381 protein-coding genes, 1 tRNA gene and 3 pseudogenes (2 of these 385 running past the window's edge) are annotated in these 461,373 nt (G+C 41.7%); 209 read left to right on the top strand and 176 right to left on the bottom strand.

The genetic code is table 11. The annotated features are described in order from the left end of the window. Positions 1–749, top strand: partial view of an Rpn family recombination-promoting nuclease/putative transposase gene (locus ACH11B_RS23855; RefSeq protein WP_377612866.1) — the 3' portion only. 118 nt of this gene lie to the left of the window's left edge; the window shows 749 of its 867 coding nt (coding positions 119–867); the start codon falls outside the window, past its left edge; it ends in the stop codon at positions 747–749. A gap of 271 nt (positions 750–1,020) precedes the next feature. On the opposite strand, the gene ACH11B_RS23850 is transcribed toward ACH11B_RS23855, so the two are convergent. The 7 genes from ACH11B_RS23850 to ACH11B_RS23820 form a co-directional block, all read right to left on the bottom strand. Then, a complete protein-coding gene (locus ACH11B_RS23850) occupies positions 1,021–1,449 on the bottom strand; it encodes a hypothetical protein (protein WP_130855188.1) in 429 nt (142 codons plus the stop codon). Positions 1,450–1,457: 8 nt separating this feature from the next. After that, positions 1,458–1,874 carry a helix-turn-helix transcriptional regulator gene (locus tag ACH11B_RS23845; protein ID WP_130855189.1) on the bottom strand — a complete coding sequence of 139 codons (417 nt, stop codon included), beginning with the start codon at positions 1,872–1,874 and terminating at the stop codon, positions 1,458–1,460. Position 1,875: 1 nt separating this feature from the next. Continuing rightward, positions 1,876–2,148: a hypothetical protein gene (locus ACH11B_RS23840; protein WP_130855190.1), complete on the bottom strand. Its 273-nt coding sequence runs from the start codon at positions 2,146–2,148 to the stop codon at positions 1,876–1,878. 47 nt (positions 2,149–2,195) lie between these two features. Next, entirely contained in the window at positions 2,196–2,828 is a 633-nt protein-coding gene (locus ACH11B_RS23835; protein ID WP_404273989.1) for a hypothetical protein, read from the bottom strand. Between the two features lie 3 nt (positions 2,829–2,831). Continuing rightward, a complete protein-coding gene (locus ACH11B_RS23830; protein ID WP_377610751.1) occupies positions 2,832–3,002 on the bottom strand; it encodes a hypothetical protein in 171 nt (56 codons plus the stop codon). A 320-nt stretch (positions 3,003–3,322) separates the two neighbouring features. Beyond that, entirely contained in the window at positions 3,323–3,682 is a 360-nt protein-coding gene (locus tag ACH11B_RS23825) for a hypothetical protein (protein ID WP_130855192.1), read from the bottom strand. A gap of 1 nt (position 3,683) precedes the next feature. After that, the gene (locus ACH11B_RS23820; RefSeq protein WP_130855193.1) at positions 3,684–4,241 is read right to left on the bottom strand and encodes an ADP-ribosyltransferase; all 558 of its coding nucleotides are present in this window, start codon (positions 4,239–4,241) and stop codon (positions 3,684–3,686) included. Positions 4,242–5,300: 1,059 nt separating this feature from the next. Between ACH11B_RS23820 and ACH11B_RS23815 the strand changes: the two genes are divergently transcribed. The 10 genes from ACH11B_RS23815 (at position 5,301) to ACH11B_RS23770 (ending at position 11,870) form a co-directional block, all read left to right on the top strand. Continuing rightward, positions 5,301–5,678, top strand: coding sequence for a DUF805 domain-containing protein (locus ACH11B_RS23815; RefSeq protein WP_377610749.1), 378 nt, complete (start codon positions 5,301–5,303; stop codon positions 5,676–5,678). Positions 5,679–5,883: 205 nt separating this feature from the next. Then, the gene (locus ACH11B_RS23810) at positions 5,884–6,402 is read left to right on the top strand and encodes a hypothetical protein (protein WP_377610747.1); all 519 of its coding nucleotides are present in this window, start codon (positions 5,884–5,886) and stop codon (positions 6,400–6,402) included. Between the two features lie 171 nt (positions 6,403–6,573). Further along, positions 6,574–7,638, top strand: a complete 1,065-nt coding sequence (locus tag ACH11B_RS23805; protein WP_377610745.1) for a type I restriction endonuclease — start codon at positions 6,574–6,576, stop codon at positions 7,636–7,638. A 51-nt stretch (positions 7,639–7,689) separates the two neighbouring features. Beyond that, the gene (locus ACH11B_RS23800) at positions 7,690–7,923 is read left to right on the top strand and encodes a hypothetical protein (protein WP_377610743.1); all 234 of its coding nucleotides are present in this window, start codon (positions 7,690–7,692) and stop codon (positions 7,921–7,923) included. Between the two features lie 14 nt (positions 7,924–7,937). Beyond that, entirely contained in the window at positions 7,938–8,210 is a 273-nt protein-coding gene (yidD, locus tag ACH11B_RS23795; protein WP_377610741.1) for a membrane protein insertion efficiency factor YidD, read from the top strand. A 58-nt stretch (positions 8,211–8,268) separates the two neighbouring features. Next, positions 8,269–8,502, top strand: coding sequence for a hypothetical protein (locus ACH11B_RS23790; protein WP_149105910.1), 234 nt, complete (start codon positions 8,269–8,271; stop codon positions 8,500–8,502). An 11-nt stretch (positions 8,503–8,513) separates the two neighbouring features. Beyond that, the gene (locus ACH11B_RS23785; protein ID WP_377610739.1) at positions 8,514–9,062 is read left to right on the top strand and encodes a hypothetical protein; all 549 of its coding nucleotides are present in this window, start codon (positions 8,514–8,516) and stop codon (positions 9,060–9,062) included. Positions 9,063–9,119: 57 nt separating this feature from the next. After that, on the top strand, positions 9,120–11,297 hold the full coding sequence (locus tag ACH11B_RS23780; protein ID WP_377610737.1) for a hypothetical protein: 2,178 nt from the start codon (positions 9,120–9,122) through the stop codon (positions 11,295–11,297). A gap of 1 nt (position 11,298) precedes the next feature. After that, positions 11,299–11,589 carry a hypothetical protein gene (locus tag ACH11B_RS23775; protein ID WP_377610735.1) on the top strand — a complete coding sequence of 97 codons (291 nt, stop codon included), beginning with the start codon at positions 11,299–11,301 and terminating at the stop codon, positions 11,587–11,589. 5 nt (positions 11,590–11,594) lie between these two features. Continuing rightward, positions 11,595–11,870 (top strand): hypothetical protein, encoded by a 276-nt coding sequence (locus tag ACH11B_RS23770; protein ID WP_377610733.1) that lies wholly within the window; start codon positions 11,595–11,597, stop codon positions 11,868–11,870. 264 nt (positions 11,871–12,134) lie between these two features. Here the strand turns inward: ACH11B_RS23770 and ACH11B_RS23765 are convergent, their stop codons facing one another. The 5 genes from ACH11B_RS23765 to ACH11B_RS23745 all read right to left on the bottom strand — a co-directional run bounded on the left by ACH11B_RS23765 (position 12,135) and on the right by ACH11B_RS23745 (position 17,019). Further along, complete coding sequence (locus tag ACH11B_RS23765; protein WP_377610731.1) at positions 12,135–13,142, bottom strand: hypothetical protein; 1,008 nt, start codon at positions 13,140–13,142, stop codon at positions 12,135–12,137. 3 nt (positions 13,143–13,145) lie between these two features. Then, positions 13,146–14,402, bottom strand: a complete 1,257-nt coding sequence (locus ACH11B_RS23760; protein WP_377610729.1) for a hypothetical protein — start codon at positions 14,400–14,402, stop codon at positions 13,146–13,148. Between the two features lie 400 nt (positions 14,403–14,802). Next, a complete protein-coding gene (locus ACH11B_RS23755) occupies positions 14,803–15,366 on the bottom strand; it encodes a hypothetical protein (RefSeq protein ID WP_377610727.1) in 564 nt (187 codons plus the stop codon). Positions 15,367–15,683: 317 nt separating this feature from the next. Continuing rightward, the gene (locus ACH11B_RS23750; RefSeq protein ID WP_377610725.1) at positions 15,684–16,157 is read right to left on the bottom strand and encodes a hypothetical protein; all 474 of its coding nucleotides are present in this window, start codon (positions 16,155–16,157) and stop codon (positions 15,684–15,686) included. A 340-nt stretch (positions 16,158–16,497) separates the two neighbouring features. Continuing rightward, entirely contained in the window at positions 16,498–17,019 is a 522-nt protein-coding gene (locus tag ACH11B_RS23745; RefSeq protein WP_377610723.1) for a hypothetical protein, read from the bottom strand. Between the two features lie 550 nt (positions 17,020–17,569). Here ACH11B_RS23745 and ACH11B_RS23740 point away from each other — a divergent pair. The 3 genes from ACH11B_RS23740 to ACH11B_RS23730 are packed head-to-tail and all read left to right on the top strand — an operon-like array spanning position 17,570 to position 24,045. Continuing rightward, on the top strand, positions 17,570–21,148 hold the full coding sequence (locus tag ACH11B_RS23740; RefSeq protein WP_377610721.1) for a SusC/RagA family TonB-linked outer membrane protein: 3,579 nt from the start codon (positions 17,570–17,572) through the stop codon (positions 21,146–21,148). A gap of 20 nt (positions 21,149–21,168) precedes the next feature. Next, a complete protein-coding gene (locus ACH11B_RS23735; RefSeq protein WP_377610719.1) occupies positions 21,169–22,548 on the top strand; it encodes a RagB/SusD family nutrient uptake outer membrane protein in 1,380 nt (459 codons plus the stop codon). Continuing rightward, a complete protein-coding gene (locus tag ACH11B_RS23730; RefSeq protein WP_377610717.1) occupies positions 22,549–24,045 on the top strand; it encodes a peroxiredoxin family protein in 1,497 nt (498 codons plus the stop codon). 69 nt (positions 24,046–24,114) lie between these two features. Here ACH11B_RS23730 and ACH11B_RS23725 read toward each other — a convergent pair whose 3' ends face one another. The 3 genes from ACH11B_RS23725 to ACH11B_RS23715 form a co-directional block, all read right to left on the bottom strand. Further along, positions 24,115–24,432 carry a hypothetical protein gene (locus ACH11B_RS23725; protein WP_377610715.1) on the bottom strand — a complete coding sequence of 106 codons (318 nt, stop codon included), beginning with the start codon at positions 24,430–24,432 and terminating at the stop codon, positions 24,115–24,117. 11 nt (positions 24,433–24,443) lie between these two features. Further along, positions 24,444–24,899, bottom strand: coding sequence for a MauE/DoxX family redox-associated membrane protein (locus ACH11B_RS23720; RefSeq protein WP_377610713.1), 456 nt, complete (start codon positions 24,897–24,899; stop codon positions 24,444–24,446). A gap of 96 nt (positions 24,900–24,995) precedes the next feature. Beyond that, positions 24,996–25,238: a hypothetical protein gene (locus ACH11B_RS23715; RefSeq protein ID WP_377610711.1), complete on the bottom strand. Its 243-nt coding sequence runs from the start codon at positions 25,236–25,238 to the stop codon at positions 24,996–24,998. A gap of 546 nt (positions 25,239–25,784) precedes the next feature. Here ACH11B_RS23715 and ACH11B_RS23710 point away from each other — a divergent pair. Then, positions 25,785–28,184 (top strand): hypothetical protein, encoded by a 2,400-nt coding sequence (locus ACH11B_RS23710; RefSeq protein ID WP_377610709.1) that lies wholly within the window; start codon positions 25,785–25,787, stop codon positions 28,182–28,184. Positions 28,185–28,233: 49 nt separating this feature from the next. Here the strand turns inward: ACH11B_RS23710 and ACH11B_RS23705 are convergent, their stop codons facing one another. After that, entirely contained in the window at positions 28,234–29,256 is a 1,023-nt protein-coding gene (locus ACH11B_RS23705) for a helix-turn-helix domain-containing protein (RefSeq protein ID WP_377610707.1), read from the bottom strand. A 288-nt stretch (positions 29,257–29,544) separates the two neighbouring features. On the opposite strand from ACH11B_RS23705, the gene ACH11B_RS23700 reads away from it, so the two are divergent. The 3 genes from ACH11B_RS23700 to ACH11B_RS23690 all read left to right on the top strand — a co-directional run bounded on the left by ACH11B_RS23700 (position 29,545) and on the right by ACH11B_RS23690 (position 33,803). Beyond that, entirely contained in the window at positions 29,545–30,120 is a 576-nt protein-coding gene (locus tag ACH11B_RS23700; RefSeq protein ID WP_377610705.1) for a GNAT family N-acetyltransferase, read from the top strand. Between the two features lie 138 nt (positions 30,121–30,258). Beyond that, on the top strand, positions 30,259–31,218 hold the full coding sequence (locus ACH11B_RS23695) for a LytTR family DNA-binding domain-containing protein (RefSeq protein ID WP_377610703.1): 960 nt from the start codon (positions 30,259–30,261) through the stop codon (positions 31,216–31,218). A 224-nt stretch (positions 31,219–31,442) separates the two neighbouring features. Then, complete coding sequence (locus ACH11B_RS23690; protein WP_377610701.1) at positions 31,443–33,803, top strand: ABC transporter permease; 2,361 nt, start codon at positions 31,443–31,445, stop codon at positions 33,801–33,803. 193 nt (positions 33,804–33,996) lie between these two features. Here the strand turns inward: ACH11B_RS23690 and ACH11B_RS23685 are convergent, their stop codons facing one another. The 6 genes from ACH11B_RS23685 to ACH11B_RS23660 all read right to left on the bottom strand — a co-directional run bounded on the left by ACH11B_RS23685 (position 33,997) and on the right by ACH11B_RS23660 (position 39,858). Continuing rightward, on the bottom strand, positions 33,997–34,545 hold the full coding sequence (locus tag ACH11B_RS23685) for a hypothetical protein (RefSeq protein ID WP_377610699.1): 549 nt from the start codon (positions 34,543–34,545) through the stop codon (positions 33,997–33,999). Between the two features lie 124 nt (positions 34,546–34,669). After that, positions 34,670–35,107 carry a nuclear transport factor 2 family protein gene (locus ACH11B_RS23680; RefSeq protein ID WP_377610697.1) on the bottom strand — a complete coding sequence of 146 codons (438 nt, stop codon included), beginning with the start codon at positions 35,105–35,107 and terminating at the stop codon, positions 34,670–34,672. A 61-nt stretch (positions 35,108–35,168) separates the two neighbouring features. After that, positions 35,169–36,086, bottom strand: coding sequence for a helix-turn-helix domain-containing protein (locus tag ACH11B_RS23675; RefSeq protein WP_377610695.1), 918 nt, complete (start codon positions 36,084–36,086; stop codon positions 35,169–35,171). A 27-nt stretch (positions 36,087–36,113) separates the two neighbouring features. Beyond that, entirely contained in the window at positions 36,114–36,413 is a 300-nt protein-coding gene (locus tag ACH11B_RS23670; protein ID WP_377610693.1) for a hypothetical protein, read from the bottom strand. A gap of 46 nt (positions 36,414–36,459) precedes the next feature. Further along, positions 36,460–38,448: an ATP-binding protein gene (locus ACH11B_RS23665; RefSeq protein WP_377610691.1), complete on the bottom strand. Its 1,989-nt coding sequence runs from the start codon at positions 38,446–38,448 to the stop codon at positions 36,460–36,462. Positions 38,449–38,871: 423 nt separating this feature from the next. Next, positions 38,872–39,858 carry an MBL fold metallo-hydrolase gene (locus ACH11B_RS23660; RefSeq protein WP_377610689.1) on the bottom strand — a complete coding sequence of 329 codons (987 nt, stop codon included), beginning with the start codon at positions 39,856–39,858 and terminating at the stop codon, positions 38,872–38,874. A gap of 107 nt (positions 39,859–39,965) precedes the next feature. Between ACH11B_RS23660 and ACH11B_RS23655 the strand changes: the two genes are divergently transcribed. Beyond that, positions 39,966–40,325 (top strand): winged helix-turn-helix transcriptional regulator, encoded by a 360-nt coding sequence (locus tag ACH11B_RS23655; protein ID WP_377610687.1) that lies wholly within the window; start codon positions 39,966–39,968, stop codon positions 40,323–40,325. Between the two features lie 623 nt (positions 40,326–40,948). Here the strand turns inward: ACH11B_RS23655 and ACH11B_RS23650 are convergent. The 11 genes from ACH11B_RS23650 to ACH11B_RS23600 all read right to left on the bottom strand — a co-directional run bounded on the left by ACH11B_RS23650 (position 40,949) and on the right by ACH11B_RS23600 (position 51,075). Then, on the bottom strand, positions 40,949–41,767 hold the full coding sequence (locus ACH11B_RS23650) for a terpene synthase family protein (RefSeq protein ID WP_130855226.1): 819 nt from the start codon (positions 41,765–41,767) through the stop codon (positions 40,949–40,951). Between the two features lie 367 nt (positions 41,768–42,134). Further along, positions 42,135–42,884, bottom strand: a complete 750-nt coding sequence (locus ACH11B_RS23645) for a glucose 1-dehydrogenase (protein ID WP_013667640.1) — start codon at positions 42,882–42,884, stop codon at positions 42,135–42,137. 154 nt (positions 42,885–43,038) lie between these two features. Beyond that, a complete protein-coding gene (locus tag ACH11B_RS23640; protein WP_377610684.1) occupies positions 43,039–44,835 on the bottom strand; it encodes a MutS-related protein in 1,797 nt (598 codons plus the stop codon). Positions 44,836–44,990: 155 nt separating this feature from the next. Beyond that, a complete protein-coding gene (locus ACH11B_RS23635; RefSeq protein WP_013667638.1) occupies positions 44,991–45,410 on the bottom strand; it encodes a type II toxin-antitoxin system VapC family toxin in 420 nt (139 codons plus the stop codon). Further along, positions 45,410–45,649 (bottom strand): hypothetical protein, encoded by a 240-nt coding sequence (locus ACH11B_RS23630; protein WP_013667637.1) that lies wholly within the window; start codon positions 45,647–45,649, stop codon positions 45,410–45,412. The genes ACH11B_RS23635 and ACH11B_RS23630 overlap by 1 nt, the downstream gene beginning before the upstream one ends. 164 nt (positions 45,650–45,813) lie before the next feature. Further along, positions 45,814–47,025 (bottom strand): ATP-binding protein, encoded by a 1,212-nt coding sequence (locus ACH11B_RS23625; RefSeq protein ID WP_377610682.1) that lies wholly within the window; start codon positions 47,023–47,025, stop codon positions 45,814–45,816. Between the two features lie 122 nt (positions 47,026–47,147). After that, complete coding sequence (locus ACH11B_RS23620) at positions 47,148–47,540, bottom strand: DUF4267 domain-containing protein (protein ID WP_377610680.1); 393 nt, start codon at positions 47,538–47,540, stop codon at positions 47,148–47,150. Positions 47,541–47,610: 70 nt separating this feature from the next. Then, positions 47,611–48,240: a Crp/Fnr family transcriptional regulator gene (locus tag ACH11B_RS23615; protein ID WP_377610679.1), complete on the bottom strand. Its 630-nt coding sequence runs from the start codon at positions 48,238–48,240 to the stop codon at positions 47,611–47,613. Positions 48,241–48,512: 272 nt separating this feature from the next. Beyond that, positions 48,513–49,283: an Atu4866 domain-containing protein gene (locus ACH11B_RS23610; RefSeq protein ID WP_377610678.1), complete on the bottom strand. Its 771-nt coding sequence runs from the start codon at positions 49,281–49,283 to the stop codon at positions 48,513–48,515. Further along, entirely contained in the window at positions 49,250–50,092 is an 843-nt protein-coding gene (locus tag ACH11B_RS23605) for an SDR family NAD(P)-dependent oxidoreductase (RefSeq protein ID WP_130855254.1), read from the bottom strand. The genes ACH11B_RS23610 and ACH11B_RS23605 overlap by 34 nt, the downstream gene beginning before the upstream one ends. 74 nt (positions 50,093–50,166) lie before the next feature. Then, the gene (locus ACH11B_RS23600; RefSeq protein ID WP_013667631.1) at positions 50,167–51,075 is read right to left on the bottom strand and encodes an AraC family transcriptional regulator; all 909 of its coding nucleotides are present in this window, start codon (positions 51,073–51,075) and stop codon (positions 50,167–50,169) included. A gap of 281 nt (positions 51,076–51,356) precedes the next feature. On the opposite strand from ACH11B_RS23600, the gene ACH11B_RS23595 reads away from it, so the two are divergent. Beyond that, the gene (locus ACH11B_RS23595; RefSeq protein ID WP_377610675.1) at positions 51,357–52,286 is read left to right on the top strand and encodes an NAD(P)H-binding protein; all 930 of its coding nucleotides are present in this window, start codon (positions 51,357–51,359) and stop codon (positions 52,284–52,286) included. Positions 52,287–52,296: 10 nt separating this feature from the next. Then, positions 52,297–53,223, top strand: a complete 927-nt coding sequence (locus ACH11B_RS23590; protein ID WP_377610673.1) for a helix-turn-helix domain-containing protein — start codon at positions 52,297–52,299, stop codon at positions 53,221–53,223. A gap of 32 nt (positions 53,224–53,255) precedes the next feature. Here ACH11B_RS23590 and ACH11B_RS23585 read toward each other — a convergent pair whose 3' ends face one another. From ACH11B_RS23585 to ACH11B_RS23575, 3 genes are all read right to left on the bottom strand, one after another. Then, positions 53,256–53,471, bottom strand: a complete 216-nt coding sequence (locus tag ACH11B_RS23585) for an SDR family oxidoreductase (RefSeq protein WP_289551831.1) — start codon at positions 53,469–53,471, stop codon at positions 53,256–53,258. A gap of 135 nt (positions 53,472–53,606) precedes the next feature. Further along, the gene (locus tag ACH11B_RS23580) at positions 53,607–54,023 is read right to left on the bottom strand and encodes a putative toxin-antitoxin system toxin component, PIN family (RefSeq protein WP_377610671.1); all 417 of its coding nucleotides are present in this window, start codon (positions 54,021–54,023) and stop codon (positions 53,607–53,609) included. Then, positions 54,010–54,243, bottom strand: coding sequence for a hypothetical protein (locus ACH11B_RS23575; RefSeq protein ID WP_013667625.1), 234 nt, complete (start codon positions 54,241–54,243; stop codon positions 54,010–54,012). The genes ACH11B_RS23580 and ACH11B_RS23575 overlap by 14 nt, the downstream gene beginning before the upstream one ends. Positions 54,244–54,631: 388 nt before the next feature. Here ACH11B_RS23575 and ACH11B_RS23570 point away from each other — a divergent pair, with 388 nt between their 5' ends. Together ACH11B_RS23570 and ACH11B_RS23565 are read left to right on the top strand one after the other, a co-directional pair. Continuing rightward, positions 54,632–55,519 carry an AraC family transcriptional regulator gene (locus tag ACH11B_RS23570; RefSeq protein WP_013667624.1) on the top strand — a complete coding sequence of 296 codons (888 nt, stop codon included), beginning with the start codon at positions 54,632–54,634 and terminating at the stop codon, positions 55,517–55,519. Positions 55,520–55,602: 83 nt separating this feature from the next. Next, entirely contained in the window at positions 55,603–56,406 is an 804-nt protein-coding gene (locus tag ACH11B_RS23565) for an SDR family oxidoreductase (protein ID WP_377610668.1), read from the top strand. Positions 56,407–56,419: 13 nt separating this feature from the next. Here the strand turns inward: ACH11B_RS23565 and ACH11B_RS23560 are convergent, their stop codons facing one another. Continuing rightward, the gene (locus ACH11B_RS23560) at positions 56,420–58,780 is read right to left on the bottom strand and encodes an ABC transporter permease (protein ID WP_377610666.1); all 2,361 of its coding nucleotides are present in this window, start codon (positions 58,778–58,780) and stop codon (positions 56,420–56,422) included. Positions 58,781–59,311: 531 nt separating this feature from the next. Here ACH11B_RS23560 and ACH11B_RS23555 point away from each other — a divergent pair. Continuing rightward, positions 59,312–59,881 carry a Crp/Fnr family transcriptional regulator gene (locus ACH11B_RS23555; RefSeq protein ID WP_130855264.1) on the top strand — a complete coding sequence of 190 codons (570 nt, stop codon included), beginning with the start codon at positions 59,312–59,314 and terminating at the stop codon, positions 59,879–59,881. Between the two features lie 77 nt (positions 59,882–59,958). Then, entirely contained in the window at positions 59,959–60,825 is an 867-nt protein-coding gene (locus ACH11B_RS23550; RefSeq protein ID WP_377610664.1) for an SDR family oxidoreductase, read from the top strand. A gap of 47 nt (positions 60,826–60,872) precedes the next feature. On the opposite strand, the gene ACH11B_RS23545 is transcribed toward ACH11B_RS23550, so the two are convergent. Continuing rightward, positions 60,873–61,241, bottom strand: a complete 369-nt coding sequence (locus ACH11B_RS23545) for a winged helix-turn-helix transcriptional regulator (RefSeq protein ID WP_377610662.1) — start codon at positions 61,239–61,241, stop codon at positions 60,873–60,875. A 105-nt stretch (positions 61,242–61,346) separates the two neighbouring features. Between ACH11B_RS23545 and ACH11B_RS23540 the strand changes: the two genes are divergently transcribed. Next, complete coding sequence (locus ACH11B_RS23540) at positions 61,347–61,976, top strand: nitroreductase family protein (RefSeq protein ID WP_377610660.1); 630 nt, start codon at positions 61,347–61,349, stop codon at positions 61,974–61,976. 98 nt (positions 61,977–62,074) lie between these two features. Here the strand turns inward: ACH11B_RS23540 and ACH11B_RS23535 are convergent, their stop codons facing one another. From ACH11B_RS23535 to ACH11B_RS23495, 9 genes are all read right to left on the bottom strand, one after another. Beyond that, complete coding sequence (locus ACH11B_RS23535; protein WP_377610658.1) at positions 62,075–63,160, bottom strand: DUF6695 family protein; 1,086 nt, start codon at positions 63,158–63,160, stop codon at positions 62,075–62,077. A gap of 24 nt (positions 63,161–63,184) precedes the next feature. Then, positions 63,185–63,625, bottom strand: coding sequence for a hypothetical protein (locus tag ACH11B_RS23530; protein ID WP_377610656.1), 441 nt, complete (start codon positions 63,623–63,625; stop codon positions 63,185–63,187). A gap of 274 nt (positions 63,626–63,899) precedes the next feature. Further along, complete coding sequence (locus ACH11B_RS23525; protein WP_377610654.1) at positions 63,900–64,787, bottom strand: lysophospholipid acyltransferase family protein; 888 nt, start codon at positions 64,785–64,787, stop codon at positions 63,900–63,902. Between the two features lie 2 nt (positions 64,788–64,789). After that, positions 64,790–65,710 carry a DUF6268 family outer membrane beta-barrel protein gene (locus ACH11B_RS23520; RefSeq protein ID WP_377610652.1) on the bottom strand — a complete coding sequence of 307 codons (921 nt, stop codon included), beginning with the start codon at positions 65,708–65,710 and terminating at the stop codon, positions 64,790–64,792. 372 nt (positions 65,711–66,082) lie between these two features. Continuing rightward, a complete protein-coding gene (locus ACH11B_RS23515) occupies positions 66,083–66,703 on the bottom strand; it encodes a porin family protein (RefSeq protein WP_013667611.1) in 621 nt (206 codons plus the stop codon). Between the two features lie 139 nt (positions 66,704–66,842). Next, positions 66,843–67,598, bottom strand: a complete 756-nt coding sequence (locus tag ACH11B_RS23510; protein WP_377610649.1) for a LytR/AlgR family response regulator transcription factor — start codon at positions 67,596–67,598, stop codon at positions 66,843–66,845. Then, a complete protein-coding gene (locus ACH11B_RS23505) occupies positions 67,595–68,521 on the bottom strand; it encodes a sensor histidine kinase (protein WP_246860307.1) in 927 nt (308 codons plus the stop codon). Before ACH11B_RS23505 ends, ACH11B_RS23510 begins: the two co-directional genes overlap by 4 nt. Before the next feature lie 322 nt (positions 68,522–68,843). Further along, positions 68,844–69,773, bottom strand: a complete 930-nt coding sequence (locus ACH11B_RS23500) for a helix-turn-helix domain-containing protein (RefSeq protein ID WP_377610647.1) — start codon at positions 69,771–69,773, stop codon at positions 68,844–68,846. 20 nt (positions 69,774–69,793) lie between these two features. Continuing rightward, a complete protein-coding gene (locus tag ACH11B_RS23495; RefSeq protein ID WP_377610645.1) occupies positions 69,794–70,558 on the bottom strand; it encodes an SDR family NAD(P)-dependent oxidoreductase in 765 nt (254 codons plus the stop codon). A gap of 189 nt (positions 70,559–70,747) precedes the next feature. Here ACH11B_RS23495 and ACH11B_RS23490 point away from each other — a divergent pair, with 189 nt between their 5' ends. Continuing rightward, positions 70,748–71,284, top strand: coding sequence for a hypothetical protein (locus ACH11B_RS23490; protein ID WP_377610643.1), 537 nt, complete (start codon positions 70,748–70,750; stop codon positions 71,282–71,284). Positions 71,285–71,422: 138 nt separating this feature from the next. On the opposite strand, the gene ACH11B_RS23485 is transcribed toward ACH11B_RS23490, so the two are convergent. After that, complete coding sequence (locus ACH11B_RS23485) at positions 71,423–72,361, bottom strand: helix-turn-helix domain-containing protein (protein WP_377610641.1); 939 nt, start codon at positions 72,359–72,361, stop codon at positions 71,423–71,425. A gap of 144 nt (positions 72,362–72,505) precedes the next feature. Between ACH11B_RS23485 and ACH11B_RS23480 the strand changes: the two genes are divergently transcribed. The 6 genes from ACH11B_RS23480 to ACH11B_RS23455 all read left to right on the top strand — a co-directional run bounded on the left by ACH11B_RS23480 (position 72,506) and on the right by ACH11B_RS23455 (position 78,325). Further along, the gene (locus ACH11B_RS23480; RefSeq protein ID WP_130855285.1) at positions 72,506–72,910 is read left to right on the top strand and encodes a heme-binding protein; all 405 of its coding nucleotides are present in this window, start codon (positions 72,506–72,508) and stop codon (positions 72,908–72,910) included. Between the two features lie 48 nt (positions 72,911–72,958). Next, positions 72,959–73,768 carry an SDR family oxidoreductase gene (locus ACH11B_RS23475; protein ID WP_377610639.1) on the top strand — a complete coding sequence of 270 codons (810 nt, stop codon included), beginning with the start codon at positions 72,959–72,961 and terminating at the stop codon, positions 73,766–73,768. A gap of 70 nt (positions 73,769–73,838) precedes the next feature. Continuing rightward, the gene (locus ACH11B_RS23470; RefSeq protein WP_377610637.1) at positions 73,839–74,315 is read left to right on the top strand and encodes a nuclear transport factor 2 family protein; all 477 of its coding nucleotides are present in this window, start codon (positions 73,839–73,841) and stop codon (positions 74,313–74,315) included. A 92-nt stretch (positions 74,316–74,407) separates the two neighbouring features. Beyond that, positions 74,408–75,157 carry an SDR family NAD(P)-dependent oxidoreductase gene (locus ACH11B_RS23465; RefSeq protein WP_377610635.1) on the top strand — a complete coding sequence of 250 codons (750 nt, stop codon included), beginning with the start codon at positions 74,408–74,410 and terminating at the stop codon, positions 75,155–75,157. 54 nt (positions 75,158–75,211) lie between these two features. Further along, positions 75,212–75,790: a TetR/AcrR family transcriptional regulator gene (locus ACH11B_RS23460; protein WP_377610633.1), complete on the top strand. Its 579-nt coding sequence runs from the start codon at positions 75,212–75,214 to the stop codon at positions 75,788–75,790. A 150-nt stretch (positions 75,791–75,940) separates the two neighbouring features. Further along, positions 75,941–78,325, top strand: a complete 2,385-nt coding sequence (locus ACH11B_RS23455) for an ABC transporter permease (RefSeq protein WP_377610631.1) — start codon at positions 75,941–75,943, stop codon at positions 78,323–78,325. A gap of 33 nt (positions 78,326–78,358) precedes the next feature. Here the strand turns inward: ACH11B_RS23455 and ACH11B_RS23450 are convergent, their stop codons facing one another. Then, on the bottom strand, positions 78,359–78,715 hold the full coding sequence (locus ACH11B_RS23450; RefSeq protein WP_377610629.1) for a DUF4260 domain-containing protein: 357 nt from the start codon (positions 78,713–78,715) through the stop codon (positions 78,359–78,361). 262 nt (positions 78,716–78,977) lie between these two features. Between ACH11B_RS23450 and ACH11B_RS23445 the strand changes: the two genes are divergently transcribed. Together ACH11B_RS23445 and ACH11B_RS23440 are read left to right on the top strand one after the other, a co-directional pair. Continuing rightward, positions 78,978–79,421: a VOC family protein gene (locus ACH11B_RS23445; protein ID WP_377610627.1), complete on the top strand. Its 444-nt coding sequence runs from the start codon at positions 78,978–78,980 to the stop codon at positions 79,419–79,421. A gap of 391 nt (positions 79,422–79,812) precedes the next feature. Continuing rightward, positions 79,813–82,200, top strand: coding sequence for an ABC transporter permease (locus ACH11B_RS23440; protein ID WP_377610626.1), 2,388 nt, complete (start codon positions 79,813–79,815; stop codon positions 82,198–82,200). A gap of 32 nt (positions 82,201–82,232) precedes the next feature. Here the strand turns inward: ACH11B_RS23440 and ACH11B_RS23435 are convergent, their stop codons facing one another. Next, on the bottom strand, positions 82,233–84,485 hold the full coding sequence (locus tag ACH11B_RS23435) for an ATP-binding cassette domain-containing protein (protein ID WP_377610624.1): 2,253 nt from the start codon (positions 84,483–84,485) through the stop codon (positions 82,233–82,235). A gap of 118 nt (positions 84,486–84,603) precedes the next feature. On the opposite strand from ACH11B_RS23435, the gene ACH11B_RS23430 reads away from it, so the two are divergent. Further along, positions 84,604–84,960 (top strand): MarR family winged helix-turn-helix transcriptional regulator, encoded by a 357-nt coding sequence (locus tag ACH11B_RS23430; protein ID WP_377610622.1) that lies wholly within the window; start codon positions 84,604–84,606, stop codon positions 84,958–84,960. 97 nt (positions 84,961–85,057) lie between these two features. Beyond that, positions 85,058–85,576 (top strand): hypothetical protein, encoded by a 519-nt coding sequence (locus ACH11B_RS23425; protein WP_377610620.1) that lies wholly within the window; start codon positions 85,058–85,060, stop codon positions 85,574–85,576. Between the two features lie 79 nt (positions 85,577–85,655). On the opposite strand, the gene ACH11B_RS23420 is transcribed toward ACH11B_RS23425, so the two are convergent. Beyond that, the gene (locus ACH11B_RS23420; RefSeq protein WP_377610618.1) at positions 85,656–86,180 is read right to left on the bottom strand and encodes a hypothetical protein; all 525 of its coding nucleotides are present in this window, start codon (positions 86,178–86,180) and stop codon (positions 85,656–85,658) included. A 226-nt stretch (positions 86,181–86,406) separates the two neighbouring features. On the opposite strand from ACH11B_RS23420, the pseudogene ACH11B_RS23415 reads away from it, so the two are divergent. Continuing rightward, positions 86,407–86,586: pseudogene (locus tag ACH11B_RS23415) on the top strand (helix-turn-helix domain-containing protein); the annotation flags it as partial. A 10-nt stretch (positions 86,587–86,596) separates the two neighbouring features. Here the strand turns inward: ACH11B_RS23415 and ACH11B_RS23410 are convergent. After that, a complete protein-coding gene (locus ACH11B_RS23410; protein WP_130855298.1) occupies positions 86,597–87,007 on the bottom strand; it encodes a nuclear transport factor 2 family protein in 411 nt (136 codons plus the stop codon). A 30-nt stretch (positions 87,008–87,037) separates the two neighbouring features. Continuing rightward, the gene (locus tag ACH11B_RS23405; protein WP_130855299.1) at positions 87,038–87,907 is read right to left on the bottom strand and encodes an alpha/beta fold hydrolase; all 870 of its coding nucleotides are present in this window, start codon (positions 87,905–87,907) and stop codon (positions 87,038–87,040) included. Positions 87,908–87,997: 90 nt separating this feature from the next. On the opposite strand from ACH11B_RS23405, the gene ACH11B_RS23400 reads away from it, so the two are divergent. Next, a complete protein-coding gene (locus ACH11B_RS23400) occupies positions 87,998–88,894 on the top strand; it encodes a LysR family transcriptional regulator (RefSeq protein ID WP_377610616.1) in 897 nt (298 codons plus the stop codon). On the opposite strand, the gene ACH11B_RS23395 is transcribed toward ACH11B_RS23400, so the two are convergent. From ACH11B_RS23395 to ACH11B_RS23385, 3 genes are all read right to left on the bottom strand, one after another. Further along, entirely contained in the window at positions 88,886–89,098 is a 213-nt protein-coding gene (locus ACH11B_RS23395) for a hypothetical protein (protein ID WP_013667579.1), read from the bottom strand. The genes ACH11B_RS23400 and ACH11B_RS23395 overlap by 9 nt on opposite strands. A 14-nt stretch (positions 89,099–89,112) precedes the next feature. Continuing rightward, positions 89,113–89,829 carry a siderophore-interacting protein gene (locus ACH11B_RS23390; protein ID WP_377610614.1) on the bottom strand — a complete coding sequence of 239 codons (717 nt, stop codon included), beginning with the start codon at positions 89,827–89,829 and terminating at the stop codon, positions 89,113–89,115. A 74-nt stretch (positions 89,830–89,903) separates the two neighbouring features. Further along, on the bottom strand, positions 89,904–90,761 hold the full coding sequence (locus tag ACH11B_RS23385) for a helix-turn-helix domain-containing protein (protein ID WP_377610612.1): 858 nt from the start codon (positions 90,759–90,761) through the stop codon (positions 89,904–89,906). A gap of 130 nt (positions 90,762–90,891) precedes the next feature. Here ACH11B_RS23385 and ACH11B_RS23380 point away from each other — a divergent pair, with 130 nt between their 5' ends. From ACH11B_RS23380 to ACH11B_RS23330, 11 genes are all read left to right on the top strand, one after another. Then, complete coding sequence (locus ACH11B_RS23380; protein WP_377610610.1) at positions 90,892–92,157, top strand: MFS transporter; 1,266 nt, start codon at positions 90,892–90,894, stop codon at positions 92,155–92,157. Positions 92,158–92,240: 83 nt separating this feature from the next. Further along, entirely contained in the window at positions 92,241–93,125 is an 885-nt protein-coding gene (locus ACH11B_RS23375) for an NAD(P)H-binding protein (RefSeq protein WP_377610608.1), read from the top strand. A gap of 10 nt (positions 93,126–93,135) precedes the next feature. Next, on the top strand, positions 93,136–94,059 hold the full coding sequence (locus ACH11B_RS23370) for a helix-turn-helix transcriptional regulator (protein ID WP_013667574.1): 924 nt from the start codon (positions 93,136–93,138) through the stop codon (positions 94,057–94,059). A gap of 107 nt (positions 94,060–94,166) precedes the next feature. Next, on the top strand, positions 94,167–95,159 hold the full coding sequence (locus ACH11B_RS23365) for a S41 family peptidase (RefSeq protein ID WP_377610606.1): 993 nt from the start codon (positions 94,167–94,169) through the stop codon (positions 95,157–95,159). Between the two features lie 244 nt (positions 95,160–95,403). Further along, positions 95,404–95,994: an RNA polymerase sigma factor gene (locus tag ACH11B_RS23360; RefSeq protein ID WP_130855312.1), complete on the top strand. Its 591-nt coding sequence runs from the start codon at positions 95,404–95,406 to the stop codon at positions 95,992–95,994. Between the two features lie 90 nt (positions 95,995–96,084). After that, on the top strand, positions 96,085–97,242 hold the full coding sequence (locus ACH11B_RS23355; RefSeq protein WP_377610604.1) for a FecR family protein: 1,158 nt from the start codon (positions 96,085–96,087) through the stop codon (positions 97,240–97,242). Between the two features lie 111 nt (positions 97,243–97,353). Further along, positions 97,354–100,785 carry a TonB-dependent receptor gene (locus ACH11B_RS23350; protein ID WP_377610602.1) on the top strand — a complete coding sequence of 1,144 codons (3,432 nt, stop codon included), beginning with the start codon at positions 97,354–97,356 and terminating at the stop codon, positions 100,783–100,785. A 10-nt stretch (positions 100,786–100,795) separates the two neighbouring features. Next, complete coding sequence (locus ACH11B_RS23345; RefSeq protein WP_377610600.1) at positions 100,796–102,490, top strand: RagB/SusD family nutrient uptake outer membrane protein; 1,695 nt, start codon at positions 100,796–100,798, stop codon at positions 102,488–102,490. A gap of 27 nt (positions 102,491–102,517) precedes the next feature. Then, positions 102,518–104,977 (top strand): hypothetical protein, encoded by a 2,460-nt coding sequence (locus tag ACH11B_RS23340; RefSeq protein ID WP_377610598.1) that lies wholly within the window; start codon positions 102,518–102,520, stop codon positions 104,975–104,977. Positions 104,978–105,004: 27 nt separating this feature from the next. Then, the gene (locus tag ACH11B_RS23335; protein ID WP_377610596.1) at positions 105,005–106,093 is read left to right on the top strand and encodes a hypothetical protein; all 1,089 of its coding nucleotides are present in this window, start codon (positions 105,005–105,007) and stop codon (positions 106,091–106,093) included. Between the two features lie 6 nt (positions 106,094–106,099). Beyond that, on the top strand, positions 106,100–107,896 hold the full coding sequence (locus tag ACH11B_RS23330) for an FAD-dependent oxidoreductase (protein ID WP_377610594.1): 1,797 nt from the start codon (positions 106,100–106,102) through the stop codon (positions 107,894–107,896). 69 nt (positions 107,897–107,965) lie between these two features. On the opposite strand, the gene ACH11B_RS23325 is transcribed toward ACH11B_RS23330, so the two are convergent. Both ACH11B_RS23325 and ACH11B_RS23320 read right to left on the bottom strand, forming a co-directional pair. Next, on the bottom strand, positions 107,966–108,484 hold the full coding sequence (locus tag ACH11B_RS23325) for an antibiotic biosynthesis monooxygenase (RefSeq protein ID WP_130855319.1): 519 nt from the start codon (positions 108,482–108,484) through the stop codon (positions 107,966–107,968). 203 nt (positions 108,485–108,687) lie between these two features. Beyond that, entirely contained in the window at positions 108,688–109,098 is a 411-nt protein-coding gene (locus ACH11B_RS23320) for a hypothetical protein (RefSeq protein ID WP_377610592.1), read from the bottom strand. 504 nt (positions 109,099–109,602) lie between these two features. Between ACH11B_RS23320 and ACH11B_RS23315 the strand changes: the two genes are divergently transcribed. After that, positions 109,603–109,815 carry a hypothetical protein gene (locus ACH11B_RS23315; protein ID WP_130855321.1) on the top strand — a complete coding sequence of 71 codons (213 nt, stop codon included), beginning with the start codon at positions 109,603–109,605 and terminating at the stop codon, positions 109,813–109,815. A 97-nt stretch (positions 109,816–109,912) separates the two neighbouring features. Here ACH11B_RS23315 and ACH11B_RS23310 read toward each other — a convergent pair whose 3' ends face one another. Continuing rightward, the gene (locus ACH11B_RS23310) at positions 109,913–110,347 is read right to left on the bottom strand and encodes a nuclear transport factor 2 family protein (protein WP_130855322.1); all 435 of its coding nucleotides are present in this window, start codon (positions 110,345–110,347) and stop codon (positions 109,913–109,915) included. Positions 110,348–110,760: 413 nt separating this feature from the next. Here ACH11B_RS23310 and ACH11B_RS23305 point away from each other — a divergent pair, with 413 nt between their 5' ends. Then, positions 110,761–112,098 (top strand): carboxylesterase family protein, encoded by a 1,338-nt coding sequence (locus tag ACH11B_RS23305; RefSeq protein ID WP_130855323.1) that lies wholly within the window; start codon positions 110,761–110,763, stop codon positions 112,096–112,098. Between the two features lie 35 nt (positions 112,099–112,133). On the opposite strand, the gene ACH11B_RS23300 is transcribed toward ACH11B_RS23305, so the two are convergent. Next, positions 112,134–112,706, bottom strand: coding sequence for a TetR/AcrR family transcriptional regulator (locus ACH11B_RS23300; RefSeq protein ID WP_130855324.1), 573 nt, complete (start codon positions 112,704–112,706; stop codon positions 112,134–112,136). Positions 112,707–112,797: 91 nt separating this feature from the next. Between ACH11B_RS23300 and ACH11B_RS23295 the strand changes: the two genes are divergently transcribed. Further along, positions 112,798–113,400, top strand: coding sequence for an NAD(P)H-dependent oxidoreductase (locus tag ACH11B_RS23295; RefSeq protein ID WP_377610590.1), 603 nt, complete (start codon positions 112,798–112,800; stop codon positions 113,398–113,400). A gap of 169 nt (positions 113,401–113,569) precedes the next feature. Here the strand turns inward: ACH11B_RS23295 and ACH11B_RS23290 are convergent, their stop codons facing one another. Then, positions 113,570–114,460 carry a DMT family transporter gene (locus ACH11B_RS23290; protein WP_377610588.1) on the bottom strand — a complete coding sequence of 297 codons (891 nt, stop codon included), beginning with the start codon at positions 114,458–114,460 and terminating at the stop codon, positions 113,570–113,572. Between the two features lie 433 nt (positions 114,461–114,893). Beyond that, entirely contained in the window at positions 114,894–115,271 is a 378-nt protein-coding gene (locus ACH11B_RS23285) for a hypothetical protein (protein WP_013667555.1), read from the bottom strand. Positions 115,272–115,622: 351 nt separating this feature from the next. Here ACH11B_RS23285 and ACH11B_RS23280 point away from each other — a divergent pair, with 351 nt between their 5' ends. Next, positions 115,623–117,182 carry a sulfatase gene (locus tag ACH11B_RS23280; RefSeq protein ID WP_130855327.1) on the top strand — a complete coding sequence of 520 codons (1,560 nt, stop codon included), beginning with the start codon at positions 115,623–115,625 and terminating at the stop codon, positions 117,180–117,182. A gap of 92 nt (positions 117,183–117,274) precedes the next feature. On the opposite strand, the gene ACH11B_RS23275 is transcribed toward ACH11B_RS23280, so the two are convergent. From ACH11B_RS23275 to ACH11B_RS23265, 3 genes are all read right to left on the bottom strand, one after another. After that, positions 117,275–118,534 (bottom strand): RNA polymerase sigma factor, encoded by a 1,260-nt coding sequence (locus ACH11B_RS23275; RefSeq protein WP_130855328.1) that lies wholly within the window; start codon positions 118,532–118,534, stop codon positions 117,275–117,277. After that, positions 118,531–118,878, bottom strand: a complete 348-nt coding sequence (locus tag ACH11B_RS23270) for a YciI family protein (protein ID WP_013667552.1) — start codon at positions 118,876–118,878, stop codon at positions 118,531–118,533. The genes ACH11B_RS23275 and ACH11B_RS23270 overlap by 4 nt, the downstream gene beginning before the upstream one ends. Before the next feature lie 68 nt (positions 118,879–118,946). Beyond that, positions 118,947–119,570: an FMN-dependent NADH-azoreductase gene (locus tag ACH11B_RS23265; RefSeq protein WP_013667551.1), complete on the bottom strand. Its 624-nt coding sequence runs from the start codon at positions 119,568–119,570 to the stop codon at positions 118,947–118,949. Positions 119,571–119,733: 163 nt separating this feature from the next. On the opposite strand from ACH11B_RS23265, the gene ACH11B_RS23260 reads away from it, so the two are divergent. The 3 genes from ACH11B_RS23260 (at position 119,734) to ACH11B_RS23250 (ending at position 125,294) form a co-directional block, all read left to right on the top strand. Next, on the top strand, positions 119,734–121,155 hold the full coding sequence (locus ACH11B_RS23260; protein WP_377610586.1) for a sulfatase: 1,422 nt from the start codon (positions 119,734–119,736) through the stop codon (positions 121,153–121,155). A 144-nt stretch (positions 121,156–121,299) separates the two neighbouring features. Further along, positions 121,300–122,745, top strand: a complete 1,446-nt coding sequence (locus ACH11B_RS23255) for a S41 family peptidase (protein WP_377610584.1) — start codon at positions 121,300–121,302, stop codon at positions 122,743–122,745. A gap of 194 nt (positions 122,746–122,939) precedes the next feature. Continuing rightward, complete coding sequence (locus tag ACH11B_RS23250) at positions 122,940–125,294, top strand: ABC transporter permease (RefSeq protein ID WP_377610582.1); 2,355 nt, start codon at positions 122,940–122,942, stop codon at positions 125,292–125,294. Positions 125,295–125,337: 43 nt separating this feature from the next. Here ACH11B_RS23250 and ACH11B_RS23245 read toward each other — a convergent pair whose 3' ends face one another. Together ACH11B_RS23245 and ACH11B_RS23240 are read right to left on the bottom strand one after the other, a co-directional pair. Next, positions 125,338–125,817, bottom strand: coding sequence for an STAS/SEC14 domain-containing protein (locus ACH11B_RS23245; RefSeq protein ID WP_130855331.1), 480 nt, complete (start codon positions 125,815–125,817; stop codon positions 125,338–125,340). A gap of 106 nt (positions 125,818–125,923) precedes the next feature. Continuing rightward, on the bottom strand, positions 125,924–126,304 hold the full coding sequence (locus tag ACH11B_RS23240) for a YidH family protein (protein WP_377610580.1): 381 nt from the start codon (positions 126,302–126,304) through the stop codon (positions 125,924–125,926). 186 nt (positions 126,305–126,490) lie between these two features. Here ACH11B_RS23240 and ACH11B_RS23235 point away from each other — a divergent pair, with 186 nt between their 5' ends. The 14 genes from ACH11B_RS23235 to ACH11B_RS23170 all read left to right on the top strand — a co-directional run bounded on the left by ACH11B_RS23235 (position 126,491) and on the right by ACH11B_RS23170 (position 145,102). Next, entirely contained in the window at positions 126,491–127,090 is a 600-nt protein-coding gene (locus ACH11B_RS23235; protein WP_130855333.1) for an RNA polymerase sigma-70 factor, read from the top strand. Positions 127,091–127,170: 80 nt separating this feature from the next. Then, positions 127,171–128,355: a FecR family protein gene (locus tag ACH11B_RS23230; RefSeq protein ID WP_289551756.1), complete on the top strand. Its 1,185-nt coding sequence runs from the start codon at positions 127,171–127,173 to the stop codon at positions 128,353–128,355. 95 nt (positions 128,356–128,450) lie between these two features. Next, the gene (locus tag ACH11B_RS23225) at positions 128,451–131,786 is read left to right on the top strand and encodes a TonB-dependent receptor (protein WP_377610578.1); all 3,336 of its coding nucleotides are present in this window, start codon (positions 128,451–128,453) and stop codon (positions 131,784–131,786) included. 5 nt (positions 131,787–131,791) lie between these two features. After that, complete coding sequence (locus ACH11B_RS23220; protein WP_165446933.1) at positions 131,792–133,273, top strand: RagB/SusD family nutrient uptake outer membrane protein; 1,482 nt, start codon at positions 131,792–131,794, stop codon at positions 133,271–133,273. An 11-nt stretch (positions 133,274–133,284) separates the two neighbouring features. Beyond that, positions 133,285–135,828: a glycoside hydrolase family 38 C-terminal domain-containing protein gene (locus tag ACH11B_RS23215; RefSeq protein WP_377610576.1), complete on the top strand. Its 2,544-nt coding sequence runs from the start codon at positions 133,285–133,287 to the stop codon at positions 135,826–135,828. Between the two features lie 4 nt (positions 135,829–135,832). Next, on the top strand, positions 135,833–137,215 hold the full coding sequence (locus ACH11B_RS23210) for a GDSL-type esterase/lipase family protein (protein ID WP_377610574.1): 1,383 nt from the start codon (positions 135,833–135,835) through the stop codon (positions 137,213–137,215). 5 nt (positions 137,216–137,220) lie between these two features. Then, entirely contained in the window at positions 137,221–139,545 is a 2,325-nt protein-coding gene (locus ACH11B_RS23205; protein WP_377610572.1) for a GH92 family glycosyl hydrolase, read from the top strand. Positions 139,546–139,607: 62 nt separating this feature from the next. Next, on the top strand, positions 139,608–141,260 hold the full coding sequence (locus ACH11B_RS23200) for an RICIN domain-containing protein (RefSeq protein WP_013667539.1): 1,653 nt from the start codon (positions 139,608–139,610) through the stop codon (positions 141,258–141,260). Positions 141,261–141,451: 191 nt separating this feature from the next. After that, a complete protein-coding gene (locus tag ACH11B_RS23195) occupies positions 141,452–141,757 on the top strand; it encodes a hypothetical protein (RefSeq protein WP_130855340.1) in 306 nt (101 codons plus the stop codon). A gap of 114 nt (positions 141,758–141,871) precedes the next feature. Then, positions 141,872–142,246, top strand: coding sequence for a hypothetical protein (locus ACH11B_RS23190; protein ID WP_130855341.1), 375 nt, complete (start codon positions 141,872–141,874; stop codon positions 142,244–142,246). 151 nt (positions 142,247–142,397) lie between these two features. Then, a complete protein-coding gene (locus ACH11B_RS23185; RefSeq protein WP_130855342.1) occupies positions 142,398–143,261 on the top strand; it encodes a FixH family protein in 864 nt (287 codons plus the stop codon). 6 nt (positions 143,262–143,267) lie between these two features. Beyond that, positions 143,268–143,900 (top strand): SCO family protein, encoded by a 633-nt coding sequence (locus ACH11B_RS23180; RefSeq protein WP_013667535.1) that lies wholly within the window; start codon positions 143,268–143,270, stop codon positions 143,898–143,900. Continuing rightward, complete coding sequence (locus tag ACH11B_RS23175) at positions 143,884–144,384, top strand: c-type cytochrome (RefSeq protein ID WP_377610569.1); 501 nt, start codon at positions 143,884–143,886, stop codon at positions 144,382–144,384. Before ACH11B_RS23180 ends, ACH11B_RS23175 begins: the two co-directional genes overlap by 17 nt. 10 nt (positions 144,385–144,394) lie before the next feature. Beyond that, the gene (locus ACH11B_RS23170; RefSeq protein ID WP_377610567.1) at positions 144,395–145,102 is read left to right on the top strand and encodes a superoxide dismutase; all 708 of its coding nucleotides are present in this window, start codon (positions 144,395–144,397) and stop codon (positions 145,100–145,102) included. A 34-nt stretch (positions 145,103–145,136) separates the two neighbouring features. Here the strand turns inward: ACH11B_RS23170 and mgtE are convergent, their stop codons facing one another. Continuing rightward, positions 145,137–146,453, bottom strand: a complete 1,317-nt coding sequence (gene mgtE / locus ACH11B_RS23165) for a magnesium transporter (protein WP_149105852.1) — start codon at positions 146,451–146,453, stop codon at positions 145,137–145,139. A gap of 693 nt (positions 146,454–147,146) precedes the next feature. On the opposite strand from mgtE, the gene ACH11B_RS23160 reads away from it, so the two are divergent. The 9 genes from ACH11B_RS23160 to ACH11B_RS23120 all read left to right on the top strand — a co-directional run bounded on the left by ACH11B_RS23160 (position 147,147) and on the right by ACH11B_RS23120 (position 161,978). Beyond that, positions 147,147–147,317, top strand: coding sequence for a hypothetical protein (locus tag ACH11B_RS23160; protein WP_377610565.1), 171 nt, complete (start codon positions 147,147–147,149; stop codon positions 147,315–147,317). A gap of 123 nt (positions 147,318–147,440) precedes the next feature. Then, positions 147,441–148,472: an exo-alpha-sialidase gene (locus tag ACH11B_RS23155; RefSeq protein WP_289551740.1), complete on the top strand. Its 1,032-nt coding sequence runs from the start codon at positions 147,441–147,443 to the stop codon at positions 148,470–148,472. A gap of 120 nt (positions 148,473–148,592) precedes the next feature. Further along, positions 148,593–149,195 carry an RNA polymerase sigma factor gene (locus ACH11B_RS23150; RefSeq protein WP_013667529.1) on the top strand — a complete coding sequence of 201 codons (603 nt, stop codon included), beginning with the start codon at positions 148,593–148,595 and terminating at the stop codon, positions 149,193–149,195. Positions 149,196–149,255: 60 nt separating this feature from the next. Further along, positions 149,256–150,188 carry a FecR family protein gene (locus ACH11B_RS23145; RefSeq protein ID WP_377610562.1) on the top strand — a complete coding sequence of 311 codons (933 nt, stop codon included), beginning with the start codon at positions 149,256–149,258 and terminating at the stop codon, positions 150,186–150,188. A 147-nt stretch (positions 150,189–150,335) separates the two neighbouring features. Next, a complete protein-coding gene (locus ACH11B_RS23140) occupies positions 150,336–153,662 on the top strand; it encodes a SusC/RagA family TonB-linked outer membrane protein (protein ID WP_377610560.1) in 3,327 nt (1,108 codons plus the stop codon). A 133-nt stretch (positions 153,663–153,795) separates the two neighbouring features. Further along, the gene (locus tag ACH11B_RS23135; RefSeq protein WP_130855346.1) at positions 153,796–155,415 is read left to right on the top strand and encodes a RagB/SusD family nutrient uptake outer membrane protein; all 1,620 of its coding nucleotides are present in this window, start codon (positions 153,796–153,798) and stop codon (positions 155,413–155,415) included. 569 nt (positions 155,416–155,984) lie between these two features. After that, positions 155,985–157,706, top strand: a complete 1,722-nt coding sequence (locus ACH11B_RS23130) for a DUF4979 domain-containing protein (RefSeq protein WP_289551736.1) — start codon at positions 155,985–155,987, stop codon at positions 157,704–157,706. A gap of 195 nt (positions 157,707–157,901) precedes the next feature. Further along, positions 157,902–159,599, top strand: a complete 1,698-nt coding sequence (locus tag ACH11B_RS23125) for a GH39 family glycosyl hydrolase (protein ID WP_377610558.1) — start codon at positions 157,902–157,904, stop codon at positions 159,597–159,599. A gap of 393 nt (positions 159,600–159,992) precedes the next feature. After that, positions 159,993–161,978 (top strand): sensor histidine kinase, encoded by a 1,986-nt coding sequence (locus ACH11B_RS23120; RefSeq protein WP_130855349.1) that lies wholly within the window; start codon positions 159,993–159,995, stop codon positions 161,976–161,978. A gap of 12 nt (positions 161,979–161,990) precedes the next feature. Here ACH11B_RS23120 and ACH11B_RS23115 read toward each other — a convergent pair whose 3' ends face one another. Further along, a complete protein-coding gene (locus ACH11B_RS23115) occupies positions 161,991–166,121 on the bottom strand; it encodes a two-component regulator propeller domain-containing protein (protein WP_377610555.1) in 4,131 nt (1,376 codons plus the stop codon). 291 nt (positions 166,122–166,412) lie between these two features. Here ACH11B_RS23115 and ACH11B_RS23110 point away from each other — a divergent pair, with 291 nt between their 5' ends. From ACH11B_RS23110 to ACH11B_RS23050, 13 genes are all read left to right on the top strand, one after another. Continuing rightward, the gene (locus ACH11B_RS23110) at positions 166,413–167,285 is read left to right on the top strand and encodes an AraC family transcriptional regulator (RefSeq protein ID WP_377610553.1); all 873 of its coding nucleotides are present in this window, start codon (positions 166,413–166,415) and stop codon (positions 167,283–167,285) included. A gap of 253 nt (positions 167,286–167,538) precedes the next feature. Then, a complete protein-coding gene (locus ACH11B_RS23105; RefSeq protein ID WP_377610551.1) occupies positions 167,539–170,823 on the top strand; it encodes a SusC/RagA family TonB-linked outer membrane protein in 3,285 nt (1,094 codons plus the stop codon). A 20-nt stretch (positions 170,824–170,843) separates the two neighbouring features. Further along, a complete protein-coding gene (locus tag ACH11B_RS23100) occupies positions 170,844–172,577 on the top strand; it encodes a RagB/SusD family nutrient uptake outer membrane protein (RefSeq protein ID WP_289551731.1) in 1,734 nt (577 codons plus the stop codon). 105 nt (positions 172,578–172,682) lie between these two features. Next, positions 172,683–173,876: a glycoside hydrolase family 88 protein gene (locus tag ACH11B_RS23095; protein ID WP_289551730.1), complete on the top strand. Its 1,194-nt coding sequence runs from the start codon at positions 172,683–172,685 to the stop codon at positions 173,874–173,876. A 9-nt stretch (positions 173,877–173,885) separates the two neighbouring features. Then, complete coding sequence (locus ACH11B_RS23090; protein ID WP_289551729.1) at positions 173,886–174,806, top strand: ROK family protein; 921 nt, start codon at positions 173,886–173,888, stop codon at positions 174,804–174,806. Positions 174,807–174,812: 6 nt separating this feature from the next. Continuing rightward, positions 174,813–176,129 (top strand): sugar porter family MFS transporter, encoded by a 1,317-nt coding sequence (locus tag ACH11B_RS23085; RefSeq protein WP_289551728.1) that lies wholly within the window; start codon positions 174,813–174,815, stop codon positions 176,127–176,129. Between the two features lie 194 nt (positions 176,130–176,323). Beyond that, positions 176,324–178,315, top strand: coding sequence for a glycoside hydrolase family 97 catalytic domain-containing protein (locus tag ACH11B_RS23080; protein ID WP_377610548.1), 1,992 nt, complete (start codon positions 176,324–176,326; stop codon positions 178,313–178,315). A gap of 10 nt (positions 178,316–178,325) precedes the next feature. Continuing rightward, entirely contained in the window at positions 178,326–179,771 is a 1,446-nt protein-coding gene (locus ACH11B_RS23075) for a glycosyl hydrolase family 28 protein (RefSeq protein WP_377610546.1), read from the top strand. A gap of 211 nt (positions 179,772–179,982) precedes the next feature. After that, entirely contained in the window at positions 179,983–182,721 is a 2,739-nt protein-coding gene (locus ACH11B_RS23070) for a hypothetical protein (protein WP_289551726.1), read from the top strand. 61 nt (positions 182,722–182,782) lie between these two features. Further along, positions 182,783–183,823, top strand: a complete 1,041-nt coding sequence (locus ACH11B_RS23065) for a LacI family DNA-binding transcriptional regulator (protein WP_377610543.1) — start codon at positions 182,783–182,785, stop codon at positions 183,821–183,823. A 103-nt stretch (positions 183,824–183,926) separates the two neighbouring features. Beyond that, positions 183,927–185,369: a sialate O-acetylesterase gene (locus tag ACH11B_RS23060; protein WP_289551723.1), complete on the top strand. Its 1,443-nt coding sequence runs from the start codon at positions 183,927–183,929 to the stop codon at positions 185,367–185,369. A gap of 1,161 nt (positions 185,370–186,530) precedes the next feature. Continuing rightward, positions 186,531–188,903: a beta-L-arabinofuranosidase domain-containing protein gene (locus tag ACH11B_RS23055; RefSeq protein ID WP_377610541.1), complete on the top strand. Its 2,373-nt coding sequence runs from the start codon at positions 186,531–186,533 to the stop codon at positions 188,901–188,903. 51 nt (positions 188,904–188,954) lie between these two features. Then, entirely contained in the window at positions 188,955–191,561 is a 2,607-nt protein-coding gene (locus ACH11B_RS23050) for an alpha-L-arabinofuranosidase C-terminal domain-containing protein (protein WP_377610539.1), read from the top strand. Between the two features lie 249 nt (positions 191,562–191,810). Here the strand turns inward: ACH11B_RS23050 and ACH11B_RS23045 are convergent, their stop codons facing one another. Both ACH11B_RS23045 and ACH11B_RS23040 read right to left on the bottom strand, forming a co-directional pair. Continuing rightward, the gene (locus ACH11B_RS23045) at positions 191,811–194,111 is read right to left on the bottom strand and encodes a molybdopterin cofactor-binding domain-containing protein (RefSeq protein ID WP_377610537.1); all 2,301 of its coding nucleotides are present in this window, start codon (positions 194,109–194,111) and stop codon (positions 191,811–191,813) included. A 30-nt stretch (positions 194,112–194,141) separates the two neighbouring features. After that, positions 194,142–194,597, bottom strand: a complete 456-nt coding sequence (locus tag ACH11B_RS23040; RefSeq protein ID WP_013667517.1) for a (2Fe-2S)-binding protein — start codon at positions 194,595–194,597, stop codon at positions 194,142–194,144. Positions 194,598–194,908: 311 nt separating this feature from the next. On the opposite strand from ACH11B_RS23040, the gene ACH11B_RS23035 reads away from it, so the two are divergent. Then, positions 194,909–195,253 (top strand): MmcQ/YjbR family DNA-binding protein, encoded by a 345-nt coding sequence (locus ACH11B_RS23035; RefSeq protein WP_377610535.1) that lies wholly within the window; start codon positions 194,909–194,911, stop codon positions 195,251–195,253. 43 nt (positions 195,254–195,296) lie between these two features. Here the strand turns inward: ACH11B_RS23035 and ACH11B_RS23030 are convergent, their stop codons facing one another. The 5 genes from ACH11B_RS23030 to ACH11B_RS23010 all read right to left on the bottom strand — a co-directional run bounded on the left by ACH11B_RS23030 (position 195,297) and on the right by ACH11B_RS23010 (position 200,076). After that, positions 195,297–195,770 (bottom strand): thermonuclease family protein, encoded by a 474-nt coding sequence (locus ACH11B_RS23030; protein ID WP_130855356.1) that lies wholly within the window; start codon positions 195,768–195,770, stop codon positions 195,297–195,299. Positions 195,771–195,795: 25 nt separating this feature from the next. Next, on the bottom strand, positions 195,796–196,515 hold the full coding sequence (gene pgl / locus ACH11B_RS23025; RefSeq protein WP_130855357.1) for a 6-phosphogluconolactonase: 720 nt from the start codon (positions 196,513–196,515) through the stop codon (positions 195,796–195,798). Between the two features lie 10 nt (positions 196,516–196,525). Then, a complete protein-coding gene (zwf, locus tag ACH11B_RS23020) occupies positions 196,526–198,040 on the bottom strand; it encodes a glucose-6-phosphate dehydrogenase (protein ID WP_377610533.1) in 1,515 nt (504 codons plus the stop codon). A 106-nt stretch (positions 198,041–198,146) separates the two neighbouring features. Continuing rightward, positions 198,147–199,562, bottom strand: coding sequence for an NADP-dependent phosphogluconate dehydrogenase (gndA, locus tag ACH11B_RS23015; RefSeq protein ID WP_289551718.1), 1,416 nt, complete (start codon positions 199,560–199,562; stop codon positions 198,147–198,149). A 43-nt stretch (positions 199,563–199,605) separates the two neighbouring features. Next, positions 199,606–200,076 carry an RpiB/LacA/LacB family sugar-phosphate isomerase gene (locus tag ACH11B_RS23010; protein ID WP_013667511.1) on the bottom strand — a complete coding sequence of 157 codons (471 nt, stop codon included), beginning with the start codon at positions 200,074–200,076 and terminating at the stop codon, positions 199,606–199,608. A gap of 271 nt (positions 200,077–200,347) precedes the next feature. Here ACH11B_RS23010 and map point away from each other — a divergent pair, with 271 nt between their 5' ends. From map to ACH11B_RS22995, 3 genes are all read left to right on the top strand, one after another. Then, positions 200,348–201,112, top strand: coding sequence for a type I methionyl aminopeptidase (gene map / locus ACH11B_RS23005; protein WP_013667510.1), 765 nt, complete (start codon positions 200,348–200,350; stop codon positions 201,110–201,112). Positions 201,113–201,145: 33 nt separating this feature from the next. After that, on the top strand, positions 201,146–205,816 hold the full coding sequence (locus ACH11B_RS23000) for a DUF3320 domain-containing protein (protein WP_377610531.1): 4,671 nt from the start codon (positions 201,146–201,148) through the stop codon (positions 205,814–205,816). 72 nt (positions 205,817–205,888) lie between these two features. After that, the gene (locus ACH11B_RS22995) at positions 205,889–206,935 is read left to right on the top strand and encodes a bifunctional transcriptional activator/DNA repair enzyme AdaA (RefSeq protein WP_377610529.1); all 1,047 of its coding nucleotides are present in this window, start codon (positions 205,889–205,891) and stop codon (positions 206,933–206,935) included. Here ACH11B_RS22995 and ACH11B_RS22990 read toward each other — a convergent pair. Next, positions 206,921–208,030, bottom strand: a complete 1,110-nt coding sequence (locus ACH11B_RS22990; RefSeq protein ID WP_130855361.1) for an adenylate/guanylate cyclase domain-containing protein — start codon at positions 208,028–208,030, stop codon at positions 206,921–206,923. The genes ACH11B_RS22995 and ACH11B_RS22990 overlap by 15 nt on opposite strands. Before the next feature lie 132 nt (positions 208,031–208,162). Then, the gene (locus tag ACH11B_RS22985; RefSeq protein ID WP_013667506.1) at positions 208,163–208,372 is read right to left on the bottom strand and encodes a hypothetical protein; all 210 of its coding nucleotides are present in this window, start codon (positions 208,370–208,372) and stop codon (positions 208,163–208,165) included. A gap of 451 nt (positions 208,373–208,823) precedes the next feature. Here ACH11B_RS22985 and ACH11B_RS22980 point away from each other — a divergent pair, with 451 nt between their 5' ends. Next, on the top strand, positions 208,824–210,161 hold the full coding sequence (locus ACH11B_RS22980; protein ID WP_130855362.1) for a sigma-54 dependent transcriptional regulator: 1,338 nt from the start codon (positions 208,824–208,826) through the stop codon (positions 210,159–210,161). Between the two features lie 6 nt (positions 210,162–210,167). Here ACH11B_RS22980 and ACH11B_RS22975 read toward each other — a convergent pair whose 3' ends face one another. Both ACH11B_RS22975 and ACH11B_RS22970 read right to left on the bottom strand, forming a co-directional pair. Further along, positions 210,168–210,347 (bottom strand): hypothetical protein, encoded by a 180-nt coding sequence (locus ACH11B_RS22975; protein ID WP_130855363.1) that lies wholly within the window; start codon positions 210,345–210,347, stop codon positions 210,168–210,170. Between the two features lie 79 nt (positions 210,348–210,426). Further along, entirely contained in the window at positions 210,427–210,792 is a 366-nt protein-coding gene (locus ACH11B_RS22970; RefSeq protein WP_041388553.1) for a DMT family protein, read from the bottom strand. 80 nt (positions 210,793–210,872) lie between these two features. Between ACH11B_RS22970 and ACH11B_RS22965 the strand changes: the two genes are divergently transcribed. Further along, positions 210,873–211,697, top strand: a complete 825-nt coding sequence (locus ACH11B_RS22965) for a helix-turn-helix domain-containing protein (RefSeq protein WP_377610527.1) — start codon at positions 210,873–210,875, stop codon at positions 211,695–211,697. Positions 211,698–211,718: 21 nt separating this feature from the next. Here ACH11B_RS22965 and ACH11B_RS22960 read toward each other — a convergent pair whose 3' ends face one another. The 6 genes from ACH11B_RS22960 to ACH11B_RS22935 all read right to left on the bottom strand — a co-directional run bounded on the left by ACH11B_RS22960 (position 211,719) and on the right by ACH11B_RS22935 (position 223,108). Next, on the bottom strand, positions 211,719–213,314 hold the full coding sequence (locus tag ACH11B_RS22960) for a solute:sodium symporter family transporter (RefSeq protein ID WP_377610525.1): 1,596 nt from the start codon (positions 213,312–213,314) through the stop codon (positions 211,719–211,721). A 3-nt stretch (positions 213,315–213,317) separates the two neighbouring features. Beyond that, positions 213,318–214,358 carry a GntR family transcriptional regulator gene (locus ACH11B_RS22955; protein WP_242627157.1) on the bottom strand — a complete coding sequence of 347 codons (1,041 nt, stop codon included), beginning with the start codon at positions 214,356–214,358 and terminating at the stop codon, positions 213,318–213,320. Positions 214,359–214,365: 7 nt separating this feature from the next. Then, positions 214,366–216,420 (bottom strand): alpha-galactosidase, encoded by a 2,055-nt coding sequence (locus ACH11B_RS22950; RefSeq protein ID WP_377610523.1) that lies wholly within the window; start codon positions 216,418–216,420, stop codon positions 214,366–214,368. Positions 216,421–216,437: 17 nt separating this feature from the next. Further along, positions 216,438–218,033, bottom strand: coding sequence for a RagB/SusD family nutrient uptake outer membrane protein (locus ACH11B_RS22945; RefSeq protein WP_377610521.1), 1,596 nt, complete (start codon positions 218,031–218,033; stop codon positions 216,438–216,440). A gap of 34 nt (positions 218,034–218,067) precedes the next feature. Beyond that, the gene (locus ACH11B_RS22940; RefSeq protein ID WP_377610519.1) at positions 218,068–221,145 is read right to left on the bottom strand and encodes a SusC/RagA family TonB-linked outer membrane protein; all 3,078 of its coding nucleotides are present in this window, start codon (positions 221,143–221,145) and stop codon (positions 218,068–218,070) included. A 1,072-nt stretch (positions 221,146–222,217) separates the two neighbouring features. Beyond that, positions 222,218–223,108, bottom strand: a complete 891-nt coding sequence (locus ACH11B_RS22935) for a helix-turn-helix domain-containing protein (RefSeq protein WP_377610517.1) — start codon at positions 223,106–223,108, stop codon at positions 222,218–222,220. 132 nt (positions 223,109–223,240) lie between these two features. On the opposite strand from ACH11B_RS22935, the gene ACH11B_RS22930 reads away from it, so the two are divergent. From ACH11B_RS22930 to ACH11B_RS22915, 4 genes are all read left to right on the top strand, one after another. Continuing rightward, entirely contained in the window at positions 223,241–224,296 is a 1,056-nt protein-coding gene (locus ACH11B_RS22930) for an efflux RND transporter periplasmic adaptor subunit (RefSeq protein ID WP_377610515.1), read from the top strand. Between the two features lie 2 nt (positions 224,297–224,298). Continuing rightward, on the top strand, positions 224,299–227,409 hold the full coding sequence (locus ACH11B_RS22925) for an efflux RND transporter permease subunit (RefSeq protein WP_377610513.1): 3,111 nt from the start codon (positions 224,299–224,301) through the stop codon (positions 227,407–227,409). 33 nt (positions 227,410–227,442) lie between these two features. Next, on the top strand, positions 227,443–228,786 hold the full coding sequence (locus ACH11B_RS22920; protein WP_377610511.1) for a TolC family protein: 1,344 nt from the start codon (positions 227,443–227,445) through the stop codon (positions 228,784–228,786). A 113-nt stretch (positions 228,787–228,899) separates the two neighbouring features. Further along, positions 228,900–229,115 (top strand): hypothetical protein, encoded by a 216-nt coding sequence (locus tag ACH11B_RS22915; protein ID WP_377610510.1) that lies wholly within the window; start codon positions 228,900–228,902, stop codon positions 229,113–229,115. Here ACH11B_RS22915 and ACH11B_RS22910 read toward each other — a convergent pair. Beyond that, positions 229,086–232,088, bottom strand: a complete 3,003-nt coding sequence (locus ACH11B_RS22910) for a sacsin N-terminal ATP-binding-like domain-containing protein (protein WP_377610508.1) — start codon at positions 232,086–232,088, stop codon at positions 229,086–229,088. The genes ACH11B_RS22915 and ACH11B_RS22910 overlap by 30 nt on opposite strands. A gap of 170 nt (positions 232,089–232,258) precedes the next feature. On the opposite strand from ACH11B_RS22910, the gene ACH11B_RS22905 reads away from it, so the two are divergent. The 3 genes and pseudogenes from ACH11B_RS22905 to ACH11B_RS22895 form a co-directional block, all read left to right on the top strand. Next, a complete protein-coding gene (locus tag ACH11B_RS22905) occupies positions 232,259–232,417 on the top strand; it encodes a hypothetical protein (protein WP_377610506.1) in 159 nt (52 codons plus the stop codon). After that, positions 232,414–233,886 carry a recombinase family protein gene (locus ACH11B_RS22900; RefSeq protein ID WP_377610504.1) on the top strand — a complete coding sequence of 491 codons (1,473 nt, stop codon included), beginning with the start codon at positions 232,414–232,416 and terminating at the stop codon, positions 233,884–233,886. Before ACH11B_RS22905 ends, ACH11B_RS22900 begins: the two co-directional genes overlap by 4 nt. Before the next feature lie 324 nt (positions 233,887–234,210). Continuing rightward, positions 234,211–235,152: pseudogene (locus ACH11B_RS22895) on the top strand (recombinase family protein); the annotation flags it as partial. Between the two features lie 574 nt (positions 235,153–235,726). Here ACH11B_RS22895 and ACH11B_RS22890 read toward each other — a convergent pair. The 10 genes from ACH11B_RS22890 to ACH11B_RS22845 form a co-directional block, all read right to left on the bottom strand. Beyond that, a tRNA-Pro gene (locus ACH11B_RS22890) sits at positions 235,727–235,800 on the bottom strand. Positions 235,801–235,933: 133 nt separating this feature from the next. After that, a complete protein-coding gene (locus tag ACH11B_RS22885) occupies positions 235,934–236,656 on the bottom strand; it encodes an SDR family NAD(P)-dependent oxidoreductase (RefSeq protein ID WP_013667496.1) in 723 nt (240 codons plus the stop codon). 57 nt (positions 236,657–236,713) lie between these two features. Next, entirely contained in the window at positions 236,714–238,441 is a 1,728-nt protein-coding gene (locus ACH11B_RS22880; protein WP_377610502.1) for an ATP-binding protein, read from the bottom strand. Positions 238,442–238,509: 68 nt separating this feature from the next. Beyond that, the gene (locus ACH11B_RS22875; protein ID WP_013667494.1) at positions 238,510–239,634 is read right to left on the bottom strand and encodes a sensor protein KdpD; all 1,125 of its coding nucleotides are present in this window, start codon (positions 239,632–239,634) and stop codon (positions 238,510–238,512) included. Between the two features lie 128 nt (positions 239,635–239,762). Further along, positions 239,763–240,842: a porin gene (locus tag ACH11B_RS22870; protein ID WP_377610500.1), complete on the bottom strand. Its 1,080-nt coding sequence runs from the start codon at positions 240,840–240,842 to the stop codon at positions 239,763–239,765. Positions 240,843–240,858: 16 nt separating this feature from the next. After that, positions 240,859–241,419, bottom strand: coding sequence for a K(+)-transporting ATPase subunit C (locus ACH11B_RS22865; protein ID WP_130855371.1), 561 nt, complete (start codon positions 241,417–241,419; stop codon positions 240,859–240,861). Positions 241,420–241,437: 18 nt separating this feature from the next. Further along, complete coding sequence (gene kdpB, locus ACH11B_RS22860) at positions 241,438–243,519, bottom strand: potassium-transporting ATPase subunit KdpB (RefSeq protein WP_377610498.1); 2,082 nt, start codon at positions 243,517–243,519, stop codon at positions 241,438–241,440. Positions 243,520–243,571: 52 nt separating this feature from the next. Next, a complete protein-coding gene (gene kdpA, locus ACH11B_RS22855) occupies positions 243,572–245,260 on the bottom strand; it encodes a potassium-transporting ATPase subunit KdpA (protein ID WP_377610496.1) in 1,689 nt (562 codons plus the stop codon). A gap of 47 nt (positions 245,261–245,307) precedes the next feature. Further along, positions 245,308–245,385: a potassium-transporting ATPase subunit F gene (locus ACH11B_RS22850; protein WP_354004802.1), complete on the bottom strand. Its 78-nt coding sequence runs from the start codon at positions 245,383–245,385 to the stop codon at positions 245,308–245,310. Positions 245,386–245,626: 241 nt separating this feature from the next. Then, positions 245,627–245,980 (bottom strand): hypothetical protein, encoded by a 354-nt coding sequence (locus tag ACH11B_RS22845; RefSeq protein WP_013667489.1) that lies wholly within the window; start codon positions 245,978–245,980, stop codon positions 245,627–245,629. Positions 245,981–246,381: 401 nt separating this feature from the next. On the opposite strand from ACH11B_RS22845, the gene ACH11B_RS22840 reads away from it, so the two are divergent. The 8 genes from ACH11B_RS22840 to ACH11B_RS22805 all read left to right on the top strand — a co-directional run bounded on the left by ACH11B_RS22840 (position 246,382) and on the right by ACH11B_RS22805 (position 263,378). After that, on the top strand, positions 246,382–246,990 hold the full coding sequence (locus tag ACH11B_RS22840; RefSeq protein ID WP_289551635.1) for an RNA polymerase sigma factor: 609 nt from the start codon (positions 246,382–246,384) through the stop codon (positions 246,988–246,990). Between the two features lie 149 nt (positions 246,991–247,139). Continuing rightward, complete coding sequence (locus tag ACH11B_RS22835; protein ID WP_377610494.1) at positions 247,140–249,548, top strand: heavy metal translocating P-type ATPase; 2,409 nt, start codon at positions 247,140–247,142, stop codon at positions 249,546–249,548. A 370-nt stretch (positions 249,549–249,918) separates the two neighbouring features. Continuing rightward, positions 249,919–251,034, top strand: a complete 1,116-nt coding sequence (locus tag ACH11B_RS22830; protein WP_377610492.1) for a FecR family protein — start codon at positions 249,919–249,921, stop codon at positions 251,032–251,034. A 112-nt stretch (positions 251,035–251,146) separates the two neighbouring features. Then, a complete protein-coding gene (locus ACH11B_RS22825; protein ID WP_377610490.1) occupies positions 251,147–254,653 on the top strand; it encodes a TonB-dependent receptor in 3,507 nt (1,168 codons plus the stop codon). 16 nt (positions 254,654–254,669) lie between these two features. Then, the gene (locus ACH11B_RS22820; RefSeq protein ID WP_377610488.1) at positions 254,670–256,445 is read left to right on the top strand and encodes a RagB/SusD family nutrient uptake outer membrane protein; all 1,776 of its coding nucleotides are present in this window, start codon (positions 254,670–254,672) and stop codon (positions 256,443–256,445) included. Positions 256,446–256,565: 120 nt separating this feature from the next. Further along, positions 256,566–258,239, top strand: a complete 1,674-nt coding sequence (locus tag ACH11B_RS22815) for a DUF4091 domain-containing protein (protein WP_377610486.1) — start codon at positions 256,566–256,568, stop codon at positions 258,237–258,239. A gap of 420 nt (positions 258,240–258,659) precedes the next feature. Then, a complete protein-coding gene (locus ACH11B_RS22810; protein WP_377610484.1) occupies positions 258,660–261,695 on the top strand; it encodes a SusC/RagA family TonB-linked outer membrane protein in 3,036 nt (1,011 codons plus the stop codon). Positions 261,696–261,719: 24 nt separating this feature from the next. Next, a complete protein-coding gene (locus ACH11B_RS22805; RefSeq protein WP_377610482.1) occupies positions 261,720–263,378 on the top strand; it encodes a RagB/SusD family nutrient uptake outer membrane protein in 1,659 nt (552 codons plus the stop codon). Between the two features lie 106 nt (positions 263,379–263,484). On the opposite strand, the gene ACH11B_RS22800 is transcribed toward ACH11B_RS22805, so the two are convergent. Together ACH11B_RS22800 and ACH11B_RS22795 are read right to left on the bottom strand one after the other, a co-directional pair. Next, the gene (locus ACH11B_RS22800; protein ID WP_377610480.1) at positions 263,485–265,824 is read right to left on the bottom strand and encodes a GH92 family glycosyl hydrolase; all 2,340 of its coding nucleotides are present in this window, start codon (positions 265,822–265,824) and stop codon (positions 263,485–263,487) included. A 285-nt stretch (positions 265,825–266,109) separates the two neighbouring features. Further along, positions 266,110–266,841 (bottom strand): GntR family transcriptional regulator, encoded by a 732-nt coding sequence (locus ACH11B_RS22795; protein WP_130855384.1) that lies wholly within the window; start codon positions 266,839–266,841, stop codon positions 266,110–266,112. 110 nt (positions 266,842–266,951) lie between these two features. Here ACH11B_RS22795 and ACH11B_RS22790 point away from each other — a divergent pair, with 110 nt between their 5' ends. The 6 genes from ACH11B_RS22790 (at position 266,952) to ACH11B_RS22765 (ending at position 279,397) form a co-directional block, all read left to right on the top strand. Further along, positions 266,952–268,307, top strand: coding sequence for a sugar porter family MFS transporter (locus ACH11B_RS22790; protein WP_041387662.1), 1,356 nt, complete (start codon positions 266,952–266,954; stop codon positions 268,305–268,307). A 43-nt stretch (positions 268,308–268,350) separates the two neighbouring features. Then, positions 268,351–271,422, top strand: coding sequence for a SusC/RagA family TonB-linked outer membrane protein (locus ACH11B_RS22785; protein ID WP_377610478.1), 3,072 nt, complete (start codon positions 268,351–268,353; stop codon positions 271,420–271,422). A gap of 43 nt (positions 271,423–271,465) precedes the next feature. Beyond that, complete coding sequence (locus ACH11B_RS22780; RefSeq protein ID WP_377610476.1) at positions 271,466–273,058, top strand: RagB/SusD family nutrient uptake outer membrane protein; 1,593 nt, start codon at positions 271,466–271,468, stop codon at positions 273,056–273,058. A 79-nt stretch (positions 273,059–273,137) separates the two neighbouring features. Beyond that, the gene (locus tag ACH11B_RS22775; RefSeq protein ID WP_377610474.1) at positions 273,138–274,907 is read left to right on the top strand and encodes a class I mannose-6-phosphate isomerase; all 1,770 of its coding nucleotides are present in this window, start codon (positions 273,138–273,140) and stop codon (positions 274,905–274,907) included. 5 nt (positions 274,908–274,912) lie between these two features. Next, the gene (locus tag ACH11B_RS22770; RefSeq protein ID WP_377610472.1) at positions 274,913–278,068 is read left to right on the top strand and encodes a GH92 family glycosyl hydrolase; all 3,156 of its coding nucleotides are present in this window, start codon (positions 274,913–274,915) and stop codon (positions 278,066–278,068) included. Positions 278,069–278,089: 21 nt separating this feature from the next. Continuing rightward, positions 278,090–279,397 (top strand): hypothetical protein, encoded by a 1,308-nt coding sequence (locus ACH11B_RS22765; RefSeq protein ID WP_130855388.1) that lies wholly within the window; start codon positions 278,090–278,092, stop codon positions 279,395–279,397. Between the two features lie 89 nt (positions 279,398–279,486). On the opposite strand, the gene ACH11B_RS22760 is transcribed toward ACH11B_RS22765, so the two are convergent. Next, positions 279,487–280,179 carry a phosphonatase-like hydrolase gene (locus tag ACH11B_RS22760; protein ID WP_207303733.1) on the bottom strand — a complete coding sequence of 231 codons (693 nt, stop codon included), beginning with the start codon at positions 280,177–280,179 and terminating at the stop codon, positions 279,487–279,489. A 440-nt stretch (positions 280,180–280,619) separates the two neighbouring features. On the opposite strand from ACH11B_RS22760, the gene ACH11B_RS22755 reads away from it, so the two are divergent. Then, a complete protein-coding gene (locus ACH11B_RS22755) occupies positions 280,620–282,158 on the top strand; it encodes an arylsulfatase (protein ID WP_377610470.1) in 1,539 nt (512 codons plus the stop codon). 163 nt (positions 282,159–282,321) lie between these two features. Then, the gene (locus tag ACH11B_RS22750; RefSeq protein ID WP_377610468.1) at positions 282,322–282,576 is read left to right on the top strand and encodes a hypothetical protein; all 255 of its coding nucleotides are present in this window, start codon (positions 282,322–282,324) and stop codon (positions 282,574–282,576) included. A gap of 72 nt (positions 282,577–282,648) precedes the next feature. On the opposite strand, the gene ACH11B_RS22745 is transcribed toward ACH11B_RS22750, so the two are convergent. After that, positions 282,649–284,184 (bottom strand): sulfatase, encoded by a 1,536-nt coding sequence (locus tag ACH11B_RS22745; protein ID WP_377610466.1) that lies wholly within the window; start codon positions 284,182–284,184, stop codon positions 282,649–282,651. Between the two features lie 566 nt (positions 284,185–284,750). Here ACH11B_RS22745 and ACH11B_RS22740 point away from each other — a divergent pair. Next, positions 284,751–285,317 carry a hypothetical protein gene (locus ACH11B_RS22740; protein ID WP_289551623.1) on the top strand — a complete coding sequence of 189 codons (567 nt, stop codon included), beginning with the start codon at positions 284,751–284,753 and terminating at the stop codon, positions 285,315–285,317. 445 nt (positions 285,318–285,762) lie between these two features. Further along, positions 285,763–287,058 carry a paraquat-inducible protein A gene (locus tag ACH11B_RS22735; protein ID WP_377610464.1) on the top strand — a complete coding sequence of 432 codons (1,296 nt, stop codon included), beginning with the start codon at positions 285,763–285,765 and terminating at the stop codon, positions 287,056–287,058. 36 nt (positions 287,059–287,094) lie between these two features. Here ACH11B_RS22735 and ACH11B_RS22730 read toward each other — a convergent pair whose 3' ends face one another. The 5 genes from ACH11B_RS22730 to ACH11B_RS22710 form a co-directional block, all read right to left on the bottom strand. Continuing rightward, entirely contained in the window at positions 287,095–287,988 is an 894-nt protein-coding gene (locus ACH11B_RS22730) for an EamA family transporter (protein ID WP_377610462.1), read from the bottom strand. 285 nt (positions 287,989–288,273) lie between these two features. Beyond that, on the bottom strand, positions 288,274–290,163 hold the full coding sequence (locus ACH11B_RS22725; RefSeq protein ID WP_130855394.1) for a RagB/SusD family nutrient uptake outer membrane protein: 1,890 nt from the start codon (positions 290,161–290,163) through the stop codon (positions 288,274–288,276). Positions 290,164–290,189: 26 nt separating this feature from the next. Further along, positions 290,190–293,645: a TonB-dependent receptor gene (locus ACH11B_RS22720; RefSeq protein WP_289551620.1), complete on the bottom strand. Its 3,456-nt coding sequence runs from the start codon at positions 293,643–293,645 to the stop codon at positions 290,190–290,192. A gap of 186 nt (positions 293,646–293,831) precedes the next feature. After that, positions 293,832–295,025, bottom strand: a complete 1,194-nt coding sequence (locus ACH11B_RS22715; RefSeq protein ID WP_289551619.1) for a FecR family protein — start codon at positions 295,023–295,025, stop codon at positions 293,832–293,834. Positions 295,026–295,112: 87 nt separating this feature from the next. Beyond that, a complete protein-coding gene (locus ACH11B_RS22710; RefSeq protein ID WP_289551618.1) occupies positions 295,113–295,691 on the bottom strand; it encodes an RNA polymerase sigma factor in 579 nt (192 codons plus the stop codon). 289 nt (positions 295,692–295,980) lie between these two features. Here ACH11B_RS22710 and ACH11B_RS22705 point away from each other — a divergent pair, with 289 nt between their 5' ends. Continuing rightward, entirely contained in the window at positions 295,981–296,538 is a 558-nt protein-coding gene (locus tag ACH11B_RS22705; protein ID WP_289551617.1) for a Crp/Fnr family transcriptional regulator, read from the top strand. Positions 296,539–296,614: 76 nt separating this feature from the next. Continuing rightward, positions 296,615–297,205: an NAD(P)H-dependent oxidoreductase gene (locus ACH11B_RS22700; RefSeq protein WP_013667468.1), complete on the top strand. Its 591-nt coding sequence runs from the start codon at positions 296,615–296,617 to the stop codon at positions 297,203–297,205. A 102-nt stretch (positions 297,206–297,307) separates the two neighbouring features. Here ACH11B_RS22700 and ACH11B_RS22695 read toward each other — a convergent pair whose 3' ends face one another. Continuing rightward, a complete protein-coding gene (locus ACH11B_RS22695; protein WP_130855397.1) occupies positions 297,308–297,700 on the bottom strand; it encodes a RidA family protein in 393 nt (130 codons plus the stop codon). 90 nt (positions 297,701–297,790) lie between these two features. After that, positions 297,791–298,360 carry a Crp/Fnr family transcriptional regulator gene (locus ACH11B_RS22690; RefSeq protein ID WP_149105843.1) on the bottom strand — a complete coding sequence of 190 codons (570 nt, stop codon included), beginning with the start codon at positions 298,358–298,360 and terminating at the stop codon, positions 297,791–297,793. A gap of 132 nt (positions 298,361–298,492) precedes the next feature. On the opposite strand from ACH11B_RS22690, the gene ACH11B_RS22685 reads away from it, so the two are divergent. Then, positions 298,493–298,969, top strand: a complete 477-nt coding sequence (locus tag ACH11B_RS22685; protein WP_130855399.1) for a DUF4405 domain-containing protein — start codon at positions 298,493–298,495, stop codon at positions 298,967–298,969. Between the two features lie 224 nt (positions 298,970–299,193). Here ACH11B_RS22685 and ACH11B_RS22680 read toward each other — a convergent pair whose 3' ends face one another. Then, on the bottom strand, positions 299,194–299,973 hold the full coding sequence (locus tag ACH11B_RS22680; RefSeq protein WP_377610458.1) for a CPBP family intramembrane glutamic endopeptidase: 780 nt from the start codon (positions 299,971–299,973) through the stop codon (positions 299,194–299,196). Between the two features lie 332 nt (positions 299,974–300,305). On the opposite strand from ACH11B_RS22680, the gene ACH11B_RS22675 reads away from it, so the two are divergent. Both ACH11B_RS22675 and ACH11B_RS22670 read left to right on the top strand, forming a co-directional pair. Further along, the gene (locus tag ACH11B_RS22675) at positions 300,306–301,310 is read left to right on the top strand and encodes a sensor histidine kinase (protein WP_377610456.1); all 1,005 of its coding nucleotides are present in this window, start codon (positions 300,306–300,308) and stop codon (positions 301,308–301,310) included. Beyond that, the gene (locus ACH11B_RS22670) at positions 301,307–302,014 is read left to right on the top strand and encodes a LytTR family DNA-binding domain-containing protein (RefSeq protein ID WP_013667462.1); all 708 of its coding nucleotides are present in this window, start codon (positions 301,307–301,309) and stop codon (positions 302,012–302,014) included. The genes ACH11B_RS22675 and ACH11B_RS22670 overlap by 4 nt, the downstream gene beginning before the upstream one ends. A 267-nt stretch (positions 302,015–302,281) precedes the next feature. Here ACH11B_RS22670 and arr read toward each other — a convergent pair. The 5 genes and pseudogenes from arr to ACH11B_RS22645 form a co-directional block, all read right to left on the bottom strand. Beyond that, a pseudogene (gene arr / locus ACH11B_RS22665) lies at positions 302,282–302,662 on the bottom strand (NAD(+)--rifampin ADP-ribosyltransferase); the annotation flags it as partial. A gap of 691 nt (positions 302,663–303,353) precedes the next feature. After that, positions 303,354–303,773, bottom strand: a complete 420-nt coding sequence (locus tag ACH11B_RS22660; RefSeq protein ID WP_130855403.1) for a hypothetical protein — start codon at positions 303,771–303,773, stop codon at positions 303,354–303,356. Further along, complete coding sequence (locus ACH11B_RS22655) at positions 303,770–304,144, bottom strand: PadR family transcriptional regulator (RefSeq protein ID WP_130855404.1); 375 nt, start codon at positions 304,142–304,144, stop codon at positions 303,770–303,772. Before ACH11B_RS22655 ends, ACH11B_RS22660 begins: the two co-directional genes overlap by 4 nt. Positions 304,145–304,283: 139 nt before the next feature. After that, positions 304,284–306,587, bottom strand: a complete 2,304-nt coding sequence (locus ACH11B_RS22650; RefSeq protein ID WP_377610454.1) for a cation:proton antiporter — start codon at positions 306,585–306,587, stop codon at positions 304,284–304,286. A gap of 113 nt (positions 306,588–306,700) precedes the next feature. Then, complete coding sequence (locus ACH11B_RS22645) at positions 306,701–307,732, bottom strand: LLM class flavin-dependent oxidoreductase (protein ID WP_149105837.1); 1,032 nt, start codon at positions 307,730–307,732, stop codon at positions 306,701–306,703. Between the two features lie 693 nt (positions 307,733–308,425). Between ACH11B_RS22645 and ACH11B_RS22640 the strand changes: the two genes are divergently transcribed. Continuing rightward, positions 308,426–309,010, top strand: coding sequence for a Crp/Fnr family transcriptional regulator (locus ACH11B_RS22640; RefSeq protein WP_149105836.1), 585 nt, complete (start codon positions 308,426–308,428; stop codon positions 309,008–309,010). A 168-nt stretch (positions 309,011–309,178) separates the two neighbouring features. On the opposite strand, the gene ACH11B_RS22635 is transcribed toward ACH11B_RS22640, so the two are convergent. Both ACH11B_RS22635 and ACH11B_RS22630 read right to left on the bottom strand, forming a co-directional pair. Next, on the bottom strand, positions 309,179–309,478 hold the full coding sequence (locus tag ACH11B_RS22635) for a GNAT family N-acetyltransferase (protein WP_149105835.1): 300 nt from the start codon (positions 309,476–309,478) through the stop codon (positions 309,179–309,181). Beyond that, entirely contained in the window at positions 309,478–309,711 is a 234-nt protein-coding gene (locus ACH11B_RS22630; RefSeq protein WP_130855409.1) for a (4Fe-4S)-binding protein, read from the bottom strand. The genes ACH11B_RS22635 and ACH11B_RS22630 overlap by 1 nt, the downstream gene beginning before the upstream one ends. 299 nt (positions 309,712–310,010) lie before the next feature. Between ACH11B_RS22630 and ACH11B_RS22625 the strand changes: the two genes are divergently transcribed. The 5 genes from ACH11B_RS22625 to ACH11B_RS22605 all read left to right on the top strand — a co-directional run bounded on the left by ACH11B_RS22625 (position 310,011) and on the right by ACH11B_RS22605 (position 315,641). Beyond that, complete coding sequence (locus ACH11B_RS22625; protein WP_377610451.1) at positions 310,011–310,511, top strand: VOC family protein; 501 nt, start codon at positions 310,011–310,013, stop codon at positions 310,509–310,511. Positions 310,512–310,735: 224 nt separating this feature from the next. Further along, the gene (locus ACH11B_RS22620; protein ID WP_377610449.1) at positions 310,736–312,247 is read left to right on the top strand and encodes a sulfatase; all 1,512 of its coding nucleotides are present in this window, start codon (positions 310,736–310,738) and stop codon (positions 312,245–312,247) included. A 105-nt stretch (positions 312,248–312,352) separates the two neighbouring features. Next, positions 312,353–312,886, top strand: coding sequence for a dihydrofolate reductase family protein (locus ACH11B_RS22615; protein ID WP_013667456.1), 534 nt, complete (start codon positions 312,353–312,355; stop codon positions 312,884–312,886). A 295-nt stretch (positions 312,887–313,181) separates the two neighbouring features. Next, positions 313,182–314,987 carry an amidohydrolase gene (locus ACH11B_RS22610; protein ID WP_377610447.1) on the top strand — a complete coding sequence of 602 codons (1,806 nt, stop codon included), beginning with the start codon at positions 313,182–313,184 and terminating at the stop codon, positions 314,985–314,987. An 84-nt stretch (positions 314,988–315,071) separates the two neighbouring features. Then, positions 315,072–315,641: a YceI family protein gene (locus ACH11B_RS22605; protein WP_130855413.1), complete on the top strand. Its 570-nt coding sequence runs from the start codon at positions 315,072–315,074 to the stop codon at positions 315,639–315,641. Positions 315,642–315,750: 109 nt separating this feature from the next. On the opposite strand, the gene ACH11B_RS22600 is transcribed toward ACH11B_RS22605, so the two are convergent. The 3 genes from ACH11B_RS22600 to ACH11B_RS22590 all read right to left on the bottom strand — a co-directional run bounded on the left by ACH11B_RS22600 (position 315,751) and on the right by ACH11B_RS22590 (position 318,376). Next, the gene (locus ACH11B_RS22600) at positions 315,751–316,242 is read right to left on the bottom strand and encodes a GNAT family N-acetyltransferase (protein ID WP_289551602.1); all 492 of its coding nucleotides are present in this window, start codon (positions 316,240–316,242) and stop codon (positions 315,751–315,753) included. A 226-nt stretch (positions 316,243–316,468) separates the two neighbouring features. Further along, positions 316,469–317,557 (bottom strand): SGNH/GDSL hydrolase family protein, encoded by a 1,089-nt coding sequence (locus tag ACH11B_RS22595; protein WP_149105833.1) that lies wholly within the window; start codon positions 317,555–317,557, stop codon positions 316,469–316,471. Between the two features lie 225 nt (positions 317,558–317,782). Continuing rightward, the gene (locus ACH11B_RS22590) at positions 317,783–318,376 is read right to left on the bottom strand and encodes an outer membrane beta-barrel protein (RefSeq protein WP_130855416.1); all 594 of its coding nucleotides are present in this window, start codon (positions 318,374–318,376) and stop codon (positions 317,783–317,785) included. 213 nt (positions 318,377–318,589) lie between these two features. Between ACH11B_RS22590 and ACH11B_RS22585 the strand changes: the two genes are divergently transcribed. Continuing rightward, positions 318,590–318,922, top strand: a complete 333-nt coding sequence (locus ACH11B_RS22585; protein WP_207303734.1) for a hypothetical protein — start codon at positions 318,590–318,592, stop codon at positions 318,920–318,922. Between the two features lie 468 nt (positions 318,923–319,390). Here the strand turns inward: ACH11B_RS22585 and ACH11B_RS22580 are convergent, their stop codons facing one another. Continuing rightward, positions 319,391–320,140, bottom strand: a complete 750-nt coding sequence (locus ACH11B_RS22580; protein WP_130855417.1) for an SDR family NAD(P)-dependent oxidoreductase — start codon at positions 320,138–320,140, stop codon at positions 319,391–319,393. Positions 320,141–320,292: 152 nt separating this feature from the next. After that, on the bottom strand, positions 320,293–321,252 hold the full coding sequence (locus tag ACH11B_RS22575) for an NADP-dependent oxidoreductase (protein ID WP_377610444.1): 960 nt from the start codon (positions 321,250–321,252) through the stop codon (positions 320,293–320,295). A gap of 162 nt (positions 321,253–321,414) precedes the next feature. On the opposite strand from ACH11B_RS22575, the gene ACH11B_RS22570 reads away from it, so the two are divergent. Together ACH11B_RS22570 and ACH11B_RS22565 are read left to right on the top strand one after the other, a co-directional pair. Beyond that, the gene (locus tag ACH11B_RS22570; protein ID WP_289551596.1) at positions 321,415–321,762 is read left to right on the top strand and encodes a helix-turn-helix domain-containing protein; all 348 of its coding nucleotides are present in this window, start codon (positions 321,415–321,417) and stop codon (positions 321,760–321,762) included. 336 nt (positions 321,763–322,098) lie between these two features. Beyond that, the gene (locus tag ACH11B_RS22565) at positions 322,099–322,893 is read left to right on the top strand and encodes an NIPSNAP family protein (protein ID WP_130855420.1); all 795 of its coding nucleotides are present in this window, start codon (positions 322,099–322,101) and stop codon (positions 322,891–322,893) included. A gap of 259 nt (positions 322,894–323,152) precedes the next feature. Here ACH11B_RS22565 and ACH11B_RS22560 read toward each other — a convergent pair whose 3' ends face one another. Further along, positions 323,153–323,467, bottom strand: a complete 315-nt coding sequence (locus ACH11B_RS22560; RefSeq protein WP_377610441.1) for a winged helix-turn-helix transcriptional regulator — start codon at positions 323,465–323,467, stop codon at positions 323,153–323,155. Between the two features lie 108 nt (positions 323,468–323,575). Between ACH11B_RS22560 and ACH11B_RS22555 the strand changes: the two genes are divergently transcribed. Continuing rightward, a complete protein-coding gene (locus ACH11B_RS22555) occupies positions 323,576–324,445 on the top strand; it encodes an SDR family oxidoreductase (RefSeq protein WP_377610439.1) in 870 nt (289 codons plus the stop codon). Positions 324,446–324,638: 193 nt separating this feature from the next. Here ACH11B_RS22555 and ACH11B_RS22550 read toward each other — a convergent pair whose 3' ends face one another. Next, positions 324,639–325,082 carry a winged helix-turn-helix transcriptional regulator gene (locus ACH11B_RS22550; protein ID WP_377610438.1) on the bottom strand — a complete coding sequence of 148 codons (444 nt, stop codon included), beginning with the start codon at positions 325,080–325,082 and terminating at the stop codon, positions 324,639–324,641. A 94-nt stretch (positions 325,083–325,176) separates the two neighbouring features. Between ACH11B_RS22550 and ACH11B_RS22545 the strand changes: the two genes are divergently transcribed. From ACH11B_RS22545 to ACH11B_RS22520, 6 genes are all read left to right on the top strand, one after another. Next, positions 325,177–325,920: an SDR family oxidoreductase gene (locus ACH11B_RS22545; protein WP_377610436.1), complete on the top strand. Its 744-nt coding sequence runs from the start codon at positions 325,177–325,179 to the stop codon at positions 325,918–325,920. Positions 325,921–326,507: 587 nt separating this feature from the next. Further along, the gene (locus ACH11B_RS22540) at positions 326,508–326,822 is read left to right on the top strand and encodes an ArsR/SmtB family transcription factor (protein WP_377610433.1); all 315 of its coding nucleotides are present in this window, start codon (positions 326,508–326,510) and stop codon (positions 326,820–326,822) included. A gap of 109 nt (positions 326,823–326,931) precedes the next feature. Continuing rightward, a complete protein-coding gene (locus ACH11B_RS22535; protein WP_377610431.1) occupies positions 326,932–327,438 on the top strand; it encodes an SRPBCC domain-containing protein in 507 nt (168 codons plus the stop codon). Positions 327,439–327,843: 405 nt separating this feature from the next. Next, positions 327,844–330,228, top strand: coding sequence for an ABC transporter permease (locus ACH11B_RS22530; protein ID WP_130855426.1), 2,385 nt, complete (start codon positions 327,844–327,846; stop codon positions 330,226–330,228). 365 nt (positions 330,229–330,593) lie between these two features. Then, the gene (locus ACH11B_RS22525) at positions 330,594–330,956 is read left to right on the top strand and encodes an MmcQ/YjbR family DNA-binding protein (RefSeq protein WP_130855427.1); all 363 of its coding nucleotides are present in this window, start codon (positions 330,594–330,596) and stop codon (positions 330,954–330,956) included. Between the two features lie 70 nt (positions 330,957–331,026). Next, the gene (locus ACH11B_RS22520) at positions 331,027–331,980 is read left to right on the top strand and encodes a homocysteine S-methyltransferase family protein (RefSeq protein ID WP_130855428.1); all 954 of its coding nucleotides are present in this window, start codon (positions 331,027–331,029) and stop codon (positions 331,978–331,980) included. A gap of 43 nt (positions 331,981–332,023) precedes the next feature. Here the strand turns inward: ACH11B_RS22520 and ACH11B_RS22515 are convergent, their stop codons facing one another. Next, positions 332,024–332,950, bottom strand: a complete 927-nt coding sequence (locus tag ACH11B_RS22515) for an AraC family transcriptional regulator (protein WP_130855429.1) — start codon at positions 332,948–332,950, stop codon at positions 332,024–332,026. 106 nt (positions 332,951–333,056) lie between these two features. On the opposite strand from ACH11B_RS22515, the gene ACH11B_RS22510 reads away from it, so the two are divergent. From ACH11B_RS22510 to ACH11B_RS22500, 3 genes are all read left to right on the top strand, one after another. Next, positions 333,057–334,262 carry a S9 family peptidase gene (locus tag ACH11B_RS22510; RefSeq protein WP_130855430.1) on the top strand — a complete coding sequence of 402 codons (1,206 nt, stop codon included), beginning with the start codon at positions 333,057–333,059 and terminating at the stop codon, positions 334,260–334,262. Between the two features lie 313 nt (positions 334,263–334,575). Continuing rightward, the gene (locus tag ACH11B_RS22505) at positions 334,576–335,346 is read left to right on the top strand and encodes a hypothetical protein (RefSeq protein ID WP_130855431.1); all 771 of its coding nucleotides are present in this window, start codon (positions 334,576–334,578) and stop codon (positions 335,344–335,346) included. A gap of 12 nt (positions 335,347–335,358) precedes the next feature. Then, positions 335,359–335,580, top strand: coding sequence for a hypothetical protein (locus ACH11B_RS22500; RefSeq protein WP_130855432.1), 222 nt, complete (start codon positions 335,359–335,361; stop codon positions 335,578–335,580). A 413-nt stretch (positions 335,581–335,993) separates the two neighbouring features. On the opposite strand, the gene ACH11B_RS22495 is transcribed toward ACH11B_RS22500, so the two are convergent. Beyond that, entirely contained in the window at positions 335,994–336,362 is a 369-nt protein-coding gene (locus tag ACH11B_RS22495) for a hypothetical protein (protein ID WP_130855433.1), read from the bottom strand. 283 nt (positions 336,363–336,645) lie between these two features. On the opposite strand from ACH11B_RS22495, the gene ACH11B_RS22490 reads away from it, so the two are divergent. After that, complete coding sequence (locus ACH11B_RS22490) at positions 336,646–337,185, top strand: hypothetical protein (protein ID WP_130855434.1); 540 nt, start codon at positions 336,646–336,648, stop codon at positions 337,183–337,185. Between the two features lie 54 nt (positions 337,186–337,239). On the opposite strand, the gene ACH11B_RS22485 is transcribed toward ACH11B_RS22490, so the two are convergent. Beyond that, positions 337,240–337,836 carry an alpha-ketoglutarate-dependent dioxygenase AlkB gene (locus ACH11B_RS22485; RefSeq protein WP_130855435.1) on the bottom strand — a complete coding sequence of 199 codons (597 nt, stop codon included), beginning with the start codon at positions 337,834–337,836 and terminating at the stop codon, positions 337,240–337,242. 153 nt (positions 337,837–337,989) lie between these two features. Between ACH11B_RS22485 and ACH11B_RS22480 the strand changes: the two genes are divergently transcribed. Both ACH11B_RS22480 and ACH11B_RS22475 read left to right on the top strand, forming a co-directional pair. Further along, positions 337,990–338,823, top strand: a complete 834-nt coding sequence (locus ACH11B_RS22480) for a hypothetical protein (protein ID WP_130855436.1) — start codon at positions 337,990–337,992, stop codon at positions 338,821–338,823. 209 nt (positions 338,824–339,032) lie between these two features. After that, positions 339,033–339,308, top strand: coding sequence for an ABC transporter permease (locus ACH11B_RS22475; protein ID WP_377477336.1), 276 nt, complete (start codon positions 339,033–339,035; stop codon positions 339,306–339,308). Here ACH11B_RS22475 and ACH11B_RS22470 read toward each other — a convergent pair. Further along, positions 339,294–339,896, bottom strand: coding sequence for a Crp/Fnr family transcriptional regulator (locus ACH11B_RS22470; protein WP_130855438.1), 603 nt, complete (start codon positions 339,894–339,896; stop codon positions 339,294–339,296). The two genes, ACH11B_RS22475 and ACH11B_RS22470, sit on opposite strands and share 15 nt — an antisense overlap. Before the next feature lie 177 nt (positions 339,897–340,073). Here ACH11B_RS22470 and ACH11B_RS22465 point away from each other — a divergent pair, with 177 nt between their 5' ends. After that, positions 340,074–341,057, top strand: coding sequence for a quinone oxidoreductase (locus tag ACH11B_RS22465; protein WP_130855439.1), 984 nt, complete (start codon positions 340,074–340,076; stop codon positions 341,055–341,057). Positions 341,058–341,238: 181 nt separating this feature from the next. On the opposite strand, the gene ACH11B_RS22460 is transcribed toward ACH11B_RS22465, so the two are convergent. The 5 genes from ACH11B_RS22460 to ACH11B_RS22440 all read right to left on the bottom strand — a co-directional run bounded on the left by ACH11B_RS22460 (position 341,239) and on the right by ACH11B_RS22440 (position 346,972). After that, positions 341,239–342,102 carry a pirin family protein gene (locus ACH11B_RS22460; protein ID WP_130855440.1) on the bottom strand — a complete coding sequence of 288 codons (864 nt, stop codon included), beginning with the start codon at positions 342,100–342,102 and terminating at the stop codon, positions 341,239–341,241. A gap of 111 nt (positions 342,103–342,213) precedes the next feature. Further along, positions 342,214–343,293 (bottom strand): MBL fold metallo-hydrolase, encoded by a 1,080-nt coding sequence (locus ACH11B_RS22455; RefSeq protein WP_130855441.1) that lies wholly within the window; start codon positions 343,291–343,293, stop codon positions 342,214–342,216. A gap of 43 nt (positions 343,294–343,336) precedes the next feature. Then, positions 343,337–343,906: a hypothetical protein gene (locus ACH11B_RS22450; protein ID WP_130855442.1), complete on the bottom strand. Its 570-nt coding sequence runs from the start codon at positions 343,904–343,906 to the stop codon at positions 343,337–343,339. Beyond that, on the bottom strand, positions 343,890–345,371 hold the full coding sequence (locus ACH11B_RS22445; RefSeq protein ID WP_207303735.1) for an aldehyde dehydrogenase family protein: 1,482 nt from the start codon (positions 345,369–345,371) through the stop codon (positions 343,890–343,892). Before ACH11B_RS22445 ends, ACH11B_RS22450 begins: the two co-directional genes overlap by 17 nt. 5 nt (positions 345,372–345,376) lie before the next feature. Beyond that, complete coding sequence (locus ACH11B_RS22440) at positions 345,377–346,972, bottom strand: GMC family oxidoreductase (protein WP_130855443.1); 1,596 nt, start codon at positions 346,970–346,972, stop codon at positions 345,377–345,379. 131 nt (positions 346,973–347,103) lie between these two features. Between ACH11B_RS22440 and ACH11B_RS22435 the strand changes: the two genes are divergently transcribed. The 7 genes from ACH11B_RS22435 to ACH11B_RS22405 all read left to right on the top strand — a co-directional run bounded on the left by ACH11B_RS22435 (position 347,104) and on the right by ACH11B_RS22405 (position 352,459). Next, entirely contained in the window at positions 347,104–348,012 is a 909-nt protein-coding gene (locus ACH11B_RS22435; protein ID WP_130855444.1) for an AraC family transcriptional regulator, read from the top strand. A gap of 100 nt (positions 348,013–348,112) precedes the next feature. Further along, positions 348,113–348,688, top strand: coding sequence for a TetR/AcrR family transcriptional regulator (locus tag ACH11B_RS22430; protein WP_130855445.1), 576 nt, complete (start codon positions 348,113–348,115; stop codon positions 348,686–348,688). Positions 348,689–348,835: 147 nt separating this feature from the next. Then, the gene (locus tag ACH11B_RS22425; RefSeq protein ID WP_130855446.1) at positions 348,836–349,681 is read left to right on the top strand and encodes an aldo/keto reductase; all 846 of its coding nucleotides are present in this window, start codon (positions 348,836–348,838) and stop codon (positions 349,679–349,681) included. Positions 349,682–350,013: 332 nt separating this feature from the next. Then, positions 350,014–350,592 carry a TetR/AcrR family transcriptional regulator gene (locus tag ACH11B_RS22420; RefSeq protein ID WP_130855447.1) on the top strand — a complete coding sequence of 193 codons (579 nt, stop codon included), beginning with the start codon at positions 350,014–350,016 and terminating at the stop codon, positions 350,590–350,592. Positions 350,593–350,660: 68 nt separating this feature from the next. After that, the gene (locus ACH11B_RS22415; RefSeq protein WP_130855448.1) at positions 350,661–351,443 is read left to right on the top strand and encodes an SDR family NAD(P)-dependent oxidoreductase; all 783 of its coding nucleotides are present in this window, start codon (positions 350,661–350,663) and stop codon (positions 351,441–351,443) included. 49 nt (positions 351,444–351,492) lie between these two features. Then, entirely contained in the window at positions 351,493–352,131 is a 639-nt protein-coding gene (locus ACH11B_RS22410) for an NADPH-dependent F420 reductase (protein WP_130855449.1), read from the top strand. A 142-nt stretch (positions 352,132–352,273) separates the two neighbouring features. Continuing rightward, positions 352,274–352,459 carry a hypothetical protein gene (locus tag ACH11B_RS22405; RefSeq protein ID WP_130855450.1) on the top strand — a complete coding sequence of 62 codons (186 nt, stop codon included), beginning with the start codon at positions 352,274–352,276 and terminating at the stop codon, positions 352,457–352,459. A gap of 255 nt (positions 352,460–352,714) precedes the next feature. Here the strand turns inward: ACH11B_RS22405 and ACH11B_RS22400 are convergent, their stop codons facing one another. Genes ACH11B_RS22400 through adhP form a run of 4 tightly spaced genes read right to left on the bottom strand, consistent with a single transcriptional unit; the run spans position 352,715 to position 355,551 of the window. Next, a complete protein-coding gene (locus ACH11B_RS22400; RefSeq protein ID WP_130855451.1) occupies positions 352,715–353,155 on the bottom strand; it encodes a hypothetical protein in 441 nt (146 codons plus the stop codon). A gap of 58 nt (positions 353,156–353,213) precedes the next feature. Then, positions 353,214–353,768 (bottom strand): DUF1003 domain-containing protein, encoded by a 555-nt coding sequence (locus tag ACH11B_RS22395; protein WP_130855452.1) that lies wholly within the window; start codon positions 353,766–353,768, stop codon positions 353,214–353,216. A gap of 7 nt (positions 353,769–353,775) precedes the next feature. Next, a complete protein-coding gene (locus ACH11B_RS22390) occupies positions 353,776–354,498 on the bottom strand; it encodes a polysaccharide deacetylase family protein (RefSeq protein ID WP_130855453.1) in 723 nt (240 codons plus the stop codon). 12 nt (positions 354,499–354,510) lie between these two features. Beyond that, positions 354,511–355,551 carry an alcohol dehydrogenase AdhP gene (gene adhP / locus ACH11B_RS22385; RefSeq protein ID WP_130855454.1) on the bottom strand — a complete coding sequence of 347 codons (1,041 nt, stop codon included), beginning with the start codon at positions 355,549–355,551 and terminating at the stop codon, positions 354,511–354,513. 220 nt (positions 355,552–355,771) lie between these two features. Here adhP and ACH11B_RS22380 point away from each other — a divergent pair, with 220 nt between their 5' ends. Next, positions 355,772–356,602: a universal stress protein gene (locus ACH11B_RS22380; RefSeq protein WP_165446935.1), complete on the top strand. Its 831-nt coding sequence runs from the start codon at positions 355,772–355,774 to the stop codon at positions 356,600–356,602. 93 nt (positions 356,603–356,695) lie between these two features. Continuing rightward, positions 356,696–359,221, top strand: coding sequence for a cation-translocating P-type ATPase (locus tag ACH11B_RS22375; protein ID WP_130855456.1), 2,526 nt, complete (start codon positions 356,696–356,698; stop codon positions 359,219–359,221). Between the two features lie 19 nt (positions 359,222–359,240). Here ACH11B_RS22375 and ACH11B_RS22370 read toward each other — a convergent pair whose 3' ends face one another. Both ACH11B_RS22370 and ACH11B_RS22365 read right to left on the bottom strand, forming a co-directional pair. Beyond that, the gene (locus ACH11B_RS22370) at positions 359,241–360,299 is read right to left on the bottom strand and encodes a response regulator (protein ID WP_130855457.1); all 1,059 of its coding nucleotides are present in this window, start codon (positions 360,297–360,299) and stop codon (positions 359,241–359,243) included. Positions 360,300–360,444: 145 nt separating this feature from the next. Next, positions 360,445–361,839: an MBL fold metallo-hydrolase RNA specificity domain-containing protein gene (locus ACH11B_RS22365; RefSeq protein WP_130855458.1), complete on the bottom strand. Its 1,395-nt coding sequence runs from the start codon at positions 361,837–361,839 to the stop codon at positions 360,445–360,447. 133 nt (positions 361,840–361,972) lie between these two features. Between ACH11B_RS22365 and ACH11B_RS22360 the strand changes: the two genes are divergently transcribed. Then, positions 361,973–362,566, top strand: a complete 594-nt coding sequence (locus tag ACH11B_RS22360) for an HdeD family acid-resistance protein (protein ID WP_130855459.1) — start codon at positions 361,973–361,975, stop codon at positions 362,564–362,566. A gap of 11 nt (positions 362,567–362,577) precedes the next feature. On the opposite strand, the gene ACH11B_RS22355 is transcribed toward ACH11B_RS22360, so the two are convergent. Then, on the bottom strand, positions 362,578–362,895 hold the full coding sequence (locus ACH11B_RS22355) for a hypothetical protein (RefSeq protein WP_130855460.1): 318 nt from the start codon (positions 362,893–362,895) through the stop codon (positions 362,578–362,580). Between the two features lie 394 nt (positions 362,896–363,289). Between ACH11B_RS22355 and ACH11B_RS22350 the strand changes: the two genes are divergently transcribed. Next, positions 363,290–364,156 carry a universal stress protein gene (locus ACH11B_RS22350; RefSeq protein ID WP_377610429.1) on the top strand — a complete coding sequence of 289 codons (867 nt, stop codon included), beginning with the start codon at positions 363,290–363,292 and terminating at the stop codon, positions 364,154–364,156. Positions 364,157–364,159: 3 nt separating this feature from the next. Here the strand turns inward: ACH11B_RS22350 and ACH11B_RS22345 are convergent, their stop codons facing one another. After that, on the bottom strand, positions 364,160–365,002 hold the full coding sequence (locus ACH11B_RS22345) for a universal stress protein (RefSeq protein ID WP_165446936.1): 843 nt from the start codon (positions 365,000–365,002) through the stop codon (positions 364,160–364,162). A 259-nt stretch (positions 365,003–365,261) separates the two neighbouring features. Between ACH11B_RS22345 and ACH11B_RS22340 the strand changes: the two genes are divergently transcribed. Further along, complete coding sequence (locus tag ACH11B_RS22340; RefSeq protein ID WP_130855463.1) at positions 365,262–366,065, top strand: universal stress protein; 804 nt, start codon at positions 365,262–365,264, stop codon at positions 366,063–366,065. A 25-nt stretch (positions 366,066–366,090) separates the two neighbouring features. Here ACH11B_RS22340 and ACH11B_RS22335 read toward each other — a convergent pair whose 3' ends face one another. Together ACH11B_RS22335 and ACH11B_RS22330 are read right to left on the bottom strand one after the other, a co-directional pair. After that, complete coding sequence (locus tag ACH11B_RS22335; RefSeq protein ID WP_242627160.1) at positions 366,091–366,798, bottom strand: cation-translocating P-type ATPase; 708 nt, start codon at positions 366,796–366,798, stop codon at positions 366,091–366,093. After that, positions 366,683–368,800 (bottom strand): HAD-IC family P-type ATPase, encoded by a 2,118-nt coding sequence (locus ACH11B_RS22330; protein ID WP_242627161.1) that lies wholly within the window; start codon positions 368,798–368,800, stop codon positions 366,683–366,685. Before ACH11B_RS22330 ends, ACH11B_RS22335 begins: the two co-directional genes overlap by 116 nt. A gap of 211 nt (positions 368,801–369,011) precedes the next feature. Between ACH11B_RS22330 and ACH11B_RS22325 the strand changes: the two genes are divergently transcribed. The 14 genes from ACH11B_RS22325 (at position 369,012) to ACH11B_RS22260 (ending at position 381,601) form a co-directional block, all read left to right on the top strand. After that, positions 369,012–369,842 carry a universal stress protein gene (locus tag ACH11B_RS22325; protein ID WP_130855464.1) on the top strand — a complete coding sequence of 277 codons (831 nt, stop codon included), beginning with the start codon at positions 369,012–369,014 and terminating at the stop codon, positions 369,840–369,842. A 120-nt stretch (positions 369,843–369,962) separates the two neighbouring features. Then, a complete protein-coding gene (gene ppsA, locus ACH11B_RS22320; protein WP_130855465.1) occupies positions 369,963–372,401 on the top strand; it encodes a phosphoenolpyruvate synthase in 2,439 nt (812 codons plus the stop codon). A 46-nt stretch (positions 372,402–372,447) separates the two neighbouring features. Beyond that, a complete protein-coding gene (locus ACH11B_RS22315; protein WP_130855466.1) occupies positions 372,448–372,894 on the top strand; it encodes a hypothetical protein in 447 nt (148 codons plus the stop codon). Between the two features lie 23 nt (positions 372,895–372,917). Next, positions 372,918–373,478 carry an HdeD family acid-resistance protein gene (locus ACH11B_RS22310; protein WP_130855467.1) on the top strand — a complete coding sequence of 187 codons (561 nt, stop codon included), beginning with the start codon at positions 372,918–372,920 and terminating at the stop codon, positions 373,476–373,478. A gap of 11 nt (positions 373,479–373,489) precedes the next feature. Next, a complete protein-coding gene (locus tag ACH11B_RS22305) occupies positions 373,490–374,335 on the top strand; it encodes a universal stress protein (RefSeq protein ID WP_130855468.1) in 846 nt (281 codons plus the stop codon). A gap of 48 nt (positions 374,336–374,383) precedes the next feature. Then, on the top strand, positions 374,384–375,061 hold the full coding sequence (locus tag ACH11B_RS22300; RefSeq protein WP_130855469.1) for a BON domain-containing protein: 678 nt from the start codon (positions 374,384–374,386) through the stop codon (positions 375,059–375,061). A 113-nt stretch (positions 375,062–375,174) separates the two neighbouring features. After that, entirely contained in the window at positions 375,175–376,113 is a 939-nt protein-coding gene (locus tag ACH11B_RS22295) for a 1-phosphofructokinase family hexose kinase (RefSeq protein WP_130855470.1), read from the top strand. Beyond that, complete coding sequence (locus tag ACH11B_RS22290) at positions 376,110–376,946, top strand: universal stress protein (RefSeq protein ID WP_130855471.1); 837 nt, start codon at positions 376,110–376,112, stop codon at positions 376,944–376,946. The genes ACH11B_RS22295 and ACH11B_RS22290 overlap by 4 nt, the downstream gene beginning before the upstream one ends. 82 nt (positions 376,947–377,028) lie before the next feature. Further along, positions 377,029–377,460 (top strand): Hsp20/alpha crystallin family protein, encoded by a 432-nt coding sequence (locus ACH11B_RS22285; RefSeq protein ID WP_130855472.1) that lies wholly within the window; start codon positions 377,029–377,031, stop codon positions 377,458–377,460. A 52-nt stretch (positions 377,461–377,512) separates the two neighbouring features. Continuing rightward, complete coding sequence (locus tag ACH11B_RS22280; RefSeq protein WP_130855473.1) at positions 377,513–378,136, top strand: Crp/Fnr family transcriptional regulator; 624 nt, start codon at positions 377,513–377,515, stop codon at positions 378,134–378,136. A gap of 60 nt (positions 378,137–378,196) precedes the next feature. Next, complete coding sequence (locus ACH11B_RS22275) at positions 378,197–378,997, top strand: sulfite exporter TauE/SafE family protein (protein WP_130855474.1); 801 nt, start codon at positions 378,197–378,199, stop codon at positions 378,995–378,997. Between the two features lie 86 nt (positions 378,998–379,083). Further along, on the top strand, positions 379,084–380,487 hold the full coding sequence (locus tag ACH11B_RS22270) for a rhodanese-like domain-containing protein (protein ID WP_130855475.1): 1,404 nt from the start codon (positions 379,084–379,086) through the stop codon (positions 380,485–380,487). Between the two features lie 44 nt (positions 380,488–380,531). Next, positions 380,532–381,095 carry a YeeE/YedE family protein gene (locus ACH11B_RS22265; RefSeq protein ID WP_130855476.1) on the top strand — a complete coding sequence of 188 codons (564 nt, stop codon included), beginning with the start codon at positions 380,532–380,534 and terminating at the stop codon, positions 381,093–381,095. Positions 381,096–381,106: 11 nt separating this feature from the next. Next, positions 381,107–381,601 carry a DUF6691 family protein gene (locus ACH11B_RS22260; protein WP_130855477.1) on the top strand — a complete coding sequence of 165 codons (495 nt, stop codon included), beginning with the start codon at positions 381,107–381,109 and terminating at the stop codon, positions 381,599–381,601. 37 nt (positions 381,602–381,638) lie between these two features. Here ACH11B_RS22260 and ACH11B_RS22255 read toward each other — a convergent pair whose 3' ends face one another. The 4 genes from ACH11B_RS22255 to ACH11B_RS22240 are packed head-to-tail and all read right to left on the bottom strand — an operon-like array spanning position 381,639 to position 387,729. Further along, complete coding sequence (locus tag ACH11B_RS22255) at positions 381,639–382,235, bottom strand: alpha-ketoglutarate-dependent dioxygenase AlkB (RefSeq protein WP_130855478.1); 597 nt, start codon at positions 382,233–382,235, stop codon at positions 381,639–381,641. 17 nt (positions 382,236–382,252) lie between these two features. Continuing rightward, positions 382,253–385,483 (bottom strand): error-prone DNA polymerase, encoded by a 3,231-nt coding sequence (locus ACH11B_RS22250; protein ID WP_130855479.1) that lies wholly within the window; start codon positions 385,481–385,483, stop codon positions 382,253–382,255. A gap of 6 nt (positions 385,484–385,489) precedes the next feature. Next, positions 385,490–386,992 (bottom strand): DNA polymerase Y family protein, encoded by a 1,503-nt coding sequence (locus tag ACH11B_RS22245; protein WP_130855480.1) that lies wholly within the window; start codon positions 386,990–386,992, stop codon positions 385,490–385,492. Beyond that, complete coding sequence (locus tag ACH11B_RS22240) at positions 386,989–387,729, bottom strand: ImuA family protein (RefSeq protein WP_130855481.1); 741 nt, start codon at positions 387,727–387,729, stop codon at positions 386,989–386,991. The genes ACH11B_RS22245 and ACH11B_RS22240 overlap by 4 nt, the downstream gene beginning before the upstream one ends. Positions 387,730–387,799: 70 nt before the next feature. Here ACH11B_RS22240 and ACH11B_RS22235 point away from each other — a divergent pair, with 70 nt between their 5' ends. The 4 genes from ACH11B_RS22235 (at position 387,800) to ACH11B_RS22220 (ending at position 391,030) form a co-directional block, all read left to right on the top strand. Then, a complete protein-coding gene (locus ACH11B_RS22235) occupies positions 387,800–388,597 on the top strand; it encodes an XRE family transcriptional regulator (RefSeq protein ID WP_377610425.1) in 798 nt (265 codons plus the stop codon). 25 nt (positions 388,598–388,622) lie between these two features. Then, positions 388,623–388,877 carry a hypothetical protein gene (locus ACH11B_RS22230; protein WP_130855483.1) on the top strand — a complete coding sequence of 85 codons (255 nt, stop codon included), beginning with the start codon at positions 388,623–388,625 and terminating at the stop codon, positions 388,875–388,877. Positions 388,878–388,961: 84 nt separating this feature from the next. Next, on the top strand, positions 388,962–389,738 hold the full coding sequence (gene xth / locus ACH11B_RS22225) for an exodeoxyribonuclease III (protein ID WP_130855484.1): 777 nt from the start codon (positions 388,962–388,964) through the stop codon (positions 389,736–389,738). 875 nt (positions 389,739–390,613) lie between these two features. Beyond that, positions 390,614–391,030 (top strand): hypothetical protein, encoded by a 417-nt coding sequence (locus tag ACH11B_RS22220; RefSeq protein WP_130855485.1) that lies wholly within the window; start codon positions 390,614–390,616, stop codon positions 391,028–391,030. A gap of 257 nt (positions 391,031–391,287) precedes the next feature. Here the strand turns inward: ACH11B_RS22220 and ACH11B_RS22215 are convergent, their stop codons facing one another. Further along, a complete protein-coding gene (locus ACH11B_RS22215; RefSeq protein ID WP_130855486.1) occupies positions 391,288–392,097 on the bottom strand; it encodes a hypothetical protein in 810 nt (269 codons plus the stop codon). Then, entirely contained in the window at positions 392,094–392,291 is a 198-nt protein-coding gene (locus ACH11B_RS22210) for a hypothetical protein (RefSeq protein ID WP_130855487.1), read from the bottom strand. The genes ACH11B_RS22215 and ACH11B_RS22210 overlap by 4 nt, the downstream gene beginning before the upstream one ends. A gap of 304 nt (positions 392,292–392,595) precedes the next feature. Here ACH11B_RS22210 and ACH11B_RS22205 point away from each other — a divergent pair, with 304 nt between their 5' ends. Further along, a complete protein-coding gene (locus ACH11B_RS22205) occupies positions 392,596–393,450 on the top strand; it encodes a hypothetical protein (RefSeq protein WP_130855488.1) in 855 nt (284 codons plus the stop codon). A 10-nt stretch (positions 393,451–393,460) separates the two neighbouring features. Further along, a complete protein-coding gene (locus ACH11B_RS22200; protein WP_165446937.1) occupies positions 393,461–394,528 on the top strand; it encodes a beta family protein in 1,068 nt (355 codons plus the stop codon). On the opposite strand, the gene ACH11B_RS22195 is transcribed toward ACH11B_RS22200, so the two are convergent. The 5 genes from ACH11B_RS22195 to ACH11B_RS22175 all read right to left on the bottom strand — a co-directional run bounded on the left by ACH11B_RS22195 (position 394,525) and on the right by ACH11B_RS22175 (position 399,102). Then, a complete protein-coding gene (locus ACH11B_RS22195) occupies positions 394,525–395,274 on the bottom strand; it encodes a sce7726 family protein (protein ID WP_130855490.1) in 750 nt (249 codons plus the stop codon). The two genes, ACH11B_RS22200 and ACH11B_RS22195, sit on opposite strands and share 4 nt — an antisense overlap. Before the next feature lie 155 nt (positions 395,275–395,429). Then, positions 395,430–397,883 (bottom strand): AAA family ATPase, encoded by a 2,454-nt coding sequence (locus ACH11B_RS22190; protein WP_130855491.1) that lies wholly within the window; start codon positions 397,881–397,883, stop codon positions 395,430–395,432. A gap of 102 nt (positions 397,884–397,985) precedes the next feature. Then, on the bottom strand, positions 397,986–398,303 hold the full coding sequence (locus ACH11B_RS22185) for a thermonuclease family protein (RefSeq protein WP_377608517.1): 318 nt from the start codon (positions 398,301–398,303) through the stop codon (positions 397,986–397,988). An 89-nt stretch (positions 398,304–398,392) separates the two neighbouring features. Continuing rightward, positions 398,393–398,662 (bottom strand): helix-turn-helix domain-containing protein, encoded by a 270-nt coding sequence (locus ACH11B_RS22180; protein WP_377608519.1) that lies wholly within the window; start codon positions 398,660–398,662, stop codon positions 398,393–398,395. Positions 398,663–398,826: 164 nt separating this feature from the next. Next, positions 398,827–399,102, bottom strand: coding sequence for a hypothetical protein (locus tag ACH11B_RS22175; RefSeq protein ID WP_377608521.1), 276 nt, complete (start codon positions 399,100–399,102; stop codon positions 398,827–398,829). A gap of 91 nt (positions 399,103–399,193) precedes the next feature. Between ACH11B_RS22175 and ACH11B_RS22170 the strand changes: the two genes are divergently transcribed. From ACH11B_RS22170 to ACH11B_RS22160, 3 genes are all read left to right on the top strand, one after another. Beyond that, entirely contained in the window at positions 399,194–402,844 is a 3,651-nt protein-coding gene (locus tag ACH11B_RS22170) for a SusC/RagA family TonB-linked outer membrane protein (protein WP_377608523.1), read from the top strand. Between the two features lie 10 nt (positions 402,845–402,854). After that, on the top strand, positions 402,855–404,246 hold the full coding sequence (locus ACH11B_RS22165; protein ID WP_377608525.1) for a RagB/SusD family nutrient uptake outer membrane protein: 1,392 nt from the start codon (positions 402,855–402,857) through the stop codon (positions 404,244–404,246). 125 nt (positions 404,247–404,371) lie between these two features. Then, positions 404,372–405,712, top strand: coding sequence for a TlpA family protein disulfide reductase (locus ACH11B_RS22160; protein ID WP_377608527.1), 1,341 nt, complete (start codon positions 404,372–404,374; stop codon positions 405,710–405,712). A 62-nt stretch (positions 405,713–405,774) separates the two neighbouring features. On the opposite strand, the gene ACH11B_RS22155 is transcribed toward ACH11B_RS22160, so the two are convergent. The 3 genes from ACH11B_RS22155 to ACH11B_RS22145 all read right to left on the bottom strand — a co-directional run bounded on the left by ACH11B_RS22155 (position 405,775) and on the right by ACH11B_RS22145 (position 407,986). Next, on the bottom strand, positions 405,775–406,107 hold the full coding sequence (locus ACH11B_RS22155; protein WP_377608529.1) for a hypothetical protein: 333 nt from the start codon (positions 406,105–406,107) through the stop codon (positions 405,775–405,777). Between the two features lie 366 nt (positions 406,108–406,473). Then, on the bottom strand, positions 406,474–407,490 hold the full coding sequence (locus tag ACH11B_RS22150; RefSeq protein ID WP_377608531.1) for a helix-turn-helix transcriptional regulator: 1,017 nt from the start codon (positions 407,488–407,490) through the stop codon (positions 406,474–406,476). A 106-nt stretch (positions 407,491–407,596) separates the two neighbouring features. Then, positions 407,597–407,986 carry a hypothetical protein gene (locus tag ACH11B_RS22145; RefSeq protein WP_377608533.1) on the bottom strand — a complete coding sequence of 130 codons (390 nt, stop codon included), beginning with the start codon at positions 407,984–407,986 and terminating at the stop codon, positions 407,597–407,599. Between the two features lie 210 nt (positions 407,987–408,196). Here ACH11B_RS22145 and ACH11B_RS22140 point away from each other — a divergent pair, with 210 nt between their 5' ends. The 7 genes from ACH11B_RS22140 (at position 408,197) to ACH11B_RS22110 (ending at position 412,669) form a co-directional block, all read left to right on the top strand. Continuing rightward, on the top strand, positions 408,197–409,066 hold the full coding sequence (locus ACH11B_RS22140; RefSeq protein WP_377608535.1) for a LytTR family transcriptional regulator DNA-binding domain-containing protein: 870 nt from the start codon (positions 408,197–408,199) through the stop codon (positions 409,064–409,066). 177 nt (positions 409,067–409,243) lie between these two features. Next, a complete protein-coding gene (locus tag ACH11B_RS22135) occupies positions 409,244–409,534 on the top strand; it encodes a hypothetical protein (RefSeq protein ID WP_289553723.1) in 291 nt (96 codons plus the stop codon). Between the two features lie 384 nt (positions 409,535–409,918). Next, positions 409,919–410,560 (top strand): DUF6266 family protein, encoded by a 642-nt coding sequence (locus tag ACH11B_RS22130; protein ID WP_377608537.1) that lies wholly within the window; start codon positions 409,919–409,921, stop codon positions 410,558–410,560. Positions 410,561–410,609: 49 nt separating this feature from the next. Beyond that, positions 410,610–411,230, top strand: coding sequence for a DUF6266 family protein (locus tag ACH11B_RS22125; protein WP_377608539.1), 621 nt, complete (start codon positions 410,610–410,612; stop codon positions 411,228–411,230). A gap of 375 nt (positions 411,231–411,605) precedes the next feature. Next, positions 411,606–412,049 carry a DUF5675 family protein gene (locus ACH11B_RS22120; RefSeq protein ID WP_377608540.1) on the top strand — a complete coding sequence of 148 codons (444 nt, stop codon included), beginning with the start codon at positions 411,606–411,608 and terminating at the stop codon, positions 412,047–412,049. A 121-nt stretch (positions 412,050–412,170) separates the two neighbouring features. After that, positions 412,171–412,392: a hypothetical protein gene (locus ACH11B_RS22115; RefSeq protein ID WP_377608542.1), complete on the top strand. Its 222-nt coding sequence runs from the start codon at positions 412,171–412,173 to the stop codon at positions 412,390–412,392. A gap of 55 nt (positions 412,393–412,447) precedes the next feature. Beyond that, positions 412,448–412,669 carry a hypothetical protein gene (locus tag ACH11B_RS22110; protein WP_377608544.1) on the top strand — a complete coding sequence of 74 codons (222 nt, stop codon included), beginning with the start codon at positions 412,448–412,450 and terminating at the stop codon, positions 412,667–412,669. A 64-nt stretch (positions 412,670–412,733) separates the two neighbouring features. Here ACH11B_RS22110 and ACH11B_RS22105 read toward each other — a convergent pair whose 3' ends face one another. Further along, on the bottom strand, positions 412,734–413,612 hold the full coding sequence (locus ACH11B_RS22105) for an SDR family oxidoreductase (RefSeq protein ID WP_377608545.1): 879 nt from the start codon (positions 413,610–413,612) through the stop codon (positions 412,734–412,736). Between the two features lie 65 nt (positions 413,613–413,677). Then, positions 413,678–414,277, bottom strand: a complete 600-nt coding sequence (locus ACH11B_RS22100; protein ID WP_377608547.1) for an FMN-dependent NADH-azoreductase — start codon at positions 414,275–414,277, stop codon at positions 413,678–413,680. Between the two features lie 123 nt (positions 414,278–414,400). On the opposite strand from ACH11B_RS22100, the gene ACH11B_RS22095 reads away from it, so the two are divergent. Further along, positions 414,401–414,766 carry a helix-turn-helix domain-containing protein gene (locus tag ACH11B_RS22095; RefSeq protein WP_130855510.1) on the top strand — a complete coding sequence of 122 codons (366 nt, stop codon included), beginning with the start codon at positions 414,401–414,403 and terminating at the stop codon, positions 414,764–414,766. A gap of 490 nt (positions 414,767–415,256) precedes the next feature. Here the strand turns inward: ACH11B_RS22095 and ACH11B_RS22090 are convergent, their stop codons facing one another. Continuing rightward, complete coding sequence (locus tag ACH11B_RS22090; protein ID WP_377608549.1) at positions 415,257–416,687, bottom strand: glycoside hydrolase family 140 protein; 1,431 nt, start codon at positions 416,685–416,687, stop codon at positions 415,257–415,259. A gap of 117 nt (positions 416,688–416,804) precedes the next feature. On the opposite strand from ACH11B_RS22090, the gene ACH11B_RS22085 reads away from it, so the two are divergent. Continuing rightward, positions 416,805–417,560: a GntR family transcriptional regulator gene (locus ACH11B_RS22085; RefSeq protein WP_130855512.1), complete on the top strand. Its 756-nt coding sequence runs from the start codon at positions 416,805–416,807 to the stop codon at positions 417,558–417,560. Positions 417,561–417,564: 4 nt separating this feature from the next. On the opposite strand, the gene ACH11B_RS22080 is transcribed toward ACH11B_RS22085, so the two are convergent. From ACH11B_RS22080 to ACH11B_RS22050, 7 genes are all read right to left on the bottom strand, one after another. Then, the gene (locus ACH11B_RS22080; RefSeq protein ID WP_377608551.1) at positions 417,565–419,874 is read right to left on the bottom strand and encodes a glycoside hydrolase family 3 C-terminal domain-containing protein; all 2,310 of its coding nucleotides are present in this window, start codon (positions 419,872–419,874) and stop codon (positions 417,565–417,567) included. Between the two features lie 17 nt (positions 419,875–419,891). Continuing rightward, positions 419,892–420,605 (bottom strand): SGNH/GDSL hydrolase family protein, encoded by a 714-nt coding sequence (locus tag ACH11B_RS22075; RefSeq protein WP_377608553.1) that lies wholly within the window; start codon positions 420,603–420,605, stop codon positions 419,892–419,894. A gap of 17 nt (positions 420,606–420,622) precedes the next feature. Then, positions 420,623–423,157: a hypothetical protein gene (locus ACH11B_RS22070; protein WP_377608555.1), complete on the bottom strand. Its 2,535-nt coding sequence runs from the start codon at positions 423,155–423,157 to the stop codon at positions 420,623–420,625. A gap of 15 nt (positions 423,158–423,172) precedes the next feature. Then, positions 423,173–424,597, bottom strand: a complete 1,425-nt coding sequence (locus tag ACH11B_RS22065; RefSeq protein ID WP_377608556.1) for a RagB/SusD family nutrient uptake outer membrane protein — start codon at positions 424,595–424,597, stop codon at positions 423,173–423,175. Between the two features lie 31 nt (positions 424,598–424,628). Next, positions 424,629–427,790, bottom strand: coding sequence for a SusC/RagA family TonB-linked outer membrane protein (locus ACH11B_RS22060; protein WP_377608558.1), 3,162 nt, complete (start codon positions 427,788–427,790; stop codon positions 424,629–424,631). A 39-nt stretch (positions 427,791–427,829) separates the two neighbouring features. Continuing rightward, a complete protein-coding gene (locus tag ACH11B_RS22055; protein WP_130855517.1) occupies positions 427,830–429,281 on the bottom strand; it encodes an L-fucose/L-arabinose isomerase family protein in 1,452 nt (483 codons plus the stop codon). Positions 429,282–429,373: 92 nt separating this feature from the next. Then, on the bottom strand, positions 429,374–430,597 hold the full coding sequence (locus tag ACH11B_RS22050) for an MFS transporter (protein WP_377608560.1): 1,224 nt from the start codon (positions 430,595–430,597) through the stop codon (positions 429,374–429,376). 871 nt (positions 430,598–431,468) lie between these two features. On the opposite strand from ACH11B_RS22050, the gene ACH11B_RS22045 reads away from it, so the two are divergent. The 4 genes from ACH11B_RS22045 (at position 431,469) to ACH11B_RS22030 (ending at position 435,357) form a co-directional block, all read left to right on the top strand. Beyond that, complete coding sequence (locus ACH11B_RS22045) at positions 431,469–432,866, top strand: glycoside hydrolase family 43 protein (protein ID WP_377608562.1); 1,398 nt, start codon at positions 431,469–431,471, stop codon at positions 432,864–432,866. A 153-nt stretch (positions 432,867–433,019) separates the two neighbouring features. Further along, on the top strand, positions 433,020–433,829 hold the full coding sequence (locus ACH11B_RS22040) for a DUF6597 domain-containing transcriptional factor (protein WP_377608565.1): 810 nt from the start codon (positions 433,020–433,022) through the stop codon (positions 433,827–433,829). Between the two features lie 74 nt (positions 433,830–433,903). Further along, on the top strand, positions 433,904–434,365 hold the full coding sequence (locus ACH11B_RS22035; protein ID WP_377608567.1) for a DUF6223 family protein: 462 nt from the start codon (positions 433,904–433,906) through the stop codon (positions 434,363–434,365). A gap of 92 nt (positions 434,366–434,457) precedes the next feature. Next, a complete protein-coding gene (locus tag ACH11B_RS22030) occupies positions 434,458–435,357 on the top strand; it encodes a sugar phosphate isomerase/epimerase (protein WP_242627163.1) in 900 nt (299 codons plus the stop codon). A 61-nt stretch (positions 435,358–435,418) separates the two neighbouring features. Here ACH11B_RS22030 and ACH11B_RS22025 read toward each other — a convergent pair whose 3' ends face one another. Next, positions 435,419–435,628 (bottom strand): hypothetical protein, encoded by a 210-nt coding sequence (locus ACH11B_RS22025; protein ID WP_377608569.1) that lies wholly within the window; start codon positions 435,626–435,628, stop codon positions 435,419–435,421. 211 nt (positions 435,629–435,839) lie between these two features. Here ACH11B_RS22025 and ACH11B_RS22020 point away from each other — a divergent pair, with 211 nt between their 5' ends. Then, positions 435,840–436,310, top strand: coding sequence for a hypothetical protein (locus ACH11B_RS22020; RefSeq protein ID WP_149105745.1), 471 nt, complete (start codon positions 435,840–435,842; stop codon positions 436,308–436,310). A gap of 44 nt (positions 436,311–436,354) precedes the next feature. Here the strand turns inward: ACH11B_RS22020 and ACH11B_RS22015 are convergent, their stop codons facing one another. After that, positions 436,355–438,760 carry a glycosyl hydrolase family 95 catalytic domain-containing protein gene (locus ACH11B_RS22015; RefSeq protein WP_377608571.1) on the bottom strand — a complete coding sequence of 802 codons (2,406 nt, stop codon included), beginning with the start codon at positions 438,758–438,760 and terminating at the stop codon, positions 436,355–436,357. 127 nt (positions 438,761–438,887) lie between these two features. Then, the gene (locus tag ACH11B_RS22010) at positions 438,888–439,754 is read right to left on the bottom strand and encodes a helix-turn-helix domain-containing protein (RefSeq protein ID WP_377608573.1); all 867 of its coding nucleotides are present in this window, start codon (positions 439,752–439,754) and stop codon (positions 438,888–438,890) included. Between the two features lie 92 nt (positions 439,755–439,846). Between ACH11B_RS22010 and ACH11B_RS22005 the strand changes: the two genes are divergently transcribed. After that, complete coding sequence (locus tag ACH11B_RS22005) at positions 439,847–440,857, top strand: zinc-binding alcohol dehydrogenase family protein (protein ID WP_377608575.1); 1,011 nt, start codon at positions 439,847–439,849, stop codon at positions 440,855–440,857. 108 nt (positions 440,858–440,965) lie between these two features. Here the strand turns inward: ACH11B_RS22005 and ACH11B_RS22000 are convergent, their stop codons facing one another. Then, positions 440,966–441,856: an AraC family transcriptional regulator gene (locus ACH11B_RS22000; protein ID WP_130855534.1), complete on the bottom strand. Its 891-nt coding sequence runs from the start codon at positions 441,854–441,856 to the stop codon at positions 440,966–440,968. A gap of 112 nt (positions 441,857–441,968) precedes the next feature. Between ACH11B_RS22000 and ACH11B_RS21995 the strand changes: the two genes are divergently transcribed. Together ACH11B_RS21995 and ACH11B_RS21990 are read left to right on the top strand one after the other, a co-directional pair. Then, on the top strand, positions 441,969–445,319 hold the full coding sequence (locus tag ACH11B_RS21995; RefSeq protein ID WP_377608577.1) for a DUF5107 domain-containing protein: 3,351 nt from the start codon (positions 441,969–441,971) through the stop codon (positions 445,317–445,319). A gap of 38 nt (positions 445,320–445,357) precedes the next feature. Continuing rightward, positions 445,358–446,704, top strand: a complete 1,347-nt coding sequence (locus tag ACH11B_RS21990; RefSeq protein ID WP_377608579.1) for a sugar porter family MFS transporter — start codon at positions 445,358–445,360, stop codon at positions 446,702–446,704. Between the two features lie 94 nt (positions 446,705–446,798). Here ACH11B_RS21990 and ACH11B_RS21985 read toward each other — a convergent pair whose 3' ends face one another. Next, positions 446,799–449,045 carry an alpha-L-fucosidase gene (locus ACH11B_RS21985; RefSeq protein WP_377608581.1) on the bottom strand — a complete coding sequence of 749 codons (2,247 nt, stop codon included), beginning with the start codon at positions 449,043–449,045 and terminating at the stop codon, positions 446,799–446,801. Between the two features lie 27 nt (positions 449,046–449,072). Further along, positions 449,073–450,059, bottom strand: a complete 987-nt coding sequence (locus ACH11B_RS21980; RefSeq protein ID WP_377608583.1) for a metallophosphoesterase family protein — start codon at positions 450,057–450,059, stop codon at positions 449,073–449,075. Positions 450,060–450,526: 467 nt separating this feature from the next. Between ACH11B_RS21980 and ACH11B_RS21975 the strand changes: the two genes are divergently transcribed. Genes ACH11B_RS21975 through ACH11B_RS21960 form a run of 4 tightly spaced genes read left to right on the top strand, consistent with a single transcriptional unit; the run spans position 450,527 to position 457,128 of the window. Next, positions 450,527–453,262: a DUF1553 domain-containing protein gene (locus ACH11B_RS21975; RefSeq protein WP_377608585.1), complete on the top strand. Its 2,736-nt coding sequence runs from the start codon at positions 450,527–450,529 to the stop codon at positions 453,260–453,262. 6 nt (positions 453,263–453,268) lie between these two features. Continuing rightward, positions 453,269–454,777: a DUF1501 domain-containing protein gene (locus ACH11B_RS21970; RefSeq protein WP_130855538.1), complete on the top strand. Its 1,509-nt coding sequence runs from the start codon at positions 453,269–453,271 to the stop codon at positions 454,775–454,777. Positions 454,778–454,797: 20 nt separating this feature from the next. Beyond that, positions 454,798–455,718, top strand: coding sequence for a sugar phosphate isomerase/epimerase family protein (locus ACH11B_RS21965; RefSeq protein ID WP_377608587.1), 921 nt, complete (start codon positions 454,798–454,800; stop codon positions 455,716–455,718). Positions 455,719–455,721: 3 nt separating this feature from the next. Beyond that, complete coding sequence (locus ACH11B_RS21960; RefSeq protein ID WP_377608589.1) at positions 455,722–457,128, top strand: c-type cytochrome domain-containing protein; 1,407 nt, start codon at positions 455,722–455,724, stop codon at positions 457,126–457,128. A gap of 125 nt (positions 457,129–457,253) precedes the next feature. Here ACH11B_RS21960 and ACH11B_RS21955 read toward each other — a convergent pair whose 3' ends face one another. The 3 genes from ACH11B_RS21955 to ACH11B_RS21945 all read right to left on the bottom strand — a co-directional run bounded on the left by ACH11B_RS21955 (position 457,254) and on the right by ACH11B_RS21945 (position 458,906). Then, positions 457,254–457,700, bottom strand: coding sequence for a hypothetical protein (locus tag ACH11B_RS21955; protein WP_041387638.1), 447 nt, complete (start codon positions 457,698–457,700; stop codon positions 457,254–457,256). A gap of 194 nt (positions 457,701–457,894) precedes the next feature. Next, a complete protein-coding gene (locus ACH11B_RS21950) occupies positions 457,895–458,065 on the bottom strand; it encodes a hypothetical protein (protein ID WP_013667395.1) in 171 nt (56 codons plus the stop codon). Positions 458,066–458,195: 130 nt separating this feature from the next. Next, on the bottom strand, positions 458,196–458,906 hold the full coding sequence (locus ACH11B_RS21945) for a porin family protein (protein WP_377608591.1): 711 nt from the start codon (positions 458,904–458,906) through the stop codon (positions 458,196–458,198). Positions 458,907–459,000: 94 nt separating this feature from the next. On the opposite strand from ACH11B_RS21945, the gene ACH11B_RS21940 reads away from it, so the two are divergent. After that, entirely contained in the window at positions 459,001–459,978 is a 978-nt protein-coding gene (locus ACH11B_RS21940) for a hypothetical protein (RefSeq protein WP_130855542.1), read from the top strand. Between the two features lie 76 nt (positions 459,979–460,054). Here ACH11B_RS21940 and ACH11B_RS21935 read toward each other — a convergent pair whose 3' ends face one another. Beyond that, a protein-coding gene (locus ACH11B_RS21935; protein WP_377608595.1) for a bifunctional 2-methylcitrate dehydratase/aconitate hydratase crosses the window boundary here: on the bottom strand, positions 460,055–461,373 show its 3' portion. 127 nt of this gene lie beyond the right edge of the window; 1,319 of the gene's 1,446 nt are visible here — the last part of the coding sequence; the start codon falls outside the window, past its right edge; its stop codon occupies positions 460,055–460,057.

The raw sequence follows: 461,373 nt of genomic DNA, 5'->3' as shown, positions 1-461,373 counted from the left end.
ATCTATTTGAAGGGGAGAGGCGTATAGAAGACCTTGAATATGGCCCCAATGAGCACGATGGAGACGGCGAAGCAGATAAAAGGGTGATTTTCGATCTGCATTGCAGAGGAAGCAAGGGCGAATACTTTATAATCGAAATGCAACGGATTCGGCAGGAGTATTTTAAGGACAGAGCGCTTTATTACACCTCACGTTTAATACAACGTCAGTTGCCGAAGGGTAAGGCTTTCAACAGCTACCAGCTTCCCGAGGTTTTCCTGATTGCCTTTTTAGAATTTCGTATGGAAGAGAAGCAGCGAAGCCGCTACTTTCATGACATCGCCCTTTGCAATACGAGCACGGGCGAAATTTTTTACAAAAAGCTGGGCTTTAAATTCGTTGAGTTGCCTAACTTTGTAAAACAGGGAGATGAACTGGAAAGCGAACGGGACAAATGGTTCTATCTGCTCAAGCATATGAGCAATATGGACGAGGTTCCCAAGTTTTTGGATAAGCGGGTTTTTAAACTTATCTTTAAGATAGGAACAGTGTCAAAATTGAACAAGGAGGAACGTATGGCCTACGAAGCAAGCCTAAAGGCAAAATGGGATACCCAGAATGCCTTTGAGACTATCAGAAAAGAAGAACGTGCAAAGGCAGATCAAGAGAAGCTGGATTCAGCTAAATCTTTAAAAGAAACAGGACTTTTAAGCAACGAGCAAATTGCCAAAAGCCTGAAGTTGCCTTTGGAAGTAGTTGAAAAGCTATAGAGTATACAGCATAAGTTTAGAAGCCATGCACAAAAAAACGTGCATGGCTTTTTGTTTAAGATATCGTCAGACCCGAACGGGGCTCTCGTGCGGTGGCAAAGTCGGCCTTATGAAATGAGCGTTAAAATGATTTAGTCTTGTTGGGGCCTAAAAATCATGTTAAGAAGCGAAGTAGGGGTTAGCGGGTAGAGCGGCTCAACAGGATTGCGTATACGAGCTGAATCATTTAGCGAAGTTCATACAGCCTTATATCATAGCGAAATAACTAAAACTAAGTGTTTATTTTCGACTTTAACAATTCATTCGGACTGATAACCGGCAGTATAAAATCTTTAAGTGCGGTGTCAGCTAATTTCGTATGCAATATGCCTCTTAGTGTGGAATAAGCGATAGTAAGTAATGTGCTTATAAGAAGGCCTGAGAATAGAGGCTTCTCATCTTTTTGAAGAACATATTCTTCTAAATTTTCTACCTGAAAAATAAAGTCATAAAGATAATCTGCAATTTTCTGGCCCTCATATTCTAGGAAAAGGGAAAGCGAAATTTTAAAGGATTTTTTTTCCGAATTATGTTTTGTTGATTGCGCAACATTAAGTTTTAACTCTTTATCTGCAATCGCGTATTGATAGTCAAAGTATTCTCTGGAAGGAAGTATCCGTACTAAGTGAATTTTTTCTGCGATGATTGTCCGTTTTTCCATGGTATTCGTTAAGCAGAAACCTCTTCATATAATGAATCCTCAAAAATATCTTCTTGGATGGCAGGTTGAATATCTTCAACACGTACATAGGCAGTAAAGTAAACATTTCTTACGCTCGGCTCGATATGAATAATGTCTTGAGCTAACACCTCTTCTATTTTTGTAATCGTTTTGGTGGTAAAAGTATGCTGACCCGATAGCCATTTTGATACCTCCGAACGCTGTTTTCCCATGGCGGCGGCTAAATCAGCAGGTTTCATACCCTTTGATTCTAAAAGCGAAGCGATCTTGTTCGCGATAGCTAGGTTTTTCTTAACGAGGCGTTCAATAGCAGGGTCACCATTATCCTTTAGCCAATTGTCTATAACATTGATTTCCAGCTGTCCGTTTTGCTCCTTATTAATTTTTTTTCTTGATATTTTCATGTCAAAATACAATTTTCAAATTCTGTTCGTAAATGATATCCAAATAGTCATCATCCCATTCAATATCTCCGTCTCTAAGCGCATTGTCAATCGCCAATGCTAACGTATTTGCAAGATTAAAATGCGGTGCTACTTGAGGACAATTTTGCGCTTGGTCTGTTGTTTTTATATCCGCATCAAATGACGATTTGAAAATTTTTGAGGAGAGCAAAAAGGCTTTTGATAGTTTAAAACCACAGCAATGGTAGTTGATACGGGCGTTTTCATCGAACATTTACTTCAGCTCCAATGTTCGTCTCTATCCGGGTTTTTTTAGATTTTTTAAGGAAACTTCGATTCCTTACGAGGAATGAAAAAGCCCTTTATGCAATTCAGATTTCTTATGCAAATCTGAATATGATTCTTTTTTTGAATACCAGCGCCGTCAAAAGCAGGGCCACCTTCGGTAAATACACCCCTCACTGTATCGAAGTGTTTATAGTTAGTGAATTTCTTTGTTTTCAGATCTAGCTGTATCTGTTCATCAACTTTCTGATGGAGATATTCAATAACCGCACAATCCAATTCTCTTAATATTAAATCGTGATATTTGTCTTTAGGCAAGTCTTTATTCTGAGGTAATTTCTTTCCTGCAAACTCCAAATCCCCTTTCATTAGGTCGTAGTAAGTGGCAAGAATATCAATAAATTCGGAATCAGTGAAGTCTAAACAATAATCTAGTTGGTAAACAACACCCACAACAGATGGTGTTGAGAGAGTCCTCCTAGCTTTTTTATCCTCAGCCCACTTTAAAGCTCTTGCATAGTTGTTTTCCCAGATATAAAAGCCATTTCCCAACCAATCAAAAGATTCATTGCTTTTTTTTACAAGGTCAGGTTTTCTTACTAGCTCGTCCCTCACAGACTGGTCACATCCATGAAAACCAAGCATTAGGTTTGGTCTTTTTCTATACATTTATCATTTCGGGAGCACTACTCTTCCCAAATGGCTGTAGTGTCCAGTAAAATTTTCGTTTTTGGTCAAAATTTTTGCAGACTGAAAAGAGGCAACAACTTTATCACGTTCTTTCTTTTCAGACTTTATCTTTTTTGCTAAAGATGCCAAAAGCTTAACTTGATTGGTCTCCATGGCTCAACTCTTTTTGATGGTGTTGTGCAAATATAAAAAAAATAGTGTTTTTCGCCAATTGTGAAATGCTATGCATTAAGGTTATAGACTAGCATTTCACTTTTAACTCGCAATCTCTTTATCACAATGTTAAAAATTTATTACTGCCTCAGTAACGATGTTCGATTTCAATTAAGTGGACTGATCTTCAGTCTAAAAATCAACAGGCAGTTTTGGAAGCCGTCAAGACCTTGAAGTTTTATAAAAGGGAAAGGCATTAATTTATGAAACGATATGTCCTATCATTCAATAGGCCGATGGAGACTTTGAGTTATGCGTATTCAAAGGTTATTTTTTTCAAATGACGATTGGGCTTTTTTTCCCAAACGATTAGCCGCTGTTTGAATATCATCCATTTTGGTTTCACCCTTTTCCAACTCCAATAGTTCCCTTTGCATATTCAACTTGTCAATAAAATTAATTAGTTCAAGCTTATTCTGCTTTGAAGAAGCGAGGCGTAACTCTACCAATTGTTCTATAAAAGAAGAAAACGCATCAATCAGCTTTTCCTTTTTTTCTAACTGAATGGCGGTTTTATAGCTACCCTTAATTAAAATCGAATCAAACACAATATTTGAAAGAGTATCAAAGTCCTGTTTTTCAATTTTATTCTTATCCCGTATCTCCTGTATAGCTGTCATATTAAACTTCCTCCATTGTTATGGTAATCCGTGACACTTCCTCCTTGATTTCTAATACTCTAAATGCTCTATTTGGCCTGAATAGTACTTCCTTTTCATCCGGGGGATTGTGTATCCCAAATTTAGCGATTTTTTCAATAGCTTTTCCTGTTTTGGAGAATATTCTGAATAGTGTATTTCCATTGAAAGCCATCGCTATCAACCGAGATTTACTTGTTGACAAAAAAGTTGGTTCTGTAATTAGATGGCTTGAAACCAACGCCCGTGCGTATTTCTCAAGCTCGGATTTGCTTAAATTAATGCTTCTGTAAACCACCCCCTCATAATTGGCTAACTTTGATAAACATTTTATTAACAGTTCACCAAATTCTGTGTTTATCCTGCCTTGGCTTTTACGTAAAATTTCGTTAACACCTTCATAACCGTCTTCCGAATACTTATAGATAAATGCTTTCTCATACAACGTTAATTCCAGATGTTCTTCAATACGTCTACTTTTCCGTATTTCGGTTACCTCTTTCGCTAAGTGCTGACGGGCATATTGTTCGGCTCTTCTCAAAACGTTCTGATTTAGTTAAAGGTTTGAATTCTTTTACTTCGCTAATGAGATATGTTCTGCATTTCTGTGTGTTAAGGGGATATTTTTATTTGGGAAAATTATATATCGTTTTAAGGATTACATTATACCTTCTTTTTATAGTAAGGGAGGGCGGATGACAAAAGCTGATTTTAATATTTTGATTACCATCCACGGCAGATGATGTGTTTTTAAATTTTGATCTTTCCAATAAAGTATAACGCATAAAAATGGTGCTTAGGTTTAGTGTCAATAATATTAGCTAAGGTAAGAAATACTGTCTAAAAATATGTGCTATTAATCTCGCATTTTCACAAATTCATAGTGCTCCCACAGAAAGTTGATCTTCTATTCACTTTCATATAATCCAAAACACAATTCGTGAAAATAGTTTCCTGTTCTATAGGGTAATCGTAAAATTTGAAGGAAAATCGAATCAATGCACAGGTTAAGCGATATGATTGTTCTCACATTTTCATTTTTATTTGTGAAATCAAAAAATATTTTTCTAACTTTCCATAGTCAAACTAAAATATTAAACAAACTAAGCCAAAGTCAGAGAACTAAAAATTAGCTATCGATAGTCGAAGGAAATAACCCTTCAATAAGGAAAAAAGCGACCTCGAAATGTTCGGGTAGTAGAGGCTAAGTAACAGCAGAGCCGATCAAAGAAGATTTTTTATTGTCTTATTTGTTTTTGAAGGCAATAAAGCTTGCTAAAGCAGGTCAAGTCGCGAGCTTTTGTTTCTTTTGGCGGTCCAAAAGAAAAAAGAAAAGGTCAAACTAAAACATTAAACAAAATCAACCAACGGAATAGGAATGCAGCATTTCTATAACCTATAGAATCAGAACAAAAAACAATAATTGAAAATGTAATGGCTTCGTGTGAGACACGAAGAACTAACAACCTAAAAACAGGCTCAGTAGCTATGCGCACGGAACCAATAACTAATAACTAATAACTAATAACGAATAACGAATAACCAATAACGAATAACCAATAACGAGTAACCAATAACTAATAATCAACCAATAACCAAAATGTTCAGAGCACCCTTTTCATTTGAAGGCCGTATTAGAAGGTTAGAATACGGTATCAGCTTTTTGATCTATCTTATCTTCATAATCTTCATCAACATCGTAATAGGTGATGACGAAGATTCTATTTATAACCTTTTGGGATTAGGAGCTGTACCACTTTTGTGGTTTTTGTGGGCACAGGGTGCAAAAAGATGCCATGATCTTGGCAGTAATGGTTGGTATCAAATAGTTCCCTTCTATTTTTTGGTATTGATATTCCGGCAGGGCGAAGAAGGTGAGAACTATTACGGAGACGATCCGCGTATACCAAAAGGAGAACCGACTTATATCCGGCCAGAAGTTATAGTCAATCAAGATGAATCTAATAATGAAATATAAATTAAAGTAAACTGAAGGAGACGTACATTGGAACAACCAATAACCAATAACCAATAACCAATAACCAATAACCAATAACGAATAACCAATAACCAATAACTAATAACGAGTAACCAATAACCAAAACAGGAATACGGGAAACCGTAAAAATGTGAGAATGTTTGTGCTTAACTATGCATTAAGATAAACACATAAACATTCAAACATGATGAGACATCAACTTTTTATTTTACCCTTACTGATTTTAGCTTTTACAGCTTGCAAGAAAAACAAAGAAGAGGAGCCAAAGCTCGAAGAAGAACAGTACGAAACTTATGGATATGAGGTAGAATGTAGCCGATGCGATATCAGTTACATTGATGAAAACAAGAAAGCAGTAAACCTCTATGCACAGAGCGGAAAGGTGGTGGTTGATTTTAACTTGACGATATACCATAAACTGGAGCTGTCGGTTGTGTTACCTGCTGGGAATAGCAAGGCGGCAAAAGCGATGATTACGAAGAACGGTAGCCCTGTCAAAAGCTACCAATCCTACTCATCGTTCAAGTTAACGCCCGACGGAGGTTCAGGGATTACGGTGCCGTCCAATCCTTCTACCAATCCATCTAATCCATCTGGCCCATCAACACAGCCCAGCAGCTGTAAGTGCGGTGCCCGAACCAAAAATGGAGGAACCTGTCAACGCAAGGTAGTAGGATGTGGCAGATGTTGGCAACATAGTTAAAGTAGGTATTTATAACGAAATATAAAATTGTAAGGAAAAGCCCTTCAGTAAACAACAATGCGGCCTCGAAATCTTCGGGTAGTAGAGGCTAAGTAACAGCAGAGCCTTTCAAAGAAGGTTTCAAGTCGCGAGCTTTTGTTTCTTTTGGCGGGCAAAAGAAAAATGAAAAATATGGACTTCAAAGACGAAATTCAGCAATTTGCCAAGCGGGTAGATCGCTTGCTGCCACAGATCAAAACCGAAGAGGCTACCAAAACCTCCCTAATTATGCCTTTCTTACGGATACTCGGTTACGATGTATTCGATCCCTTCGAAGTGCATCCCGAATTTGTAGCCGATATCGGCATTAAAAAAGGGGAGAAGGTAGATTACGCCATTCTCAAAGACGAGAAACCCGTCATCCTGATCGAGTGTAAACACTACGCCGATGGCTTAGATCCACACAACTCGCAGCTCTTCCGTTATTTTCATACCACGGAGGCCAAGTTCAGCCTACTCACCAACGGGTTGGAGTACCGTTTCTATACCGATCTGGTAACGCCCAATAAGATGGACGAGAAACCCTTCTTCGAGTTCAAGATCACCGAAATGCGCGACAATGAAATTGCCGAGCTCCGTAAATTCCATAAATCCATATTCGATCTCGAGAGTATCTCCAATACCGCCAGCGATCTCAAATTTTTCAATGAAATCAAGATTCTGATCAATGGCGAAATGTATAATCCAAAAGAAGAATTCGTCCGTTATTTCGCCAAACAAGTTTATCCCGGTTTAGTAACCGCCAAAGTGCTCGATCAGTTTACCGCCCTTACCAAAAGAGTTTTTGGCCAGATCGTGAACGATCAGATCAGCGAGCGCTTGAAGAGCGCCCTGAAGAAAGAAACCGAAACCGCCGAAGAAGCTACACTGGCAACAACCGAACCCGAATCACTGGTGATTACCACACAGGATGAGATTGACGGTTTCCTGATTGTGAAGTCTATCCTACGCAAAGAAGTAGAAGTAGGTCGCATTTATATGCGCGATACGCAATCGTATTGCGGAGTACTTTTGGATGATAATAACCGTAAACCTATTTGCCGCTTCTATTTCACGGGCAACCGCTTACGCATCGGTTTATTTGATCAGGATAAGAAAGAAACCAAGCATGATATCACACGCTTGGATGATATCTATAACTTCTCGGAAGAGATAGTGCAGAGCATTGGGTATTATGAGAAGGAGAAGGTGGCTTAGAATATTTAAATAAATCAATACAAAGAAATTCACTATAAATAGGCATAAACGATGGAATACAAAGTAATACCCTTTGTCGCCGTAATAGATCCGCTGAAGGGAACATCAGATCAGGTTGCAGAACAATTGGAGGCCAAAATTAAACAAGGTGAAGCAAGCGGATGGACTTACACAGGCTTGGAAAACGTTAGTACCTATGTCAATCCAGAAAGTGGCTGCTTTGGTTTTGGGAGTAAACCCGGTTATACTATAACTCATCAAGTTCTCCTTTTTAAAAAAGAATAATAGCTATTCGTTAAATGATGAGTTTTAGGTTTCTTTTATTAATTCCAATAAAGGTCTATTGGCTACTTGTACCAAAGTCCAAACGGCGTTGTTGTATTTTTCATGAATCATGTAGTAAACACGTTTTTAGGATCACGAAAGAAGACGGTTTAATACATGGATTGAAAGCCCTTAAACAGCGTTATAAATCATGTAGAGCGGGCTACAGTTTTATGTTACGAGATGGCGACGTATCTGTTCATTTGGCGAATGGGGATTTTATAGAAATAGGAGAAGCATCACAATAATAGCCGAAAAACTGAATCCGTCATATCAAGGCAACAGCATCAATAGTAAATAATAACCATGAGTATAGATATATCAGGTCTACTAAGCTTTTTATTCGGAGCCGGGCTTTTGTTAGGGATTATATTACTAATACGAGGAATAACGTTGTGGTATCTCAAGATTGATATTCATATATACAACCAAGAACGGATAATAGACAATCAGAAAAAGACAAACTTCTTATTATCGAAAATCTACGAGCAGAACGGAGGTGTATTATCTGATGAGCACATCGAAAGATTGAATGATTAGAATTCATTATTATGAGTAATCCTAAACAAGCAAGATTTCGGGGTCTTTTTCACTTGTTTCTGGTTTTATTGATATTGTCGTGTAGCGGAAACAAGCAGAAACCAAATGTAAATACCCAGATTAATGAGCAAAAGACAGAAATAATACCAATTAAAATGACTAAATCAATTGAATTAGCTGATTTGAAAGTTTTACTAGAGAAAACTTTCAAAAAACAGAATCTCGACAGTGTCGTAGAGGAGTATGGATTCAAGAAACGTGCAAATGGCATTTATATCTCAAATGAGATGGTAACTGCGAAGAAGCCTAAATACTGGCTTAAATGTGTCTTTATGGGCGACCTCACAACAGTTACATTTTCCAGTGTTAACAAGGATCGTTGGGATATATTAATTAGCGAATTGCATGCGCTAGCCGCACCTAAACCATTTGAAGAAATGCCCAGTTTTAAAGCCGAAAAATATGTTTTCGATAAATATATTGTAGAAACGTATGAGCCAATTGATGGCGTGAATATCGATTTGAATAACCTGTATGATGTACTGATTAGGTATAGATAATAAGTTATTTGATCAAAGCGAAAAATATGGTAAGCTATTAGAATCAACCAAATAATTATGAATACACTATCTGTCAATCTTGAAAATTGCTTTGGAATAGGAAAGCTTAAACACGATTTTGAATTTGGTGCAAAAAAGTCCAACACGTTTTTGATATATGCTCCGAATGGCACAATGAAAAGTTCTTTTGCGAAAACATTTGATGCGCTTTCAAAAAATGATTCCAAGAATCCACCTTGCGATCGTGTTTATAGGGATAAGCAATCTAAATATGAAGTTTTAGTAGACGGATCTCCAATACCAGGCGAAAGTATTCTTGTAGTAAATGCTGAAGACAGTACCTTCGATGCATCTAATAAGATTAGCGCTTTTATAGCGAGTAAAGAATTGAAAGAACGTTATGATACAATTTATAAAGATCTTGAAGCACAGAAAACTGAGTTCATCAAAAGATTGAGAACGGTTTCCCAAAGTACTGACTGTGAAGGCGAATTGATAGGTGCTTTTACTGAACGTGACGGAGAATCTTTTTTTGATGTTTTGGAGAGAGTAAGCTTGAGGCTAAAGGATAAAGTTGATAAATATAGCTTTCGATATAATGATGTGTTTGATAAGAAAGGAAACGTAATAAAGTTTCTCGATAAGAATGAGAAGATTCTTGATCAATACGTTAATGATTATAAAAGCCTCTTAGCCAATTCGAAATTTTTTAAAGAATCGGATAAAAATTCATTTGGTACGTATCAAGCTAACGAATTGCTTAAATCAATAGAAGATAATTCTTTCTTCGATGCAGGACATAAATTTATATTGGATGATGGTACAGAAATTACCAATTCCGAATCTCTAAGACAAGTAGTTCAAGACGAAATAGCTAAGATTATTAATGATGCAAAACTAAAGGCTGCCTTTGAGAAAATTGATAAAGCAATAGGTGCAAATATGGAATTGCGCGCCTTCCAAAAGGTCGTTGAAAGAAATAATCTATTACTTGTTGAGCTCAAGGACTACGATGCTTTTAGGGAAAAGGTTTGGATAAGTTATCTGTCTGAAATGAAAGAACATTCGGAAGAATTGGCGAAATACTACGAATCAAAAAAGGCCGAATTAAAAAATATTATCGAAGAAGCAAAGAAAGAGTTCGTCCAATGGAAAAAGATAGTCAGTACCTTCAATGATAGATTTTATGTTCCTTTTAAAGTTTTGCTCACAAATCAGGAGGATATCATTTTAAAGCAAATGACGGCGAAATTGGAATTCGAATATTCAGATAGTCAGGAAGTTGCCGTTCGGCAGAAAGGTGAAGATTTGCTGAAAATATTAAGTAAAGGAGAGCAAAGGGCATATTTCATACTGCAGTTTTTGTTTGAAATCGAATCACGTAGACACAGCCCGAATAAAAGCATTATCATATTTGATGATGTGGCAGATTCTTTTGACTATAAAAATAAATTTGCAATAATTGAATATATCAGAGAGCTTCATAATTCTGATTTGTTTAGAATCATTTTACTAACTCACAATTTCGATTTCTATCGTACAATAGCATCAAGGTTTGCCCTAGCTCGACCTGTTGTGTATATGGCGACAAAGTCTAATGAAAAAGAAATTTTTCTTCACATTGGTGCATATAGAAAAGACGTCTTCGATCACTTTCTGAAGAATATCAATAAACCAAAAATTTTCATCAGTTCAATTGCTTTTGTCCGTAATATAGTAGAATATGCTGATTCCGATCATTGTAGCGATTACGAAATACTAACAAGTTGTTTACACTTAAAAGAAAACTCATATATAATAAAGGTTAATGACGTTTATGCAATATATGTGGCTAGATTTGGGAAGTTGGTCGGTAAAACTATTGATTTCGGCGACGATAATCTAATCGATTTCGTGTTTAAAACGGCGGATTCGATATGTGATGAACAACTGGTTGATGAAATTCTGCTAGAAAATAAAATTTCACTTGCAATAGCTATTAGACTAAAAGCCGAAGGTTATCTTATTAAAAAATTACCTGATATAGATTTAGAGAAAATTACTTCTAAACAAACAAATGAGCTGTATCAAATATACCGAGACCGATTTCCAGAAAGTGGGTCTATTAGTGTCTTAGATAGAGTAAATTTGATGACCCCTGAGAATATCCATATTAATGCTTTTATGTATGAACCTTTAATTGATATGTCAGTGTTCCATTTGAGGGATTTATATGAGAGAGTAAAATTGCTGTAACATGACACTCAAAGAATTTAAAACTTGCTTTCCGAATACTTATCGTGATTTTCAAGCAAGTTTTTGGTATAGAAAGAAAGATAATACAGTTTTAGATAGGATTTACGGCTTTCTCGATTCGAGAAAAATGATACGTCTAAATATTGTTCTAGGTGATCCCTTGGGGTGCTATCCAAAACTGAGTGCGCAAGGGAAAGATCTCTATGCTGGCGGAAAAATGGCTCTTACCGACGCAAAGAAAATTCTATGTTCAAAAGGGATTTGCTATTTAGAACATGGATTTATCGACTAACGACTATGGAGAAAGTAGAGCGATATGATTTAAAAATAATCAATACTTACGAGCTATTTGATTATCGGAATCTGCGGAAGTATCCTCTTTATGTTAAATTATTAAAGAAGCGAAATGCGATGCTTTGGATTGATTTCGAAAAGAAGGAAGGTTTAACTAAGATAGACTCACTACAAGCATTTAAGTATTTTTTAGACAAAAATGAATGGGCCTATGAAAGGAAGTATTTCGTAGCAATATGTAAACAGTTACAGAGCGAGCTTAATACACCTTTGGATTGAGTGAGGCAACTATTCACGTGAATACATTCTTCTAACTAAGTAGTTAAGCATGTGGATAAATAGATACCAAAAAGGCGCCGCATATTCAATCTAAACGAATTATGACAGGTCTTGTATACAGTGATTTCTCTAATTTTGAAAAGTAGCTCTCCATGAGAACGTTGACAATAATACACATCATCACTTCTTGAATACAAAATGGATTCCGATTGAAGGTAGGTGTTAGCCACTTTATCTTTTTTTACAAATAGAGTTTTCGCATATTTATGAGAAAAATTTTTTCCTGTTAATTTCAAAATAATCTAAAAATACCGCGACTATCGATTTCAATTCCAATGGCAGGAAATCCGGTGCTACAACAGATCGATTAAATGCAATTTCTTCGAACAATATCGCGAACTTGAAAATATTCTTAATGTTCTCTGCCTTTGCAAAGTACTCACTTAAAATGTTGAAATTTGATTTGTCCAAGCTATTTTTAATTTGTTCAGATGTCATCTTAGAACCCGAAATTTTTACAGCCATTTCAACAGTATTTGTAATGCCTGCTTCACCAAGATTTCCATACTTAAAACCATTTGACAAATGTTCTCTTCTAGTTTCAATTTCTAAAAAAGCAATATCTTTCAATATATAGTCGAGTATTACTAAACTGTGAGATATTATGACATAAATCAGTCTGATTGACGTTTCTTTTTTTTGAATATTAAAAAAGTTGTTAATAAAGTATTTTATTAGTAGCAAAGTAGAATTAAAGCCACTATAATCTAATTCATTTAACAACTTAGACTTAGAACGTTCGTATAGATTCTTCCAGTTAGCGTTACTAAATTCTTTAAGTGACGAAAACTGACCTGCTATATTCATGAATTCTTCCTCAGAAAGTCTGTCATCTAGTTTATAATTGAGTTTCTGTAAAAAACTGCCATCTAATAAAGTTACTGCATTAAGTCTAGCGAAATTTTTAACAGACTCCTTTCTGTCCATTGTGCCAACGACACAATTATCAAAATCTAGAACGTTTTGTAAACCTTTCGCCCAAAGTATTCTTTCAAATGCTTTAGGATTTTTTTTGTTCTTTAAATCAACATTTGTTCTTTCACGTGTCATGATAGAGACCCGTCCATATAAGAATAAGTCTAAATCGGTAATCTCATTATTTTCATAAGTATATTTTACTCCCCTAGCAACGTAATAACCATTCTGAAGAAAGTACATTCTAAGTTTTTCTTCCATTAATTCTCCTTTAAACAATTCTGTATTATTTTCCATTACTTATGAATTCCGTAAAGTTCGCAACATTTCACCTATGTCAGGTCCTATTGATGATTTTTTCTTTGCCTCGGATCTCATTTCTGACGGTCCCTTGTAAGTTGTAACATTTGAGCTATTTATGCTAATATCAAGTGTTGTTTTCTGCGCAACTTCACCTGTTTGCAATACCTCCAAAGCGATCAAAGCTACATCAAATTTTAGCAACCTCATATAGTACATGGTGCCAGTATCTGGTATTAATTCTATAACTCGATGAAATTCTAATAAATGATAGTCTTGACCTATTGCAGTGCATGGACCGACTAGTTCACCTCTAAGAAGTTTTCGCAACGTATTTTTGATCATTTCGTAATCTTGCATTTTGCCTCGTCCTTTATTGCTTACCTGCAGTCCATATATTAGTGATGATATGAATGCTTTAGCTAAATCTAAAACATCTTCTTCGAATGGGTTTCCATATTTGGCAAATGAAGAAGGCTTTGTTAAATAAATTTTGCTATGCTGAAAATTGCTAACTTCGTTGAAGTCATAAAAAGCAATAGCTCTAAGTTTGGCAAGTAAAGATGTGGTCAATATTCTTTCAGCATTTTCAAGTGATATACAGCCTTCTCTTTTCATAATGTCGTCTACCGTTTGTATATTTTTTTTATCTGTATTGCTCAGTGTTTCGAAAATCTTATTCGATTTTTCGATCGTTGACTTTTGAAAAAGGTTTCCATTAAAATAGGTCTTAGCATTGTCAATATTTTTGTAATCCAAAATTCCCAACTCCTCAACTTGTAGAAAAAGAGTATCATTTACTGCCGAAGATAAGGCAAACCTATCAGAAATATATTCTTTTATGAATTTCTCGTGCAATGGTTTTTCCGACACCAAATCTGCGATTTCTATAGATGCATTTTGATAATTTAAGCCTTCATTTGAATCGAACAGCTCTGCTGTATGATTCAAAATTCCTTCGCTTGTCAAACCTAAAACGGAAATGCTACCATTAGCGGAAACATCAATTAGATGAGCGTCCTTTAAAGTTTGTTTAATAGCAGGTAGCTCTAGTTTTTTATTGATATTCGAGCTTTCTGCCAGAATATCAACCTGTTCTTTGCTCAAAAATGATTCTTCATTACTTGCTGCAAGATTTGACAAAAACACACCACATTTTCCAGAAAGCTGAATATCTTCTAATTTGCTAACATTATTGAAGCTATTTATTTTCTTTGAATGGTGTATAATCCATGCTCCTTTTGTCCTTTTTTCCATCTCTACCCTGGTGATTTTTATAGTATAAGGTTTATATTCTGTTTACAAATTGTTCGCAGTATATTTTAGGATAAGTTCTTTGATTTCTCTTTATTGCTCTCTGCTTTATTATTGCCTAATTTACCAAATTTAAACAAAAAGAATGCATCGACTAGCGCCACTTTTTGAATTACATTTTAAAGTTATTAACTGATTTTTGACAATTTCTAATATATTCTTGCTTTATTCCTCAGACTTTTTCTAACGAGTAGAGAATCTTTTGTACAAGTCTACGACGAAAATCTACTTTCCATGACAGGTCTAGTTTAAGGTTAATGTTTTATCTTCACTTAAAGGGATTCAAATCCTTATCCCGATAGTAATTCTTTAAATAGCTACTCATCGATCCTGGTTATGGTGTTCATGTCTCAGTTTCTTCTAAAGTATTCGGCGCGACTTTCAAGAATCTCTTTATATCCAACAGTGTTGTAAAATATGATGTTATAACTGGAAGATTCAACTTAAATCTATCTTGGATGATCGCAAAGAGAATTTTGTTGTCAGTCAATAAGAAAATTCGGCTCTTCCTGTAATCGTCATTAAAGTCTGTGTTGCGCTCTGTAAAGACAAGTAGATTTTGTGAGTCCATGAATATATGATATCCGTATTTTTTCGCATATCTTAATAGTACGGTTCTGTTTTGCTTCGTGTCCAATTGCGTCCCAATTATTGTTAGTCTTTTTTCAGTTGCCTTTCGATAGATAATGTACAGGCAAACTACACTGGGTAAAATTGCCAACCACCACATGTCGTCATGTCGCTTATTTCGAGAAGGATCAAAGAAAATAAGAGCAGGTACTATGACCCCAGCCGAGAAGATCAAATATATAACGAAGCGATCAAACTTATCCAACCAAGTCTCTTTAATTACCAGACGCCTCGTTTGAATGCTTTTTTGCCAATTAAAATCTTTCAATGTTCTCATCTTAGTTCTAGGCTATGGCTTATCAAAATACATTGAAGTCAAATTTATCGTGGTTAGCTTACTAAGAACGGAAGAATGCATAGAATAAAAAACAAATCCAGCATAGCCCGATGGTATTTATAATGAGTAAAAACGTATTTTCTTTTCCATTTTTGCAAAACATAAATATAGCTGGCAATAGAAACAGGTTGGTAAGTAGCGTAAGTGGTAGCGCGATCAAACCCAATCCCCAAGAACCTCCACCTGTGATAATGGCTTTGATCGAGAGTGGTAGAAAGAGTAGGTTTGCTAAAATAATCACTATAGCAGCAATTGTGTTAGCTGTTTTCACCATTTTCTAAAGCTTTTTCTATATTCTTTTGTGTTAATTTCATTTCCACTTTTAATAGGATGAAATAAAGCGCCGGTAAGATCAGGATACGTAATATGGTATCGATGGGAGCTACCCCGGTGATTAATTGATGCAATCCATATAAAGTGCCCATTAGAATGATGAGCAGCATCAATGCAGATATTAAAGCCAATCTGATTTTATAATCAGCCGTAACCGGTTCTTTCGCTTTCGCTATCGATAATATGAGTTTAGGGAGGATACGCTCAAAAGAGTACCTTATTCTAGTAAACTGTAGTTCATCAGGTTTTTCATAACCGAGAAATATTTTTTGTTCCTTGCTAATCGTTACAGACGATTGAATATCCAAGGAAGAGAGACGTTTTAAGGACACTTTTCGTAGACAGCGTTCCAACGTTGCCGAATCTACTTGATTTAGGTCGATTTTTTTGAAATACATAACAAATTAATAGGTACACAATTATACAAATAAAATAGAAGATGAAGTAGATTCAATATCCAATTATTAAACGAATTCTTGTGACACTGTCGCAAAATTTATTGACTGACGAGGTTAAGGCTACTGTTGCACTCATGTTAAATCTTCAATGCCATAAGATGAAGTCATTTCTTATAACAATGTAGCAAGAACTTACTATCAAAATATATTGAGGTATTGCTTTAAAAGGTTTTCGGTAGTTTTTATAAGTGTAACCTTCCGAAGATTTTTAATTTTTCATTGATGTCAAGCAGAAACATATTTGATATTTTTTATTGGTCGCCATTGGCGTTGGAATAATTTATTTCTTCGACCGCTTTTTGTAGGCATACCTTCGTTTATTCGTAGGGTGGGGGATTCGTTCTATTTCTTCTGCATTTCTGCTCATGGCAAGTGAGATATAAGAACTGCTATATTCCCAACCACGTTCTTCAAAAACTTGACTGATATCGCTCACATCCAAACCATTAGTTTTAAAGGATTCGTTATCAAGTAATTCGAAATTTATGGCATAGGTTATAGATGGTCTTTCCTGAAGGAGTTTGCTGTATTCTATATTGCCTTTATGTTGTACAATCAATTTATCTCTAAACTTTCGATCGATCTCAACTTCTTTACTGTTGATACTTGCCAAAGTCTTCTTGAAGAAATCACAGGCTTTATTGATGTCGTCGATGCTAAATTCTGCTTCTCCCTTTTTGATCCGTTTGATTTGCTTGTCCGAGATATCCAATAAATTCGCAAAACTAATATCTGTCAGCCCCGAATAATCGAGTAGTTTGAAGATATTTTTCTTTATTAACTCTTTGTTGAGATTAGCCATAAGGCTAATGTCATTTTGTGTATATTACAAAAAGTGACATTATTTTCTTTTTTTGAAATTTATTGGTTATCTTTGACTTATTAATGCACAAACAGTTAAAGGTTTTGTGTAGTTAGGTGTTAATAAAAGAGTCTCGTCCACAAACTCTGACAATCAATTGCAAGCGAGACGATAGATTAATGCCTAAAGCGATATTTTGTGTACTTTTGGTATACACTATAGCGCTTGGGCTGCTATCGTAATCCCGTCTTGTAAGGGGTCAGAGCCTTGTGGAGCGGTTGATGGCAGCCTGCTATAGTAACGGCTGATCTGCTGGCAGAGATTCGCTTAATATAGCGAACAAATGAAAAACCAAACCAAACTTAATCAAGTGAATCTAGGCATCGCCTTAAAAGGTGCTTTCGGATTTCTCCAAATCGAAAAAAAACCTCCTTTCGACATCCTCTTCGCGCGCAAGCCCAAAAACCCTATTTAGCAGGTTGATCTTGAATTTTTCAAGCCAGAGAGCTTGATTTATTAATGTACTGATTCATTTCAACCAAATCTAAAAATGAACGATAAAAGCGTAATGGGAGAGGATTGCCCAGTGGGCAGGCCGTCGGTTATCAGTTGTCAGCCATCGGCTAAAGATACCTCTCAAAAGAAAAAAGTATTTAAAAATAAAAAAGAGGCCCTAAGTAGGCTGGCCTTCAATATAGATAATAAATCGACACAATTCGTCGGGTTCCCCGCCCGTCCCTCTCTTGAAGATGGCTTCGGTGGTTCGACTGACCTTGGTCGGAACTCAATGGGCACTCGTGGCGAGCTCCATGGGGAAATTCCCCATCGAATGAACCTTCAGTTTCGCTCAAGATGGCAAGTAGGGGAAAGGACGGGGAGGAGAGAGGTAGGCCGTGCAAAGGTTATCCAGCGCGCCCTTAAACCCTACACCATATACCTTACAGCCTTAAACGTCTTGTTCTGTGTTTGTTTGGCCCACGCCCGGCAGTCCTCCTCCCCGGAGGCTGCCTACGGCGTGGCTTTCCAGTCGCGCTATCCCATTACAGGTACGGTGCTGAATGCCGCCGATGATACCCCTTTGGATGGCGCAACGATTAGCATCAAAGGCAAACAGAATACGGTATTGACCAATGCGGACGGCAAATTCCGTATCCTGGCAACAGATAGCACAGGCGTTCTGGTGATCAGTTACGTCGGTTATCAGACTGCTGAGATACCATTTACTAAAAGTAACAACAATCCGTTAACCATCCCTCTCGAAAGCAACGGTACCCAACTGGAAGAAGTGCAGGTAAGCACCGGGTACCAAACCTTGCCAAAGGAAAGGGCGACGGGGAGTTTTGTACAGATTGATAACGAACTACTGAATAGGAGGGTGTCCACAAACATTCTTGACCGTCTGGATGGCGTAACAAGTGGTCTGATCTTTAATAAAAATCCCGAAAGTCGTTCGCCCATTACAATCCGTGGCAACAGTACTATTTTTGCGAATCCGTCACCGCTCATTGTATTGGATAACTATCCGTACGAAGGGGATCTGTCCAACATAAACCCAAACGATATCGAAAGTGTTTCTGTACTGAAAGACGCCGCCGCAGCTTCAATCTGGGGCGTTCGGGCCGGTAATGGTGTAATCGTCATCACAACAAAGAAAGGAACGAATAATGCCAAACCTTCCATTTCATTAAACAGCAATCTGACGGTCGGTCAGAAGCCGAACCTTTACTACCCCGGGCAGCTGTCGTCAGCTGAATTTGTCGAAGTGGAGAAATTTCTGTTCGGACAGGGATTTTACTGGAATATTGCCGATGGTTTCAGTGCCATATCGCCGGTAGTTTCCATGCTACATGAGCATCAAATGGGCAGATTGGATGATGCTCAACTGGATGCGGGGCTTGCAGCCCTGGGGAATAAAGATGTACGCAATGATCTCGATAGGTACATTTACAGGCGTTCCATAAACCAGCAGTATGCGCTGAACATAGCGGGTGGCGGGAAGAATAACCGCTACTTCATTTCGGGCGGTTACGATAAAAATGTAATGAACCTTGTTTCGGATAGCCGTGAACGTTTTACCCTTACCGCCAATAATACCATCGATTTAAATGAACGTTTGTCTGTCACTACCGGCATGATATTGACAAACGCATCTGAAAGACGCAATAATTCGATATACACCGTGCCCCGGTATCCCTATGAGTCTTTAGCGGATGATAACGGAAATCCCCTGGCAACAATCAAAGACCTGCGCAGTTCTTTTATAGATACTGCCGGTAACGGTAAACTGCTGAACTGGCAATATATCCCATTGAATGAACTGCATCCCAATCAGCATGAGAGAACCACCGATTACCGCTTCAATGCATCACTGGATTATAAGCTCATCCCATCGTTACAGTTTTCCGGTTCTTACCTGTACCAGAAAGGCGTAACACAGGTTGAAACGAACAACAGTGTTTCGAGCTATTATACAAGGAATATGATCAACAGCTACTCCCGGATCGATCCCTCGTCCGGCGAAATGGTCAGTCCGGTTCCCTATGGCGCTATTTTAGATCGTTCTTACGCCGACTATCGAAATCATGTGGGAAGAATGCAGTTGAGCTTCAGTAGGGATTTCGGCCCCGACCATTCAATAAATGCCATAGCTGGTTTTGAAATCAGGGAGTACCGCAGTTTCGGCACCGGTCTGCGCCATTATGGCTATAATAACGAAACGGCCACCAATGCGAATGCTTCGATTAATTTCAACGAGCTTTACGCGCAGTTTTACGGATGGTCAAGCTTACGGATACCGGCAAACACCCATAGCTCGGGAAGCGTTGACCGAAACCGTTCGTTTTATGCAAATGCTTCATATCGGTGGAAATCCAGGTACACTTTTTCGGGTAGTATGCGCCGTGACGAAGCGAATATTTTCGGTGTGAAAACCAATCAGAAAGGGGTGCCCCTCTGGTCTGCCGGGCTTTCGTGGGATGTAGGAAATGAACCGTTTTTCAATAGCGGCAGCTTATCGCAATTGAAATTGAGGGCAACTTACGGATACAACGGCAATACGGACAGAAACACGACCGCATTTTTAACGGTGCTGGCCGATGCGGCGATAAACTCATTCGGGCGTAATTATTACCTGATCATGAATCCGCCCAACCCTTCGCTACGGTGGGAAAAGGTAGGCGTGCTTAATATGGCGGTTGATTTCGCGAGCAGAAAAAACCGTGTAAATGGCTCCATTGAATATTATCGCAAGAGCAGTCGCGACCTCATTGCCAATAGTCCCATCAGTCCGCAGACAGGGTTGACAAGTTTCAGGGGAAATTCGGCCAATATGGTTACCAACGGACTGGACATCCAATTGACGACAGTCAATATAGACAGGGTACTGAAATGGAAAACCCAATGGCTCCTGAACTATGTAAAGGATAAAGTGACAGGTTACCGGCTTCGCCCACCCAATAATCGGGACATCGTGAGGGGCAATTATTCAAATCCGCTTGAAGGCTTCCCGCTGAATGCGCTGTTCGGCTTTCCCTATGCAGGCCTGAATGAAAACGGAGATCCCCGGGGCTATCTAAACGGAAATATTACGCAGGACTATCGGGCAATTGCAACAAATACAGATCCATCTAACCTGACATATTTAGGCACCTCTTCACCGCAGTATTTCGGAAGCATCATAAATACTTTTGACTACGGGAATTGGAACCTATCGGTCAATATTGTTTACCGTGCGGGATATCACTTTCGAAAGCCGGGTATAAACTTTGGGGACCTGCCCGCTAATTACCGGCAAGCGGATTTTGCCAATAGATGGCAACAGCCCGGTGATGAACAGCATACAACCGTTCCGCGAATGGTGTATCCTGCCGATCAGTATCGTGATCTCTTTTATACCTACAGCAACGTGCTTGCCGAACGCGGTGATCATGTACGCTTACAGGACATCCGATTGGGTTATACGATAAACGGTGGAACTCCGCAGCGTTTCTGGAAACGTCTTCAGCTCTATGTTTATGCCAATAACCTCGGACTACTGTGGACAGCCAGCCGGGCGGATCTTGATCCGGACAGTCCGACAGGTATACCACCGTCGAAATCTTTTTCTCTCGGTCTAATGGTTGACTTTTAATTCGATCAAAAATGAAAATAATGAATTTACGTAGATTGACGTGGATAATCAGTTTGCTTTTTGCAGCAACGGGATGTGGAAAGGGCTTTCTGGAAGTTAGGCCAAATACCAATGTATTAACACCGACTTCGCTGAACGATTATCAGATGATGCTCGACTATTTTCAGCTGAACAGCACATCATCACTGCCCCAATTATCCGCAGATGAATATTATATTCCACTGGAACGTGATTGGGCTGCCCTAACGCCGACCGAACGGAACGCCTACGTATGGGAAGCGGATGTTTACGGAGGTCAGTATGCGCGGGACGACTGGAACGTCCCCTACGAATCGATCCTGTATGCTAACAGTATATTGGATGGCTTAAAGGAATTTGAAGTAGGGGAGTCCGATCGCAACCAATATGATTATATACGTGGACAGGCATATTTTGTAAGGGCATTTTCTTTTTTTGATCTGGTAAAGAATTTTGCTGATCCGTATGACAGCCGCACGGCTGACCGGAAATTAGGTGTTCCGTTAAAGCTTTCGCCCAATGTGGATGAGCTGGTACCTAGGGCGACGATGGAAGAAACTTACCGACAGATCATCTCAGACTTGCAATCAGCCGTCGCATTGCTGCCCCCCGAAGTTTCATCACTCCGTAACAGGGCTTCGAAGCCTGCCGCCTATGGGCTATTTGCCAGACTTTACCTGAGCATGCGCGAATACGATCGGGCCGGTCTGTTTGCAGACAGCTGTCTGGCCCTGTACGACAAATTGATCGACTATAATACTGTACAACTGAATAGCCTCACGCCCTTTCCCGTAGATAATGATGAATGTATCTTTCGGGCACGGTATGCGGCAGGTTATGCCGCTACGTTATATAATACCTCTGCCAATATTCAGATCAGTGACGAGCTTCTGCAAAGTTACGATGAATACGATCTCCGGCGTCAGTTATATTTTGTACAAAATGCCAATACGAAGCTGGTGAAGGCCAGAAGAGGATACACCGGCCCTTCCAATTACCCGTTCTCAGGTCTGGCAACAGATGAAATATACCTGATCCGCGCCGAATGCGCCGCAAGGACGGGCAATCTTGAACGAGCTCGGGAATCACTTAATCACCTATTGGAAAAGCGTTATGCCACAGGGAAATATGTTCGTTTTGAGGGTGGAGATAACGCGTCGGTCCTGCAGAAAGTATTGGAGGAGCGCCGGAAAGGCCTGGTATGGCGCGCGGGATTAAGGTGGGATGACCTTCGCCGTTTGAATATGGAGGGAGCCGGGATTACCATTACCCGTACCATTGGCGACAAAACCTATGTGCTCGAACCGAATTCGCCGCGATATACTTTTCCCATCCCGGATCAGGAGATAAGCATGAGTAACCTTGAACAAAACATACGATAAATGAAAAAGCTACTGTTAATTTTTATTGCCCTCTTTACAAATGTATCCGTTATCAACGCCCGGACAGGATCGGACGCTGATTCGCTCTACCTGGCCGGAATATTTGAAAGACCTGAATTTGCACAGCCCGGAGATCGGATGGAATGTCGTGTCGTACAGAACAATGCGTCACATAACTGGGCAGCTTATATTGACATTTACCATGCCGATGTTGCGGACAACACCTTTCATATGAGGCTTCCCGCGAAGGCTGAGAATTTTTATATAACATTGAGTTTATTGAAGGCCGATGGAAAAAGGATTCCTTTCAACGCTGGCAATACCGGTTCGACCCCTTTTTTGGTATCCCGCGGTGATTCGCTTTATCTGTCGATAACCGATGGTTCGGTTATCCGATTTTCGGGAAGGGGGGCTGCCAAAATGAACTGTCAAGCGGAAATTTACCGGTTAGGGACATTTTCGAAGCCACGGGCGTCCCAGCTCAATGAGTTGGGAAACAACCTTCGTTTCGATGCGTACTATCGTCACTTAAAAGAGGCTATAGAAGAGAACCTCGAAGCGAAGCTATCATTATTGGCTGAATACAGAGCACGGATTTCTCCCGGCGTCTTTGAGCAGATTCGTTCGGACATTGTGGGTTTTCAATACGCCAAGCTGTACAGAACTTTTTTTATGGCCAGAAAATTCGATCATCCCGGGGCAAGGCAGCGGGCAATAGAAAAATTGCGCCAGGCACCGGATCTGCTGGAAAAAGCGTTGGGCCGTAGATTCGTTCTGTCGCCCTACCTGGTTGCAGCTTATTTTGAAAGGGAGCAATGGCTGCTCACAAAGGATTATAGTATGCTGGAAGAGAAAAGGGATTTTTCCTTTGGAACGTATTACAGGAGTATAAAAGCAAATTATTCAGGCGAGCTGCGGGACAAATTACTTCTGAGCGGTTTTACCGAATTGTTCTATGCACAAGATGTTTACCGGTACCTGGATTCTTCGCTTTTGCTGATGGAAGACGGGGCAAGCAGACTTATGTTGGAAAGATGGCGGAAAAGGAATGCGCCACGGCAGCAGGCTTATGCATTTAAGCTCCCGGGCTTAGATGGCTCTTATGTATCATTACCTGATTTAAAGGGGAAAGTGCTGGTGTTGGATTTCTGGTTTACCGGTTGTTTCGGCTGCACGGCAATGCCTGCGGCTATCAGGCCACTTATGGAACGGTTCAAAGATAAAGATGTGTTGTTTTTGAGTGTAAATACCGATAGAAAAAGAGACACGTGGCTTGCCAGTAGCGCAGAAGAACTTTATACAGTACCCGGTCAGTTGGAGCTATCTACTTACGGGCAAGGCGGCGTTATGCACGATTTTGTCCGATATTATGGCATCCGGACTTTCCCTCATATCATGGTGATAGACAGGGATGGGAAAGTTGTATCAAGCAAGGCGCCAGACCCGCGATTTGATGAAGGGCAGGCACTTACAAAAATGATAGAGAAACAGCTTTAAAGAAGAAAAGGAGGCCAATAATGAAATTGGCCTCCCGGAAAGAGCGGATCATCGGTTCAAAAGGATTTCTTATTGGTAGAATCCGTCAGCAGAACTGGGATGGGGATTCACCCCGTTTGCCGGAGTTGCTTGACTGTAAGGAAGCTCCGATGGCAAAGAAGCATTCTCTGACTGAACCACACAGGTCTCAGTTTCATTGGGATTGCAGTTCTCTATCGAAGGAGGGCCAGGTAGTTCAATATACTGCCCTGTGGTCTCATCATTTCCCCAATAGCGCATTTGCAGGTTGGTTTCTACTGTTCTGTTTGTAAAAGCGCTGGCACCAGCGCCGAATCCGATAACCGCCAAGCCTAGGGCGATTTGTGATATTATTTTTTTTGTTTCCATTTCTTTAAGTTTTATTGTTTACGCTTTTTGAGACGGAGTGTCCAAAGGCCCAATCCGGTCAGCACCAGATTGAACAGCAAATGTTCAACCCATCCCATGGATTCAATAACACCGCCACAGTGGCACATGCGCTTTTCGGCAAAGGCAAGCATAAGGGCCAGGTAAAGCGTGAATAGGCTCATTAAGCCGGTGGCTAACTGTAAGCCCCGCTTGTTGCTTTTCGGAATGATAAGCAACGCGCTGATCAGCAGTTCGGCAAGGGGCACAGCCCAAGCTACCCATTCATGCATATTGCCAACAATAGGGATTTTACCAATGCCCCTGCTGAACTGCTCTAAATGCCTCAGTTTATCGATGGCCGTATAACTGAACAGGAAAACAAAGAGCATGCTGATAATAAAAATAATCCGCTCTTTCGCAGGTCGAGCTAGTTTCCATTGTTTTCTTTGTTTCAGTAAGCGTTCCATATACTTAGTGTTATGTGATTGAATCCCTTGATTATATTGCCTTGGTAGCTGGCAGGACTGATGCTGCGGGCTGCTCCCAGCCTTTGCACCCTTTTATCAGGCCATCCACGGCCATCGGGGGAATACGGCAAATTTACGTCGGTACAACCATCGGTGAATAAAACGCGTAAAGGGGAGGTGAAAGGCCAATACAGGATAACCTGGAATAGGCATCACGCGGACTAACAAAGAGAGGTAATACCTGAAAAAGGTAAGGAGGAGGGGTGCTACGATAGCTGCCACCCACTGCCTGTTGATGTTTTCCTGTCTTTGAGTCCACCTGTTTAATAGCTTTTCCATGTTGCCTACATTTTGTTTTTCCTACACAGTGCCGCCTCGCAGCCACTGCCCTTGTTTAATTGATCTCCGGCGCCTATCGCCGCGCCCGGCGTCCCTTGCTGCCGTACCGCTATAGCGTTCGCCTATAGAGGCTCTCCAGCACCTTCGGTATTCCCTTTAGCTAAGGCTTGCATGCCGGGGCGCCTTAGCTGGGTTCGGCACGCTGTTCTCGACAGCTGGCTTTCTACTGCGGGGGAACCGCAGGCTATGATCGAGGTACTCCCCGGTGCGATATCTTATTTTAATTGTCTTTGGTAAAGTTCTGAACTAAATGGTGTCTCGGTTTGTCCTTTTGGTACGAGGGCTTTTGTCTTTTTGGTACAATAGAGGGTTACTCTACGGTAAGAATCTCTGGTGCATTAATTGATGATGACAATAAGTAAGTCTGAAGGGCTATGAATAGGTATTGAATTAATAATTAACAGGATACTTTCGGTTTTTAATTAAAAATTAATGGTGACGTAATTGACTATCAGGTAGGGTATTAGTATTTTTAAATAAAAAAATATGGCTAATCAATTTCTTGTTAAAAAGACGATGGCTGACATGCGCAATTTGTCTGCCAATGAAATCGCTGATCTACAAACGAACGTGTTCGATGGAGTTTTACTAATGGGCTATTATACGTTGGGAGATACGCCTGGTCCTATTGTTTATCATTTATCTTCTACAGCGAAGGTAGACGACGGGGGTAGCGTTATACAAGTAGCTAACATCAAACTGGAACATCTGTTTGCCAGCGCTATAGACGTTCGATACTTTGGCCTTAGAAGCGGGCAACCACACATTAATGATCCGGAAACGGTGAATAATATTTTTATTAATAATGCAGGAAAAGAGATAGTGTTTGATTACGATACCGATTTTACAATGAGTATGGGTACCTATTGGGATAACGGTACGATAACGATACCTAGCAACACTAAAGTTACTATTAATGGCATTGTGAGGCATAGTGAGAGTCGCAATGCAAATGCCTCAATTTTTTTAATAAGAGAAGTACAAAATGTAGTGATTGAAGGTAGTGGCGTTGTAATTGGTTACAAGCACAAAAGACCTCCTATAGGAATTGCAAATGCTTACTATAAATCGTATTATAAAAATAGACCGTATAGCATTGGGGAATATTTAGATTTTAACTCATTTGGGTTCATTGTTACGCAAGCTGGAATCGGGACGGCCATTCCTACTCCAACCACCGAAACTGAAATTGGAACGATATTCAAAGTCGGAGGGGATCAAGGCTTGCAGTTACAACTTATTGAGAAAGGCTTAGGGGAATGGGGATACGGTATTTATCTTTTCGCGGCAAAAAATGTCGTAATAAAAGGAATAACTTTACGAGAGTGTTGGGGAGATGGTTCTGCAATGGGAGGGCCAGACACAAATGTGTCTGTTCTGAAACCTTGCGAAAATATAAAGTTTATAGATTGTGTGTTTAACGATAATAGAAGACAAGGGTGCTCAGTTGTTACCGCAAATGACGTGTTCTTTGACAACTGTCAATTTATCAACACTTATGGTACATTACCTATGGCTGGGGTTGATCTTGAGCCTAATATGATTAATAGCGATGGCTCCCTTAAAGTTGGGTATGTTCGTAATATTCGATTTCGAGGTTGTAAGTTCAATGGCAATTATCAAGGTTTATTATGCTATAATCCATTCAGTGATATGCCAGATAGACTAACTTACGTGAATGTAGAGGATTGTGTACTGGAAGGTAATATGTCATTTAATTTGGTGTGTAATAAATCTGGAGTAATAAAATTAGCGAGAGCTTCTATTAAAACTACCGTTGAAGGCGGTTTTGGAGGTGAAATTAGTGTCGCGACGGAAGACTTTGAAATGGAAAATTCTGAAATCATTTTTGATTCAGATTCTCCGAACACGAATGTAGCGATAATCAATCTCAGGAATTTGTTCACGGATAAGTCTTTAGCTAAAAGGTTTATTATTAAAGCTTCGGATATATCAACTAAGCAATTAGCCAAAGCTTTTTTAACTTATCAGGACAATTTTCCAAATATTCAATTGGAAATCAACAATACAAATATCGATGTTAAGTTAGCGGGATTAATCAATACCGGGGGCAATTGTACTGATTTGGGATCTTTTAAGATGCAGAATTGTAATGTGGCTTCGGGAAGTGGTTATGTTTCGAACAAAAATACAACTAACGGTCAGGAATTTACAGTGTCGAGGAGTAGTTTTAAAGTTAGCAGCAATGCTGCTTCTGCTTCTGAACCTTTTTTCATCTCGGGAGGGTTGATACGATTTTTTAATATTGAGTATAATACATTTGAGAATTTGGAAATAGAACAAAGAGAATTCCAAATACTAAGAATCAATAATGCCGGTACAGGATTTCGGTCGATTGTTGCCAAGAATACTTTTATAGGTTTTCATAGAACAAACTCGGAGCTGATTCAAAGTTTGGGCGGAACAACGTCCACGCCTACCCACTTGATCGAGGATAACATATTTATAAGCTGTGAAGTTCCTTATCTTTTTTCTACAAATAGAACTAGGCATTGCTTTTTAAGCATAGTTAACAATAAGAATAATGTAGGTACTGCTGAGGGAATATTAAGGATAGATGGTGGAACAGGAACTCCTATTGGTGGCTGGCGAGTCTACTTCAATTTAAATAGTTGTGTATCTTTAGGTAATTTTTATGACCCATCTCGTTTTGATGATGCCTACACGTTTTGCCATAACAATGTACTGAATTACATATTTAGACCGAAGAATCAACTTACTTACGATCAATCGATGGCTGTGCCAAATAGCACGCTCGCAAATGCTACTGAATTGAATTCGGCAATATTATTGGTAAATGATCTAAAGGCTAAACTTAACGCGAAATTGGATGCTGATAGAGACAGTGATCAACAAGCATCTTGACGACTCGACTGATCGGCAATCTTGGTAAAAAGCTTTACGTTTTTTAAAATTAAATAAGAGCAGTTGCGCTTTTTGCAGCGTTGGATGGAGCCACATTGTAGTATTTCTTAAATGCTTTGCTAAATGAAAATATATCCTGATAACCCACTTTTATCCAAACGTCTGAGGGTTTTAAACCGTCTTCCAATAAGCTTTTTGCTTTTTCCATACGGAGTTGTGTAATGTAACTTCGAAGATCGGACCCAAAATGATTTTGGTGGATGCGGTTTAAGCGCTGGCGGCTTGTTTCGAAGTAATAGGATAACTCATTTACACTTGTTGTCCTTCCCTTCGAGATGTTCTCTTCTAGATATTGGCGTAGTTCAAGCGCAAGTTGATAACTGGACCTATCTTCGCCGCTTGAACTGCTCAGGTTAGCTTTAGTCAATTGGATGATTTTTCCAATGCTGAGTGCTAGCTGGGATTCAAATAAAAGGTCGTTTATCGCCGGCTTTGCGAGTTGCATTAGTGCTTTTAGGGCATTGTCGAATTTTTTATCCAACGTAAAAGCTGGTAGGGTATGATGGCTCATAAAAGTTTGTTCCTGCTTTTCTAGTAATTGTTTGAAAAGATTGGGGCCATGATTTTCATTGCGATGTAGACATGCTTTACTGACTGAAAAATAGATATAGCGATGGATGCCGGGTACAAATGAGCAGCTTAGCCATTGAGGTGGTGTATAGGCGATGGTATATTGATTGTTTTTTAAGTGTATAATATCTTGCCCCAACCGTCCATAGGGGTGAAGTTGATACGTTCCCTTGATATCAAACACCCAATAGATATCGGGAAGGACAGTTTTCAAATGTAGGTGAAATGCTTCCTGAGCTCTTATTTCAACAACACATAAAAAAATATCTCTGGCATCGTAATATTGAAGGACAATACTGAATTCTGAATGTTTGATTAATTCGATTTCTTGGGCATAGGGTAACTTGAAACCACTGAATTCAGGCGGCAAACGACTCGTTTGGACGTACTTGGTTTGCACTTCGTAACACTGAGGTATATGTATGATTACCGGTTGCCGCATAAAATTTATTGTTTGGGAAAAAATGAAATTATGAATTTGATTTATGCATGAATAGGCTTTGCCGGTTAAAATCATTTACTGACAGTCAACGCCGTTTGTATGGCTGGCTTCCGGATACGGCTGGGATACTTTCGGTTGAAAAACCAACTTCATTGGTGTTCTTTTGGTTAGCGATTGCTTTACTCATTGTTTATATATAAGTACATTTGGCTATTGGAAACACAACATTATAAATTATTATCCTACTCCATTTCTCAATGGCAGAGAGGCCTATAATATTTAATATCTATGATAAAAGCCACTTATAATGATAAGCAATTGGCGGTGGACATTCTAGCGGATGCTTTTAAAGAGAACAAGAGTGTTAACTATATCGTAAAACAAGATGCAAAAAAGGATAAACGCATAAGAGATTTGATGGCTTACTCTTATGACGTATGTTATTTTTCGGGCGACATTTTTTTTAACGATGATAAAACGGCTGTAGCCCTTGTTTCTTATCCTGATAAGCAAAAAATGACCTTGAAACGTATATTTTTGGATTTAGGGCTCGTTTTTAAAACCATTGGTTTAACCAGAGCCATGAAAGCGCTGAACAGGGAATCGTCAATAAAGAAAAACTCTCCTACTAAAGAAATATATTATCTATGGTTTATCGGGGTGTCACAGGAAAACCAGGGTAAGCGCAAGGGAACTCAGTTATTGAAGGAACTTATCGAACATAGTGAAACCTTAAACAGGAAGGTTTACCTTGAAACTTCTACCTTACGGAATTTACAATGGTATAAAAAATTTGGATTTCGTGTGTTCAAAGAACTGGATTTAGGATATACCCTTTATATGTTTACACGCGACATACCATGATAATTGTGATGGAAATATTATAAAAAGTGATTGTGATTTCGAATAAATTTACAATATCTTTTGGATTATGTTTTTAAAATCGTAATTTTATGCTATGAATTCGATAATCCTAATCGGAGTGAAGAATTTTATTAACCAATGGGAAGCCATGAAAGCGAAATGGTTAACAAACCCCGGCACTTTGTCTCTATCTCTATGCGGGTACAGGGCGCTATGTATGCAGCGCTCTTTATGGCGCTGTCCGGTACTCGCCTAAATAAAGGATTTCTTGATATTTTCTCGCACTTAAAATTTTATGTTGATTGGCTTGTGCTGATTGGTTTGAATTTAGCACTTATTTGGTTTGTTATTTTTGCTACCGATTGGGAAGATAAACGAACGAAATGGAAAAAGGAGCCTGAGAAGCGCTTTTGCATACAGGTCATTTTTATTTTCTTATTTCCGTATTTTACCTGCGAATTTTTGAATATTTCTTATCAAAATGTTGTGGGAAGGGACCTTTTTAGGTCACCTTACGGCTTATTTGAAATTCCTACCTGTTTCACTTTTTTGATGGTACTTAATCTGGCTTATCCTTTTGCTAAGTATGTGATAGGTGGTCAAAAGAAAGAGGAAAAAAATGACGCGGAAATCCAATCTGCATCAATGCTGTCCGAGAAAATTTTACAATCCCCGATCGAATCTGTTAAAAATACCGTTTCGTCTGATGAAAAAATAGAGAACAATATAGTCGTTTTCGGTGCTAGGAACGGAAAAACCAAAGTGTTAAAACCAAAGGATATCGCGGCGATTATTCAGCAAAACGGTTTGAATACCATTTTTACTTTTTCGCTGGAGACCTATACTTGTTTGGGAACTTTGAAAGCACTATATGAGCCGCTTGACAAGCAAGACTTCTTTAAAGCGAATAAAAATGCGGTGATACATCGCAATGCGGTAAGCGAGGTAGAACCTCGCGAGGATACGGGGCTCAATGTTTCTATTAAACCCTATTATGATCAAGCAGTTGGTATCAGCCATCATGAACGGAAAGCCTTTACCACTTGGTACACCAAACCTATTAAATCTTTAGGCAAATTGATTATGCTGCCTTTGTAAGAGCGTTTATTTTTCTTACAATATGTTTTCGTTTATTCCAAGTATAAAACCTCAGGGGCCGTATTTTAGAGAAGTACTGTTCATTTCCGGTCATCTAATCGTTCGTTTTCGAACACCTTTTTATTGTTGCCATGTGTTCAGAGTCGTTTGAAGGAGTTTTTCGCATGTGGCAACATAGTTGTTCCAATTTTTCAACATCTTATTGGAAATTTAAGAATGCTCTCATGTTCAGGAATTATTTGAAAACGGCGTGGCGCAATATTTGGAAAAGTCGCTTTTTTTCCATCGTCAATATACTGGGCTTAGCGCTAGGCTTGGCAATAGGTACACTTATTTTGATGTGGGTACAGGACGAACGGCGCTTTGATAATTTTTACAAAAAATCGGCGGACATCTATTCATTACAGCTTTTTGGAGGAACGGGATCCAGCAAACAGATTTGGACGGTTGACGTAGCGCCTATGGGTCCTTTGGCCAAAGAAGAGATTCCGGAAGTAAGAGATCAGGTGCGCATCACTTCGGCAAATGATTTTTCTCTTTTTCGGTACGGAAATAAGGTTTTTGGCGATGAAAATGCCGTGTACGTGGATCCCTCTTTCTTTTCCATATTTGATTTAACGGTATTGGAAGGGAAGGCAGCAAATCCCTTTGCCGTTGCCAATGCGGTGGTACTGACAAAGAAAACGGCACAAAAGTATTTTGGTGAGACTAGTGCAGTGGGAAAGGTGCTGATAGCCAACGATAGTGTGCCACTTACCGTGACGGCTGTAATTGCTGATTTTCCGCATAACTCCAGTTTTAAGTTTTCTATCATGGCCTCTATGGATGATTTTGCTACACGTGAGCTTTCTACGCATAGGCATGATATTATGAGCGATTTTTCCAACTTTAACTATCAGACTTTTTTACTGCTCCAGCCCGGAACTTCTTTGCCAACGTTGAGTAAAAGACTTTTTGATATTCATTTAGCACATAAAGCGGATGATACCGATGTTGAATATTTAATTCAACCGCTCTCAAAAACGCACTTGTACAATGCGGATGGCACAGATCGCGGAATGAAAACAGTCAAGATATTTTTTGCGATTGCGATCCTTATTTTTGTCATCGCTTGTATCAATTATGTAAATCTTTCTACGGCCCGTGCGATGTTGAGAGCGAAGGAAGTGAGCATGCGTAAAATCATCGGTGCCGCAAGGAGGCAGCTATTTCTTCAGTTTATCATAGAAACGATTCTGCTTTTTGTAATCGCTACGTTGATAGCGCTATGTCTGATGGCTCTTTTAATGCCGATATTCAACCAGCTGTCTGGAAAACAAATGGTCTTAAACATAGCAGACAAAGGTTTTTTGGTGATTTTTCTTACAGCGATTAGCGGAACGGTATTGGCTTCTAGTTTCTATCCTGCGTTGTTGTTATCGGGTTTTGAACCTTTGAAAGCTTTAAAAGGTAAAATCTCTAATTCCATTGGTGACGTTTTATTTCGTAAGATATTGGTGGTGGTGCAGTTTGTTTTTTCGGTTGTGTTGATTGCCAGTACGATATTCGTCACTAAGCAACTCCGCTACATGCGAAACAAAGATCTGGGATACGATAAGGAACAGGTATTTGGTGTGGGTATGCGGGATATGAAAGTGCATTATGAAGCTGTGAAAGCCGAATTGCTGAAACAACCGGGGATAGAAAATGTAACCCGCTCAATGGGAAATATCATGTGGCTGGGAAATATTACGGGCAATAATGATTGGGATGGAAAAGAACCAAATACTACTTTTATTACTTATCCGGTTGCGGTAGATCAGAACTTTCTCTCCTTCTATAAAATGAAATTGCTACAAGGAGAAGACTTCACAGGTATGCCCAGTGACAGCACCCATTTTATACTGAATGAGACGGCAGTTCGGGAGGCTGGTATTCAAAATCCGATAGGAAAACGCTATAGGCTATGGGATAAAGAAGGAACGATCATTGGTGTAGTAAAGGATTTTCATTTTGCTTCGATGAAAGAAAAAATTCATCCGGCTATCTTTTATTATGCACCCAATAAAGCGAATGTCATACATATTCGGACAACGGCTCAGCAAGCCGATCAGGCCATATCTGCAGTTGCACACCAATTCAAAAAATATAATGGAGAATATCCCTTCAACTATAATTTCCAAGATGATGTCTATAACTATCTCTACGAAAGTGAAATACATGAAGCGGCATTATTTAATTATTTTTCGGGTATTGCTATTTTTATTTCTTGCTTGGGGCTTTTAGGCTTAACGGTATTTACGGCGCAATCTCGCACGAAGGAAATCGGCATCAGAAAGGTGTTAGGATCCAGCACTTGGGGAATAGTACGGTTGATGGCTTTTGATTTCTTGCGGTTGGTATTGATCGCCATCGCTATTGCTATCCCCATCGCATGGTTGGGTATGAACGAATGGTTGCGTTCATTTGCTTACCGCACAGATCTTAATCTCTGGATTTTTGCTTTAGCAGGTTTGATATCGATCCTAATCGCGCTTCTGACAATTAGCCATCAGGCAATTAAATCTGCCTTGGCTAATCCGGTTAAAAGTTTAAAAGATGAGTAGGAATAGTATTTACCCTGCGTAAGTGTTTGTAAATAAGATCGTTCAAACGCCTCTTGTATTACTCAATGCGTTGAGTAAATTAGCTTCACGCTTACGCAGTTGGATTTTGGAAGCAATAGGGAAAATTGAGAAGGAGGATGGAAGTTAAGATCGCTGTCAATTCACCTAGGTAGCATAGGTTTTAATATATCCATTATTCTTTGAACTGTTGACTGAATTTTTCGACGGCTGCTTCAAGTGCACGATTGGCTTCTATCAAAATGGCAGGCTCTATTTCTTTAGTGGTACTGTAATCTTTGAACAAGGCCTGCTGTGAAGCAAACTCCAGATAGGCCATCACTTCTTCGCAATCCCAGAAAAAATCATAGATAAAAGCGACACCGGTATCTACTACATCTTGATAGGTTGCCAATTGTTTCAGCAGAGAGAGCATCGGTGATATCTCTGTATAATTCTCACTGAAAAAAACAACGATGAATGTCCATCTCTCCGTATTTTTGTCGTAATGCTCAACACCCCCGAAATCTCTTCCATCAAGCAATTGGTCGAAGACGGCACGGTTGTTCTGAACGCGATAATAGGGGAGGTTCGATAAAGGTTGTTTGCTATACATTTTTCGGCTGTCCCACCATTTCGACCAATTTTCATCGATGCTTTGCGGCATGGGTTTCTCTTGAAAAAAGTGTTGAAGTTTTTCTTCTTTGATCTGGATGTTGATATAAAGCGAAGAGTATTCTGACATGATCTAAAAATTAAATTATTCCGAATTTAAAGAAAAAATGGTCTACTCCAATGAACCACATCGAAGTAGAAACTGCAGCGCTTAACTTTGCTGAGCTCGCGCCGCATACCCTCATATTTTTGTTTTACTTAAATTCAGGTAAATTTATACGACTGATTATATCATAATAGGCATTCAGGTTGAGCCATTCAATGCCGGAAATAACTTTACCGTCTTGCATGATCATGATATACATGTATTCATTCCTGTAGGGCTTGTCGTCGATAGCTACGGTGGAGCTTTGTATACGAGCAAAGACCTCGTTGCCATCTGCCCACACACCCAACGTTTTTACGGCGAGCGGTTGGGCAAAACGTCTGAATAATTCGGCTTCGGCGTTATCAAATAGATCTTTCAAACCATGATAGGTCCTCGCTACCGGACCGTGCCCTGCAATTGTCCATGCAACATCTTGCCTAAAAGCTTGCTCAAAAAACAAAGTAAAGTCATGTGCCGAGTTGGCTAAAGCTTTCTGAATAATCTCTCTGTTCAATTGTTCCTGTGTGCTGTTCTTTTCCATCATTTTTTTATTTGATGCAAAATTAGAGACGGGAATACCAAACGATTTGTCATTCGCAAACCGATTATTGTGAATTTGAAACCTGCCGAAAAGAGGTGGGATTCTGCTGCGTATGTTTTTTAAAAAAGTTGTTGAACTGCGCCTGGTCTTCAAATCCCAAAACGTAACTTATTTCTGAAATGTTCCAATCGGTATGCCTAAGCAAAGCCTTTGCTTCGCCGATCAGCCTTTCCGCCAGATGATCGGTAGTGGTGCGCCCGGTGGCTTTTTTGATAGCCCTGTTGAGATAATTTACATGGACTGCAAGTTTTTCAGCAATGGCTTTCGGCGCGCGAAATTCAAAACGTTCGGACCTCGAGGTGATAGGGAATTGCCTCTCCAGCAATTCAAAAAATACCGATGTGGTACGTGCACTTGCATCCGGGTGTTTAAAGCGCTGCTGAGTAGGCTGTAGTTTTATGGCCAGGTATATCAATTCATTTACATAGCCTTTGATGAGTTCATAACGAAAAACATAGTTTGACGCTATTTCACTGCATATCTTTTCAAATATCGCCTTGATCTGCCGAAACTGGATTTCATCTAAAGCAAATATAGGTTGGGTGTTTGCACTGAATAAAGGCAGATCGTTCAAATTAATACGTAGGCTCGTCTTGAAAAACTCATCCTTAAATACGCAGAAATATCCTTTGTTTTCCGGAGTAAAGGGTTCAGAGGTATAGGGCAGTTGGGGGTTGAAAAATAGTAACGTATTGCCATTTACCGGTATGCTTTTATCCCCATAGTGAAAAACACTATGCCCCTGTAAAAGCATAATCTTATAGAAATCCCTTCTGGTATAAAGTGCTGGCGCATGATCCGATTTGATGGAATCTTCAATGCGGAATACATTGAACGGCCCTATCTCCGGTACACGATGTTCGGGACGGTCATTGAATTTGTGTCTGTAAAATTCTGCTAACGATTCCGTTGATTTTGCCATACGCTTTTCAACCCAAATATCTAAATTTTAGATATAAATTATAAATGGTACTTCGTTAAAGTACCTGGTTGAAGTGTCGGTCCCCCCTGGTGCACATGCCGACTTTAGGCTTCTCATCATAAAAATATGTTGCTGGTTTAAGCCAAACCGTAATTCCTGTTGTAGGTTTTCCATCGACTGTGGTGAGTTTCCCGCGTACATGGATCGTATCGGGTATTGAAATGTTTTGAAAATGTAATCTGCACTGTCTTTTGTAGAAACAAGTTGCGCGAAAGATGGCAAAGCAAAGATCTGCAGGAAAGTAAAGAGTATAAATAGGATTTTCATGGTGTTATAGGATGGCTAAAAAAGCACTAAAACGGGCCGTGATGTATTAGGAAGTTTGAGCTGTCACATTTTCTAAGTCATAATAAAGCAGGGCGGTAGTACCTCCGCCCACTTCACTCAGTATATCTAAATTGGCGTTTAACGCTTCGGCTCGACTACGTACATTGTTAAGGCCCATTCCAAAAGAAACAAGCTTCGCATCAAAGCCCTTACCATTGTCTTCCACGGTTATGCTTAGCTTCTTATCAGCATACACACAATCTACCAAAATTCGTGTGGCCGAGGCGTGTTTAATGGCGTTCGTAACCAGCTCCTGTACAATACGGAAAATCATTATTTTTTCATTGTCAGGTAACACCAGCTCCTGCATATTTTTTGCTTGAAATACAAGTTCGTTATCCCTGTTACTTATACTCGTACAGAAATCTTCCAATGCCTCTTTCACGCCCGAATGCAGTAAGGCAGCGGGCGTCATGTTGGCAGCGATACTTCTTAGCTCTGTGATTGAATCATCTAGCCGATCAAGACTTTCTTTGACTCTTCCTTTTGCCTCCTGCTCGAGATTCTCCGTATCATATATGCTATTTAGATTTACTTTAACTCCGATAAGCAATCCACCCATCCCATCGTGCAATTCGCGTGCAACGCGCATTCTTTCACGTTCTTCTCCCTGCACTACCGCTCTGAAAACTTCAAGCTCTTTTTCTTGCTGTACATGCTTTAATTGCTGCAGATAGTTGATTTCTTTTTGTTCGGAGAGCTTTTTCTTATTCTTATAAAAAAACCAGAAAACCGTGGCGGCGGTAATCGAAAATAAACAGCCTATGCCAAGCAATGTATTATAAAATCTAGCATTGGCCTTTTCGACTTTTAATGTTTCTATCTTTGCTTTATTTTTTGCATCATTATACTTAAGTTCTAGTTCATGGAGCCCTTCGTTTAGTTGGCTGCTGTAAAGCGAATCTTTCAGTGTTAAATATTTTCTAACATAAAAGTATGCGGGTTTGTAATCACCTAACTTCTCGTTAAAATAGGCGAGTTTGTGGTACACTAACATTTTATTGTTAATGCTTTCAGTAAAACTGCCCTCTTTTAAGAATTCCATCAGAATGCTTTTACCTTCGTGATATTGGTGGAGTGAATCGAGCACATTCACCTTTTCGAAGGCTAAGGTTCTGCGCACGTAGGGATCTGCTTCATCCCGAGGTGTGGCCAAGCCTTTGTTAAAACTAGCTAATGCGTCTTCATGACGTCCCGTTTCGTTGTAATATATGCCTTCAGCGTAATAATAATCTAAATATTCTCGCTCACTGGCCCGCCATTTTAACATTTTCTTTGCTTCATCAAGTTTCTCTTTGGCTTTTTTATAATCAGACGCATATAAATAGTTGTCGGCCCACAACGTCATGATCCGTAGCGGGAGAGGAGAGTCTGCCGGCGCATTGGCTAACATATTTGTTGCCAGCTCATAGTATTGGGATGCTTTTTTATATTCTTGGTTATTCATGAATAACAATCCAACCTGAAAATAATTATCTGCTAACAAAAGAGAATCTCCCGATTTTTCAACCAGAGGAATGGACTTTTCGAGGATAGTGCCAACAGCAAAATTATCTCCTTTGGTATGTTGATTCTGTACAACGTAGTTAAACCATGCCTTGGCCTGCAATTTAAACGAGTCCTTTGTTTTAATTTTTGCAAGTACTGCAATTGCTTTCATCAGGGCCTTATTGCAACGGTCTCTATCCGTATCAAAATAATACTGCGCTACACTGAAATGATAAAGCCCCTCTAGGTATACGGAATTACCTATATGCTGCTTCCCTTTCTCGAGGTATTCATAACTTTTTATACTATCAATTCTAGCTAAGCGTTTAACTAGATCGAAAGCAACCACTGCTTTCACACTGTCTTTCTTCTCGCGGGCAAAGCGCTGCATCAGGCTATCAGTAATCTTTTGCTGCTTATTTAAGCCTTGTGTAAATCCGGTTTCTGAACAAAGAAGTATAATAAAACAGAAAAAATAACGCGTCATGTTATCAGGTTAAATAGGAAAAAGTTTTAGCAAAAATATTTATTTAAACGATATTTAGGGTATATGTTTTACATCCTCTGTACATAGCTTGTCTGGCCCATAGCAAAAGTGCTATATACAGCTACAGTATTAATTGAGCTTTGAGCAGCCACAATCCTTTAGTCGGCTGTTTAAGTTGAAAACAGGGCAGCGTCCGCTGGAATTTCGGCGTTCATTTGAGTAAGCTGATGCGTATGATCTACTTTACGGAAATTAATAAATCAAGGAACGGTCATCTTATGGCGGATAATGACACAGAAAGCGCTGTTCCCTATATAAGGTTGTAATTTCGAAGGAATCAATTCCACGTTTCGCTTTTACCAAGGATTATCCCGCTAATCTGGATAAACCCTTGGTAGTGAAAATAAAATTTTAAATTTACTTTCACTCAAATAAGAGCGGTGTTGAAAACGGCATAGGTATCCAGCCATATCCTATTTTCTTCCTGCTAACGTAGCCTAAACCCGGCCATGGAAGATGGCATGACATTACCAGTTGCCGCTCTGTTGCAAGCTCACTTAGTATTTGCTGCCTGGTACGTATTCCTTTTTCGAAATCAGTATCCCACTGTGTACCCCAATCGGGACGGGCGAGTAGTAAGGTGTGATGCACCGTGTCTACCATATGTTTCAATTTAAACTCGCCCGAAAAAATGGTTAGAACGGGATGGCCAGGGGTATGTCCTGCTGCCAAATCAGTTTTGATGCAGTCAAATAAGACGGTGCCAAGATTAAAAAGGTGCAATTTACTGTGGATTTCGGTCATTACGCGACGGGCAAGCATTACACTTTCTTTACCGGAGTTAGGGTTCTTACTCTTTGAAAAATCGGGATCGTCTGCCATCCAAAAATCATATTCTTCTTTTGACAAGTAGTACGACGCATTGCTAAAGACTCGTTCGCCGGCCGCGTCTAAAATACCGCCTATATGATCTATATGCAAGTGAGTCAGGAGTACGTCCGTTACCTCGTCCGGCGCTATACCCGCTGCCTGTAAATTATTTAAAAAACGACCCGCATTCGATCCTAATAAGGCTCCGCTACCGGTATCTATCACTATTATTCTGTCTTCTTTTCGTATTACCAAGATATTAATGGCGGCGTCTACATTATCGTCAAAGATGAAGTTTTCTTTCATTACTTCTCTTACCTGTTCGGTGTCTATTTGCGGAGCAAATATGGGTTGGGCAGGACTAACCAGTATGTGTCCGTCGGTAACGATCAACATTTTCAATTCTCCGAGGTTAAACCTCAGGTATCCATTGAGGGTCTCGTTCGAAACTTTAGTTTGTGCAGCAAATACGTCCTTTAGTGGTAAAGATGCACCTAGTGCTGCCGCTGCTGTATTTTTTAGTAGGGTCCTTCTATTCATGATTTTTTTGGGTAAAAGTATTTTTTTGGTATCTTTCAGGCAAGTAGATACTTATTTGTATTCTACATACCATTTGGTAACTAATACTGATAATCAATCGTATAGAAATGTCAAAAAATGATCAAAATGTAGCTTTCTGTGCTGTGGATTACGCCTTTCAGCGTATTGGCGGTAAATACAAGGCGCGTATCCTTTGGTACCTTCATGAGCATAAAGTACTACGTTATGGCGAGTTGAAGCGTATGGTTAAAGGTATTACTACGAAGATGCTAACGCAAACACTGAGGGAACTGGAAAAAGACGAACTGGTTACGCGTAAAGAATATCATCAGGTGCCTCCAAAGGTGGAGTATTCACTCACGCCGATCGCAGAAGAGTTTGTGCCTTTCATTGACCAAATGAGGGCATGGGCAGAAAAACGAATCAAAGATTCACTACAGGATGTGGAACCGATTGCGTGCTACTAAAACGCGAACAAATTTTTAGTTCCTTTTTTGTACAGACTAGTCCTTCGCTTCGTATATCAAATATTAGATTGCGTGAAAGATGGCAAAGCAAAGATCTGTAGGAAAGTAACGAGTATAATAGGATTTTCATGGTGTTATTTATGGCTTTGATGCATAAATGAATTAATTTCCATAAGAACTGGTTGCCGAATTCTGTATAGCTGTTTTACTAAAAGGCTTATTAGTTTGTTAAGTTGATTTAACAAAATGTGTTAGCTTCTATTGAATTATCCGTAACTTTCTATATTCCATTTTGAGGTAGTTCATTTATGTTGTCTGTAGCTGATCTTAAGCCTTTGGGTGATTATTTATTAGAACAATGTGCTCACGTTAAGCTGCAGAAATTCTTGCCAAGGTAAACTACTGTCCCATTAAGACTTGAATAAACTTTCTTTCTTCTCTTATGCTACGTGTAAGTGCTTGTAAATAAGATTGTTCAAACATCTTTTTGTAATTACTCAATGCGTTGAGTAAAATTACTCAATATATTGAGTAATTACAGATGATCTATTATTTAGCTTTCTCCAAAGCTGACTTTTTTGTCGGCTGGGTTTCCGAGGATGCTAAATCAAGGAACAGTTATCTTATTGCCATTTAAGATTTTTCATCACGCCATATCTTCTACAGGTACTTCCCCAGGCTATATTGCCCAATTGTGCAGCTACAAGAACCTCTCGCATTAATTCGTCCTTTATCTCGTAAGATGCTAGCAAATAGTCATTGGCCATTTGCAATAACTCTTGGACGTTATGTTCAATATCGTTTTTTTCCTTCTGTAGTAAAACGAGGGCATTATATTGCTCGTTCTCTGCTTTTTCTTTAATATAAGAGTGTAGGTCATTAAAAATAAGAATGTTAAAAACGGCTTTTCTGAAATAATGATCGTGTTCGGTAGGGAAATTCAAATTTAATGCATCGTACAGCATGATAAAGAAAATATGCACAGCGATGTTTTTAAGACGTTCATTTAAATAATCGTCCATACTGCTAAAATGCTTCTCCTGGTTACCGTCAAATTCCGTAGGTAAAAAGTCAAGCAAATCTTTATGTACAAGTTCATAGTTGAAGGGGCTCAGCGTTTCCTGTAACAGCTTTTCATAGTAATAAACGATGTCATACTTGTTGCGGTCATATTCGTCCGTTGGAGCCGTGGCCCGCCTACTATGAATATCCATCGCATGATGAACAAAATCCTTGTATCTTACCTTTGCATCTTCTACGTAGAACAGATAAGTGACACTAAAACAGGCTAGGTATAAATGTTTTTCACTGGTTAATATTTTAGGGAGTATGTAGGGAGCCCAGAGCATTTGTTCTTTTATGGTGTTAAAGTCGTAACGCCAGTCGATTCCCTTATTCAATGCTATGTTTGCTGTTTTATGGATCACATCTTCTACTATCATAGGAGTCCTAAATTTTAAGTGCGTTCTAAAATAAAATTCGTGTACCTGCTTTCAGCTATTTTTACACAGAACCTATATTCTACTACACGGAAAGTTTCGGTCTCTTTATAATATTGAAATTTCGAAAGAGTTGCCAGGAAAAAGGTTGTTTAGTTTTTACTTTTGGTGAATAAAGAACTGTTATAATTAAGCGAATTATTGAACCAACTATAACTCATGTCAGTTCAATAGCTATTACAGATAGCTACCAGTGTCTTATCAGGTATAACGGGTAAAAACCGGTCGCACCCGGCAAAAGTCTGCTTCATGGCGGAAGGGTGCACGAAGTTAATCGGTAAAAAGCATTGTCGTTATCAAAGTCAGTTCTTTATATAGCGGTATACCCACCATCAATTGCATAATAACTGCCATTGATAAAAGTAGAGGTCTCTGCACTTAAGAACAGGACGAGGTTGGCAACTTCTTCTGCTGTTCCGAGACGACCAATGGGATGTTTGCCGATTAATGCCTGCTTTTTTTCTTCATCAAGCTGATCTAGCAGCGGCGTATCAATATAACCGGGTCCTACAGCATTGACGCGTATGTTTTGTGCAGCATATTCGACACCAAAATTGCGCGTAAGTCCCAAAACCGCGTGCTTGGATGCAGCATAACCGACAGACTGCGGTACGGCGGTAATGCTGTGGATGGAGCCTACATTGACAATAGCGCCGCCTCCGTTTTTCAACATCTGGGCAGTTGCATATTTACAGCCATAGAATACGCCATTGAGATTGATGTCGATGATGGTTTTCCAGCCTTCAATACTCAGGTCTGCACCGAGGTTAGCCTCTCCGCCAATACCGGCGTTGTTGCAGGCAATGTCTAAGCTGCCATATTGCGCTACGGTTTTTTCAACCAGATTTTCCACCTCTTCCGGTATGGCTGTATTGGCATTTACATAAATGGCATCTCCACCATCGTTTTTGATGGACGCCGCCACAGCTTCACCATGCTCGTCGTTTATATCTGAAACAACCACCTTAGCACCTTCTTTGGCATATAATAAGGCAATTGCTTTTCCAATACCAGAACCGGCTCCGGTTACGTAGGCAACTTTATCATTTAAAATACCCATGATCGATTGTAGTTTTGTTATAGGTATAACAATGAACTATTTGCATTGTTCACCGTCAGGATACTGAGTTATTCATGGTAAGCAAAAGGTACCGGATTTACAACGGTTAAAATGGGGAAACAATGGAAGTGGTTATTTTCCTGACAGAATTGGATTACTTTATCAAACCCGCTTTCTGCATTAAATGGGTGGCATTTTTATTCTTCGCAATACCTTTGTTTATTTTATAATCAAAATAAAGCTCATTGGCTTCCAACCGGCTTTCGAAACAATAGTTGCTTACTCCCAATGGATATTTGCTTTCGAGTTTACCCAAATCAAGATCGTGCGTAGCAATAATGCATAGGCAATCGTGGCGTAAGAATTCTTCGATTAAACCGATAGACCCGGCTAGTTTATCAGCCGAGTTTGTACCTTTGAGAATCTCGTCGAGAAGAATGATCATTTTCTGGCCGCTACGGAGTTTATTCATGATCAATGACAATCGTTCAAGTTCAGCGTAGAAATAAGACGTGTTCTGTTCCAGTGAATCCATCACGCGCATACTGGTATAAACCTCCGCATTATTAAAAGCGAAGCTTGTTGCATAGACGGGCGCACCGCAATTGGCAAGTACCGTGTTTATACCTATCGCTCTCAGAAAGGTACTTTTACCGGACATGTTAGCACCTGTTAATACCACTACTTTCTCTTTATCCGAGGGAATGAAATCATTAAGCACACAGGCATTTTTTCTCATTAATGGATGCCCAAGTCCTTTTGTCTCTATAAAAGTGGAGGAAGTAAATTGAGGAAAACAATAGCTAGGATTATTAAAGGCGAAGTTTGCAAATGAGTTCAATTCGTCAACTATAAAAATGCTGTCTAACCATGAAGGCATTGATTCCCGATGCTTGTTCTTCCACTTGTCGAGCCCAACAATACAATGAATATCGGATAGAAAGAAGCCATTTAGCACAACTGCGACAAGGTCATTTAAGCGCTGATCAAAAAAACTCATCAGGATGGATAGCCTTTTTATTCCGACGTGTGCTTGATCACTCTTTTCTAATAATGATGTTAAAAAAGGATCGGTAAATGTTTGTAAGTTAAGGAGCTCTAATAGATAGGCATATTTTCGTAAAAGGTTGTATTTACGCGAAATAACCGCGTGAGTCTTATTTATAGTGTGATTAAAAAGTTGTATGAAAGCAAGATTGATCAATACAGACAGTACCAGACTTACATATGGGACAAGCTCTGCCAAAGCAAGGATAAAAAGGGCGAAGGTTATTCCAGACAGTAAGAAACTAAGAAAACGGATCAATGGCCGATTTAACGTGCTTTTTGGAGATGCCAACCAGGCCATGAGCTGCGAGAGGTCCTCTGGTTTTTCCGGATTATCAGCCCCAATTACCATAAATTGCTGCCGAAAATCCAAAAGCGGTGTTAATGCTGATATGGCCTTCTGTCGTTCAATTATTTTTTCTATAGCTACCAGCTTGTGTTTAAGATTATTTGCAAGCAAGCGTTCACCAGACGAAGTACAAGTTCTATTAACATACTGGAAAAGCGATTGATCACCAAAGATGTCTATATCGAATGTGAATGGATGATTGTGATCTATATATGGTGAACCTGATGGTAAAGACGTGTAGTCTCCAGACAGCGCAGATTTTTCCACCTCATTGATCATTTTTAAACGACGGAATTTTACTTGCTGTTTATTGACTTTTGCATGCGCAAAGACCAATGCAATATAGACCACCGTAGAGACTAATGCGACTGCAAGCCAACTAATAGCTAAATAAGTTATAGCCATCCACAAAGCAACTATTATAGAAATACCAAAAAACAGACGCAAGGCAGCATAGCGATTCGCTTTTTTCTTAAAATGATTTTCCTTCTCAGAAAAGGCACTGCTACGCGTGCTATAAAGGGTATGTAAATCAATGTGGGCATTTGGTTTCATCGACCTTGAGACATTGGTGTATCAAATAGCGATACGGAAATGAATTTTTATAGATAAAATATTTTAAAGTTCATTTGTTAGAATCATATTGAGATTGGGAGCAATAGGTATTTTTGCTTCATACCTGAGGTCTTGGTCAACCGCAACAACTGAAATCAAAAGGAAGTTCCTAACGTTCTTTGGTACCAGTTCTCTAGTTGGATATCTTCTAATTTGTTGAAATGTTTGGTGTTATCGGTTACTAATATCAATCCATACTCAATTGCTGTTACACCGATAAGTAAGTCGAAATCATCATGATGAGGCGTTCCTAATTTACGAAGTCGAACTTTTTCTTTTGCATAACGATTGATAGCTCCGAATATAGGAACGATTGATAGCCCATTAATGAAGTCGTCAACTGCTTTATGCGATTTTTTTGGATTGCTGCTGTTTTCAGCACCATAACGTAGCTCAGCTACAGTTACTTCTGAGATGAAAAAATTTTCCCTGCCTTTTTCTCTAATAATTCGGGCTAAATCCAGTTTTCCACGTAAATAGAAAACGCATATACTCGTGTCTAGCAGGTACTGCATTAGAAACTAATGTCTTTTTTGCGAAATTTCCTTGCTGATCTAATTTCATCGACTAAAGTTTCTGCCTCTTTACCGGAAGAAAATGCACCAAATGATTTGTAAAAAGCCGTTTCTTTTGTGTCTTTGTTTTTTCTTATAGATTTAGTAAGGCTTTCTATCAACTCCAACTTAGTAACAGCATCTAAACCATCAAACAGGTTGGAATAACTCTTTACGATATGCTTAGAAACAGTAGACATAATACTTATTTAACTAAATCAAAGATAATGAAAAGTATTCATTACACGAAATGCTTATAATAATTAGGCATATGTGGCTAACAGAAGAGCAAAGAAAGGCTAAGCGGTGCTCTTTTATCGCACCTTATAGCTAAAATAGCATTAATTCGAGTTATACCAGCTTTCTATTCGCCTGCCGCTAGGTATTCATACGCAGGAATCATTTTGATAATAAAACCATCCTGTTCAAATACATCTTTTTGATCTAGTGTGATAATTAACCCTTCCTGAAGTTTGAAAAAACGAAGAGCCTCAAGTAATCCATTATATTCCCTGTCAAAATTGAGGTCATCGATTTGATAACACACTTGGATGGCTTTATGAATTTTTCCTTTAATAAAAGCTAAAAAATCACATTCCCCTTTATCTGTAAAATAATAAATCTCTTTATATTTTCTTCGTAGCTGTTGATAAATCAGATTTTCCAGTTTGCGTCCTAGATTTTCAGTAAAGGATGACGCAACTGATAAAAAACCGTTGTCTATAGTGTAGATTTTTTTTGGATTTCGCGCCTGTGCTTTCAAAGAGTAACTGAATTGTGGTAGGAATTCCACAAGATAGGCGTCTCTTAGATAATTGAAATATTCTAAAAAGGTAGTACTTGATTTTATGCCAAACATACCATTTAGTTTATTTGCTGAAACAGGGCAGCCGATGTTGGAAATTAAATAAACAGTGAGTTGTTTTAATGACCCTATATCTCTAATTCCGTGACGGACGGAGATATCCCTTACCAGGATATCTTCCATCAGATTTTGTAGAATAAGTGGTTCTTGGTAGTTAACGTATTCGGGTAGTCCGCCGTCTTCTAAATAGGAATGAAGGGATTCTTTGTCTGCTTTTAAGTTTTTATAGGAAATATATTCTTTGAAAGAAAAAGGAAATAACTCCATGGATAGGTGTCTACCAGTGAGATGTGTGCCTAATTCTCTGCTTAGAAGTGACGCGTTAGAACCAGTAATAAATACGGTATATTGTTCTCGAAGCAACTGGTGAACAAATATTTCCCATTTCTCGGTCAGTTGGATTTCGTCAAAAAATAATACACGGTATTGACGTTTATCAATTTCCTGTTGTAGTCTACTGAAGTCACCGACTTCGAAACCGGCTAATCGAATATCCTCAAAATTAAAATATAAAGCATGTTTATATTTTTTTTTCAAAAGCTGTAAAAGCAAAGTGCTTTTTCCACAACGGCGTATACCCGAAATAATTGTAGCATAACTTTCTACAATAGGTATGCTTGCTAAAGAATCTCTAATCAGCTGAGCACTTTTATTTAGAAAAATATCCTGTTGTGCATCGATAACTTGCGCTAGTTGCTCTTGTCGGATCATTCAGATTTTTATTTGTAGATACAAAAATAAATAATTTCCATTACAAATGAATAACTTTGTTCACTGGTAATGGATAAAGTTATCCAGTACTAGTGGGAAACTATGGAAAAAATGTATCGCCGCTAATGCTGTGCTGCTGATCGGTTATAGTATAGTCCACAGCCCGCGCATATTATTGCCGCTATAAGGTGCGCATAAAGATAACCGGTTATTTGCCCTTGGTAGGATAGTACGGTGATGAAATCACTAGCTGGAATGATGGTTCCGGCTAATAGAATATAGCCCAATATCCGGAACTCTTTTTTCAGTAGCAGTAGCAAGATAATGAATCCGAAAAAGAAGTCGCGTACACCTTTGATGTGGTGAAACGAAAAATCTCCGTTGGTAGGTGTACTGATGCCAAAAGCAATTTCTGCCCCTACCGGATCGAAAAAGAATCGGGCACCAATAAATAATAAACCTATGCCTGAAAGTAGGCATAACCACCAATTGATTTGTTTTGTTAAACGTTGCATAACATTGAATTTTTGTTGAAACAAAATTGCCCAATGGCTTACTCAATTTAATGCACCTAGGTTAACAAAATCAGGAAGTGAGCAACCTTTTTCTAATGCGACTGAGCGATTGCGGTTTTACGCCTACATAAGAGGCTATATAATATTGCGATAAGCGCTGCTGCAGCTCGGGATGCTGCCGAATAAAATTTTCATAGCGTGATGGTGCGGTATCCGTATAAAAGGAGTTTAGATCTTTTAGCGTTTGGATAAACACTTGTTCAATGACCAACCTGCCAAAACGATCACCCGCACGTATTTTATCGTAAAATTGCTGTAAATCACGGTAGGATATCACCAATAGTTCGCTATCTTCTAATGCTTGGATGATCTGGCGGGAAGGTTTTTGTGGTACAAAACTTTCGTAATTACAAATAAACTCAGCTTCTTGGGAAAAGCCATAGGTTTTCTCCTCTCCATCATCGTTGATATAATAACGCAAAATGCCTTTTTTGATAAAGCCAACATATTTGCAGGTTTCTCCCTCTGCTAGGAAAAAAGTACCTTTTTTATAGGTTTTTAACTTGAATAAGCGTTGGATAATGTCGATCTCCTCAGCATTCAGTGGAATGGCTTGTGCTATTACCTCGATTAATGGTGCATGTATAGCGGTGATGTTCATCGTCATATTGTCAAATAGACTGTTCGCTAATTTAGGCATATTGTTCCTTTTTGCCAATCTAACAACGATACATCGGCTTAATTAATTCAAGTAGATCCCCTTATCAAGAGTCAGCTACCTTTTTCATACTTACTTCATAGGTTTCTCGATATTTAATTAGGTTTATACCAAGTTTTTACCAGATTCTGATCAGGTTTATCTGATGAGAATCTGGTAATACCTGGTAAAGATCTGATAACGAGCGAAATTGGTGGGGAGTTAGTAGGGTCATGATACGTTCAACGCTGAAACCCTCATTGCACGGACCTTATTTATTGTTTTTCGTCTTTTACTTCTTTGTAAAAGATATAACCACCATGGTGAAGGGTATTTTCGTCAACAAATGTTCCGTCTGCCGTAAAGCCGGTGTCATCTCGATAAAAGATTTCATTTCCGCTTACTTTATAGGCTCCCTGATAAGCACTTAGACGGCTTCCCCGGGCTTCGTCATAACGGTTGCCGGGAAGTAATTCCTGACGTATATGTCCATCTGCCGTTACCCACATGCCGATATACCCTTTGGTTTCTTCTATTGTCTTTTTCATAACTGTTGTATTGTTTTGCATTAATTGAACTAATTCATACGTGTCTAAAAAAGCAACCGCGTGGATGATTTTCCCGTCGTTGAGTTGCAGTTTCCAGATGTAGGTGTTTTCGTAAATCGTGTTCGTTTTGGTTTTTGCCTGTGCTTTGAAATGAAGCCAGATAAATCGGTCGTCTGCCGTAAGACTAATTAGTTTTGGCTTTAAGGGCTCTTTCAATTTTTCAATAATGGGCGCTACAGCACGCTCCATAAACGCTTGCTTGCCTTTATAAGCACCGGAAACGGGAGACCGTCCGCTAACCTCCCAGTTAACGTCATCCGCTAGCAGATCAAAGAAACTCGCTGTGCCATTTTCCCATTGCTTAAACTGCTGGGCAACCAGGTCTAACTGTTTTTGCAAAGCAGACTCTTTCCTTTCTTGGGCATTTGCAGAAAAAACAACATGCCCAAGAAAGAGTGCGATCGTTAGAGCGCCGTAGACAGTGTGTAGCTTTTCCATTGCTCTACTTCGCTGGTTATAAAATCTACTTTTTTATACACGATATCATAGGCATCACTACCCAAAAACAAATGAACCGGCGGTTTTTCTTCTTTGCTTATCGCAATCAATACTTCTGCTGCCTTTTCCGGATCATTGGGCTGATTGCCATTTATGTCGCTAAGGTGTGCCTGTTGGGATTGGCGGGCAGCTTCATACTCCTCAATGGTATGCTGAGGTGTTTTTACCGAACCTTTGGCGAGAAAATCGGTACGGAAATAACCGGGATAAACAACGGTTGCATGTACACCCAATCCTTTGACTTCTTCGGCCAAGCTCTCTGTAAAACCGACAACGGCAAATTTAGTGGCGCAATAGATGCCCCAACCGGGAAATGCACCGGAAAAGCCGCCAACAGAGGCGATGTTGAAGATATGCCCCGACCTATTTTTGCGTAAGTAAGGCATGGCATTTCTGATGACATTCAGCGAGCCGAAAACGTTGACATCAAAACTGTTTCGCGCTTCTTCGTCTGTCAGTTCCTCCAATGTGCCTATTTGTCCGAAACCGGCATTGTTTACGATAACGTCTAGCTGACCGAAATGGGCGATGCTTTTGGCAATTCCTTCCTTTACATGTTCATTGTCTGTTAAACGAACTTCCAGTGGTAGGAATACGTCTGATACTTCACCAACTTCAGCGATTAATGACTGGATGTTGCGGGAAGTGGCTACTACGCGATAGTTCTGCGCTAACAATTTTTTAACCAGTGATAGGCCTAAACCTTTTGAAGCACCGGTAACTAACCAAACTTTTTTTGTTGTGTCCATATGTTTTAATTTTTTATGATGACACAAAATTAAAGCGGCCGTAGCGGAACAATTAACGAAATGCTAACAATAACTTACGAAATTCTAACATTGCGGAATTGGGTAGGGTTTATGTTCAAATGTTTCTTAAAAAAGTTGTTGAAATGGGTCACTTCGGTAAAACCCAAGGCAAAGGCAATTTCTGATATATTCCAGGTGGTTTGCGTGAGCAGAATTTTAGCTTCTTGTAATAAACGTTCAGCGATAATCTGTGAAGTGGTTTTCGCTGTGGTTTCTCTGATTGCTCTGCTCAAGTGGTTGACGTGTATTGAAAGTTGATCGGCGAAATCAGATGCGGAACGGAACTGTACGCGTTGTCTGACGTCCTCAATGGGAAATTGCCTTTCCAGTAATTCCAGAAATAGGATGGATATTCGATGAGATGCATTGATTTCCTGCTTATCGATCTTTTTTGCGGGTTTCATTTTATGGGTTTGATGTAAAATAGCAAACACCAGATTTCTTAATGCATCGTATTTATGTTCATAATCTGAGCTAATTTCTTCAAACATCTGCAGGTAAATCTGCTTGATGCTTTCAGCCTGCTCATCGTTGATTTCAAAAATAGGTGTACCGTTGGGCTGGAAAACTTCGTACTTACTCAGGTTTCCGAAATGGTGAAAAAAAGCAGGGGTAAACACACAGAAATAGCCGGATTGTTCATCATCAAGCGATTCCCAGTTATAGGGTATCTGCGGGTTGGCAAATAATAATGCCTGCTTGGTTATTTCGATTTCTTTATCAGCATAATAGATTTTATTTCTGCCGATAATCAGGCTGATTTTGTAATAGTCTTTTCTGCTGTACGGAACCGGTTTGGGATGGGTGCCTGCGAAATCATCCAACTTGAAAACGTTAAAATGGCCAATCTCCCTACGGATATTGTCGGGTACCCAGTTGAGTTTGCTTTTGTAGAATTCTTCTATTGATTGCGTTTTCTCCATAGGACAAAGTTACGAAAATCAAACAGAATTCGCTGGATATTTGTCTGTGTGTATCCTGCAGCAAAGTATACCGTTGCTTTCACTTCAAATTAAAATATTCTAAGAAGGTAATACTTGGTTTTAGCCGAATATGAATTTAGCGGTTTCTGGAGCGTGAATGTCGGATTCGACTAAACCAAAAGCAGATTTGGATAAATCGTTTTGACGCAGTTAAGTGATCTTTGTAGTGTCAAAAGGAAAATTAATAAAAGTTGAAGTAGATATTTATACTAGATAAAGCTATGAAAATTATTGTGACGGGTTCTTTGGGGAATATTGGCAAACCGCTAACGGAAATACTGGTTGCTCAAGGGCATCAGGTAACGGTGATCAGCAGTGATCAGAAAAAACAGGCGGATATTGAAGCTTTGGGAGCTACAGCTGCTATCGGATCGATTGCCGACGTTAAGTTTTTAACGGACATCTTTATGGGGGCGGATGCTCTTTATGCCATGGTTCCTCTGAGCATGACGGAGCCCGATTTGGGTGATTATTTACGAAGGATGGCACAAAATTATGTACAGGCTTTGGAACCGGCTGGGATTAAGCGAGTGGTGCTGTTGAGTGGTTGGGCCGCTGATCTGACACGGAACGAGAATATCGAGCACGTTTTTAGTCATTTAAAAATTTCCCTGACGATTCTGCGCCCGGCTGTTTTTTATAACAACTTCTACCAGTCTATCGACTTAATTAGAGGTAAAGGTTTAATGGGTATGTTTCTAACATTGCGATATTCGGGGCTTTGGGCCTTGCTCAGCGGGAAGACTGGCCTGCTTCTGGGCAATTATGGTGGGGAGGATCGAATTGTTTTCGTGTCGCCGAAAGATATTGCATACGCCGTTTCGGAGGAACTGTTATTACATCCTGAAACAAAAACAATCCGTTACGTGGGCAGCGAGGAAATGACCTGTAACGAAGCGGCAAAGATCATAGGTACGGCAATAGGTAAACCATGGCTAAAATGGGTTCTGCTGTCTGACAAGGAAATGTTGCGGGGCTTGAAGATGGCCAAAGTGCCGGAAAAACTGGCCAATACGCTTGTAGAAATGCAGGCTGCGATGCACAGCGGCAAAGCTTTGGAGAACTTCCACCGGAACAACCCTAAAATGGGTAAGGTTAAGCTGGCTGATTTTGCCAAAGAATTTGCGAGAGATTATCATAAAAATAGTTAGTTTTATATCGATGAATAGCACTAAACTGCTCCGTTTCAGTACAATACCTGAATGTCATCGGGCCGTGGGTTTGCCAAGTCCTGCACATCCGTTGATTAGCGTTATCCGTATGGAGGACGTTAACATGCCCATCGCGGAAATTCCTTTCAGGGTCATCTACGATTTTTATACGATTTCGCTAAAAAAGGCATCTCCTGCGCGATATAAGTACGGACAACAGACCGGTGATTTTGATGAAGGTGTATTGTTTTTCATGTCGCCCGGCCAAGTATTCGGTATTGATTTACCAATTGATCTGAAGGAAGTAAGACAACCTGAGGGATGGATGATCTTAATCCATCCGGATTTTTTATGGAATACGCCGCTGGCAAAAAATATTAAAAAATATGATTTCTTTAACTATTCAGTAAATGAGGCACTTTATCTTTCTGATAAGGAGGAGGCTATGCTTACAGCCATCACCGATCAGATCGAAAGGGAATATAATACAAACATAGATGCTTTCAGTCAGCAGGTCATCATTGCACAGCTCGAACTTCTGCTGACCTATTCGGAACGGTTTTACCAACGTCAGTTCATTACCAGGAAAGCCTCCGGCCACGAATTACTTACCCGCCTGGAAGATTTCCTATCAGCGTATTTCAATAGCGGTGCATTGGCTTCCAAGGGCTTGCCAAGTGTTACACTGATTGCTGAAACTTTAAATATTTCGCCGGGTTACCTGAGTAGCTTACTTAAATCTTTGACCGGCCAAAGTACGCAACAGCATCTGCATGATAAATTAATAGAGCTGGCAAAAGAGAAACTTTCTACCACGAACCTTTCTATAAGCGAGATCGCTTATGAACTGGGATTCGAACACCTTCAGTCGTTCAGCAAACTATTCAAAACTAAAACAAGTTTCTCGCCACTGGAGTTCAGGCATTCATTTAATTAACCAATTGAATGATCGACATACAGCTGTTTAATTTAGATGGCTATATACCCGCTATCAATTGCATAATAGCTGCCATTGATAAAAGTAGAGGTTTCTGCACTCAAGAACAGGACGAGGTTGTCAACTTCTTCCGTTGTTCCGAGACGACCAGTGGGACGTTTGCCGATTAATGCTTGCTTTTTTTCTTCATCAAGCTGATCAAACAACGGCGTATCGATATAACCAGACCCTACAGCATTGATGCGCATGTCCGGTGCAGCAATTGTAAAGCATGAAAAGAATTGATATGAACCACTTCTTGCAGTCCGGAATTGCGTTTTGAGAGGTTTAATTTGGGCTTTTTATAACATTAGAATGGCTTTTGGAAGGTCTTACAAAGATGGTCATTTATATACCGTAAGAAAATCTGTGGGATTAAGTATGGGAATCTTATCAAACGGATGCAGAACCAGGAGGTCTTTGTCTCCGGTTATAATACAAGAAGCTTGGGCGGATACAGCCAGAGAAAGGTACTTGTCGTCTTTTGGGTCACGACATGCTGTTATAGTTTGCGCAGGATTAATAGAAATCGAATTGCTGATTATATTTTCAATGAAGTCGATTCGGGTTTCCATTTTCACCCATCTATTAAACTTTTCACGAGAGAAGACAATAACGTACTCAGCAACAATTTCATCCGAAACCAGTAAGGTGCCTGAAATTCTTGCCCTTTTTAATGCAAGACCAGCAGTAGAGCCTTCGTTGAATAGTGCGCTGAGTAAGGTGTTTGTGTCGAATATAAAATAATTATTCATCCTCATTCAGCAGTTTGTCCAACTCCTCCTGTGAAAAACCTTTTGACTTCGCTTCTGCGCTTGCTTTTCTCATTGTTTCAAACAACCGTTCATTAGCGGATTGATTGCTGAAGAAATCGTTCAAAAAGGCATTGATATATATCTCAACTTTTCGTTTCCTGTCCGGATCTGCTTGCTCATAAGCGGAAGCTAAAGCAGGAGGTACTTGTATTGATATGGTTTTCATCGTGGTATCTTATCTAGTTTGATAATCAAAGATAAGAAAAATCGAAGGAATGGTTATTTTGTAATCGCTATTTTATCGGCTACGTTGGTCATCTTTTACTCGTATACAAGCCAATACAAATGATATTCATTCCAAATGGATGAAATTGTTCAGTAGTAGCGGATAACGTTGTTCCTATTTGGTGAATAATCTATTTTTTCTCTTGCGGTAATACGATGTATTTGCTGCAAGAACTATATAGTATTACGATAAGCACCGCTGCTGGGTAAAACTTTTGTAGCGTGATGGTGCAGCTTAGCAGAATCATTGTATTGACGGTTTAGGTATGAATATGAAAGGAAGCGGAAATCACCCACTGGAATTAGTTTGATTTTTGTAATTTTAGAGCATGGAAAGAATTGATATGAACCACTTCCTGCGCTCGCAAAATAAATTGCTGAATAAGGATTTGGGTAATTTCAACCTTTTTTGGGTACAGGAATTGGATACTTGCGCCGTACAGCCTATCCCTTACAATCGACGGGATTTTTACAAAATAAACTTGCTCAAGGGCGCGTATACAATTCATCTCGCAGATAAAACCTATGAAATTCAAAAGCGGGGTTTGTTCTTTGGTAATCCTTCTTATCCCTATAACTGGATTCCGAAGGGAGCGGATTCGCACAGTGGGGTGTATTGTATTTTTAACAAAGAGTTTTTTCATCATTTTGGCAATATTGACGCCTACCAAATGTTTCGGCCTGAAGGGGATAATGTTATTGAATTGACGGAAGGGTTGTACGATGAAATTGAAGGTATTTTTGAGAAAATGGACGTGGCTTTCCGATCGGCGTATCAACATAAATATGATAAAATCCGGAATTTGATTTTTGAGGTGTTACACAGTGTAAATGAAGTGTCTACTAAAGAAACACGGATTAACCGGCACGATGCAGCCGCTAGCAGGATTACCGGCTCATTTTTGGAGTTATTGGAAAGACAGTTTCCGCTTGAATTGAAAAACCGGCAGGTGCCCCTTCGGAACGCAGCGGATTTTGCGGATACGCTAGCGATTCACGAAAACTACTTGAACAGGGTTTTGAAAAAAACGATGGGAAGTACAACTACCCAGTTAATACAGCAACGCTTCTTACAGGAGGCACGTGTTCTCATCAAGCATAGTTCCATTGATATTTCGGAAATTGCTTATCTCTTGGGCTTTAAAGAAGTTAGCCATTTTTCCAACTTTTTCAAGAAATATGAAGGGCTTTCGCCATTGCAGTACCGAAAGGTTTGATTTTTGTAAATGATGGTTCGTTTTCTGTAAATTGATCCTAAACCTATTCACGACCTTTGTCTTGTAAATAATTACGTAAAATAATGACAAAGAATTGGTTTATTACAGGTACTTCAAGCGGTATTGGCCGTATTCTTACGGAACAATTGCTGGCATCGGGCAACAAAGTTTTTGCGACGCTCCGGCAAACGGAACAATTGTTGAAATTGAAAGAAAGATACCCTAAACAACTTTATGTTGGTTATTTGGAACTGACAGATACAGAGAGTATTTACAATGCAGTGGCAGCAGCGCTGGCGGAAATGGGACGAATAGATGTTGCGGTGAGCAATGCCGGACTGGGTGTTTTCGGAGCGGTGGAAGAATTGGATGATCATGTCATCTCGAAGCAGATTGAAGTCAATTTGTTAGGATCAATCCGACTGATAAAAGCACTGATTCCGGTAATGCGTCAACAGCCTGAGGGGGGACATATTATACAGGTGTCTTCAGAAGGCGGTCAGATTGCTTATCCGGGCTTCAGCTTATATCATGCATCTAAATGGGGAATAGAAGGCTTCATCGAGTCGACCGCACAGGATGTACGACCTTTTAATATTAGGTTTACAATTGCCGAACCGGGGCCAACGGGAACTAATTTTGGTAGTAGTTTGCTGATAGCGCCTGCTTTGGATGTATACCAAAACACACCGGTAAACGATCTACGCAAATTTATCGATGAGGGTTTTGGTGAACTGGACAATGTGTATGATGTTGCGCAAGCTATAATCGATTGTGCCGTCCATGCGCAACCTCCGTTTAGATTGCCCATCGGAAAAGTGGCCATACAACATGTTCAGGACGGATTACAAAAACGCTTAGACGCTGTGCGTAGCGCAATACAGTAAAAAAACCATTTACTTACTCATTCCTTAATGAATCAATCGGATTGGCTATTGCAGCTTTAATGGCTTGTGAACTCACAGTGAGTAAAGCCAGTATAAGCGCCCCCAATCCTGCGATGATAAATAAACCCCAACCGAGGGAAATACGGTACGTGTAAGCTTCCAGGAATTTATCCATCGCCCAATAGGCAATAGGAAAAGCTACCAAACAAGAAATGATGACTAACCAGGCAAATTCTTTGGACAGCAAGCGTGTAATTGAAAAAACCGACGCACCGAGTACTTTGCGGACTCCAATTTCTTTCGTCCGATTTTCGGCCATATAGGCGGCAAGTCCAAATAAACCCAGGCAGGAAATAAAGATGGTGAGAAAAGCAAATAAAGCTGCCATGGTGCCGGTTTGCTCGGACTCTTTGAATTTAGCGGCGTAGGCTTTGTCTACAAAGTTGTAGGCGAAAGGATAATTGGGGTTGTAGCGCTTAAAAATGGCTTCTGTTTTAGCAAGCGCAGTAGCCGTAGATAAGGCAGGATTGAACTTGATATGCATGACATTAAACCATCCTTTCGCTCCTTCGATGACAGCGGGTTCCACGGGTTCATAGGGTGAACGCGAAATAAAATCGGCCACCACCCCCACTACGTGCCATTCAATGCCATTATCTTTGATCAACTGGCCAATGGGGTCTTTGAAGCCCATAAGTCTTACGGCTGATTCATTTAAAAGGATGGCTGTGGAATCGGTAGGGTACTGCGTCAGGTCCATGTCCCTACCGGCCACTAAACGAAGACCGGCTGTTTTTACAATGTGCTCGTCAGCGCACATACGGTCGATAAGTGTTTTATCGTTTGGTGCTTTTCCCTGCCACCAAAATCCATTACTGTTACTCCAACTTTCGGTAATCGGAGAATTGGATCGCGTGACCGATACGGCTACACCTCCTTGGAGCAGCTCATTTTTGATCAGCTTGCTGTTCTTGGCGACCTCGCCCTCCTCCGAAATATAAACGACATTGTTTTTGTCATAACCATTTTCCCTGTCTTTTGCGTATTGGATTTGTTTATGAACAGCCAAGGTGCTTATAATAAGAATGATGGCAATGGTGAACTGAACAACTACCAGGATTTTACGAAGACTAAAAGTGGCTTTTGCTTGTTTAAAGGTGCCTTTTAACACCTTAACAGGCTGAAAGGAGGAAAGGAAAAATGCCGGGAAACTGCCGGCGAGCAAGCCGGTTATTAAAATAAAGCCTACGGCGTTTAACCAAAACTGCAAATGGCCAAAATCAACAGCTAAACGCCTGCTGATTAAATTGCCGAAGGAGGGTAGGGCTAACCAGGTAATAAACAGGGCGATGAGGCCGGAGATGGTGGCTATCAAAATGGATTCGCTTAAAAACTGGCCGATCAGCGATACGCGATAGGCGCCCGCTACTTTTCGGATACCGACTTCCTTGGCCCGTTTCTCACTTCGGGCGGTGCTGATGTTCATGAAGTTAATGCAGGCAATCACTAAGATGAAAACGGCGATCAGCGTGAAGAGGTTGACCATATCAATGCGCCCGCCCACTATCTTTCCATTTTCAAATTTGGAGCGGAGCCACCAGTCGGGGAGTGCATGCAGCAGGACTTCCGTGTCTTCCTCCGGTCCATTATGCCGCTTGGTGATGTCCTTGATCTTCCTGTCCATTGCCTCTTTGCTGATGCCCGGATTTAATTCTACATAGGTCTGAACAGAATTATTGCTCCAGTACTCGTCGCTATAACCGATCTTTTCCATGTATTTCCAGGGAAGCAGGAACTCCACATCGGTGAACCGGGTATTGCCGGGCATATCGGCTAGAACACCGGAGACGGTCACTACATCTACACTATCTATTTTGAGCGTCTTCCCCAGTGCTTCTTCTTTGCCAAATAAGCGTTTAGCCAGGCTTTGGCTAATGACAATTTCGGTAGGGGTTTTTAAGATATGCTCTTTATCGCCTTCCAGCAACGGAAAATCGAACATGGAAAGGAAAGCGGAATCAACGAAGGCGCCCTGACCCTTTAGTTTCTTGTCGCCCACGGAGAACAGGAAACTGTTATCGGAGTAGCGGCTGTAATGGGCTATTTCCGGAAATTCCGCTTTGGCGGCCGGCCCTAAAGGCTTGGGCGTGTAGAACCACACCTGAAGTTTATCGCCCCAATTGGCTCGGTTTCCTACTAAAAAGAGTTGGTCTTTTTTATGGTGAAATAGGTCAAAACTCCGTTCGTTTTGTACCCAGGAAAGGATGAGCATGGCAGCTGCCATACCGATAGCCAAGCCAGTTATGTTCAAGATGGAATACCCTTTGTTTTTAAGCAGATTGCGCCAAGCGATTTTGATGTAGTTCTTTATCATACCGAGCCCTTTAATTGAATATTAGCTAAACATAAATGGAGCCATAATTTTATCAATTTGATTATTAGTTGTTTGTGTCTTTGGTTTTTAACAGCAAGTGTTCGTTTTCGAACAGTGATTGTTCATTGGCGCACAGCTTTCATCTCACTTTACCTTGATGCAAAGTGAGACAAACATCAAGGCTGTCCAGTTCTCGCTAAAAATTCGATTTCATACCCGCCGTTATGCGGAGCCGCCCCATATCTCAATCCTTTCCTTCGCTTTTTCGCATAACGTTTTTTCGGCCCTTCCAATCGAATTTTCTTTACGCTCACCCTGGAAGGCCGTCCTTCCCTAGGCGCTACAGCCCCTTTGCATTGAGGTTCTGAAATGCTTAAATGGCCTTGGACGATACTGAAGCAACGAGCAGCGACATCAAAATAAAAAAAATGTTCTTTTAAACAGGTTCCTAGCCATTGATAAATTAGGCAGCGAAAAAACTTTTTACCATATGGTAAGCGGATTCCTCATAATAAGTTCGAAATTTAAAGTATGAAAGAGTTTATCAACTACGTATTACAGTTTGGGAATTTGAACAAACAGCAAATCGATTTCATTCTGAGCAAAGCGGAAACGTTGGAACTTCATAAGGATGACTATTTTTCGGAAGCTGGAAAGATCCCCAGACACGTTGGGTTTATTCTTGAAGGGATCGTTCGTTTTTGCTATTATAACAACAAAGGCGAAGAGATCACACACTCATTCGTAGACGAGAACAATTTTGTTTCTGACCAACAAAAGTTTGAGGCACAAGTGGTGGCCTCCGATTATGTACAGGCCGTTACCCCTTGCAAAATGCTCGTTTTTTCAAAGAAAAGTTGGGACGAGATCGGCAATACGATTGTTGGCTGGGACGCTATTATAACTCAGATTACAAAAAATTGTTTGTTAAAAGCGATTGAAAGAAGGAGCCCCCTTGTTTCTGAGGATGCAACTACGCGCTATTTATCGTTCATTGAACAATTTCCCGGTCTTGTTAACCGTGTGCCGCTTTCTCATGTTGCTTCTTATCTGGGGATCACGCAACAATCCTTGAGCCGAATACGAAGAAATATCCGTTGAGCGCGCTTTTTACCAAATGGTAAATGCTTCCTCTTTTTTGATACCGACCTTTGTATCATTAATTTAAATGAATAGCAATGAGCAAAAAAGTTGTATTAATTACAGGAACAAATAGTGGGTTTGGATGGCTTACCGCTAATAGTGTAGCCGCTTTGGGGCATAAAGTATATGCCACCATGAGAGACACCCAAGGAAAGAATGCAGATAAGGCAAATGCGCTATCACAGGTAGCCAATATCACCGTTTTGGATGTTACGCTAACAGATGAAACCAGTGTTAAGCATGCTTTTGACACTGTGATAGCGAAGGAAGGTACCATCGATGTATTGGTAAATAATGCGGGTGTTGCCCTATTCGGGGTGGCTGAAAGTGCTACTACGGCCGATGTGCAACGAGTTTTTGATGTGAATGTGATCGCTCCCTGGAGATTGATGAAATTAGCCTTACCCTATATGCGTAAACAGTCGGAAGGTTTGATCATCAATGTCTCGAGTGGGTGGGGTCGGTTCTCGCCCCCTTTTTCAGCCGTGTATGGTGCTTCAAAATTCGCTTTGGAAGGTTTAAGCGAAGGCTTGCATTATGAGGCACGACCTTTAGGGGTAGATGTGGCAATTATTCAACCGGGGGCTTTCCCGACTGAGATGTCTCAAAAGATTCAAGCTGGATCTGACACATCGGTTGTTGACGATTATAAACTGATAGCGGAAGTTCCGGGAAAAATGTTCAATGCTCTTAGTCAGATGTTTGAGACTGTAAAACCGGATCCTCAAAACATTGCAGATGCCGTGGTAAAGCTAATCAATTTACCAAAAGGACAACGCCCGTTAAGAACCGTGGTTGACCCATCTACGGGAGAGATTGTCAAAACGGCTAATGAAGCCGTTCAGGTTGAATACGACCGAGTACTAACAGCATTTGGAATGAAAGATTTATTGAGTTTGTAGGTATAAAAGGTGATGCTTGTTCAGCAAGTTGTTCAAAGCACTTCCACCTAAACTTTTTCCTGTCTCATGCCTTTGAGAATACGTGCGCGGTGTTGAAGTCCCCATTCGGCAATGGTTTGCGTCAATTGCTTTAATGATTTTCCGTACTCTGTAATCTTATAGGCTACCGAGACAGGAGAAGTGGCCAATACATTTCGTTCAATCAATCCGTTTACTTCAAGCTCCTTCAGCTCCCGACTCAACATCTTACCGGAGATGCCCTGAACTTTCTTCAGTAATTCGGAATAGCGCATGGGTTGGTAACACAGGCAGGCGATAATAAGCACCTTCCACTTTCCACCTAAGATTTCCATGGTGTCATTTATAGCCAATACGGTTTGGCTACAGTCTTCGATTAATATACTTTCTGATTTCATTTTTGTCCCTTGGTTACCCAAATGTCACTGTTACTTTTTGTCACTTAGTGGCAAATTTAAACAATTCTGCTTTACCTTTGCATCGCAAACATAAAAATTTATACAATGGAACTTATTAATCATTTAAAATGGCGTTACGCCACTAAAAAATACAGCACAGAAAAAGTTAGCGAGGAAAAGATCAACCAAATTTTAGAAGCCATCAACCTAACCGCTTCTTCATGCGGGATACAGCCTTATCGGGTTTTGGTAGTTTCTAATCCGGAGATAAGGGCCAAATTGGGCGCAGGTTCGTTTAACGGACAGATTGTAAATTCTTCTCATTTATTGGTGTTTGCGGCTTTCAACGAGATATCCACAACATATATTGAAGAATATATAAAAATGGCCGAAAAGCAACGGAATTTACCAGAAGGTGGGATGGCTAATTTTACAGAAAAACTAGTTAACTATTTCAGTGCAAATACAGCGGAAGCAAATGCCATCTGGGCTAGTAAACAGGCTTATATTGGCTTGGGTACGGCCTTGCTGGCGGCTGCGGAATTGAAGATAGATTCTACGCCCATGGAGGGTTTTGATGCTGCCCAATTTGATGAGGTTTTAGGGCTAAAGGAGAAGGGATTGCATACGGCGGTGATCCTTTCGTTGGGCTATCGGGATGCGGAAAATGATTACCTGGTTGATATGCCAAAAGTAAGGTTGCCCATAGAAGAATTTTCTGCTTTTGTAGCATAAACGATTTAATCTGGCTGTAGGGGCGCTTGCTATTGCTGCGCAACACTTCCATGAGCTGGAAATTGACAAGTTGGCTTAAAAGATCAGGGACGGCCTTCTTAGCCAACCACGGGAAGATTCTTATAACGCCATTCACTCGGGGAGTAGTTTACCGGCAGTTGTTGTAGATGATTGATGCGAATCTTTTTTCTGTGCTGTTTGATATGTGTAAAGAGGAGGTGACTGTCATAGGTGACTTCGAAAGGTTGTGACAGGTTAACCGGTTCGGTTGTTTCGCCAAGGATCACATACTCCAATTTTCCTTCCGAAGTGAACCGCTTAATGATGACTTGGTCGCCAGTAGTGGCTTGTATACTGAACCATGCTCCATCACCCACGCCTCCAAGATACTGTGCCTCTTTAGGCACAGTAATGGGTTTTGAGGGTACGTTCATGCGGCCAACCGAGTGGTCGGCGGGTAAAAGACGGGCTTTTCTTTGGCTTACATTCTCTCCTAGCTTTTTCAGTAAAAAACGAACGGACTGCCAGCGGTTCATCTTAACATGTTTTAAGCCCTCATGGGGTGTAAATGAGTAGATCATTCTATCTGGCACTACATTAACTAAATTACTGATGGGACTTGCTTTAATTGTTTCAGGGAAATTGATACTATGTCGCCAGCTGTAGCGCTTGGAACACCGAGCAAGCATGCGGACAATAAATCGTGAACAATTATTGTTGTTGCGGGCGATGGCACCGTAAGGATATGCACCTTGAAGTACACAATCGTCTCCGTAAGCTTTGGCGCGTTCGAAATTAATACCACGAGCAATAGCGAAATAAAGAATACCTTCTCCATACATAGCAGGTTTCAATGCTTCAAACTGCGTTGCGATTTCTTCAAGGTTGACAATATAACAACCTTCAAATTTCGCCTTAATCGTAATCGCTAGGCGAGGGTCTGAAAATTTAGAACGAGCTCGACCATATTGCCGGGGCGTGATATATCGTCCGAAGTCATAGAAGAGCATTTCGCCGGTTTCTCGTTTAATGATAACAATACCGGTATGACCTACTTTAAAATTTAAGTTTTTTACAATGCCAATTTTCTTTAAAAACAACATCCACTTTTCGTCTCCACGGATAGTGGTATCCGGCCATGTTAAAATAAGGGCCATATCATTGTAGGTGATCGTTGACTGCATGATATTCTCTTTTTATGTTAGACTTTAAAGGAAGATGAAGTTTCGGTAACCCCTATGCGGTGAATGTTTGATAAATAGACTTAATTTCGTGCCCCAACGGAAGAAACGGCTTAATTCTTTTTTGTTCAAGTGCTCAAAATGGAAAATTTTATGTGGAAATGGAATCGCATTGGTATAGACACCATTTTTGGAAAAAACCAGCATAATTTTTTTGTGAAGCTTTTTCGTTAGGCCAACATGTTCGTATACTGCCTGCCCGCGTTCGAAGAATGATGCTGTTGGATAATCTCGAAAGGTCAGCAAAACGATATAGTCACAGCATGTTAGCATGTTTTGATAATTGATTTCATTGCCTAAACTGGTACGGCTATACACTTCGTGTCCATTGTTCCAAAAAAACGCTGCAAGATGGTCGAGTAACATTTGTTCTTCTTGTCCGTTATCTCCAACTAATAAATATTTCATCTGTTTATTTTTTGTTTTTAGTTGTCAGATGGAGCCTTTGATGATTAAAATAATCATTGCCCTGTGTGCTTAATGATTATTTTTAATCATGTCGGGTTCATATGTAAATGACTTCTCTTTTAAAGGCCATACCTGCCTACCGGCAGGCAGGTGGAATATCCGGATTATTTTATGTTTGTCTTTGGTAATCATGGATATTTCATTATCAAAAATGTTTTATGCTAAAGATTTTTAGCCGCTGCTATCTGGAATGCTATAAATTTAATGGTGGGTATCAGCTAGATGGCGATCCTTTCCATCGCTTGTGTGTCCATAACCAACCATAGGGTTCTTCTTTGATGTTTTCGGTTAAGAGGCTTACATATTTTTGGGTTATCTCGCCCTCTCGCGTAGCTGAAGCTTCGGAACAGATTGGTAAACAGGTTATTTTGTAATACCCTTTAGATAGCTGTGTAATATGTAAGTAGATGACGGCCGATCGACTCGTGCGTGCCAATTTCTCCATGCCTGAAAAGACGTATGTGTCCTGGTGCAAGAAAGTGAACCTGAATTTTTCTTCTTTTATCGGCGGACATTGGTCGGCAAGGAACAGATAGACGGCCGGACCTGAACTTTTAGCTAGTATTTGGCGTACAACCGCTTTATCAGGTAATAACTTCATGCCAAAACGAGACCGGAATCTAATCATCAGCTTATTCATCGTGGTTGAGCGAAGGGGTTTGTAAACGGCATATATGTCGTATTGCATCTTAAAAGGCATAAAATTCAGCATCTCCCAATTTCCGCAATGGCCCAGGCAAGCAATAACGTCTCGTCCGGAGGCTATGTACTGATCAATTAATTCTTGATTCTCAAATACAATTTTCTTGTCAAGCACTTCAGCCGAAACGGAAATGCTTTTGATGATTTCGGCAAAATAGGCGGTAAAGCAAGTGTAGAACTTTTTTACAATTGCATGGACTTCTCCGTATCGCTTATCCGGAAAGGCGCGTGCTATATTCTGGATAACGACTTCTTTTCTGTAACCGATGATATAATAAGCAAGAAAATAAGTGATGGAACCCAATGCATATAGAAAGGTCATCGGTAGCAGGCTTATTATGTATAGGCCGGCATAAGCACTTCTATAAGCAAGTTGTTTTAGTATCTGCTTCGGGTTCATATTTAGAGTTTCATCTTTAAGCCAATCGATGCATAAGGGGAAACAGAAAAAAAGTAATCATTATCGGATGCAAATACACCCTTCAAGGTTCTGTCGCTGTACGCAGCCGGACGGTATAGGTTTAGTCCCACCATACCGGTCATGGTTAACCCGGTTTTACCGAGCTTGAGCTCGGGACGAAAGCCTGTAACGATATACTGGTGTGAGAAGATCACGTCTTTGCCGTCTTTTTTCAGCAAGGCGACCTGCCCGTTCATTTCAATGGCATAAGATAGTTTGAACCGATCGTTGAAATCGTAACCTGCCGATAATTCAAGGCCTTCGATTACTTCTACATTGACATCGTATTTTCCGTGAAGCTTCCATTTAACATAAACCGCCGGAAATATCATGGGGTACCCTAAAGAACTATTGATCGATACGCCACCGCCTATATCCAGATTCGGTTTCAGGTGCCGGATAAAAACAAGGCCCCCACTTCCCAGCACATTTTTAAATGTCAGCTTGGAGAAATCGGTAGTGGGAGCAAATATACCGGCTCCTAGGCTGGCCCGCATCGACCATCGGTCATTTAACGGACGTAGATGGTAAACCCCGAGTTGTATATTCATGATTTCGGAAACCATTTCATCTGAAAAATTTCGGTTTTTCAAAGAGACGTATGATCCGCCAAGGCCAATCCCCCAAGCTGTGGGACGATTCTTTTCATTCATTTTCATGGATAAGGGAATGTTGACGGCTCCTTGGTAAACCATGGCGGAACCTTTGCTATTACCGATTTTTTCTCGTGGTTTTTCACCCGGAGGCAGATAATAATAGCCCGAATTTCCAATATACTCGGTTCTGAAAGACACTTGTTGCGCGTTGCCTTCGAGGTATAGTAGTATGGCTAACGTTGTTAAGCAGAATGATATGAACTTCATATGATTTTTAAATTTTTATTTGCATTTATTTATTATATAGGAAGCAAAAGAAGGGTGAATGAAGTGATGTCGAAAGCAATAGATGGCAGACTTCAGCATCTGGTGGATGAAGTGTAGTATGAACCGGATAAAATGAATTCGAAAAAAGCCATTGCGTACAGAAATTCAGGTGTATTAAATTGCACGGCATAACCTATTTTTAAATAACCGGCTTGACCCTTGTTGTTTGTTTTCATCGCTTGCTTCCTATAATTAATGTCTTGTATAACGCTAAGACAATTATGAAATGGAAGACCCTACGTTTATTTGCTGTTTTCTTTAGGGGCATATATTTACACTGCTGTACGCAACCTGTTCTATGGCTTGGCTTTTTTAGAATTTATAGGCTATTCCGATGGCTGCACGTTGGTTTTTCATGGAGCCTCCCTGGGCTTTATGCAGGTCGGCCAACCCGTATTGATAACTGGCATTTATTTGCCAGTTTTTATCAAACTGGTATCCTATAATGCCGCCGACACCATAATCGAAACGTTTTAGGGCAGGTCTTCCTGTCTCCCCATTCGTTTTGAACAGGTTCACGCCACCGGCTTTTGCCAGGACGCCATAACCGACATAAGGGCCTACGCCTATAAAGGCTTTCCCACTGCCTAGCTGCCCTTGAACCATTCCATAGAGCGGAATTTCTACACCAACGGATTTGAACTTGGTAGTTGATTGAGTTGATTTGGATTCTAGGTTCGAGATGTCATAATACACATCAATCCCGGATTGCAAGGCAAAATTGGTACTCAGATCGTATTTAACGAAACCGCCAAAGGAACCGCCTATTTTCCTTTTACTTTTAAAGTTTTTCATATCACCACCTAAGCGGTAATTAGATAGATTTGGTCCGGTTTTAATACCGAATGATACAGGTTTGTCCTGAGCTGACATTTGTAGGGAAAGAAATAGGGCGCCGGCTGCTAGGAAAAATGTGATTGCGTTCTTATTCATCGTTCTAAAATTTAATTTTGTTTTTAATGTTGAACAAAAGAACGATGGATGATCCGCTATTGAAAGGTGCAAGCGACAGACCTAAGAATTTGCCCTATGAACTATAGAATGGAAGGGATGAAGTTTTCCGTGTTTGGAGCTATTCCACGATCCCGTCCATCCATCGCAGAAAGTCGGGGACGCGTACACGACTGACTAGCACCTCATGTGGACATGTGGGTACAAAGGAAAGTTTCAGTCGGCTGTTAAAATATTTGTTAACACTTTCAATAGCTTTTACGTTCGCAATGCAGTTACGTGATACGCGGAAAAACAAGCGGCTGTCAACCTGCTGTTCTAGCTGATCTAAAGTATAATTAATAATATACCGTTTATCGTGAAGGGTGTGGAGAAAAACGACGCCGTCTTCACTATAAAAATGCGCGATATCAGTGGTTTCTATGTAGTGATAATTTTCTCCCTTCGATATCAGGAAACGATTTTTGGTTTTAACCGGCAGGATTTGCTCAAAACGCTTGGGGTCGGTTATATAGTGGTGGTTATGAAAGATGTTTTCGAATTTGATTAAGGCCGCTTCTAACTCCTTCTCATCAAAAGGTTTTAATAGGTAATCGATGCTGTTCAGCTTAAAGGCTTTGATGGCATGTTCATCGTAAGCGGTGGTAAATATGACAGGCGTGTTGACCTTTACATGGTTGAATATTTCGAAGCAATTGCCATCGGCCAGACGGATATCCATCAAAATTAAATCGACAGAAGATGCTTTCAGGAAACCAATGGTATCGATAACTGTTTTGGTTTGCTTCTCCAGGAGGTAACCGGAGCGTAGTTTCGCCATCATCCGTTTTAATTCTTCGTATGCAAATCGTTCGTCTTCTACTATTAGGTATTTCATTGTTGGATATAAGGGATTTTTACAATAAATAGATCGCCGGTATGCGTCACGACGACGTCTTTGGCATACAGCTTATATTGCTTGGTAATGTACTTGAGTCCTATACCGCCTTTATCCACATCGCTAGACGGTTGAATGTTATTTTCAATCGTAATATAATCAGGGTCGACCGTAATTTTTATGTGCAACAGTGATTCTTCGGTTGCGATATTATGCTTAAAAGCATTCTCTATCAGCAGTTGCAAAGTGAGCGGAATAATTTTGTTCTTTTCACAGTCCGCTATTTTATCTACCGTAAAAGTGAACGAGTTTTCGAACCGCATCCGCATAAGGAAAAGATACGAATCCAAGGCATCTAATTCTTCCGCTACCGAAACAACCGGCTGCCGGGTAAGAGAAAGTACATACCGATAGGTCTTGGAGAGGGCTTTGGTGAATTTATTGGCATTGTCGGGATTGATATAGATTAATGAAGAAAGTACATTCAACGAATTGAAGAGGAAGTGTGGGTTTATCTGTGATCTTAAGGTTTCGTGCTGGAATAACAGCACTTTGCGCTTGGCTGTTTCGGAGTCGGCTATAGCTTTTTGTTCCGACTGGAAATAATAGATTAATTCAAATACCAACAGAATTGGGATATTGGTTGTCATGGCAAATGCAAATTTCACCAGGAAGGGGGGAAGACCTTCCTCAGGTATATGAAATACGTCGTAGATCATGTAATTAAACATCCACAGAATGACCAAACAGATCAATGTGATGCCTATAAGGCCCGCCACAATACGATAAAATATATTTTTGGAATAAGGTAGATATTTATTTAAAAGTAGCAGTAAGCCATAATCAGCAAAACACATGATGAAGATAACGATATAATGTGCTGATAACTGTATGTGGAAATTAGCCCATAAATCTTCCTTCATGAGAATAATGCTGAAAAGCATTTGACACAAAGCATAAATCAGTGTGGAGAAGAAAAAAATGAACAGTTTTTTTATATTTATTCTTTTCACCCGAGGCATGCTCAAAAATAAAGTTTCCAGCGAAGATTTATTACTAAATCTACTCCTTTTCTGATGAACTTCATTTTTTAAGGGATGAATTTAACTGGTTATGTTCTTTTTGTGAATATTTTCTGAATGGGTATCATTGGTAGCCACCTAAGGTCAGTTAATTTTTACAACATATGCAAGAAACTGAACGTTATTTTAACGCGAGCGGCGGCGGGGTCGGCCGTCGTGCAAATTATTGAGGAGCGCTTGTTACCTTAATACTTGCTCGAAATTCAAGAGGCGTTAGTTTTGTGTGTTTTTTGAACAGCTTACTAAAGGATTGTGGATGTTCAAAACCCAAGCCATAGGCAATCTCGCTTACGGAAGCCGATGTGGTCGATAATTTTTCTTTAGCCATTTCAATGACTTTATCCTGTATATGTTGGCGAGTGTTTTGTCCGGTAATATGCCGCAACATCGTGCTGAGGTAATCTGGTGTGATATGAAGTTTTTCACTGATATAGGACACCGTTGGCAAGCCCTGCCGAGTCAGTAGCTCGCTGCTACAATAGTCCACTAGAATTTTTTCAAAACGGGTGAGAATTTCGTGGTTGTTTTTTTCCCGGGTGAGGAACTGTCTTTTATAGAATCGTTGTGAATAGTTCAATAACAACCCGATCTGTGAGATGATGATGCCTTTGCTAAATTCGTCCATATTTGAAGCGTATTCGTGTTGTATATTCGCGAAAATTTGAGCAATAATCGTTTCTTCTTTTTCTGATAGGAAAAGTGCTTCATTGATCGCGTAATTGAAAAAATCATATTGTCTGAATTTTTGCGATAGCTCGGTATTCCATAGGAAATCAGGATGGATAAGTAAAATCCATCCTGATGGTTTATTCTTCAACTGTTGTTCGTCAATCGTAATATCCAGTACCTGATTAGGAGCAAAAAAAGACATGAGTCCTTCATCAAAGTCATAATCCTGCCGTCCGTACTGCCATTTACCGATAACATTCTTTTTAAAGGCAATGGAATAAAATCCCTGCGTAAAATGCAATAGCATTTCATCGTGGTACATTTGACCGTAGTCTACCAAGCTGATCAGGGGATGCTCCGGCTTGGGCAACCGATTTCGCTGATGAAATTCGCTAATTGTTTTAATATGCGTGAATGTTTTCATTACCCAAAAATACGAAGAAATTAAAGATTCATTCCACCGGATATTTCAATACGTTGTGCATTGATCCAGTACGCTTCATCGGTACATAAAAAGGCAACCACAGCACCAATATCGGTGGGTAAACCAACGCGTCCTAATGCTGTATCGGCAGCCAGTGCTTTGTTAAGGGTTGAATTATCTCGCACTGCGCCGCCCATAATGTCGGTTTCAATGGCACCTGGTGCTACCACATTGGCACGAATTTTACGGGCACCCAGTTCTTTTGCCTGATATTTGGTTAGTACCTCCAAACCGCCCTTCATTGCTGCGTAGGTTGCAAATCCAGGGGTTGTAAAGCGGGTAAGCCCACTGGAAATGTTAATAATGCCACCGCCATTGTTCATAATCTTTAAGGCATGTTGTGTAAGAAAGAATGGTGCCATTAAATGGATGTGTATCATGTCTTTAAACTCGCTGATGCTCGCGGTCTCAAAGGGTGCGGGTGCAATTTGTCCGGCGTTGTGTACGAGATAATCAATAGTCGAAGCCTGAAAACGGTTGTTTAATGCCGGCAGTAGTTTATCCGAAAAGAAGGGTTCGTAATTTTCATAGATGCTCACATCTAAAGGTAAGGCCAATGCTTTCTGTCCTATTTTTTCAATTTCAGATACCACACTGTCAGCAGCAGTTTGGTTAGATTGATAAGTTATCACTACATCTAATCCTTTTTTGGCGATATTGATAGCCATATCTCTTCCCAAGCCACGACTTCCGCCGGTAACCAATGCAATTTTATTTGTACTCATGATTTTAATTTTTTCTTGATACAAATTTCAGGATGTAATGAATTTGGTTTGTAGCCCAACCCCGACACTTTGTAGCCCAATCAGTATTACAGCCGTTGGCCTGCATCAGCACGTAACTGAACAGGATGGGGACACGGTTAAAGTTTAATTCGACAAACATTTACAACAGAATATTTATAATTTTAAAGCATGAAGCTTCTACATACAAAAGACGGGGTTGCCTTTGTACGTCACCGCGCATTTGCGCATCGATTCTTACTACCTATTGGTGAATATGTAAATTGGAAGCTCCAGCATGAATGGGATGATTACAACGAGCTTTACCATGCCGTAAACTTTATCGAACAGTTAAGTGCCATTGATGGCCTTTGGCTTGAACCACATACCTTGGAGAAAGAGGGCAAGCTGATGGGCGTTCTTTTCATCGTTGGCGGGATGTTGGAAAAGCTGGGAGACGCAAAAAAACTCGACGAGGGAACCCTGCTGCTGAAATATTTTCATATTGTGAGCAAGGGGAATGGTTATGGATCTTATTGGTTGCAGCGTGTTATCGTGCCCCACTATCGGGAACGTGGCTTTCGTGCGATCGCTATTAGTAGTAGTCACCCAAAATCGTTCAATTTTTATAGTAAACTTGCGCAAGAAACAGCAAGTTATTACAAAGCGAGTGATAATGGGATTTATCAGCGGCCGTGCAAATCATTTAAGCTGAGTTTATTACCTTAATACTTGTCCGAATTCAGGTGGGCCGAGTGATTAGTAAAAAAGGTGTTTATTGCATGTTTGTAACATTACTCCCTGCGTTGAGTAATTTTACTCAATACATTGAGTAAATCCAAATGAAAGCGATATGTTCATCTCGTATCATAGTAAAACGCCTTTCCTAAAGGCATTAGGCGTATAACCTGTGTTCTTTTTAAAGAAAAAATTAAAATTAGGTTGATCAGAAAAACCCACCGCGTAGCTTATTTGATCCAAGGTCCAGGTAGTTTGTATTAAAAGCGCTTTGCATTCATCCAAAAGTCTTCCCTTAATATGCGTACTTACATTCTGCCCGGTTCGTTTTTTAAGAATCCGGTTTAAATAATTGGGATGCAGATTGAGGGAGAATGCAAATTCCTGTGCAGTTCGGAGCCGGATAGGGTTTTCATAGTTAATTTGAGAGACTTCTTCTTCCAGTAAACCAAAAAAGCGATGAATATGGTCGTACTCTTCATCTGTTCGTTGCGGAACAAGGTAATTGGATTTTCGGGCACTTTCAATCATCAGTAGTTGTATATAGGCCTGAATAGCATCATATCCCAATTCATTACCTTGCTCTTGATACATGCTTTCCCAAAGACGGTTAAAGCTGGGAAGGTCTCTGTCTTCTATCCGGATGACTGATTTTGACTTGTCTTTAAATAAGTTCAGTCGCTCTAATGTTGCTTTCAACATGGGGTGGTGATTGATAAAATCCCTTTTGAAAAGCAGGTAATATCCGGCCGATTCTCCTGAAGTCTTCTGCCAGGAGATAATATCATTGGGATGAATAAAAAGTAGAGTCGGCGTATCGATTAAATACTTGTTGAGCCCTAAGGTGAAAACTCCTTTTCCGCCGGCGATCATCAGAATTTTATAGAAGTCTCGTCGATTAGCGGAGAGGTAATTACGGCAGTCTTCAATCTCACGATTGAACACTTTGATGGGGGGACGGTCGTGGGCTTCCCGATATATAGGTGTAAGTTCCGGGAAATCACGAAGCCGATCTATCGCTTTGTGGTCCATGCTCATTTTCATAGACGTGGTTAGTTTTCGTTCCATAAAGTTATCAAAAATCTTAAAATTTTTGGTCAGGTTTGATTTTCATAAAATCCGGCTTTTTTTTCCTATAAGAATCCTTCCCTATCCGCTGCAACTTTGTCTTAACAAAACGAAATAAAAACATAACAACTAAAAAGCAATAGTATGGAAATCAATCTCAATGAATCAAGACAGGTTGTGCAGCAAGCTAGGGCAAAGGCTATACAACTCAATGTAAATGTAAATATTGCGATACTGGATACGGCCGGACATCTTAAGACTTTTGAAAGGATGGATGACGCCTTCTTAGGATCCATGGACATTGCCATCAAGAAAGCGAAAACGGCCAGCCTTTTTAGAACCAGTAGCGAAAACGTTGGCGAATACCTAAAACCTGAAGCAGGAACCTACGGCATGGTAAACACCAACAATGGTCTGGTGGGATTTGCCGGCGGACTTCCAATTCTGAAGGATAAACGTATCATCGGCTACATCGGTGTATCAGGCGGTGCCGTTTCGGAAGACTTACAGATTGCAACCGCGGGAGCGGAAATTTTTAACCAAAATTAATTAGAACACTAATAAACATTTCATTACCAATTTTAAAACGATAAAAAAATGGAAACTAAAACAATTTTAATTACAGGAGCAGGTTCAGGATTCGGAAAAGGAGCTGCATTAGGAATGGCTAAAAACGGACACAACATCATTGCAACGGTACACGTATCATCACAAGTAACCCCGCTTCGCGAAGAAGTTGCTGCCTTAGGTTTGTCTGATAAAATCCGCGTGGAACGCTTGGACCTTACCGATCAGTATGATATCAAACAAGCCTTAAAATGGGACTTTGATATTCTTTGGAACAATGCCGGAATGGGGGAGGCGGGGCCCGTTTGGGAGATTCCGGTAGACCTGGTACGGAAAAACTTTGAAGTGAATGTTTTTCTCCCGCTGATTCTTACGCAAGGGGTGGTGCAGCGATGGGTGCGAGAAGGCAAAAAAGGAAAAGTGGTATTCACCTCGTCGATGGGAGGTTTGTTTACACCTGCTAACTGGGGCACCTATGTTTCTACCAAACACGCGCTGGAATCTTTGGCAGAAGCCTTGCAGCAAGAGCTTGCAGGGTATGGTATCAAGGTACAGACCATTAACCCCGGTGCTTATTATACGGGATATAACGAAACCATGGCTGATAATCCGTTCCGTTGGTTGGATGATGAAGTCAACTTTACGAAAAGAGCAGACCTTCGCAAAGGTTTTGATAATTTCTTTGCTACACCGGAAGGAAAAATGGATCCGAAAGAAATGATAGATCGCATGATTGAAATCGTGCCGGCTGATGAAGGGAAATTCAGAAATGTAGTTCCTAAAGTGATTGAAGATATGCTCAAAGATCATCAATTGAAAGCTTGGGAGAATCGCATTTGATTTTAAAGGAAAACAAGCCTTAACCAACGTTGAGGCTTGTTTCGATCAACTAACTAAAAGTATAATACTAATGAAACTATTATTAATTTCTCTTTTTATGATTTCATTTTCGATAGCGTCAGCTCAAAATTACAGCGAAGCGGAATTGGCCAATAAAGAAATTATTACAAACGCTTTTCACGACTGGCAGGAGGGGACGGGTAATTTTTTCGATTTATTGACGGACGATTTGCATTGGGAAATAACGGGGTCTACACCTTACTCAAGGGTCTATAACTCCAAAAAGGAATTTTTGGATCAGGTGATTATTCCGCTCAACAAGAAATTGAAGGTAAAAATCAAACCAACGGTACGTAATATTTTTGTTGACGGTGATATGGTAATTGCGCTTTGGGATGGCGAAGCTACGGCGCTGGACGGAAAACCTTATCGTAGCTCGTATTCATGGTATATGAAGGTGAAAGATGGCAAAATAACCGAAGTAGTTGCTTTTCTTGACGGGATTGAATTTAGTGATATCATGGAGCGGATACTTGTTGAAGAATAAAAACCTCAATTGTCATGACTTCTTCATATAACACCTAATTAGACCAATTAGTCTAATTAGGTGTTATCTTTGTGGACCAAATGGTTCAATATATGAAAAAATTAGAAAATAAGGTTGCGCTGGTTACAGGCGCTTCAAAAGGGATCGGCGCCGCTATTGCCAAAAAGTTGGCAACAGAAGGTGCTGCGGTGGTGGTTAACTATGGTGCTGCGCAAGCGGATGCAGAAAAAGTAGTTGCCGAAATTGTAAGCAATGGAGGTAAAGCGATTGCCATTCAAGCGGATGTATCCAAGGCAGCGGATGTGGATAGTCTCTTTGCGGAAGCGCTTAGCCGGTACGGCAGCTTGGATGTGTTGGTAAACAATGCAGGGATCTATGAGTGGGCTCCCATTGAAGCGTTTACAGAAGAAAGTTTTCACCGTCAGTTTAATATCAATGTATTGGGACTAATTTTAGCATCGAAAATTGCCGTGAATAGTTTTGGAGAAAAAGGAGGGAGCATCATCAATATTGGTTCGGTCGTATCGAGCGCTACACCTGCCGGCAGTGCCGTGTATACCGCGACTAAAAGTGCCGTTGATGGAATTACTCGTGTGTTGTCAAAAGAATTGGGCCCTCGAAATATCCGCGTAAACTCGATCAATCCAGGGGTGGTGGCTACGGAAGGTTCACGCGCTGCCGGTTTTGTGGGAAGCGAATTTGCAGAGGCCATGGCGAATGAGACACCGCTGCGTCGTATTGGAGAGCCTGATGACATTGCGGCCGTGGCGGCGTTTTTGGCATCTGACGATTCAAAATGGTTAACCGGAGAGCTTATCCTGGCGAGTGGTGGCTTGCGGTAATGTTTTTTCTATTAAAATCAATAGCTTTGCCTCTGTTGGGCAAGGCTATTTTTTATGAGAACAAAAGACTTTGATGAGAACGAGATATTAAAGAAAGCGATTTCTATTTTTTGGGAGAAAGGTTATCATGCGACTTCCCTGTATGATTTAATAGAAGGCCTCGGCATCGGGCGGTCAAGTATTTACCATGCCTTCGGCGACAAACATAAGCTGTTTGTAAAAGCGCTTGAGCGATATCAGGAGGAAGCCACCGCACGTATTGAAGCCGCCCTGAGCGATGCATCCTCCGTTAAAGAGGGAATTAAGGCACTCTTGCGTATCGGTGTTGTGGATAGGCTCGACAGTGCATGCCCTAAAGGATGTTTTAAGGTGAATACGGAGGTAGAGCTTGCTACCCATGATGAATTGATCAGGAAGGTGCTGCGCGACGATGAACGGCTAATTGAAGAGGCACTGATCAAAGCGATTAAAAAAGGACAGGCTGACAGGCAGATCAACGCTTCCAAAGATCCAAAGGTACTTGCGCATTTTTTATGTAACACCATCACGGGGTTGCGCGTGTATTCCAAAGTTCGGAGCGATCGTTCATTTTTCGAAGGCGTCATCGAAACGGCCTTGTCGGTGTTGGATTAACCATGTATATCTGTTCGCAAGCGCACACCTAGGTGTTCGTAATCGCACATTGATTAGCGGGGAAAGGGGCCGCTGGATGTCTTTTATCAACAAATAAGTAATTTGGCAGCTTTATTGAAGGTGATGGTTACACCCGATAATCTGCATACGATGTTAAAAAATTATCTCAAGGTAGCTTGGCGAAATCTGGTTAGAAACAAGGTACATGCCGTGATCAATATTTTTGGTCTGGCATTCGGTATGACCATTAGTATCTTGATTGCTTTATGGATTTGGGATGAGGTGTCATTTAACAAGCGCTTCAAAGATAATGAGCGTATTGTCAAGGTATTACACCATTCTTCCGACGGCCTTCATATCAATACCTTTAATACGATATCCATTCCGACAGCCGAAGAACTCAAAGATAAGTTTGCACAGGATTTTGAGGGAATCGCCTTGTATCGTAATGGGCGAGCAACGCTGACAAAAGGGAATGGGGAGGAGAAGGCCATTAGCCAAGGTTTTTATGCTGAACCTGCATTCCCTGCTATTTTATCTCTGAACTTAACAAGGGGATCTCTTGGTGATTTCACCGACCCATCCACCATCTTAATCAGTGAACGCCTTGCGGCGGTTCTTTTTAACCAAGAGGATCCAATAAATCAGACTATTAAAATAAACAATGAATCGTCTGCAAAGGTTATTGGTGTTTACCGGAACTTTGCACCCAATACCGATTTTAATAAACGGGACTTTATTCTTCCCTGGAGTCATTTGCTTGCGACGAGACCATGGGTTAAAAGGGCTTATAACCAATGGAATAATAATTCCTTTTATATTCTAGCTAAAATAGCGAAGCGTGCTGATTTAAAAAAGGTAACTAATAAAGTAAAGAACCTGCTGGTGGGTAAGCCTAATCGGGATGATCATCCCGAGATTATCCTTCAACCTGCTTCTGAATGGCATCTGTACAATGAGTTCAAAAATGGCAAAAATGTGGGCGGTAATATCCAGTTTGTGTGGATGTTTGGATTAATCGGCGTTTTTGTATGTCTATTGGCCTGTATTAATTTCATGAACCTCAGTACTGCGCGATCTCAGAAGCGGGCAACCGAGGTGGGGATTCGAAAGACAGTTGGATCTTCGAAAGCGTATTTGATTATTCAGTTTTTAAGCGAATCTGTACTGATTGCATTTTTTTCGGCTCTTGTAGCCATCGTATTGGTTTGGCTAGCCTTGCCTTGGTTCAATAACCTAGCTAATAAGGAGATTGTTTTTCCATTGCAGGCTCCGCTATTTTGGTTGGCCATTTTTCTGTTTGCACTGTTGGCCGGGCTGTTATCCGGAAGTTATCCGGCGCTATACCTGTCTTCATTTAAACCGGCGGGGGTGTTAAAAGGCGTGATGAAGGTGGGACGCTTTGCGGAGATATCGAGGCGCTCGCTAGTTATTTTTCAGTTTACGGTTTCGCTTTCGCTGATTATCGGAACGGTAATCATTTATCAGCAGATAAACTATGTCAAAAACCGACCGTTGGGTTATAATCAAAACGGCTTGATCAGTGTGGAAATAAATACGCCGGATTTAAGGTTGCCAGGTGTTTATAATGTTTTGCGGAACGAGCTGCTGAATTCGGGGTATGTAGAGAACATGGCTGCGGCCTCTAATACTGCCACCGGCATCAATAACCATTTTGATGGTTTTGATTGGCCGGGGAAACAGCCTCATATCAATCAAAGTTTTGGCGTCTCTTACGTGACGCACGATTTTGGAAATACGGTAGCATGGGAATTTAAGGAGGGACGGGGTTTTTCAAGGGATTTTCCGACCGATAGCAATGCGGTTATTCTGAACGAAGCTGCGGTGCGGTATATGGCTTTACAGCATCCGGTGGGAGAGACGATAAAATTCGAGGATGTGCCCTATAAGGTAATTGGTGTGATTAAGAATGTGTTAATGGAATCGCCTTTTGAGGAAGTATACCCCAACGTATTTATGCTGAGTTACAATAACCTGGAAGCGATAACGATTAAGATCAAACCTAACGTAAGCACTGCGAAGGCGCTTAAAGCAATTGAGGTCGTACTAAAAAAATATGATCCGGCATCGCCATTTGCCTATAGTTTTGTGGACACAGACTATGCAGATAAGTTTTCCTTTGAGCAGAAAATAGGGAGTCTGGCTTCTTTATTTGCCGGCTTTTCTATTTTTATCAGTTGCTTGGGCATTTTCGGTTTAGCAGCGTTCATGGCCGAACAACGGACCAAGGAGATTGGCGTACGGAAGGTGCTGGGAGCGACGGTGTTCAATCTCTGGATTTTACTATCAACGAACTTTTTGCTGTTGGTCGTCATTTCCTTTTGTTTGGCGATTCCTATTTCGTGGTATATGATGGAAAATTGGTTGGCCGATTATGATTATCGTACGAATATTTCCATATGGGTCTTTGTTTTAACTGCGGTTGGGGCGGTGGTTCTTACCCTGGCTACCGTGAGTTTTCAAACGATAAAGGCAGCCTTGGCAAATCCGGTAAAATCGCTGAGGAGTGAATAGATTTTGTTTGCGGCACTATATGGCGTGTCAGTTTCAGTTTTTCTTTCCGATCCAGCCTAAGTGAGTATGTTTGAAATTGTCATTAAACTTTAATCCATAGCCAAGCGCCCGATCCATGGCCGAATGTCCAAATAAAATGATGCCGGATAAGCCGAGCATCTGACTATCCAACCAATAAGCCAAAATTAAAACGACTATGGCCAGTAATTTATGATGAAAAAAGTTATAAAGTGCGGCACCTACCCGTGGGTTGATTACATAACCAAGCATAGAAAGGTCCGGTAAGAGCAAACAGGCAGGGAAAACCCACCAGCTATAGTCCAGTTGGCTGAATAGGAGTATGGAAAGTAAAAGCTGTCCTAGTTCTTCCAGTTTTAATAGCGTATTCATCAAGGTTTTTATCTTGTTTAGGAACTACCCAATGTGTCGAGTAAACTTACTTAATACTGTGCATAAATCAAAACTGTCGAAAGCTCAATTTTTCCATTAAAACTTGTTTAAGCTACTAATCCGTTGTCTATTGATTTTTGTCTTTTACCGTTTATTTCTAACTTTACAATGGTTGTAATCTTCTTTTGCGACCGCCTACACAAGGTGTCTTGATTTTCGTAGTCAATGAAATCTTGTTTAGAATGAATTACATGTTTTGATAATGATTAGAGGACTTTACGAGACGCATATACAGGTGCGTGATCTAGAAATGGCAACCAAGTTTTATACAGAAGTATTGGGACTTAAGTTTGCACATCGTGATGAAACAAGGCCAATCGTTTTTCTATGGATTGGCCAAGATAAGGAATATATGTTGGGGCTTTGGGAAACCAAAGAAAACTTTCAGCCACGGCATTTTGCATTTAGGAGTACGAAGGAAGATATCTTAAACCGGGCACAACAGTTTTTAACAGACAGAAGGCTTCAGCCTTACAATTTTCTTAAAGATGGAAGTGTGCAACCTATGGTGTTTGCTTGGATGCCGGCTTTGGCGATCTATTTCAATGATCCGGATGGCAATCAGCTGGAATTTATTTCAATTTTAGATGGTGATGGAAAACCTGAATTGGGGGTAATCTCGTATAAGGATTGGTTAAACCAATAAGACCTCCTTAAGCATCTCTAAAGACCGGAAAATGAGCCGCCGAGGAATCACTTATGATGCTTTCTGCTTTTTCTTATTTAATAACAAGTGTATGTTGGTGTTAGATAAGAAATTTAATTTACTACGACGATATCTTGCATCTAAAAAAGAAAATAAGTAAATTTGAATATAGGTTTAGGTTTTAAACCCCTCCTTACCGCCCGGTACAACATGGAGGGGTTTTATTTTTTTAGCATTTTCATAGCGCTACTTAAACAAACTGTACATTACCGCACAGTAGTTGTTCGTATCCGAACATGATTTAAATGCCTAAATAGGGTTTTGTGAGCTACAGGAAGGCAATTTGGCTTTTGGCTTTGTAATTGTGCGTTTCTGTAGTAATCCGTTCATTATGCTTATTAACTACTTAAAATCTGCCTGGCGTACACTGTGGAAAGATAGGTATTATGCCCTTATCAATGTCTTTGGCTTAGCGGTATCGACCGCCGTATTTCTATTGTTAGTTCATTTTGTTCGCTTTGAATATAGCTATGAGAACTTTATTAAAAAAGCAGATGATTTGTATCGCGTAACGTTGGACAATTATAACGGATCTGAATATGTGGATACCGATTGTGAAACTTTCCCGCCCTTAGGGCCATTTTTAAAACGGGAAATGCCGGAGGTGCTGGATTTTGCCCGGTTACAAATGTTGGAGGATAATAATGAAATTCAGTATAAACATCGAGCCTTCCGGATTGAGCATATTTATGCGGCGGATCCTTCTACTTTTTCTTTATTTGAAGTGCCTTTCGTTAAAGGAGATGCCGACAGTTTTCATCGACCCTATCAATTAGTCTTATCTGAAACGGAAGCAAAGCGAATTTTTGGATCGGAAGATCCCATTGGAAAAACTGTTAAGCAAGAAAATACGCTATATACGGTTACCGGTGTTTTTCAGGACTCACCGGCAAACACACACCTTAAGCTGGATGTATTGGTTTCTTTCTCTTCATTGAATGCATTAGGCTGGTCAATCGATGATAATTGGGGAGGAAATAACAATTATCTATATATACAATTGCCGCCAAAAATAGATGTCAACGCCTTTAATGCAAAATTACATGCGCTGACGAAGAGCAAGTTAAATGAAAGGGTCAGAAACGTTTTTAATGCGGAACCGATTAAATCAATCCACTTGCATTCGCATAAATTCTTCGAACCGGAGGTGAATGGCGATGTTAAAGCGGTTAATTTTCTGGCCGTTATTGCGCTGTTGATCTTGCTTGTGGGATCGGTGAATTATGTGAACCTTACCACGGCAAGAGCGTCTGATCGGGTGAAAGAGATTGGTATGCGTAAATTGTTGGGCTCTTCCAAAGGACTGCTCATTCGCCAACTGCTCTTAGAAACGTTGATTATTAATGTGGCAGCTATAGGTTTTGCGATGTTGTTGATCGTTACAGTCTTACCTTTTTATAGACAGCTGATTGGGCAGGATAATTCGGTTGACCTGCTGGGTACTGGATTCTTTTGGTTGAGCATCGCCTCTTTACTTTTGTTTAATTGCGTTATTTCGGGACTATATCCAGCTTTTCAATTGGCGGCTACTAAACCGATTAAGGTGGTAGGCCGAGTCTTTACGACCGATAAAGAGGGTAGTTTCTTTCGTAAAGCGCTTATTGTGGGGCAGTTTGTAGCTGCCATGGTGGTGCTATCAGCCACCTTAATCGTTTTTCAACAATTGAAATTTTTAAAAAACCAGGATATCGGTTTAAACCCCTCGGAACTATTGGTAATCCGTGGGCCAAAAACTGGTGCTGATTCGCTACGTAGCCAAAAAGGTCTGGCCTTTAAGAATAGCTTGCTCGCCTTGCCCGAAGTGGAGAAGGTCGCACTTTCCGATGCGGTGCCTACAGCGCTGTATGATGTTAGCACTTCTGTGGGAATCACACGTTACGGTGCTACCGACAAAAATCGATATAACTACAATCTCTATGGCATAGACGAAGACTTTGTTCCTACCAATGATATCAAATTATCAGCAGGTAAGAACTTTGAAAAAGGGTCACTAAATGAAAATAAACTCATTATTAACGAAACGGCGGCAAAATTGTTGGGCTTTGAAAGTCCGGCAGCCGCGGTAGGTGGACTGATCGATTTATGGGGAGCCAAAAGAACGGTTATAGGTGTAATACGTGATTTTCATCAGCATTCTTTAAAGGAAGCCGTGCCACCAATGATCCATTGGTATAGCACAAGAAGTGATTTCTTTACCGTAAAGCTACAGACCGACCATGTTGCGAGCAGTTTGCTGACGATTGAGAAAGAATGGAAAGCTGTCTACCCTGAATATGCCCTGAATTATCATTTTATGGACGAACTATTGGATCAGCAGTATCAATCTGACCGTCGATTTGGCGAGGTAGTGGGTGTTTTCTCCGTATTGGTGCTTCTGATTACCTGTTTGGGTGTTCTGGGTTTAACTACCTATACTATTCATAAACGTACCAAAGAGATCGGTATTCGAAAAGTGCTGGGCGCTTCGATACCTGATATCGTAAGCTTATTGTCGTTTGAATTTGTAAGATTGATTGCACTGGCTTTGGTAGTGGCAATTCCCATAACCTGGTATGCCATGAACAACTGGCTGCAAAATTATGCGCTGCATATCCAGATCCCTTGGTGGGTGTTTGGGCTGGTCGGTTTATTTGCAGTAGGTATCACAATATTAACCTTAAGCTATCAGACGGTTAAAGCCGCTTGGATGAATCCGGTTGAGTCCTTAAAAAAGGAATAAATATACTGATAGGTCCTGATAAACCCCGAAGGCTATGTCTTTAAATACTGATTTAAGTAGCTTGCAGTAACACTGGTTTTGTTTTTTAATAGCTGTTCTACGGTTCCTTCAAATACAATTTCACCGCCGTATTTTCCGGCCCCGGGCCCAATATCAATAATCCAATCTGCTCTGGCAATGATGTCGAGGTTATGTTCAATTACAATAAGCGTATTGTTTTGATCAACCAGCTGGTTCAGAAAAATCAATAATTTTTCGGTGTCGCTAGGATGGAGGCCTGTGCTCGGCTCATCCAAAATAAGGATATTGCCGGAACCACTCAGCTCTTTTGTTAATTTCAGGCGTTGTCTTTCTCCACCTGAAAAAGTATCTAACCGTTGACCAAGCGTTAAGTATTCCAATCCCAACTGAATTAACAAGTTAAAAGCTTTTGAAAACAGGGGTTCAGGAAAAAGGGAAATTGCATCGGTGATGGTCAGCTTCATCACATCGGCAATGCTCAACTTGCGGTAAGTATATTGCAAAACTTCGGGGTCATATCCCGAACCGCCACATACCTCGCATGGTTGTTCGATGTCGTCTATAAATGCAAGATCAATCTTTTCTACTCCCAAGCCTTTGCAGTTTTTGCAGGCCCCTTCGCTGTTTCTGCTAAATAGTTTTTCTGATACCTGATTGGCGTCAGCAAAGAGCTTTCTAAGGGCATCAGATAAATGAAGGTAGGTTAATACATTGGATCGGACATTGCTTACGAAGGCCGATTGATCAATGATGGTGGCTTGGGGATAAAAATCCGGTAGTACACCATGAATTAAGGTGCTTTTTCCGGAGCCGGCTACACCGGTGACAACGGTAAAGACACCTTCGGGAATGCGCACGGAAACGTTTTTTAAATTATTTTTGGTGGCATTTTTGATTTCCAGATATCCCTTAGCCTTGCGTGGATTTTTATTGAACGAAGGACGCTGTGCGAAATAGCGGCCCGTTTTTCCATCCGATTGCTTGAGACCTGCAAAGCCGCCCTGGTAGATGATTTCGCCGCCATTGCTGCCCGATCCCGGCCCCATGTCTACTACTTGATCGGCTATTTTAATGAGATCCGGATCGTGTTCTACGATCAGCACGGTATTTCCTTTGTCTTTTATCTGATGGATGATCGAAGCGATATGTTGAACGTCCTTTGGATGCAAACCAATACTGGGTTCATCAAAAATATAAAGTAAATCGACCAAACTACTGCCAAGGTATTTCACCATTTTAATCCGCTGCGACTCGCCACCGGATAATGTGTCTGTTCGCCGGTCCAGCGTTAAGTATTGCAAACCAATATCGCAGATGTTTTGGAGCTTTTTGGTTATTTCCTGAAGAATGACGGCATAGGCTTCGGATTGTAGGTTATTAATGAAATGCAATAACTCATCGATAGCTAATACGGTGCAATCTGCTATATTTTTTCCGCCTATTTTACAAGAGAGTACCTTCTTATTTAATCGTTGTCCTTTACAGGAAGGGCAAGTTTGTATACTTATTATCTGCTTTAAGGCCTGTTTACGTGTATGATATTCCTTGGCATCTTTTCGTAAAAAAGCTTGTTCAATTCGCGGGATTACGCCTTCATACTTTACCGTCTTGCCCCAATTTTTATCGGGGTGCGGAGGTTTATGCTCCGAAGCATAAAGTAACCTATTCCACTCGTCTTCGGTATAGTCCTTCAGTTTTTTATCGTTGTCAAAATAACCGGCATATACATAGCGGGTCCAACGCCAGCCACCAGGCTGGAAGGTTGGAAATAAAATAGCGCCTTCGTTTAACGACTTCTCCTTATCGATGAGCGTGGACACGTTGACGGTCTGAACAAAGCCTAATCCCTCACATTGTGGGCACATGCCCTGGGGGTTATTAAAAGAAAAGACATTAGAATACCCTACAAAAGGCTGGCCCATCCGCGAAAACAGAAGCCGTAAAGGAGCATATACATCGGTTGCTGTGCCGACCGTAGAACGTGCATTGCCCCCTAGTCTTTTTTGATTGATAATGACCGGAACATTGAGATTTTCAATCCGATCTACATCGGCAACGCCATAGTGCTGTAAGCGATTTCGGATAAAACTACTCTGCGTTTCATTGATCTGCCGTTGTGCCTCTGCACCAATGGTTTCAAACACCAAGGATGATTTGCCGGAGCCGGAGACGCCCGTAAAAACGGTGATACTTTTTTTTGGAATCTCGAGTGAAATATTTTTAAGGTTATTTTGCCGTGCATGGATGATTTTGATAGAAGACATGTTTTTTTATTAACTTTGTTAATAGTTAACTAAGTTAACCTTTTTTTGTTTTATGACAAACGCGCAGAAACGGTTTTTTGAAGTTTTTACGGATCTTCAGTGTTATATATTAGCTAATATGAACAAAGGTGATTTTAACGGAGTCACCGCAACGCACTATAACTTAGTGGAGTATATATACCGCAAAGGGAAGACAACAGGAAAGAAATTGGCGATGGATTTCGGGATCAGTGCACCGGCCATATCCCGACAGGTTAAGTTTTTACTGGAAAATGATTTGCTATCTCAGGAGCAAAGCGATGAAGATCGGCGGGTTTTTTATCTCAAAGCAACCGACAAAGGGAAGTTGTTAATAGATGCTTCAGAAAGCTTCCGTGAGCGCGTTACCAAACAAGCAAGCGCCATATTGTCGAAAAAAGAGTTGGAAGATTTAGCGTATTTATTGAATAAAGTATTGACTAAAATTAAATTGTGAACACCGACAATATAATTGACTGTGCAAACAAAATAAAGGCAATATTCCATATGTTGTTAAAAATCAATTTATTTGCACATGAAATGATGAAGCGTTTATGAAGACGAAAATTATTGTTGCGATAGGTGGCATGCTGGTACTTGCTTCCTGCAAACCAACGGAAGCTATTGACCTAAGGAACACGATTAGCGCCAATGACGAATACCTAAAAGATATCATACTAAGTGAGGGAAGCCCGGAAGAGGCGAAATTGAATTGCTTGGTAAACGACGATTTTAAGGGCGCCTTATCAGCGATTGATAAACAGGAAGCGCAATTTGATTCCTTGATACAAAGAACTTCTGCTATTTCTGTTAGGAACATGAAGGAAGGGGAGGCCTTAAAACGAGCGGCGGTTGATTATTATCAAGCGTTGAAGTTGCTACATATGGCCGATCGGGAAGAGGTTATGCAACAAGTAATAACGCATGGCGTGGATACCACAAAAATAAGGCTAGCGCAAGATAAAATCTTGGAATTGTTGGAGCGAAAAGGAAAGTTATTTCAGCAGGTATACGATAAAGATGAAAAAATGCGTAAGGCACTCGATCATTTTAATAAAGAAAATGGCTTATAAAGATACCCCTTGGCGCAGTAGGTCATGGGGTATCTTATTTTACAGCGCTTTACGCTAATAATCACTACATTAAAGCACATTAATCATCCCAGTAGTCTTCTTCATAGTCATCGTAAAAGTCCTCGGGGTGCCTGCTTATCGGAACATCCTTCACAACCATTATATTGGCGCGGCCAAGGTCGACATTGATCATGAAGGAAGGTATTTCTGCTGAAAAACGCCAATTCCCGCCGTTTAAATAAACATAGCCACCGCGATAGGGATCATAAAAGGTATGATAATCGCGAAAATATACATGGCGACTTGCGTCGTAATGATGTGCCAATGCCCAGCTAGGTAGCCCATGCTTGCGGCGTTCTTTTAAGTATTCTTTACGACGTTTAGCCGACTCACGATAGTACTCTTTTTCTCTCTTTCTTTCTTCACGCGCATATTCTGCCCGCTTTTTGTCGCGCTCACGATAATATTCATATCTTTTTTTATCTGCTTCTTTACGTCGCTCCCAATACTTATCGTCCTTTTCGTGGCGTTGCGCATGTACTTGGCTTTGTCCCACAATTACCATCGTGAAGGCGGCAACTGCTAATAATATTGCTCTTTTCATGTTTGCTCAATTTAATGAAAGCGTCAAAGCGAAAAATCGTTCCAGCTTAATGGCGCTTTTAGTTTTGACTTTAGAACATAGGAAAGGTTTATTGTGCCCACGTACATTTCGCCCTTTTGGCTACGACGATGTTCCTTTTGGTTAAATTCGCTAGCTAATGATGCCTGATCTTTGCTGAAACAATACATCAGCAAAATGAACGTGCAAAAGAATACGATCTTAGACCACCCAACAGCATATTCACGAAAAACTGATTGAAAAAGCGAAAGAGCAGCTTTCTACTTCCGATTTGTCCGTAAGTGAAATCGCCTATGCACTAGGTTTTGAACATGCTCAGTCGTTCAGCAAACTATTCAAAGCCAAGACCAAACAAAGCCCCCTGGAGTTTCGACAGTCTTTCAGCTGATGATTATACGTTAAAGACGCCGCTCCTGTTCCGTAATAGGACAATCGTTAATGCTAGCGTAGCGTTTCCGCATCAACCCATTTTCATCGAATTCCCACATTTCATTTCCGTAACTTCGATACCATTGTCCTTCGGCCTGATGCCATTCATATTCAAAACGGACGGCAATGCGGTTCTCTTGAAAGCTCCAGAGCTCTTTCTTAAGCTTATAATCTAATTCCCGCGCCCACTTTCGGGCAAGAAAAGCTTTCACCTCTTCGCGTCCATTGATGAACTCCGAACGGTTGCGCCATTCGGTATCGATGGTATAGGCAAGGCACACCTTTTCGGGATCGCGACTGTTCCATGCGTCTTCTGCTAATTGTACCTTTTGAAGTGCTGTTTCGTAGGTGAATGGCGGTAAAGGATGTTTCTGTTCCATATATTATCAATTTAAAAACTATGTATTAGGCTATTGGGGCAGGCTGTCTAAAAAGGCCAGTATATCTGCGCCGATCTCGTTCACATGGGTTTCGAGCGCAAAGTGGCCGGTGTCATAGAATTTTACGCTTGCATCGGGAATGTCTCTTTTATAAGCCTCTGCGCCGGGTGGCAAAAAGAAAGGATCCTTGTTGCCCCAAACAGCTAAAAGCTTGGGTTGATAGGTTCTGAAGTATTCCTGAAAGCTTGGATATAAAGCAACGTTATTTTTGTAATCTCTTAACAGATCGAGCTGGATTTCATCTGATTCGGGGCGATCAAGAAAATACTGATCCAGGGTGTACGATTCAGGGGCTATTAAGCTTGGATCGGATACACCGCTAAAATACTGAAACTTGGTTCCTTCTAATGTAACGAAGCCTCGGAGTGCATCTCTGTTTTCCAGCGTATCTTCTTTCCAGTACTTTTGAATAGGTCCCCAATCGGAGCCTAAACCTTCTTCATAAGCATTGCCATTTTGAGAGATGATACCGGTGATTTTTTCAGGATTGGCGAGTGCCAAACGATAACCCGTAGGCGCGCCGTAATCGAATACATAGATGGCAAATCTTTTAAGGTTTAATTTGTCAATAAAAGCCTGCATGGTTTTCGCCAGATTATCAAATGTATACGTAAATACCGTTCTGCTAGGTGCATCGGAGTAGCCAAAGCCGGGAAGATCGGGCGCGATTAGGTGATAACGATCAGCCAAAATCGGGATCAAACTCCGAAACATGTGTGATGAAGTTGGATAACCGTGTAGCAATAAAAGCGTTGGCGCTTCTGTCGGGCCGGCTTCACGGTAAAAAATATTAATGCCGTTAGCGCTCAGGGTATGGTAATGAATCGAATTTGTTTTCATGTTCTATTGTTTTGCTTATCCAAAATTATTTCAGATATTTGATTATTAAAAACGATTTATTATGATGTAATAAATCATTATTTATGATTTATGAATACAAATGACCTAAGGATATTTGAGGCCGTGGCATTGCATAGTAGCTTTACACGGGCCGCAGAAGCGATGTTTACCGTGCAGTCGAACGTAACGGCGCGTATTCGCAGCTTGGAAGAGGAGTTTGGTACATCGCTTTTTGAACGAAATGCAAAAAAGGTGGCATTGACACCGGCAGGTGAAGTGCTGATGCAATATGCTAAAGAGATTACTCACCTGCTGGATGAAGCGAAAAGAGAGGTCAAAAATATTGATGTCTTGACGGGATCATTGAAAATCGGATGCATTGAAACCACCATGGCGCTTCGTGTTCCGACGATTCTGCATGATTTTGGTGCGGCCTACCCACATGTAGAGTTGGAATTCAAATCAGCCATGCGACCGGAATTGGTGCAGGATGTACATGACTATAAGTTAGACGCGGCTTTTGTTTCGGGTCCTATTAGCATCTCCGGTCTAACGCAGGAAATCATTCACGAAGAGCAATTGGTTATCTTGGCGCATAGGAAGGCCGCCTCCTTATCATCGGAATTAAGCCGGCATGCAATCCCTAAGATTGTTGTATTTGATCAAGGCTGCGTATTCCGGGAAAGATTGGAATCGCTATTAAGCGCAAAAGGCATCGTACAGTATAAGCCTATTGTAGTGAATTCCATTGAGGGCATTATAAATTTTGTAGAGGCGGGTTTGGGCATTAGCATCTTGCCCGAGCAGATTGTCAGTTCCTATTATGCAGCGAGAGAGATCAAGACTTTCCCGCTGAGCAAGTCGCTCGGAACGATGACAACAGTCCTGATCTCGCGTAGCAACCGCCGTCCATCCAAGCTGATGCAAGTGTTTATTGATATGTATAAAAATCAATCGAAGCATTCGAACGTGGAGCAATCAATATGACAGCTCTTCACATTGAAAACCATTCGTATGCAACACGCGAATGATGCTAAAAGCATCATTGCGCGGGGTATCGACCCGTAAGATTTTATCGCAATCCTCTAGATCAAAATTCCATTTCGCCCAAGGTTGAATGCTATCTAAATAGGGCTTTAATTGCCGGATATCCTCTTCGCGCTGTACGGAAGTTTTAAATATGTAAATCATCTGATAAAATTTTATTATAAACCCTTTTTTCCTTCCAGCCAATAACCGTGTGAGACTATTTTACCCGTGTTTCTGGCTTTCAAAACCTTCCGGAATGTTCGGACTGATTTGGCGTTCCCGGTTAGGACAAAGTTGGATTGCTGCCATTCGGTCGATTGGACAACGGGTAGCGCGTCCACCCATTTCTCATCACTAAATGCGTCGTTCTTATCAAATACGGTGCAATTGCTCAATGGCAACAGCGAGACGATGTCGTGATTTTCTTTTTCCAGTTCCAAATAGAATTGAAACTGATGCCGGTTTTGTATAAGCACCGGTAAGAAAGAACAGGCAAGTCCTAAGGATGTTTCATCGCCAAAAATGACGTACTTTGCGGCTGTTGGCTCATAATACTTGTACTCTCGGGGCGGATTGATGTTAACCGTGTCGCCAATATCGAGCTTACGCATAAAGCAGCTTCCGGGTGCTTCACCATGTATATGCGCAATGAGTTCAAGTCTTTCGCGCATATCGTCAACATAAGAAACGGTATATCGCCTGGCCTCTGTATCACTTACCCGGAAATCGATAAAACTTCCTACACCGAAATTGAACTTTTTAAAATTTCCTGTAAATTGAATTCTCTTGACGGTATCGGATAGGTATTCGACCATGGTTACCTCCATCGTTGATGATTTAGACGATAAAACACGGTCGAAAACATCGAATACCCATTTGGGAGCGCTTGGCATAATCTTTTATTTTTTTGAACAAAGAAACCACGAAACGACAGCGCAAAGAAGGCTGAAACAGGGTAAGTATTGGACTAATCAAGGTTTTTCTTTCGAAAGCCTAATGCCGTCATACCAACTACTTTGGTGAACAAACGAGAAAAGTAGGGATAATCGTCATAACCTAGCTCGAACGCGATTTCTTTTACCGATTTGTTGGAGTGATAAAGTAAACGTTTCGCTTCAAGTATGATGCGTTGCTGAATGTGATAGCGTACGGGTTGGCCGGTGCTTTTTTTGACACACTCGTTTAGGTAAACAGTGGAGACCTTTAATCGTCTGGCGTAATCAGTGGGTCGTTTTATGAGCGTGAAGTCCTTTTCCAGGATGGATTTGAATGCTTTGGTAATTACATCGAAGCGGGAAAGGGTTTCCGTTGGTTTGGTAAGTGCTGAATATTGAGAGGTAATTAAGGCGACTAAAGCATTGCAGCTCTCTCTGAGTATGATGTGATATAATTTTTCCTGTTTCCGTTGAAAATGTTTGATGCAGAGCGACATGCTTTCGGAGACGAGACTAAAAGCTTCCTGACTCAATCTTAGCGGCTTTGCGGGTGCTATTTCTTGCAGTGTATTGAGAATTTCGGGGTGAAGGTTGTCATGACTGATGATAAGTACACGGAAGTTCGCTTTCTCAACGCCGATTACCCGATGTACCTGATTGGGCTGTATATACATGAGCGCAGCGCCGACGACTTCATAGCGTTGAAAGTCGATCTCGAACGTGGTTGTTCCCTGGTCCTGAATGCAAAATAAATGATAGTCGTCCCGATGCGCTTCTGCCGCTGGCTTATGTAATTCTACATCCCTCGACGAGGCCGTTTCGAGGAAAATACCCGTTCCGAATGTACTGGCCATCGTATTTAAAGGAATGGTATGGGCACGTCGGTTCATGGCTTTTTAGCGTATGTATTGTTCTGACAAAACTAATAGATGTTTCTTTTATTCGGGATAGAATACGCAATTTTTTACGATAGTAAATTTGCCGTCCATTTTCCTTAAGTTTGGTCGTCAAATTTAAAGCATGGTTAATTCAGAACCCTACGCGTCTTTTAAATATCCGGAATTTAGTCGTTTTCTTCTTGTTCGTTTTGCGATCGTCTTCGCCTGGTCGATGCAGTTTGTGGTCATTGAATGGGAAGTTTATAGTATAACGAAATCGCCCTTGTCTTTAGGATATATTGGCCTTCTGGAAGTGATTCCGGCCGTACTCATGGCCTTGTTTGCCGGCCATGTAGCCGATCGAAAAGATAACAAAACACTCCTTATGAATTGTATTGCCGGTTTTTCAATCATTAGTCTCGGTTTATTTTTATTGACATGGCCACGGGTGATTGCTGGTATTTCATCCAATACAGTATTGCTAGGTATTTATGCTTTGGTCTTTTTGGGCGGCCTTGTTCGAGCCTTTATTGGTCCGACGGTTTTTTCGCTCATGGCCTTCATTTTGCCTAGACGCTTATATCCTAATGGTGCTACTTGGAACAGTACCGCTGGACAATTGGCGCGTGTGCTGGGACCTGCTTTAGGAGGATTTACAATTGGCATGATCGGTGTGCATTGGTCTATGTGCGTCATCTTGGGTTTCTCCCTATTGGCATTAGTGACATTAACAGGGATTTCTAAAAAACCCGTAACAAATGCGAAAACCGATCAATCGGTATGGAGTAGCCTGGGCGAGGGACTTCGTTTTGTATTCCTTGAAAAATCGGTTTTAGGAGCCATCACCTTGGATATGGTAGCTGTATTGTTTGGTGGAGCGGTAGCTATTTTACCGGTATTTGCCCAAGATATTTTAAAGGTAGGATCAGAGGGTTTTGGTATTTTACGTGCGGCACCTGCGGTTGGAACTTCCCTGATTATGATCGTATCGGCCTATTTTCCTTTGTACAAAAACGCAGGGATGAAATTATTGCTGGTTGTTTTTGGTTTTGGCTTAAGTATTTTAGTCTTTGGGATATCAACCAATTTTTGGCTGTCGGTAATGGCCCTTTTCTTTAGTGGTGTAACAGATGGGGTTTCGATGATCATCCGGGATACAATTTTACAATTAAGAACACCTGACGCTATGCGGGGCAGGGTGGCCTCCGTCAATGCGATCTTCGTAGGCTCGTCCAATGAACTGGGTGCCTTTGAAAGTGGATTGACCGCACGGTTGATGGGAACAGTTACTTCCGTTATTTTTGGCGGCACAATGACCTTGCTTACGGTTGTGACAACTGGATTGGCCTTACCTTCTTTTAGAAAATTAGATCTAGAAAAGGATTTGAAGAGACAATTGGCGGATTGATTTTATAACTACAAAATAGATCGATTCGGCTACATCCATTTTTATGCAAAGCGGGACTTTTGTACAAATAAAATGCATAAAAAATGAAGATTATAGTAACAGGTTCTTTAGGACATATCGGTAGTCCGCTAACGGAACAATTAGTAAAGAGAGGACATGCGGTAACACTTATTAGTAGCAATCCCGATAGGCAAAGGGATATTGAAACACTGGGTGCAAAAGCTGCGATCGGATCTTTGCTTGACAGTGAGTTTCTTGAACAAGTATTTCTTGGTGCGGATGCAGCCTTTTGTATGATACCGCCCGACTTTACGCAGCCCGATCAAATCGTTTATTACGAATCTACCGGAAAAATATATGATCATGCTATACGGAAATCCAGTGTGGAAAGAATTGTTCATTTGAGCAGTTATGGAGCACATTTGCCATCGGCGACCGGCATCATTACGGGTTCTTATCGTGTGGAGCAGATGTTGAATAAAATCCCGGCTATTAATTTAACGCATGTTCGTCCAGGTTTTTTTTATTATAATTTGGAGTCTTTTATCGGAATGATTAAGACAGCAGGATTCATAGGCGCTGTTTATGGCGGTAACGATCGATTACCGATGGTTTCGCCACTGGATATTGCAGATGCCGTAGCGGAAGAGCTAACGCTTGTAGAGGAAACAAGGCCGATCCGGTATGTGGTCAGCGATGATCGTACGTGCGATGAGGTTGCCACGATTTTGGGTAAGGCAATTGGTATGCCTGATCTGAAATGGTTAACTTTACCGGAAGATGAGGTGATGAAAAACTTGCGGGATAGAGGAATGCGTCAGGAGACAGCGGAAAAGCTGATCGAATTGGGAATGGCCATTCATAACGGAAAATTGCGAGCGGATTTTGACGAGCATCCACCAGCATTTGGGAGGGTATCGCTTGAAAGTTATGCAGAAGAGTTTGCGCATGTTTTTCATCGTAACTAATTAAAAATTTATGTCTGTACCAAGGCGTATTAAATCCATTAGTGAATTTCATAAGCTGCGCAATTTGCCTGAGCCCGAACATCCATTGGTCAGCGTGGTGGATTATCGGCTCATTCAGCATGATTCTTCTTATGATTGGGACAGCTTGATATTGGACTTTTATTCCATTTCTTTAAAGCGAACGAGCAATGCGAAGATACGCTATGGTCAACAGGTGTATGATTTTGATGAGGGGGTGCTATTTTTTATGGCACCCAATCAGGTGTTTAGTATTACGAAAAGTAGCGATGCTGCTATGCAACATGCCGGCTGGCTACTGCTATTTCATCCGGATTTCCTTTGGAATACATCTTTGGCCAAGGCGATTAAAAAATATGATTTTTTTGATTATGCAGTGAATGAGGCTCTATTCCTCTCAGCAAAGGAGGAATCGACCTTAAATGGCATTATTCAAAACATTGAACAGGAATATCAAACGAATATCGACAAATTCAGTCAACCTATTATTATTTCTCAAATAGAGACCTTACTTAATTACGCTGATCGCTTCTACCAAAGGCAATTTATCACCCGACAGGTAAGTAACCACCAAATACTCGATCGGTTGGAACGGCTGCTTGCCGACTATTTCGACGATGGGGATTTAATGCATAAAGGCTTGCCGACTGTAAAATATATATCCGATAGTTTGCACGTATCGCCTACCTACCTCCGCAACTTGCTCCAGCTATTAACCGGGCAAAGCACGCAATGGCATATACACCATAAAGTCATTGAAATAGCGAAAGAACAATTGTCAACAACTGATCGGTCGGTGAGCGAAATAGCCTACAACCTGGGCTTTGAGCATCCGCAAAGCTTCAGTAAGCTCTTCAAAAGTAAAACAAACTTGACACCCCTAGCTTTTCGGGCTTCATTTAACGGATGGAGTTGATAACATAATACGTTAAACTATCTTAATTGTTAATGTATTGTTAATCCGGTGGGGGACCCGCATGACACTGAATCGGCATTTTTATATTTGTTGGTATGATGTTTAAAATGAACCCTATTAAAATCAAAAAAGCCTTATCAATAGCCTTATTATTGTTTAGTGCATCCGCAAGTGCACAAACCGTCGGTGTTAAAGATGTACATGATATTGTGCAAAAATTGACAGATCAGTTGGTGGAGGTATATCCGTTTCCCGAAATATCTGCCAAATATCAGCAAGCCATATTAAGAAATGAAAAGGCTGGTCGTTACGTAGGGTTATCTGAAGATTCGCTGGCTAAGAAGTTAACGGAGGACTTACGTACTGTGCATAAAGATGTGCATCTGCGGGTCATGAAAAATGAGGAAACCTATAAGCGTTTATCGGCACCTTCAGGCCGTCGATCGGACGACAGCACAGAACTAAAGCGTATGAAAACTCAAAATTACGGCTTTAAAAGTGTACAGATCGATGGTGCTAAATCTACCGCTTATATTGATATCCCCGGTCCGTTTTGGGGAACACAAGAATCCTTTGAAATGGCATCTGCAGCTATGAATATGGCAGCTCACAGTAAATATGTGATCCTTGATATCCGCCATAATCCAGGTGGTACCGGTCATATGGGACGTTTTATCGCTTCTTATTTCTATTCGCCCGGAAATGAAAAATTTTATCTGAACGGGTTTTACAAAAATCGTAAAATGGACGAGCAGGAGTGGACCTATTCGTATGTGCCCGGTAGGAGAAACCCGGATGCTAAAGTATACATTTTGGTGGGACCTGGAACGGCTTCCGCATCGGAAGGCTTAGCTTATGCCATGCAAAAGCTTGGTAGAGCAACCATTGTGGGCGATACCACGGCAGGTGCCGGTATTGCGGGGTCTTTTGTTCCGCTCAAGCGAAATCTGATCGCTTTTGTTCCGGTAAAGATGGTGGTCGCTCCACATTCCGATGAAGGATGGGAGGGTACCGGTGTCATTCCTGATGTGCTTTCAGGTGATGAGGACGCATTGGAAATAGCTCGTAAATTGATTGAAAAGGATCGAAAAGATCAATAGGATTGAGTAGATCGCCGCGATGGCGATTGCGACCATCATTTTTCTTAACGGCAAACAATATGCATTTGGGTCGACGTGAAAATATCAACACTTCTTCGGTTTCGGTCTCAGCTTCGTGTAATAGTAGCTTAATTCGCTAATTAAATCAGCGATTTTTTTTTGCTTGCTCAAGCTTATTAATTTTTTATATATTCGAATATATTTAAGTGATCCTTAAATAGAAGCTGATATAAACCTAATCTTCATGAGCGGAAAAAGAGATCGTGCCTTGTTGCAGCGCTTTATTGCAGGCGATGATTCGGCTTTTGCTGAATTGTACGATGCCTATTGGGAGCGACTTTTTCTGTGCGCCGTCCGCATTCTGGATAACGAGGATGACGCGGAGGATGCCGTTCAGGATACGTTCGTTTCATGCTGGAAGTATCGGAAATCAATAGAGCATGTTGAAAATATACAAAGCTATCTATTGGCAATTGTCCGTAACAATGCGGTCAAGATTATTAGGCGCAATATCGAAACTCGTCATTATCTAAGCTCAATTAAGTCTTTTTTTGATGAGTTGGCAGGTGCATCGGACGAAGCTTTCATGGCAAAAGGCCTGGAGCAATTCTTTGAGTCTGAAATTGAAAAGTTGCCAACTAAAATGCGGGAGATTTTCCTGTTAAGCCGTAAAGAGGAGCTCAGTCATAAACAAATTGCCGAACGACTGGGCATATCAAATGAAACGGTAAAAAAGCAGATATACAATTCACTTAAAACGCTACGCGAAAAATTGAATAAAGACCAGTACAGCGCCTTAATACTGCTGGTGATGATCAAATTCTATTGCTTATAAACCAAATCTTCATTTTTTTTCAACTTAATCTACCACCATTTCCATTATTGCTACTCTTATAGGAAAGACCTTTATAAATCATAAATACCGATGACCGAAGAGGAAATCAAAATCTTGCTGGAACGTTATGCCAAGGATCGATGTACGCCTGATGAAAAAAAATGGGTGGAAGCTTGGTTGCGCCATGTTGAAGAGCAATCGGATTGGTCTTGGAGTAATCGGGAACACTTGGCCGAGGTGAAGCAGCGTATTGCCGGTAAAATCGAGCAAAGCGTGTCGCTTCGGTTGCGGCGACGCGTACCCGCCTATTACCGTTTCGCTGCCATTGCGGCCTGCTTTTTAGCGGTAGTGACGGGAATTGTTTTTTGGCAGAAAGCGGAACAGCCGCAATTACAGGCGGACCATATAATCGCTTTACCGGAGCAGGTTGATGGTGCGCGGCTCACTATGTCTGATGGAACCGAAATTGACCTTGGAAGTTTAAAGGGGGGAGGCGTAAGCCAAACTGAAGCTGGTATCATAAAAAAGGGAATGGACAATAGCATCAGTTACGCATATCGGTCAGAGACAGAAGATAGGGCTTCGGAAGAGAAATGGAATACCTTACGAATTCCTCCGGGAGCCAGCTATCACTTGCTTTTGCCCGATGGTAGTAAAGTCTGGCTGAATGCCTGCTCTGAACTTTCTTTTCCTTCCGCCTTCGGGAGGGCAAGTCGAAAGGTAATATTGAGGGGAGAAGCGTATTTCGAGGTGAAGCAACAAGCACAGCAACCTTTTTTTGTGGAGGCGAATGGGACTATGATAGCGGTAATGGGCACTGCATTCAATGTGTCCGCTTATCCTGACGACAAGGAAGTGCTGACAACGTTAACCGATGGCGCCGTTGCCGTGTCCTTAGCTAAACAGAGAGTGGTATTAGAACCGGGCGAGCAGGCAAGAGCAGATCGTGGCGGAAGCCATTTAAGCAAGTCAAAGATAGATCCCGAAATTTTTGTGGCATGGAAGAATGATTATTTCGTGTTTGATGACCTTGATATTAAGTCTATTATGTATCAGATTGCACGTTGGTACAACACAGAAGTGGTGTTTCAGGGGACTATTCCGACAAAAAAGTTTGGAGGTACTTTCTCACGTACGAAACCTATCGAGGAATTGTTAAGCCACCTGGAGCGATTGGGAGGCTTAAGGTTTAAGCTAGAGAATGGTTCTTATTTTAAAAAAGGAAGGAGGATTGTTGTTATGCCTTGATATTTATTTACAAAGGGAGTTACAAAAATACCGGAAATGTTCACGGCACTTCCGGTACATGCTAGGTAACCAATTTTTGTATACTACAATTATTAATTAAAACCTATACAAATGTACAAAAAATATACTACCAAAAAAGGTGGTAAGGGATACCCTTGCCTATTAAAACCTATACTGGTTATGAAATATGCTGTTTTCCTGACAATGGTGTTTTACTTCCATCTGGAGGCTGCCGTACGTGCACAAAATGCGACACTTTCAGTAGAGAACCTGTCCTTGAAAAGTGTTTTCAGAATATTAAAGAAGCAAACGGGATACGATTTTTTGTATGCCACCGACGACCTTTCAGATGTGGCACCGGTGACTGTTCATCTACACAATCGGCCTCTGTCTGAAATATTGGACCGTTGTTTGGAAGGGCAGCCACTGATTTACAAAATCGACAAATCTACGGTATTGCTGGAACGGAAGAAAGCCGTAGTATCACATCCGGTAATACAACAGGAAGTGTCTGTTAAAGGAAAGGTGACGGACAAAGACGGTGCGCCAATACCTGGTGCATCAATCTACCGGAAAGACCGCCAAAACAGTGGTACAAAAACGAATATGGACGGCGAATTCTCTTTGCAGGTGTCAAGAGATGCGGTCTTGGTAGTCAGTTCGATCGGTTTTGTTAAAAAGGAGATTGACATAAGCACGATAGATATACGACAACAGCTTGTAATTCAATTGGAACGTGAAGAGGCTTTACTTGACGAAGTAGTGGTTGTTGGTTATGGGACCGTTGCCAAAAAGGATTTGACAGGAGCCGTTTCGAGCGTGCAGGGCGACCTGATTACCGCCCGTAAAACGACGCAGATATCACAGGCTTTGCAGGGAGCGGTTCCGGGTTTGATGGTGACTCGTAATAACAACGCACCCGGCTCGTCGGCCACTATACGGGTACGGGGTATCACAACCATCACCGATGGAGGGCTAAACCCGCTTTATATTCTTGATGGGGTGCCCATTGACGATATCAACAGCGTAAACCCGAACGATATTGAAAATATTTCCGTATTGAAAGACGCAGCCTCAGCTTCTATATATGGCTCGCGTGCGGCCTCAGGGGTGATTCTTATTACTACCAAGAGGGCAAAGGAAGGGCAGATAGGCTTGGATTATTCGGTCGAATATGGCTGGGAAAAAGCTACCCAATACCCTGAATACGTTGATGCAGTTCGTTATATGCAGCTGACCAATGAGCTACGTTGGAATGATAACGGTAACAGTGAGAATCAATACCCGATCTATACGCAACAGTTGGTGGAAAATTATCTGCAATTGAATGGCGAGAACCCGGACGCTTATCCCATTACTGATTGGCGTGGACTCATGTTGCGCGACTTTGCACCAAGACAGAGTCACGTACTGGGTATCTATGGAGCTAATAAATTTATAAAAACCCGCGCGTCTATCGTGTATGATAAAAACGAAGCTTTTTATGACGAAAGAAGTTATGATCGGATCACAACCAGAATCAATAACGACTTTACCATCGGAAAGTATTTAAAGGCGAGCGCCGACCTTAGTTATCGGCGAACCATTACCAAAAATGCGGTTTTTGATGCACGATCGCTGAATGAGGATGGCCGGGCCACTACGCCGATGTATAAAATGGGTATTATGCCACCTATTTATGCGGCTCTATGGTCGGATGGACGAATCGGGGCGGGTAAAGATGGTGCTAATATCTACGCATTGATGAAAGAGGGGGGCTTTGAGCACTACTGGTACAATCAAGTGGGTGGAAAAATAAGCTTGGATTTTACACCTCTGGATGGCTTGAAATTATCGGGCGTTTTCTCTCCCTTTCTAAATTTTGATAAGGCCAAGGTATTTAACCGAAAGGTACCTTATACTACTTTTAGCGACCCGGAAACGATTGCCGGTTATATTGAACAGGCCACGGAGACGAAGTTGCAGGAGGAACGCAACGACAGTCACCGCTATACCGTACAATTCCTGGCGAATTACACCAAGCAGCTGGGTGATCACCATATTAATGCGTTAGCGGGCTATGAGTACTTTTATGCGTTTAATGAGGATCTGGGTGCTTCACGTGGTCAATATTTACTGACGAACTATCCCTATCTCGATATCGGTCCGTTGGACTATCGCAATAACAGTGGCAATGCTTATGAAAATGCCTATCGGTCGTGGTTTGGCCGGATAATGTATAACTATCAGGATAAGTATCTTCTTCAGGCTAACATTCGCTATGATGGCTCATCACGTTTCGCTCCCGCCCATCGCTGGGGCTCCTTTCCTTCGGTTTCGGCAGGCTGGGTGCTGTCTAACGAAGACTTCTTAAAGGATCAATGGAAACCGCTGTCGTTTTTAAAACTACGAGCGTCTTACGGTACGCTAGGTAATGAACGTATTGGCAACTATCCTTACCAGGCTTTGTTGTCATTTGAGAATAAATCCCTCTTTTATCAGGGAAACACCATCATCGCCGGACAGTCGGCTGCGCAATGGCAGTATGTGATCCGTGATATTTCTTGGGAGACTACCTCTTCGTTCGATATCGGACTGGATGTGAACTTTTTTGATAACCGGTTGAGTTTTGTAGGCGACTATTACAAAAAGACAACCAAGGATATGTTGTTAAAATTGGAAATTCCGGATTATGTGGGCTTCGATAATCCGGATCAGAATACAGGAAAAATGTATACAAAGGGCTGGGAAGCGCAGATTGGTTGGAACGACCGTGCCGGTGATTTCCGTTACGGTGCCTCCTTCAATATATCCGATTTCATCTCCCGTATGGGCGACTTAGGAGGAACGGAGTTTATCGGCGATCAGATAAAAATCGAAGGGAGTGAGTTTAATGAATGGTATGGCTATCTGTCGGATGGTCTGTATCAAACACAAGCGGAAGTGGATAATTCGGCCAAACTAAACGCCAATGTCCGTCCGGGGGACGTCCGTTACAAGGATATCAGTGGGCCTGACGGTGTTCCCGATGGCAAGATATCGCAGGAATACGACCGAGTTTTGCTGGGCGGTTCCTTGCCGCGCTACATATTCGGTGGTAACTTCAACGTAGGCTATAAAAGTTGGGATTTATCTTTCGTTATCCAAGGTGTCGGAAAACAGAACAGCCGACTGCATCAGGATATCGTGCAGCCGCTCCGCGAAAACTATGGTAATTTTCCGGCCATCTTGGACGGAAATACATGGAGCTATTACCAAAGTGATGAACAAAACTTACAAGCTAAATATCCCCGCTATTCGAATACTTCTGCCGGAAATAATTATGCGATGTCTGATTATTGGCTCATCAATGGGGGCTATCTCCGCTTGAAGAATGTGACCATAGGTTATGCCTTTCCACAGAGATGGATGGATAAAGTACATCTGAAAGGATTGCGGATATATGGAACCGTGAACGATGTTTTCGCCATTCATAATTTTCCCAAAGGCTGGGATCCGGAAATGAATACGCTCGGTTATCCCATCACCAGAACTTTTTTAATCGGTGCTTCCGTAAAATTTTAACGAAATGGATATGAACTTTTCAGTAAAAACATACATCTATGCAGCGTTTACACTGCTTTTGGCCTCCTGCGGTAAATTGGATCTGAATCCGCTATCACAAGGATCGAGCGAAACTTGGAACTCTACACCGGAAGAGATTGAGATGTCTCTGAACGGTTTGTATAAAGCTGATTTTTGGATGATGGATCAGGATGAGTGGACCGACGACTGGATTTATCGGGATGGGTTAACACCAATTACAAACGCAACGCTTGATGGGCGAACACAGTTTGTGAGCGACTGGTGGAAAAATACGTATAAGTGTATTGCAAGGGCCAATAACATTGTGGCCAGTGTAGACAGGGCGGCAAATCTGCTGTCGCAGGAACAGCGTGATCGTTATGTTGCTGAAGCGCGTTTTGTGCGCGCTTCCCAGTATGCGCGGCTTCTAACGCATTACCGTAATATCATCTATACGGAAACGATGATGGACATTGACGAAGCTATGGTCGCTGAACAAGCCGACCCTACCATGGTGCTTCAAAAGATCTATGAAGATTACGATTTCGCAGCGGATAAGCTAAAGATTAGTTACGGTGCCTCAGAACCAAAACGGGCGACTGCCGGAGCGGCGTTGGCGCTGAAGGCGCGTATTGCTTTGTATATGGGCGATTGGGAAACGGCAAAAAATGCTGCAAAGGCCTGTATGGATCTAGATGTGTATCGCCTGCACGCGGATTTTTCGGAGTTATTCCTCTCCAAAACGAAGAACTCGATTGAAACGGTTTTCGGATTTCCTCGTTCGATTGTGCTTAATGTTACCAAAGGAGATTGCCAGAACTATGTGCCCCGTAATGCCGGCGGATGGGGAGCGAAAGCGCCTTCATGGGATCTTTTCTGTGCTTTTCTGTGCACAGATGGCTTGCCGATAGACGAGTCGCCCTTGTTTGATCCACGAATGCCTTTCCGAAATCGTGACCCCCGTTGTGCTAAAACCATTGTCGAGTTTCAGACACCACATCTAGGTTATATCTATCAGCCACATCCCGATACACTGACGGTCTTAAACGTGACTAATGGCACAAGGGTTGAGAATAGGGATACCCGTTCGGTTGCGCAATACGCTTCTTTTAACGGGCTGCTTTGGAAAAAGGGCATCGATGAGGATTGGTTGAAAAATTCATGGCAGGTGGAACCCGATCAGATTATCATCCGCTATGCGGATGTACTCCTTATGTATGCGGAGGCTAAGATTGAATTGGGCGAATTGGATGATTCCGTAACGGAAGCGATTAATCTGGTACGGGCCAGAGGCTATGGCGTTGACCTCGGCGATACACAAGCCTACCCGGCTGTGCAATTGAGTACGCAAGACCAAATGCGCCGGATTGTGCGGACGGAACGCCGGATGGAATTTGCGCTCGAAGGTATTCGGTACATGGATATCATTCGTTGGCAGTTGGCAGAAAAGGTGCTGAACAGAATAAACTATGGCATGCTCGATGTCGATGATTTGCGGGCGAAAGTGATAAACACAGGTTTATGGTTTTTTCCGCAGGTACCGTTGATTGATGAAGATGGTACGGCCGATTTTTCGGCTATGTATAGCGCGGGACAGATTAAACAGATCGCTGTACGGAAGTTTGACGCAACGCGGCAATATATTTGGCCTATACCTACCAATGAGGTGCTAACCAGCGGTTTAAAACAGAACCCTAACTATTAATTCAATACCAAAAGAAAGATGTTACAAATGAAAAAAATAGTAGGTTATGCGCTGTTGTTCTGCTTACTGAGCGCTTGTGCAGTACAAGAACCTAAAGAGCCGATCCAGATCAGTGGCATTTATCCGCATCTAGCAATGTATAATGATGAGGGCGAATGTGGTACGGGCGCTGTGGTGCCTTGGCAGGATAGGTTATGGGTGATTACTTATGGTCCGCATCTCCCTTTCGGCTCTTCAGACCGTTTATATGAAATAAAGGAGGATATGGAACGGACAATCCACCCGGAAAGTATCGGTGGTACGCCTGCCAATCGTATGATTCACCGTGAAAGTAAACAACTGTTCATCGGCCCATATGCAATTGATTCGACTCGACAGGTACGGGCCATTCAGTACAAAGATATGCCGGGTCGTCTGACGGGCAATGCCCGCCACTTGACGGATCCTGCCAACAAAATATACTACGGAACGATGGAGGAAGGTTTTTATGAGGTGGATGTGCATACGTTAAAACCGCAGTGGCTCTTTGCTGATGAAAATTTGAAACCGGAGCAAAGACGGCAGGTACCCATGGCCAATTTAATCGGATGGCATGGTAAAGGGCTTTATTCAGGACAAGGGGTGCTGGTGTATAGTAATAACGGCGAACGGGGGGATAATGCGCTTCATCATTTCAACGCGCCTTCCGGCGGTCTGCATGAGTGGGACGGCAAGCAGTGGAAAATGATCCGTAGAAATCAATTCACGGAAATAACGGGTCCGGGAGGTATTTATGGAAATGTTAATCCTGGTGAGGATCCTATCTGGACCGTCGGTTGGGATCATAAATCGGTGTTGTTGGGTGTGCGGGGAGCTAATGGTTGGTCATTCTTTCGATTGCCGAAAGCAAGCCATAGTTATGATGGCGCCCATGGTTGGAATACCGAATGGCCGCGGATCAGAAATATAGGTACGGCGGAGAAACCGGACTATTTGATGACTATGCACGGTTTGTTTTGGCGTTTTCCAGGGAATTTTAACCTTAGGCAAACAGCTGGTGTCCGCCCACGATCGGCATACCTTAAGGTGATTGGCGACTTTGCAAGATGGAACGATCGCTTAGTTTTCGGCTGCGATGATTCAGCCGAGCGGGAGTTTCTAAATAAACGAAAGGCAAAGGGGGGCATTGAAGGCCCCGGACAGTCGAATTCCAATTTATGGTTTACTTCGTTGGAAAAACCTGATCTGCTAGGACCAGCTACCGCCGACGGCTCGGTTTGGCAGCAAGAGCATATAGGCGCCGGACAGCTCTCCGATCCCTTTTTGTTTGCAGGTTGGCCGATCCGGTCCTGCTGGTTGTCGAATGACGGTAAGGTTGAAACAAGCTTCACGTTTGAAGTAGATCTGTCAGGTAATGGGCAGTGGCAAACACATAAGGTGGTGAAGGTGTTACCGGGAGAAGCGATACAGGTACCCTTTGATAGGGAAGAAAAAGGAGAATGGATACGGATTAAAAATGCAGTGACAACAAATGCCAGTGCACATTTTACTTACGCACAAACTGAAAAACGTGGACGGGATGCAGCTGATCTTTTTGATGGCTTTGCAAAGACATCTACCTTCAACGGTGGCTTATTGTATGGTTTAGGCGATCAACGAAAGGCCATGGGAATGGTGGCAAGACAATACGAAAAGGGTGAATTAAAAGCGAATATCGGATATTATGAACTGAATGAAAAAATGCAGCTCGTTGCCAAGAAAGATGATACAACTGCAAGGTTTATCGAGCAGCGTTTTGCTATACCAAAAAAAGTGGTACATGTAGATAACGCTTCGGTACTGATTATTGATGATAAAGGACGCAGATGGCGACTTCCAATGGGGAATAAGTCTTTTACGGAATTAATCCATGAGGGAACCTTGCGGATATGCCGCGAAGTGGCTACCGAACGTGACTTGTTTAACTGCCATGGTACCTTTTACGAGTTGCCTGCAGAAAATGCGGATGGGTTTGCAAAGTTGAGACCGGTAGCCTCGCATGCGTTCAACATGAACGATTACGCTTCTTACCGAGGGATGTTGATTATGACGGGGATAGACCCCTCGCAGCTGGAAGCAAACCGAAACGAACATATAATTGTCTCAGAAGATAAGAAGGCTGCGGTTTGGGCCGGTGTGATTGATGATCTATGGAAGCTCGGCAAGCCAAGGGGGGAGGGCGGCCCTTGGAAAGATAGCGAGGTGCGTGAAGGCATCGCCTCCGACCCGTATTTAATCGGGTTCTATGATCAACGGAAATTGAGAATGTCCCACCAGGCAACGGAAAGCGTGATTTTTACTATGGAGGTAGATCCAGGAGGCGATGGTAATTGGATACGTTATAAATCGATCAAGGTACGGCAAGGCGAAAAGGTCGATTTTGATTTTCCGCCGTCATTTCAAGCACGATGGATCCGGTTTAAAGTTGATCGAGATTGTGTTGCAACCGCTTGGCTTTCTTATAGTTAATTTCGATGAACGAGAAGGTTTAAAATTATGATAAGCATGCTTCGCTACGGATTAAGTTTGTTGATGAGCTGTGTATGGCTCGCTTCAGTGCAGGCACAGTCGGCTCGGGAAAGTTATACATTAACAGAGCAGGGTGAGACTTATGAATTGGTGTTGGTTTTTGATGCAGGGAAGCAACCGGTTTATTATTTCCGGGATGTATTTACGCCGGTTTGCCTAGACAATGTCTGCAAACCGGTACGCATTAAATTGTTCTGGGATTTGCTGGGTAATTATCTGCGTTATGAAGTGCCGAAGGCGGAACCTTTGACTAAGTTAGATCATAAAGAATTTACGCGGGAAGACCATAGTAAATTACAGGAAATCCTTTCGAACGAAAACTCGCTCTTAAAGGATTTTAAAATGGAAGACCTCGTAGATTCAACCAGTCAAGGCCTATCAGATTCGGTGGACGCAATTACCGGTGCTACAAAAAACACCGTGAAAGGAGAGGTTATTGAGGGAGCTTTATATACCTGTTATACGCTATGGCACCTGGCACATGGTACGACTCCGGGCGAAATTCTAAAAATTACGCAGAGCAAGTTGAATGACGCCTTGCTGCATCACTTTTTGCGGAGCGACAACTACCATTATGTGTATTTTGCGCTGGGCGAAGTGATGGATACGGAAGGGTTGGTACGTGCAGGCTTTCTAACGGATGTGCTGACTTTGTTGGAAAGCGATAACGTGTTTGCCGCCCGCCGTGTTTGGGAACGGATCAACTTAAGTTATTTTGCCACAGACAAAATGCAAGAGCAATTATGGCACGTTTTTGACCGATCACCTTATACGCAACAAGTAGCTATGTTAAAAAAGATAAGCGAACTGAGTCTGGATTCAGCTGTGGTATTACAAATAGTTGATTACTTACCGCAACTAAATCAGGCCCTATTTAAACAAGCACTGTCAGTATTGGCTAGTCAGGAAACATTATCGAAGGCAGCACAGGAAAAGTTGATGGCTTATCTTACTGCACCGGATAAAGAAAGAGCAAGAGCAGTATATGAAGTGATGAAGCAGCATAAGCAAATACGTGAAAATTTTAACGAACAATTAAGAACTTATAAACCATAAAAAATCATGATAAAACTTATTTTTAGCAGGCATCTACTAAGCTTTGTCGTTTTCTTCTGTATGCAACGTTTGGTAGCACAGGAACAAATATTAATAGAAGCGGAGTCTTTTAAACAAAAGGGAGGATGGGTAATTGACCAGCAATCGTTCCCCGTCCTTCACTCTTCGTATCTGATGGCCCATGGAATGGGCAGGCCGGTTGCAGATGCGAAGACGACGGTGAAGTTTCCAAAGAAGGGTACTTACCGAGTGTGGGTGCGTACAAAAGATTGGGCGCCTTTTCCGGTGGGCCCGGGTAGGTTCAAACTCTTTGTGGATGGTAAGCCTTTGCAGGTAACTTTTGGAGAAAGTGGCGACAGCGCCTGGAAATGGTATAATGGCGGTGACATTAAGGTCGACCGAGATTCGGTTGAGTTGGTGTTACAGGATTTAACCGGATTTAACGGTCGGGTAGATGCTATACTTTTTAATAAGGGAAGTGAGGCTGAGCCCCCAAATGAACTCGCGGCATTGGATATGCTGCGGAATAGACTATTGGGTTTGGCGGCAGGTAGAAAAGAGATGGGAAATTTTGACCTGGTAGTGGTAGGTGGAGGAGTGGCCGGAACCTGTGCTGCTTTATCTGCTGCTCGTTTAGGTCTTAAGGTCGCCTTAATACAGGACAGACCCTTGTTAGGTGGGAACAATAGTTCAGAGGTACGGGTGCATCTGATGGGCGACCTCGATAAAAGTTATTATCCTAAGTTGGGTAGAATTGTACGTGAATTGGATAATGGAGATCCCGGTAACGGCAACCCGAATGCGAAGGAATACGGAGATGCACGTAAGTTTGCAATTGTGAAAGCCGAAAAAAATCTCTCGCTTTTTATCAATACGCATGTTTACCAAGCAGAAACTGAAAACAATACAATTAAAGCCGTTATAGGAAGGAATATTGAGACTAATCAGGAAACGCGTTTTACAGGCGCTTATTTCGCAGATTGTACGGGAGATGGCACCTTAGGCTTCTTGGCGGGTGCTGATTTTAGAATGGGACGTGAGAGTCGAAAGGAAACGGGCGAATCTTTGGCTGCTGATGAGGCAGACGATTTTACCCTTGGAACATCCAATCTCTGGGCATCTATACCGGTTGATAGCGCTACGACTTTTCCCGAGACGCCATGGGCACTTCCGTTTTCAGATGAATACCATATTGATGAAGTACAATCAGATTGGCAATGGGAAACGGGTTTCGGAAACTTTAACACCATTACCGAAGCAGAACAGATACGAGATCATAATCTACGCGCGGTTTACGGAAATTGGTCTTACTTAAAAAATCACAAGCCGGAAAAATATGCTAAGCGTGAATTGGCTTGGGTTGCTTATATTGGCGGAAAGCGCGAATCCAGACGCTTGATGGGCGATCATATCCTTACGCAGATGGATATTCAAGAGGGTAAAATGTATCCGGATGCAACGGTGACAGCTACCTGGACGATAGATCTTCATTTTCCGGACAAAAAGAACAGTTTGTATTTTCCGGACGAGGAATTTTTTGCTGGTACCAAACATATCCGCGTAGCGCCTTACACGATACCTTATCGCAGTCTTTACTCGCGGAATATCAATAATCTTTTTATGGCTGGAAGGAACATTAGTACCACACACGTGGCCTTTGGAAGCACCCGAGTGATGCGTACCTGCGGAATGATGGGCGAGGTGGTGGGAATGGCGGCTTCTATTGCCAAAAAGTATCAAAGCAGCCCACGAAGTGTGTACGAAAAGTATTTATCGGAATTTATGAGAATGATTAAGGATTAAATGAGATGGAGCAAAGGATAGCGACTCTATTCATATAGAAAATAAACAATTTATAAACTGATACAATAGTCAAGGTCTGAGCCAAGGTTTCATCCACTTCGTCAAGGTGGGCATAACTACCCATGTTAAAAGTAACACCATCAGAATCGCCATGATAAAGAGGCGGGCAATGATAGGCACATTTTTTATGAAAGGGCCAAGTGCGAATGACAAAAATGTACTTGTTGGCAGAACACCGCAAAAAGTGGCAATCGCCATTTTCCACCTTGGTGGTGGCACAGGAGAACGGAACCAGGCTTCAAGGCCGCTAAGCTCGCGGTACAGTGTATCTTCGGTGACGCTTGACGCATAAGCTTCCCATTTTTTAAACGCATCCGAACGATAGAAAGCATCTCGTTCAGCCTCATCTTTAAAGGTACGGAGAATGCCGATTTCTCGGTTTTCCGTACCTGGCAGCGCGGTAATCATGGCCGCGCCATGTACGCCGCCGTGCGCAAATGAATCACCTAAAAACTGACGCAGTGCTTCTTTAAATTCTTCTTCTTTTCCCGGTAAAATTTTTCGGGTTATTGCAACATGAATAGGCATATGTTTTTATTTATCAACAGGTAAATATCGCATATAATTTTAAGCTAAGCTTAGTCGGATCCTATTTTTTTGTTTTTCCATAGCGCAGCAAACCGCTGCTAATGCGTTCACAATTCCCAAGTTTTTGGTTTTAACTAGCATGCTTTCTCATGATTTAACCAAATGGGCTTTGGCTAGCGAGGGTTAATCTAAGCGAGTTTGCATTATAAGAAAGAACGTGTTTTTATTGTTTTGTTGCGCGACGTAGGACGAGTTGTTTTGGATGAATTGATTTCTTTTAACACACGGTTATATTCTTCCAATACTTGTATGTATTTTTCCTTCCAGTAGGTGACACTCTCTAAATCCGTAATATTATTGTCTTTCTGAACTGCCGGGACCAATGGTGTGGTTGTATGAAAATCTTCGGTGGAAAACAATTCCGGAAACTCAAAGGAAAAGTCATAATTGAGTGCTTTGCCGATTTTCAATATGATATCCCGTCTCAGTTTGGGTTGACTGAACCAGTTGTACATAGATCGTCTATTGACATTGATCGTTCGACTTAGGTCCGTAATACTATAGCCGTTTCTTCGGATGGTTCGCTCGATGATCTCCCCGTGATGCTTATTCATTTGATACTTAAATATTCAGTTAGGTGCTATGGTTGTTTGGATCCCGAATGGTAACCTAAAATGCATAACTGTAGCTTATAACGCATTCATTCAGCTTTTATTGTCTTCTGCTGACAATACGGTTATATTTTGCCAATTTGTGCGTAAATCATATGCAGGAGGCCGCTTTGGCAGCAGGGCGTCTTTAGATGCCCCAATACGTTGAATAAAGTCAACGTATTGGGGCATGGTATTTAGTGCCCATGATGATCTGTCCTAAAATTAAGCACATTGGTTGACATACATTGTTTTCTTCCTTGTTAGTTACGACGGCAATAAGAAGAGTGTAAATACCCTATAACTCTTTTATAGAATAGAGCGTCAACTGAATCACCGGCAATGAATTTGCGCTGACATTAAAAGCTTATGAAAATTGTGAACAGCTTGTTACATTTTTAATAGTGGAATCGTTATAAAGAGAGTGTATACCGAAAGGTAAAGGGTAGGATTTTAATTGAACAAATTATGCAAAATTTTTGGATGAAAGTAAGGGGTGACTTTTACAACGTCAATATAACATCGATACAGGGCATGCAATTATGTATGGTAGACATTATGAACGAGCAAGTTACTTTTGAGTTTCCACAAAAGGAGGCCTGTCGTTTTCAAGCAAAGCGTGTCGACCCGAGTTTATTAAGAGAATTTGCACATAGGATTGAAAGTTATCTGCAAAGTTAACTCGGCAAATTAAAACCGGTATCTCTATGTTTAGATGGCGCTTAAGAAGGGCCCCGCTAAAAGACGGAGCCTTCCATATTTTTTATAGTGGACAGTTTTATTCGAAGGTACTTATAACCTGGTTGATCTGATAGCCCTGATCGGTTTGCGAGATGGTCACATAATCGATGCGTGAAAACTCTTTGTATTTCATTTCGATTTTAGCAATCGTTACGCCATCGTTTTCTTCTAAGATACTATAATCCGTTTCGCAATTCTGCTGTACATTTCGTTGATTTTTTAAGAAACTGACTAGCTGTTTTTTGTTAAAGCTATTACCCTTTTTTCTTTGCACAATGCGCTGATGAAACTGTTCACTAAATAGTTGCTCTATGTTAGTAAGCTGTCCATTGGTTACAGCATCTGAATAACGATCTAAGGTTTGATTAATAGCTGCTATATTGGAGCGTTTGGCCGGTTTAGGTGTTGCAGAAAATGCAACAGTACCTGTTAATACAATGGCTGCGATGATGGAGGTGATGAACGTTTTCATAATTGTAAATTTTATCGAGTTAATTTTTTAGTGTTCTATGCCAAGTGCATGACATAATTGTTCCGCTTTATTTAAAATGTTGTCTTGTAGTTACTTATGTGTTTAAGCTGTTCTCGTTTCTGTACGAAAACGTACATCATCTGTCCTATGGCGGACAGCGTTGGGTGCTTGCATGTTTTGCTTTGAACAACATCTTGATATTTATCTTGTTGATTCAAATCTAGGAAGTGGATTGCGCTTGACCGAGAAAAAATAGGTGAACAGCAGAAAATAATCGGTAAATGGAGGCGTGAGACGGTGAAGAAACACATAGGTTTGTTGGAACGCTTCTAAAAGATAAGCTAAGGTCATATATAACGACTATTTCCTATATTCGCAGCTATAAGGTATACATAAGTTGCCTTAAATCATAAATGACCAATACGAGTTTTAGAACGTTAGCGGGCACGATACAGGGATGGCAGGATGGAGCTGTTATAAGGGCGACAGGTATTCCCTATGCGATAGCAGAGCGCTATGAAAAGCCCCGGGAGATAATCGGTTTGGGCAGTATAGAACCTTATATGGCGACCAACTGGTCGCCGGCTTGTCCACAATCCTTTTCTCCTGTATTAAAGGAGGTGTTTGGCATGGATATGATGGATGAATTGCCCCTGAATGAGAATTGTCAGCACTTGTCGATTACAATTCCCGCTAGTACCCCTGTATCAGCGGGCTTGCCGGTAATGGTCTGGATTCATGGAGGTTCATATCTTACCGGTGCAGGGGATATGACAGCTTACGACCCAGCCTTGCTTGTCAGTGAACAGCAGGTGGTGGTTGTTAATGTGACTTATCGATTAGGTTTATTTGGTTTTTTAGGGGGATATAATGATATACCGGCGAATCTGGGACTGCTTGACATTATAGCTGCGTTACGGTGGATAAAAAGGCATATTGACGCGTTTGGCGGAAATCCGGAAAATATTACCCTTTTTGGTCAGTCAGCGGGTGGCGATGCCATTGCGCACCTGATGTTAGCGGAGGGCGTAGAAAATCTATTTCATAGAGTCATCATTCAAAGCGCACCTTTAGGGATCAGGAAGGGAAAAGCATCACTTACTGAAACCTTGATAAAGAAAGTGGCTGCTTTCCCCAAAAATTCACCGGTAAACAAGCTTTTGGATATACAGAATACGATGCTATTTTCCATGAAACGGGTAGGATTGAAGGGGGGAATGCCTTTTGGTGTCCAATATGGATTTGAGCCACTTCCTCACGAAGAAAGGACAGAAGAGGTTTGGCGAAAAAGGGCAAATCAATGGGATATACTGATCGGGTGGACAAACCGCGAAACAGCGCTTTTTGCTCCCTATATTAAGCTGGTACAACACTTATCTTACGTGCCTGTGTTCGGTAAAGCGATGTTAGAATGGCTGATCCGTAAGACAACAGATAGCGTGTACCGAACTTCAGGAAGAGCTTTTGCAGAATTAATGGCAAGCGGCCATAGGCAAGTGTATGAATATCAGATTGATTGGGGCGAGAAGAAAAATAACTTTAGAGGAGCGCATGTGATTGATATCCCGCTTTTATTCGGTAATGAGCAGCTATGGAAGAATGCGTTGTTTTGCAAGGGAAGCTCGCCTGAAGAGCTACGCCTTGCCGGAAGACGTCTGCGTACCGTATGGGCAAACTTTGCGCGGACCGGCGTCTTGGAGGAAAAAAAGACGATACCTGGACTTATTAGCTATAAACGCGTAAACGTTTAAAAGCTCGTCTATTTCGAAGGCCTCATAAAGGGAGGTCATTTCTTCCTCGTCATCTGTGATATAATTTCAGACAGCATCTCCACAATTGCGTTCCGTTCGAGCGGTAAATCTGCGCCCATGATCTCATAACCATCCGCGTAAGGAATCAATAATGATACTACTTTTTCAGGACAGGGAGTAAATTGCGAAATCAATTGAACCAACCAGTTCGCATAATTCCTGTAGAAGCGATGAACGGTTTCGGCGAGTTCTTTGTCTCTCAACATAAGGGCCCAGAGCTCTCGAAAAATGCTATGATCATAATCGTTAATTCCGTCTACAATCAACATCTCAAGTAATTTTTTAATGAAGCCGTTAGTGGATGCACGATCGTTTACATTAATGGTAGACAGTTCACTGAGTATTGTTTTCTCACATTGCCGAAAGAAAAATTCGCACATCGCTTGAAATAGCTTGGTCCGATCCGGGAAATAGTATTGCAAATTACTAAGTGTTATACCCGTTTTATTCGCAACCTGTCGCATCGTTACACCACTACTTCCTTCTGCTTTTAAAATCGCTATCGTCTGTTTAAGAATGTCGGCCGTTACGTTTTCTCTTTTTGACATAAAGAAGATAAATCAATTTTGCTTTATAGGTCATTTGACCTATTTTTGTTTTGGTCATTTGACCTATTTTTTGATATACAATTTAAATATAATGGAAAAAAAGAATATTTTAGTGATTAACGGTCATCCTGACAAAGAAAGTTTTAACCAATTGATTGCCGACCGCTATATAGATACAGCGGTTTCTTTCGGTGCAGATGTGCGCAGTCTCATGCTGGGAGAGCTCGATTTCGAACCCAATCTCAAGTATGGTTATAGAAAACGTATGGAATTAGAACCGGATCTATTGATGGCCTTAGACAATATTTTATGGAGTGATCATCTGGTTTGGGTTCATCCTTTATGGTGGTGGAGTTATCCGGCTGTGATGAAAGGTTTTATTGACCGACTCTTCCTTCCAACGATTGCTTTTGAAAGCAGAGAAGATGGTTCTTATAATAAATTATTCAGTGGCAGGACTGCTCGAATTATCTGTACTGCTGATACATCGGAAGAGGATTATATTGAACAGTATAAAGGTTCCGCTTTTTTACAGCTGAAGGAAGGGACCTTGGAGTTTTGTGGAATTACGCCGGTGTACACGACTTACTTAAGCCCGATTTATCAAGTGGGTAAAGAGCGCTTGGATCACTACCTAGAAATTGTTTCGAAGACTGCGGAAGAAGATATTCATCGGTTGAACATGAGCAAGTAGCGGGAGTAGGCCCTGCTACGCGACAATTATTTAAATCGTTCAAAATTAGCCCGCGAAGGCGTTGGTAGGTCTGTCTAGTCGGTTGAGATAGTAGAGCGGTTAGACTTTTTAATTTCGCCATGATGGACTATCAACGGAAATGAGGTTTAGGGTCAATACGGAATAATTCCTACGATTTGATTCTTACCGTCTTCAACCGTTTTCTCCGAGCGATTAATGATTGTAGTACAACCGACGTCATCACGAAAGTGCAACCCACATAAAACGATAGGTTCACTTCCTTACCTTCATTAAATAGCCAGAATGCCAGTATTATGGCGTATATCGGTTCCAGATTAAAACTCAAGTTGACGGTGAATGCGGAGATCTGTTTTAAACTCTCTGCAAATAGCATATATAAAAGGACGGTACAGAATAGTGCTAAGAAAAGCAGGTATAGAAGATCGGTTAGACCGGGAAATAGATTGTCTGTTGGAAAATAACGGAGATACAATGGCATTAACAACGCTAAAACACAAGTTCCGCTAATCATCTGATAATAGTTAATGACTTTACTGTCATAATTTTTGACCAGTCGTTCATTAAAAATAGTATAAAGTGCTGCAAAGGAGGAAGAGATCGTTCCAATCAGAATACCGAGTTGATAAGAGGTGTCAAAATGAAAGATTAAGCTGATACCGAGCAACGTCAAAGCACTCAGGACAAGTTCCGTAGGTACAAACTTTTTTTTATTGATTAGCGGTTCGAAAATAGCTGTGAAGAAGCTGGTGAGGCAGTAGCATACGACGCCAATGGATACGTTAGCATACTTGATGCTTGCATAAAACAGCACCCAATGGGTCATCAGCAAAAGTCCGACCTTTCCGATCGCTATTTTTTCCCGAAAATGAAGCATTCGGCCTTTGCGCGTAAAACGAAGAATGACGAAAAGAAAAAGCGACGCAAAGAGCATTCGATACCATACGAGGAGCCCTTCATTGAGGGTAATAAGTTTTCCGAAGATACCGGTGAAGCCAGCCAGAATTACAGCAATATGTAATAGCAGATATGATTTTTTCATTTGAATTGCCTATTTATTGATGACGGTTAACGTTTTTTTATAAATGATATGCGTATTACAACAGCGGATTCTTATAACCCGAGTACGCAAGTTCATGTTGAAAAACTAACAGGTTGGCGGGGGAAGGCAACTCTTGCTATTCATACTAATAGATGTTTTTGCAAATAAAAGAAATATTTTCCGATTTTTATCAGCTAATTTGCTTTCATGTGAAGAGCAAAATTATGAATTTATGCAATGGAATGGGGACGAATGCGTCAGAAAGAATATTGAATCGCTTCCTTCTATACAATAGCTAATGAAAGAAAAAGTTTTTGATTTATGTGTAGATGAAATTTGGAAGTTTTGAGAAAAAAGAAAGGAGGGTGTCTAAAGGGTGACAGGTTGAACGTCACCTTTCTTGTGAACACCCTCTTTCTCGTTTTTACTCGTTTTAGGCTAGGACGGTAGTTCTACCAAATTGTTGTGTTTGTCTTGCTAAGGCAACATTATACTCTTCCAAAAGGCTGATGTATTTGTCTTTCCAATAAGAGATCTCTTCGACCTGTTGAATGGTGGCTGAAAAGTTCTGCTTACTTTTTTCAATTTCGCGTTGAAAGTCTTCAGAGGTGAATAGTTCGGGAAATTCTTTAGAAAAATCATGACGAATTGCGACTCCGATTTTAAAAATGATCTCAGGTTTGAATCTTGCCTGAGCAAACCAATTATAAATCGATCGTCTGTTTACTTTCATCATCCGACTCAATTCACTGATACTGTAACCGTTTCTTCGAATCGTCATTTCGATAATTTCTCCATAATGCTTGTCCATAGATAGTATTTGTTTTTTTGTGATGCAAAGATTGGGAAAAACGGAGAAATAATCTACAGGTGGAATACTGTAAATGGCACAGGAAAAACCCTGTTTTTTGAGAAAAAATGATAGGTATATTGCTTATTTGTTCGATAATTGTTATCATAATCTCACATGGCCAATTAGTGAAGCGCGTAAGAATGTGACGAACCGCGAAGTGCTTATTAATAAAGTGCATCGAAGGCAGTGGGCCACATCCTAAGTAGTTTGTTCTTCAAATCAAGATCTATATACCTATAAACAAAGGAGATGCTGACACCGCATTTGAAAAAAATATTGTAGATTTAGCGGTGAACGATAAATAAAATTATGGTGAAAAAAATTAGTATTTGCTTGCTTGCATTCGGAATTGCGCTGGCTAGCTGTAATCAAAACACAAAAAAGTCAGAAGGTAAACCGCAAAAACCCAATATTATATTCATTTTTTCCGATGATCACGCTTACCAAGCAATCGGTGCCTATGGTAGTAAATATGCACGCACACCGAATATTGATCGCATTGCAAAGGAAGGGGCTATCTTTAATAATTTCTTAGTAACGAATTCGATCTGCGGACCCAGCAGAGCAAATTTACTGACGGGAAAATACAGTCATGAAAATGGTTACTTGGGCAATGAAGGGAAATTCAATGTAGAGCAACAACTCTTTAGTCGTTTGTTAAAACAAGCAGACTATCAGACCGCTTGGATCGGTAAATGGCACTTAGGGACATTGCCCGGCGATGCCTTTGATTATTGGAATATCTTACCTGGGCAAGGGCATTATTACAACCCCGATTTTATTAACCAAGCGAATGATACTACCCGAATTGAGGGATATGTGACTAATATTATTACAGATCTAGCGACGAACTGGTTGGATAGTCGTGATACAGATAAACCGTTTTTCTTAGTGGTAGGAGAGAAGGCTACCCATCGCGAATGGCTACCCGATCTAGAAGACTTAGGAGCTTACGATGATGTTAATTTTCCCCTGCCGGAAACTTTTTATGATGCTTATGCAGGAAGAAAAGCAGCAGCGGATCAGGATATGACCATCGAAAAAACGATGCGCTTAAAACAAGATCTAAAGGTGAATTTAGATTATGGAGTTAGTAAAAATGGTGTCTATAATCGTTTTACTGATGCACAAAAGGAGCGTTTCAGTACCTACTATAATAAAATATCGGAGGAATTTGACTCAAAGAAGCTAAGTGGGAAGGCCCTCACCGAGTGGAAATACCAACGTTATATAAGAGATTACCTCTCCACTGCGAATGCACTGGATCGTAACATCGGCAAGTTGTTGGCATATTTAGATGAAAAGGGCTTAGCAGAAAACACGATTGTAATCTATGGTTCGGATCAAGGGTTTTATCTGGGAGAACATGGCTGGTTTGATAAACGTTTTATCTATCAAGAGTCACTAAAAACGCCGTTTCTAATTCGGTACCCCGGCGTAGTAAATCCGGGCACTAAGATTGACCAGCATGTATTGAATATCGATTGGGCGCCTACTTTGCTTGAAATTGCGGGTGTAACGGTTCCAAAGGATATTCAGGGCCAGTCCTTTCTTCCCGTTTTGCAGGCCAATGGAAGGGATGTGAGAACTCGAGAGGCGAGCTATTATCATTATTATGAATTTCCGGAGCCTCATCACGTGTCTCCTCATTTTGGCGTTACCACGGAGCGTTACAAACTGGTGCGTTTTTATAAAGGGCAGAATGCTTGGGAATTGTATGACTTGCAAAAAGACCCACAGGAACTTCATAATGTTTACGAAGACGAGGCTTATCAGACGACAATTGAAGAATTGAAAGATAAACTCAAAAAGTTAATCGACGAATATCGGGATAAAGAAGCGGCTACCGTCTTTTCACAGCAAATTTAAGGAGAAGCGTAGGTTTTAACGGCCGGTCTGTCAGGAGGCTGTCCTGAGTGGCTGGCCGTTTCCGATTCTTTTCCGGTAGATTTCTATGATGGTTACTTCGGTGCTCGCAAGATGGGAAGCTTTGCTCTTAGTCGAATTATTTCTTTCATTAGTTGTTCTTTGGCAGCCGGAGATTGCTTTTTATTTATGGCTTTTTGGTAATGCTCGATTGCCCGGTCTTTATTAATTGATGCGTAAAGATAACCCAATAGCTCGTGCCATCCCTCATGTTGTGTTAACCCGGTTTTTTCTAATTCTTCGATGGCTTTTTCGTGACCGTATACTTTTCCATAAGCAAAAAACCTGTTTAAAGTTCTTGGTGGAGTCGGGGCCAGTTGGAGGAGCTGGTCATAAAGATCAAGAATGTTATTCCACTTTTCTTTATGCAGGGTGGTGTGCCAGTAAGCAATACTTGCCTCCAGATGATAACTTGACATCTCATTACCATGGCATGCTTCAAGCATATAGTAATGCCCTCTTTCAATCAAGCTGCTGTCCCAACGTTCCCGGTCTTGCTCATCAAAGCGGAGCGGCTCACCATGCTCATTCATTCTGGCATCCAGTCGTGAACTTTGATAGCACATCAAAGCCATCAAGGCATTAGCTTGAGCGGTATTTGTTATTTGATTTTCCAATAATAAGAGGGCCAAGCGAATGGCTTCTGCGCATAAGTCTTTTCTTATGATCTGACTGTTGCTTTTGGAATAATACCCTTCATTATAAAGTAAATATAACACTTTCAGAACCGTTTCAGAACGCGCTTTGATTTCCTGCTCATTCAGTTCGTTAATACGAAATTTTATTTTTCGTAGGTTATTCCGAGCACGATACAGTCTTTTTTTTATGGTTTCCGTTTTAGTGAGGAAGGCCTGGGCAAGCTCCTCAACACTAAAACCTGAAAGTATCTGCAAAGCAAGGCATATTTGGGATTCGGGAGAATTGTGTGAGTCGCATACCGCAAACATCATGGCTAAAACGCTGTCGGCAATATATTGTCGCTCTATAAGAGAATCACTTGCTATAAACGACTCACTTAGTTCCTTAATCGTGTTACGCTTAGACTGAAAGAGTGTATCTCGTTTAATAAAATCTTTCGCTTTGTTTTTTGCTACGGTATACAACCAAGCCGCCGGATTATCGGGTATTCCGTTTACTCCCCAATATTCAGCGGCTTTTAAAAATGCATCACTAACGATATCTTCAGCTATTTCTAAGTTGACGAGCCCAAAATGACGACATAATACTGCCGTCATTTTCGTATATTCAGATCTAAAAAGATGCGATAATTCGTTTTCTTTTGAAAAATTGCTCACGATTTTTGCTCGTATAGTTGCACGACTTCTCGTATTTCGATGCTACCTCCGACCTTAAAGATCGGGTTTGTCTTGGCCAATTCAACAGCCTCCTCGATTGTTTCCGCTCGCACGATGAGATACCCGCTGACAAATTCCTTTATTTCGGTATAGGGACCATCGGTTACAACGTGATCGGCGTGTACCGTTTTTGCTTCAGTGACGGATAAGGTATTTCCTTTATTGACCAGTTTATTTTGAGCGGCTAGCCCGGCTAGCCAAGCCATTCGCTCCTGTAATTGCTCGAGCGACGGTTTTTTGTCTGATTGACTACTCAACCTGAAAAGTAAGGTGAATTCTTTCATGATTTTCGATATTTCTTGTTACGACGAATGAAATTTCCAAAAGAGGACAAGCGCGCTAACTTTTTGTATTAAAGTTCGGTCTTTTCAACGATATTGCGGGTAATAAAATCGTAATTCGCCTGAAATCCGGCTTCGGCAGTACCTTCTATTCGAAGTGAAGTTATGTCATTGATTCCAATAAAACCTAAAATCGTAAAGAGATAATCTTCAATATAGTTCTTAATGGGATCGGAAGTGCTGTCCGGATAGCGGCCTCCTGTACTAATGGCTAAAAAGGCCTGCTTATCCGGGAATAATCCAATACGCTTACCATCGGGCAGATATCGAAAGGATTCACCCAGCCGAACCAACTGGTCGATCCAAGCTTTTAATGCGGCATGTATAGTGAAGTTATACATCGGTGCGCCTATGACTAAAATATCGGCGCTTTTAACTTCCTGAAGAATTTTGTCGGAATACATAATAGCCTGACGTTCTGCTTCGGATCTGTTGTTCGCTGTGTTAAAAAATGACGACAGATGGGAAACTGTCAAAAACGAAGGCTGATCTTGTAATAAATGGTTTTCCACGACTTCACTTTCCGGATAGGCTGTTAGAAGTCGTTTAATGATAGCGCGCCCCAAACGAATACTTTGCGATTCTGCTCCGCGCGGACTAGAGATTACGTGTAAAATGTTTTTTTTCCGGTGCATACATGATGTTTTTATTATATGCATGACGACCGAACTCAATAAAAGGGGACACTGACAGACCACAGTAAATAATTGAGACAAAACTGCTAAATTTTGATCAACTTATCCTTTGTATGTTTCTTATCTTTGGATAAGGACCGCCAATTAACCATGTTTACGACATATGATGATCATCTTACTACGCACTAACTTTATTTCAGTACGGATTTTAAACGCTCTTTTGCTTTTAGCTTTGCTTGTCGCTTGTTTACAACGCGCGCAAGCGGCCCTTCCTAATAAAGACGAAAAGCCGAATATTATAATAATAATGGCCGATGACCTTGATTCCAAACAATTGAGCTGCTATGGTGGGGTCAATATAAAGACAAAATATATTGACCAACTAGCCTCCGAAGGTATGAAGTTCAACACCCTTGTTGCTTCCGAAGCTATGTGTGTGCCTACTAGAGCTTCACTGTTTACCGGCCTGTATCCCGCCAGACACGGTGCTTATCAAAATCACAAACAAGTTTATCCGGAGCTAAAAAGCATCATCCATTACCTGAATGCGGTTGGTTATCGGGTCGGTCTTGCCGGTAAGGATCACGTTACTAAGCCGGTTTCCATATTTCCATTTGATCGGGTAGGTGGCTTTGAGCCGAATTGTGTGTCTCAAACAGATAATTATACCTTAGATAGCGTGAGGAGCTATATAAAACAAGAAGACCCCTTTTGTCTTTTTGTAATGAGTATTAATCCTCATGCGCCATGGACTGTGGGAGATCCAACGGAATTCGACCCATCAAAATTAAAACTACCGCCTCATTGGGTGGATACAGATTTAACACGCCGGCAATTCTGCAATTATTTGGCAGAAATACGTCGGCTGGATAATCAGGTAGGTGATATCATTAACGTATTAAAGGAAACGGGTAAGGAAGACAATACCATGGTTATTTTTCTTGGCGAACAAGGTCCGCAATTTCCGGGAGGAAAATGGACTCTGTATGACAACGGACAAAAAAGTTCTATGATTGTTAAATGGCCGGGCGAGGTGGATGCGGGTACTAAAACGGATGCGATTGTTCAATATGAAGATATTATGCCAACCTTGCTAGATATAGCGGGCGGTAAGTCTATAAAAGCACTGGACGGATTTAGCTTTAAGCAGGTTTTATTAAACAAGGCAAGCACACATCGTGATTTTGCTTATGGTATTCACAATAACATACCGGAAGGGCCTGCTTATCCTATTAGAAGTATTCGCGATCTTCATTATAAATATATCCGCAATTTATTGCCGGACTCAACCTATTACATTAAATATATGATGAATACCGACAAAGACAATTTGGCATGGACAAGCTGGGTTCGAAAAGCGGAAAATGATAAGTCGGCGGTACCACTTATAGAGCGAATTGCTCATCGTCCCGCAGTGGAGTTATACGACCTAAAAAGGGATCCGTATGAGTTGAATAATTTAGCGGAAAACCCGGAATACCGCAGTCTACTTGAGAAATATGCCAGACAACTGGATAATTGGCTGGCCTCTCAAGGCGATCGTGGGATAGCAATGGATGTGCCTCTGAACAGACACAAACAATAAGATGCCGTGTGGCACGGATGCTTTATATATTAGTATCTGCGGCTTGTTCAAGATTGTATGGAGCTATTTTCTTTTCTGTTTTCTTAATAATTTGCATCTTTGGTAGCCGTGAAGGAAGAGAGGACGACTTCAATTATTACCTATATGATATCAAAAAAGAATATAAACCTGCTTTTAGCTAACTTATTATTGTTTTCAGGTTATGCGCTCGGGCAAAGCACTTGTAATTGCCTCGATAATCTTCAAAAAGCTATCCAACGTGTCGAGGCGGATTATGCAGGCTTTCCCGATAAAATAACTGAAAAAAATGACGTTGCTTATGCTCGGCTGAAAGACAGGTTAAAAAAGAGGGCTATATCTTTAAATGATCCAATAGCTTGTTACGGTGTATTGAGCGATTATGTGAATTATTTTTATGATAAGCATTTTAGGATTGAATATAATGCACCGATTGATAGTGTTGTGATTGAAATAGATGCGGAACAGGTAATGAAGACTTCAACTACATCAAAACCTAACTCGATAACGGGTATTTGGAAGAATCCGGAAGGCACTGAAATAGCCATTTTTAAGCAAAAAGATCGCAGTTACCAAGCGGTAAAATTGGTGTCTGCTGCGGATGATTTTCCTAAAGGCTTCGTTTATTTTACCTTGACTCCAAAGGGCAACAACTATACAGTCAAGCTTTATAATCGTAAAATCAATTTGGAGATCCCTGCTAAGCAGGTTGGCAATTTACTACGCATCTGGAATTTTCAATTATGGGCTAAAGTGGGTAATGCGCCCTTAAGCGAAGGGGAGAAAGCCGAATGGGCAAGCTGGCAGGAACATAAAAAGGGCTTGCTGTTTAAAAAATTAAACCCTGATTTAGCTTATTTGAAAATTCCTACGTTTGATGGTAATGAAGGCGCAATACAATCGCTTGTTTCTGAAAACGATTCGGTTATTAGGAATAGCAAATACCTAATTATCGACTTAACGGGGAACGCTGGAGGGAGTGCAGGATGGGTAGCCCTTATGCCCTATCTGATGACTAATCAGGTCAATCAAAAATCTTCTTTACTTCGTGTATCAAAAGCAAATGTGACTAATAAGCTACGAGACTTGGAACCTTTTGTTAAAAGTCCCATTCCCAATGAATACAAGAAGTATTTTCCAAAAGAAACGCTCGCTCAATACCAAAAGGCTTATCGGGATTTACCCTCAACGAGTCAGGTCTTTTATCCTACACCTGCCGTTAATTTTCCTTTGGAAGCTGTTTTAAAGTATCCCGAAAAAGTAGCTTTGATTGTCGATGATTTTGGAGGTAGCGCTACAGAATATTTTTTTTATCTAACAAAACAGAGCAAAAAAGTAATTAGTTATGGAGAACCTACAATAGGCATGATGGATTATGTTGGGATGTCTATCCCGACAACGCTTCCTTATAAGGCTTTTAAGTTATACATTCCGATAGAGAAATCCAGTTGGACAGATGAACATCCTATTGACAGAACTGGATTCGAACCACAAGTGCCCATTGCTGGAAGACAGGAAGATTGGCTAACATATATTATAAAGGATCTACCAAGCAGACCGTTAAACTTGTAAATCCGTGGCCACTAGATATTAAGAAGTAGAATAGACTAACACCGAATCGTATAAGCCTAAAGATACTTGTTCGAATCCGCACAATGCTGTACGGATTCGAACAACACCTATAGCGAAAACCGGGAACAGGATGTCTCAAGCGACTTTTTTACCATGGCAGATTTATTGTGCATGACTACGGGGATAAAAATCTTATGTTGCGTTACCATATAAACATTGCTTGGCGTAATTTATGGAAACATAAATTGTATACTTCAATTAACATTGTCGGCTTATCGGTAGGAATCGGTGCTTGCCTGCTTATCTTTTTATTTGTGCATTACGAGTTGACATATGATCAACATAATGTGCATTTTAGGCGTATAGCGCGAATAACAACTACCTTATCCACGCCTGAATCTGATTTAGCATTTGCTACTAGCCCATATCCCTTAGCAGATATTATACGGCGTGAATATCCGGAAACAGAGGCCGTCGTACGTCTTGAGTCATCCCCGGCTGTGGTGCCTTATAAGAATGAACTGATTCGGGAAAAAGGTTTTTATGCGGCAGATCAATCGGTGTTCTCAATCTTTACCTTCTCGTTTATTGTCGGTTCGGCACATCATGCGTTGACGGCACCAAATACGTTGATTTTAACGGAAAGCATCGCAAGGAAATACTTTAATAGTCCAGACCGAGCATTCGGAAATACCCTGCTATGCAATGGAAAACCTCATCGTATTACAGGCGTGATTGCTGATCTGCCAACAAATACGGATCTTCATATCGAAGGATTGCTTTCGGCTAACTTTTCAGACATAAGGACGTGGACTGATCTCGATTTTCCGGTTTATACTTTTGCTCTGTTGAAGAAGGGTACGAACCTGAAGCGCTTCGAATCTAAATTGCAACGAATAGCTACCCAATATGTACAACCGGAACTAAACGGTGTCGGTGCGAATGATTATCGTATTCGTTTCCAAACGGAGCCGCTTGCTTCAGTGCATTTTAGTCAACGAAAGCTGATGGATACAGTGAAGGGAAATAAGCATTTCAACAATGTCTTTTCCTTATTAGCGCTGCTTATACTCCTTATTGCCCTACTGAATTATGTTAATTTATCAACTGCCGCCGCTATGGAAAGGAACAAGGAAGTAGGGATCAGAAAGGTGGCGGGAGCACGACCTATTCAATTGATCAGACAATTTGTGATCGAGTCGTTCTTGTTGATCGCCACAGCTTGGGTGATTGCCACTATGTTGGTGTCGTTGTTAATTCCGTACTTTAACCACCTATTGAGGACTGCTATCGCTTTTGAATGGCAAGAATATGGTCTTTTTCTACTAGGTGTATTTGTTTTAACTACGTTATTGGCAGCAATTTATCCATCCCTTACGTTAGCACGATATGGGCCCATAGGGATGCTGAAAAAAAGTTTTAAAACAAGTATAAAAGGAATAATCTTCCGTAAAGGAATTGTTATTGTTCAGTTTGCTATGGCTACCGCAATGATTATTGGTACAATAGTGGTTTATCGACAAGTAGAATATGTGACGAATACGGATTTAGGCTTTAATTTAAATCAGATAGTAAGTGTACGTGTTCCAACCGATTCAATCGAACAAACAAAGGTTAAGGGATTCTATGAATCTTTAAAACAACTACCCGAAGTGGAAGGAGTAACCATGGGGAGTGGTTTACAAGCCGATGACCTGACGATGGCTACAACCTTTGCAAAAAACAACGGCCAACGAAGGGAGTTAATGTCTAATTATTTTTTGATTGATCCTTATTTTGCGCCCTTATTAAAACTACATTTTGTTGCCGGGAGAAACCTATCTGACAGCTTACACCTGGATCGGGAGCAGGCATTTCTGGTAAATGAAAGTTTTCTGCATGAGATGGGGTGGAAAGAGGCTATTGGTCAACCTTTAGAAGGATTTGGGCATAAAGGAAAAGTAGTGGGTGTTGTGAAAAATTTTTATTATAAATCAATGCATAATCTAGTAGAACCCTTGGTAATGATTTATAATACATTTCCCGCTACTACGATCTCGCTTCGGATTAATTCTCATAGTTTGTCGAAAGTAAAGGATGCTTGGACTAGTTTTTTTCCAAACAGGAGTTTCGACTATACCTTTTTAGATGAAGCCTATGCAGCGCAATACCGAAAGGACAAAATAACAACCCAATTTTTTAACTATTTTACCTTATTGGCAATCTTTATTTCTTGCCTTGGCTTGTATGCCCTCATCGCGCTGACCATCACTCAAAGGGTGAAGGAACTAGGTGTGCGTAAAGTGCTTGGTGCTTCAACCATGCATATAGTGCGACTTTTATCCAATGATTTCGTTAAATTAATCTGCGTGGCTATTTTAATTGCCTCACCGGTAGCCTGGTGGATGATGAATAGATGGTTAGCTAATTTTGCTTATCGAATGGACATCCCATGGTGGATATTTGTCGTTGCGGGATTGGTGGCGATGATAATTGCGCTATTGACACTGAGTTGGCAAGCAGTTCGAGCATCCTTAGCTAATCCGGTTGAATCTTTACGAGACGATTAGGAAATGCAATAAAGGATCAACTCGTTGCGGTTTATGATAGAACTTATCGTCTAGCGCTTTTCACGGCTCTTTTTATCAGCTTTATGGTGATAATGGTAATTAAAGCAACCAAAGCGATTTTGTCCAGGGATGTCTTGCCGATTGGCCTTTTTTCGCTGTCTTTTGTAGACAACCAGGCAACCGCTGCGCCTACTTCTGCGTGGGAAAAACCCTTGGCGATTCCCGGCATGATATAACTGGCCATATCAGTAAATGTTCGTACGTTCTCCTCATCGGTTACGATGGCCATTTTTTTCCACTTATTGAAGTGTTTGATACCTGCCAACATATCTTGAAGCCAGGCGCTACTATCAAAATTCTGTACCGATGTGTTCAGTACCAGCAAATAATAGATTTCTCCAAAGCTAGCGGCAAGTTTTTGCAAACCTGGATGCAATACCTTTTTTAAATCCTCTCCGCTTACCTCTCCTGATGCTCGAACACCGAAAACATGAGCCGGAAGGTCTTGAATCTTCTCTAACATAAATCTCGTAGCTGTTTCACTAGTTTCTAACAGCCCAGGTGTTAAAATGTTTGTATACAGTTGTATCGATGATGACGTGCGAAAGATTGTGAACCTTTGTTGTGCATTAGCGTACACGCTGCAAGAGATATGCCACCAAGATAATACCAAGGAGTATGATAGCAGTAGTAATTCCCAAAAATATGCCGGACGATGGTCGAAATCTGCCGGCAAGCAATTGCTGTTGAGTACTCTTGAATCGATAGTAGGCAAACAAGGCAAGCAACATACCGCCAATAACCAAAGTAATTCCGATAATAGACGAATAGCCATGATTGGGCAGTTTGGTACCGGTATCCACTACTAAGGCCAATTGTCGAATGAATAGCGAAAATTTAACGACAACAAAGCCTAAACCAATGGTAGCAATACATGTACGTATCCAAGCTAAAAAGGTACGTTCATTGGCTAGATGATCGTTCGGAATAGCTTTTCTGTCTTTTTCCATCTATTAAATGCTTTATTACATAACAGCTTACCGGTCGAGCTGTTTGAAAAGTTGCAAAGTTTAAGGTTTTTTTGCGTTATTCATTAAATAGGGTCAAAAGCTTAATCGGGCAAATAAAGGGTGGTAATAACAAACTCTTGCTAAATCGTTTTTATTTTCTAAATTAGCAACATATAAACCTGGTGAGTGGCATTGATTTCTCTTGATACGGAAACCGACCTATTGGTCAGGGTAGCGAATGGTGATGAAAAAGCCTTCGAGCAGCTATTTTATGCTTATTATGATAAGCTGGGGGCCTTTGTTTATCAGCTCACTTCTTCCGATATCTTAGCCGAAGAAGTGGTTCAAGAAGCTTTTATCGAAGTATGGCTCAGGCGCGAATCGTTAAGGGAGATTTCCTCTTTTAGAGGATATATCTTTATTCTTACAAAAAACAGAATGTTGAATGCGTTGCGTAAAATTGCTAATGAAAAACTTCGGAATGAGATTTGGCAGGGAGGATTGATTCAATATGAGTCTGCTGACGCCGGCGACGATCCGGTAGATCGCTACAAGGCCATACTGGAAGAGGCCATCCAAAAATTGCCGCCACAACAGCAGAAAGTGTTTAAAATGAGTAAAATAGAACACCTGAAGCAAGAAGAAATCGCGCGTGTATTGCAACTCTCACCCGAGACAGTAAAAAAACACATGAAATTGGCGCTTAAATTTTTGCGTAACTATTTTGCCGAAGCACGAATCGACCTGCCTTTATTGGTGATATTGTTAAGTCGTTTTTTACGTTAAAAAAAAAATCGACCCATTACCCCTTTTTACTTTTGACTGTGTCTTTAAGATAAATAAACCAATAGGCTAATTGATTGTAAATGGACAGCAGGTTACGCATCTTGTTCGAAAAGTATTTCAATAAACAAGCTTCTCCGGAGGAAGAACGTGAATTGTTCGAGTTGCTCCAAAGGGAAGAGCTACAAAAATCGCTGGAAGCTTTATTGGAAGAGACTTATCTGGATTATGAACAAAAGGAGCGCTTCTTCAACGCCAAGCAAACAAGTCGGATACTAAAGCGCATCAAACAACAAACGGTTTTAAGCCCCCGGGTTCTATGGTATCGCATCGGGGGATATGCTGCCGCTATTTTAGTGTGCCTAGGCCTCGGGCTATTTGTTTATTCTTATCTATCGAAGTCCATTGACACTTCATCAACAAAAAAGACGGTGGTTAAACGGGATGTCGAGCCTGGGTTTGAAAGGGCCACCATTACACTGCCGGATGGCCGAACGCTTGAGTTGGAGGAGATAGCAAACGGTATATTTGCAGATCGTGAGAGCCGTTTCGTGAAGGAAGGGGAAGGCCGGTTAAATTACAGTGGGCTTGAAAAATCGACTAAAGAGATGGTTTTTCATACCATGCGCGTACCCAAGGGAGGGCAATACCGGTTGGTGCTTGCCGATGGAACGAAGGTATGGCTAAATGCTGCCTCTTCTTTACATTATCCAACGCGTTTTGATGGAGATATCAGGGAAGTCACGGTTAGCGGTGAAGCTTATTTTGAAGTAGCTCGTAATGTGAATAAGCCGTTTTTTGTGAATTGTGAAGGCCAACGTGTTCAAGTACTCGGAACAGATTTTAACGTACGCGCATATCCGGATGAGACAGCGTTTAAAACGACCTTGCTGGCGGGAAGTATAGCGATAACAACAGTTGGGACGTCCTCAAAAAAAATCCGGTTACAACCGGGTGAGGAGGCTAGTTTAACAGCAAAAGGAAGTATAAAAGTCAACCGTTTGAAGGAGGCAGACTTAGCTATAGCATGGACGAAAGGCTATTTTGCCTTCAATCGAGCTGATCTACCATCTGTTTTACGCGAGCTCTCTAGATGGTATAATGTGGATCTAAAAGTGAAATCAAGTACAACAAAGACATATACAGGTAAAATAGATCGTCAACTTACTTTGTCTGAACTCCTGAATGGCCTGGCCTTATCGGGTATTCCTATTCAGATAGAAGACCAAGAGCACATTATTGAATTACCAAAAGACTTGTTTAAATAAAAGCATATGGAAACAAATGGACCCTGAGGTCGTATAACACAAAAAACCAATGAGTAAATAAATTTAAATTAACAAACCTAACATTATAGACTTATATGATCGCAATTAAACGTAAGGCGAAAGGGAATACTATTGGCCTTTATTTAAGGAAACAGGCACGAACCTGGTCGTTTTTGGCCAGCTTGTTATTAAGCACCTCGTCGCTTGCCGCTCAAGGTATTAATCTACAGATGCGAAAAGCGCGATTGTCAGAGGTCTTCGCAGCTATTGAAAAGCAATCGGATTATACCTTCTTTTATAATGATCAATTACTAGAGCCAACGCGCATGATAGATCTGAATGTCAGCAACGGCTCTGTAGATGAGGCACTGCGGGCGGCTTTGTCGAATTACGCCTTAACGTATGAAATTAAGGGGAAGACTATTTTTATCAGCGAAAAGCGTATCGCATCAGCCATCAAACCCGAGAAACAGATGACATTACATGGGAAAGTGCTAGATGAAGCCGGGCAACCTTTGGCTGGTGCTTCTGTACGCGTTAAAGGCTCAAAGACAGGCGCCTTAACAGACAGCAATGGTGCTTTTTCGATTCAGGCACCAAAGGGCGCACTACTCGTTATTTCCTATGTCGGTTATTCGGAAAAAGAAATGCCGGTTACGGATGCTGAAAATTTAACGATAACCTTGACGACCGCCAGCAATAGTTTAGAGCAAATCGTAGTAGTGGGTTACGGTACCTCCCGTAAGGGGAATTTGAGTACGGCGGTCGGTTCTGTAAAAGGGGAGGAATTATTGGAGCGGCCGTCGGCACAGAATCTATTGCAGGGAATGGCCGGAAAGATTGCCGGTGTAAACATCAATCTTAATTCGGGTAAACCGGGAGGCAACCCTGCGATTAAAATCAGGGGAACAGGTTCTATCAATGGCTCTAATACGCCACTTTATGTGATTGATGGCATGGTGGGAGCCGACCCAACTACCATCGATCCGAATATCATCCAGTCGGTGGATGTACTGAAAGACGCCTCGTCGGCAGCTATCTATGGATCACGAGGAGCAAATGGTGTGGTGGTTATTACGACAAAAAATGGAGATCCTAATAGCTCACAAATTGCTTTCGATAACACATTAAGTTTTGCTTCCCTTGCTCGCGAATTGGATCTATTGGATGCGAATGAAAGCTTGGAAATGTTTAAGCGCCAGTATGAGTATGTTCCCGGTCGCATAGCGCCGCACCTGGATCCCAATAATTTTTTTCTACATAAAGATGATTTGTTCAATAGTGATGGAACACCAAAATACAATATAAACTGGCAGCGGGAGGCAACCCGCCTGGCAGTATCGCATCAACACGCATTGACTTTTTCAGGCGGAAAGGACAATATTAAGGTGTTGGCAAATGTGTCTTACCGAAATAATGATGGAATTATGTTAAATAGTTATTATAAGCAATTGAATGGGTTTTTAAACCTCGATTGGGAGGTGAAACCATGGCTGAACATCAAGGCTAATTTGAATGCGGGCGGATATCAAAGTAATAACATAGACAACAATACATTGGGACTCAATGCGCTACGTCAGAGTTTGGAATATCTGCCCTTTTTGCCGGTGACTTACCCCGATGGGACTTATTCGAGAAAAGGTGATTACCCTGGCGCTGAAAACTCGGAAAATCCGGTTAAACTGCTGAATGAGGTGAAGAACGTAACAGGAAGAACACAGTCATTAGGTAATTTAATGGCTACTTTTCGTCTTTCCGACAAATTGGACTTCAATGCCTCGGTAAGTGGGCAACTTTCTTCCAGTTATAATCTTTATTATGGTGGCAGAACTGTATTTGATGTGGCCGAAAACCAGCAGGGCATCGCTGAGAGGGGGCACACGGATTTTGGATCTTGGACAACCGAGCACTACTTTTCTTATACAAATAGTTGGGCTAAACATCATCTAAATGCGGTGGCAGGAGCAAGCTGGTATTATTATGTGACTTCTACGGATCGTGCCGGCGCCGAGGGCTTTTTTGACGATTTTTTCCAATATAATAACTTAGGTACCGGAACTACGCCCCGGATACCCAGTTCAGGAAAGACGGAGAATCAATTGAATTCTTACTTCGCGAGAGCTAATTATAATTTCGACGATCGTTACTTATTTGGCGCGTCCTTCCGCATTGATGGAAGCTCTCGTTTTGGATCCAACAATAAATATGGCTATTTTCCATCCTTTTCAGCGGCCTGGCGCATCTCCCGAGAGTCTTTCTTTAAAAATATGGATAGCCGTATTGACGATCTGAAATTGAGAATCAGTTACGGTATTGTCGGCAATGCGGAGATCGGTGACTATGTAACTTTGAATCGTTATAATAATGGACAAGCGGTTTTCAATAACGCTTATCAATCAGCCGTTACCTTGGCAGGTTTAGGAAATCCGGATTTGCGATGGGAAAAGGCAAAGCAATTGGACATCGGCTTCGATATGAGTTTATTCAATGGTAAAGTGCTCTTGACGGCAGATGTATATGACAAACGCAACGATGATTTACTATACCTTCGAAAACTGCCGGTTACTACCGGGTATACAAATGTCTTTGATAATATAGGAAGTATTCAAAACAGGGGTGTGGAGCTTGGCTTGAATACGGTAAATATCAGAAAAGCAGATTTTAGCTGGACAACCGGTTATAATTTTTCCATCAATCGTTCAAAAGTAATCGATATTAACAATGATGTAATTTATCCTTGGTTCGGCCGCATTATTGCAGGCGGTCCATTGAACGAGTTCTATGGATATGAACGATTAGGTGTGTGGGGAACAAGCGAAGCAGAACAGGCAGCACAGTATGGTAAAAAGCCGGGCGATATCAAATACCGCGATACGAACGGGAATGGTGCGAAAGACGCAGACGACCGCGTGAATTTAGGGAATGCAATGCCTAAATGGGAAATGAATATGACCAATACCATCAGCTATAAGGGCTTCTCCTTGTTTATAGATTTGCAAGGCGTATATGGTAATCACGTCGTTAGTTTGGCGAAAGCATTGATGGTAAATCCCGGGCCTAATGTGAATAGTTTCAAATCCATTTTAAATGCTTGGACTCCGGAAAATCAAAACACAATGCTCGGCCAGTTACGGGTGAATTCGGACGGTTTTGACAATGAAGCGGGCGATTCCTTTAATGTGGAGGATGCTTCTTTCCTACGGGTACGCAATGTAGGCCTTTCCTACCGTTTTGACAAGAATTGGCTCCAAAAGATCAAATTAAATACCTTGGTGCTCGGCGTAAACGTTGAAAATGCCCTTCTATTTACAGGATATACGGGTTATGATCCGGAAGTAACATCATTCGATGCGGCACTTAATCAGGGCGTAGACGTATACCAATATCCCAAACCAAGAACCATTTCTTTTTCGCTTAAAACTAGCTTTTAATGATCATGAACACAATTTTTAGATTAGCCTTAGTGATACTCGTTCTTTTTACCTCTTGCAACAAATTTCTGGAAGAGGAGCCCGCGAGTTTTCTGACCACGGATCAGTATTATAAAACAGAAGATCAAATTCAGGCAGCAGCTAATGGTACTTATGCTGGTTTGAATATGCCGTTTTCAACGGAAATAACGGTGGCTGCCAGTCCCGTATATGCCCTTGAGTATATGACTGGATATAGTAAAAGGCCGCGACCATCGGGAAGCGCCGATGATCAGTTCTTGCTTTTGCAGAATATTGAAAATTCAAATAGCCGTTTTGAAACCTGGTGGAACAGTACTTATATTCCCATAGAGAATTGCAATAGCTTCATTGCCAATGTTACAGAAACAAAGGTGGTGAGTGAAGAAAAACGAAATCGTTTTTTAGGAGAGGTATATTTTTTGCGCGCCTATTATTATTTTCGAGCGGTACGTTTGTTCGGGAGTATACCTCTTAAAACAGAACCTACTCAAAATCTGAACAACATCCTGATCGGGAAAACCCCAATTGCCGATATTTATAATCAAATTGTAAGTGATTTACAATTTGCAGAAAACGCGGGCCTGCCTTGGACAGATAAAAGTGGTCGTGTAAATCTAGGAGCCGTGAAGGCGCAGTTGGCCGAAGTTTACATGACGATGGCCGGTTATCCCTTACAGAAAGGGGCAACGTATTACCAAATGGCTTATGACAAATGCATGGAAGTAATAAATGCCGGCGAATATAGCTTGTTTACTACCTATGCCGACTTACGGAATCCGGCAAAAAACAATGAAGGGGAGCATCTATTGATGAATCAACGTGATCAACGAAACGCCGGTAGTATCATCCATTTTAACTTTATGCCTTATCCCGAACCCCCTGAACCGGTGTCGGTCATTCCTAATTTTGGTGGTGCCATGGCGCCTACGATGGCGTTCTATCAGTCATTTGCCGAAAATGACTTACGTAAGCAGGAGAAGCAGTTTTTTTATAATGTACGTTATGTGGGCGATGCACCAGGTAAGCAGAATCCTTTTATTTACAAATTCTGGGATGACGCCGCTGAGGAGACGTCCCGCTCAGGTGCTAATTTTCCATTAATGCGTTATGCCGATCTCTTATTGCTTTGTGCGGAGGCAAAAACCATGATAGACGGCGGTTCGACCGGTGATGTGGCGGCTATCGATGCATACTATGCGGTGCGGAAACGCGCTTTCCCGACCTTACAAAAACCAGCCAATATTACCACGGATGAAGTCTTGAAAGAACGTTATTGGGAATTATGTTTTGAGTTTCATACTTGGTTTGATATGTTACGGACACGGAAGGCCTTTGACGTGGAAAACGATCGCATCGTTGACCTGATCGGTTTTAAGGCCCCGAACCATGTAAATGCCTTTCGGGAAGCGGACTTGTTTTGGCCAATTCCACTCTCGGAAATTCAGGCGAATCCAAATTTGAAGTAAATACTTGCCAAATGCAGAAAAAAAAATTAAATACAGCTTTTTTAGTGGGCGTATTTTTGTTGAATGGTTTGGTAGTTCAAGCACAGAAAGCCTATTTTGCGGATGGTTATCATGGTGGGAAATGGGGGCATTTTCCACCCAAGTATACCAGCTTTATGGTGAATCAGTTGCTGCAGTATCCGGATTGGAAACTGAACCTTGAAATAGAACCGGTAACTTGGGGTTGGGTAAAAGAAGTGGACCCTGATGGTTATCAGCAATTTGTAGCTTTAATGCAAGATCAATCCAGCTCCGGACGTATGGAGTATGTGAACCCCGCTTATGGACAGGCTTATTTATATAATATATCGGGAGAGAGCATTATTCGGCAATTTACCTACGGAATGGAACTATTGCGTAAACATTTTCCTACAATCCGATTTGATACTTATGCTTCTGAAGAGCCTTGTTTTACAAGTGCGCTACCTCAGATCCTGAAAGGCTTTGGATTTAAATATGCCTCATTGAAAAATCCGAATACTTGTTGGGGTGGCTATACGCGGGCCTACGGAAGGGAAGCGGTCAATTGGCTCGGACCGGATGGCACCACGATACCTACAATACCTCGCTACGCGATAGAAGCTTTAAAGCCGGGCTCCACGTGGGAGACTATAGCAAGTTACAATAGCAAGCGCTTTATTAAAGCAGCCCTAGATGCTGGTATTGAGCATCCGATAGGTATGTGCTTGCAGGACGCGGGTTGGACAAATGGACCTTGGCTTGGCACAAATAAGGGTGATTATCAGCCTACCGAGTATGTCACATGGCGCCATTATTTTCAACAAGTGAGCACGAATCGGAGTTTGGAGAACTGGCAACTTTCGCAGGAGGATATTCAGGTTAGTCTCGTTTGGGGCGCACAGGTGTTGCAGCGGATTGCACAACGGGTTCGTAAGGCTGAGCAGCATTTACTGATGGCTGAAAAGTGGGCTGCGATGGACCATCTATGGCGGGGAAAGGAATGGCCGGAGTTTGGCTTTCGGAAGGCTTGGTATCCCTTGCTTTTGGCTCAACATCATGATTGTTGGATTGTTCCTTATAACAAGGTGGACAGCGTTGATTGGGCTGGAAAGGTGAAACTGTGGACAGACACAACCATGGAAGTTGCCGATTCGGTGATGTCGCTTGAGGCTAAAGAAAGTCTTTCATCGTCGTCATTCATGGTTCGGAACGTACTGCCCTATAGAAGGAGGGGTGTGGTTGATTATCGCTTTGCGAACTCGAAAATTGATACGGGCTTGGTTGTGGTGGATGCTGATGGGCATCAGGTAACGACCCAATGGAGTCGGCGAAAAGAGGCATTACATCTGCTTTTTGAAGTCAATGTTCCCGCCATGGGGGAGGCGCGGTATCAGTTAAAAGAGAAGCAGTATAAGCCTCGCTCTTTTGCTCACTTATCTTGGAGAGGTGACGAATTGTTGGTAGAAACTGACAAACACTTATTATGCTTAAACGCAAATTTAGGTGGAGTTATCCGCAGCCTGAAATTGAAAGATTTAGGTGATAAAGAGTGGGTGGACACTTCTGCTTTTAAAGGATTCAATGAACTGCGCGGCTTTTTTTATGATGAGCAACGCTTTCGATCAAGCACTGAAAACAAGGCCAATATTACCGTTTTGGAGCAGGGCCCCTTGCATTTGAGATTGGCCGTAACGGGAAAAATCGCTAACCATGATTTTTTACAGGAAATCTGCTTAACAAAAGGGGAGCCGCGACTGGATATTCGGTTAAAGATCGATTGGAACGGGCAAGCGCATATCGGACAATTTAACGATGAGGAGCTTCGTTTTGAAAATAGGAAAAAGGCATTCTATAATGATCAATTTAAACTACTGGTACTTTTTCCGACACAACTGGAAGAACAGCGTATAGCAAAGAATGCGCCATTTGATGTGACACAAAGTAGGCTTGATAATACGTTCTTTAGCAGTTGGGATAGTATCAAGAATAATGTTGTGCTCGATTGGGTGGATGTTACCGATCGTCAAGAGCAGTATGGTTTGGCCTTATTTACCGATCATACAACATCTTATGCGCATGGAGAGCGACATCCGCTGGCATTAAATGTACAGTATGTCGGAAAAGGCCTGTGGGGACGTAACTACTACTTGGACGGGCCTACTGAATTAAATTACAGCTTGTTACCTCATCGGGGAAATTGGGAAAAAGCGGACCTTTGGCAGGTAAGTGACGTTTTGGCCAATCCGCTGAAGCTGACCTCAACGCAGCAGATAGTCGAAAAGGAACGTTCTTTACTAGATTTTAGTAAACCGGGATACCAACTAACGGCATTGCGATGGGACGAAGATGATTTACTGTTACGTATCTTCAACGCCGCCGGCGATGAAGGACCGTTAAGAATAGATTTAAAACTTCCTATCCATCGTGCGCAATTGGAAGATTTAAATAAAGTGACTATAGAGGAATTGGAGATAAAACGAGACGCTAATGCGGCAAAGTTGGAGATACAAATGCCTCGTTTTGGCTTCCGTACCTTGCGAATTAAAATGAAATAATAAGATGAAAAAGAACTACCTCTTGTGGGCCTTGCTTGTCCTTTTTAAGTTGGGCTATGGCCAGTCTGTCAAACCTTTTAGTAATGGTGATCGCGTTGTGTTCGCAGGTAATAGTATTACCGAAGCAGGTCTATACGAAAATTATATTTGGTTGTACTACATCACACATTTTCCTGACATGAAATTACAAGTTTTCAATGCCGGTATAGGCGGGGATGTTGCTGGTCAGATTTATGATCGATTACCGAGAGATATCATGGAAAAGGATCCGTCTGTACTGATTGTGACTTTTGGAATGAATGATAGTAAGTATTTCGAATACCAAGATACAACGAAGACCGCCCAGACGCGTCGAGAAGCGGTAGACACTGCCTACGCCAACTTCCTGAAAATCGAAGAATTTTTGAAAGGGCGTCCCGGAATCCGAAAGATCATTATGTCGTCATCTCCTTATGATGAAACCATGCAGAATGAGAAGAACTATTTTCCTGGCAAAAGTCAGACAATGGAAGAGATTGCCGGTTTTCAACAGGACGTCGCGCGTAAAAATCGATGGGAATACGTGGATTTATTGCATCCAATGTTGGCTATTACCGAGAAGGAACAGGGTGAGAATCCTGCATTTACACTGACCGGACCTGACCGGATTCATCCTGGTAGTGCAGGCCATTTTGTGATGGCTTATCTTTTTCTTAAAGAACAGGGATTAGCCGGTAAAGCCGTAGCAGACGTTTCTATTGATGTTCCTTCAAGAAAGGTTGAAAAAAGTGATAATGCGAAAATTAAATCGCTGAAGGTGGAGCCGTCCGTTATAAGGTTCGACTATTTATCGAACGCACTTCCTTATCCTATTGACACCTTGCCCAGGGTATGGGAAAACAGTCAGATACAAAGAGATGCTTTGAGCGTTATTCCGTTTACCGAAGAATTTAATCAGGAACGTTTGATGGTGAAAGGATTAAAGGCAGGCAACTATGCCTTAAAAATCGATGGAGAATGGATTGGAGCTTTTAGCGCTACTGAATGGGCGAAAGGAATTAACTTAGCGGAAATAACCCATACTCCGCAATATAAACAGGCGCTCGAACTAATGGAGTTGAATCGGAAGCATCGTGAGTTGGAAGCTAAACTCAGAAACTATTATTGGGTAAACTATAATTTCCTGAAGGGAAAAAATCTGTTGTTTGATGATTCAGAGAGAGCACGTGATACGATTATGAAACATCAAGAGGATAATGTCTGGCTAAAAATAAAGACGGCGGATTATGAACAGATCCGAGTGCCTAATACGCGCAGACAATTGGAGAAAGAAATGCAATTTCTACGCGAGGAGATCTACCGGAAAAATAAACCGAAGGAGCATCAGGTTACGATATCAGCAATATAAATAAGATGAAGAAGTTTTTGAATATAGGATTAGCAGTTTCTTTTTTGATATCACTTGCAGGACAATCATGTATGTCCGCAAAAAGCAAAAAGCAAAAAGATCCGGTCGATTATGTCAATCCTTTTATTGGCGCTAGCACCAGCGTGGGGGCGGCAGGTGTTTATCACGGGCTTGGTAAAACAATCCCCGGCGCCACCACGCCTTTCGGAATGGTTCAATTAAGTCCTAATACGATTACCGGAGGTGATAACGGCTCAGGCTATAGTTACGAGCACAAAACAATCGAAGGATTTGCTTTTACACAAATGAGCGGTATTGGCTGGTACGGCGATCTCGGTAATTTTCTGGTCACGCCTACTGTCGGACCTTTAAAGACCTTTGTAGGAATAGAGGGTAAGAAGGATGGTTATAGAAGCGCTTATGATAAGGAATCAGAAAAAGCGTCTGCAGGTTATTATAGTGTTGAATTAACGGATCATCATATTAAAGCGGAGATAACGGCGGCGCCTCATAGTGGTATCTTGCGCTTTACTTTTCCTAAAAGCAAGGACGCACGCATTCAGATCGACTTGGCGAGACGGGTTGGTGGAACCTCTACGGCTCAATATGTACGTGTCCGGGATAATCATAGCATTTCGGGCTGGATGCGCTGCACACCGGATGGCGGTGGTTGGGGCAATGGAGATGGACAAGCTGATTATACGGTGTATTTTTATGCCGAATTTAGTAAACCATTGAAAAATGTCGGCGTATGGAAAGCACGGATTCCGGATACCGCCAAAAGAAAAAGAGAAAATGTAGAGGCTGACTATTACCAACAGTGGATTGCTGACGCGGAAGTAGTCGCTAACACAAGACAGGCTGAAGGAAAGCATATCGGCTTTTATACCACTTTTGCTACGGAAGACCAGGAGCAGGTATTCATGAAAGCCGGTATTTCTTTCGTCGATGAGGCTGGCGCTGAGCAAAACCTAAGAACTGAAATTAAGGACTGGGATTTTGATAAAGTGCATCAATCTGCTCGCCAAAGCTGGTCTGAAGCACTGAAAAAGATTCTAGTGGAGGGAGGTACAGAGGAGGAAAAATCAGTGTTTTATACCGCTTTGTATCGGACGATGCTAGACCCACGTAGCTTGCAGGATGTGGATGGGCGCTTTCCGGGAGGTGATGGAAAAACCCATCACGCGAGTAACGGGCATGTGCGTAGAACGATCTTTAGCGGTTGGGATGTATTCAGAAGTCAAATGCCTTTACAAACCATCATTAATCCGGAAGTAGTGGGCGACTTGATACACTCGCTCACCGATCTGGCAAAGGAAAAGAACAAAAACTATTTTGAACGATGGGAATTGCTAAATGCCTATTCAGGTTGCATGATCGGTAATCCCGCGGTGAATGTGTTAGCAGAAGCTTATGCGAAAGGAATCCGCAACTACGATGTCGAAGCGGCTTATCAGTTGGCTGTTGGTTCCTTGGAAAAATTCGGAAATGGACCAAAGCACTACACGCCGGGTAACCAAGGGATATCGGTGACGCTGGAATATGCTTATAATGATTGGTGTCTCGCAAAACTAGCGGGACAACTTGGCAAGCAACAAGAAGCGGATCAATATTTAAAGCGGTCATTGGCTTACCAAAACTTATTCGATAGAGAGAAAGCTTGGTTCCGGCCAAAGGACGACGCGGGAAATTGGTTGCCATGGCCAGCGAAAGGAAGGGAAGAGCATTGGTATGGTACGATTGAATGTAATCCCTATCAGCAGGGATGGTTCGTTCCGCATGATGTAAACGGCTTAGCCGATTTAATGGGAGGTAAGGAGCGCATGTTAGCCGATTTAACCTCCTTTTTTGATCGAACGCCGGCAGATTTTAGCTGGAACGATTTTTACAACCATGCCAATGAACCGGTCCATCATGTTCCCTTTCTATTCAATAAATTGGGTAAACCTGAGCTGACGCAAAAATGGACGCGACAAATATGTGAACAAGCTTATCATAATGCCGTTGAAAGAGGATTGGTGGGAAATGAAGATGTCGGTCAAATGTCTGCATGGTATGTATTGGCAGCCAGTGGTATCCATCCGATTGCAGCGGCAGATGGAACTTATGAGATTACGAGCCCTGTATTTAATCGTATCCGTATCCGTGTTGGAAGTAAGCAGGGAAAAGACATCTATTTTACTATTAGTGCCCCGAACAACTCTCCTCAAAATCGTTATATCCGTGCTATTCGTTTAAACGGAAATGTTTATCCGCATTATAACCTTCGACACCGGGATATCATGAAAGGTGGTGAACTAGTCTTTGAAATGGCGGATAAACCTACCTAAACCTTCTAACCTGCTATGTGGACAGATGAAATTGGTGCTTTTTAACAGTTAAATCTTAAATTATGACAAAACAGGTATTACTTACAAGCCTATGCTACTTGCTGTTGCTGTGCGCTTGTCAACGTGTGATGAAAGAAGTAGATCAACCTACTTCTTTACAACTCGCTTCCCTGCCGGATTATGGCGTAATAACGCTGAAAAATGTGGCTAGCAACAAATTTATGGAAGTGGCAGGTGATCCACTCTACAATAACAAATTTGACGACGAAGCGAAATTGCAGCAATGGGAAACATCCATGTCTGACGGTGCACAAAGCCGATGGCAGAAATGGCATTTGATTTATCGTACCACCACTGATGGGGTAAAGTATTATCAAATTAGAAATCTACATAGTGGAAAGTTAATCGATGTTCCTGCGGCATCTGATTCAGTAAATATGCAAATACAGCAGTATGCGGCTTTTCCTTTTTTAGCCGACCAACAACTATGGCGTTTGGAGGAGCAGTCGGACGGCACCTCTGTTAGATTGGTGAATAAAGGAAATGGTTTGGCCTTGGCAATAGCGAATGGAAATACGAATAATGGAGTCGCTGTTGTGCAGGAACCCTTGGTCAATGAGAGCCGCCAGCAGTGGGTGATTAGCTTGGAGGCGGAAGATACCTATCGTGATGATGAAGTTGTTCGTTTCTTTAACCGTAATGAATCAGAGCAAGGCTCGGTTGCTTTTGATCAGGGAAATAGCATCTTATTGAGTTGGGGCACTAATGCCGGCAAAGTGCTGTGGGTTACACAGGACGCTTGGGATGGTACCTCTTTAACATCGGAGGATAAATTTCCTTGCAATTATTTCTTCAGTTATGGGAATTCGATGCTGCTACAACCTTCCTTAACGGATTGGAATAACCTGCATACACCAAATGTAACCGTTCCCGGTGGTGCAAATGGACGGCCAAGGCAAGTTTGCACTATTCAACCAAATAATACTTTTGCCTGGCCAGGGGTGGGGGTAGAAATCGGCGATAAAGTATATGTTCACTGTGGAGAAGGTTCCGGTTTAAACGCCACCAATCAATCGCTCTATGTCTTTACGCAAAATGCCAGCACTACCTGGCAAACACAACGAACTACCCCAACGGGTTTAAGCGGGCAGACTGCCATTTTATATGCTACCGGCATGGTTAAAGCAGGGGATGGCTATGTGTACGCTTATGGAAGTGAGACAGTTGGGTTTGGCTACGAAAGCTATATTCATGTTGCACGTTTTCCGGAAAGTAATCCTCAACAATGGGAATTTTTTAATGGTACCGAGTGGACAGCAACGCCTACTACCGGTGCTGCTTCAAAAGTAGCAGATGGCTTGGGCTCAAGTGCCGTATCCTACCTGAATGGAAAGTATATTTTGATGACGATGGATCAGGGGTTTAATTGCGATGCCAATCGGCGCATTTACCTGGCTACTGCTGATAGCCCGACGGGTCCCTTTACCGAACGAAAGGCTGTTTACACGATTAGTGAATATTTTTACGGACAATATGCCCGGTATTATACACCCGCTATTCATCCACATTTTAATAATGGCCGGAATGAATTGTTGCTTACCTACTGCTTAAATTATTCTGCATGTGGCTTAGACGGATGTCAAGACGGCTATATAGACCCGTATTATTATCGAGTCAAAGGTATTCGAGTTCCTTTTACAATGATTGGTTTGTAAATGAACCGCCTACCCGATGCATGCGGGGGGCGGTTTTCTTTAGAAGCATCGTTTATAAAAGCGAATTGAATTGCACGTTTTATAACAAAGCCTTATATTCGCAACATCTTAATGTTAGTCTTTTGAAACGCTTTGCTATCATATTATTAATCCCCATCGTGTTGCTTCAAACCTGCGCAGGATTATTTATTATGACAGCTTTTTACGCCAATCAGGATTATATAGCCAAAAATCTTTGTATTAATAGAAATACAAAAATGGCTCCTTTATGTAGTGGTCGATGTATCTTGGTAAAAGAACTTAAAAAAGAGCAAGATCAAGATAAAAAAAATGCGGAAACCAAGTTACGGGATTTCCAACCAATGAACCGAACCTTTGTGTTTCTCGATATTAATCCACTGGTTCTTCCTCTTGATAAACCAATCTTATTTTCGGAAAGGGCGCTTCCGTATATTGCACCGAGCTTGGCGTCTATCTTTCATCCCCCACTTGTATAATTTAAACCTTGGTTCAAATCAAAACCCATAAGTGTAAGACTTGATGGAAGCTATGGTCGTTTGATCCATTCGGATTAAGTATTCTTTTTATTTGTATACTATTTCAATAAAGAAGTGTTTAGGAAAACATTCGTTTATCTATTGCTACTCAGCTTGGTTTTTCAGTGTCTGGGAAGCTTAGGACTGCTGACTTGGTTTATAGTCAATAGGGAGTATATTACGAATGAATTATGTGAAAACAAGGAGCGGCCGATGATGCACTGTAACGGTCAGTGTGTATTAATGAAAAAATTAAAAAAATGGGGAGAAGCTGAATCACAAGACAGTGAAAGATATATCAATAAAATAGAAGCTCTTGTTATTGTTCCTGAAACCTTGAAATTAAAAGCCCCGATATCCACCCTACGGCAATGGATCGTTCCTCCTTACTCGGGTCGATACTACTATCTTTATGCAACAAGTCTTTTCCACCCGCCAAGAATGACTTGAAAAATTACTTTTGCGGCTAAGATATTAGCCTTTTCACGCTTTATTTATAAGCCGAGTATATCAAAAATATAAAATCACACGGTTGTCTGGCTGCTTTATCTGGGCAAAAGCTGCCTAATGGGCTTAGATAACTAAACTTATTTTAAAGACTATGTTAACACATTGCAAATTTATTTTCATACCGACAATATCTTTAATGCTCCTTCTGCTATCATGTAATCAAAATCCACAGACTCACGTAGCTGAGAACGATCATGGTCAAACCGTAGCTAATACATCTTTTGATGAATCTTCTTTGATCAAAGTGGGGGAGGGGGCGTCGGTTGACGGCGATCTTTCAGCTACGCTTTATGCTAGCGATTCATTATACGATACCTATCAATCCTTTTTTATAAAACTCAACGATGCGAAAGGCCGGCCAATAGAGAAGGCGCGCTTACAAATTCTGCCTGAAATGAAAATGGGGATGATGGCTCATGGAGCACCGGTAATACAACCAAATGAGGAAACAGAAAATGGTTTTTTTAAGGGGGCAGTGGTGTTTATTATGCCCTCATCATCAGAAAGTGGCCATCGCTGGACGCTTAGCTTGTTGGTCGACCAGCCCGATGCTAATCAAAATCGAGTGAGCATTCCGGTGGAGGTAAAACATTTGAAAAAGCCACGCACCATTGCTTTCGACGGTGGGGCGGATGGACGTTTCTTTTTGTCGTGGTTGAACAGCGACTCGGTGAAAGTTGGGAAGCAACCGGCGCATTTTATCCTTCATCGTATTAGTAAAAATGAATATCCGGCTGTTTTTGATGGTTATGAAATCCAACTGAAAACACATATGCCGGATATGGGCCATGGTTCCGAAGGCAATCAAGATGCCAAAGCTACGGGTAATGGCTATTATAAGGGAGAAATAAATCTTGGCATGCCTGGTTTGTGGGAGGTGCAGGCAAGTCTATTGAAAGACGGAAAGGTTGTATCAACAGAGCCCATTGTGTTTAAGGTGAACATTAGCGAATAGTTGTTTATGAAGAATCTATTATATGTAGCAGGGTTTCTCACCCTGTTCTTTTTGGGAGCTTGTAAGGACGAAAAGTTACCTTACTACGGTGATGCTGCTCATCGAATTGCCGATTTCCGTTTCCGCAACCAGGATAGCGTGTGGATCAGTAATGATAGTTTTGCAGACAAGATCTATGTGGCCGATTTCTTCTTTACAACTTGCCCAACCATTTGTCCCATTATGTCGAAGAACTTGCAACGAGTAGCCACTCATTTTAAGGGAAACCCCTCAATAGCGATCCTTTCGCATAGTATCGATCCAAAGCATGATAGTATTCCCGTGCTTAAAAAGTATGCGGAGAAGCTTGGTGCGGACACCTCCCTATGGCATTTTGTGGGCGGACCGGCAGAACAGGTATATACGCTGGCCGAGAAATCTTACTTCGCTGCAGCCGCAGAAGAAGAAGAGGCCCCGGGAGGATATATCCACAGTGGCAGTTTTGCCTTGGTGGATCGAGATCGACGAATACGGGGAATTTACGACGGAACCGTTGATGAACAAGTATCAAAATTGATTGATGATATGGAGATACTTCTAAAGGAAAACAATGGACTGACGAAAGAACTTAAAAACAAAAACAATGATCACACGAAATAAATGGATGGCTATCGTGCCATCCTTAATTGCGCAACTGCTCCTATTAGCCTGTGGTGGAACGGATCAGAACGCCGGAAGTGAAAGTGATAATAGGAGTAAAGCGATAACATCGGCAGTACAGCACGCAGAGAAGAAAACAGAAGTGTCACCTGCAGATTTAACCAATAAAGGTGTAGGCCCAATAAAAGCGTTCAAACCCGGCAGCATAAATGCCCAGCTGGTGAATGAAGGGTCGGAGCTCTTCACGGCTAAATGTGCCATGTGCCATAAAATGGACAGAAAGATCGTAGGGCCGCCGCTGAAAGGAGTCACAAGTAGGCATAGCCCCGAATGGGTGTTGAACATGTTGCTTGCACCGGATAAGATGATTGCCGAAGATCCGGCGGCGAAGGCTTTGTACGAGCATTATCAAACACCCATGATTAATCAGCAATTGACGGAGGAAGAAGCAAAAGCTATCTATGACTACCTAAGGAAAAATTAACAGTAATAAGATGTTAACACGCAGAAAATTTATAAAAAACACAGGTAAAGGGCTCGTAGGGACGATGCTAGCGGGTTCTTTACTCGACGTTGAAGAGGCATCAGCACTTGAAAACGAAGCACAGAAACGCTTATCTTTTACACAAGATAGGTTGATGTATACTTATAAGGATTTAGCACCATACATCGATGCTTTGACGATGGAAATCCACTATACAAAACATCATACGGCCTATATTAAATCAGTCAATGAAGCAATAATTGCCGAAAATGTTATGGAGCAGACAGGCCGTGACTTGTTTAAGGATGTAGCAAGCTATTCGGACAAGCTCCGAAATAATGCAGGAGGTGCTTGGAATCATAATTTCTTTTGGGAAAGCATGACGCCAAAGGTAGGAACACCTCCAAGCAAATTGGCCGATATGATTCAAGCTACATTTGGTTCTTTTGAACAATTTAAGGAGCAGTTTGCACAGGCTGCTGTTACCCATTTCGGCTCGGGTTGGACCTGGTTGGTCGATCATAAGGGAAAAATGGAAATTATTTCAACCTCCAATCAGGATAATCCATTGATGGGACCCGCTCAAAAGACTCCCTTGCTGGGGTTGGATGTGTGGGAACACGCCTATTATTTAAAATATCAGAACCGCCGATCTGAATATGTACAGAATTGGTGGAATGTGGTACATTGGGATAAAGTAGCCGAAAGGTTGATTTAATATAGAAAGGGATGCCAAAGCATCCCTTTCTATATTAAAGTAATTTGCCTGAAAGAAAAAGGGCCGCTACAGAAAAGTAGATGATTAGACCGGTTACGTCAACGAGTGTAGCCACAAAAGGAGCAGAGGCCGTAGCGGGGTCCATGCCTATTCTTCTTAAAACAAAAGGAATCAGTGATCCTGATAAAGAACCCCAAAGTACAATGAAAACGAGTGATATGGAAACACTTAAGGCTACCCAGATCCAATAAGTACCATAGTTGTAGATACCGGTTTGTTGCCAAATAAAAATCCGCAAAAATCCAATGGTGCCGAGGATGATACCTAGAGATAAACCCGATAGCATTTCCTTTCGCATGACATACCACCAATCTTTTAGTTTTAGTTCACCCAAAGCCATAGCTCGTATAATGAGCGATGCAGCTTGTGATCCCGAATTTCCCCCACTGGATATAATGAGCGGAACGAATAAAGCCAATACAACTGCTTTTTCAATTTCGGAATCAAAAAAACTCATAGCAGAAGCCGTAAACATTTCACCTATAAAAAGGATGATAAGCCAGCCTGCTCTCTTTTTTACCAAGTCGACGAGCGACGTCTGGGTATAGGATAAATCCAGTTCTTCAACACCCCCGAATTTCTGAATATCTTCGGTATCCAATTCTTTCATTTTATCCAAAATATCATCGGAGGTAACAATCCCGACTAACACACCTTTTTCAGTGGTAATGGGTAGCGCCGCGCGATCGTACTTCTCGAAAATGTCCAAGGCAGTTTCAATGGAGGTGGTTGTAGTGATAGCGATAAAGCTCTCATCCATCAATTTTCGAAGCATATCGTCGGGCTCGGCCATCAATAACTGACCAATGCGAAGATCATCAATCAATTTGTTATCCTTGTCGACTATGTATATATGATTGAGCGTTTCTGCCTTTTTTCCAAATTTCTTGATATGTGTAAAAACTTGCTGTACAGTCCACTCGGCTCTCGCTTGCACGTAGTTGGGTGTCATCAACCGCGCAATACAATCTGCCGGATATCCGATTAAATTTAACGCAACCTCTTTTTCCTCATCATTCAATAAGTTAATGCTTCGCTTAATAAGATCGTCAGGAAAGCTCTCGAATAGCGATGTACGATCGTCTGGTTCTAAATTGTTCAATACCTCAGCTACTTCTTTATCTCCCAGACTTTTAATAATCTCTTTTTGTAGATCAATTGTCAGATACGAAAATACAGCTGTCTTTTGTTCGCCAGCTAATTTGAGAAAGGCAATGTTTCGCTCTTTGCTGTCAAATAAAGTGATTTGCTCAGCAATGTCTGCAGGGTGAATTTCTTGAAAAGTGTTCATTTCTTGATGATTTACAGATAAACAATGCAATGTTGAAAGCAGGAAACATTAAGCGTTATCAACGCTTTACTTGATAACTCGTTCAAAAAGAAATGCGAAGGTTGATGGAAAGTTTGTTTGTCATCGCTCCTTTCGCTTATGCAGCTCATTAATTACCACACAGCTGAAAGAAGCAGCAGGTTTAATGAGCGCGTTCTCCTGTTATGTAACTGGGGCCCGTATCCATTTTTTGTTTTATTTTTTTTATGTCGACAAAGATAGCATTATTTATGTCGAGAGAACTTAAAGATATATTGGAAAGTGATTAGAAATTTATTAGAATGTTGGATGACAGAGGCTAGGAAGAACAGGTAAGGATGCTTCTCGACTATCACAATTTAGCACAGATTGAGGCAACCTAAAAAGTGTATAAAAAACAATTCGAAGCGAGGAAATGAACTTTCGTGTAACAACAAGGCATTTCTGTGTAAAAAATTTTATTTTGCATAAATCATACAGTTTATTTGTGAAAAAATGAGTGATGATCGAGGCAGTTGTTCTCGGTGAGCGCGTACAAATATTGTTAGGTTTGCAAATATTAAAAACCGGATTATATATACAGTAGGATTTATTAGAAGATGTTATCCTGACGTCCTGATCAACCCAGTATCTTGCAGGAGCTTCGCGGAACTTTTAACATGGTTCAATCAATACGTGAACGACGAAGGACACTATATGCATAAAGACTATGTAATCGATACCTTTGCCGATACATTGGAACAGGAAAATGCCATTACTATTAACCTGGATAACGGTATTGCGCTTGTGTTCGCTATTGCGGATCGCTTCGAGAAAAATGTTCATAAGCATGTGCATTTTAATTGACGGATGCTTGCTACAGAAAACCGATTAACAGTTACTTTTTAGCATTTGGACGTTATTTGGACTTTGTTAGTTACTTGCTTATAAAACGATAAGTATTAACTTAGCCTTTCTAACAATTTCAATATGTTAAAAAAGCTGTCTTTGTTGTCTGCTCTTCTATTTTTTCCTTTCTTAGCTCTTTACGCCCAGAAGAGGTTGAAAATTATTAAACAAGAACTGGTGTTTACCAATCCTCCTTTTAAGGAATGTCATGCATCTACACTTTTGGAAGTAAAGCCGGGTATCTTATTGGCGGCTTGTTTTGGAGGTTCGCAAGAAGGGAAGGAAGATGTGAGCATTTGGCTATGCAAAATAAACAGCGAAAAGATTTCAACGGCCCAAATAATAGCTGATGGTGTCATAAATGATACCTTACGTTATCCAACCTGGAATCCCGTTTTATTTAAATCACAAGCGGGGAAAACCTTTCTGTTTTATAAGGTTGGACCCAATCCGAGAGCATGGTGGGGAATGGTAAAAACATCAACCGATGACGGGCTAAACTGGTCATCCCCGCAGAAACTTCCCGATGGAATCCTAGGCCCGATCAAAAATAAGCCGATTCAGTTAGCTAATGGCTATATCTTATCGCCCTCTAGTGTAGAAGTTACCGAAAATAAATGGAGAGCTCATATTGAACTATCAAAGGATGACGGTGAAAGCTGGCAATATATACCCATAGATACTGCCTCCGAGTATAATGTAATTCAACCAAGTATTTTAACTTACAAGAATCAACGATTACAAGTACTTTGTCGAAGCAAAGAAGGATCAGTAATCCAATCTTGGTCTGAAGATGGAGGACTACACTGGGGTTCGCTGAATAAAACCGCCCTTTTAAATCCAAATTCCGGAACGGACGCCGTTACCTTGCGCGACGGACGCCAACTGATCGTATACAATCCGGATGTACCTGGAAAGGAGTGGTTCAACAACCGGAGCAAGTTACGGATTGCCTGTTCTTTAGATGGTAAGAAATGGACTGATGTAGCCGTTTTAGAAAATGGTACAACAGAAGAATATAGCTACCCAGCCATTATACAAACGAGTGACGGCCTGATTCATGTCTTGTATACCTATGATCGGAAAAATATAAAGCACGTGGTTTTGCAGTAATTGGATGCATTCATTCTTATACCCTTAATTTTTTTGTCTTTTTTGCATGTATAAAAATAATCGTATGTTTGACATTTAATAGTCGTTTACTAACCATTTTCTGTATAAACCTTGGGGACGATGCATACGAATCAATATCATTTCCTTTCCGACAAGGAGCTGATTGCTATGTTAACCAATAGTGATAAGCATGCTTTCGATACGTTATATCATCGCTACTCAGCTATGCTTTTGCATTATTTGAGTAAATTGTTGATGGACGAGGAGTTGGTACAGGACTTATTGCAAAATATATTTGTTTCCTTATGGGAACGAAGAAAGCGATTGCCTCCTATAGAGTCTTTAAAAACATACCTTTTCAACTGTGCTAAATATCAGGCCGTCGACGTCATTCGCAAACAGGTGAAACAACGTTCTTTTGAACAACGCCACGTTTTTCCGAACCAATCAGTTTCACCAATCGAATTACAATCCGCAAAGGAGTTAGCTGCATTCCTGGAGGCCTGCACGAGGAATATGCCCAAAAAGACAAAAGAGATTTTTGACCTAAGTCGGAACGAACAACTCAATCATAAAACAATTGCGGATAGGTTACATATCGCTCCAACAACCGTAAAAAAGCAGATCAATAATGCATTGAGGTACCTGCGCTATAAACTGTCTACTACTCCTTTTTGGAATGATATGCTGTTGCTATTTATCATTGTGAATGGCGTGCAATAAAAAATAAATTTTTTATACTACCTATCGCCTCCTTCTACGACTTATGTGAAATTAATCTTTATGGATGCACATAAGCTAGCCGATCTGTTAAAGAAGTACCTAAACAATACTGCTTCTGAAGAGGAGCGAACACTTGTTGATGCATGGCTTAAACAGCGAGAAGCAAATGCATTTTACCAAGGGAAAGATGCCGACTTAACGCGCGCGCAATTCATAAAAGAAAAAATAGATAAACAGATTCGCATTAATAAATATAAGCGGACGGCGGCTAGCACCTTAGTGGGTGCTACTTGCATCTGTCTATTCTCGTTAGGGCTTAATTATTGGACAGAAAGCACAAAGGAACACTACGAAGAGCAGTATGTTGTGCAGGCCTCTAAAAATCAAAAAGTCCGCATCCGAATGACGGATGGTTCTATCATTATGCTAAATGCCGAAAGCAAGTGTAGTTATTCAAAGAAGTTTGGGGTTAAGGAGAGAAGGGTACAATTGCTAAAAGGCGAAGCTTATTTTGATGTAGCAGCCAATCAGCACCAGCCTTTTGTAGTGGAAACAAGGCACAGTCGAACCTTGGTTCTCGGTACAGCTTTTAACATCAATATAAAAGAGGCGGCGGATGCTGTAACACTTAGGAAAGGGAAAGTCGCCGTAACATCGAAGCAGGTAGCGGGGCAGCATAAATCGCTCTATTTAAAACCGAATGAACGGGCCTTGATCGTCAGCAATAAAACACCCATGAAGGAACCGGCAGATGCCTTGTCAATAAGTAATTGGAACCGGATTTATTTTGAGGGGCAAACACTTGAAAATGCTGCAAACAAACTGATGCAAGTGTATGGAATACAGATCGATATTCACCGTGAAAAGCTACGAAAGGTCAGGTTCTCAGCAAGCTTCAATCTTTCGGACAAACCTACCGATGTCATTTATGAACTAGCAAAAGCCAACAACTTTAATTATAAATGGGCTAATAATCAAGTAACCCTGTACTAAACATGCATTAATGAGATAAGAAAATGAAATGAAACCAAAAAGGGGAACAGAACACAGTGCTCTGCTCCCAGCGGCATGGTTTGTAACGCGAATCACTTCATCATGCCCCGTTCAGAAATTATACCAATTAACCGAACATTTAAAGATATGGAAATCTGTATTAAAATGCCCACGTTGATAAAAAGACGGAGGGATATAATTAGTTTATTATGTATTGTTTTGTATTTACAGCTACCAATGTTTGCTGTAGGTACAATTAGAAAAAAGCAGTCGTTAAGTGAAACAAAGATAAGCATTCACAAAAACGGCACCTCCCTAAAGAACATATTAGAGGAAGTAGGCAAGCTTACCGGCTTACGGATTATATATAACGAAGAATTGGTCGCAGCTTATCCTAAGCTACAGGTCGACGAGAAGGAAAAACCGCTTGCTATAGTCTTGAATCATCTTTTAGCGAATACAAAGCTTACCTATGAGCTGCGTGCCGAAAGCATTATCATCAGTGAGAAAGATAAGTCTGTTCCGGAGTCGATTAAGAAAGAAGAAATAAATGACGCAAAACTTGCACAGGAACGCCAAATCAACGGGGTGGTAAGGGATCAAAATGGGAGTACTTTACCAGGGGTTAGTGTACGACTTGATGGAACGAACCGAGGTACTACGACCGACGAAAACGGAACATTCAGTTTAGCGGTTCCTGACAATGCTAAGCTGCTAATCTTTTCATATATGGGCTTTCGTGCGCAGGAAATACCTCTTACAGGTACCAATAGCTTAAAAGTTGTATTGCAAAGCCTCGAAAATAACCTGGAAGAAGTGGTAGTTATCGGTTACGGAACACAGCGTAAAGGTGACCTTACCAGCTCAGTGGCAACGGTTAAATCGGAAGACTTTTTAAAAGGCGCTGTGCGGGATGCTGGTCAGTTGATTCAAGGGAAGGTAGCTGGTTTAACTATTACCAATCCCAGTGGTGATCCAACCGAAAAAACGCAGGTGCTATTGCGGGGAAATACCACCATATTGGGTGCCAATTCCGATCCTTTGGTGTTAATAGACGGTGTTCCAGGTACGTTTAATACGGTAGCGCCTGAAGATATTGAGAGTATGGACGTATTGAAAGACGGCTCGGCCGCCGCTATATATGGTACAAGAGGAACAAATGGGGTGATTCTTATTACCACGAAGAAAGCGAAAGGGGATGGAATCAACCAAGTTGACTACGGCGTGTATGCTACCACTTCGCAGATCAGCCGCCGTCTTGATATGCTAACGGCAGCTGATTATAGAGCCCAAATTGCTGCCGGTGAGCGCGATGCTTCGTGGGACTTGGGGGCATCAACCGACTGGTTGGATGAAATAACTAGAAACCCTATAAGCCACGTACATAATTTGGCCTTTCGAGGTGGGAACCATAAAACAAATTACATTGCTAGTCTTAATTACCGCGCATTACAAGGAATATTTAAGCGGTCGGATAACAACATCTTTCAAGGCCGACTGGAAATCAATCAATCCTTGTTTGACGACAAGGTGAATGTAAATTTTAGTATGATTGGCAATCAGACCAATTATACGGCTACCGGTGATAATGATGGTTTCAATAATTATGTTTATAGGCAAGCTATCATTAGAAACCCAACGGCTCCTATTTATGATGCAGAAGGCAAATGGCAGGAACAAGCTGGTTTATTTGAATACGAAAATCCACTCGCGCGTTTGTATGAAAGTGATGGAAAGCAGGAAATTTCTGAAATGCGCTATAATGGTAATATCAGTTATAAGCCGATCTCGGACTTGAAATTAAACGCCTTATTATCTTATGTGAAGAGCCAGCAAAATGGGGGCTATTATGAAACCAAGAATCATATCTCCACGTTAAGGGACGGAAGAAATGGTTTTGCCGCCGTCGGTTCAAATGCAAATATGACCAAACTGATGGAGCTTACAGCACAGTATAGCAAGGAAGTAAATAACCATACGTTTAATCTATTAGGCGGCTATAGTTATCAGGAAACAGATTATACCTCGCAGAGGATGACGAATTGGGACTTTCCAACCGATAACTTTAGCTACCATAACATAGGAGCTGGCAGAGCATTAAAAGAAGGTTTGACTGAAGAGACGACCTCCCGTATAACGACGAATTTAATTAGTTTTTTCGGACGTCTCACATATTCTTACAAGGATAAATACCTACTATTAGCAAGTGTAAGGCACGAGGCGGCAAGTCAGCTGTATGGTACCAAAAATCCTTGGGGAACTTTTCCGGCTGTTTCATTGGGATGGCGATTAACCAAGGAAGCTTTTATGCAAGATCAGGAAATATTTGATGATTTGAAGCTTCGCGCAGGTTATGGTGTAACGGGAAGTCAACCGAATTTAGGGTTTCTAGGCGTTGCCTTGCTTAATTATAGCGATTACTTTTATTCTAATGGTAACTGGATACAAACCTTGGCTCCGTCACAAAATCCAAATGCATATCTACGTTGGGAAGAAAAGCACGAAACCAACTTCGGTTTGGACTTTAGCATGTTCAACAGCCAGTTAAGCGGGAGCATCGATGTATATAATCGGGATATCAACGGGTTACTCTATGATTACGCGGTACCAAGTCCGCCTAATTTGTATAAAACAACGAGGGCTAATGTAGGAAAAATGCGCAACAAAGGGATTGAAGTACTTCTATCCTTTAACCCGATCAGAAAGAAGCAATTTAACTGGTCGACCTCCATTAATTTTTCAACAAACAGCAATGAGCTGATCAGTTTGTCTAACGAACTATATCAGTCGTCAAGCGATTATTTTATGACCGGATGGATCAGCGAACCGGTTAAGACTGAGTCTCACATTGTGCGTGTAGGCGATAAGATCGGTAATTTCTATGGCTTTAAAGTAATTGATATTTCAGACGACGGAAAATGGATCTATGAGGGTAGAGACGGAAATCCGGTAGCTTATGACGACTTTCCGCGCGCATTCGAAGATAAAAAAGTAATCGGTAATGGACTCCCTAAATGGTATGCGGGATGGAATCATTCCTTCCAGTATAAGCAGTTTGATTTGAATATCAGTATGCGTGGCGCATTTGGTTATCAGATTATTAACGGTGCACGGATGTATTATGAGAATACAAACTTAGAGCAATACAATCGTTTAAAATCAGCCTACGACAAGATTTATGGAAAAGCAGTTTTGAACAAGCTCGTCCCCGGCGAATTTAATAGCTATTATGTAGAAAATGGTGATCATTGGAAAATAGATAATATTACACTTGGTTATACTTTTAAATCGGATAAGTGGAAGGGAGTCAAGAGCTTGCGTGTTTACGCATCCAGTTTAAATACCTTCATTATTACTGGTTATAAAGGGATCGATCCGGAAGTAAGCCGTGCAGGCCTTGATCCGGGTTATGACAACCGAGATCAATATCCGACGATACGCTCCTTTACGATCGGGGCAAATGTTAGCTTTTAAAGGAACGAAGTGTACATGGATATTATAGAAATGCTAAAAAATAATAAAGATGAAGCCGAGATGTAAGTAATATTGACACACGGGGCAGTCATTATTTACTCGAGCTCTCATCAGCCATTAAAAAATAATAAAGATGAAAATAAAGATATTCTTAATCGGTTTAATGCTATCATCATTGATCATAAACCTTTCCTGTACGAAGTTGAAAGACGATGCTTACGACCGGGTTATCGCAGATGAATTTGTGGCGTCTGGTGACGATCTAATTGCGCTAATAGGATCCGCTTATGTTCCATGGCGACATACCATGCTTCTATGGAATGGTGTCGTTCGAGCGCAAATGCTTACCGCTGATCAGGACGTATTACCCGCCCGACCCAATGGCTGGGTAGATGGTGGTGTTTATAAACGTTTACATCAGCATAAATGGACTTCTGAAGATGAGGTGGTGCGGAATTGCTGGGAACGAACATATGTAGGTGTGAATAGTTGTAATCGCATAATTTATCAGATCGAATCGGGGGCTATTGAAGTTCCAGATACCCGCGAACAAATATTGGCGGAGTTAAAGGTGCTACGTGCTTCCTATTATTATTTATTATGCGATCTCTATGGTAATGTACCTATTGTAACCCAATTTGACGTGCCGGAAGGCTATTTGCCAGAACAGAACACGCGACAGGAAGTGTATGATTTCATTATTTCAGAGATAACAGGAAATATCGATCAGTTGAGCGAAACGGTAGGTGGTAATTTTTATGGCCGTTTTAATAAGTGGGCTGCATACAGCTTGTTGGCTAAGGTATACCTGAATGCCGAAGTGTATACCGGTACAGGAAACTATGATGCTTGTATTGAAGCGTGCAACCGCATTATAGAGGCGAATAAATATGCTTTGGAGGGAAATCAATCTAATGTATTTGCTACACATAATGAAAGCTCTGTTGAAATTATTATGGCACTGGCATTTGACGAAAATTATGTGAGCGATTGGAATGCTTTCGATTTTCATATGTATACGTTACAGCCTGCAAATCAGGCAACGTACAATTTCACAGCTACCCCCTGGGGAGGAGTTTGTGTAACGCCTCAATATATTAATTCTTTTGATCCGGATGACAATCGCTTAGTCACTAATTTTATACAGGGACAGCAATATTCGTCTACAGGTGCCGCATTGAATTGCACAATGGGAGCCTTTGCCGGGCGGCCTCTTGCTTATATCAATGAGGTGCCAAGTATGGACGAATCACAAGAGGTGCATGGGTTACGCTGGGGTAAGTTTGAGTACGCCCAGGGAATAACGAATCGATTGAGTAACGATTGGCCACTGTTTAGGTATGCGGATGTCCTGTTAATGAAAGCAGAATCGCTTTTGCGAACCGGCCGACAGGATGAAGCGGCGACCCTTGTAACAGAGGTAAGGGCCCGTAATTTTAAAGCAAGCCCGGAGAAGGCCAAAGTAACCGGCGCCCAACTCTTGCAGGGAAGCGCTTATGACTATGGTAGGCGAGATAATAATGCGAATACACATGAAGGCGGTGCTGATATTCAATATGGAAGATTTTTAGATGAACTGGCCTGGGAGTTTACACAAGAGGGACGCCGTAGGCAAGATATGATTCGCTTTAATGTATTTACGAAGAAATCTTGGTTTTCGCACGATCCAAGCGCGGATTATAGAAAACTATTTCCTATTCCAAATTCTGAGTTACTGACTAATAGTAAGCTTAAACAGAACCCAGGGTATTGAGGTGTTTTGCATAGTTAAATAGGATTAGCGGCAGTTGCACTAGTAGGCATTTGCGGTTGTTTTTTGCAAAAGAAACAACAAAGCTGTCTGCAGGTTACTGTCGCTATTACGAATGAAATAAAGAATTCTTTAAAATAAATCGATCGCCTATTGCCTATAGACTCTTATTAGTAATAATAACCGCTTTACTGCGGCACCGACAAAAGTTGGCTGCCGGCAGCTAAAAGCTAATACTAATAACCTAGTGCCTAAGGCCCTAAAACCAAAGCCTAACCTTTAGATACGCCATTTAATCTACTAAGTTATTCTATCATATTCCTTAAGATTCTTATCATGATTTTATAGGAATTTATCTCGTATTGTGTTGATTAATAGTTTTTTGTGCTGTTTTGTTTTTAAGATTAAGTTGGTTCTGCTTCCGTTCTTCAATTGCCTGAACCGGTTTAGATTACTAGTTTTGATGAAACCATTATAAAAAAACGGCGGTAAGCGTGCACTATTTTAGCGTGTCATAATTGGGTTTGGTGTTTTACTTGCTACCACAGAAATTATAAACTTAATCGGATTAGATGATGAAAAACATGTACTTTAAAAGTGTACTTGTCGTTCTTGCAAGTATTTTCTTATTGTTGTCTTGTAAAAAAGTTTTACATCCTGTCAACCCGGGTGCAGAAGAGCATTTAGATGGTTATTTTTTTGACGATTTCGGCAAATTGGATAGTTTGACATGGCGCACGCCAACCAATGGTGCCACCGTAGCCCTATTGAATGGTGCCATGCAGGTAACAATGTCCGGAACCACAAAATTTAGAGGCGATATACAGCGCGTTGGCGGAGCGGTACTTAATATTAGCAACTATCCTATAATTGCCGTTAAAATGGCAAAACCGCCTAAAAGTAATTTTTTTTTCGATACGAATCTCGGTGCTTTTGATAACCGTAATAACAACCATACAGTTATCAAAATGGCTTCCGGTAATGTTTATTATTGGGATCTGAGCAAAGGAAAACTCGGCAGCAACGCACTGCCCCTTGACAGCAACATTAACTTATCGCTCTTCCAATTTAAGGTAGCGGATGTTGAATTAACTGCTGCCCAATTGGCTAACCGGCAACTTGACTATCCGGTTTATTGGGTGGGTACTTTTAAATCCGTCGAAGACCTTCGTCAAAAGGTTGGTGCGCCAAACCCTGCTCCATTTCAATTCACAGCACCGTTCAAACATCCGGGTATGTTACATACAATGGCGGATTTAAATCATATTCGTTCCTTAGTTGCCGACCAAAAGCCAAATGCTTATGCATGCTATCAGTTGTTGGCCGCCAATGGCCGTTCCTCAGCTTCCTTTAATATGGCGGGGCCCTTTACAAAACTTACAAGAGATGCAAGTCAAACCGTTGACGGGATAGGAGGAGGCGCGGTGAAATCGCGAGTAGAAAATGATTTCCTGGCTGCTTATTACAATGCCTTGATGTGGAATATTACGGGTAATGTCGCTAATGCACAAAAATCGATTGAAATTATTGATGCTTACGCTTCCACTACCACCGGTATCATCGGTGGCGATGCTGAGTTGAACGGCCTTTATGGCTTCATTTTAGCAAATGCTGCCGAAATCATGCGATCGACTTATCCACAGTGGCCCACAGCCTCTATCCAGCGTTGTGGTACTATGCTAAAGCAGGTATTTTATCCGACTTTACAGAATTTCAGACCCTATGCCCATGGCAACTGGGATATTATTTGTATGAAGGCATTGATGGCCATTGCCATCTTTACCGAAGATCGGGAAATGATAAATCGAGTTGTTACTTACTTTTATCATGGTGAGGGCAATGGAAGTATCGACAATTATGTAGTATCTACCGCCGGACAACTGCAAGAAAGCAATCGAGACCAACCGCATACCATGCTGGCGCTCGGATCATTAGCTGAACTTGCTGAAATGGCTTATCACCAAGGAATAGATTTATACAAGGCTTCTAATAATGCTCTTATGAGAGGTTATGAATATACAGCCAATTATAACTTGGGAAATGAGGTGCCTTACGTGCTTTGGTATGACTACGGGGAAAGAAATTATCAAGATTACACACCAGAGGCCATATCTCCAAAGAATAGAGGAAATTTCCGATCTGTATTTGAAATTGCATTCAATCACTACGTACACAGAAAAGGCTTGGCAATGCCCTTTACTTCTCAGGTACTACAGGACCTGCGGCCGGAAGGGGCCCCATTTGGAGCCGATCACCCAGGCTATGGAACCTTGCTTTTCAATAGGTGGGAATAAAAGAGTGTACGAATAGCTATTAAACTATTTAACATATTTTCCATCAATCTACGTCCATACAGAGGTGCTTTGACGGAACTAATAAATTTATAAGCTGGATAAAGTTTGGAATGTTATTACATTTATTCAACTTTATTGAATAATAAAATATACCAATTTTATAAATGATTTTTCAACCACTTATAAATCATAGATATGCGAAACACATTTAGCTATTTACTTCTTGTTTTTTTTGCAATTGTATCCACAAATGCAAAAGCCCGGCAAACTTCAACTACTAATAACCTCATCAAAGTAGATCTTCAAAAAAAGATAGCTCCGATGAAACCGATATGGGCCTGGTTTGGATACGATGAACCTAATTATACTTATATGAAAGATGGCAAAAAGCTTCTTTCTGAACTGGCTGATTTAAGTCCGGTTCCGGTATATGTCCGTACACACAGCTTATTGGTAAGTGGCGATGGAACCGCTGCTTTAAAATGGGGCTCAACGAATGCGTATACCGAAGATGCAAATGGGAAGCCTGTTTATGATTGGAAAATTATTGACAGTATTTTTGATACGTATATTCAGAGAGGAATGAAACCCTTGGCTCAAATAGGTTTTATGCCCGAAGATTTATCATCAAATAATCCAAAACCTTATCGACATCGTTGGAAGCCCGGTGATCCTTATACCGATATTATTACTGGGTGGGCCTATCCTCCGAAAGATTACAATAAATGGCGAGAACTGGTTTACCAATGGGTAAAACATGCCGTGGAGCGATATGGAAAAGAGGAGGTAGAAACGTGGTATTGGGAGGTATGGAACGAACCTAATGGCCATTATTGGATGGCTAGTCAGGATGAGTTCTTTAAGCTTTATGATTATGCGGCGGATGGTGTTAAACGCGCACTGCCAACTGCTAAAATTGGAGGACCTAATATCGCGGGCACTTCGAGTAAAGGTGCTATGGAATGGATGAATAATTTTATAAAGCACTGCATTTCCGGTACCAATTACGCCACGGGAAAAAAGGGATCACCCTTGGAAGCCTTGCTTTTTCATGCTAAAGGTTCACCCAAGCTGGTAGACGGGAAGGTCGTGATGAACATGTCGCCACAGATGCGTGATATTGCTGCGGGTTTCCGCATAGCGTCTTCTTATCCTGAAACAAAACATTTGCCGCTTATTATCGGTGAATCAGATCCTGAAGGATGTGCAGCATGTGGTATGGCAACGAACCCTGAAAATGCTTACCGAAATGGCACCATGTATTCGAGCTATACTGCCGCTTCCTTCGCAAGGAAGTATTTGTTAGCTGATGATGCAAAAGTGAATTTTCTGGGCGCGGTATCTTGGTCTTTTGAATTTGAAAATCAACCTTGGTTCTACGGCTTCCGTGATTTGGCAACCAATGGAGTTGATAAACCGGTACTGAATGTTTTCAGAATGTTTGGTATGATGAAAGGCGATCGTATATCAGTAGAGAGTAATCGAATGTATCCACTTGAAACGGTACTTGATTCCAGTGTGCGTGGACCAAAAACGGATATTGGCGCATTGGCTACTAAAGATGTAAAATCAGCAGCGGTGATGGTTTGGAATTATCACGATGCCGATGAACAGGGGCCTGCCGAAATTGTGAATGTAGTTTTAGCGCATGTACCAGCTAAGGATGCCACGCTCCATCTGTATCTTATTGACGACGAGAATAGTAATTCTTACGAAGTTTGGAAAAAAATGGGCTCACCGCAAAAGCCAAGTCAACAGCAAATCTCAACGCTTGAGCAAGCGGGTAAACTAAAGTGCATTTTGGAAAAAAGAATAGATATAAACGCGGGCAAAGCCCTTGTGCCTTTGTCGTTAAAACGACAAGCGGTAGCGCTTATTAAACTGGACTGGTGAGGCTGTTTTTAATCATTACTGCATAGCGTAGATGAAGAATATTTTATGACGGAGATGGTTTGATCAAATAAGCTTAACTTTTTATTTTACGCTTGTTAATAATTGGATGTTTAGTGAAAAACGAAATAAAAGTCCTAAAGAGCATGTTTTAACATCTTTAGCTGTGGGCGACCGCATCAGGATACTAAGGATGAATCAGCGGAGAACCTTGCAGGACGTGGCGGATGGCTCAGGACTTTCCAAAAGCATGATCTAAAAATTGAAAATAACAAGGCTATTCCTTCATCTCTATGTTAAAGGCGAATCCACCAACGGGAGTTTACTTTAAGGAAATTCCATTTTCGGTAAATTTTAAATATTTTTAACGATTGTAATCGAATTTAATTTGCCGATATGCTTCGCAACCTGTTTTGTTTAATCTTTTTTCTAAACTACCTAACTGTATGTCTGGCACAAGTGCCACTTGATCATAGTAAATATAGGGACAGTTTAAATATGGTTTTGAAAGGCACCGCGTCTGATAGTGTTAAAGCACGAACAAGTTTTCTTTTAGCTGAATATTGGTCCGCCAAGGATACAATCAAAGCAAAGCGATACCTTGAACAAGGAACGCAATTGAGCCGTAACTACCCCTATCTACAGGGAATACGTTATTATTTTGAAGGTTCTTTTGAAGAAGAAAGGAAAAAAAGTGAGGACATTTATTTAAAAGCAGACGACGCTTTACGCAAATATACAGGTCGGGATGTTTATCTATTTCGATCAAAAATTTGGCGGAAGATTGGTTTGTGGAAACAATTGGATGATGACGAAAAGGCTTTCACCGATATTTTAGTAAATAAAGCCATTCCGTTTGCCCAAAAGTCCGGCGACTATTCGCTGGTTGGTGATAATTACCTGGCAATGGGGATTGTTTTCAAAAATAAACGGCAACTGGAGAAATCTGAAAAATACTGCTTGAAGGCGATTGAGACATTAAAGGATGCACACGCTGAGCCCGGATTATTGGCGAAAGCCTACGTTACTAATGCTGAAAATTATGTTTTTCTGGAAAAGTACCCGAAGGCAAAAGCGATGCTGGATAGCGCACGTGTTTTACTCGCTCCTTTTCCCGAGTCTGAACATTTTCTGCGCTATTATATGATAGAAGGAATGTACTTTACCGTAGTTAGAGCCCCTGTTAAAGCGCTGAAAAGTTTGGATAAAGGAATCGGATTAGCAAAAAAGCTAAACATGACCTATGACGAGCAGAGTTTGGTGTTCCAAAAATTTTATGTCTACTATGAAAACGGAGACTATCAACGAGCAAAAGAAGTACTTCATCAGCTATTAAATCGAAAGGAATTGATGTCACTTGCCGTAAATAGATTGCAAATTTATGAAGGATTGGCGGAAACGAATGTAAGGTTGAAAGATATGTCTTCTGCTTATAACTGGTTAAAGCAATATAGTGTTTTGAGTGATAGTTTGAATGCGAGTAAACTGAAAAATGATATACACGAACTGGAAGTCAAGTTTAGAAATGCAGAGAACGAAAAGAAAATCAGCGAATTGAAAGCGGAGAATGATCGAACTGTACTGGAAGCCCGTAACAATCGTCTCTTTAACTGGCTATTAGGAGCTTTAAGTCTGGTATTATTGTTAGCTTCCTTTTTCTCGTTATGGTATTACCGGAATAATAAAAAGTTGTCGGAACAAAAGGAACTAAATTATCGACAGCAATTAAAGGAAGCCGAACAACAACGACAGCTTGAGTATAGTTCAGCCTTATTAGAAGGAGAAGAGAAGGAACGTCGACGTTTAGCACGTGATTTGCATGATGGTTTAGGCGGCTTGCTTGCCAATGTAAAGATCAATCTTTCGGGTTTGGAGTCGAGAGCTGAAACCAATGTAATTGTAGAGGATTTAGGCGGCATCATTAATCAGGTTGATGGTTCACTGACAGAATTGCGCCGTATAGCCCATAATATGATGCCTATGGCGCTTATCAAATTTGGTTTAGAGATCGCGTTGGAAGATCTTTGTGATTTCTTTAGAAACGAGGTAACCTACATAAGTTTTCAGGCATTTGCTATACAAAAGGATATACCTGAACAGGTACAAGTGAGTATTTACAGGATAATACAAGAGTTATTGACAAATGCTGTACGTCATGGAAGGGCTAGCCAAATTGTGTTGCAATGTAGTCAAAATGAAAATCGCTTTTTCATTACCATGGAAGATAATGGCAGGGGTTTCGATAAAAGTATATTGAAAACTAAGAAAGGTATCGGTCTGAACAATATGGAGAGTAGAGTGTCCTTTTTGAAAGGAAATCTAGAGATTGATTCAGCAATAAACGAGGGAACTACCGTGAATATAGAATTATCTATACGCTAATTAGCGACCTCGTTATTCTTTTTTCTGAACTTTAAAATGCTTAGCAAAGGTTACCCTGTGTTTTCTAATAAATTCCGACGGACTCGATCGAAATAGTTTGGTGAATTGCTTACTGAAATATTTGGGATCATTAAAGCCCGTTCTGAAAGCCGCTTCTGTAACGTTACAATCCGTGTCGATAAGTAATTGAGCCGCTTTACGTAACCGGATAAAGCGGATAAAGGCGCTGACCGACTGCCCCGAAATGGATTTTACTCTTTTGTATAGATTAGAATGACTCATGCCAATCTCAGCGGCAAGCGCCTGTATGCCGAAGTCGGTGTCGGTTAAATGTTGTTCCACGATTTCAATGCAACGATCCAGAAATTTCTTGTATTCCTCTGATATCACTACAGTGTTAAATTGCAGCGTTATTTCATTATAAAAATAATTTTGTAAATAGTTTCGGTTTTGCAAGAGGTTGGCCACACGAGCAACTAAATAATCTGTTTCGAATGGTTTAGTAAGAAAATCGTCAGCCCCACTATCAAGGCTTTTTAATTGGACATCCTTGCCTGTATTGGCGGTTAATAGAATTACGGGGATATTGGAAAAGGTTGTGTCATTTTTTAGCTGTTGACAAAAGCTAATGCCATCCAGTTCACCCATCTTATAATCTGTAATAATAAGATCGGGCAGCTTCCTCCGAACCATTGCCAAACCCTCCTCGCCATCTTCGGCTTCATAAACTGTGTAAATTGACTTAAAGATATTTTTGATATAGTTGCGAATATCCGCATCGTCATCAACCACCAGCAAACTTCTTTTATCACTGATGAATTCTTGGTTTAAATTCGTTGTATTCAAATCTAACTCCACTGCTTCCGAAGAGTTTGATATGAGCGAATGATCCGGAAGCGAGGAAACGGAATGGACTGCGATAGGAGGGGCTTCAAAGGGCTGCCTATCCTGTTTCACAAGTACCACCTTGAATGTGGTACCATTACCAAGTGCACTCTGATAAGTCAAGCTTCCTCCATGCAATTCGACAAATTGTTTAGCAAGATAAAGCCCGATTCCAAAGCCTAATTTACCGGTTTTATTTCCGTAATCGGTTTGGTAAAATCGTTCAAATAGTTTATCTCCTTCCTGAGCTGAAATGCCGCATCCTGTATCAGACACTTCAATTATCAGTTCCTGTACCATCTCAACAACATTTAGCCTGACTCGACCCCCAACGGAGGTATATTTTAAAGCGTTTGAAATAAGGTTGAAGAATACCATTTCAAGCTTGTCCCGATCGCCTACGAGATACAGTTCCTTATTCGGGCAGAAAAAATCATAAATAATGTGTTTGGTCTGCGCTTGCTGTATAAAATAGAGGTATACTTCTTCACATAAGTCATGGAAATTGAAGTAAGAGTTGTTTAATTGCTCATAACCCGCTTCCACTTTCCTGAAAAGAAGGAGCTGATCAACCAAATTTAACATACGACGCGCACTTCGGTACATAATATCCAATTCGTTGCGCACCTCCTTTTCGCTGATCCGATTCAACAATTCTTTAATCGGATTGATAATTAGTGTGAGCGGGGTACGGAACTCATGAGAGATGTTGGTGAAAAAGGAGATGCGTTTTTCATTCAGTTCTTTCTCTTTTTCATTGATCAATCGTTCTTGTTCAAAAGCGATCAAATCCTTTTCGTGCCGTACCACTTCTGCATCGTATTCAGCCTTTTTACGCAATGCGTCCAGCTTTGATACTTTTACTTCATATTGCAAACGCGTCTGCCTGGTTCGGTACAAGAGATATCCGGATAGCAGTGCAGCTGCGGTTACTGCATATAACAAATAGGCCCACCAGCTTCGATACCAAGGTGGAAGTATGGTAATTGCCAGACGTGTATTACTATCCATCCAAATGCCCTCGCTGTTTGTGCAACGTATATGTAAGACGTAAGAGCCTTCTGCCATTCGATTGTAATTAATGATCCGGTTATTACCGGCATAATTCCAGGTTTTATCCCAACCTTCCATATAATATGCATACTGTATCTTATCCGGTGCTGAATATTCCAAGGCGGCAAATTGGAAGCTTAACGCAGCTTGGTTATAAGGCAAAACAATAGGCGTATTCATGAAGGGGAACACTTTTCCATCCACCGCCACTTGCGTGAAGTGAAGTGCCGGGCTTGTTTGAGCAGTTGTTATTTCAGCTGGCATAAATAGATTGAAGCCCTTTATGCCGCCAAAGACAAAGGCTCCGGAGGCTAAACGGTCAGCCGCGCACAATTGGAATTGATTGCTTTGGAGTCCATCGCTTTGATAATAGTAAAGAAACTGCTCTCGCTTTGGATCAAATTTCATTAAGCCATTATACGTGCTCATCCATAAGTTACTTTGCTCGTCCTCTAAAATGGAAAGCACCGCGTTGTTGCTGAGCCCGTTTTCTGTGGTATACCGTTTAGTAATTTGGAAGCGCTCCCGATCGAAAAGGAAGAGCCCTCCACCTTCGGTACCAACCCAAAAATGACCACCCCTATCCTCGTAAATGCTGGTAACCGTGTAATGAATAGGGAAAAACCGATGATTTTTTGCTGCGGTGTCGATTTTTACTAATTCGGTAAGGTTTCCACCCCATAGTGTGCCTTGTCTGTCTTCTGTAAAGGAAAAAAAATCGCTCAAGCGATCATCGAACAGTTGAAAGCTATCAGATTGATAATTAAATCTATATAGGCCTCCTGTAAGTGTTCCCTGCCTTAAAGTGGTTGCCCAAAAGTTACCGTGCCTGTCCTTATAAAGACGTCGAATAACTTTATTCTCAATACCTGTACTCGGATTGATACAACGAAATCGTTCAAAAGTACCGTTTGCCGAATGGTATCGGTTGATTCCGGCATTGAAAGTGCCTATCCAAACGGCGTTTTCATTGTCTTGGAGTATGGAAGTGACAGAATTACTAGATAAAGAGGTGGCTTTGTTTTCGTCATGAAGAAAATGACGGTAAAAGCCTTTGTTCGGATGCCATATGTACAATCCATCATTTTCAGTGCCGACATACAGATTATGATCGCCATCTTCCATAAATGAAGAGATCGCCAACTGACTGGATTTAGTTGTTCCGAGTTGGCCCGGTGTGAGGGTACGGAATTTTTTTTTGTTAGGGTCCACAATGAGCACACCACTGATGGATGTTCCAATCCAAACTCGAGCATCATAGTCGACATAAATGGAGTAGATATAACCATAGCTCGACAAATTCTTTTGATCAGATGATAAAAAGGCTTGAGCCTCTTTTTGTTTAGCATGATATATAAAAATACCAGCTTCGGCTGTTCCGATCCAGAGTTCATCGGCTGTGCGCCATGTGAGACAGTTGACCGTCAGCACGCCTTGATCAAACTTATCTAAAAATACTTTTTCTAATTTTTGTTGTTTGACATCAAATTTTAACAAACCTCGGTAGCTGCCAATGTAGAGATATTGGTCATCGGCTTCCATGCTAACAGCGAGTTTAATTTCCTCGTTGATCAGTTCCAGGCACATCTTGTCGTAACGCAGTACACACAGGCCAATTTTTTGAACAAAAACCCAGACAGTTCCGTTAGGCGCGATGGTAAGGCAGGGGACACCGTAAGTGAGATTTTTTTTGCCTTCTATAATTAACGGAATTTGCCTTGCTGTATGACCACTTTGGCAATATAATAATCCCAATCCTTCAGATGCAATCAACATATTACCGACTTTATCTGTTTGTACTGTACGTATTACCTCTTGTAAAGGTTTAGCATGTTGGCCGTGATAAGGGAGGTGATCTACAGGCATAAATGTATTGGTAGTATCATTGTAGATACAAACGCCTTGGCGGGTCGCTGCCCATAAACGATGTTGCCTGTCATTGGTTACCGCTGTTAAAATATTATGAGACAGCGACGAGGAGTTATCCACCTGCTTTCTAAAAACATCAAACGTGTACCCGTTATAACGATTGAGGCCATCTTTGGTGGCAAACCACATAAAACCGCGATGGTCTTGGGTTATGCTCCTTACTTGGTTGTTAGATAAACCGCGTTCAATATCCACATAGCTGATATTTCCTGATTTTTGGGCATAAAGCGTTGTAAAACAATATAATGAATAAAATATTAAAAGTAGCGCTTTCATTAGGTTGCTTATGCGTTTTATTCCATTTTAGGGTTTCCGGCGTTAGAACCATAAAAGTAAAATTTTTTCAATATAAAGACCGAATTATTTCCTTTATGAAGCGATGCCTTTTCACCCCGATTTTTCCTGAACCGATATAGGAGGCTCGAAAGCCAGGAAAATGAATCGAAAATAGCCACCATTTTTACGGATTTGTCCCCCTTTTAACGGGATAGATAAATCAATTTCGCAAAACAGATCGGCAGATCGCCCTCATCTGAACGCTAACCCGGAAGCTAACCATAGAAAGAAATGAATGCACAGCAAATTATAATACCCAAAAAAGCAACCAGCTCGCTTAACGTACGGAGAGTCATGACACCTAATCTAAATGATCGATGGCATTGCCATGAAGAGTTAGAACTGGTTTGTTTTCATAAGGGTACGGGTACGCTTTTTATAGGGGACCATATTCGTACATTTCTTGCGGGGGATCTTGTGTTGATTGGGTCGAATTTACCCCATCATTGGCGTTACGACCACTCAATCCGTTTGCTAGGTGATAATACACCCTTTACGACGACGCTACATTTTAGACGTGATTTTTTAGGGCAGACTTGGTTGAATTTGCCCGAGGCAAAAGCAATTAAATCACTGCTATTGAAGGCAGAAAGAGGCGTTTTAATTAGTGGATTGGACACAAAAACGTTATTTGGGAATGTGGAGAGAATATGCGATGCGGACGGTTTTCGGAAAATATTGGATTTATTGGATTGCCTGCGGAAAATGACCGAATGCAAAGGATTAAACACTTTATCATCGAGGGGGTTCCAATATACGGGCAATAAAGTGGAAACTGATCGACTCAATAATATCTACCATTATATCTTAACTAATTTTCAAGAGAACCTAAATTTAGAAAAGGTGGCACAAGTAGCCGATTTGGCACCCAGTTCTTTTTGTAGGTATTTTAAAGTCACTACGGGTAAAACTTATAGTCGTTTTTTGCAGGACGTTCGGATAGGCTATGCATGTAAGTTGTTGTTGAGCGATCAGTTGTCTGTAAAGCAGGTATGCTACAGCAGTGGATTTAGAAATTACACCTCCTTTCATGAGGCCTTTAAAGCTGCCACAGGTATGACGCCTAAAGCCTACCTAGAGAAACATCAGGTTATGGACGTTTAGGGCTTCGCATTACAAATAATATGCAAATGAATTACTAAGGATATTTAACAATCTTCTCAGTTTAATTACCCTGCATACGGATTTTTTAAAAGATATAAGTGTATTAAAGTCAGCTTTTTATCTTGTTTTTAATATGTATTACTATCTACAACTCCTACCGAGTTCTCATTTCCTGAATCGGTTTAGGCTTTATAGTTTTGACGCATTAAGCGAGCATGGACAAGTGTTAAGAGACTAACCAACCAAAAAATATATGAACTATTTAATCGAATTAAAAAAAAGAAAGCATTGGTGTGTATTATTCCTTTTCACATGGTGCTTAACCCAAGCAGTTGCCCAAAATCAGCAAACAATGGGAGCTACCCAAGGAAAATTAGTTGGAAAGGTAATTGACGCCAATACCAATGAGCCGTTACCTGGTGTTTCAGTGAAAGTAAAAGGGACGTTGCAAGGTACTGCAACCGACGTAAACGGAAGTTTTAGCTTAAAGGGAGGCGACGGCACTGTTTTGCAAATCTCGTATACCGGTTATATCACAAGAGAAATAGTAGTAAACGCTCATGAAGCTTTAACCATTTCTCTAACAGCTGATCAACAGGCTCTGGATGAAGTGATTGTTGTGGGTTACGGTACACAAAAGCGTACGACACTGACCGGAGCCGTTGGCACAATAGGTAAAGAAACCTTTCAGGATAGAGGACCCATCTCAAATCCTTTAGCGGCTTTGCAAGGTCAGGTAGCAGGTGTAACAGTCACACGGAGTTCGGCCCAACCAGGCCGCGAGAGTTGGAATTTCCAAATGCGAGGCGCTACTTCTATCAATGGTACAGAAGCATTGGTCATCATTGACGGTGTTCCGGTTCCAGGGGTTAGTGCACTTAACTCGTTGAATCCAAATGATATAGAAAATATTTCTTTTTTAAAGGACGCAGCGGCAGCTTCGATTTATGGTGCTCGTGCGGCGGGTGGGGTTGTGTTGATTACCACTAAGCGGGCGTTAGATGGCAAACCCACTATTAACTACAATGGCTCCTTGTCGCTCAAGCGTGTAGGATTGCTTCCTCAGCTGGTAGATATAAACGGGTGGGGGCCCATGATCGAAGAGGCGCGTTTATCGGATGGTTTTGGTGCAGAAGATTTATGGATCAACTTAGCGCGAGCATCTATGTATGCAAAGCAAAATGGATTGAACTATCTAACAAGACAGGAATATTTAGATCAAGGATTTACCGGTTTTACCGATGTGCGCGATTTTATGTTTTTTGATGGTACCATGCAGGATATACTTTGGGGCACCGCTAGCAGTCACGAACATCAGTTGAGTATCAGCGGTAAAGGAGAAAAGACAGGATATCGTATTTCTTTGGGGTACTTAAATGATGGAAGTTTATTGCAGTATGGAGACAACAGCAATAAACGCTATAATTTACGCTTATCCCATGATTACCAAATTACGGATAAATTTAAATTGCAAAGCAATCTATCATTGGAACGGAATGATATTGTGCAACCTAGCGGTTTAGGAGGTCTGTTGAATAATGGTATTCAACCAGGTATGCCCTCAACCACTATTAATGGCAAACCGTATATCTGGGGTTCGGGCATTGGCAATGTGGCGGTTAATAATATTGCACAATACGGGGGAGAGAATAAAGAGTTCCATACGCGGATTAATACCAATTTCAATTTGTCTTATCAATTGAACGAACATTTAAGTGCAAATGCGGCCGTCGGTTATTATTTCTACAATCGCGATAATCGAGTACAAGAAAACCTGGTAGGTTATTATGACTACCTCGAAACGGCTCCGCCCATTTATTTGACGTCCACCGGAGCTAACCAAAATTTTTATCAAAGAGGGGCACGTCGCGAAAATTACTATACAGGAAATATCTATTTGCAATATCAAAAGGTATTCGGTACGGATCACGATTTTAAATTGATGGCTGGAACGCAATACGAAAGGAATGATTTCAATCGCTTCTTGGGGAGAACATTGGATGTACTGGACGGCGTTCCTCCGTCATTAAGTAATAGTTTTGGCGATCCTACGACAAAATCAGTTTCAGAGACCCAAGGGCATAATGCATTAGCCGGCTATTTCAGTCGCGTGAACTATAATTATAAAGGACGTTATTTATTGGAAGTGAATGGTCGCTATGACGGTTCCTCCAGATTCCGAGCGCAAGACCGATGGAAATTATTCGGCGGTATTTCAGGTGGTTGGCGTTTGAAAGAAGAGGCATTTTTGAAAGATGTTGAATTGGTGAGCGATCTGAAGCTTCGCGCTTCTTGGGGCACTGTTGGTAACCAAAGTGGTATTGGTTTATATGATTATTATGAATATTTGCGATTGGACTACTCGACTGGCCCGGCGTCGAGCGGCTTCCCTATTCTAGGTAACAGTCCCGCCGTTCGGGTGTCGCCTCAAAATTTGGTGGCCTTTGACCGAACTTGGGAGGAATTGCAAACAACTAATATAGGGCTCGACTTTGCTTTCGCCAATAATCGATTGACGGGTAGTGTTGATTATTTCGTCAAACGGAATAAGAATATGCTCTTGGCGCGTACCTTTCCGGCAGTGTTGGGTGCAACGGCTCCTCAAGGAAATAATGGTGAACTGAAAACAAAAGGTTGGGAGTTAAGTCTTAACTGGCGCGATAAAATAGGAAATGTAAACTACCATATCGGTGGTAATATTTCAGATGCCAAAAATGAGCTTGTCAATTTTGGTGGACAAACATTGATTCAATCAAGTAACCAGGGTTTTAATAGCAGCGTAGAAGGGTATCCTATCAACTCTTACTTTGGATTAGTGTACGACGGTCGTATTCAAACGCGAGAACAATTGGAGGCTTATATCGCTGCTTATAAAAACGGCTCCAATGTGATTCCACAAGGCACGGGTAGAAATAACGGACTGCAGTTGGGCGATAATATGTTTAAAGACGTGAATGGAGACGGTAAGATCACATTTCCTGACGACGCGGTCTTTTTAGGGACGGATGATCCCCGTTATTCTTTTGCCATAAACGGGGGCTTCGATTGGAAAGGTTTTGATATGAGCTTTATCTTTCAAGGGGTAGGTAAGCGGGCGATTCTCAGAACCGGTAACTGGCGTATTCCAGGCGCAGTTGTCTACCAAGCACAGAATGAGGCTTTTTACAATAAATGGTGGACCCCCGAGCGTACTGATGCAGCATATCCTCGTATATCTACAACCGGAAACATTAATAATTACAATTATTTTCCGTCAGACTTTGTGCGCGAGAACGGCGCATATTTACGCCTGAAAAATTTAGTGATTGGATATACTATTCCGCAAATCATAACGAGAAAAATTGGTATTGAACGTTTGCGGGTTTATTTCTCGGGAAATGATCTTTGGGAGATTAGCAAAATCCGTGATGGATGGGACCCGGAAGCACCGCGAACGGTTAATACAGAGGGAGATAGTGATAACAACAATGTACATACCGTTAGTCAACGTTTCCCTTTCTATCGTTTCTATACTTTCGGAGTAAACCTAACGCTTTAACCAATCAAATGCACAATATTATGAGAACCTTTTATAAAAATATCATCTGCTTTTCTTGGCTTGCTGCCGGACTGGCCTTGACGGGATGTAATAAAATGCTCGATCTGAAACCAACGAATGAAATTTCAGATGTGGATTATTGGAAAACGGCCGATCAGTTCGAACTGGCCGCCAATGAGTTTTACACCTATTTACGTACGTTTAATCAAATCGGCACGGTTGATGCACCACATGCAGAAATTAGGGGGGACTTAATCGCGGCAAATGACAGGAACCCCTATAGTAATGGTACGAATACCAACACAACGAGCGATAATAATTACTCGGATGCCTTTAAACGCATCAGAGCCATTAATTATTTTTTGGATAAAGCTTCAACTTATGCAAATACGGATGAAATTGCTGTTTATATTGCGGAAGCTAAGTTTTTTAGGGCCTATGTGTATTTTGATCTGCTGCAGATGTATGGTCAAGTCCAATTGTTTGATAAACCACTGGCGGTCGATTCGCCGGCGTTGCAGGGAACACAGAACAGTCGTGAAGAGGTTGTCGATTTTATCATTCATGATCTGGATGAAGCTATTCTCTTGCTTCCGTTTGAAAAAGAAATTGGAGTTAATGGAAAGGGGCGAGTGAGTAAAGGCGCTGCGCAAGCCTTTTTAGGTCGGGTAGCTCTATATGAGGGAACTTGGCAAAAATTTAGGAACGGTGACCCGGTTAGGTACAACGCCTTATTGGATAAGGCCATTCAAAATGCTAACGCAGTCATAGAGAGTGGACAATATCAGTTGTTTGCTCCCCAGGCGCTTGGAGATTCTGCTCAAAAATATTTGTTTATATTGGAGAACCAGCAGGCTAATCCGGCTAATCTGAATAAATCAGCTAATCAGGAGTACATACTTTCTAATCGTTATGATTCGGAACTTCGGCAGATCCGATATAATGTGACGCATAGCTATTTAGGCATGCAGATTACCAAGAAGTTTGCTGATATGTTTTTAATGGCAAATGGATTACCGATCAATCAAGCAGGCGCCGGTTTTGCCGGTTACAGCACAGCCCGTTCTGAATACACAAATAGGGATAATCGTATGCGCTATACGATGATGATTGATGGTAACTATTATTGGGATAACGAGGCCCCATCAAGTAGGGTCAATTGGTTAAGCGACGCCGTGGACCAGGCTAATTCAAGAGGACGTCATAATGGGGCGATGGGAACAGGCTATGCTAATCAGAAATGGGCGGCGGAGCGAAGGGTGGATGATAATGCCGAAGGATACGACTATCCGGTAATTCGTTACGCAGAGGTACTATTAAATTATGCAGAGGCAGTTTATGAAAGAAACGAAGCTATATCCGACGCCGACCTAAATAAGAGTTTAAACCTGGTTCGACAACGAGTCAATAAGAGTATGCCTAAATTGAGTAATGGATTTGTAGGGAATTATGGGTTAGATATGCGGACGGAAATTAGGCGGGAGCGTACGGTCGAATTGTTTATGGAAGGCTTTCGGGTAGACGATTTGAAACGCTGGAAAACCGCCGAGATAGAAATGCCTCAACCATTACAGGGAATTACATGGTCTGGAACGGAATGGGAGACTAAATACCCAGCTATTGGTAATAGGATTCAGAATGGCGTGTTCACATTGGAAACGGCACGCCAATGGAACGATCGGAATTATTTGTTACCCATTCCCAATCAGGAAATACAGTTGAATCCTAATTTAAAGCAGAATCCGGGATGGTAGGTCTAGTCGTTTAAATAGCTTATAAAGAGTTGGTTTTTTTGTTGATGAATCGTGCTCCCTTCCGTTACAAACAAGGAAGGGGCAATACTTTTAAAATATATGAAGATGCGATTGATATACTGTTGCTTTGTTTTAGGTAGTTTGGGTTTAGCGACTTGCCATCAGAAGGAAGTCCTGTACGATCCGCAACGGGATATTGATTATTGTGTTGCACAGGTAAAAAAGACCCTGGCCGTTTTACCGCTCGATACACCGAATATTCCACGAAATATCACAGATGCTACAGGCAAATGGAAAATGGTGAATTATAAAGATTGGACCAGCGGTTTTTGGCCGGGTATACTTTGGTACAGCTACCAGGCTAGTGGTGATGACTCTTTACGACTGGCTGCTGATCGTTTCTCCCGTGAACTTAGCGCTTTATCGCAGGAACCGGCACTGGATCATGATTTGGGATTTCAGGTATTCAATAGTTTTGGAAATGGTTATCGTCTCACGAAGGATGCCGGCTATAAGAAGATCATATTAGCCGCTGCGGATACACTGGCAACACTTTTCAACCCGAATGTAGGAACTATTTTGTCGTGGCCGAGGTTGGTGCCGCGAATGGAGTGGCCACAGCATAATACCATTATTGATAACATGATCAATTTGGAGCTTCTTTTTTGGGCATCAAAAAATGGTGGAAACAAAAAGTTTTACGATATTGCGGTAAGCCATGCTGAAAAAACCATGAAGAACCATTTTCGTTCTGATTATACTGCCTACCACGCCGTTATTTACGACCGGAATACAGGTAGGCGAATTAAAGGACTTACTCACCAAGGCTATGCTGACGGCTCGATGTGGGCACGTGGTCAAGCATGGGCTATTTACGGTTATACAATGTGTTACCGTGAAACCGGAAAGTCGGAATTTCTGGATTTCGCCCAAAAAGTAGCGCAGGTGTATTTGGATCGATTACCGGCGGATCAGGTACCGTACTGGGATTTTGACGATCCCACTATTCCAAATGCACCCAAAGACGCTTCGGCCGCTGCTGTAACCGCATCCGCTTTGATTGAATTGTCAGGTTTTGTTAAAAATAGCAAGCGGGCCGATTACTTTTATAAAAAAGCAGTGCAAATGCTCATATCGCTCTCAACGAACTATCAAAGTGGTAATGCGAATACGGCTTTTCTAAAACATGCTACAGGCCACAAGCCAAACAATAGTGAAGTAGATGCTTCTATTAATTATGCGGATTACTATTATTTGGAGGCTTTATTGAGACTTAAAAACATAGAACTTAAAAAATAATTGTAAAAGATGCGAAATAAGCCCTATTCATCTATTGAAAGCATTGTCATCGCTGCTGATATTGGTGGTTCACACATCACGGTTGCGCCCATAGATATTTCTTCCTCGCAAGCTGTTTCGGAAAGAATGTTACGTGCACGCGTGAATAGTAGGGGAACCCGTGAGGATATTTTGAACACTTGGTGCAATGTGCTGGAGATGGCTTTTGCCTCCTTCAATGAACGCCCTGATAAGCTAGCTTTAGCGATGCCAGGCCCATTTGACTATGAAAATGGCATTTCTTATATCCGAGGCTTAGATAAATATGAAAGTTTATATGGTATCAACATAAAAGAAGAATTAGCAAATACATTAAACTTATCTCATAAGCACGTTTTGTTTAGAAACGATGCGGAAGCTTTTCTGCATGGTGAAGTAGCTACCGGTTTAGTAGAGATGAATAATCGTGTTTTAGGCCTTACGTTGGGCACCGGGATGGGTACAGCTTTTAGTTACGCAGGAAAAACAATCGATTTAAACCTAGGAAGCGAATCTTATCAAACCAGCATCGCCGATGACTTTTTCACGACAAGATGGTTTGTAAACCGCTACGAGGAGTTGAGTGGAAATAAGGTTACAAATGTAGAAGCATTGAGTGAGTTGAGTGGAAAGGATAAAACGGTAGACGTACTATTTGACGAATATGCTAGTCGCTTAACTAACTTCCTTGCGGGGCATATTGTGGATTTAAGGATAGATACCTTAGTTTTCGGAGGGAATATCTCGAAGGCAAATCGCTTGTTCCTTCCTAAATTTTCGGCTATGCTGGCGGCGAAGGGCATCACACCCGCTGTTAAATTAGCTCTGCAAGGGGAACAATCGGCCATGATTGGCGCCGCCTTTTTATTCAACGCTGTGCAAGGAACGCATGAACCTAAAATAATTGTATAAAGAAATATGACTTATCCTACACGTATTGCATTGATAGCCGCCTTGGGTGGTTTTCTTTTCGGCTTCGAAACTGCTGTCATCTCGGGGGCAGAAAAGACGATCCAAGAATTTTGGAAACTTGATGCCTTTTGGCTCGGATTTACGGTTGCAGCTAGCTTAATCGGGACAGTTCTAGGTTCGCTGATCATTGGTTCTCCTGCTCAGAAATATGGAAGGAAGAAGGTGCTCATAGGTATTGCATTATTTTACTTGCTTTCAGCCGTCGGGTGTGCGTTGGCGCAACAATGGATTTTATTTGTTCTATTTCGTTTTCTGGGTGGAATTGCGGTTGGCGCATCTTCTGTAGTAGGTCCCATGTATATTGCTGAAATCTCGCCCGCTCGGATTAGGGGCCGTTTAGCCGGCATGTTTCAGCTCAATATTGTTGGTGGAATATTAGTTGCTTATTTAACAAACTACCTGCTATCAGGTACAGGTGAAGAAAATGCTTGGCGTTACATGTTGGGCGTGATGGCTGCTCCTGCTGTGCTATTCTTTATTTTATTGCAATTTATACCGGAAAGCCCAAGATGGTTGGTGCTAAACGGTAAAGACCAAGAAGCTGAGCGGATCTTTATTCGTCTGGGCGAACAAGGCGCCGCTCAACTTATCCGCGAAGAACACCGTTTAGCTGCAGGAGGCACACGCGAAAAATTGTTTAATGGCAAGTACAATAAACCTATTTTTTATGCTATTCTGTTGGCTATGTTTAACCAGCTGTCGGGCATTAATGCGATTTTATATTATGCTCCGCGAATTTTTGAAATGGCGGGTTTTAACAAAGCGGACGCTTTTCAGCAATCGGTATACATTGGACTGGCCAATTTTCTCTTCACCGCCTTGGCAATGACCCTAATCGATCGTTTTGGAAGAAAACGTTTACTGCTGACAGGGGCCGTAGGGATGGTGTTTTTTTTGGCATTAACCGCCGTCTCTTTTAGTAACCCGGCTGTAACAGATAAACATGTTATTATTTATTTAATCGGGTTTATTGCCTTTTTTGCCTTTTCGCAGGGAGCTGTCATATGGGTGTTTATCTCTGAAATTTTTCCTAATTCCGTGCGTTCACAGGGAGGTTCTCTAGGAAGTTTTACGCATTGGATCATGGCCGCTATTATTTCTTGGATATTTCCCATTATTGTGGAAGGTAGCGCTATGGGAGGTTTTTATTCCTTCGTTTTCTACAGCGTCATGATGTTCTTATCCTTTTTATTCATTTGGCGTGTTATGCCTGAAACGAAGGGGAAAAGTCTGGAGCAAATCCAAAAGGAGCTGGGGATTTAATTTCTCCTGATCATCCGCTGTTTAATTATGGTGATCACAAAAATCACTCGCACATGAAAATTTAACAAGCGTCTTTTTATACAATTATAGTGAATTGCTGACCTGTAGGTAATAAATACAGGTAGGAGTGGATATCTATGGGTTGGCGGTTACGCAGATCGAAAAAATAAAGACACGCAAATATAATCAATACCATGGTTAGGACATTCGTATTTTTTCTTTGCTTTTTATGGTTGCTGCCTGCAAAAAGCGTTTTTGCCCGAGAGGATAAAAGTTGGAAATTAACTTCTCCGAACGGCGCTTATGAGATGCAGATTACACAGAAGGAAATCGCATCCAATAAACGACAATTATACTACCGATTGAATTATAAAGGTAAGGAAGTAGTCACAGAGTCTGAACTGGGCATTCAACTTGAGAATCAACTGTTCGAATCCGCCTTGGGTATCGAAAATGATCCAAGTACGTATTGGTGCGAGAACCTTGAATTTAAAGAAGAGCTTCGGAATACGATAGAAGCTGATTGGAAACCGCTGTATGGAGAGCGGAGCTACATAGAAAATCGCTATCAGGAGCTGATATTGAAATTTACCAAGTTTGATGAGGGAAGCATACTTACGGAAGGCCGGCATGGTACCAGTTATGATAAGCGAAGAAGCTATGAGATGCATCTCATTGTCCGCGCTTATAACGAGGGTGTGGCTTTTAAATATTTCTTTCCCGAGAGTACCAACGGTCTTTTCCTTCATATTGTAGGTGAACAAACTTCCTTTTCCTTCGCTTCGGGAACCAAAGCCTACTATGAGCGATGGGCGCAGGGACCTTATACGTTACAGCCCTTGAAAAATTGGGAGGATGAAGGTGAGCGCCCGCTGACGCTCGAGTTGAAAAATGGTTTATATGTGTCTTTGCTGGAAGCACAAATGATTGATTATGCACGAACTAAGTTTAAGCTGAAGCTTGACGAGGAAAATACCTTGCAAGCATCTATCTATGATAAGGTTGATGCCATTAGCCCATTCGCTACTTCTTGGCGGGTTATTATGGCCGCTGAAAGAGCAGGTGACCTGATTGAACATAATGATTTGTTATTGAACTTGAATGAACCGAACCAAATTAAAAATACTTCCTGGATTAAACCGGGGAAGGTCATTCGTTCAGGTTTGACTACGGTAGAGGCAAAGGCATGTGTAGATTTTGCTGCAGCGCATAATATGCAGTATGTTCATCTAGATGCGGGTTGGTACGGACCGGAAATGAAGGTAGCTTCGGATGCCCGCCGAGTAGCCGAGAACCGTAACTTGAAGATGCAAGAATTGATCAATTATGCAGCAACAAAGAATATCGGAATTATCGTTTACGTTAATCAACGAGCTTTGGCAAATCAACTGGATGAACTTTTTCCACTTTTTCAAAAATGGGGAATTAAGGGGGTGAAATTCGGTTTCGTTCAGGTAGGCTCGAATAGGTGGTCCGACTGGTTGCATAAAGCGGTTAAGAAGGCTGCAGAACATCAGTTATTGGTGGATATCCATGATGAGTACAGGCCGACGGGGGTTAGTAGGACTTACCCCAACCTCATGACGCAGGAGGGAATACGAGGCAATGAAGAGATGCCGGATGCAACGCACAATACCATCCTACCCTTCACCAGATTTCTGGCGGGAGCAGGAGATTATACCATTTGCTATTATAATAATCGAATTAAAACAACTCATGCACATCAACTCGCTTTATCGGTAGTTTATTATAGCCCCTTGCAGTTTTTGTATTGGTACGATAAACCTGCAAATTATCAAGGTGAACCGGAAATTGAGTTTTTCGATCGGGTTAAAACAGTTTGGGATGATACAAGAGTGCTCGATGGTAAAATAGGCGAATATATTGTGACAGCTCGACGTAGTGGATCGGATTGGTTTGTGGGCACTATCACCAATACCGATGCAAGAGCGATTGCTTTTACACTGGATTTTTTGGAAAAAGGAAAACAATATGTAATGCATATCTATACAGACGATGGGCAGGTACAAACTAAAACAAAGGTTGCCGTGAATCGCTTCTTGGTAAAAAGCTCGGAGACCCTTCGATTACAATTAAAAGCAAGCGGTGGAGCCGCTATACGCTTTACACCCGCGAATAAGGAAAATGAAAAGAAATATAAAGCACTACCTAAAAAGGTATTTTAAAGATAGGGGTATGGAATTGAATAACAACCGTTGGGCTTTATTACTGTTATTTCCGGTCTTCTTGGCATTCTTCGCGAAGGCGGAGAAGTTACCCAATCAGTTAGTAGTTTACAAGGCCCCTAAGGGGGCCCTACTAAACGATGATTATACCGTTGCTGTTCGATTGATTGGTGAGAAAAAATGGCAACCGATACCTAGCCATTTGATTAAAGTAGATGAGGTACGCAATGCGAAGCATCACATAGAAAGCTCTTCAATGGCTTATTTTGATTTTAAAGGGGAAGTGGAGGTTTCTATTACCTTCAATAAAGGTAAGGTAAACAAAGCGCGGGTGAGACCCCTGTCGTATGGAATTGAACCTACCGTGAAAGATAACACCCTTACATTTAAGTTAGGCAGACCGCGCAACTTATCGGTAGAAGTAAATGGGGATATTTTTCATAACCTACTCTTATTTGCTAATCCAATGGTTGAGAATAAGCCAGATCGCAAGGATCCTAACGTTATTTTCTTCGATGCGGGTATTCATGAGCTGGGCGAGAAAGGTTTTTCGGTGCCTTCCAATAAGACAGTCTATATTGATGGCGGTGCTATTTTAAGAGGCCAGTTGAAAATACAGAACGTAGAAAACGTAAACGTAATTGGACGTGGAATGGTAGAGCATACGGTGAAGATGGGCGTCCACATTTCGAGTGCTAAACATATTCTAGTAGAAGGAATATTTGCGACACAATGCGCTACCGGAGGCTCGGATAACGTGATCATTCGTAATGTGAAAAGTGTAAGCTATTATGGTTGGGGGGATGGTATGAATGTTTTTGCTAGCAATAATGTATTATTTGATGGGGTATTTTGTCGTAATTCCGACGATTGTACAACGGTATACGCAACACGGAAGGGATTTGAAGGGGGATGCAAAAATATTCGCATGGAAAATTCTACCCTTTGGGCCGATGTGGCGCATCCAGTTTTTATCGGGATACATGGAAATGCCGAAAAGCCGGATACGATCGAAGATGTTTTTTATAAAAACATCGATATTCTAGATCATAAGGAAGCGCAGTTGGACTATCAAGGTTGTTTAGCTATTAATGCGGGCGACAACAACCTGATCCGTAACGTACATTTCGAGAATATCCGTATAGAGGATTTTAGGCAGGGTCAATTGGTGAATTTACGCATATTTTTTAACGAAAAATATTGCAAAGCCCCTGGGCGGGGTATTGAAAATATAGTTTTTAAGGACGTCAGTTACAATGGAAGTGGGGGCGAGCTATCCATGATTTCGGGTTATGATAGTGAGCGGAAAGTAAAGAATGTGGTTTTCCAAAATCTACGTATAAACGGCAGGCTGATCACTGATGATATGTCTGATAAACCGAAATGGTATAAAACAGGCGATATGGCACGGGTTTACATTGGTGAACATGTAGAAAATGTGACTTTTATACCTTAAAGATGGATAAAGTCGGTAGTTTATATCGCGCATTTATTTTTGCACCGTTACTAATTGGCAATATGGTAGCAGTGAGTGAACAGATGCGATCAGTTCCCACGGTTGAGTACAGTTTATAAATATATATTGGAAAGGTCAACAGTTAGGAAAATAGTCGTTGATTTGATTTTACGGAATAGGAATCTATTTTGAATGCAGATTACTTAATACTATGAAGTTAAAAATGTTTTTAAGCTTGGCGATCGTGGTAATAAGCGGCCAATTATATAGTCAACAGATCCCGTTACCCACAAATCTGCCGCAGGAACATCCTCGATTGCTGACAACGCCGAAGAACAAATCCATGTTGCAAAAGAGAATCAAAAAGGAAAACTGGGCGAAAGAGGTGATGCAGGGAATTAGGGATCGACTGGATCCTTACATAAAGAGAACACAGGAAGAACCGGATTGGTTGTTTTCTCGATTGATGATGTATTGGAAGAGCCATGCTGATCAGGTGTATATCAATGGAGGTATTTATGCACGGGCAGAAGGGAAAGCTCCGGTTCCTACGGTTCGCTTTGGAAGCACAAGGGGGATTGGTTCATCGATCAAACGCCCCAAATTGGAAGATATTATACCTTACATGGACGATACCAAGGGCGTATTCTTTCAAAATACAATCAAAGAGGGTGACCCTTTGGAATGGGTTGACCAAGCGGCGGTGTCAGGCGCGAATATTGAAAGCGTGAACAGCGAAATTATCGGGCTGGGGAGGGATGCCGCCTTTCTTTATTGGTTGCTGGGAGAGGAGCAATATGCGAAGTTGGCTTTTGGGGTTTTTGATACCTATATGACTGGGATGTATTATATGAAAGAACCTATCGACGAGGGAAATGGCCATGCGCAAACTTTAGTTGGCATGAGCACTTTTGAGGTTATCCAAGAGAAAATTCTTCCGGAGTTAGCCGTTTTCTACGATTTTCTCTATGGATATATACAAACGAATTATCCGGATAAACTTCTCGTTTATGAGCAAGCGTTTAAAAAATGGATTGATGTGATCATCAAGCATGGTGTGCCCCATAACAACTGGAATTTACATCAAGCGAGTCTCATACTGCCGGTGATTATGGTGTTAAATGATGACGTGGCCTACACCGATAAAAGGGGGAGAATGTATTACATCGATCGTATCTTAAACAAGACGTCTGCGCGGCAATGGGCCTTAAGCAAGCTGATGAATTATGGGTACGATAAAGAAACCGGTATCTGGAATGAAAGTCCTGGTTATGCACAGAGTGTAACAGGTCTTTTCATGGAGTTTATTATGCATTACGACCATACTTATCATCAGAATTTATTGCCCTATATGCCGGTAATGAAAAAAGCGGTAACGGTTCTTCCACAATATCTCTTTCCCAATGAACTAACGACAGCCTTTGGTGATTCGTATTATGCCGGTCTTTCTGCTTCGCCCATAGTGGATATGGTTAAAATAAGCCAAAAATATAAAAATCGGGAAGACGAAGAGCTTTTCACAGGGATGTATAAACGGTTTATTGGTAATCGGGTACAAGGCTCAACAGAAACTAAGTTGTTGCCACAAATCCAATCTTTCTTTACCGGTAAACCACTTGTTTTGGATAAACACATTCCCGCAGCTCGATTAAAAGACTTTGTAACCGCCACTTTTTACGCGCCCAATGTGAGTTGGTTTGTACAACGATCAAAATACCATAGTAAAGCGCACGGCCTGATGATATCGCAATTTGCGTCTTATGGCAATCATGCGCATTCTAATGGTGTTGCAATGGAACTCTATGGAAAAGGATATGTGCTGGGGCCGGAATCGGGAATAGGGTCGACTTATTTTGAAAAACCTTATTTAGAATATTATTCCCAGTTTCCTGCACATAATACCGTAATGGTCGATGGGATATCCAAATATCCCGAAATGTTAAGCAATCATCCCTTTGATCTGCTAGGATGTTATCCTGCAACTGGAAGAAAGGATGGATATTATCCCGGTATTACTTACTCGAATGTTTATTTTCTAGAACCGGAGAGCCATAGTGACCAAAGTAGGTTATTGAGCATTGTAAATACAGGCGAAACTACGGGTTATTATGTCGATATTTTTCGTTCGAAAAGACGGAATGGTAAAGATAGATTTCACGACTATTTCTATCATAATCTGGGTGAGCACCTTTCTGTGCAAGACACGAAAGGGCGAGCTTTGGATTTAAAACCTAGCGAGGAAATGGCTTTTGCCGGCGGACACCTTTTCGCGCTCGACTATATGTGGGATAAGCGTGCAGCAAAGACAAATAAAGACTATCGGGCAGTTTGGAAGATGAACCAACCTGATAGTAATCATGTCTATATGAACCTGTGGATGAAGGGATACGACGGGAGGGAAGTGTTTACCATTAAGGCACCACCGGTGAAATCCTTCCGTTCAAATGAGGGATTTTCCTACGACTTAAAGACGGCTCCATTTTTAACAATAGCGGCAAGGCAGCATGGAGAAGCATGGAATCATCCTTTTGTCTCCATCTTTGAACCAACAACGGAAAAAGAAGGTAAATCTATTGATTCGATTAGTACATTCGAAGTAGGCGATGTGTCTGACGATTTTGTAGGTTTGATAGTGACAAGTAAATCAGGCAGACTGGATCATATTTTTTCATCTGCAAAAGATGAAAAGGTACACTACAATAACATGACAGTCCAGGGTATTTACGCGGTTATTAGCGAGGAAAACAAAGATTTTAGCTTATTTTTAGGAGGGGGGACTTTAATAAGCGCTAAAGGAATTACTATAAGATGCAGCGAAAAAGCCAATGTAGTATTGGTCTATAAGCAGGGACAGTACTTTTTTGCCAGTGATAAGGGTGTCTCAATAATTGAGGCAAATGGGAAGAAAATCACAAAAAATAAAACAGACTACCAAAAGGTTGAATTATGAAAAAGTAGTTTCGATCTTCTCAACGGGTATTAACTTCTTGAAGAACCACAACTGTTTGATCATGTCAAAGAAAAGGATTACCATCAGCGATATCGCTAAAGCACTTGGGGTGTCTAAAACTACGGTTTCCATCGTGCTCAATGGAAAGGCTCGGGAGATTCAGATCAGTCCGTCTCTGGAAAAGCGCGTGCTCGATTATATAAGGAAAGTAGGCTACATTCCTAATCAGTATGCCCAGGGATTACGAAATGGTAAAACAAGAATAATCGGCATGTTAGTGGAAGATATATCAGATCCGTTTTTTTCCGCGATTGCACGTCAAGTGGAAGAGCGCGCGTACGAAATGGGTTACAAAATTGTCTACAGTAGCACAGAAAATGATACCAACAAAGCGAAAGAAATGTTGGAGGTTTATAGGAACAGCGGAGTGGATGGCTATATAATTGCACCTCCTCCAGCTATAGAAAATGAAATAGAAGAACTTTTACGAGAAGGGTTTCCTGTCGTTCTATTTGATCGTACCTTACCGGGTGTCGCTACGGATAGCGTGTTGGTTGATAATTTTGATAGCGCGTATACGGCCATGAAGCACCTTGTTGCGCATAATTTTCAATGTGTAGCTTTTATCACCCTTTCATCCGATCAAGTACAAATGTTGGAACGTGAAAGGGGTTATTTACAAGCCATGTCAGAGATTGGTGCACCTTATACTATTAAACGTATAAAGTACCACGATGATAAACAACATAGTATTCGCGAAATTGAGGAGTTTTTATTGACACACAGCTATGTTGATGCCGTTTTTTTTGCTACTAATTACATTGCAGAGAATGGATTGGAAGCAATTCGGAATCTGAAAATCAAAATACCAAGCGATTTGGGCGTTGTGGTATTCGATGATCATAACATGTTTAGACTTTTTACTCCCTCCGTTACCGCAATCTCTCAACCAATTAATGAGATGGCCCAGCAAGCCATTAATTTAGTACTGGATAGGCTAACGAATGCAAAAATGCCAAAGCAAGATAAACCTGTTCATATTGTGCTTAAGAATGAATTTCGCATCCGGGAGTCTTCACAGCTACGCAAAAGACAATCGTAACTGCTTTTTCCAAGCCGATTGAAGTAATGCGCAATATGATTTTTGATGAATTATTTTCAATAAATTACTATCTTAGATTGTTACCTTTTATACAATCTGAAAAATGTTAAAACACCTTCTTATTAAACGCATGTTACAACGGACGTTCCTATTGCTGTCCGGTTGCTTTTTTTGTTCACTTACTTTTGCGGAGATTTCGGTCAACAGCCTTTTTAGCGATCACATGGTACTTCAACAGGGCGTAACAGTCCCTGTCTGGGGCTCGTCAACTACCGAAGGACAGGTAACCGTGCGATTTAATGGACAGCAGTTGACGTCTAAAGTTTCCAATGGCAAATGGTTGGTGAAGCTTAAACCTATGGCTGTTTCCAAGGAACCCTTAACCATGGAAGTTTTTGCCGAAGATACTATACGTATTCATGATGTATTAATTGGTGAGGTGTGGCTTTGCAGTGGGCAATCTAATATGGAGCGTCAGCTTGGTCCACGTCCACCGCAAAAGCCTATACTTGGTTGGGAAGCAGAGCGGGATCGGGCTAATTATCCCTTAATCCGTCAATTTTATGTGCCGCTGAAGTATGCAGAAACACCACAAGATGATGTTGACGGAAAATGGAAGGTATGCAGTCCAAATACGGTAGTAGACTTTTCCGCTGTTGGCTATTTCTTCGCAGCGGATTTATATATGCAGCTTGAAGTACCCATAGGAATTTTATTTTCTGCCTTTGGCGGAACACCTGCTGAAGATTGGACAAGTAGGGCAGCTTTGGAGCGTAATCCCGAACTAAATGAGTTGGTTAAAAATTATGTTGAAACCATGAATGTAGGCTATCATCCAAAGGGGCAGTGTGTTTCGGGCTTATATAATGGCATGATCCATCCGCTGCTTCCCTTTGCCATTAAGGGTGTCGCTTGGTATCAGGGAGAATCTAATAATAATCGGGCAGAGCAATATGAAATGGTGCTCACGAATATGATAAAAAATTGGCGCACCGATTTTAATCAAGGTGATTTTCCCTTTTTAATTGTTCAGATTGCACCACATAAAGATATGAAGCCCGAATTAAGAGATGCGCAACGTATGGTAGTAGCACATGTACCTAATACGGCATTGATTGTAACTACCGATTGTGGAGATGCGATGGATATACATCCGACCAATAAAAAGCCCGTAGGTGAACGTTTGGCACTTGCCGCCCATGCCCTCGCTTACCATGGCAAGGAGGAGTATCAGGGACCTATGTATAGTGCGTACAAAATAAAAGCTGATAAACTATACTTAACATTTAAGCATATTGGAAAAGGACTGGTAAGCCTTCCTCAAGAAGAGAAATTAAAGGGATTTGAACTTGCCGGAGCCGACGGCGTGTATTACCCTGCGATGGCTTCTATCGAAGATACTACGATCGTGTTAAGTAGCGATCGGGTAAAAAAGCCAAAGCAGGCCCGTTATGGTTGGGCAAATGTGCCTGATGTAAACTTTTATAATAAAGACGGTTTGCCGGCATCTCCGTTTATTACCGAAGATGTTAATGAGAAAAATTAGCTCTTTGTTTCCCGACCGCCATTTTAAATTGGTTGATAAATAGAAAACTTATTAAAAAATGCTATCTTGTCTTAGCCTAAATCAATTTTCTTTGGGGTGTCGCAACTAACAACCTTGATTACAAGCTTCTCCATAATCATACTACACCAAGATAAGACAAACGAGGTACTTTCTTCGAGGTGAGTCCAGGGTGAGTCCACATTGAGTCCAGGGTGAGTCCAGGTTTTTATAGCAAAAACCTGGACTCAATGCGGAGATAGTCTTCTCAAATAATGTTTGCATGGAGAAGATGGTAGCTACTTGGTATTAAGAAGGTGTTTGCTGTATTGGATATCCGTTAAAGGCAAGTGAATGGACCTCAAAAAAGTTCTACGAATATACTAAAAATCATTAAAAAACCTGCATTTTAATACTGTACCTCAGGGATTACCTTCGGTGAACTCCTATTGATCGGTTTCGTTTTTATATATAAAGGTGTTTCTATTAAAAGAACATTTATTTTATACATCCCACTTGCTGCGCCCATTGGGGCAAGGTGCTTCGGCTTGTCTATTCCGTTGCAACTCGTGGTCAGATGCCCATCCGTGAATCGGAGCCACCCTCTTGCGCAATGGCATGCCCTTCGTTCGTCGATTCACTCATTACCGTCTGCTTCGCACGATAATGGTGAAGGGGCATCTTTGACTGCCGGTTGCTGCCTCCACAGACTAAGCCATTGATGCACTTCGGAACGGCAGTGCTGATACCCGGCTACAGTGCGTAGGGCAAAACGGCCTCACAGCATGAGCGTGAAGAAGATTTAGGATAGCCGAGGACAAAAAATCATGTGAAGAAGCGAAGGGGAAGACTAGCGGGAAGGAGCGGCTCCACAGGATTCAACATTGGGCCTAAATCTTTAGCGAAAGGATGTGCAGCCTTGATGTTTGCCTCTCTTTGCATCAAGGTAAAGAGAGATGAAATAAAAAAATCATCAAGACAAAACGTAAATAAAATTGACTGAAATAAATGTTCTTTTTTAAAGGCGAAATCCCTGCATATCCAGCGGGAATTGAGCGTAAATATCCGGTGTTTTTCATGCTTTTATTTGATATATTGGATAGTATTGATATATTTGAGTTATAATTGTTAATATAACACTTATTTACTAACCAATTAATACAAATGAGAAGTAACCCACTGTCCCTGGTATCCTCTTTCTTGATCTTTATTAGCCTATGGCTCGGGATGAATCAGCGATCATTGGCTCAAAGAGCTAAAATGGAGTCGTTTCCTTTAGCATCCATACGATTAGCTGCTGGCCCATTAAAGGACGCGCAGGAAACGGATCTCCGATATATATTGGCATTGAACCCGGATCGTTTGCTAGCTCCTTATTTAAGAGAGGCGGGGCTTGAGCCGAAAGCCTCTAGTTATGGTAACTGGGAAAACACAGGCTTGGATGGCCATATAGGGGGGCATTACCTTTCGGCACTATCGCTTATGGCTGCAGCAACAGAAAATCAAGTTATACAGGATAGACTTACTTATATGTTAAGCGAGTTAAAACGTTGTCAGAATCAAGATTCGGACGGCTACGTGGGCGGTATACCGGGAGGCAAGCAAATGTGGAACGACATTAAAAGAGGGAAAATAGAGGCCCAATCTTTTTCTCTAAATGGAAAATGGGTTCCCATTTATAACATTCATAAGCTCTTTGCCGGTTTAATTGATGCATATCGTTATACAGGCAATGAGCATGCCCGGCAAATGGTTCTTAAGCTAGGAAATTGGTGGTTAAGTGTTTTCGGTGGACTTACTGATGAACAGATTCAAACGATATTACGTTCGGAACATGGTGGAATTAATGAAGTTTTTGCGGATTTAGCGCAGATAAGTGGTGATCAAAAATACTTATCAATGGCTAAACGACTTTCGCACCGTGCCATATTGCAGCCCTTAATTGCTGGAAAGGATGAACTAACCGGCTTACACGCCAATACGCAAATTCCGAAGGTCATTGGCTTTGAAAAAATTGCGGCGCTGGCAGATAGTATGAGCTGGGCGAATGCTGCTCGTTTCTTTTGGGAGACCGTCGTAGAACATCGTACCGTATCGATCGGTGGGAACAGTGAAAGCGAACACTTTCATGCACTTAATAGCTTTGGAAAAATGCTATCCTCGCGTGAGGGGCCGGAAACCTGTAACACCTATAACATGATGAAGCTCTCCAAAGATCTTTTCTTACAGGGGCCGGATCGCAAATTCATCGATTATTATGAAAGAGCAACTTATAATCATATCCTTTCATCACAGCATCCGAAGGAAGGCGGCTTTGTATATTTCACACCAATGCGTCCCAATCACTACAGAGTGTATTCGCAAGCGCAGGCTTGTTTTTGGTGCTGTGTGGGTAGTGGTTTAGAAAATCACGGTAAATATGGTGAGTTAATTTATACGCATAGTGGAAAGGACCTCTACATCAATCTCTTTATCCCGTCTACATTGAAATGGCAGGAACAGGGCATATCGCTGACACAGCGTACACGGTTTCCCTATGAACAGAAAAGCAGTGTAACAATTGTGGTGGCAAGTCCAAAAACCTTTTCCGTGTTTATTCGTAAACCAAAATGGTTAGGAAAACAACCTATCAACCTATTAGTAAACGGAAAGCAGATAAGCTATCAGGAAGATAAAGAATATTTGAAAATCAATCGTAAATGGGTAGGGCAATCGATTATTACTTTTAATTTACCTATGCAAATCAATGCGGAGCTGCTGCCCAGTGGCGAGCCTTGGGTTTCTTATACCTACGGTCCCATTGTGTTGGCTTCAAAAAATGGAACGGAAGATTTAAAGGGGCTTTTTGCAGATGACAAACGAATGGGACATATCGCTGCGGGAGCATTACTTCCGATGGATGCCAATCCGATCCTTGTACCTGAAAGTGGGGAACTTAATAAGTACGCAAAAGTTCTGGATGCGAATAAGTTGTTGTTTGAACTCGATCACTTATATAAAAATGGCAAAGCAACGAAAGTAACGTTACAGCCTTTCTTTTCGGTACATGATGCGCGTTATACGGTTTATTGGCGTACGGCCGACAAACGGTCATTAGATAGTATTGCCGGTGTTGCACGTCAGCGCGAAGAAGCACAGTTAAAGCTAGATAGACAAACCATAGATGTAGTAGTATCGGGTGAACAGCAACCTGAGTCAGATCATCATATGCAGCAAGAGGATTCCTATACAGGTGTGTTGGGTGATTATCATTGGCGTGCGGCAAGGGGATGGTTTAGTTATGAAATGCTTAACAATGGTCGACAAAGTAAAAAAATAAGCATTAAACATGAACATGATGCAACCGCTTGCTATGAACTATGGATAAATGATAAAAAAGTTTCCGTAACGTCTCGAACGACAGATGCAGAAGGAATTGATATTTCGACTTTTAATCTTGAAGCCGCTGATACGGATCAAGATAAATTAAGGGTAAAAATCAAAGCATGTAATAAAGAAGCTACGGGAAAAATTTTAGAAATAAGGTTGTTGAAATAAGTGAATATTCCTCGTTTGAAAGCTAATAACAAATAAACCGTATACAAATTCATGAAAAAGTACTTGATATTACTTATTGCCTCTACGTTACTAAGCTTGACGCGCGCAGGTGCTGCTGAGATGACGAAAGAACCGGATTCCGCCTATATTTTTGCCTATGCTTCTCTAAAAAATGGAGGACGGAACGGCTTACATTTCGCATGGAGTATCGATCGCAAAAAGTGGCATGCAATAGGACCGGAGTACAGTTACGTCCGTTGCGATTATGGGACTTGGGGAGCTCAGAAACGGATGCTTACACCTTTTTTGTTCTATGGTCCTGATAGCTTATGGCATGCTGTCTGGTCGGTCAACGAAACTGACGGTGTTGTTGTGCACGTAACTTCAAAAGATCTTGTGTATTGGAGAAGGCAATATTATCCTATCTTGATGCAAAAAGAGAATTGTTTGCTTCCCGCTCTTTCCTTTGATAAAGAGCATGGAAAATTTATAGTGGAGTGGAAGAGCACGAATGGGGGAGCCGATGCTACTTATTACAGAAGTAGTACGCTTGACTTTAAAAATTATACACCTCCAGAACCAGTTGCTAAAGCTACGTTTGATAATAGGCATACTATACGTTTGGAAAATGGGGAGGAAAATGGAACTGTCCATAAAGTGTCTTGGAATGTAATTAAAGGTTTACTGCAGGCTCAACAGCAAGCAGCCTATGAACAGGAATTATGGTCGGAGAAAACGGCTGAAGACGGTATTCGATTCGCTTCTTTAAAACCAGTCGATGTGGAGGTACAAATTGACGTGGAAAATAAAAAGAAAATCAGTGATTTGCTAATGGGTGTTTTTTTCGAGGACATTAATTATGCGGCTGATGGTGGTTTATATGCCGAATTAGTGCAGAATCGAGATTTTGAATATCGCTTAAGTGATAAAAAAGGTAGCGATACCAGCTGGCGTAGTTATAAGGCATGGTCTTTAAAAGGAGAGGAGGGAACATTTAAGATAGATAGCGTAAACCCTTTACACCCAAATAACGTACATTATGCGATTTTAAATATTGAAAAGGCAGGCACTGCTTTGGTCAATGCCGGTTTCGACGGCATTCCATTAAAAGCCGGAGAGCGTTATAATGTCTCTTTATTTGCGAGGAACCCGCAAGAGAAAGCCATAGCGCTTCTAATCCGTTTAATTGATGAGCATGGTAAGCTATTAGGTGAAGCTCGCATTCGGGCTATTAAAGGTAATTGGAGAAAGTATGAAGCGGCGATTTCAGTGAAAGCAGACGCGGCCAAAGCATCGCTGGAGATTATTCCACAAGAGGCGGGGGAAATAGCGCTTGACATGATTTCGCTATTTCCGGAGAAGACTTTTAAAGGGCGGAAAAATGGTTTGCGTGCAGACTTAGCGCAAACCATAGCTGATCTACATCCGCGGTTTGTTCGTTTTCCAGGCGGCTGTGTCGCACATGGAGATGGTTTGGGAAATATGTATCGTTGGCAAAATACAATTGGTCCGTTGGAAGCTCGGGTACCGCAACGAAATTTATGGAATTACCATCAAACGGCCGGGCTTGGTTACTTCGAATATTTCCAGTTTTGTGAAGATATTGGGGCTGAGCCAGTACCGGTAGTTCCGGCGGGTGTGCCTTGTCAAAACTCATCCACGGGCGGTGCCGGTCAGCAAGGCGGGGTACCGATGGCAGAGATGGAAGCCTATATACAGGAGGTGCTGGATTTGATTGAATATGCGAACGGAGATACGCATACAGTTTGGGGGAAAAAGCGCGCAGAGGCAGGCCACCCAAAACCATTCAATCTAAAATATATCGGTATCGGTAATGAAGATCTTATATCCGATATTTTTGAAGAACGTTTTACCATGATCTTTAACCGGGTACGCGAAAAACATCCTGAAATAACAGTGATCGGTACGGTTGGGCCAAGTTTTGAAGGTACTGATTATACGGAAGGTTGGCTGATTGCTAATAAACTTCAAGTACCTATGGTGGATGAACATTATTACCAGTCACCGGGTTGGTTTATTCATAATCAAGCATATTACGATAAGTATGATCGATCAAAGGCTAAGGTATATTTAGGTGAATACGCGGCTCATTTGCCAGGTAGGCCTAGTAACCTGGAAACGGCTCTCGCCGAGGCGATACATTTAACAAGCTTGGAGCGTAATGGGGATGTGGTTAGCATGGCTTCCTACGCACCTTTATTAGCTAAAGAAGATCATACGCAATGGAAGCCCGATCTTATTTATTTTAATAACACAGAAGTGAAACCTACGGTCGGTTACTTTGTACAGCAGATATATGGGCAACATGCCGGTGATATTTATCTGCCCACTCAAGTTCGCTTATCCAACACCGAAGAGGCTGTTAAAAAACGTTTGGCTATATCGGTCGTACGTGATACAAAATCCGGAGATGCCATTGTGAAAATAGTTAACCTTTTACCGGTTAGTACACGGGTGGCTTTGAATTTAGAACCGTTAGGCAACATCTCAACTGATGCCTTAAAAATCAGCTTAGCGGGGAATCCGGAAGATGAAGCGCTCAGACCAAAAAGTACGCCGATAGCTGTAACGAAGAACTTCAAAGATGAATTACCTGCCTACTCCTTTACGGTGCTCCGATTTAAGATAGTTGAGTAGTAGAGTAGGGAACTAGATGATTAGCCAATTAGCCAATTAGTTAATTAGCCAAATAGCCAATTATTCGTAAGTGTTTGCTTTTTTCGGCACTCATGAGCTCCCTAAGGTCGGTTAGCCAATTTGATAATGGAGCCTGCTTGCCGCATGTGGGTGCTTAGGGCCTACTGCTTATAGCTAATTGCTATTATAATCACGATATGAAACCCTTCCGTTCCACAAATGGAACGGAAGGGTAGATAACGATATATTTTAATAGCTCCGTTGTTCTTTTAAATCAATAGGTAACCGGTAAATCCTTTTTCCGGTTGCAGCATAGATGGCGTTGCACAAAGCAGGCGTAAAGGGCGGTACGGGAGGTTCACCAACGCCGGTTGGTTTAGCTTCGCTGTCCACAATATGGACATGAATCTGTTGAGGTGACTCGGGCATGCGTACAATTTGATAAGCATCAAAGTTGTTTTGTACGACGGCTCCATTTTCTACGGTGATTTCGCTTTTTAGGGCGATGCTCGTAGAGAATTGCGCACCCCCTTCAAATTGTGATTTAATTCGATCCGTATTGACTGCCGTACCGCAATCTACCGCATAATGCACATGAGGAATATTGATTTTGTTATCCGGACCTACTTTTACTTCCACTATACAAGCAACATAGGTCAGAAAACTTTTATGCGCTGCAAAACCCAGTCCCGAACCCGCAGGTAGTTTTTTACCCCAACCTGCTTCTTTGGCGACTCGTTCTATGACTTTTTTCATACGCGCAGTCTCCCAAGGATAGGTACTGATATCCTCTCCGTAATTACCATATTTTCCATTCACCATCTCCTCATCAAAGGTGATCGAACGATCGTCTCCCAGGAGAGATAGTGCCTGTTGAACGGGGTCTATTCCTCGCGCTTCAGCCAGTTCATCCAACATCGTAGCAATGGCAAAAACCTGTGGAATATTCCGTACCGAACGGAGCCATCCAATTCTTAAATGTGCTTTTGCATCATGGGTTTCCACCCTGACGGCAGGTACATTGTAAGGAAAGTCGCTTGCTCCTTGGCCCAATTCACCGTCGGCAGGTTGTAATACCGACGCATCAAAAGTAGCGCTAATGGAGGGGTAGGCTATATGATGGTTCCAGCCGCTTATTTGATTGTTCTGATCAATAGTGGCGGTAATTCGCTGCACACTCAGTGCATGAAAGAAATCGTGATGCAAATCGTCTTCACGCGTCCATTGCACTTTAATCGGGAAACCGGATTCTTTAGCTAACAAGGCCGCCTCTACGATAAAATCGGGTTTCGATTTCCTTCCAAAACCGCCACCCAATAGGGTTACATTGACTTTTACATTTTCCGCGGAAATTCCTAGAAATTGAGCGATGGCGTCTCTGGCTCCCTGTGGATGTTGTGTTGGGGCCCAAACTTCGCATTTTCCGTCTTTTACCACTGCTAAAGCATTAGGAGGTTCGATGGTTCCATGTGCTAAATACGGAGCTATATAGGTATGTTCAATGACTTTTTTAGCCTGTGCTTTTGCTTGATCAAAGTTACCGCGATTTCTTCTGAGCGTACCTTTTTTCAAAACCTCTTTACTCAGTTCCTCTAATTGTTGCGCGGAGTTGTAAGTAGCATGTTCTCCTAAATCCCAAGTTACGTCTAAAAGGTCCCGACCTTTAATAGCTGCCCAGGTATTCGCTGCAATTACGGCTACACCACTTAAGGGTTTTTCAATCGTAGGCGGAATATCCCCTCCTTTAATAGGGATAACTTTTAGTACGCCAGGCACAGCCAGTGCTTTTTTGTCGTCATATGATTTTACTTTACCACCTAGCACAGGACAGCGTTTAATCACCGCTATTTTCATATTATCGACAACGGCGTCGATGCCAAAAACGGCCGTACCACTAACGATTTCGTGTAGGTCTATGATGGGTGTTGCTTTACCGATCAACGTGAATTGCTGTCTTTCCTTTAGTTTAATGTCTTGTATGCGGGGAATAGGTAAGTTTTTAGCAGATTCTATTAATTCTCCAAAATCAATTGCTTTACCGGAGGCTTTGTGTACAACTTGATTTTTAGCGGTATCGCATTCCTCAATGGGGACTTGCCACAGCTTAACTGCCGCTTGAATTAGCAATAATTTGGCAACCGCACCGGCCTCGCGCATAGGTTTATAAAACATTCTCACAGAAAAGGAACCGTCGGTGTTCTGGCTTCCATATTTCTTTTCATCCCCCTCTGCTTGTACAATGCGAACTTTATGCCAATCGGCCCCTAGCTCGTCTGCTACAATAAGGGGAAGTGAGGTGCGTATACCTTGTCCCATTTCAGAACGATGGGCAATAATGATCACTTCTCCTTTAGATGTAATCTGTAGGTACACATTGGAAGCGAGGGAACTGATCTTTTCTCCTTTCTCATTGCAGCTGAAAAAACTAACGCCGAGGGCGAAACTGCCCGCAAGCATACCGCCTATTTTTAGAAAATCTCTTCTTGATGCTTTAAAGATTTGTGAACTTACGTTCTTCAGGTCTTTTTTATCGAATGTAGGTATGTTCATATTGTTGATTGCCTTGGTTGATAATAAAAACTATGCGCCGGCGATACTTAAAATAGCTGTTTTTATGCGATTATATGTACCACATCGACATAAGTTACCTTGCATTGCTTGTTCGATTTCCTGCTCCGAAGGGCGGGGATTACTTTTTAACAGCGCTACCGCATTCATGATCTGGCCAGTTTGACAATAACCGCATTGCGGTACAACATACTGCTCCCAAGCCTTTTGAACAGGGTGATCACCATGATCCGAAATTCCCTCGATGGTGGTGATTTTTCCCTTTCCAACTGCTGATATAGGGAAACTGCATGATCGAATAGCGGTGTCATCTAAATTGACCGTGCAGGCACCGCACAGTGCTTTGCCACATCCAAATTTTGTTCCCCGCATACCCAGTACATCTCTTAAAACCCATAAAAGCGGCATGTCGTCCATTACATCCACCTCGTAGGTTTTATCGTTTACCAGAATTGAATATTTTGCCATGTTGTTTATAAGTTGAGTGTTTACAATGTTGATAGCCGTCACCTTATCTTTCTTAAATGGATCAGTAGGAAGTTAAACGGTAATGGGCTTTTGTCTATCAATATGAACAAACTTAAAAAATAATCTCCGTATTTTATCGCACTTTTTACTAACTAATTGCGAAGTGTAATCGTCTCCAATGCCTGAATTGGATAAGATACAGTCAATGAATGGAATTATATAATTAGCACTGAATTTTAATGATGTCACAATTGTTTTGTATATCCAATCTGTTTTGAGTAAATTTATTTAACATCTTAAGATTCCTCATTATGGTTACTATCCGTCAATTCAGAGAATTAGCTTTATCACTTCCTGAAGTAATGGAACGAGCACACTTTGATAAAGCATCTTTTGTAGTTAATAAAAGGATTTTCGCTACACTTTCTGAATTCGAAAACAGCGCATGCGTTAAACTTTCGGAAATCGATCAATATGTTTTTTCCTCATTTAACAAATCCGGTATTTATCCAGTGCCAAATAAATGGGGTAAGCGGGGATGGACCTTTCTACTGCTTGATCACGTTGAAGAGGAGCTTTTCAAAGACGCGGTAATAACGGCCTATTGCAATATTGCACCTAAGAGGTTGGAGGAACGAGTGAAAAACAAAGAATAGGAAAAATAAAAGCTGCCGATCATTGATCGACAGCTTCATAAAATCAGGCTGCATGCTTCCTATATAACCAGGGAGCAACCGGCTTGTTCATGCGCCATAAGCCTCTTCTTTTTTGCTTTGCGTTTCTTTCAAGATCAGCAAATTCTTTTGAATGATCAAAGCTAAGATAGTGCCATGCAAGTCCTGCTTTCAGCAGCTCTTTATTTAAATTTTTTCCATTTGGTAGGATAACGATACCGACTTTACGACCATAACGATCCGCTTGTTTTATTTCGACTCTTATCACTTGCCGAAAGCAACGGTCGGCTGTAAACTGCCTCGCTATCATACCATAGTCTTGACGGCGTTCAGGGCAATCAATACCATATAAACGGATTTTCAGTTGTTGTTTATTTTCATCTAAAAGGGTAATGGTATCCCCGTCCGCAATCCGAATGACTTTGCCTGTCACCCATGTTTGACAAATGGCAATAGTAGTGAAGAAGAGGAAAAAGATACCGCTCGTTATATATTTCATCTTTCTGCGATACAATTCTTCCAGGTTATCTCACTCGATTTGCGGCGGCCTCATCTACGAACCAGTAAACCTCACCCTGAGCCGGCCTAATCAACTGCGATGGATACTGGCTTGGATTGGGTTCCCCGTGTAAGACTTCATAAAGTGCTTTTGCTTTACCTTTTCCGTAAGTAATAAAAGCAATAACTTTCGCTTGATTAATAAGAGGGGCTGTTAATGTAATGCGATACATCTGTTGCGGTTCCAAGTAGTAGGCCTCGACCCATTTTTTTTTCTCTTTTAAAACGGCCGTGTTCGGAAATAAAGAAGCCGTATGCCCATCTTCTCCCATGCCCAATAATATCAGGTCAAATTGTGGATTCGTACCAAAATGCGTTTGTAATAGTTGTTCATATTCCAATGCATAAACCTCCGGTGTAGTATTTGCCTTCCACATCGGGAAAATTTGATTTTTTGGAATGGGAACATGGTCTAACAGCGTTTCAAATGCCATTTTTGCATTGCTCTTGTCGTCGGTTAACGGTACCCACCGCTCATCTCCCCAGAAAACAAATACTTTCGTCCAATCGATTTGTTCTACATAGGGCTGTTCAGCAAGTAAGTGATAGAGCTGAATAGGAGAGCTCCCTCCCGTTAGCGCTACGGAAAACCGACCGCTCGACTCGATTGCATGTTGGGCGATTTGTACAAAATGCTCAGCCGCACTTTTGCTCAGTGTATCAATATCTTTGAAAACGTTAATCATCTTGAAATTTTTAGTGGTGTTCTTTCGGGTGGAGGTTTGTTGCCCATACATGCCCATCGCGGGCAATTAATGCCTCGGCATTTTCGGGTCCCCAAGTACCGGCCGCGTAATTTGGAAAATCAAGCGATTCTCTGGATTCCCAAGTGTCCAATATTGGCATAATTACATCCCATGCTTCTTCTACCTGATCGGATCGCATAAACAACGTTGTGTCCCCGCGCATAGCGTCCAAAAGCAAGGTTTCATAAGCTTCGGGTGTTTGGGTTGAGCAGGTGTCGTAGTCGAATATCATTTCTGCCGGGTTAAGGTTCATTTCTAATCCGGTCTTTTTAGCCATGAAACGCATGCGGATATCCATCTGAGGTTGTATGTTAATTGTCAGTCGATTAGGCATAAGGCTATCCGATTGACTTTCAGGGAAAGTGGAGTGTGGAACGGGCCGGAATTGTATGGTGATGGAAGACGTTTTTTCTTGCATCCTTTTACCCGTTCGTAAATAAAATGGCACTCCTTGCCAACGCCAATTATCTAGGTAAAATTTAATGGCGACGTAAGTCTCTGTGTTAGATTTTGGAGACACCTCCGGCTCTTCCCGATACCCCGGAACTTTTTTTCCTTGTATCCACCCCGCATCGTATTGACCTCGAACGGCGTAACGATGTACATCCTCCGGTTTAATTCGTCTGACAGCTCTTAGCACATCTACTTTTCGATTTCTTATTTCTTCTGCTTGAAACGAAACCGGCGCTTCCATAGCCACCATACAAAGAATTTGGAGTAAGTGATTTTGGATCATATCACGTAAAGCACCGGAACCCTCATAATACCCCCCACGCTCTTCGACACCTACCTGTTCAGCTACGGTGATCTGTACGGAGTCAATATAATTTCGATTCCACAGGGGTTCAAATAACGCATTCGCAAAGCGGAAAGCCAAAATATTCTGTACGGTTTCTTTACCAAGATAGTGATCAATTCGATAGATTTGTTCTTCCTGAAACGTACGTGTTAATAAATTATTTAACTCAATCGCGGTTTCTTTGTTATGACCAAATGGTTTCTCTATAATAATCCGATCGGAAACGGGTTCTGATGCCAGTTTGCTGTCATGTAGGTTGACGGTTACCGCTTCAATAAATTGAGGCGCTACCGACAAGTAAAATAGGCGGTTGGCTCGCATGCCCCAATCAGCATCAATTTTATCTAGCTTTTCGGCCAATACGGAATAATCACCGGTATTGTTGATATTTGATTTAAAATAGGAGACATTTTTTTTAAAGCTAGCCCATTGTGCTTCATCCGGTTTGCCTTTTCGTGAAAATTCGATCAGCCCTTCATGCAAATGATTATTATATTGTTCATCATCTAACTCGGTCCTTCCCAATCCGATAATGGCGAACTTTTCAGGCATCCAACCGTCTAAATATAAATTATAGAATGCGGGAATTAATTTTCTTTTAGCTAAATCGCCGGTTCCTCCAAAAATTACGATAATGGTAGGAGTTGCCTTTTTACCTGTTTTCATGTTCTTGTTCTTTTCTTTTTTGTTTTCTGTCGAACTAGTAATTATGGCAGATCTCTTTTAGATGGTTTAAAACATATAAAAAATGGATACTGCTATAATTAACCTCTTAGTCCCATTGTGTATGAAATGTACCTGGCTTGTCGGTGCGTTCGTAAAGATGAGCACCAAAGTAGTCGCGTTGCGCCTGAATCAGATTCGTCGGAAGCGTAGCGCTTCTGTAAGCATCGAAATAGGCTAAAGACGACATAAAAGCCGGAACCGGAATGCCTTTGTCAACTGCTTCCTTCACAATCGCTCGTAAATCAGCCTGTCTATCTACTAGTTTACGACCGATTTCTTGGTCTAACAAAATATTAGGTAGCGAAGCCGTACGTTTGTAAGCTTGACGAAAATCTTCTAGACACAGGGCCCTAATAATACAACCGCCGCGCCATATTTTGGCAACCTCTTCTAGGTTTAAACCATAATCATATGTTTTGGAGGCTACATGGAGTTGCGCCAGGCCTTGTGCATAAATGGTAATCATAGCAAAATAAAATGCATTCTTTACTTTTTCTTGCAGGGCCGACTTTTCATTGGCGTCAATAGAGCCAACCGTATAATCCCAGGTAAGTTGCTCGGCCGCCTGTATACGTTCTTCTTTATAAATGGATATGTCACGCATATTCACAGCCACGTCGATGGATGGGATGGGGACTTGTAGATCCATCGCATTTTGTGAGGTCCATTTTCCTGTACCTTTGGCGCGTGCACGATCGGAGATCAGATTAATCAATCGCTGGCCGGTTTCATCATCATATTTTTTCAAGACTTCACCTGTTATCTCAATTAAGAATGACTGAAGTTCGCCTTGATTCCATTCTTCGAAAGTCTGCTGGAGGGTTTCATCATCAAAAGCGTATCCTCTTTTTAGTAAATCGTACGTTTCGGCAATGAGCTGCATGATGCCGTATTCTATACCATTATGCACCATTTTAACATAATTACCTGCCGAACCATTGCCGAGATAAGCCACACAAGGTTCGCCATCTACTTTAGCGGCAATTGCTTCGAATATTGGGCGAAGACGCTCGTAGGCTTTTTTATCGCCACCCGGCATCATACTAGGACCGAAACGCGCACCTTTTTCGCCACCGGAAATTCCCATACCGAAGAAATGTATTTTTTTTTCTGCAAGGCTGGCAACCCGCCTGTCCGTATCCGGAAAATAGGTGTTTCCGCCATCGATGACGATGTCGCCTTCTTCGAGATAGGGAAGAAGCGTTTCAATCGCGGCGTCTACCGGATTGCCCGCAGGAACAAGTAGCATAATAGCACGCGGGCGTTTAATGAGTTTAACAAATTCCTCAGGAGCGGTAGTGCCTTTTACACGCTGCCCTGTATCCGCTTCGCTTTCCAATGAATTGGCTTTTGCCGCATCTAAGTCTAACCCCGCCACGGCAAATTGATGGTCAGCCATATTGAGTAGTAGGTTTCTGCCCATAACACCTAGGCCTACAATGCCAAAATCGAATGATTCCATATAGTATAATTTTATTATTGAGTCTTCTGAATCTGTTTTTGTGCTAATCTATATTTTTAAACGTTGCAAACTGTTGTTCTAATGCAATTATTTTATCAAGGCGACGTTGGAAGCGTTCCTCTCCAATATACCGGGCCTTTAAAAAAGTTTCTACCAGTTCCCATATCAGTTGGGGCCCGATTACTCTTCCCCCTAGACAGAGCAGGTTCATATCATCATGTTCTACACCTTGGTGTGCAGAATAAGTCTCGGTTACAAGCGCCGCTCGCACCCCGGGAATTTTATTGGCAGCAACCGATACACCTACGCCGCTTCCGCAGATGGCAATACCTCTTGTTACCTCGCCCTTTGCCAAAGCGAGGCCCAACGGCTTAATAACATCCGGATAATCATCTGTGGCATTGTAACTAGTAGCACCATAATCGGTCACATCAAAACCTTTTTCACTTAGTTGTTTAAGCAGTTGCTGCTTCTGCTCGAAGCCCGCATGATCTGCAGCTAGACCTATTTTCATTTTCAAGTAATTTATTGTTAAGTCATTAATGAGTATACTTGTTTTGTTTCACTTATCGTTTCAAGCGATTGAGCCCTTCCTCAGCTAAATTCCAACTAATATTCAATAATTCTGTATTTTTTAAGCAATTTTTACGATTAAAAATTCAATGGCGCCGCGTCGAATGACTGAACGATGAGGCACACGATTGTATATGAGCGGTAAATTCTCTAAGTTTGTTAACAAGAGAACAAGGCTTTTAGCTTTAATTAGAATGACTTAAATAAATAATATGTCAATAAGTAAAGAATCAGAATTGGTTGGAATGATGAAGATAGGCAAGATCGTCGCAACGACATTGAAGGCAATGCAGACCTATGCTAAGCCTGGGATGACGACGAAGGAATTAGATGACTTTGGCGCTGAGATCTTGCAAACATACGGTGCAAGGTCAGCTCCTGCACTGAGCTATGGTTTCCCTGGGTGCACCTGTATTAGTGTCAACAACGAAGTCGCTCATGGTATCCCTTCTGCGGAACGCGTACTTCAGGAAGGGGATTTAGTGAACATTGATGTATCGGCTGAATTGAATGGGTTTTGGGCAGACAATGGAAGCTCTTTTATATTGGGAAAGGATATTCATAAAAAAATGCATTTGATACATACTTCCAAGCGTATTCTGCAAATGGCAATTAATCGTATTAGAGGTGGTGTCCGGATTGCTGATATTGGCGAAGTAATGGAGAGAGAGGCAAAGAAGGAGGGTTATAAAGTTATAAAGAATTTAGCTGGACATGGCATCGGGAAGAGCCTACACGAAGAACCGGATAATATCCTAAACTATAAAGATCGCTTTGATAGAAGAAGATTTAAGAAAAATTCGGTGGTAGCCATCGAAACTTTTATAGCTACTGATTCTACCCTCGCCGTTGAACAGCCGGACGGATGGACTTTAGTTGGCAATAAAGGTGGCTATGCCGTACAACATGAACATACCATTGTCGTTACAGATGGAAAACCATTGATTCTAACAGCCGAAAATGGTGTTTGGGATTAATCGCCTTATCCCACGTCTGAAATAAAAGATGTTATGAATGAAACTGTCTTAGCCCGCCTCGAATCTGCCCGTAAAGAACTTTTAGATTTAGGATTACGCAACCCGTTACTAAACTATCGGGTGTCGAAAAGTAGGGGTTTACATATTATTCACGAAAAAAGTACCGCTATATATGAAGTGTTAGTAAGGCAAGGAAAAGCCTTGAGCTTTATTGGCCTATCCGAAAAGGAAGCCCGAAATAATGGTTTGTCTCTACCGGCTGAATTACATGCGGAAGTACCGGAAAATGCCTACTTAGATACAAAGCTGCAAACAGACGAACTGGTTAGTCGCTTACAAACCAAATTATTAAATACTTTTTATTACGCTCGTACCTGTATCGAGGAACAGGGTGTAAACACGCTTTATCTAGCACTCGGTATGCTTCATTGGACCGAAAGTAATCAATCCGATGAAGTTCGTCATGCGCCCTTGGTTTTAATACCCGTATCACTCGAGCGATCCAGTGCCCAAGAACGTTTTCGATTACGGTATTCAGGAGGTGAGGTTGGTGCAAATTTATCGTTACAGGCGAAAATGCTGTCTGATTTTCATGTTGTAATTCCGGATATGGGGGATATCGAAGACTTTGGTATGGATGCCTATTTCGATGTCGTTGAAAAATCTATTCGCAGTCAGGCCAATTGGAAGATAGATCGAGACCATATTGAGCTTGGATTTTTCTCATTTGGGAAATTTATGATCTACCATGATCTCGACAGCGATCAATGGCCACCGGAAAATAAGCCTGCTGATCAACCGCTTTTACAGGCACTGTTTACGGACGGTTTTAAGGAGTCTGCGCCGACAGCCAATGAGGAACATGACTTGGATAAGTATCCGGAAGCGGCCAAGATTTTTCATGTGATGGATGCTGATAGCTCGCAATTGCTCGCCCTGCTTGCTGTTAATGAAGGAAAGAATATGATAATTCAGGGGCCTCCCGGAACCGGTAAATCGCAAACCATCACCAATATGATCGCTAATGCAATCGGACAGGGTAAGAAGGTCTTGTTTGTAGCGGAGAAGCTAGCAGCTTTGGAAGTGGTGAAGAGGAGATTGGATATGATCAATCTTGGTGATGCCTGTATTGAGTTGCATAGTCATAAAAGCAATAAAAAAGAGCTACATGAGGAGTTGCGGCGTACAATGGATTTAGGACGACCTGCTCTTGCCCACTTAGAGCGAGAGGTCAGCCTGCTCAGCGAATATAAAGATGAGCTCAACGCATACTGTCAAGCTATTAATACCTTTGTTGAAAAGAGTGAGTTGACGCCGCACAAAGTTATTGGGCATCTAATGGCTATACAGGATGCCATCGGTAACCTCAAGTTGCCGAAAATACCATTGGATGATTTGCAAAGTTGGGATGCGGAACGCATGCGAAAGGCCGAAGCCTTTGCTGAACGCGTTCAGGCAAGTTTGCGGGAGATTGGTATACCGGCGGAATTACTGTTTTGGGGCAGTGGCCTAGAGGTTTTGTTACCACATGAACATGACGAAATCCGCGCGTTGCTGCAGGGAAGTAAGAAAGCGAGTGAAGATCTCCTGTATCAAGGGCAGCGCTTAGGTGAAGATATGAAGGTCCTAAGAGCTCCAAAAAATACGGATGACATCCGTTTGCTCATTGCTCTTTTTGATATTGTAGGTAAAGCGCCCCAATTGGACAATGTAGACGTATTATCAAAAAAATGGATCACCGAGCAGGAAGACATCCGCGAATTTATAGAGGCCGGCGAAAGGCTATCAGCAATTTATCGACAATATGAGTCGGTATTATTACCTGAAGCTTGGGAGCAAGAAGTTTTAGCGATCAGACAGTGTTTGATGAGCCATGGAAGGAAATGGTATCGCTTTTTGATCAGTGACTACAGAAAAAGTACGAAACAGCTTGCTGTCATCTGTCGGACAACACTTCCCGACGACATAAACACACGATTAAATTACGTCAATGCGATACTGGAAGTAAAACGCTTAAGAAAGAGTTTATTGGAATATCAGGACTTAGCAGAGAAGCTTTTTGGAACAACTTGGAAACGAGAGAAATCAGATTTCGTTACCATGACACGCATTGCTGCTTTTTTATCACAAGTACATCAAGACGTGTTAGAAGAAAAGTACCCTGCTTGTTTGCTTTCTTATTTAAATCGCTACAATGAACCGTCAGTTGCTCAAAATAACGTAAAGGTTCTAACAGATTTATTGGAACAGCAGCATAGAAAGTCGCGGGAAGTTTTGGAACGACTTGCCTATGATGACCAAAAAAAGTTTGAGAAGGGCTTATTGGCCGAAGATTTTTCCATTCAGTTGGATCTTTTAAATAGATGGAATAACAACTTCGTTGAGATCAACGATGCAATTGCGTGGAATAATTTAACGCAACAAGCAGAAGAACTCGACTTGAAGCGGATTACGGTTGTTGCTCAATTTTGGCCGGAGGCAAAGGATCATCTTAAAACAGCACTACAAAAAACTTGGTACGAGTTGCTTATTGAACAGGTCATGTTCAATGAACCTGCCTTGCGAAAGTTTGAAAAAAACAGTCATGAAGAAACTTTATCGAAGTTCATGAAGCTCGACTTGCTGAATCAACAATACCATAGGGCCTTGGTAGCCTTAAAACATTGGGAAGATATTCCAAGGCAGGAGGCCGGTGGGCAAGTAAATGTCTTACGAACCGAGTTCAATAAAAAGGCGCGGCATATGCCTATTAGGCGGCTTATGCAAGAAGCTGGACTGGCAATCCAAGCGATTAAACCCGTGTTCATGATGAGTCCGCTTTCGATTGCTAATTTTTTACCGCCGTCAAGTGTAGATTTTGATTTGGTAATTTTTGACGAGGCGAGCCAAGTGCGTCCTGTTGAAGCTATAGGAGCTATTCTGCGTGCAAAACAGTTAGTAGTAGTAGGAGACAGTAAGCAACTGCCACCGACAAGTTTCTTTGACACAATGAACAATGATTTGGAAGAAGAGGAGAATATTACGGCAGATGTGCAAAGTATATTAGGATTATGTGAAGGGCAGGGAGCATCCCAGTCGATGCTACGTTGGCACTATCGAAGTCGACATGAAGCACTTATCGGTTTGTCGAACCGAGAGTTCTACGAAAACAAATTAGTGGTTTTTCCGAGTCCCGGCTCAGCGTTTCATATGGGCCTAAAATATCATTATTTAGAGAATGCCTTATATGATCGAGGAAAAACCCGTACCAATCCGCTGGAGGCAGAAGCCGTGGCCGACGCGGTTATGTCGCATGCCGCAGAACATGCTCATCTTACTTTGGGCGTCGTTGCATTCAGTTCAACACAAATGCAGGCTATCCAGCTGGCTTTGGAAATCAGGAGGCGTAAGCAGCCTGAAATGGAAGGTTTTTTTAAAAGTCACTCCAACGAGCCCTTTTTTATAAAAAACCTTGAGAATGTTCAAGGAGATGAACGGGATGTGATTTTTATCAGTGTGGGTTATGGTCGCAGTGAAGATGACAAATTGTTGATGAATTTTGGACCGCTTAATAACGATGGGGGCGAACGGCGACTGAATGTGTTAATCACACGCGCCAAGATGAGATGTGAGGTGTTTACCAATATTACAGCGGAGGATATTGATTTAAATCGATCGAATAAAAGAGGAATCTACACGCTCAAGCGCTTTTTACACTTTGCGCAACATGGAGATTTCTTAGCAAAGGACGAGTCCGAACTTGTAGCAAAAACTCCTTTTGAAGACCTCGTAAAAAGCAGTTTGGAAGAAAAGGGATATCATGTAAGAAAAAACGTTGGTACAGCTGGGTTTTATCTGGATTTGGCGGTGATTGACTCAAAATATCCGGATCGTTATATTCTTGGAATTCAATGTGATGGCGAGAACTACGCGAAGGCAAGATCAGCACGCGATCGGGATCGCTTGCGGGAACAGGTATTAACCAATATGGGTTGGAACCTATACCGCGTGTGGAGCGTTAGCTGGTACAGAAATCCAGCTAGAGAATTGCAGGCTTTGCTGGAAGCTATTGAAGAAGCTCAAGGAAAGTCCCTGATGGAAGATGTTTCCGAAGCCACGTATAGAGAAGAGTTTACTGACCTAATGCGTGAAGAGCTGGTTGAACCGAGTTCCGCATCTTTTGAGCTCTACGAAATCGCAGAATTACCGAAGATGTCATCGAGTCTTAACCTACATCAGCATCCTCTTGAAGAGATTGTTGAATGGGTAGAATATATAGTGAAAATTGAAGGACCGATTCACTTTGAAGAGATGGCTAGACGTATTGTAAATGCCGTTGGCGTTTCAAAATTAGGAGCACGCATGCGAGACACTTTAACGATAGCTAGTCATTTAGCGGAAAAGAAAAGAACCATCCGGCGCGTAGGTGATTTTTTGTGGAGAGGCAAGCAAAATGAGCCGCCGATAAGAGATCGGACTAATTTGCCTGCAACATCAAAAAAGATTCAATATATCGCACCCGAGGAGATAGCATTTGCTGTTTTGCAAATAATTGACCGTTCCATTGCTATTGTACCGGAAGCACTCTTCCCGCTTGTTAGCAGAGCGCTGGGCTTCGGTAGATTGACAGAAGAAGTACGAAATGAAGTTGCGCGTGCAATCGAGCTACTTGTTGAGCAAGGAAAAGTAAAAAGCGAAGGCGATCTATTGAAGCTGATCTCCTAAAAATACTTGTTAAGTTTTCGGTTGTGCCTATGTTGTCGATTGAGCTATTTTTGATCTATTAAATACAGTATTATGCAATTAACAATAGATCTAATGTATGAAGCTGCCGTAAACAAAGATTCCTCTTTTGAAGGGATCTTTTTCACGGCCGTAAAGACGACCGGTATTTTTTGTCGCCCCACTTGTACTGCACGGAAACCAAAGAAAGAAAACGTTGAATTTTTTAAAACCGCAAAAGAGGCCATAATGAAGGGGTATCGGCCTTGCAAAGTGTGTCATCCCTTAGAAAAATATAATATGACACCTGATGGCATAAGGAATATCCTGAATCAACTTGCTGAAAATCCCACTAGGAAATTCAGAGACAGTGATTTGTTGCAAATGGGTGTTGAACCCAGTACGATGAGACGCTGGTTTTTAAAAAACCATGGTATGACTTTTCAGGCATATCAAAGAATGTTTCGCATCAACCATGCTTTCAAGCGTATTCAAAGAGGTGAATCTATTACAGCAACGGCCTTTGATGTGGGATACGAATCGTTGAGCGGGTTTGGAGATTCATTTAAATCAATTTTCGGGGTATCTCCCAAGCAATCAAAGGAGCAACGAGTAATTGATTTGAAACGTCTGGAAACACCACTCGGAACCATGGTTGCCTGTGCTGTTACGGAGGGAATTTGCTTGTTGGAGTTTACGGATAGAAAGATGCTTGAAACGGAATTTAAAGCACTTTCTAAAAGGCTAAATGCAACTATCATGCAAGGTGATAACTTGCATATCAGACAGTTGGAAATTGAATTGGCCGAATATTTTGCCGGCCAGCGAAAACAGTTTACGGTCCCGCTTTTTACACCAGGCACAAATTTCCAAAATCTAGTTTGGAACACCCTTCAACGTATACCCTATGGTCAAACCATCTCTTATAAGGAGCAGGCGAAAATGATGGAAAAGGAAGCTTCTATTAGAGCTGTTGCAAACGCAAATGGTATGAATAGGGTATCCATCTTGATTCCCTGCCATCGGGTGATCGGATCAGATGGACAGCTAACGGGCTATGGAGGTGGCATCTGGCGAAAAAGAGCTTTACTCGAACTGGAAAATGAATTAGCTGCCAGCTGAATCGATCGAGTTGGGTAAAAGTGCGAGAATAGCTACTTCTCGTTCTTTTCCCCGTAATCGTATGCTACCCAACAGTTTGCTGCTGTATTCCTTGGCGCTATTCAACAGAGATAGTAAATCGGCACTGATGATTACTTCTTCCTTAAATTCTCCGCACTTCCCCAATATACGAGAAGTCGTGTTCAACACGTCACCTGAGTAGGTGATATCTCTTTTAACAACACCTATTTCACCCGCGATAACATTACCCGAATGAATACCCGCTTTAAAGGTTGGCACCAAACCATACAATTGTTCGTACCTGTCTTTCTTATCTTCAATAGTCATCTTTATATCGAAAAAGCAACGAAGGCAGTGAGACTTTTCCAAGCCATCCTTGTAGCTCCATGCTACTACTACTTCATCTCCAACATATTGATAGATATTTCCCTTGTTTTCAAGAATTGGGTTGGTAATATCAGCAAAAAAATCTTTAAGAAGCGAATGGTACCGTTCGTTACCTAACCGCTCTGCTATGGTGGTGGATGCATTTAAATCCAGAAACATAAAAATGCGCTTTTCAGCCTTGGGCGTATTGTATTTGCCTGTCAAAATATGGAGAAATGTTTCATGTCCGAATTTACTGCTCACCTGTAGAAGAAACTGGGTGAGCGCGACAATGAAGGCCCAAACCAAGCCATTCTTTAGTGGATAACTATCTGTCATGAACGAAACAACCGCCTGTCGCGTGGCGGGATCGGATAGTGGCCTTTTCAATTGATAGGGTACGATTGTTAGACCCATAACAAGTGTAATGATACCGACGATAAGCACAAAACATATAATCACAATTAAAATGGTATAACCATAAGGTTTATCTCTGAACTTTTCGTTGATGTAAAAAACGAGTATACTGCCACCCAATAGCGCACCAATGAGACCCGCTCCTATATTCCTAAGTACGGAAATAAAGAAGGAATAATTGGCCGTCGTACCTAGCGATACTTGGGTATGCAACACTAAATGATCATATATAGCTATTATAAAGCCAATGAACATCCATATAATAATGATGAGTCCTAATTGTCTCAGTTTTAGAAATGTTCCCCTTTTCATTCGTTCTGTTGTGTGTGTCGTTGTTCCAAGATCTGTGTATTAGCTAAATGCATGAGCATTTAGTCGAAAATAAGACATTTTTAGCTTTTGTTTGCTTCAAAAAACAGAGAAAAGAAAGAGGTTGGGTTTTATTCATAATCGAGCAGCGAAATTCAGTATTTCACTCAGCGATTTTACTGTCCATTGATAAAGGTGAAGGTCATTCAACTCCAGTTCTTTTGTTAGGTAGTCTTCTGTAACGATGTAGCGATCGCCCAAAGGAATGTAAGGAACGTTGCCAATATTGTTGTTTTGGATCTCGATATTCAGAAGAATGCTTAAAGTTTGTAAATTGTTACACATATGTTTTAGTTCTGTAGGCTAAGTTGTTCACAAGTTACATAATGTGTCTTAATATTTACTTCGCACATCTTTACAATAAAGATACATAGTTGCCTCACCGCAAGTGTGTTAATGAATTGGATCAAGATTCGCGTTCTTCTTTTTACAAGACGCTAGGTTTATGGGAACAATTGCGCTGCGTTCTCTTTTTTTTTCACGATTTTTGTATAATAAGTGAACATTTTTATGCTGACAATGCCCGTTAATGTCTTGTCAATCCTATATAAAAATGATTTCTCTCAATCCCGAATAGATTTCCCGACGATCGCATCACATGTGCCGATAAAGCAGCGAACTACTATGTTAATCGAATATTCTTATGGATGTTGGGGAATGGTCCAATTTTCTCTAAGTTTGTTCGATAGGATAACTGACAATCCCATTTGTCCGTATCCAATTAAATTGTTCGAAAGTGAAGCATGTATTATTAATTGACGACGAGGAAAAGCTCCGCCAGCTTACGGCTCGCATTATTGCGTTGGAAGGTTTTGAAGTTGTACAAGCAGATAGTTTAAAAAGCGCTCGAAAAAAACTCATAAGTGAAGAGTTTGATGTAGTGATTTGCGATGTCAAATTGCCGGATGGTAATGGGGTGGAGTTTATAGAAAGTATCAAAGAAAAGCAGCCCTTTGCTGAAATTATTTTATTAACAGCCTATGGGAATATTGCGGACGGTGTACAATCTATAAAAAATGGTGCATTTGATTATATCACTAAGGGAGATGATAACAATAAGATTATACCCCTGTTACATCGTGCATTTGAAAAAGCTCAGCTTGCAAAAAGAGTACAGCAGCTGGAAAAGCAGGTCGCAAAGAAATATAATTTTGATAGTATTATTGGGAGATCGCCTGCCATTATAGATGCTATTAATTGGGGTAAAAAAGTAGCTCAGGGAGATACAACTGTTTTGCTATTAGGCGAGACAGGAACAGGCAAGGAAGTGTTTGCACAAGCAATCCATCAAGCCAGTAATCGAAATAAGAGAAACTTCGTGGCTCTAAACTGCGCTGCTTTTGGAAGAGAATTGTTAGAAAGCGAACTTTTTGGTCATAAAGCGGGTTCGTTTACAGGTGCATTGAAAGATAAAAAGGGATTATTTGAGGAAGCAAACGGCGGGACGTTATTTTTAGATGAAATAGGAGAGATGGCTGTTGACTTACAGGCTAAATTGTTAAGAGTTTTAGAAATGGGAGAATTTTTAAAAATTGGAGAAACAGAGCCGACAAAAGTAGACGTCCGTATTGTTGCCGCTACGAATAGACAGTTGGAAGACGAGATTGAAAAAGGGACTTTCAGAAGTGATCTTTATTATCGACTTTCGGTATTTACTATTTTTTTACCGCCACTCAGAGAAAGGAAGCAGGATATCGCTTTGCTTGCCAATAATTTTGCTGAAGTTTTTGCCCTGAAAACGAATAAACGAATCGTCAAATTAAGCCACACTTACCTGCAGGCTTTGGAACATTATCCATGGAAAGGAAATATTCGGGAACTAAAAAATGTTATCGAACGCAGCGTCATCCTGGATGAAAGCGGGGTATTGAATGTTGATAGCTTACCGTACGAAGTTCGTCATCCCGAATTGCAGCATACAACGGTATCTTCGAATTTTTCGCTTGAAAGCATGGAGAAGCTGCATATTCAAAAAGTATTGGCTTTTACACACGGAAATAAAGCGGAAGCTGCTCGTTTACTCGATATTGGTATTGCGACATTATACAGAAAGATTGAACAATACAAGATCTAACAGGCCTTATGCTTGTTTTAGTGGGATAACCATATTCCAAGATTTTTCCAAGTCGTAAGATCTGCTGCCGGCACCGGTTGCAGCAAATAGATGTTTGGATAGTGCATGGATGCCGCCGCCTTCCTCCCCGCAAATATGTCCAAAACGACCTTTAGTAAAGGATCGTCTGGATAGTACGTTCCTCATTTATTCCAACAAATAAAATGTGATAAGAGTCTGAATATAATTCAGGGTTCTAATAGCATTTAAAACTAAGCATAAATTATTACTTTTTGAAAATAAAGTAAACGGCTAGTACAAGAAATACAAAACCGATAAAATGATTGCCGGTAAAATGGATATTCTTGAATGCAATAACGGAGAATAACATGAATATGACCAAGGTGATCACCTCTTGTAATACTTTTAGTTGTACCAAAGAGAACGGACCTCCATTTTGTTCAAAACCGATCCGATTAGCCGGTACTTGAAAGCAGTACTCGAAAAACGCTAAACCCCAGCTGACTAAAATGATAAGCCACCATGCCGTGTTGCCTTCCGACTTGGCGAAAAATTTTAGATGACCATACCAGGCAACATTCATAAAGGCGTTTGAAAGCACAAGCAAGCCAATTGTAGTAAATACTTTCATATATTGTTTATTATATGCTAGAAAAATACGCATATTTACTCGTATTTGTTGTTCCAATTTTTTAATTGATCATTTCTTAAATGACTGAAAGACTTGATTATATCAGTGAGCGGATAGAAGTGTCGGAAAAATTCCAACCCGTTTTTAGCCATTTTTACTATGCCGCTAACATAGGCAGCGAATCCCTTACAAAAACACTGTTACCCAATTATCAGACAGTGCTTGTCTTTTGTTTTGGCGGAGAAGTATCGTTATCGGTGGGTGAAGCCGTTGCACGCTTTATAAATACTTGTCTTGTCTTAGGCCCTATAAAAAGAGCCTTTGATTATACCTTGGCTCCGGGCACTGAACTATTGGTCATAAATTTCAAAGGCGATGCTTTTTATCGTTTTTTTGGAAGAGCACTAATCGATCATTTTTTTATGCATCCGGATGATTTATTAACGGATAGTTGCTTCGCGGAACTGATGTTGAAACTCCAGGCAAAATCCAATGAGGAACGGATCCGGTACTTACTGGCGTTTTGTGAACCCTATCTTCGTATAAATGACCAGGATGTTGCCCACATGTTGACTTTTCACGAAACACATACCTGGCTCAATCCTATTCAAGAGATAGCTAGAGAAACCAGGCAAACTGAGCGGAACTTGCAGTTAAAACATAAGAAAATCTTAGGCTATAGCGCCAAAGAGTTGAATCGTTATTATCGTTTTCTTAAAGCGATTCAATGGCTGGAACAACAACTAAAGAGGAAGGGAAAAATTAATTGGTTTGAACTGATAGAACACTGTTCTTACTACGATCAGAGCCAGTTAATACACGATTTTAAACACTTCACGCAATTGACTCCGAAGCAATATCTGTCTCTTCAGCATCAACTATGTAACCCCAATTCAGTTGATTAAATTGATGGCTTAATCATGGAATCAGGATGCCAGTACGAAAGGAGAAAAGATGATATAAATCAATACCATCAGGATGAGTAAGACAACGTTTACAATGTGCCGGTTTTTCCATGGAACGACGAGGCTATGGGAGAGGTTGATTGAAATCGCTTTCGTGTTTTTTGATGGATAACAGAAGCTGATAGCGATCATGATGAAGACTGTAAGTAAGAAGAGGATGGCTAGAATGTGTAGGTAATGTATCGTCAATACGAGGATATATTCGCATATAAAGTAAGCAACCATAAAAAAGAGCAAGCCGATTTTTGCAGCGATGGGTGGGACCTTTTGGTTTATAAAGCCAACAACAATAATGGTGAAAATAGGCATGCTGAAAAGTCCCGCTACTCGCTGTAAATAGGTATAGAATCCGCTGTCAACAAAGAGAATAAAGGGAGCGGCTATCATCGCGATCATCGATAATAGCAATTCAAAACGTTTGGCAGTTCTTACTAATTGAGTTTCTGTAGGTGTTTTATGTTTTTTTTCTAAATAGGGTAAATAAAGATTCATAACAAAAAGCGTGCTGCTTCCATGTAATCCTGCATTATAGGTAGTTATCGCTGCACCGAAAACAAGTGCTGTCGTAATGCCCAATAGTGTATTAGGAAGCGTATCTGCTGCTACCTGGGGGAAAATTGATGCGGTATTTTCAACGCCTGCATATAAATGCACGGCTATTAAGCCAGGCAGATTAATTAAAAGAGGCATAAATAATTTGCTCAATGCAGCGAGTGCCATTCCTTTTTGAGCTTCTTTTAAATTTCTAGCAGCAAAGGTTTGTTGGACAATGTATTGCTCGATTCCCCAATAATAAAGATTGACCAATAACATTCCTGTAAAGATTGTGCTGAAAGGAACGGCATCTTGAGCCGTGCCGATAGCATTTAAATGGCTCGTGTGTTTGCTTAAAAGAAGCGTTAAACCAAGTGCGAGGTCGCCCTTGCCTAAATAACGAAGTCCATAGAAAGGTAGTACAATAGCAAGCAACAACAAGCCTATGCCTAAAAGCGTGTCCGATATGGTGATGGCTCGTAATCCTCCTAAAATAGTGTAAGCACTTCCTATTAAACCCAAAAGCCATACCAAAAGCCATATAGATTGCCAATAACTGATTCCCCATAAGCTTGGGAGATGAAACATCCCTGTTAATGCCACCGCACCACCATATAATACCGGTGGTAGCAAATTCACCGTATAGCTCAAAAGAAAGATAATGGAAACAAGTCGCTTTGTATCCTCGTCATAACGCTTTGCTAGAAAATCCGGCGTCGTAATCATTCCTCCTTTAAAATAGATGGGAAGAAAGTACTCAGATACCAGGAGCATGGCAACTACAGAGGTAATACCCCATGCCATAACAGATAGGTTATTTAGGTATACCGACTCATTCTCGCCGATAAATTGATTCGCGCTAAGATTGGTGAGAATCAATGAACTTGCAACGATCAAATAACCATTGTTTTTTCCTGCAAGTAAGAGTCCTTTTACAGTCCGTAAATTAGTTGATTTCGTTTTATACCATGAAATAAAAGCAATCAATAAGGTGCATAGTCCAAAGCTGACAAAGGCCTCCATTATTTACAATGACTTTCTTTGATATAATTCCGTTTCAATAACAAGTTGAATCTGTTCACGATCTTTAGCATAAGTAGCAGCAAGTTCGCCCATTTTCTTAAAATCCGTTGAAAATGTTGTGATACCTCCTGCCAAGATCTCCTTAATCACATCGTCATTATGTGCCAACACCCCCAAGTCTTTCCCCAGTTCCCATCTCTTGTCCATTACGTCTTTAAGGATCGCGTACAGTTCAGGATTATGGATCGTAAAATATACTTTATTTTTCTGTATCGTGCCCGGTTTATAGCTGGTTTCGACTTTACCCTTGATTCCGGTCTCCTTTAAGAATTTTTTAAAAGACTTCAAAATATCCTGCGGTTCGGCGGTGTCCTTTCTAAAGAAGAAAATAACCTCCTCATAAGTCGATAACTTGCTTTCCAGTTGTTTAAATATGCGATAAGAGGTGTGTTGAAACTCTTGTACGATATAAGAATAGTCTTTTCCCAGCGAAATAAGGCGGTCGATGATCAGCAATTTAAAGGGAGGGATACTCAACAAAAGCTCTTTAATCCGTTCAGACGGAATAGGGGCAATGATGTATAAGCCGTAATGCCCAACAATGCGATGAAAAATGGCTTCAAACACATCCGGATTGTTATGGTGAAAATAAAGATCAACTTGGGCATCATCGCCCAGGTTGATCTTTAAATGTTGGTATAAAGTTTCTTGAAAGGTGTCAAAAGCGTACATCAATAAGGCGATCTTCTGCTTTTGTTTGGTGTTTTTACTGATTACAAAATAACCCTTCCGGTTCTTCGAGGCAATAACCCCCCGCTCAATCAGTTCTTTATAAGCTTTCACAATTGTCTCACGCGCGTAGCCCAGCTCTTTTACCATTGTATTAACAGAAGGTAATGGATCGTTTGCATATAGACATTCGTCATCAATAGCATCCAAAACACCTTGAATGAGCTTTTCATGCTTCGAAAGCGATTGAATTTTTTCTAATGAATGTATTTTTTCAAAAATAGGTGACCGATTGGAAGGCATATTTTGTATCATTTAGTATTTACTTAGAACTGATTTTGTAAAGATAAGCACCTTCTTTTTCAAATGCGATGTCCATCTGCTTGTTTAGTTTCATTTCTTGGCCACTTAATACCTCTTTAAATACGTAGGTCTTATTGGGGTTTAAACCAACCCGCTCCGTGTCGAGATGAATAGTTGTAGCCTCGGTGTCGAAGTTAAATACGGCAAGGTAGGTACCGGCCTGATCAGAGCGGATAAATAGGGGATTGGTTTTTGTCCCAGTGTTCCCTTCTACTGGACGAAAGGCTTTCCCGGATTGTATGATTGATTTAATTTCAGCACTTTGGAGCCATTTTATGATCCGTTGTTGCCAATGCGCAGGCTTTGAATAATCATCACCTAAAATAACCGAACCTGTAATTAAACCAGCGATTAGGCGTGCACGATTAGCCCCTTCGCTCTCCTGTTCGAAAACCAAATGATCTGCATCGATATAATCGTATTGATAAGTCTGCCACCAGCCATAATTGACGCTGTTTAACGTGTATTCCGTATCTTTAATACTTTTCCAAGCATCGCAGGCTATGCGTCTCATATGCGCATAGCGCGCTGTTGCTAAAGAAGGGGAGATGGCTGCATATACCAACATGCTGTTAGCTAGATGGTTTGATAGACATTCCATTCCAACTCGATATGCCTGCATACCGGTGCTTATTGTGCTATCGAAAAAACCACTGGACTCAGCTGCGGCATGTGCGAGGAAGTCGATTTTTATCATCTTAAATCCGCACTCCTTAAGTTTGTTAATAACATAAGCGATTCGGGCTTGTGTGCCGGGATGGGTGGGATCAAGTGCTCTGCCGCCATCGAGGTCGTGGTAACCTTTAGTGGTTTTCGTCCACATGTCTGAAAATTTATAGTTACCCCCCTCCGCTACCCTGTTAGAATCTCCTCTAAAGCCCCAGTCGGTGAATGGTGCCCAATAAACCCCGGGCTCCAGCGCTCTTTTTTTGCAATAAGCAACGAATTCCTTTAATTGGGAAAAATCACCGGAGAATCCACCCTCCACCATATTATCCCAAAAAGAGTCGAGATCGATAAAGGCGGTTTGATCATTATTTCTAAAGAATGGAATTTTTTTGTCAAAAAAATCAACTACACGGGTCGCCTGTTCGTAGCTGAGATGTTCCTTGATAACGCCCCAGCTATTCCAACCAACGGGTGTAGCTTTGGCCCAAGGTTTAATATAGGGCGCTTCAACCGATCGACCTGCTTTTGCGTAAATTTCCAGGCCATCTCGCCAATCCGAAAAATAACCAACGAAAATTTTCGGCGATTGTATCGTTTTGCCACTGATTGCTCCGTGCGCCATGGAATCTCTGGTCACCTTTACGTCGCTGTAACCAGCACATATTTCGAGTTCATGAATAGAGGCTTTTAGACCGGCAGTTTTCACGCCGGTTTTCCAGTTCATATGGTTTAAGGATCCAACAACCAATCCGTGACGAGATTGATTATCAAACACAACGCCTATTTCTGCACTTGTTTGTGCATTCAAGCTAATAGGTTTTGCGTCGTAAGAGATAAATGTATCGTTATCAAAAGGTACGAATAGCGATCTAACATCTTCACCGTGTAGGAGCTGTGCATGCTTGCTATATAAGGGTATGAGCTGGTTGGAAGTCAATAATTGTTGATCCATTATTTCCAATTGCGTCAAAATAAATTCCCGGTTTGGATAGCAGTAGAAATAATGGTTGACCGTTGGTTGCCCCGGTGCTTTTGCGGTAAGTTTAATCTGAATACCTTTCCCCAATTCGTCTTTTATTTGCTGTTGTTGTATTTCGTAGTTACTGTAATCGGTGTTAGTGTATTTCTTCTGGTTGGCTAGAAAAGAAATTCCAGCTTCGTTTATAATAGCTGTGCTCTTATATTTTATGGAGAATGACCCCGATTTTCTATGAATAATCAGTTCATTCTCTCCGCCAAACGGGACAACGTAATCTGCTGTGGTTTGAGCCACCACATTTGTTGTCGTAAAAAAGAATGATAAAGCAGCGAAGCTGAAGCTATATAAATACTTTATGATTTGCATATGGTCTGTTTGCTATATTAATACCCTGAATTTTGATCGCTTTCTGATAAATCCGGATTTTGTCGAAGTTCATCTAAAGGTATTGGCCAAACAAGGCGAAAATCCGGTATGGTCACCGATTCGCTGATTCTGTTTCCTTTATACATACCCGAAACCCAACGATTTCTTTCTTGTACGTATTGCTTTAGCAATCCGGTGCGTAATAAATCGAATTTGCGCCAGCCTTCAAAACAGAGTTCGCGCATCCGCTCATCCATCAGGTTTTTCATAAACTCTTCTTCGCCCATCATGCCCCATCTTTTGTCTGTCGGAAGGTTACCTCCGAAAGCTCTTTTACGGACGACGTTATTGATTAGTTCTATAGCTTCTCCTTGTCTGCCTATCTTGTATAAGCATTCAGCATAACATAACGCAACATCGCTAAAGCGAACGAATGGGACATTCTTGCCGCTATAGTAGGAGCTGAGGCCTTGCTCTACCGTGCGTGTGTCTTCATATTTTTTTACATGGGGATCAAGCTCATCGCCCCAAACATAGCCGGTTAATGATGGTTTTTTGCCATCCCAGGTAAAATCATATCGTATACTCTCGGCTCGTCTCACATCGCCTTCTTCCCATACACCTCCTTCCGATCGTAGTTTATAACAGTATTCACTTGGCATGGTTCCATCAAAGCCTGCAAATAAAGCGGTTGCCTCTACGGCCGTCATACTCGCTACCGGTCTTGAACCCATATCCCATTGTATGCTATTCATATCGCCGCTCACATTACTGAATTGGAAAGCATACACCATTTCTCTTTTATAATCGGTCGAATTCTGCTGATGGGCATCATAAATCGTACTATAATTGATTGCTCCTGTACCACCAAAGTAGGGATTGTTATAGACTTTTTCAAATTGTTCTGCGGCTTTTGTATAGTCTCTGAAACCGGAGGATTCCGGCGCATAAAGGTAAACTTTGCCGAGTATCGCTTGTGCTATGGCACGTGTAGCTCTTCTTAAATCGGTATAATTAGGATCCGCCGGATCAGGCAAATACTGAATGGCCTTTTGTAAATCGCTTTCTATGGACTTATAAACTAAATCAATTGATTGTCGTTTTCCGCCCATATCTGTTCCGGTGAGGGGGATAGCACCAAACATCTGTACGAGCTCGAAATTATTGACAGCTCGTAAAAAACAGGCTTCACCTAAACGGAGATTGAAAGCGTTATCTTGACTACTTTCATTCGGGCTTAAGGCGGATATCGCGCTAGACGCACGCGCTACGATACGGAATCGACTTTTCCATACATCGAGTATACCACCATTGGTACTGTTCATACCATCAAGGTAAGTTTCTAATCCTTTGCGAAAATTATTATCCCGCCATTGTATGCCTCCCATGTTGGCTTCATCAGTGCCTGCATATAGTTCGATCCGATTTTTGTGCGAGTCGCGCCAATCCTTGTAAAGCCCCAGGATATAGCCGTTTAAATTCTCAATATTATCAAAAATGGCATCATCCTGAATTTTGGATTCAGGTTTTACATCCAAAAATTTATTGCAAGAGCTAAGAGGCAAAGACAGCGTTGCCAGTAATATACCGGTATATAATAAGTGCTTTTTCATAATGAGTTGTATTTAGATTTAAGTGGTCTAAGCATTAGAATGATAGATTAACGCCCAAAGTAAAACTGCGTGTTAATGGATAGCCTTCACCTGCTTCGGGATCGTACCCCTTGTATGGGGTGATGAGCAGGAGGTTGTTTCCAGAGGCATAAATACTCAGATTGCTTAGAGGACCTATTGATTTACCGGGAAAATTATATGTTAGGTTCAATGCCGCTAAACGTATAAAAGAGGCATCTAACATCGCCCAATCGGTAGAGCCGTATCCAAATCGATTAAATTTGTTTCCGCGATAGGCTCTAGGGACATCCGTATCCGTATTTTCAGGGGTCCAACGATTAAGTTGATCGATACTTGCAGGGGTAAAGCTGGCAGAACCGTCCATTAACGCATCCCATTGCCCATTAAACTTTTTTGCCCCGTAAGAATAGGTGAATACCGCGTTGAGAGACAGATTTTTATAAGCAATGTTGGTGTTGAAGCCACCATAAAATTTAGGATCTGCCTTGCCGACGATTGCCATATCGTTTTCGGCTGTGATTTTTCCGTCGCCGTCTAGGTCAGCTGGCAGAATATCTCCCGGCCGTACAATGTAACCGTTATAAAAGGTCATACCGTTAATGCGGTCCATATCCATTTGTTGAGCGATTTTTTCGGCCTTAAATGTATAGAAGGTGTTAAGCGACTGCCCAACAAATAAATTACCGTCTCGTGCCATAATGTTACCGCCGTTCCATAATACGTTGACACCATTGACCAACTTTTTAACGGTATTTTTATCGTGTGCAATATTACCTGAGATACGCCACTGAAAATCTTTGGAGTTGATAACTAAGGCATTAAAACTGAATTCCAAACCTTTGTTAGCTAGCTCTCCTACATTAGCAATTTGATAATCGTAACCGAACGACGGCCAAAGGGCCATACGCATTAGCAGATCCGTATTCCGCATATAAAACACATCACCGGTGAAGGATAGCCTATTGTTTAAAATGCTCAGGTCGAAACCTGCATTGTATTGTTTTTGTTTTTCCCATCTTAAGGCTGGATTACCGAATCGGTTATCTTCCGGAGTGAATCCGACAACGCCGTTCGAATAAGCAGGTTGGTAGATGGTCATATAAGTGTAGTTTGGTATATTTTGGTTTCCCAGCAAGCCAAAACCCGCTCGCAATTTCAATTGATCCAACCAGCTTGCATTTTTTAGAAAGCTTTCTTCTCGCATATTCCAACCGAGCGATAGGGAAGGAAAGGTGCCCCATTTGTTTCCATCTCCAAATCGCGAACTTCCATCGCGGCGCACTGTTGCAGTTAACAAGTATTTGCCATCATATGAGTAATTGATCCGAGCGATAATGGAAGCCAGGGTGTTGGTTACATAATCGGAGTTGATAGTATTACGTTCGCGGTCGCTGGCCAATCCCATACCTTTATAACCCAATATGTCAGTAGGGTAGTTATAACCGGTCATATCAATGGCATTGGTTCGCGTTTTTGACATGCTTGTGCTAATTAATCCAAAAAGACGGTTCTTGCCAAAGGACTTATCGTAGCTGATCGAATTATCCCATTGCCAGTACTCCGTAACTCCACGCCATTGCCAACCCCTTCCATTGTAATTGTCGCGCATGGATTGACCGATATTGCTCGGAATATAACTGTTATCTTGTTTATTATAAATATCTGCGGACAAGGATGTGCGTACATTGAGTCCTTCCACGGGCTTGGCCTCTAAAAAATTGGTTGTTAAAATCCGGCTATGTATTTCCTCACTAAGCAAATCTTTCGTTAATATAGGATTGTAATTTCCCATCTGTGATACGCCTTGGAAAGCCATATACAACCGATCGGTATCAATCGTTTGCATAGGATTGGCCATTAAGGCGGTGGAATAAGCGTTTGCATCCAAGCGATTTTTATCTCCGCGCGAAATACTCGTATTGGTACCCACCTTTAACCACGACTTGATTTGTCGCTCATAATTGAAACGGCCACTAATCCGTTTGTAACGAGATACATCAAGCACACCCTTATTATCCGAATATGAAAATCCCAAAAAGTAGTTCGATTTATTATCGCCACCGGAAAAATTTAATGAGTGGTTCTGTTCCAGGCCGGTTCGTGTAATAGCATCGAGCCAATCACTGGTGATGTTGTTCTGGCCATTGTATAATTCTTCCGGAGAAAAGATTGCGCCTGCTATATCTGTTTTTGTTAAGAAATTATCAATATAAGCTTGGCGATCAGCATTCGGATTTTCATCCATATAGGCATTTGCGTAAGCGTCTATACGTAGATCATACATTTGACGGGCATCCAATAATTTGATGCGATTCTGATAGTTGCTTATGGTAGCAAAACCGCTGTAACTAACTTTTCCTTCCCCTTGCTGCCCCCTTTTTGTAGTTATGACAATGACACCATTTGATGCCTTTGATCCGTATAAAGCGGTAGACGAGGCATCTTTTAAAACTTCTATGGACGCAATGTCATCCGGATTGATCATTCGAATACCTTCTTCCGCTACAATACCATCAATTACATAAACGGGATTGGTACCGTAAGAGATTGAGTTGGTACCGCGCACTTTGATCGTTACATCTTCTCCCGGTGTGGCATTGGAACGGGCAATATATAAACCGGGCACTTTTCCTTGCATGGCAGTTGTAAGATCGGTTGTTGGAATTTCCTTTAGTTGTTTTTCACTGATCGATCCAATGGCTCCGGTAAGATCGCTCTTCTTTATTCGGGTTCCGACAACAACGACATCTTCCAGCTCAAACCCTTGCGGTTGAAGTAAGATGTCGGAAACCGCATTTGAAACACGTAATTCCTTAGGTTGATAACCAATATACGTAATTACGAGAATAGCATCTGGAGCTACAGTGATGGAATACTGCCCGTTCGCGTTTGATGCTGTGCCATTTGTACTGCCTTTTACCTTAATGGAAACACCCGGTAGGCTTTCGCGGGTTAGACTGTCCAAGATGCTTCCGGTCATTTTCATTTGTTGTGCCGAAGTTGCAGTTCCAAATAAAAGCAGCAAACTGAAAGCGAACGCTGCTTTTGTGCTTGCTATAGCACAATACCATCTTTTTAAAGTTAGAATCATGATTTTTAACAGGTTTTATAATTTGTAAATAGGGGTCCTTTACGCCCACTGCGACATTAGGTTCATTGTAGGTACATTACATCAGTATTATACTTTTATCATTGTATAGGTTAGCGTATTCTATTCTGTACTAGTCTATACTAGTTATGCAAAAGTAAAAATAAAATGGAAAAAAAGAAATTATTTTAAAAGTTCGTGGTGTGTTTGTAGAGACATGGTCTTTTGAAAGAGGACTTCGCTCCGCTCGGTGATCCTGAAAAGGGGAGGATGACAGCCAAAAAGCTTCGCACTCCGTGCTTTGGCATTGTGGTTTATAGCTCACTCAAGCAGGCTTGGTTCGCTGCAGGATTACCTCGCTCCGCTCGGTGATCCTGAATTGGGGAGATGACAGCCAAAAAGCTTCGCACTCCGTGCTTGGGCTTTCGTTGTTTTACAGTGTGTTCGAGCAAGCCCGATTTAGGATTACCTCGCTGCGCTCGGTGATCCTGAGTTGGGGGGATGACAGCCAAAAAGCTTCGCACTCCGTGCTTAGGCTTTCGTTGTTTATTTACTCACCCGAGTAAACTCGGTTCGTTATAAACAACGAAAGCCCTTGCTTTCGCAAGAGCTTTTTAGCTGTCGTCCTGTCGGGACAATTTTCGAACCATTTTTTAAATGATTTGAAAAAATTAGCTCTTTCTCAAGATCTATAAAATATCCACGACAATTATATTTTAAAGGCTTCTATTTTGTATGGAAAGCTTTCTCTTATTGTTTTTTTGGTGGTGCACATGTAATATTATTTAATAATACGATGCAACATTATTTTTGATTTTTTTGTAGAAAAAGATTAGATAAACCCGAAGTGGCTAATAAAGAATAGTTTGCAAGAACTAAAAGTGCTGTCGGTAACGATTTAGTAAAAGCATTTTGATAAACTGTCATCAGCAGATTGGTTCAGCCGTCACGAGGCTATGACTGATGCTGATTTCGAAAAAGATCCATCCCGAAATAAACTAAATGTATTGATAAACAGAATTTCTCATTTTGCGTATCATTTAGGGCAGTTACGTCTGTTGAAACAGTAATAGAATCACTTATTTCTGTACTGCATTGGCGTCTGTCCTGTTTTTGCTTTGAAATATCTTCCAAAAAAAGATGGATTTGCAAAATTAAGTTGATCTGCAATCTGTGCCACGGTGAGATTAGAACTCTTGAGCATACCTTTGGCTTCCATAAGAACCATTTCATCAATCCACTCACCAGCCGTCTTACCGCTTACACTTTTGATCGCTTTGGAAAAGTGCTTTGGAGTAAGGAAAACTTTATCTGCATAAAAATAGACATTGCGTTGAGTTTTGTAATGTTTGAAAAGTAGCACCATAAAACGTTTATAAACCTCTTCATGACGTGACTGCTTTTTGTCGTTGACTAACGGTTCCATTTCTGAGTACCCCTGAAGTATCTGAAATATCAAGGTATGAAGAAGGCTTTTTACCATATCAAGACTGTACGACCTGTTTTCTTCATACTGTCTCACAATCATGCTGTGCAGGATCAGTATATCCTGGAATGATTCATCAGACAACTTAAAGGACGGCTGTTTTTCAACTTCAGAAGCAATCATTCCCATCTCCTTCGTCAATTGAATACTGGAAACGAAATCGAACGAAAACAGTAAAAAACCGACTTCAAAATCCGGACTCTGATCCAATAGTTGGATAACCATATTGGGCAAAAATACGCCCACAGAGAATTCACTGACCTGGTACTCGGTCAGGTTTATGCTGATTGTAGCTGTTCCTTTTGTACAGAGCACAAATCCTATCCCTTCGATAAGATGTGGATATTTCCAATCGAACGGGCATTCCCTTACCAAGGACGGTGCTTTGGAAACAATCAGATCCGTGGAATTGGAGAAAACATTCTTCTGCTCGGCCATTTTTTCAACCGATATTCTAAAAAAATCTTTCTTATCGCTCATAATAAATGCCATCTAAAATACAAAATTACAAAATAAAGCGACTTTTAGGACATTTCAAACTGCTAAACGGTCACCAAAATATTGATCCGTGTTCAGACCTTTGCTGAGAATTAAAATATTAAATCAGGAGAAATGGCTCAAAGAAGATTTTATTACCTCATAGGTGTATTGTTTGCGATAGGAATTTTGGCATCATGCAAGCAAAAAACAGAAAATACAGAAGCATCGTCTATTCCAGTTAAAACCCTACACATATCACAGAATAAACTGTCTGCTCAACAGGAATATATTGGAACTGTAGAAAGTGAAAATACAGTTGATGTAAGTTTTTTGGTCCTAGGAACAGTTGAGCGGATGTTTGTTACGGAAGGACAGAAAGTTTCCAAAGGACAGATTCTTGCAAGCTTGAATAAATCATCCTTACAGAGTGCGTACAACATGACCGCTGCCAGCCTAAAACAGGCAGAAGATGCCCATAAGAGAATGACAGCTATGTACCAAAGTGGAAGTCTGCCTGAAATCAAGTATATCGAAATTCAGACGCAACTGGAACAGGCGAAAGCCAATGAGGCTATCGCCAGAAAAAATCTTGGTGATGGTACTGTTCATGCACCGCAATCCGGTGTAATCAGCAGACGTTATGTAGAACCCGGAGCCAGCGTAATGCCAGGTACACCGATATACCAGATCATGGATATAGGGACTGTTAAAGTAAAGGTAGCTATTCCCGAAAATGAAATTTCACTGATAAACACAGGTTCTGCGTGTGAAATAAAAATAGCGGCATTGAACAATGAAACCTTTCAGGGAACGGTAATTGAAAAAGGTGTATCGGCCAACCCGATCTCCCACACCTATGACATCAAGATAAAGATAAACAATGCTTCCGGAAAAATCATGCCGGGAATGGTCGGTAAAGCCTATCTGATTAATTCGTCGGTAAATGATGAAAGTACAATACTTGTTCCTGTGAAAGCCGTTCAGGTTGACCATACCGGAAAACGTTTTGTATGGTTAAAAAACAAAGAAGGCAAAGCTCTTTACAAAGAGGTAACGCTGGGCAGACTTCATGGCAATGGTGTTGTCATCGAATCCGGACTCCAAGAGGGAGATGAACTGATAACCGAGGGGTATCAGAACATAGGGAATGGAACATCGGTCATTGTAAAAAATGAAAACCAGCACTAAACATGGAAAATAGCAAAAAAAATAAAGGGCTCATAGCAATTGCTATGGAGTATAACAAGATTGTGCTTTTGCTCGTATCCACACTGATCATATTCGGCGTGTATGCCCTGATCAAAATGCCCAAACAGGAATTTCCAACATTTACCATCAGACAAGGTGTTGTCGTTGGGGTATATCCGGGAGCCACTTCCGCAGAGGTGGAGGAACAGCTTGCAAAACCGTTGGAAAATTTCCTTTTTACCTATAAGGAAGTAAAAAAATCAAAAACCTATTCCATGTCCCGTGATGGCATGGTATATCTGTTCGTTGAACTGAATGATGATGTCAAAAACAAGGATGAGGTATGGTCAAAGATAAAACATGGATTGAGTACATTTAGGTTACAGTTACCTTCCGGCGTATTGGCCGTTATAGCCAACGATGATTTTGGTGATACATCGGCACTCCTTATTTCTTTGGAGTCCGACACAAAGACCTACCGTCAACTGGACAATTACCTGGAATCACTTGAGTCGCGTTTACGCGGTATAGAATCCGTTTCAAACCTACGACGTTTTGGTGAGCAGAAAGAACAACTGAGCATCTATATCGATAAGGAAAAAGTTGCCAGTTATGGTATCAACCTATACTCCCTTTACCAAACCCTGATTACCAAGGGAGCCATAGGAACTTCAGGTGTAATAGACAATGATGAGATCAATGTCCCTATCCATCTTGAACGTCCTTTTTCATCAGAAAATGATCTAGAGGAACAGATTGTATATTCAGATCCTCAGGGCAACCATATCCGCTTGAAAAATGTGGCTACCGTGGTGCGTGAATACCCCAAAGCAGCCAGTTATACTATAAACAATAATAAAAAAGCACTCATTCTTTCCACAGAAATGCGTACAGGATACAATATTGTTGAATATGGGCAGGATGTTGAGAAGGTTCTACGTGAATTTGAACAGACCCTACCTGACGATGTCAAGGTATTCCGCATTGCCGACCAACCGAAAGTTGTAGGACATTCCATTACTGCATTTCTGGAAGAATTGCTGATTGCTATCATAGCGGTAGTTCTGGTAGTGGTTGCTTTATTGCCCCTGCGGGTAGCAGGTGTGGCCGGTTCGACCATACCTATCTCGATTTTTATTTCCCTTGCACTCATGTTCGCTTTCGGCATTGAACTGAATACGGTAACCCTTGCCGGACTGATCGTCGTACTGGGAATGATCGTGGATAACTCCATTGTCATTATCGACAGCTATCTGGAAAAACTGGACGAGGGCATTCCCCGAAAACAGGCAGCGATAGAAAGTGCTCAGGAATACTTTAAGGCCATACTATCAGCTACACTTGCCATTGGTGTAACGTTCTTTCCATTTTTGATAACGTTCACGGGACAGCTATATGACTTTGTATTTATGTTCCCATTTACAGTACTCATTACGCTATCGGTATCATTGGCAATCGCCGTACTGTTCGTGCCGTTCCTTCAATATACATTTGTCACCAAAGGGCTGCACAGTACTGAAAAGAAAAGTAAGAAAAAAGGGAAATCCTTTTTGGACAGGCTACAGACGACTTACGATAATATCCTCTCGGCTGTATTTCGTTATCCCAAAACGACATTTACAGTAGGGATACTTTCGGCAGTCATCGGGGTGCTTCTATTTACTCAAATACCACTTAAGCTGATGCCCATTGCCGAGCGTGACCAGTTTGCCGTAGAGATCTATCTGCCACAGGCAAGCTCCCTTGCACAGACCGAAGCCGTAGCACAGGATCTCAACAGCATTCTTGAAAAAGACGAAAGGGTAAAATCAGTGACCTCATTCATAGGTACAAGTTCACCGAGGTTCCATACAACCTATGCACCAAAGATAGGAGGGCCAAATTACGCCCAGTTTATCGTGAATACCGTATCCAGTAAGGCTACCATCGACATGCTCGATGAATACAGTGTGAAATACAGTAAGCACTATCCAAATGCATTTGCAAAATTCAAGCAGATGGATTTTCAGGCAGGTGTAGATGCCGATGTGGAAATCCGGTTAAGCGGGGACAATATCGGTGATCTAAAGATAATAGCAGATAAATTACAATCAAAAATAAAGAAACTTGATGAGCCGGTACGGGTATATACCAATTATGAAGAAGTACTGCCTGACGTTCGTGTTGCACTGGATCCGGTAGAGTCAAACCGACTGGGCATCAGTGAGGGTGTGCTCGGTCTGACGCTAACGTCCCGATTTGGAGGAATGCCCATCACAACAGTGTGGGAGAACGACTACCAGTTACCGGTTGTTCTTAAATCGACATGGAAGACCAATGATGCACAGCTTGGCGATGTGGAGAACGAATATATATCCGGGCTTTTTTCACCGGCAGTACCACTTCGTCAGGTAGCTAAAGTCAGTACGGAATGGACCGAAGGACAGATCGTACGCCGTAATGGTATCCGTACGTTATCGGTTTACGTGGATATGAAAAGAGGTATCCGTCCGGATGCTACGCAAAAAGAGGTAGAAAAATTTGTTGAGGAACTTTCACAGGATATATCTGCTAAGAATGTGACCGTTAGTTATGGCGGTCTCCGGGAAAATACAGAGGAAACTTTACCAAAGATTGTATCGGGTCTGCTGATTTCTATCGCCATCATCTATTTTATATTGGTTTTCCACTTTAGAAAGATCAAGTTGGCTACATTGGTATTTGCCTCAACCATTTTTAGTTTCCTCGGTGCTGCAATAGGTCTGCTGATCATGGACATGGAATTCAGTCTCACCTCCGTACTCGGTCTGGTCAGCCTCATCGGTATCATTGTGCGTAATGGCATCATTATGTACGACTACATTGAAGAGCTAAGGCATAAACAGCAGATGACCGTAGCACAGGCATGTATCGAAGCCGGTAAAAGAAGGATGCGTCCAATATTACTGACCTCACTGGCCGCATCAATGGGTGTTATCCCGATGATCATTAGTCAGAGTCCCCTATGGGCACCTATGGGCACGGTTATTTGCTTTGGTACGCTGATTTCGATGGTATTCATTCTGATTATGTTACCATTGATCTACTGGTTTGCTTACAAGGGAGATGATAAAGAGCAACTTGAAACCGCTTGACAGTTATTATAAGGTTTAATTAAAAAATTGAAAATGAATAGATCAATCACAATATTGGCCCTGATGTTATTATCCTTGCCGGTCTTTGCACAGACCTTAACGGTTCAGCAAAGTAAAGAACTGGCATTAAAGAACAGCAGGGGCATAAAGAACAGTAAACTGGAAACAGAAGCTGCAAAAGAGATTAAACAGGAAGCCTATACCAAATACTTCCCCAATGCAAGTGCTTCATTAATGGGCATGCAGGCCATTAATCCATTGCTGGAAATGGATATGCCGGCGGGCAATCTTCCCGTATATGACGGGAATCTCGCCAATATTGCCACTGCAACACAGTTCGCCTATTTTCCCGGAGTAAACATAGGTTTGTTTAATCAGATGGGATTAGGTTCGATAAACGTATTACAACCAGTATACGCAGGAAATAAGATAAAAACGGGTAACCAACTGGCTTCGCTCAACGTTGAGGTCAAGCAACATCAGGAAAAGATCAGTGAGAATGATGTGCTCATGAAGACCGAACAGCAATATTGGCAGGTGGTTGCCATTCAGGAAAAGCAGAAGACATTGCAGAACTACGAAAAATTTCTGCATGCCCTGTACAAACAGGTGAACGATGCCTACAAAGCCGGTTTCATCATTAAAAATGATTTACTTAAGGTACAGATTGCACAAAGCGAATTAAAAGTAAATAAAAACAAACTAGAAAATGGGAAAAAGCTCGCTTTAATGCAGTTTTCGCAGACGATAGGTATTGACTATACGGATGAGATCGTTTTACAGGATGATCTTCAGGTAGAATCAAAACCTGAATCCTATTATATCCATGGAAATGATGCTGTGGTGAACCGCTCAGAATATCATTTACTTGAAAAATCGGTAGAAGCAACCGAATTACAGTATAAAATGACCAAAGGCGATTACCTGCCACAGGTAGGTGTTGGTGCGGCAGGCTATTATCTGGATCAGTTTGTCAGCGGACAGAAAGGGAATTTCAACGGAATGGTCTACGCATCGGTATCCATTCCCATTACAGACTGGTGGGGAGGGAAACATAAACTAAAGGAACAAAAGCTCAAGACTGAGATAGCAGAAAATAACCGTAAGGAAAATATCGAACTAATGAACCTTCAAGTAGAAAAAGGTTGGACCGACCTGAAAGAAGCCTATGATAAAATTCTGTTATTACAGGAAACATTGGAGCAGGCAGATGAAAATCTACGGGTAAATCAGAATTCATACAATAACGGGCTTATACAGTTGTCAGATCTTTTGGAGGCACAAGCTATAAAAGTAGAAACAGAAGATAAACTTACCGAAGCAAAAAGCCAGTACAGAACAAACCTTACTAATTATCTACAGGTAACAGGAAGATAAAACTGTGATGGTACGAATATAATAAAGCAAAAATTACTTCTAATTATAAATTGGGATTATCCTATTAATAATCGTGCACTTTTATAAATATTAATCATTAAATTTTTAAAACAATGGAAAATTCGAAAGAAAACCAGAGACCAATCTTAGTAAAGATTGCTAATCAATTACTTAAAGATCAGCAAGATCTAGATTCATTAGCAGTACAATTATCACTCGGTAAAGCGGAAGCGAAGGATAAATTCAGGGAAGTAAAATCTGAATTTAAAGAAAAATTGCAAGATCTTAAGAACACGATTTCAGCTGAATTTGAAGAAGGTAAGGTTTGAGTCATCCCCATCCGCAAGTTCAACAAGGATGGAAGATCGTTTACTAAAGACAACAGGGAAATACTTTTCATATTCAGCTTCTATTTTGAACTTTTGAATTATATCTATGATATATTCCTTTAGCGGATGATTTTCTATAGAGGTAAATTGGGAGGTTTCAAAAAAGACTGTTTCGATTTTTTCTGTAAGGTTTCTAACAGTTTTTTTGTCTTGTATTTTTAAGTATTTGGTGAATTCCTTGTGTATGAGATTAGCTCTAATTGGAAAGTTTGGTTTCACAATCTGATCATAAATATCCTTGATTGATTCAGGAATGTTATCGTCCACCTTCAAAAAATTCTGAGAGGTGAGTTCATTTAATTGATTAGGAAACACCGCCAAAGTGCTGAACATTTCTTCATAATCATAATATGACGGTCCTATCTCCAAAACATCCTCCAGAAACTGCAAATTTTCTCCGACCCACTCTGAATTTGCCTTGCTCAGATCATTTAAGAACAGGCGAATCAGTCGTCTTTGCGCTACTCTATTATCTAACTCATCGTCTTTTACAGCCGGTATTTCTATAGTTGAACTATCAAAGCTATAATAATCGCAAATCAGTTTTATTAGTCTGGTTGGCACACTGTTAGATTCAATAGACGGAGATATTTTTGAATAACTAATCAAGGCTTCTAAAAAATCGGATACGATTTCCGCAGCGAGCGTTTTATCTTTTATTTTTTCCCCTATGGCTACATTAATGTCAGTTGTATAGTTTTTTCTTGTGTAAGGATTAAGATCCAAGTCGAATTTAAAATCAGAATTTATATGCCTTTTTGGTATGTCAGGCATGATAATATCAGCAATTTCAATTAACTCTTGAGGTAAACTAATATTATTATTAAGCCCAGACAGTAATCTAAATTCGCCTTTAATATTGGGCAGAAGTTCAAATGAGTTGAATAAATCTCCATGACCTTCTTTAATCAGATGTTGATAAAGAGTTTTTAGTTCTTTTATATGAGGAATGTTAGCAAGATTTCCTACTTCCTTTATTTTGAGAGCAAGATCCCTGTAGCCTACATACTTAATCTCATTCAGATTCCATTCGTCAATAATTGCCGACCATTCTTTTGTTAAGTGCTTTAAAGGTGTGTTATCCCAAAAGAAATCTACCAAAGTAAATATAGCGTCAAACACGTCACTATCCCTGAGTAGTGTCGTATCAATGAAGACAGATTTAGAAACAACAATATTTCCAGTTTTAGTTTCAACCAAAGGAAAGGATTTGAAATGCTCTATCCAGGAAGCTTTTAAAGTTCTGAAATATTCATTTAGTAACGGTTTTTCACTTTCAGTTTTAAAGTTTATGCGAGCTAATTTTATGGGGTTACTTATTGCCTTTGCATTAGATCCTACATACTCGAAAATAAGTTGTGAAGCTGTGTCAATTAAATTCCTATTTGCTTCTTCTTCATTTTGATTGTCCTCGTTATTTGATTTTAAATAGAGGCCATTGCGTGGCTCATTTGGCAGGAAATGCCTTGAATGCAAGATATAATTAATACCAAAATCCTGAGTACCTACCAACGGATAAAACAAGAAAAGTTTTGGTAGTTCATTACTCAAATCATTGGCTACCAAGCTTGATGAAAATGGCAGTATTACTGTAATTTTATTGTCTTCTGATTTTAAATAGAAAACATCAACACAATCCTGATTAATTAGGATCGATGTACTGTGAAGTTTGTCAACACTAAATGAGTCTTTACGTTGATAAACTGTTGTTGAGCCTGATAGATCCTTTACTGTTACTTTCTTTAGTCTTGGATTTAAAGTTATCACATAGGGTAAAATTGTCTGTAAGGAATTGACAGCTTTTATTGCACAATCTTTATTATTCTTAGTAACGGTCTTGAATGAAAATTCCGTATCAGGATATGGGGGTAATACGGTGTTTTCATCTTTAAGCAATCTTGCTACTTCTTTTTTAAGAAGCCGTATCCTTTGTCCAAGTTCTTTCCAATTATCGGTATCCCTATCAATGAAAAAGTTATTTAAAGCTACATAGCCCTCATCTTTTATTAATGCTCCATTTATCTCAATTTGCTTTCCAAATGTATGAGAAGTGATAAATCCTGTACCGTATTGGCCAACGGGTTCATTATCTTCAAAAGTGATTTTTCTTTCTTCAAGGGTTTTAGAACTGACTTGTTTAAAAAGACAATCAAGCGTCATGGGTGTAAATGGCTCGCCATTGTGCCTAAAGACCAAATGATCTTCTGTTAGAGCTATGGTAATTTCAGAATTCTCACTTAGGTCTATCGCATTTTGAAAGAGTTCCCAAATGGCTCTATTAGCATCATTTTCTTCTAATTTCTTTATTCCTTGAATAATCTTGTCAGCATGTTGTTTCATATCGTTTAGCTCCGATAGATCTTCATAAGATAGAGCTATAATCGATAATGGAATAGATGAGTCCCCGCCTTGAGCAAGTATGATTGTTCGCAGTTTTTCAACGAACTCTTCAGGGAAATCGAGTATATTTTCGCAAACAGCACTGCGATAAATTTGTATATAGAAGAAATTCCTGATGGTGATGATATCGGCTTCGTTCAATCTGTCGTGCCCAGTGAGATCATTTTTTCGAAAATGTGGCAGTATGTCATTGATGAAGGGATTTTCAACGTCGGTAAATAGCTTTTCGCATTGACTACAGAATACATAATCTACAGAAAATGGAATCGACTTCGCATTTTCTATTTCATCTTCCGTTGGTTTCCTTCCAATGGTGCTTTCTAGCGTAAGTTCATCCAGTCGCTGGAAATTGAAATCTATAAAAGGGTTAGAATTATCTAGGGCAAAATACAATCCTTTTTCACGGTCATTTGCACCACCCAGATTTAGGCAGGTACGAATGATTGCATCGGTAAGATAATGTGTATTTTTTTTATTTGCTTCCCGTTCCTGACATAATTTACATATAGGCATTTTTAGTTTTTTAGATGATGTATTAAAGATAAAAAAATGAGCAGAATTGGAACATTAAGTAATTACAATTACGCCAAGAACAACCTTTGACAGCCAATAGAAGCAACTGATAGGGTTGTCATGTAAATCTTCAATAGTTTAGCTTTCTATGATTATCAAATTTTTTGGAGATGAAAGAGAGCATTCAAAATACAAAATTGACTCCCGAAAAGCTTGCAAAAGTTTTAAAAAATGGTAAAAATGAATTGGAAAGAGATGAGGCCGCGAAGGTATTGTTTTTTCTAAGAAAGCTGGCTCGTGTTGTTGTTAGAAAATATCTGGAGATATGAATGGTAGTAGAGATCCGTTAGCAGATTTATATGTTCGTGTGAGTACAGATGAGCAGGCGGATAAAGGTTACTCGCAACGCAACCAGGAGGAAATGTTGCGTAAATACTGTGATAACCATTCTATAGAAATACGAAATGTAATCTATGAAGATCATTCAGCTAAGTCATTTAATAGACCTGAATGGAAGAAACTGCTTCAAAATTTAAAAAAGAGTAAGAATCAAATTGACCTTATACTTTTTACAAAATGGGATCGGTTTAGTAGAAATGCTGGGGACGCTTATCAAATGATAAATCAACTTCGTGATCTCAATGCAGAACCACAAGCAATTGAACAACCATTAGATCTTTCCATTCCAGAAAATAAAATGATGCTTGCCTTTTATTTGGCCGCTCCTGAAGTTGAAAATGATAGAAGGGCATTGAATGTCTTTTATGGAATGAGACGAGCGAAAAAAGAAGGTCGATATATGGGATTGGCTCCTGTTGGATATTTAAATCGTATAGATGAAACTGGCAATAAATATATTGTCCCGAAAGAACCTGATGCGACGATAATTACATGGGCATTTGAACAACTAGCAAAAGGAGTATTTAATACAGAACAAATTTGGAAAAAATCAAGAGAAAAAGGATTAAAATGTAGTAAGAATGCATTTTGGCAAGTGATAAGAAACCCTATCTACTGCGGTAAAATCTTCATTCCGGCGTTTAAGGATGAAGAAAGCTGTTTTGTTGAAGGGCAACATGATGCTATTATCACGGACAATATTTTTGAACAGGTACAGGAAGTTTTAGATGGTCGTGGTAGAAAGTACAGACCAAAAATAGAAAGTCGAAATGATTTTCCATTAAGAGGTTTTGTAATCTGTCCTCAATGTGGAAAATTGCTTACCGGTAGCAAATCAAAAGGCAGGCATAAATATTATACTTACTACCATTGTTTTCAAGGATGCTCGTACCGAATTAATACAGAGAAGCTAATGCACTTTTTTGAATTAGAACTACGCAAGTATATTCCTAAAAAAGAAATAATAACCATTTACCATAGTATACTGGTGGAAACTTATTACGAATTGACCAAGGATATACAGATTTCTAAAAAGCAGACGCTAGTACAGATTAAAGAATTTGAAAATAGAATGTCGCATATCAGGGATTTATTGGCTACAGATAAAATAGACGCTTCTGACTATCATGATATAAAAGCGCAATACAAAGGATCAATAGAGCAATTGAATGAAAAATTAGTTATCCTTGGTGGAAAGGTTCCTGATATCAAAAAGTTATTACACCATGGTATAGAAGCTTTTTTACAATTAGACAAGGTGTTAAAAGATGGCAATAGCGAAGATTTCAGAGCAATAGTTAATATGCTATTCCCTGAAAAAATTAAACCTTTTGAAAATGGAATAGAGTATTCTAAACTAAACAACATATTAAAATTAAGCTATTATTACAATGATTAAGACTGTTAACTATTTGTAGCTAAAAATAGGGTCAAAAACACTAAAAAATTAAATTTTTCTGACAGGACTGTCACAGATTAAACTCCTACAAGCTAGGAGTTTTTTTTGTTATTTTTTTCAAAAAAACAAGCTAATATTACTGAATTATAAGGTTTTATATCGTTCAAAGCTGTAAATTAGTGCTATTAAAAGCCAAATACAGCCATCAAGAGACAAATGGAATAATGGAGATACTTTTTCAAGATACATCTCAATTACAAATTTAAAATTGAAGGTCACGTTGGTTTACTTCGATAATGTTTAAAGAGTTAATTTCTTGAAAAGATGGCATACATAGCAGACTTATATATTCGTGTAAGTACCGATGAACAAGCGGACAAAGGATATTCACAAAGAAATCAGGAAGAGATGTTGCGAAAATACTGCAACAATCAGTCTATACAGATTCGCAATGTTATTTACGAGGATCACTCAGCGAAATCTTTTAACAGACCGGCATGGAAAAATATTGTATTGACTTTAAAAAAGAAAAAAAACAATGTTAATCTTATACTTTTTACCAAATGGGATCGATTTAGCCGGAATGCTGGTGATGCTTACCAAATGATTAACGTTCTTCGAGCTTTAGGGGTTGAGCCTCAAGCCATCGAACAGCCGTTGGATCTTTCAATTCCAGAAAACAAAATGATGCTGGCATTTTACCTGGCAGCTCCAGAGGTGGAGAATGATCGTCGTGCACTAAATGTTTTTTATGGTATGAGACGAGCAAAAAAAGAAGGGCGATATATGGGATTAGCTCCTGTAGCCTATGAGAATAAATCAGAAGAGAACGGAAAAAAATATATTGCACCAAAAGAACCAGATGCAACAACTTTAAAATGGGCATTTCAGGAGATTTCAAAAGGAACATATAATACTGAGCAGGTTTGGAAAATGTCGAAAGAAAAAGGATTAAGATGCAGTAAAAATGCATTTTGGCAAGTAATTAGAAATCCATTGTATTGTGGGAAAATCTTTGTTCCTCAATTTAAAGATGAAGAAAGTAAGTTTGTAGAAGGCCAACACAAGGCAATAATATCGGAATCCCTTTACTATGAAGTTCAAGAAATATTGGATGGTAGAGGCAGAAACTATCGCCCAAAAATCACCACTCATGATGAGTTTCCGATGAGAGGCTTTTTGATATGTCCAGAATGCGAAAAACTCCTGACAGGCAGTAAATCTAAAGGCCGTAATAAATATTACGCTTATTATCATTGTGTAGGTGGATGTACACATCGAGTTAATGCTGAAAAGGTAAATGATTTAATTTTGGAAGAATTAAAAAACTCCATACCAAAAATAGCTGACCCAGCATTTTATCAAGAGATTATTGCTAAAAATTATTTGGAACAGACAAACGAAGTTCATTCAGAAAAAAAACAAATCCTGTTAGAAATTAAGGACTACGAGGAAAGACTATCTCATACGAGAGACCTTTTAGCTACACGGCAAATTGATGCTGATGATTATAGAGTAATGAAATCACAGTATACATCAAAAATTTCTGTTCTAGAAGCCCAATTGACAAGGATAAATTACGATACTGATGACATACAAAATACTATAAAACAAGGGATTATAAAGATTAATGAAATAAATGAAGCTCTAAATAATGATTGTTTGGGTGAAGTAAGAAAAGAAATTGGTTCAATTTTCCCTGAAAATATCGTTTTTAATGATGGGCAAGTTCGAACCGCTAGACGTAACGAGTTTATACAATACATCAATCTGATTAACAGAAAGTTGAATGTAAAAAAAAACGGGACAAAAGCAGAAATTTCTGCTTTGTCCCGTGAAGTCGGGGTGGCAGGATTCGAACCTACGACCTCCACATCCCAAATGTGGCGCGATACCGGGCTACGCTACACCCCGATGTTGGTATCAACTTGAATGCGCTGCAAATATAGTCCTAAGTTTCAATTTGTCAAATGATATTTGCTGCGCAACCACTAAGTGACTGAAACCAAATACAATAATTTTAATTGGGTCTACTTAATATAGAAAATTACAAACGCTTATGTATAAAGTCGGGTAAATAACGGTATATCCATGCAATAATTTGCCATCGACGGGTTATGTACGCCGTGTTCTTCCTTCTGTCAATCGCTTGGACGATCTGCTTCGCTGCTTTTTCGACAGGCGCTACCCAAAATTTAACGGGCGATTTGGCCATAGGCGTGTCTACAAAGCCCGGGCAAATATCAGTAACAATAATCTCTTTTTGCAAATGAAAAGCTTTTTGGCGAAGACTTTCTAAGTACCGAATTTGGTAAGCTTTAGTAGCACTATAAGCGGGGGCCTGTCTGCTACCTCGTAAGCCTGCAAGGGAGGTGATGGCGACCAGATGCCCGTAACCTTGTTGAAGGAAATAATTGAAAGCCCAATCGGCCACACAGGTGAAGCCACACACATTAAGTGCTATCATTTCATTTTCCACAGAAAAATCAAGCGCCTCATTCACTTCTCCGTTTCCTGCACTTATAATTAACAGATCCAGGCCGCCCATCTGCTGCACTAATTCTTCGAGATACCCAGGGCAGGTGTGGGTTTCTTGAATGTCAAATGAAGAGACATAAATATTGCCCGGATACTTGTTTTTTAATTCATACAACAATGCACCACGTCTTCCGGTAATACCGAGAGCATTGCCCTTGGCCGCTAAAAGCGTTGCTAAAACGCTGCCAATGCCGGAACTTGCACCCACGATAACGATTCTCTTTCCTGTCATTGCATAGTAGTATTAAATGAACAGATTAGATAGGCCAATATAACGAAAGTTACGCCACTAAACTGGAAAACTGAAATAAAAAGTGCTGCCAATACCGAGCGCACTTTCGACACCGATTTCACCTCCCTGTGCTTCTATAAACTCTTTGCTAATTGCTAAGCCTAAACCCGAGCCCGAGCGATTACTACCGGGAATTTGAAAATAGCGTTCAAAAATGCGTTGCGTATACCGCTCGTCAATGCCTCTGCCATTATCCTTTACACTGAAGCGTAACACCTTAGCCTCCAAACGGATTGAAATAATAATGGTGCCCTGTTCGGGCGAGTAACGAATGGCATTGCTTAAAAAATTTGTCAGGACCCACGCTGTTTTTTCGGGATCTACTTTCACGTTCGGTAATGGATCTTCTACTTGCAGATCGAAGTGGATCATTTTATGATCGGCGGCAGTTTGTACTGCTGACAATGCATAATGAAGAATCTCTTCAGGTTTGCTTTGCCGAAGGTTCAATTGTATATTTCCCGTTTCCACTTGCGACATATTTAAGAGCTCACCGGTTATCCGTAATAACCGATTACTATCTTCCGCAATTCCGGCTACCAACTGCTGTTGTTCGTTATTTAATGACCCGGTAAGTTTGTTGTTCAGCAGTTCTAAGCTCATCTTGATTGATGAAATGGGCGTCTTCAATTCATGGGAAACTGTTGCAATAAAATTAGTTTTAGCCAAATCAAGTTCTCTAAACGGAGTGATATTCTTAAGCATAATCACATGGCCGATAAATTGCGGCCTAGTTTCGCCCGTAGGGACGATATTTATTGGGATATGTTCCTTTTCGAAGAAGCTCTCCTTGCCATCTGCAAAAATCTTGATGGGTTCTTTTTTGGTTGGCTTCGTCTCTTGAAGGTTTAAATCTTTTGCGAGTAGACGTAAGAGGTCGTTATACAACGCAAGCTCGATTATTTTTTTTCCTATAACTTCTTCTTTCTTAAAACCTACTATTTGTAAGGCCTCATTGTTTGTAAAGATCACTACCTGATTTTCATCCAAACCGATAACCGGATCGTGCATATTGTTAATCAACGTTTCTATCCGCTTCTTTTCCATTAGAAGTCGCGACAGGTTGCTCCCGGCGTATTCTTCTAACTTTTCTGCCATGATATTGAAGGAATGAGCCAGCTCCCCAAATTCGTTATTGCTTTCAAAATGCACCCGCTGATGGTAGTTATGGGCAGTAATTTCCCTAATGCTATTGGTGAGCTCCCGAATTGGATTGGCAATGTTCCCCGGTAAATTTATTAACAAGGTAAAAGCAATAATAAAACAAAGGGCGCCGGTAGTACCTATCCATATGTTGGCATTTTCAGCGGTTAGAGAAGCAGCATCGCTTTTGCGAGCGATGGCATTCATGTTGAGTCGCATGATCTCACCTATATCTTGTCTTATTAATTTATAATAGGCGTCGTTTTTTCCTGAGTCGCGAATAAGCTCGTTAAAATGCGCTTTTAGTTTGTTCGTCGCTTCTCCTTCTCCCGGTTCAGTGAGATTAGCCAGTTGTTTTTCAAGATTTGATCGAAAGGTATCCAATGAACCTGCACGTTCGGGAATATCGTCGAGTGCGATCAACATTTGTCTCGAATACGCCAAGGTTTTATAATTGGCGACTAAGATATTCTCTGTGTCCTTCTTTAATGCATTGACGTACCAAATGCTAATGACAGAAAGCAGTACGATCAACAAAAAGAGAAGTCCTACTCCCAAGGTAAGTTTAGTCTTCGTTTTCATTCGGTTTTTTTTAACATTCCTATATGCGACGTTCGTTAGACAAGTATACACGTTACAATTTAGTAGGATCAAGATAAAATAATAAGATCGATATCATTGTCAGATAATTTTCTTAATAATTGATTGAAGATACCCGTTGCTAAAATAATGCGAAACAGATTGAGACGCGGTTTGCCGATACAGACTGTGGTTACTTTGTACTTGATCGCTAATTCAGAGATAGCAAGCGGTACATTTTTATGTTGTATCTGCAATACCGTTCCGCCCAATTCTGTTGCGAGTTTCAAATTGTTAATGAGATAACGTTGTTTATCCAAAGGTATTTTTACGGTAGCCTCTTTGGGCGTTTGCACATAGAGCACATACCATTGTCCATTGTAATAGCTGGCTAACCTAGCCGTTTTACGGATGACCGTTTTCGCTTTTTGTTCATTGCTACTAATACAGGCCAGGAAGCGCTCGGATCGCAACGCCTCTAATGGTGGCACTACGGCGTCAACTTTTCGTTCGACATGGCCCGCCACTTCCTTTAATGCGAGCTCCCGTAATTGAAGGATATGGTCATTCCTAAAAAAATTCTGTAAAGCGGTTTCTATCTTGTCTGCCGTATAAATCTTCCCTTCTTTTAAGCGATCGATTAGTTCGTCCGCTGTCAAATCAATGTTGACAACCTCATCGGCTAATGTGATAATTTTGTCAGGAATACGCTCTTTAACTTCAATTCCTGTAATTTTTCGTATGTCATCATTTAAGCTTTCAATATGCTGAATATTGACAGCGCTGATGACGTTGATACCGGATTCAATAATTTCCAAAACATCTTGCCATCGTTTTTCATTCTTGCTTCCTTCTATATTGGTATGTGCCAATTCATCAATGATGACGACTTCCGGCCTTAAATTTAGTACGCCCTGAACATCTAATTCTTCTAGTTCCTTGCCTCGGTAAAATAGTTTGCGTCGTTGGATAATCGGTAAACCTGCCAACAAGGCTTGCGTTTCCGTACGGTTATGGGTTTCTACATAAGCGATCTTTACATCTATGCCGTTTCTAAGTAGCATATGTGCTTCCTGCAGCATTCTATAGGTTTTGCCTACGCCTGCGCTCATTCCTATATACACTTTGAACTTTCCCTGCCGTGATTTCTTTATCAGGTCGAGAAAATGTGCAGCTTGTTGGTTCTCTTCTTCCATTTGCTTGCTATTGAAGAAATGATATGTCTACTTATAGAAGATAACGTATTCCTTTCACCAAAAATAGATGTAATTGACGTTATCTTCATGTGTTGATGCATTATATTATCGGAAGTGGCCAATAAGTATTAAAAGCTCAATGCAAGTGCTGTTGCAAGCGTCGTACTGTTAGAAGTGGCCGATTGGTTCCGTTTAATGAAAATCTCATCTTTACTTGCCAGCCGTCTGATTTCCGTTCTCCAGACTACATTTGGAAACAATTGATAATCGACATTCATGGAATAACCCCAAGTACTAAATCCTGCCGGGTTTTCGGTTGAAATTATTACACCCTCTTTATCTTGATAATATTCTCCACGAGCAGTAATAGAAAGATTTTGTGTAAGGCCATAGCGGGCGATGATGATGGGGGTATACCATGTATGATATTTGCTGCTGCCTTTTTCCTCCTGTTCAGCTCCGAAATCGAAGCCCGCAATAATACCGAGACGTTCATTCAGCTGGAATTGCGCATAAAAGTTATGAAAGTAACGCATCTGTCGTACGCTGTCTGCTTTGTCACTTCCTATAAAAGAACTACTATTTAGGGTAATGGCATCGTTGGCTTTGAAGGTAAGCTGATGACCAAATGCAGGCGTTGTGTTACCGTCTACCCGTTGGATACGCTGCCAACCATTAAGATAAAGTGCTGCTAGGTACCACTTGCCATCTGCACTGGTATAATTCAATTTTGTGCCTGTCTCAAAATAGGGCGAGTTATCTGCTAGTAGGCTTCTTGTTAAGGTCCAATTATCTTTTCCAATAGCACTTTCAAATCCAATATGAGAAGGCATAATCCCTGCATCAAGCCAAAGCTCATGACGCTTTGAAAGTTTTATACCTACATTGGCCTCATAGATGTTTTTAAGTACACCCGTTTCAGCAGCATAGTTGGCATTCATATAAGTGCCCGCTGCGAGCGCCACATTTGCGCGAAGCCTGTCGTTTGTATAATTCGCCTTTACAAAAGCTAGATTTACGTTAACCTCATCCGTACGATTGTGGCTGTACACAAAGCCGGGGCGTGTGTTGCTCAACGGACGATTGAAATCATGCAAGTAATAAATTTCAGCGTAGCCACTTATTGTCAACGGCGATTGATGATCGTTTTGCGCGAATATATGGAGTGTACTTAGTAAAAATGCGAGGGCACTAATGATTTGTTTCATTTTGATAATTAAATCGTTATTGTATATGATCTAAAGCTAAATTAAGTTTAAGGACATTGATTTTTTCGGGTCCTAACATGCCCAATACGGGTTTTTCCGTGTGATTCGCGATTAACGAAGCAATCTTTTCTGGAGCGATACCACGGATACGGGCAATTCGTTGTATCTGCACCTGTGCAGCTTTAACGCTGATATTGGGATCCAAACCGCTACCGCTTGCAGTTACCAAATCAACCGGGATATCTGCTTTCCGAATTCCCGGATTATGCTTTAATAGTGTATCGATGCGCGCTTGAACAGTTGCTAAGTATTCCGGATTTGATGGCCCCTTATTACTGCCGGCAGAGCCAGCCGCATTATAGTCAACCGCTGATGGCCGAGAATAAAAGTACTTGTCTACCGTGAACGACTGGCCAATGTTCGTGTAGTATTTTTTTCCGTCTATTAAAACGATCTCACCTTCTCCGCGATTCGGTGAAATTTGTGCAATGGCCCATACTACACTTGTATACACTCCGGAAAAGAGTATGATGGTTAAGACGGTTAATGTAATTGCTGAAAAAAGATTCTTCTTCATGATGATTTGTTCTAACTTCTATATAAACAGTGCTACCATAACGTCGATCAACTTGATGCCGATAAAAGGTATGATGATGCCTCCCAATCCATAGATGAAAAGATTTCTCCTTAAAAGGGCACTGGCGCCGATCGGTTTATAGGCGACACCTTTTAACGCTAATGGAATGAGGAGGGGGATAATAATTGCGTTGAAAATAACAGCAGAAAGTATAGCGCTTTCCGGGCTGTGCAAGTCCATAATATTAAGTCCCTGCAAGGCGGGAATCGCGCTGATGAACAACGCAGGAATGATCGCAAAATATTTTGCCACGTCGTTAGCTATCGAAAACGTGGTTAGCGTACCTCGAGTCATAAGTAACTGTTTTCCAATCTCTACAATTTCAATCAGCTTGGTAGGGTCGTTATCCAAATCCACCATATTGCCAGCTTCTTTCGCCGCCTGCGTACCACTGTTCATGGCAACTCCTACGTCTGCTTGTGCAAGAGCGGGCGCATCATTTGTTCCGTCACCCATCATAGCTACCAGCCTACCGGAAGCTTGTTCCTTTCGGATATAGTTCATCTTATCTTCTGGTTTCGCTTCTGCAATAAAGTCGTCCACTCCAGCCTTATTTGCGATAAATTTGGCAGTTAATGGATTGTCCCCGGTCACCATGACCGTTTTGATACCCATTTTTCGAAGCCGGGAGAAACGCTCCTGAATGCCTGGCTTAATAATGTCTTGAAGTTCTATGACGCCTAGAACCTGTACATTTCCCGTGGCGTCCTCTTCAGAAACGATCAAGGGTGTTCCTCCGTTTGAAGAAATTTCCTCAACACGGCCGATTATTTCTTTCGGAAAGTTGTTTCCACTTTTTTCGACTAAGTTCCGTATTGTATCGGTCGCTCCTTTCCGTATTTTGGTCGCATCTTCGAGATCAACCCCCGAACATCTCGTTTCGGCCGTAAAGCCAATAAATTGCAGTTTGCTTCGATTTTTTGAAGCTTCACTCAATAGGGTAGTACCCATGGCAGCAAATTTGTATTCAGGATTTATGGACAATTCAATGATCGATTTGCCCTCGGGAGTCTCATCCGCTAATGAACTCAGAACCGCAGCCCTTATAAATCGTTTATCATCCACGCCTTGGGCGGGGTAAAAGTGCGTTGCCTTTCGGTTGCCAATCGTTATGGTACCTGTTTTATCCAACAATAATACATCAATGTCGCCCGCGGTTTCTACGGCTTTACCGCTCTTCGTGATGACGTTGGCTCGCAAAGCACGGTCCATGCCCGCAATTCCGATGGCGCTTAGCAGTCCACCGATGGTCGTAGGTATTAAACATACGAACAAGGAGATAAACGCAGCAATGGTGATCGGTGTATTTGCATAGTCAGCAAATGGTTTTAGCGTAACACAAACAATAATAAATACCAAAGTGAAACCCGCAAGCAAAATAGTCAATGCAATTTCATTAGGCGTTTTTTGCCTACTAGCCCCTTCTACCAATGCAATCATCTTATCGAGGAAACTCTCTCCCGGTTCTGTTGTTACGCGTACGCGGATGCGATCAGACAAGACCTTCGTTCCGCCGGTTACACTGCTTTTATCGCCTCCTGCTTCGCGGATAACCGGAGCCGATTCACCGGTGATGGCACTTTCGTCAATTGTTGCTAAGCCTTCAATAATTTCGCCGTCGGTAGGTATGATATCCCCCGCCTCGCAAAAGAAAACATCTCCTTTTCGAAGGGAGGAAGACGCGATTTGCGTAATGCTGCCATCGGGTGCCAAACGTTTGGCTGGAGTCTCCTCCCGGGTCCTTCTCAATGAGTCGGCCTGGGCTTTACCTCGTGCTTCTGCTATAGCCTCTGCAAAATTGGCAAAAAGGAGGGTTATAAAAAGCACAAAGAAAATAGATAGATTGTAGGCAATGCTCCCTTGCGATTTCTCGCCCATGAGTGTCCAAATGCATACACCGAACATGACAAAGGTCCCTATCTCCACCGTAAACATAACGGGATTGCGGAACATGATCCGGGGACTGAGTTTTATGAACGACTGTTTAAAAGCTTCACTAACGAGCTCTTGTTGAAACAGTGATTTTTTTTCTGATTTCATTTGTAAATAATTTTTTGTTCTGATTGCCTTCCACCAAGTAATAGACTGTCATTTATCTCATGGTAAAATATTCTGCAATAGGCCCTAATGCTAATGCGGGAAAGAAAGTAAGCGCGGCAATGATCACAATGACAGCAAATACCATCAAGCCAAAAGTTGCTGTATCCGTCTTTAATGTTCCCGCGCTTTCGGGTGTATACTTTTTGTTGGCAAGTAAGCCGGCGATAGCAACCGGACCAATAATGGGAATAAATCGTGAAAGAATTAATACAATACCTGTACTGATATTCCACCAGGGTGTGTTATCCCCAAGTCCTTCAAATCCACTGCCATTATTTGCGGATGAAGAAGTAAATTCGTAAAGCATTTCGCTGAAGCCATGAAAACCGGGATTATTTAACGTGCTTAGTGTAAGTTGAGGTAAGGCAACCGATAAGGCCGTACCGGCTAGTATTAGAAAGGGATGTACAAGCGCAATAATAATGGCTATTTTTACCTCTCGGGCTTCTACCTTTTTTCCCAAAAACTCGGGTGTGCGACCTACCATTAATCCACTAATAAAAACAGCGAGAATAATGAAGATATAAAAATTCAGTATGCCTGCACCCACACCTCCATAAAAGCTATTGGTAATCATCGCTAACAATTCGTTCATGCCGGATAACGGCATGGTACTGTCATGCATAGCATTCACGGAGCCGGTGGAAATGACAGTGGTGGCGATGCTCCAAAATCCCGAGGCCGCGGCTCCAAACCTAATTTCTTTACCCTCCATAGCGCCTAAGGCATTGTCAATTCCCATGCTTCCAATCGCAGGATTACCTCGCATCTCCATGAGTACGTTTGGAATAGCTAGAGCTAAGAACCCAGCCGTCATGGTGGCAAAAATCATATAGGAAAGCTTCTTCCGGTTTAAATAATAGCCCAATGCAAAAATCATGGCTAATGGGATAATCATTTGCGCGACCATTTCTACCATATTGGTCAGATAATTAGGGTTTTCAAAGGGATGTGCTGAATTTGCACCAAAGAAGCCTCCACCATTGGTTCCAACATGCTTAATAGCAATAAAACTGGCAGCGGGTCCTCTAGCAACCTGAACCGTATCTCCCTGCAACGAAATCATTGTATCTTTCCCTTCGAAAGTCATAGGTGTACCATTAAATACAAGTAGGATAGCCACGAGAAGTGAAATGGGAAGTAAAATACGTGTACAAGATTTCAGGAAATACACGTAAAAGTTTCCGAGCTTGTCTGTAGTTCGTTCCTTAAGTGCATTAAATAATACGGCTGCTGCAGCCATTCCGGTTCCCGCGCTTACAAATTGCAAAAACATCAGCCAAAGTTCTCCTAAATAACTCAGACCACTTTCTCCCGAATAGTGTTGTAAGTTGCAATTGACCACAAAGGAGATAACCGTGTTAAATGCTAAATGAGCAGACATGGCCGGATTAGTGTCCGGATTTAAGGGAAGCCAGTCTTGATTCATCAAAATAAACATACCGACAAGGAACCATATGGAATTTATAGTCAATAAAGCAACTAAATGTTGTTTCCAGCTCATTTCATGTTTTGAATCGATTTTGCCAAGTCGATAGATAGTGTTTTCTATATTGCCAAAAAGGAAGTCGAGCCAAGTGCGTTCGCCACTATATACCTTAGCTATATATTTTCCTAACGGAATCGCTAAGACGCAAGTCAGAAGGAACATGAAAACGACTCCAAATATTTCTGTGTTCATTTTTTTTTAACTAAATGTGGATTTACCTAAGTACTGAATATTGATTTTTAGAATTTTTCAGGTTTTAGCAAGACGTACAGAATGTATGCAAAAACACCAATTGAGATGATAAATAGCGCTGTCATGATTTTATATTTTTTCGAAATAATCCACCAGTTTGAAGAAAAGGGCAAAACAAAGAATGCCGATAAGTATTAGAAGAAGGGTGAGCATGATTTTTGTTTTCTTTTAATTGATCACACGGATAATGATACCGACGATAATGAAAATAATAAAGAGAGAAATAAGGATAGCAAATGGCCTATTCCATTGTGGTTTTATGACTTTTTTTCTCAATTTGCTTCGTAACTTTCTCATAGCGTTCAGTTAATACTGCTGCTTGGTATATACTGTTAATAGTTTTATGGGAATGCGTTTCTCAATTAAGCCCCACTCATATTGACTGCATAATTTCCGCATGCCGTTGAACGAGCGTACAAATAGATTTTCTATCAGATCTTTAACTCGTTCGTTCCCGCAATTGTATATCCAGCCTACAAGGGAGATGGAATAGATGACCTTCGCAATTTCATGTACGGTTATCCGGTCGCGAATATAGCTTACGACCACTTGAAGCGCCCCTGCGAGGTTTTCCCTTGATAATTCGCTTATCTCGCGTTTTATTTCCGGGATCTCGGCGGAGATAATATCCGGAATTTCGTCTTGATTGATTTTGTTCATTTTTAATATTGTTTTGACCGCAGGGTGCCAAAAGCATTCCAATCGTGTCTTGTTTTATTTAATTGCTTGTATTTTAGTTGTTTAATTCTTTTTGCCTTCTTAGGTCTTGCAAAAAAAACTATCATCTTGATAGGGCCTTTATCAAAATGATAGGATGATTGGCCGTTTATATTAGCGATTAATTCGGATGTTTTTCCGAGCGATGAATCGGAGCGTCAAAAAGATAATCTGCTATTTTACGCAAACGGTTGCGTTTGTAACTGGTTTGTTATACTCTTTTTTTTTCTCTAGCATTGTGAAAAGCTAACTGATCATACCTGTCTTAAAGACATTTTGGGAAAAGCAATGCGCTCGTATAAGCGATACTTTTATTTACACGGTTGGGTACAAATTTTTGAAAGATGAAGGCCTATTTTAATCCCGATGAATCTATCTTAATCAAGAAATTGGCGAATGGTAGCGAAAAAGCATTTTACACACTATATGGTAAATACTTTAAACGGGTTTATTCATTTGTTTTAGCATATGTTAAATCACCGGATTTAACCGAAGATGTCTGTCAGGAGATATTTATTAAAATATGGCATAATCGAGCGAGTTTAGTGGAAATAAAATCTTTCAAGGCCTACCTTTTCACAATCACTCGAAATCACACCCTGAATATTTTAAGAAAGGCAAGCAATTCCCGTATTACGATGGTAGAAGTACTGAGCTATTATCCAACCAATGAAAAAACGACAGAAAACGAAGTTCAATTGAAAGAATATCAACGTTATTTGCATGAAACGTTGGATGGTTTAACACCTACCGCTCGACGTATATTCAAGCTTTGCCGCGAAGAGCAAAAAACCTATGATCAAGTAGCTCGTGAGTTGGGTATAAGTCGAAATGCAATAAAAAAACATATGGTTCAAACGATGAAAACGCTCAAAGCCCTTATCGAGGGGCCATTAGAGGTACGTTGGTGCATTTTCTTTTGGATGAACATTGCCATCTCAGCTTTCATTTAATTTTTAGCATATTGATAACAATATCAAATTAATGGTCAAAGCTGTTGGACAAGATATAAGTAAATCTTACAAATCAATCCTATAATTTCATAATAAAACATGGTGATATTGTTGCCAATTTTGTATTGCAAAAACAAAGCAATCAGCATATGGCGACTAAAGAAACAGTTTATATTCCATTAACCGATGTAGAAAGTGAACACTGCGCATTAATAGTCGAGAAAGGGCTTGCACAGATAAGTGGAGTAGAAAGCCACCAAGTAGAACTGAATAACCACAGGGCAGCTATTAGGGTAACGGATAACGCCGTAATTAGGGAAGCTGTGAAGGTCATTAAAGATTTAGGCTATGGAGTTCCCACAGTCAAAAATTCATTTCCGGTATTAGGCATGACATGTGCTTCTTGTGCCGCAAGCGCTGAAAGCATTGTCAAGTACCAAGACGGGGTTGTCAGCGCCGCTGTAAACTTTGCAACTGGCAATCTTACGGTTGAGTACCTGCCAAATATGACTAATGCTGCCAAACTGCAAGAGGCTGTTCGAGGAGTAGGTTACGATTTACTGATTGAAGATGAAACCAAACAGCAGGAAACATTAGAAGCTATCCATGCAGATAAATTTAAGAAGCTAAAAAATAAAACGATATGGGCCGTATTACTATCGCTTCCTGTAGTGATCATTGGGATGTTCTTAATGGATATGCCTTTTGCCAATGAAATAATGTGGTTTTTCTCAACCCCTGTTGTTTTATGGTTAGGTAAAGACTTCTTTGTCAACGCGTGGAAACAGACGAAGCACCGTTCTGCCAATATGGATACATTGGTAGCACTAAGTACAGGTATAGCCTATCTGTTCAGCGTGTTTAATATGCTTTTCTTGGATTTCTGGCATCAAAGAGGATTACACGCACACGTTTACTTTGAGGCAGCAGCCGTCATTGTTGCATTCATACTGTTAGGCAAATTATTAGAAGAGAAAGCAAAAGGTAATACCTCTTCCGCGATCAAAAAACTAATGGGCTTGCAGCCAAAAACAGTTATTGTAATTGAAGCTAATGGTAATGAAAGACAAAAAGCGATTGAAGATGTGAATGAGGGTGATATAATTCTCGTAAAACCAGGAGAAAAAATCGCAGTGGACGGTTTGGTTATATCGGGAACATCTTATGTAGATGAAAGTATGTTGAGTGGTGAGCCTGTACCGGTATTAAAGAAGGAAAACGAAAAAGTATTTGCCGGTACCATTAACCAGAAAGGTAGCTTCCGGTTCAAAGCGGTAAAAGTGGGCAAGGAAACCATGCTTGCACAAATCATTAAAATGGTACAGGACGCGCAGGGAAGCAAAGCACCTGTACAAAAGCTGGTAGATAAGATTGCTGGTATTTTTGTTCCTGTCGTGATTGCTATTGCCATTTTTACATTCCTTCTATGGTTTATTCTCGGAGGAGATAATGGAGTTGTACAAGGTTTATTGGCAGCCGTTACGGTACTGGTAATTGCCTGTCCCTGTGCTCTAGGCTTGGCCACACCGACGGCCATTATGGTAGGTGTGGGAAGAGGTGCTGAAAAAGGTATTTTGATTAAGGATGCAGAAAGTCTTGAATTAGCAAAAAAAGTAAATGCAATCGTATTAGATAAAACCGGAACAGTTACGGAAGGCAGACCGCAGGTAACCGGTATGCTGTGGTTGAATAATGATGATGCAGCCAAAGATATTCTACTGAGTATCGAAAAGCAGTCAGAGCATCCATTGGCAGAAGCCGTGGTAAAACATTTAGGAGGAATAGAAACCACCGCTTTATCACGGTTTGACAGCATCACAGGTAAAGGCGTAAAAGCCGATTATCATAACGAAACCTATTACGTCGGTAATAAAAAGCTGTTGGTGGAAAATAACATTACTATTGCAGAGCAGCTATTACAGCAAGCTAGCCAATGGGGTGAGCAGTCTAAAACCGTTATTTGGTTTTCCAATAGCACACAAGCACTTTCTGTCATTGCGATTGCTGACCAAATTAAAGCTACTTCGATACAGGCCATCAAGGAAATACAAGATATGGGTATTGACCTATATATGCTTACCGGTGATAACAAAGCAACCGCTAAAGCGATTGCACAACAAACAGGCATTAAGCACTACAAGGCCGAGGTTTTGCCGCAGGACAAAGCCGATTTTATAAAAGAATTGCAAAGGCAAGGCAAATTAGTGGCGATGGTTGGTGATGGTATCAACGATAGCACCGCTCTTGCAACTGCCGATGTAAGTATAGCAATGGGAAAAGGAAGTGATATTGCAATGGATGTTGCGAAAATGACTATCATTTCCTCAGATTTGACTAAAATAGCGCAGGCTATCCGCTTGTCAAAGCAGACGGTGACTACCATTAAACAAAATTTGTTTTGGGCATTTATCTATAATGTTATCGGTATTCCGGTTGCCGCAGGTATACTTTACCCAATAAATGGTTTCTTGCTGAATCCCATGATTGCAGGTGCGGCGATGGCATTAAGCAGTGTAAGTGTAGTAAGCAATAGTTTGAGGTTGAAATGGAAGAAGTAAGCAAGCATTTGTCCTGATTTTGATTTCCACTGATCCCTGCGGGAACTGTGCGGCGGAACGATAATCCAAACCAAGTTACGATACGCTAAAAAATTCGTCGAATAAGGTACGAACGGGAAAAAACAAGATGATTCAGTATTGATCATCTTGTTTTTTTAATTTTTTTTAATGATTTCAGATAAATCAGTGAAAGCAAATACCATGGGTACCATTGTCCAATTATACCGTTGGCGATTCCCCGGTTTCTAAGCAACCCATGAAAAGCTAATTTACAATTCTCAGATTTTTAAAAAAGTTTTATTTCTTAGGTACCCTAAATGAGCGTTCGAGTGTCTTAAATTATGTAGTTCCGATAAACTGCATAAACGAGATGAACAAAGACGCTTTTTATAAAGAATTAATCCACAGATACCGCGCCGGCTCCGCTACAGAAGAGGAGTTGGAAGCGTTCTATCATCTTGTCCAATCGGGCGAAATAGATCATTATCTAAGCGAAATAATGGAGGACCATTTCTGTGGGGGGCGTCCGAAGAGCAGACTTTCGTTAAATTTCGGTTATGCAGCCGCTATCGTTATATGTTTCGTTTCCGGATTTATTTTCTTTTACTATCAAAATCACCATCATAACCGTGCGATAATTCAACCACCCGAAGAGATAACAGCAGCTAAAGATCAGGCAATTCTAACGCTGGCAGATGGCACTAAAATCAAGCTGGATTCAACCCGAAGCGAAAGCGAAAATAAAGATGGGTTTCAAGTGTTAAGTAAACTAAAAGCAGTTATAGGTTACAATAAGGATGCAACAAAGGAAGGCGAAGCTTTGGTATATCATGAGATTGCGATACCAAATGGTGGAAAGTTCAAAGTGATATTGAGTGATGGAACCAAAGTATGGCTCAATGCCGGCAGCAAACTCAAATTTCCTGTTCGATTTAGTAAGGCCCGGCGGGAGGTTGAACTTGATGGTGAAGCCTATTTTGAAGTCGAGTCGAAGATTTCCAAACAAGAAAACCAACCATTTACGGTCCATACGCGATATCAAGATATTCAGGTGCTCGGTACAAGCTTTAATATAAAGGCTTATCAGGACGAGCCCAGCGAAACCTCGACACTTGTCACAGGTCGTGTAAACGTAATAAACAAGCGCACCCGGCAAATTTTACAGTTAAATCCCGGAAAAGAGTTGACCTTAAGTAAAGCAGCAGCTATGACTTCGGTAAGTGATGCAGACATAGAAGAAGTTTTGGCTTGGAAGCATGGGGACTTTGTTTTCAATGAAACACCCATATACGAAATCATGAAGCAATTGGCTAGATGGTATGACGTGGAAGTGGATTTTGGAAGTGTTGCGAACAATATCTATAGTGGATATATACCCCGAGATGCCAATTTGAAACAAGTCTTAGACATGATGGAAAGAACCGGGGAATTAAAATTTGACATGAATAACAGAAAGATTTACGTAAAAACTAAGATGCCTATGTAAAAATCGTATATGAAAAAACCGGTAGCGATGCCGCGCTGCCGGTTTAAATTGGCGCAAGTCAATTTGCCTAAAAAGTTAAATAAACTAATCGACTAACTTAATTTACAAATGTATGAATTTAACTATTCAATACAAAGCACCCTATTGGCCTAAAAGTCACCGATCTTCTTGGACTTTTTTTGATTTAAATCTATTAAAAATCAGTAAGTTAACAATTTTTATATTACTGCTTTCATTACTGCAGGTGTCGGGTAAAGTGTTCTCGCAGGAAATTAATCTCTCGGTAAAAAACGCACCCTTAGCCTCCATCTTGAAATCGATCAGCAAGCAAAGCGGCTACCGTCTTTTCTATAATAGTAAGCTGTTACAGCAGGCAAAGCCTGTTACGATTAACTTACAACATGCTTCTTTGGAAGAAAGTCTTGAAAAAGCCTTAGCCGGTCAGACACTGGCCTATAGTATAGAGGACAAATCGATTGTCATTCGTAATCAAGTCAAGCAGTCAACGCCCCCTATACAAAGTGTGGTACAACAGCTTAGAGTTGGTGGTTTAGTGAAAGACGAAGCCGGCTTGCCCTTAGCTGGCGTAAGCGTTCAAGAAAAGGGGGTGAAGAATGGTACCTTAACCGATTCACAAGGAAGGTTCAGTCTCAATCTAAGTAAAAATAATGCCATTTTGGTTTTCACGTACCTGGGTTATACCCCAAGAGAAATTGCTGTTACAGGAAACCTAATTGAAGTGATTTTGGAACAAGATCTAGCCAACTTAGATGAAGTGGTGGTAGTAGGTTATGGAACGCAGAACAAAGCGCTTGTAACCGGCGCGGTTTCGCAGATTAGCGGTGAAGTGTTACAAAATCGGCCCATATCGCGTGTGAGCCAGGCTTTGCAAGGGCAGATGCCAGGTCTCAATATTATCACCGGTAGCAGTGGCGGAGCACCTAATGCTACACAGAATATCAATGTCCGCGGATTTACGGGACTGGGAACGACTGGCGGACCACTGGTCGTTATCGATGGTGTACAAGGAGGAGATATCAATGCATTAAATCCGGATGATATCGAGAATATTTCTGTGCTGAAGGATGCAGCATCTGCGGCTATTTATGGATCAAGCGCTCCTTACGGTGTTATCTTAATTACAACAAAACAAGGTAAAAAAGGAAGTAAACCAGCTATTACTTACAATAATACCTTGGGATGGGCCGCGCCGATCAATTTGCCAACCATGCTGAATTCACTGGATTTTGCCAACTTGTATAATGAGGCAGCGACGAATGGAGGGCGAAGTGAAATATTTAGTCAGGAAACGATCGATCGTATCATTGCTTATCAAAACGGATCCTTTAAGGACGAAACGATCGCCAATCCGCAACCCGGTGCAAATGATTATTATACCTGGGGGAATGGAAACGCTAACAATGATTGGTTTAAAGTATACTTTAAAGATCTCGCATTCAGCCAACAACATAATGTAGGTGTTTCCGGTGGTTCCGAAAATACCACTTATTACGTCGGCTTGGGGTATAACGATAGGGCCGGTATGTACAATTATGGTGATGATTCGTATAAGCGCTTTAACGTTCGTACCAACATCACCACATCGGTAGCGAAGTGGTTAGACTTTAGCTACCGTGGAAGCTTTTCAAAAGAACTTAGCAACTCACCTAATACCTATTCAGGAAAAACAGGAGGGAACTATATGCATCAGATCGCTCGAAAGTGGCCAAGTGTTCCCCTTTTTAATCCTGATGGCAATTATTCAGATGCCAGCGATGTATTGCTTCACCAACAAGGTGGACGATCCAAATCAACGCTTGACAAAGCTTTATTGACCGGCGAGTTTATCTTCAAATTGGCGACCGGCTGGACGGCGACGGTTAATTATACATTTGATGGGACATTCCAAGATCAAAACGCTCACACCAAGACGCTCTATTCAGTACGTCCAGATGGTTCGCAATACCAGATAGGTGGTACTTATCCGAACGGATTTAGCCGATCGAACTACCGTATTCAGCATCACATCGTCAACGCATTTACCAAATATGAAAAGCAACTGGACGATCATTTCTTTAGTATAATGGGTGGTTTTGTTCGTGATTACACGGACTATCAGCGTTATGCGGCCAGCAATAGCCAACTCTATTCCGATAATATCCCCTCTTTATCCGGAACTTATGGACCGGCACCGTCTATCAGTGATTTTACTCGAAAACTGGCTTCCGATGGTTTTTTCGGACGTTTTAATTACAACTATAAGCAAAAATATCTATTCGAATTCAATGGGCGTTATGATGGTACATCACGCTTTCTCGGTCCGGTTCGTTGGAAGTTCTATCCGGGCGTTTCCGTAGGATGGAATGTCGATAAAGAAATCTTTTTTGAATCGATTAAAACAACAGTCAATAGCTTTAAATTGAGGGGCTCTTATGGATCACTGGGCGATCAGGCTTTTATTGATCCGGACCCGAGCAACCCGAATTGGTACCCATTCTATCCAAGTTTGGGTACTTCAAGTCCACCGAGTACTAATTGGCTTTTTGGGGGTAACCAACAAGCAGCTGTGTCACCACCGGGCTTGATCAATCCGGATTTAACCTGGGTGACGACCACCTCGTTGAACATCGGAACCGAAATCGGCTTATTGCAGGATCGTTTGAATGCCTCCTTCGATTGGTATATCCGTAAAGCGGACGATTTTGCCGGGCCCGCCCAGGCTTTACCTAGTGTCTTAGGTAATACGCCTCCTAGTGCAAATAACGCAGCCATGGAAACGCGGGGCTTCGAATTGAGTTTACAATGGCGCGATCGAATCGGAGAGGTTAACTACGGTCTACGCACAGTATTGAGTGATTATCGAGGAAAGGTAACCCGTTATCCGAATCCAACAGGTTTAAATAGTACTTGGTATGCAGGCCAGCAAATGGGCGATATCTGGGGCTATACTACTTATGGCCTTTTCCAAAATCAGGCAGAAATTGATGCGGCTCCCTCGCAACAGCGTATATCTGGCCAGACATGGAAACCGGGAGATGTACGATATGTGGATCTGAACAACAACGGCATTATTGATTTTGGCGACAACACGATTTCCAATCCGGGAGACAGAAGTGTTATCGGTAATAATACGCCCCGTTTCGCTTACGGTTTCACGGGGGATCTCAGCTGGAAAAATATCGATTTTATGTTTTTTATCCAGGGAATCGCAAAGCGTGATGCATGGGTTGGGTCCAATTATTTTTGGGGTATTGTGGGCGACGAATGGCAAAGCTCACCTTTCAACGTGCACCAAGATCGTTGGAGTCCGGATAACCCCAATGGCTATTTTCCGAAGTTTTACTTAACTGGCGAGAATGGAAAGAATACGCAGACACAAACGCGTTATTTGCAGAACGCAGCTTATTTGAGATTGAAAAATATTCAGCTGGGCTATTCACTGCCCAAGTCTTGGTTGGAAAAAATAGGTTTCAGTAAAGTGCGATTCTATGTCAGTGTAGAAAATGTTTTCACGATTACGGATTTGATCAAAACAATGGATCCCGAGCTGTCGATTAGCGATGCCAAGATCTATCCCTTACAGCGGACCTATGCAGCGGGTGTGAATTTGTCTTTTTAAAGTTTATTCAAACGATATGAAATTACTACAAACAATAGCTTTGCTTATGCTTTGCTGCTTTTTCTCCAGCAGCTGCCAGAAGGATTTGTTAGAGCAAACTCCTGAAACCAATATCAGCGACGCAGATTATTGGAAAACGGCTAACGACTTGAAGCTTTACGCCAATAATTTTTATAATACGATGTTACCCAATTATAATGGTTGGGGATCGATCGGTATTTATGGCTTGGATGCGAATGGCAGCGATAATATGATCGCTACCAGCTATAATTCAGCCTTAAATGGCGAAAGAGTTGTTCCTGGAACTGACGGCGGCTACGGTGCTTATGGCGACTGGGCGGCGCTTCGGAATGTGAATTATTTTTTGGCTAATTATAACAAAGTAAACGAGTCCTTCGATGTAATCAAAGCATATGTGGGAGAGGCACTCTTTTTCAGGGCATATTTCTACTTTGATAAATTGAAGAGTTTTGGGAATCTACCTTGGATCAATGTTCCGCTAAACACTTCGTCGGAAGAAGTTTATAATGAACGTTTGCCTAGAAATATTGTAGTCGACTCCCTGATGAATGATTTGGACAAAGCCATCGCATATTTGCCTACAAAAGGTTCGGCGGAAGCTTCGCGTATCAACAAGGAAATTGCCATGCTCTTTCAAGCCAGAATAGCACTTTTTGAGGGCACTTGGGAAAAATACCATGCCGGTACACCTTTTGGCGTTTCGGGATCGGATGGAAGCAAATTCTTAGAAAAGGCTGCTTCCGTGAGCTCCGCACTGTTGGACAATAGTGGAGGGTACGGTCTAGCGTCGTTTTCGACCGATGATGATTATTGGCGTCTCTTTAACCAGGTAACTTATAGCTCCAACAATGAGGTTATGCTCTGGCGCGCGTTTAATTTGAGCCTAAACTTAGGGCATCGCTGGCACCGCTATACCCCCAGTGGTGGAGGGAGAGGTGTAACCAAAGATTTAGTAGATGCCTATTTGTGCATAGATGGAAAGCCTATCGGGTCAAGTGATCTCTACCAAGGTGATGCAACCTTGCACGATGTCGTTGCCAATAGAGACCCCCGTTTAAAACAAACAATCTATGTGCCGGATGGCAGCCATATCATCACAGATAACCGCCCAGGTGGACAACCCGTTGTTATCTTCGAATACCCCACGTTTGATGTTGCTAACGAAAACAAATCGTTAACCGGTTATCAAGTGTACAAAGGCCATAATCCAGATTACAATCAACAACAGGATTTGGGTACTACCGGACAAATCATTTTTCGTTTTGCTGAGGCCGTTCTTATCTATGCTGAAGCTAAGGCCGAACTCGGGCAATTTACACAGGCAGATGCTGATCGAAGTATTAATTTGCTGAGACGGCGCGTTGGTATGGTCGATTTATCCGTTGCCAACATTGAACGCGATCCTAATTGGGAATTCGATGACATCAGTCCGTTGCTCAACGAGATTCGCCGGGAAAGACGTGTAGAACTTGCCTGCGAAGGGTATCGCTCGGATGATTTATTCAGGTGGGCCGCTATTGATGAGAAAATCAGTGGCTGGAAGCCCAAAGGAGCCAAAAGAGCACAATGGGAAGTAGCAGGGGTGCCTGAAAATATCGCTACGGCTGTAAAGAGCTTTCCTGTAGACGCGGATGGATATATCGAATATTATCAGCAAGTAGGTGCCTTAAATGCGGGGTATCAGTTTAAGCTTGATAGAGATTATTTATCACCCATTCCGCTTGATCAGATCAGTTTAAATCCAAAAATTAAGCAGAATCCCGGGTGGTAATTTTGATTGGTTGGTGGCAAGCTGTTCGAGAGAACGGCTTGCTTTTTTCTTTACATTCCATATTTATCAGGTAGTGTTAGGTCAAGCTACCATCAATTGTCAAATACTAAAACAAAAAACATGCAACTAAGAGAATTGATTAAAAATGGCTTAGCAAGCGTTTTGTTAAGTTTTGGAATCGTTGTTTCCATGAAAAGTGCTAATGCTCAGCTTTCTGCGTCTATGGTAGATCCTTTGGAGAAAATATTTCCCGAGACGGTCCTCCCTTATGATAGCTTCCATGAGATTGATGTAGCTAAAGGCGAAGTGGCGAGTGCTCAGTTAGTCCTTCGCAGTGGCGAAAACTTGGATCAAGTGGAGCTATCTGTGGACGCACCTGGTTTACCGAATGAAGGAATATCCTGCGGTGCGATTGGCTTTGTACGAGCGGGGCGCCAATACACCGATCCGGCGGTGGACAGACTCGTTTCGAATACAGGTTTTTATCCCGATCCCATATTGGATGATAAACCATTGAATCTTCAGGCAGGATTAGCCCAGGCTTTTTATATAAGCATACCGATTTCTGCGGAAACGAAAGCAGGGACATATCCGGTCAAAGTGGACATTAGAACAAAGGATATGCAAATACGAAAAGAGTTTGCTATTCATGTGCACAATGTTCGTTTGGCGAAACAAGAGTTATGGGTAACCAACTGGTATAGTTTAGCGCACGAACGCTTGGCTCTATTGAATAAAGGGGAACAAGTAAAATCCTTTGGCCTGGTATACTGGCGTTTAATAGAAACTTTGGCAAATAAAATGGCTGCCTATGGACAAAATACAGCGCTTATTTCACCGCTGGATTTAGCTATTTACAAAATGGAAGGGGAACATTTAAGCATTGATTTTTCAAGATTTGACCAAACGGTAGATATTTTTCGCAAAGCGGGTGTCTTAGGGAGAATTGAGGGTGGCCATATTGGTCAACGGGCGGGCAATTGGAGTAGTCCCTTTATTGTAAGGGTTCCTGAGCCTCTGGCCGATTCTACTCGCTTCAGGCAGTTGCCAATCGAAGACCCAAGAGCGAAGAACTTCTATGCCCGGTTCTTTAAAGCACTTATCGCCCACTTAGAAGAAAAGGGATGGTTAAGCGATTATTATCAACACATTGCCGACGAACCTACCGGTGACAACAAGGAATCCTATATTGCCATAGCAAGCTATGTTAAATCCATCGCACCGCAAATCAAAATTATGGAGGCCTGTCATAGCAAAGATCTAGCAGAAACAATTGATTTATGGGTTCCTCAACTTGATTTTTTAAATAAAGATTTCACGTTCTATCAAGACCGTAAAAAGGTAGGCGATGAAGTGTGGTTCTATACCTGTCTGTCCCCTAGAGGCAATTATGCCAATCGGTTTATCGATCTTCCACTTATAAAAACCCGATTGATCCACTGGATAAATTATAAATATCAGATTGATGGTTATCTACATTGGGGTTTTAATTACTGGAACCAAGATCCTTATGAGGAAACAACCGGCATCAATAGCGAAGGGGGGAATATTTTGCCAACCGGAGATTCCTGGATCGTTTATCCGGGTTATCAAAAATTGTATAGTTCAATACGTTTAGAAGCCATGCGAGATGGTATTAACGATTACACACTCTTGCAAATGCTGACAAAGAAGAACCCTGATTTAGCGAAGAAGATCATTGATAATATGGTGTTTAGATTTGATTGGTATGATACGAGTATCAAAAATTTTAGAGCGAGCAGGAAGGCCATGTTAAAAGCCTTATCAGAATAAATTATGGCAATATAATAAGGGCTTGGCTACTTTCTATACTGCCAAGCTTTTATTTAAAGAAAAAAACTTACGAATTATCGCGAATCTCGTTTACCTAAATCCTAAACAAAGACCTAGTGGAATAGTAGGCATCTCGTTCAGAATGCGATAGAATTGAAAGTAATAAGGTTCATTTGCTTTTTCCTAACTGCTTTAGTTAATTATTCTGTGTCCTTCAACACCTAAGTCGACTTCCAAGCTACAGTGGATTTTAGAATGCGAGCAAAGACGATTTATATGACATCTTTGTTATGTTAAAATGATACAATAAAATGCCAATTTTATATAGGTTAAATATTTGTTTAACACCTAACTTGGCCGCATTAAAGCTAACCGCAAGCAGGCAGTAAATGGCTTGCTTCTCTTATAGATTAATAATTTATGATAAATTATCTTAGGATAGGAGCTACGTCCTCCTTTTTATTTTTATCCAGAAGTATGCCGGTCTGTTTGATACTGCTGCTGCTCATTTTTCAAGCAAGTGCGTTCGAGGTTAAAGGGAATCTTTTGCTGCAGCAGGCAAAGTTTACAGGTACGGTAAAAGATGCAAAAGGCACACCGATTGTTGGTGCAAGTGTGTCCGTTAAAGGTACAAAAGTTGGAACATCTACCGATACAGATGGTCGATTTGCTATCAGCCTGCCAGCTGGAGGTCACCTCATTCTGGTTATTAATCACCTGGGACATGTAACAAGAGAAATACCACTTAGCGCCGGTCAGTCTAGTATCCAAGTCACCTTGCAAGATAGTGAGAAAGCGTTGGACGAGGTGGTTGTAATAGGTTATGGCGAAGTTAAAAAGCGTGATTTAACCGGATCGGTTGTTTCCGTAAAGGGAGAAGACTTGACCAAGGTGCCTGTAACGAGCCCCGCGGAAGCCTTGCAAGGCCGCGTACCTGGGGCGGACATTACGCGCAACAACGGCTATGCCGGCCAACGGGCATCGATTCAGTTGCGTGGTAACCGATCGATCGCAAACCCTGAAAGTTCTAACAATGTACTTTACATTGTTGATGGTATACAAGGTGTCGCAGCACAGGATGTTGATCCTAATGACATCCAGTCAATAGAAGTACTAAAAGATGCATCTTCAACGGCGATTTATGGGTCGAGGGGGGCAAATGGCGTAATCTTGATTACGACAAAGAGAGGAGCCAACGAAAAACCGAGACTAAATTACAATGCCTATGCCGGTGTCTCGAAAGTAGCGGGTTACGGTGAGTTTATGACCGGGCAGGAATATGTTGATTTCCGGCGTGAAGCTTACCGTGCTGTTGGAACGTGGAATTCGCCCGCGGATGACAATAAGATTTTGAATCCACTTCAATTGCAAGCTTTTCAAAACGGACAATTCACCAATTGGAGTGACCTTTTACTGCACAATGGTTTCCAACAAAATCATCAACTCAGTGTGAGTGGTGGAGGGAAAAATACCAAAGTGTATTTTTCCGGTGCTTATTTTCAGGAAAAGGGTTTGCTAAAAATGGACGAATATAGACGTTATTCCGGGAGATTGAATATCGATCAAACGATTAACAGCTGGATGAACGTCGGCTTGCAATCGCAATTTGCTTACATTGACAATGATATCCGTCGTGATCCGCTTAACCAGGCGTCCAAAATAGCACCGTTGGGACTTCCTTACGATGAAAATGGTGAATTCAACTTGTTCCCCTTACAGGGAACGTTAATCAATCCTTTAGCAGATGAACAGCCTGACGCCTATAAACGGAACACCAAATCCAATCGAGCTACTGTTTCCGGTTACATTGAGTTGAAGCCGATTAAAGATTTGTCGATTAAGTCAACCTTTGGTGCGATCTTTTCCACCTCGGAAGCAGGTAATTTCTACTCAAAAAATACCATCGATGGAAAAGGTTCCCGTTCGCAAGCCTCCATTACCAATAACCAAGATCGAAACATTAGCTGGGAAAACGTTATTACCTACAATAAGCGATTCGCAGACCACTCTTTGCAATTAACAGGCGTAACAAGTTACCTTTCGTGGACTAATACCAATAGTTATGCAGGTGGTAATAACCAATTATTTCCTTCCCAATACTATTATAATATAGGTGGAGCAAACCAAAATCCTTTCTATGGAAGTGGTTATGTGGAAAGCAAACTATTATCATTTAGCGGTCGGATTAACTATAGTTATAAAGGAAAATATCTGTTAACGCTAACCGGGCGAAATGATGGATCATCCAAATTAGCAGCCGGTCACAAATGGGCTTTCTTTCCGTCGGCCGCTGCAGCATGGCGTATCGTGGATGAAGATTTTATGAAAAATCAGCAGGTATTCAGCGATTTGAAGCTTCGAGTTAGTTATGGTGTGTCAGGTAATGATGTAATCAGTCCTTATGCTACGCAGAATTCCGTGGTAGTGCAGAACTTTTCTTTTAACGATGCCAATGCTGCCAATGCCTATGTCATTAATGGACTTATCGGTAACAATACCTTAAAATGGGAACTAACAAAAACGATGAATATCGGGGTAGATTTTGGTCTTTTTAACAATATAGTGACAGGTAGTGTTGACTACTACCACGCGAAAACCGACGATTTGATCTTCCCTTACACCTTACCGCTTTCTACCGGCGTCACCACCGTGAATAGGAATATAGGAAAAACGCAAAATAAAGGGATTGAATTAAGTCTCACTTCCCATAACATCCAAAAGAACTCATTCTCCTGGAATACTAACTTAACCTTTGCACGTAATAATGAAAAAATTGTTGCTTTACCGAACGGCAATGTGATTGCAGATGACTATCGCGAATCGCTGATCGTAGGTCAACCGGCTCAGATTTATTATGACTATAAAAAAATAGGCATTTGGCAATTAGGAGAAGAAGAACAGGCCGCCCAATATGGTGCCGAACCGGGTGATATCAAAATCGCGGACCTGAATAACGATGGGAAAATCGATGCCTTTGATCGTACGATTATAGGCCAGCGCGTACCAAAATGGACAGCCGGCTTAAGTAATGATTTACGATTTAAGGGATTTGATTTGAATATTCTGTTGGTAGCACGGGTTGGCCAATGGATCAGTTCCGATTACTATGCCAAGTATAAAAGAAATGGCTTAGAAAACGGCGCACGCATCGACTACTGGACGCCGGAAAATCCAACGAATGAGTATCCAAGGCCGAATGCCAATAAAAACTCCAATTACGTAACTACGCTTACCGAGCGACAAGCATCTTACGTAAAAATCAGAAATATCACATTGGGTTATAATTTTCCCTCAGCCCTTATAAGCAAATGGAAGTTACAAAGCCTTCGGATATATGCTTCGGGTAAAAATTTGCACACTTTCAGTAGCTTGAAGGATTTTGACCCTGAAGGCGAGGGTGTTATAGATCAACCCTTAAATCGTCTGTTCGTTTTCGGTCTTAATGTTGGATTTTAATGAGCGCATTGCGCAACAAAAATTATGAAGAATTATCTTGAAATTGCAATCGGAAAACCTAAAGGCCTATGTGCGCTTTTTCTTTCCTTCTTATTGGGATCTTGCTCTCTGGATGAATATAATCCGGGCGGAGCTACCGTCGAAAGTTTATTCAATACACCGGAAGGGATTGAAGCAGCGGCCAATGGCACCTATACTTACAACCAAAAAATATATGGAAAAGAACAAGGTTATGCCTTGCTCGAAATGGGGACGGATATTTGGACAGGAGGGGCTAATAGTGGCAATTCCGGAACAAATGGTGTTTATCCTCAGCCTCCTTTAATGAACTATCAAGGCTTGATTTCCGACAATGTATGGGTGAAGTCCAACCTTTGGCAACCTTGTTATGCCGGTATCAATTTAGCCAATACCGCATTGAAATATCTTCCGGAAGCGGGGGTGGAAGCTGCTAAGGCTCCGGTCTTAGAAGCAGAGTTGCGTTTTATGCGCGCTTGGTATTATTGGCATTTAGTAGAATCATTTGGCGACATTCCCTTCACGTTGGAACCGACTGAAAGTATTGTTACGGTCGCCAATCGCACGCCGGTCGATCAGGTCTATGAGCAGATTTTTATAGATCTACAATTCGCGGTGGAGCATGCACCGCTAAGCAATACCGATTATGGGAAAATTACCAAGCCTATTGCTGAAGCGTTTATTGCGCGTGTTTATTTGACTAGAGGTCGTTATCAAGAAGCCTTAGATCATGCCCAACATGTGATTAACGACTATGGCTTTAGTCTGATGCCGAATTATGCTGACCTTTGGAAAATGGATAATGAGAAAAATCAGGAAGTTATCTGGGGGTTGAACTATTCAACCAATTTGGAGTTCAATGAAGGAAGTAATGTGGGACATTCGATGTATTTGATGGAATATGATACACAGCCGGGAATGCTACGAGATGTCAACAATGGTTATCCAAATGTGCGCTATATGCCCACCAAATTTTTGTTGAATTTATTTGATGAGCGTATAGATGCCCGTTACGAGGCGTCCTTTAAAACTACTTGGTTTTGCAATGAAACGGATGCCGGAAAGAGACCGCAAGGTATGAACCTCGGTGATACGGCTATTTTTTGCAGTAAATATGTGATTTCATCAGATGCTCGTGCAGGCAAAGCTTATAAAATTTATGATATCAACGATGTTTATCGGGAGAACGGTATACCGGCAGATCGCTTTCATTATATTTCCTTGAAAAAGTTTGAAGATCCTACCAGGGCGTCTGCGAACGAAACAGAAAGTGCCAGAGACGTTTTCATCATTAGACTGGCAGAAATGTATATGATTGCTGCCGAGGCCGAATTACAGTTGGGTAATCAGGCGGAGGCAGCGAACTATATTAATATTGTCAGACAACGTGCAGCGTTGAATAAACAAAATCCCGAAGACATGACGGTAAGCGCTTCATCGGTGACGCTCGACTTTATTTTAGATGAGCGGGCTAGGGAGTTTGCAGGTGAACAACTGCGTTGGTTTGATTTAAAACGAACCAATAAATTGGTCGAGCGGGTACAAGCCCACAATCCCGATGCGGCGCCCCATATTAAAGAGTTTCATAAAATACGGCCGATTCCACAAAGTGAGCTGGATGCAGTCACTAATAAAGATCAATTCAAGCAAAATCCCGGCTACTAAAGGAGCTTAGGCCTTATACGAATAGAAAATAGGTTCATATAGAAACAGCTCTCCAACGGAGAGCTGTTTCTATCTAAATATAACGACAATGCATCGTTGTTAAATTTCACGATCGAGGTACCATATTCAATTCTAACGTGCCACCCTTAATAAGTGCTTCAAAAGGAAGTTGAAGGGCCTCTAAGACCTTTCCATTCAGCTTAGCAGACTTCGTATAGCAGGGTCCATTTTTACTTCGTTTAGTCTTTATCGTAAATTTCCTTGATCGTTCAGCAAGTGGCAGATTGATGACTACCTCATCAAATAAGGGCGTACCGATCTGTAAAGAGGGGTTGGGAGCTGTTAATCCGGCGACATCGAATAATCCCATACCGGCCAAAACATACCAAGCACCCAACTGCCCTTGATCTTCGTCTTGGCCATAACCATAACCATGTATACCGTCAGTACCATAAAATTCATCACAAATAGCATGCACCCACTTTTGCGTTAGGTCGGGCCGACCGGAAGCGTGAAAAAGCCAAGCGACATGAAGGTTAGGTTGGTTTCCATGGTTGTACAGACCTTGTATACCCGCAAAAGCATCGATTTCTTTACCGCCGCCAAAGACATTTTTTTGCGATTCACGGAAAATACTGTCTAAACGATCATTAAAGGTTTTTTCACCGATAAGATCTACCAGCCCTTTAGGGTTGTGAGGTACGTAAAAGGTGTACTGCCAGGCATTTCCCTCCTGAAAGCCCCGCCACGGAGCAAATGGGTCAAAATCCTGTAAGAAATTGCCCTCCTCATCCTTCGGTCTGATAAATTTTGTGCTTGGATCATACAGCGTTTCCCAGGCATTAGCCAAATGCGAGAACCTTTTGAAATCCGCCTTTTTACCTAAAGATTTAGCGAATTGAGCTGCAGCAAAACTTGAAAAAGCATACTCAAGCGTATGAGAAGCACCAAAAGGTGAACCATGTAGATTCAATTCAGGCTTCCCGGTGTCATCCGCGATATAAGGAGAGAAGCCCTTTTCTACAAAGACGCCGACATCCAGCTTTCCGGCACCTGGGATCCGCTTTTCACTTTCCAACTCATTTTTCCGCACGGCCTCATAAGCAAGCGCTACATCGTAGTTCCGCAAACCAACGTTATAGGCAGCGGCAATAGCCAATCCGGTGAAATTAGTCCCTACACCTGAAACAAACTTGCTGGTGGCAATCCCGTCGCCCAGCCAACCGGCATCTTTATATACGAGCAACTGACTTTGAATCCAATCTTCGTAGTACTCGGGATAGGCAATTGACCATAACTGTGTCAGATTCCAAAAAGCCCCCCATATCGCGTCGGTGTTATAATGTGCATGTATCGGCTTTCCTACCTCATCTAGCGGAATCCGGCCAACACTGCCGTCATTTTTAGGATAAGCCCCATTAACATCGCTTGCTAACCCCCTGCCCAAAAGCGCATGATACAGGCCGGTATAGAATTTTATCTTATCCGCCTCTTTGCCTCCATTTACATGAATTCTGCCAAGGTACTGATTCCAACGTTGATATGCACGTTGTTTGGCATCCTCAAACGAAAGATTGGAAGCCTCAGCGATTAAATTCTCCCGGGCATTTTCCACGGAGGTGTAGGAAAGTCCTACTTTAATGTTGACTTGCTCGCCTTCCCGTGTGCCAAAGCGTAGGTAGGCACCCACGCCTTTACCCTGTGCTTTCTGCTGTCCTTGATAGCATAGGCTGTCGGTGAAAGTGCCGAAGGAAGTGGGCCTTTTATCCAGTTCAGCGTAGAAATAGAGGGTTACATTCGCGTTCGGCTGATACTTCTGCACGTAAGCCGGCTTCGTAACCACGTAACCTTTAACCACTTGACCTTCATAATGAACAGAGGCATCCACTACGGGCCCGCTTTCACCCATTTGATGACCAATATCGAAAATTATGTTCGCCGAATCTGTTGCGGGAAAGGTATAACGATGAAAACCAACCCGCTCGGTTGCCGTTAATTCTGCCGTAACTTTATAATCTTTTAAATAGACACGATAGTATCCCGCCGTAGCATATTCGTCTTTTTTGTCGAAACGCGATCGATAGCCGCTTTCAACCTCTTCTAATTTACCGGGGCGCGTTTGTAAGGTGCCTACTGTAGGTGCAAAAACAACACCGCCGATTTGAAACTCGTGAAAATTAGGAAAGCCCTCGATCGATTGATGCCGCTCGTCGTAACCAACTGCTTCCCAGCCCGATGGATTGCCATAACTTCCATTGGTGCTAGGGGCTAACTTGGCCATACCAAAAGGTACCGCGGCAGGTGTATAAAAGAAATAACGGCTGTGAGCAGTACCAATATTGGGATTAACGTATCGGGTAAGATCTTCTACCTCTTGGGCCTTTAAAATTGTAATCCAATTAAGGGAGATAATGAATAGATAGCATAGATTTTTTATATTCTTCATAATTAAGCTTAAATAGATCTAAGCGATTTTTTACGATCAACTTATTATTGTATAAATTATGTATGTGTGTACATACTATGCAAATATAGTAATATCTTCTTATGTATCAAGTGGCATGCAAATGAAGGGAGGCCTCAGCTTACTCTTTGTTTCCTTTAAAATCTAGCTTGTATGAACAAACTTTTTTAAATCGAAGTCTTCATTAGTAAATCATGAGTGAGCGATGTACCTATGACAGAAGAATACTGTTTTTTAATTTAAAATAAAGGAAGACAGGGTTTTATATCAATCACGTCGACTTTCTACCGTGAAGGTAAAACTATCGGCGCGGTAATAACCTAAATTGTATTCGATTGGGCGGCCCGCTCGGTCGAATACAAATCGTTTTCGGAATAAGATAGGATCGCCCTGATTAATCTCTAATTTGTCCGCAACAAATTTATTGGCCGCTTTTGCATTGATTTCTTCTTGCGATAGGTCAGCTACGATATGATAATCCTGCTCAAGTATTTCGTAGAGGGGACGTTTAAAGTCCTCATCACCCGTGAGTCCTACGCGCGGATGGAAATAAGAAATAAAGTAGACAAAAGGATCATCTTTTTTTCCCCGTAAACGCTCCAGTTTCAATACTTTTCGATCTTCTTTTAATTCAAAGAAATCGGCAACATGCGGTTCGGGTAATACCCAGCTCACATGCAATTCAAAGTTCTTGACTTCAATGCCTCGGTTCTTCATCTCTTGGGAGAAGCTCAGCCAGTTTTTCGATTTTGAGCTGAATTTGGTAGAAGCCACTTTCGTACCGACACCCTTCTTGCGGATCAATAACTCTTCGTAGACTAGCTTATTAATGGCCAAACGTAAAGTTGTACGTGAAATGGCCAATCGTTTGGCCAATTCTACCTCGTTGGGCAGCAATTTGCCCTGCTGGTATTCCGGCGATTTAATCAGTTCTCGCAAGAGCATTTCGGCCTGTATATGCAAAGGAACCGCACTTTTATGATCTATCTGAAGTTTCATTTTCTCCATTTGGTAGGCTAAAATAAGATTATTTGCAGAATTAAAAAAATAGACATATGTTTGTATGTGTGTACATATTAGATATATGTACTCTCAAACCAAAAAGAATTATGAGGATATACCTGCTTTTTATTATTGTAGTTGTTTCACTTGGAGGCTTCCTGTTTGGTTTCGATATGGCCGTGGTTTCGGGCATTATCCCGCTGATTAAGACAGATTTTGCACTCAGCGCTTCTCAGGAGGGATTGTTTGTGTCATCTGCGCTAATCGGTTGTATTGTAGGTGTCGCCTTTGCCGGTAAATTGAGCGACCGTTACGGTAGGAAGTCGCTTTTGATCGCGGCGGCAGCACTTTTTTTTCTGTCGGCAATAGGGTGTAGTTTGAGCCCTGATTTCTTTACCTTGTTAGTAGCGCGGTGCTTGAGCGGTGTTGGCGTGGGAGTTGCTTCCATTGTGGTACCACTGTATATCGCTGAGGTATCACCTGCTTCTTTGCGCGGTCGTATGGTCACTTGCTATCAGTTGGCGGTTACCATTGGCATTTTAATAGCTTATCTCAGTAATGCGGCAGTGCTCCAGTACAATTGGCAGTGGACTGATGGCTCGCACTGGCGCATGATGTTTCTTATGGGTGCTATACCGGCCCTGCTGTTCTGGTTTGGACTTTATCGTATTCCTGAAAGTCCGAGATGGTTGATGCAAAAGGGGAGGGACGACCGGGCGGCGGAGGTGATGCGACGTCTACAGTTAACTGAAGTGATCAGTACTGCATCATCGCCCGAGCGGATGATTAAGGTGTCTCTTTGGAAGCCTGTGTACCGTCAGGCCCTTCTGCTCGGCTTGTTATTACCCCTATTTTCACAATTGAGCGGTATTAATGCCATCATCTATTTCGGCCCGACGATCTTAGTGCAATCCGGACTTTCCTTAAGCGGATCCTTGCAAACGCAAATCTATTTTGGTTTAGCTAATGTCATTTTTACAGGAATCGCTATTTGGAAAGTAGATAGCTGGGGGAGACGTCCACTTTATCTCGTCGGTTCTGCCGGTGCTACAATTTGCTTGCTATTAACAGCTTGGTTCTTAAATGTTAACATGGAAAACTATGGATGGTTGCTGGCACTTCCCATTCTTGGCTTTCTACTCTTTTTTGCGTTTTCCATCGGGCCACTCAAGTTCGTCGTAGCCTCCGAAATATTTCCAAGTGCTATCCGTGCAAAGGCGATGGCCTTAAGCGTGTTGGTGATGTGGATCGCAGACGCCATCGTTGGTCAATTAACACCCATTATGCTCGACAGTTGGGGAGCTGCTTGGACCTTCCGCTTTTTTGCGGTCTGCTGTGCAATCGCCTTTTTCGCGGTGTACTATCTTTTACCGGAAACCAAAGGAAAAACGTTGGAAACCATCGAAACCTATTGGCAGGAGAAATTCAATCAAAACAGACGCGGGGAAAATAACAATAAATAATAACGTCTACTTATAAACTAACCTTTATTAAAACTTAAATGAGATGAAAGAAACAAAAATGTACAAACGCTGGAAGTTTTACTTCCTGGGATTATTAATCCTGTTAGCAACTCAATCGAATGCCATTGCAAAGCAAGGCATTCCAATTTCCGGGCGCGTGTTCGAGGGTACGGGGACCGATATGGCTTTGGCCGGTGCCAGTGTCAGTGAAAAAGGAACGGCAAATGGTACCATTACCGATGCTCAAGGACGATTTCAACTAACGGTAGCAAACGAACGAGCTGTGCTGGTATTCAGTTACATCGGTATGCAACCGCAAGAAATTACGGTGGGTAAGCAACGTACCTTTAACATGAATCTTCAATCGGATGATGAAGCCTTAGAGGAGGTCGTCGTTACGGGTTACGGCACCCAGCGTAAATCTGACCTCACGGGGTCTGTTGCTGTTGTCTCCTCAAAAGAATTACTAAATGTTCCTGCCAACAATATGCTACAAGGCTTAAAAGGTAAAGTATCAGGTGTAAATGTATTTCTAAACTCAGGTTCGCCGACGGGCAGTCCTCGGGTACTGATCAGAGGCTTAGGTACGATTAATTCTTCGTCGAACCCACTTTATGTGGTAGACGGCGTGGTAATGGAGAACATTCAATTCCTTAATCCAAATGACATTGAGCGCATGGAAGTCTTGAAAGATGCTTCATCAACTGCGATCTATGGTGCCCGGGGTGCTAATGGGGTCATTCTTGTGACCACCAAGCGTGGTGCACCAACCGAAGGTCTTGTCATTGGTTACGATGGCTTTGTAAGTATGGGGGTATTGCCTAAAAAATTGGAGGTGCTGAATTCGGCGGAATTTTTGGAGGTAATTGAGCGAGGTTTTCAAAATTATAGCAAATATAATCCGAGCGGTACACCACCTATCTTTACTAAATCAGATCCACGTCTCTTCGATGCACAGGGAAATCCCCTGTATGATACCGATTGGCAAGAAGAGGCTACGCGAACCGCCGTATCGCATAACCATCAATTATCGGTACTGGGAAAATCAGAAAAATCTTCCTTCGGTGCTTTTATGAATTACAATAAAACGGAGGGCATTATGCTCAATAACTGGTTAGAACGTGTTAACGGTAAACTTGCTTATGATGCCAATCCAAAGAAATGGTTGTCGTTGGGAACCAATATACTCGTGAATTATAACCGCGGGAATGAATTTGAAGAGGAGGGAGGCCACCAAATGCCCAGAAGGTCGATGTTGGAAATGCCTCCGATTTTTCCGGTGAAATTTCCTGACGGTACTTGGGCGCACAGTGGAATGATCAGTGATGCGTATTCGCTTGAAGCCATCCCTAATCCGGTACATGTGCTAACAACCCAAGATCGTTTTCGGAAGCGGACACAGATATTCGGAAACACCTACGCAACCTTTCACATCCTGCCTGGACTTGACTTACGCACACAATTTGGTTTCGATAAGCAAGATAACCTCATCCAGAATTACGATCCGACAGATTTAATCAACATTTCTGCACCGCTTGGTTATGCCTATATTGAGAATCAACATTCGTTCTACTGGCAGGAAGAAACCTATTTAAATTACAATAAAGAGCTTGGCGATCATCGTATCAACGGTGTCCTGGGACTGAGTTGGCAAGAACGAACTGCCGAAACCGATGCGATCTCAGCAAGAGGCTTTTCTGATAATTTCTTCCGTTTCAATAGCATCCAGGCCGCCAGTCAGCCCGGCGCACCAACCTCATCCTATGATCGTTGGTCAATGAATTCCTATTTTTTGCGCGGAAGCTACAGCTATAAAAGTAAATACCTGCTGACCTTTACAGGACGGGTCGACGGTTCCTCACGCTTCGGTGCCAACAATAAATACGGTATTTTCCCATCCGTGGGTTTGGGTTGGGTGTTATCTCAAGAACGTTTTTTAGCGGATTTGGAGGCTATCGATGAACTAAAATTGCGTTCGAGTTATGGTATAACAGGCAATACAGAGATTCCAACTTACCAATCCTTAGGTACCATATCTTCAGAAACAACATTGATCAATGGGACACGCGTTTCCCAGAGTTATATCAACCGTTTGCCGAATCCGAATTTGGAATGGGAGAAAACAAAACAGTTTGATATTGGGATGGATTTATCGCTATTTAATCGTCGCTTAAGTTTCGGTTTCGATTATTACCATAAGCTCACAACCGATCTATTGCTGGATCGCCCCGTTCCAACTTCTACCGGCTTTGCTGCCGTTCGGGATAATATTGGCTCTGTATCGAATAGAGGTGTTGAAGTGTTGATCAGCGGTAGCCCGGTGAAATCCACTGATTTCAGTTGGGAAACAACGCTTAACTTCAATTATAATAAAAATAAGATCGAAGCCTTAGGAGCGAATGATGAAGATATCTTCCCCGGGCCAAACTGGGTGTCGGGCAGCCAAACCATTCTCCGGGTTGGTGAAAGTCTGAGCTCTTTTTGGGGTTACCGACGACTGGGAACTTGGGGTACGGATGAAGCTGCTGAAGCCGCTAAAGTGGGCGCCATTCCCGGTGAAGCGAAGCGCAGCAGCGAGCGTACCATTATTGGTAAAGGATTACCTGATTGGACCGGTAGTTTTATCAACAACTTCCGCTATAAAAACTTTGATTTAAATGTTGATTTACAATTTGTAATGGGCGTAGATATCCTCCAACAGTTCTTCCACTCGATGGAAGATCGTACCGGTTATTCCAATGGCTTTAGATGGACATTGACGGAAAGCTGGACAGAGGAGAATCAAAATACCATGATTCAACAAATTCGTAACGGCCCATATTCCGGACAGAATAGTGAAGTTGACGATCATTGGGTGGCCAATGGCTCTTACCTTCGGGTTAACGCCATCAGTTTGGGTTACAATTTTGGCAACACACAATTGAGCAAAATTGGCCTGAAGAACTGGCGGATTTATGCAAGCGTCCAAAATGCCTTCTTAATCAAATCCGACAGCTTTAAAGGTTACGATCCGGAAGCTACTTCCTGGGGAACGAATCAATGGGGACAGAATATATACTTTCACCAGTATCCGCGCCCTCGAACGTTCACTTTAGGCACTAGTTTTCAATTTTAAGTAAGGCGATATGAATCCATTGAAAATCTTAAAAGTTGATCAAATGAAACCAATTATCATTATATATTTAATTGCAGTAGCTGTCATTTTCAGCTCATGTGAAAAGTTTCTGGAAGAGGAACCTAAAGATGAAATAGCCGGCAGTCAATATTTCACACAGCCGGAGCATGCCATCAATGCCGTTAACGGATTGTACAGAACGGGTGCGCCACAGCTTTACGATGGGTCGGGTACGCATTATTCCGGTGCGAAAATGTTCTTCGGCCCGTATTTAACCGGGTATATCGACAATGAATTTAAGGGGCAGGAGGTGCATGTACAGCATGCCCAAAACATGACCTTCAATGCAACCAATTTGTCTACCTATTTTCAGGATATTTGGAGCATCTTGTATAGGGGTATTGCCCGTGCCAATAATGCTATTAAATACATTCCTGCAACACCCGGTTTGTCAGATACGCAGCGTAATCAGCTGTTGGCAGAAGCGCGTTATTTTCGGGCGATGGGTTATTTTCAACTCGCTCGACTTTTTGGCGAAGTGCCGTTGATTACCGAACCTTATGAAAGCTTAGAGAATTTAAATGTTCCCAAGAGCCCCTTGGAAGAAGTGTACGCCTTGATTACCGCTGACTTGGAGTTTGCCGTGAATGAAGGAGAACTTGCGGAGACGATCATGCCAGACAACGGTGGAAGGATAACCAGGGGTACGGCTGCCACGCTTCTAGCAGATGTCTACCTTACGATGGGAGGTTACCCCCTACAAAAAGCGGAGTATGCGAAAAGTGCATCGGTTGCTAAGTCCGTTATCAGTAGTGGGGTTTACCAGCTAACTACGCACGATCGTAGCGCGGATGGTGCGGTTAATCTGAATAGTACGGCCTATAATAAACTGCGTTTGGTGGATAATAATAGTGCGGAATACATTTACTATTATGAGTTCGCGGTAGGTATTTCTACTTCCACTCACGTACACTGGGCTTTCCCGGCTACAGCGGCATCCTCTACGGTCTTTGCCATTACCAATAACGCTTATGGGCCTTCAACCAGATTTTTACAAGGTTATAACCGTACGGATGACCTCCGTATTCAGGAAAAACAATACTTCCATTCGTCATTAACCCGATCTAATGGTACAACCCTGAATTTTGTTACGGCTCCTTATATGTGGATGGATGATGAAGCGACCTTTGAAACAGCTAGTTCGGGAAAGGATTTGCCGATTTATACCTATTCGGATGTGCTATTAGTTGCTGCCGAGGCTATGGCCCTTTCGGAAGGTGTAACGGGTGAAGCTGTTGATTACCTCTTGCAGGTTAGGGCAAGAGCGCTGTGGAAATCTGATATCAATCAATTGAGACAAAGTTTAGCTGGCCTTTCGGTTGAGCAATTTGTTCAAGAGGTTTGGAAAGAGCGCTACCGCGAATTGGTATTTGAAGGCCGGCAATGGTTTGACATCCAACGCACGCGGATGTTTCCGGTACCAGTCGGAGATGGCGGCGGAGATATCCGTTTTGAACTGGTTATTGGCCATGCAAATGATAAAGGCGCAATTATACAAGAAAAGAATTTGTTATTACCAATCCCAACGGATGAACTGCAAAGGAATCCTAGTTTAACGCAAAACCCTGGCTACTAACATGAATAAGAAATAATGTGCTGATTACTTAAAATTCGACTAAGGATAAAAGAAGATACGAAAAAGAAAGATTAATATTATGGAACAACAACAAAAGGAAATGGAATTAGCCAATGGAAAAGTAAACCTGAATTATGAAATATGCCCGACTTATCCGGCGCAAGGCGAAATTTTTAAAGGCTTTGATGCGTTGGTTACCAATATTTTAGGCGATTTACCTCTTTGTTTACTTGATGGTTATATTGGTGTCGATTGGCATACCGTGGTGAGCAATTTGGAAGCATCGTTTAAAAGCCTTGGTAAAGAAGTACGATTCGTGTCGGTTGATCAAGCTTTATTGCCAACATCGAGCATTGAAACCATGGTACAGCCTTTTCTTGGAGGTGACGATCCGATCTTTGGAACGAAAACGTCTTTATCCTTAGTCGATTTTTTTGATGGAGGCCGACTTAAAAGTTTGATTTACAATGGCAGCGCACAGCAAATAGTAGTATATGGCTGCGGCGCTGCACTTTGTAGTTCAACGGCACCGATAGTCTATATCGATCTTCCTAAAAACATCATCCAAAAGCGTATGCGCGCCGGTTTGGTACGCAATCTGGGTGCGCAACGATTGCAAGATAACAAACAAACCTACAAACGTTTTTATTTTGTTGATTGGGTTGTCCTGAATAAACATAAAAAGGCGCTACTGCCTCACATCAGTATCATGGCAGATCAGCAAGAATCGGATACAATCTCTTGGATGTATGGCGACGCCCTTCGGAAGACCCTTAAGCAGATGTCACAATCTTTTTTTAGGGTCAGACCTTGGTTCGAACCCGGTGTGTGGGGAGGACAATGGTTAAAAAATCATTTACCTGGTCTAGACCAGGAAGTTCCTAATTATGCTTGGTCTTTTGAGATGATTGTCCCTGAAAACGGCCTGGTGCTAACAGACGGAGGAAACCAGCTAGAGATTTCCTTCGATCAACTGATGTATCAGGAAAGCGAAAATGTATTAGGAAGAGCACATCGACGTTTTGGTGACGAGTTTCCTATTCGCTTCGACTTTCTGGATACCTATGAGGGGGGAAATCTATCCATTCAGTGCCATCCAAGAACCGCTTACATTCGAGAAAATTTTGGCGAAAGTTTTACACAAGATGAAACTTATTATATTGTTGATTGTGAGGGAGATGCGAAGGTTTATCTTGGCTTTCAGGACAACATCGAACCCAAACGTTTCAAACAGGCACTGGAGCAAAGTTTCGAGAAAAATGAAGCCTTGAATATTGAAGATTACGTGCAGAAATTTCCTGCTGAAAAGCATGGATTATACCTGATTCCGAATGGGACAGTCCATGCTTCCGGTAAGAATAACCTGGTGCTGGAAATCAGTGCGACACCTTATATTTTTACTTTCAAGATGTACGATTGGGTTCGTCCGGATTTAGAAGGAAATCCACGACCTTTAAATATTGATCGGGCTTTTGATAACTTAGATTTCTCACGAAAGGGGCAGGCTGTTATAGATACACTGATCTCAAAACCGGCACAACAGGTGCTCGATGAACAGAGCAGCGTGATTCACTTGCCAACACATCCTGAACATTTCTACACGGTTGACCGTTACGAATTTGACGATCGTGTTAATATCTTAACGCACGGGCATTGTCATGTATTGATGTTGGTAGAAGGAGAGTCGATTGAGTTGACAACTGCTAATGGATCGAAGCATGTGTTTAACTTCGTAGAAACGTTTGCAATCCCGGCAGCAGCTCACGGTTATAGCCTTCGAAACTTGGGACAAAAGAAAGCAAAAGTGGTGGTGGCCTTCGTGAAAGATGAAGCTTGTTTAAATCAATAAAAAGAATGATGCGAATAAAAAAATACACATGGGCCTTGCTTACCGTATTGGTTTCCCTGACCGCGCGTGCTAACGAGGATTTAAAAATCTTATGGGAAATTGGTAAGTCCGATCATAGCCCACAGGGGATGGCCTTGGCACCCGATGCATATCAGCAATTTATTGCACATGATTTCGGTTTTGAAGATCGTTTTTTTCTGATCGGTTATTCAGATCCTACTAAGGAGTGGCCCTATGTACTACCGGGGCCGGCAACGAAATGGGGAGGTACCGGACCAACTGCGGGTATACGTTCGCATGTCCTAAATATTGACTTTGAGTTAGCGCATCTAAATAAAGCTGACAAGTTTTATTTCGAAGCTAATATATTGCAGACTGATCCACTCCATGCGCCGGTATTGAAAGTTACCATCAACGGACAGGCTCATCATTTTCAACTAAAAAGCAGTAAAGGAAAGGCCGAACCCGTCGGTCCTTTTTCGAATACAGATGCACAACGGATTGAAATATCAATACCACCTAATTTGTTAAGAAATGGTTTCAATGAGATTCAATTGACAAGCCTTCAAGGTGGTTGGCTTGTTTTCGACAATCTATTATTGAAAGGACCCTCCACAGTTTCCTTAAAATCGACAAACGATGCCTTAATCCGAAGTGTAGAAACCGCTGACTATGAAATAGAACAAGCAAGTAAGCGTTATCAACCCTTGTTGATCGATATTTCTTCCCTAAAAGGAAGCCCCGTTCTTGAAGTCAAATTGGAGGGACAATCAATTTTTAAGCGGCAGCTTGATTCAGGACGCTACATTTCCGAAGCGCCGATGCCGGCTGTTAAGCAATCCAAAAAAAGCAAATACGCGCTGTTTGTTAATGGACAGCTGAAGGAGAGCGGTGAGGTGCTCCGGTCGGCGCAAAGCGAAGCTAGCCCCACGACTTATGTCAATACCATGATGGGGGCAGCCCATTCACGATGGATGATCGCTCCGGGTCCTTGGATGCCGTTTAGCATGGTGAAGTTGAGTCCGGATAATCAGAATAGCGGCTGGCAAGCTGGATATGACCCTACCATTGAGTCGATCGGGACTTTTAGCCATATCCATGAATGGACCATGACCGGTTTGGGGACTTTTCCGACGACAGGTCCTTTGCAGATTCGTATCGGTGACGAGCACCAGCCTGATAGTGGTTACCGATCCAGAATTGATAAGTCGACCGAAAAAGCCCCTTTAGGCTATTATCGGATAGATTTGTCCGATTATGATATTACGGCAGAATTAACCGCGGGTACGCGTAGCAGCTTGCAACGTTATACGTACCATCGTGGAGACACTGGCCGCGTCATGGTCGATCTACAAATCCCAAGTGAATATCCTTATGAAATTGAAGAAGCAAGTTTGAAGCAAATTGCACCTAACCGCATTGTTGGATATAGTAAACAACTATCGAAAAGTGTCTGGTCAGGCGGTGTTGATCAGGCTTATACCGTATACTTTGTGATGGAGTTCGACCAGCCTATTCAACAACTGGGTTTTTGGAAGGACGATCAGGTGTTAAAACAGTCGGAACTATCCACAGGTCATGCAAAAAACGCCGGTATGTTTGTAGAGTTCGACCTAAGAAAGAAGCATACTGTACAAGTCAGAACCGGTATTTCCTTTGTCGGTTTAACGCAGGCGGAGCAGAATTTGATGGAGGAAATCAGTAAACCCTTTGGTTGGTCGTTCGATAAAGCAGTAGCCAATCAGCGAGAAGTTTGGAACGAATTATTAAATCGTGTGCATATAGAATCAGACGACTTTTTTCAAAAACAACGCTTCTATACCAATATGTATCGTTCCCTAGCGAGTAGGAATACCTTTAGTGACGTAGATGGAAGCTGGGTGTCTGCAGATGAAAAGGTACGCCGTTTTAGTGATACAAGCGATCGGGCCCTAGGGTGTGACGCTTTTTGGAATACCTTCTGGAACCTTAATCAGTTCTGGAACTTGATTACGCCCGAGTGGTCAAATAAATGGGTTCGATCACAATTGGCAATGTACGATGCCAATGGCTGGTTGGCCAAAGGACCGGCGGGTATGGAATATATTCCGGTGATGGTTGCTGAACATGAGATACCACTTATTGTAGGGGCTTATCAAATGGGAATCCGTAATTATGATGTAGAAAAGGCCTTTAAAGCAGCGTATAAAATGCAGACAACCTTATCCGGGCCGGTAGAAGGAGGTTATGCCGGCAATCGCGATTTGGCGACTTATCTTAAGCATCATTATGTTCCTTTCGATGAAGGCCGCTTTTCCAATTCGCTGGAATATAGCTATGACGACTGGACTGTCGGTCAATTTGCTAAAGCCCTTGGTAAAGAAAAGGAATACCAAATTTTTGCCAACCGAGGGTCCTGGTGGAAAAATGCGATTGATACTACAACGGGTTATGCAAGGATGCGGGATAAGAATGGAAACTGGTTACCTGATTTTGATCCTTTCAAATCAGGAGCTAATAAACATTACGTAGAGGGAAATGCATGGCAATTGACCTATTTTGTGCCGCAGGACGTAACAGGTTTAGCACAAAAAATTGGTGAAGAAACTTTTGTCAAACGATTGGAATGGGGCTTTGGTGAAAGCTACCGCTGGCGTTTCAATGGTCCGAATGATCAATACTGGGATTATCCGGTGGTGCAGGGAAACCAACAATCCATGCACTTTGCCTTTCTATTCAACTGGGTTAAGCGGCCGTGGCTAACACAAAAATGGAGTCGTGCCATTATGGAGCGTTACTATGGGCATGGCGAAGCAAATGCATATTTGGGTGATGAAGATCAAGGGCAAATGAGCGCTTGGTTTGTCATGAATGCGTTAGGACTCTTCCAAACTGATGGAGGAACCCGCGTCAATCCAATTTATGAGATCGGCAGCCCCATTTTTAAGAAAGTGACAGTTAATCTCGGTGGGCGTTTTGGAAGAGGTCAAAGCTTTACCATTGAAGCAAAAAACACAAGTAAACGAAATATTTACATACAAAAAGCTTATCTGAACGGAAAAGTATGGAACGATTGCTGGTTACCGGCTGCAGAGGTGTTAAAAGGCGGTACACTAGTTCTGGAAATGGGATCCGAACCTAATCAAGCATGGGGTATCAGCGGTATTCCCCCGGCAGACTAACAAATGATAAATAGATAAAAAATGAAAAGAACTACAATAATCTCATTCCTTGTTTGCCTAGGCATTTACGCATGTAATAACCAAACGAGCAGGAATAAGGAACAGACATTAGCACAGATAATTGCAGCTGACAGTAATCTAAATATAGTGAAAGAGCGAGCCTTAAAGGTGGTAAGCACGGGCTTTAATGCAGGAGATGGATACCGTGAAGTTTGGATTCGCGATTATAACACTTTTATTAACCTTGCTGCAAAAGCTCACCCAAAAGACACCTTAAGGGATAACTTGGTTATCTTTTTCCAATTGCAAGGAACAGATGGTAATATTGTTGACGGTTTTGTTCCAAAATCTACTGTAAAACCGAGCAAAGGGGGTTATGACTATATCTATAACGATCTGGCACCCCATTACGCAGGACATAAAAACACCGTGGAAACTGATCAGGAGACCTCATTAATACAGGCCGTGCATAAATACCTGCAAGCAACGCAGGACACCACGTTTTTAAACCTTAAAGTAGGTGCAATCCCTGTACGCGATCGGATGGAGCAAGCCTTATCCTTTCTAATGAATAAGCGATATAACGAAAAATATGGACTGCTATGGGGGGCAACAACAGCTGATTGGGGCGATGTGCAACCCGAGCATGATTGGGGTGTTTATCTAACCGACGATTCCCACCTGGCGATCGATATTTATGATAACGCCATGTTTTTGATCGCCTTAGATAATTTTATGGAGATGGTACCTGAAAAAGCAGCAAAATGGAAGCCCATCCGCGAGCATATTGCGAAGAACACGATGGCACATCTCTGGGATGCTAAGCGCCAAAAATTTATCCCCCATCTTTACCTGAACGGCTCACCATTCGATAGCACTTTTGACGAAAATGCAATCTACTATCATGGGGGTACAGCAATAGCTATTGAGGCTGGCTTGTTAAATAAAGACGAGATTAAAGCTTCTTTGGACAAGATGATTGCCAACGTCAAGGAATCAGGAGCCGCAACCATTGGTTTAACACTTTACCCCACTTATCCCGAAGGTGCGTTCAAGAACAAAGGTATGTACCCTTACGGCTATCAAAATGGAGGAGATTGGACCTGGTTTGGCGGACGAATGATTCAGCAGTTAGTCAAGTATGGCTTTCAAAAAGAAGCTTATGAACAGCTAAAGCCGATGGTGGATCGTGTGATCAAGAATAACGGATTTTTCGAATGGTATACTCGCGATAATAAACCCGAAGGTTCCGGAACCTTTAGAGGGGAAGCGGGGGTATTATATGATGCCATTACTTGTTTGCAAGAACATATCGAGACAGAAGAATAAATGAATACGATAAGTGGTGCCTGAAAGTTTCTTTCTACACTTAAGACACCACTTATGTTGATTCTGTTTCTATATATGAACAACGAAATTTATGCAGTAACCTCGTCCAATAAAGATAATACATCAATCAAATCGCCGATAATTTTATCCGGATTTGCCGTTTCTAGTTGCTCAACAGTATGTGCACCGGTAGTAATACCGATATTTAAACCACAACCTGCATTTTGACCTTCCTTGATATCTATGGTCGAATCTCCTATTTTAGCGACTTGACTGCCATCAGTTATGTTAAAACGTTTCATGGCAAAATGGATCATATCGGGATAAGGCCTATTTTCCGGTACGTCGCTGGCGGTTACCAGCGCGTCTATTTGCTCACCCTCTTTCCATCGCAATTTATCGATAATCGACTGAGCGGTAATCCTATCGTAACCCGTATTGAGAACTACTAAAATATTCCGCTCTTTCAACGCTCGAAAAAGTTCTTCGGCATTCTTCTGAGGTACAATTTCCTCCCTTTCATAGGCTTGGTCGAGCTGCTGCCTGAAGCTCTCGTAAATCGAATCAACTAAACCCTCGTTCTCTATATTTTCATACCTGGCAAGTATGGAACGGATTGCCTGTTTCTTTTCCTTTCCGGCACCCTCCGCTAAAACTTGTTCTAAGCTAAAGTCAAATCCAGCTTCATTAATAGCTTTTTGCAATGTTTTGTAGACGATATTATCTTCATCTACTGTGGTGCCGGCCATATCAAAAACAACCATTTTTATTTCATTAGGCATAAAATTTAAATATTAAATCAATTTTCAAATATAAACAAAGTTTACTTATAATGAACTATTTCCAAAATTAAATTTATGTTAAGCTTTATAAGGAGGGTAGGCGCATGATTTTGTTTTAAATAGTACAATTTTAGCGCAGATGTTTATTTTTTCTAAACATATTTCTTGTCACTATATGTAAACGTCAACTTAATAAAGCATATCTAAGATGTCTTATCATTTGCGTTGACGGTGTCGTATTGGACAGCGGTGCGCTAAACTGTTTTTTCGCAATCGGTTGCGTTTAATCACTACTGGATAATGTGAACTAGAACTGTTAGTTTTATTGCTTATTGATGATTTAACGAATCGCTAACCGCACGAACGCGGCTTGCCGGTCTACCGGCTGTATGAGGAAAAAAGCAAGCTAATGAACGTAGTAGCGAATAAAAGATGCTAAAATGACACCAATAACAAACAACTTAAAACCATGGGTGGGCCTCATTTTATTGAGTATTGCCTTATTAAGTTCCCAATTCGGATATGGACAGCAAAAATCCGGGAAACCAAATATTATTTATATATACGCTGATGATTTGGGTTATGGCGACGTAAGTGCGTATGGCGCTACAAAAATACAGACACCCAACCTCGATCGTTTGGCTGCCAGCGGTATACGATTTACCAATGCACATACAACCTCTGCTACTTGTACCCCATCCCGTTTTGGTTTGATGACGGGTATTTATCCTTGGCGACAGCAGGGCACGGGCGTCCTTCCGGGCGATGCAAAGCTGATTATTCCCACCGATCGAGTAAGCTTGCCGAAAATTTTTAAAAAGGCGGGCTACCACACCGCCGTGGTTGGTAAATGGCATTTAGGTCTGGGGACACAGGTGAAGAAGAATTGGAATACAGATGTAAAGCCAGGCCCAAATGAGGTCGGTTTCGATTATTCGTTTATTTTTCCCGCAACAGCGGACCGTGTACCCACCGTATTTATGGAAAATCATCGCGTGTTAGGGCTTGATCAGAACGACTCGATAGAAGTAGATTACCAACAACCGGTAGGCAATGATCCCACAGGTAAAGAACATCCGGAGTTGCTGAAGATGCATTCATCACCCGGACAAGGGCATAATCAAACCATTGTAAACGGTATCGGACGTATTGGCTATATGAGCGGTGGCCATCGGGCAAGATGGGTCGATGAGGAAGTTTCTACCACATTTCTTTCGGTTGCGCAGGAATATATAAAACGGAATAAAGAGCGACCCTTTTTTCTTTATTTTGCGTTGACTGAACCCCACGTGCCCCGTATGCCCGCCACTATATTTAAGGGAAAAAGCAATCTAGGTTACCGAGGAGACGCTATTCTGCAATTGGACTGGACCGTTGGACAGATCATGGATCAAATAGAGTCACTCGGCCTGTCCGACAATACGCTGATTATCTTCTCGAGTGATAATGGACCGGTGTTGGATGATGGCTATCAAGATGGTGCAGTAAGCCAGCGAAATGGGCATATGCCTGCCGGGCCCTTAAGAGGAGGCAAATACAGTATATTCGAGGGAGGTACACGCGTGCCCTTCATTGTCAGTGGGGCAGGAGCAGCTAAGGGTGTTACTTCAGATGCACTTCTTTGTCAGATCGATCTGCTCGCCTCCGTTGCCGATATGCTGGGGCAGGCGATACCGAAAGGAGAGGCCTTCGATAGTCAGGCTTTATGGGACACCTTTCTTGGAAAAGATAAGGAGGGAAGAAGTCACTTGATTGAACACGCCGGAAGTCTAGCTGTTATTAAAGGAAAATGGAAATACATTGAGCCGGGCAATGGACGGGCTTATGCCAAGTTAACCGACACAGAGTTAGGAAATGCGCCACATCCGCAATTATATGATCTATCAAAAGATATGGGTGAAAAAAATAACGTGGCAGATACTCATCCCAAGATGGTGAAGGAGTTGGCTGCTATTTTAGCAGCCGAACGTAACAAATAAAGGAAATCTCCGTAGCCGATACAGTATTCGGGAAGGAAGACATCGGTTCATTCGGAAGATATTGTGCTGAAATTTCTATAAAACGTACAAAAAAATAAAAAATTAATAATAAACAATCGTTTGTGTAATATAAGGGTGGTATATTAGAATAAAAATTATTGCCATGCATTTGAAACTACCTTTATTAAGTAAATTACTCAAATTAGAGATTACAACGATAGGAGATATTCGACTGATTTGGTTGAATGATACGTATGTGATTACAGAGAACCCGATGACGCTGGACGTTGAAATAGATTGTTTGGATACTTACGAATCTCAATCACTTTCCGCTAATGAGTTAACCGATATTCTGACTTTCAAGAAAACAAAGTCCTTATCGGCGGGCCAACGAAAGATGAAAATAGCTAATTCGTAAGTGTCGTTGCCTTTTCACTTTATCAATTGACTTTTTGAATATCAGTCACATCAACAATAACCACATTGCTGTTTAGTCGTACCTGTCGGGCATGGGGACAGGTTGGCCACTTGTCTTGTTTATTGGCATAGGTGCCCTCCATTTTCTTAATTTATCGCTTAACAATTGGCCGAGTTCCTTCACTTTATCCGAATAGTGAACAGCTAAATTATGTGATTCCTGAATATCATTTTTTAAGTTATATAGCTCAAAGCTTGTATCACGCATATTATAAATAAGCTTCCAATCCCCTTTCCGAATAGCGCTTTTATAGTTGATACCCGGGCCATCGTCCGTTGTCCATTTGTTTGGCGAGTGCCATATTAATGCACGTGTTGAGTCGCTCAAATTGGGATTTTTAAGGTAGGGAACAAAACTCTTGCCATCGATGCTTTGCACAATTTCTGTTGATGGAACACTCGCCATTTCTAAAATGCTGGGAAAAAAATCTTCAATCATTACGTATTGGTTTACCACCGAACCGGCTTTTGCAACACCGGGCCATTTCACGAGCATGGGTTCGCGGATTCCGCCTTCATAAACTGAGCCTTTTCCGGCCCTTAAAGGTGAATTTTGGCTATGCGGTGATCCACCCCTTGGTGGCGATAAACTCAAACCTCCATTATCACTCATAAAAATGACGATGGTATTATCGGCTATTCCCTTTTCCTGTAGATAGTCCATCAGATCGCCTAAGCTTTTATCCATACCTTCCAATAACGAGGCATACATCGCTTCAGATTCTCCTAAACCAGTATCGATGTATTTTTGATAAAAGCGTTTATCAGCCTGCAATGGGACATGTACGGCATAATGCGCCATATTCAAATAAAAAGGCTTCCCTTCTTTAATCGGCTGTTCCAGTGCCTTGATTGCCTCCAAAGTGAGTGCTTCCGTGAGGAAGGTATCCCTTCCATAATATTCTTCCAGATCAGGTACAGCCTGCCAACTTGCCTTGCCCGGAAGATTGCCATAATTTTCCTGCCCCAAATAATTCTGTGGATGTCCGGCGGCATGGCCCGAGATATTAACCATAAAACCCATATTATAAGGATTGGCCCCCGGCGTTCCGGCAGAGCCCCAATGAGCTTTCCCTACATGAACGGTAAAGTAGCCGGCATCTTTCAAAATTTTCGGAAAAGGGGTTGCATGAAAGGTATGCGGAATATTCGGCACCGGGCTCATACCATTATAATTCCAGGATGCTGCGCCAAACTGTTTATCAAGAGCATCGGTATTATTATTAGGAGCGGGAGAAGTCCAATTCGTCACACCATGATGAGCTGCTGTCATGCCCGACAGCATACTGACACGTGTAGGCGTGCATACGGGGTTTGCGTAGGCATTGGTGAATTTAGCGCCTTCTTTTGCCAAACGTTCCATATTGGGTGTATGGTATTTCCGATTTAAGGACGTAATCTCTGTCCAAAAGGGCTCTGAGCTATCTTGCCATCCCATATCATCAACCAAAAAAACAATGATATTGGGACGCTTTTTGGATTGTCCGAATGCAAAAGTTGATGTGGCTGATAGAAGGAATACAAGGCAAAAAATAATAAATTTCATCATCTACAGGTTAAAATAAACCATAACATTCATTCTTTGAGATGTGTTTGGCCATTGGTAACATGATCCGGTCTTTAAGCGGTGTATAGCAGTTAAGAATAATGTAAAAGCAATAGTAGTATAAAAAAGAAGGAAAACAAAATTGACAATAAACGCAATCGGTTGCATTAAATGGAGTACTTCTTTCGGTACGCCTGTGATATATTAAGGGGTTATTCTTCTTCTTGTTACCTGCCTATAACCATGTTGTGGGGTGTCTAAAGAAACGCTCCGAAATGGGGAGTAACGGAGCGTTCGCTAACCAATTATAAACCTAATTATGAGAAGGCGATTTTTTATAGGACAAAGATAATTTCGTTGCATTAATCGTGTGTTTAGCTTGTATTAATTTTTCTGTCCACTGATTTGCTTTAGCCTTCAAAAATTCGGCTTTACATAGTACGCCTAATGGAGAATTGCTTACCAGGCGGCGATGAAAATAAAATTCCGAATTTTCTTGTTTTACTTTGAAATACAAAGTACTTTTGAATAGAAATAACAAATAGATTATTCACTAAATTTTTCAAAGCATGAAAAAGCAAAGCAGCATTTATTCATCTATTATAGGTGTCGCATGTGTGACCCTGTTCCTATTGCTGATCCCTTTCGTAGCCATGCACTTTACCAACGAGGTAAACTGGAGCTCGCTTGATTTTATTATTATGGGAGCGCTTATATTCGGAACGGGGATTTCATTTACGTGGCTGGTTAGGCGATCGCCCAATCTCATGTATCGAATTGCCATCAGCATAATGGTCGTGGCCACCTTTTTAATGATCTGGGCCAACTTAGCAGTAGGCCTGATCGGCAGCGGCCCAAATATCGGCAACCTTATGTATATAGCAGTAGCCATCGTCGTGATCGTTGGCTCCTTGCTATCGCAGTTCAAAGCGGCCGGCATGGAACGTGCCATGTATGTCACCGTACTGACACTGGTAGTGCTTGCAACAATTGCCCTTCTTGCAGGTATGCAGCATCATGGCAGCTCGGTTATCGAAATATTGGGCGTTAATGGTTTCTTCGCCGGCCTGTTTCTAGTTTCGGCAGCATTATTTCATTATGCGGCTAAAAATGCATTAAATAGGACTTCGCTATGAAATGATCAGATCAGTGCGAAGGTAAACCGGCAATACATGTGAAATTTGATGAATCAGTTGCTAGAGTAGTAAAAAAAATGGCGGCCGAAGCCGCCTCCCATGTCACCTTCCCTTTGTTAATTCTTTAAGGCATGCACGTTTGTCGGTCATGCCGGTGCCGAAATACATTTGGTAATTCGCACCTAATGTTTTTCGATAGATAGGATGCTTGAGTGAAACAAAAGTGAGAAATATAGCGAAACGATGAAAGAGGTATAACACTATTTTTCATATAGGATTTTTCCTGTTTTTATGAAAAAGTGTTTAATATAATCTGTAACGATCACAGGTTGGTTGAATTAATGTGAAAATCATCCCGAAAATTTTTTAGATCTGTAAAACAATATAGGGAGGCATATCGTATGTAATATATCCTTAACTTATATGAAAGATTAAATACATATCTATGTTTTCAAAAACTAAACTTTTCCTCACTATAGGGCTGAGCTTGCTGTTGTTATTGATAGCCTTTTCGGGGTACCGTATCAATGCCCTATCACGGCAGCAAGTGCAGATCATGGAAGACTATAGTACCGTAAATAGCATTGCATTCGGCATTCTTTCTATTAATAAATGGGAAGAAAAGATAACTACAATAGTTGAAAAACAAATTCAGCAGTTCAGTTTTACGCCGGAGCAAAGGGTTGAGCTGCAGAAAGAAGTGGAAAAAATGCTTCATGCTATGATCGATAAAGCCATGAGTAATCTGACGAAAAAGCAAACGAGCATCAAAGGAAAAATACGGAAGGCAGCAGTCAATGTTTTTGTCGATGAAGATCAATTACACGATCAGGTTCCCGGTTTTGCAAAAACCATTGTCGATCAGGTAAACAAACCATCCACCAAGAAAACCTTGAAAAATCTGGCCGAAGATAAACTGGATGAAGTAAAAGAAACGACTTTCGACAGCTCTATGGTGGCGCAACGAAAAGTAACTAACGCCATTTTCAGTAAATACGGTGCGCGAAACAGTACCGGCTTCAAAAAGAAGACGGATAAACTATTTGCCGATATCCGCTACGAGAGCTATGCGTATACGCTTGTTGTTTTTGCCTGTATTTTACTGTTGTTGGCCTTGTGGAAATATTTCATCGATCATCAGGAATTGCAAAAATCATTATTTATTTTTTCACTTTTAGCCGCTGGCATTGTGTTAATCGTAGGCGTTTCATCGGTCATGATTGAGGTGGAAGCAAGGTTGGAGAAGATAGACTTCCACTTAATGGGAGAACATCTCATTTTTGAAGACCAAGTTCTTTTCTTTCAGAGCAAGAGTATTATCGATGTGGTAGTAATTCTTTTGAAGAATGCCAAGATCGATTCCATCGTGGTAGGTCTGCTCATTTTAACATTCAGTGTATTCTTTCCGCTCGGTAAGCTCATCTCATCGGGCCTTTATCTCTTGCGCGAGTCGAGCAGAAAGAATAAATTCGTCCATTTTTTCGCTTTCAAGTCCGGTAAATGGAGCATGGCCGACGTCATGGTGGTGGCAATCATGTTGACCTATATTGGTATGAACAGTATGCTAACTTCTCAGTTAGCCGTTTTAAACATCAGGGAAGACAATATTACGAGTATTGCAACAAACAATACCTCTTTACAACCGGGCTATATGGTGTTTGTTCTATTTGTCGTATTTGCCTTAATCCTGTCGGAAATACTACATAGAATCACCAAAAAGATATCCGAAATTTCATCTTAAATCAGCTATATATGAATAGTTACCGGTTTATTTGACTTACTTTAATGCCATATTTCTCTTCCTTCCGTACAAATAGGCGATGTTGAAAATCACAACGGCCGTGAAAATCATTCCAAAGGCAATAAGCTGAACCGTATTGATCGGTTCTTTATAATAGAGAATGGCCAATAAGAAACTAATAATGGGATTTAAATATAATAAGGTGCCGACAATAGAAGAATCCAACCCTTTAAGAGCAAAAATATTGAGGAACAGGGGAATAATGGTGTAACCCACTGCAATAATTGCAACAAGGCCATAGAATGTCATTGTTTTAGGTACCGTAGTATCAATGACCGTTAAAATCGGGAGCAGCAAGAAGGTGCTCACGACAATATGAATGGTTAATGTGAAAAATTTATCCATCTGAAAGGTATTCTTTTGAAGCACTAAATAGATTGCATACGAAAGCGCGATCACCATGCTGTAAATCAAATCCATAAAATGGCCATATGCAAGGATAAGGCAACTAATCAAGCTTAACAGTACAGCAAACCATTGTCCTATATTCAGTTTTTCACGCAAAAAAAGGCTGGCTAGAACTGTCGTTAAGATCGGACAGATCAGGTAGGCCAAAGACGTGACGTTGACACTGACTGCATTCATCACATAAATAAACGAGAACCAATTCAACCCGAGCATAATGGCACTGAAGAACATATTTATCAGCAGTTTTACTCTTTCTTTTGGCGATATTGTTTTGACATAATGGATGCTGGCAAAAGTTTGTTTTCTTCTGAACATAAAACAAACGAAAGCGATACTAATGGCAGCAAAGATGACGCGGTGAATAAGAATATCCAGCGCCGCATAAGCACTTAACGGTTTTAGTACTAGAGCAAAAGTGCCCCAAATAGCGAAGCCTAATACGGCAGATAGATAATGTTTCATTAAGATGTAAAGCTAACACTTGATATGACGGCATGCGGTTGGAAAAAACTGTCTTTGTTATGGGCTAATATACGTCATTTTCTTTAAACTCAGTCGTTTCATTCCGACCTATCAGCTTCAGCTAGGCTGGTGAGGAGGGGTAACGGATTTTACCTAACTTGGTTATAAGTAAATATGGTTGATGTCACCGAGTCAAGGTTTAAAACTCGTTTTAACGAGTTTTAAACCTTGTAAATTAATTATAGGTAAACCAAACAAAATCGTCGATACTCTATACCAAAGTGACTATTCAATGTATCCTGGATTTTGAACCAATAATGGGTTTTTCCTTATTTCGTCTCGCGAAAGGGGTAGAAAATATAGTTGGTTTTTCCAAACACGATTTTCTTTACTATTAAATTCCTGTGGAGTATAGCTGTAATTGTAAATAGATTCATCATATCTATAATTACCTGACAAGGTTTTTCCAGGCTTGAACGTTCCATCAATTTTAACTATTGTCACTTTCCTGCCAAGTGTTTCTTCAGCAATTAACCATCTCCTCGCATCAAAAAAACGCTGTTGTTCATAAGCCATTTCTATGCGGCGTTCATGGCGGTATATTTCTCTTAGCGTACTTTGATCCGTTGCTGTGATAGCGGGCATGCCCGCCCGGAAGCGAATTTTATTTAGCCAAGTTCTTGCCGTTTCCGTGTCGCCCAGTTCAATACAGGCTTCCACATAGTTAAATACAACTTCTGTAAACCTAAAATAGGGCCAGGGCACGAACTGCCTTGCTTGCGCATCAATAATATTCGGGTCCGGATCAATAAATTTTTGAATATAATAACCTGTCCAAGTCCCGTTATGTGCTTCCTTAGGTCCTTGTTTTGTGTCTAGTCCGGCAAATTTCGTCAGCTTGCCATCTACGATTAAATCATATGCGCCTGTTTGTATTTGATTGGCTGGGTCTAAAGGGTTATTTCTTGGTTTCCAATCTGCGCCATCGTACAATATGGAGGCATAAAAGCGCGGATCTCTGTTTTTATAAGGGGCCGCTTTATGAAGGGGATTGTTCCAATCGAATTTAGTTCCATCATTCATTTCATAGTCATCTACCAAAAGGCCTATAGGTTGGTTCCCACCCCAATTGTTATAACCATTCGGACCGTTATCTCTGGCATGCGTTGAACTTTGTTCGGTGATAAAATAGCGTGCATAAAGTATGTCAGATGCCGCCCCCTGATCAATACCTGCTGCTTTGCTACCGCCACCCATGGCGATACTTTTATAATTAATTCTCCCCTGTTCCGGTGCGACCGGTTCGGTTAGATTTAATTTATAACCCGTTCCCGCATCCAACACCGCCTTAGCGGCAGCCTGTGCCAAACGATACCGTTCTTCTTGGGAGCCGCTCGTATACGCTAATAAAGGTAATCTCTCCGAAAGATTATTTAGATCCGTGACCTTTGCAGTAAGCTTTACGGCGTCATGCAGATCGCTTGCTGCATAAATCAAAGTTCTGGATTTGAGCGCCAAAATAGTGAGCGAATTAATACGTCCTTTTTCAAGTACAGTATTCCCCAATCGCCGGTAGGCTTCATCGCAATCCTGTATAATTTGATTTACACAGGCCTCATACGTGCCGCGTTCTTTTTCATATATAATTGGATCTTCTGAGTATTCATAGCTGCTGGTAATAATCGGGACACCACCGTAGTACCTTAATAGTTGGTGATAACAATAGGCGCGAATAAAAAAAGCCTGAGCCAATAATTTATCTTTAGCTCCTTGATCACTGATACCATTTTTGGTGTCATCTATTAGTCTTTCGATCGCAATATTGCTGAATCTTATATACGTATACATGCGCTCCCACCACCTGGATGTCCCGCTCCAGCCTTCATTTGCCCCATTGATAGCACCTGTATTCAATAAGAGGAAAGCATCGGTATGGTTCCATAACGACTCATCAGTTGCCGAAGCTTGCATCTGTTCGGTGAAACCGGAGTTACCTGCTTCAAAAACATTGTAAATATCACTGACAAATTTTTCTGCTAATACCGGGTCTTGCCATATCGTCTCATCGGAGAACGCGTTACGAGGGGATACATCTAAAAAATCTGTACTACATGCTGTCGTAAACAATAGAACAGCCAACATATAAAAAATCCTGTTTTTCATTAATGTCTTCATTTCACCTTAGTTTATTTATAATTGGGTTAAAACACAGCCTTTACGCCAAAACTGATAATTTTAGATTGCGGATAAAATTGACCGGTACTGTTGTTAGCCTCAGGATCCCATATTTTTATCTTGTCAATGGTTGCCAGGTTAATGCCATTGATATAAAAGCGAAGCGTACTCAAGCCTATTTTGTTAACCAATTGAGTTGGTAAAGTATATCCCAATTCAACATTTTTTAATCTTATATAATTGGTGCTGCGGATCCAATAAGTATTATCAGTAGTTGTATAATAGGTGTCCGAACGATTGGTAAGACGGGGATCTGTGTCACTCGGGTTATCAATAGACCAACGATGATTATAATTCCATTCGAGGTAGTTTCCTATTAATCCCGATTCCGTGGGCCCCATTCTTCGCATTCCACCGGTTGCTCCCTGTATCAATATATTAAAGTCAAAGCCCTTATATTGTCCTCCTAGTATTAAGCCTCCTGTAAAAGTGGGCGTGCTATTTTGGTTTAGTCGTACACGATCGTCGCTTGTAATTTTACCATCGCCATTATAATCTATATATTTCATATCCCCCGGCAATAATTTCCCGTTTTTTAATCCAAGAGCAGAATAATCGACGGTATTCGCATCAATAGCGGCTTGATCTTTGAAAACGCCGTCATACAAATACACCAGCCATGAATCCGTAACTTTTCCTATTTGTTGTTGATAAGGTAAAGTATTGGCTACATCACTGGAGTATTGCACATTATTCTTCGCGTAGCCGCCATTCACCCCTATATTATAAAACAGATCGCCAACTTTATCGGTGTAGGTTAATTTAAATTCGTAACCTTTATTAATGAGGTTACCAAGATTTGCAATAGGCAGATTGCCCGAAATACCTGAACTTATAGGTACTACACCGGGATTTTTTGTTAAAACATGGGTCCGTTTATTATAGAATAAGTCCAGCTCCAGAGCCAGCTTATCGTTCAAAAATGAGGCGTCCAAGCCAATATTGCTGTTGTTGGCCACTTCCCATGTGAAGTTTGGGTTTGGAATGGTACTTTCGTAAATGGTTTGATAGAGTAGGTCGCTGAATACACCCTGTCCGGTATTCATCAGTGATAAATATTTATATTCTTGAAGGCTGTTGTCATAATAAGCTTCTGCGCCCATCTGACCCCAAGAACCTCTTAGTTTTAAATTGTTGATGAAAGCAATATTGTTTTTAAAAAAGCTTTCTTCGGATAAACGCCAACCGGCCGATACCCCGGGAAAAAAGCCAAACCTTTTGTTTGGAGGAAAAATATACGATCCATCTACACGCCAATTAAACTCGAAAAGATACTTTTCTTGGTAATTATAGTTTACGCGACCATAGTAACTCAATCGTGCTCTATCATAGGTGTTTTCGTTGCCCAGGGTTTGACGCACACGGTCGCCAAAGTTCAATTGTTCTACTAGTATCGACGGAAAATCCATTCGGGCTGCAAAAAAACCGTTATTGGTCACGGTTTCACGGGTCAGCCCGGCTATTGCGGAAATGTTATGTACACCTTTGATCGTTTTATCATAGGAAACCAAGGCCGATACGTTGATCGCTAATTGATCTTCCGTAGCTTCCCGAAGTTGAGCTTTGGGTTCTATTCCTTTTGGTATATAGCCCGATAGTTTTGGTGTGACCCCATCGGCTTCAAAACTCACTTTATCCCAATCGTATAAGGTCCAAGGTGTTTCCCATCTTTTCGATCTGCCCCAGTATTTGTCGATCGAAGCCGTTCCCGTTAATTTTAAACCCTCTACTCCGGGGATTTTAATATCGATCGCTCCTGTGTTTTGCAAGTAGTCCCTTGTATTTCTATCATATCCGGTTGCACCGGTAGTAATTACAACCGGATTAGCACCATTCTCTAAATCGGGCCCGGGAAGTCCATTAGGCCATGTGGCAATATTGGTAGGAAGACCGCGCGCAAGAAATCTAAAAATATCGCCAGCTCCTCTAGTTGGGAAATTACGCGATTCTTCTCGACCGGTTATCGCTAACCTTGCCGTAACATATTTACCAAAATTGAATTCCAGGTTTGCACGCAAATCGTATTGCTTATAATATGTAGCCGAATTCTTATAAATAGCATCTTGGTTTAAGTACCCTAAGGATATCAAGTATTTTGTCGTTTCGGTACCCCCATTTATTTGTACGTTATGCCGTTGCTGTGGAGACCAATCTTTTAGCGTAGCGGCAAACCAATCCGTATTCGGATAACGTAAAAGGTCTGATCCATCGCTATATTTTTGTCTTTCTTCAGGACTATATTCCGGGTTGATGGCTCCCGAAGTTCCATTGTAGGTACCGGTACCTGTATTAAATGCTTGCCAGATTTCTGTCCACTTTGCGGGATCTTGCGGATATACACCCGTAACCTCGTTAATAATAGCTGTATATTGTTCCGAATTCGCCATTTTCGGTGTACGAGTGGGGCGCTGTATACCATAGGTAAAATCATAAGAAATTTGGGCTTTACCTATTTTGCCTTGTTTCGTCGTGACAAGGATAACGCCATTACCTGCCCGAGAGCCGTAAATGGCGGCCGACGCATCTTTTAATACGGATACGCTTTCGATATCATTCGGATTAATCCGATCCAAGCCACCTGCGCGTTGCGGTACCCCATCGATGACGATTAAGGGTTCACTGTTGCCGCCAGGTAGCGAATTAATACCGCGAATACGAAGCGTAGAGCCGTCGTAGCCAGGTTCTCCACTACTTTGCATGGCTGTTACTCCCGGTAGTCTACCGACAAATGAATTTGAAAGATTAGCCGCCGGAGATCTAGCAAGATCTTCCCCTTTTACGGTAGCTATTGCACCAGATACTACCGCTTTTTTCTGCGTACCGTAGCCTACTATTACCACTTCTGTTAAGGCCTCATTCAACGATTGCAGCTTAACGTCGACGGTAAGATCAGTCCCTATTAGTACTTCTTTTGGTTCATAACCTATATAGCTAAATTGCAACACTTGACCGGTGGATGCCGCGATGCTATACTTTCCGTCGTTATTCGTTATTTCGCCGATAGATTTCCCTTTCAGTTTAATGGTGACGCCCGGCAACGGGGTGCCATCGGAATCGGTCACTATTCCTGTGATTCGTTGTTGGGGTTTCGTTGGAACCATTACAGCGCTAGTAACCTGCTTATCTTCTGTGCGTTTTCGAACAACAATGGATCGATCTCTCACCGTATACGTTAATTGGAGAGGAGACAGAATCATATTCAGTGCTTCAAACAATGGTTTATTATGCACCTCAACCTTTAGGTTGGAATTTGCTCTAATAATCTCTGCATTGCAGACAACCGTATATCCTGTTTGCTTCTTAATTTCCCTGAACAGGTCTACTATCTGCATCTTCGAATTTGAAATGCTGATGTTCTGTCCAAAAGTTTTGGCACGAACTTGACAGAGTGTAAGCAAAAGCAACACGGTTATCATTTTCATTATAATTAGGAATTTATATTTGGGGCATAAGAGGTCTACCCCCAATGATAAAATGTAATTTTTCATTACCTTTAATTGGTTTTAGTTTATAAAAATACGATATCTCTTTTTAGAATTGGAACCTTCGGGCCGAAGAAGCACCACCTTCTTCGGTCTTTCGTTTTCCTTAATTTTCCGGCAGTAAGATTATTTCATGAGCGTCACCCTCCTTCCTTCTATTTTAAATTTTATGCGGCTGTCTACAAGTTGAATCAATTCAAGTACTTTGTCAAACTTGTCATATCTTGATATTGCCCCCCATATGGCTATCTCTCTTAATGGAGGTTCTACAATGATTTCAAGGTCATACCAACGCGCAATTTTATTCATAGCGCTCACTAAGTTTTCGCTATTAAACATAAACTCGCCGTTTTTCCATGCTACCGCTTCACTTGTGTTTACGGGCTGAACGTCTATTCGGTCCGTGCGTGTGATAGACTGCTGTCCGGGTTTTAAAATTTGGGAGATTTTATTAGGCAGCGATACGGTCACGCTTCCCTCTAAAAGAGAAACGATAGAAACCGGTTCATCCCGGTAAGTATTGACATTAAAGTGCGTACCCAACACCCGAACACTTTCATTTTTTGTCCGAACAACAAAAGGAGCTTTTTCGTTTCTTGCAACTTCAAAATATGCTTCTCCTTCTAGTTCGACTATTCTGATGTCGCTTGCAAATTTCTGCGGATACCAGAGTACAGTAGCTGCGTTCAGCCACACCTTGGTTCCATCCGCTAAGGTTACCTGATACTGACCGCCCTTGGGGGTAGACAGGGTGAGTTGCGTATGTTCAATGGTATTCTGTCCGATATTCAGCTCGGTACCATCGTTGTAAGTAATATTCTTGTTAATGACAATGCCAAGATGGGCATCACTTAGTTCGAGTGTTTGTCCATTCGATGAAGTTAATGTCGCCTGGTTGTGCCCGGGAACGAAATTTTCGCTTAACGACTGACCATTTTTTTCGTTTGGTTCGATCACAAAGTAATGTTTACGCAAAAAGAAGATTCCAACAACGAAAGCGATAAAAACTGCCGCAACAGAGCTGTACCGTATTATCTGTCGCCTAAGATGATATACTCGATTTCGCCCCCTTTTATCATTGATTTGCAAAAGAATATCAGTCAGCAACTGCTGTTCTTTGTTACTATTAATTTCATTGTACAGTATCTCATACTCCTGTAATGCACACTCCAGCTGACCGATATCCTTCAATTCATTCGACAATTCGTTAAGACTGGGATGATTTTTCAATAATTGCTGAAGCTCGGCAGACTCATCCACAGTCAGGTTGTCGCTCAAATATCCCTTTAATAATGTTACGATTCGATCTAGGTTTTGCATGGCTCTTGGTTACGTATCAACATAGAAACACAAGAATTTGAAAAACCTTACAGAAAGTTTTAAAAAAAATACATTTTCCGATTTGCGTTACTGAAAAAAGTAGAAAAATAAGATCGCAGCATATAATGAGTCTTTCGTCTTTATATGATCCCGCAAGGTTGCAAGCGCTCTTGATCTATTCGTATACACGGCGTTTGGTGACATGCCCAAATGCAAACCAATCTCATCCATACTCATATCATCAATAAAAGTCATATGAAAAATCTTTCGTTGTTTTTCGGGGAGGCGTTGAACTTCATCCATAATACTTTTCAACAATTCGGCACGCACTATTTGGGTAAAGGCATCTGAATCTTCTGTTAGGAGTTGGCTGTAGTCCTCAATATTTTCGGCATCTTTAAATATCCGGTCTCCTCTTAATTTGTTAAGGCATATATTCTTTGCAGCAATATATAGAAACGCACGAAGTGCGTTCATATTCGTAAAGTGTAGCCTCCTTTCCCAAACCTTGACAAATACATCTGCAACCACCTCTTCTGCTAATTGATGGTTTTTAAGGTACCGCTGCACAAAGTAAAGCAATGGTTTGTTGTAAATACGATATATGCCAATTAGGCCTGCGTCATTGTCATCATGCAGATAATTAATTAAAACGGAGTGGTCCATCAATTTAGCTATTTCTTTAATTCAATGAAATACTTTCTTATTAGGATATCGCTTCAAACGAAGTGTGGTTCACCTTTGTCTTCATCCGCGTTTTTCAAATATAGCTAGCCAAAAGTATAAAAACGATAAACAAGCCGATTGCAGATTTACAATATAGTTTGTCCAAATTAATCAACAATATCCAAGATGACAATATGGATGTAAAAAATGTGCCGGCTGCTTCACCTCCTTCCGTTCTAGCGGCCTGTTTATTATATTTGTTTGAGGATATGCTTTATGCAATAGATAAATGAACAAAAGAACAATAGCGGCAACAAGCGAATGGTATAAATTCAACCACCTTTTTAAACGTTTGGAAATACCTGCTAAAACAATGCTTTTACGCGAGGGAGAAATTTCAAAAAATGCTTATCTTGTAGAAAAGGGTTGTTTGCGGACATGGTTTAACAACGACGGAATCGACATAACTACCCAGTTTTTCTTTGAGGGCGAGGGTGTTTCTTCTATTGAAAGCTTCAGAACAAATGGGCCAAGCCTTTATAGTATTGAAAGTATAGAGCCTAGCATTATACAATTTATTTCCAAGAAAGATTTTGAATTTGTACTGGACAGCTCTCCGAATATAAAAATGGAGATGGAGAATCATCTCTTCAATCGATTTGTTCACTGTCAAAAGCTTTTGCTTTCGCATATTAAAGATAGTCCCCAAGAACGTTATATACAGATCTTGCAGCAACGTCCAGATATCATAAAGCGTATTCCCCAACATTATATTGCATCGTATCTGGGAATAACCAAGGTTCATCTCAGCCGTATAAAAAGCAAGCTGGTCCGAAAGGGAGCGTAATATGGAATTTGATAACAAATGTTATCGTTGAGCGCCATTGAGCTGATTAGTTTTACTCCAAAATAAATAGAGTAAAATGAGAGTGGTCATCGTATTTAATCATCCCTATGAAGGAAGCTATGCAACCGCGATTTTAGCTGCGGTAACAAAAGGGCTGAAGACCGCAGGTCACGAAGTGGACCTTATGCATCTGGACAATGACGGTTTTAATCCGGTTATGTCAAGTGCAGACTTGAAAGGCTTTGTAGAGCACAAAGCCGTTGATCCACAGGTAATAGACTATAATAGGCGCTTAGCGGAAGCGAATCACTTGGTTTTTATATTCCCAATATGGTGGGATCTCATGCCTGCAACTACCAAAGGATTTATTGATAGGGTTCTTACCCCCGGGGTTGCTTATGACCATCATCCGAGAGGCTTCGGATTGATTCCTCTTTTAGAAAATTTAAAAGGGGTAACAATCATCACTACTATGAATAAACCGAAAATTATGTATTCCTTACTGATAGGAAATCTAATCAGCAAAGCAATGCTAAAAAGTGTTTTTAAAACAATGGGATATAAAAATCTTAGCTGGATCAGCTTTAATCGTGTCAAAACAGTGGGTCAGGAAAAACGGGTAAAATGGCTGGCCGGTCTTGAAAGCAGGTTTGCAAAAATGAAATAAAATCTTTCCTAACGTTCAAATATTGGCTTCGGAATAACATGTGTCGGGATAGGCAAAAAGTAAGCTTGGTTGATGCCTTATAAGGAGCACCAACCAAATTTACTATTTTACAACAGTAGCTTCCAGCTCTACATTCAGTGTTTCATACAAGGCAACCACTTGCATCAGTGTAACCACTTGTTTCATGCCATGCTTTGCTACAAAACTACGGAATATGTCAAAACAGTTTTTGATAAACTCATCTGATGAAGTGGTATAAACTGTCAATCTAACAATGTTACGGCACTCGTAACCCGCTTCACTGACTACGGTTTCAAGGTTCTGTATTGCCAATTCCAGTTGGGTACGCATATCGGCGTTGCTCGATGTGCCATCGGCATGTACTGCTGCCTGTCCGGCACAGTATAAAGTTCCTGTTGCCTCCTTTACTTCTACGGCCTGTACGTAGCCGCGTTCTTCCTGCCAAGTCCAGGGATTAATCACTGTTTTTTTCATGATATTTTTTTGTTTTTCTGTACAGCAAAATTGAGAAAACTATACGCGGGGTGTTGTGACTTGGATCACATTTGGCAAATTGTTGGCCGTTTAATTGTTGCGCCAAAGCCGGCTAAGGGTTTCACGAGATACACCCAAATAAGCGGCCAGAAGGGTCTTAGGTACCCGTTGCATCAATGCAGGCTGTTTGCGGAGTACCTGCTCATACCTTTCACGTGGGTTGGCTGTAAGGAATGACAGAATACGCTCCTGAGAAGCCATGTGTCCTCGGTTCGCCTTATGCAGGAAGAAATGCTCCATTTTTTGTAGCTTGGCGCAAATTGTCTGATAGCTATCCAGTGAAAGGCAATATACTTCCGTATCCTCAATACACTGTAAGCTCAATGACGCCGGTTGCCGGGAGAACCAAGCGGGATAGTCGCTTTCCCACCAGTCTTCCATCGCAAAAGAAATAATATGTTCGCGGCCTGTTTTGTCATGATAGACCAGCTTAAGCAACCCGGATATGACCAGGTATACATAACGTACCGGTTCGTTCTTGTCGATAAGGAACCCACCTTTCTTACAATGCTTTACACTGAAGTGCTGTCGCACAAAAGTGTACTCTTCGTCACTCAATGGTACTACTTGCTCTATATGCCGTCGAAGCATTTCTTCCATATGCGTAAAGATAGGAATTTAGGTAATATATGTAATTCAGCCAATAAATATCAGCCGTTACATTTGATAACAAATGTTATTGTACCCAAGATTTCTCCCTACATACATTTGTAGAAATAAACACGTGGACACATGAAGCTTAATAGAAAGTACATCACACCTTTTATCACCCTTGTTTTTCTCGTTGTAGCCCTATCTGGCCTGCTGATGCTTTTCCATCTATTTGATGGTTATACGGAAGTTATGCATGAAAGCCTGGGATTGGTTTTTGTCATTTTTGCCATCTTTCATATTCTTGTCAATTGGAAGAGCTTACAAACCCATTTTGGAAAAAAAGTTTTCTTACCCGCCGCCATCGCCGTCGCGGTGGTTTCAACTGCCTTTGTTATACATCAAAGAGGTAACCCAACCCTTGATACACTGATTGTCAAACGAATAGTCAAGGCTCCGATAATGAAAGCTTTTCAAGCCTTAAATATCGATTATGATCAGGCATTGCGAACACTTAAAAGTAATGGCATATTCATTGGTGATTCGAAAACAATCGAAGAGATCTGGCAGAAAAACGAAGTGTCGCCCCAAGAAGTGATTGATTTAATAGTCAACTAGTTTTAATAGCAAAGCGAGATAGCCAACGTTGTCATTGCGTGCTGTCTGGCAGATTCGTTTTCTTCAAAATAAATAGGTTCGCGTTTTAAAACAAGTATGCAATTTCAAAAGAAAAACTGGAAAAGCTTGTCATAACCAAGCTTTTCCAGACATCCCATGTCCATCGTAAGGCAAATATAGTTATCCCGCAAGTTTCGTTAAATCGAAAGAATTTTGCTTATTCTTCATGATTCACTCAGCTTGGTTCTATATTGCCAAAAAAGAATAAAAGCTAAACCGATGCAGATCAAATACGGTAGAACAACAGTAAAGAAGTTGTAATGATGCTGGCTTTGTGTAACGTGTATGATCCCATCAATTTCACCGGGGGAGGTGCGTGGAATCAAAGTCTGCGCAAAATTCCATCCGGTATGTAATCCAATGGACAGAAATAATTTCTTGGTCTTTAGATAAAGAAGGCCAAAAAGGAGTGAACCAACGCCAGTGGTAAGTAAGGTGAGCATAAAATCACCGAAAGGCATGGCTAGGTGAACGTGCATTAATCCAAAGGGCACCATTACTACTAATTGCGCCGGCCATGCGCCGTAATGTCTATGTAAGCTTTGAAACGGATAGCCACGAAAAACAAATTCCTGTGCAAAGGAGGAACAGAAGCAGTTTAAAAAGATAGTAAGAATAGGCCCGGCGTTTATTCTATCGCTGAATACCCATTGATCGCCTGTTAAAACGAAAGTAAGAGAAGCGGTAACAATAAGCATCAGCACGCCAATGCCCAGGCCAAGGAAAAGTTGAAGGTAGTTCATGCTGTTTTTAGGGATAAAGCCAATGGACGTTATATTTTTCCCTTCCCGCCTTAAAAAGATAAAACTGAGTACGAAGGAAAGACAAAAGAAGAACAGCGGACTGTTTAATGGCCGAATCAATCCGGCAATGATCATCGCTGCGCCGAGTAGGATAAAGTAAATCACTACGTTAACAAGTGGTATTAATTTTTTGCTCATCATTTGTAATTTATTTAATGTCAACACAAAATGACAAAGTAGAAATGAAGCAAAAAAATAAAGTCGACAGGGCCCACCCACTTATCGACCAATAGCTTTTGTACGGTAACCAAGTAAAAGGAAATCCTTCGTTGCCAAAAAAAGAGGCTTCGTAGGAAACCGAGTAGTCTTGGTCTATTTATTTTGGGGCGAGCTATTTAAACAGCTATATTTACCGTATGCAGCTTCAAACCACTGTGCTTCAAGCAACTGTTTACCGTATTTATCAGCAGAGGGCACTCAGGCTACTGTTACACCTTTGTTTTTGGCTATTTATGTTGGCGGTAAAAAACTACATGGCGTCCATAACCTTTAACGTCTATAATGGATTACCGACTACGACGCTGTTTAAAATAAATTTGTATAGTACCGCATTGTTGGCTGCTTTTTATTACATCCTGGTTTACGGGCTTTATCCCCATGCTATCAGGGTGAAAAGTATGGTGGGTAGCCTATTTGGTTTAATCATGCTGTTTATTTTGTATACTGTCGCAGACGGCTACATGGAGGCAGCTTTATTGAGGAACTGCACCGATTGTATGGCGCTTATAGAACGGAACAATCCCAACTACCATAAATTTCTCCAACAGCAACTGAGCAATGTCGTGTTTAAGCGCTTTATGAGCTTAGGTTTGCCACTTGGTATTATTTTCATGCTGGGAATGCCGATAAGCATAAAGGTAGGTTTGGCCGCCTTGCGTAATGCTTATGCGAATGCAGAGCTTATCAAAGAAAAAGCAAAGTTGGAGCTTGATTTTCTTAAAGCACAGTTCAATCCACACTTTCTCTTCAATTCATTGAATAATATATATGGTTTGATTTTACGTGGGAATATCGCGCAATCCGCTTCGGTGATCGCTCATTTATCAGCGTTTTTGCGTTATACAACATATGAAGCCAATAACGAATGGATGCCTGTTGCAGAAGAAACGAAGTTGATCGCGAACTATATTGAATTAGAAAAAATACGGCTCAACCACACGAAAGTCAGCATGGAGGTCACGATTGAAAATCCCTCGGTACAATTGCCATCCTTGCTATTGATGCCATTAGTCGAAAATGCGTTTAAGCATACGGAGGATGTTCCCGGCGCTTTTGTCCATTTTGTGATTCACGTAAGTGATAAACAACTGTATTTTATGGAAGAAAACACAATAGGTGATTCAGAAGAAAATAAATATGGCGGATTGGGTTTGCAGCATTTGCGTAAAAGGCTGGCTTTTTTTTATCCCAATAAACATCAATACGAATTGGACGAACAAGCAAATAGCTATCGAGTAACCTTAATCTGTAAATTATGAGTATCTCCTGTATAATTGTTGACGACGAACCCATTGCTCGTGACATTATAAAAGACCATCTTGAAAAGTTGCCGGATTTCGAAATAAAGGACTTGTGTATAAACGCCATGGAGGCTTATGAAGCACTATACACGCAGCAAATAGACGTCATGTTTTTGGACATACAGATGCCACGGATTGCGGGTACGGAATTTCTCCGCTCCTTGCGGAACCCTCCCTACGTAGTGTTTACCACTGCTTATCCACAATTTGCTGTTGAGGGATTCGACTTAAATTCAGTTGACTATCTGGTAAAGCCCATTACCTTCGACCGCTTTTTGCAAGCTGCCCAAAAGCTAAGGGAGCGCATGGCCACCCGTACTGTTAATTTAGAAACAGATAGCGAACGCACTTTTATATTTATCAAGCAAAACAACAAATTGATACGGGTAAACTTTGAAGAAATTGTTTATGTGGAGGCGCAGCGTGATTTCTCGATGGTACATTTAGCAAACGGAACTACTATGATGATGAGCATGAATATCGGGATGGTCGAAACACTACTGCCTCAAGCTATTTTTCTTAGAATTCATCGATCCTATATCGTACAACTTGTCAAAATTAAAGCGATCACAGGAAATCTTGCCAAAACTGATTTGATCGATCTTCCTATTGGACCTAATTATCGGGAAATACTCTTGCAGAAATTGAATATTTCATATTAGTTATTGGCCGACAAGAAGGGATGAACTGCTATGGAAATTCCATCCGTCCTTTCATGATAGATAAAGAAGGTCGATGGTAAGATCTAGGGGAAAGCTGAAAAACAAATAAAGCCTCTAATTAGAGGCTTTATTCTTTTACTTGAAAATGTACGCATTTATTTTTATCGACTATTTAATTAACGTTGAGAAGCGATCTTTATTGTGCTCATGAAAAATAAAACTTCTTGGGGATCTTTGTCACCTGACATTGGACAGTTCAATAGGATGCTAGTTGATAATTTCTCCTTTGAGATTCGCTATCTTTTGCTGCCACTGCTGTCGTTCTTCAGGCGTTAATCGTACCCAGTCTGTAATCTCCCCAACAATTTTCAATGGTTCTTGACTGCGATACGAACGGGTTGGATTGCCCGGAAATTTCTTGTCGGTAACATTTGGATCATTTTCAAAGCTACCCGTTGGCTCAACGATATAAATGCGGTCGGGCCCATCACCTTTCGCTAGGGCCGCTGCAAGTCCCGCTCCATTAATCAAAGCTGTAAAATATATATGATTCATTACAATCTCGGGTTTGTAGTTCGAGTTGTACCCTGCTGTTAACAAATCGCCAACCTGTAAATCCGCTTTCGTTCCGTGATAAAAAGGACCCTTGTCAGAACTCCGATCCCTGAATGAATCAGCTAGTTCATAATTCTTTTTCGCATTATCAAAGTCATGTAATTCCTCATAGCATTTTGCGATGCTTTCATATAGAGAAGGAAAAGCGCTCTTGACAGCATCATCATTTATCTCGGATGCAGAACGCAAAGCGGTGCCCAGCCATTTTAATTTGTCCGCGACATTCTTTTGGTGTCGAGCTACGTAATAGGCCGCGAGAAATCGTTCAAAATCGTTTGTTGCTTCATACGAGGCTTGAAGAAATAATTTACTTGCTTCTTCGGGTTGGTTATTATCCTCCATGCTCATGCCCTGAAGGCAGAGTTTAACGACCTTGTTGTTTGGGTTGAATTCCATTTCTTAATTATTTTCTCTGATCAATTGACTTCATATGAATGTTGTTGCTTTCCCAAATTGCCGAAGCGTACAAAGAGATTCGAATTGCATGAGAAATCAATATCCTAAGAGACTACCATGCTGTGTGAAATGTTACATTAGATGCATCTTTTCAATAAAACAAAAGTTATCGTTCTATCGATACTGAATATGCTCCGGAATACGCCTTTAAAGATATTAATTTATATGTGCTTTGACAACCTAGGGCATCTGTTTTTACTGATACCTTGATGATGGCCTCCACCGGAAGGCGTAAGCCTGGCCTGAGATAGGCGGCAGGAGCTTCCGATTATTCAAAGAGGTCGGTTCTAGCGATCCCCTTTATGGCATTTCTACCTTTCAGCAGATATATACCAAAGTGTAACAAGAGTATAATTGACCAAATAAAGGTTCCAGTCTGAAAGCTCTTGAAACTTTCATTAATACTTGCAAGATCCAGTTTAAACCAGATGAATGAAATAAGAGTAAAAATTAGGAACGTATAGAGATGGAATCGAAAAGTAAGTGAGACAATTGACAGTGATTGATTTGCTTTTTTGCCAAAATGCCATCCTGCAAGAAACATGGAAATAAAGTATAAAGTTGCCAATACCCACGTTAACACATACTGTTGCTGAGTTAGAAAAAAGGACAATAAGTACCGGAATAAAATAGTTGTTCCCATTGCTACGGCTGCATAGCCAATCTGATAGGTTGTTAAGCTTTTCATAACGTTTCCTCCATTTTTAATAGTTTGGTTATTTTAGAGTTGAAAAATAACTGAATGTTCCGTTCAACAAATCTTGTGAACAATTCGTTGCCCAATGCCGTCAGGTAGTAATACTTACGTTCCGGACCCTTGTGGCCTTTTCCACTTTCGAAATCTACTGCTCCTATATGATGGAGTTTTCTGAGATTCCGATAAAGGCTTTGTTCTTCACACTGCATAGTATATTTTGATTCAATTTCAATAAACAGCTTGATTTCGTCTACATATTTTTTGCCATCTTTCAATGCCATAAATATCCAAAGGGTAAGTTGGCCCTTTTTATACGTTTCCTCCCAGGCCGAAAGCAGCTCATCAACTAACTTATTCTTCATGTATTATTCAAGTTGTATAATACAAATGTATAGTGTTAAATTTTAATATCCAAATATTTGTGCTGTGCTGAGGTAGGGTGGAATAAAGGCTATGGCTGCAGGAGGAAGAATAACTACGGATGCGGGACGAAATCCTGTTTTATACCTCCAAAAAGTTCCCCTGATGATTTTCTAAACAAGCTTTTATTCTACGTGTATCGCCCACGAGCCATACAACATCATTAACGAAGATCATTTCCGACGAACCTGGGTTTAGCATTCGGTTTCCGGTCCTTTCAATACCCACAACCTGGCTACGCAGATCTTTTCGGATACCGGAGGTTTTGATCGTTTTACCGGAATAGGGATTGGCTTCGGTAACCTGTACCTTAATAAGCTGTATATAATTGATGTCAATATCTTCTTCATTATCAGCTTGCTGGATTGTTTGGTCAAATAGTAGTTTTACCTGGGAAATCTGTTCGTCAGTTCCCAATATGCCCACTTTGTCGTAAGGCAATATCCGATGTTTTCCGTTTGGCAGATGAATGGTTCGGTCGTTTCTACGTATATACACAATATGTATCCCGTACTTCTCTTTCCAGTTAAGTTCGTACAAAGTCATTCCTGCAAAAAAAATGGTGTCGACTGCTTCCAATTCGGTTACGTAAGCATTCCATTCCTGAAAGTGCTTTTTTGCTTCCTCATTTTTGTGTTGTAGTGCAATATTTCCTTTATTTTGAATGTATGCAAGCCGTTCCCTTTCGTTTAGATTGGATATAAACCGTTGCTCTATTCGCTGGTGAATCTTCTGAACCTTATCTGAGAAAAACCAGAGCAATACTACAATTACCGGAACAGCAACCATCAGTGCGTATTTGGTTGTCGTGATCTGATCGATAAAGAAACCTATAAGAAATATTCCTAAAAGATATCGGACAGCATGAAGGGAGATAGCCGTCACCGAATAGTTCAGGTAATAGGAATTGACGGTTTCATTCCCGTCTTTTACAGTAATCTTTTTGTTGAGGATAGCCCATAGGAAAGGTGATGCCAGCAAGGTTGCTGCGCTTATCAACACCACATTTCGCCAAAGCACACTTTCTATTTGCGTAGTCAAAAACGGAATGAATGTGTATTTGAACAGCAAGGTAATCGCGACAAGTATAATGCTATTGGTGATCAGGATTCTATTATACTCCTGCAGCATTTTTTTCCAAAGCGGATTGTCTTTATTTTTCTGCGTTTCGGAAGTGTAGACATCCAACCGGGCTACCCATTTTACCGGAAGTATCTTTACAATTGTGCCGTATAATGGTTCCGAAAATTTAATCAGATAGGGTGTGGTAAACGTAGTGATTGCCGATACACCGACGGCAATAGGAAACAGAAATTCTGAAATAACGCCTAATGACAATCCCAAAGCGGCAACAATAAAAGCAAATTCACCAATCTGAGCCATACTGGAACCGATCTGTACAGCTTGTTTTAACGGTTGCCCGGAAATCAAGGCTCCTAACCCACTGAAGAAAAACTTTCCCACAATGGTGAGTGACGTAACGGCCAATATAGGGCCTGCATAGGTATACATCGCTTGTGGATCGATCATCATACCTACAGAGACAAAGAATATGGTGCCGAAAAATTGTTTAATCGGTTGGGTAAGGTGTTCGATCTTTTCTGCCAATACGGTTTCTGCTATTAAAGAACCCATTACAAATGCACCTAATTCGGCCGAAAACCCTACCTGCGTAGCCAACAATACCATGCCGAAACAAAGTCCTATTGCAAGAATGAGCACCGTTTCTTCGTCCATCCACTTTTTGGTCTTTTTTATAAATACCGGCAGTAGATAGATCCCTACTAAAAACCACAACACCAAAAAGAAGCCGAGCTTGAGTACGGTGAAAAGGATTTCTGAGCCGTGAAAAGTTTGTGTTACGGCAACGGTAGATAGCAATACCATCAACAGGATAACAATAATATCTTCTACCACCAGTACACCGAAAACTACTTTAGCAAACTGTTTGGGTTTTAAACCCAGTTCATCAAAAGCCCGCAGAATAATGGTAGTGGAGGAACTTGCCAACATACCCGCTAGGAAAAGACTATCCATTTGACTCCAACCCAACAAATATCCGGTAAGATAGCCGCCCAAACCTACAAATACAATTTCGATAACGGCCGTAATGGATGCCGAACCACCTACTTTCACCAGTTTTTTAAAACTGAATTCCAATCCTAAACTGAACAACAGCATGATGACGCCAATCTCTGCAAAAGTCTCTACGTTTTCGTGATCAGCGATAGTGGGTAGGTAATCGAAATGTGGGCCAACTAAAAAGCCGGCAATGATATAACCTAAAACCAAGGGCTGCTTAATTCGTTTAAAAAGAATGGTAACCAAAGCGCCTACCAAGAGAATCAGCGCCATATCTTGTATTAGTTCGGGTAAATGAGCCATCTATATTTTTGTATCCTTTGCTATTGAGATGTTATTGAATTCGGTGGAAATATTGATAACGGACGAATTGATCAAGCAATAATTTCGCAAAACCTCTTCCTTTATAGCAGCATCTACTTCTGTCGATTATTCTGCCTGACTTGTGGAATCACGCTGGTGCCGATTAACTCAATAGTTCGCATTAACTGCTGATGAGTAAGGCCCGCCATATCCATCTGGAAGGCAAAACGGTCTACTCCACCTAGGGCTTCGCTATGGCGCAATAGCTTTTCAGCTACTGTATCCGGCCCACCCACCACAAGAACACCTTTTGGGGAGATCCCTGCATCAAACTGTGCTTTGGTGACAGGTGGCCAGCCGCGCTCGCGGCCTATTTTGGTCCATGAATTCACATAGCCTGGATAATAATCAGCGATCGCCGACTGGTCCGTCTCGCCAACGTATCCCGGCGAGTGCAGTCCGACCTTCAATTCTTCCGGCTTAAAGCCCGCTTCCTCTCCAGATTTTCTGTAAAGATCTACCAGCGGCCGAAAGCGCTCGGTTTCGCCACCGATGATGGCTACCATTAAGGGAAGGCCCAGCATCCCTGCACGTACAAAAGATTGCGGCGTGCCACCGGCACCTACCCAAACAGGTAACTTTTTCTGAAGCGGACGTGGATATACCGGTTGATTTTTCAATGCTGGTCTGAACTTACCCGACCAGGTGACAAATTCTTCGTCCCTGATCTGTATCAGTAACTTTAATTTCTCTTTGAACAGAGCGTCATAATCGTTCAGGTTATATCCGAATAATGGAAATGCTTCTGTCGCAGAACCTCTTCCAGCTACCATCTCAGCGCGACCTTTCGAAATAATATCCAATGTTGCGAATTGTTGGAATACACTCACAGGGTCAGAAGTACTTAAGACGGTCACGGCGCTTGTCAGCCGGATCTTTTTAGTGCGGGCTGCTGCAGCTGCGAGTATCATTGCGGGAACAGAGTCCAGGAATTCTTTTTTATGATGTTCGCCGATACCAAAAAAATCATGACCGGCCTCATCCGCCGCAACGATTCTTGCCAGCAACTGCTCCATGGCATCTTCACTGCCCAAATCGTTGCTTCCGTACATCGCTGAAGCAAAACTATCTATGCCTATTTCCATAATAAATGCTCTTGTTTTTTAATAATTTGCCGTATTCAGGTTCCTTAACCCGCACGGTGTGTTAACAATATGTTGGTTAAGGTTATCTCTCATCATGATAGCTGCTTGGTTGGTCATCTCTTGATAGTAAAAGTGATGGCGGTGATCGATAAACAAGGCAACGCCCTGAGATCATGCAGGATGTTGCTTTGTCAGCGACTTTGCTTATTGTGCCGAAACAGGCCTATTCAATAACTGCGACGATACTGCCTTCCGGACGCAGCAAGGCCTCAAGGCCTCTTTTTACATTTTTTGACATGATGTTGTTTTTTATGGTTAATTATTAAATAGAAAAGCGCAACATATGTAAGAGACACTGTTGGCAAAACGGCTGGCCAGAAGGATTTTGCTACGAGGATGATAGAAAGAAAAGCATAGTCCGGATCTCATAATATCTTGTGTTTGTTAATGCAACAAAGTTCGTGATCAGGAGAAATCTTAAAGATGATATTTGTCAGAAAAACCCGTAGATATTTGTCTATTAATTTCTTCGCTCGTACACTTGGATTAAAAACAATGAAGGCATCACAATTCATAAGTATCGATTTATCAATCCATTATACAGTGTTATCTCCCGTTATGCTAGTAAGAGTCTGCATTTAATTTTATATTTGCCTGAACAATTTATAATATTTAAAGATACGCGAGACCGATATGTACGACGCTTTTTTTGACTACCTGAGTAAATTCAGCTCTGAGCCGCTTTCAGACGATGATAAGGCATTGATAAGGCGAACATTTATTCCATCGAAATTAAGGAAAAGACAATTTATGCTGCAGGCCGGAGACCAGTGTAAGTATTTTGCATTTATCGTAAAAGGTGCAATGCGAATGTATTCAGTGGATGATAAAGGCACCGAACACATTGTACGGCTAGGTGTCGAAAACTGGTGGATGGGTGATATGGAAAGTTTTGTGATGTTCCTACCAAGCCCCTATCATATTGAGGCGTGGGAGCACTGTGAGCTGCTTTATATTACCAGAGAAGGTGCTATTGACCTGCAGAAGAAGGTCTTGGCGTTTTGTGAAATGAAACAGCAACTTGACGAGCGCAATCATATGGCCAACAATCGGCGCCTGGCCTCTGCCATAAGCGCTACCGCAGCTAAGCGTTATACTGATTTTATAGAATGCTATCCTGAACTTTACAAACGTTTCCCGCAGCATATCCTCGCTTCCTATCTTGGTATTAATAAGGATACGTTAAGTCGTGTCAAGCGCCAGCGCTACCAAAAATAACCCGAACGATAAAGAATGTCCGGTTTTGTCGCGCGTACATTCAGAAGAATTATACATGTAGAAAAAAAGGTGTAAAAAACACATGCGTCGGATTTACTTCGCGCAGCCCCTGATTTAACGTATTTATATCTAAGAGCGAAGAATCCGTTTATATGCCGCGGTATGACATCAATGCCAGTTCTTTTCCCAAACATCCTCATATTCTGCAGGGTGGCGTCTGAATTGCATATTCACATAGGGGCAAAGCGGTATGATCTTCAAACTCTTCTCTTTTGCATAGTTTACCAGTTTTTCGAGCAACAACTTTGCGAAACCCCGTCCTTCAAACTCGGGAGCCACTTCGGTATGGAATACGGTCAATCTTCCATTCGTGATGGCAATGTCCATTTTACCGGCTTTGATCTCGTCAGTGAAGAGCTCTACCTCGCCGTAGGCACGACCCTTAAAAACTACTGTTGTCCTCTCCATTATGGTTTAGTTTCGTCTCCGGTAATGTTAGTTTGAATGCTCAATGCCCCCGAGGGGCAACTGGCAATCTGATCGATCAGTTCCTGAGTAGTCGCATTTTCCGGTCGTATCCAGGGTCTGGCTTTGAGATCATAAACCTGAGGGAGTGTCCGGACACAAAGGCCCGAATGAATACATACTTTTGGTTTCCAGAGGATGGTAATATCACCATTCAGATATTTTAGTGTTTCCATAGCGTACTTTTGAAACTTAAAGTTAAAACTTATAAAAGCGCACAGTTAGCAAGTCAAAACCGCCTTGTGTAACGACTGATATAAGTTGACACACAAATCTCTGTAATCAGGCTAAAACATAAAGATGACATTTATCGCAAAAAGTAGTAGATAAAAGCCTACATACCGTTCGGGCACGACTAACTTATCCTTATTTCATCGACAATTATCTACGTTGTTTTTCTGCAAATATCGTCTTTCCGATTCGCCAAAATTTCGAAATTTGTTAACGGCTGACATGAATGTTAATATCAAAACGAATGAAGGATTATAAAGTACCCGCACAAACCCGCATCGGGCATGTGCATTTAAAAGTTAGCGATATTCAAAGATCACTGGCCTTCTACCGAGATCTATTAGGATTTGAGCTGGTTGCTATGTACGGCAATCAGGCTGCCTTTATTTCAGCAGGCGGCTACCATCACCATATCGGACTGAACACATGGCATAGCAAGGGCGCTGGTCCGGCACCGGAAAATGCACCGGGTTTATACCACACGGCAATTTTATATCCCGAGAGAAAGGATCTAGCTGCTATTTTGCAAAGGTTGATCAATGAAGGGTATCCAATTACCGGTACATCAGACCATGGGGTATCTGAAGCGATTTATTTAGACGATCCCGATGGCAATGGTGTGGAGCTGTATTGGGACCGTCCGAGTGATAAATGGCCAACTGACGAGCAGGGCAAAGTGATCATGTATAACCGCCGGTTAGATATGGAAGGGCTGCTCAGCTTATTGAATCATGACCAAACTTAAAACCACTGATTCTTCCCACAATATAAAACGGTGTGAGATTATGATAGGAGATAAAGATATCCTGGAATATTGATTATAGAGAAGCAAAGATGAAAATTTGAGACAAATAGGCTATAAATTGATCAACCAGGTCGTTCACTTTTTTTTAGCTTTGAATAGTCGCCATAACATTACTAACCTTTACAGGTGGCGACATTTTCCGATTACGTCAATTATCGATCAAGATGATAAAAAAGAAAACCTGGAGTCTCTTTATATTACTTTTATGTATAGCCGTATGCCCACTATCAGGACAGGATATTAACGAGAATAGCAAACAAAAACGGCCCAATATACTGTTTATCCTGGTGGATGATTTAAAACCGGCCTTAGGCACCTATGGAGACCCCGTGGCCATTACGCCGAATATGGATAGGCTCGCGACAAAGGGAATGCGTTTCGATATGGCTTATGCTAATCAAGCAGTATGTGCACCTTCCCGTTTTAATTTAATGTTGGGAAGCCGTTCTTCGTCGTCGGGCATTTATGGATTTGGCCAAAATTTCCGCGACTATTATCCAAACGCTACAACATTGCCCCAGTTTTTTAAAGGACAGGGTTATCACACCGAGTCAATGGGTAAGGTGTTCCATATCGGGCATGGTACTTACAATGATGAACAATCGTGGAGCGTGCCCCATCATAAAGATTTGGTCATTGAATATGTCGATCCCACAAGTAAGCAGGAGGGCTTCACCCGAGAGGAGGCGTTGTTCTCAAATCAAAGTGCAAAAGGTTTACCACGAGGAGTGGCATGGGAGTCTCCGGAAGTTGCTGACGATGCATATGCGGATGGACGAACGGCCGCTCGGGCAGTTAAGCGGCTAAAGGAGCTGAGTGAGAACAAGCAGGATGATCAACCTTTTTTTCTTGCAGTAGGTTTTGCCCGACCCCATCTTCCGTTTTCAGTGCCCAAAAAATATTGGGATCTTTACCAAAAGGAAAACCTTCCTTTGCCTACCTACGAGAAAGCACCGGAAGATGCTCCATCTTATGCAGTAAAGCGTGACACGGAAATTGATCAATATAAGCCGGTACGACCGTCTTCAGAGCAGGATCCATTTCCGCTCGAATTAAAACAGCAACTTATTCATGGTTATTATGCCGGAGTTAGCTATGTAGATGCGCAGATTGGCAAGGTGCTACAGGCCTTGGAAGACTCGGGGCTTGATGAAAACACCATTGTTGTGCTCTGGGGAGACCACGGTTACCACTTGGGTGAAATGGGAATATGGACCAAGCATGTCAATTACGAACGCGCTAACAAAATTCCGCTGCTTATTGTTGCCCCTGGTGTTTCGCAACCCGCTACGGCAACTTCTGCGCTTGTTGAAACGGTAGATATTTATCCAACCCTCGTTGAGCTTGCCGGTTTTCCGCAGCCCAGAGTTGAACAGCCTTTTGATGGTGTCAGTTTGGTGCCGCTATTCCGCAATCCCAAAGCTAAGATCGGTGATCATGCCTACCATTGCTTTCCACGTGGTGGACGTTTGGGCCGAGCTATTCGTACAGATCGCTATCGTTTGGTGGAATGGAAGAAAATCGGGGAACCAGTCGAATCAGCAGAATATGAATTGTATGATTATCAGTACTCGGATGTAGAGATGAAAAACATCGCGAAGGATGAACCTTCCATTTTGGAGGAGATGAAGAAGATATTAGCCTCGCATCCCGAAGCTGTTCCATCCAAACCTTAATATTTATTACCTGACTAAATGTAATCGGTTTAATTTTGTCGCATTTTTCCAAAGTGCCAATAGTTATCTAAAACTATTTTTGTAGAAACATTAAAATAAAGGAAAATGCGAAAAATATCACTTTTCATTGCGATGAGTTTAGATGGTTACATTGCAAAACCTAATGACGACCTCAATTTTCTAAAACTTGTCGAAAAAGAGGGCGAAGATTATGGCTATACTTCGTTCACAGATACAGTCGACACATTAATTGTTGGTAGAAAAACCTATGATTATGTCCTCAAAGAAGTCGGTTCTTCTCATTATGACAACGGGCAGAGAGATGTTTATGTAATAACAAGAAATCAACGACCAAATGCAGGTAGAACAATTTTTTATACAGGAGATTTGGTGGAATTGGTAAAAAGACTAAAATCAGAAAACGGCAAGAACATTTATTGTGATGGGGGAGCAGAAATAATAAATGAGTTGTTAAAGCATGACTTAATAGACGAGTTTATAATTTCCGTTATACCGATTTTGTTAGGCGATGGAACAAGACTTTTTAAGGACGAAAGGCCTGAACAAATGCTTGAACTCCTAACCACAAAACCCTACGATACCGGATTGACACAATTGCATTATCGAAGAAAGCGGTGAAAGCTAAATAGAAACTGATAACGAGGCATATGGTCTTGACTTCGACTTAGTAATTTGCTTTTTTTATTTTTTCAACAGGCATAGTGCCAAACGCCGGACAACAACTTCACACTCCGGTTGGGTACCGTTCATTACCCAAAACAGCTGTTATTCCTGATACGTAGACATTTGCCGATTGAATTTTTAGGCAAATGTCATCTTCTAACATTTTGAGGAAAATTAATTTTGGATTAAATATCCGAGTGCCATTTAAAGAATTACAGGACAATCAAAAATTAATTTTTAATAGTAAACTATGAGAAGACTAATCGTTCTAGCAACAGCTATAATCAGCATTGTATACAGTAGAGCACAAACCACTGAACAATTAATCGGTGCCGATATGATCGTGTTTAATGCAAAGATCACTACCGGAAGCCTAACCAAACCCGAAGCTTCTGCACTCGCAGTAAAACGAGGTAAAATTTATGCTGTAGGCACAGATGTCGAGATATTGAAATTGAAAGACAACAGCACCAAGGTCATCGATGCAGGTGGTAAGCGGTTGATACCGGGTATCAATGATGCCCACATCCATATATTAAATGATAGGAGTTACAATTACAATGTCAGATGGGAAGGCGTGCCGACTTTGAAGCGTGCATTGGAAATGTTAAGTGAGCAGGCAGAACGAACTCCTGAGGGCCAATGGGTAAAAGTGATCGGGGGTTGGTCGCCATATCAGTTTAAAGAAAATCGATTGCCCACCATCGACGAAATTCGAAAGGCAGTTCCGAACAGACCTGCGATTGTACAGTATGCTTACAACCGGGCATTTTTAAACGAAATGGCTATGAAAGCTTTTGGAGTAGGTACCGATCGTTTTCCGGCGTTGCCGGGTACGGTATTCGAAAAGGATAGGAAAGGAAATTATACAGGGGTCGTAGATGGGTATACATTTACGTTTATCTCACTGGAAGCGATGGTGCCACAGCCTTCAAGTGATGAGCAGCTTAGTTCAATTGCAAATGTAATAAATAGTCTGAACCGCTTTGGAGTTACTTCAGCTGTTGATGGAGCCGCTTTGATCGGCCATCCTCACGGACATACGCAAATACAACAACTGGCGAAGGAGAATCGTCTAAACATAAGGATGCCATTCATAGACCTTCAGTACGGTGATACGAACAGTGCAAGTTTGGTAGATGCAGAAATTAACGCGGTAATAAAGAAATCGCCTATCAGTCCGGGAGAGAATCTGCATCCGACTATGGCACATGGTCATGAATATGAAGGTGCCGGCGAATTGCTTAGAATGGAACTACATGACCATGAAAACTTCGACAGACCAGCTGTAATTATCGATAAGGAAGTAATGCGCCGTTACATTAGAGAAGACATTACCAAGCTCGTTGAGAAAGGAATCCCTTTTCGCATGCACATCAGCTACGACGAAAATATAACTCCGTTCCTCGACGAACTCGAAGCAATAAACAAAAAGACACCATTGGATGGTTTACGCTGGAGTATTGAACATGCCGAAACGATATCTCTTGAGAATGCTGCCAGAGTAAAAAAACTAGGAGGCGGTATCGCTTTAGATACAAAGCTGGCCATGCATGGCGAAGCTTTTGTAAAAACCTATGGAGCAGAGAAAGCATCACAAACCCCGAGATTACGTGATTTGTATGATAGCGGTGTTCCACTTACGATGACGACGGATGCATTTAGGGTCGCTTCCTTTAATCCATGGATAGGCATAAGTTGGATGACCACAGGGAAATCAGTGTCGGGTGCCGAAATATTGGCAAAAAATAATCGGTTAACAAGAGAAGAAGCCTTAAAATTGTTTACGGTAGCCCCAACCTGGTTTGAAGATCAAGAGCGTGAAATGGGAAAAATCATTCCGGGTCATTTCGCAGATTTCGTCTTGCTTAATAAAGATTATTTTACCATACCGGATGATGAAATAAAAACAATCTCCTCCTTATTGACCGTCGTAGACGGCAGGGTGGTTTTTGGCGCAGACGAGTACAAAAGCCTGTCCCCGAAATTACCTGAAACACTTCCCGTATGGTCGCCATTCAAATATTATGGCGGGTTTTATAATAATAAGGATTAAAGTTTATGATTTAACGACCTCTGTGTATTTCTAAATAACGGATTACTCCCTTTTGCCAACTTTCGTGTAAAACAAACTCAATTTATGAAAAGATTTAAATTAACTTTTTTTCTTGCGATTACAACGCTGTGTGCTTCGGCACAAAAGTGGAAAAGCGACCCGGAGCATTCAAGATTGGGTTTTAGGATAGAGCATATGCAGATTTCAGAGGTCAATGGCATTTTTAAAGACTTTGAAATAGAGGTTAAAGCCGCGAAGCCGGATTTCAGTGACGCCGTGATAGCATTAAGGGCTGAAATCAGCTCAATTGATACAGAAGTAGAAGCACGCGACAAGCATCTGAAAGATAAGGACTTCTTTGATGCTGAAAGCTATCCAACTATTCAGTTTAAAAGTAAATCTATATCAAGAATCGATGAAAATAGATATTCCGTTACCGGAATGTTAACGATGCATGATGTAACCAAACAGGTTACGATGGAGATGGTACACAATGGGACAATAAACAATACAGTAACGAAAAAAAGAACGGCAGGTTTTCAGGTTACCGGTACGATTAGTCGTTCTGATTTCGAAATAGGTAGCAAGTTTCCTGAAAAATTGGTAGGTGATAGCGTTTTTATCGTCGCAGATGCTGAGTTGCAGTTACAGTAAGATGATCTGAAATCAAAACGAATACAAAACGTGATACACACTTTAAGAAATGAATACGCTTAGTTATTGATTATTTGCGCTGCTCTACTACAGGCTGGAATAAACGCTGTTAAAAATTATCCAGCCTGTAAATAACCTCTTCTATCTCCAGTTGTCGTGCATTAGCGTAGCCCCTGTCTGTACCGATTTTTACAAAGCCGCACTTCTCTAAAACTCTCCGAGAACCAAAATTATCAAACGCAACGCGTGCGAAAATAGGACGTGTAGTTTCGATGGCAAGAAAGTGCTTTAAAGCATAGGATGTAATGCCTTTTTTCCAATACTTCTTGTCTATCCAATAGGTAATTTCGGCATTTCCTTCCATAACAAATTTCGCTACGCTTCCCACGATGATCCCATCCACAACAATGGTAAAGTTGTTAACAGTAGGGTCATTTAACAACTTGGTGTATTTTTCCAAATATGCACTTTTATTAGTTGGATCTTTTGACGTAAATGCTGCCAGATAATTTGCATCCGGATCCAGTTGAAACCGAAATAAACTTTCCAGATCTGAAACTTTAGTCTTTCGAAGATGAATATTAAGCTTATCATTAAACATAGCGTAAATTATTATCACGATGTAATTTTGTCAAATCTACCACCCTGAGCCAAAAGGTAGGAATAGAATAATATTACAATGATAGGGCCTTTTCTACAAATGAACGAAATATTATGGTTTTTATAAGGTCCGATGTATTTGCCATAATGATTTAAAAGTACCCCGATTCAATAGCAAGCAATTAGCCACCTAGGTGTTCAGCTAATTGCTGTGGCTCTGTAATAGGTCAGATTCCATAAGGCTGGAGAATTTTTAAAATCATGGGGCGGATCTTCTGAAGCATCCGGTCGAACCCAAGATCGTTGGGGTGAATACCGTCTGTAGTCCCTTCCTGATCACCCCCTAATAGGCCCTCCGCATAGATAAGATACAAGTTCGGGTCGTGTTTTTGCAGCTTTTTGATCTCTGCCTCAAAATAGTTGTTTTTTAGCAGTACTTTGGTGGCAACTTCGGTGTCAAAATTTCCCTTTTCTCTTGCTATGCTTTGTATGGCGATGATGGGTATTTTAGGATGTTTTTTGCGAATGGTAGTAACGAAATCAGCTGTTCTTGTTAGCACTTCCTCCGGCGACGGATTGGGGACGCAATCAAGGATTAAAGCGTCCATCGACAGATCAGATATTAAATTCGCAACGTCAATTTCCATTTTTGCACTCCCACTGAAACCAAGATTAATAAAGTTTAGTCCTGTTTCCCGCGAGAGCCTTGCAGGATAAGATAAACCAGGTCGGCTTGCAGATGCTCCCTGTACAATGCTCGAACCATAAATCACAATATTTTTTTTAAATGGGTTACCGGCTGGGCTAATGGTTGCCCCGGAATCTACACCAATTTGAAGTGATATAGTCTCATCATAAGTAGGGAGGAAAAGCAGGCATGTTTTATTCCCGGCTGCCATATTCGCTACAATTTCAACCTCATTGCACTCATGGGATTTTGGGCGAGCGACACCTGCATATTGCCATCGGTCATTTCGTTTAATATAAAGGTCCATGCCCTCAACGGCCAGTCCTGTCATATTATCTGTTGGAACTCTAGAGCCTGTACACCATTTAGCCGCTATTTTGGAACTGGTGGTCTCAAAGGTAATGGCCAGACCAGCAGAATGTGTAGCTAAAGCTTTTACCGCTTTCGGAAGATTGGGAGTTGCAACTGTGTCCAAACGATGGTAGAACGGACCTTTATGACGCACCTTGCCCACTAATGTAAGCTCACGCGCATCTATAAAGACCGTTTTGGCCTCTTGGCCAAAGCTATCAAGTGCGAAAATTAGTGATAAGAAACTTAATGTTAGAACGGAAATATAGCTCATCATAAACTGTTTTAACGGACAAGATAATAATTTTATTTTTTCTGCGAAGCGGTGATTTTTCCTTGCCATACGCTGGGAACGAAGGTTGTTTTTTAAAGTTCAAATTCAAACGCAAATGGTACGGAAGTAATTGTAACTATTCCATTGGCACCATCATATACCGGTAATCATTGAGCTAGAAACAATGATGCTGGTATATTCTGAGCGCTTTTTCTTGTGATCCTAGCATTAAAGTTTATATGCCAACCCGAGATTAGCAAGTCCTTTATAACCATAACCGATGTTTAAAGAGACACTGAATGCTTTTCCGTAACTAACACCTATGGCATCTATCTGGTAAGCGAAATCGGTTGTTTTATCCTTTTCAACCCTTACATCGTCTTCAGCAGATGTACGAGCATGTGCAACACCGGCGCCAATACCAGAATGTAGCCTAAAATGCTGGTGGTTAATGTAATTATATTTAAGCTCTGCTAACACTGCATAAGTTTTAGTGGATATACTACTTGTACCCTCAGATTCCGTTAAAAGATCTTTACTGGCATTTTCATAAACAAATGTCCCACCAAACTCCAATTTCTCAATTATGTAGCTTCTATACCCTCCGAAAATTGCACCACTATATTTAGAATCAGTTACCCTGTATGAGCCTCCTGTAGCAGTTGTGATGACTATATCCGTAATGACGTCCTCTATAGAGTTAGCAGTCGCAATCCCATATCCCAGATACAAACTGCCACCACTCTGGGCAAAGCCCTTTTGCGTAACAGATATAAATAAACATAAAGCAGCCACAAATAAGTTGACGGAAAAATTCTTCATAATAATTGTTTTAGATGATATACTAGAGTTATAATAATATGTAAGAATCCTTTTTTTAATCGTTTTAGTAGTTTACTTTCGATACTTTAATCCGAAATGTTCCCTTTATTGTACCAAATATGTAGCAGAAAGTGCATCGTGTATTGCTAAGTAATCAATTTAGACATCAACCTTAGCGTTGCCATTGAAGGTAATAGAAAACAGATTCAAGATATGAACTTTTTACACATATACCCCCTCAGCTTACACGGAAAATATAGTTGGTTCCTTCCAAGGACAAAAGGGAGGGTGGCGCTGGTAGGGGATGCCGGCTATTGTGCTTCTCCTGCAGCAGGTATGGGCGGTTCGTTAGCCATTATAGGTGCAACAGCATTGGCAGATGCTTTTGAAAAACACCCTGGGAATTTTCAATCAGCCTTTAACAACTATAACAGTGAGCTTCGGCCTTTTATAGAAGAAGTGCAGGGCGCAGCAGTAGAAATGTTAGAGAAACTTTTACCGCGAACCGAAGAAGAAGTGAGATTGAGATTTCAGCATGGTCTATAGTTCAAGGATATTTATCCTATCGAATAATTTGGCTTTCTGTTGTAAAATTTTTCAAAAATAACCGATCGTCATAAAGGGTCCGTTATGAAAGATTTGTACACACTTTTCCGTTGTATATTCAGGTGTTTAAAGGCATCGACAAATGAAAAACATCATCCGTCGGTGATAATGATGACGCATCAAAAGTTATTAACCCCATTCAAATTTTTATTAGCGTGAGTTCAGGATAAGAAAAACATACAAATGGGAGCGAAGGGTATGGTTTCTTCCAGCAAAATGATTGGCAATATTGATTGACAAATACTAAATCCTGTGCTTAGAGATGAAACTACAGAAATTCTTGCAAACATTACCAAAAAAATATAAATCGGCTATAAGGCACCGAAGTAGGCGAAGTTTGTATGCTATAACCTTTTCTATCTTGCAAAGCCACCGCCACATGCGATGGTTTTGCAAAAAGACTTTCGCTTAGGCTGATATACCACCATCTACTTTGAAGCTGCTGCCGGTAATATAACCTGCTTCATCCCCTGCGAGGAAGCTGACCATTGCAGCGATTTCTTCCGGTTTACCAAACCGCTTTAAAGGTATGGCATTGATATACTGTTGGCGGGCATCGTCATCAGCCTTTTGCAGCATGTCGGTATCGATTGCTCCTGGTTCAACGCTGTTCACGGTAATTTTTCGCGGCGCAAGATCCCATGCCAGCCCACGTGTATAGGCTGAAACAGCTGCTTTTGTGGAAACATAATCTGATAAACCGGAGCCGCCGATTCTGATTCCACCAACAGAGGCGATATTGATTATACGACCGCCGTCGGGCATGTACTTTTGGACTGTTCTTACCGCTTCTGCTACAGAGCGTATGTTCACATCTATCTGGCGGTCATATTCATCTTCCCTCGTATCGGCCGATTCAATTGGTCCCGCTACAGAAACTGCCGCATTATTGACCAATATATCTATTTTAGTAAAAGCGGAAACTGCCTGTTCAATTGCATTTTTCACCGCCCCTTTCACAGCGCCATCTGCTTTTATCGCTAAGGCTTTTCCTCCCGCTCCATTAATTTCGTTTGCTATGAGCTGTGCTTTATCTTCTGAATTTACATAGGTAAATGCGACTGTTGCGCCTTCTCTAGCTAAACGTTTCACTATTGCTTCTCCCATGCCCCGCGTACCGCCGGTTACGAAAGCTACTTTTTCTTTTAACGTTGACATATTAATTTAATTAAAAATTTATTGTGCTGTGCACTTTTTTTTGTTATTTAAGTTTTCTTTTGCGATCTCCGATAAATCTGAAACTGAATATTCAGTAAAACCGATCGTAATTCTGTCGGTTTTGGATCGTTATGTGCTAAAAAGGAAGGCTCTCAGGTAGGGTTGACAATGATCTTGCCGGTCGTGTGGTTTTTTTCCATTTCAAGGTGCGCCAGCGGCATCTGTTCAAGCGTAAACTTCTTTGATACATGAGGAATAAGTCTGCGCATTTTTAAAAGCACTGCAATTTCCGATAAGTCCTTACCGCTCGACATCACTGCATTATAGAAGGCATGTATACCACCGGCCTTTGCCTGCTTCTCCCATTGTGTGCCGTCAATCTTTGACCACAGACTCAATAGATGCCCTCCCTTTTTAACAATCCGCAGTGTCTGTCCTACATGTTCATCACGCAGACCTTCTATCACATAATCTACAGGAGCAAGTACATTCACGAAATTGGTCCTTTGATAGTCGATAAACTCATCAGCACCGAGGCTGTTAACAAAATCCCGCTTAGCTCCAGAGGCGAGTGCAGTTACATGCGCACCAAAATACTTGGCTATTTGTACTGCAAAATGACCAACGCCACCGCCAGCTGCGGTGACAAATACCCGATCTCCGTGTTTAATTGGGTACTTTTTGATTGCCTGCCACGTCGTCAATGCGGCCAAAGGAACTGCCGACGCTTCATCGTGCGAAATATTATCCGGCTTTAGAGTAACGTCTTCCGGTCGCGCAAGTACATACTCAGCATACGCTTTTGCATGGCCTGGCGAAGTAAAAGTAGGGAAGTTTAATAAACCGAACACGGAGTCGCCGATGTGGAAATCTGTAACATTCTCGCCATGACCAACAACCACACCAGAGACATCCCAACCCAATATCTTGGGCTCTTCGTTATTGAAGATATAATTTAACGCTACATTTTGTCTGGCATAAATGTCTGTCGGGTTTATACCAATGGCGTAAACTTTGATTAACAGCTCATCTTTTGACGGAACCGGGATGGGAAGCTCAGCGACTGATAGCTGATCAACACCCCCTTGTTTTTTTAAAATAACTGCTTTCATATTAAAATTAATTTTTATTAGCCTATAGAACTGCGCTATTGTTTTAATAAGACGTCCTACCCTTTACGCTAATACTTTACAAAGTTATTCGCTATTTAGTATAACTTTGTAACTAGTATCACTGATGATACTGTGCATATATCTAAACACGAAAGGTATTGTATGGAAACTTGCGCAAAAACGGAAATCAACGAGAAGGATATAAAAGCTCTACAAGATACGATATACGTAATCGGAGGCAAATGGAAGTTACCCATAATCTACGCCATATGTAATGGGAACAAGCGGTTTAAAGATATTAAAAACAGCATCCCAGGGATTACCACCCGAATGTTATCACGAAACCTGAAAGAACTGGAAGATAATAAGCTCATTACCCGTAAAGTATATACGGACTATCCGGTGACGGTTGAATACACTTTTACGGAGTATGCAAAAGAATACGGAACGTTGATCAACCAAATGATAGAATGGGGCAAAAAGCACCGAAAGGTACTTGTTGAAAGATGATTTTCAAATTCATTAGTCCAACCTGTAAATTATTACCACGATGTAATTTGTCAAATCCATACACTGAATCGAACCACAGGTAATGGAACAAAATTACAATGATAGAACCTTTCTATAAACGAATGAAATATTATGGTTTTTTAACTTCCGACGTATTTGCCATAACAATTTAAAAGTAATCCATTTTAACGCTATCAACTTTCCATTGTGCTAACTTTTGTTTCTTTACATACTGCATATATCATATTTAAATAATGCCTTACTGGATTGAAACTTGCAAATAGATCCAAAATCGTTATTCTTGTAAAATTTATCGCTGTTAAACTGATATTTAATATGAAAAGACGCGTTTTTTTTAAGACAACAATCGTAAGTAGTGCTGCCGCCGCAATACTACCGCAGATTGGTTTTGCTCAACTTAAACCCAGCAATAAGATGCAGATGTATTATGAACTTAGAACCTATACGTTAAAGGACGCTGACCAGCTGAGCCTGGTGGAAGATTATCTTGAAAGAGCAGCAATCCCCGCATTGAACAGGTTGGGCATTGAAAACATCGGCGTATTTACCGAACTTAAGCCTTCAGCACAATCAATAGTGATTGTGTTAATCCCTTACCAATCACTACACGAGTTTGAGACAATAAATGATAGGCTTGAACAGGATAAACTTTATCTTACAAAAGGTGCCTCATACCTGAATGCTCCGGCAACAAAACCGGCATATGAGCGTATACAAAGTTCCTTACTTAAAGCCTTTAAAAACATGCCCGGCATAGAGCTCCCGTCGAAGGATAAACGTATTTTCGAACTGCGTAGATATGAGCACGCGAGTGAGGCTGCAGGGACAAAGAAGCGCGAGATGTTCAATGACGCGGGGGAGATTGAAATTTTCAAACGGCTGGGTTTTAAACCGGTTTTCTTTGGAGAAACGATCATTGGAGAGGCCCGCCCGAACCTTATTTATATGGTTACCTTCGATGATATGGCTGCACGCGACCAACATTGGAAATCTTTTGGTGCTGATCCGGAATGGAAGAAAATCAGTGCGATTCCGGAATATGCAGACTCAAAGCTTGTATCTAAGATAACGAGCACATTTCTTCAGCCAGCGGAGTATTCACAGATTTAGCTAGGACGAAGGTATGGTAATCTATGTCTTGCGATGAAAAAGAGCAATAAACCGATCTCATGATACAGTATTTTGGCAATTGGCAATTGTTGATTCTGATTTTGTCCAAGAAGTCAGTGCTGATTTGGCTAAAAAGAAGAAGAATTAGGCATCCGGTATTTGCAGATATATTGAAGCCGTTTCTTGTTTTAAGAGGCGGCTTTTTTAGCGCTAATGTGCATTTAATCGGAGATTGTTATAGTATTTTAAGTTAATCATCCTAAACCCTTTCTTTTTTCCATGCTGCTATATAAGCTAACAACGGGCAAAGGCTTTTCCCATATTCCGTGAGCGCATACTCTACGCGAGGGGGAAACTCCCCGAACTGTTTCCTGCTAATTAAGCCATCCGCTTCAAGTTCTTTCAATTGTTCAGTTAAAACTTTTTTTGAAATAGCGGGTATCCGAACACTGATTTCTCCAAATCGTCTGGCATGCCTAGAAAGCACACGTAAAATAATTAATTTCCAACGTCCTGCAAACAAAGCTATAACTTCCGTAACAGGACAGTCAGCATAGTCGTTTTTATTCTTCATTAGTCACTTTTAGGTTACCACCTTTTATTGTTATTAACAACGGGCAAAGGCCTTTTGCAGTATCTTAGCCTAACAAAAGTAATCATCATTTATATTAAAACAAACTCCATGATTTTAGTAACAGGTGCAACCGGTAATTTAGGCAAAGCCACCATTAATTCTTTATTGAACAGAGGTATATCCGCAAACAATATTGCAGCATTGGTAAGAGATGAATCCAAATCGGCAGGATTTAAATCAAAAGGCATTCAGGTGCGGATTGGCGACTATCAGAATTTTGAGTCTTTAAAAAGTGCGTTCCAAGACGTGGACAAGCTACTGCTGATATCTTCTTCATCGGAAATAGTTCACAGGTTTGAGCAGCATAAAAACGTAATTAATGCTGCCAAGGAAACTGGTGTCGGTCATATCATTTATACCAGTTTTGATATGGTAGATCTGCGTCGCAGTATAATGGGGGGAGATGTACAATACCATGCAGACACAAGTGACTATCTAAAACAGATAGCTGTACCTTACACTTTGATGGATAATACACTGTATGCTGACATGATTCCCCTGTTGTCCGCAACTAATATATGGGATGAAGGTGTTTCCATCCCCGCCGGAAATGGTAAAACACCTTTTTTACCGATATCAGAAATGGCCGAAGCCCTAGCTGTTGTACTGACTACTCCCGGGCATGAAAACAAAGAATATGTCATCGCTGCAGACGCTGCTTTTTCTTTCGCTGAAATCGCTGATCTAATATCAGACATGTTGGGAAGAAGTGTGACTTATTACCAACCAGAGGTAGATTCATACATTGCGCAGCTTGTGCAGAACGGATTTTCTGAAGATGATTCAGCATATGTGGCAAGGTTCGGTGAGGCGATTGCCAGAGGAGAGTTCGACACCAATAAAAGTGATGTCAAACAATTACTAGGTAGAAGTCCGATATCGTTAAAAGATTTTTTAAGAAGCATATACGGTAAATAATTCAAAGAAGGTTAACCTTTTCTAAGAGTTAAAAATGACATGGAAGGCAAAATTTCCGAAAACGGGGGAGTCAATTCAAAAAACGAAAGTAGAAATCTTCTAAAATTTGTGGCTATAAAAAGCAGTTAAAGCAAATTCGCATAAGCGACTTCCAGCTTTTGAAACGGAATGATGACAAGTCGTATTGACTTCGCTAAAAAGCGTTGATTCGGTTTTCTGTATAGGCATGCCGCTGGCTTCTTAATTTATCTTGGAGCTCCGTAATTGCTTTCTTTTTATTCTTTTTAATTCTTTCAAGCAATGATTTGGGACCACCGTCAGGGTTGTATTTGGAGCCCCAGTTAAGAAACTCCACCATGAACGGCACCAGTTCGATACCCTTCTCAGTTAGTAGATACAGGAATTTAGAAGCGTTTTTCGGGGAGGTTATTTTAGAAACAATCCCTTCATTTAAAAGTATATTGAGCTTTTCCGTCAGTACAGCTGAAGATATTTTCTCGTCCGATGCCCGAAACTCCAGGAAGGAATTTTTTCCATTAAACATTAAATCCCGTAAGAGCAACAGCATCCATTTATCGCCGAAAATTTCCACCGAATAATTGATTGGGCATGTTGATCTTCTTTCAATTGTTTTCATTATGTCAAATTTAAAAGTAGTTTGTTTTTAAAACTACTTTTCTATACGTTTGTAGTTTAAAAAACAGACTGCAAAAATAGTTAAAATTTAATTTATGGACTTTAAAAATAAAAACGTCGTTATTACGGGTGGAACTTCAGGTATAGGCCTGGCAACAGCAAAAGCATTTATAACCGCCGGGGCAAATGTTTGGATTACAGGTAGAAATGCCGAAAATCTACAAAAAGCAAATGCAGAAATAAACAATCCGAAATTATTTACAGTGATTTCAGACACTTCAAAGCTCGAAGGCATATCGATTCTGGAAAAAGCAGTTGCAGAAAGTGGAAACAAATTAGATGTTCTCTTCCTGAATGCGGGAATTGGAACATTTGAGCCAATAGAAAAAGTAACCGAAGCAAATTTTGATGCCCAATTTAACACCAATGTCAAGGGGCATTTCTTTACGTTGCAAAAATTACTTCCTCATCTGGCAGATGGAGCGGCAGTACTGTTCACATCTTCAACCGTTGCCACCGCGGCAAATGTGGGTGCCATCGTTTATTCTGCAACTAAAGGAGCATTGAATAAAATTGCCCAAATTGCGGCAAATGAACTGGCAGGAAGAAAAATCCGCGTCAACATTGTTAGTCCGGGACCTATAGATACGCCAGGCTTAGATACGGTATTACCTGCTGAAGCAAAAGAGTCAATAGCTGGCGCTACAGCGCTGCAAAGGCTTGGTCATCCTGATGAAATCGCGAAAACAGTGTTGTTTTTGGCTTCTGATGCCGCAAGTTTCATTACAGGAACTGAGATCGTTGCGGATGGTGGTTATCTTAATTACGCACTAAAATAATCGTTGATCATATCATCACTTTATCCAGTAACTGATTTTTCATCGTATCATGCTTGTCGTATGATTTGTCAGGAAAAAGGAGTTCCGCTTTCGAACTCCTTTTCTAGTTACGAAGTAAGATATGAAGAACCAAATTATTGTGCAGTACCGGCAGATCTGATTACTGACCCTTCAAAAGAGCTGAACCGGAACAAAATCGTGGTCCTCAAGCGCAGTTTGCCTCCCAATTTACATTTATTGCGGTGTTGACCTGTATTTGTATCATCAAAGGTGCTTTGCTTAGAAAGGCATTTACAAAAAGATCATTACAGCTTAGTCATGCACAAATAAAGGCCGATCGGCAGTACATGCGAGATCTTCGCGAGTTAAGCGACCAGTATGGTGGCATGATTAACCGAACGCAAGAAAAGATAAAAAAAATTGCGAAACCGAAAAGTTGCATTTATATTTGCAACTGATTGGTTTCTTAATTTAATTTGAAAATAAAAAAGTTGGGCTTACTATTTTCCAATCTATCAAAGAAGTATTGCCGTTAACATTAATAAAATCGCATTCAATGTGTTATTGAATTATAAATCCAACAAATAATGAGACGAGATATTTTCCAAGCCGTAGCGGACCCTACAAGACGGGCAATTATCACACTCATTGCATTGCAGGCAATGACGCCCAATGCCATTGCCGAGCATTTTGATACCACAAGACAAGCCATTTCAAAACATTTGCGGATTTTGACGGAGTGTGAACTGTTAAAACAAAAGCACAGAGGCAGGGAAATTTATTACCAACTTGAAATTGATAAGATGAAAGAAATAGATAAATGGCTGGAGCAGTTCCGCAAAATTTGGGAAACCAAATTTAATCAATTAGACGATTTATTGGCTAAAATGCAACGGAAGTAATCATACCACAAAGGCACAGCTTGCCCCGAATAGTCGGGAAAGCCACAAAAAAGAACTTAGCGTCTCTGTGTCTTCGAGGCAAGAAAAATAAAACGTAAAAATCAAAAAAATGAACAGTAACCTATTATTCGATTTTACAGTCAGAAAAGAAACAAAAACCATTCACATAAAACGTGAATTTAATGCAAACCGTGAATTGGTTTGGGAGGCGTGGACAAATCCCGAACTTCTCGCCCAATGGTGGGCACCGAAACCGTATCACATCGAGACCAAAATTTTCGATTTAAAAGTAGGCGGAATGTGGCTGTATGCAATGGTTAGTCCCGAGAATGAAAAACATTGGAACAAAGCGGACTACAAGATTATTGAAACCAACAAGTTGCTGTCTTTTTTTGATGCTTTTTGTGATGAAAACGGAATTGAAAACACCGTTAAACCGCACTCACTTTGGATAAATAATTTTACAGAAGAAAACGGTATCACAACCGTAAATATTACGATGAAGCACGACAAATTGGAAGATATTGAAATGCTGATTGAAACAGGTTTCAAAGAGGGCTTTACAATGGCAATCGGCAATTTGGACGAATTATTATTAACTTTAAAAAACAAATAAAATGGCAAAACAAATTTTTATAATCTAGCAGTAAAACCCTTTCATCCCGCGGCGGTTCTTTTTTGGAAGCCCTTTCCTGGGCGTTAATTTGTTGCTGCGCCTCTAAAATATTCTTCTCTGTTGGGGCAATTTGAGGACTTCCTGTTTAAGAACATTCTTTTTTCCCGAATACCGAAAAAGTCTTTGACTTGGACAAGAATAAAAAATCCCTAGCACCAAAGCAACCCGAAGCTGATGCTTTTTCCCAATCCAGGTATGTCCGAATCCGCACAATAGGTGTCTGAAAACGAACGCCGTCAAATTGGCAACGGCTTGTTTTTGATAAACTGTAAGGCATTTGTCGTAGTGGCAGTTTTATTGTGCCGATGAGCAAGGAATTAATTCCCATGGACAAAATTAGAAGTCATGATTAAGAGCTATTTTACAATTGCTTGGCGTAATATGAAAAGGAACCAGGCGTTCGCGATCATCAATATTCTTGGACTTACCATCGGTGTGACCGTTTGTACGATGATCTTCCTTTTTGTCAGAAATGAATTTACTTTTGATAGATTCCACGAACAGGGAAAAAATATTTACCGTCTAGTCCGTAGCTTCGATGAAAATGGTTCTGAGAAACGGGTGCCCTGGTTATCTCCGCCTTTTGCTACGGCTTTGCCGATTGATTTTTCCGGCGAGGTTAAAAAAGCAACTCGGGTATGGCCGGGCAATGCATTGGTAGCTTTTGGATCGATTTCATTTAACGAAAAAAAAGTACTGAAAGCCGATAGTGATTTTTTTACTTTCTTTTCCTTTCCCCTGGTAGCCGGTAACCCTGCCACAGCCTTAAGTAATCCCGGAAGTATCGTCTTGACCGAATCGACTGCCCGAAAATATTTCGGTGATCAAGATCCACTGGGCAAGATTATCGAATTGGATAAAAACTTGCCGCTTACCGTCACCGGAATTGCTAAAGATATACCGGCAAATTCCCACCTGGATTTTGACCTTGTTGTCCCTTTATCAAATTATACTGTTACTGACGAATCCGAAAATTGGTTTTTTAACTGCTTATTTACCTATGTGTTACTCCGTGAGGGTACTGATCCATCCTCCCTGGAAAGCAAATTTCCCAGCTTTGTCCAAAAGCATATGGGCCAGCTACTAGAACGGATCGGGCTCAAGATAAACCTTTCGCTAACGCCTCTTTCCGATATATATTTTGAACCGGGCGGCCCTCCTGACCCAAGCAGACATGGGAATAAAACTTTAGCATACATTTTTATAGCAATTGCGCTATTGATTCTGCTTATTGCCTGTGTCAATTTTATAAATCTTTCTACCATCAAGGCTATTGAACGCTCAAAAGAAGTGGGACTGAGAAAAGTAATGGGTGCCATAAAGAGTCACCTGGCCGGACAGTTTATCAGTGAATCCGTTTTAACGGTGCTCATTTCATCTTTGGTTTCGTTAGGTCTTGTAAAGTTATTGAACCCTCTTTACGCCCGGTTGCTTGGATATCCCCTTGATATCCCTTGGAACACATGGCATTTATACGCTTTCTTTGCCGGAATCATATTGGTTGTTGGATTCTTGGCAGGTAGCTATCCTGCATTCTTTATTTCCGGTTTTTCGCCCGTTCAGACCCTCAAAGGTAAACTCCGGTTGGGTAAGGGTGGCTCCACGTTCCGGCAGGCTTTGGTAACCCTCCAATTCGGTATTTCGATTCTCCTGGTTATTGGAGTCGTGGTGATTTCCAGTCAACTGAAATATATGAAAACGAAGGAATTAGGCTACAATATGGAACATGTCGTGAGCATACGTGTGGATGGTAATAATGATATCTACAGGGGGAGGCGGCAATTTAAGGAAGACTTACAAAACAACACGGCAATAAAAGAGGTGTCGCTAATGTCGGGTGAACCGGGAGGATTCCACGACTCGCAAACATTTCAGGTTGAAGGTACTGACGATCGTATCTGGTCATTAAGAACACAGTTTGCCGATTTCGAATATATAGAAACTTTAGGCTTAAAGATGATCGCAGGAAGGGACTTTTCGACATCGTTTAAAACCGATACCACCAACTCGGTTCTGATTAACAGAACGGCGGCCGCCACGCTGGGATATACGCCGGATCAGGCAATCGGTAAGTGGATACAGAATACCATAAGGGATAACTCCAGACGCAGAATTATTGGAGTAGTGGAGGACTTTAACTTTCTTTCCCTCAAAGACAAAGTGGAGCCACTTGTTATTTCTCCGAATGAGGATAACCGAGTGGCATTGATTGCGCTGAAATCGGGAAATATCAAGGAGGGGATGAATGCTATCGAAAGGGAGTACCGAAAGTTGGCACCGGATTACCCTTTTGAATATAGCTTTCTTGATCAGCGTTTTGATGAGCTTTATAGGAAAGATATCCAGCAACAAACACTTATGACTATTTTTTCGGCACTCTCCATTTTTGTTGCCAGCCTTGGTCTTTACGGACTGGCGTCGTTTACGGCAGCTAAACGTACGAAGGAAATAGGTATACGCAAAGTACTAGGGGCGTCTATCAATGGCATTTTTCAATTGTTATCTAAAGATTTCATCAAGCCTGTTTTGTTTGCTTTTTGCATCGTTTCACCAATCGGTTGGTGGGTAATGAATCGCTGGCTAGCGAACTTTGCTTACCATATTGATATTGCATGGTGGATGTTTGCACTTTCCGGCTTTATTGCGGTATGCATTGCCTTGCTTACGGTAAGCTCGCAAGCTATTCGGGCGGCAGTGGAAAATCCTATAAACTCGCTTAGGGATGACTGATACCTCTTTTTGTTTTTTCGGTTAACGGGTAATGGAAGAGACGGCTTTTTCTATTAAGCACTATAAATTAAGTACGAAAGCTTCCTACCGTTTAGCTAACTTTTATTTCATCTCTGCGAACAGGAACCAACTGATAAAAGAAAGGTATAAAGTTGTCATCAACGTAATCTACTTTAATGCAGATGGCGTATATTTGGTTATATATTATGCAGTTCATCCTGGATGTGACGAAAGCAGAAAAGTGACGCAACCGTTCATATCTATGCTAATACCGTCGCTGCAAGAATAATCGGTAAACTGTGGCACAGATGCACGGCAAATTAACTGCATACAGTGAGGCTGGATAACTAAGAATAAACAAAATTATGCAAACAGATTACCCGTTTTTTCTCCACGTCATCCGCCGAGCAGTGTCCGCCCTACCGGAAGTACAGGAAAGACTCTGTCACGGGACACCGGCCTTTTACGCAGGCAACAAGATATTTGCCCGCATTCAGGATGATTACGAATCGATAGCCGTTTATACCAAAAAAAAGGATTTTTGGCTGAAAAAGGATCCCACCATTTATTTTACAACTTCACATTTCGATGGCTATGACTATGTACTGATTGCGCTGGCTTCCGCCGACCCCGACGAATTGAATAAGCTATTGCTGGAAGGCTGGCTTGCCCGCGCTACCAAACGAGCGGTGAATGAATATGAGCACCTGCGGCACGGGTCTGATTGAAGCTTGTTTGGCGCTTCCAAACACTCCTCCGTAAAGCCGTCGGTTGCCAAGCATATCAAAATTTTTATACATGGCTACTGTAAATACCGTATTACCAAATGGAACTTCCAATCTGTACTTAACCGACGGAGGCCTTGAAACGACATTGGTTTTCCTTCTGGGCCATGAGCTGCCTTGTTTTGCTGCTTTTGATCTCTTGAAAGATGAAAAGGGCTATCACGCACTTAGGGATTACTATAAGCGCTATTTGAACATCTCCAAGGATTTCGGAATGGGTTTTATCCTGGAAAGCCCTACTTGGCGGGCAAATCCGGATTGGATGGAAAGGGTAGGATATCCCGGATCGGCAATTGTAGACGTGAACGAAAAAGCAGTCCAGCTCCTTAACGATCTAAAAAAGGAGTTTGAAAACGACATCGACAATATTGTCCTTAGCGGATGCGTTGGCCCACGCGGTGACGGCTATGTACCGGAACATAAAATGACCGCTGAAGAAGCCCAGAAATATCATGCCAGGCAGATAGTTGTTTTTAGCCAAACCCCAGTCGATATGGTTTCTGCAATTACCATGAATTATGTGGAAGAAGCTATCGGCATTGCCCGCGCATCGGCCGCTGTTGGTCTTCCGACGGTAGTTTCCTTCACGGTGGAAACGGACGGTAAACTGCCAACCGGAATGAGCCTGAAGGAGGCTATTAATCAAGTTGATAAAAATGTATCCCAGCCTCCGCTTTACTTCATGATCAACTGTGCGCACCCGAGTCATTTTTTCAACGAATTGGAATCGGGTAGAAACGAATACTGGACAAAGCGTATCAGGGGCCTGCGGGCAAATGCTTCCTGCAAAAGCCATGCAGAATTGGATGAAGCGACGGAATTGGATAGAGGGAGTCCGCAAAACCTCGCCATCGAACATAAAAAGCTGAAAGCAGCTTTCAGTCAGCTAAACGTATTCGGCGGGTGCTGTGGCACCGACGAAGAGCATATTATAGCCATTGCGCGTGAGGTCAAAGCGTCCTCCTGAACGATCAAGTTCGATTATTTTATTGTATAGTGTATGTTATATTCTAGTTTAACATGCTGTAAGCCTTTGGTTTCATGCCAATATATCGCTCAAACATGCGTGTAAAATGGCTAAGATTTTCAAAACCTAACAAATAGCCGACTTCTGAGACAGAAATTTTTTGATTTTTCAGCATTTTTGCTGCTTCCAGCATTCGATTTTTCTGGAAATAGTCATAGATTCCCATACCAAATATCTGGATAAATAATTTTCTCATTTTGTTAATATTCATTCCTGCGATTTTGGACAGTTCCTCTATAGTAACTGGTTGTGATAAATCGTGAATCAATCTTTCTTTGACTTTATAAATAGAAATTATATCCCCTTCATTTAACTTTTGGAATTTAATTTGGTCACGTTTGCTAAGACTTTTGAATAAGCTAAAAATCAATTGCAAAGAAACAATACGGTAGTTGAAATCTGTTAATACTTCTTGTCGTTTGGAGTAGATGATTTCTGTAACAAGACGTACAATATCATCTGTCAGAATTTCTTCAATAAGAAAATGATGATAGTTGTTCAAAAGAAAATTAAAGTTTTCGGCTTCTGTTCCTAATAACGCCTGTAAATATGGAATACGGATAATCACGCAAAGCACCTGTACCTTTTCTCCTTTCTTAAAGTTGCTTATTCGTGTTGCCGAATAGGGAAAAATATGTACAACAGGTTTTTCCGTCTGGGTATTGGAAATCGTATCTGGTTCCTGTACAACATTTTTGAAATAAAAGCAGATTGCATTATCAAAGTAGCTCGGGGTAGTCGAGTTTCTTCGGAATGTTTTATGTACTATATATGACAGTGAAAACATTGCCATTTCAGGGAAAAAATCAAAAGTTTTATAATCTAGAACTTCTAAGTAATGAACAGTATCCGTACCATAATTGTATTGGATTTTTTTGAAAAAATTCAACAAACCTGAGGTATCTTTCATTTTACAATGACTTTTTTCGACTATTTTTAATGGTTATTGAGTTATTTTAATGATAAAGATAGTGATAATTTAGCAATATGATTTTTAATAAAAAAAACAAGATAGTATGAAATCGCAAAATGAGAGTTTAACAAATCAATCAGACAGAGGTGCCGATTATTCAACTCAAAGATTGACCCAACGTTACCGTTTTAATGACCCAAATATGGACCTTTTTTTTCTTGGAGCACTCAGCTGGGGCGCAGCAGGCGGTTTGTCGGTAGGTGAGGCTTTTTATGTTGCATCCCAGATAGAAGATGGCCATCCTGATTCGTGGGCTGATGCCTTTGAAAATCAAGCCGAAATATTGATAGAGCAAGGGAAGGGTTGGCTGGAAGAAGGAAATGTTAGAGCAGCCGGTGAAGTTCATTTGAAGACTTTTGCAGCCTATCGCTCTGCATGGCAATTTGTAGTTCCCGGGGAACGATTTGACTATTTGTTTCAAAGTAGCCAAGAATATTTTGATTTAGCAATGAAAGGACTTCAGCTGCCGGCTACCAAGTTTTCTGTTTATTATGGAGGAGGGGAATTGCCGGGACACTTTTATCAATCAGCAGATAGCAGTGCTCCTACAATTTTAATCATTGGGGGAGCGGATACGTGTCATGAAGACCGCTTTTTATCTCAAGGTCGTTATTATTTGGATAGAGGCTATTCTGTAGCTTTGGTAGATTTGCCTGGACAAGGTTTAGTTCCCAATCAGGGACTTTATTGGGAACAACAAACCGAAAATTCAATACATAAGGTAGTTGATACGCTCATTGAAAAATTTAATGTAAACACAAAAAAGCTGGTGCTTTTGGGAATGAGTTTGGGAGGCTATTTCGCTTGTCGTTCCGCTGCTTATGAACCGAGACTGGCAGCGGTTGTTGCTACACCGGCTCTTTATAACCCAGGGGAATTGTTTACAGGTGTTCGTGAACAATTGTCTTCGGGAATACCGGAATCTGCTGCCGGAGCTAACAACCTTCAAGTACTTTTATGGAAGGCCGGTGTTAAAGGCGTAACAGAACTGGTAGAAAAATGGGATAATAATGCTGTAGATCCGAAACGGGTGAAAATACCATTTATGTCTGTACTGGGAATGCAGGAAGGCGCTGTATGGAAAAAACAAACCAAAGAATGGTACGAAGCGATAGAAAACGATCAAAAAAAGCTAATCACTCTTGATGCTGAGACGGGTGCTGATGCACACTGTCAGGGAAATAACGCTTTGAGATTGGTACAAGAAGTGGAAACTTGGTTAAAAGTTGTATTGTCAAAATCAGCGTAAATCAGTACACTTCAATGTAGTATGGACATTTGTTCAACTTACATGAGGCTTGCTTCATAAAGCGCCATATCTAAAGAAACTCAAGCGATTTAAATGGGGCTCATTATGCTCAAGAATAATCTTCACGGGTGGCATGCTGTTTTTTTTCTTTTACGGATTGGATGTGGCTATATAAATCAGTTTACTTATGTTCATATGACATTGGTTTTGGGCAAAGGTAGGCCAATTGCTTTATGTGGGCACCAATATTTTCAGGTTTAGAATCTTCGTTCATAAGTGGAAACATCTTAGAACATTTTCGTTAAATTTGCATATGACCAATTATAAAAATCAAACCGAGAGAAAACCTAGAAAGAAAAACGATGAGCTTCTGAAAGGCGCGTTTGAAGAATGGTTTTCCGAGTTCTTACGGTTTCTTTATCCAAATGCAGATGATCTGTTTGATTTTAACCATAAGCTGGTATTAATGGATAAGGAATTATTGTCGATCATTCCCAACAGGGAGCGCAATAGTGATAAACGCATTGCCGATCTATTGGTGAAAATACACATGAAGAATGGAACAGAAAGCCATATTCTGATTAATACCGAATTGGAAGGGGGTAATGATCACGAATTTGCTAAACGGATCTATCAATATCATTACAGAATATGGGACCGATACAATATCTCGGTGGCAACAATAGCGATATTTACCGGAGATAAGAACCAAAAAAGACCGAGCGAATATTGGCGTCAGACACTCGATACTACAATGAGTTTCCGATATAGGACGTACCATATATTTGACAATGACGAAGAGGAACTACTGCTTATGGACAATCCGTTTTCACTTGTGGTGCTTGCTTGTCAAAAGTCACTCTTAGAGGGAAAAATACCTGATGAAGAACTGGGAAGTGAACGACTTACTATAGCCAAGGCATTGATAACTCATAATTATGATCGAGATCGTATATTGAGCTTTTTGGTATTCCTAAAGAATTTTCTTTACATTGAAAATGAAGAACCCGACGTGATTAAAATAATCGGTAAATATATTGCCACTGATTATTTTAACCATCAAAGGCTCCGTCCGGCAATTTAAGATCAAAGACAATTGGACGAAATTAATCGTATCTTTGATACAGAGGTTGAAAAGTTATCCAGAGGAACAATTGATATGGGAATAATAGAAACAGTAAAGCAGCAGGAAAGAAACAAGGGAAAACGTGAAGAAGCGGTTGCTATAGCGCGCGAGATGAAAAAGGATGGTTTGCCTAACAGCCAAATTGCCAAATTCACTAAACTTTCCCTTAAGGAAATTGAGAAATTGAAATAGTGGAGATATGCTAGCCCTAAAACTCCTTAGCTATTACAAAGATAGGTGATTAATTGATCAATGCAAAGTCTTTGTATATGATAACAATCTTTGAGACCTATTATTTATTCTAATGCTAACTCTTTTAAAGAGCGCTTGCAAGCGCTACATGCATGATCGGACCAATTATGATTGAAGCGTAATAAATGGTTGTTTTACTTTAAAGTAACTTGTAAAGTTCTCTTAATATAAATGCATAAATATTCACTTGCTTGATTTACTCCTTGCAATAGTTTTTATTAGCTTATAGTATTCTTCGGGTCTATCGCGTTTGCCCTCTATTTTATTAATTTCTCCAGGCTTCTCAATGATACCCAGAAGATCCTTTTTGAAACACGATCAGCAACTCTTCAACGCTTATAATAGTTAGTTATTTATGGCGATTTAATTAATTGAAATGTTCCTGTTGCCTGATTTGGAGAAGAAACAAGCCCGTTATAATACACCGTATCAAGTTTCATTCCTGGGCACTCTGATGGTAAGTCCGGCGACGCAACATAAATTAACGTGTCAATATCGGCTTCGGAAATTCGGAAATAGCAGGTGTCCCTATCCGTTCCGTGTGCATTAAAACTAAAATATTTGTGATCTTCTCCTTCTATACTTACTGGATAAGGTAAGGTGATTCCCCGCAATTGATAAATCTGCAAACTATCAGACTGGAAGGGTGCATCGGGAGAGAAAAATAGATCTGTCCCATTCTTGCTTACAATATTGAAATTGATTTTGATCGGAGGTATCATATTTGTACACTCTAGGGAATAAGGGTCGTTTTCAGAACATGAAACCAAGATACAGGAAAGGAATGAGAAGACTGATAAACTTTTTATGAATGCTTTATTCATGGCTTTATTGGTGAGTTAAATATTGAACGATTTAAGTTGCAGCTTTGCTACATAACATGAAATCTGCTATAATTGCCCTGACAGAGTCCCCCTCTACGAAAAATATGATAAAACTACAAATTCGTGTGACGAAACGGGTCGATTCCGTGACGAAAGCATAAGAAATAATGATATTTGTCCAATGATAAGACATAACGAAAAGTACCTGGATACTATTTACAAATATTATCCCAAGGATCTTGATCCGGGTGATCAGGAATATCAGGAAAGTGCCGAATACATCGCTTTTCTCAAACTGAAAGAACGTTGCGCTTCTGACAACAGCCTATTTGGCAACCTATGTAAGGTTATTGCAGAAGAGCGAAAGGTAAATGTTGCCGAGCGGATTAATTTCAGCTATATTGCTCAATTCTACTTGCCCGAAAGAATCGGTTACGCTAAATTGGATTCCTGTACCTTTATTATAAGCGGAATGGAAAAGGTGTATTCTGTTTATTTGCGTTCTGACCTAACAAAAGTAACGACCCTGGAGGGAATCCGATCCCAGGGTGAGCTTGATCTGATCAATGACATAATTAAACACATTAATCGCATCTATCCCGATTACGTGCCTTTTGATATGGACTTTTACCATACCCGGGTTCCGGGAATTATGTCATCCGGCCGTTATAATGATCAGTCTACATATTTTGAATGTCTGCTATCAAACACCATATACTAACTCTTCACTGAAGTTGGCGAAATTAACGCCGGTCGTTCAGTCGTTTTTCCTATCCTATAAAATAACCTTTCGGAACGTCAGGTTTATTCTCGGCCCTATGATCGCGTTCGATTTGGCTATCCTATGTTCCCAGTAAAGTTGCAGATCGCCTTTCATGAGCAGAAGGGAGCCGTGCTGGAGCTTGATGGAATAGCGACTGGCATGGTCGTCCTTCCTGCGGAAATCAAAGTTCCGTTCGGCTCCCAGGCTCAGGGAAGCTATTTCGGTTTTGCGGCCGGGCACCGTGTCCTTGTCGGCATGCCAAGCCACCGAATCATTTCCATCGCGGTAGAGGTTCAGCAGCACGCCCTGAAAGGCCATGCCGGTAAATGCCTCCACACGCTGCCTTATCACCTGCAGTTCCGGCAGCCAGGGTATCGGTTCACGCCGGTCATCCGCCCGTAGGGGGCGGTCTCCGTACCATGCCGTCAATCTAGGCGTTGGCACCTCCTTATCGTACATCTTAACCTTGGTCTGCTGCCAGGGCACATTGTGCAATAAAAAAGCGAGCAGCGTATCCGCTTCCGGCCGTTCCAGAAAGTCGGGCGTATAATCCATCAGTTCCCGTGGCAGTACCAATTGCCGGTTATCATCAAACAATTTCCCCTGCATCTCCAATCAATTAAAATTTACCTGAAATTCCGTCCTTTCGGAAACAGCTCCAGTTGAGCATCAAATATATATAAAAGAAAAACCTGAAATGTTTTTTTTTGCTAAAAAAATTAGATTTTTTTATATTTGTGTTATACCTGAATCGTAATCTAAATGAGCCAAAGTAAATCGCAAGCGAATCAATATGATAAGATTATAAAGGAGAACCTGGAGTTGACCTTGCCTGTTATTGTTCGGGAGGTGCTTGGATTGGACATTGTCGAAAGCGAGGAGCTTCCGGATGATATACAGCATACAAAGGAACGGAAGCCTGACGCATTGAAAAAGGTTACCGACTCAAAAGGGAATACTTATGTACTTCATGTTGAGTTTCAGGTGAAAAGCGAAAGGGACATTGTGTTTCGTATGATAGAATACTGCGCTATGCTGATGCGTAAATATAGAATCCCTGTAAGGCAATATGTCATTTACCTGGGAGATACACGGCCAAGAATGCCAACTGTCGTAGAAACTGAAACCTTGACATTTCGCTATGCCCTGATCTCGCTCTATGAAGCCAATTATAAGCTATTCTTAAAATCTGACAATCCAGAGGTGAAAATGTTAGGAATATTAGGTAACTTTGAACATAACGATAGTTATACCGTTGTTAAAGAAATCATTGAGGATATAAAATTTCAGACAAGGGGGGATTTCGCTGAAAGTCGATATTTCAAACAATTGCGTATATTTGTGCAATTGCGTAGTAATTTAGAAACACAATTTGAAAAAGCTATGGAAGCAGTAAGCAAATTTTTTAAAGAAGAAAGAGACTTTCTTTATCGCAAAGGTGAAGCGAAGGGTGAGGCTAGGAAAAGCTATGATGTGGTAGAGAACTTGCTTATAAAACTTGGTCTATCTGACGAAAAGGCTGCGGAAATTGCTGAAGTATCAATAGACTTCGTCCAAAAAGTCCGTGCCGATTTGGCTAAAAAGAAGAAGAATTAAGCATCAGGTATTTGTAGATATATTGAAGCCGTTTCTTGTTTAGAGGCGGCTTTTTCTATTAAGCACTATAAATTAAGTTCGAAAGCTTCCTACTTCTTAATCAACTTTTGCTTTAACTCCGATAACCGATATTTGAGCTCATTGTTTTCTTCTAGAAGCATATTGTGTTTTTCTAACAGCCCCGTGTATTTTTCCTGGATAATCTGAAGTTGTTTTTCTATTTTGCCTTATTGACTATTTTCATTTCCTGCATGGGGTTATCGGCACTTGCTGCTTATAGCACGCTCCAGCGTCAAAAGGAAATCGGCGTACGCAAGGTGCTGGGGGCAAGTGTAATGGGCATTGTCAAGCTAATATCGACCGACTTTATCAAGCTTGTTATGTTATCCTGTACCGTCGTTACACCTATCGCATGGTGGACGATGGATCGTTCATTTAAAGCCATCCTACAAGGAAAGATTGAGCATCGCTTATTTCTGCAATAGTTTTTTTCTAACCCGACTAAGTGTTTCGGCTGATATCCCCAGATAAGAGGCAACCATTGCCTGCGGGAATCGGCGTACTATTTCGGGATAAGTTTCTTCAAGACGTAGATAGCGCTGTTCGGCTTCTAAGCTGATGGTATCCTGTAGACGCTTTTGGGTGGCGATAGCACGTTTTTGATCGATTTTGCGAGTCATATGGGTAATAGCGGGAACTTGATCGTAGAGTTGGTCAAGATTGTCTTTTGTTACCAACAGCACTTCAGCGTCTTCGGTCAGCTCAATAGTATAGATTGACGGCGTCCCCAGCCTAAAGCTCTCTTCATCTCCAAGCCACCAGGATTCTATAGCAAAACGAATCGTGTGCTCCTGCCCATTTTTATTAATTGTATACATCCTACCTGCGCCTTTCACTACAAATGCCATGTACTTGCAAATATCACCTTCCTGCAAAAGATATTGTCGTTTTCTTAGGTTCTTTTGTTTAAATGCCTGTTTTATAAGCGCTCGATCATTATCATCGAGTAATAGAGACGATCTCGATTCAATATACGAAAAAAGCACTTCAAATGATGGTTCGTGTAAACTCATATACGCAGATGATTATTTAAGAGCAATCAAAAATAAGGAATTAACGGGCGGGATGCTAATCGTGAACCATGATATTCTTGACATATGTCAAGGATAATTTACTGCATATGTCATTTTCATACCACTTATAAAGTCTCAATTTTGAATAAACTAATGCTGAGCAATCAGCCTTACAATATGAAGAAAATATATAAAAGCGGTGTAGTCCGCATCGAATCACAGGGCCCTCCCGCGGTTTTACAATATTCCATCCAAGAGGTACAAGAACCTGGAGCGCACGAGATCTTGATCAGTCAGAAAGCAATTGCTATCAATTTCGTTGATATCATGTATAGAAACGGGACTTTCCCGATCATGTCTTTTCCGGCAACGATCGGCGGGGAAGCCGCAGGAATAGTAGAACATGTCGGTAGCGGTGTCACGTCTATTAAAGAAGGCGATCGGGTTGCTTATTACAATTCATTAGGTTCGTATGCCGAAAAGCGGCTGGTGAAGGTGGAAGACCTGGTCAAGTTACCCGACGACATCTCCTATGATCAAGCCGCATCGATCTTGGCCAAGGGACTTACTGCCCGTATGCTGATCAGGCAGATCTATGCCGTAAAACCGGGAGACATTATTCTCGTGCATGCCGCCGCAGGAGGTGTTGGTTCATTGTTGAGTAAATGGGCAAAAGCGCTTGGGGCCACCGTAATCGGTACAGTAGGAACCGAGGCAAAGAGAGCAATCGCGTCCGATAACGGGGTCGATCATGTGATTGTGATGGAAACACAGGATTTGGGGGCTAAAGTAAAGGAGCTGATTGGAAATCAGCGGATCGATGCGGTATTTGATGGTGTCGGCAAAGCGACCTTTGAAATCTCAGTTAAGTTATTAAAGAATGGTGGTACCGCGGTTCTTTTTGGTATGGCTTCCGGTAATCCGCATTTGGATATGAACTATTTATCGAAAAGACAAATTCGGCTAGTGCGGCCTGCTCTGCAACAGTATCTGCCGGATATGTATAGTAGGGAATTGGCCACTCGTGAACTATTTGATGCTTGGCGCGATGGATCATTAGGTACGATAACGCCAACTGTTTATGCACTGAAAGATGCTGCCGTTGCTCATCGTGATTTGGAAGAGGGTAAGACAACCGGATCTATCATTCTTCATCCTTGATGGAAAGGGGTAATCACCGATTGGTTTGATCGGTAAATAAATGGCATATCCGGATGATCCTCTTTAAAGGGTGGTCAACCGGACGACCATTTACAAATGGATTTGAAGGAAAGGGCGTTGGCTATGTAGGGTAAAAGAAAATAAAACCGTGAGCATAAAGCCAAGACGTTTTACCAACGGCTCAGCCATGGTAAACGACCTGACTTTCTGGAAGGTTTTTTAAATGAGGTATTCTACCCGCTTTAAAATCCTGAAAGAGCGGCTTAATTTCTTCTTCCCTGTCGACGACAAATGGGCCATAGCTGATAATGGGTACTCTTTGCGGTTCTCCGGCATACAGCACAAAGCTTCCACCCTCGGCGCCACCGATAAAATCAATCTTACTATCCCCTTCTTCCGTAGACCTGTCCAACCAGACAACCTGCTGTTTCTCTATAGGTGTCGCTTCTCCACCCGCTAGCATACTTCCCTCAAGCATATAAATAAAACCATTGAAGTTTGTTGGAAGCTGTTGCGTAACCTTATCATTTTTATCCAATTTGAACAGAACGATCGTGATAGGGGTTTCAGAGGTAATGGGAGATGTTAAACCAAATGCGCTTCCACTGTAAACGTAGATTTCAGACCGACCTGTTTTTTTGGATGGCACATTTTTGAAGGGAAGTTTTTGCCATTTGGGGGCTGTCCACCTTTTGGTTTTCGGCAGCACCAGCCACAATTGTAAAATCCTTAATTTTACTTTGGTTTTAATTTCTTCCGTATGTACGATGCCGCTTCCGGTCGTCAGCCATTCCAAGCTACCTGTTTCAAAATCAGTCTCCGGGCTTCCTTCCAGCACAAGTGTGGCAATTTCAAATCCGGCGTGAGGATGTGGCCCTCCAACAACACCATGCCCCGGTAAATCGAGCTGATCATCCATCATTACGATAAAGGGATCCGTTTGCTGAAAGTCACTGCCTTCAACAACCTGAATAGCCGTATGGCCCACGCCTAAAAAGCCCTGGTTTGCTTTTGGCTGTACTATTCTTACAATTTTGCGATTCATCTTTTGATCTGTTTATGTTTTAATAAAAACCCCTTTAATGGCTTTTCTTCTTCAGTATTTGGGAGCAGAGTTTCTCCCATTATCACAAGACAGGACACGTGTCTGAGAAAATTAAACAAAATAGTTAGTTCCTCCTGTACCCCTTTTCTGATAGCCCCAATGACTCCTTTCCGTTCTTGTAGATTCCACAATGGTGTATGCGTGATATTTGGTGTTAGTGGTTACACCTGCAAGGCGCTCCTCCCACTTTTGGCCATTCGAGGTAATCTTTGACAGCATTTTGTCCGTAACATAATTGACCATCGAGTTGATCCAGTTTTCCGTGCCCACGGAATATTGGTCAGCGGGAGAAGTTGAGAAGAAAACAGCTGCTCCAACGGGCGTGCAAAACTCTTTCAGTGCCTCTTGCGCAAAACCGAGCATATCTTGAAAGTATTCCAGTGATGTACGCACATCTTCGCGGGTTCCCCAGCGTGTGATATGTCCTCCCACTAAAAAATCAAAATCAAATTCCAAAATTTGCTCGTGCGCCTCAATCCAACCACTGATGTTCTCCGAGGCATCACAATGCATGAAAGTACAGGAGCCCGGACTCACAATGTCAATCTTGGTAAGCGCCTTTTGTTTCGGTGCATAAATAAAGATGTTACCGGGGCAATGGTTAGCACCTTTATAGCTAAGCTCGAGTTTTTCACCGCCAAGTTCCACCACATAACTGTCGCCAAATATCGTAGTTGGAATAGGTCGCAAGGGATCAGGAAAACGCGTAAGCAATTCTTTGGTGATTTCATGGGCTATGATCTCAACATCGGGGCCGTACATGGCTGCCGCACCAATATGATCGGAGTGCCAATGGCTGTAAATCACCTTTGTGATAGGTTTGTCCGTTGCAGCTTCTATAGCGGCCAGCATATTTTCACCGAGAATGGGCGGTGCGTCTATTGCAATGACGCCTTCATCCGTTACAAGAAAAGCAGCATCATAACCACCACTGGTTACCCAATAAAAGCCGTCCTTTAGCTCTTCACAGTGATAGCCATTTTTGATAAATTCAGGACTGCTCAGGTATGCTGGCTGGAACTGTTGAGGTGAGGGGGCATGCTGATGCCAATCTGCCTTTTCGAAACCATGCTTCGTGTGAAAAAAATCTCCATGTTTACCGTGTTTTTCTTCGATTTGTGAATGCTTCATAATAATTGAATGTATAATATAAGTGTTTAAAAAATTACCGTGTTTATCCTTTGGATTTGAATAACCATTTACTGAAGATCCTGGTAATAAAAGGCATCACCACATAAGTCATGAGCGTAACCATCATGATAATCCCGACCAAGGTGTTTATCATTTGAGGCATTCCAATTGGCCTCAATAATTGTCTAATAAAGGGCATAAGCGTATGTAAAAGTGTAAATATGATACAGACGGTGATAATCAGCATCTTCCATTTAGTGGGTTGCATTACTCCCTCTTGTTGTTTGTTTTCAAACCAGAATTCCAGACCGGTGAGTTTAACTTCCGGTGTCACCTCTGTAAATAAGTTTTTACTTAAAGCGATCTGCCGCGCTTTTTGCTCCGAATCATTCCAGGAGGTCAGATTGGCATAAGTGTCAAATCGTAGAATAATGGCAAATACAATGGATCCGCCAGCCGTCACCTTTTCAAAAATGTCCGCGGATTGATATCCATGGAAGCCTGCAGCGGCCAGGCTGATTGTCTGAATCGCTTCAAGGGCTTCTTCTTTGTAAGGAGCTTTGGGCGTTAGCTCTATGATCGTGATTACCGGTAAATCAGATGCCCGCATCATGGTAGATGTGTTTGAATTGAATAAATTCATGCATCGCCGCCAGGCCGTTTAAACGTCCCAGACCGCTCATTTTAAAGCCGCCTTCCTCTATCTCATCGTTGATCTTTGCCCAATCGTTTATCCACACCGTGCCCACATCCAGTTTTCGGCTTACCTTTAAAGGCAGATCCACATGGCTGCTCCAGACCGATGCCGCCAAACCATATGGATTATCGTTTGCTAACTTAATTGCCTCTTCGGCCGTATCAAAAATCTGTACAGTAGCTACCGGGCCAAAGGTTTCTTCCTGTACAATAGCCATTTTGTTATCGGTAACACGTAATAAAACAGGGCGATAAAAGGAGCCTGCTGCCAAGCTTCCGTCTAACACTTTACCGCCGCGAAGCAGCACTTCGGCACCTTCATTAATCGCCTGTTCCACACGATCATTCACACGCTTTAAACTGCCTTCATCAATCAATGGCCCCATATCACTTTCAGGATCAGCAGCCGGACCTACTTTAACACGCAGAAGTCTTTCGGTGAAATCTGTGATAAACCGCTCTGCAATGTTTTTCTGAACCAAAATTCTGCTGCCGGTCATGCAGAACTGTCCTGCAAAAATGGTAATGGCCTTTTCCAAGATGGGCAATGCCTTATCCAGATTGGCATCATCGAAAACAATCATCGGTGTTTTGCCTCCCAGTTCAAAGCCAAAACGTTTGAGGTGTGCTGCACCGTTTGCCATCATAATCTTCGCGGTTGCCGTACTGCCTGTATAGCTAATGGTAGGAACATCTGGAGAACTGATAATCAATGCTGCTCCTGTATGCCCACTTTCTGTAAACTGGTTAATGACCCCTTTCGGCAAGCTCTTTACCGATGCAAAAACTTCACATATCAGGGCATTGACCTGGGCTGTTTGCCCGGGCATTTTAATAATCGCTGTGCAGCCCGCGGCCAATGCCGGTGCCAGCGACCGGATCATGAGAATCACCGGTGAATTCCAGGGTGCTATAATTCCGGCCACGCCCATCGGTTCTTCCAGAACCATACTGAAAGCACCCGGACGAGATTCCAGTGCGCGTCCGCTATGGGTCAGAACCACTGCAGCATAGTACCGTAATTTTGATGGGACACCCGAAATCTCCATGGCAGCTTCCTTCGCTATTTTTCCATTTTCAAGAGAGAGCATCCTGATTAAACGTTCGGCATAAATCTCAAAGGCATGGGCAAGCTCGTTCAATACGCGGGATCGTAGATGGCGGTTTTCTTTCCATTCGCTTTTTTCGAAGGCAGATTTTGCGGCCCGGATACCTTGCGCGGCAATCGATTGGTTGCCATCGGCATAGCGACCGATTATTTCTCCGCTTGCCGGATTAACGCTGTTTCTATAAATTTTACTGTCCAGCCATTCTCCGTTAATCCAGTTCAGTTTTACCTGTTTCTCTTTGGTAGATACCATTTCTTTTGTTGAATTTTCCATCACTGTTAATACTTGTTTTTTGACACTACCTTTGCATTTGCTCCTGTTTCTTTCATCTCATCGGCAATTTTCTCAGCCATCATGATCACTGTTACGTTGGGCCCCGTAGATATAAAACCTGGTAAAATGGACGCATCCACCACCCGTAGGCCTTCGATACCATGAACTTTTCCGGAAAAATCCACAACAGCTTCAGCACTCCCTAACGGCCCCATGGGTGCCGAGCCCATGGGGTGATTATACGTTTGGAGCGTTGCTTTTATCGATGCCAAAAGAAGGTCATCATTATATGCTTCAGGGCCGGGATTCAGCTCGCCGACCGAAAGATTTTTCAGTGGTTCTGTTTGACCGATCTTTTGCGCAAGCCTGATTCCTTCAATGAGCCTTTTACGGTCTTCTTCTTCCGCCAGGAAATTCAGGTCTATGATCGGTGCATCTTCCGGGTTGTTGCCGACAATCTTTATAGTACCCCTTGATTTGGGATTGGTCAAGGCCACGCCGAAGACATAACCTGCTTTCGTGGGGCTCGTATCGGGATTAAATAAATGGCCTGCAGTGATGTGGATATCGAGCTCGTCCTTTGATGCATAAGAACTTCTTGTCCATAGATTGACACCTGTAACCGGAGAAAGGCGGCCAATCGTCTTCGGATCTGCTGCGTAGGTATTGAAGTAAAAGGGGTGATCTAAGATTTGCCTGCCTACAGGGAGATCGGCGACAACCGATATGTCTAAATCTTTCAGAACGGAAGCGGGACCAATGCCCGAACGCATCAGTATTCCTGCTGAGCCGTAGGTGCCACCGGATACGATGATCTCGCCGCCATGAAATACGCGTCCATCCGCAAGTTGTACAGCAACAGCCTTGTTATTTTCGAACAATACCCTGTCCACCAGCACATCACCTTCAATGCTTAGGTTACTCCGTTCTCTCACGGAAATATCCAGGTAGGTCATCCCTGTGTTCATCCGCACACCATTGATAATATTTACGGGGTAGGGGCCTATGCCGTATTGCTTTTCGCCGTTAAAATCGCTTACTTCTGGATAGTTGTTTGCTTTGGCCGCCTCTATGAAGGCCTGCTGCATCGGGGACAGATCGGACTTGCGTAGTTGATTGATTGGGAAGTAACCCGAATGCCCATGCCATTGGCTATCCTCAAGATTGGATTTTTCCAGTTTCTTAAAATAGGGTAGCACTTCCTCCCACGACCAATGGTCTATACCCATATCCGCCCAGCGGTTAAAATCGTTGGGAATACCCCTGACCGCTACGGCCCCGTTTACCGCGGAGCTGCCTCCCAGGATTTTACCGCGCGGTACGCCAATTTTATCGCCGCCCTTCTGACTATTGGCTGTGTAAGCCCAGTCGTACCGGGCATCACCACCAGCTCCGAGTATCTGGCTATTGGCGACCGATTCGGGATAAGAAAATTCGTCATAGATGGAGCCTGCCTCTAACAGTAAAATGTTAAATGAACTTTCTTCGCTCAGTCTGTTAGCTAAGACGGCGCCCGCCGATCCGGCACCTAAAATAATATGGCTATAGATCTGCTGACTATTCCTTTTTTTTGGCGATGTAAATGATTTGTTTTTAGTCATTTAGTTTAATTTTTTCTAAGAGAATTTTGACTTTACAAATCTTTACATTTGTCAAAACAGATGACATGTACAAACGGCGCTTTTATATATCCTTTTTACGTTTTATATACAAAATGTCTTAATTTTACATAATGAAAGATTCTCATGTCTCAACGCGAATAGTCTCGATCGGCGAAATTAATTCGGCTTCGGGACAGGAATCTTTGGGAGATCAATTCCATGTTACGCGTACGAATGAGATTATCGGGCAGCCGAGCTATGAAAGGCCTGTAAGGGGTGATCACTTTACTTTCTTGCTTGTTCTCGCTGGCACTACTTCTTTGAAATACAATCTGTTGGATTACAAACTTGAACCGAATGACCTGTTCATCATCGCCCCCGGGATTATTCACGAATATCATCCCGGCATTGACGGCCTCATAATTGGTACAGGATTTACAAAGACATTTTATGCAGAGTCTTTGATCCATAAAAAGGATATCAATGTATTTGAATATCTATCTTCCAATACCGATCCGCACTTTCGGTTAAGCACTAAAGAAGCTGGCGTTTTACACGACTTGATGTTGATGCTTAAGACCAACCATGCCAATCAGGAACATGCCTTCCAATTTGATCTTATGTTCCATAGCTTCAATCTTTTTATGTTAGAGCTGGCTGCCATCATTAAACACCATCGGCCGAACAACGGTGCGACGTCAACACGTAGAATGGATTTACTAAATAGCTTTTTGAAGTTGTTGGCAATACATTTTAAGGTAGAGAGAAGCGTACAGTTTTATGCAGAGAAAATCTTTATATCCCCAAAGCACTTAACAAAAGTTGTTAAAGAAGAGACCGGCAAGTCGGTTGGTCAGCTGGTAAACGAAATGGTAATCGCAGAGGCAAAAATATTGCTGGATACTTCATCGTTGACCGTTGGAAACGTGGCAACCGAGTTAAACTTCAGTAGCCAGTTTTTTTTCAGTAAATTTTTCAAAAAACATAGCGGATTAACACCCTCGCAATTTCGAACAAATACATCAAAAACAGTGAGATAGGAACAACCACAACTACCTGTGGGGTACAAAATAATCTTGGTCAAGACATCTTTTTATGAAATTATTTTGAAACGATCGGTTTAATACATACTTTTGTCATATGCCAAGGAACAAGGAATTCGATTACGATGAAAAGCTGGTAACAGCTAGAGATCTTTTCTGGAAGAAAGGTTATAATGCGACGACTATGAACGATCTGGTGGATACAATGCAAATTAACCGGAGTAGTTTATACTTGGCTTATGGTAACAAACACGACCTGTTTTTAAAATCCCTTACGAACTATATCCAAAACAAGGATAAACAATACAGCCAGGCAGCGAAGAACAGTGAAAAGCCGTTAGAGGCGATCCGTAACGTTATTTATTCTGTCATGGAATCTGCTTTGCGAGACACTAACTGCCTGTTCACCAACTCGGTATTTGAGCTGGCAACAACGGATCAGGAGGTGAGCGAAATGTTGAAAAAGCAAACCCTGAAAGCGGTTGACCTTTTCGAGAAATTGTTGACGCAAGCAAAAGAAGACGGCTCCCTTTTATCAGCTAAAGAGCCGCGCGCATTGGCACACTTTTTAACATCGGGCCTTGTATCGATCTATAACACGCACATATTATTTGCGGATGCCAAACTCACTAAACAAACAACAGAATTTTTGATCGGGTCGATCAACCAATAATTTTTTTATCTTATTGTGGAACGATAGGTTTAATATAAAGGTATGTATATATGATAAAAATCAATCTTCGGTACACATGGTGGCGCTTGTATAGGAAAACTTATTGGACCACTTTCTCTAAAATAAAAACTCATAATAATTAATAACATGCAGAAAATCAAATTAAACAATGGCATCGAAATGCCTCTTGTAGGTTTAGGCGTCTTTCAGATACCGGATCTGAACGAATGCGAACAAACCGTGCTAACAGCTATCAGATCAGGCTACCGTTTGATAGACACCGCTTCCCTATACCTGAACGAATCCGCGGTGGGTAGCGGCATCAGAAAAAGTGGTGTAGCCAGAGAAGAACTATTCATCACTACGAAACTTTGGGTGCAAGATGCCGGTTATGAAAAGACGAGAATAGCTTTCGAAAAGTCACTGAAAGAATTAGAACTCGAGTATCTTGATCTATATCTCATACATCAGGCTATGGGAGATTATTACGGTTCGTGGCGTGCCATGGAAGAACTGTACAAAGAAGGCAAGATACGCGCTATCGGCGTAAGTAACTTTTTCCCGGACAGGGTAGTCGACCTCATCGCACATAACGAGATTGTTCCGGCGGTAAACCAGATAGAGATCAATCCTTTTTATCAGAGAGCCGCCGAGCACGAATTATTAAAGAAGCACAATATCGTCACACAATCCTGGGCATCATTCGCAGAAGGAAAAAATGAGATCTTCAGTAATCAGGTGCTTACCGGTATCGGCAGTAAATATGGAAAATCTGTCGCACAGGTTACCCTACGTTGGCTTATCCAGCAAGGTATCGGTGTGATCCCGAAATCGGTGCGTGAAGAAAGAATGGTGGAAAACCTCAATATCTGGGATTTTGAACTGACCTCAGAAGACATTGATGCCATAGCAAGGCTGGACACCGGTAAAAGTGTTTTCTTTGATCATCGTGATCCCGAAACCGCTGATTGGCTCACCAAGCTAACGTTCTAATTAACAGATCAACAAATAATTGTAATGTCAAGATCCATGGCCTGCTCAGGCTATGGATCCTATTTGATCAAGAAGTATTCTGAAGATTATAGCTAGGGTTCCTACGTAAATTCACATGGAACCGGTTGCACCTACATTTGGACGATTAGATTGGCCGACGACTCCGACCGTATAATTGGCGACTGTGCATTCGGAAAATATACTCGGGTTTCATGGGCTCATCTTTTTTCAAAGCCGATATCCTGTAGTAGATATATAGATAAAAAAAAAATGCGCAAAAAGAATTTATTTTTGAACGTTCATTCAAAAATAATTCCTACCTTTGTATCATTATGCCAAGAGTGATAGAATTTAACGAGCAAAAGATCATCTCCAAAGCGCTACAGGTATTTTGGAAGAAGGGCTATCACGCCACTTCGATGAAAGATTTGGTAGAAGCTACCGGGCTAAATCCCGGAAGTATCTATAATACTTTTGGAAACAAGCATGACTTATTTTTGGCTTGTCTCAAGGATTATCTGAACCCCATTTATGCATACGATTTGAAGCAAAAGGAAACGCAGAAAAATCCGCTGGAATTACTTCGTGAATTTTATATGGAGGTTGCTACCAATTCCGTACTAAGCCAAGACTCCTGCCTTTCAGTTAAAAGCTCTTTCGAACTCGCGGCGACAGATGATGAAACGCATCAGTTATTGAAGAACAGCATGGATAAACTGTTCGAGATCTTCGAACAAATGGTCATCAATGCACAAAAAGCCGGGTCTATCAGTGATAAGCAGGATACTTTCTTATTGGCCCAACTCATCGTAGCCACTTTGCCGGGCTTGGGGCAGAATTTCATTCTTTATAAGGATAAAAACCGCATAGCCAAAATCATTGATGATCTTTTGGATATGATAACACGATAAATTTTTTTTACCCTATTTTTGAACAATCATTCAAGTATAAATTATATTAACATTTAAATTTTAAGACAATGTCAAATTCAGAGCGCACGAATTCAGTGCAAAAAACAGAAAAAAAAGTAGCGTTGATCACAGGAGCTAACCGAGGTATCGGCCAACAGGTAGCAAAAGAGTTGGCAGGCCACGGTTTCATTGTACTGGTCGGGTCTCGCAAATTAGAAAATTCAAAAAAGGCTGTATCGGAAATAGGTGAAAATGCATATCCGATCGCCATTGATGTAACCAATAAGGAATCCATTTTGAAGGCAGCCAATCAGGTAAATACAGAATTTGGCAGACTTGACGTATTGGTCAACAACGCCGGGATCTCGCATGCAGGTTCATCAGAAAGGTCATTGGAAGAAATACTGGCCTCTGGCAAAGCCAGTGTAGCAGATATTGACGAGATGCGAGCCGTTTGGGAAACAAATGTTTTCGGCCTACTGGCTGTTACCCAGGCCTTTCTGCCATTGCTTCACAAGGCTCCTTCTGCCCGCATCGTTAATCTGTCCAGTGGTATGGCATCTTTAAATCTTAATGCAGACCCGGAATATCCGTACCGTGGAGGCTTCAATGTTGTTTACGGTGCCGGCAAGACAGCCGTCAACGCAATTACCCTAGCCTTGTCCATTGAGTTGGAATCTAGCAATATCCGTGTAGAGGCCGCAAGTCCTGGTTTTGCAGCGACCGCCATGAATAATTTTGAGGGAACGGAAACCGTCGAAGAGGCTTCCCGCAATATTGTTCGTGCAGCTCTTGGAGAGAATGACCCTTCAGTACTGTTCTCTGCACCGGAAGGATCGTTTCCTTGGTAAATTATCCCGGTTTTGGACAAGCAATATTTTAGAACTAAAAAATTTCGAGATGGAAAATGGAATATCAAACAAGGTGAATCCTCAAGAAACTACTAAGACCATTGGAATAGTGGGAGCAGGACACATAGCGCAAGCTGTTGCAAGGCATGCAGCAAAAGCAGGCTATAAAGTAATCATCAGCAGTAGGAAAAAACCTGACGAATTGGCTGATTTGGCCTTCTCTTTAGGGAACGGAGTAACTGCAGGAACCCCAACTGAAGCAGCACAGGCAGACCTTGTACTGATCGCCGTTCATTTTGATCAGATACCGGATGCTGTAAAAGATATAGATTGGAAAGGACGTACCGTTATAGATACGAGCAATGCCATTGTTTTTCCAGAGTTTAAACCTAAAGATTTTGGCGGAAAAACATCCAGCAGGGTTAATACCAGTTTATTTCCCGGTGCTTCACTTGTGAAAGCATTCAATACATTACCGGCCGCAATTTTGGCTTCAGATCCTAATGTGGATAAAGGTAGACGTGTCATCTTTGTCTCAGGGGATGATGATGAGTCGAAAAAAAAGGTTCTAACCTTTGCAAAAAACTTGGGCTTTTATCCGATAGATTTAGGAGGTTTGGATGAAGGCGGTAGATTACAGGAATTCGGAGGCGCCCTTATCACTCATAACCTTATCAAATTGAAATAAAGATAGTGAATGAGCTTTATAAAGCCCGTTGGGTTATGATATTAAAGAAAGTACCATTCTTGATGCCGTAATTACGAAGGAATAGTTTTTTTGCCCCGATCTTGAACGATTATTCAAGATTGGGGTTAAATAAAACGAAAATATGAAACGAATAAATGAGAACAGTACCTCAGGTGTAATCAAAATGTACAGCCAGGGAGGTCCGGAAGTATTGGTATTTCTTGTTTGCGTATTATCTTCGTCTAATATGGTGATCGTATCTCCATCGGCAACTCTTATGAGTTTACCTTTGATGATGTTCTGGCAAAAGACAATGGGACCGAGCTGACATATAAATTCAACTATTACAAATACTGAATCAGGACGAGCACTTTCTAAGAAACAATCTGAACCCTTTTGCAGTAGTGGTACTTACTTCGCTTATGGCCATCAAGCATAAAGACATAAGTGATGAAGAAATAAAAGGCATCAAGCATGATCTGTATGATGAATAGGCCGAATGGAGCTTACCATGCCAAAAATTTACATTACTGTATGTGAATGGAAATGAAATTTTTGACAAGGACGGTATGTTTTTACTAAATTATCTTGTAAAAGTTCTGGGAATTAATTGCATTGAGAACCCCATATCCGAATTCGATAGTGGATTCCGTTTACTTATGCAAGTTGTAATACCATAACAGAATTTGCCCAGTTCACTCATTTGTTCATGAACCTGCGATATAATAGCGGGGCGATAAAAATCAGATAAAATACAAAGGCTGCGAAAGAAGGCAACGTTTAGCCGATAAAATAGGGTATAGCCAACAATTTTTTTAGGATCGTAGTCCAAGCGAATCGTATAAAGGCCTTTACTAAGCCACAACAATCTTTGGGTAAATTCGATCGGGCTGTTTTCATTTAATTGAAGATCTTGTAAAAAATTACCAGTTACAATGCCTTCTCTAGAAATGCAAAATATCTCATTGCAATCCTTCATGCTCAACGTCTTCAAAAGTACATTTGTTTTATTCGCTGTGTTCATATTATAACCATTTAATGTGAATTGTCTGTTGTATCGATCCCATATCTCACTTTACAAATCAAAGCTTTGATGTATGATCCGCTAACTTTGCACTTATATGTTTAAGTAAATCAAACTGTTGTTTTTGGGCTTCAAAGAGTGTTTTTAGTTCCCCTTCCAACAACAGATCCATTTTCTTGTGTAAACTGCGAATTTGCAGTTCGGCTTTCAGGTTTATCAGGTAATCATTCTCACTTCTTTTCCTGTCTTTCTCCTCCTGTCTATTTTGGCTCATCATAATAATTGGGGCTTGTAAGGCCGCCACACATGAGAGGATTAGATTCATAAGAATATAAGGGTACGGGTCAAAGATATATAATGAGGAAGCAAGGGTATTAATGAGTATCCAGCCGGTAAGCATTAAAATAAAGACAATAATAAACCACCAGCTGCCACCGAAGCGAGCCACTTTATCGGACAATTTCTGACCTCTGCTGAGGGTTTCCAGTGGTGGGTTCGATAAATTTTGAATGATGAGCTGCTCGTCAACGATTGTTTCCTTAACAATCTGATGTAATTTGGACAGTTGTTCGTTCTGATGTTTTAATAATTGGTCAATATCTTGCGTGTCCATGGTCTGATTATTTGTTAATTAAAGGATAGCTGTCTAGGTAGGCGAATCTTAATTTTTTCCTGTTCATCTCTTCAATCAGTTTTTTTAATTCATTTACCATGATCGCCGAACAAAACATTTCGTCATGTAAGAGGAGTACTAAATGATCTTTGGTAAAAGTGTTGCGTCTCTTTAGTCTATGTTCAATTACTTCCATTAAACCTAGTGCATCTATGCTTGGCTCTTTCGTTATGCTGTCCTGCAGCCATGCTATATCCCAGCCGATAATGGTATATCCGTTTGCTGCCAAATGATCGGCCGCTTCAATTCCGTTTGTTATGTCATTTTTACTTCGACCGTTTATTCGCCACATATTTCTGCCCGGCATCCGGATAATGGAGGAAAAAGGATTAAGAAGCGAATCATTTTTCTGAAAGTCCTTTAGCACAGCCGCTGTATCTCGATAGTATTTTCGATAATGACCATTTGCATGGCTGTAACTGTGATTAAAGATTTTGATATGGGGATTACTTTTATAACGAGCGTAATTTATACGTCCTTCCTTGCTGGATAAGTTTGCTCCTACGGCAAATATATTGACGGCTATTCGTTCTACTCTAACTAAACTGTCGATGCATTTACTTTCAGGAAGTGGGCCATCGTCTAGCGTTAAGTAGATGGTTTGTTGTATCGCAATCGTTTTTGCGGTGAGCCCTATTATTAAAAACAGGGCGAGCAGCATGGTTTTCATAGGGCTTATCATTTATAAGGTAGGGCTTCCGATCTGAAGCACCACTCGACCTTCGATGCTACCTTTTCTCATATCGTCAAAGATCTGGTTGATATCTTCCAGTTTGCCGGCATGTACAGAAGCTTTTACTTTCCCTTCCACGGCAAAGCCAATCGCTTCTTGCATGTCTTTTCTAGTACCTACAATTGAGCCTCGTACTGTATACCGATTAAGAACGGTGTCAAAAATGGGCAGATCAAAACTGCCCGGAGGAAGCCCATTCAAGGAGATTGTACCTTTTCGCCGTAATGCTTCAATTCCTTGTTTGAAGGCGATGGGCGAAACGGCAGTTACAAGAACACCGTGCATTCCTCCCGTTGCCCGTTTCAGAAAGGAACCTGGGTTTGTTTCTGTCGCATTGACGGTAATATCTGCGCCCAATGATTTTGCTAATGCCAACTTATCATCGGCAACATCAATAGCCGCTACATGTAAACCCATTGCCTTAGCGTATTGAACAGCAAGGTGACCAAGGCCTCCTATTCCGGAAATGGCTACCCACTCACCGGGTTTGGTATCTGTCTCTTTTAAACCTTTGTATACTGTAACGCCTGCGCAGGTTATCGGTGCAATTTCTAGAAAATTAATATTTGGCGGGAAATGGGCTACATATCTTGCATCCGCCACTACATATTCTGCGTATCCGCCGTCTACGCTATACCCGCCGTTCTGTTGGCTTTCACAAAGTGTTTCCCAGCCGCTAATGCAGTACTCGCAATAACCACAGGCACTAAATAACCATGGAACGCCTACGATATCGCCTTCTTTGACATTTGATACCAGTGGGCCCAATGCGACAACATAACCCACAGCTTCGTGTCCTGGAATTAGAGGCAATTTCGGTTTTACCGGCCAGTCACCTTCACAGGCGTGTAAATCGGTATGGCATACGCCACAAGTAACAACCTTTACGAGAATTTGGTTTTCTTTGGGCTGCTTTACAGGAACTTGCTCAATTTGGAGTGGCTTGCCGAACTCATGTAGAACGGCCGCCTTCATTGTCTTTGGTATCATAGTTTTGCTGTTTAATCTTGATATCAAAGGTACTCCGCTGTCTTCAACACGTGGATGATTTACCTCAACCTTACAAATGATTATCGTCACATTGATAAAAGGGGCGTTTTGCTTGAAAAGAGAAGAAAGCTATTATGATTAAAATCATAGTCTATTATGTCGTTCATCATCCGGGATACCTGACAACTTACATAGCTTTGCTTGAAATAAAATGATCATTATGGAAACTTTATTAATCGCAACAGACTTCTCAAAAGCTGCCAATCACGCGGCTATTTATGCGGCACATTTAAGTAACCAGTTGGAAGCTAAACACCTAATATTATACCACTCTTATGAACTGCTTCCTACTACTGCTGATATCCCAGAGAGCATTGCACTGTCTGATGGCCGACTGCATGAACGTAGTTTGGATCTGCTCGACGAATTAAAACGCGAATTTATACAGACCTTGGATCCGCATACGAAAATTACCCTAGTAGCGAACTCGCTAAACATGGAACAGGGAATCAATAACCTAGCAGTAGAACACGGCGTCAATTTGGTTGTGATTGGGTTGTCTGGTAAAAATACCTGGGAGAAACTGCTGGTGGGTAGCAGTACAAAGTCCCTATTAAAAAATTGCCACTTACCTTTATTAGTCGTACCGGTCAACGCTGCCTTTCAACCAATTGATAAAATTGTTCTCGGTTGTGATCTGGAAGACGTCGCTGAGACCATACCGATTGAAAAACTTAAGTATCTAATAGGGAAGTTGAACGCCCAGCTGCTGGTAGTGCATGTAGACCATAAAGAGGAAGAGCATTTTGATGCCGATATGATCCGCGAACAATATGACTTTTATGATTTGTTCGAAGATTTTAATGCATCTATTCATTATATAGATAATAGAAATATTGATAAAGGAATTCTTAGCTATACTGAAAATCATCAAGCGCAGATGATTATCGTAATAGCGAAGAAACATTCGTTTATAGAAAGAATTACCAAGGAAAGTATTTCTAAGAAATTAGCTGCAAAAACGCGGGTTCCCCTGCTGATTATCCGTTAATGAACTTATCGAGTCTATATTTGTTTTTTGTAAGATTGATCGTTACTACCGGAGTGATGGTTGAAAACACAGACTCGATTCAATAGTTAATTTATGAATGCTACAAATTCTGAAATAGAAACAAATGCTAACCAATACGGTTTTCGTGGTTTGACAGCAACTGAAGTTGTTGAGCAACGACAGCGTGGGGGAGAAAATAGTATTGAACAACAAAAGGAGCGTGGCTTGATTCATATAGTAATTCAACTGTTGAAAGAACCGATGGTACTCCTTTTATTGTTAGCTTCTGCCGTATATTTTGTGAGTGGAGAGAAGGCAGATGCGATATTCCTGTCAGTTTCTATTGTGCTTATCAGTGTCATTTCCATATTTCAGGATTCGAGAAGTAGAAAGGCAATCGCGAAATTGAAACAGATCACAGCTCCCAAAAGCAAAGTCATTCGTTCCGATGGAGTTGTCATAATTGACAGTAAAGAACTTGTTCTGGGCGATTACCTGATAGTTGAAGAAGGGAATACCATTGCTGCAGATGGTAAAGTACTCCGTGCACATGATTTTTCTGTAAACGAATCCATTCTTACCGGTGAATCTTTAGCGGTTTATAAGGACGGAGCTGCAGATGATGCCTATGTTTTTCAGGGAACAAACGTGGTAAGCGGTTCTGCAGTTGCCTTAGTAACAGCAGTTGGGGAACAAACTACACTTGCCAAAATAGGAAAAAGTATCGACCATATAGCGGTTGAAAAAACACCACTAGAGAAGCAAGTCGAATCATTTGTAAGAAAAATGGCTTATGTAGGCGTTTCGGTATTTTTGCTTGTTTGGTTTATAAATTATTTAAAATCGCTCACCATTCTGGATAGTCTACTTAAGGCTTTGACTTTAGCCATGAGTATTTTACCAGAAGAAATTCCGGTTGCATTTACTACATTTATGGCCCTGGGTGCATGGCGATTGATGAAGAACGGCGTGTTAGTTAAGCAGATGAAGACTGTGGAAGCTTTGGGAAGTGCAACTGTGATATGTACGGATAAAACAGGAACACTCACGGAAAATAAAATGAGCTTGATAGACCTGTATACTTGGGATGAAGACAAATACTATGGTATAGAGGACCAAAAGCTAGGTGAATCCGCAAAGAAACTGTTAACCGCGGCTATGTGGGCCAGTGAAATTGTTCCGTTTGATCCCATGGAAAAAGCAGTGCATGAGCAGTATGCGAAGGCGATTGATTTGGATGAACGCCCGTTATTTCATATGGTATATGAATATCCAATAGAGGGTGTGCCACCAATGATGACGCATGTGTTTGAAAACGAACAAGGCCAGCGTATTATAGCAGCCAAAGGTGCACCCGAGGCCTTTTATGCGATCGCCAATTTTACTAATGAAGACAAATTGAGACTCGAAGGTGCCATAGAGCGTCTGGCGTCTAAAGGTTATCGCTTATTAGGTGTTGGCGTTTCTCATTTTCCGGGAAATGAATTCCCGGAAAAGCAACAATCATTGCTATTTGAATTTGTTGGATTAATTGCCTTTTATGATCCGCCAAAAAGAAATAGCAAGGAGGTGCTTAAACAGTTCTACAATGCAGGAATTAAGGTTAAACTTATTACAGGCGATAATGCGATAACCACTTTGGCAATTGCGGAGAAGATAAACTTCAATGGTCGAGAACGGCATATCACAGGTGCCGATTTATTACAATTACAGGAACCGGCGTTAACAAAGGCCGTAATGGACAATCAGATCTTTACACGCATGTTTCCTGAAGCGAAACTAAAAGTAATGGAAATTCTAAAGAATAACCGGGAGGTTGTTGGTATGGTAGGTGATGGGGTAAACGATGGACCGGCCTTACGAGCGGCTCATATCGGTATTGCCATGGGCAGAAAGGGTTCCGAAATTGCAAAGGAAGCTGCCTCGTTGATATTACTGGAAGATGACTTATCCAAAATGGTCACAGCAATCGCCATGGGAAGGAAGATTTATACTAACTTGAAAAAAGCAATACAGTATATTATTTCCATCCACATTCCTATTATACTGGTTGTGCTTGTCCCGTTGGTGCTTGGGTGGGTATATCCGACTATTTTTTCTCCTGTACATGTTATCTTTTTAGAATTAATTATGGGGCCAACTTGCTCCATTGCTTATGAAAATGAACCCATGGAGCCGAATACTATGCAGCGGAAACCTCGCCCGTTAACACAAACCTTTTTTACGTGGAAAGAGTTGGGCACCAGTATTATCCAAGGTTTGGCGATTACCCTTGGCATACTGGGGATTTATTTGTTTGGTGTCCATGCCGGGTTGGGAGAGACAGGCGTTCGTACCATCGTTTTTCTTACACTTATAACGGCGAATATCACATTAACTTTGGTGAACCGTTCTTTTTATTACTCATTTATTGCGGTTTTGAAGTACAGGAATGTGCTAATTCCCTGGATTATATTGGTTACTGCCCTTGTGGTTTTATTGCTTTTAACGATACCGCCCCTGCGCTCCTTTTTTGGCTTTCAAAACCTATCCATAGCGCAACTCTTATTGAGTGCAATCGTAGGTTTTTTTAGCGTATTGTGGTACGAATTAATCAAGTGGTATAAACGAACCTATTAGAAACTGTTTTGGTAGAAAATTAATTGTGCATTTTTCTTAATTTATCATAATTCAAAATGGAAATCCGATTGTCCTCGATCGTGATTAGCTTTTCTTGTTTGAAATCGCCCAATGTGCGGATCAATGATTCTTTAGCGACACCGGCGATGGAAGCAAGGTTTTCCCTTGATAAATCAATATAAAAGGGGGAAGCCCTTTCCGCGTTGTATTTATCATATAAGGTTATTAGGGAGTCGGCCACCTTTTTACGTAGGGAATTGTACGCTACCGCCAGTAATTGATTTTCGCTCATGTCCAGGTTTTCAGCTAAAATATTGATAAACTTCCTCATCACCGCAAAATTACTGTTCAACAGTTCCTCAAAATCAGACTTAGGTATAAGTGCTAGTTCTGTATCTTCAAGTGCTTCAGCAGATTCTCGATACTCGCAGTTTTCAAGTAAGGCACGGTAACCTAAAAAATCACCCGCTTTATATAGGTTTATAATAAGCTCCTTTCCGTCTGTATTTCGCTTGAAAGTTTTTACTTTGCCTTTCAAAACATAGAATAAACGTGCGGGCTGATTCCCCTCTGAATAAATCAACTGTTTCTTTTTATACCTATTGATATTACGACCTTCTTTAAGATCTTCCATGTAATCTCGTTCACCTAAGCTGCGCATCAATTGACTTACGCCATTTAAGTTAGGCTGCAATTTTTCTTTTAAAAACTCACTTTTTTTTAGCCGGGCTTCTACCACGTTTAAAAGCTCTGTTCCATCAAAAGGTTTGGTTAAGTAATCATCGGCTCCCAGATCCATACCTTTTCGTACATCCATTCGTTCGGTCTTCGCAGAAATGAAAATAAATGGAATATGATGCATAGGCATATGCTTGTGCAATAAATGGATAACACCATAGCCATCCAAAACAGGCATCATAATATCGCATATAATCAAATCTGGTTGATATTCTAAAGCTAGGGAAGCCCCTAATTTTCCATTTTCCGCAGTGTAAACTTTATAACCGGCAAGATCCAAGATTTCAGCCATACTTTCTCTAATCTCTTGATTATCTTCGATGAGAACAATTTTTTTCATGAGCGTATAGTTTGACCAATCATAAAAGCCATTAACACTTACATGAATAGAGCGTTATTTTTAGAAAGTGTGTTTCAAGGGCTGTCAGTGGCTTTCGTAAATATAGATATTTTTGAAGACAATTAAGGTTACGAATTGTTTTTGCTTAAACTGCATATAATACTTCTAATTGATCTTGTTTTAGGATCGTCACATCCCATCGCAATTTATCCTTAACCTTTACACGTAAGGCCTCTAAAGCACAGGGTTCACCATGATTCAGATATAATTTTATCGGTGCTTTATTGTTGCTGTATAGCCAGTCCATTAGTTCCTGTTGATCTGCATGGGCCGACAGACCGGTAATTTCGTGAACCTTTGCAATTACCGGATAATATCCGCCGTGGATCTTTATTTCGTAAGCGCCATTCAATAATGCTCTCCCCCGGGTGCCGGCCGCTTGGAAGCCAATTAGCAGCACAATATTCCGGTCGTCGCCAAGATAATGTTTAAGGTACTCGAGTGCCCGACCTCCTGTAAGCATACCACTTCCGGCAAGAACGATTTTACTGCCCTTTTGTTTGATTATTCTCTCGGTACCACTGAAATCCTTATTGATGGTTATGCTGCTTAATACTTTTTGCCAATGCCGATTGGCAAGTGTCGTCCACTCCGGATAGTGCAGTAATACTTTGTTGGCTAAGGAGGCCATAGGGCTATCTAGAAAGATAGGAATTTCTTTAGGTATTTTTCGTTCTTGTTTCAATTGATATAGCAAAAGGAGGAGCTCTTGGGCCCGGCCTACTGCGAAGCAGGGGATTAATAAGTTGCCCCCTTGGGAGATTACTTCCCGAACCATCGCGGTGAGCTGTTCTCCCGCATCTGAGTTTTCATGAAGCCGATCACCATAAGTGGCTTCCATAACAAGATAATCTGCCTCTCCAGGTGCTTGCGGAGAGGGAAGATAAGGTGTATGCCGGCGACCTAGATCACCCGAAAATACAATGTGTTTACCATAGCAGTTGAGCTTAATTGAACAAGCACCCGGTATATGTCCAGCCGGAAAGAACTGAAAATTTATGTAGTTATTTAGTTGGTACAGTTTGTTGAGTTCTACTGTTACAAATTGTTTTAGCGCCACTTCCACATCGGCAATTGTATACAAAGGTTCAGCAAGTTTGTGCTTCGTATAGCCATGCACATTTGCTTTGTAAGCATCTTCTTCCTGTAATTTAGCACTATCACGTAAGATGATTTCACATAGCTCCCGTGTAGGAGCACTCATGTAAATTTTGCCCTTATATCCATATTTTACAAGTAGTGGAATATAGCCCGTGTGGTCAAGATGAGCATGGGTGATAAGTAAATCATCAATTTTACTGGGATTAATAGGTGGATACTGCCAGTTTTTAGCTCGTAGTGATTTCAATCCTTGAAACAAACCGCAATCAATCATAATGTTGAGTGACGGCGTACGCACGAGTAGTTTCGAACCTGTAACTGTTTCTGCTGCTCCAAAAGCCTGAAGCAATACAGCCTTTTTATTATCAATCGTAAGCATTAGCTCTATGTTTTTAATACAAAATTCCATAATAGCTTATAACTCCCTTATGATAACGATCAATAGAATCCCTAATACCAGTCATATATATTGGCCACGATAAAGGCTAATTTTATTGCATAAAAGTCAAATTATGGAACGCGATATCAAAAAATCTACACAGCTTAACAAGCGGATCTTAATCACCGGTATTTTATTGGTAATAATAGGGTTTTTAACTTTATGGCGCCCTTTTCAATCCTATTTGTTTATTAGCCTTAGCTTCTCCGTTTTGATCATTGTCAGTGGTGTCCTTGAGATACTATTCATCATACAACATCAAAAAATAATAAAGATGTGGTTGACCATGTTGGTGGGTGGAATCATCGATGTTACTATGGGGATATATTTGTTGCTATCACCATTGATTATGATGATTATACTTACACCTTTAATCAGCATTTGGGTATTTTACAAGGGCTTTACAGCATTGCGTTTCGCCCTGTTGCTTCGAGCGTACGCTTATCAAAGATGGTGGTTACAGCTTGCAATGGGTGTAGCAATTATGCTGATTTCCTTAATAATTGTTTCAAGTGCTACTGCGAGTTTTTTGCAGGTAATCGGTTTTCTCAATACCATCTCTTGGACCGGTCTGGGTATCGTTCTAATCGGTATCACCGCTATTTCTTTGTCCGTTGTTTATCGGAATACTGGTAGGCTTTTTCGGAGAGGATCGGATCAATCCTAAATAGAAATGAGCTAGACCAATCGGTTCAAAAGCAGGATCATCAAAAATAACAGGAGATTCCCAATCGTACCATATTTTGCTTCTTTCCAAGCGCTTATTATCAAAAGTTGAGAGGTGAACATTGCAATAAAACACAGAATTTGCCAGCTACTTTGATGAATGTACAGAAGGATTGCGCTTGTGAGGAATAAGAGACAGCTCAACAGCCATCCGAGTCGGTGTAGGTTCGATTGAAAGGCCCGATGGGATAGAACAATCAGTACTTTTGAATAACCGAAGAGATGGATGGTGCCGTGAACCAACATCAGAATGATTAGTGTTGTTTTCATTTCATTATTTTTTAGATGGTTTTCTTGTAGCAATCTTTAGCATTTATTGGTTAAAATCTTATTCAAAATCTTGAACCGTTGCAGCCTGGGCTGCTTGCTAATTTTATCGGAAAGATAGCGCTTGTGTTAAAAGATAGATATGATTCCAATCAACTGCGATATTGATACGTATCATCTAGCATAAGCAGACCAACTGATACCTTTACACCTTCATATAAACGCACAGTATTGAACGATATAAACTAACTTATCGTAACAAAGTACGGCCGTTTAAATGGCTTTTTGAACGCAGTTTCTTTCTTTGAGATCCATACTGTTGACAATCATGGGTAAGCATGATTGATTTCACTGACAGAGCAAGATACCTTTACGAACTTTACCCTAAAAATATGTTATGAGAACAGTGTTAGTACCTACCGATTTTTCTGCACCTGCTTATAACGCAGCGTTGTACGCCGTAGAAATGGCGATAACGCTGCAGGCCTCTTTACATCTGGTACACGTAATGGAAGTCGCAGATAAAACACTTTTAGACACCCAGATTCTATGGCCCGTGCTTGATTATCAAGATGTAAAAGAAAAAGCCAATCAGCAGATGAACCTTTTGAAGCAACAGTTTAGGCTTCAAATTATAGAAAACAATGCTGGGGAAAAGGTTTCTGTCACGTCTTCTTTAGTAGAAGGCGTGGTTTACCAAGAAATTGCCGAAGAAATAGTACGCAATGCAGCGATATTACTTGTGGCCGCAATGCATGGAGCGGGTAACGCCGAACGGTTTATTTTTGGAAGTAAAAGTAGGGACTTTATCAGGCACATTTCTTGTCCTGTTTTATTAATTCCACATAACTTTAAATACCGGAAAATTAATAAAATTGCTTTTGCAACCGACCTAAGTCCAAACGACATAGCCTTAATAGAATTATTGGCTAAATATGCCGAGCCATTTCATGCCGAAATAGTGATCAGTCACGTAACTACTGACGCTAATGATGGTCAGCATCAGCAACAGACTGAATCTTTCTTGCGGGAGGTCGCCGGTAAGAATAACTATGATAGAATTTATTATCGCTATTTATCGGGCCAAACCATTGAGGACGGCATTTTACGGCTATCAGAAAATGGCGAAGTGGATGTTTTAACCATGGTTCATAGACCGGAAAGCGGCTTGGCTAAACTATGGCAGAGAAGTCATACAAAACAAATCGCGAAGCAAATAAAAATTCCGTTGTTGGTGCTAAAAGGCGCATCTATTAATTACTGAAAATTACGAAATAGGTTCACCTGCTGTTTCCTTTATCTTGCTAAAGATTAGCATAGGGACCTTTGGATGAAAGGCCAACTCCTCTGCTAAAATTGACGGGAACAACTTTTCTAAGAAAGACCGATTTTGCCGGGTAAATAATACCAGCACGGAAGGCTTAAGGCGATCTACTTCTTTCAATAATTGTGTAATGAAAGATTGAAGTATATCTTTTTTTGTAATGTGAAAATCAACCGGATAAGCTGTTGATTTGGTATACGGGGCAGTAGATACGTCTTCAGGTGTGCTCGTCAAATGTAGCACATCTAAGTTTGCTTTGAACCGCTCAACAAATGTTAAAACCTCTTGTATTTCTCTTTTATAGTCTTGCAGATCTGAAGCATAGAGTACGCTCTTTAACGGTGTCGGCCGGTAATTTGTGGGGACTACAAAGACCGGAATACAGGATTTGGTAACAAGGTTGCCGGTATTTGTGCCCAAGCGTCTGCTTAGTCCGCTAGCGCCCCGTGTACTGATTGAAATGTGAGTGATGTCTGTACTCTTAGTGCAAAACCGTAGAAGGGCGAGATCTGCTCGTAGCCCACTGATAACAGTACAGTCGTATAATTTGGGCTTAACTCCCATTTCTTGGTAACAAGCCTCAACAAAGTTTTTTAAGGATAGCGACTGCTCATCTTTATTGATACCGAAATGTTCGTATGACATGTTCGGGTCGGTTTTATATACAATCGGTGCCACATAGATAAATAGCAGACGAGTATCTGTATAAGCTGCTACGTTAATGGCAAAACGGATTCCTCCTTTGGAGTTTTCCGAAAAGTCGGTCGGAACTAAAATGGTGTCCATAAGAATATTTTTAAGAGTTATTTGAATAAACTGTATAACGCGAAGTAAGTACATAAAAGGCGAGGAAACTATGATCTTCATAAGTACAATAAATGATTGTAGACATTAGTTGGTGTTCCAAACATATCACAATATAATGAGCGCAATCATCTTTGGCGGTTATCCAAATCATTCAAAAAGCGGAAGAAGTAAAGGAAATTTGAATTCGGTATGCTCCATTGTACAAATGGAAAAATTAACGAGGTAAAATGAATTAAACATGAAGAATATTCTCTTGATGATTGATGTTGCGAACAAAAAAGACAATGTTTTGCAATACGCGTTAAAACTAGCGCAAAGCTTGAAATCCAATATGATCTTATCCTGTATAATTGACGACAGAACGGCTAATTATGCACAGGCTTTTTCCGAATTGGAAAAAATTAAGGAGGATCTGAAAGGTCATTGGGTGGCTACGGATTTCAAACCGGTAATTACAAGCTTGGTTGAGCGGGGTGTTTTTGCAGAGACCATGTTTAACTTGGTTAAGGATCTGCATATTGAACTCATTTTAATGGGAGCGGCAGACGGTAAAAACACAACAGGGTTTTTATTTGGTAAAAAGGTAAGAGAAATTGTCGATAAGATAAATTGTCCCATCCTGATCATTCCAGAGCAGGTCGTTTTTGAGGGTTTAAAAAATATACTCTATGTAACTGATCTCAGGTACACGGATTTTAAAATCGTAATGGAGTTAGCTAAGCTCTCGGAACCGCTACATGTAAAACTATCTATGTTACATGTATGTGCAGAAGGTTTGCCGGATCTGACCGAAGATGTCATTGAATCTTTGTTTACGGAAACCATATCTTCGCGGGTTAAACAACGTATACGTATATTCAACGCTGGTAAGCATGGCCACGCGGAAACGATCATCAACCGATTGATGACTTCGGAGGACCAGGGAATGTTGGCAATTGCACATCGTAAGCATCATTTCTTCGCTCATCTATTTTCTGATAAACCGGCTGAGGGTGCAGAAGTTTATAAGCGCGTGCCTATTTTACTAATGCCGGTGGCCTAAAGTAGGCCATCAAATCTCTCTTTGGCTAGCTTTTCTCTTGCTGAACCCGTAGCATCTTAACGAGTTCGGTAATCAACAGCGGAAAAAAAGAGAATAGTAAGGCAACTGCCCAATCTGTCCAACTGAGTAGTTCTAGATGAAATGCTTCTCGTAGAAAAGGTATCATGATAGCAGTCAATTGTAGAATAAAACCTGTTATAATTGCATATACAAGGTATTTATTAAAAAGAAGGCTAAGTCTGAAAAGATGTTTTCGTTTACTTCTAAGGGATAAGGCATAAAGCAATTGACTTCCAACAAGTACGATAAATGCCATGGTTTGGGCATAAGATAAAATTTCGTCGTCTTCAACGTTGTTAAATGGGCTTGCTTCATTAATGTAAAAGCCATAGTAAAAGGCAAATAAGGCGTTCAGGCCAATAAGCAACCCGCCCCAAAAAACTTGAGTCGTCGCACCACCGGAAAAGAAACTTTCCCGAAGCCGTCTTGGTTTAGCTTTCATGACTTCGGGATTGGAAGGGTTCATCCCCAAAGTAACTGCAGGCAACGAGTCTGTAATTAAATTAACCCACAATAGCTGCGTTGCTAATAATGGGGTTGGCCAACCAAGTAGTAAGCTAAAGACTAATGTGAAAACTTCGCCCAGATTGCAAGAAAGCAAAAAAGATAACCGATTTCTTAATGTTGTTATAAATGTTTCGGCCTTGCTCAACAGCTGTGATGATAGTAGCATAGTTGTCATCTGTTAACACCATGTCGGCGGCACTTTTAGCCACATCTGTTCCGGTTATACCCATCGCTACTCCAATGTCCGCCGCCCTCAACGAAGGGGCATCATTGACTCCGTCGCCCGTCATTGAGACAATGTTTTTACAACGTTTCAGCGCATTGACTATTTTAACTTTATGTTCCGGCGAAACGCGAGCAAACACACGGTATTGCATAACCTGTTTGATAAATTCTTCCTCAGAAAGCCTGTCAATTTCTTGTCCGGTAATAACCTCTTCCATTTTATTAGCTATCCGTAGCTGGTGAGCAATGGCGAAAGCTGTTTTTTTATGATCGCCGGTAATCATGACCGTTATGATACCCGCACTTTTTGCTTTTTGTACTGACAATACCGCCTCTTCTCTTAGCGGGTCAATCATGCCTACAAAACCCAATAAGATTAAGTTTTGTTCTAGATCTTCGGGTTTAACTTTATTCGAATCTATTGATTTATAGGCGGCGCTCAACACCCGCAATGATTGATTAGACATGTTTTCCGCGAATTCGCGATAAAACTGTTTTTTTTCATCATCCAAAAGTTCTTTCTCCCCTCGTTCTGCTACAAAACGACATTTCTCCATAAGCTCATCTAGTGCCCCTTTTGTATATACAGTATAGGACCCGTTTTCTTCAACCACGGTTGACATCAATTTCCTGTCCGAATCAAAGGGTAACTCTGCAATACGTTTGTTGCTTTCGTATAACGATTTGCGATTTATCTGAAGCTCATCTCCCCATTGCAGTAGGGCGATCTCGGTTGGGTCGCCTGTAACCTGTCCATCACCAACCGTGGCGTCCGAACAGAGAATCATGGCTTTGGCCAAGGAAAGAGGATCGCCTTCTTTACCGTTGGAAAGACAATAATCAGTTACCTTCATACGGTTTTGAGTGAGTGTTCCCGTCTTATCTGAACAGATGATAGTTACCGATCCCAACGTCTCAACAGCTGACAGCTTGCGTATAATAGCGTTTTGTTTTGACATCCTGGTAACGCCTATGGAAAGCACAATTGCCACAATAGCTGCTAAGCCTTCCGGAATTGACGCTACTGCCAACGATACAGAAAGAAGAAACATATCCAGTAAGTTTCTCCCCTGAACCATCGCAATCACAAATATCAACAAGCATACGCAGATAGCAATTCTTCCAAGAGTTTTTCCGAGATGTTCAAGGCGCTTTTCGAGCGGTGTTTTATGAGTTTCTTGACCTGTTATCAGATTGGCGATTTTTCCGATCTCCGTTTTCATACCAGTGGCCGTAACGATGCCTAATCCTCGCCCCGTACTTACTAAGGTTGACATATATGCCATATTATAGCGATCCCCAAGTGGTGTTTGATGGTCATCTGTAATAAAGGAAGCGTCTTTTAAGCTAAGCACCGATTCGCCGGTAATAGCCGATTCATCGATTTTGAGGTCAATCGTTTCCAATAAGCGAATGTCAGCAGGGACGCTTCGCCCTACTTCCAGAATCACAACATCCCCGGGAACAAGATCCTTTGCGTCTATTTCCGTTGTTGTATTTTCCCTTTTAACAATTGCCCTCGGTCGACTAATCTTCTGAAGTTCTTCAATGGCATTACTTGCTTTAATCTCTTGGAATACGCCTAATAGTGCGTTTAATATAATGACGCATAGAATAATAACGGCATCAACATACGCTCCAACAAAAACAGTTATTAAGGTGGCGGCAAACAGGATATAAATTAACCAATCTTGGAGTTGCGTAAAGAAGAGTCTTAAAACGGTCTTTCTTTTTTCTTTTTGAAGCTCATTGACGCCGGTTTTGTTCCGTCTTAATAAAACTTCTGCATTCGAGAGACCGGTTTGTTCGTCAACGTCAAGCGTTTTAAGAACCTCAGCCCTTTCTTTGAAAAACCACGTTGCTTCTTTCATTTTATATTTAAGAAAGTATTCCCCTTTTGTTGATTTATTACGCCTCTCAGTAACACTTGTTTGTTTGCGCATATAATGTAGATTGATAACAATCATCGTTAGCGGCTGTTTTAATCACCCTCATAAATAGACTTATAGGGAACCTCCCTACGATCTATAATTCGCGACAGACAAAATGCACAATACTCGGAGGCTAATTAATGATCAACATCATATGAAGAACTGTTTTCGATTATCGTCCTTCCGATGGGCGGTAACTAAATTTAACTAAAATAATTAGATTATGGAAACAATATTAGCTGCAACGGATTTTTCACAACCGGCGACAAATGCTGCGCAATATGCCGCCCAGTTGTGTAAGCAACTTAAGGCGCGTTACTTGGTTCTCTATCATGCTTATAAATTATTACCAATTTCGAGGGAAAATCCGGAAAGCATGATGTTATCTCAAGAAAAAATGCAAGAATGTATGGAGGTGTTTTTGAGTGAGTTACGAGAAAGCCTATTGCCACTAGCACCCGAAAATACCTTGATTTTAACGAAAGCCGATTCCCGACCTTTAGAAACAGGGCTTGCAAATCTTGTTGAAACATGCGAGGCCAAACTTATAATAATCGGTTCTGAAAGAGATGTATTGAAGAAATTGCTGGTAGGAAGCAGTACGAAGAAGCTCATGAAAACGACCCATTCGCCCATACTGGTGGTTCCACCGCAAGCAAAATTTAAAGCGATTAGGAAGATTGTAATGGGCTGCGATCTGAAAAACGTGGCAGACACTGTACCGATCGCCAAACTAATTCAACTGATAAAGAGCTTTCAGGCACAACTGATGGTCGTTAACGTGGGGAAAAATGCGAAAGTACCTTTGGATGATCGCGAAGCATACGAACAACATACATTTTATGATTTGTTTGAAGAGTTAGATCCATCCATTCAATATATAGAAGGGAATGACGTTAGCAAAGGACTTTTGGATTATGCCGATCAGTTTGATGCGCAGATGATTGTTGTGGTAGCCAAACAGCACTCCTTGCTAGAGCGTATTACCAGCTCAAGTGTCTCAAAAGAGTTGGCCGCATCCGCTGAATTGCCTGTTTTAATAATTCGAAAATAATAGCGAGGGATATCTTTTGAAAGAGCCATGATCATCATCAAAAATGAATCGATCATCAGTTTTTAGCAAACTATCATCGGGTAATGCGAAGAAAATTATCGGAAAACTAATTAAATAACCATGGAAACCAATCAATATATTATTCCATTTTTTAAACTCCGTGCAAGTGATGTAGCCTTAGTAGGTGGTAAAAACGCGTCGTTAGGAGAAATGATTAATCAATTACAAAATCTCGGCGTGCAAGTTCCTGCGGGTTTTGCGATTGTTGCTAACGCCTATCGGTATTTTCTGAAATTCAATCAGCTGGAGGAAAAGCTGAAAATGGTATTGAAAAGTCTTGATTCGAAAGAGCTTACGAACCTGGAAAAGATAGGGAAGGAGTGTCGGAATTTGATAAAACATGCGGTATTACCAGATGATTGGAAACAAATGGTACTGGCTTCATATCGGGAACTCGCTAAGGGGACTAAAGATCCTGTAACAGTTGTTGTGAGAAGCAGTGCAACTTCAGAAGATCTTCCGGAAGCCAGTTTTGCAGGTCAACACGATTCTTTTTTGAATGTGAAGGGAGAGCAGGAACTTTTAATAGCCTGTCATCGTTGCTATATCTCTTTGTTTAATGATCGTGCTATTAAATATCGCTTGGATCATGGTTTCGACCATATGCAGGTTTTGTTAAGTATTGGTGTCCAAATAATGGTAAGAAGCGATCGTGGAGCCGCGGGGGTTGCTTTTACCGTAGATCCAGAAACGGGGCACGAAAATATCATTTACCTAACCGGATCCTGGGGTTTAGGTGAAAATGTAGTACAAGGAGCTGTAAGCCCAGATGAGTTTTATCTTTTTAAACCGGCTGTCATCCGCCAACAATATAGTCTCATTCAAACCAAGTTGGGCAGGAAAGAGAATACCTTGATATTGCGAGAAGAAGTATCAATGAGCAAATCAACGGTAAATGTCAAAACACCAATAGATTTAAGAGAGCGATTTGTTTTAGATGAAGACGAAGCCATGAAACTTGCCTATTGGTGTTATCTGATTGAGCAGCACTATGGCATGCCTATGGATATTGAATGGGCTAAAGATGGCGAAACCAATGAGCTGTTTATCGTACAGGCACGCCCCGAAACCGTTCACGGGCGTAAGAAAGAAGTGACGCTTACTACCTATAAGTTACAGGACAGAGCGGTTCCTCTTTGTTCGGGAAGGGCAGTAGGGAAGGCGATTGTCAGCGGCCGTGTTTGTTTGGTACATTCGTTGGCGGATGCAGACAAAGTTAAGCAAGGCGATATCATCGTGTCAGATATAACTAACCCGGACTGGAATGTGCTCTTAAAAAAAGCGATTAGCATTGTTACGAATAAAGGAGGTCGAACCAGTCATGCTTCCATTGTGGCAAGGGAATTAGGTATTACAGCCGTAGTGGGAACGCACAATGCAACTGAAATACTAAAGGATGGACAATTGATAACGGTAGACTGTGCGCAAGGTGATAGCGGATATATTTACGACGGTCGTCTCCGTTGGGAAGTTAAGGAAACCAGCTTGGAACACTTAACTAAAACTCGAACGGCTCCCATGTTGATACTGGCCGATCCAGACAGAGCGCTTGACCTTAGCCGATATCCCAACGAAGGGGTTGGTCTCTTACGGATGGAATTTATCATCAATAACAGCATCCAAATCCATCCAATGGCACTAATAAAATATGATGAACTTGCAGATAAGAACGTGAAACATAAAATCGATTCGCTAACAAAGCACTTTCCCGACAAGCGAAAATATTTTATTAATAAACTTTCAGGGGCCATTGCCATGGTTGCAGCTGCTTTTTATCCGAAAGATGTTATTGTAAGAATGAGTGATTTTAAAAGTAACGAGTATGCTAAATTGATCGGTGGAGAAGAATTTGAGCCAAAGGAAGAGAACCCGATGCTTGGCTTTCGTGGAGCTTCCCGCTATTATCATCCAAAATATAAGGAGGCGTTTGGCCTTGAATGTCAAGCCGTAAAACGCGTACGAGTAGAAATGGGGCTCGATAACGTAAAAGTGATGATCCCATTTTGCCGGACGGTAGATGAAGGTAAAAAAGTGCTAGAGATAATGAGAGGTTATGGACTTGTGCAGGGCGAAAAGCAACTCGAAATTTATGTGATGGCTGAGATTCCTTCTAATATCATTTTGGCCGAAGGATTCGCTTCCGTATTCGATGGCTTTTCGATCGGTTCTAATGATTTAACGCAGCTAACTTTGGGTGTTGATCGCGATTCCGCAGATGTAAGTAATCTATTTAACGAAAAGGACATGGCAGTGCTAAGCCTGCTAGAGCAATTGATTAAAACTGCGCGAGCCCATAACCATAAGGTGGGGCTTTGCGGTCAGGCACCGAGTGACTATCCTGAATTTTCAGATTTTTTAGTCCGAAAGGGCATCAACAGTATCTCTTTCACAGCAGACGCCTTGTTGCAAGGAATCGAATACATAGCGAAAGCGGAAGCAAAATGGTATGGGCAAAATGAGGATGATTCCTATCATGACCAGACCTGTTTTCGATCATAGTAAGATTTCTTTCCTATAAATAACTTTATACTAAACAATAGAAAACATGATACGCACACCTCAACTTTGGACAAAATTTTATGAGAACCTGGCCTTTCTCTTTTATAGCCTTACCTACTGTGACCGCGATATAACGGATAAGGAGGTAGAGGCCGTTAAAGGCCTGGTACAGGAAGCGTGGCTCGATTTTGAACCCTCTTTGGACGAGTACGGTTATGATGCCGCTTATCAGATTCAGGCGGTGTTTGATTGGCTATTCGATAGCAGGCCAACAGCTTCATCCGCCTTCAAACGGTTTAGTAGTTTTGTAGACGATCACCCATCGTTCATTGATCAAAAGTTAGCTGAAGCAATTTTCAGTTCTGCCAATAAAATAGTCTCGGCCTACGGTCATCGGAATAAAATTGAACTGGGTTACCTATACTTGCTTCAAGATGTATTGAAAGAATCATATAAGAGCAATAAAAAACCTTCTAATGGAAAAGTCTCTTAAGAAATACGCTAATCCTTAAGATCATGTCAATCCGTACAACATTAACAAATAAACGATATTACGCCTGGCTATTACTGGCAGCCGGCTTAGTACTTATCGGGCTTGGCGTATGGGTCTTTTTGAGTCCGATAATCTCCTATAGATATATTTCTATCGTTTTTATCATCCTGGCTTTAACAGCCGGCGTTTTTGAGATATCTTTTTCACTGTTCAGTCGTAAGATGATTCCCGACTGGCCTTCGTTCGTATTGGGCGGTGTTCTGGACATTGCAATTGCCGGTTATGTGTTCTTTAATCCCTGGCTATTGATGGTTCTTTTACCACCTTTTATGGGCGGTATGTTATTGGTTAAACTGATTATAATCATTCAGAATACAGTTAGCATATGGAGAAGGAAACCCGTTAACTGGTGGCTCGTGATGGTAGCAATTATATCAATTGGTTTCGTGTTGCAACTACTGTTGAGGAACAATTCGATAGAAATGACGGATTTGATGGCATTAACAGGTGTTGGCTTTATATTGGCGGGTGTTTTTCGTATTTATCTTTTTGCAAAAGCCCGAAACATAATTGCCGAACGTTAAAAATTGGCTTTATGAGAACTTTTCTTGTAGCGATCGACTTTTCCGAGTCGGCGCTGAATGCAGCTAAATACGCTACCGCTTTTGCTTCACGGGTAGAAGCTTCCAGGATAATTCTTTATCATAGTTTGGATGCATTGCATGGCTATTTCGATATCGCGCAACTACCTGAAGCCATTAATGAATCCACTGTAGATGAGGCTGCACATAAATTAGCGGAAATCAAATTATGTTTACTGGCTATTGATCCATCTATTGAGATTGTTTGCGAAATTGATCACTGGAACTTAATCGAAGGGATCAATCGGATCCAGGCCCGGGAAGCCATTGATCTGATCGTGGTGGGACGGACCGGTAAATCAAGGTTAAGCAGACTTTTATTAGGTAGTAATACCGCCAGACTTTGTGCTACATGCGATACTCCCCTTTTAGTAATCCCTGCTTCGATTTCGTTTAAACCCATAAAGCGAATGGCATTAGCTTGCGATTTTAAGGAAGTTACCGCAACCATACCGGTTAATATAATTAAAGGACTCACAAACAAATTGGGAGCCGAATTGCTCGTTGTGAATGTTGATTATCGAGAAGAAGAGTATTATGATCCGCATATGATAACACAGCAGTATGCTCTACACGCGTTACTGGATAATCTCAAGGCAACGTATTTCTATGTGGATAATAAATCTGAAAGACAAGGAATTCTAAAATTCGCAAGAGAACAGGAGGTACAACTGATCTTGTTGATTAAAAAACAACATGCTCTGGGTGAAAGCTTCCTACATAGAAGTGTATCAAAAGAAATGGCTCTGTATACTACCATTCCTGTTCTTTTAATAAAACCGACTGAAACAAAACAATAATTTTTAACAAAGCCACCTGTATAGCAGGTCGCTATTAATCTGTTTACTATGAAAAGTGATGTAGAAATTCAACAAGATGTAATCGATGAGTTAAAATGGGAACCCATACTCGATGCGTCAGAAATTGGTGTAACTGTGAAAGGTGGGGTTGTTACCTTGTCAGGCACGGTAAGTACCTATTCAAAAAAAATGGCTGCGGAACGGGCAGCCCGCAGAGTTCAGGGGGTAACAGCCTTAGCTGAGGATATTGAGGTCGTGTTTTTTGCCGGAACAATGCATACGGATACAGAAATAGCTCAAGCGGCGGTGGAGGCCATTAAATCACAAGCCAGCCTTGCTGATCAGCACATTCAAATTAAAGTAGAGGAAGGAGTGGTCAAACTAGAAGGACAGGTAGAATGGGAGTATCAACGCAATGAAGCAAAAAAGGCGATGGAGAACTTAAAGGGTGTCCGATCGGTTATCAATTTAATCAACATCAAACCAAGAGCTACAGCTAAGGATGTTGAACAACAAATTGCGGCGGCTTTTCAGCGACATGCAAATATTGATGCACGTAATATTCAAATCGAAATCGATAAAGATCGGGCGATCTTGCGAGGCACCGTACGTTCATTGGCTGAAATGGGAGATGCAGTAGATGCTGCATGGGCCGCACCCGGTATCTCCAAAGTGGAGAATGAGCTGACGGTTAAATTAGCCGATTATCCACGCTATGATGATTAATGACATTTGATTGAAAGCCTATGAGGCATATACTGTGATTCATTTCACTGCTGTTTGTTTATATAGTTATTAACTATAGTTGCAGGATTAGTCGACTATAAAATTTTAAAACGGTGATTATTACAATAACAATGAATCCGGCAATTGATCGGGGTGTTTCTGTCGAGAAGATGACACCGGAAAAAAAGATGCGTTGCGTTCAGGAGAGCCTTGAAGTAGGAGGCGGAGGAATTAACGTTAGTAAAGCCATCAAAGAACTGGGAGGTTTAAGTTATGCTATTTTTCCTTCCGGCGGAGAGAACGGTCGATATTTCGAAGAGATTTTAGCCGATAAAGATATACCACATACAGCCATTAAAGTGGCCAGCAATACACGCGAGAACCTAACGGTCGTTGAAACTGCCTCTAATTTCGAGTACCGATTCGTGATGCCCGGACATGAACTCAGCTCCACCGAATTCGACCGTTGTTTTTCAGCAATTGTTATGCTAAGCCCACTGGCAGACATTATGGTAGTAAGTGGAAGCTCACCTAAGGGCGTGCCGGACGACTTCTATTTACGTCTTGCAGAAGTTGCCAGAAAGAGCAATGCCTTATTGGTGATTGATGCATCAGGCAAATCCTTAAAGCTTGCGTTAGAAGCCGGAACTTATTTGCTCAAGCCCAATTTGTCCGAACTTGCCAGTTTGGTAAATAAGGAAAGTGTTGACGAAGAAGAGGTTAAAGCCATCGGTCAGGATATTATTGGTAAAGGACAGTGTAAGATGTTGGTGGTTTCTCTGGGTAAACGTGGTGCTATCTTATTGGCGGATGGTGTATACGAAGAAATCGAAGCACCACCCGTGCAGCGAGTGAGTACAGTGGGAGCCGGAGATAGTATGGTGGCCGGAATGGTATGGATGCTTCAGCAAAAGAAGAGTTTTTCGGAGGTAGCCAGATTTGGCGTGGCTTGTGGTACGGCGGCAACGTTAAATAGCGGTACACAGCTCTTTCATAAGAGGGATGTTTATAAGCTATATAAATTAGTTAAAACAAAGGAGCTGAAATTATGAAAATCTTGGTTACAACGGATTTATCATCTAATTCTAAAGGAGGAATACGCTTTGCTTTGCAACTTGCCGAGCACTATCAATATGAATTAACATTTTTTTATACCTATCACAACGAGAGACCTACTTGGAATGACCTATCTTATAAAGGATTTCAAAACACTGAACTGCAAAATGAACGTATAAAATTGATAAGGTTTATTCGCAAAGTTGCCGGAAGCATAGATCTTCAGCAGCTACAGCTTTATTATCACGTTCAAGAATCGCTGTTCGTTGCGCAGCACATTCTCCAGTATGCGCAGCTCCATCAATTTACATTTATTTGTATAGGTCGAAGCGCGGCCGGATGGCATCGAAAACTGTTTGGAAGTGTGGCTAATATATTAATAAAACAATCACATGTTCCTATCATCATTGTACCTCCTGATTATAGAAGAAGAAAACTCCGAAACGTATTATATGCTTCCGACTTAACGAATTTCGAAAGCGAGTTAAACATGGTGTTGGTTTGTATGGAAACCCTTAAGCTAAAAGTAGACATCCTTCACTTTTCGCTTCCCTCAGATCAGCTCAATAACAAAGTAGCCTCTGCAACAGAAATTATTTCTAAGCTGCCCCCCAATACTGTCCAATTTTTTCAAGAGAAGTACAATTTTGAGGAGCCTCTCGTAAAGCATTTAGCTGTACAGTTAGCCAAATTTAACCCCTCTATACTTGTTATGTTTACAGATCAGCAGCGCACCTTCTTTGAGAAATTGTTTCTCGGTAGTGACACTGTTTCATTTTCTTCGTTGGCCAAATGGCCAATGCTGGTTTTTCCGAAACCGCTTACCTGATCAATCTCATTATGTCAAATAACCTAAATCATTAAGAATTATTTATTTAAGGAACTTAGTTATTATTTCTAAATTCAATATTATGTCAAACTTAGTTAAAGCTACTGACTTCCCATCATTTAGGTCAATGATGGAAGATTTCTGGAACACCGATGGCTTCTTTAGCAAACCGATCTTTAGCAAAACTTCTCTACCGCCGGTTAATATCCGCGATACGAAGGACTATTATGAATTAACATTAGCTGCGCCCGGGTATAAAAAAGATGATTTCAAGATTGCCATTGAAGACGGTATGATCAGCATTAGTGCCGAACATAAGTCAGAAAAGAAAGAAGAGAAGGAAAATTACACGCGGCATGAATTTCATCAGGAAGAATTTACGCGCGTATTTAGTTTGCCTGAAAATGTGACAGAAGATGCTATTAAAGCAAAGTATCAGGACGGTATTTTACAAATTGAACTAAAAAAAACAGCGAAATCCCCGTCTAATAAAAAAACGGTGCAAGTTTCTTAAGCGGAATCAATTTTGGGGGCAATTATATGCCCCTAAAATGTAAATTTGCGATATGGACGTTCTGGATCAAATTGAAGAATTTAGGTATTCGCCGCAATTAAGAGAGATGTTGTATGCAAATAGCATACAGAAGACCTATAATGCAGGACATGTTATTTTAAGCGAACATGCGTACATCCGTTCAATCCCTATTGTTACAAAGGGTACATTAAAGGTTATCCGTACAGAAGAAGACGGACGAGAGATTTTACTATATTACATCAAGGCCGGCGAAAGTTGCATCATGTCATTTTTAGGAGGACTTCACAACGAAACGAGTAAGGTTAGGGCCGAAGTGGAGGAAGACGCCGAAATTCGCTTCCTGCCCATGGAAAAGGTCTCATTGTTCATTAGAGAATACCCACAGTGGCTCGATTACATTTTTCGCCTCTATCACAAACGTTTTGAAGAATTACTGGATATGGTGAACGCAATTGCGTTTAAGAAAGTTGACGAACGATTGCTAACGCTATTACGGAAAAAAAAAGAACTTTCGGGAAACAATATGCTGAGCATTACGCACGAGCAATTGGCGAACGAACTTGGTACCGCACGTGTGGTTGTTTCCAGACTTTTAAAACAGCTCGAAGACGATGGTACGGTAAAGCTCGGTAGAAATAAAATCGTTCTTGTGTAACAAAAGTAGCTGTACAGATCTTTGAATTGACGGACCTTTGATCCATCTAATAAAAAAGAAATGGACTTCATCGGTTATTTTGCGTCAATTTTAATAGGTATCTCGCTGGGACTGATCGGAAGCGGCGGTAGTATCCTTACCGTACCGGTATTAGTTTATCTGTTTCATATTGACGTTATAACCGCTACGACCTATTCGTTGTTTATCGTTGGCTTAAGCAGTGCCGCAGGTACATTTCCCTATTTTAGGGGAAATATGGTGGATATTAAAACTGCATTAATTTTCGGTATACCTTCCGTCTTGGCAGTTTTCTTTAGCAGACGGGTCATTGTACCGGCGATACCGGAATCTGTATTTGAAATTGGCAATTTAGCCGTCACGAGAAGCACCCTTCTCCTTTCCATCTTTGCCGTGTTAATGGTAATAGCCTCCTATAGCATGATCGCAAAATCGGAAGAAGCTGACCAACCAAAAGTAAACAGGCAAAAGCCATTTAGTAATTTACGTATCCTATCGTTGGGTGCGCTCGTAGGACTTGTTACAGGATTGGTTGGAGCAGGAGGTGGTTTCCTTATAGTTCCGGCACTTATAGGTTTCCTTAAAACGCCTATAAAGACAGCTATAGGGACATCGCTGTTAATCGTTGCTATCAACTCCTTAACAGGATTTCTATTCTCAGTAACATTTATTGCCATCAATTGGTGCTTCCTCCTATCGGTCACCTTGATGGCCTTTCTAGGCATTTTTGTTGGTAGTAAGTTGGTAAAAAAAATTGAAGGAAGAAGACTACGGTTTGCCTTTGGCTGGTTTGTTTTGATTATGGGTATTTATATCCTTTTAAGAGAATTGTTGTTCAAGTAGCGCACTGACTTGCGTCGTGTAACCAAAGTAACTGTACGATAAAAAATTAGTTTACAACTTTAACAGATCATTAAATATTACATATCATGTTTTTTCAACACATTTATGATAAGAGTTTATCACAGAGCAGCTATCTGATAGGCTGCCAAACAATTGGGAAGGCTATTGTGCTTGACGCCAAGAGGGACATCGATACCTATTTAGCGCTTGCTGAGGAAAATAACCTGACGATAACCCACATTGCGGAAACCCATATTCACGCAGATTTTCTTTGCGGATCACGCGAATTGGCTGCAGTGACAGGGGCAGAACTTTACCTGTCTGATGAGGGAGGAGCCGCTTGGCAGTACGAGTTTCCGCACATCGGTCTAAAAGATGGTGATAAAATTACTATCGGTAAACTTACATTAGACGTGATACACACACCCGGGCACACACCCGAAAGCATCAGCTTTCTACTTACAGATCATGCCGCAAGTGATCAACCTGTAATGATCTTCACAGGCGATTTCATATTTGTCGGCGATGTTGGTAGACCTGATCTTTTAGAGAAGGCGGCCGGATTTTCCGGTACAACGGAGCGGGGTGTTCAACAGTTATACCAATCGCTTCGGAAATTTGCAGATCTTCCCGATTATGTTCAGGTCTGGTCAGGACATGGGGCCGGTTCCGCTTGCGGTAAGTCGCTCGGGTCGGTACCGAGTTCCACCGTCGGTTATGAAAAAATCAGGAACTGGGCATTTCAATTATATGGAAATGAGGAAAAGTTTGCGGACTATTTATTGGCCGATCAACCTGAGGCACCACGATACTTTGCCATGATGAAGCGTCTCAATAAGGAAAGGCGACCGTTGTTGGCAGCTATTCCTCCGCATCCGAAATTAACAAAAGAACAGTTCAAAGCCGCTTATGATCAAGGAATCCAAATTATTGATACTAGGGATAAACGCCTCTTTGCTAAGGGATTTCTTTTGCAAAGCATTAATATACAGGCGAATAATTCATTTTCAACGTGGATGGGTTGGCTGCTGAGCTATGAAGAACAATTCATGCTGATAGCGGATGACGAGCAAATGAGCGATTTGACGCGAAAATTAATGCGTATCGGCCTCGATAACATACTAGGTTATATATCAGATATATGTGATGTGGGTGTTGAGCTGCAAAAAGCAGATGTGCTCTCGCTGTCCGAATTCAAAAGTTACCTAAACAGGAACGATGTGCAGTTAGTAGATGTGCGGAGTGCTTCAGAATACCGTGAGGCACATATTGAAGGTTCCCATAATATTTTCGTTGGCACCTTGACAAGCAATCTGAACAAAATCGATAAAGATAAACATTTAGTCGTTTATTGCCAGTCCGGCGATCGAGCTACCATAGCTCACTCAATTTTAATAAAAAACGGATTCAATAATGTAAAGTACTATACAGGAGGGATGAAGGAATGGTTGGAAAACAAAGAGCCTGTTATAACAAAATCAGTTTTGTAGCTGGGAGTGTACAAGAGCGCAAAATTAACTATAATTTATAAAACATGTTAGAACTTATTAAACAACCTTGGCCCTGGTACATTGCCGGGCCACTCATTGGCTTAACGGTTCCGATACTGTTAATTATCGGAAATAAATCCTTCGGTATCAGCTCTTCACTGCGGCACATTTGCGCGGCATGCGTACCTGCCAATATCCCTTTCTTCAAATATAACTGGAGAAGAGAGTCGTGGAACTTGTTTTTTGTCGTTGGTATTCTTATGGGCGGCTTCATCGCTAAAAACCAGCTTTCTGATGCCGATCCGATTAAGTTAGATCCTCGGTTGGTATCAGAACTCACAGATTATGGCATTACGGATTACAGCAGCTTAATACCTCATGATCTTATGAGTTGGTCAAGTCTCTTCACCCTGCGAGGTTTCATTATCCTCATATTTGGCGGATTCCTCATAGGTTTTGGTAGCCGCTATGCAGGAGGATGTACCAGCGGACACGCTATTATGGGGCTATCTAATCTACAATGGCCATCATTGGTAGCAACCATCAGTTTTATGGCAGGCGGTTTTATTATGGCTAATTTTATACTCCCCCTTATCCTAACACTTTAATAAATATAAACATGCATTTAAAGATAATTGAAAGAAATAATAACGAAGAGCAAAATAGGAGGGACGTCACTGAAAACGACTCAAGGCGTCGTTGGTATCCAAATTTTAAATATCTGTTAGTGGGCATTTTTTTTGGGATTATATTCGTGAAATCCGAAGCGATCAGTTGGTTTCGTATACAGGAAATGTTCCGTTTGCAATCCTTTCACATGTACGGCATTATTGCAAGTGCCGTAGTTGTTGGTATAATATCTATAGGCATAATTAAAAGGTTTAATATCAAAACAATGGGTGGCGAGCCGATCGAATTTCAAGCAAAAAAATTCAATCGTGGGCAGTTGTATGGCGGGTTGCTCTTTGGATTTGGTTGGGCAATCACCGGAGCCTGCCCAGGCCCATTGTTTGCGCAAATAGGAACCGGAGCTCTTGTGATTGGAATAAGCCTTTTGAGTGCTATATTCGGAACGTGGGTTTATGGCTTATTAAGGGATAGACTGCCACATTAAGGTAAAGGCTTAAATAATAAGCTACTACAGTTTATCCCTATAAGATTACCTTTCGGAACGTCAGATTGATCCTCGGCCCCATGATCACGTTCGATTTTGCTATCCTATGTTCCCAGTGAAGTTGCAGATCGCCTTTCATGAGCAGAAGGGAGCCGTGCTGCAGCTTGATGGAGTAGCGACCGGTATGGTCGTCCTTCCTGCGGAAATCAAAGCTCCGTTCGGCTCCCAGGCTCAGGGAGGCTATTTCGGTTTTGCGGCCGGGCACCGTATCCTTGTCGGCATGCCAGGCCACCGAATCATTTCCATCGCGGTAGAGGTTCAGCAGCACGCCCTGAAAGGCCATGCCGGTAAAGGCCTCTATGCGCTGCCTTACCATCTGCAGTTCCGGCAGCCAGGGTATCGGTTCACGCCGGTCATCTGCCCTCAGCGGGCGGTCTCCGTACCATGCCGTCAATCTGGGCGTTACCACCTCCTTATCGTACATCTTAACTTTGGTCTGCTGCCAGGGCACATTATGCAATAAAAAAGTAAGCAGCGTATCCGCCTCCGGCCGTTCCAGAAAGCCTGGCGTATAATCCATCAGTTCCCGTGGCAGTACCAATTGCCGGTTATCATCAAACAATTTCCCCTGCATCTCCAATCAATTAAAATTTACCTGAAATTACGTCCTTTCGGAAACAGCTCCAGTTGAGCATCAACCCGTACCTGCGTCCTTTTGTTTTTGGCAGGGAAGACATGGCCGTCTTTTTCATCGGCGGGCGAGAGTGTCCGCAGCTCGGCCTGCTTTCTTTCCTTCGGACCGAGCAGCGTGAGCAGCCCGGAGAGGTTGTAGAGCCTTTTGGCCACCACATGGGTAACCTGTCCCTCGCGCTGCAGTTTACCCTCTACCATCAACAGCTGCGAGTAGAGGATTTCCTTCCGGTACCGTTCAAAGAGACTCGCAAAGGCCACCAGGTTGGCCACGCCCGTTTCGTCCTCGATCGTGATGAAACAGACACCGCCCGCCGTTCCCGGGCGCTGCCGTACCAGTACCAGTCCGGCCACCCGAACGGGCGTGCCATCGGGCCATCGGTCCAGTTCCCTCGTGGTCAGGATATCCCGCTCATAAAGCTGCCGCCGGATAAAACTCACCGGATGCGCCTTCAGCGAAAGTGCCAGCGAGCTGTAATCCTGCAGCACATGTTCCGATTCTGACATCGCCGGCAACCGCACCTTTTCTTCCGGTGTGCTCGCCGAAGGCTGCCCTTCAAAGATGCCCATGGGACGGTCATGGAGGGCCGACACCTCCCAGAGCGCCTGCCTGCGGTCCATGCCCATCGAGCGGAACGCATCGGCATCCGCCAGGCGCTCCAGCGAAGCGATGGAAACCCCTGCATCCGGCAGGAAATGGATATGCGTATAAGGTCTCTTCCGCGCCCGTACCAGCGCTTCCATTTCCTCCCGGTTCATTCCCTTAACCTGCCTGAAACCCAGGCGCAGCGCGCAGTAGGGGCCTGTTTTCTCCTCCAGGGTATTGTCCCAATGGGAAAAGTTGACGTCAACGGGCCTTACCGTCACGCCATGCTCCCGCGCATCGCGCACAATCTGCGCCGGGGCATAAAAGCCCATGGGCTGGCTGTTCAGCAGCGCTGCGGCAAACACATCTGGGTAGTGATGCTTCAGCCAGCAGGAAACGTAAACCAAGAGGGCAAAACTGGCCGCATGGCTTTCGGGAAAGCCGTAGCTTCCGAAACCTTCCAGCTGGCGGAACACCCTTTCGGCAAATTCCTTTTTATAGCCCCGTGATACCATGCCGTCGATCAGCTTCCTTTCGAACCGGCTCACCAGACCCTTCGCCTTAAAGGTGGCCATGCTGCGCCGCAGTTCATCCGCTTCGGCAGGGGTGAAGCCCGCGGCCACAATGGCGATTTTCATGGCCTGTTCCTGAAAGAGGGGCACGCCCAGTGTCTTGCCCAGAATCGCTTCCAGCTCGGGAGAGGGATATTCCACCTCCTCCTCACCGTTGCGCCTGCGCAGGTAGGGGTGTACCATATCCCCCTGGATCGGGCCCGGCCGTACAATGGCCACCTCGATCACCAGGTCGTAAAAGTTCCGCGGCCGCAGGCGCGGCAGCATCGATTGCTGCGCGCGGCTCTCGATCTGGAATACCCCGATGGTATCGGCCGCGCTGATCATATCGTACACCTCGGGGTCATCCTGCGGTACGGTGGCCAGCGTCAGCTCCAGGCCGTGATGTGCCCGTGCCAGATCAAAGGCCTTGCGGATGCAGGTCAGCATGCCCAGTGCCAGCACGTCGATCTTGAGGAAGCCCAGCGCATCGATATCGTCCTTGTTCCATTCGATGTTGGTGCGGTCCTCCATCCGTGCGTTGATCACCGGACACAGGTCGGTCAGTTTACCGTCCGTGATCACAAAACCGCCCGTATGCTGGCCCAGCTGGCGCGGAAAACCCATAAACTGCCGTGTCAGTTCCAGCACCTTTACCAGGTGAGGGTCCTTCGGGTTGAAGCCGTGCTCCGAAATGCGATCGCCCTCAAACCATTCGTCGGTAAACTCCCAGATGGAGCTCGACAGGCGGTTGATGGCATCCACCGACATGCCCATGGCCTTCGCCACATCCCGCACCGCGCCTTTCTGGCGGAGCTGGGTCACCGTGGCCACAATGCCCGCGCGGTCGCGTCCGTATTTTTCATAGATATACTGGATGATCTCTTCGCGGCGTTCGTGCTCAAAATCCACGTCAATGTCGGGCGGCTCGTTCCGGGCCGAAGAGATAAAGCGCTCGAAGAGCAGGTCAAACTTCGTCGGGTTCACCGCCGTGATGCCCAGGCAGAAACAGATGGTGGAGTTGGCGGCCGAGCCGCGGCCCTGGCAGAGGATGCCGCGCGAGCGGGCCTCCCGTACAATGTCATATACCGTAAGGAAGTAGGGCGCATAATCCATCTCCGCAATGAATTTCAGTTCGTGCACAATGGCCGATGAAACCTTTTCCGGCAGCGGATCACCGAAAAAGCCGTAAGCTCCCTGCCACGCCAGCCGGGTCAGTTCCTCCAGCGGCGTGCGTCCGTCCGGCATGATCTCCCTCGGGTACACATACTTCAGGCTGTCGAGGTTGAAGCGGCAGGCCTCCGCGATCCGCCGGGTGTTTTCGATGGCCTGCGGATATTTTCCAAAAAGGCGTTCCATCTCCCCGGCGGGCTTCAGGTAGCGTTCCGCATTCCCGTAAAGCAGGTAACCCGCATTGTAGATCGTTTTCTTTTCGCGCACACAGGTCACGATGTCCTGCAGCTGCCGCCGCTCGGGGCTGTGGAAATGCACATCGTTGGTGGCCACCATCGGTATGCCGAAATCCGCTTCCAGTTCCGCTATGCGGTAGAGCCTTTTGGCGTCGCTGCCCCTGTACAGCCAGGAGGCCGCCACATAGAGTTGCCGGCCGAAGGCCTTTTTATATTCCAGCAGCTCCCTTCTGAAATCCTCTCCGAAATCAAATTCGTCATCAAGATCAACGGGAGGCAGGGAAATAAAGATCATGCCCTCTGCATAGCGATATACATCGGCCTTATAGAGCTCGCATTTCCCCTTTTCCGTCCGCCGGTTGCCTTCGGTCAGCAGCGCCGAGAGACGGGCGTAAGCATCCCTGTCCGTCGGGTAGGCCAGCAGGGGAGGGCCGTCCACAAGATTGAGGCGTGCGGCAGGGATGATACGCAGACCGTATTTTTTCGCAGCGCTGTGTGCCCGCACAATACCCGCCAGGGTGTTGTGGTCGGTTATGGCCATGCTCCCATAACCGAGCGCCGCGGCCTGTTCCACCAGTTCCTCCAGGTGCGAGGCACCGCGGAGGAAGCTGAAATTCGAAGTGACCTGTAATTCCGTATAATCCATAAACCGTTAAGCAAAAAAACCATGCATGAACCATTCCGGCTCGCCCTCGCCATCATAATGCCCCGATCGGAAGAGCCAGTAGCGCGCGCCCTCTTCATCCTCCACGCGGTAGTAATCGCGCTGCGGACCCGTCTCGATCCACCATTCCCTTTCGATGCGCTCGGGCCCGTCCGCCTTTTTCACCTTATGCCTTTTCCCTTTGTACACAAAAACCATGGGCGGGTAATCCGGCACGGGAGCCGATACCCGGATGGGCTCCGGCTCGGGCAGCAGGTAAATCGGGCGCGGCTCATCGATAGGCCAGGGGATGGCCGGCCGTTCGTCATAAGAGGTGGCAGGCCTGATGGAGCGCTCCGGCCAGTGGTGCTCATCCGGCAGATAGCGGCGGATGGCATCGTGGCCGGCACGCGTGGCGATCCGGTCGAGCAGATTGCCGATCTCCGTACTTTCATAGACACCGCCATCGTTCCACAACTTCTCCTGTCGGGCATCCAGATCCTCCACAACGGGCGCTTCCAGTATAAAAAGCTCGATGCCCAGACCGGGGGCAATGGTACCGATCTTTTCGCCGAACAGGCGGAAGAGGTGATGCCGGTCACGCGAAGGGCGGCCGGTGCCTATCTGGATCTGCTGTACCTTACCATCTATACGGAAAGACCGGAAAACCGCCTTCCGCAGCCCCATCCCATCCTCCAGCAGATTCCGTGTAAGCATTTCCAACAACGTCTCCAGCGCCATTTCAATGGCCTTTCGCGTCCGTACCGGCTCCAGACAGGGCAGGCGTTCCGCATAAGGTGCCGGCGGCCGCACCGGTTCCAGCGGTTCGGGAGAGGTGCCCAGCGCCTGACCGATGCGGTTGAGCAACTGCTCACCGAAACGGCGGCGCAGTACCGTACGGGGCATGCCGATAAAATCACCGATGTGGGTAAGGCCCAGCTTCTGCATGCGTTCCGTTATGGCCCGGTCCAAACGCAGCGCGGCAGGGGGGAGGGGCATCAGGGCCGCCAGCTGCCCACCCGGAGCAACCACGGCGCCATCCGTTCCATAACGGGCCACGGCCCATGCCGTTCCGATGGTGTCGGCCATGGCCATCCGCACATCATAGCCCGCGCCTTTCAGTTTCCCGGCAATCTCTCCCATATAGGGCCTTTCCCCTTTCCATAGGTGGGTGCAGCCGCTCGCATCCAGTATCAGCCCGTCCGGCAGATCGACGCCCGCCATCGGCGTATAGCGCAGACACTGTTCGGCCAGACGCTTCAGTAATTTTTCCGCCCGGTGGGGCTCATAATCGAAGACCTCCAGATCGGGATAAAGGGCACGCGCATCGGCCAGTACCATATTCACGGTAACACCTTCCGCCGCTGCCCCGGGGCTCAGGGCCCGGATCACCATGCGCCCCCGCTCGGGCGCGGCCAGTACAAAAGCCTTTCCGCGCAGTTCCGGCCGGTGGATGGCCAGGTCATCCGTGAGCAGATGACGGAATGCTATCGCAACATATCTTTTCATCATGTACCGGTATGTGTATAGACTTTCTTTTTAACGGGGGCATCGGGCGCAATGTGCCGGAAGTTACCGGCCTTCCAGCACAGGTGCCAGGTGCCGGGCCTTCCGTTGCGTATCTTCCCGAGCTGCACTTCCCACAGCGGGTGGCCGATGCCCGGCAGGCGTCCGTCCTGCAGGCTGCTCAGGGGGCGTATGTTCCAGCGCGAGACGCAGGCCAGGTTATTCAGGCGCCGCGGGCGATAGCGGTGCAGAAAGCCCGTAACACGGCTCTGCTCCACGGCCAGCTGCAGGCGGCGCGAGGCCGTCAGGTCCAGGTCGCGGATTTCGCCCACCACAGCGGCGAGCGAAGGGCACTTAAGCGCCTCCTCCAGCACCCAGAGGGCATCCTTTTCCCCATGCAGGTTGATGAAGATCACCCGGTGGGGCTCAATGCCGAAACCCAGCAGAGAGGGCGGAAACAAACGCTTGCCGATGCTCACCCAGAGGCAGGGACCCTTCCGCTGCATCAGGCGGCCGATCAGGCAGGCGATGAAGCCGGTAGATGCCGCCGCTTCCTCCGCACTGTTACTGATAAATTCATGGATGGCCCCGAGCGGAAAGGTACCCATCGGGAAGGCCTTTTCCATCGGCCCCAGATCCCCGGGCAGTTCATCGCTTCCGTTCGGAGCGGAAAAACCCTCCGCTGCCAGAATCATTTTCCGCAGCTCCTCCACCACTGACTTTTTCTTCAACGAGGTTTCCATATCCCGATTTTATTTTTAATTTTGTCACCATTGGTAACAAAATGAATGTCATCAATAATAACAATACAAAATGGAAGCTGCAAAAGTTTTTTTCAGAAGCAATCTCCGGTTTCTCCGCAACCGCAAAAAATACAGTCAGGAACACCTGGCACAGCTGCTGGGCCTTACACGCAGTAAATATACCGCACTGGAGAACGGGCAGACGGAGAATCCGCCACTGGTCGACCTGATCCGGTTGTCCGAGTTCTTCAGAATCCCCGTGGATTACCTGCTCCGGCAGGACCTGGGCCGCTGGAGCGAATACGAACTGCGCAAGCTGGAAACGGGGGCAAAGGAATATATCAACGGGAAGAACCTGCGCGTACTTTCCATTACCGTTACGCCCGATAATAAGGAAAACATGGAGTATGTACCCGTAAAGGCCAAGGCAGGCTATGCCGCGGGCCATGCCGATCCCGAGTTTCTGGCGGCGCTGCCCAAATTTTCGCTGCCGAACCTTCCGGCCGGGGGTACCTACCGGATGTTCCCCACTACGGGCGATTCGATGCTGCCCATTCCCGAGGGGGGCGATGTGGTGGCCCGTTATGTGCAGGACTGGAAAACCCTGAAGCCCGACAGCCTGTGCATCGTTATCCTCAAAGGTGAACGGGATTTCGTGTTCAAGCAGGTTACCCTGCAAGGGGACGGTACCGTGCTGCTCCGCTCGCTCAATAAAAATTATGCGCCCTATACCGTAAGGGTGGATGAGGTGCTGGAAATCTGGCAGTATGTAAAGCACCAGACCGATAAGCTGCCCGAAGCCGGAACCGACCTGCAGGAAATCAGGCAGCTCCTTCTTGATGTAAAAAAGCGGGTCGAAAAAATATAAGGCTTGGAATTATTAAACAGAACAGATGGACGAACCCTTTTTCATAACCATAAATTACCGGAATACCGAACATAGTTTCGAAAGCCGTATCCGCTGGATGGGCTATACCCATAAGATCGAGGTGGAAGTATTCGGCACCATGGTGCATTTCGAGCCCGATGAAGAACGGAATTACCGGGCCATATTGGTAGATCCGACTGCCGACACGTCAAAAGAACTAAAGCCGGGGCTTTTGCAGGCAATCGCAAGCTATCTGGAAGAGCAGGTTAAATCGAAGTAAATGTTACTGTTGGCCACCTGGCTCTTTAGCTAAACACTTTGCCTCTGCACTTGTTAGAAAAAGAAAAAGTGCCCTCCTTCATTCATGAAAATTGCAACGTTCAATATCAACGGCATCAATGGCCGTTTACCCGTTCTGCTCCGCTGGCTACGGGAAGAAGAGCCCGACGTGGTGTGTTTGCAGGAGCTCAAAGCGCCCCAAAACCGCTTTCCCTTAAAAGCCATCCAAGAGGCAGGTTACCAAGCTATCTGGCACGGACAGAAAAGCTGGAACGGGGTGGCAATTTTATCGAAATTGGGAGAGATCACAGAGGTGACCCGCGTGCTTCCCGGTAACGTGGAAGATAACCATAGCCGGTACCTCGAGGCGATCATTGATGACACGCTTATCTCCTGTTTGTATCTGCCCAACGGCAATCCCTATCCCGGGCCTAAATTTGACTATAAGATGGCCTGGATCAAACGCTTTAAAAGACGGGCTGCCCAGCTAATAAAAATGGACATTCCCGCCATTTTAATCGGTGATTTTAACATTATCCCTACAGAGCTGGACGTTTACAAACCCCAAAAATGGGAAAACAACGCCCTGTACCGCATGGAGGCAAGAAAGGAATTTAAATCTCTGCTCAAACAGGGATGGATGGATTCCGTCCGTAGGCTATTTCCCGATCAGGCAGTCTATACCTTTTGGGATTACCTCTGGAATGCCTATGGGCGTAATGCAGGCCTCCGATTGGATCACATTTTGCTGAGCCCCAAAATTGCGCCCCGGTTGATCGAGGGCGGCATCGACAGGCATGTCCGTGGCTGGGAAAAGAGCAGTGACCATGCGCCGGTATGGATCAGATTGAAACCTACGTGAATCTGTTAGGTTTTCTGCTACGCTGTTAAGAATTTTCGAACAATTAAATAATTTACGTATCGATATATAGACAACAAGAAATGCCAAGTGACACTTTCTGGCCTATAGCTAGCGATTCATCACGTTTATCACTGTCTTTTGGATGCCGTAGTGGGAGAGGCTTTAGCACTATATTATGCTGTTTGTAGTAGCGGTCTTTTTATCGAAATAGATTTAGGCTTAATACATTTCTGCGCCTGAGAAAGAGTGTCTTTAAAGGCTTAGGTACGCTTTTATGATCGTTTTGTGAAACGCTATTATGAGGTAATCGTTTTATGCAAAGGGATAAGAAAATCTGTTGGAACCTTGTCAGCTCAATCCTTAATTTGGTTAATAAAACCGAAATATATCAAACATAAGAAGAAAACCAATGAATGCTACTGTGCCCGCAGTTGATAAAAAATAATTTCCCGTTTTACGCATACCCGTGGATCGTGTGATTTCCCTTTCTTTCGCGTATTTATAATAGTATGCGATTCCTATTGTGTGGGTTACACCTGCAATGATAAATAATACAAGCGGTACAAGGCGTCAATCAATTGTGAAAGTGCCAATTTTCGCAATACAAGTTTTTGGGATAAACAATATTAGTTCTTAGTTAGCCTTCCCCACAACTGAAAGTGGTTCCAGAAAACAGACGTTTATTTGTGACAAAAAACGTCAGATTTTAGCGATATTTATAAAAATTTAAATGCTATAATCTCGCTACAATAAGAGGAGTCAGCAGGTCAGAAGACACTGTTATATTGCGAGGCGATATCTTGAGCAGGACAACCTGGTTTACATCATAATGATTTAATGACGCTCGTACTAGCTATTAATACTATAAAGAAAGCATGAAAGACTTTATAAAAGACAATTGTATTGCAATTGCCGGTGTAGTAATATCTATAATCTCTCTGATTCGAACCTTTAGAGAAGGTAAAATCTACATTGATGCTGTATATAGTTTTTATGGCCCTGAAAACACAATAACGATTTACAACAATTCTACACGTAAAGTAACGATTACTTACTTTGAAATCTATCATTCTATCTGGAAATGCTTTTTTAAAAAAGAATCTGCATGGACATGGTACGATGAAGGACAAACTAGTCGTTATGTAATAGCTCCTTACGAAAGTTACGATATAATATTTGATGAGCACAATAAATATAATGATTCTGTTGATAGAATTTTTAACAAGAAAGGTAGGGTTTATATTAAGATCGTTATTGCTGGGCAAAAGAAGAAAATTGTTAGGCTTCGATAGAGCGCAAAATATCCACGTCAACCATTTCTATAAAAATATCCGACCCGTTACCTATACGTTAGACTAGCGATTTCGTCACCTTAACTTTTCCTCAGCATTTGTTAGTATAGCGATTCCTTTTACCAACGCAGCGATTTCAAAAGAAATGCCTACGCTATTTATACCTTTATAACCATCCTTATTATATTTCTCAAAGATCGTCTTGGCTCTTTCATAAGAACCAGAGAAATTTTGCTTGTTCTGTTCCAAAAAATGGACTAATAAACCTTATTAATAACCTCCATAGCCTTTTTGTATGCTACGGTAGTTTCTTTGAACTGCTCTTTGAAAAAATAAAATAGGGCGATTTTATATTGTGGTATTTCCAAAAATATAAAATCGTCAATCGTATGGAAGAAATGAAAATGTTGGTTTGAGGTTTTGAAAATGAGTAAGGAATTGACGTGGTTTGCTTTATCCTTTACCGCTAGGCGTTTGTGAGCGTATCGAATTGTAGACAATATCTTTGCAGGTGAATATCCTTTGTTAGGTAGTAGCAAGTATAAAGGAAAATCACTTAGATATGGAATATGTTTTCCATTTTTTGGACTTAGAAATTTTTTGGAAATATTCATGATTTGAAATTTATAATCAATAGTTTCAAGCCAGCGAATTATATGTTGCAGTTCGAAAATATTGAAAGCAAAGTCTTTCTCAAATCCTTCGTGAAACAGTTTTTGTATATACCTTTCCAAACTATTGAGCAATTCAGCATTGCATGTTGAGCAGGTTGGAATCGTTGCTTTATTGTACGTTACTGTGTGCCCGTTTACGGTGATATCAAAATATTTTTTTGTATCTTTTCGAAAGCACCACCGTGGTATAATATGCTCTCTTGTTATGTTAAGATGGGATCCACAAACCATACAGATGAGATATTCGTTATTTTTGACAACTTCTTCATTTACGCGCAATACATAATTGTGATAAACGAATTCCATCACTGAGAGATTGTTTCTTCTGATTATACCACGAAGTATCCTTAGTTTTGCATTTAGTCCTTTTAACTCGACAGAATTATTGCTCATTTTCTATACCTTTTCCTAACTTCTCGAATTTGCCCGCAGTGATCATACTTTTCATAATATTCGATCGGTTTATTTCGCATAATATAACCATATATTCGCCTAACGAGCCAACCTATGAAAAATAAGCCGCCTACAAATGGCAACTTTTGATCCGGTAATTTATCAAGTATATTGATGATTTCTTGAAAGTCCATAGCATCACTATTTAAATTATGATGCTATCCACTTATCGTCGTGAAGGCACTCCAATTATAAGAAATATTTTTCATATTCCAAAGGACACGTAAATCAATGCTTTTAGAACTGCATTAGGGCAACTTAAGCGGTTTTATATTACATTGGTGCTGATTTTAGAACTCAGATTTCTAAAATTAGCACAAAATAAATTTCAGACGATGGGTTTATCTCACATGAGAATAGACGCAATAACTTTTTTTCATGTAGCGAAAATTGATTATATTTGAGCCAACAATCAAAGCCCAAATAAGCCTATTATCTATGCACGATATTGCACCTTATATTTTTCATAATCGAGCCGTTGCTTTTCTAGATGTTTTGGGATTTCAACAATTTCTAGGCGAATTTGATGCGGAGGCTAGGCAAAATCGGAAGCGCCTACCCGAAGAAAATGAAGACCCTATATTGGGAGGTAGGTTCACCTCTCAGAAAGCGAACGAATTTATTGCAACATTTAAAAATGCCATAGAGCAGTTAGATAAAGAAAAGTACAGATACTACCTGTTTTCAGATAATATCTGTATCACCTCCATTCAGGAGACCACCCCGAATGATTTGCAAGACCTGTTACTGGTCATCACTAAATTATATTTTGATTTCGCGAAAAAAGGATATTTCCTTAGGGGAGGAGTGGATTACGGACTTTTTATTGACGAAGAAACTATTGCAGTAGGAGTACCATTAGCCAACGCGTATTTGCTTGAATCGAAAATTGCGATATATCCTCGCATTGTGTTGTCCACAAATATTGTCGATCAATTCCAAGCATATAATCTGTTGGGCGAAAAGGAATATGACTATCCCTTTGCTGATGTTATGATCGAAGGCGAAGACGTGAAGTATTTAAATATTTTTTTGCAGGTCTTTCAAAGTGACTATGTAGAGGATAAAAGACTTTTTTTTACTGATTTTAATCAAGTAATTGGTAACCATTTAGAAGAGAATAGACAAAACGAGCGTATATACGAAAAGTACCAGTGGCTTGCCGAGCAGTTTAATATATTTATTGACAAGTTTGTTAACGAACTTGCTTTTCAGGATAGTAACTTCGACCCCGAGAGCGACGAAGATTTTCTCGAATTTGTGAAAAAACAACGGATAAATTATGGCAATTAACCTCATATACATGCCAACATTTAGGGCACGCCAACAGGAAAACCTCGTATTACGAAGCTTCAAGTTTGATGGCCACATGTACCCTATGTTAGAAATCATCAAAGAGTATGATCGAAAGAGAGACTCTGATAAACAATCTCCATTTCACGAAATCTACTTAGACCTTATTGAGACCATACAATCAGAGCGAGTGTTTGTTGACTTACCTTTATACCTAAAAGAACGGGCGTCAATGAAAAATGAGGTTATCGCATTCAGTCGTTCCGTCATTGCCAGTAAAGAACGTCGTACAAAATACTTACAATCATTGGGAGAAGCTAGCCCAAAGATGATCCCAGTAATATCATCCTATTTACACAAGACCGGGGAAATTGATACCCTGCAATGGCAAGAGGCACATCTGCGTCCAAACTTTCCGTCCATCGCTTTTAGAGTAATGTACAATCAATTCAATGAAGATTGGCCAATTATCAACCAGCTTGCCACAGCAGTAGATTTTATCATACTCGATCTTGACAATATTGCACCATATCCTAGTCCATCAGTCAGACAAATCATGAATGCATGGAGATCTTTTAGTACCTGCCCCAAGATTATACTACGCAGCGCTATAAACACCGATATACAAAACGTTGGATTAGATCATGGCGAAGTGGTGTTTGATATCGATAACGGCTTAATAGATACCTATAAACAACCCCTGCTTGGCCAATGCTTCGGCGATTATGCCGGTATTAAAAAAGATGATTTAACCTCCGGCGGAGCAATTAGTCCGGGTTTTCTTTTCTATGATGCCGTAGATAATCAATTCGTAGGCTTCAAGGGTAGTGTAAAAGAGCTTTCCGAATTTAAGAATACTATTGTGCCAGCGGTTATAAATTCCGAAGCTGCGAAGCGCATGCAAGCAAGTGGACTTCCGTATTTAGACGATCGAAATTGGGGCTGGCAAACGTTGCTCCGCATTCAGCACGAGGGCGAAACCGGAAAAAGCCAGGCAAAATTTAAACGTATTGCTATGGAACATTACCTACATTGCATTCGCGTGAAAATTGAAGCGGGAGAGCTTAAGACTTCTTAATCTTGGTAGATCAATAGCGGATCCACATTTGTGTTAAAAAAAAATTGCAAATCTATAGGCAATATGTGCTTCCAGTGTGCCAAAACAAAAGACCAGCGAGCTTCATAACGCTTTTTCAAGGCAATTTTTAAACGCTCGTTGATTTCTTGAGCAGTATATTCGCCCATAATTTCTGTGTATACAGCTGTCTTAAAAAGGCTGAGCCGTTCTTTCTTGGTAAGTACTTCCAATTGGGCAAGAGGATTAAGATAGGGACTTTTAATGGCAGACCGGTATTCCACACGCTTTTTCCCTTCAAAATACCAGATTCCGTAATGCGCTGGTACTAAACATTCCGTTTCACGCAGGTGCTTGGCATCAATTACTACCGTATTATATTCAAATATTCTATGATAATCATCACTCTGTTTCCCCAAGCGCCTCAAAGTGTCAATTTTCGACTTTACCTCAAAGCATTTCGAATCACCGTTAATTACCACAAAATCCGCTCGGCTGTTTTTTGCACGCACTTCAAATGCAGCAACGTATCCCTTCTTCCTGAACGTAGTGGCGAGCTTATATTTTAAAGACTCTTCACCATGATAGTTTGAAAAAAGAGCTTTATTAATTTTAAGATGCAGTTGGTATTTAGACAAACCGTCCGTCTTACATTTTCCGTAACAGGCCTCTACTATTTGCAGTAACTGTTGACGGTAATGCAGGGTGTTATAAGATTTTGCCAGTGCAGTATAATCTACTTTGCCCATTGTTGCAAATATAGGAAGTTTTTGGAAGTTTCAGCCTTTCGGTCTTGGTTATGATCAGGATAATGTGACAGGAGACGAGAGGATACGATCGTCGACGCGATTCTGGACAAAATTGAACACAGCTCCCAAACAGGTTGTTTTGATGCCGTGGTTATTTATCCTGCTGCGGTTATGGCAACTTCGACATTATCATCTTCTGTCTGCTTAGTGATAAGTTTCTTTAAGTTTGTGGAATGAAAGCCATCAAAATATTCAATAATATCTATTGTTTCCAATGCGATATTCCTCAATGCGTCATCAGTAATGAAGTTACTTTCATCCAAATGTTGTGTGTTTCCGTGAGAAAACCCATCACATAACTTATTTATGTTTGAGAGTTTGTCTTGTATATTATCTTTTGATATTTTTCCTACTGAAGTATCAGGCAACGTTTCAAAGTCTATTATATCTGAAATGAAGTATTCCAGGCCAGCAGATTGATTAGCGTTGGATTTCGTTGTCAATTGAGCATATTTGAAACTAAAAAATGTTTCTAATATTCGACGGATATAATTCGGCAAGTATTTTCTTGCTTCTTCATAATTCGGTGTTTCATCACTTGAAAATTCGAGAAGACTTTCCAACATATAAAAATAGGGGCTTTGGAAATTTTGTAATGACTTGGGTAAGTCGCTTATACACCCCCTATTTATAAGGTAACAGGATTTTGAAGTTTTTACTCGGAAATTTGGATTCAGAAACTTCATAAACAACAAATTGTGGCTTAGGATAAACAGTTGCCTATAATCTTTAAACTCCTTGTGTATCAAATAGGCTGTTTGATATAAGCGATTGTCATCGAGGCTTGAAATTGGATCGTCAATAACGATGATAGTATTGCCTTTATCTTTAACTTCCGTCGTGACCTTGCTCAGGAAATACGCAAAGGCCAAAGCTGTTTTCTCGCCATCGCTCAAAGTATTGCGTAGTCGCTTCCGTATTTTTTCCGAATTATTATACTTAATTAAAATGTTCTCATTATCGTCCTCTTCATTAAGGTCGATGGTGAAATGATTGATGCCGAGTTTCTCCAAATATTCCCCTACTTTTTTTGCCTCCAACTTTAAAGCGCGGAGTCTCTGCATCTTCGCAGTCGAATGTTGAATTAGTTCATTGTTGTATGTTGCGATTTGCGAGCTTAGTTCGTGGTATTTTTTTACGTTATTTTTGTCTTCGTGACCGTTCAATTCCAAGATTATTAGTTTTGAATAGAGGCGTCTGATGTCAGTTTCTAGTGTTTCGGGGCTTTTTCTCCGGGCTTGAAGGGTTGAAATCAATTCGTCCTTGAAATCAGTCAATTTTTTAATATCCTCGTTATAATTTTCAATTGCCGATTGGATGTTGGTTAACTCAAAATCTATAATCTTTGAAGAATTATTTCCTTTGTCATCAACGAGATCTGTTAGCGTCTTTATCTGGGAAGTTAATCCGTCTATCCGGACGTCAGGCATCTTGTTCTCCAGCATGGCATTGTACTTTGTGGCTTCCTGTTGCAAGGTGGTTTTTGAATCCTTGTTAGCTGTACAAAAATTTTGAGCGGTGGCCAGTTGACGCGTATGATCGGCTATGTTTTGCTTAAATTCTTCATAGCTGCTATCAAAGTATTCCCCAAATTCCTTTATTAAATCAATAATGGTGTTATTGAGATTAGAATTACATAGAGGGCAAGTTGTTTCGTCGGTCTGATTTGATTTCTCTAAAAGTAATTTTCCGAATCTGTACCAAGGCTCTATCTTACTTATATCTTCCTCGTTGACTTTGGCTTGAAAAGTTTCAATTTTGCTTTTTAAAGTGGTTACAGCTTTTTCTCTGGCGGTAGTATTAAGTAGGGTTTTCAAAGACGGAAAATCCAATGAAATTTGACTGAATGAAACATTTCCTAACTTTTCTATATCCGCGATAAGGGCTGCCTGGTCTTTACTGATTTGATATTCAGATATTTTTTGCCTGATAGCTAACTCTAAATCAGATTTATTTTCCGTAGGAATGCTTTGTACATCAGGGAAATTTGGATTTCTGAGATTGCCACTTGGGAATGTTTCCCTAAATTTTTTGTTAAATTGCTGCTTGATGGCTTCAAAACTGCTTTTATATTCCTCTTGCTCTGATTCACTCTTGCCTTTGTCTAATTCTTTTTTCTCGATGATTTCGTTTAATTCCACGATTTCAGGATCTTCCAATACCGTTTCTGCCACATTGAATTTCTGAATTTTTCCTTTCCTTCCGTCAAAAACATGGTCGGCAACAAAATTGGAATTGAAAACGTAAATACTCTTATTATTGTTGTGACCGTCTCCGGTAAGGGGATAGAGTAATGTTTCCTTGTCGGTGCAGAGGAATTTAACTTTAGCATCATCAGAGCATTTTAAATCGTCAAATAAATCTTGTTTCTTTTCGGACGGGAAGTTCTGGTTTTTAGCAATCAAGTTGAAAAGATTGGACAGAGTGGACTTTCCGCTACCATTAAATCCGAAAATCAAATTGTACTTTCTAAAATCTTCACTGCAATTCCACGAGAAATTATCGAAGATACTCAACTTCTTAATTTCGATAAATTTTAGGATACTCATAGCTGGTTAGGTCTGATAACATTAAAACGTTTTTCAAATTTAACTAATCTTTTGAAGCAATGCCTAAAATCGGTATAATTTTGTCAATCTGATAAAGATGGATTAATCTCTGACGGATGAATTATCGAAGTGTTTGTAGTGCCATGCTAAGCCTGCCTTTAACAATTCTTTATTTAGGTTTTTTCCATCGGGTAAAAGAACAATGCCAACAGTTCTACCATACCTGTCTATGTCTTTAACCTCCACCGTCACCACCTTTTGAAAGCAATGATCTGCAGTAAACTTTTTAGCCACGGTACCGAAATCGTGATGACTTTCCGGGCAATCGATACCATACAAGCGAATCCTTACCTGTGTGTTATCTGAATCTAAGATCGTTATTGTGTCGCCATCAGCCACTCTTATGACTTTCCCTTTCACTAGAGTTTGGCAGAGAGAAATTATAGAGATGAACAGCAATAAAAATGTCAAGCAAAAATTTCGCATAGTAGAAAAGGTTAAGATACGGCCTATTTCGCTTTCTTACTGGGGGTAATATCCCATTCTGACTTAGGGCGTAGGTTTAAATCTTTACAGAGAAAACCAGCAATTTCGTTTAGGTTCACTTCCAAAGCAAGAGAAATTAGATACACCTCATCAATTGTCGGCTTAGTTGTCAGATCTACATGCAACCGACTTATTCTATCTTTTGATATACCAGTCATCCTAGCTAGTTTAGCTTGACTCAGTGGTTTTCTTGATAGATATAAACCTAGTTTGGTGATAGTTTCTTTTGCCAATTTTTCCTCCGTTGTACTTTAAAAATACGAAGGCAAAAAAAATGTAGACAATTATTTTGTAAATGGCGCAGAATTATCTATATTTGTATTATAATATTCGATAAATATAAAATCGAATTATACAATATATAGGTTTGGCTTTATGCCAAACCGTATGAGCCTTGTTATCGAAAACAGCAAATTTTGAATGACGCGAGGCCATAGGGGATTTCCTTGACCGAATTTTTCGTAAATTCGCAAAAATACACGGGAAAGGTCCCCCTATTGGATACCGCGTCAAGGTCTTGCTGTACCGCGATAACGGTTGAAGATAGGGGGTAACCGCCCACCAGTTCTGCAAGAGGCTCGTTAATAGAACGAGTTATGATAGCTAAACCTAACAAAAAATTCTGTTTAAGAAACATTTTTAGCGCTCCCGAATAGGCAAGGTGGTTGGCCATTTTATGGCTTCATCTCCTTACGGTGAAGGCGCCCCACTGTACGGATTTTCAAACCAAATTATTTGCATGAACAATCTAAATCATTACAGAAATGAAGCTTTTTTCAAGCTACATCAGGGAGCTTTTTGTCCAATTTAAATTAAAAAGTAGTATGGCCGTCACTTGTGAGCGTTTGCTAGTCATGTCGGGTGCTCGAAGATTCATTATCCCGCTCTGCAACGGGATGATGCAGGGGGCAGAGCCTCTCATCAGTACGACTGGTTGTATACAAAAAATAAAAGAAAAAACTACCTGTAACTCGCGAGTTACAGAAAAACAGGGTTTAAGAAGGTTTAAAAGCATTTTTTGGTGTTTTTTTGCTGCTGAAATGTGCATAAAAAAGTACTGGAAATTTAGGTGCAGATACCGTTTTTCGTCGCAAAATGTTGCCTACGAAACTATAAGAGTCGGGAGGCCACTGCGCGTCCTTAAACCTTACACCGTATACCTTATAACCTTAAAGATCTTGTTCTGTGTTTGTTTGGCACACGCCCGGCAGTCCTCCTCCCTGGAGGCTGCCCACGGCGTGGCTTTGCAGGACGTGTATCCAATTACAGGAAAAGTATTTGACGGAAATAATAACCAACCTTTGGAAGGAGCAACGATTGCTATACAAGGTAGCCGCACCCGTGTACTTACCGGTGCTGATGGAGCTTTCCGCATATTGACGGCCGATACTACCGGCATACTGCTTATCACTTACATCGGTTACCGACCGGAACGTGTGCCGTTCAACAGGAGGGAAGCGGGGCCTTTTATCATCAAACTGCAGGGCGATGGCACCCAACTGGAAGAAGTGCAGGTAAGTACCGGTTATCAAACCTTACCCAAAGAACGCGCTACGGGCAGTTTTGTGCAGGTGGATAATGAATTGTTGAACAGGAGGGTATCAACTAATATTCTCGACCGCTTGGATGGGGTAACGAGTGGAGTGTTTTTTAACGGTTCAGCTTCAAATAACATTGCTACGGCAACATTGTCCAACAGAAATTATGGTATAAACGTGCGGGGACAAAGCACCATAAACGCTTCCAGGCAACCCCTGATTGTTGTGGATAATTTTCCCTACGAAGGAGAAATCAGCAATATAAACCCGAATGATATTGAAAGTGTCACGGTACTCAAAGATGCTGCGGCAGCGTCGATCTGGGGTGCCCGTTCGGGAAATGGTGTTATTGTAATCACCACGAAGAAGGGTAAAAAAGGGCAACCGATGCATGTTGGCTTTACCAGTAACCTGTCATTTGGCGAAAAACCCGATATCCTATATGATCAAAACTATCTGTCATCCCCGCAGTTTATAGAGGTTGAACGTTATTTATTTGAAAGGGGCTATTTCAATGCCGATATAAATAATACAAGAACGTTTCCGACGATTTCTCCCATTGTCAGTTTATTGAATGACCACAGGAACAATCTCATAACCGATCGCGAATTAGAGGAGAACTTCACAGCTTACACCAGCAAGGATGTAAGAGCAGATTATCTAAAGTATGTGTACCGAACGTCTCTCAATCAACAGTATGCGGTTAACCTAAAAGGCGGAGCAGAACGCCTTGCCTATACCTTTTCGGTCGGTCATGACCGTAACAGGGATAACCTTATCAACAATGGTTTCCACCGTACCACGCTCCGTGTTTCCAATACCTATTCGCCATTGGCCAAGCTTGATATTGTAACCACGGTAATGTACAGTAACAGCACTACCGATGAGAACAATGATTTTGCCTATGGCAGTTTCATGGGGACAGGAGGGCGTTACGCTCGGGTTTTTCCCTATGCGCAATTGGCCGATATAAATGGAACACCTTTACGTATACCGAGAGCCTATCGCTACGATTATATTGACCGGATGCAGGAGCAGGGGCTGCTCGATTGGGGTTACTACCCTTTACGCGAAATTGAACTTGCAGACAAGCACACTTCGGTAAAAAACATGTTGGTTAATTTTTCACTTGATTATAAGTTTAAGCCCTTCTTAAGCTTAAATGCGCAGTTCCAAAACGAAAGACAGCTGATTGGCATGGTAAACCATCAGCCGAAGCAGACTTTCTACGCAAGAGATCTGATCAACCGGTTTTCGATGATTGATGAAGTCAACGGAAAGATTACCCACCATTTTCCCCGTGGGGGAATACGATCGGCAGCGAACTACGATTGGAATTCGAACAACGGACGTATTCAGTTGAATTTTGCGCCACGATGGAAAAACCACCGTGTTGATGCACTGTTGGGAGGCGAACTGCGTGAGCTTAAAACCGAGGGAACAAATGCCACTTCTTACGGTTACGACGATCAGTTCGGTACCGCCATAACAAACCTTGATTACGTGAATTACTTTACCGTCAACCCATCGGGGCTTGCCCGCATTCCGAGTCCACCTGCCAATGTTACGGGGATAACCAACCGCTACCTGTCTTATTACCTGAACACAGCTTATAGCTTCAAAGACCGATATACCCTGTCATTCAGTGCCAGAAGAGATGGCGCTAATATATTCGGTGCAAAAACTAATCAGAAGATAACACCTTTATGGTCGGCCGGGCTGGCCTGGAACATCAGTGATGAACCTTTTTATAATTGGAAAGCACTCCGCTACCTCAAACTGAGAACCACCTATGGGTTCAATGGCAACGTCTACCAGAGCGGCGGAGCCTATCTAACGGGTGTGTACGGAAATGATAGTTATACGGGGGACAGGCGAATATATAACCTAAAGGCCCCTAATGCATCGCTGCGTTGGGAAAGGGTTAAGAATATTAACGTCGGGCTGGATTTTGAAACTACCGACAATTTGTTGACAGGTTCTATCGAATATTATAACAAAAAAGGGATTGATCTGATACAACGGACAAATCTGGCACCGCAAACGGGGTTTACAGACTATATGGCAAATACGGCCAGCACCGTATCCAACGGTGTCGATCTCTTACTGACAGCGAATATCCTACGTAAAAAAGTTCGATGGAGCTCTACTTTTATTGGTAATTTTATCAGTGACCGTATTCTGAAGTACGATGCACCACTGACTTCCGGTACCATACAGAGCGGGGGAGGGGTTGAAGGTAAGTCGTTATTCAGCCTGTTCAGCTATAAGTGGGCGGGCCTTAACCCCGAAAGCGGAGACCCGCAGGGGATATTGAACGGGCAGGTCAGTCGCGATTATGCGGCCATCATCAACAACTATCAGCCCGACAGCCTGGTTTACCGCGGGGTGTCACGTCCACCTTTCTTCGGGTCGTTCCGAAATGATTTCAGTTTTAAAGGTTTTAGCCTATCTGTAAATATTGGTTACAAAATGGGATATGTTTTTCGACGACCAAGTATAAGCCTCAACTATACGGAACTGATTTCAACGGGAGGGCATACCGATTATTCGAAACGTTGGCAAAATCCGGGAGATGAGACCCGTACGTCGGTACCTTCTGCGGTATATCCCGCTGATAGCCGTAGAAATACTTTTTATCGGTATGCCGAAGTGCTGATTGAGGAGGCGGATCATATCAGGTTACAGGATATCAGATTCGGCTATACACTACCACCATCGGTAACCAAACGGACAGGCATAAAGTCGATCAGCCTATTTTCCTATCTGAACAACTTAGGGATCATATGGAGAAAAAATAAGCAGGGAATTGATCCCGATGCCGGTTTATACCCGGCTCCATTTTCCTGCTCATTCGGTGTTAACATCAATCTTTAAATCTAGCAATATGAAGTATACAAAAATAGCAAAACGATTGCTGCTCATCCTGTGTTTTCCGGTATTTATAGGTTGCGGTAGACAGGAAGATTGGCTGGATATTAAAAACAGTAAAGGCGACGTACTGCCCGAAACGTTGGCCGACTTTCAACATCTGCTGAATAACGGGACGGAACTTACAAGCAGGTATTCCACGGCGGGATTGACAATGTCCGATAACCTCTATTTGAATGAAGCTGAATACCTCAGCATGTCCCAACTGGAAAGGAATTTATATACATGGAACCGGGAGATCTGGGACAGCGGTGTTTCTTCCGACTGGAACTTCCTGTATGCAAAGATTGAAATAGCAAACCTGGCGCTTGAAGGTTTAAAGAAAATTGATGAAAGTGAATCCGGATACGCCAATATCAAGGGCCAGGCTCTTTTCTTTCGGTCTTTGTCTTACTACTTTTTGGTCAATCTTTTCTGCACGGCATATGATGATAATGCTGCGCAGCAGGCACTTGGCCTGCCGCTCCGTACCGACCCGGACGTAAATGTAGTTTACCGGCGGTCATCTTTACGGGAAACTTTCGACTTCATGATCCGCGATGCAGAATTGGCGGCAGAACTGCTGGATACGTCATCTCCCTATAACACAAGACCTTCTAAACAGGCTGCATTTGCTCTTTTGGCAAAAATTTATCTGCTGATGGGGGATTACCGGCAGAGTCTCCATTATGGAGAACTTGCACTTGATGGAAATACAGCTTTACTCGATTTTAACGATGAAACTAAAGTCAACATGGAGGATACCTACCGCTTTCCGGCACTTGGAATCGGCAATTCCGAAATCATTTACTATGCCGAGTCTGCCTTATACCTATCGGTAATGCCCGCACCCCCTTATAACGGCTCCGTTACTGAACAACTTTATCGTTCTTATCATGATAACGACCTGAGGAAGTCGGTATTTTATTTAGATGTAAACGACAGCAAGAAGTTTATCGGTACTTATACAGGGAGCCAAACTAACTTCTGTGGCATAGCACTCAACGAAATCTACTTTATATTGGCTGAATCCTACAACCGCCTCGGTGACGATTCAAAGGCGAGGCACTTCCTGAATGAAATTTTAATGAAACGTTATAAGACCGGAACCTATCGCGTGGATGATGAACCTCAGAAAGACGCGCTTTTAACACTTATTCTGAATGAACGCCGTAAAGAACTGCCTTTTACAGCTAATATAAGATGGGAGGACCTCCGGCGGTTGAATAAAGAAGCAGATCGTCAGAGCGGCATTGAACGTGTAATCAATGGTGTTACGTATTCATTGTTGCCCAATGAAAATCGATATGTGCTGCCCATACCCGAACAGGAAATACAGATCAGTAATATCACCCAAAATCAACGATAAAAATGAAATGGTTTTATAATAGTCGGATTGCTATAACAATCCTGTTTACGAGCTTTTTTTTAATGTGCAAAGCCGCTCGGAGCACTGTTGTTGACAGGCATGGTTTTACAATCCATGTTCGTCTTATGGACAGTGTCCCGGGTGATACGGTGTTTCTGTTGTTGGGCAACGAAATGCTGTGGTCTCCGATATGGAACGATGCAAATGAAAAAACAGGTATTACCAATGGTAATGGCGAAGTGTCTTTTCAGGTGTTTACGACGGAAGCCGCGGGAATTTTTACGCTTTTCAAGAATAACGTCAGTAAAAATTCAAAGGGGGCTACGAACCGAAGGAAACCGGTGACACGTCCCCAATTTTGGGAAGCAGGTGATAACATCAGATTAACGATCGCAAAGAACACGATCAGTTGTACAGGACGAGGTGCTGAAAAATATAACGCACGATTTGAACTTCTCTACAACCTGGATCAGAACGTACGTTTGACAGACTTTCAGGACGAAAATCTATTGATAAAATGGGCAAAATTGGCGGACTGCAAAATGCAAATGCTGCAAGGATGGGATGGGCAAATGAGTAAGCTTAGTTACGAAGTGTTGAAAGCGGATGTTCTGTACCACTTCAAGTATCTTTTAATCAAGCAACCGCAGAAAATCTTTGAAGATGCAAAAGGGTATGCGACAAATAAAAGTGTGAGGTCTTATTTGGCAGCATTCGATGATGAAAACGTGTATGGTTTAAGTGACAGCGCATTGGCTCTGTCAACGCAGTTTCTTTATTTTCAATATGCCATATACCAAAACAGGGCGGCCCGGCTTTCGGAAGGATACGATAGGGGTAGTTTGTTTAACTATATTTTAAACGAACCGAACCAAAGAGTAAGAGACCGTTTGTTTACATTTTTCTTTTTAAAAGAGAAACTTCCACAGCAAACGGCCGATGAATGGTTTGCTACCGCTTTAGCGACCATGAAAGATGAACAGCTCAGATCGGTTGTTAATAAAGCCTATGTGTTTAAAAATGAAATGACCGGGAAGTTACTGCCTGCCAATACATTATTGGATAAGGACCGGTTACCTGTATCCTTAGCTTCCTTAAAAGGCAAGGTTTTAGTCGTTGATTTTTGGAATACGGGTTGTGGCGGATGCGCAAAACTTTATGCAAATGTTTTAAAGAAGGTTAAGGGCAAGATGAAAGGACGGGAGGATGTTTTATTTGTTTCGATCGCTGTTGATAAAAAATTCAATATCTGGAATGAAAGTGTGGCAAGCGGCAAATACACCTCTGCGGATGCCCTGAATTTATATACCGGTGAACCGGGAGCGAAACATCCTCTCGTTAAAGCCTTGAAGGTAACGGGTTATCCCACACTAATAGTGGTTGATAGAAACAATAAAGTGCTCCAATATAATACGGACAATTTATCTACGGTAGAGGGATTAACGAAATTGCTAACGGGGATTTAAATCAATAAGTGGCCGGGCATTTCGGAGAATGAAGCCGTAAATAGTGCCCGGCCGCTACCGGATTATGGTAGAGTTGTTCTCCAAGCGATGATTTCAATATCATCCTCTTCGTTATCCACCGTTTCTTTTGCTATCGTAGAACCCAGATTGGAATCAGGCGATGTAAAGCTACAGGGGTGCTCCTGAACGGTTTCCAAACATGGTGTACCGGACGGATTTTGAGAGATTACATACTCGTCCGGATTGGACGGATTGGTGCTTTGCACATAGTAAGTAGTTGATCTTTTTACCGGGACAGGTTTCTCCTTTGCATTTAAACTTAGGTATAAGAACAACGCTAAAATAAATCCGAAAAATGCTACGACAAGTAGTCGCGCGTTAAATATACGTGCCATGGGCATATATGCATTTAAGGGAAATGCTACCTTTAAGTTTATACTATATTTATTTCAGAATCGGGGCATCTTCAGGTCAGCCAAACCTTTCAGTCCGTTTGCTGCAAACGAGAGCCGAAATATTATCTGAAGTACCGGCCAACGCCGAAATACCGCGAATTTTTTCTTGTGGATACTTAGATGGTTTTTCATAGTAATAAATTTTTCTATAAAGGTGATGAAGCTATCAGATTTTTTCATCCCTATGTGGTTTGAATAAATCATGATGGTTTCATGATGAATAGTTATTGGTTCTCGAAAGCAAAATTAATAGGTATGCGTACCGCGGAGTTAGCGTTTTGTGGCAGTTGATATTGTATCTTTTGGTCATTTTGCGGAACGTGGTTTAAGGTTACTCAGACGATATGCGGTAGGAGAAACACCATAATATCGCTTAAACCGTTGGTCGAAGGAGGTATTTACAGTATAGCCAAGAAAATAAGCAATTTCTTTAATGGGCATATCGGTATTGATCAGGAAATCGGCTGCCTGTTCCATCCGCTTGTGTTGGATGAATTCTCCTAAACTATAACCATAGGTTTGATAATGTTGACGCCGCAGACTCCGGTAGTTCACTTTAAAAAATGCGGCTATATCCGCCACCGAAACAAGGTTTCCTTTTGGTATCTGCTCGGTTATATAATTTCTGATATGCGTGAGCAGGTCATTGTCTTTGGATGTCGATGTCCTATTTCTTTTAAGATCTTCCTGACTCAAATCCAATAGGCTAAAGCAATGCTCATAAATGAGAATATCATAATGGAAGCGTTTGACTTTGGGTAATGTGAAAAGGCTAAGAAGCAACTTGTATACTTTATCATGAAGCGGGCAAAACTGGTTGTGCTGCGCTTCTTGCCGTTGGGCTCGCTGGCTATCGAGTAGGTGGTTGAAACCTTCCATGGCACGTCGTCCCTGCCGTTGAAGCCAATTCGGTTTGATAACAAAATAAAACAGCTGGTGCTTTCCTTTATCAAAGCGGGTAATGTATTGGCCTTGGGGCACGTAAATCTGCGTGTAGCTAGTTTCCTCTGTTTGCAAGACGATTTGCCGTGTTTCGTCCGCAAGGTGGATACGGTAACCCCCGTTTAATTGGTAAAGCCAGTACAGGTCGGATAGCGTACAACTTATCGGCACTTCTACGGGTTCATCCGCATGTATATCGGCCAAACAGATAAAAGCGTCGGGTGCATCGTAATACTGCTCGAGCACCGAAAAGCGATCGCTTTGCCAATAGTTTGCCTCCGCTAGTGCCAAATGGTACAAGGCGGCTGCGGGTACCCGTTCGCTGTAGAGCAGGTGATCTGTATTATCGGTTGGTAAACCAATGTAAACCGGTTTAATCATGTTTTTGGTCTGTTGGCATATTACCCGGCTGCCATCGGGAGCTTAAACCGGTGGCAACCTGGGTAATATCTTGTTCTAATGGTGTAGGGTAATTACTTAAGCATTGCTAATGGCTCGGATAGCTAATTTGTATGAGCAATGTTTTTGTAAACTGGCGTCCACCCGCTAAGGAATAAATGTCCTTGTTAGTGTAAGAAAATTGAAGCAATTTACCTCGGTCATCACCATCTTTTGGTCGATCTTCTTTCAATAAGGCAACGGGTTCTCTATCACTGAGATGATCGCTCACTTCTATGGCCATGGAGGTTAAAAAATTGTCGTCCATCTGTGCCAAATAGGATGCCTGGCTTTCAGTGAGATCGAAATGTGTGGTCAACCACTCATTTGGGTTACTTTCAAAATCAATCATTTCGTCGTTTAATGCTTCGTCTGATAAAGCGTAAAGATTGCTGATCAAGGTGCTAACTCCTAATGAATTGAATGGTACTTTTTCCATAATGTGTAAATTTAAGTTTGATATAAAAAGATAATTTTGTTTATTCGTTTTCAAAACTATGCGTCTCACCGAGGCATGTAAAGGGGGGTAAAAGCAAAAAAAAGGCGAAATGCAACCTTTTTCAGGCGAAATGCATCGTTTTAAAGAAGGGCTCTGAATTCCCTTACCTAGATTTCATTAACTGTTACAATAATTAAAGGCTTATTAATTATGGGACTTAAACCGAATTTATGGCGGTTAAGGCATTATTTTTTACGTTATATCCGCATCATCGTCGCTTTCCCGGTTGGCCATTTCATTTTAATAAATCATCAAACGAAATCGGTTTGGGTAATCATAACGCAGGCAAATTATTGGATAGGCTTGGTCTTCAGTGTAGCCGTGGCTTATGGAGTGCTTACTTATGTGCATCGTATCACGGGCCTATTGGATCGAACACTTCCATGGGAAGATAATTGGTTTAAAAGATTGGAACTTCAATTCTTTTTGGGCGTTGTAATGCCTATCACTTTCGTATACGCCGCGGTGCGGTTTTTCTTTTATTGCTTTACGGGCGATTTTGAGGCAAGTGGGTATATGGAACGGGAGTTTATTGAAGTGAGGTGGATGATTCCTTTTTTAAATCTTTTTTATTTTGCTTGGTATTTTGCTACATCGGATAAAAAGTTGCGCATTACTCGGGAAGAGGCAAAGCCTACAAAGGAAGGTCAGCTCATCATTCAGATGGATGGAATACGTTTAGAAGTGCCAATACAGCTTTTCGTAGCCTTTGTAAAGTTGGAGATAGGAGGAATTCTCTATTTATTAAATGGCGAACAGCATAGCCTCGACATGAAGCTGACCGATTTGCAGGCCTACTTGCCGCGGGATGCTTTTATACAGATCAATCGTTGGACCTTAGTAGCCATAAATCATATTGTTGATTATACAAGCGATCATACCGTTATTATGAGCAATGATATACAAAACTTAATCCGCAAAGCGCACCAGCATGGCGAAAAGAGCGGAAATCGATATGTGCAGGTTGGAAGACATTATCGTGAGGTTTTCAGTCAATATGTTAAACTGGAAAAAGCTTAACGACTGTTCATTTTGTTCAGTTCACCTAATACGTACCATACGGCTTATTATTTTAATATTTTTATTGGTTAATTATTGTTGAACGCGCTTTGTCGGAGGTATATGATCGTAATCAAAGTGGTGTAGGGTTGACGATTTATTGCCGAGCTTATCTGATGAGCAGCCAAGCACCACATTATGAAACATTATCTTAAATCTATTAAAGACTTGTTGGAAGTCATACTTTCCATTATTAAAACTTATATAGAAGAAAAACATAAAGCCTTATCCGAGGCCTCGGAAGAAGAGCACCTTTTTAATCGAAAGCAAGCAGCCGATTATTTACTGGTACATCCTAAAACGATCACCAATTGGCGTAATAGGAAACTCCTATCAGCCGTTACAAAAGACCGAAAGGTGCCGCTCTATCGCCAATCGGATCTGGATCGCTGCTTTGAGCGGTACTGGGGAAGGCGTAAAGATCGCTAGCCCAACGCTCGTACCAGCTTCGTACTGCGTTCGTTTGGAATAGGATATGCAGGCTATCAAAAATGTATCACGTAGGAGTTTTCGGGGACTGCGGTCGGATTAAAGTCGCCGATGATCCCTAATTGATCCGTTTAAGAAGGACGACTTAGCGAACCGGATTGCCAGAAGACTTATCGAATCATTACATTGCTGATCATTTTATTATTAAAAGAGGGAACGTAATGGGAATTTGCGTTCCCTCTTTTTCTTTTAAAGGGAACCTGATGGGAATGAGGCTCTTTGGCTATTGTTTGGCCCTTCGGGGCCTTCTACTTTTGTTCTGTCAGCAAGGCGTACCGGTACTGAACGCTGATGAATGAAATGTTTAATTAAAATGTAAAAAACATGGCAAAATTTATCAATGGTGCCAATGGTACCTTTTCGGGCAAGGTTGGTAGCGTTATCGGTAGTAGCTGGCGGGGTATCAGTTACCTTCGCGGACTGGGCAAAAAGTCCAAAATTCCGGCAACGGAGTTGCAGCGTTTACAGCGTGATCGCTTTTCCACGCTGGTGAAGTTTATCGCACCGCTCAAAGAGCTGTTGGATAAGGGCTTTGCCGGGCGCAATCTGAAGCTGGCAACGGCCTTTAGCTATGCGGTGAAGCATAACATGGATATGGGTGCCGTCACGCTTACAGCGCCCGTCGAGCTCAATTATCCGGCGATCCAGTTGAGTGATGGGGGCCTATTTCGCCCGCGTGGTGTGACAGCCGAGGTGACGGCCGATATGCTGACCGTGAGTTGGAATGCCAACGAGTATGAATTTAACGGTAAAGCTGATGATGTTGCTTATGTGTTGGTTTATAATGTAAACCAGGACCTTTTCTTTACGCCGGATGCGCCGGCCAACCGCCAATCAGGTGTAGCGACGGCTTCGCTGGAGGATATGGAAACGGGTGACGTAGGGCATGTATGGATGTTCTTTACCAGCTTGGATGGCAAGAAGGTTTCACGTACGACTTACGTTGGCTCAGTTAACTTTCTTTAATTTTTAACCTTGCGGGCGGCAATCTGTCGCCCGCCTAATTCTCTTTGTTATGGCAATTATGAAAGGTGGCCGTTTATATGGCCGCGTAGGAGATCAATTGTTCTATGTCCGCAATGGCGTACAGTGCGTACGGTCGGTAAAGAAGAAAGCGAACAACAATAAACCGATCAGCGAGCTAAGGGCGAAGCAGGTAGCTCGCATGAAAGCGGTTATGAGATTCCTGGTTCCGTTAAAATCGATTATTTATAACACGTGTCGACCTTACAATGATCGGATGACAGGGATGAACAGAGCCGTACAACAAGTGCTACGGGAAGCCTTGGTCGACTCGGAAGCAGGTCCTTATGTGGATCCGGCTAGGGTGAAAGTAAGCAGAGGCGGGCCAGGCGATCTGCACCTTGAGACAGTTCAACTAGTGGACGGTCGCCTAAAGCTGCAATGGGCGAATGATTTTCGGGTTTCCAATCATCAGCAGCTATTCCTGCTGGCTTATAATGTGGAGCAGGAACTCGTGCAATTGAGCGAAGGGCATCCATTAAGCGATAAGGAATTGGAGGTAGCATTACAGGACGTTATTTTAGAGGGTACATTCCATTTGTATTATTACCTGTCCGATCGTCTAAGTAAAATCTATTCGGAAAGCAAGTATGTAGGAGCGTTTTTGGTATAGTAGTCGTTGAGTCGTTCAGTAGAAGAGTCGTGAGTTGTTAAGTAGTTGAGTGGTTAAGTAGTTAAGTAGGGAATTATTCATTCGTGTTCACTTTTAAGGTATTATTCATAGTCGATTGCTTTTTATTGGCATTCATGAGCTCATTGCACTCGGTTCATGAACTCGCTACGCTCGGTTAGTCAATTAGCTGATGAGCCAATTTGATAATGAAGCTTATCTGCCGATAGCCGACTGCTGATGGTCGAAAGCTGGAAGCAGGTGATGCCTGCCTACCGCTTATAGCCTACAGCATAAAGCTGATAGCTGACATCCGAAAGCTGACCGCTGATGGCTGAGAGCTAACGCCTAATTCCTAACAGCTAAAAACTAAATAATATGATTAAACTAATAAGAATCGCCGAAGGCATAAACACGACCCTCGGCCAATTATACATCAATAATCTCTTTCAGTGCTATATTCTGGAAGATAAAATACGGGACAAAAAAATCCCGGGAGAAACGGCCATTCCGGCCGGAACCTATCAACTCGGTTTGAATAAGCTGGCGGGTATGAATGCTAAATATCAGAGCCGATATAGCTCCATGCATAAAGGAATGGTGGAAATCAGGGGTATTCCCAATTTCAGTTTAGTGTTCTTCCATATCGGGAATTACCATACGGATACCCGTGGTTGCCCCTTAACCGGAAGTTACTATCAGCTGATTGACGGCGATTATCGGGTACTGCATTCGGCAGATGCTTATAGAAGGGTGTATCCTTTATTAGCAAAGGCCGCTGCCGCGGGGAGTAGTTTGATCATTAGCCAATGTGATCATTAGCCAATATAATAATGTTTTGGCTACATAAAGCTTAAAGCTTACATCTTATTGATCGCTGATAGCTGACATTCGGAAGCCGATAGCTTATACCTAATTTCTAACCCCTAAAAGCTAAATAACAATGAAATCATTAGAAGTAATAACCTTATTAGGAACGATCATCAGTATTTTATTATCAATCATAGCCTATTTCTTAAAGCAATTACATGGAAACTTCCGGAAAATGGAGCAGGATGTAGCTTTAATGAAAGCGAGCATACAGCTTTTGAAAGCGGATTTAAAAGCGAATTATAATTTACTGCGACAGCGGATGGAGTTTTTGGAAAATGGCCATAAGCCGTAAACTAATAAGCAACAACTAATAACTAATAACAAATAACGAACAACGAATAACGAAAATGAACGAAATAACAGAAAGAATCAAAGCACCGACACCGAAGTTCTTTAAAAAGATAAGAACCATCGGTTTAACCTTGGGTGCAATAGGAGGGGCGTTATTAACAGCTCCGATTACTTTACCGGCAACAGTAGTTACCATAGCTGGTTATTTGGCAACAGCCGGAATTGTGGCTTCGGCCATATCAACAGTAGCCAAAGACGATACACCTGCTGAGAAATAATGGAAAGTCCCCTTATAATACGTTTTATGAGGGGACTTTCTTCAAAGTTTCGATAGGGAGCAGGTCAGCTATAAATCTGTTTTAAAAATTCACAAACGGATGTTGGCTTCCTGCCCAATAACATGGTCAATGCTTCATCATCTTTATCCAGGCTGTGCGCTGCCAGTGCTTCGGCCCACATGGCAAACATGCCAATATATAGCTGCGGAACTCCGGCATTTTCCAGCATTGTTTTAAATTCACCCATTTCGGGAGATTTATAATGGATATTTCGGCCCAATACTGCGGAAATTTCCCTGGCTATGGTTTTAAAACCAACCGATTCGGTATGGGTCAGTGTATAAGTTTTACCTTTATGCCCGTCGGTAGTTAAAACGTTGGCAGCGGCTTCCGCCAGTTCTTCCAGAAGCACCCAGCTTGCTTTTCCTTCCCCTGCAGGAAACATGATTGTTCCGCTTTCAGCGACTTTATCTCCGATAAATACCGGAATCATTTCAGCATAAATACCGTTCTGAAGTATCGTGTATTCCATGCCGCTTTCCTTTAAATACTGTTCGGACTCAACATGTGAATTTTGAAAGCTGCTTATGGGCGAACCTTCAAACCCTGGTTTTCTTACAAAGGATGTATATACAAGATGTTTTACGCCTGCTTCCACAGCAGCCCTGATCGCATTTTTGTGATGTTGGGTACGGTTCTCCATGGCTCCTCGATCATTGCTGGAAACCAATAACAACCTCTCCACATCTTGAAAGGCTTTTACCATAGATGTATGATCGGCATAATCACCTTCTCTTACCTGAACATCCTGTTCTTTTAAGCGACCTGCTTTGGCCGCATCTCTGACCAAAACGGAAATCTCCGAAGGATGTACTCCATTTTTCAATAAATACTCAACCGCTTTTGAGCCGAACCGGCCCGTTGCTCCCGTAACTAAAATCATATTTTGTTTTTTAAGTTTTAATGATCCCTTTTTGTATTTTTTTGAGTTTTGTGTTCCTAGATTGTTTATGCTATAACAATACTTTCAATTCCTTTCCGTATAGCATCTTCCGGGCCCAGTATTGCTTGGGCGTCTGCCCTGAAAACATTGGCCACTTCAACTCCCATAAGTTCAAGGAAAAACCGGACATAATTGGTCGTAAAATCGAAGGCCTTCAATTCTCCTTCCGTATATATTCCACCGGATGAAGTTACTATATACGCAATTTTATCTTTCAGTAATCCTTCCGGTAAAGCTCCTTTTCCGGTATAACGGAATGTGAGCCCGGGCCTGGCGATCTGGTCAAAGTACGCTTTCAATGTTGAAGGGATATTCCAATTGTACATCGGTGCTTCAACTATTAAAATGTCAGCTTCGATCAGATCAGTGATGGCCCGATCGGAAATCGCTATTTCACGTTGCTGCTCATCTGTCCGGTTTTCAGTAGATGTAAAGAAGGCATTTATATGGGATTCGCTTAAATGCGGAATTGTATTGAGATCGTATTCCTTAATTTCCACATGCTGAAATTTTTCTTTTAATTTTTCAGCCACTTTTTTTCCCAGCATTCTACTCGCAGAATTAGCTTTTTTCGGACTTGAAATTATGTGCAATATTTTTTTCATTTCTTTACCTCTTTTAAAACAGGGTGTTGCAAAATTAGCTATATTAGCTAACCGAATTATAGTAGTTACATTAAAGTAAGTAGTAACTTTTGGGTTAGTTGCTAAAAGAAAAAACAGAAGGGAATGGCGACAAATAAATTGGAATATTCACAGATACAGTGCAAAAATCGGCTGTCATCAACCGAAGATGCTTTATATGTTCTCGGCGGCCGGTGGACAATAAGGGTGATGATTGCAATTTTAGGGGGACATACCAGGTTCAACGATATACAGCGTACTTTAAAGGGTATTTCTGCAAAAATGCTTTCAAGCGAATTGAAAAAATTGGAAGTAAATCTTTTAGTTGAAAGAAATGTATATGCCGATCAAACGCCGGTCGTCGTAGAATATATACCTACCGAATACAGTAAATCATTAAAAGATATCATTACTGCTTTAGCTCAATGGGGAGCTCAGCATAAAAGGAAAATCACATCTGACGGTAGTTGATATTAAGGCAAAAGGGCCACAGGTTAGCTGGCATATTGCATTTGATTTATTTTTCCGGAATATGGCTTCCTATATCGGATTTTTTTTGATTTCGAACCTGTACTCCATATCCTTATTGTTCATCCACAAGCTGGTTCAAGAAGGAAAACTAGCAGAAGCACTTTCGATAAACGACGCACAGGAATCTAGGTTAACGGATATGTGTTACGTGGTACCGAGAAAGTTATGTGCCATATATCGAAGCAATCAAAATCGGACAGACTAATCTAGTTTTTGAGTTGTTGGAAAAAAATGCCGAAATTTAATCGCAGCAATTGTGATGTAATAGATATAAAACCTATAACTTTTTTTCACGATAAAAGCCGCACTATGAAGTCAGTGTTAATAGGCAATAAATATGAAATCCTACTCCTTGCGTTGGCGCAGCATTTATTCCTGTCACCTATATTTACTATCTACCCCAAGCTAGGAAGGTCAATGATAGAGCTCGCTACTTAAAATGCTTTTTTTCGTCTAGAACGAGTAACCAGTCTTGATCCCGACCTTGAGTGGGAGGTGTAAAGGTTGTCGGACACCGATTGCTATATTCTCCAATATAAAGAAAACGGCCGTCTTTGGGTTGATACCATTGTGCGCGTACGGTAGATTTAAATCCGGTGAGGTCTATACGTAGCGATTGGCCAATAGCAGCGTATACTAAAGCAAAGCTGTAGTCATTAGCCCTGGCAGCACTAATATAGGTGCTGTCTTTACCATATTCGCTCAAAATCATCGTGGTGTCTGGTACAAGCTTTGCAAAGCTCCGTAGCTCGAAAAGGTTTTTTAAGGCGGACATTGACTTAGCCCCTGGGCGATGTAACGCCGTTTTCCAATCATATAAGCAAGGAATAGCCGTCGAATCTCCTGCGGAAAAAAACTGCCAAATGGCGTTGTTGCCATACGTATAGCCGCACGCTCCAGATAAAATGTTCCAATAGGCATGTACCCGTACATCGTAATCAGTAAAATAGCCTTGTTTAAAATACTCCTTATTACGTATAAATCCATCTGCGTCTACTACTTGATTGGGCAACTTCGCTTTACCATCCCAACGAATAAAATCCCAAAACCGAATAGGTATATCTTCATAAGCGGGTTCAACATCGATAAAGGGCTTAAGCGGCTGTATAGAATAATGATAGGAAGCGAAGTTGTAAACGGGGAAATAGGGGCGGGCGTGTCCGCTTTGATAACTGTTAAATGATAGCCAAGATTCGTTATGAAACCAGTGGGATGATGATGATTCGCCAGCGGGATGATAACTTATAATTGCGTTGCTGCCCATACTGTCCTGTATTCCCGTAGCCATGCTCTTCCAGATAGCTACAACGGTCGTGTCAGCTACGTTTCTATCGCCTCCGAGCATCCAAATAACAGGCTTATTCTGATACCGCTTTCCTAAATATTTTCCGTAAGTGTAGGCATTTTCTTTATTGAAGATAACAGGCCCTTGACCAGGGCGGTTAGATTTTACCTTATCCCCCCATGTTGGTAAGAGAGCCATATAAAGGCCTAATTGCTCAGCTTTGTTTATCAGCCTATCTATGTGCTTAAAGTACGCTTCATTAGGGGTTTCCGGATTAAGATTGTGCAAAGGTCTTTCTCCATAATAATTCGGAGTTCTTAAGCCATTGTTTTCCGAAAGTATCACCGCTTGGATTACCGTAAACCCTTGCTCAGCCCGTGTTTCCAAATAATACTCGGCATCGGTCACATTTAACTTATGAAACAGCTCCCAAGCGGTATCCCCAATCCACAGAAAAGGCTTGTTATTGTGTGCTAGGTAGCGATGATTGGCACTGATATGTAATTGCCCCAAAAGAAGTTGGGGCAACAGGAGCCATTGAACAATTATAAGAAGTTTAAATTTATTTTTTTGCATATTAATCGGATAAAAAGATATATACCTAACAAACTATTCGAATACAAAAATGATTCGTTTATCGTTAAATTGACTATATTCGTCTGATGATTAGTTTCGAGATTTAATAATTTACGAATGAAGCCGAAGTTTGTTGCCATCAGTGAAGAGATTATAGAAAAAATTATATCTGGCGAATTGTTGCCGGGCGATAAGGTTCCTTCTGAAAACGAATTGATCAAAACCTATCATATTAGCAATACTACGGCTCGTAAAAGCCTCCTTGAAATCGAGTCGAAAGGGTGGGCACGTAGAATAAAAGGGAAGGGCACTTTTGTGCTGAATCGTACGTCTGACCATCAGCTCTTGCGCACTTTGGGTTCTATTGATTCTACGCGGAGGGGGTTCAATGAAGGTCTTCAAGTGGAAGGTTTTACACCAAAGAACATCCTCTTGGAGAAAACTGTCTTGAAAGATGGTCTTTCGGCGGCTGTTATGGGAAAGCATTACATTATAGAAGGCCCCGTCCTGAAAATCCATCTGTTGCGTTACGCGGATGATGACGTGCTTAAAGATGAAATTCGTTACATTTCTCTTCAGCTCTGCCCACGGATAGATCGTCTGTCTACAGACATTTCTTACTTTAAAACTTATGAAGACCATTATAAACTTCAAATTAATGATGTTAAACAAACTCTAAGCGCTGACATCTTATACCCGAAAGATAACCACAATAATTTTGAAGTAGATCGGCCAATTGCAGTCTTCGCACTGGATGGGGTGGTACTCACCCCAGCGGAAGAAGTAATCGAAATTGAACGTTCTTATTACCGAGGGGATAAATACAAGTTTGCCGTGGTGGCTCATCCGCAATATGAACCCTCCAAGTCATAACCGTTTATCTCCCCGTCCATTCATTGATTTCTTCTGGTGGGGCTAACAGCTTTTCAACTTTTTTTACAAGCATCCCTTTTGGCACATTGAAGGATACTTTTTTCTTTATATGGCTGCTGGAGCTGCTTATATAGAGCTCGTATGTCCCTGCTTCAACCTCCCATGCGCTTGTTTTGCTATTAAAAGAAGCCAATAGTAGCGGGTCAATCTGGAAATCCATTCTCTCCATTGCACCTGGAGTCAACGTGCCGGTTTTAGCGAAGGCTTTTAATTCTTTGCTTGGTTTGTGCATACTTAGACCCGGGGCACGAAGGTATACTTGCACCACTTCGCGGCCAGCGACCGGCCCGTCATTTTGAATAGAAATTGACAAGTTGAGATTGTCTCTGAATACTTTTGTGCTCAATATCGGCTCTTTGTAGCTAAAGCGCGTGTAAGATAATCCATAACCAAATGGATAAGCAGTTTTTCTATTATAACTATCATAGTAACGGTAGCCTATATAGATGCCTTCTTCGTATAGTACTTTTAATGGGTTGTCTGCAGGTGTGCCGGGGAAATTCTTAGCTGTGGGTACATCTTCATAACGAAGAGGAAAGCTCGTTGTCAGTTTACCTGACGGGTTGATGCGCCCACTAATAATATCGGCCATGGCGTGACCGCCTTCTTGCCCTGGGTGCCAAGCGAGCAAAATAGCATCTACTTGGTCGCGCCAGCTGGCTGTTTCTATTACGCCTCCAATATTGAGTACGACCACAACCTTTTTACCTTTTTTACGAAAGCTTGTTGAAACCTGCTTGATTAGTTCCTCTTCTGCATTCGTGAGATAAAAGTCCGTCTGCTTACGGTCTCCCCCTTCTCCAAATACACGCATAAGTGAAATCAATGCTACATCACAGCTCGCTGCTTTTTCTTGTATTATTTTTTTACCTAATTGAAGTTCGTTTAACACGCTGTCGAGCTTCGGCATAGCCGTTATCAAACTGTCGCTTTTGTCTATCTTTCTTTCCCCTAGGGCTAAGTAGTTGTGGTATCGATTGGCCAAATCTTGGTCTAACGGATAACCAGCAGCCACTAAACCATCAGCCAATGAAACACTGTAGGCGTTATTGACCATTCCACTTCCGGTACCTCCAACAATGAGTTTGTAGGAGTAGTTGCCAAAAACTGCCACTTTCTGTGTTTTATCCAGCGGTAAGGTGGTATTTTCATTTTTTAGTAATACCATAGAGGAAGCTGCGGCTTTTCTGGCTAATTCAGCATGCTGTTTCAAATTTGGTTGATTGCTAACGGGACGGTTTTTGAAAGTAGGAGTACGTTGTACAATGCTTAATATGCGCCGAATGTTACGGTCGACCACTTCAGTTGCTAGAGACCCAGTGTTCAAGGCGCTGTCTATACTGTTCGACCAAGTCGCTAAACCTGGCATTAGTAGATCATTTCCCGCCTTCATTTGCTTGATTGGATCATCTCCTCCATACCAATCACTCATGACAAAACCGTCGAAACCCCATTCTTTACGCAACAAGTTTTCCAGGAGTTCAACGTTTTGCGATGTATGTATACCATTAATTTTATTGTAAGATGACATGACCGTCCATGGTTTGCCTTCTTTTACTGCTATTTCAAAACCTTTTAAGTAAATTTCGCGTAAAGCGCGTTCACTGATGATAGTATTAATAGTTCGTCTGTTGGTTTCTTGATTATTGGCTGCAAAATGTTTGATAGAAGTCCCAACGCCCTGAGATTGAATCCCCTTGATAGCGGCAGCTGCCATTTTCCCCGATAGGAGGGGATCTTCAGAATAATATTCGAAGTTGCGCCCTCCCAATGGGTTTCGGTGGATGTTCAATGCCGGAGCTAATAATATATCGACGCCATAAGCCAACGCCTCCTGACCCATTGCTTTTCCTACCGCTTCAGCAAGCTGAAGGTCCCAACTAGAAGCTAACAGGTTGGCAACCGGAAATGCTGTGCAATAATAGTGGCAACTGTCGCCATAGCGACGGGGAGCGATACGCAATCCCGCAGGTCCGTCGGACAACATGATGGAAGGAATGCCAAGGTCTACAAACGGATAGGTGTAGCCTCCTACACCTTCTATGTTTTTTTGTTGCTGGCCCGGAAGCGCTGTCGGGATGACTCCTCGTCGTTTTGCGCCTGTTACCATCAAGGATTTCTCTTCATTCGTCATGGCGTCAATCAACTGCTGGACGGGAGAATGACCAAAAATAGGACGTTCTTGTGCTTTGGTATTAATAGAAAGATATACAAGTAAGCCAAGTAGATAAAAAGTAGATAAGCCTATGTTCATGATGATTGGATGATTATTTATTGAAACCATTTGAATAGTTCATCGGCAATAAGGGCATGTCCTTTTTCATTGGGATGATTAATATGCGACATATAGTTCCGTATCCCGCCTTGTTCGTTAACTATTTGCACAAACCGCTGATAGGGGTCGGCAAGGCCAACCTGATATTCCCTTGCAAGGTTGCGTATCTGTTGTGCATGTTGCGATAAAGGACTCTTCGCGTCGGCAATAGCTTGGCGTTGATCTGGAGAGGGAGTTAAAAGGATCACTTTGATACCTTTGGCTTGGGCTGCTTCAATCATTGATGCCCAAGCCACCTTGGATTGTCTTAGACCGATGCCAAGATCATTCAACGCGTAATCAATAAAGACTACATCAGGTTTATGCGGCAAAACATCGGTTATAAAGCGCTTTTCGCCTTTTGTTGACCATTCACCCCCAATAGAGGTCAGAATGATGTTGATCACCGCATAAGGGTATTGTTCTTTAAGCCGTTTTAATAACAGGTATGGATATGATTGCAGAGTGTGCACTTCTGAATTGGCCCAATAACCAGAAGGGACAGAATGCCCGTGGAACACGAGATTAATGGTCTTATTGTTTGGAAACTTCGTCTTTAGGATGTTTTTTACCGATACGAGGTAATCTTGAGGTGTTGCCGGAGTCAGTTGTTGCGCTGAACTTAGGCTAATAAAATATAGACTGAAAAATAAATAAGTGACTGTTTTCATAAAGAATGGATTTATGTTTACCAGGACACCACCAAATCTCCGGTGACATCCTCTATTACATAATGGTGTCCAAGCGTTTCATCTCCTTTTTTTACAGGTATTTTTCCTTTTTTCCAGGGATAGTTGCTATTTAAGTAAAAATTGATTTCTTGTTTACCAATTGCTTCGGGTGGATATACACGTACCGTCGCATTCTTTAATCCGCTAACTTTTAAGCGTCGGCTAATACCGAGTTCGCCAGAATGTATTTCCTTGCAAGAAACTAAACCGTCGGCCTGTGTAACGAAGACCCTACATTCGCGGTGCCAAGATGGGGGGAACAGATATTGACTATAACCTTCGTGCAATTGAGTGTCATAACCCAGGAGCAAGGGCGCCCCTTGAGCCAACTTAAACTTGTGAATAACGCTTGTATTGGGTGCGTATCCTGAGAATTGATAGGCATTGTTACTTCGCGCGATGCTCAGTACAGGGTTTTTGATCGTTGGTGATGACTTCTGGAATCTTATATCGATTCCGAAAGCATCAAGAACGTAACGCAGATACAATGGGCCAACAAAATATGTATTGGGGTCATCAGGGTTTAGAAGTCGGCCTCCTGCGAAATGGCTTGAATTGGTGCCAGCGAGATAAGCAATTTTTCCTCCTTTCCAGGCGGGAAGCGATCGCAATGTTACAACATCACGGCATCTGTTTCCTTGGCTGAAGCTGACATAAACCTTACTGTTGCTATCCTGCGTATCTCGAATTTTGCTACGGATACCACCTCCTGAGAGAAGCGCCTGATGACGAATCTTTTTTGGATAAGTTTCTTGCAATTGATCGCCTTTAAATGTACTTTTTATCTCGAACTCACCTTCAAGCGGTTCAACTTTTTGTAGATTAAGTAAGCCAAGAAGCTGCTCGCTTGCACGTTCGAGGGGGCCATAAAGGACTACTTTACCGCCGGTTTGAAGGTAGTCAATCAGCGCGTTTTCATAAGCCGAATTTGGATCCGGTACGATACTGAGAAGAGTGGAGGCATTAAATAAGGACGGTTTTGCATGCCGGACACTGACGAAAGACTCGGTACTGATAACGGAGTTCAAGGGCAACCCATTGTTGATCGCCTGTCGAACAAACCAGTCGCCGTAATAGATCTCCTCCAGGTTTATTTTCTGATTAGCCCAACGATGATATTCTGCAAACGGATATACCCAAACAAGTGGGCCAGGTGCATCAGGTGCATCATACCGGGCCTTTAGGATATGGGGCGTAACCTCGTCGGGTACTTGTGTTGGCATATTACCAAAAGAGTCATCAATCGTCAAAAAATTTAAGTGCGTAGGCAGGGCTACATTTCCATTTTCATCAATGCGGGCGACACTCATCGGTAAATAGATATCATGTGGCTCGCGTCCGTAGCGATCTAACCATGGGCTGTTTAACCACCAGGGGTCGTGCGTATAGAAGCGAAAGATATACTGATTGCTGGGTAGTTCAGCCATGCGTGACATATAGCCTGCCAGCTCGAGCCCAAAGTCGCCATCTAAGGCGGCCCATGGCGAATTTGGTGGCGGAAGGATATTGAAACCACCTCGATAGATGGCTTGTAAGTCAACGCCGTCTTTGGCCAGATCAATACCGGTAGACAAATTGGTTCCACGAGTTTCAATCCGAATGCTCGGGCATTCCCGCCTGAACAGGGTCCAAAAATCAAGAATTTTTGCTTTGATATCAGCTAATTTATCCGTATTAAAATCGCTGCCGGTGAAAATAACACCGGTTGATGACCAAGGCTCCATGCCAAAACCAAATCCATTGCTAAACCAAATATAATCGAATCCCAAATCACTTAGAAAATGTTGACTTTGTCGGCCGAAGAAAGTACCAAAGGGGGTGTTGGCAGGAATACCTTTGGGATAACCTGCGTAGTTTTCTTTGTCGGCTTTTAGAGTTGCGTAACTGTAGACAAAGCTCTTATGTCCCATAGCACTTCCCTCGACAATTTCGGGATGTTTCTCGTACTTGAAGGGCGATTTTGCGAATTCCGGACCTGGATCAAAGGTGGCGCCTATACGTATTGGTTTTCCGGTGAGTTGTTTTCCAACCCGCTTAAGCGTGTCGACAATTTCTTTAAGGTCGCCGTATAGGAAGTCGGGTGGTGCATCTTGGTAAAGATAAGCCCGTTCATGGAGAGAGAGCTCTTTTGGGCCTGTGCCAATGGCATGCATGGTGTTAGGATTGCCGATATACTTTGCCCACTCCAAGGCTTGGTTCAAATTACCCTTATAATCGAGAATTTCCGAACCATCCGCTACCCATAATAGAACGGAGACGGTATCGGCGTGGCGCAAGAGTGCGTGCCATTGCGTGAACATCTCTACGGCCACCAACTGATAGTACTTGGCATCTTTCACTTTAAAGGGTTTCAACGAAACTTCTAAGGTGATATTGTCAAAGCGTTTCCCTTTCAAATTAGTGTTTATCTGACCTACAGAGATGCTGTTGCTCATCATCAACATAACGCACAAGAGCAGCGGTGCCAACGATACATGCTTTCTATATTTCATAGCTGCTTAGTAACCTTAATAACCTGGATTTTGCTGTAATTTAGGGTTTATTTCAATTTCCCGCCGGGGAATCGGCAATAATAATTCGTGATCTTCCACGGAAAATTTCAATCCTTTTTGTGCATAGTAAGCGTTGATCACTTCCTGTGCTTTACCGGTACGTTTTAGGTCGAACCAGCGTTGGGCTTCAAAAACAAATTCAACCCGGCGCTCCTGTGCAATTGCTTGCCGCAATGCTTCTGTATCGTTTTTTTCGAAAGAGTTTAATCCAGCTCGGGAACGGACGAGATTTAGATAAGTGTTTGCATCGGCAGATCCCAGTTCGTTTAGCGCTTCGGCATACATGAGCAATACATCTGCATAACGCAAAACAGTGAAATTAGCCGACCCATCGAGTGGGTTGTTTGTAGTCATATCTACAAACTTTAACCCATAACGACTGTAAACCATGCCCACATCTGTAAGAATAGAATCGCCGACCGATGCAGACATACGTACATCTCCCGATTCGTAGGCCTGCATCAAGCTTAAGGTAGGATTGATACGACCCGATCCCGATTGCCGGTCGGGCAGTAGCCCGATAATAGCTGGGGTAAATAGTGAAGAATAGCTGTTGCCAAGATTGACACCTGAAGTGTATTTGAATTCGAAGATGGATTCTGCCAAATTTTCATTGCTGGGTTGAAAAAGACTTTTATAGTTATCAACCAAGCTGTAATGACCTAAATCAATGACCTCTTTTAACTTGGCTGCTGCGTCCATGTAGTTGTGTTGGGTAAGGTATACTTTACCCAACAGCGTTTTTATGGCGCCGATAGACACTTGACCTTTATTTGGATTCAGATTGATTGGTATCTGACTTTCAGCAGTGAGCAGATCACTGATGATCAGTTGATACACTTCCTCACTTGGCTTTAAGGTAATATCCGCTGCGAAAACCTGCGCCGGACTGTTAAACTCGGCATCTGTAACTGGTGTATTACCGAAGGCCTGCACCAAAAAAAAGTAGCTTAAGGCCCGCATAAATCGAGCTTCTGCAGCGATTCTGTTTTTAGCGATCTCATCAATCGCAGCCTCATTGATGCGATTCAATAGTACATTACAACGGGATACCGTGAAGAGTGCACTATTCCAAGCGCTTTGAATAATGGTATTGGTTGCTGTAAGGGTCATTTCGTCAAATTCTACTTCAGCCAGTGATGATGTCGGAATAGATATTTCAGCGTTATCTGTTGTTAATTCTGTAATGAAAAAGATGTCACGGGCGTATAGGTTCTTCAAAGTGGCATAAATGCCTACCATTGATGTCTCGAAATCTTTTTCGGTTTTATAGAAATTGTTCTGATTGATTTGATTCTCAGGTTCCAGTTCTAAAAAATTGCTACAGGCACTTACCAAGAGAGTGCATGCGATGCAAATGCTTAACCAGTACTTTTTCATAATGTCGTTTATAAAGTGAAATCCTAATTGTTTATTTTAAGGTGGCACGAATTCCTATTGTAAAGGTTCTTGCCAAAGGATAGCCAAAATAATCTACACCACTTGCTGCGATGTTATCACCTGTAGAGCTTACTTCCGGGTCATAAGAGGGGTAGTTTGTAAAGGTGAAGGCATTGGCCACGTCACCATAAATGGTTAAACCGGGTACGTTCAGTTGTTTGAGCAGACGCTCGGGAAAGCGATAAGCAAGATTGATGTTCTTGACGCGGACGAAAGAGCCATCAAAGAGGTAACGCGAACTGAATTGCTGGCCACGTGCATAATCACTCCGGATAGCCCGAGGTACTAAGCCGGCTCCTGGCCGCTCAGGTGACCGCCAACGGTCGTTTGCTAACGCTAACTGATTTTGTACACCCGCACTGTTCAACAAGATCTCTCCACCTTGAAAGTAAACTTCCTGACCTTGGCTACCTACAACAGATACATTTAGCGTTAGGTTTTTATAGCGGAAGCTGTTGTTAAATCCAAAGGTATAATCGGGCATAGGATTTCCCACAATGGTTTTGTCATCATCGCTTATCCGACCATCGCCATTCACATCCGCAAATTTTACATCGCCTGGTTGGGTATTTGGCGTAACCAACGGTGAAGAATTTACCTCATCCCAGTCTTTGAATACACCGATGGCGTGCAGTAGAAAAAAGCTAGAAATCGGTTTTCCTACCTCAGTGATCTGGTAGGTTGAATTACTGATGCGCGAACCCACAGTGCTTAGTTTCAATACCTTGTTCTTATTAAAGCTGATATTGAAGTTGGTGCTCCAGGAAAAGTCGGTACTTCGAATGTTCTCGGTGTTCAGAGCAATTTCAAGTCCTTTGTTTTCCAATTCGCCGATGTTCTGTGTCGCTGTTAGAAAACCCGAAATAGCAGGTAAGGCGTTATTGAGCAGTAGGTCTTTCTTTAGATTACGGTAAATATCAATGCTAAGGTTCAACCGGCTATTCCAGAATGCTACATCCATACCAAGGTTAGTTTGCTGAGAGCGCTCCCAGGTAAGCTCGGCATTGGCAAGGCCTGCTGGTACAATACCTAAGATTGGAGCTCCGTTGTTAACATAAGAAGTAGTGCCTAATAAGCCGATATGTGCATAATTGCCGATGAGATTATTGCCTGATTCACCATAGCTTGCGCGGATTTTTAAATCGTTGATAAGTTGTTGATTCTTCATGAAACCTTCCTCGGATAATCGATATCCTACAGATGCCGATGGAAAAGTACCCCAGCGATTATTGGTGCCGAAGCGCGAACTTCCATCACGTCGAACCGTACCCGTAAACAGCCACTTATCGGCAAACGTATAGTTGATACGACCGAACATGGAAAGCATTGCCCATTCGGATATATAGTTATTACCGGCATTAACATTGCCGCCACCGATATAGTGAATGTAGTCGGTCGGGAAATCCGTAGCGCCTGCTTGTAGTATTTCAAATCGATCTTTTTGAGCTGAAAACCCCGCGACTGCGTTGATACGATGTTTTTCACCTAGGTGCTTGTTATAGGTAACCGTATTTTCATTAAGCCAATTAAGGGAGGTCTGCTGATTAACACCTGCTGTTGCCGGACTGGTTTTTACGCCCCATTGGCCAATTTCGGACGATTTCCATAACTTCGTGTTATTTGAATTGTAGTTGATGCCAATAGATGTTTTAATGGTTAAATCGTCATTTACTTTGTATTCCAGGTAGTTGTTATTGAACACCTGCGTTGAATATCGTCTATCACTAAATTCATCGATCACGAGTAGGGGATTTTCTACGGGTACGCCAAAAGGATCTAATAGATCGGAGGTGTAACTGCCGTCGGGATTATAAATAGCGAGTGCAGGCGAATTCGCTAAGGCTGTGGCGATTAGTCCACGTTGTCCCAGATGGCCTTCAGCTCGTGCAAAATTGCCATAAGCGTGCGAACCTGCAACGGAAACACCGAGTTTTAGATGTTCGGTAAGATCGACGTCTAGGTTAGTTCTGATGTTAAATCGCTTGAAATCAGAATTTTTTATAGTGCCTTGTTGGTCAAAATAACCCGCCGATACATTATACACAACCTGTTGGCCGCCACTTGTAGAGAATAAGTAATTCTGTACGGGAGCGGTTCGGAAAATGACATCTTGCCAGTCGGTATTGGTAGTGATGGAACCAGGGTTTCTAAACTCCGGTTTAACGGAGGTAGCTCCGTTTCGCACTTCGTTGGGATCGCTTGCATTTCCGCCGGCTAATATCCACGCATTATCGCGTCCTTCCGCTACGAATTCAGCAAATTCTCTTGCATTCATCATGTCCAGTTTATTGGCTACTTGCTGTAAGCCTCCCGAGGCCTCTACCTGTATACTTGATTGTCCCTTGCTACCGCGTTTTGTTGTAATGATGACAACTCCGTTAGCTCCCCGCGAGCCATAGATAGCGGTAGCCGAAGCATCTTTCAAAATTTCAATGGATGCGATATCGGATGGATTAATGGTGCTGAGCGGATTGATTTTGGCCACCGTATTATTTGCCATACCGCTGGATGAGTAGGAGTTCCCATTAAAACTAGAGGCATCTGAGCCGCTACCACCTGCGCCTATAGCAAAACCATCGATCACATATAAAGGCTGATTGCCGCCTGTAATCGAATTGATACCACGTATGACTACGTTGACATTTCCTCCGGGAGATCCGGTGGTTTGCGTAATCTGGGCTCCCGCCACTCGGCCCTGCATTAGTTGATCAAAGCTGGCGGCAGGTGTAGGTATGAGATCTTTGCCGGATAAATTGACGATAGAGCCGGTTAAGTCGCGCTTTCGTTGCGTGCCATAGCCCACAACCACCACATCTTCCAATATTTGTGCGGTTGGTGTTAGGGTAATAGACAGATTATTATCGGTGCCTACAAGAACCTCTCTACGCTCAAAACCTACGTACGTGAAAAGTAGTGTTTCCCCAATTGAAGCATTGACGTTAAAGTGCCCATTTTCGTTCGTTTTGCTGGATGCATTTCGCCCTTTGACCGTAATACTAACTCCTGGAAGCGCTTGCATGCCTTCGGACGAGATAACCCGTCCTTGAATTTGTTTTGTTTGCCCCATACTGGTCTGGCTGAGAAGCAAGAGTACAGTAAGGAAAACCAGTTTTAATTTAACAAAAGATTTCATAAATTAGTTGGTTAGATTTATAATATTATAGATATGGTATTACGCCACGATCACCGCCTCAATTCCTAAGTACTCCCCAATTTTCTTAAGGCTTTGCGCATGATGGCCGATTCCGAGTGCAAAATGATGCGTAGGACCTTCTTTTACCCATTTTGTCAAAAACGTACGCACATCAGGTTTAAAGTAACCACGTGTGTTGGTGTTTCCCGTCGGCGGAATTGGCCCCTCTACCGACATCCCTTCGGCAATGACGAATTTTATTTTTCCTTCGTAGGTTGAAGTGATGCTCAACATGGTAATAGGACCTTCCTTGATTTTGAATTCCACACCAGCGCCAAAGCCGGGTTTTCCATGGTATTTTTTTAAGCTCCGCAGGACCGGTTGGCCTTCGGCTATGGAGATGTTATGCGGCCCATCGTGACCGACAAGAATGAAATTCTCTTGGAAATCCACAGGGTGAAACTCCGCAAAGCTGCCGCCTATACCAAGTCGCTCCATGATCAACATGGCGATACAACATTTTAGGTCTGATTCGCCGCACATCGGAAAACCTGCACCCGTTAACAACGAGTTGCCCACAATCAAATTGGTCATTACCTGTTGCGTTAAGCTGTTTTCCTCGCCCTCGTAGTAATAAGCGAGTCCTGTGAGGTTTTTTTCGCGTACAAAAGTGTGTAGCGCTACCGATACCCTTGCAGCGACTTCGAGATCAGTGCTCCGTAGTTTTTCAGATATGGGATCAGATACCGGATCCGGTGTATCAAAAAAACCTAAAATTTTTTCTTTCTCGTAGTCGACGGCTGCAGTGGATACTTCATTGTACTTGCTTACGATTTCATGTGCTTCACATTGTACAATATGTAGCCCGAAATGAGCAGTGAGCATGGTGGCATCTGAGTGCATATCTAGCATGGCCTCAATGGGGTGGCCAATATGACCGATGCGCGCAGTTTTAAGATCATGCAAGACTCTTGCAATGTCACAATACTTTTTTATCTCTTCGTCTGCCGCTGGGTCGTCATGTAAAGTCCCAATAATAACCTCAGGCGCTTTTTTTCCCATCCGAACGGCTACGCCTGTGAATTCAGGTAAAGAGCAGATGTCGTCATTGTATAGCTGTTGATGAGTGGATGCTCTGCTATAATTCAATGCTTTGTCGGGTTGAAGTGCCACTAGCACAATAGGAACATCTAGGGATCTGATGATGACACCAAACGTGCTAGAAGTGGCGTAAGTAAGCATGTCGCAGAAAATTAGATCGAGATTGCCTGCTTTGAGTTTAGGTACCAACGCGTAGGCACCCGTTACGTCATCTATCATGCCAAACTCGATGAGCTCAATGTCGTAAGCCTTAACCTTGTCGATGAAGACAGCTTGCTTATCCAACATTTGTTGATAAAGGCCCTCAAATTGCGGCCAATACTTGGCATAACCAACTCCAAATACGCCTATTCTTGGGCGTGTTTTCTCTCTCTTGTTAAAGTTTTTCATTCGCTGTGTTCTAGTTTATTTTTGTATTCTTAACGCACTAACTTTTTATAAGTACTTCATGCTATCCCTTTAGCCAAGTGATGAGATATTTTTTATCTTGTCTTGTCTGGATACGGTTTTATAGTAATTCCTGTTGCGATAATTAAAAAAGCTATAGGATACATAAGGCCGCATATGAGCCATAAAGGCGTGTATGAATACTGTTGAATGATCCATCCTATTAGCGGGTTAATGACTAATCCCGAAATAGCACCGGCAGTACCCGAAAGTCCCACAATAGTAGACGTTGCTCTGTCTCCAAAAATGTCTGAAATAGCGGTAATGTAATTGGTAATCCAAAAACCGTGTGCAAATAACAGTATAGTCATCAGTGTAATAGCTGATGGTAAATCGCTTGTTTGAGGTATTAATATGGCTGATAATGTGAGTAAAGCGGCTACACCCATGACCAGCTTCCTTGCTTTGTTAACCGAGTAACCCTTTTTGATTAATGTGTCTGAAAAATACCCTCCGGCAATATTTGACAAACCAAGAGCAAGAAAGGGTATCCATAAAAAATGTCCGATATCATCAAAAGATACGTTTTTGGTTTCATTCAAATACTTTGGAATCCAAAACATAAAAAAATAGAAAACGGGATCCAATAAAAAGCGTATCATTAACATTAACAAGGCTGATCGATTCCTGAAGATTTGAGAAAAAGGCAGAGGTGGTTTGGATGGATATATCTCCTTGGAAGTCTTTGGTTTATGTTGTTTTGGCCAACGCAGAAAGAGCCAAATGGCTACCCAAACGAGGCCAACTAGGCCAGCAAAGATGAAGCACCAACGCCAGCCATATCGATTAGATAACTGAATGGTAAGGACGGGAGCCAATACCGCTCCGATGGCAGACCCGCCAATAGCTATTCCATTAGCTAATGCACGTTCCTTTTTATTGAATAGCTCATTTACAGTCTTTGCAGCTCCGGGGAAACAGGCCCCCTCACCGAAGCCAAGCAGAAAACGCGAGGCAACAAGATGTGAAATATGTGTCATAAAGCCATGTAAAGCACTAGCGGTAGACCAAATACCTACGGCGACGGCCAAACCAATCTTGCCTCCGAAGCGCTCAATCAGTCGGCCGCCAATGGTAAACATCAGTGCATAACTTACTAAGAAGCTGGTGTTTACCCATCCGTATTGGATGTCCGTTATATTAAACTCTTTCTGGATCTTGATAATGGTAATCGAAAGTATTTGCCTATCGAGAAAATTAAGCCCCGTTGCAATAAAAACTAAGAATACGATAATCCAACGTATATAAGGTATTAGCATGAGATGGTAGTTTAATAAGATGTATTTTTTGCATAGTTCAATTAGCTGATCGTATAGCTTTTTTAAACAGTGCTCACGTTCTTAATTACATGTAGAAATATATTTGCTGAATCATTTTTCATAATATGTTATAATGGTTAGTGCTTTTAATAACAAACTTAGTGCGTTAAGTTGTTGTGAACAAATATAGCTAAATATTCGAAACAGGCAACAAACTTTTAAAGAAATTTTTTGAATATGTACCCGATTATTTTCTACCTTTAATATTATGCACACGTTTGGCACGACTAACATATCCTTATTTCATAGACAATTATCCACATTGTTTTTCTGCAAATATCGTCTTGACTTTGACCCTAAGGAGAATGTCGCTCCCGAAAAACTGACCGAACTGGTGGGAATACTTTATTATAGTCATAGAACTTGCTAAGCAGACACATGAACAACTCCCTAACAATTTCTATGTACAAATTAAGGTACAGGAATTAATGTACTTGCTTTCTATGAAGCTGTCGCTCGTGGAGAATCAAGTTTTAAGAATATAAATAGTACGATGCGGAGAGACTTTTGGTTATCCTCCATGAAATATTGAGCGATCTCAGTACACCGCCAACGCCGTTTGAAATGCATCTTGGCCATTATCGACGGTTACTTCCTTAAAATTACCTGCCACATACTGTTCGATTTCCTTGTCGTTGCCCATAAAAAAATGTGTTATTTATTTCACTTATTCACTAATATTTCTTTATTTCGGGTATTAAGTGTTTAAATGACATCTGTAAAATTTGCCATTTAGTGCTAGGCTAACCAATAAACGCTAATGAACTAATTGCCTGAAAGCAAGAGGATCAATAGACTGAAATCGTAAATTATGAAATTAGACTTAAACAATTGTCCCAAAGTGGGGATATTAACTACATTACTCTGTATATTGGGTTCAAGCGGGTTCGCGCAAAACCCGATCATTCAAACAAAACATACGGCAGACCCAGCTCCTATGGTGTATAAGGACACGGTATACTTATACACAGGTCATGACGAGGATGATGCTTTTGGGTTTAAAATGACGGATTGGCTGCTCTATACGTCGACCGATATGGTTAACTGGCAGGATCGCGGTCCGGTAGCTTCATTGAAAAATTTTAAATGGGTCGATGCAGATAATGGTGCCTGGGCGGCCCAATGTGTAGAACGCAATGGAAAGTTTTATCTCTACTGTACTGTGCCGGGAGGTGTCGGGATAGGTGTACTGGTTTCTGACAGTCCCTACGGGCCGTTTGTTGATCCCATTGGTAAACCCTTGGTGAAAAATTCCAATGAAGATATAGATCCAACGGTTATGATCGATGACGACGGTCAAGCGTATATGTATTGGGGAAATCCTAACCTGTGGTATGTTAAGCTCAAGGAAGACATGATTTCGATTGATGGTGAAATCGTTAAGGATTCATCATTCGCTAAACTTGAAGGGCAGAAAGACCCATTTCGCTATCAGGAAGGACCTTGGGCGTGGAAAAAAAACGGGAACTATTATATGGCCTACGCTTCAACTTGCTGTCCGGAAGGAATAGGCTATGCGATGGGAAAATCAGCGACAGGTCCCTGGGTCTTTAAGGGAATGATTATGGATCGCAATAGCCGATCCAATGGTAACCATCCCGGTATTATAGACTATAAGGGTAAGTCGTATGTATTTGGATTTAATTATGAAATACTCAAGAAAACAATGAGCAAGCATTATGAGAGACGGTCCGTCTGTTTAACCCAGCTGGTTTATAATGAAGACGGCACACTGAAAGAACTGCCATTTTGGACATCTGAAAGTGTAGAACCTGTAGGGACACTTAACCCTTACCGGAGAACCGAGGCAGAAACAATCGCTTTTAGTGAAGGGCTCAAAACCGAAAAGCAAACGGAATGGGAGCGTAATATCCCTTGGGATAAAGGAGCGAAGATAGCTGATCGGGTAGTGGTTTCATCTATACACAATGGAGATCATCTCATGGTTCGGGCAGTAGACTTTTCCAAGGGTATAAAATCCTTAGACGTTAATGTTGCGTCGCTTTATGGAGGCAAGATCGAGGTTTATTTGGATAGCATCGATGGGCCGTTGTTAGGTGTAGTGAACGTTAATACGCAGGGTGAGGGTGATATCTTTCGTACAGTTAACGGGTCCATGAAAAATATAACGGGTAAACACGATGTTTTTTTTGTTTTCAAAGGAAAAAAAGATTTATTCTATTTTGATTGGTGGCAGTTTAAATCTTAAATTTAAGGTAAAGAATAAAGGGAGAAATGTGGTAATTGTATTTTAAAAAACGGAAGATGAAGCGATAACGAACAATCATCAATTTGGTGAATTGAGTAAATTTCTGAAAGTCATTTTCTATAGTTAAGAAGAGAAAATCTTAAAAAATGTGATATGAACGGCCAGGTCATACCTCCTTCTTCAACACTTGCCGATTACATTCGGTTCTTCTGGTTTGCAGAGGGCAGTGCTACGCAGGATACACCCTTTGTTCATCATGCCTTCGCTTACCCTTGTCCCGAACTCGTGTTCTGTTACAAAGGTCAATTTCAATTCCAAACAGCTTTTGAAGCAGAAAAAAAATTATCTCCTGGAATTTACGGGCAAACGCAGACCTTCGGTAAAGTCGCTTCAACCACAGATTTTGGTGTTTTTGGATTTTATTTATTTCCACACGCACTTCCACAATTATTCGGACTACCGGCGAACGAGCTGACCAACGAATCGGCGGACATTAAATCACTCTGTGGCAAAGAAGGTGAAATTCTCGAAGAAGAAATCATGCTGGCCAAGAACAACCACCAGCGAATTGAGCTGGTAAGCGATTTCTTAACAAGACGCTTAAAAAATGCGAAGACTACGAACATCCATATTCCTTTGTCTATCAAAACGATTATATGCACTCAGCAAGTGGGATCTATCAGTGCCTTAGTCAACCATAGCTTTTTATCAATAAGGCAATTTGAAAGGAGATTTAAAGAGTTTTCAGGCTTTAGCCCAAAGCTGTTTTTACGGATTACAAGGTTTAACTCCTTGCTCAACAGATCTTTCCAGAATAAGTCATTTGCGCAAATCGCCTACGAACATGGCTACTACGACCAATCTCATTTTATTCACGATTTTAAGAATTTCTCTGGTTACAATCCGAAAGAATACTTTAGACAGGATACTGTCTTTGCAAATGATCGGGGTACCGTGGGATAAGGAAAAGTAAAAATGTCGTTTTTTTACAATCTAAAAATTTATAAGGATTATACCTTGGTCCCAAATAAATGACCATGAAAACAGTTACTTCATACCTTCTAATGATTGGGTGGATCGTTGGATTTTCATTTTTAGCAATAACAGCGGTATATTCACAAGAAGGTACAATCGACAATCAATCGGAGATGACCACGGTGAAGGACGAAACCGGTGAACATTATTCTGCCGTACAGGGAATTACCACAGGGCGGGCACGAGCGCTCGTGGGAGGGGTGATGTCTCTCCTCAGTCTGGGCGCGGGATGGCGGGCAAAAAATATCGCCACTAGCAATAAGGGTAAAGGACGAACAGCAGCTATTGTTGCATTGATATTTGGCGTGATTGGTATTGTTTTAAGTATCATACATCTTAGCATTACTGCCGGTGCCGTGTTCGGCTCCGGTAGTGGAAAAGCGGGAGCAATTGTTGCTTTAGTGCTCGGACTTATTGGTGTTGTTCTTAGTGGCTCAGTGCTCCGCTTGCTCAAGGGTAACTAATTTTATGTAAAATTTCAACTATAACTTAACCGGTAGTGCCTAAGTAAGGATAGCTTTACGTTATACGCCGGAAAATACCGATATTGTACACGATGATCACCAGAAGACAATTCATTTCACATAGCTGTATGGCTACCTCAGCGCTTATGCTACCAAATGCGCTTTTTGCAGAAGAAACAAAATCCGCCTATAAGATGGGACTGCAACTTTTTACGATTCGTGATGCGATGGCAAAAGATCCTTTTGCTACGATAAAGCAGGTAGCGGCTCTGGGTTATGAAGATACGGAGACTTATGGTTTTGACCCGAAAACAGTATCCTATTATGGTTTAAAAGCAAAGGATTTTCTTGGTCTACTGAGCGATCATGGATTGACGACCACCAGTGGTCATTATGATCTTTTTCGCTATTTCAATGCGCCTGAGGCAGAATTGATGGCTTATGTGGATCAATGTATTATCGGTGCAGGTATATTAAAGCAACCTTATATCACCTGGCCCTGGTTAGATCCTAATAATAGAAGTATCGAGCAATTTAAACAACTCGCCCCGAAACTTAATAGGATTGGAGAAAGGATTAAAAAGGCCGGTTTGGGCTTTGCTTATCATAACCATAATTTTGAGTTTATCGATCATGGCGGGATAAATGGTTATGAAATAATCATGAAAGAGACGGACCCCGACCTGGTGAAGCTACAGATCGATCTTTACTGGGTAATGCGTGCTTCTAAATTAAGTCCTGCAGCGCTTTTTAGCATGCAGCCCGGACGTTTTGTAATGTGGCATATCAAAGACATGGATAAAGTGACACAGGATTATACGGAACTGGGCAATGGTTCAATAGATTATACTAAAATTTTACCAGATAAGGACTTGGCCGGTATGGAATATTATTACCTGGAGCAGGGCGGAAATTTTAAGAAGAGCTCTATGGAGAGTATAGCCGAAAGTGCCGCTTTTTTTAAAAAGAATCTAGCCAAGTATTTTCGTTAAGTGTTGAGGACGGGAATAAAACTGTTTAGATAATACAAGTTTATGGGCCATATACGGAATTTTACGAGGAATGAAGGCGATTTAATGTCTCTTCCAATGACATAGGTTGCGTTTTGTCCGAGCGATACTCCTTTAACGATTTTTTGGCATTTTTAGCCATTAATTCACGTCTAGATTCGATTTGCCTTTTTTGCAAAATCTCCAATATCATCTCTCTCGAGGTATAATCAAGTTTCATGATATCTTCTAATGTTGAATTCAATGTGGCCATTTAGCTGAGTATTTTAACAAAGATAATAAATAATAGCCTTTATAGCAACTGTTTAACATGCAATACAGGGCAATTGCTTTTAAAAAAACGATTGTCCTAATCAACTTTTTTCATCATTTGCTTGTTTTCAAAAGCATTCGAGCTTTCCCTAACGGGAAGGTTTGCTACAGGTGCGAACCTAAGCCATTAATTATTCGTAACTTTGCGGCAGATGAAAAATACGCTCAGATTGCACAGACTTGTATGGCTGATTGGTGCTTTAGCGACGTCCGCTTGTACACAAAGCCAAGCTCCCAAAGCTACGAATACGGAAGATAAATCCATCGTTCAGCCTAGTCAACCGGATACCGTAGGCCAAATGGCGCTTAGTGCAGCCGATTCTACACATTTGTTAGGTGTTTGGTTTGATGAAACAATTAAATCACCGGAAGGGGCGAACGTTGCTTATCAGGTGATTGCTCGCCAACAACGCGTTTTTATTCAGCCCATCGCTTTTAAAGGAAAAAAGCTTCAGGTAAGCGATCAACCGGTGGTTAGCGCTTATGCCACAGAGCTGAAAAAAAACGGTAATTATTATGTTAGTCTGGAAAGCCCGGAAGATGCCTATGAAGTAGATAAAGAAGGTAACTTGCTGATTTTTCACAAGGGAAAACTCGTAGTGGTTTGCAAGAAAATAGGGTAACATGCCGGCTTCTTGTTCGGTGCATATTTTCTTATGCATCGCTTCTAAAATTTCAGTGTGTATTTCCGTGTGGCTTTGGTGTCTATCTCTTGGTTATGGGTGCCATACTTTACTTTACAAGACCCACCATTTTTTGAAACGATACTGGCATGCACAATTTTTCCGTTCCGCCATTGCATATCGATGACAAAGCCCCCACGGGCAACTAACCCGTTGACTTCTCCATCGGGCCATTCCTTAGGCAGGGCGGGAAGTAGCTCGATATAGTGTTCATGACTCTGTAGCAGCATCTCGGAAATGCCGGCACCACCGCCAAAGTTGGCGTCGATCTGGAAAGGTGGGCAGGTACTGAATAGATTCGAGTAAAGTCCGCCTTCTCCTTTTTTGATGATTTCGGGATCATTGGCATTGCGGAATAGCTTTTTCAACGCGTCATAGGCCATCGTACTGTTGTGTAATCTGGCCCATAGGTTGATGCGCCAGGTGATAGCCCAGCCAGTACTTTCATTGGTTCTGATGTCCAATGATTTTTGTACCGCCCTTGCCAGTTCCGGTGTGGATGCATCGCTTATGGTAGTGCCGGGGTACAATCCAAACAGATGGGATACATGACGGTGTTGAGGTTCAGCATCTTCCCAGTCATGATACCACTCTTGCAAATTGCCTTTTCTGCCTATTTTGTAGGGTGGAAGCTTTGCCAAAGCGTTGGTAACCGCTTCTTGTGTTTTTTTGTCCTTTTTTAAGATAACAGCTGCTTTCAGGTAGTCGGCAAACAACTCACGGATCATTGCAATATCGGCCGTACTTCCATACAACACGGCACCTTTATAGCCCTTATCGGTTATGTAGATGTTTTCGGGTGAGGTGGATGGGGCAGTTACTAGATAACCGTCTTTATTGGTCGTGAGAAAGCTCAGGCAGAAATCGACGGCGCCCTTCATTAGCGGATATGCCTGCTTGCGTAGGAAGTCGGCATCTGCGGTAAAAGCGAAATGTTCCCATAAATGGGTACTTAACCATACGCCGGCCATTTGCCAGTTGGCCCAAGAGGGATGCCCTTCGCCAAAATGACCCACCGGATGCGTCATTGCCCAGATATCTGTATTATGGTGGCATACCCAACCATCAGCATTATAATAATTTTTAGCCGTGATGGCACCCGTTTGTGCTAGGCGGCCTATAAAATCGAATAAGGGCTGGTGCATTTCGGGAAGGTTAGCGACCTCAGTTCCCCAATAGTTCATCTCGGTATTGATGTTGGTGGTATAGTTGCTGCTCCAAGGCGGTCTTACAATTTCATTCCACAAAGCCTGCAAATTGGTTGGCTGGCCACCGGGTCGTGAGGAGCTAATCAGTAAATAACGGCTATATTGATAGAAGAGTGCTACGAGGTTGTTATCGCCGTCACCTTTCGCAAAGCGTTCTAGCCTTTCATCCGTGGGCAAATTTGCTTTCTCCCCGTGTCCTAAATTAATTGAAACGCGGTCAAAATAATGCCGATAGTCCTGAATATGCTTTGCTTGCAATGAGGCGAAGGATTGCTTTTCTGCTTCCTTCAAATAAGAAAGCGCTAAATCTAATTCATTCTTTCCTGCCCTGCTCGGATTTTTGTCGAAACCGCTGTAACTGGTGGCCATTGATAAAAGTAAGACTACCTCTTTGGCGTTCGAAATAGCGAGTGATGAATCTTGCCAACTGGTTTGCCCATCGTTCTTCAATACTTTCAGCATGGAGGCAAAACGCATGCTGTTTAGCGTATCATATACCACCGGACTTTTTTCTTTATTACGATAATTAGGCTCGGTATGAATAGGTGCCCAACCGTGCATCCATAAGCTGGTACTTTGCTTCTTGCTTTTTGAACGCAATAAACTGTTAAAACGGCAAGTAAAATCCAACCTATCTTTACCTTCTGCGGTTAATCGGATGACAATAAGCTGATCAGGATGCGAGGCAAAGATTTCCCGACGGTAACTGGTTCCGTTAAGCTGATAGGAAACCCGTGCAATGGCTTGGGAAATATCCAGTTCGCGCCTGAAATGAGTGGGAGTACCTTGGTGTTTAAAATGGATCAATAGATTGCCCAAGGGTTCATAAGATTGAGAATAAGCGCCCTGCATAAAGCGAATCAGTGAATCCGCAGTTTGATAATCTTCGTTAAAGAGTGCTTCCTGTACGGCGGGAAGATGATCCTTTGCTTGTGGGTTAACTTTATTTTCGTCAACAGGTTTGCCCGACCAAAGCGTTGCTTCATTGAGAGACAGCCGCTCTTCTTGCACGCCACCATAAACCATGGCACCTAAACGGCCATTGCCTAAAGGAAGTGCTTCTTCAAATTTACTGGCGGGCTTGCTGTACCAAAGTTTTAAATTATTCTTATGTTGACCTGTAGCACTCTTGCATAGGAAAATAAGTAAAATAATGTGTGTGATAGCATGTTGTATTTTCATATTTAGATCTTGCTGTCCGGTGACGATGCCAGACCGGGTTGTAAGGAACAATACTAAACAATATTGCTTATATCTTTAGCATGGAAATTAGCAAGATCTTCAGCTATATTAACCAGAGGCAACCCGATTATTCGTGAAATGCTTCTGTTTTACGGCGTTGTACGTCCCTTGGATTTTTGCCGTTGTACTTCTTATAGATTTTATTAAAATGGCTGGCATCGGTAAAGCCAAGCTTGACAGCAATTTCGTTGATATTATTGCGCCCGTTTTTCAGCAACTGATCAGCGGCTTTCAGTTTAATTTGTACAATGTGTTGCTGGAGGGATAAGCCACTATGTTTTTTGACGTAAATGCTGATGTAATTAGGTGACATCGAGAAGTGCCTGGCTATACTTTCTACACGTACTTTATCTGCATCAAGCGCATGCAAACGGGTATAGCTCAGAATTTCGCTCAACTTATCTAATTCGGTATTCACCGGGCATTGGGTGCCAAATTGCGCGGTAGCCTGTGCTCGGGCCAACATCATCATAATGGCTCCAAAGAGCTCGAGTTGCAGTTCACGGCTGTAAGAACATTGGTGGGAAAACTCGGCCAGCAATATTTGAAGTAAATGTTTAAGTTGATCTTGATCCTTTTTATCCTTGATTAAACTGCCATTCATAGAGAAAGGTGATTGTAATAAGGTTTTAAGGATGTCGAGCCATTTAGCGGTCCTGCTTCCTTCGAGCTTTTCTATGAATAGTTGTTCCGTAAATTTTAGAAATATAAATTTCGAAGGTGCTTCAATTTCAAAATAATGCGTATCTTCCGGTCTTAGTAAAAAGACATCACCCATATGATAGGGCGCAACAGCGTCATTAAGCACGTGATTTCCGTTACCTTCTTCTATGAAAATGAGTTCATAAAAGTTGTGCTTATGTGCCGGATAACTCCAGGTTTCGGCTTCTAGTCGAAAGATATTGAGCGAATGGTAGCTGTTAAATCTTGTCATCGGGGATTGATTTTTACAAATATAGCATGAAATTGTACTGGTTTCTCTTTCTGTAACCTACTAATTTTGTGATGTACTTAAGGAATAAATATATGAAAGCTATAGGATTCAGAACATCGTTACCCGTTGAAGCAACGGACAGTTTTATTGAGTTTGAAACAGAAAAACCAAACCCGAAAGGCCGAGACCTTTTAGTAAAAATAAGCGCTGTATCCGTCAATCCGGTCGACTTCAAGATTCGGCAGAACAGTGCAAAGGATACGGTACTGACAGAGCCAAAAATTATTGGCTGGGACGCGGTGGGCGTAGTGGAGGCGGTAGGCGATGCGGCATCTTTATTTAAAGTGGGAGACGAAGTGTATTACGCAGGGGATATTAACCGTGCAGGCAGTAACGCGGAGTATCAGTTGGTGGATGAACGGATTGTAGGGCATAAACCAAAAAAACTTACTAAGGAGGAAGCCGCAGCTATTCCATTAACGGCCTTAACCGCTTGGGAGATTCTCTTCGATCGGCTTCGTATCGGTGAGCGCGACAAGGGCAAATCCGTCTTAATTATCGGCGGAGCCGGTGGGGTTGGCTCAATTGCGATACAACTTGCCAAGCACGTGGCGGGACTTACGGTGATTGCAACTGCCTCGCGACCGGAAACAGCTTCGTGGTGCAAGACTCAGGGTGCCGATTATGTAGTTAACCATTATAAGCTCGTGGACGAAGTTCGTCAAGCAGGTTTTCAGTATGTCGACTTTATTCTGGATTTCGTGGATACCAATACCTATTGGGATGCAATGGTTGAATTGATTAAACCGCAAGGTCATATTGGTTCGATAACCGGATCTGCTACCCCTCTTGCTTTGAATAAATTGAAAGCTAAGAGCGTCAGCTTTTCATGGGAGTTGATGTACACACGTTCTACCTTCCAGACGGATGATATGATTGAACAACATCATATTTTGAATAAGGTTGCCGATTTATTGGATCGTGGCGTTTTAAAAACCACACTAAAAGAAACGCTTAAGGGCTTGTCCGTTACAAATTTTAAGGAAGCACACCAACAGTTGGAAAGTGGAAAAACGATTGGAAAACTGGTTGTCAGCTTTTAGGTAAATCCCGGCTCGTTCTATTATTCTCCCTTAGCTGAAAAGCGGGGAGTTTTGTTTTTTGATTCAATGTGAATTTCATTTAGTTGGGACGTAGTCAGGTAACTTCGGTTAGGATTTTGACAGTGTCCATTGTTTTCGGTATTGTTTGGGCGATATTCCCATTTGCGTGCTAAATAAACGGGAGAAATAGTAAGGGTCTTCAATACCGATGGCTAAGGCAATTTCAAAGATTCGTCGGTCGGAAAATTGCAAAAGTTGACAGGCATGCTGGATTTTTAAGTGATTAAAGTATTCAATAGGCGAATATCCCGTTTTTTTGTGGAAGAGATTTGAAAAATGGGATACGGATAGGTGCGCCTGATCAGCGATCTCTTTCAGACTTAATGTTTTATGAATACTAGTTTTGAGAAAGCGAATAGTGCGATCAACGATATCTTCTGCCTGTTCATCGGGGTGATAGTTGAAACGGTCGTTTAAAAGAAAGGCACTCAGGTAAAAAGGCATAGTGAGGGCTATAAACTCCATATTTTCCTTACTATAGCCTTGCTGCAGTGTGTTGTATATTTTGGAAAAAAGTGCTAAATGGGGTTCGCTTCGCATGATCTTATTTTTCTGGGAAAGCATTTTCTCGAAAAGATGGGCGACTATGAGGTCGGCTTGCTTCCCGCCAAAGTGAAGCCAGTAAATTGTCCATGGATAGGCTGGATCGGCACGATAGAGGTGTTGCGTTCCGGTAGGGATGATGAGGAAATGATTTGCCTCGATCGGCAGGTCGAAACCATCGATGGTAGCACTTCCCCTACCTTCGACGCAATGAATCAATATATGTTCATTTGTCCCTTCGGGACGGTTTCGGTAGTGGTATTTGGCCTTTGGGTAAAAGCCAATATCGGTAATGTAAAATTCCCTGGTAAGGAACGTGTCCCGGTATTGATTAACGACTTTCGGAGGAATGATGATGGCCTTTTCTCCTTCAAATCCTTCTTTCTTTCTAATCATAAATTGGTTTAAAATTCCTGCAAGATAGTAATATAATCCATTTTTAAAAACGCTTTCTCCATGCTTCGTGTACCGGTTGACCTTAACTTTGTCTCATTAACCGTTATATACTATGCAGACTGAAGTCAAGGTTTGGATCGAAAAAATCAACATACCAACTTATAAAATTGGCGAGGCCGAGAAAAATCCAATGTTCTTGGAAAAAAGGGTATACCAAGGAAGCAGTGGCGTTGTTTATCCTTATCCGGTGGTGGAAAAGATCTTTGACGAGAAAGAAGATGTGAGCTATGATGCTGTTTTTCTGGAAAACCAATACCTTAAAGTGATGATACTCCCGGCCCTAGGGGGTAGGGTGCAGATGGCTTATGATAAAGTGAAGGAAAGGCATTTCATCTATTACAACCACGTCATCAAGCCAGCTTTGGTAGGCCTGACAGGACCCTGGATTTCGGGTGGTATTGAATTCAACTGGCCCCAGCATCATCGCCCCAGTACCTTTTTGCCGGTAGAATATACGATTGAGCACGGAGAAAATGGCGAGCAAACGGTGTGGGTCAATGAAGTGGAAATGATGTTCAGAACAAAGGGCAGAGCCGGCTTTAGACTTTATCCGGGCAGGGCTTACCTGGAGATTGAGGCGCATTTAACGAACAGAACACTTTTTCCGCAGACTTTCTTATGGTGGGCAAACCCTGCCGTAAAAGTGAACGATCATTATCAATCGATATTTCCGCCGGATGTGCATGCCGTGTACGATCATGGGAAGCGGGATGTCTCTTCTTTTCCGATTGCGAAAGGGGTATATTATAAAATGGACTATGCTCCGGGAACGGATATTTCACGCTATAAAAACATACCGGTACCCACTTCCTTCATGGCGGTAAATTCAACCTATGATTTTATGGGCGGCTATGAACATGACACGCAAGCCGGTATGCTTCATGTGGCCAATCATCATGTAGTGCCGGGTAAAAAACAATGGACTTGGGGTAATGCCGACTTCGGAAAGGCCTGGGACCGGAATCTAACGGATACGGATGGTCCGTATATCGAATTAATGACAGGCGCTTTTACGGATAACCAGCCAGATTTTTCATGGCTACAGCCAAATGAAACCAAGTCTTTCGTGCAGTATTTTATGCCCTATAGTGAAATTGGTGTAGTGAAAAATGCAAATAAGGACATGGCCGTTCACTTCGACCTACAGGAGGGACAACTCACGCTAGGTGTTTATGCAAGCGGTGTTTGGGAAGAGGCTCGAATTGTTGTAACTGTAGGTGCTGATCCAATTTTGGAGCGTACGGTGACGCTTTCGCCAAGCCATAGCTATCAGGAAACCTTAACCAATTCGGATAGGTATCATGCTCTACACGACTACGAATTGCGTGTGTATGATCGGGAAGGAGCTTTATTGATTCGTTATGCCCCTGAACGTGCGGAAGAAAAGGAGATCCCGCCGCCGGCAATACCGGCACCCGATCCAAAAGATGTTCCCTCTACCGAAGAACTGTATTTGCACGGTCTGCACTTGGAACAATATCGACACGCCACTTACGATCCAAGGGCTTACTATCAGGAGGCTCTTCAACGCGATCCCAATGATATTCGGAATAACAATGCCATGGGGCTTTGGTTATTGAGAAGAGGCTTGTTTACGGAGGCCCAAGTACATTTTCTGGCAGCGAAAAGCCGACTTCTCTCAAGAAATACCAATCCTTACGATAGCGAAGTGCTTTATAACTTGGGCTTGCTCAAGAAGGTAAACGACGCATTGGATGAGGCCTATTCACTGTTTTACAAAGCGACCTGGAATGCTGCTTGGAAAGATACTGCGTATCTGATGCTCGCCCGTATAGACGTGGGTAGAAGCGAGTTTAGCAGCGCACTGGAACATATAGACCACTCCCTTGCCAATAATACCACAAGTGGACAAGCACAACATTTGCGCGTGGTCATTTTACGAAAGCTCGGGCGTGTAGAGGAGGCTTTTTCTTATGCGAACTTTAGCCTTGAGCTGGACGCTTTTAATTATGCGGTTTATTTTGAAAAATACTTGCTGCTAAAAGAGCGTAACCAAGAACAGGAAGCCGATAGCCTAATAAGCAATACAGTCGCTTTAATGAATGAGCGAAGCAGTACGTTCATTGAGTATGCGCTGGATTACGTGCAGGCGTATTGTTATGAGGAAGCGCTAGACTGGTTGGGGTGCTTGGCCGAAAGCCCGGACCCTTTGGTTCATTACCATAAAGGTTACATCGCCTCTTTACAGGCTCAACTCGATTTAGCACATTCGTTTTTCGAGAAGGCAAGCAGATGCAGTCCTGATTATTGTTTTCCAAATCGGATGGAAGATATGCTGGCACTGGAAAAAGCCTTAACCTTTAACCCAAACGATGCCAAGGCGTACTATTATCTGGGTAATTATTGGTATGATAAACGTGTGCACGAAAAGGCCATTCACTGTTGGGAAGAATCGGTTCGTATAGATGCCGGTTTTCCTACCGTAAAACGGAATTTGGCACTGGCCTTTTATAATAAAAAGAACGAGAGTGAAAAGGCTCTGCGTTTCTTGGAGGAGGCGTTTTTCCTGGATCGCACTGACGCCCGTATTTTGATGGAGCTGGATCAGCTATATCGCTTACAACAGGTAACGCCACATCAGCGCCTTTCGTTTTTAGCTCAATATGGGGATTTGGTAGAACAGCGAGACGATTTATACCTTGAACGTATCAGCTTGTTCAATTTATTGCAGCGACATGATGAAGCCTGGCAACAATTGGCATCTCGTAATTTCCACCCTTGGGAGGGGGGCGAGGGCAAGGTGCCCGGCCAGTACCTGGTGGCCGGACAAGAATTGGCCAAATTAGCGCTGCTTGAAAACCGGCTCGAGGAGGCCTTGGATTATTTACAGGCCATGCTTTGCTATCCGCCAAATTTGGGTGAAGGCAAACTCCCTAACGCCCCGGAAAATGACATCCATTACCTAACCGGATTGGCCTATAAAAGGTTGGAAGAAGAAACGAAAGCAAAAGCGTATTTTGAGCTGGCAACACGGGGGAATGACGAACCCGTACAAGCGATCTTTTATAATGATCCGCAACCCGACAAAATCTTTTACCAAGGATTGGCTTGGATACAATTAGGGGAAGAAGAAAAGGCGCGCATGGTATTTAATAGACTGGCGGATTTTAGCGCTTATCATCTACATGATGTCATTTCAATTGATTACATGGCTGTATCCTTACCGGATCTGTTGGTTTTTGAACAGGATTTGTCGGCCAAGAACCATGTTCATTGCCTTTATATGGCTGGATTGGCTCAATTAGGGCTGGGCAATACGGATGGGGCCGAACATTTTTTCAATCAAGTATTGGAACGTAACAATAGTCATTTGGGTGCCGTTCTGCATAAACGCATGATCGGTTTCCTGCAGCGTTTCGACGCGCTTTGTGTACCTAGGTAAAGAGTAACGAAATACATAGACGATAAAACAGTATATCGATGAATGATTCTGAATTGAACTTTAAGCATTCCTATATTTTGGGTATCTCCTTTATTTCGGCACTTGGAGGCTATCTGTTTGGTTTTGATTTCGCCGTGATTGCCGGTGCCTTACCTTTTTTGCGTGAGGCGTTTGGACTCAATGCATGGTGGGAAGGATTTCTCACCGGCTCGCTGGCCCTTGGTTGTATTGTGGGATGCCTGCTGGCTGGAAAGCTGGCGGATCGTTATGGCAGAAAGCCCGGCCTCCTGTTAGCTGCCCTCATCTTTGCCATATCTTCCCTGGGAATGGCCTATGCCCCCGACTTATCCATCTTTGTACTCATGCGCTTTGCTGCGGGGATAGGCGTGGGCATGGCCTCGATGTTAAGCCCTTTATATATTGCCGAAATTTCACCGGCCCATGTTCGCGGTCGCAATGTCGCTATCAATCAACTGACCATCGTCATAGGGATTTTGGTGACCAACCTGGTTAACTATACCCTTGCAGACAATGGCCCCGAGGCCTGGCGGTGGATGTTTGGCCTGGGGGCTGTACCTGCCGTTTTGTTCTTTATTGGTGTGCTTTGGTTGCCGGAGAGCCCACGATGGCTGTTAAAAGCAAGGCAGGACGAACGTGCGCGTAAGGTGTTGTCAGCTATCGGAAGTGAGGCTTTTGCTGCAGAAACTTTTTCAACAATTCAGGCATCCCTTAAGGGTGCAGCCAGGCAATCCTTTCGTGCCGTATTTGAAAAGGCAGTACGTCCTGCCGTCATTGTCGGCATTACGTTAGCTGCATTCCAGCAGTTATGTGGTATCAATGTGGTATTCAATTATACCTCCACGATTTTTGAATCCATAGGCGCTGATCTGGATAGACAGCTGTTCGAAACCGTTGCCATTGGTACGGTTAACTTAATTTTTACGGTTATTGCTATGTGGCAGGTGGATAAACTTGGGAGACGTCCTTTGATGTTAATCGGATCTCTAGGCCTTTCCGTCGTTTATCTCGTATTAGCGGGGGTATTGCAACTTGAAATGAACGCCACGGTGGTATCTATTTTTGTGTTAATGGCCATTGCTATGTATGCCACTTCGTTGGCGCCGGTTACTTGGGTCTTGATTGCCGAGATTTTTCCGAATAAGATCCGCGGTGTGGCTTCATCCATTGCCATTGTGTCGCTTTGGATCGCTTATTTCATTTTAGTTTTTACGTTTCCTATTCTCGCTGAAATCTTAGGTACCTATGGGCCTTTCTACCTCTATGCGGCTATCTGTTTTGCCGGCTTTTTGTTTGTGAAGCACCGGGTAAAGGAGACCAAGGGACAAACGCTCGAAGAACTAGAACAACAATTGATTCATCGTTAAAACAAACAATACGGGGAATCCGAAAAAATAAATAACGAAAGTGTAGAACGCGCATAGGCCTCGACGGCTAAAAAGTATGGAGGAATAAATCCTCCTACTTTTCAGTTAGAAAATCGAGCTCTGCAATCGCAAGGATTTTACCATTCCCTGCAATTACCTGCGATTCAATTTTGATGAAACGAGCACTGGCGGCCTGATTAAAGTAATGCGTTCTAGGCGTTGGGTCATTAATTAAGTTTCCGAAGGTAACGGTATCTAATGTGGTCCAGTTTTTTCCATCCCGGCTAACTTTAAGGACTCCCTTTTCGAACATACCTTCGGGATGCTGGTTTTGTGGTGTATACTTGAATCCTCGTAAGTTATAGGTTTTTCCTAAATCGATTGTTAAGCTTTGTGCTCCTTCCTGTTTTGCGGATTGCCAATAAGTTTTCGGATCGGCATCGATGGCTGCGGAGGCAACGTGTTTTTCGTTTTCACTGCTTGCTTCGACTATTTTCCAGCCTTGCTTTGCAATCCCGAGATTTTGGGATGCTACTGCTCCTTTTAGGTTATTTTTACCGATGGCGATGGCTTTGATTTCGCCAGGTTCAGCGGCAAAAGCACCTTGATAACGTATAGATTTTTCGGACGGTTCCGTACCATCTAAGGTGTAAAAAATAGCGTACCCGGTACTTAGATTTTTCGTGGCATCTTCACCGTGTGGCTTCCAACCAAAATCGTTTACACGTGGTATAATCGAAAGCATTCCGTTTTTGTCTTGACTAAATGTTAGCTGTGGAGGTCTGGCGGGATAGTAATAAGCCTCTACAGCGCTAATAGCAGGTGTAAGACGCCGCCCAAGTATCCGTAGTCTGAATTTGTCGGCCGTTACTTCGGGAAAACGCAAGATGCGTTTATAGCCTACGTTGGAAGCACGCACGATTTCTTTCCATTGGTTGTCTACCCAAGCGTCCAATGCGTGTTGCTCGATGCGCTCGCTATGCGTTGCCACTGCTTCTTGCAATAAGAGCCGGTTCATTGTGATCGGTTTGGGTGTTGACAGAATAATTTCACCTGCTTTGTCCGACAGCAGTAGATAAGTGGATGCATCATGATCGAGTAATTCCTTCGGACCGCTTGCTTGCCTGAATAGATCGTTTTGATAAGTTTCGCTTATTCGCTTGCCTACTTCTTTCAGCACGCTGACATCCGTTGGCGAAAACTTGCCTTGACGATTTGGGGGAATATTGAGCAAAAAGGTAGAATTTCCGCCAACGGCCCGTTCGTAGATGTCGAACACATCATCGGCACTTCGAACCTTCTGATACGTGTCATCTCGGTAAAACCATCCCTCGCGTAAGGAAGTATTGGTTTCCGCCTGCTGATAGTGTAGGAATCTTCCTTTGTAAAGCTCTTCCCGGCCACCGAGAGACTCGGCGGTTAAATCTCCGAAATTATTCATGAGGGCCGGATCCTCCGGGTAAGGAATGACATTCCATTCGGTGGTGCGGGTCTTACCTGCTTCATTGCCACACCAACGGATGTCTTCTTTGCCGAAAATAACGGCTTCGGGAGCCAAGGGCTTGATCAATTTTTTCCAGGCTTGGTAATTGTACTGTTGACCGCCTTTTGTTTTAGGGTGAGCGCCATCAAACCATACCTCGTGAATAGGACCATATTCGGTCAGTAACTCAAACAATTGATTCAGAAAGTATTCGTTATAGTCGTCCACCTCGAACTGAAAGGTCGTTTTATTTTTAAAGGGGCGACCGGCAACGGGGCGCGGAATAGTTCGTTTGGTGTATTTACTAAGATTGCCGTATAAACCTTGGGGATTTTCAATTTGATATAGATCAGCAGGGGAGAGGTAAACGCCTACTTTTAGTCCGTATTTGTTACACGATTGAACAAGGTCTTTTAAAACGTCACCTTTACCTTGTTGAAAGGGCGTAGACATGATGCCGTGTTTGGTGTAACGGCTTTGCCATAAAACAAAGCCATCGTGATGCTTAACGGTAAGAATGACCATCTTCATGCCAGCGGCTTTCATGGCCTCACACCATTGATCGGTATGCAATTCCTGTAAGTCAAATATTTTAGGGTCTTCCTTTCCGCTACCCCATTCCATACGGGTAAAGGTGTTGGGACCGAAGTGAATGAAAGCTATAAATTCGTTGCGTAAGGCACTGTATTGGTTCGGTGTAGGAACGACGTGGGCCGATTTTTTAATAATGTTTTCTTTTGAATCGTTTAGGCTTATCTCGATGGTGTTTGCTACGGGCATGAGGAGGGCTTTTTCCTGGGCCTGGATCTGTTGCAATGTGGCAAATAATAGGGATGCTGAAAAAATAGTTTTATTCATTTCAGATAGATATTGATAAAAAGATGATTAGGATGGTATTTTTGCTGTTTGTTTATGGATGTTTCTTGCTGTTATTCGGGGTATAACTTCATTTCCTACTGTGAGGTTGTTTTCCTTATAACCTAAGCTGGCAGGAGAATCTCCTTGCCAATGGCTTTTTTTACCTAGTATTTTAATGCTCGAGGTCATCGGATCTACCTCTAAAAACGTAAACAGGGACGTTTGATAAGGAAAGGTGTAGGCAATCCATGGATGGTCCTTATGGACCGCCTCAGCGTAGCTGTTATGTTTGTATTTTTTCCCTGCCCAAAAATAAGAAGCCGAATTGATATGAACATAGGTTATTCCACCCAGCGTAACTGCGGTGTCAATATGTGTATGCCCATTAATGGCTAATAGTATTTTGCTTGCAGCAGGCGATAAGATATCCTGTATTTCTTTTGCATTATCGATAGCGGCCGGACCGGCAAGGGGTTGATGAGAGATGATAACAACCGGATCTTCGGTTTTTTCCAATTCGCTTTTAAGCCAGTTGGCCTGTTCTGCACCTATGAAAGCGGGATAACCGCCTTTGTGTGTCGGCGAACCTTTATCGTTGCCATCAAGTACGATCAATTTGATGCCGTTGAGTGTTTTGGTATAATACCTTGCAGGCATTCCCCACACACGGATGCACGCTTCTTTGGTGTGCCCGTTATCGGTATCATGATTACCAATGACATGTAGCGCGTTGGCGTGTGCTTGATTAAAGCGATTGATAATATGCTGGTTTTTTTCCGATGGATAGGCGAAGTCGCCCAATTGCATGATAGCATCGGGCCGCTCTGCTTCCACAGACTTTAAGAAGACTTCCAGGCGATTTTGCCCATCATGCATAATATCTTGATGTAAATCGGCAATTAGACCAATTTTGAACTTTTTGTTGAACGTTCTCGGTAGTTTTCCGAAGGCAACAGGAATATGGAATGCGATAAAAGCACTACTGAGTTGCCTGATAAATTCACTGCGTTTCATCGTTATATGATTTATTATTTAATGAATGTGTTGAATACAAAAGGAGTACACCCTTTTGGTTATACAGTGAATGGATATTGGTTTGTAAATATACTGCAAAAAACACATAATGTGTTGAAATGTTAATATAATTGTAAAAGCGTTAAGAAAGTTTCAAAGGCCTTGTTCTTTCTTTTTTGTGCAATAACAATTTCCATTACAGTAAAATAATCCATTTTTTAAAAAGTATTCTCCATTGGAAATGCTTCGTTTAACTTTAATTTTGTGCTCTTAGCAAGTTATCTATTGGATGGCAACGCGCTAAAGAGTGATGCGTCACAATCTCGACGGACGTGTCGAAAACATACGAATAGCCATTTAAGATAAACAGCTTTGTTATTTTTTATATTTTTAATGATTAATAACTAGCCAAATAGAAGATTATTCCTCTATTATTTATTTAGCCAATTACAAGAAACCTGGAGAATATGAAGGTATTCCGTCGAAAAAAGTTGCTTATTTTACTTGCGGTAGCGGTAGTGCTTGTATTAATCGTGTTTGCTTTTCCGCATGAGGATCCGATTGATTTTAATACGCAGGTGAAGCCTATCATTAACAAAAAGTGCATATCCTGCCATGGAGGCGTAAAACAGCAAGGAGGTTTCAGTTTGCTTTTCGAGGAAGAAGCAATGGCTGCTACCAATAGCGGTAAACCGGCTATCATTCCCGGCAATCCCGACGGTAGCGAGTTTGTTAAGCGCTTATTGACAAAGGATGTGGAAGAACGTATGCCTTACAAACATGAGCCGCTAAGTGAAGAAGAGATAAGCGTTTTTAAGAAATGGATAAAACAGGGTGCGAAGTGGGGGGAGCATTGGGCCTACCTGCCCGTTACGGAAGTAGAAGTGCCTAGTAAGGGGGAGGATTGGGCACACAATCAAATTGACCGTTTTATTTACGAGAAGCTAGATGCTGCTGGCTTAAAACCGTCAAAGGAAGCCGATCGTGCTACCTTACTAAGAAGAGCAAGTTTAGATTTAATTGGCATGGCGCCCAAGTCGGCGCTTGCTGACGCCTATCTACGTGATCCGAATGCCGACAAAGCCTATGAGAAGTTAATAGAGGACTTATTGAAATCGCCTGCCTTTGGCGAAAAGTGGGCCTCCATGTGGCTCGATGTAGCACGATATGCCGACACAAAAGGGTATGAATCAGACGGAGCACGTAATATTTGGAAATACCGCGACTGGGTAATCCGAGCATTTAATGAAGACAAGCCCTATGATCGCTTTATTACCGAACAAATAGCCGGTGATTTTTATGTGAATCCAACGGACGAGCAGTATATCGCGACGGCTTTTCATCGGAATTCGATGACCAATGACGAGGGTGGTACCAGTAACGAGGAATACCGCGTGGCGGCGGTTATCGATCGCGTCAATACGACATGGGAGGGGCTATTAAGCACCACTTTTGCCTGTGTACAATGCCACAGTCACCCTTATGATCCCATTAAGCATGATGAGTATTATAAGTTTATGGCCTATTTTAATAATTCGCGGGATGAAGATGTGCCGAGCGAATATCCTTTATTAAAACAGTTCGCCCCAGATATGGAACTGAAGTTGAAGTCCTTGACAAAATGGCTTAAAGAAAATGTTTCTGAACAAAAGGCCGCTGAGATCTATAAGTTTCTAAAAACGGGACAACCAACAATCAATTCTACGACTACGGATAGTTTACGCAATGCGGTAATCGGCAATAATAACATTGCGCTTTACTTCCGTAATCATGGTGTTGCTCGGATTGCGGCAGTGGATTTGAACCGTGTTGACCAAATGATTTACCACTTTGCTTCCAAGGTGCCCAGCGGCCATATGCAGCTGCACCTGGACAGGCCGGATGGACCGGTTTTCGCTTCTTGGAAGGTGGAAGCTAAGGAGGGTTACCAGATCCAGGCAGTAGACTTCCCCATGCAACAAGGCGTACACGATGTATATATTACCTATCGGAATGCAAGTAAAGGTAAAGGCGATGAGGTGTTAGTATTTTTTGATTGGTTTTACTTTAGTGATCAATTTCCCGGAAAAGGCAAGGTTGGTTATGAAGAACAAAAACAGACCTTCTGGACCTTACTGCAAGCACCTGCCAGTACAACACCGATTATGGTAGAAAATCCGACCAATAGGCAACGTAAAACCTTTGTCTTTGAGCGTGGTGCCTGGATATCGCCGGGAAAGGAGGTAAATGCCGATGTCCCGGCGGCATTTAAGTATGCCATGCCGAAAGGTGCACCGAAAAATCGGATGGGACTGGCGATGTGGCTCACAGATAAGCGCAATCCACTGCTTTCTCGCACGATGGTGAACCGTGTTTGGGAGCAACTTTTCGGGACAGGTATCGTGGAAACCCTGGAAGACATGGGTACACAAGGCATGGACCCGACGCATCGCGAACTGCTCGATCATTTATCGTGGCGGTTTATGCATGACTATAAATGGAGTGTGAAGCGATTGGTGAAGGAGCTTATGATGAGTGCAACCTACCGACAAGACTCTAGAATCACTAAGGAGCTCCGGGAAAAGGATTTGTTTAATAAGCTGTACGCCAGAGGACCACGTATGCGACTCAGCGCCGAACAACTGCGCGACCAGTTTTTGTCGATCAGTGGCGTGCTCAGGACGGAAATGTATGGAAAAGGGGTAATGCCCTGGCAGCCTGAAGGTATATGGAATTCGCCATATAATAGCGCCAAATGGGAAAATGCAAAAGGGGACGATCGGTATCGTCGGGCGGTATATACCTACTGGAAGCGTTCGGCGCCTTATCCTTCCATGATAACATTTGATGGTGCACAACGTGTGGTGTGTAATCCACGGCGGATCCGCACTAATACGCCCCTACAAGCTTTGGTAACACTAAATGACTCAGTCTATATAGATCTCGCGCGCCATTTCGTTGATCGGATGCAACGGGAGGGGGGCGAGCAGGTTAACGATCAGATTGCAAAAGGTTATGAATGGATTATGTATAAGCCTATCCCGGCCGGAAAGCTGGGAATTTTATCCAAGTTGTATCAAACCGCTTTTGATGAATATAAAACACATCCGGATCGCATCGATTCTTTATTAGGGGAACAGGTTAAAAAGGATGCAAGCAGTGCAGCCTTATTGGTAGTCGCGAACACCCTATTTAACTTGGACGAAGTAATTACTAAAAACTAGGAATTTATGACACGGGACGAATTGAATTTACATCGGTTGCTAAAGGAGGCCAGCCACACGCAATTGCGGGCCTATACACGTCGACATTTTTTAAAGGAAAGTGCGATGGGGCTGGGAGCGTTAGCATTTGGCTCATTGCTGGGGAGCTGTAGTACGCAGGCTACGGGCGCTAAGCCGGTTGTCTTTGATCCGGCTCACCCATTGTTGCCGAAATCGCCGCCTTTTTTGGGGAAAGCTAAAAGCGTAATCTATCTACATATGGCCGGAGCACCATCGCAATTGGAGCTGTTTGATTATAAACCTGAACTGGAGAAGATGAACGGACAAGATTGTCCGGAGTCTTTGCTGAAAGGGAAAAAATTTGCATTTATCACGGGAGTTCCGAAGATGTTGGGGCCGCAGGCTAAATTTGCCCAACATGGCGAAAGTAGGGCTTGGGTGAGTGAAAATTTACCGCACTTTTCGAGCGTAGTGGATGAAGTGACTTTTTTAAAAGCGGTGACAACAGACCAGTTTAATCATGCGCCTGCGCAGTTGTTAATGCATACAGGGAGTGCCCGTTTGGGGAAACCCAGTATGGGAAGTTGGGTTACCTATGGCTTGGGAACCGAAAATCAGAATTTGCCGGGTTTTGTGGTGCTCACCAGTGGTGGCAGTTTTCCGGATGCGGGAAAGAGCATTTGGGGGAGCGGTTTTTTACCTTCGGTTTATCAGGGTGTTCAGTGCAGAAGTGAAGGTGATCCGGTGTTGTTTATCAAGGATCCGAATGGGATGGATCGGGATTTACGGAAGGCAACTATCGACGCGATCAATGCGTCCAATGAACAGGAATATGCTTACTACAATGACCCTGAAATTTTATCGCGGATCTCGCAATATGAAATGGCTTTTCGCATGCAAGTAACTGCGCCTGAAGTCATGAATATTGATAATGAACCGCAATATATTCACGATATGTATGGCACGCAACCCGGGAAAGCTTGTTTTGCCAATAACGTACTGCTGGCCCGCAAGTTGGTGGAGAAGGGGGTACGCTTTGTGCAGCTTTTCGATTGGGGCTGGGATGCACATGGCGACGGACCGCAAAACTCATTGAACATCGGCTTGAAAAACAAATGCAGAAGCACGGATAAGCCGATTACCGCCCTACTGTTGGATTTGAAACAAAGGGGACTATTGGAAGATACCCTGGTTGTTTGGGGTGGAGAATTTGGCAGAACCCCCATGCTGGAAAATCGAAACGGGGCCACGAATCCTTACAATGGACGCGACCATCATACGGAGGCATTTACCATTTGGATGGCGGGAGGTGGTATCAAAAAAGGATTTACCTATGGCGAAACGGATGAAATTGGTTATAGTGCCATTAGTGGTAAGGTAGAGCCCTTTGATATACAAGCTACCATTTTGCATCAACTGGGTTTTGACCACGAAAAATTTACGTACGACTTTCAGGGACGGCCATTTCGACTTACCGATGTTTTCGGAAAGGTTATCCATGATATTATTGCTTAGCTATTTAATGATACATAACGATGCCGCATAATCGACGACATTTTTTAAAAGCCGCAACGGCTGGTTTATTTTTGCCAATGGAAGAACTTTTTGCCGATTTATCCGTGCCGGTATTATCAAAAGCCGGTTATTCGCTGACTTTTATGGCTACCGACTGGGGTTTTCAAGGGGGTGTTGAGAACTTCTGTGCAGCAGCAAAAAAGGACGGCTATGATGGTATCGAGGTATGGTGGCCGAGTAGCGCAGAGGCACAAAAGCTGTTGTTTTCGGCACTTCAGAAGCACCGGCTGGAAGTGGGATTTCTATGTGCGGGTAGCGGGCCGGATATCAAAGAGCATTTGGCAACCTTTTGCAGGCAAATTGACGCGGCTTCCGGTAATGGATATCAACGTCCACTTTATATCAATTGCCATTCCGGGAAAGATTATTTTACCTATGAAGAAAATGCGGCTTTTATTGATTATACCGTTAAGAAATCGAAAGAAACGGGTATCCCGATTTACCATGAAACCCATCGTGGCAGAATGCTGTTTGCCGCACCTGTAGCTCGAAATTTTATAGAGAAGCACCCTGATTTACGTTTAACCTTAGATATTTCACATTGGTGTGTTGTTCATGAGAGTTTATTGGACGATCAGGCAGAAACCGTGCAACTGGCCCTCCAACGTGCTGATCATATTCATACGCGCATTGGCCATGCAGAAGGTCCACAGGTAAATGATCCGCGCGCACCTGAATGGAAAGGGGCTGTGGAGGCTCATCTTCGTTGGTGGGACCAAGTCGTTTCGCGTAAGAAACAAAAGGGTGAGCCGATGACCATGCTTACCGAATTTGGCCCCCCGGATTATTTGCCGACCTTGCCTTATACCCGACAGCCTTTAGCCGATCAATGGGCCATCAATGTTCATATGATGCAGCTACTACGCAAACGATACGAATAGACCATGCAGCTTCTTACCATTCAACAACTTATTGGCCATTTTCATCCGGTACTTGTCCACTTACCTATTGGCATATTAATCTTAGGTGTACTATTTCATTTATTGAGTGCCATAAAGTCTCATGCCTTTCTTCGTACAGCCGTTCCGTTAATTTATTTGCTGGGAGCGATTGGAGCGATTGTATCCTGTATTAGCGGCTATTTATTATCCCAAACGAGTGATTATGATGCAAAATTGGTTGGCTTACACCAATGGTTCGGAATTGCTGTAGCAATTGTTGCGATGCTATTGTATGGGTTGATGAAATATCCTGTTAAAGAGCCCTTGCTTCGCCTGCTGAGTGTTACGTTATTAATAGGTATTACCATAACGGGACATTATGGAGGATCACTTACCCATGGTTCTGACTACCTGGTTGCGGCGCTAAAGGGTGAACCAACTAGCAAGGAAGCCATCCCGCCCGTTCCCAATATTCAACAGGCAAAGGTATATCCGCAGCTTGTTGAACCATTGCTTAAGAATCGCTGCTACAGCTGCCATGGCGCAGAGAAGCAGAAAGGTAAGCTCCGGGTGGATACGAAGGAATTTATGGTAAAAGGAGGGGAAGCCGGTTCTTCTCTTATAGAAGGAAAGGCGGATGAAAGCGAACTTATTAAACGTCTATTACTACCATTGGATAATGAAGATCATATGCCGCCAAAAGAAAAGGCGCAGCTAACGCAAGAAGAAATTGCATTATTAAAATGGTGGGTTAACCAAGGCGCCGATATCCACAAAACGATCGCGGAATTGAAACCTAAGCCTGAAATGAGCGCCATACTTGCGGTCTTTCAATCGGGCAGTGCAAAAAATAAAGAGGTGCAGAGCGATCTGCTAGCCAAAGAGGTAGATGCGGCTGATGCGGGCACACTCGAAAAACTGAAAGATGCGGGTGTGGTGGTATTGCCCATCCACCAAAACAGTAATTACTTATCCGTAAATTTTGTTACGACCGATGTGACGCCCGCTTTACTGGAAGAAGTAAAAAAGCTAGCTAAACAGTTAGTTTACTTGGAAGTAGCTTATACATCACTGAATGATGAGAATATGAAAGTATTAGCATCACTTGAAAATCTTTTACAGCTTAATTTGAGAGGCACGGCGATTACAGATAAAGGATTAATCAATCTGAAAGATTTAACGCAGCTGAATTTGCTTAATTTGGTGGAAACAAAAATAAGTGCCACAGGCTTGACCTCCTTAAAGGGACTTAAAAACCTAAAAAGCATCTATTTGTATAAAACGTCAGTAGACCGAAACGGATTGGCAGCTTTAAAGAAGCAATTCCCCCAGGCATCGCTTGACACCGGCGGCTATTATGTGCCTACATTAGCAAGTGATACAATGATGGTGAGTATGCCTGCCCGTTAATTTTAAAAATCTGTTAATCTTGGCGTAACCTGCTTCCAGCTCCATCCTGTTTAGGTTGAAACGGAAAATCTGAAAGTGCGAGATAGGGTAGATTTATAAGCAGAACTAATTAAAAATATAGCCTGTTATTTCAGGCTATATTTATAACTTCTACCATGTTTGGTAGCTTGAATGAAATCATTCTTTAATAAATAGGAGAGACGCACGGCAACTGCTTTTTCGACCTTATAAGGATCTGCTTCCGGTTGTGCTTGATTTAAGACTTCCAGAATATCATCCTTATAACCTGATCCGATTTTTGTAAGTGCATAACTGATCTTTTGATCGAGCTTGCTATTTACGTTGAAATTTTCCTGAGGAGCCAGGGCTTTACCTGCTGTCTTTCTCTTTTTTGTTGCGTCGTCTGTATCAGGTGAATCGCTTTTGATTCGATCATTACCTAAATTAACCGACTTAGATTGAGCAATTGCATTGATTGTGACTTCAATACTTTTAAGTTCCTCTTTAAGCTGTTGTTGTCGCAGCTTTAGAAATTCAACTACTTGTTTCTCTGTTATACTTTCAGCTTTCATTACTATGTCTTATGATTTATAACAAAAATATAACTAAATTTTAACATTTTAAAATATTATAAAAGTTTAGCTGTCACGATTATAGCTTCACTTATGTTTATTAATGGTGACATAAATGAAGACATCGTGATATTTTATATTATAAATTGAATATAGCGATGAAATTGTCTTTACTTGTATGTTAATAAATGGAATTAATTTGGGAGAGCCGCTCTCCTTGTAGCTAAACCGAAGTCGTTCGAATGAAACGCATCATTCAGTTCGATTGACATGATGGCCAACTCCAATAGATAAAGTTCGTTTTTAATGTTTTCTCTTCTTTTAATAAGAGACTCCAGTTCTTGGTGGTTTTGAGTGTTAGGCATGACTGTGTTGTTTTAATAGAACAAACGTAAGAAACGCTTTCTTATATGAAAAAAAATTACACATACAGCGCTATACACATGACGAACACGCCTGTGGCTTACATGAATGAAAAAAAACAGGTCTTGCTAACTAATTTAGCGGAAGCGCATAGCCGATGCTTAATGTGAATATTCTATTCTTGCCTTCGGGGCCGACAATAGTGGAGGTTAAATTGCCTTCATTGTCTACGCGTTGTATCTCCCTGGATTTGTAAAGCGTTTTGAAACCCCAAGAAAAACGGGCATCGAGCACTAAAAAGCCATCGTTGAATGGAAATTCAATTCCGCCACCAATGAGCGCACTCCAATCGGTACGGTTAAAGCGATTGTCGAAATCAGCGGATCTATTGTAGCTTTGAATTCGAGGTTCATCACTTTCCAGTTTTTCTCTACCACCTAAAGCATAGGAAAAGGAAGGTCCGGCGTTAAAGTAATAGCGTGTGCCAATTCCAAAGTCGAAGCGGGCAAGTAGCGGTATTTCCAGGTAATGCAATGTACTCTTTTGTTGGATGGTCAAGGCTTCATTCATGGTACCGGAAGAAATATGATCGGTTCGGTTATTGCGTATGCTATAATTTATTTCGGGTTGCAGGATAAAAGTTCGTAATTCATCCAATGCGATATTGAGACCGACGCCTGCAGAAACACCCGGCGAGAAGCGTTGGTTACTCAGGTTCGAAGAGGTTTCGCCGAAGTCATACGTGTTAGCGTTTAGGCCAACTTGTGGAATAATATAGATTTCTTGAGCGAGGCATCGGATATTAATCAGTAAAATCGAAAGTAAAACTATTTTTTTGATCATTGATTTATAGATTTGCAAATATTTAGGTAACAATAATAGTGTTTCTTTTGTTTTGTTTACCCGATGAATAGACATTGTTTCGTAATTTTATATTATGTATTTTAAGCTAGCTATGCTATTGAGATTTTCGAAGTGCTTTAACGTTTTTCTTTTCCTCTTAAATCTGATTTTTTTATTTTCTTGTTCTTCTCCCGCTGCGAACAAGCAAGCCTCAACCGATGAGGAAGAATTGGAGCCGGGCAGACCGTCTTTTACACCGATTGCGGGAACGGATTTTTTTGAGGTTCGGAGAGCTTTTGACAATGGCTTGGCTTTTGACACCTTGGGTTTTGAACAGGAGCCGGTATGGCATCTGAATTTCATCAGCAATGACTCTGTCAAAATTTTTAGTCCGGATAGCAATGCCATGCTGCATTACTCAATTTATTTTGATCAGGATTCTATCTTCCACTTTGGAAGGGAATGGTTTCGAGTACGTAGTTTAGCAAAGGATAGCTTGCTATTGCAACGCCTGACGGTGGTAAGCAAGCATGTGAAGGAAGCGCGATCCAATGTATATATGAAGCTTTACTCGGCACGCTTTATCCGCGATAGTTTAAAAACAACAGTAGAAGAATTAAGAAAGCCACGACCGAATGATACGGCTTTTATTCAATGGCGGTCCAATATTGCAAATGCAAACCCCACGGTCATTGATAGCGCTTTTGCTGCACGTAATCCGGTGCAACTGATACCAAAGAATCCGAATATAACTGTTAAAAGACGTATATTCAGTGAAACAGAACGGTTAAACCAGAGTGCTGCCTATGCATATTTGTATCCTGAATATGATATTGTAATCAATAAGGCATATAAGGATTTTTACTATCCGTTCTCGGTACTCGTAGATGGGAGAGGGGATGTCCATCTTGGAAAGTTTGTGACCAGTGATGAGTTTGTGGAATCCAGGAAAAAAGTTTTGGAAGGAATTATCAACGTCTATTTGAAAAACCTATTAACAATTAAACCGGGCACGACCTTGGGGATACCGCATACCAGCTTAATTATGCTAAGGGTGAGGGGGATAGAATAATGGAATAAAAATCCGGTTCACGGATAAAATCAACATGAACCGTAGGCAAAATCCTATTTTAAATTAAGGCGACGAATTAAAACGTAATTAAATCCACAAAACTGGAGACAGGTATATCAACTAATTTTTCCAGATTGAGTGATTCTTCAAGAATTTTATCTTGCTGCTTCTTCGCAAAGATTCGCGCTAAGTTTGTTTTATACTTTGCAATTAACAGGGGGATTCCCTCTTCTCGTCGCCGTTTATGTCCAATTGGATATTCAACAACTTCCTCGCCAAATACCATGCCGTCTTTACAGGTAATTGTCAAGGCATTGGCGATCGAACGTTTATTCGGGTCGTGGTAGTCTTTTGTAAATTGAGGATCCTCTAGTGTGCTCATTTTCTCACGGAGCGCGTCTATCCTTGGATCGAATGCGATGTCATCTTCATAGTCTGCTGCCGTCAATCTTCCAAATAAAAGCGGAATGGCAATCATATATTGTAAGCAATGATCACGGTCGGCCGGATTGTGTAAAGGGCCCGATTTATCAATAATACGAATCGCCGCTTCATGCGTGCGGATTTGGACCTTTTCAATATCGTCAGCTGTTTTTCCAGCCGCTTGTAGCTTCCGAAAAAGTGTCATGGCTGCTTCCACTGCCGTCTGTGCGTGAAATTCTGCAGGGTAAGAAATCTTAAATAAGACATTTTCCATTACATAACTTCCATATGCTCGCTGAAACTTAAAGGCTTGTCCCTTAAACAAAACATCGTAGAAACCCCAGGTTTTGGCAGTCAACGCCGAGGGATAGCCCATCTCGCCCGTGCGGGCGATCAATGCCAAACGGACTGCGCGTGAGGTAGCATCACCGGCTGCCCATGATTTTCGACTCCCGGTGTTAGGTGCATGTCGATAGGTACGCAAGGATTGGCCGTCTACAAAAACCAGTGAAATGGCGTTTGTAAGTTCTTCACGACTTAAACCTAATAGATGGCCGACAACAGCAGTAGACGCAAATTTTACTAAGACCACGTGATCTAGTCCTACTTTGTTAAAGGAGTTCTCCAAGGCGATAATGCCCTGTATTTCATGGGCCTTAATCATGGCATGCAATACATCTTTGATGGTAAAAGGCGATTTGCCCGTCGCAATGGACTCCCGGCTTAACCAGTCGGCGACCGCTAAGATAGCACCCAGGTTGTCAGAGGGATGGCCCCATTCAGCTGCCAGCCAAGTATCATTGAAATCGAGCCACCTAATAATCGTTCCGATATTAAAAGCTGCTTGCACGGGATCTAGTTGATAAGGGGTACCAGGTACCTTTGCCCCATTCGGAACGATGGTGCCTTTTACAATAGGGCCCAAAAGTTTAGTACAGGCCGGATAAGTGAGGGCTTCAAAGCCACATCCAA

Source organism: Olivibacter sp. EAT-5 (assembly GCF_044784325.1).
In the GTDB taxonomy this organism is placed as follows: domain Bacteria; phylum Bacteroidota; class Bacteroidia; order Sphingobacteriales; family Sphingobacteriaceae; genus Olivibacter; species Olivibacter oleidegradans.
This window is presented reverse-complemented; position numbering and strand designations above follow the sequence as displayed.

What these genes read in the sequence shown, in the direction of transcription:
- ACH11B_RS23850 (WP_130855188.1), bottom strand. Translation starts at nt 1,449, where the DNA reads ATGGAAAAACGGACAATCATCGCAGAAAAAATTCACTTAGTACGGATA.
- ACH11B_RS23845 (WP_130855189.1), bottom strand. Translation starts at nt 1,874, where the DNA reads ATGAAAATATCAAGAAAAAAAATTAATAAGGAGCAAAACGGACAGCTG.
- ACH11B_RS23840 (WP_130855190.1), bottom strand. Translation starts at nt 2,148, where the DNA reads ATGTTCGATGAAAACGCCCGTATCAACTACCATTGCTGTGGTTTTAAA.
- ACH11B_RS23835 (WP_404273989.1), bottom strand. Translation starts at nt 2,828, where the DNA reads ATGTATAGAAAAAGACCAAACCTAATGCTTGGTTTTCATGGATGTGAC.
- ACH11B_RS23830 (WP_377610751.1), bottom strand. Translation starts at nt 3,002, where the DNA reads ATGGAGACCAATCAAGTTAAGCTTTTGGCATCTTTAGCAAAAAAGATA.
- ACH11B_RS23825 (WP_130855192.1), bottom strand. Translation starts at nt 3,682, where the DNA reads ATGACAGCTATACAGGAGATACGGGATAAGAATAAAATTGAAAAACAG.
- ACH11B_RS23815 (WP_377610749.1), top strand. Translation starts at nt 5,301, where the DNA reads ATGTTCAGAGCACCCTTTTCATTTGAAGGCCGTATTAGAAGGTTAGAA.
- ACH11B_RS23810 (WP_377610747.1), top strand. Translation starts at nt 5,884, where the DNA reads ATGATGAGACATCAACTTTTTATTTTACCCTTACTGATTTTAGCTTTT.
- ACH11B_RS23805 (WP_377610745.1), top strand. Translation starts at nt 6,574, where the DNA reads ATGGACTTCAAAGACGAAATTCAGCAATTTGCCAAGCGGGTAGATCGC.
- ACH11B_RS23800 (WP_377610743.1), top strand. Translation starts at nt 7,690, where the DNA reads ATGGAATACAAAGTAATACCCTTTGTCGCCGTAATAGATCCGCTGAAG.
- yidD (WP_377610741.1), top strand. Translation starts at nt 7,938, where the DNA reads ATGATGAGTTTTAGGTTTCTTTTATTAATTCCAATAAAGGTCTATTGG.
- ACH11B_RS23790 (WP_149105910.1), top strand. Translation starts at nt 8,269, where the DNA reads ATGAGTATAGATATATCAGGTCTACTAAGCTTTTTATTCGGAGCCGGG.
- ACH11B_RS23785 (WP_377610739.1), top strand. Translation starts at nt 8,514, where the DNA reads ATGAGTAATCCTAAACAAGCAAGATTTCGGGGTCTTTTTCACTTGTTT.
- ACH11B_RS23780 (WP_377610737.1), top strand. Translation starts at nt 9,120, where the DNA reads ATGAATACACTATCTGTCAATCTTGAAAATTGCTTTGGAATAGGAAAG.
- ACH11B_RS23775 (WP_377610735.1), top strand. Translation starts at nt 11,299, where the DNA reads ATGACACTCAAAGAATTTAAAACTTGCTTTCCGAATACTTATCGTGAT.
- ACH11B_RS23770 (WP_377610733.1), top strand. Translation starts at nt 11,595, where the DNA reads ATGGAGAAAGTAGAGCGATATGATTTAAAAATAATCAATACTTACGAG.
- ACH11B_RS23765 (WP_377610731.1), bottom strand. Translation starts at nt 13,142, where the DNA reads ATGGAAAATAATACAGAATTGTTTAAAGGAGAATTAATGGAAGAAAAA.
- ACH11B_RS23760 (WP_377610729.1), bottom strand. Translation starts at nt 14,402, where the DNA reads ATGGAAAAAAGGACAAAAGGAGCATGGATTATACACCATTCAAAGAAA.
- ACH11B_RS23755 (WP_377610727.1), bottom strand. Translation starts at nt 15,366, where the DNA reads ATGAGAACATTGAAAGATTTTAATTGGCAAAAAAGCATTCAAACGAGG.
- ACH11B_RS23750 (WP_377610725.1), bottom strand. Translation starts at nt 16,157, where the DNA reads ATGTATTTCAAAAAAATCGACCTAAATCAAGTAGATTCGGCAACGTTG.
- ACH11B_RS23745 (WP_377610723.1), bottom strand. Translation starts at nt 17,019, where the DNA reads ATGGCTAATCTCAACAAAGAGTTAATAAAGAAAAATATCTTCAAACTA.
- ACH11B_RS23740 (WP_377610721.1), top strand. Translation starts at nt 17,570, where the DNA reads ATGAACGATAAAAGCGTAATGGGAGAGGATTGCCCAGTGGGCAGGCCG.
- ACH11B_RS23735 (WP_377610719.1), top strand. Translation starts at nt 21,169, where the DNA reads ATGAATTTACGTAGATTGACGTGGATAATCAGTTTGCTTTTTGCAGCA.
- ACH11B_RS23730 (WP_377610717.1), top strand. Translation starts at nt 22,549, where the DNA reads ATGAAAAAGCTACTGTTAATTTTTATTGCCCTCTTTACAAATGTATCC.
- ACH11B_RS23725 (WP_377610715.1), bottom strand. Translation starts at nt 24,432, where the DNA reads ATGGAAACAAAAAAAATAATATCACAAATCGCCCTAGGCTTGGCGGTT.
- ACH11B_RS23720 (WP_377610713.1), bottom strand. Translation starts at nt 24,899, where the DNA reads ATGGAACGCTTACTGAAACAAAGAAAACAATGGAAACTAGCTCGACCT.
- ACH11B_RS23715 (WP_377610711.1), bottom strand. Translation starts at nt 25,238, where the DNA reads ATGGAAAAGCTATTAAACAGGTGGACTCAAAGACAGGAAAACATCAAC.
- ACH11B_RS23710 (WP_377610709.1), top strand. Translation starts at nt 25,785, where the DNA reads ATGGCTAATCAATTTCTTGTTAAAAAGACGATGGCTGACATGCGCAAT.
- ACH11B_RS23705 (WP_377610707.1), bottom strand. Translation starts at nt 29,256, where the DNA reads ATGCGGCAACCGGTAATCATACATATACCTCAGTGTTACGAAGTGCAA.
- ACH11B_RS23700 (WP_377610705.1), top strand. Translation starts at nt 29,545, where the DNA reads ATGATAAAAGCCACTTATAATGATAAGCAATTGGCGGTGGACATTCTA.
- ACH11B_RS23695 (WP_377610703.1), top strand. Translation starts at nt 30,259, where the DNA reads ATGGGAAGCCATGAAAGCGAAATGGTTAACAAACCCCGGCACTTTGTC.
- ACH11B_RS23690 (WP_377610701.1), top strand. Translation starts at nt 31,443, where the DNA reads ATGTTCAGGAATTATTTGAAAACGGCGTGGCGCAATATTTGGAAAAGT.
- ACH11B_RS23685 (WP_377610699.1), bottom strand. Translation starts at nt 34,545, where the DNA reads ATGTCAGAATACTCTTCGCTTTATATCAACATCCAGATCAAAGAAGAA.
- ACH11B_RS23680 (WP_377610697.1), bottom strand. Translation starts at nt 35,107, where the DNA reads ATGATGGAAAAGAACAGCACACAGGAACAATTGAACAGAGAGATTATT.
- ACH11B_RS23675 (WP_377610695.1), bottom strand. Translation starts at nt 36,086, where the DNA reads ATGGCAAAATCAACGGAATCGTTAGCAGAATTTTACAGACACAAATTC.
- ACH11B_RS23670 (WP_377610693.1), bottom strand. Translation starts at nt 36,413, where the DNA reads ATGAAAATCCTATTTATACTCTTTACTTTCCTGCAGATCTTTGCTTTG.
- ACH11B_RS23665 (WP_377610691.1), bottom strand. Translation starts at nt 38,448, where the DNA reads ATGACGCGTTATTTTTTCTGTTTTATTATACTTCTTTGTTCAGAAACC.
- ACH11B_RS23660 (WP_377610689.1), bottom strand. Translation starts at nt 39,858, where the DNA reads ATGAATAGAAGGACCCTACTAAAAAATACAGCAGCGGCAGCACTAGGT.
- ACH11B_RS23655 (WP_377610687.1), top strand. Translation starts at nt 39,966, where the DNA reads ATGTCAAAAAATGATCAAAATGTAGCTTTCTGTGCTGTGGATTACGCC.
- ACH11B_RS23650 (WP_130855226.1), bottom strand. Translation starts at nt 41,767, where the DNA reads ATGATAGTAGAAGATGTGATCCATAAAACAGCAAACATAGCATTGAAT.
- ACH11B_RS23645 (WP_013667640.1), bottom strand. Translation starts at nt 42,884, where the DNA reads ATGGGTATTTTAAATGATAAAGTTGCCTACGTAACCGGAGCCGGTTCT.
- ACH11B_RS23640 (WP_377610684.1), bottom strand. Translation starts at nt 44,835, where the DNA reads ATGAAACCAAATGCCCACATTGATTTACATACCCTTTATAGCACGCGT.
- ACH11B_RS23635 (WP_013667638.1), bottom strand. Translation starts at nt 45,410, where the DNA reads ATGCAGTACCTGCTAGACACGAGTATATGCGTTTTCTATTTACGTGGA.
- ACH11B_RS23630 (WP_013667637.1), bottom strand. Translation starts at nt 45,649, where the DNA reads ATGTCTACTGTTTCTAAGCATATCGTAAAGAGTTATTCCAACCTGTTT.
- ACH11B_RS23625 (WP_377610682.1), bottom strand. Translation starts at nt 47,025, where the DNA reads ATGATCCGACAAGAGCAACTAGCGCAAGTTATCGATGCACAACAGGAT.
- ACH11B_RS23620 (WP_377610680.1), bottom strand. Translation starts at nt 47,540, where the DNA reads ATGCAACGTTTAACAAAACAAATCAATTGGTGGTTATGCCTACTTTCA.
- ACH11B_RS23615 (WP_377610679.1), bottom strand. Translation starts at nt 48,240, where the DNA reads ATGCCTAAATTAGCGAACAGTCTATTTGACAATATGACGATGAACATC.
- ACH11B_RS23610 (WP_377610678.1), bottom strand. Translation starts at nt 49,283, where the DNA reads ATGGAAAAGCTACACACTGTCTACGGCGCTCTAACGATCGCACTCTTT.
- ACH11B_RS23605 (WP_130855254.1), bottom strand. Translation starts at nt 50,092, where the DNA reads ATGGACACAACAAAAAAAGTTTGGTTAGTTACCGGTGCTTCAAAAGGT.
- ACH11B_RS23600 (WP_013667631.1), bottom strand. Translation starts at nt 51,075, where the DNA reads ATGGAGAAAACGCAATCAATAGAAGAATTCTACAAAAGCAAACTCAAC.
- ACH11B_RS23595 (WP_377610675.1), top strand. Translation starts at nt 51,357, where the DNA reads ATGAAAATTATTGTGACGGGTTCTTTGGGGAATATTGGCAAACCGCTA.
- ACH11B_RS23590 (WP_377610673.1), top strand. Translation starts at nt 52,297, where the DNA reads ATGAATAGCACTAAACTGCTCCGTTTCAGTACAATACCTGAATGTCAT.
- ACH11B_RS23585 (WP_289551831.1), bottom strand. Translation starts at nt 53,471, where the DNA reads ATGCGCATCAATGCTGTAGGGTCTGGTTATATCGATACGCCGTTGTTT.
- ACH11B_RS23580 (WP_377610671.1), bottom strand. Translation starts at nt 54,023, where the DNA reads ATGAGGATGAATAATTATTTTATATTCGACACAAACACCTTACTCAGC.
- ACH11B_RS23575 (WP_013667625.1), bottom strand. Translation starts at nt 54,243, where the DNA reads ATGAAAACCATATCAATACAAGTACCTCCTGCTTTAGCTTCCGCTTAT.
- ACH11B_RS23570 (WP_013667624.1), top strand. Translation starts at nt 54,632, where the DNA reads ATGGAAAGAATTGATATGAACCACTTCCTGCGCTCGCAAAATAAATTG.
- ACH11B_RS23565 (WP_377610668.1), top strand. Translation starts at nt 55,603, where the DNA reads ATGACAAAGAATTGGTTTATTACAGGTACTTCAAGCGGTATTGGCCGT.
- ACH11B_RS23560 (WP_377610666.1), bottom strand. Translation starts at nt 58,780, where the DNA reads ATGATAAAGAACTACATCAAAATCGCTTGGCGCAATCTGCTTAAAAAC.
- ACH11B_RS23555 (WP_130855264.1), top strand. Translation starts at nt 59,312, where the DNA reads ATGAAAGAGTTTATCAACTACGTATTACAGTTTGGGAATTTGAACAAA.
- ACH11B_RS23550 (WP_377610664.1), top strand. Translation starts at nt 59,959, where the DNA reads ATGAGCAAAAAAGTTGTATTAATTACAGGAACAAATAGTGGGTTTGGA.
- ACH11B_RS23545 (WP_377610662.1), bottom strand. Translation starts at nt 61,241, where the DNA reads ATGAAATCAGAAAGTATATTAATCGAAGACTGTAGCCAAACCGTATTG.
- ACH11B_RS23540 (WP_377610660.1), top strand. Translation starts at nt 61,347, where the DNA reads ATGGAACTTATTAATCATTTAAAATGGCGTTACGCCACTAAAAAATAC.
- ACH11B_RS23535 (WP_377610658.1), bottom strand. Translation starts at nt 63,160, where the DNA reads ATGCAGTCAACGATCACCTACAATGATATGGCCCTTATTTTAACATGG.
- ACH11B_RS23530 (WP_377610656.1), bottom strand. Translation starts at nt 63,625, where the DNA reads ATGAAATATTTATTAGTTGGAGATAACGGACAAGAAGAACAAATGTTA.
- ACH11B_RS23525 (WP_377610654.1), bottom strand. Translation starts at nt 64,787, where the DNA reads ATGAACCCGAAGCAGATACTAAAACAACTTGCTTATAGAAGTGCTTAT.
- ACH11B_RS23520 (WP_377610652.1), bottom strand. Translation starts at nt 65,710, where the DNA reads ATGAAGTTCATATCATTCTGCTTAACAACGTTAGCCATACTACTATAC.
- ACH11B_RS23515 (WP_013667611.1), bottom strand. Translation starts at nt 66,703, where the DNA reads ATGAATAAGAACGCAATCACATTTTTCCTAGCAGCCGGCGCCCTATTT.
- ACH11B_RS23510 (WP_377610649.1), bottom strand. Translation starts at nt 67,598, where the DNA reads ATGAAATACCTAATAGTAGAAGACGAACGATTTGCATACGAAGAATTA.
- ACH11B_RS23505 (WP_246860307.1), bottom strand. Translation starts at nt 68,521, where the DNA reads ATGAAGGAAGATTTATGGGCTAATTTCCACATACAGTTATCAGCACAT.
- ACH11B_RS23500 (WP_377610647.1), bottom strand. Translation starts at nt 69,773, where the DNA reads ATGAAAACATTCACGCATATTAAAACAATTAGCGAATTTCATCAGCGA.
- ACH11B_RS23495 (WP_377610645.1), bottom strand. Translation starts at nt 70,558, where the DNA reads ATGAGTACAAATAAAATTGCATTGGTTACCGGCGGAAGTCGTGGCTTG.
- ACH11B_RS23490 (WP_377610643.1), top strand. Translation starts at nt 70,748, where the DNA reads ATGAAGCTTCTACATACAAAAGACGGGGTTGCCTTTGTACGTCACCGC.
- ACH11B_RS23485 (WP_377610641.1), bottom strand. Translation starts at nt 72,361, where the DNA reads ATGGAACGAAAACTAACCACGTCTATGAAAATGAGCATGGACCACAAA.
- ACH11B_RS23480 (WP_130855285.1), top strand. Translation starts at nt 72,506, where the DNA reads ATGGAAATCAATCTCAATGAATCAAGACAGGTTGTGCAGCAAGCTAGG.
- ACH11B_RS23475 (WP_377610639.1), top strand. Translation starts at nt 72,959, where the DNA reads ATGGAAACTAAAACAATTTTAATTACAGGAGCAGGTTCAGGATTCGGA.
- ACH11B_RS23470 (WP_377610637.1), top strand. Translation starts at nt 73,839, where the DNA reads ATGAAACTATTATTAATTTCTCTTTTTATGATTTCATTTTCGATAGCG.
- ACH11B_RS23465 (WP_377610635.1), top strand. Translation starts at nt 74,408, where the DNA reads ATGAAAAAATTAGAAAATAAGGTTGCGCTGGTTACAGGCGCTTCAAAA.
- ACH11B_RS23460 (WP_377610633.1), top strand. Translation starts at nt 75,212, where the DNA reads ATGAGAACAAAAGACTTTGATGAGAACGAGATATTAAAGAAAGCGATT.
- ACH11B_RS23455 (WP_377610631.1), top strand. Translation starts at nt 75,941, where the DNA reads ATGTTAAAAAATTATCTCAAGGTAGCTTGGCGAAATCTGGTTAGAAAC.
- ACH11B_RS23450 (WP_377610629.1), bottom strand. Translation starts at nt 78,715, where the DNA reads ATGAATACGCTATTAAAACTGGAAGAACTAGGACAGCTTTTACTTTCC.
- ACH11B_RS23445 (WP_377610627.1), top strand. Translation starts at nt 78,978, where the DNA reads ATGATTAGAGGACTTTACGAGACGCATATACAGGTGCGTGATCTAGAA.
- ACH11B_RS23440 (WP_377610626.1), top strand. Translation starts at nt 79,813, where the DNA reads ATGCTTATTAACTACTTAAAATCTGCCTGGCGTACACTGTGGAAAGAT.
- ACH11B_RS23435 (WP_377610624.1), bottom strand. Translation starts at nt 84,485, where the DNA reads ATGTCTTCTATCAAAATCATCCATGCACGGCAAAATAACCTTAAAAAT.
- ACH11B_RS23430 (WP_377610622.1), top strand. Translation starts at nt 84,604, where the DNA reads ATGAACAAAGGTGATTTTAACGGAGTCACCGCAACGCACTATAACTTA.
- ACH11B_RS23425 (WP_377610620.1), top strand. Translation starts at nt 85,058, where the DNA reads ATGAAGACGAAAATTATTGTTGCGATAGGTGGCATGCTGGTACTTGCT.
- ACH11B_RS23420 (WP_377610618.1), bottom strand. Translation starts at nt 86,180, where the DNA reads ATGAAAAGAGCAATATTATTAGCAGTTGCCGCCTTCACGATGGTAATT.
- ACH11B_RS23410 (WP_130855298.1), bottom strand. Translation starts at nt 87,007, where the DNA reads ATGGAACAGAAACATCCTTTACCGCCATTCACCTACGAAACAGCACTT.
- ACH11B_RS23405 (WP_130855299.1), bottom strand. Translation starts at nt 87,907, where the DNA reads ATGAAAACAAATTCGATTCATTACCATACCCTGAGCGCTAACGGCATT.
- ACH11B_RS23400 (WP_377610616.1), top strand. Translation starts at nt 87,998, where the DNA reads ATGAATACAAATGACCTAAGGATATTTGAGGCCGTGGCATTGCATAGT.
- ACH11B_RS23395 (WP_013667579.1), bottom strand. Translation starts at nt 89,098, where the DNA reads ATGATTTACATATTTAAAACTTCCGTACAGCGCGAAGAGGATATCCGG.
- ACH11B_RS23390 (WP_377610614.1), bottom strand. Translation starts at nt 89,829, where the DNA reads ATGCCAAGCGCTCCCAAATGGGTATTCGATGTTTTCGACCGTGTTTTA.
- ACH11B_RS23385 (WP_377610612.1), bottom strand. Translation starts at nt 90,761, where the DNA reads ATGAACCGACGTGCCCATACCATTCCTTTAAATACGATGGCCAGTACA.
- ACH11B_RS23380 (WP_377610610.1), top strand. Translation starts at nt 90,892, where the DNA reads ATGGTTAATTCAGAACCCTACGCGTCTTTTAAATATCCGGAATTTAGT.
- ACH11B_RS23375 (WP_377610608.1), top strand. Translation starts at nt 92,241, where the DNA reads ATGAAGATTATAGTAACAGGTTCTTTAGGACATATCGGTAGTCCGCTA.
- ACH11B_RS23370 (WP_013667574.1), top strand. Translation starts at nt 93,136, where the DNA reads ATGTCTGTACCAAGGCGTATTAAATCCATTAGTGAATTTCATAAGCTG.
- ACH11B_RS23365 (WP_377610606.1), top strand. Translation starts at nt 94,167, where the DNA reads ATGAACCCTATTAAAATCAAAAAAGCCTTATCAATAGCCTTATTATTG.
- ACH11B_RS23360 (WP_130855312.1), top strand. Translation starts at nt 95,404, where the DNA reads ATGAGCGGAAAAAGAGATCGTGCCTTGTTGCAGCGCTTTATTGCAGGC.
- ACH11B_RS23355 (WP_377610604.1), top strand. Translation starts at nt 96,085, where the DNA reads ATGACCGAAGAGGAAATCAAAATCTTGCTGGAACGTTATGCCAAGGAT.
- ACH11B_RS23350 (WP_377610602.1), top strand. Translation starts at nt 97,354, where the DNA reads ATGTACAAAAAATATACTACCAAAAAAGGTGGTAAGGGATACCCTTGC.
- ACH11B_RS23345 (WP_377610600.1), top strand. Translation starts at nt 100,796, where the DNA reads ATGAACTTTTCAGTAAAAACATACATCTATGCAGCGTTTACACTGCTT.
- ACH11B_RS23340 (WP_377610598.1), top strand. Translation starts at nt 102,518, where the DNA reads ATGAAAAAAATAGTAGGTTATGCGCTGTTGTTCTGCTTACTGAGCGCT.
- ACH11B_RS23335 (WP_377610596.1), top strand. Translation starts at nt 105,005, where the DNA reads ATGATAAGCATGCTTCGCTACGGATTAAGTTTGTTGATGAGCTGTGTA.
- ACH11B_RS23330 (WP_377610594.1), top strand. Translation starts at nt 106,100, where the DNA reads ATGATAAAACTTATTTTTAGCAGGCATCTACTAAGCTTTGTCGTTTTC.
- ACH11B_RS23325 (WP_130855319.1), bottom strand. Translation starts at nt 108,484, where the DNA reads ATGCCTATTCATGTTGCAATAACCCGAAAAATTTTACCGGGAAAAGAA.
- ACH11B_RS23320 (WP_377610592.1), bottom strand. Translation starts at nt 109,098, where the DNA reads ATGAATAAGCATCACGGGGAGATCATCGAGCGAACCATCCGAAGAAAC.
- ACH11B_RS23315 (WP_130855321.1), top strand. Translation starts at nt 109,603, where the DNA reads ATGCAAAATTTTTGGATGAAAGTAAGGGGTGACTTTTACAACGTCAAT.
- ACH11B_RS23310 (WP_130855322.1), bottom strand. Translation starts at nt 110,347, where the DNA reads ATGAAAACGTTCATCACCTCCATCATCGCAGCCATTGTATTAACAGGT.
- ACH11B_RS23305 (WP_130855323.1), top strand. Translation starts at nt 110,761, where the DNA reads ATGACCAATACGAGTTTTAGAACGTTAGCGGGCACGATACAGGGATGG.
- ACH11B_RS23300 (WP_130855324.1), bottom strand. Translation starts at nt 112,706, where the DNA reads ATGTCAAAAAGAGAAAACGTAACGGCCGACATTCTTAAACAGACGATA.
- ACH11B_RS23295 (WP_377610590.1), top strand. Translation starts at nt 112,798, where the DNA reads ATGGAAAAAAAGAATATTTTAGTGATTAACGGTCATCCTGACAAAGAA.
- ACH11B_RS23290 (WP_377610588.1), bottom strand. Translation starts at nt 114,460, where the DNA reads ATGAAAAAATCATATCTGCTATTACATATTGCTGTAATTCTGGCTGGC.
- ACH11B_RS23285 (WP_013667555.1), bottom strand. Translation starts at nt 115,271, where the DNA reads ATGGACAAGCATTATGGAGAAATTATCGAAATGACGATTCGAAGAAAC.
- ACH11B_RS23280 (WP_130855327.1), top strand. Translation starts at nt 115,623, where the DNA reads ATGGTGAAAAAAATTAGTATTTGCTTGCTTGCATTCGGAATTGCGCTG.
- ACH11B_RS23270 (WP_013667552.1), bottom strand. Translation starts at nt 118,878, where the DNA reads ATGAAAGAATTCACCTTACTTTTCAGGTTGAGTAGTCAATCAGACAAA.
- ACH11B_RS23265 (WP_013667551.1), bottom strand. Translation starts at nt 119,570, where the DNA reads ATGCACCGGAAAAAAAACATTTTACACGTAATCTCTAGTCCGCGCGGA.
- ACH11B_RS23260 (WP_377610586.1), top strand. Translation starts at nt 119,734, where the DNA reads ATGATGATCATCTTACTACGCACTAACTTTATTTCAGTACGGATTTTA.
- ACH11B_RS23255 (WP_377610584.1), top strand. Translation starts at nt 121,300, where the DNA reads ATGATATCAAAAAAGAATATAAACCTGCTTTTAGCTAACTTATTATTG.
- ACH11B_RS23250 (WP_377610582.1), top strand. Translation starts at nt 122,940, where the DNA reads ATGTTGCGTTACCATATAAACATTGCTTGGCGTAATTTATGGAAACAT.
- ACH11B_RS23245 (WP_130855331.1), bottom strand. Translation starts at nt 125,817, where the DNA reads ATGTTAGAGAAGATTCAAGACCTTCCGGCTCATGTTTTCGGTGTTCGA.
- ACH11B_RS23240 (WP_377610580.1), bottom strand. Translation starts at nt 126,304, where the DNA reads ATGGAAAAAGACAGAAAAGCTATTCCGAACGATCATCTAGCCAATGAA.
- ACH11B_RS23230 (WP_289551756.1), top strand. Translation starts at nt 127,171, where the DNA reads ATGGACAGCAGGTTACGCATCTTGTTCGAAAAGTATTTCAATAAACAA.
- ACH11B_RS23225 (WP_377610578.1), top strand. Translation starts at nt 128,451, where the DNA reads ATGATCGCAATTAAACGTAAGGCGAAAGGGAATACTATTGGCCTTTAT.
- ACH11B_RS23220 (WP_165446933.1), top strand. Translation starts at nt 131,792, where the DNA reads ATGAACACAATTTTTAGATTAGCCTTAGTGATACTCGTTCTTTTTACC.
- ACH11B_RS23215 (WP_377610576.1), top strand. Translation starts at nt 133,285, where the DNA reads ATGCAGAAAAAAAAATTAAATACAGCTTTTTTAGTGGGCGTATTTTTG.
- ACH11B_RS23210 (WP_377610574.1), top strand. Translation starts at nt 135,833, where the DNA reads ATGAAAAAGAACTACCTCTTGTGGGCCTTGCTTGTCCTTTTTAAGTTG.
- ACH11B_RS23205 (WP_377610572.1), top strand. Translation starts at nt 137,221, where the DNA reads ATGAAGAAGTTTTTGAATATAGGATTAGCAGTTTCTTTTTTGATATCA.
- ACH11B_RS23200 (WP_013667539.1), top strand. Translation starts at nt 139,608, where the DNA reads ATGACAAAACAGGTATTACTTACAAGCCTATGCTACTTGCTGTTGCTG.
- ACH11B_RS23195 (WP_130855340.1), top strand. Translation starts at nt 141,452, where the DNA reads ATGACAGCTTTTTACGCCAATCAGGATTATATAGCCAAAAATCTTTGT.
- ACH11B_RS23185 (WP_130855342.1), top strand. Translation starts at nt 142,398, where the DNA reads ATGTTAACACATTGCAAATTTATTTTCATACCGACAATATCTTTAATG.
- ACH11B_RS23180 (WP_013667535.1), top strand. Translation starts at nt 143,268, where the DNA reads ATGAAGAATCTATTATATGTAGCAGGGTTTCTCACCCTGTTCTTTTTG.
- ACH11B_RS23175 (WP_377610569.1), top strand. Translation starts at nt 143,884, where the DNA reads ATGATCACACGAAATAAATGGATGGCTATCGTGCCATCCTTAATTGCG.
- ACH11B_RS23170 (WP_377610567.1), top strand. Translation starts at nt 144,395, where the DNA reads ATGTTAACACGCAGAAAATTTATAAAAAACACAGGTAAAGGGCTCGTA.
- mgtE (WP_149105852.1), bottom strand. Translation starts at nt 146,453, where the DNA reads ATGAACACTTTTCAAGAAATTCACCCTGCAGACATTGCTGAGCAAATC.
- ACH11B_RS23155 (WP_289551740.1), top strand. Translation starts at nt 147,441, where the DNA reads ATGTTAAAAAAGCTGTCTTTGTTGTCTGCTCTTCTATTTTTTCCTTTC.
- ACH11B_RS23150 (WP_013667529.1), top strand. Translation starts at nt 148,593, where the DNA reads ATGCATACGAATCAATATCATTTCCTTTCCGACAAGGAGCTGATTGCT.
- ACH11B_RS23145 (WP_377610562.1), top strand. Translation starts at nt 149,256, where the DNA reads ATGGATGCACATAAGCTAGCCGATCTGTTAAAGAAGTACCTAAACAAT.
- ACH11B_RS23140 (WP_377610560.1), top strand. Translation starts at nt 150,336, where the DNA reads ATGGAAATCTGTATTAAAATGCCCACGTTGATAAAAAGACGGAGGGAT.
- ACH11B_RS23135 (WP_130855346.1), top strand. Translation starts at nt 153,796, where the DNA reads ATGAAAATAAAGATATTCTTAATCGGTTTAATGCTATCATCATTGATC.
- ACH11B_RS23130 (WP_289551736.1), top strand. Translation starts at nt 155,985, where the DNA reads ATGATGAAAAACATGTACTTTAAAAGTGTACTTGTCGTTCTTGCAAGT.
- ACH11B_RS23125 (WP_377610558.1), top strand. Translation starts at nt 157,902, where the DNA reads ATGCGAAACACATTTAGCTATTTACTTCTTGTTTTTTTTGCAATTGTA.
- ACH11B_RS23120 (WP_130855349.1), top strand. Translation starts at nt 159,993, where the DNA reads ATGCTTCGCAACCTGTTTTGTTTAATCTTTTTTCTAAACTACCTAACT.
- ACH11B_RS23115 (WP_377610555.1), bottom strand. Translation starts at nt 166,121, where the DNA reads ATGAAAGCGCTACTTTTAATATTTTATTCATTATATTGTTTTACAACG.
- ACH11B_RS23110 (WP_377610553.1), top strand. Translation starts at nt 166,413, where the DNA reads ATGAATGCACAGCAAATTATAATACCCAAAAAAGCAACCAGCTCGCTT.
- ACH11B_RS23105 (WP_377610551.1), top strand. Translation starts at nt 167,539, where the DNA reads ATGAACTATTTAATCGAATTAAAAAAAAGAAAGCATTGGTGTGTATTA.
- ACH11B_RS23100 (WP_289551731.1), top strand. Translation starts at nt 170,844, where the DNA reads ATGAGAACCTTTTATAAAAATATCATCTGCTTTTCTTGGCTTGCTGCC.
- ACH11B_RS23095 (WP_289551730.1), top strand. Translation starts at nt 172,683, where the DNA reads ATGCGATTGATATACTGTTGCTTTGTTTTAGGTAGTTTGGGTTTAGCG.
- ACH11B_RS23090 (WP_289551729.1), top strand. Translation starts at nt 173,886, where the DNA reads ATGCGAAATAAGCCCTATTCATCTATTGAAAGCATTGTCATCGCTGCT.
- ACH11B_RS23085 (WP_289551728.1), top strand. Translation starts at nt 174,813, where the DNA reads ATGACTTATCCTACACGTATTGCATTGATAGCCGCCTTGGGTGGTTTT.
- ACH11B_RS23080 (WP_377610548.1), top strand. Translation starts at nt 176,324, where the DNA reads ATGGTTAGGACATTCGTATTTTTTCTTTGCTTTTTATGGTTGCTGCCT.
- ACH11B_RS23075 (WP_377610546.1), top strand. Translation starts at nt 178,326, where the DNA reads ATGGAATTGAATAACAACCGTTGGGCTTTATTACTGTTATTTCCGGTC.
- ACH11B_RS23070 (WP_289551726.1), top strand. Translation starts at nt 179,983, where the DNA reads ATGAAGTTAAAAATGTTTTTAAGCTTGGCGATCGTGGTAATAAGCGGC.
- ACH11B_RS23065 (WP_377610543.1), top strand. Translation starts at nt 182,783, where the DNA reads ATGTCAAAGAAAAGGATTACCATCAGCGATATCGCTAAAGCACTTGGG.
- ACH11B_RS23060 (WP_289551723.1), top strand. Translation starts at nt 183,927, where the DNA reads ATGTTAAAACACCTTCTTATTAAACGCATGTTACAACGGACGTTCCTA.
- ACH11B_RS23055 (WP_377610541.1), top strand. Translation starts at nt 186,531, where the DNA reads ATGAGAAGTAACCCACTGTCCCTGGTATCCTCTTTCTTGATCTTTATT.
- ACH11B_RS23050 (WP_377610539.1), top strand. Translation starts at nt 188,955, where the DNA reads ATGAAAAAGTACTTGATATTACTTATTGCCTCTACGTTACTAAGCTTG.
- ACH11B_RS23045 (WP_377610537.1), bottom strand. Translation starts at nt 194,111, where the DNA reads ATGAACATACCTACATTCGATAAAAAAGACCTGAAGAACGTAAGTTCA.
- ACH11B_RS23040 (WP_013667517.1), bottom strand. Translation starts at nt 194,597, where the DNA reads ATGGCAAAATATTCAATTCTGGTAAACGATAAAACCTACGAGGTGGAT.
- ACH11B_RS23035 (WP_377610535.1), top strand. Translation starts at nt 194,909, where the DNA reads ATGGTTACTATCCGTCAATTCAGAGAATTAGCTTTATCACTTCCTGAA.
- ACH11B_RS23030 (WP_130855356.1), bottom strand. Translation starts at nt 195,770, where the DNA reads ATGAAATATATAACGAGCGGTATCTTTTTCCTCTTCTTCACTACTATT.
- pgl (WP_130855357.1), bottom strand. Translation starts at nt 196,515, where the DNA reads ATGATTAACGTTTTCAAAGATATTGATACACTGAGCAAAAGTGCGGCT.
- zwf (WP_377610533.1), bottom strand. Translation starts at nt 198,040, where the DNA reads ATGAAAACAGGTAAAAAGGCAACTCCTACCATTATCGTAATTTTTGGA.
- gndA (WP_289551718.1), bottom strand. Translation starts at nt 199,562, where the DNA reads ATGGAATCATTCGATTTTGGCATTGTAGGCCTAGGTGTTATGGGCAGA.
- ACH11B_RS23010 (WP_013667511.1), bottom strand. Translation starts at nt 200,076, where the DNA reads ATGAAAATAGGTCTAGCTGCAGATCATGCGGGCTTCGAGCAGAAGCAG.
- map (WP_013667510.1), top strand. Translation starts at nt 200,348, where the DNA reads ATGTCAATAAGTAAAGAATCAGAATTGGTTGGAATGATGAAGATAGGC.
- ACH11B_RS23000 (WP_377610531.1), top strand. Translation starts at nt 201,146, where the DNA reads ATGAATGAAACTGTCTTAGCCCGCCTCGAATCTGCCCGTAAAGAACTT.
- ACH11B_RS22995 (WP_377610529.1), top strand. Translation starts at nt 205,889, where the DNA reads ATGCAATTAACAATAGATCTAATGTATGAAGCTGCCGTAAACAAAGAT.
- ACH11B_RS22990 (WP_130855361.1), bottom strand. Translation starts at nt 208,030, where the DNA reads ATGAAAAGGGGAACATTTCTAAAACTGAGACAATTAGGACTCATCATT.
- ACH11B_RS22985 (WP_013667506.1), bottom strand. Translation starts at nt 208,372, where the DNA reads ATGTGTAACAATTTACAAACTTTAAGCATTCTTCTGAATATCGAGATC.
- ACH11B_RS22975 (WP_130855363.1), bottom strand. Translation starts at nt 210,347, where the DNA reads ATGAGGAACGTACTATCCAGACGATCCTTTACTAAAGGTCGTTTTGGA.
- ACH11B_RS22970 (WP_041388553.1), bottom strand. Translation starts at nt 210,792, where the DNA reads ATGAAAGTATTTACTACAATTGGCTTGCTTGTGCTTTCAAACGCCTTT.
- ACH11B_RS22965 (WP_377610527.1), top strand. Translation starts at nt 210,873, where the DNA reads ATGACTGAAAGACTTGATTATATCAGTGAGCGGATAGAAGTGTCGGAA.
- ACH11B_RS22960 (WP_377610525.1), bottom strand. Translation starts at nt 213,314, where the DNA reads ATGGAGGCCTTTGTCAGCTTTGGACTATGCACCTTATTGATTGCTTTT.
- ACH11B_RS22955 (WP_242627157.1), bottom strand. Translation starts at nt 214,358, where the DNA reads ATGATACAAAATATGCCTTCCAATCGGTCACCTATTTTTGAAAAAATA.
- ACH11B_RS22950 (WP_377610523.1), bottom strand. Translation starts at nt 216,420, where the DNA reads ATGCAAATCATAAAGTATTTATATAGCTTCAGCTTCGCTGCTTTATCA.
- ACH11B_RS22945 (WP_377610521.1), bottom strand. Translation starts at nt 218,033, where the DNA reads ATGAAAAAGCACTTATTATATACCGGTATATTACTGGCAACGCTGTCT.
- ACH11B_RS22940 (WP_377610519.1), bottom strand. Translation starts at nt 221,145, where the DNA reads ATGATTCTAACTTTAAAAAGATGGTATTGTGCTATAGCAAGCACAAAA.
- ACH11B_RS22935 (WP_377610517.1), bottom strand. Translation starts at nt 223,108, where the DNA reads ATGAGCGATAAGAAAGATTTTTTTAGAATATCGGTTGAAAAAATGGCC.
- ACH11B_RS22930 (WP_377610515.1), top strand. Translation starts at nt 223,241, where the DNA reads ATGGCTCAAAGAAGATTTTATTACCTCATAGGTGTATTGTTTGCGATA.
- ACH11B_RS22925 (WP_377610513.1), top strand. Translation starts at nt 224,299, where the DNA reads ATGGAAAATAGCAAAAAAAATAAAGGGCTCATAGCAATTGCTATGGAG.
- ACH11B_RS22920 (WP_377610511.1), top strand. Translation starts at nt 227,443, where the DNA reads ATGAATAGATCAATCACAATATTGGCCCTGATGTTATTATCCTTGCCG.
- ACH11B_RS22915 (WP_377610510.1), top strand. Translation starts at nt 228,900, where the DNA reads ATGGAAAATTCGAAAGAAAACCAGAGACCAATCTTAGTAAAGATTGCT.
- ACH11B_RS22910 (WP_377610508.1), bottom strand. Translation starts at nt 232,088, where the DNA reads ATGCCTATATGTAAATTATGTCAGGAACGGGAAGCAAATAAAAAAAAT.
- ACH11B_RS22905 (WP_377610506.1), top strand. Translation starts at nt 232,259, where the DNA reads ATGAAAGAGAGCATTCAAAATACAAAATTGACTCCCGAAAAGCTTGCA.
- ACH11B_RS22900 (WP_377610504.1), top strand. Translation starts at nt 232,414, where the DNA reads ATGAATGGTAGTAGAGATCCGTTAGCAGATTTATATGTTCGTGTGAGT.
- ACH11B_RS22885 (WP_013667496.1), bottom strand. Translation starts at nt 236,656, where the DNA reads ATGACAGGAAAGAGAATCGTTATCGTGGGTGCAAGTTCCGGCATTGGC.
- ACH11B_RS22880 (WP_377610502.1), bottom strand. Translation starts at nt 238,441, where the DNA reads ATGAAAACGAAGACTAAACTTACCTTGGGAGTAGGACTTCTCTTTTTG.
- ACH11B_RS22875 (WP_013667494.1), bottom strand. Translation starts at nt 239,634, where the DNA reads ATGGAAGAAGAGAACCAACAAGCTGCACATTTTCTCGACCTGATAAAG.
- ACH11B_RS22870 (WP_377610500.1), bottom strand. Translation starts at nt 240,842, where the DNA reads ATGAAACAAATCATTAGTGCCCTCGCATTTTTACTAAGTACACTCCAT.
- ACH11B_RS22865 (WP_130855371.1), bottom strand. Translation starts at nt 241,419, where the DNA reads ATGAAGAAGAATCTTTTTTCAGCAATTACATTAACCGTCTTAACCATC.
- kdpB (WP_377610498.1), bottom strand. Translation starts at nt 243,519, where the DNA reads ATGAAATCAGAAAAAAAATCACTGTTTCAACAAGAGCTCGTTAGTGAA.
- kdpA (WP_377610496.1), bottom strand. Translation starts at nt 245,260, where the DNA reads ATGAACACAGAAATATTTGGAGTCGTTTTCATGTTCCTTCTGACTTGC.
- ACH11B_RS22850 (WP_354004802.1), bottom strand. Translation starts at nt 245,385, where the DNA reads ATGACAGCGCTATTTATCATCTCAATTGGTGTTTTTGCATACATTCTG.
- ACH11B_RS22845 (WP_013667489.1), bottom strand. Translation starts at nt 245,980, where the DNA reads ATGAACAAAATCAATCAAGACGAAATTCCGGATATTATCTCCGCCGAG.
- ACH11B_RS22840 (WP_289551635.1), top strand. Translation starts at nt 246,382, where the DNA reads ATGAAGGCCTATTTTAATCCCGATGAATCTATCTTAATCAAGAAATTG.
- ACH11B_RS22835 (WP_377610494.1), top strand. Translation starts at nt 247,140, where the DNA reads ATGGCGACTAAAGAAACAGTTTATATTCCATTAACCGATGTAGAAAGT.
- ACH11B_RS22830 (WP_377610492.1), top strand. Translation starts at nt 249,919, where the DNA reads ATGAACAAAGACGCTTTTTATAAAGAATTAATCCACAGATACCGCGCC.
- ACH11B_RS22825 (WP_377610490.1), top strand. Translation starts at nt 251,147, where the DNA reads ATGAATTTAACTATTCAATACAAAGCACCCTATTGGCCTAAAAGTCAC.
- ACH11B_RS22820 (WP_377610488.1), top strand. Translation starts at nt 254,670, where the DNA reads ATGAAATTACTACAAACAATAGCTTTGCTTATGCTTTGCTGCTTTTTC.
- ACH11B_RS22815 (WP_377610486.1), top strand. Translation starts at nt 256,566, where the DNA reads ATGCAACTAAGAGAATTGATTAAAAATGGCTTAGCAAGCGTTTTGTTA.
- ACH11B_RS22810 (WP_377610484.1), top strand. Translation starts at nt 258,660, where the DNA reads ATGATAAATTATCTTAGGATAGGAGCTACGTCCTCCTTTTTATTTTTA.
- ACH11B_RS22805 (WP_377610482.1), top strand. Translation starts at nt 261,720, where the DNA reads ATGAAGAATTATCTTGAAATTGCAATCGGAAAACCTAAAGGCCTATGT.
- ACH11B_RS22800 (WP_377610480.1), bottom strand. Translation starts at nt 265,824, where the DNA reads ATGAAGAATATAAAAAATCTATGCTATCTATTCATTATCTCCCTTAAT.
- ACH11B_RS22795 (WP_130855384.1), bottom strand. Translation starts at nt 266,841, where the DNA reads ATGAAACTTCAGATAGATCATAAAAGTGCGGTTCCTTTGCATATACAG.
- ACH11B_RS22790 (WP_041387662.1), top strand. Translation starts at nt 266,952, where the DNA reads ATGAGGATATACCTGCTTTTTATTATTGTAGTTGTTTCACTTGGAGGC.
- ACH11B_RS22785 (WP_377610478.1), top strand. Translation starts at nt 268,351, where the DNA reads ATGAAAGAAACAAAAATGTACAAACGCTGGAAGTTTTACTTCCTGGGA.
- ACH11B_RS22780 (WP_377610476.1), top strand. Translation starts at nt 271,466, where the DNA reads ATGAAACCAATTATCATTATATATTTAATTGCAGTAGCTGTCATTTTC.
- ACH11B_RS22775 (WP_377610474.1), top strand. Translation starts at nt 273,138, where the DNA reads ATGGAACAACAACAAAAGGAAATGGAATTAGCCAATGGAAAAGTAAAC.
- ACH11B_RS22770 (WP_377610472.1), top strand. Translation starts at nt 274,913, where the DNA reads ATGATGCGAATAAAAAAATACACATGGGCCTTGCTTACCGTATTGGTT.
- ACH11B_RS22765 (WP_130855388.1), top strand. Translation starts at nt 278,090, where the DNA reads ATGAAAAGAACTACAATAATCTCATTCCTTGTTTGCCTAGGCATTTAC.
- ACH11B_RS22760 (WP_207303733.1), bottom strand. Translation starts at nt 280,179, where the DNA reads ATGCCTAATGAAATAAAAATGGTTGTTTTTGATATGGCCGGCACCACA.
- ACH11B_RS22755 (WP_377610470.1), top strand. Translation starts at nt 280,620, where the DNA reads ATGACACCAATAACAAACAACTTAAAACCATGGGTGGGCCTCATTTTA.
- ACH11B_RS22750 (WP_377610468.1), top strand. Translation starts at nt 282,322, where the DNA reads ATGCATTTGAAACTACCTTTATTAAGTAAATTACTCAAATTAGAGATT.
- ACH11B_RS22745 (WP_377610466.1), bottom strand. Translation starts at nt 284,184, where the DNA reads ATGATGAAATTTATTATTTTTTGCCTTGTATTCCTTCTATCAGCCACA.
- ACH11B_RS22740 (WP_289551623.1), top strand. Translation starts at nt 284,751, where the DNA reads ATGAAAAAGCAAAGCAGCATTTATTCATCTATTATAGGTGTCGCATGT.
- ACH11B_RS22735 (WP_377610464.1), top strand. Translation starts at nt 285,763, where the DNA reads ATGTTTTCAAAAACTAAACTTTTCCTCACTATAGGGCTGAGCTTGCTG.
- ACH11B_RS22730 (WP_377610462.1), bottom strand. Translation starts at nt 287,988, where the DNA reads ATGAAACATTATCTATCTGCCGTATTAGGCTTCGCTATTTGGGGCACT.
- ACH11B_RS22725 (WP_130855394.1), bottom strand. Translation starts at nt 290,163, where the DNA reads ATGAAGACATTAATGAAAAACAGGATTTTTTATATGTTGGCTGTTCTA.
- ACH11B_RS22720 (WP_289551620.1), bottom strand. Translation starts at nt 293,645, where the DNA reads ATGAAAATGATAACCGTGTTGCTTTTGCTTACACTCTGTCAAGTTCGT.
- ACH11B_RS22715 (WP_289551619.1), bottom strand. Translation starts at nt 295,025, where the DNA reads ATGCAAAACCTAGATCGAATCGTAACATTATTAAAGGGATATTTGAGC.
- ACH11B_RS22710 (WP_289551618.1), bottom strand. Translation starts at nt 295,691, where the DNA reads ATGGACCACTCCGTTTTAATTAATTATCTGCATGATGACAATGACGCA.
- ACH11B_RS22705 (WP_289551617.1), top strand. Translation starts at nt 295,981, where the DNA reads ATGAACAAAAGAACAATAGCGGCAACAAGCGAATGGTATAAATTCAAC.
- ACH11B_RS22700 (WP_013667468.1), top strand. Translation starts at nt 296,615, where the DNA reads ATGAGAGTGGTCATCGTATTTAATCATCCCTATGAAGGAAGCTATGCA.
- ACH11B_RS22695 (WP_130855397.1), bottom strand. Translation starts at nt 297,700, where the DNA reads ATGAAAAAAACAGTGATTAATCCCTGGACTTGGCAGGAAGAACGCGGC.
- ACH11B_RS22690 (WP_149105843.1), bottom strand. Translation starts at nt 298,360, where the DNA reads ATGGAAGAAATGCTTCGACGGCATATAGAGCAAGTAGTACCATTGAGT.
- ACH11B_RS22685 (WP_130855399.1), top strand. Translation starts at nt 298,493, where the DNA reads ATGAAGCTTAATAGAAAGTACATCACACCTTTTATCACCCTTGTTTTT.
- ACH11B_RS22680 (WP_377610458.1), bottom strand. Translation starts at nt 299,973, where the DNA reads ATGATGAGCAAAAAATTAATACCACTTGTTAACGTAGTGATTTACTTT.
- ACH11B_RS22675 (WP_377610456.1), top strand. Translation starts at nt 300,306, where the DNA reads ATGGCGTCCATAACCTTTAACGTCTATAATGGATTACCGACTACGACG.
- ACH11B_RS22670 (WP_013667462.1), top strand. Translation starts at nt 301,307, where the DNA reads ATGAGTATCTCCTGTATAATTGTTGACGACGAACCCATTGCTCGTGAC.
- ACH11B_RS22660 (WP_130855403.1), bottom strand. Translation starts at nt 303,773, where the DNA reads ATGAAAAGCTTAACAACCTATCAGATTGGCTATGCAGCCGTAGCAATG.
- ACH11B_RS22655 (WP_130855404.1), bottom strand. Translation starts at nt 304,144, where the DNA reads ATGAAGAATAAGTTAGTTGATGAGCTGCTTTCGGCCTGGGAGGAAACG.
- ACH11B_RS22650 (WP_377610454.1), bottom strand. Translation starts at nt 306,587, where the DNA reads ATGGCTCATTTACCCGAACTAATACAAGATATGGCGCTGATTCTCTTG.
- ACH11B_RS22645 (WP_149105837.1), bottom strand. Translation starts at nt 307,732, where the DNA reads ATGGAAATAGGCATAGATAGTTTTGCTTCAGCGATGTACGGAAGCAAC.
- ACH11B_RS22640 (WP_149105836.1), top strand. Translation starts at nt 308,426, where the DNA reads ATGTACGACGCTTTTTTTGACTACCTGAGTAAATTCAGCTCTGAGCCG.
- ACH11B_RS22635 (WP_149105835.1), bottom strand. Translation starts at nt 309,478, where the DNA reads ATGGAGAGGACAACAGTAGTTTTTAAGGGTCGTGCCTACGGCGAGGTA.
- ACH11B_RS22630 (WP_130855409.1), bottom strand. Translation starts at nt 309,711, where the DNA reads ATGGAAACACTAAAATATCTGAATGGTGATATTACCATCCTCTGGAAA.
- ACH11B_RS22625 (WP_377610451.1), top strand. Translation starts at nt 310,011, where the DNA reads ATGAAGGATTATAAAGTACCCGCACAAACCCGCATCGGGCATGTGCAT.
- ACH11B_RS22620 (WP_377610449.1), top strand. Translation starts at nt 310,736, where the DNA reads ATGATAAAAAAGAAAACCTGGAGTCTCTTTATATTACTTTTATGTATA.
- ACH11B_RS22615 (WP_013667456.1), top strand. Translation starts at nt 312,353, where the DNA reads ATGCGAAAAATATCACTTTTCATTGCGATGAGTTTAGATGGTTACATT.
- ACH11B_RS22610 (WP_377610447.1), top strand. Translation starts at nt 313,182, where the DNA reads ATGAGAAGACTAATCGTTCTAGCAACAGCTATAATCAGCATTGTATAC.
- ACH11B_RS22605 (WP_130855413.1), top strand. Translation starts at nt 315,072, where the DNA reads ATGAAAAGATTTAAATTAACTTTTTTTCTTGCGATTACAACGCTGTGT.
- ACH11B_RS22600 (WP_289551602.1), bottom strand. Translation starts at nt 316,242, where the DNA reads ATGTTTAATGATAAGCTTAATATTCATCTTCGAAAGACTAAAGTTTCA.
- ACH11B_RS22595 (WP_149105833.1), bottom strand. Translation starts at nt 317,557, where the DNA reads ATGATGAGCTATATTTCCGTTCTAACATTAAGTTTCTTATCACTAATT.
- ACH11B_RS22590 (WP_130855416.1), bottom strand. Translation starts at nt 318,376, where the DNA reads ATGAAGAATTTTTCCGTCAACTTATTTGTGGCTGCTTTATGTTTATTT.
- ACH11B_RS22585 (WP_207303734.1), top strand. Translation starts at nt 318,590, where the DNA reads ATGAACTTTTTACACATATACCCCCTCAGCTTACACGGAAAATATAGT.
- ACH11B_RS22580 (WP_130855417.1), bottom strand. Translation starts at nt 320,140, where the DNA reads ATGTCAACGTTAAAAGAAAAAGTAGCTTTCGTAACCGGCGGTACGCGG.
- ACH11B_RS22575 (WP_377610444.1), bottom strand. Translation starts at nt 321,252, where the DNA reads ATGAAAGCAGTTATTTTAAAAAAACAAGGGGGTGTTGATCAGCTATCA.
- ACH11B_RS22570 (WP_289551596.1), top strand. Translation starts at nt 321,415, where the DNA reads ATGGAAACTTGCGCAAAAACGGAAATCAACGAGAAGGATATAAAAGCT.
- ACH11B_RS22565 (WP_130855420.1), top strand. Translation starts at nt 322,099, where the DNA reads ATGAAAAGACGCGTTTTTTTTAAGACAACAATCGTAAGTAGTGCTGCC.
- ACH11B_RS22560 (WP_377610441.1), bottom strand. Translation starts at nt 323,467, where the DNA reads ATGAAGAATAAAAACGACTATGCTGACTGTCCTGTTACGGAAGTTATA.
- ACH11B_RS22555 (WP_377610439.1), top strand. Translation starts at nt 323,576, where the DNA reads ATGATTTTAGTAACAGGTGCAACCGGTAATTTAGGCAAAGCCACCATT.
- ACH11B_RS22550 (WP_377610438.1), bottom strand. Translation starts at nt 325,082, where the DNA reads ATGAAAACAATTGAAAGAAGATCAACATGCCCAATCAATTATTCGGTG.
- ACH11B_RS22545 (WP_377610436.1), top strand. Translation starts at nt 325,177, where the DNA reads ATGGACTTTAAAAATAAAAACGTCGTTATTACGGGTGGAACTTCAGGT.
- ACH11B_RS22540 (WP_377610433.1), top strand. Translation starts at nt 326,508, where the DNA reads ATGAGACGAGATATTTTCCAAGCCGTAGCGGACCCTACAAGACGGGCA.
- ACH11B_RS22535 (WP_377610431.1), top strand. Translation starts at nt 326,932, where the DNA reads ATGAACAGTAACCTATTATTCGATTTTACAGTCAGAAAAGAAACAAAA.
- ACH11B_RS22530 (WP_130855426.1), top strand. Translation starts at nt 327,844, where the DNA reads ATGATTAAGAGCTATTTTACAATTGCTTGGCGTAATATGAAAAGGAAC.
- ACH11B_RS22525 (WP_130855427.1), top strand. Translation starts at nt 330,594, where the DNA reads ATGCAAACAGATTACCCGTTTTTTCTCCACGTCATCCGCCGAGCAGTG.
- ACH11B_RS22520 (WP_130855428.1), top strand. Translation starts at nt 331,027, where the DNA reads ATGGCTACTGTAAATACCGTATTACCAAATGGAACTTCCAATCTGTAC.
- ACH11B_RS22515 (WP_130855429.1), bottom strand. Translation starts at nt 332,950, where the DNA reads ATGAAAGATACCTCAGGTTTGTTGAATTTTTTCAAAAAAATCCAATAC.
- ACH11B_RS22510 (WP_130855430.1), top strand. Translation starts at nt 333,057, where the DNA reads ATGAAATCGCAAAATGAGAGTTTAACAAATCAATCAGACAGAGGTGCC.
- ACH11B_RS22505 (WP_130855431.1), top strand. Translation starts at nt 334,576, where the DNA reads ATGACCAATTATAAAAATCAAACCGAGAGAAAACCTAGAAAGAAAAAC.
- ACH11B_RS22495 (WP_130855433.1), bottom strand. Translation starts at nt 336,362, where the DNA reads ATGATACCTCCGATCAAAATCAATTTCAATATTGTAAGCAAGAATGGG.
- ACH11B_RS22490 (WP_130855434.1), top strand. Translation starts at nt 336,646, where the DNA reads ATGATAAGACATAACGAAAAGTACCTGGATACTATTTACAAATATTAT.
- ACH11B_RS22485 (WP_130855435.1), bottom strand. Translation starts at nt 337,836, where the DNA reads ATGCAGGGGAAATTGTTTGATGATAACCGGCAATTGGTACTGCCACGG.
- ACH11B_RS22480 (WP_130855436.1), top strand. Translation starts at nt 337,990, where the DNA reads ATGAGCCAAAGTAAATCGCAAGCGAATCAATATGATAAGATTATAAAG.
- ACH11B_RS22470 (WP_130855438.1), bottom strand. Translation starts at nt 339,896, where the DNA reads ATGAGTTTACACGAACCATCATTTGAAGTGCTTTTTTCGTATATTGAA.
- ACH11B_RS22465 (WP_130855439.1), top strand. Translation starts at nt 340,074, where the DNA reads ATGAAGAAAATATATAAAAGCGGTGTAGTCCGCATCGAATCACAGGGC.
- ACH11B_RS22460 (WP_130855440.1), bottom strand. Translation starts at nt 342,102, where the DNA reads ATGAATCGCAAAATTGTAAGAATAGTACAGCCAAAAGCAAACCAGGGC.
- ACH11B_RS22455 (WP_130855441.1), bottom strand. Translation starts at nt 343,293, where the DNA reads ATGAAGCATTCACAAATCGAAGAAAAACACGGTAAACATGGAGATTTT.
- ACH11B_RS22450 (WP_130855442.1), bottom strand. Translation starts at nt 343,906, where the DNA reads ATGATGCGGGCATCTGATTTACCGGTAATCACGATCATAGAGCTAACG.
- ACH11B_RS22445 (WP_207303735.1), bottom strand. Translation starts at nt 345,371, where the DNA reads ATGGAAAATTCAACAAAAGAAATGGTATCTACCAAAGAGAAACAGGTA.
- ACH11B_RS22440 (WP_130855443.1), bottom strand. Translation starts at nt 346,972, where the DNA reads ATGACTAAAAACAAATCATTTACATCGCCAAAAAAAAGGAATAGTCAG.
- ACH11B_RS22435 (WP_130855444.1), top strand. Translation starts at nt 347,104, where the DNA reads ATGAAAGATTCTCATGTCTCAACGCGAATAGTCTCGATCGGCGAAATT.
- ACH11B_RS22430 (WP_130855445.1), top strand. Translation starts at nt 348,113, where the DNA reads ATGCCAAGGAACAAGGAATTCGATTACGATGAAAAGCTGGTAACAGCT.
- ACH11B_RS22425 (WP_130855446.1), top strand. Translation starts at nt 348,836, where the DNA reads ATGCAGAAAATCAAATTAAACAATGGCATCGAAATGCCTCTTGTAGGT.
- ACH11B_RS22420 (WP_130855447.1), top strand. Translation starts at nt 350,014, where the DNA reads ATGCCAAGAGTGATAGAATTTAACGAGCAAAAGATCATCTCCAAAGCG.
- ACH11B_RS22415 (WP_130855448.1), top strand. Translation starts at nt 350,661, where the DNA reads ATGTCAAATTCAGAGCGCACGAATTCAGTGCAAAAAACAGAAAAAAAA.
- ACH11B_RS22410 (WP_130855449.1), top strand. Translation starts at nt 351,493, where the DNA reads ATGGAAAATGGAATATCAAACAAGGTGAATCCTCAAGAAACTACTAAG.
- ACH11B_RS22405 (WP_130855450.1), top strand. Translation starts at nt 352,274, where the DNA reads ATGAAACGAATAAATGAGAACAGTACCTCAGGTGTAATCAAAATGTAC.
- ACH11B_RS22400 (WP_130855451.1), bottom strand. Translation starts at nt 353,155, where the DNA reads ATGAACACAGCGAATAAAACAAATGTACTTTTGAAGACGTTGAGCATG.
- ACH11B_RS22395 (WP_130855452.1), bottom strand. Translation starts at nt 353,768, where the DNA reads ATGGACACGCAAGATATTGACCAATTATTAAAACATCAGAACGAACAA.
- ACH11B_RS22390 (WP_130855453.1), bottom strand. Translation starts at nt 354,498, where the DNA reads ATGAAAACCATGCTGCTCGCCCTGTTTTTAATAATAGGGCTCACCGCA.
- adhP (WP_130855454.1), bottom strand. Translation starts at nt 355,551, where the DNA reads ATGATACCAAAGACAATGAAGGCGGCCGTTCTACATGAGTTCGGCAAG.
- ACH11B_RS22380 (WP_165446935.1), top strand. Translation starts at nt 355,772, where the DNA reads ATGGAAACTTTATTAATCGCAACAGACTTCTCAAAAGCTGCCAATCAC.
- ACH11B_RS22375 (WP_130855456.1), top strand. Translation starts at nt 356,696, where the DNA reads ATGAATGCTACAAATTCTGAAATAGAAACAAATGCTAACCAATACGGT.
- ACH11B_RS22370 (WP_130855457.1), bottom strand. Translation starts at nt 360,299, where the DNA reads ATGAAAAAAATTGTTCTCATCGAAGATAATCAAGAGATTAGAGAAAGT.
- ACH11B_RS22365 (WP_130855458.1), bottom strand. Translation starts at nt 361,839, where the DNA reads ATGCTTACGATTGATAATAAAAAGGCTGTATTGCTTCAGGCTTTTGGA.
- ACH11B_RS22360 (WP_130855459.1), top strand. Translation starts at nt 361,973, where the DNA reads ATGGAACGCGATATCAAAAAATCTACACAGCTTAACAAGCGGATCTTA.
- ACH11B_RS22355 (WP_130855460.1), bottom strand. Translation starts at nt 362,895, where the DNA reads ATGAAAACAACACTAATCATTCTGATGTTGGTTCACGGCACCATCCAT.
- ACH11B_RS22350 (WP_377610429.1), top strand. Translation starts at nt 363,290, where the DNA reads ATGAGAACAGTGTTAGTACCTACCGATTTTTCTGCACCTGCTTATAAC.
- ACH11B_RS22345 (WP_165446936.1), bottom strand. Translation starts at nt 365,002, where the DNA reads ATGGACACCATTTTAGTTCCGACCGACTTTTCGGAAAACTCCAAAGGA.
- ACH11B_RS22340 (WP_130855463.1), top strand. Translation starts at nt 365,262, where the DNA reads ATGAAGAATATTCTCTTGATGATTGATGTTGCGAACAAAAAAGACAAT.
- ACH11B_RS22335 (WP_242627160.1), bottom strand. Translation starts at nt 366,798, where the DNA reads ATGCTACTATCATCACAGCTGTTGAGCAAGGCCGAAACATTTATAACA.
- ACH11B_RS22330 (WP_242627161.1), bottom strand. Translation starts at nt 368,800, where the DNA reads ATGCGCAAACAAACAAGTGTTACTGAGAGGCGTAATAAATCAACAAAA.
- ACH11B_RS22325 (WP_130855464.1), top strand. Translation starts at nt 369,012, where the DNA reads ATGGAAACAATATTAGCTGCAACGGATTTTTCACAACCGGCGACAAAT.
- ppsA (WP_130855465.1), top strand. Translation starts at nt 369,963, where the DNA reads ATGGAAACCAATCAATATATTATTCCATTTTTTAAACTCCGTGCAAGT.
- ACH11B_RS22315 (WP_130855466.1), top strand. Translation starts at nt 372,448, where the DNA reads ATGATACGCACACCTCAACTTTGGACAAAATTTTATGAGAACCTGGCC.
- ACH11B_RS22310 (WP_130855467.1), top strand. Translation starts at nt 372,918, where the DNA reads ATGTCAATCCGTACAACATTAACAAATAAACGATATTACGCCTGGCTA.
- ACH11B_RS22305 (WP_130855468.1), top strand. Translation starts at nt 373,490, where the DNA reads ATGAGAACTTTTCTTGTAGCGATCGACTTTTCCGAGTCGGCGCTGAAT.
- ACH11B_RS22300 (WP_130855469.1), top strand. Translation starts at nt 374,384, where the DNA reads ATGAAAAGTGATGTAGAAATTCAACAAGATGTAATCGATGAGTTAAAA.
- ACH11B_RS22290 (WP_130855471.1), top strand. Translation starts at nt 376,110, where the DNA reads ATGAAAATCTTGGTTACAACGGATTTATCATCTAATTCTAAAGGAGGA.
- ACH11B_RS22285 (WP_130855472.1), top strand. Translation starts at nt 377,029, where the DNA reads ATGTCAAACTTAGTTAAAGCTACTGACTTCCCATCATTTAGGTCAATG.
- ACH11B_RS22280 (WP_130855473.1), top strand. Translation starts at nt 377,513, where the DNA reads ATGGACGTTCTGGATCAAATTGAAGAATTTAGGTATTCGCCGCAATTA.
- ACH11B_RS22275 (WP_130855474.1), top strand. Translation starts at nt 378,197, where the DNA reads ATGGACTTCATCGGTTATTTTGCGTCAATTTTAATAGGTATCTCGCTG.
- ACH11B_RS22270 (WP_130855475.1), top strand. Translation starts at nt 379,084, where the DNA reads ATGTTTTTTCAACACATTTATGATAAGAGTTTATCACAGAGCAGCTAT.
- ACH11B_RS22265 (WP_130855476.1), top strand. Translation starts at nt 380,532, where the DNA reads ATGTTAGAACTTATTAAACAACCTTGGCCCTGGTACATTGCCGGGCCA.
- ACH11B_RS22260 (WP_130855477.1), top strand. Translation starts at nt 381,107, where the DNA reads ATGCATTTAAAGATAATTGAAAGAAATAATAACGAAGAGCAAAATAGG.
- ACH11B_RS22255 (WP_130855478.1), bottom strand. Translation starts at nt 382,235, where the DNA reads ATGCAGGGGAAATTGTTTGATGATAACCGGCAATTGGTACTGCCACGG.
- ACH11B_RS22250 (WP_130855479.1), bottom strand. Translation starts at nt 385,483, where the DNA reads ATGGATTATACGGAATTACAGGTCACTTCGAATTTCAGCTTCCTCCGC.
- ACH11B_RS22245 (WP_130855480.1), bottom strand. Translation starts at nt 386,992, where the DNA reads ATGATGAAAAGATATGTTGCGATAGCATTCCGTCATCTGCTCACGGAT.
- ACH11B_RS22240 (WP_130855481.1), bottom strand. Translation starts at nt 387,729, where the DNA reads ATGGAAACCTCGTTGAAGAAAAAGTCAGTGGTGGAGGAGCTGCGGAAA.
- ACH11B_RS22235 (WP_377610425.1), top strand. Translation starts at nt 387,800, where the DNA reads ATGGAAGCTGCAAAAGTTTTTTTCAGAAGCAATCTCCGGTTTCTCCGC.
- ACH11B_RS22230 (WP_130855483.1), top strand. Translation starts at nt 388,623, where the DNA reads ATGGACGAACCCTTTTTCATAACCATAAATTACCGGAATACCGAACAT.
- xth (WP_130855484.1), top strand. Translation starts at nt 388,962, where the DNA reads ATGAAAATTGCAACGTTCAATATCAACGGCATCAATGGCCGTTTACCC.
- ACH11B_RS22220 (WP_130855485.1), top strand. Translation starts at nt 390,614, where the DNA reads ATGAAAGACTTTATAAAAGACAATTGTATTGCAATTGCCGGTGTAGTA.
- ACH11B_RS22215 (WP_130855486.1), bottom strand. Translation starts at nt 392,097, where the DNA reads ATGAGCAATAATTCTGTCGAGTTAAAAGGACTAAATGCAAAACTAAGG.
- ACH11B_RS22210 (WP_130855487.1), bottom strand. Translation starts at nt 392,291, where the DNA reads ATGGACTTTCAAGAAATCATCAATATACTTGATAAATTACCGGATCAA.
- ACH11B_RS22205 (WP_130855488.1), top strand. Translation starts at nt 392,596, where the DNA reads ATGCACGATATTGCACCTTATATTTTTCATAATCGAGCCGTTGCTTTT.
- ACH11B_RS22200 (WP_165446937.1), top strand. Translation starts at nt 393,461, where the DNA reads ATGCCAACATTTAGGGCACGCCAACAGGAAAACCTCGTATTACGAAGC.
- ACH11B_RS22195 (WP_130855490.1), bottom strand. Translation starts at nt 395,274, where the DNA reads ATGGGCAAAGTAGATTATACTGCACTGGCAAAATCTTATAACACCCTG.
- ACH11B_RS22190 (WP_130855491.1), bottom strand. Translation starts at nt 397,883, where the DNA reads ATGAGTATCCTAAAATTTATCGAAATTAAGAAGTTGAGTATCTTCGAT.
- ACH11B_RS22175 (WP_377608521.1), bottom strand. Translation starts at nt 399,102, where the DNA reads ATGGCCAACCACCTTGCCTATTCGGGAGCGCTAAAAATGTTTCTTAAA.
- ACH11B_RS22170 (WP_377608523.1), top strand. Translation starts at nt 399,194, where the DNA reads ATGAAGCTTTTTTCAAGCTACATCAGGGAGCTTTTTGTCCAATTTAAA.
- ACH11B_RS22165 (WP_377608525.1), top strand. Translation starts at nt 402,855, where the DNA reads ATGAAGTATACAAAAATAGCAAAACGATTGCTGCTCATCCTGTGTTTT.
- ACH11B_RS22160 (WP_377608527.1), top strand. Translation starts at nt 404,372, where the DNA reads ATGGACAGTGTCCCGGGTGATACGGTGTTTCTGTTGTTGGGCAACGAA.
- ACH11B_RS22155 (WP_377608529.1), bottom strand. Translation starts at nt 406,107, where the DNA reads ATGGCACGTATATTTAACGCGCGACTACTTGTCGTAGCATTTTTCGGA.
- ACH11B_RS22150 (WP_377608531.1), bottom strand. Translation starts at nt 407,490, where the DNA reads ATGATTAAACCGGTTTACATTGGTTTACCAACCGATAATACAGATCAC.
- ACH11B_RS22145 (WP_377608533.1), bottom strand. Translation starts at nt 407,986, where the DNA reads ATGGAAAAAGTACCATTCAATTCATTAGGAGTTAGCACCTTGATCAGC.
- ACH11B_RS22140 (WP_377608535.1), top strand. Translation starts at nt 408,197, where the DNA reads ATGGGACTTAAACCGAATTTATGGCGGTTAAGGCATTATTTTTTACGT.
- ACH11B_RS22135 (WP_289553723.1), top strand. Translation starts at nt 409,244, where the DNA reads ATGAAACATTATCTTAAATCTATTAAAGACTTGTTGGAAGTCATACTT.
- ACH11B_RS22130 (WP_377608537.1), top strand. Translation starts at nt 409,919, where the DNA reads ATGGCAAAATTTATCAATGGTGCCAATGGTACCTTTTCGGGCAAGGTT.
- ACH11B_RS22125 (WP_377608539.1), top strand. Translation starts at nt 410,610, where the DNA reads ATGGCAATTATGAAAGGTGGCCGTTTATATGGCCGCGTAGGAGATCAA.
- ACH11B_RS22120 (WP_377608540.1), top strand. Translation starts at nt 411,606, where the DNA reads ATGATTAAACTAATAAGAATCGCCGAAGGCATAAACACGACCCTCGGC.
- ACH11B_RS22115 (WP_377608542.1), top strand. Translation starts at nt 412,171, where the DNA reads ATGAAATCATTAGAAGTAATAACCTTATTAGGAACGATCATCAGTATT.
- ACH11B_RS22110 (WP_377608544.1), top strand. Translation starts at nt 412,448, where the DNA reads ATGAACGAAATAACAGAAAGAATCAAAGCACCGACACCGAAGTTCTTT.
- ACH11B_RS22105 (WP_377608545.1), bottom strand. Translation starts at nt 413,612, where the DNA reads ATGATTTTAGTTACGGGAGCAACGGGCCGGTTCGGCTCAAAAGCGGTT.
- ACH11B_RS22100 (WP_377608547.1), bottom strand. Translation starts at nt 414,277, where the DNA reads ATGAAAAAAATATTGCACATAATTTCAAGTCCGAAAAAAGCTAATTCT.
- ACH11B_RS22095 (WP_130855510.1), top strand. Translation starts at nt 414,401, where the DNA reads ATGGCGACAAATAAATTGGAATATTCACAGATACAGTGCAAAAATCGG.
- ACH11B_RS22090 (WP_377608549.1), bottom strand. Translation starts at nt 416,687, where the DNA reads ATGCAAAAAAATAAATTTAAACTTCTTATAATTGTTCAATGGCTCCTG.
- ACH11B_RS22085 (WP_130855512.1), top strand. Translation starts at nt 416,805, where the DNA reads ATGAAGCCGAAGTTTGTTGCCATCAGTGAAGAGATTATAGAAAAAATT.
- ACH11B_RS22080 (WP_377608551.1), bottom strand. Translation starts at nt 419,874, where the DNA reads ATGAACATAGGCTTATCTACTTTTTATCTACTTGGCTTACTTGTATAT.
- ACH11B_RS22075 (WP_377608553.1), bottom strand. Translation starts at nt 420,605, where the DNA reads ATGAAAACAGTCACTTATTTATTTTTCAGTCTATATTTTATTAGCCTA.
- ACH11B_RS22070 (WP_377608555.1), bottom strand. Translation starts at nt 423,157, where the DNA reads ATGAAATATAGAAAGCATGTATCGTTGGCACCGCTGCTCTTGTGCGTT.
- ACH11B_RS22065 (WP_377608556.1), bottom strand. Translation starts at nt 424,597, where the DNA reads ATGAAAAAGTACTGGTTAAGCATTTGCATCGCATGCACTCTCTTGGTA.
- ACH11B_RS22060 (WP_377608558.1), bottom strand. Translation starts at nt 427,790, where the DNA reads ATGAAATCTTTTGTTAAATTAAAACTGGTTTTCCTTACTGTACTCTTG.
- ACH11B_RS22055 (WP_130855517.1), bottom strand. Translation starts at nt 429,281, where the DNA reads ATGAAAAACTTTAACAAGAGAGAGAAAACACGCCCAAGAATAGGCGTA.
- ACH11B_RS22050 (WP_377608560.1), bottom strand. Translation starts at nt 430,597, where the DNA reads ATGCTAATACCTTATATACGTTGGATTATCGTATTCTTAGTTTTTATT.
- ACH11B_RS22045 (WP_377608562.1), top strand. Translation starts at nt 431,469, where the DNA reads ATGAAATTAGACTTAAACAATTGTCCCAAAGTGGGGATATTAACTACA.
- ACH11B_RS22040 (WP_377608565.1), top strand. Translation starts at nt 433,020, where the DNA reads ATGAACGGCCAGGTCATACCTCCTTCTTCAACACTTGCCGATTACATT.
- ACH11B_RS22035 (WP_377608567.1), top strand. Translation starts at nt 433,904, where the DNA reads ATGAAAACAGTTACTTCATACCTTCTAATGATTGGGTGGATCGTTGGA.
- ACH11B_RS22030 (WP_242627163.1), top strand. Translation starts at nt 434,458, where the DNA reads ATGATCACCAGAAGACAATTCATTTCACATAGCTGTATGGCTACCTCA.
- ACH11B_RS22025 (WP_377608569.1), bottom strand. Translation starts at nt 435,628, where the DNA reads ATGGCCACATTGAATTCAACATTAGAAGATATCATGAAACTTGATTAT.
- ACH11B_RS22020 (WP_149105745.1), top strand. Translation starts at nt 435,840, where the DNA reads ATGAAAAATACGCTCAGATTGCACAGACTTGTATGGCTGATTGGTGCT.
- ACH11B_RS22015 (WP_377608571.1), bottom strand. Translation starts at nt 438,760, where the DNA reads ATGAAAATACAACATGCTATCACACACATTATTTTACTTATTTTCCTA.
- ACH11B_RS22010 (WP_377608573.1), bottom strand. Translation starts at nt 439,754, where the DNA reads ATGACAAGATTTAACAGCTACCATTCGCTCAATATCTTTCGACTAGAA.
- ACH11B_RS22005 (WP_377608575.1), top strand. Translation starts at nt 439,847, where the DNA reads ATGAAAGCTATAGGATTCAGAACATCGTTACCCGTTGAAGCAACGGAC.
- ACH11B_RS22000 (WP_130855534.1), bottom strand. Translation starts at nt 441,856, where the DNA reads ATGATTAGAAAGAAAGAAGGATTTGAAGGAGAAAAGGCCATCATCATT.
- ACH11B_RS21995 (WP_377608577.1), top strand. Translation starts at nt 441,969, where the DNA reads ATGCAGACTGAAGTCAAGGTTTGGATCGAAAAAATCAACATACCAACT.
- ACH11B_RS21990 (WP_377608579.1), top strand. Translation starts at nt 445,358, where the DNA reads ATGAATGATTCTGAATTGAACTTTAAGCATTCCTATATTTTGGGTATC.
- ACH11B_RS21985 (WP_377608581.1), bottom strand. Translation starts at nt 449,045, where the DNA reads ATGAATAAAACTATTTTTTCAGCATCCCTATTATTTGCCACATTGCAA.
- ACH11B_RS21980 (WP_377608583.1), bottom strand. Translation starts at nt 450,059, where the DNA reads ATGAAACGCAGTGAATTTATCAGGCAACTCAGTAGTGCTTTTATCGCA.
- ACH11B_RS21975 (WP_377608585.1), top strand. Translation starts at nt 450,527, where the DNA reads ATGAAGGTATTCCGTCGAAAAAAGTTGCTTATTTTACTTGCGGTAGCG.
- ACH11B_RS21970 (WP_130855538.1), top strand. Translation starts at nt 453,269, where the DNA reads ATGACACGGGACGAATTGAATTTACATCGGTTGCTAAAGGAGGCCAGC.
- ACH11B_RS21965 (WP_377608587.1), top strand. Translation starts at nt 454,798, where the DNA reads ATGCCGCATAATCGACGACATTTTTTAAAAGCCGCAACGGCTGGTTTA.
- ACH11B_RS21960 (WP_377608589.1), top strand. Translation starts at nt 455,722, where the DNA reads ATGCAGCTTCTTACCATTCAACAACTTATTGGCCATTTTCATCCGGTA.
- ACH11B_RS21955 (WP_041387638.1), bottom strand. Translation starts at nt 457,700, where the DNA reads ATGAAAGCTGAAAGTATAACAGAGAAACAAGTAGTTGAATTTCTAAAG.
- ACH11B_RS21950 (WP_013667395.1), bottom strand. Translation starts at nt 458,065, where the DNA reads ATGCCTAACACTCAAAACCACCAAGAACTGGAGTCTCTTATTAAAAGA.
- ACH11B_RS21945 (WP_377608591.1), bottom strand. Translation starts at nt 458,906, where the DNA reads ATGATCAAAAAAATAGTTTTACTTTCGATTTTACTGATTAATATCCGA.
- ACH11B_RS21940 (WP_130855542.1), top strand. Translation starts at nt 459,001, where the DNA reads ATGTATTTTAAGCTAGCTATGCTATTGAGATTTTCGAAGTGCTTTAAC.